This window comes from Algorimicrobium algoritergicola (assembly GCF_008086165.1).
GTDB classification, from domain to species: domain Bacteria; phylum Bacteroidota; class Bacteroidia; order Flavobacteriales; family Flavobacteriaceae; genus Algorimicrobium; species Algorimicrobium algoritergicola.
The window spans coordinates 114778-576150 of sequence record NZ_VSKL01000001.1; the positions used below are offsets into that span (position 1 = coordinate 114778).

Annotated in this window: 420 protein-coding genes, 3 tRNA genes and 3 pseudogenes (1 of these 426 only partly in view); 170 read left to right on the top strand and 256 right to left on the bottom strand. The window is 34.1% G+C overall.

Annotated features, from left to right (window positions below; all coding sequences use genetic code 11):
- Positions 1-40 precede the first annotated feature (40 nt).
- The 15 genes from ES675_RS00635 to ES675_RS00705 all read right to left on the bottom strand — a co-directional run bounded on the left by ES675_RS00635 (position 41) and on the right by ES675_RS00705 (position 12812).
- A complete protein-coding gene (locus tag ES675_RS00635) occupies positions 41-271 on the bottom strand; it encodes a hypothetical protein (protein WP_066250421.1) in 231 nt (76 codons plus the stop codon).
- Positions 272-282: 11 nt separating this feature from the next.
- Positions 283-615 (bottom strand): hypothetical protein, encoded by a 333-nt coding sequence (locus ES675_RS00640; RefSeq protein ID WP_066250424.1) that lies wholly within the window; start codon positions 613-615, stop codon positions 283-285.
- Positions 616-656: 41 nt separating this feature from the next.
- Entirely contained in the window at positions 657-2192 is a 1536-nt protein-coding gene (locus ES675_RS00645) for a bifunctional GNAT family N-acetyltransferase/carbon-nitrogen hydrolase family protein (protein ID WP_066250429.1), read from the bottom strand.
- Positions 2193-2194: 2 nt separating this feature from the next.
- A complete protein-coding gene (locus ES675_RS00650) occupies positions 2195-3169 on the bottom strand; it encodes a deoxyhypusine synthase family protein (RefSeq protein ID WP_066250432.1) in 975 nt (324 codons plus the stop codon).
- Positions 3159-4100: an agmatinase gene (gene speB, locus ES675_RS00655; RefSeq protein ID WP_066250438.1), complete on the bottom strand. Its 942-nt coding sequence runs from the start codon at positions 4098-4100 to the stop codon at positions 3159-3161. The genes ES675_RS00650 and speB overlap by 11 nt, the downstream gene beginning before the upstream one ends.
- A complete protein-coding gene (locus tag ES675_RS00660) occupies positions 4090-5490 on the bottom strand; it encodes an arginine decarboxylase (RefSeq protein WP_066250440.1) in 1401 nt (466 codons plus the stop codon). The genes speB and ES675_RS00660 overlap by 11 nt, the downstream gene beginning before the upstream one ends.
- Before the next feature lie 336 nt (positions 5491-5826).
- Positions 5827-6702, bottom strand: coding sequence for a pseudouridine synthase (locus tag ES675_RS00665; protein WP_066250443.1), 876 nt, complete (start codon positions 6700-6702; stop codon positions 5827-5829).
- 94 nt (positions 6703-6796) lie between these two features.
- Positions 6797-7702, bottom strand: coding sequence for a geranylgeranylglycerol-phosphate geranylgeranyltransferase (locus ES675_RS00670; protein ID WP_066250446.1), 906 nt, complete (start codon positions 7700-7702; stop codon positions 6797-6799).
- Positions 7703-7714: 12 nt separating this feature from the next.
- Positions 7715-8644, bottom strand: coding sequence for a mevalonate kinase family protein (locus ES675_RS00675; RefSeq protein ID WP_066250449.1), 930 nt, complete (start codon positions 8642-8644; stop codon positions 7715-7717).
- 64 nt (positions 8645-8708) lie between these two features.
- Positions 8709-9818, bottom strand: a complete 1110-nt coding sequence (locus ES675_RS00680; protein WP_066250452.1) for a diphosphomevalonate/mevalonate 3,5-bisphosphate decarboxylase family protein — start codon at positions 9816-9818, stop codon at positions 8709-8711.
- A 9-nt stretch (positions 9819-9827) separates the two neighbouring features.
- Positions 9828-10358 (bottom strand): DUF1697 domain-containing protein, encoded by a 531-nt coding sequence (locus ES675_RS00685; RefSeq protein ID WP_066250458.1) that lies wholly within the window; start codon positions 10356-10358, stop codon positions 9828-9830.
- Entirely contained in the window at positions 10359-10631 is a 273-nt protein-coding gene (locus ES675_RS00690; protein WP_066250461.1) for a hypothetical protein, read from the bottom strand. It lies immediately after the preceding gene.
- Entirely contained in the window at positions 10621-10866 is a 246-nt protein-coding gene (locus tag ES675_RS00695; protein ID WP_066250464.1) for a hypothetical protein, read from the bottom strand. Before ES675_RS00695 ends, ES675_RS00690 begins: the two co-directional genes overlap by 11 nt.
- A gap of 45 nt (positions 10867-10911) precedes the next feature.
- Positions 10912-12123, bottom strand: coding sequence for a BaiN/RdsA family NAD(P)/FAD-dependent oxidoreductase (locus ES675_RS00700; protein WP_066250466.1), 1212 nt, complete (start codon positions 12121-12123; stop codon positions 10912-10914).
- On the bottom strand, positions 12120-12812 hold the full coding sequence (locus ES675_RS00705) for a glycerophosphodiester phosphodiesterase (protein ID WP_066250469.1): 693 nt from the start codon (positions 12810-12812) through the stop codon (positions 12120-12122). The genes ES675_RS00700 and ES675_RS00705 overlap by 4 nt, the downstream gene beginning before the upstream one ends.
- A 57-nt stretch (positions 12813-12869) precedes the next feature.
- On the opposite strand from ES675_RS00705, the gene ES675_RS00710 reads away from it, so the two are divergent.
- Entirely contained in the window at positions 12870-13673 is an 804-nt protein-coding gene (locus tag ES675_RS00710; RefSeq protein ID WP_066250472.1) for a hypothetical protein, read from the top strand.
- Here ES675_RS00710 and ES675_RS00715 read toward each other — a convergent pair.
- From ES675_RS00715 to msrB, 12 genes are all read right to left on the bottom strand, one after another.
- On the bottom strand, positions 13670-14539 hold the full coding sequence (locus ES675_RS00715) for an acyl-CoA thioesterase (protein ID WP_066250476.1): 870 nt from the start codon (positions 14537-14539) through the stop codon (positions 13670-13672). The two genes, ES675_RS00710 and ES675_RS00715, sit on opposite strands and share 4 nt — an antisense overlap.
- A 74-nt stretch (positions 14540-14613) precedes the next feature.
- On the bottom strand, positions 14614-18288 hold the full coding sequence (locus tag ES675_RS00720) for a metallophosphoesterase (protein ID WP_066250479.1): 3675 nt from the start codon (positions 18286-18288) through the stop codon (positions 14614-14616).
- A 49-nt stretch (positions 18289-18337) separates the two neighbouring features.
- On the bottom strand, positions 18338-19276 hold the full coding sequence (locus ES675_RS00725) for an L-histidine N(alpha)-methyltransferase (RefSeq protein ID WP_066250482.1): 939 nt from the start codon (positions 19274-19276) through the stop codon (positions 18338-18340).
- Between the two features lies 1 nt (position 19277).
- Positions 19278-20423: an ergothioneine biosynthesis protein EgtB gene (egtB, locus tag ES675_RS00730; protein ID WP_066250487.1), complete on the bottom strand. Its 1146-nt coding sequence runs from the start codon at positions 20421-20423 to the stop codon at positions 19278-19280.
- A gap of 1 nt (position 20424) precedes the next feature.
- Entirely contained in the window at positions 20425-21642 is a 1218-nt protein-coding gene (locus ES675_RS00735) for a bifunctional alpha/beta hydrolase/OsmC family protein (RefSeq protein ID WP_066250489.1), read from the bottom strand.
- Positions 21643-21646: 4 nt separating this feature from the next.
- On the bottom strand, positions 21647-22156 hold the full coding sequence (locus ES675_RS00740; protein WP_066250492.1) for a peptide-methionine (S)-S-oxide reductase: 510 nt from the start codon (positions 22154-22156) through the stop codon (positions 21647-21649).
- A gap of 3 nt (positions 22157-22159) precedes the next feature.
- Positions 22160-22444, bottom strand: a complete 285-nt coding sequence (locus tag ES675_RS00745) for a DUF427 domain-containing protein (protein ID WP_197503476.1) — start codon at positions 22442-22444, stop codon at positions 22160-22162.
- 30 nt (positions 22445-22474) lie between these two features.
- Positions 22475-22969 carry a peptide-methionine (S)-S-oxide reductase MsrA gene (gene msrA, locus ES675_RS00750; RefSeq protein ID WP_066250500.1) on the bottom strand — a complete coding sequence of 165 codons (495 nt, stop codon included), beginning with the start codon at positions 22967-22969 and terminating at the stop codon, positions 22475-22477.
- Entirely contained in the window at positions 22956-23225 is a 270-nt protein-coding gene (locus tag ES675_RS00755) for a peptide methionine sulfoxide reductase (protein ID WP_066250506.1), read from the bottom strand. Before ES675_RS00755 ends, msrA begins: the two co-directional genes overlap by 14 nt.
- 19 nt (positions 23226-23244) lie before the next feature.
- The gene (locus ES675_RS00760) at positions 23245-24819 is read right to left on the bottom strand and encodes a protein adenylyltransferase SelO (RefSeq protein ID WP_231931278.1); all 1575 of its coding nucleotides are present in this window, start codon (positions 24817-24819) and stop codon (positions 23245-23247) included.
- Entirely contained in the window at positions 24804-25043 is a 240-nt protein-coding gene (locus ES675_RS00765; protein ID WP_066250509.1) for a glutaredoxin family protein, read from the bottom strand. Before ES675_RS00765 ends, ES675_RS00760 begins: the two co-directional genes overlap by 16 nt.
- Positions 25044-25062: 19 nt before the next feature.
- Entirely contained in the window at positions 25063-25512 is a 450-nt protein-coding gene (msrB, locus tag ES675_RS00770; RefSeq protein ID WP_066250513.1) for a peptide-methionine (R)-S-oxide reductase MsrB, read from the bottom strand.
- 206 nt (positions 25513-25718) lie between these two features.
- On the opposite strand from msrB, the gene ES675_RS00775 reads away from it, so the two are divergent.
- Positions 25719-26918 (top strand): Pycsar system effector family protein, encoded by a 1200-nt coding sequence (locus ES675_RS00775; protein WP_066250516.1) that lies wholly within the window; start codon positions 25719-25721, stop codon positions 26916-26918.
- Here the strand turns inward: ES675_RS00775 and ES675_RS00780 are convergent.
- Entirely contained in the window at positions 26905-29286 is a 2382-nt protein-coding gene (locus ES675_RS00780; RefSeq protein WP_066250518.1) for a GAF domain-containing protein, read from the bottom strand. The genes ES675_RS00775 and ES675_RS00780 overlap by 14 nt on opposite strands.
- 198 nt (positions 29287-29484) lie before the next feature.
- Between ES675_RS00780 and ES675_RS00785 the strand changes: the two genes are divergently transcribed.
- From ES675_RS00785 to ES675_RS00850, 13 genes and pseudogenes are all read left to right on the top strand, one after another.
- Positions 29485-31077 (top strand): T9SS C-terminal target domain-containing protein, encoded by a 1593-nt coding sequence (locus ES675_RS00785; protein WP_148367190.1) that lies wholly within the window; start codon positions 29485-29487, stop codon positions 31075-31077.
- 566 nt (positions 31078-31643) lie between these two features.
- Positions 31644-32546, top strand: coding sequence for a branched-chain amino acid transaminase (locus ES675_RS00790; RefSeq protein ID WP_066250825.1), 903 nt, complete (start codon positions 31644-31646; stop codon positions 32544-32546).
- Positions 32543-34219, top strand: coding sequence for a dihydroxy-acid dehydratase (gene ilvD, locus ES675_RS00795; RefSeq protein ID WP_066250525.1), 1677 nt, complete (start codon positions 32543-32545; stop codon positions 34217-34219). The genes ES675_RS00790 and ilvD overlap by 4 nt, the downstream gene beginning before the upstream one ends.
- Positions 34220-34235: 16 nt before the next feature.
- Complete coding sequence (ilvB, locus tag ES675_RS00800) at positions 34236-35930, top strand: biosynthetic-type acetolactate synthase large subunit (RefSeq protein ID WP_066250531.1); 1695 nt, start codon at positions 34236-34238, stop codon at positions 35928-35930.
- Positions 35931-35935: 5 nt separating this feature from the next.
- Positions 35936-36469 carry an acetolactate synthase small subunit gene (gene ilvN, locus ES675_RS00805; protein WP_066250535.1) on the top strand — a complete coding sequence of 178 codons (534 nt, stop codon included), beginning with the start codon at positions 35936-35938 and terminating at the stop codon, positions 36467-36469.
- 19 nt (positions 36470-36488) lie between these two features.
- On the top strand, positions 36489-37532 hold the full coding sequence (gene ilvC, locus ES675_RS00810) for a ketol-acid reductoisomerase (protein WP_066250538.1): 1044 nt from the start codon (positions 36489-36491) through the stop codon (positions 37530-37532).
- Positions 37532-38776 (top strand): threonine ammonia-lyase IlvA, encoded by a 1245-nt coding sequence (gene ilvA, locus ES675_RS00815; protein ID WP_066250541.1) that lies wholly within the window; start codon positions 37532-37534, stop codon positions 38774-38776. Before ilvC ends, ilvA begins: the two co-directional genes overlap by 1 nt.
- A 157-nt stretch (positions 38777-38933) precedes the next feature.
- Positions 38934-40469: a catalase gene (locus ES675_RS00820; RefSeq protein WP_066250544.1), complete on the top strand. Its 1536-nt coding sequence runs from the start codon at positions 38934-38936 to the stop codon at positions 40467-40469.
- Positions 40470-40497: 28 nt separating this feature from the next.
- On the top strand, positions 40498-40965 hold the full coding sequence (locus ES675_RS00825) for a DIP1984 family protein (protein WP_082985891.1): 468 nt from the start codon (positions 40498-40500) through the stop codon (positions 40963-40965).
- 326 nt (positions 40966-41291) lie between these two features.
- Entirely contained in the window at positions 41292-42692 is a 1401-nt protein-coding gene (locus ES675_RS00830) for a TolC family protein (RefSeq protein WP_066250547.1), read from the top strand.
- Positions 42682-43647, top strand: coding sequence for an HlyD family secretion protein (locus ES675_RS00835; RefSeq protein WP_066250552.1), 966 nt, complete (start codon positions 42682-42684; stop codon positions 43645-43647). Before ES675_RS00830 ends, ES675_RS00835 begins: the two co-directional genes overlap by 11 nt.
- Positions 43648-43653: 6 nt before the next feature.
- Positions 43654-44826 carry an ABC transporter permease gene (locus ES675_RS00840; protein WP_066250555.1) on the top strand — a complete coding sequence of 391 codons (1173 nt, stop codon included), beginning with the start codon at positions 43654-43656 and terminating at the stop codon, positions 44824-44826.
- A gap of 428 nt (positions 44827-45254) precedes the next feature.
- Positions 45255-45794, top strand: a pseudogene (locus ES675_RS00850) (DsbA family protein); the annotation flags it as partial.
- Positions 45795-45883: 89 nt separating this feature from the next.
- Here ES675_RS00850 and ES675_RS00855 read toward each other — a convergent pair.
- Both ES675_RS00855 and ES675_RS00860 read right to left on the bottom strand, forming a co-directional pair.
- Positions 45884-46177 (bottom strand): MFS transporter, encoded by a 294-nt coding sequence (locus tag ES675_RS00855; protein WP_066250557.1) that lies wholly within the window; start codon positions 46175-46177, stop codon positions 45884-45886.
- 412 nt (positions 46178-46589) lie between these two features.
- Positions 46590-46671: transfer RNA gene (locus tag ES675_RS00860), tRNA-Leu, on the bottom strand.
- 160 nt (positions 46672-46831) lie between these two features.
- Between ES675_RS00860 and ES675_RS00865 the strand changes: the two genes are divergently transcribed.
- From ES675_RS00865 to ES675_RS00885, 5 genes are all read left to right on the top strand, one after another.
- Positions 46832-48220, top strand: a complete 1389-nt coding sequence (locus ES675_RS00865) for a dipeptidase (protein WP_066250832.1) — start codon at positions 46832-46834, stop codon at positions 48218-48220.
- Between the two features lie 228 nt (positions 48221-48448).
- Positions 48449-48817 carry a BlaI/MecI/CopY family transcriptional regulator gene (locus ES675_RS00870; RefSeq protein ID WP_066250560.1) on the top strand — a complete coding sequence of 123 codons (369 nt, stop codon included), beginning with the start codon at positions 48449-48451 and terminating at the stop codon, positions 48815-48817.
- An 88-nt stretch (positions 48818-48905) separates the two neighbouring features.
- Positions 48906-50792: a M56 family metallopeptidase gene (locus tag ES675_RS00875; protein ID WP_066250563.1), complete on the top strand. Its 1887-nt coding sequence runs from the start codon at positions 48906-48908 to the stop codon at positions 50790-50792.
- 127 nt (positions 50793-50919) lie between these two features.
- Complete coding sequence (locus ES675_RS00880) at positions 50920-52020, top strand: DUF4407 domain-containing protein (RefSeq protein ID WP_066250566.1); 1101 nt, start codon at positions 50920-50922, stop codon at positions 52018-52020.
- Positions 52021-52059: 39 nt separating this feature from the next.
- Positions 52060-52503, top strand: a complete 444-nt coding sequence (locus ES675_RS00885) for a YybH family protein (RefSeq protein WP_066250571.1) — start codon at positions 52060-52062, stop codon at positions 52501-52503.
- Here ES675_RS00885 and ES675_RS00890 read toward each other — a convergent pair whose 3' ends face one another.
- From ES675_RS00890 to ES675_RS00915, 6 genes are all read right to left on the bottom strand, one after another.
- A complete protein-coding gene (locus ES675_RS00890; RefSeq protein ID WP_066250574.1) occupies positions 52504-52782 on the bottom strand; it encodes an STAS domain-containing protein in 279 nt (92 codons plus the stop codon).
- Positions 52783-52964: 182 nt separating this feature from the next.
- Positions 52965-54212: an NAD(P)/FAD-dependent oxidoreductase gene (locus tag ES675_RS00895; RefSeq protein WP_066250577.1), complete on the bottom strand. Its 1248-nt coding sequence runs from the start codon at positions 54210-54212 to the stop codon at positions 52965-52967.
- 93 nt (positions 54213-54305) lie between these two features.
- On the bottom strand, positions 54306-55313 hold the full coding sequence (locus tag ES675_RS00900) for a 4-hydroxyproline epimerase (RefSeq protein ID WP_066250580.1): 1008 nt from the start codon (positions 55311-55313) through the stop codon (positions 54306-54308).
- Positions 55314-56900 carry an aldehyde dehydrogenase (NADP(+)) gene (locus tag ES675_RS00905; RefSeq protein ID WP_066250583.1) on the bottom strand — a complete coding sequence of 529 codons (1587 nt, stop codon included), beginning with the start codon at positions 56898-56900 and terminating at the stop codon, positions 55314-55316.
- A 10-nt stretch (positions 56901-56910) separates the two neighbouring features.
- Positions 56911-57249, bottom strand: a complete 339-nt coding sequence (locus ES675_RS00910; protein WP_066250585.1) for a tRNA-binding protein — start codon at positions 57247-57249, stop codon at positions 56911-56913.
- Positions 57249-58163, bottom strand: coding sequence for a dihydrodipicolinate synthase family protein (locus ES675_RS00915; RefSeq protein WP_066250587.1), 915 nt, complete (start codon positions 58161-58163; stop codon positions 57249-57251). The genes ES675_RS00910 and ES675_RS00915 overlap by 1 nt, the downstream gene beginning before the upstream one ends.
- Before the next feature lie 159 nt (positions 58164-58322).
- On the opposite strand from ES675_RS00915, the gene ES675_RS00920 reads away from it, so the two are divergent.
- Positions 58323-59171, top strand: coding sequence for an AraC family transcriptional regulator (locus tag ES675_RS00920; protein ID WP_066250590.1), 849 nt, complete (start codon positions 58323-58325; stop codon positions 59169-59171).
- A 35-nt stretch (positions 59172-59206) separates the two neighbouring features.
- Here ES675_RS00920 and ES675_RS00925 read toward each other — a convergent pair whose 3' ends face one another.
- From ES675_RS00925 to ES675_RS00960, 8 genes are all read right to left on the bottom strand, one after another.
- Positions 59207-59785, bottom strand: coding sequence for a PhnA domain-containing protein (locus tag ES675_RS00925; protein ID WP_066250594.1), 579 nt, complete (start codon positions 59783-59785; stop codon positions 59207-59209).
- Between the two features lie 57 nt (positions 59786-59842).
- Positions 59843-60205: an MmcQ/YjbR family DNA-binding protein gene (locus ES675_RS00930; RefSeq protein ID WP_066250596.1), complete on the bottom strand. Its 363-nt coding sequence runs from the start codon at positions 60203-60205 to the stop codon at positions 59843-59845.
- A 3-nt stretch (positions 60206-60208) separates the two neighbouring features.
- Positions 60209-60832, bottom strand: a complete 624-nt coding sequence (locus ES675_RS00935; RefSeq protein WP_066250599.1) for a DUF4230 domain-containing protein — start codon at positions 60830-60832, stop codon at positions 60209-60211.
- A 32-nt stretch (positions 60833-60864) separates the two neighbouring features.
- The gene (locus ES675_RS00940; RefSeq protein WP_066250603.1) at positions 60865-61611 is read right to left on the bottom strand and encodes a cyclase family protein; all 747 of its coding nucleotides are present in this window, start codon (positions 61609-61611) and stop codon (positions 60865-60867) included.
- A 72-nt stretch (positions 61612-61683) separates the two neighbouring features.
- Positions 61684-62829 carry a radical SAM family heme chaperone HemW gene (hemW, locus tag ES675_RS00945; RefSeq protein ID WP_066250607.1) on the bottom strand — a complete coding sequence of 382 codons (1146 nt, stop codon included), beginning with the start codon at positions 62827-62829 and terminating at the stop codon, positions 61684-61686.
- 81 nt (positions 62830-62910) lie between these two features.
- Entirely contained in the window at positions 62911-63717 is an 807-nt protein-coding gene (locus tag ES675_RS00950) for a hypothetical protein (protein WP_148367192.1), read from the bottom strand.
- Positions 63718-63758: 41 nt separating this feature from the next.
- The gene (gene ruvC, locus ES675_RS00955) at positions 63759-64316 is read right to left on the bottom strand and encodes a crossover junction endodeoxyribonuclease RuvC (RefSeq protein ID WP_148367193.1); all 558 of its coding nucleotides are present in this window, start codon (positions 64314-64316) and stop codon (positions 63759-63761) included.
- The gene (locus tag ES675_RS00960; RefSeq protein ID WP_066250619.1) at positions 64316-64954 is read right to left on the bottom strand and encodes an outer membrane beta-barrel protein; all 639 of its coding nucleotides are present in this window, start codon (positions 64952-64954) and stop codon (positions 64316-64318) included. The genes ruvC and ES675_RS00960 overlap by 1 nt, the downstream gene beginning before the upstream one ends.
- A gap of 55 nt (positions 64955-65009) precedes the next feature.
- Between ES675_RS00960 and ES675_RS00965 the strand changes: the two genes are divergently transcribed.
- The 4 genes from ES675_RS00965 (at position 65010) to ES675_RS00980 (ending at position 68776) form a co-directional block, all read left to right on the top strand.
- Complete coding sequence (locus tag ES675_RS00965) at positions 65010-65972, top strand: lysylphosphatidylglycerol synthase domain-containing protein (RefSeq protein ID WP_066250621.1); 963 nt, start codon at positions 65010-65012, stop codon at positions 65970-65972.
- A gap of 2 nt (positions 65973-65974) precedes the next feature.
- Positions 65975-67102: a glycosyltransferase gene (locus ES675_RS00970; protein WP_066250625.1), complete on the top strand. Its 1128-nt coding sequence runs from the start codon at positions 65975-65977 to the stop codon at positions 67100-67102.
- A gap of 67 nt (positions 67103-67169) precedes the next feature.
- Positions 67170-68045 carry a hypothetical protein gene (locus ES675_RS00975; protein ID WP_066250629.1) on the top strand — a complete coding sequence of 292 codons (876 nt, stop codon included), beginning with the start codon at positions 67170-67172 and terminating at the stop codon, positions 68043-68045.
- The gene (locus ES675_RS00980) at positions 68045-68776 is read left to right on the top strand and encodes a Bax inhibitor-1/YccA family protein (protein ID WP_066250632.1); all 732 of its coding nucleotides are present in this window, start codon (positions 68045-68047) and stop codon (positions 68774-68776) included. The genes ES675_RS00975 and ES675_RS00980 overlap by 1 nt, the downstream gene beginning before the upstream one ends.
- A gap of 170 nt (positions 68777-68946) precedes the next feature.
- On the opposite strand, the gene ES675_RS00985 is transcribed toward ES675_RS00980, so the two are convergent.
- The 4 genes from ES675_RS00985 to ES675_RS01005 form a co-directional block, all read right to left on the bottom strand.
- Positions 68947-69423, bottom strand: a complete 477-nt coding sequence (locus ES675_RS00985; RefSeq protein ID WP_066250634.1) for a hypothetical protein — start codon at positions 69421-69423, stop codon at positions 68947-68949.
- Between the two features lie 202 nt (positions 69424-69625).
- On the bottom strand, positions 69626-70759 hold the full coding sequence (locus ES675_RS00990) for a tetratricopeptide repeat protein (protein ID WP_066250637.1): 1134 nt from the start codon (positions 70757-70759) through the stop codon (positions 69626-69628).
- Positions 70752-72602, bottom strand: a complete 1851-nt coding sequence (locus ES675_RS16570; protein ID WP_066250641.1) for a M56 family metallopeptidase — start codon at positions 72600-72602, stop codon at positions 70752-70754. The genes ES675_RS00990 and ES675_RS16570 overlap by 8 nt, the downstream gene beginning before the upstream one ends.
- On the bottom strand, positions 72599-72973 hold the full coding sequence (locus ES675_RS01005; RefSeq protein ID WP_066250644.1) for a BlaI/MecI/CopY family transcriptional regulator: 375 nt from the start codon (positions 72971-72973) through the stop codon (positions 72599-72601). The genes ES675_RS16570 and ES675_RS01005 overlap by 4 nt, the downstream gene beginning before the upstream one ends.
- A gap of 260 nt (positions 72974-73233) precedes the next feature.
- Here ES675_RS01005 and ES675_RS01010 point away from each other — a divergent pair, with 260 nt between their 5' ends.
- Positions 73234-73743, top strand: coding sequence for a DUF456 domain-containing protein (locus tag ES675_RS01010; protein WP_066250647.1), 510 nt, complete (start codon positions 73234-73236; stop codon positions 73741-73743).
- 258 nt (positions 73744-74001) lie between these two features.
- Here the strand turns inward: ES675_RS01010 and ES675_RS01015 are convergent, their stop codons facing one another.
- From ES675_RS01015 to ES675_RS01025, 3 genes are all read right to left on the bottom strand, one after another.
- Positions 74002-74676: a response regulator gene (locus tag ES675_RS01015; protein WP_066250650.1), complete on the bottom strand. Its 675-nt coding sequence runs from the start codon at positions 74674-74676 to the stop codon at positions 74002-74004.
- Positions 74677-74694: 18 nt separating this feature from the next.
- A complete protein-coding gene (locus tag ES675_RS01020; RefSeq protein ID WP_066250656.1) occupies positions 74695-76719 on the bottom strand; it encodes an ATP-binding protein in 2025 nt (674 codons plus the stop codon).
- Positions 76720-76860: 141 nt separating this feature from the next.
- Complete coding sequence (locus tag ES675_RS01025) at positions 76861-77046, bottom strand: hypothetical protein (RefSeq protein WP_066250659.1); 186 nt, start codon at positions 77044-77046, stop codon at positions 76861-76863.
- Between the two features lie 425 nt (positions 77047-77471).
- Here ES675_RS01025 and ES675_RS01030 point away from each other — a divergent pair, with 425 nt between their 5' ends.
- On the top strand, positions 77472-78764 hold the full coding sequence (locus tag ES675_RS01030; RefSeq protein ID WP_066250663.1) for a DUF2254 domain-containing protein: 1293 nt from the start codon (positions 77472-77474) through the stop codon (positions 78762-78764).
- Positions 78765-78972: 208 nt separating this feature from the next.
- On the opposite strand, the gene ES675_RS01035 is transcribed toward ES675_RS01030, so the two are convergent.
- The 12 genes from ES675_RS01035 to ES675_RS01090 form a co-directional block, all read right to left on the bottom strand.
- Positions 78973-80439, bottom strand: coding sequence for a hypothetical protein (locus tag ES675_RS01035; protein ID WP_066250670.1), 1467 nt, complete (start codon positions 80437-80439; stop codon positions 78973-78975).
- A 2-nt stretch (positions 80440-80441) separates the two neighbouring features.
- Positions 80442-82364 carry a T9SS sorting signal type C domain-containing protein gene (locus ES675_RS01040; protein ID WP_066250673.1) on the bottom strand — a complete coding sequence of 641 codons (1923 nt, stop codon included), beginning with the start codon at positions 82362-82364 and terminating at the stop codon, positions 80442-80444.
- Positions 82365-82397: 33 nt separating this feature from the next.
- Complete coding sequence (locus tag ES675_RS01045) at positions 82398-82841, bottom strand: response regulator (RefSeq protein WP_231931279.1); 444 nt, start codon at positions 82839-82841, stop codon at positions 82398-82400.
- Positions 82834-84678: an ATP-binding protein gene (locus ES675_RS01050; RefSeq protein ID WP_066250678.1), complete on the bottom strand. Its 1845-nt coding sequence runs from the start codon at positions 84676-84678 to the stop codon at positions 82834-82836. The genes ES675_RS01045 and ES675_RS01050 overlap by 8 nt, the downstream gene beginning before the upstream one ends.
- Positions 84671-85078, bottom strand: a complete 408-nt coding sequence (locus ES675_RS01055; RefSeq protein ID WP_066250681.1) for a DUF7793 family protein — start codon at positions 85076-85078, stop codon at positions 84671-84673. Before ES675_RS01055 ends, ES675_RS01050 begins: the two co-directional genes overlap by 8 nt.
- Before the next feature lie 198 nt (positions 85079-85276).
- On the bottom strand, positions 85277-87646 hold the full coding sequence (locus ES675_RS01060; protein WP_066250684.1) for a sigma 54-interacting transcriptional regulator: 2370 nt from the start codon (positions 87644-87646) through the stop codon (positions 85277-85279).
- A 533-nt stretch (positions 87647-88179) separates the two neighbouring features.
- Positions 88180-88253, bottom strand: a tRNA-Asp gene (locus ES675_RS01065).
- A 121-nt stretch (positions 88254-88374) separates the two neighbouring features.
- Complete coding sequence (locus ES675_RS01070) at positions 88375-89304, bottom strand: DUF58 domain-containing protein (RefSeq protein WP_066250688.1); 930 nt, start codon at positions 89302-89304, stop codon at positions 88375-88377.
- A 204-nt stretch (positions 89305-89508) separates the two neighbouring features.
- Complete coding sequence (gene trxA / locus ES675_RS01075; protein ID WP_066250841.1) at positions 89509-89826, bottom strand: thioredoxin; 318 nt, start codon at positions 89824-89826, stop codon at positions 89509-89511.
- A 475-nt stretch (positions 89827-90301) separates the two neighbouring features.
- Positions 90302-94690: a DNA polymerase III subunit alpha gene (gene dnaE / locus ES675_RS01080; protein ID WP_066250693.1), complete on the bottom strand. Its 4389-nt coding sequence runs from the start codon at positions 94688-94690 to the stop codon at positions 90302-90304.
- Positions 94691-95063: 373 nt separating this feature from the next.
- Positions 95064-95513, bottom strand: a complete 450-nt coding sequence (locus ES675_RS01085; RefSeq protein ID WP_066250696.1) for a ferritin-like domain-containing protein — start codon at positions 95511-95513, stop codon at positions 95064-95066.
- Positions 95514-95701: 188 nt separating this feature from the next.
- On the bottom strand, positions 95702-96814 hold the full coding sequence (locus ES675_RS01090) for a DUF6252 family protein (protein WP_066250698.1): 1113 nt from the start codon (positions 96812-96814) through the stop codon (positions 95702-95704).
- Positions 96815-96967: 153 nt separating this feature from the next.
- Here ES675_RS01090 and ES675_RS01095 point away from each other — a divergent pair, with 153 nt between their 5' ends.
- Both ES675_RS01095 and rimM read left to right on the top strand, forming a co-directional pair.
- Positions 96968-97492 carry a 30S ribosomal protein S16 gene (locus ES675_RS01095; protein WP_066250702.1) on the top strand — a complete coding sequence of 175 codons (525 nt, stop codon included), beginning with the start codon at positions 96968-96970 and terminating at the stop codon, positions 97490-97492.
- A gap of 128 nt (positions 97493-97620) precedes the next feature.
- On the top strand, positions 97621-98148 hold the full coding sequence (gene rimM / locus ES675_RS01100; protein ID WP_066250707.1) for a ribosome maturation factor RimM: 528 nt from the start codon (positions 97621-97623) through the stop codon (positions 98146-98148).
- Here rimM and ES675_RS01105 read toward each other — a convergent pair.
- The gene (locus ES675_RS01105; protein WP_066250711.1) at positions 98145-99353 is read right to left on the bottom strand and encodes a sensor histidine kinase; all 1209 of its coding nucleotides are present in this window, start codon (positions 99351-99353) and stop codon (positions 98145-98147) included. The two genes, rimM and ES675_RS01105, sit on opposite strands and share 4 nt — an antisense overlap.
- 94 nt (positions 99354-99447) lie before the next feature.
- On the opposite strand from ES675_RS01105, the gene ES675_RS01110 reads away from it, so the two are divergent.
- The 3 genes from ES675_RS01110 (at position 99448) to ES675_RS01120 (ending at position 102578) form a co-directional block, all read left to right on the top strand.
- A complete protein-coding gene (locus ES675_RS01110; protein WP_066250714.1) occupies positions 99448-100158 on the top strand; it encodes a tRNA1(Val) (adenine(37)-N6)-methyltransferase in 711 nt (236 codons plus the stop codon).
- Between the two features lie 75 nt (positions 100159-100233).
- On the top strand, positions 100234-101265 hold the full coding sequence (locus tag ES675_RS01115) for an AI-2E family transporter (RefSeq protein ID WP_148367196.1): 1032 nt from the start codon (positions 100234-100236) through the stop codon (positions 101263-101265).
- Positions 101266-101399: 134 nt separating this feature from the next.
- A complete protein-coding gene (locus ES675_RS01120; protein WP_066250718.1) occupies positions 101400-102578 on the top strand; it encodes an acyl-CoA dehydrogenase family protein in 1179 nt (392 codons plus the stop codon).
- A 98-nt stretch (positions 102579-102676) separates the two neighbouring features.
- Here ES675_RS01120 and ES675_RS01125 read toward each other — a convergent pair whose 3' ends face one another.
- A complete protein-coding gene (locus ES675_RS01125) occupies positions 102677-103675 on the bottom strand; it encodes an SDR family oxidoreductase (RefSeq protein ID WP_066250721.1) in 999 nt (332 codons plus the stop codon).
- A gap of 263 nt (positions 103676-103938) precedes the next feature.
- Between ES675_RS01125 and ES675_RS01130 the strand changes: the two genes are divergently transcribed.
- Complete coding sequence (locus ES675_RS01130; protein ID WP_066250724.1) at positions 103939-104838, top strand: metallophosphoesterase; 900 nt, start codon at positions 103939-103941, stop codon at positions 104836-104838.
- Here ES675_RS01130 and ES675_RS01135 read toward each other — a convergent pair.
- The 8 genes from ES675_RS01135 to trmB form a co-directional block, all read right to left on the bottom strand.
- Entirely contained in the window at positions 104831-105172 is a 342-nt protein-coding gene (locus ES675_RS01135; RefSeq protein WP_066250725.1) for a YegP family protein, read from the bottom strand. The genes ES675_RS01130 and ES675_RS01135 overlap by 8 nt on opposite strands.
- Before the next feature lie 74 nt (positions 105173-105246).
- Entirely contained in the window at positions 105247-105579 is a 333-nt protein-coding gene (locus ES675_RS01140) for a 2Fe-2S iron-sulfur cluster-binding protein (RefSeq protein ID WP_066250728.1), read from the bottom strand.
- A 37-nt stretch (positions 105580-105616) separates the two neighbouring features.
- A complete protein-coding gene (locus ES675_RS01145) occupies positions 105617-106678 on the bottom strand; it encodes an NAD(P)/FAD-dependent oxidoreductase (protein ID WP_066250731.1) in 1062 nt (353 codons plus the stop codon).
- Positions 106679-106873: 195 nt separating this feature from the next.
- A complete protein-coding gene (locus ES675_RS01150; protein WP_066250737.1) occupies positions 106874-107116 on the bottom strand; it encodes a NifU family protein in 243 nt (80 codons plus the stop codon).
- Positions 107117-107119: 3 nt separating this feature from the next.
- A complete protein-coding gene (locus ES675_RS01155) occupies positions 107120-108256 on the bottom strand; it encodes an Mrp/NBP35 family ATP-binding protein (protein WP_066250844.1) in 1137 nt (378 codons plus the stop codon).
- Between the two features lie 213 nt (positions 108257-108469).
- Positions 108470-108799 carry an MGMT family protein gene (locus ES675_RS01160; RefSeq protein WP_066250741.1) on the bottom strand — a complete coding sequence of 110 codons (330 nt, stop codon included), beginning with the start codon at positions 108797-108799 and terminating at the stop codon, positions 108470-108472.
- Complete coding sequence (locus ES675_RS01165) at positions 108799-109428, bottom strand: LysE family transporter (protein WP_066250743.1); 630 nt, start codon at positions 109426-109428, stop codon at positions 108799-108801. The genes ES675_RS01160 and ES675_RS01165 overlap by 1 nt, the downstream gene beginning before the upstream one ends.
- The gene (trmB, locus tag ES675_RS01170) at positions 109428-110105 is read right to left on the bottom strand and encodes a tRNA (guanosine(46)-N7)-methyltransferase TrmB (RefSeq protein WP_066250849.1); all 678 of its coding nucleotides are present in this window, start codon (positions 110103-110105) and stop codon (positions 109428-109430) included. Before trmB ends, ES675_RS01165 begins: the two co-directional genes overlap by 1 nt.
- Positions 110106-110184: 79 nt before the next feature.
- On the opposite strand from trmB, the gene ES675_RS01175 reads away from it, so the two are divergent.
- Positions 110185-111246 carry a glycosyltransferase gene (locus ES675_RS01175; protein WP_066250747.1) on the top strand — a complete coding sequence of 354 codons (1062 nt, stop codon included), beginning with the start codon at positions 110185-110187 and terminating at the stop codon, positions 111244-111246.
- Here ES675_RS01175 and ES675_RS01180 read toward each other — a convergent pair.
- Positions 111220-112257, bottom strand: coding sequence for a sensor histidine kinase (locus ES675_RS01180; RefSeq protein WP_066250750.1), 1038 nt, complete (start codon positions 112255-112257; stop codon positions 111220-111222). The genes ES675_RS01175 and ES675_RS01180 overlap by 27 nt on opposite strands.
- The gene (locus tag ES675_RS01185) at positions 112257-112940 is read right to left on the bottom strand and encodes a response regulator transcription factor (protein ID WP_066250753.1); all 684 of its coding nucleotides are present in this window, start codon (positions 112938-112940) and stop codon (positions 112257-112259) included. Before ES675_RS01185 ends, ES675_RS01180 begins: the two co-directional genes overlap by 1 nt.
- 190 nt (positions 112941-113130) lie before the next feature.
- On the opposite strand from ES675_RS01185, the gene ES675_RS01190 reads away from it, so the two are divergent.
- From ES675_RS01190 to ES675_RS01200, 3 genes are all read left to right on the top strand, one after another.
- The gene (locus ES675_RS01190; protein WP_066250755.1) at positions 113131-113463 is read left to right on the top strand and encodes a T9SS type A sorting domain-containing protein; all 333 of its coding nucleotides are present in this window, start codon (positions 113131-113133) and stop codon (positions 113461-113463) included.
- A 118-nt stretch (positions 113464-113581) separates the two neighbouring features.
- Entirely contained in the window at positions 113582-115363 is a 1782-nt protein-coding gene (locus tag ES675_RS01195) for a T9SS type A sorting domain-containing protein (RefSeq protein WP_148367198.1), read from the top strand.
- A gap of 71 nt (positions 115364-115434) precedes the next feature.
- Positions 115435-116415: a LuxE/PaaK family acyltransferase gene (locus ES675_RS01200; RefSeq protein ID WP_066250761.1), complete on the top strand. Its 981-nt coding sequence runs from the start codon at positions 115435-115437 to the stop codon at positions 116413-116415.
- Between the two features lie 140 nt (positions 116416-116555).
- On the opposite strand, the gene tyrS is transcribed toward ES675_RS01200, so the two are convergent.
- Positions 116556-117863: a tyrosine--tRNA ligase gene (gene tyrS, locus ES675_RS01205; protein WP_066250765.1), complete on the bottom strand. Its 1308-nt coding sequence runs from the start codon at positions 117861-117863 to the stop codon at positions 116556-116558.
- A gap of 92 nt (positions 117864-117955) precedes the next feature.
- Between tyrS and ES675_RS01210 the strand changes: the two genes are divergently transcribed.
- A complete protein-coding gene (locus ES675_RS01210; RefSeq protein ID WP_066250768.1) occupies positions 117956-118963 on the top strand; it encodes an NAD-dependent epimerase/dehydratase family protein in 1008 nt (335 codons plus the stop codon).
- Between the two features lies 1 nt (position 118964).
- On the opposite strand, the gene ES675_RS01215 is transcribed toward ES675_RS01210, so the two are convergent.
- From ES675_RS01215 to ES675_RS01225, 3 genes are read right to left on the bottom strand one after another with little or no spacing between them, the layout of a single operon-like run.
- Positions 118965-119402: a DUF4296 domain-containing protein gene (locus ES675_RS01215; RefSeq protein WP_066250771.1), complete on the bottom strand. Its 438-nt coding sequence runs from the start codon at positions 119400-119402 to the stop codon at positions 118965-118967.
- Positions 119399-120748, bottom strand: a complete 1350-nt coding sequence (locus ES675_RS01220) for a dihydroorotase (protein WP_066250777.1) — start codon at positions 120746-120748, stop codon at positions 119399-119401. Before ES675_RS01220 ends, ES675_RS01215 begins: the two co-directional genes overlap by 4 nt.
- 2 nt (positions 120749-120750) lie before the next feature.
- The gene (locus ES675_RS01225; RefSeq protein ID WP_066250780.1) at positions 120751-121476 is read right to left on the bottom strand and encodes a polyprenol monophosphomannose synthase; all 726 of its coding nucleotides are present in this window, start codon (positions 121474-121476) and stop codon (positions 120751-120753) included.
- A 107-nt stretch (positions 121477-121583) separates the two neighbouring features.
- On the opposite strand from ES675_RS01225, the gene ES675_RS01230 reads away from it, so the two are divergent.
- Both ES675_RS01230 and ES675_RS01235 read left to right on the top strand, forming a co-directional pair.
- On the top strand, positions 121584-122231 hold the full coding sequence (locus ES675_RS01230; protein ID WP_066250783.1) for a DUF4271 domain-containing protein: 648 nt from the start codon (positions 121584-121586) through the stop codon (positions 122229-122231).
- Positions 122232-122255: 24 nt separating this feature from the next.
- A complete protein-coding gene (locus ES675_RS01235) occupies positions 122256-123005 on the top strand; it encodes a uroporphyrinogen-III synthase (RefSeq protein WP_066250789.1) in 750 nt (249 codons plus the stop codon).
- 73 nt (positions 123006-123078) lie between these two features.
- Here the strand turns inward: ES675_RS01235 and ES675_RS01240 are convergent, their stop codons facing one another.
- The 3 genes from ES675_RS01240 to ES675_RS01250 form a co-directional block, all read right to left on the bottom strand.
- Positions 123079-123873: a T9SS type A sorting domain-containing protein gene (locus ES675_RS01240; RefSeq protein WP_066250792.1), complete on the bottom strand. Its 795-nt coding sequence runs from the start codon at positions 123871-123873 to the stop codon at positions 123079-123081.
- A gap of 102 nt (positions 123874-123975) precedes the next feature.
- The gene (gene pckA / locus ES675_RS01245; protein ID WP_066250797.1) at positions 123976-125589 is read right to left on the bottom strand and encodes a phosphoenolpyruvate carboxykinase (ATP); all 1614 of its coding nucleotides are present in this window, start codon (positions 125587-125589) and stop codon (positions 123976-123978) included.
- A gap of 53 nt (positions 125590-125642) precedes the next feature.
- Positions 125643-126044, bottom strand: a complete 402-nt coding sequence (locus ES675_RS01250) for a DUF423 domain-containing protein (protein ID WP_066250802.1) — start codon at positions 126042-126044, stop codon at positions 125643-125645.
- Between the two features lie 79 nt (positions 126045-126123).
- Between ES675_RS01250 and ES675_RS01255 the strand changes: the two genes are divergently transcribed.
- Together ES675_RS01255 and ES675_RS01260 are read left to right on the top strand one after the other, a co-directional pair.
- On the top strand, positions 126124-127488 hold the full coding sequence (locus ES675_RS01255; protein ID WP_066250807.1) for a saccharopine dehydrogenase family protein: 1365 nt from the start codon (positions 126124-126126) through the stop codon (positions 127486-127488).
- 30 nt (positions 127489-127518) lie between these two features.
- Positions 127519-127989: an Lrp/AsnC family transcriptional regulator gene (locus ES675_RS01260; RefSeq protein ID WP_066250811.1), complete on the top strand. Its 471-nt coding sequence runs from the start codon at positions 127519-127521 to the stop codon at positions 127987-127989.
- A gap of 49 nt (positions 127990-128038) precedes the next feature.
- On the opposite strand, the gene ES675_RS01265 is transcribed toward ES675_RS01260, so the two are convergent.
- Together ES675_RS01265 and ES675_RS01270 are read right to left on the bottom strand one after the other, a co-directional pair.
- Entirely contained in the window at positions 128039-128866 is an 828-nt protein-coding gene (locus ES675_RS01265) for a T9SS type A sorting domain-containing protein (protein WP_066250814.1), read from the bottom strand.
- A gap of 94 nt (positions 128867-128960) precedes the next feature.
- Entirely contained in the window at positions 128961-129431 is a 471-nt protein-coding gene (locus tag ES675_RS01270) for a phage tail protein (protein ID WP_197503480.1), read from the bottom strand.
- Between the two features lie 204 nt (positions 129432-129635).
- On the opposite strand from ES675_RS01270, the gene ES675_RS01275 reads away from it, so the two are divergent.
- The 3 genes from ES675_RS01275 (at position 129636) to ES675_RS01285 (ending at position 132183) form a co-directional block, all read left to right on the top strand.
- Entirely contained in the window at positions 129636-130079 is a 444-nt protein-coding gene (locus ES675_RS01275; RefSeq protein ID WP_148367200.1) for a hypothetical protein, read from the top strand.
- A gap of 645 nt (positions 130080-130724) precedes the next feature.
- Complete coding sequence (locus ES675_RS01280) at positions 130725-131513, top strand: sensor histidine kinase (RefSeq protein ID WP_066257268.1); 789 nt, start codon at positions 130725-130727, stop codon at positions 131511-131513.
- Complete coding sequence (locus ES675_RS01285) at positions 131506-132183, top strand: response regulator transcription factor (protein WP_066257259.1); 678 nt, start codon at positions 131506-131508, stop codon at positions 132181-132183. Before ES675_RS01280 ends, ES675_RS01285 begins: the two co-directional genes overlap by 8 nt.
- A 52-nt stretch (positions 132184-132235) precedes the next feature.
- On the opposite strand, the gene ES675_RS01290 is transcribed toward ES675_RS01285, so the two are convergent.
- The 3 genes from ES675_RS01290 to ES675_RS01300 all read right to left on the bottom strand — a co-directional run bounded on the left by ES675_RS01290 (position 132236) and on the right by ES675_RS01300 (position 137381).
- Positions 132236-132940, bottom strand: a complete 705-nt coding sequence (locus ES675_RS01290) for a Bax inhibitor-1/YccA family protein (RefSeq protein WP_066257256.1) — start codon at positions 132938-132940, stop codon at positions 132236-132238.
- Positions 132941-133032: 92 nt separating this feature from the next.
- A complete protein-coding gene (locus ES675_RS01295) occupies positions 133033-133728 on the bottom strand; it encodes a zinc metallopeptidase (RefSeq protein WP_066257251.1) in 696 nt (231 codons plus the stop codon).
- A gap of 206 nt (positions 133729-133934) precedes the next feature.
- The gene (locus tag ES675_RS01300; RefSeq protein WP_066255022.1) at positions 133935-137381 is read right to left on the bottom strand and encodes a leucine--tRNA ligase; all 3447 of its coding nucleotides are present in this window, start codon (positions 137379-137381) and stop codon (positions 133935-133937) included.
- A gap of 126 nt (positions 137382-137507) precedes the next feature.
- On the opposite strand from ES675_RS01300, the gene ES675_RS01305 reads away from it, so the two are divergent.
- The 5 genes from ES675_RS01305 (at position 137508) to ES675_RS01325 (ending at position 141159) form a co-directional block, all read left to right on the top strand.
- The gene (locus tag ES675_RS01305; RefSeq protein ID WP_066255025.1) at positions 137508-138386 is read left to right on the top strand and encodes a cell division protein FtsX; all 879 of its coding nucleotides are present in this window, start codon (positions 137508-137510) and stop codon (positions 138384-138386) included.
- A 188-nt stretch (positions 138387-138574) separates the two neighbouring features.
- On the top strand, positions 138575-138829 hold the full coding sequence (locus ES675_RS01310; protein ID WP_066255029.1) for a DUF3098 domain-containing protein: 255 nt from the start codon (positions 138575-138577) through the stop codon (positions 138827-138829).
- 56 nt (positions 138830-138885) lie between these two features.
- Complete coding sequence (locus ES675_RS01315) at positions 138886-139680, top strand: undecaprenyl-diphosphate phosphatase (RefSeq protein WP_066255032.1); 795 nt, start codon at positions 138886-138888, stop codon at positions 139678-139680.
- A 1-nt stretch (position 139681) separates the two neighbouring features.
- Positions 139682-140377: a tRNA pseudouridine(55) synthase TruB gene (gene truB, locus ES675_RS01320; RefSeq protein WP_066255034.1), complete on the top strand. Its 696-nt coding sequence runs from the start codon at positions 139682-139684 to the stop codon at positions 140375-140377.
- Between the two features lie 56 nt (positions 140378-140433).
- The gene (locus ES675_RS01325; RefSeq protein ID WP_066255036.1) at positions 140434-141159 is read left to right on the top strand and encodes a hypothetical protein; all 726 of its coding nucleotides are present in this window, start codon (positions 140434-140436) and stop codon (positions 141157-141159) included.
- Here the strand turns inward: ES675_RS01325 and ES675_RS01330 are convergent.
- On the bottom strand, positions 141156-141776 hold the full coding sequence (locus tag ES675_RS01330) for a thioredoxin family protein (RefSeq protein WP_066255127.1): 621 nt from the start codon (positions 141774-141776) through the stop codon (positions 141156-141158). The two genes, ES675_RS01325 and ES675_RS01330, sit on opposite strands and share 4 nt — an antisense overlap.
- Before the next feature lie 166 nt (positions 141777-141942).
- Here ES675_RS01330 and ES675_RS01335 point away from each other — a divergent pair, with 166 nt between their 5' ends.
- Complete coding sequence (locus ES675_RS01335) at positions 141943-142506, top strand: DNA-3-methyladenine glycosylase I (RefSeq protein WP_066255039.1); 564 nt, start codon at positions 141943-141945, stop codon at positions 142504-142506.
- 16 nt (positions 142507-142522) lie between these two features.
- Here the strand turns inward: ES675_RS01335 and aat are convergent, their stop codons facing one another.
- The 3 genes from aat to ES675_RS01350 all read right to left on the bottom strand — a co-directional run bounded on the left by aat (position 142523) and on the right by ES675_RS01350 (position 144619).
- A complete protein-coding gene (gene aat / locus ES675_RS01340) occupies positions 142523-143149 on the bottom strand; it encodes a leucyl/phenylalanyl-tRNA--protein transferase (protein ID WP_066255041.1) in 627 nt (208 codons plus the stop codon).
- Between the two features lie 203 nt (positions 143150-143352).
- Positions 143353-143730, bottom strand: a complete 378-nt coding sequence (locus ES675_RS01345; protein WP_066255044.1) for a DUF3127 domain-containing protein — start codon at positions 143728-143730, stop codon at positions 143353-143355.
- A gap of 19 nt (positions 143731-143749) precedes the next feature.
- Complete coding sequence (locus ES675_RS01350) at positions 143750-144619, bottom strand: flavin reductase family protein (RefSeq protein WP_066255047.1); 870 nt, start codon at positions 144617-144619, stop codon at positions 143750-143752.
- A gap of 121 nt (positions 144620-144740) precedes the next feature.
- Here ES675_RS01350 and ES675_RS01355 point away from each other — a divergent pair, with 121 nt between their 5' ends.
- Together ES675_RS01355 and ES675_RS01360 are read left to right on the top strand one after the other, a co-directional pair.
- The gene (locus ES675_RS01355) at positions 144741-145910 is read left to right on the top strand and encodes a sensor histidine kinase (RefSeq protein ID WP_066255052.1); all 1170 of its coding nucleotides are present in this window, start codon (positions 144741-144743) and stop codon (positions 145908-145910) included.
- Positions 145911-145912: 2 nt separating this feature from the next.
- Positions 145913-146260 carry a hypothetical protein gene (locus ES675_RS01360; RefSeq protein WP_066255055.1) on the top strand — a complete coding sequence of 116 codons (348 nt, stop codon included), beginning with the start codon at positions 145913-145915 and terminating at the stop codon, positions 146258-146260.
- Position 146261: 1 nt separating this feature from the next.
- On the opposite strand, the gene ES675_RS01365 is transcribed toward ES675_RS01360, so the two are convergent.
- Positions 146262-146651 (bottom strand): HIT family protein, encoded by a 390-nt coding sequence (locus tag ES675_RS01365; RefSeq protein ID WP_066255059.1) that lies wholly within the window; start codon positions 146649-146651, stop codon positions 146262-146264.
- A 114-nt stretch (positions 146652-146765) separates the two neighbouring features.
- Positions 146766-147239 (bottom strand): transcription elongation factor GreA, encoded by a 474-nt coding sequence (gene greA, locus ES675_RS01370; RefSeq protein ID WP_066255062.1) that lies wholly within the window; start codon positions 147237-147239, stop codon positions 146766-146768.
- A gap of 270 nt (positions 147240-147509) precedes the next feature.
- On the opposite strand from greA, the gene ES675_RS01375 reads away from it, so the two are divergent.
- On the top strand, positions 147510-147959 hold the full coding sequence (locus tag ES675_RS01375) for a hypothetical protein (RefSeq protein ID WP_066255064.1): 450 nt from the start codon (positions 147510-147512) through the stop codon (positions 147957-147959).
- Between the two features lie 248 nt (positions 147960-148207).
- On the opposite strand, the gene ES675_RS01380 is transcribed toward ES675_RS01375, so the two are convergent.
- The 10 genes from ES675_RS01380 to ES675_RS01425 all read right to left on the bottom strand — a co-directional run bounded on the left by ES675_RS01380 (position 148208) and on the right by ES675_RS01425 (position 157407).
- Positions 148208-149098, bottom strand: coding sequence for a CPBP family intramembrane glutamic endopeptidase (locus ES675_RS01380; RefSeq protein WP_066255070.1), 891 nt, complete (start codon positions 149096-149098; stop codon positions 148208-148210).
- A gap of 7 nt (positions 149099-149105) precedes the next feature.
- On the bottom strand, positions 149106-149714 hold the full coding sequence (locus tag ES675_RS01385; RefSeq protein WP_066255073.1) for a hypothetical protein: 609 nt from the start codon (positions 149712-149714) through the stop codon (positions 149106-149108).
- Positions 149715-150113: 399 nt separating this feature from the next.
- On the bottom strand, positions 150114-152360 hold the full coding sequence (locus ES675_RS01390; protein WP_066255079.1) for a TonB-dependent receptor: 2247 nt from the start codon (positions 152358-152360) through the stop codon (positions 150114-150116).
- 238 nt (positions 152361-152598) lie between these two features.
- Positions 152599-153003, bottom strand: coding sequence for an alternative ribosome rescue aminoacyl-tRNA hydrolase ArfB (arfB, locus tag ES675_RS01395; protein WP_066255084.1), 405 nt, complete (start codon positions 153001-153003; stop codon positions 152599-152601).
- Between the two features lies 1 nt (position 153004).
- Entirely contained in the window at positions 153005-154561 is a 1557-nt protein-coding gene (locus ES675_RS01400) for a DUF4301 family protein (protein WP_066255087.1), read from the bottom strand.
- Positions 154562-154564: 3 nt separating this feature from the next.
- Entirely contained in the window at positions 154565-155125 is a 561-nt protein-coding gene (locus ES675_RS01405; RefSeq protein WP_066255093.1) for an AAA family ATPase, read from the bottom strand.
- The gene (gene pnuC / locus ES675_RS01410; RefSeq protein ID WP_066255095.1) at positions 155086-155718 is read right to left on the bottom strand and encodes a nicotinamide riboside transporter PnuC; all 633 of its coding nucleotides are present in this window, start codon (positions 155716-155718) and stop codon (positions 155086-155088) included. Before pnuC ends, ES675_RS01405 begins: the two co-directional genes overlap by 40 nt.
- Positions 155702-155962 carry a thiamine-binding protein gene (locus ES675_RS01415; RefSeq protein WP_066255098.1) on the bottom strand — a complete coding sequence of 87 codons (261 nt, stop codon included), beginning with the start codon at positions 155960-155962 and terminating at the stop codon, positions 155702-155704. Before ES675_RS01415 ends, pnuC begins: the two co-directional genes overlap by 17 nt.
- Before the next feature lie 87 nt (positions 155963-156049).
- Positions 156050-156775 (bottom strand): geranylgeranylglyceryl/heptaprenylglyceryl phosphate synthase, encoded by a 726-nt coding sequence (locus tag ES675_RS01420; RefSeq protein ID WP_066255100.1) that lies wholly within the window; start codon positions 156773-156775, stop codon positions 156050-156052.
- Positions 156775-157407 (bottom strand): 4'-phosphopantetheinyl transferase family protein, encoded by a 633-nt coding sequence (locus ES675_RS01425; RefSeq protein WP_066255103.1) that lies wholly within the window; start codon positions 157405-157407, stop codon positions 156775-156777. Before ES675_RS01425 ends, ES675_RS01420 begins: the two co-directional genes overlap by 1 nt.
- Positions 157408-157540: 133 nt before the next feature.
- Here ES675_RS01425 and ahcY point away from each other — a divergent pair, with 133 nt between their 5' ends.
- Positions 157541-158857: an adenosylhomocysteinase gene (ahcY, locus tag ES675_RS01430; protein ID WP_066255106.1), complete on the top strand. Its 1317-nt coding sequence runs from the start codon at positions 157541-157543 to the stop codon at positions 158855-158857.
- 154 nt (positions 158858-159011) lie between these two features.
- Complete coding sequence (locus ES675_RS01435; protein ID WP_066255111.1) at positions 159012-159476, top strand: DUF1569 domain-containing protein; 465 nt, start codon at positions 159012-159014, stop codon at positions 159474-159476.
- A gap of 107 nt (positions 159477-159583) precedes the next feature.
- Here ES675_RS01435 and rpmA read toward each other — a convergent pair whose 3' ends face one another.
- The 3 genes from rpmA to ES675_RS01450 form a co-directional block, all read right to left on the bottom strand.
- Positions 159584-159844, bottom strand: coding sequence for a 50S ribosomal protein L27 (gene rpmA, locus ES675_RS01440; protein WP_066255114.1), 261 nt, complete (start codon positions 159842-159844; stop codon positions 159584-159586).
- Positions 159845-159879: 35 nt separating this feature from the next.
- Positions 159880-160578: a 50S ribosomal protein L21 gene (rplU, locus tag ES675_RS01445; RefSeq protein WP_066255117.1), complete on the bottom strand. Its 699-nt coding sequence runs from the start codon at positions 160576-160578 to the stop codon at positions 159880-159882.
- 102 nt (positions 160579-160680) lie between these two features.
- Positions 160681-161124: a DUF4199 domain-containing protein gene (locus tag ES675_RS01450; RefSeq protein ID WP_066255120.1), complete on the bottom strand. Its 444-nt coding sequence runs from the start codon at positions 161122-161124 to the stop codon at positions 160681-160683.
- 175 nt (positions 161125-161299) lie between these two features.
- Here ES675_RS01450 and ES675_RS01455 point away from each other — a divergent pair, with 175 nt between their 5' ends.
- Entirely contained in the window at positions 161300-162622 is a 1323-nt protein-coding gene (locus ES675_RS01455; protein ID WP_066255132.1) for a M16 family metallopeptidase, read from the top strand.
- A 22-nt stretch (positions 162623-162644) separates the two neighbouring features.
- On the top strand, positions 162645-164687 hold the full coding sequence (locus tag ES675_RS01460; protein WP_066255134.1) for a M16 family metallopeptidase: 2043 nt from the start codon (positions 162645-162647) through the stop codon (positions 164685-164687).
- A 49-nt stretch (positions 164688-164736) separates the two neighbouring features.
- Here the strand turns inward: ES675_RS01460 and ES675_RS01465 are convergent, their stop codons facing one another.
- Positions 164737-165615 carry a DMT family transporter gene (locus ES675_RS01465; RefSeq protein WP_066255123.1) on the bottom strand — a complete coding sequence of 293 codons (879 nt, stop codon included), beginning with the start codon at positions 165613-165615 and terminating at the stop codon, positions 164737-164739.
- A 92-nt stretch (positions 165616-165707) separates the two neighbouring features.
- On the opposite strand from ES675_RS01465, the gene ES675_RS01470 reads away from it, so the two are divergent.
- Positions 165708-166241: a heavy-metal-associated domain-containing protein gene (locus tag ES675_RS01470; protein ID WP_066255124.1), complete on the top strand. Its 534-nt coding sequence runs from the start codon at positions 165708-165710 to the stop codon at positions 166239-166241.
- Positions 166242-166338: 97 nt separating this feature from the next.
- Here the strand turns inward: ES675_RS01470 and ES675_RS01475 are convergent, their stop codons facing one another.
- From ES675_RS01475 to mutY, 8 genes are all read right to left on the bottom strand, one after another.
- Positions 166339-168120, bottom strand: coding sequence for a T9SS type A sorting domain-containing protein (locus tag ES675_RS01475; RefSeq protein WP_066253846.1), 1782 nt, complete (start codon positions 168118-168120; stop codon positions 166339-166341).
- A 15-nt stretch (positions 168121-168135) separates the two neighbouring features.
- Positions 168136-168687 carry a hypothetical protein gene (locus ES675_RS01480; RefSeq protein ID WP_148367202.1) on the bottom strand — a complete coding sequence of 184 codons (552 nt, stop codon included), beginning with the start codon at positions 168685-168687 and terminating at the stop codon, positions 168136-168138.
- Positions 168688-168698: 11 nt separating this feature from the next.
- Entirely contained in the window at positions 168699-169046 is a 348-nt protein-coding gene (locus ES675_RS01485) for a hypothetical protein (RefSeq protein WP_066253841.1), read from the bottom strand.
- A 277-nt stretch (positions 169047-169323) separates the two neighbouring features.
- Positions 169324-169908, bottom strand: coding sequence for a gliding motility lipoprotein GldD (gene gldD / locus ES675_RS01490; protein ID WP_148367204.1), 585 nt, complete (start codon positions 169906-169908; stop codon positions 169324-169326).
- 38 nt (positions 169909-169946) lie between these two features.
- Complete coding sequence (locus tag ES675_RS01495; protein WP_148367206.1) at positions 169947-170468, bottom strand: hypothetical protein; 522 nt, start codon at positions 170466-170468, stop codon at positions 169947-169949.
- A gap of 14 nt (positions 170469-170482) precedes the next feature.
- Positions 170483-171787 (bottom strand): gliding motility-associated protein GldE, encoded by a 1305-nt coding sequence (locus ES675_RS01500; RefSeq protein ID WP_066253830.1) that lies wholly within the window; start codon positions 171785-171787, stop codon positions 170483-170485.
- Between the two features lie 22 nt (positions 171788-171809).
- Positions 171810-172280, bottom strand: a complete 471-nt coding sequence (locus tag ES675_RS01505) for a single-stranded DNA-binding protein (protein WP_066253827.1) — start codon at positions 172278-172280, stop codon at positions 171810-171812.
- A gap of 74 nt (positions 172281-172354) precedes the next feature.
- Positions 172355-173395: an A/G-specific adenine glycosylase gene (mutY, locus tag ES675_RS01510; protein ID WP_066253824.1), complete on the bottom strand. Its 1041-nt coding sequence runs from the start codon at positions 173393-173395 to the stop codon at positions 172355-172357.
- 134 nt (positions 173396-173529) lie between these two features.
- Between mutY and ES675_RS01515 the strand changes: the two genes are divergently transcribed.
- Positions 173530-173820 (top strand): HU family DNA-binding protein, encoded by a 291-nt coding sequence (locus tag ES675_RS01515; protein WP_019386001.1) that lies wholly within the window; start codon positions 173530-173532, stop codon positions 173818-173820.
- Positions 173821-174206: 386 nt separating this feature from the next.
- A complete protein-coding gene (locus tag ES675_RS01520; RefSeq protein ID WP_066253821.1) occupies positions 174207-175751 on the top strand; it encodes an Rne/Rng family ribonuclease in 1545 nt (514 codons plus the stop codon).
- A 286-nt stretch (positions 175752-176037) separates the two neighbouring features.
- Here the strand turns inward: ES675_RS01520 and ES675_RS01525 are convergent, their stop codons facing one another.
- From ES675_RS01525 to ES675_RS01550, 6 genes are all read right to left on the bottom strand, one after another.
- A complete protein-coding gene (locus tag ES675_RS01525; RefSeq protein WP_066253817.1) occupies positions 176038-177936 on the bottom strand; it encodes an OmpA family protein in 1899 nt (632 codons plus the stop codon).
- 18 nt (positions 177937-177954) lie between these two features.
- The gene (locus tag ES675_RS01530) at positions 177955-178869 is read right to left on the bottom strand and encodes a PorP/SprF family type IX secretion system membrane protein (RefSeq protein ID WP_066253852.1); all 915 of its coding nucleotides are present in this window, start codon (positions 178867-178869) and stop codon (positions 177955-177957) included.
- Between the two features lie 23 nt (positions 178870-178892).
- Complete coding sequence (locus ES675_RS01535) at positions 178893-185090, bottom strand: T9SS type B sorting domain-containing protein (protein ID WP_066253815.1); 6198 nt, start codon at positions 185088-185090, stop codon at positions 178893-178895.
- A 272-nt stretch (positions 185091-185362) separates the two neighbouring features.
- Positions 185363-186400 (bottom strand): aldo/keto reductase, encoded by a 1038-nt coding sequence (locus ES675_RS01540; protein ID WP_066253813.1) that lies wholly within the window; start codon positions 186398-186400, stop codon positions 185363-185365.
- A gap of 53 nt (positions 186401-186453) precedes the next feature.
- Entirely contained in the window at positions 186454-187413 is a 960-nt protein-coding gene (locus ES675_RS01545) for an OmpA family protein (RefSeq protein WP_066253810.1), read from the bottom strand.
- Positions 187414-187435: 22 nt separating this feature from the next.
- Complete coding sequence (locus ES675_RS01550; protein ID WP_066253806.1) at positions 187436-188197, bottom strand: exodeoxyribonuclease III; 762 nt, start codon at positions 188195-188197, stop codon at positions 187436-187438.
- 171 nt (positions 188198-188368) lie between these two features.
- On the opposite strand from ES675_RS01550, the gene ES675_RS01555 reads away from it, so the two are divergent.
- The 5 genes from ES675_RS01555 (at position 188369) to ES675_RS01575 (ending at position 199767) form a co-directional block, all read left to right on the top strand.
- Positions 188369-191821 carry a hypothetical protein gene (locus tag ES675_RS01555; protein WP_066253801.1) on the top strand — a complete coding sequence of 1151 codons (3453 nt, stop codon included), beginning with the start codon at positions 188369-188371 and terminating at the stop codon, positions 191819-191821.
- A 54-nt stretch (positions 191822-191875) separates the two neighbouring features.
- Positions 191876-192265: a hypothetical protein gene (locus ES675_RS01560; RefSeq protein ID WP_066253798.1), complete on the top strand. Its 390-nt coding sequence runs from the start codon at positions 191876-191878 to the stop codon at positions 192263-192265.
- 71 nt (positions 192266-192336) lie between these two features.
- Positions 192337-196641, top strand: coding sequence for a CusA/CzcA family heavy metal efflux RND transporter (locus ES675_RS01565; RefSeq protein WP_066253792.1), 4305 nt, complete (start codon positions 192337-192339; stop codon positions 196639-196641).
- An 11-nt stretch (positions 196642-196652) separates the two neighbouring features.
- Positions 196653-197798 carry an efflux RND transporter periplasmic adaptor subunit gene (locus ES675_RS01570; protein WP_066253851.1) on the top strand — a complete coding sequence of 382 codons (1146 nt, stop codon included), beginning with the start codon at positions 196653-196655 and terminating at the stop codon, positions 197796-197798.
- 10 nt (positions 197799-197808) lie between these two features.
- On the top strand, positions 197809-199767 hold the full coding sequence (locus ES675_RS01575; protein ID WP_066253789.1) for a heavy metal translocating P-type ATPase: 1959 nt from the start codon (positions 197809-197811) through the stop codon (positions 199765-199767).
- Between the two features lie 7 nt (positions 199768-199774).
- Here ES675_RS01575 and ES675_RS01580 read toward each other — a convergent pair whose 3' ends face one another.
- The 3 genes from ES675_RS01580 to ES675_RS01590 all read right to left on the bottom strand — a co-directional run bounded on the left by ES675_RS01580 (position 199775) and on the right by ES675_RS01590 (position 203528).
- On the bottom strand, positions 199775-200836 hold the full coding sequence (locus ES675_RS01580; protein WP_066253787.1) for a hypothetical protein: 1062 nt from the start codon (positions 200834-200836) through the stop codon (positions 199775-199777).
- A 202-nt stretch (positions 200837-201038) separates the two neighbouring features.
- Positions 201039-202580 (bottom strand): glycine--tRNA ligase, encoded by a 1542-nt coding sequence (locus tag ES675_RS01585; RefSeq protein ID WP_066253782.1) that lies wholly within the window; start codon positions 202578-202580, stop codon positions 201039-201041.
- Between the two features lie 63 nt (positions 202581-202643).
- Positions 202644-203528 carry a hypothetical protein gene (locus ES675_RS01590; protein WP_066253778.1) on the bottom strand — a complete coding sequence of 295 codons (885 nt, stop codon included), beginning with the start codon at positions 203526-203528 and terminating at the stop codon, positions 202644-202646.
- A gap of 155 nt (positions 203529-203683) precedes the next feature.
- On the opposite strand from ES675_RS01590, the gene ES675_RS01595 reads away from it, so the two are divergent.
- Positions 203684-204361, top strand: a complete 678-nt coding sequence (locus ES675_RS01595; protein WP_066253772.1) for a ComF family protein — start codon at positions 203684-203686, stop codon at positions 204359-204361.
- Positions 204362-204417: 56 nt separating this feature from the next.
- The gene (locus ES675_RS01600) at positions 204418-206028 is read left to right on the top strand and encodes an Ig-like domain-containing protein (protein WP_066253768.1); all 1611 of its coding nucleotides are present in this window, start codon (positions 204418-204420) and stop codon (positions 206026-206028) included.
- On the opposite strand, the gene ES675_RS01605 is transcribed toward ES675_RS01600, so the two are convergent.
- Positions 206015-206794, bottom strand: coding sequence for an amidohydrolase (locus ES675_RS01605; protein ID WP_066253765.1), 780 nt, complete (start codon positions 206792-206794; stop codon positions 206015-206017). The two genes, ES675_RS01600 and ES675_RS01605, sit on opposite strands and share 14 nt — an antisense overlap.
- A 597-nt stretch (positions 206795-207391) precedes the next feature.
- Positions 207392-208534 (bottom strand): methionine aminotransferase, encoded by a 1143-nt coding sequence (locus tag ES675_RS01610; RefSeq protein ID WP_066253761.1) that lies wholly within the window; start codon positions 208532-208534, stop codon positions 207392-207394.
- Positions 208535-208613: 79 nt separating this feature from the next.
- Between ES675_RS01610 and ES675_RS01615 the strand changes: the two genes are divergently transcribed.
- A complete protein-coding gene (locus ES675_RS01615; protein ID WP_066253755.1) occupies positions 208614-210740 on the top strand; it encodes a S46 family peptidase in 2127 nt (708 codons plus the stop codon).
- An 85-nt stretch (positions 210741-210825) separates the two neighbouring features.
- Here the strand turns inward: ES675_RS01615 and ES675_RS01620 are convergent, their stop codons facing one another.
- The gene (locus ES675_RS01620) at positions 210826-211401 is read right to left on the bottom strand and encodes a hypothetical protein (RefSeq protein ID WP_148367210.1); all 576 of its coding nucleotides are present in this window, start codon (positions 211399-211401) and stop codon (positions 210826-210828) included.
- A gap of 122 nt (positions 211402-211523) precedes the next feature.
- On the opposite strand from ES675_RS01620, the gene ES675_RS01625 reads away from it, so the two are divergent.
- Positions 211524-211955, top strand: coding sequence for a GNAT family N-acetyltransferase (locus ES675_RS01625; protein ID WP_066253748.1), 432 nt, complete (start codon positions 211524-211526; stop codon positions 211953-211955).
- 168 nt (positions 211956-212123) lie between these two features.
- Here the strand turns inward: ES675_RS01625 and ES675_RS16715 are convergent, their stop codons facing one another.
- The 8 genes from ES675_RS16715 to ES675_RS01665 form a co-directional block, all read right to left on the bottom strand.
- Positions 212124-212342, bottom strand: coding sequence for a PLDc N-terminal domain-containing protein (locus tag ES675_RS16715; RefSeq protein WP_066253746.1), 219 nt, complete (start codon positions 212340-212342; stop codon positions 212124-212126).
- A gap of 131 nt (positions 212343-212473) precedes the next feature.
- Positions 212474-214246, bottom strand: a complete 1773-nt coding sequence (locus tag ES675_RS01635; RefSeq protein ID WP_066253741.1) for a MutS-related protein — start codon at positions 214244-214246, stop codon at positions 212474-212476.
- A gap of 16 nt (positions 214247-214262) precedes the next feature.
- Positions 214263-215177: a M20/M25/M40 family metallo-hydrolase gene (locus ES675_RS01640; protein ID WP_066253738.1), complete on the bottom strand. Its 915-nt coding sequence runs from the start codon at positions 215175-215177 to the stop codon at positions 214263-214265.
- Positions 215178-215255: 78 nt separating this feature from the next.
- Positions 215256-216002, bottom strand: a complete 747-nt coding sequence (locus ES675_RS01645) for a succinate dehydrogenase/fumarate reductase iron-sulfur subunit (protein WP_066249609.1) — start codon at positions 216000-216002, stop codon at positions 215256-215258.
- Positions 216003-216013: 11 nt separating this feature from the next.
- Positions 216014-218011, bottom strand: a complete 1998-nt coding sequence (locus tag ES675_RS01650) for a fumarate reductase/succinate dehydrogenase flavoprotein subunit (RefSeq protein ID WP_066249606.1) — start codon at positions 218009-218011, stop codon at positions 216014-216016.
- A gap of 14 nt (positions 218012-218025) precedes the next feature.
- A complete protein-coding gene (locus ES675_RS01655) occupies positions 218026-218703 on the bottom strand; it encodes a succinate dehydrogenase cytochrome b subunit (protein WP_066249600.1) in 678 nt (225 codons plus the stop codon).
- A gap of 159 nt (positions 218704-218862) precedes the next feature.
- Complete coding sequence (locus ES675_RS01660; RefSeq protein ID WP_066249597.1) at positions 218863-219744, bottom strand: hypothetical protein; 882 nt, start codon at positions 219742-219744, stop codon at positions 218863-218865.
- 49 nt (positions 219745-219793) lie between these two features.
- A complete protein-coding gene (locus ES675_RS01665; RefSeq protein ID WP_066249592.1) occupies positions 219794-222637 on the bottom strand; it encodes a WD40/YVTN/BNR-like repeat-containing protein in 2844 nt (947 codons plus the stop codon).
- A 327-nt stretch (positions 222638-222964) separates the two neighbouring features.
- On the opposite strand from ES675_RS01665, the gene ES675_RS01670 reads away from it, so the two are divergent.
- Positions 222965-224257: an aminopeptidase P family protein gene (locus ES675_RS01670; RefSeq protein WP_066249587.1), complete on the top strand. Its 1293-nt coding sequence runs from the start codon at positions 222965-222967 to the stop codon at positions 224255-224257.
- A 118-nt stretch (positions 224258-224375) separates the two neighbouring features.
- On the opposite strand, the gene ES675_RS01675 is transcribed toward ES675_RS01670, so the two are convergent.
- The 5 genes from ES675_RS01675 to brnQ form a co-directional block, all read right to left on the bottom strand.
- A complete protein-coding gene (locus ES675_RS01675) occupies positions 224376-224933 on the bottom strand; it encodes a carboxymuconolactone decarboxylase family protein (protein ID WP_066249583.1) in 558 nt (185 codons plus the stop codon).
- 25 nt (positions 224934-224958) lie between these two features.
- Positions 224959-225279: a thioredoxin gene (gene trxA / locus ES675_RS01680; protein ID WP_066249580.1), complete on the bottom strand. Its 321-nt coding sequence runs from the start codon at positions 225277-225279 to the stop codon at positions 224959-224961.
- Positions 225280-225304: 25 nt separating this feature from the next.
- Positions 225305-225688 carry a DoxX family protein gene (locus ES675_RS01685; protein ID WP_066249577.1) on the bottom strand — a complete coding sequence of 128 codons (384 nt, stop codon included), beginning with the start codon at positions 225686-225688 and terminating at the stop codon, positions 225305-225307.
- Between the two features lie 133 nt (positions 225689-225821).
- Positions 225822-226670, bottom strand: coding sequence for a helix-turn-helix domain-containing protein (locus ES675_RS01690; protein ID WP_066249574.1), 849 nt, complete (start codon positions 226668-226670; stop codon positions 225822-225824).
- A gap of 5 nt (positions 226671-226675) precedes the next feature.
- Complete coding sequence (gene brnQ / locus ES675_RS01695) at positions 226676-227968, bottom strand: branched-chain amino acid transport system II carrier protein (protein ID WP_066249568.1); 1293 nt, start codon at positions 227966-227968, stop codon at positions 226676-226678.
- A gap of 76 nt (positions 227969-228044) precedes the next feature.
- On the opposite strand from brnQ, the gene ES675_RS01700 reads away from it, so the two are divergent.
- Together ES675_RS01700 and ES675_RS01705 are read left to right on the top strand one after the other, a co-directional pair.
- On the top strand, positions 228045-228818 hold the full coding sequence (locus ES675_RS01700) for an alpha/beta fold hydrolase (RefSeq protein WP_066249562.1): 774 nt from the start codon (positions 228045-228047) through the stop codon (positions 228816-228818).
- A gap of 63 nt (positions 228819-228881) precedes the next feature.
- Positions 228882-229160: a hypothetical protein gene (locus tag ES675_RS01705; RefSeq protein WP_066249559.1), complete on the top strand. Its 279-nt coding sequence runs from the start codon at positions 228882-228884 to the stop codon at positions 229158-229160.
- A 13-nt stretch (positions 229161-229173) separates the two neighbouring features.
- Here the strand turns inward: ES675_RS01705 and thiL are convergent, their stop codons facing one another.
- The gene (thiL, locus tag ES675_RS01710; RefSeq protein ID WP_066249555.1) at positions 229174-230223 is read right to left on the bottom strand and encodes a thiamine-phosphate kinase; all 1050 of its coding nucleotides are present in this window, start codon (positions 230221-230223) and stop codon (positions 229174-229176) included.
- A gap of 318 nt (positions 230224-230541) precedes the next feature.
- On the opposite strand from thiL, the gene ES675_RS01715 reads away from it, so the two are divergent.
- From ES675_RS01715 to ES675_RS01790, 16 genes are all read left to right on the top strand, one after another.
- Positions 230542-232029, top strand: a complete 1488-nt coding sequence (locus ES675_RS01715; protein WP_082985871.1) for a choice-of-anchor B family protein — start codon at positions 230542-230544, stop codon at positions 232027-232029.
- A 7-nt stretch (positions 232030-232036) separates the two neighbouring features.
- On the top strand, positions 232037-233362 hold the full coding sequence (locus ES675_RS01720) for a hypothetical protein (RefSeq protein ID WP_066249552.1): 1326 nt from the start codon (positions 232037-232039) through the stop codon (positions 233360-233362).
- Positions 233359-234129 carry an MbnP family protein gene (locus ES675_RS01725; RefSeq protein ID WP_066249547.1) on the top strand — a complete coding sequence of 257 codons (771 nt, stop codon included), beginning with the start codon at positions 233359-233361 and terminating at the stop codon, positions 234127-234129. Before ES675_RS01720 ends, ES675_RS01725 begins: the two co-directional genes overlap by 4 nt.
- Before the next feature lie 10 nt (positions 234130-234139).
- On the top strand, positions 234140-235210 hold the full coding sequence (locus ES675_RS01730) for a cytochrome-c peroxidase (RefSeq protein ID WP_066249541.1): 1071 nt from the start codon (positions 234140-234142) through the stop codon (positions 235208-235210).
- A gap of 182 nt (positions 235211-235392) precedes the next feature.
- On the top strand, positions 235393-235722 hold the full coding sequence (locus ES675_RS01735) for a HesB/IscA family protein (RefSeq protein ID WP_066249539.1): 330 nt from the start codon (positions 235393-235395) through the stop codon (positions 235720-235722).
- 51 nt (positions 235723-235773) lie between these two features.
- A complete protein-coding gene (gene sufB / locus ES675_RS01740) occupies positions 235774-237222 on the top strand; it encodes a Fe-S cluster assembly protein SufB (protein WP_066249534.1) in 1449 nt (482 codons plus the stop codon).
- Positions 237223-237254: 32 nt separating this feature from the next.
- Positions 237255-237686, top strand: a complete 432-nt coding sequence (locus ES675_RS01745) for a hypothetical protein (RefSeq protein WP_066249530.1) — start codon at positions 237255-237257, stop codon at positions 237684-237686.
- 1 nt (position 237687) lies between these two features.
- On the top strand, positions 237688-238440 hold the full coding sequence (gene sufC, locus ES675_RS01750; RefSeq protein WP_066249527.1) for a Fe-S cluster assembly ATPase SufC: 753 nt from the start codon (positions 237688-237690) through the stop codon (positions 238438-238440).
- Positions 238441-238592: 152 nt separating this feature from the next.
- Entirely contained in the window at positions 238593-239906 is a 1314-nt protein-coding gene (gene sufD / locus ES675_RS01755; RefSeq protein WP_066249521.1) for a Fe-S cluster assembly protein SufD, read from the top strand.
- A 134-nt stretch (positions 239907-240040) separates the two neighbouring features.
- Positions 240041-241255, top strand: coding sequence for an aminotransferase class V-fold PLP-dependent enzyme (locus tag ES675_RS01760; RefSeq protein ID WP_066249518.1), 1215 nt, complete (start codon positions 240041-240043; stop codon positions 241253-241255).
- A gap of 66 nt (positions 241256-241321) precedes the next feature.
- Complete coding sequence (locus tag ES675_RS01765; protein ID WP_082985870.1) at positions 241322-242119, top strand: META domain-containing protein; 798 nt, start codon at positions 241322-241324, stop codon at positions 242117-242119.
- A 50-nt stretch (positions 242120-242169) separates the two neighbouring features.
- A complete protein-coding gene (locus ES675_RS01770) occupies positions 242170-242592 on the top strand; it encodes a SufE family protein (protein ID WP_066249515.1) in 423 nt (140 codons plus the stop codon).
- 69 nt (positions 242593-242661) lie between these two features.
- The gene (locus ES675_RS01775; RefSeq protein ID WP_066249511.1) at positions 242662-242985 is read left to right on the top strand and encodes a DUF59 domain-containing protein; all 324 of its coding nucleotides are present in this window, start codon (positions 242662-242664) and stop codon (positions 242983-242985) included.
- A 114-nt stretch (positions 242986-243099) separates the two neighbouring features.
- The gene (locus ES675_RS01780; protein ID WP_066249508.1) at positions 243100-244935 is read left to right on the top strand and encodes an ABC transporter ATP-binding protein; all 1836 of its coding nucleotides are present in this window, start codon (positions 243100-243102) and stop codon (positions 244933-244935) included.
- Positions 244936-244953: 18 nt separating this feature from the next.
- Positions 244954-245460, top strand: coding sequence for a DUF2480 family protein (locus ES675_RS01785; RefSeq protein ID WP_066249505.1), 507 nt, complete (start codon positions 244954-244956; stop codon positions 245458-245460).
- Positions 245461-245504: 44 nt separating this feature from the next.
- On the top strand, positions 245505-246467 hold the full coding sequence (locus tag ES675_RS01790; protein ID WP_066249498.1) for a DUF3078 domain-containing protein: 963 nt from the start codon (positions 245505-245507) through the stop codon (positions 246465-246467).
- A gap of 74 nt (positions 246468-246541) precedes the next feature.
- On the opposite strand, the gene ES675_RS01795 is transcribed toward ES675_RS01790, so the two are convergent.
- From ES675_RS01795 to ES675_RS16355, 8 genes are all read right to left on the bottom strand, one after another.
- Positions 246542-248800 carry a penicillin-binding protein 1A gene (locus ES675_RS01795; protein WP_066249495.1) on the bottom strand — a complete coding sequence of 753 codons (2259 nt, stop codon included), beginning with the start codon at positions 248798-248800 and terminating at the stop codon, positions 246542-246544.
- 63 nt (positions 248801-248863) lie between these two features.
- A complete protein-coding gene (hflX, locus tag ES675_RS01800; RefSeq protein WP_066249492.1) occupies positions 248864-250075 on the bottom strand; it encodes a GTPase HflX in 1212 nt (403 codons plus the stop codon).
- Between the two features lie 165 nt (positions 250076-250240).
- The gene (locus ES675_RS01805) at positions 250241-250564 is read right to left on the bottom strand and encodes a hypothetical protein (RefSeq protein WP_066249488.1); all 324 of its coding nucleotides are present in this window, start codon (positions 250562-250564) and stop codon (positions 250241-250243) included.
- A 40-nt stretch (positions 250565-250604) separates the two neighbouring features.
- Complete coding sequence (locus ES675_RS01810; protein ID WP_066249484.1) at positions 250605-250784, bottom strand: hypothetical protein; 180 nt, start codon at positions 250782-250784, stop codon at positions 250605-250607.
- Between the two features lie 103 nt (positions 250785-250887).
- Complete coding sequence (locus ES675_RS01815) at positions 250888-251517, bottom strand: DUF6705 family protein (protein WP_066249482.1); 630 nt, start codon at positions 251515-251517, stop codon at positions 250888-250890.
- A gap of 290 nt (positions 251518-251807) precedes the next feature.
- Positions 251808-252371: a DUF6705 family protein gene (locus ES675_RS01820; RefSeq protein WP_066249477.1), complete on the bottom strand. Its 564-nt coding sequence runs from the start codon at positions 252369-252371 to the stop codon at positions 251808-251810.
- A gap of 13 nt (positions 252372-252384) precedes the next feature.
- Positions 252385-253887, bottom strand: coding sequence for a hypothetical protein (locus ES675_RS01825; protein ID WP_066249474.1), 1503 nt, complete (start codon positions 253885-253887; stop codon positions 252385-252387).
- 129 nt (positions 253888-254016) lie between these two features.
- Positions 254017-254163, bottom strand: a complete 147-nt coding sequence (locus ES675_RS16355) for a hypothetical protein (protein WP_157448674.1) — start codon at positions 254161-254163, stop codon at positions 254017-254019.
- 24 nt (positions 254164-254187) lie between these two features.
- Between ES675_RS16355 and ES675_RS01830 the strand changes: the two genes are divergently transcribed.
- A complete protein-coding gene (locus ES675_RS01830; protein WP_066249472.1) occupies positions 254188-255153 on the top strand; it encodes an endonuclease/exonuclease/phosphatase family protein in 966 nt (321 codons plus the stop codon).
- Between the two features lie 360 nt (positions 255154-255513).
- On the opposite strand, the gene ES675_RS01835 is transcribed toward ES675_RS01830, so the two are convergent.
- From ES675_RS01835 to ES675_RS01845, 3 genes are all read right to left on the bottom strand, one after another.
- Positions 255514-255891: a hypothetical protein gene (locus ES675_RS01835; RefSeq protein ID WP_066249470.1), complete on the bottom strand. Its 378-nt coding sequence runs from the start codon at positions 255889-255891 to the stop codon at positions 255514-255516.
- Positions 255892-255990: 99 nt separating this feature from the next.
- On the bottom strand, positions 255991-257427 hold the full coding sequence (locus tag ES675_RS01840; protein WP_066249466.1) for a DUF5689 domain-containing protein: 1437 nt from the start codon (positions 257425-257427) through the stop codon (positions 255991-255993).
- A 32-nt stretch (positions 257428-257459) separates the two neighbouring features.
- The gene (locus ES675_RS01845; RefSeq protein WP_066249463.1) at positions 257460-260207 is read right to left on the bottom strand and encodes a carboxypeptidase regulatory-like domain-containing protein; all 2748 of its coding nucleotides are present in this window, start codon (positions 260205-260207) and stop codon (positions 257460-257462) included.
- Between the two features lie 142 nt (positions 260208-260349).
- Here ES675_RS01845 and ES675_RS01850 point away from each other — a divergent pair, with 142 nt between their 5' ends.
- Positions 260350-261399, top strand: a complete 1050-nt coding sequence (locus ES675_RS01850; RefSeq protein ID WP_066249460.1) for an endonuclease/exonuclease/phosphatase family protein — start codon at positions 260350-260352, stop codon at positions 261397-261399.
- Positions 261400-261476: 77 nt separating this feature from the next.
- Here ES675_RS01850 and ES675_RS01855 read toward each other — a convergent pair whose 3' ends face one another.
- The 10 genes from ES675_RS01855 to uvrC all read right to left on the bottom strand — a co-directional run bounded on the left by ES675_RS01855 (position 261477) and on the right by uvrC (position 276182).
- Positions 261477-261917, bottom strand: a complete 441-nt coding sequence (locus ES675_RS01855; protein WP_066249455.1) for a hypothetical protein — start codon at positions 261915-261917, stop codon at positions 261477-261479.
- Positions 261918-262017: 100 nt separating this feature from the next.
- Positions 262018-264576 carry a TonB-dependent receptor gene (locus ES675_RS01860; protein WP_066249452.1) on the bottom strand — a complete coding sequence of 853 codons (2559 nt, stop codon included), beginning with the start codon at positions 264574-264576 and terminating at the stop codon, positions 262018-262020.
- A 165-nt stretch (positions 264577-264741) separates the two neighbouring features.
- Entirely contained in the window at positions 264742-266382 is a 1641-nt protein-coding gene (pgi, locus tag ES675_RS01865; RefSeq protein WP_066249448.1) for a glucose-6-phosphate isomerase, read from the bottom strand.
- A gap of 4 nt (positions 266383-266386) precedes the next feature.
- Positions 266387-267697 (bottom strand): M23 family metallopeptidase, encoded by a 1311-nt coding sequence (locus tag ES675_RS01870; protein WP_246126199.1) that lies wholly within the window; start codon positions 267695-267697, stop codon positions 266387-266389.
- Positions 267655-268572 carry a tryptophan 2,3-dioxygenase family protein gene (locus ES675_RS01875; RefSeq protein ID WP_066249443.1) on the bottom strand — a complete coding sequence of 306 codons (918 nt, stop codon included), beginning with the start codon at positions 268570-268572 and terminating at the stop codon, positions 267655-267657. The genes ES675_RS01870 and ES675_RS01875 overlap by 43 nt, the downstream gene beginning before the upstream one ends.
- A 4-nt stretch (positions 268573-268576) precedes the next feature.
- Positions 268577-269359: a DUF3108 domain-containing protein gene (locus ES675_RS01880; protein WP_066249440.1), complete on the bottom strand. Its 783-nt coding sequence runs from the start codon at positions 269357-269359 to the stop codon at positions 268577-268579.
- A 140-nt stretch (positions 269360-269499) separates the two neighbouring features.
- Entirely contained in the window at positions 269500-270663 is a 1164-nt protein-coding gene (gene hppD, locus ES675_RS01885; RefSeq protein ID WP_066249438.1) for a 4-hydroxyphenylpyruvate dioxygenase, read from the bottom strand.
- Between the two features lie 86 nt (positions 270664-270749).
- A complete protein-coding gene (locus tag ES675_RS01890; RefSeq protein WP_066249436.1) occupies positions 270750-271910 on the bottom strand; it encodes a homogentisate 1,2-dioxygenase in 1161 nt (386 codons plus the stop codon).
- 250 nt (positions 271911-272160) lie between these two features.
- Entirely contained in the window at positions 272161-274392 is a 2232-nt protein-coding gene (locus ES675_RS01895; RefSeq protein WP_066249433.1) for a patatin-like phospholipase family protein, read from the bottom strand.
- Entirely contained in the window at positions 274389-276182 is a 1794-nt protein-coding gene (gene uvrC / locus ES675_RS01900) for an excinuclease ABC subunit UvrC (RefSeq protein WP_066249627.1), read from the bottom strand. The genes ES675_RS01895 and uvrC overlap by 4 nt, the downstream gene beginning before the upstream one ends.
- Before the next feature lie 134 nt (positions 276183-276316).
- Here uvrC and ES675_RS01905 point away from each other — a divergent pair, with 134 nt between their 5' ends.
- The 4 genes from ES675_RS01905 to ES675_RS01920 are packed head-to-tail and all read left to right on the top strand — an operon-like array spanning position 276317 to position 279165.
- The gene (locus ES675_RS01905) at positions 276317-276742 is read left to right on the top strand and encodes an ATP-dependent zinc protease family protein (RefSeq protein WP_066249430.1); all 426 of its coding nucleotides are present in this window, start codon (positions 276317-276319) and stop codon (positions 276740-276742) included.
- A complete protein-coding gene (rimK, locus tag ES675_RS01910) occupies positions 276739-277614 on the top strand; it encodes a 30S ribosomal protein S6--L-glutamate ligase (RefSeq protein ID WP_066249427.1) in 876 nt (291 codons plus the stop codon). Before ES675_RS01905 ends, rimK begins: the two co-directional genes overlap by 4 nt.
- A 2-nt stretch (positions 277615-277616) precedes the next feature.
- Positions 277617-278615 carry a succinylglutamate desuccinylase/aspartoacylase family protein gene (locus ES675_RS01915; RefSeq protein ID WP_066249426.1) on the top strand — a complete coding sequence of 333 codons (999 nt, stop codon included), beginning with the start codon at positions 277617-277619 and terminating at the stop codon, positions 278613-278615.
- A complete protein-coding gene (locus tag ES675_RS01920) occupies positions 278602-279165 on the top strand; it encodes a 5-formyltetrahydrofolate cyclo-ligase (RefSeq protein WP_066249422.1) in 564 nt (187 codons plus the stop codon). The genes ES675_RS01915 and ES675_RS01920 overlap by 14 nt, the downstream gene beginning before the upstream one ends.
- Here the strand turns inward: ES675_RS01920 and ES675_RS01925 are convergent.
- The 10 genes from ES675_RS01925 to panC form a co-directional block, all read right to left on the bottom strand.
- On the bottom strand, positions 279162-279983 hold the full coding sequence (locus ES675_RS01925; RefSeq protein ID WP_066249417.1) for a M23 family metallopeptidase: 822 nt from the start codon (positions 279981-279983) through the stop codon (positions 279162-279164). The two genes, ES675_RS01920 and ES675_RS01925, sit on opposite strands and share 4 nt — an antisense overlap.
- A gap of 49 nt (positions 279984-280032) precedes the next feature.
- Positions 280033-280647: a lipoprotein signal peptidase gene (locus tag ES675_RS01930; RefSeq protein WP_066249413.1), complete on the bottom strand. Its 615-nt coding sequence runs from the start codon at positions 280645-280647 to the stop codon at positions 280033-280035.
- Positions 280648-280702: 55 nt separating this feature from the next.
- Positions 280703-281326 carry a DUF4097 family beta strand repeat-containing protein gene (locus tag ES675_RS01935; RefSeq protein ID WP_066249408.1) on the bottom strand — a complete coding sequence of 208 codons (624 nt, stop codon included), beginning with the start codon at positions 281324-281326 and terminating at the stop codon, positions 280703-280705.
- 59 nt (positions 281327-281385) lie between these two features.
- Entirely contained in the window at positions 281386-281769 is a 384-nt protein-coding gene (locus ES675_RS01940) for a TraR/DksA family transcriptional regulator (protein WP_066249621.1), read from the bottom strand.
- A 4-nt stretch (positions 281770-281773) separates the two neighbouring features.
- Entirely contained in the window at positions 281774-285178 is a 3405-nt protein-coding gene (ileS, locus tag ES675_RS01945) for an isoleucine--tRNA ligase (RefSeq protein ID WP_066249624.1), read from the bottom strand.
- Positions 285179-285303: 125 nt separating this feature from the next.
- Positions 285304-286665 carry a DNA repair protein RadA gene (gene radA / locus ES675_RS01950; protein WP_066249404.1) on the bottom strand — a complete coding sequence of 454 codons (1362 nt, stop codon included), beginning with the start codon at positions 286663-286665 and terminating at the stop codon, positions 285304-285306.
- A 39-nt stretch (positions 286666-286704) separates the two neighbouring features.
- The gene (locus ES675_RS01955) at positions 286705-287853 is read right to left on the bottom strand and encodes an alpha/beta hydrolase (RefSeq protein ID WP_066249399.1); all 1149 of its coding nucleotides are present in this window, start codon (positions 287851-287853) and stop codon (positions 286705-286707) included.
- Between the two features lie 173 nt (positions 287854-288026).
- Entirely contained in the window at positions 288027-289004 is a 978-nt protein-coding gene (locus ES675_RS01960; RefSeq protein WP_066249396.1) for a lysylphosphatidylglycerol synthase transmembrane domain-containing protein, read from the bottom strand.
- A 3-nt stretch (positions 289005-289007) separates the two neighbouring features.
- On the bottom strand, positions 289008-289358 hold the full coding sequence (panD, locus tag ES675_RS01965; protein WP_066249393.1) for an aspartate 1-decarboxylase: 351 nt from the start codon (positions 289356-289358) through the stop codon (positions 289008-289010).
- A 13-nt stretch (positions 289359-289371) separates the two neighbouring features.
- A complete protein-coding gene (panC, locus tag ES675_RS01970) occupies positions 289372-290220 on the bottom strand; it encodes a pantoate--beta-alanine ligase (protein ID WP_066249389.1) in 849 nt (282 codons plus the stop codon).
- 107 nt (positions 290221-290327) lie between these two features.
- Between panC and ES675_RS01975 the strand changes: the two genes are divergently transcribed.
- The 7 genes from ES675_RS01975 (at position 290328) to ES675_RS02005 (ending at position 301311) form a co-directional block, all read left to right on the top strand.
- Positions 290328-291137 (top strand): glycogen/starch synthase, encoded by an 810-nt coding sequence (locus ES675_RS01975; protein WP_066249617.1) that lies wholly within the window; start codon positions 290328-290330, stop codon positions 291135-291137.
- A 23-nt stretch (positions 291138-291160) separates the two neighbouring features.
- Positions 291161-292798 (top strand): DUF4270 domain-containing protein, encoded by a 1638-nt coding sequence (locus tag ES675_RS01980; protein ID WP_066249386.1) that lies wholly within the window; start codon positions 291161-291163, stop codon positions 292796-292798.
- A gap of 3 nt (positions 292799-292801) precedes the next feature.
- A complete protein-coding gene (glmS, locus tag ES675_RS01985; RefSeq protein WP_066249380.1) occupies positions 292802-294649 on the top strand; it encodes a glutamine--fructose-6-phosphate transaminase (isomerizing) in 1848 nt (615 codons plus the stop codon).
- 156 nt (positions 294650-294805) lie between these two features.
- On the top strand, positions 294806-297532 hold the full coding sequence (locus ES675_RS01990) for a TonB-dependent receptor (RefSeq protein WP_066249614.1): 2727 nt from the start codon (positions 294806-294808) through the stop codon (positions 297530-297532).
- 94 nt (positions 297533-297626) lie between these two features.
- Positions 297627-299261 (top strand): SGNH/GDSL hydrolase family protein, encoded by a 1635-nt coding sequence (locus ES675_RS01995; protein ID WP_066249375.1) that lies wholly within the window; start codon positions 297627-297629, stop codon positions 299259-299261.
- Positions 299262-299431: 170 nt separating this feature from the next.
- Positions 299432-300940: a F0F1 ATP synthase subunit beta gene (gene atpD / locus ES675_RS02000; protein ID WP_066249369.1), complete on the top strand. Its 1509-nt coding sequence runs from the start codon at positions 299432-299434 to the stop codon at positions 300938-300940.
- Positions 300941-301017: 77 nt separating this feature from the next.
- The gene (locus ES675_RS02005) at positions 301018-301311 is read left to right on the top strand and encodes a F0F1 ATP synthase subunit epsilon (RefSeq protein WP_066249364.1); all 294 of its coding nucleotides are present in this window, start codon (positions 301018-301020) and stop codon (positions 301309-301311) included.
- 305 nt (positions 301312-301616) lie between these two features.
- Here the strand turns inward: ES675_RS02005 and ES675_RS02010 are convergent, their stop codons facing one another.
- The 5 genes from ES675_RS02010 to ES675_RS02030 all read right to left on the bottom strand — a co-directional run bounded on the left by ES675_RS02010 (position 301617) and on the right by ES675_RS02030 (position 305337).
- A complete protein-coding gene (locus ES675_RS02010; RefSeq protein ID WP_066249362.1) occupies positions 301617-303428 on the bottom strand; it encodes a sodium:solute symporter family protein in 1812 nt (603 codons plus the stop codon).
- A 38-nt stretch (positions 303429-303466) separates the two neighbouring features.
- On the bottom strand, positions 303467-303907 hold the full coding sequence (locus ES675_RS02015) for a LexA family protein (RefSeq protein WP_066249359.1): 441 nt from the start codon (positions 303905-303907) through the stop codon (positions 303467-303469).
- A 206-nt stretch (positions 303908-304113) separates the two neighbouring features.
- Positions 304114-304320, bottom strand: coding sequence for a helix-turn-helix domain-containing protein (locus tag ES675_RS02020; protein ID WP_066249357.1), 207 nt, complete (start codon positions 304318-304320; stop codon positions 304114-304116).
- Between the two features lie 2 nt (positions 304321-304322).
- Entirely contained in the window at positions 304323-304829 is a 507-nt protein-coding gene (locus ES675_RS02025; RefSeq protein WP_066249355.1) for a DUF2975 domain-containing protein, read from the bottom strand.
- Positions 304830-304860: 31 nt separating this feature from the next.
- On the bottom strand, positions 304861-305337 hold the full coding sequence (locus tag ES675_RS02030) for a DUF2975 domain-containing protein (RefSeq protein ID WP_066249352.1): 477 nt from the start codon (positions 305335-305337) through the stop codon (positions 304861-304863).
- 120 nt (positions 305338-305457) lie between these two features.
- Here ES675_RS02030 and ES675_RS02035 point away from each other — a divergent pair, with 120 nt between their 5' ends.
- Entirely contained in the window at positions 305458-305871 is a 414-nt protein-coding gene (locus ES675_RS02035) for a putative signal transducing protein (protein ID WP_066249346.1), read from the top strand.
- A gap of 10 nt (positions 305872-305881) precedes the next feature.
- Here ES675_RS02035 and ES675_RS02040 read toward each other — a convergent pair whose 3' ends face one another.
- The gene (locus tag ES675_RS02040; protein WP_066249341.1) at positions 305882-307387 is read right to left on the bottom strand and encodes an aminotransferase-like domain-containing protein; all 1506 of its coding nucleotides are present in this window, start codon (positions 307385-307387) and stop codon (positions 305882-305884) included.
- A gap of 80 nt (positions 307388-307467) precedes the next feature.
- Here ES675_RS02040 and ES675_RS02045 point away from each other — a divergent pair, with 80 nt between their 5' ends.
- The 5 genes from ES675_RS02045 to ES675_RS02065 all read left to right on the top strand — a co-directional run bounded on the left by ES675_RS02045 (position 307468) and on the right by ES675_RS02065 (position 313101).
- Positions 307468-309282 carry a TonB-dependent receptor plug domain-containing protein gene (locus ES675_RS02045; RefSeq protein WP_066249338.1) on the top strand — a complete coding sequence of 605 codons (1815 nt, stop codon included), beginning with the start codon at positions 307468-307470 and terminating at the stop codon, positions 309280-309282.
- 176 nt (positions 309283-309458) lie between these two features.
- Complete coding sequence (locus ES675_RS02050; protein WP_066249334.1) at positions 309459-310034, top strand: hypothetical protein; 576 nt, start codon at positions 309459-309461, stop codon at positions 310032-310034.
- Between the two features lie 12 nt (positions 310035-310046).
- Positions 310047-311459, top strand: a complete 1413-nt coding sequence (locus ES675_RS02055; RefSeq protein ID WP_066249328.1) for a flotillin family protein — start codon at positions 310047-310049, stop codon at positions 311457-311459.
- Between the two features lie 108 nt (positions 311460-311567).
- Entirely contained in the window at positions 311568-312422 is an 855-nt protein-coding gene (locus tag ES675_RS02060; protein ID WP_066249326.1) for a cupin-like domain-containing protein, read from the top strand.
- A gap of 145 nt (positions 312423-312567) precedes the next feature.
- On the top strand, positions 312568-313101 hold the full coding sequence (locus ES675_RS02065) for a DUF6646 family protein (protein WP_066249323.1): 534 nt from the start codon (positions 312568-312570) through the stop codon (positions 313099-313101).
- Between the two features lie 53 nt (positions 313102-313154).
- Here ES675_RS02065 and ES675_RS02070 read toward each other — a convergent pair whose 3' ends face one another.
- Positions 313155-313631: a regulatory protein RecX gene (locus ES675_RS02070; RefSeq protein ID WP_066249320.1), complete on the bottom strand. Its 477-nt coding sequence runs from the start codon at positions 313629-313631 to the stop codon at positions 313155-313157.
- Between the two features lie 118 nt (positions 313632-313749).
- Between ES675_RS02070 and ES675_RS02075 the strand changes: the two genes are divergently transcribed.
- On the top strand, positions 313750-319251 hold the full coding sequence (locus ES675_RS02075) for a GEVED domain-containing protein (protein ID WP_082985869.1): 5502 nt from the start codon (positions 313750-313752) through the stop codon (positions 319249-319251).
- A gap of 53 nt (positions 319252-319304) precedes the next feature.
- On the opposite strand, the gene ES675_RS02080 is transcribed toward ES675_RS02075, so the two are convergent.
- From ES675_RS02080 to porZ, 3 genes are read right to left on the bottom strand one after another with little or no spacing between them, the layout of a single operon-like run.
- The gene (locus tag ES675_RS02080) at positions 319305-321704 is read right to left on the bottom strand and encodes a TonB-dependent receptor plug domain-containing protein (protein ID WP_066249312.1); all 2400 of its coding nucleotides are present in this window, start codon (positions 321702-321704) and stop codon (positions 319305-319307) included.
- A 21-nt stretch (positions 321705-321725) separates the two neighbouring features.
- Positions 321726-322442, bottom strand: coding sequence for a DNA repair protein RecO (recO, locus tag ES675_RS02085; protein WP_066249308.1), 717 nt, complete (start codon positions 322440-322442; stop codon positions 321726-321728).
- Complete coding sequence (gene porZ, locus ES675_RS02090; RefSeq protein WP_066249304.1) at positions 322442-324814, bottom strand: type IX secretion system anionic LPS delivery protein PorZ; 2373 nt, start codon at positions 324812-324814, stop codon at positions 322442-322444. Before porZ ends, recO begins: the two co-directional genes overlap by 1 nt.
- Before the next feature lie 406 nt (positions 324815-325220).
- Between porZ and ES675_RS02095 the strand changes: the two genes are divergently transcribed.
- Entirely contained in the window at positions 325221-326327 is a 1107-nt protein-coding gene (locus ES675_RS02095; protein ID WP_231931263.1) for an MBOAT family O-acyltransferase, read from the top strand.
- The gene (locus ES675_RS02100; protein WP_066249296.1) at positions 326327-327391 is read left to right on the top strand and encodes an alginate O-acetyltransferase AlgX-related protein; all 1065 of its coding nucleotides are present in this window, start codon (positions 326327-326329) and stop codon (positions 327389-327391) included. Before ES675_RS02095 ends, ES675_RS02100 begins: the two co-directional genes overlap by 1 nt.
- A 31-nt stretch (positions 327392-327422) precedes the next feature.
- On the opposite strand, the gene gdhA is transcribed toward ES675_RS02100, so the two are convergent.
- Positions 327423-328766, bottom strand: coding sequence for an NADP-specific glutamate dehydrogenase (gene gdhA / locus ES675_RS02105; RefSeq protein ID WP_066249293.1), 1344 nt, complete (start codon positions 328764-328766; stop codon positions 327423-327425).
- 237 nt (positions 328767-329003) lie between these two features.
- Here gdhA and ES675_RS02110 point away from each other — a divergent pair, with 237 nt between their 5' ends.
- Positions 329004-329804, top strand: coding sequence for a THC0290_0291 family protein (locus ES675_RS02110; RefSeq protein ID WP_066249290.1), 801 nt, complete (start codon positions 329004-329006; stop codon positions 329802-329804).
- Between the two features lie 173 nt (positions 329805-329977).
- On the opposite strand, the gene ES675_RS02115 is transcribed toward ES675_RS02110, so the two are convergent.
- Complete coding sequence (locus ES675_RS02115; RefSeq protein ID WP_066249286.1) at positions 329978-331117, bottom strand: trans-sulfuration enzyme family protein; 1140 nt, start codon at positions 331115-331117, stop codon at positions 329978-329980.
- 140 nt (positions 331118-331257) lie between these two features.
- Here ES675_RS02115 and ES675_RS02120 point away from each other — a divergent pair, with 140 nt between their 5' ends.
- From ES675_RS02120 to ES675_RS02130, 3 genes are all read left to right on the top strand, one after another.
- Positions 331258-331971, top strand: a complete 714-nt coding sequence (locus ES675_RS02120; protein ID WP_066249282.1) for a DUF3298 and DUF4163 domain-containing protein — start codon at positions 331258-331260, stop codon at positions 331969-331971.
- A gap of 116 nt (positions 331972-332087) precedes the next feature.
- A complete protein-coding gene (locus tag ES675_RS02125; RefSeq protein WP_066249278.1) occupies positions 332088-332441 on the top strand; it encodes an arsenate reductase family protein in 354 nt (117 codons plus the stop codon).
- Positions 332434-333330 carry a DMT family transporter gene (locus tag ES675_RS02130; protein ID WP_066249274.1) on the top strand — a complete coding sequence of 299 codons (897 nt, stop codon included), beginning with the start codon at positions 332434-332436 and terminating at the stop codon, positions 333328-333330. The genes ES675_RS02125 and ES675_RS02130 overlap by 8 nt, the downstream gene beginning before the upstream one ends.
- Here ES675_RS02130 and ES675_RS02135 read toward each other — a convergent pair.
- The gene (locus tag ES675_RS02135) at positions 333319-333798 is read right to left on the bottom strand and encodes an acyl-CoA thioesterase (RefSeq protein ID WP_066249270.1); all 480 of its coding nucleotides are present in this window, start codon (positions 333796-333798) and stop codon (positions 333319-333321) included. The genes ES675_RS02130 and ES675_RS02135 overlap by 12 nt on opposite strands.
- 116 nt (positions 333799-333914) lie before the next feature.
- Here ES675_RS02135 and ES675_RS02140 point away from each other — a divergent pair, with 116 nt between their 5' ends.
- Genes ES675_RS02140 through nadD (ES675_RS02150) form a run of 3 tightly spaced genes read left to right on the top strand, consistent with a single transcriptional unit; the run spans position 333915 to position 335992 of the window.
- Complete coding sequence (locus ES675_RS02140; protein ID WP_066249266.1) at positions 333915-334772, top strand: YicC/YloC family endoribonuclease; 858 nt, start codon at positions 333915-333917, stop codon at positions 334770-334772.
- A 41-nt stretch (positions 334773-334813) separates the two neighbouring features.
- Positions 334814-335404 (top strand): guanylate kinase, encoded by a 591-nt coding sequence (gene gmk, locus ES675_RS02145; RefSeq protein WP_148367212.1) that lies wholly within the window; start codon positions 334814-334816, stop codon positions 335402-335404.
- 9 nt (positions 335405-335413) lie between these two features.
- A complete protein-coding gene (nadD, locus tag ES675_RS02150; RefSeq protein WP_066249263.1) occupies positions 335414-335992 on the top strand; it encodes a nicotinate (nicotinamide) nucleotide adenylyltransferase in 579 nt (192 codons plus the stop codon).
- Positions 335993-336413: 421 nt separating this feature from the next.
- Here nadD (ES675_RS02150) and ES675_RS02155 read toward each other — a convergent pair whose 3' ends face one another.
- Positions 336414-340637 carry an HYR domain-containing protein gene (locus ES675_RS02155; protein ID WP_066249260.1) on the bottom strand — a complete coding sequence of 1408 codons (4224 nt, stop codon included), beginning with the start codon at positions 340635-340637 and terminating at the stop codon, positions 336414-336416.
- Between the two features lie 541 nt (positions 340638-341178).
- Here ES675_RS02155 and nadD (ES675_RS02160) point away from each other — a divergent pair.
- A pseudogene (gene nadD, locus ES675_RS02160) lies at positions 341179-341685 on the top strand (nicotinate (nicotinamide) nucleotide adenylyltransferase).
- Positions 341686-341699: 14 nt separating this feature from the next.
- Here the strand turns inward: nadD (ES675_RS02160) and ES675_RS02165 are convergent.
- Positions 341700-343499 carry a hypothetical protein gene (locus ES675_RS02165; RefSeq protein ID WP_066249255.1) on the bottom strand — a complete coding sequence of 600 codons (1800 nt, stop codon included), beginning with the start codon at positions 343497-343499 and terminating at the stop codon, positions 341700-341702.
- 267 nt (positions 343500-343766) lie between these two features.
- Between ES675_RS02165 and ES675_RS02170 the strand changes: the two genes are divergently transcribed.
- The 7 genes from ES675_RS02170 to ES675_RS02195 all read left to right on the top strand — a co-directional run bounded on the left by ES675_RS02170 (position 343767) and on the right by ES675_RS02195 (position 348242).
- Positions 343767-344414 carry a phosphotransferase gene (locus tag ES675_RS02170; protein ID WP_231931262.1) on the top strand — a complete coding sequence of 216 codons (648 nt, stop codon included), beginning with the start codon at positions 343767-343769 and terminating at the stop codon, positions 344412-344414.
- Between the two features lie 45 nt (positions 344415-344459).
- Positions 344460-344756, top strand: coding sequence for a protein kinase family protein (locus tag ES675_RS16575; protein ID WP_231931261.1), 297 nt, complete (start codon positions 344460-344462; stop codon positions 344754-344756).
- 78 nt (positions 344757-344834) lie between these two features.
- A complete protein-coding gene (locus ES675_RS02175) occupies positions 344835-345779 on the top strand; it encodes a retropepsin-like aspartic protease (RefSeq protein WP_066249248.1) in 945 nt (314 codons plus the stop codon).
- Between the two features lie 63 nt (positions 345780-345842).
- Positions 345843-346385, top strand: a complete 543-nt coding sequence (locus ES675_RS02180; protein ID WP_148367214.1) for a hypothetical protein — start codon at positions 345843-345845, stop codon at positions 346383-346385.
- Between the two features lie 127 nt (positions 346386-346512).
- On the top strand, positions 346513-346974 hold the full coding sequence (locus ES675_RS02185; protein WP_066249240.1) for a mobile mystery protein A: 462 nt from the start codon (positions 346513-346515) through the stop codon (positions 346972-346974).
- Positions 346965-347561: a mobile mystery protein B gene (locus ES675_RS02190; RefSeq protein WP_066249237.1), complete on the top strand. Its 597-nt coding sequence runs from the start codon at positions 346965-346967 to the stop codon at positions 347559-347561. Before ES675_RS02185 ends, ES675_RS02190 begins: the two co-directional genes overlap by 10 nt.
- Positions 347562-347582: 21 nt before the next feature.
- Positions 347583-348242: an imm11 family protein gene (locus tag ES675_RS02195; RefSeq protein ID WP_066249234.1), complete on the top strand. Its 660-nt coding sequence runs from the start codon at positions 347583-347585 to the stop codon at positions 348240-348242.
- A gap of 30 nt (positions 348243-348272) precedes the next feature.
- On the opposite strand, the gene ES675_RS02200 is transcribed toward ES675_RS02195, so the two are convergent.
- From ES675_RS02200 to ES675_RS02215, 4 genes are all read right to left on the bottom strand, one after another.
- Positions 348273-348671 carry a CBS domain-containing protein gene (locus ES675_RS02200; protein ID WP_066249230.1) on the bottom strand — a complete coding sequence of 133 codons (399 nt, stop codon included), beginning with the start codon at positions 348669-348671 and terminating at the stop codon, positions 348273-348275.
- Between the two features lie 319 nt (positions 348672-348990).
- Positions 348991-349064 (bottom strand) — tRNA-Asn (locus tag ES675_RS02205).
- A 94-nt stretch (positions 349065-349158) separates the two neighbouring features.
- Positions 349159-350487: an RIP metalloprotease RseP gene (gene rseP / locus ES675_RS02210; protein ID WP_066249228.1), complete on the bottom strand. Its 1329-nt coding sequence runs from the start codon at positions 350485-350487 to the stop codon at positions 349159-349161.
- 73 nt (positions 350488-350560) lie between these two features.
- A complete protein-coding gene (locus ES675_RS02215; protein WP_066249225.1) occupies positions 350561-352498 on the bottom strand; it encodes a M1 family aminopeptidase in 1938 nt (645 codons plus the stop codon).
- A 113-nt stretch (positions 352499-352611) separates the two neighbouring features.
- Here ES675_RS02215 and ES675_RS02220 point away from each other — a divergent pair, with 113 nt between their 5' ends.
- The 4 genes from ES675_RS02220 to ES675_RS02235 all read left to right on the top strand — a co-directional run bounded on the left by ES675_RS02220 (position 352612) and on the right by ES675_RS02235 (position 356001).
- The gene (locus ES675_RS02220) at positions 352612-353283 is read left to right on the top strand and encodes an SCO family protein (RefSeq protein WP_066249222.1); all 672 of its coding nucleotides are present in this window, start codon (positions 352612-352614) and stop codon (positions 353281-353283) included.
- Between the two features lie 72 nt (positions 353284-353355).
- Positions 353356-353586 carry a FeoA family protein gene (locus ES675_RS02225; RefSeq protein ID WP_066249219.1) on the top strand — a complete coding sequence of 77 codons (231 nt, stop codon included), beginning with the start codon at positions 353356-353358 and terminating at the stop codon, positions 353584-353586.
- Entirely contained in the window at positions 353583-355682 is a 2100-nt protein-coding gene (gene feoB / locus ES675_RS02230; RefSeq protein WP_066249214.1) for a ferrous iron transport protein B, read from the top strand. The genes ES675_RS02225 and feoB overlap by 4 nt, the downstream gene beginning before the upstream one ends.
- Positions 355683-355860: 178 nt before the next feature.
- Positions 355861-356001 (top strand): FeoB-associated Cys-rich membrane protein, encoded by a 141-nt coding sequence (locus ES675_RS02235; RefSeq protein ID WP_148367216.1) that lies wholly within the window; start codon positions 355861-355863, stop codon positions 355999-356001.
- Here the strand turns inward: ES675_RS02235 and ES675_RS02240 are convergent.
- Positions 355998-356417, bottom strand: a complete 420-nt coding sequence (locus ES675_RS02240) for a hypothetical protein (RefSeq protein WP_066249210.1) — start codon at positions 356415-356417, stop codon at positions 355998-356000. The two genes, ES675_RS02235 and ES675_RS02240, sit on opposite strands and share 4 nt — an antisense overlap.
- A 48-nt stretch (positions 356418-356465) precedes the next feature.
- Positions 356466-357122: a metal-dependent transcriptional regulator gene (locus ES675_RS02245; RefSeq protein ID WP_066249207.1), complete on the bottom strand. Its 657-nt coding sequence runs from the start codon at positions 357120-357122 to the stop codon at positions 356466-356468.
- A 142-nt stretch (positions 357123-357264) separates the two neighbouring features.
- On the opposite strand from ES675_RS02245, the gene ES675_RS02250 reads away from it, so the two are divergent.
- From ES675_RS02250 to ES675_RS02265, 4 genes are all read left to right on the top strand, one after another.
- Positions 357265-358176 carry a metal ABC transporter solute-binding protein, Zn/Mn family gene (locus ES675_RS02250; protein WP_066249202.1) on the top strand — a complete coding sequence of 304 codons (912 nt, stop codon included), beginning with the start codon at positions 357265-357267 and terminating at the stop codon, positions 358174-358176.
- A 9-nt stretch (positions 358177-358185) separates the two neighbouring features.
- Complete coding sequence (locus ES675_RS02255; protein ID WP_066249197.1) at positions 358186-358959, top strand: metal ABC transporter ATP-binding protein; 774 nt, start codon at positions 358186-358188, stop codon at positions 358957-358959.
- A gap of 122 nt (positions 358960-359081) precedes the next feature.
- Positions 359082-360164 (top strand): metal ABC transporter permease, encoded by a 1083-nt coding sequence (locus tag ES675_RS02260; protein ID WP_394349076.1) that lies wholly within the window; start codon positions 359082-359084, stop codon positions 360162-360164.
- The gene (locus ES675_RS02265) at positions 360157-361317 is read left to right on the top strand and encodes a metal ABC transporter permease (protein ID WP_066249188.1); all 1161 of its coding nucleotides are present in this window, start codon (positions 360157-360159) and stop codon (positions 361315-361317) included. The genes ES675_RS02260 and ES675_RS02265 overlap by 8 nt, the downstream gene beginning before the upstream one ends.
- Before the next feature lie 16 nt (positions 361318-361333).
- Here ES675_RS02265 and ES675_RS02270 read toward each other — a convergent pair whose 3' ends face one another.
- Together ES675_RS02270 and ES675_RS02275 are read right to left on the bottom strand one after the other, a co-directional pair.
- Positions 361334-361756: a hypothetical protein gene (locus tag ES675_RS02270; protein WP_066249184.1), complete on the bottom strand. Its 423-nt coding sequence runs from the start codon at positions 361754-361756 to the stop codon at positions 361334-361336.
- 68 nt (positions 361757-361824) lie between these two features.
- Positions 361825-362589, bottom strand: a complete 765-nt coding sequence (locus ES675_RS02275; protein WP_066249181.1) for a TerB family tellurite resistance protein — start codon at positions 362587-362589, stop codon at positions 361825-361827.
- A 211-nt stretch (positions 362590-362800) separates the two neighbouring features.
- Here ES675_RS02275 and ES675_RS02280 point away from each other — a divergent pair, with 211 nt between their 5' ends.
- From ES675_RS02280 to ES675_RS02295, 4 genes are all read left to right on the top strand, one after another.
- Entirely contained in the window at positions 362801-363211 is a 411-nt protein-coding gene (locus ES675_RS02280; protein WP_066249174.1) for a BrxA/BrxB family bacilliredoxin, read from the top strand.
- A gap of 103 nt (positions 363212-363314) precedes the next feature.
- Complete coding sequence (locus tag ES675_RS02285) at positions 363315-364052, top strand: lysophospholipid acyltransferase family protein (protein ID WP_066249169.1); 738 nt, start codon at positions 363315-363317, stop codon at positions 364050-364052.
- Positions 364053-364064: 12 nt separating this feature from the next.
- Positions 364065-365054 carry an acyl-ACP desaturase gene (locus tag ES675_RS02290; protein ID WP_066249165.1) on the top strand — a complete coding sequence of 330 codons (990 nt, stop codon included), beginning with the start codon at positions 364065-364067 and terminating at the stop codon, positions 365052-365054.
- A 67-nt stretch (positions 365055-365121) separates the two neighbouring features.
- Complete coding sequence (locus ES675_RS02295; protein ID WP_066249162.1) at positions 365122-365778, top strand: HD domain-containing protein; 657 nt, start codon at positions 365122-365124, stop codon at positions 365776-365778.
- A gap of 90 nt (positions 365779-365868) precedes the next feature.
- On the opposite strand, the gene ES675_RS02300 is transcribed toward ES675_RS02295, so the two are convergent.
- From ES675_RS02300 to ES675_RS02325, 6 genes are all read right to left on the bottom strand, one after another.
- A complete protein-coding gene (locus tag ES675_RS02300) occupies positions 365869-366651 on the bottom strand; it encodes an enoyl-CoA hydratase/isomerase family protein (protein ID WP_066249159.1) in 783 nt (260 codons plus the stop codon).
- Positions 366652-366712: 61 nt separating this feature from the next.
- Positions 366713-368170 carry a sensor histidine kinase gene (locus ES675_RS02305; RefSeq protein ID WP_066249156.1) on the bottom strand — a complete coding sequence of 486 codons (1458 nt, stop codon included), beginning with the start codon at positions 368168-368170 and terminating at the stop codon, positions 366713-366715.
- A gap of 46 nt (positions 368171-368216) precedes the next feature.
- The gene (locus ES675_RS02310; RefSeq protein WP_066249153.1) at positions 368217-368765 is read right to left on the bottom strand and encodes a CopD family protein; all 549 of its coding nucleotides are present in this window, start codon (positions 368763-368765) and stop codon (positions 368217-368219) included.
- A 10-nt stretch (positions 368766-368775) separates the two neighbouring features.
- A complete protein-coding gene (locus ES675_RS02315; RefSeq protein ID WP_066249149.1) occupies positions 368776-370140 on the bottom strand; it encodes an MATE family efflux transporter in 1365 nt (454 codons plus the stop codon).
- Between the two features lie 35 nt (positions 370141-370175).
- A complete protein-coding gene (hemH, locus tag ES675_RS02320; protein ID WP_066249147.1) occupies positions 370176-371210 on the bottom strand; it encodes a ferrochelatase in 1035 nt (344 codons plus the stop codon).
- A gap of 50 nt (positions 371211-371260) precedes the next feature.
- The gene (locus tag ES675_RS02325) at positions 371261-372154 is read right to left on the bottom strand and encodes a helix-turn-helix transcriptional regulator (protein ID WP_066249141.1); all 894 of its coding nucleotides are present in this window, start codon (positions 372152-372154) and stop codon (positions 371261-371263) included.
- A 196-nt stretch (positions 372155-372350) separates the two neighbouring features.
- On the opposite strand from ES675_RS02325, the gene hemA reads away from it, so the two are divergent.
- The 7 genes from hemA (at position 372351) to hemB (ending at position 379130) form a co-directional block, all read left to right on the top strand.
- Positions 372351-373613 (top strand): glutamyl-tRNA reductase, encoded by a 1263-nt coding sequence (gene hemA, locus ES675_RS02330; protein WP_066249139.1) that lies wholly within the window; start codon positions 372351-372353, stop codon positions 373611-373613.
- Entirely contained in the window at positions 373606-375183 is a 1578-nt protein-coding gene (gene hemC / locus ES675_RS02335) for a hydroxymethylbilane synthase (protein WP_066249136.1), read from the top strand. Before hemA ends, hemC begins: the two co-directional genes overlap by 8 nt.
- Before the next feature lie 91 nt (positions 375184-375274).
- Entirely contained in the window at positions 375275-376300 is a 1026-nt protein-coding gene (gene hemE / locus ES675_RS02340) for a uroporphyrinogen decarboxylase (RefSeq protein ID WP_066249132.1), read from the top strand.
- A gap of 8 nt (positions 376301-376308) precedes the next feature.
- Entirely contained in the window at positions 376309-376848 is a 540-nt protein-coding gene (locus ES675_RS02345) for a GNAT family N-acetyltransferase (protein WP_066249128.1), read from the top strand.
- Entirely contained in the window at positions 376838-377740 is a 903-nt protein-coding gene (gene hemF, locus ES675_RS02350) for an oxygen-dependent coproporphyrinogen oxidase (protein ID WP_066249124.1), read from the top strand. The genes ES675_RS02345 and hemF overlap by 11 nt, the downstream gene beginning before the upstream one ends.
- Position 377741: 1 nt before the next feature.
- Positions 377742-378131, top strand: a complete 390-nt coding sequence (locus tag ES675_RS02355) for a YchJ family protein (RefSeq protein ID WP_066249121.1) — start codon at positions 377742-377744, stop codon at positions 378129-378131.
- Positions 378132-378137: 6 nt separating this feature from the next.
- Complete coding sequence (gene hemB, locus ES675_RS02360; RefSeq protein WP_066249116.1) at positions 378138-379130, top strand: porphobilinogen synthase; 993 nt, start codon at positions 378138-378140, stop codon at positions 379128-379130.
- Between the two features lie 52 nt (positions 379131-379182).
- Here the strand turns inward: hemB and ES675_RS02365 are convergent, their stop codons facing one another.
- A complete protein-coding gene (locus tag ES675_RS02365) occupies positions 379183-380220 on the bottom strand; it encodes a sensor histidine kinase (RefSeq protein WP_082985868.1) in 1038 nt (345 codons plus the stop codon).
- 203 nt (positions 380221-380423) lie between these two features.
- Between ES675_RS02365 and ES675_RS02370 the strand changes: the two genes are divergently transcribed.
- From ES675_RS02370 to ES675_RS02390, 5 genes are all read left to right on the top strand, one after another.
- Positions 380424-381509 (top strand): CNNM domain-containing protein, encoded by a 1086-nt coding sequence (locus ES675_RS02370; protein WP_066249109.1) that lies wholly within the window; start codon positions 380424-380426, stop codon positions 381507-381509.
- On the top strand, positions 381509-381988 hold the full coding sequence (locus tag ES675_RS02375) for a methylated-DNA--[protein]-cysteine S-methyltransferase (RefSeq protein WP_066249103.1): 480 nt from the start codon (positions 381509-381511) through the stop codon (positions 381986-381988). The genes ES675_RS02370 and ES675_RS02375 overlap by 1 nt, the downstream gene beginning before the upstream one ends.
- An 85-nt stretch (positions 381989-382073) precedes the next feature.
- The gene (locus tag ES675_RS02380; protein ID WP_066249098.1) at positions 382074-383222 is read left to right on the top strand and encodes a serine hydrolase domain-containing protein; all 1149 of its coding nucleotides are present in this window, start codon (positions 382074-382076) and stop codon (positions 383220-383222) included.
- A gap of 87 nt (positions 383223-383309) precedes the next feature.
- Positions 383310-384323, top strand: coding sequence for a TlpA family protein disulfide reductase (locus ES675_RS02385; RefSeq protein WP_148367217.1), 1014 nt, complete (start codon positions 383310-383312; stop codon positions 384321-384323).
- 206 nt (positions 384324-384529) lie between these two features.
- Complete coding sequence (locus ES675_RS02390) at positions 384530-385243, top strand: 3'-5' exonuclease (RefSeq protein ID WP_066256190.1); 714 nt, start codon at positions 384530-384532, stop codon at positions 385241-385243.
- Between the two features lie 195 nt (positions 385244-385438).
- On the opposite strand, the gene ES675_RS16580 is transcribed toward ES675_RS02390, so the two are convergent.
- On the bottom strand, positions 385439-387505 hold the full coding sequence (locus ES675_RS16580) for a GEVED domain-containing protein (protein WP_082986003.1): 2067 nt from the start codon (positions 387503-387505) through the stop codon (positions 385439-385441).
- Positions 387506-387805: 300 nt separating this feature from the next.
- Positions 387806-392128, bottom strand: coding sequence for a reprolysin-like metallopeptidase (locus tag ES675_RS16540; RefSeq protein WP_082986004.1), 4323 nt, complete (start codon positions 392126-392128; stop codon positions 387806-387808).
- Between the two features lie 166 nt (positions 392129-392294).
- On the opposite strand from ES675_RS16540, the gene ES675_RS02405 reads away from it, so the two are divergent.
- From ES675_RS02405 to ES675_RS02415, 3 genes are all read left to right on the top strand, one after another.
- A complete protein-coding gene (locus ES675_RS02405; RefSeq protein ID WP_066256198.1) occupies positions 392295-393986 on the top strand; it encodes an ABC transporter ATP-binding protein in 1692 nt (563 codons plus the stop codon).
- Positions 393987-394390: 404 nt separating this feature from the next.
- Positions 394391-395059, top strand: a complete 669-nt coding sequence (locus tag ES675_RS02410) for a hypothetical protein (protein WP_066256201.1) — start codon at positions 394391-394393, stop codon at positions 395057-395059.
- Positions 395060-395062: 3 nt separating this feature from the next.
- Positions 395063-395680, top strand: a complete 618-nt coding sequence (locus ES675_RS02415; protein ID WP_066256203.1) for an outer membrane beta-barrel protein — start codon at positions 395063-395065, stop codon at positions 395678-395680.
- Positions 395681-395891: 211 nt separating this feature from the next.
- On the opposite strand, the gene ES675_RS02420 is transcribed toward ES675_RS02415, so the two are convergent.
- From ES675_RS02420 to ES675_RS02445, 6 genes and pseudogenes are all read right to left on the bottom strand, one after another.
- Positions 395892-396545 (bottom strand): CoA transferase subunit B, encoded by a 654-nt coding sequence (locus ES675_RS02420; protein WP_066256206.1) that lies wholly within the window; start codon positions 396543-396545, stop codon positions 395892-395894.
- 42 nt (positions 396546-396587) lie between these two features.
- A pseudogene (locus ES675_RS02425) lies at positions 396588-396940 on the bottom strand (four helix bundle protein).
- A 27-nt stretch (positions 396941-396967) separates the two neighbouring features.
- Positions 396968-397669, bottom strand: coding sequence for a CoA transferase subunit A (locus ES675_RS02430; RefSeq protein ID WP_066256243.1), 702 nt, complete (start codon positions 397667-397669; stop codon positions 396968-396970).
- Positions 397670-397756: 87 nt separating this feature from the next.
- The gene (locus tag ES675_RS02435) at positions 397757-400090 is read right to left on the bottom strand and encodes a penicillin-binding protein 1A (RefSeq protein WP_066256209.1); all 2334 of its coding nucleotides are present in this window, start codon (positions 400088-400090) and stop codon (positions 397757-397759) included.
- A gap of 27 nt (positions 400091-400117) precedes the next feature.
- Positions 400118-400621: a gliding motility lipoprotein GldH gene (locus tag ES675_RS02440; RefSeq protein WP_082986005.1), complete on the bottom strand. Its 504-nt coding sequence runs from the start codon at positions 400619-400621 to the stop codon at positions 400118-400120.
- Positions 400608-401960: a PSP1 domain-containing protein gene (locus ES675_RS02445; protein WP_066256213.1), complete on the bottom strand. Its 1353-nt coding sequence runs from the start codon at positions 401958-401960 to the stop codon at positions 400608-400610. Before ES675_RS02445 ends, ES675_RS02440 begins: the two co-directional genes overlap by 14 nt.
- A 270-nt stretch (positions 401961-402230) precedes the next feature.
- Here ES675_RS02445 and ES675_RS02450 point away from each other — a divergent pair, with 270 nt between their 5' ends.
- The gene (locus ES675_RS02450) at positions 402231-402458 is read left to right on the top strand and encodes a hypothetical protein (protein ID WP_148367219.1); all 228 of its coding nucleotides are present in this window, start codon (positions 402231-402233) and stop codon (positions 402456-402458) included.
- Positions 402459-402875: 417 nt separating this feature from the next.
- Complete coding sequence (locus ES675_RS02455; protein ID WP_066256224.1) at positions 402876-403109, top strand: hypothetical protein; 234 nt, start codon at positions 402876-402878, stop codon at positions 403107-403109.
- A 92-nt stretch (positions 403110-403201) separates the two neighbouring features.
- Here ES675_RS02455 and ES675_RS02460 read toward each other — a convergent pair whose 3' ends face one another.
- Positions 403202-404107 (bottom strand): radical SAM protein, encoded by a 906-nt coding sequence (locus tag ES675_RS02460; RefSeq protein WP_231931325.1) that lies wholly within the window; start codon positions 404105-404107, stop codon positions 403202-403204.
- Between the two features lie 99 nt (positions 404108-404206).
- Complete coding sequence (gene trhO / locus ES675_RS02465; RefSeq protein ID WP_066256231.1) at positions 404207-405277, bottom strand: oxygen-dependent tRNA uridine(34) hydroxylase TrhO; 1071 nt, start codon at positions 405275-405277, stop codon at positions 404207-404209.
- A gap of 386 nt (positions 405278-405663) precedes the next feature.
- On the opposite strand from trhO, the gene recA reads away from it, so the two are divergent.
- From recA to ES675_RS02485, 4 genes are all read left to right on the top strand, one after another.
- The gene (recA, locus tag ES675_RS02470; RefSeq protein WP_066256236.1) at positions 405664-406665 is read left to right on the top strand and encodes a recombinase RecA; all 1002 of its coding nucleotides are present in this window, start codon (positions 405664-405666) and stop codon (positions 406663-406665) included.
- A gap of 107 nt (positions 406666-406772) precedes the next feature.
- On the top strand, positions 406773-407186 hold the full coding sequence (locus ES675_RS02475; protein WP_066253711.1) for a hypothetical protein: 414 nt from the start codon (positions 406773-406775) through the stop codon (positions 407184-407186).
- 26 nt (positions 407187-407212) lie between these two features.
- Positions 407213-407755 carry an RNA polymerase sigma factor gene (locus tag ES675_RS02480; protein WP_066253708.1) on the top strand — a complete coding sequence of 181 codons (543 nt, stop codon included), beginning with the start codon at positions 407213-407215 and terminating at the stop codon, positions 407753-407755.
- Complete coding sequence (locus ES675_RS02485; protein ID WP_066253705.1) at positions 407755-409665, top strand: hypothetical protein; 1911 nt, start codon at positions 407755-407757, stop codon at positions 409663-409665. Before ES675_RS02480 ends, ES675_RS02485 begins: the two co-directional genes overlap by 1 nt.
- 93 nt (positions 409666-409758) lie before the next feature.
- Here ES675_RS02485 and ES675_RS02490 read toward each other — a convergent pair whose 3' ends face one another.
- Positions 409759-410490, bottom strand: coding sequence for a lysophospholipid acyltransferase family protein (locus tag ES675_RS02490; protein ID WP_066253703.1), 732 nt, complete (start codon positions 410488-410490; stop codon positions 409759-409761).
- A 112-nt stretch (positions 410491-410602) separates the two neighbouring features.
- On the opposite strand from ES675_RS02490, the gene trpS reads away from it, so the two are divergent.
- Entirely contained in the window at positions 410603-411571 is a 969-nt protein-coding gene (trpS, locus tag ES675_RS02495) for a tryptophan--tRNA ligase (protein WP_066253701.1), read from the top strand.
- Positions 411572-411573: 2 nt separating this feature from the next.
- On the opposite strand, the gene ES675_RS02500 is transcribed toward trpS, so the two are convergent.
- Together ES675_RS02500 and dprA are read right to left on the bottom strand one after the other, a co-directional pair.
- A complete protein-coding gene (locus tag ES675_RS02500) occupies positions 411574-412047 on the bottom strand; it encodes a hypothetical protein (protein WP_066253698.1) in 474 nt (157 codons plus the stop codon).
- A gap of 13 nt (positions 412048-412060) precedes the next feature.
- Positions 412061-413164, bottom strand: a complete 1104-nt coding sequence (gene dprA, locus ES675_RS02505; protein ID WP_066253694.1) for a DNA-processing protein DprA — start codon at positions 413162-413164, stop codon at positions 412061-412063.
- A gap of 104 nt (positions 413165-413268) precedes the next feature.
- Here dprA and ES675_RS02510 point away from each other — a divergent pair, with 104 nt between their 5' ends.
- The 3 genes from ES675_RS02510 to ES675_RS02520 all read left to right on the top strand — a co-directional run bounded on the left by ES675_RS02510 (position 413269) and on the right by ES675_RS02520 (position 415481).
- Positions 413269-414210, top strand: coding sequence for an HU domain-containing protein (locus ES675_RS02510; RefSeq protein ID WP_066253690.1), 942 nt, complete (start codon positions 413269-413271; stop codon positions 414208-414210).
- 231 nt (positions 414211-414441) lie between these two features.
- A complete protein-coding gene (locus tag ES675_RS02515; protein WP_066253726.1) occupies positions 414442-414732 on the top strand; it encodes a GIY-YIG nuclease family protein in 291 nt (96 codons plus the stop codon).
- Positions 414733-414971: 239 nt separating this feature from the next.
- Positions 414972-415481 (top strand): acyl-CoA thioesterase, encoded by a 510-nt coding sequence (locus ES675_RS02520; protein ID WP_066253687.1) that lies wholly within the window; start codon positions 414972-414974, stop codon positions 415479-415481.
- Positions 415482-415563: 82 nt separating this feature from the next.
- On the opposite strand, the gene ES675_RS02525 is transcribed toward ES675_RS02520, so the two are convergent.
- From ES675_RS02525 to ES675_RS02655, 27 genes are all read right to left on the bottom strand, one after another.
- On the bottom strand, positions 415564-416349 hold the full coding sequence (locus ES675_RS02525; RefSeq protein WP_066253684.1) for a hypothetical protein: 786 nt from the start codon (positions 416347-416349) through the stop codon (positions 415564-415566).
- 42 nt (positions 416350-416391) lie between these two features.
- On the bottom strand, positions 416392-417120 hold the full coding sequence (locus ES675_RS02530) for a hypothetical protein (protein WP_148367221.1): 729 nt from the start codon (positions 417118-417120) through the stop codon (positions 416392-416394).
- Positions 417121-417205: 85 nt separating this feature from the next.
- Complete coding sequence (locus ES675_RS02535; protein WP_066253676.1) at positions 417206-418432, bottom strand: murein hydrolase activator EnvC family protein; 1227 nt, start codon at positions 418430-418432, stop codon at positions 417206-417208.
- Positions 418433-418434: 2 nt separating this feature from the next.
- The gene (locus ES675_RS02540) at positions 418435-419211 is read right to left on the bottom strand and encodes a DUF4292 domain-containing protein (protein ID WP_066253673.1); all 777 of its coding nucleotides are present in this window, start codon (positions 419209-419211) and stop codon (positions 418435-418437) included.
- Positions 419211-420572 carry a tetratricopeptide repeat protein gene (locus tag ES675_RS02545; RefSeq protein WP_066253667.1) on the bottom strand — a complete coding sequence of 454 codons (1362 nt, stop codon included), beginning with the start codon at positions 420570-420572 and terminating at the stop codon, positions 419211-419213. Before ES675_RS02545 ends, ES675_RS02540 begins: the two co-directional genes overlap by 1 nt.
- Before the next feature lie 41 nt (positions 420573-420613).
- On the bottom strand, positions 420614-421630 hold the full coding sequence (locus ES675_RS02550) for a sugar phosphate nucleotidyltransferase (protein WP_066253664.1): 1017 nt from the start codon (positions 421628-421630) through the stop codon (positions 420614-420616).
- 134 nt (positions 421631-421764) lie between these two features.
- Positions 421765-422199: a dUTP diphosphatase gene (dut, locus tag ES675_RS02555; RefSeq protein WP_066253660.1), complete on the bottom strand. Its 435-nt coding sequence runs from the start codon at positions 422197-422199 to the stop codon at positions 421765-421767.
- A gap of 1 nt (position 422200) precedes the next feature.
- Positions 422201-423628, bottom strand: coding sequence for an oligosaccharide flippase family protein (locus tag ES675_RS02560; protein WP_066253656.1), 1428 nt, complete (start codon positions 423626-423628; stop codon positions 422201-422203).
- Between the two features lie 91 nt (positions 423629-423719).
- The gene (locus ES675_RS02565; protein WP_148367223.1) at positions 423720-424205 is read right to left on the bottom strand and encodes a hypothetical protein; all 486 of its coding nucleotides are present in this window, start codon (positions 424203-424205) and stop codon (positions 423720-423722) included.
- Positions 424206-424418: 213 nt separating this feature from the next.
- On the bottom strand, positions 424419-425567 hold the full coding sequence (locus tag ES675_RS02570; RefSeq protein ID WP_066253650.1) for a DUF1566 domain-containing protein: 1149 nt from the start codon (positions 425565-425567) through the stop codon (positions 424419-424421).
- A gap of 142 nt (positions 425568-425709) precedes the next feature.
- The gene (gene atpG / locus ES675_RS02575; protein WP_066253643.1) at positions 425710-426570 is read right to left on the bottom strand and encodes an ATP synthase F1 subunit gamma; all 861 of its coding nucleotides are present in this window, start codon (positions 426568-426570) and stop codon (positions 425710-425712) included.
- 102 nt (positions 426571-426672) lie between these two features.
- The gene (gene atpA / locus ES675_RS02580) at positions 426673-428253 is read right to left on the bottom strand and encodes a F0F1 ATP synthase subunit alpha (RefSeq protein WP_066253639.1); all 1581 of its coding nucleotides are present in this window, start codon (positions 428251-428253) and stop codon (positions 426673-426675) included.
- 63 nt (positions 428254-428316) lie between these two features.
- Complete coding sequence (locus ES675_RS02585) at positions 428317-428829, bottom strand: hypothetical protein (protein WP_066253635.1); 513 nt, start codon at positions 428827-428829, stop codon at positions 428317-428319.
- A gap of 6 nt (positions 428830-428835) precedes the next feature.
- Entirely contained in the window at positions 428836-429372 is a 537-nt protein-coding gene (gene atpH / locus ES675_RS02590; protein WP_066253632.1) for an ATP synthase F1 subunit delta, read from the bottom strand.
- A 76-nt stretch (positions 429373-429448) separates the two neighbouring features.
- A complete protein-coding gene (locus ES675_RS02595) occupies positions 429449-429949 on the bottom strand; it encodes a F0F1 ATP synthase subunit B (RefSeq protein WP_066253630.1) in 501 nt (166 codons plus the stop codon).
- 92 nt (positions 429950-430041) lie between these two features.
- Positions 430042-430236, bottom strand: coding sequence for an ATP synthase F0 subunit C (gene atpE, locus ES675_RS02600; RefSeq protein ID WP_066253627.1), 195 nt, complete (start codon positions 430234-430236; stop codon positions 430042-430044).
- A 42-nt stretch (positions 430237-430278) separates the two neighbouring features.
- Positions 430279-431388, bottom strand: a complete 1110-nt coding sequence (atpB, locus tag ES675_RS02605; protein ID WP_066253623.1) for a F0F1 ATP synthase subunit A — start codon at positions 431386-431388, stop codon at positions 430279-430281.
- Positions 431389-431525: 137 nt separating this feature from the next.
- Positions 431526-431897 carry a DUF6168 family protein gene (locus ES675_RS02610; protein ID WP_082985955.1) on the bottom strand — a complete coding sequence of 124 codons (372 nt, stop codon included), beginning with the start codon at positions 431895-431897 and terminating at the stop codon, positions 431526-431528.
- Complete coding sequence (locus tag ES675_RS02615) at positions 431890-432141, bottom strand: AtpZ/AtpI family protein (RefSeq protein ID WP_255365506.1); 252 nt, start codon at positions 432139-432141, stop codon at positions 431890-431892. Before ES675_RS02615 ends, ES675_RS02610 begins: the two co-directional genes overlap by 8 nt.
- Positions 432107-432520, bottom strand: a complete 414-nt coding sequence (locus ES675_RS02620) for a bactofilin family protein (RefSeq protein ID WP_066253620.1) — start codon at positions 432518-432520, stop codon at positions 432107-432109. The genes ES675_RS02615 and ES675_RS02620 overlap by 35 nt, the downstream gene beginning before the upstream one ends.
- A 21-nt stretch (positions 432521-432541) precedes the next feature.
- Positions 432542-435055, bottom strand: coding sequence for a type IX secretion system periplasmic lipoprotein PorW/SprE (gene porW / locus ES675_RS02625; RefSeq protein ID WP_449374885.1), 2514 nt, complete (start codon positions 435053-435055; stop codon positions 432542-432544).
- A gap of 152 nt (positions 435056-435207) precedes the next feature.
- The gene (locus tag ES675_RS02630; protein WP_066253611.1) at positions 435208-435915 is read right to left on the bottom strand and encodes an ABC transporter ATP-binding protein; all 708 of its coding nucleotides are present in this window, start codon (positions 435913-435915) and stop codon (positions 435208-435210) included.
- Positions 435916-435939: 24 nt separating this feature from the next.
- Positions 435940-437415, bottom strand: a complete 1476-nt coding sequence (locus ES675_RS02635) for a DUF5687 family protein (RefSeq protein ID WP_148367225.1) — start codon at positions 437413-437415, stop codon at positions 435940-435942.
- A 27-nt stretch (positions 437416-437442) separates the two neighbouring features.
- The gene (locus ES675_RS02640; RefSeq protein WP_066253607.1) at positions 437443-437847 is read right to left on the bottom strand and encodes a DUF2059 domain-containing protein; all 405 of its coding nucleotides are present in this window, start codon (positions 437845-437847) and stop codon (positions 437443-437445) included.
- 46 nt (positions 437848-437893) lie between these two features.
- Positions 437894-438577 (bottom strand): hypothetical protein, encoded by a 684-nt coding sequence (locus ES675_RS02645; RefSeq protein ID WP_066253605.1) that lies wholly within the window; start codon positions 438575-438577, stop codon positions 437894-437896.
- 3 nt (positions 438578-438580) lie between these two features.
- On the bottom strand, positions 438581-439231 hold the full coding sequence (locus ES675_RS02650) for a hypothetical protein (protein ID WP_066253601.1): 651 nt from the start codon (positions 439229-439231) through the stop codon (positions 438581-438583).
- A gap of 3 nt (positions 439232-439234) precedes the next feature.
- Positions 439235-439570, bottom strand: a complete 336-nt coding sequence (locus tag ES675_RS02655) for a PadR family transcriptional regulator (RefSeq protein WP_066253598.1) — start codon at positions 439568-439570, stop codon at positions 439235-439237.
- 109 nt (positions 439571-439679) lie between these two features.
- On the opposite strand from ES675_RS02655, the gene ES675_RS02660 reads away from it, so the two are divergent.
- The 3 genes from ES675_RS02660 (at position 439680) to ES675_RS02670 (ending at position 442221) form a co-directional block, all read left to right on the top strand.
- A complete protein-coding gene (locus ES675_RS02660; RefSeq protein ID WP_066253717.1) occupies positions 439680-440738 on the top strand; it encodes a ferredoxin--NADP reductase in 1059 nt (352 codons plus the stop codon).
- A 202-nt stretch (positions 440739-440940) separates the two neighbouring features.
- Positions 440941-441666 (top strand): phytanoyl-CoA dioxygenase family protein, encoded by a 726-nt coding sequence (locus ES675_RS02665; protein ID WP_066253594.1) that lies wholly within the window; start codon positions 440941-440943, stop codon positions 441664-441666.
- A gap of 129 nt (positions 441667-441795) precedes the next feature.
- On the top strand, positions 441796-442221 hold the full coding sequence (locus ES675_RS02670; protein ID WP_066253591.1) for a hypothetical protein: 426 nt from the start codon (positions 441796-441798) through the stop codon (positions 442219-442221).
- Here the strand turns inward: ES675_RS02670 and ES675_RS02675 are convergent, their stop codons facing one another.
- Both ES675_RS02675 and ES675_RS02680 read right to left on the bottom strand, forming a co-directional pair.
- On the bottom strand, positions 442222-443241 hold the full coding sequence (locus tag ES675_RS02675) for a glycosyltransferase family 9 protein (RefSeq protein WP_231931305.1): 1020 nt from the start codon (positions 443239-443241) through the stop codon (positions 442222-442224). It lies immediately after the preceding gene.
- A 35-nt stretch (positions 443242-443276) separates the two neighbouring features.
- Positions 443277-443885, bottom strand: a complete 609-nt coding sequence (locus tag ES675_RS02680) for a DUF4254 domain-containing protein (RefSeq protein WP_066253586.1) — start codon at positions 443883-443885, stop codon at positions 443277-443279.
- A 72-nt stretch (positions 443886-443957) separates the two neighbouring features.
- On the opposite strand from ES675_RS02680, the gene upp reads away from it, so the two are divergent.
- A complete protein-coding gene (gene upp, locus ES675_RS02685; RefSeq protein WP_066253583.1) occupies positions 443958-444617 on the top strand; it encodes a uracil phosphoribosyltransferase in 660 nt (219 codons plus the stop codon).
- On the opposite strand, the gene ES675_RS02690 is transcribed toward upp, so the two are convergent.
- Positions 444606-445529 (bottom strand): DUF6427 family protein, encoded by a 924-nt coding sequence (locus tag ES675_RS02690; protein WP_066253580.1) that lies wholly within the window; start codon positions 445527-445529, stop codon positions 444606-444608. The genes upp and ES675_RS02690 overlap by 12 nt on opposite strands.
- 159 nt (positions 445530-445688) lie before the next feature.
- Between ES675_RS02690 and ES675_RS02695 the strand changes: the two genes are divergently transcribed.
- Positions 445689-445916 carry a DUF6341 family protein gene (locus ES675_RS02695; RefSeq protein ID WP_066253577.1) on the top strand — a complete coding sequence of 76 codons (228 nt, stop codon included), beginning with the start codon at positions 445689-445691 and terminating at the stop codon, positions 445914-445916.
- Here the strand turns inward: ES675_RS02695 and purD are convergent.
- Positions 445911-447182, bottom strand: coding sequence for a phosphoribosylamine--glycine ligase (gene purD / locus ES675_RS02700; RefSeq protein WP_066253575.1), 1272 nt, complete (start codon positions 447180-447182; stop codon positions 445911-445913). The two genes, ES675_RS02695 and purD, sit on opposite strands and share 6 nt — an antisense overlap.
- Before the next feature lie 82 nt (positions 447183-447264).
- Here purD and ES675_RS02705 point away from each other — a divergent pair, with 82 nt between their 5' ends.
- Both ES675_RS02705 and ES675_RS02710 read left to right on the top strand, forming a co-directional pair.
- On the top strand, positions 447265-448584 hold the full coding sequence (locus ES675_RS02705; RefSeq protein WP_066253714.1) for a phenylacetate--CoA ligase family protein: 1320 nt from the start codon (positions 447265-447267) through the stop codon (positions 448582-448584).
- A complete protein-coding gene (locus ES675_RS02710) occupies positions 448584-449747 on the top strand; it encodes a glycosyltransferase family 4 protein (RefSeq protein ID WP_066253572.1) in 1164 nt (387 codons plus the stop codon). The genes ES675_RS02705 and ES675_RS02710 overlap by 1 nt, the downstream gene beginning before the upstream one ends.
- Here ES675_RS02710 and ES675_RS02715 read toward each other — a convergent pair.
- From ES675_RS02715 to ES675_RS02760, 10 genes are all read right to left on the bottom strand, one after another.
- The gene (locus tag ES675_RS02715) at positions 449744-451102 is read right to left on the bottom strand and encodes an undecaprenyl-phosphate glucose phosphotransferase (RefSeq protein WP_066253570.1); all 1359 of its coding nucleotides are present in this window, start codon (positions 451100-451102) and stop codon (positions 449744-449746) included. The two genes, ES675_RS02710 and ES675_RS02715, sit on opposite strands and share 4 nt — an antisense overlap.
- Positions 451102-452088 carry a UDP-glucuronic acid decarboxylase family protein gene (locus ES675_RS02720; protein ID WP_066253563.1) on the bottom strand — a complete coding sequence of 329 codons (987 nt, stop codon included), beginning with the start codon at positions 452086-452088 and terminating at the stop codon, positions 451102-451104. The genes ES675_RS02715 and ES675_RS02720 overlap by 1 nt, the downstream gene beginning before the upstream one ends.
- Entirely contained in the window at positions 452088-453398 is a 1311-nt protein-coding gene (locus tag ES675_RS02725; protein ID WP_066253560.1) for a UDP-glucose dehydrogenase family protein, read from the bottom strand. The genes ES675_RS02720 and ES675_RS02725 overlap by 1 nt, the downstream gene beginning before the upstream one ends.
- Before the next feature lie 123 nt (positions 453399-453521).
- Positions 453522-453959 carry a hypothetical protein gene (locus ES675_RS02730; protein WP_148367226.1) on the bottom strand — a complete coding sequence of 146 codons (438 nt, stop codon included), beginning with the start codon at positions 453957-453959 and terminating at the stop codon, positions 453522-453524.
- A 700-nt stretch (positions 453960-454659) separates the two neighbouring features.
- On the bottom strand, positions 454660-456567 hold the full coding sequence (locus tag ES675_RS02735; RefSeq protein WP_066253550.1) for an alginate lyase family protein: 1908 nt from the start codon (positions 456565-456567) through the stop codon (positions 454660-454662).
- 19 nt (positions 456568-456586) lie between these two features.
- Positions 456587-457342, bottom strand: a complete 756-nt coding sequence (locus ES675_RS02740; RefSeq protein ID WP_170244062.1) for a glycosyltransferase family 4 protein — start codon at positions 457340-457342, stop codon at positions 456587-456589.
- 241 nt (positions 457343-457583) lie between these two features.
- Complete coding sequence (locus ES675_RS02745; protein ID WP_148367230.1) at positions 457584-458780, bottom strand: O-antigen ligase family protein; 1197 nt, start codon at positions 458778-458780, stop codon at positions 457584-457586.
- Positions 458777-459469, bottom strand: coding sequence for a LamG domain-containing protein (locus ES675_RS02750; RefSeq protein ID WP_148367232.1), 693 nt, complete (start codon positions 459467-459469; stop codon positions 458777-458779). Before ES675_RS02750 ends, ES675_RS02745 begins: the two co-directional genes overlap by 4 nt.
- Complete coding sequence (locus ES675_RS02755) at positions 459466-460758, bottom strand: hypothetical protein (protein WP_170244063.1); 1293 nt, start codon at positions 460756-460758, stop codon at positions 459466-459468. Before ES675_RS02755 ends, ES675_RS02750 begins: the two co-directional genes overlap by 4 nt.
- On the bottom strand, positions 460751-461373 hold the 3' end of the coding sequence (locus ES675_RS02760) for a flippase (RefSeq protein ID WP_148367236.1). 676 nt of this gene lie beyond the right edge of the window; the window shows 623 of its 1299 coding nt (coding positions 677-1299); the start codon falls outside the window, past its right edge — the gene reads right to left on this strand; its stop codon occupies positions 460751-460753. The genes ES675_RS02755 and ES675_RS02760 overlap by 8 nt, the downstream gene beginning before the upstream one ends.

Sequence of the window (461373 nt, forward strand, 5' to 3'; positions counted from 1 at the left end):
CAATCTATATTTCTGAATTTTAAAGTTTTAATAAACGAAATTATAGTGGTTTTAAATTTTCTACTCTATAAATCACTAAATCGTCATCATAAGGGTCAGGTGCTTCAACAAAAACTATTTTAAATTCTTGATCAATATAATTCTCGTCATTCTTTAAATCGAATTGTTTTAATACACGTGGATGAACCTCCTCAAAAGCAAGCTCTTCTCCGTTATCAAACCAGAAGATAAAATAACCATTCTCATAAGATTTAAAAACCGCAGTTCTCATGTTATAAAAAATTAATCAATGTCGTCTTCAGCGTCTTCATCTGCTATTTCAATTTCTGGATCTTGAACTGCATCAGGATCTGCTCCATCAAACTCTTCATAATCATCTTCATCATAGTTCTCCATAGTTACAGCTAGCTTGGTACTTACTTTGACTAAGTACTTGGTGTCACTAGTTGTTACTTCAACAGCTTCAATGATTTCGTTTTTTGCATTTCTGAAGGAAACAATTTGATCTTCATCATAACCATCAGGATATTTTTCAACGAGCAAAGCTAAAATTTCTGGTGTAAGCTTTTTAAAGTCTACAATTACGCGTTTTAAATTATCATTTCTATTTTTCATTACTTGGGCAAATATTTATACTTTTAAAAAAAATAAAGTTACTATTTATTGTGATTAATTCTGACAACATCATAAAAATCTTTTCGTCTGTCTTTCAAATTTTTAACAGCTCCATGAGAATGTAATTCGCGTAACAGGCTCAAATCAACGTCAGCTACAAGAATCATTTCGGTATTTGGTGTTGCTTCAGCCTTGATTCCATTACTTGGAAAAGAAAAATCGCAAGGTGTAAATACAGCCGACTGCGCATACTGGATATCCATATTATTAACGTTTGGTAAATTACCAACACTCCCTGCAATTGCAACATAGCATTCGTTTTCAATGGCTCTGGCTTGCGAACATAAACGCACGCGTGAGTAACCATTTTGTGTGTCAGTTAAAAACGGAACGAATAAAATATCCATACCTTCGTCTGCCAATAAACGTGATAATTCTGGAAATTCCGAATCATAACATATTAAAATACCTATTTTTCCTGAATCCGTTTCAAAAGTCTGCAATTTATTTCCACGCTGCATTCCCCATACTTTAGCTTCATCTGGTGTTACATGAATTTTCTCATACCGTTCTGCACTTCCATCACGACGACACAAATAACCTACATTATATAATTTATCATCTACCAATTCAGGCATACTACCAGAAATAATATTGATATTGTATGAAATGGATAATTGTTTCAACTTATTTACAATAACCTCTGTGTATTTCGCTAACTCCCTAATGGCATCTGGTTCATGCATATGGTTAAACTCGGCCATTAATGGTGCATTGAAAAACTCTGGAAAAACAGCAAAATCTGAACGATAAGCGGACACACTATCAATAAAGTATTCCACTTGTTGCATCAGTTCGTCTAAACCCGTATATGTTCGCATTTGCCATTGAATAAGACCTAAACGCACAATTGTTTTTACTGTACTCGCTTTTTTATTCGGTTTGGTATAGTAAATATTATCCCATTCCATTAAAACAGCATACTCGTTGGATGCCGTATCACCTTCCAAATACCCTTTTAAAATACGAACTGGATGAAAATCATTAGAAATTTGAAAATTTAAAACCGGGTCATGAATTTCCTTACGCTTTACTTTTTCAAAATATTCTTTAGGTGTTAAATCTTTATGGTGATGGTAATTTGGCATACGACCACCAAAAACAATACCTTTTAAATTTAAGTTTTCACACACTTCTTTACGATAATCATAAAGTCGTCTACCTAAACGCAATCCACGATATTTTGGTTTTATAAATACGTCAATTCCGTATAATACATCACCCTTTTCATCATGATTTTTAAAAGATTCTCCTGCTATAATATCTTCGTAGGTATGCTCATCATCAATGGTGTCATAATCCACAATTATGGATAAGGCGCAACCAGCAATGTCTCCATCAATTTTTATTACGACTTGACCTTCTGGAAATTTTCTAGTTAAATCTTCTATGTGATGTTTTTTCCAATACGAATTTAAAACGCCTCCATAAGCCTCCAAGGTTGCCGATTTTAATTCCTCATAATCGTCAACTGTAAGGTACTTTAATTCAATGTTTTCAATTTTTTGCGTTTTCATATTTACATTCCTAGCAGGTAAGCAAAAACTAATGGTGCAACAATAGTTGCATCACTTTCAATTATAAATTTTGGTGTGTTAATATCTAATTTTCCCCAAGTAATTTTCTCATTGGGAACAGCTCCTGAATACGATCCGTAACTAGTTGTTGAATCACTAATCTGACAGAAATAGCTCCAGAATGGTGTTTCTGGACGTTCCATATCTTGATACAACATTGGCACCACACAGATTGGGAAATCACCCGCAATACCACCTCCAATTTGGAAGAAACCGATTCCGTTTTTAGAATTATCTGTATACCAATCCGCTAAAAAGGTCATGTATTCAATACCAGACTTCATGGTGCTTGCTTTCAATTCACCTTTCAAAACGTAGCTTGCAAAAATATTACCCATGGTACTATCTTCCCATCCTGGACAGATAATAGGTAGGTTTTTTTCGGCTGCTGCATACATCCAAGAATCTTTAATATCAATTTCATAATGCTCTTCTAAAACACCTGAAAGTAATAATTTGTACATGTATTCATGTGGTAAATAACGCTCACCGCTGGCTTCTGCATCTTTCCAGATTTTCACAATATGCTTTTGAATTCTTCTAAATGCTTCCTCTTCAGGAATACACGTATCCGTAACGCGGTTTAAACCTTTTTCTAACAAATCCCATTCATCTTGAGGTGTTAAATCTCGGTAATTAGGCACACGTTTGTAATGTGAGTGCGCTACTAAATTCATAATATCTTCCTCCAAGTTTGCACCTGTACAGGAAATAATTTGAACTTTATCTTGACGAATCATTTCGGCAAATATTTTACCTAATTCAGCCGTACTCATTGCACCCGCTAAAGACACTAACATTTTAGCGCCATTATTTAATTGATCTTCATACCCTTTTGCAGCATCCACCAAAGCAGCTGCGTTAAAATGTAAGTAGTACTTTTCTATAAATTTTGATATTTCTCCTTTAGTTGTCATCGTCTTCATTAAATTTAGAAAATTTAGTCGTATTTTCTTTTGATTCATTAAAATTGTTATCGAAACTGTCGCCAGCAGCATCATCTAGAAACTTGTATGTCAACATTTTGTAGTATAGCTTAGCCGCTAAAAAATCGGAAGAACGTTCGGTTTCATTTGGGCATAATTCCACAATATCAAAACCTACCACATTCTTTTCAGCAAAAACTTGACGTAAAAATTCAAGTGTTTCGTACCACAGTAATCCACCTGGTTCTGGTGTTCCTGTGCTTGGCATGATAGACGGATCAAAAGCATCTAAATCTATTGTAATAAAAACGTTTTCCGTCATCTGATCGATTGCTGAATCCATCCATGTATCATCAACAGCCATATCATGAGCAAAATATGTTTTATCAAAATCCATTACGGTTGTTTCAATAACATCCATACTTCGGATACCAACTTGAATTAAATTAGCTGTTTGACTTGCTTCATAAAGTGCACACGCATGATTGCATTTGCTACCATGGTACTCTTTACGTAAATCGGCATGCGCATCTAATTGTAATACTGTAAGGTTATCAAAACACTCATTAAACGCTCTAATCGTCCCAATAGAAATTGAATGCTCACCACCAAAAGCGGTAACAAATTTGTTGCGTTTAATATACTTTTTTGTCGCTTCGTGAACCGCATCTACCATTTTTTCTGGTGATGAATTTTCAGTAACAGGCTTTGCTAAATATACACCTTGTTTGTATACTTCTGTTCCTGTTTCAATATCATAAAGCTCCATGTTTTCAGAAGCATTTAAAAAAGCTTCTGGACCTTTATCCGCACCTTTTTGCCACGTACTTGTGCCATCATAAGGAACAGATATTAATACGATTTTTGAGCTGTCTAATTTGGAATATTGCTCCTCTATTCCTGCATACGTTTTATTGTCCATGGTAACCTAAAATTTTAAGTAAGTCTTCACTTTTTTGTTGTTCAGCAAATAGTTTTGTGGTGATGTTTCCATCAGCATCTTTATTAATTAATATATGTTTTGGTGATGGAATTAAGCAATGCTGCAATCCACCAAATCCACCAATAGTTTCTTGATAAGCTCCGGTATTAAAAAAGCCAATATACAACGGTTTATCCTTATTATATTTTGGTAAATAAATAGCATTCATATGCTGTTCACTGTTATAATAATCATCACTATCGCACGTTAACCCTCCTAATAGTACACGTTCATAACTCTCATACCAACGGTTAATTGGCAACATAATAAACCGCTTATTAATTGCCCAAGTATCTGGTAAGGTCGTGATAAATGATGAATTAATCATATTCCATTTTTCACGATCGTTTTGTTGTTTTTGATAAAGCACCTCATAAATAGCACCGCCACTTTCGCCAACTGTAAAACTTCCAAACTCTGTAAAAATATTTGGAACGGCTACATCTTCATTCTCACACGCTAGGTTTATTTGATTGATAATTTCATCAATCATATACTCGTAGTCAAATTCGAAAGCTAATGAGTTTTTTATTGGAAATCCACCACCAATATTCAAACTATCCAACGATGGACAAATCTTTTTTAAGCTGGTGTAAACCTTTAAACATTTTGCCAATTCGTTCCAGTAATAGGCGTTATCACGAATTCCTGTATTAATAAAAAAGTGTAACATTTTAAGTTTAACTTTCTTATTATCTTGAATTTGGTTTTTATAAAATGGCACAATGTTTTTATATCCAATCCCTAAACGAGACGTATAAAACTCGAATTTTGGTTCTTCTTCAGAGGCAATACGAATACCAATATTGAATTTTCCTTTTATTTCTTCGGAAAGCAAATCTATTTCTTCATAGTTATCAATAATTGGAATACAGTTTTTCTGTCCACTATTGATTAGTCTAGCAATATTAGTTACATATTGCGCACGTTTAAAACCATTACAAATAACATAGGTTTTATCTGTAATTTTACCCTCAACTTTTAGGTTTTCAACAATATCAATATCAAAAGCAGATGATGTTTCAATATGAATATCATTAGTCAAAGCTTCATCCAAGACGTGTTTAAAGTGCGAACTTTTTGTGCAGTAGCAATAATTATACTTGCCTTTGTATTTATTATTTTTTATAGCTTTTGCAAACCAACCTTTTGCGCGCTGAATATTATTTGATATCTGCGGTAAATAGGTGAATTTTAAAGGGGTTCCATAATCTTCAACCAGTTGCATAAGGTCTACATCGTGGAATTCTAGTGTTTTATCTTCCAGTTTAAATTCTTCTTGTGGAAAATCAAAGGTTTGACTGATTAGGTCAATATATTTTGTATTCATTAATTTTGATGTTTAAAATTTAAAGGTATGAACTGATTTTTTTTTCAGCGATAATATAACATTAAATTATAAAATAATCAAACTTGAATTTGGGAATGGGTCGTAGGAATAAAGCCAAATAAATGTTGGCTTGATAGAATGTAAGAAACGGAAGTTAGCTCTAAAATTCGGTTACTTAATCTGTAAGCGGCTTTTGAAAATGACTTCCTGAAAGTCAAAAGCCCGAAAATAAAAACAGTTTTCAATTTGTTCAGCTAAATGCGGTACAAATGAAATATATTTTTTTGAATTTCGAGCTTTTTTTTTATCTTTTTTTAATCGAATTAAAATACTGTTTTACAGCATTCTAAGGGTGTTGATTTCTTGTATTGTAAGATGTTTCCAATGGCCTCTTGGAATATCTTTCTTGGTAAGATGCGCAATAGCCACACAATCAATCTTAATGATATCGTAATTTAGGTGTTCAAAAATAGTTCGGATAATCGTGTTTCCTGTATTTTTAATTTTTAAACCAATCAGATTCTTACTCTGACCTTCAATATAGCTAATCTCTTCTACAGGTGTTAACTTGCCTTCAATTTTTATACCTTCTTGAATACTTTTTAAATCTTCGAATTTCAGATTCTTATCTAATTCTACTTGGAATAAACGCGGTACACCATGTTTAGAGTTCGTGAATTTTTTCACAATGTCCTCATCATTAGTAAACAATAATAAACCCGTTGAATTTCTTCCTAAACGTCCAATAGGTTTTATACGAGAATCCGTAGCGTTTGCTACTAAATCCATGACTGTTCTACCTTTACCTTCACTAGTTGTGGTAGCAAAACCTTTTGGCTTATTTAATAAAACGTAGGCTTTTTTTTCTGGATTTATACGTCTGCCATCATAACGAACATCGTCTTCCAATTTAACTTTATAACCCATTTCAATAACAGGCTTCCCGTTAACGGTTACCAATCCAATAGCAATATGCTCATCGGCTTCACGACGTGAACAAATTCCTGAATTAGCAATGTATTTATTTAATCGGATTTCTCCTGAATCGTTATTTTTATTAGGTGTTGCCTTCGGTTTTATTGGCGCATTTCCTCTTGCAAAACTTTTGCTTTTTTCGTTATTAGAACCACGTCCCGAAACTTTATCTTTTCCGTCTTGCTGTCCTCTTCCTGCGGATTTTCCTTTTCCGCTACTTCCTTGCTGTCTGCTCATGATTACTAAATTTTAGGCAAAGGTAATACAATAGTTGACATTTTAATGAATTAACCTTCAGATTCAATTGGCTAAACGTTGAATATATAATCTATTATAATATTCTAGAAAGCACCAAATCCACATTAATTAGAAGAATACTAAAAACACCAGCAACAATAATGAACTTCAAAATATTGTGAAGTATGAGATAGTGCGTTTTGGTTTTAGAAAGCCATAGCAATAGAAGAAACACAATGAGCAACAAAACACATGTATAGAAAAACAGATACATATGGCCAATTTCAAATTTATACAGCACCAAATAGCTGGGAATAAGTGTTAGCAATGTTAATACTGTCAGCATAATTTTTGATGCTTTTTCGCCGTAAACAACTGGAATTGTATGATAGTTTTGAACCAAATCACCTTTTATATTTTCTAAATCTTTTGTCAATTCGCGCATAGAAATTATTAAAAACAAAAACGTAGCATGCACAAAAATGACCGTTTCAAAATTTCGATAATAAATGAAAATGGCAAAAAATGGTGTAATGGTTAAAATGGCGGATGTTAGATTTCCAATAAATGGCAATTTCTTAAGTTTATGCGAATAAAACCAGATTCCAAAAATATAAAGCGAAAAGAAAATGACAGCTCTAAAAGACACATAGCTTGCCATAATAACAGCAATAAAATTCAACAGAAAGTAAAAGGAAAGCTTAGTATTCTGGCTTACTAATCGGTCAAGTTGCGACTTAATAGGTCTGTTTATTAAATCTTTTTCAGAATCGTAAAAACTATTGATGATATATCCACCTGCAATAGTTGCTGACGATGCAAGCACGAGCATAAATAAATTTAAGTCGAAAACGACTTCCCGAAGCGGTAAGTCATGAGCTAAAATATAAATAGCCGTTAAATATTGCGCAATGATTATAATGAGAATATTATACCCGCGAATAACCGAAAACAGACTAAAAAATTTTAGTAAAATGTGCTTTTGCCTGCGAGAAAACATGTTTTGAAAAATTTAGAAGTTGTAAACGACTTCTAATTTATAATCCGAAAGTGATTTTTTAGCTTGATCAATATCTTCAGTAAAACCTAATATATAACCGCCTCCACCAGAACCACAGAGTTTTAAGTAATACTCATTGGTTTCAATGCCTTTTTGCCACAGCTCATGAAATTGCAATGGAATCATTGGTTTAAAATGATTCAACACAACTTTTGATAATTGCTTGGTGTTTTTGAAAAGTGATTTCACATCGCCTTTAAGAAAATCATCCACACAAGCATCTGTATGTTTTATGAATTGATTTTTAAGCATATTTCTAAAACCTTCCTGTTTCATATTCTCCATAAAAATACGAACCATTGGCGCAGTTTCACCAACCACACCACTATCTAACAAGAAAACAGCACCTTTACCATCAGCCGTTTGCGACGGAATTCCAGTAGCTTCAATATTATCTTGAGAGTTGATAAGGATTGGAATACTTAAATAACTATTTAACGGATCTAGACCCGAAGATTTTCCGTGGAAAAACGATTCCATTTCAGAAAAAATAGTTTTTAATTGAATGAGTTTTTCACGTGTTAAATTTTCTAAAACCGTGATTTTATTTTGTGCATACTGATCGTAAAGTGCAGCAACTAAAGCACCACTACTACCAACGCCATAGCCTTGGGGAATGGACGAATCAAAATACATTCCTGCTTCCACATCTGTTTTTAAAGTTGCTATATCAAAAGTGACTAATTCTGGATTAATCTGCTCTAAATAATCAGCAAAGCGTTTTAAGCTTAAATTAGATTTAATAGAAGATTCTGTAGGGTTTTCGGCCACCTTTAAAGCACCATTATAAAAATTATATGGTATAGATAAACCTTTGGAATCTTTAATGATTCCATACTCTCCGAAGAGCAATATTTTTGAGTAAAAAAGGGGTCCTTTCATAAACTAGTATTCAGTTATCAGCATTCAGTATACAGAAACCGTATAACAAAGATACGTAATAAAATTATATTTGATTAGCTCCAAATCCAATTTGGTCTGAAATAATATGTTGGTTCTGGCAATATGTAACAAGCTCGTTCTTAATAAATTCTAGGATTGGAACGGCATCACGTTTAGGATATAACACATGTACATTAGCACCTGCATCCAATGTAAAACTAACTGGCAATCCCGTGGTTTCTCTAAAATCCCAGATCGCATGAATTACTTTCAGGGTGTTTGGCTTCATTAAAATAAAATACGGCATACTTGTCATCATCATAGCATGAAGTGTTAATGCTTCACTCTCAACCAAACCAATGAATGCGTCCAAATCGCCAGATTCGAGAATCAATTTCATTTTTTCTAGATTGTCATGTGCTTGCTGAAAGCGATTTTGCGCATACGGATGATCATGCATTAAATTGTGGCCAACTGTACTACTCACCTGCTTTTCGCCTTTGTCAACGAGTAAAATAGTGTCTTGATACTCTTTAAATATATCGTGAACTGGATAAGGGTATTTTGTTCCAAATAAATTGCTACTTCCTTCCACGACGTTCGTTTCTCCCCAAACAATCAAATCGCCTTCAATACTTCGGCAAGCGGAACCAGATCCTAAACGTGCTAAAAATGATGCTTTTTGGTTGAAGTATTTTTCATCATGAGACCTTTTGACTGCGCTCAAGGTGACATCTTTTTCTATAATTTGTTTTTCAACACTCATTAAACATAAGGCCAAAGCACTCATTCCTGATGCAGACGATGCAATTCCTGAACTATGTGGAAAGGTGTTTTTGGTTTCAATAATAAAATGATAATCTTTTAAAAATGGTAAATACAGCTCAACGCGTTCAAAAAATGTTTGAATTTTTGGTTTAAAATCTTCCTTTTTGTCACCATCTAAAAAGACATCAAATGAAAAAGTCTCATTAGTGTCTTTCGCTTTAAACGAAAGCGTGGTAATGGTTTTACAATTACTTAATGTAAAACTGATAGAAGGGTTTTCAGGAATTTGATTTTTACGTTTTCCCCAATATTTAATTAAAGCAATATTGCTAGGTGATTCCCAAGCAACTTGACCATATGGACGTGTTTCTGAAAGATTTCTCGGAATAAAGTGTTGTTCTGTCATCGACTCATTTTATGCTGACAAAGATAATAACTTTAGCATTGTGTTATAGTTTCTAGCGGTTGCAAATGTATTTAATTTTCGTTCGAAGAAATTTGCACTGAATTTCGCCTGCCCAAAGCCTTTTTCGCAAAAAAAATAAATGCAGTCGTTTATAATTTCGTATTCTTCACCTTTATAGACTTTTTCTGAAGCTTCACGTACTAAATCAGCATCTGGTGTTTTATGAAGCATGATAAAATAACTGGCTTTCTTTTTTTCTTCGGAAAAGGGACTCGAATTAAAAATACGTTCTAAATCATGACGTGTTTTCACTAAAACTGATACCTCAAAACCAAATTGTTTTAAAATAGCCGCAGTAATATCCGATTCTATTTTTGCTATATCCTTATTTGTTGATTGTAAAATAACATTCCCACTTTGAATATAGGTTTTCACGTTTTTAAACCCAGATTTGGTTAATAAATCCCGTAAATCAGCCATCGGAATTTTTTTATGTCCACCAACGTTAATCCCTTTTAAAAGCAAGACAAAAGTTGTCATTTAATAGTCTTGTTTTAGATTTAAAAATCTATAAACTAAAATACCATCTGGTTTTTGCACATAATGAATGGAATAATTGAATTTCTGTAAAGACACCACACGAACGTGCTTATAACGAATTTGAAAAGCATAGGGAAATTCCAATATTAAATCCATTTGTCTATTTACATCTGACCAAAACTCATTTTCGTAACCATTGAATTCCATAAAACATTTTGCTTTATGAAATTCTAGCCTTGCTTCTTCAGTAAACTCAACAGTTTTAACGTCCATATTCTTTCTTTATCTCTTCCCAAGAATAGGTTTTAAGTGTTCCTTTTTCGTGACGTTCAATCATATCATCCATCATTTTTTTATATTCTTCTGATGGTTCGCTATAACGCAAAGCCGTATCTTCTATCATATATTCCAGATAATTTTTCAAGGAACGCTTTTCAAGTTTTGCCTGCTTTTCAAGAATAGCAATGGCTTTATCGTCTAGTTCAATTAATTTTTTTGTCTTTCCCATGATATATAGATTCTATATACTAAATATATAAAAAATATATCGAATCTATATAGATTTCGCTACAATAAAAGCGCCAGTCCAGGCATTCTGGAAATTAAAACCACCAGTGACCGCATCAATATTAAGAACTTCCCCTGCAAAATAGAGGTTTTTATGAATGCGACTTTCAAAAGTTTTGAAGTTAATTTCTTTTAAATTAATCCCTCCAGCTGTTACAAATTCATCTTTAAACGTACTTTTTCCTGTAACCTGAAAAATAGCGCTGGTCAATTGATTACTCAAATCTTCCAATTGTTGCTTGTTTAAATCTGCCCAACGATCAGCTTCCGAAATTCCTGCAGCCAAAACCAGTTTTCGCCATAAGCGTTTTGGCAAATCCAATTGTGCGGCTTTATAAACGGTTTTTTTAGCAAGCTGTTGTTTGAGTTCTTTTAAATGACTCAAACAATCATCAAAAGATTGCTTGATAAAATTAATCTCAATTTTAAAATTATAATTGCGTTTCGCTAATTCCAAAGCACCAAAAGCGGATAATTTTAAGATAGCTGGTGCACTCATTCCAACATGGGTAATTAGCAAAGGCCCTTCGGAATATAAATCGGTATCCAAAACAGAAACACCAACGTTTAGCGCTACAACGCCTGGAATATCCTGGATTCGTTCATCTTGAATATCAAACGTAAATAAAGATGGAACGGGTTGCACAACGGTATGTCCCAAACCTTCCAATAACTTCCAAAACTTGATAGAGCTTCCAGTTGCTATGAGCAATTTATCAGCTTTATACCTTTCATTTTTTGTTGAAATTATAAAACCTTCAGAATTATCTTGAACGGCAATTGCCATGACATTCTGACTATACTGCACGTTAATTTTTCGTGCTTGTGCTTCATTTAAGAAACAATCAATAATAGTTTGAGATGAATTTGAAACAGGAAACATGCGGCCATCTTCTTCAATCTTCAATTCCACACCACGTTTATCAAACCACGCAATCGTATCACCTGTCATGAATTGATGGAATGGCCCTAATAATTCTTTTTCACCTCGTGGGTAGTTCTGTGTTAATTCAGCAGGTGTAAATTCAGCATGGGTTACATTGCAACGTCCTCCTCCAGAAATTTTCACCTTTTGTAAACCTTCTTTTGCTTTTTCTAAAATAGTGATAGACAAATCCGGGTTTAGTTCCGCCATATTGATGGCTGCAAAAAATCCCGCAGCACCACCTCCTATTATAAGTACATCTTGTTGTTTCATATTTTATCTGGTACATCTGAAATAATGCCATTTACACCATAACTTTTCATGCGTAAAATAGTATCTGCATCATTGACGGTCCATGTATTAACCATATAGCCCATATTTTGAGCCAACTTGACGTTATCTCTTGTTAATAATGCATAATTAGGATGAATAATTTTAGCCTCAATTGTTTCAGCTAATTCAATTGCTTCGGTAACACTTGCTTTTGTTAAAACTGCTATCGGTATATTTTTATTGGTTTGAAATACGGCTTCTAATTCGGTATGTTGAAAACTAGACACAATAAAATCAGCATATTTCCATCCATGATTCCGGACATAATCATCAACTATTTCGCAAGTTTTAATGGCTGTATTTTTTCCTTTTAATTCAATATTTAAAATGCATTTTTTATCAATCAAGTTTAAAACGTCTTCTAAAGTCGGAACTTGAAACCCACCGTTGACTGTTAGGTTTTTTAAGGCTTCTAGAGTTTGTTTGCCAACTTCACCAGTTCCATTTGTCATTCTATCTAATGTGAAATCATGAAAAACGACTAATTCACCAGAAGCGCACAGATGCACATCTATTTCAATTCCATCTACATTAAAACTCAATGCTTTTTCAATGGATTCTATAGTGTTTTCAGCTAGATAACCTTTGGCGCCTCGATGACCAAAAACACGTGTTGAAGCATTCTGCATATTCAAAATTTTTAGTGTCAGTTTATGTTTGTAAATTTATGGTAAAATAAACAGGATTTGAAAATTAAAACCACGCTTACGCTATTTGCATCCATATTTATAGCTTGCCAAAACGGAAACCCGAAAGTCATTGCTAATTTACCCAGCAGTTTACCAGAGATTTCTGCGATTGAAAAAACAACAAAATCCGATTTGTTTTGGGTAATCCAAGATGCTGGAAATAACAACCATGTATATGGATTAGATGAAAAAGGCACCATTAAAGCGGATATTACTGTTGAAAATGCGAATAATCGGGATTGGGAAGATTTGACTTCCGACAAACAAGGCAATCTTTATATTGGCGATTTCGGAAACAACAATAAAGACAAAACTACTTTTTCCATATTAAAAATAATAAATCCGCAAGCTAGTATGAAAAGCACTAAAGCAGAATTTATTCAATTTAGCTTACCGAAGGATGTCAAACCCAAAGATTTTGAAGCCTTTTTACTGTACAACGATTATTTTTATGTGTTTAGTAAAGAATCTAAAAAATTTAGGACCTTAAAAATCCCCAATCGTATTGGAAATCACGAAGCTGAACTGATTTCTGAATTTAATTTAAAGGGCAAAAACAATAAGATTACCTCTGCAGCTGCGAGCCTAGATGGCAAACGTGTGTATTTACTAAATCATGATAAAGTATGGCAGTTTTCAGAGTTTGAAAATGACAATTTTTTTGAAGGTGAAATAATAAGCATCCCATTTGATCATAACACTCAAAAAGAAGGCGTTTTTGAAATAGACAACACGCTTTATATTACCGACGAATACAAGAAAAATGAAGGTGGAAACCTATATAAACTTTCTTTAAATTAAGACTTCGGGATTGGACGCATTAAACCTTCTTGCGCAACGGACGCTACTAAAACGCCATCACGCGTAAAGATATTTCCTTTGGCAAAACCTCTAGCATTTCCTGTGCTTGGTGTTTCTAACGAAAACAATAACCAATCATTTAAATCAAATTCACGGAAAAACCACATGGAATGATCCAAACTGGCTGTTTGCAAATTGCCCCAATGTGCTTTACTGGCATGTGGTTGAAGTGCCACAGACAAAATATTATAATCTGAAATATAAGTCAGAATTTGCTGTTTAATTGCTAATTCCATATCGCCTACATCGCCTTTTAACTTAAACCAGACATCGGCAAATGGCGGTAAATCTTTTCTATCTAAAGGGTTCGGAAGATAGGTTGGTTTGAATTCAACAGGACGCGGAATTTCTAAAAATGCTTTGGTTTTAGAAGGTAACATACTCCCATATTCATTTAAAATATCGGTCCAACTCATCAGTTCTTCCGGTTGCTTCATATCCGGTTTCATTTCTATTTGATGCGAATACCCTTCTTCTGCTTTATGAAAAGAGGCTGACAATATGAAAATAGTTTGATTATTCTGACTAGCCGTTACACGACGTACTGAAAAACTTCCACCATCACGCATAATACTCACATCATAATGAATAGGATAATCTAAATGTCCGGCCTCTAAAAAATAGGCATGTAAGGAGTGTAAAACACGATTATTATGAATAGTTCTATAAGCTGCATTTAGAGCTTGCGCTAAAACTTGGCCTCCAAAAACATTGGGACTTCCTACTGATTTGCTTACGCCTTCAAACTGATTTTCTTCAAGATGTTTTAATTGAAGGATTTCTAATAAGCTATCTACAGAATTCATAATTATATTTTTTTTACAAGGTATTATTTATAGGCGCTTTTATAAAAATAAAGCAAGACAAATTTAAGAAACTATTAAAAATTTAACCCCAATGCGAAAGCAAACCGCAAGCCATCATCACTATTAAACAAGGACACATTCCCTGTAAATACTTCAGCTGCCATTAATAACAAACCTCCACCATAGGAGTTGTGCCATTTTTTTGAAGGATCGTCTTTAAGCCAAACACGTCCATAATCTACCCCGGAATAAACACCTATGTTAAGAGGCAAAATTCCTGTTTTTATTTTGCTAAACATGTACCGCAAATCGGTTAATTGGTAGTAGGAGTTTTTTCCTGTAAAGCGTTGATTTCTAAAACCACGAAGCCCATCACTAGCACCAATTGAAGCCGCTTGATAAAACTCATAGTTATCACCCAAAGTAATATGTCCTTTTAATTTAGTTGCTAAAACTAATTTACCTGTTGGCTCTAATTTATAATTAAAACTTATATCTGGAATAATGTAACCCATACTTGTGGACTCATCTAAATTAGTCCGAAAACCTAATTTTAAATTCGTTTCAAACCCAATAGATGGATACGCCTTATTATTCCTGTTTTCAAAATGGTAGGACGTAAAAGCACCAATAAAGGAATTACCATTTTCTATTAAACTTGATAAATAATAATCGTTGATAAATCGGCCATTAGTTTCCTCAACTTCTATGGTTTCATAAGCCAATCCTAGTTTAAATACACCATCCAAATAACCTTTATAAATTAATGAAGGCGCAAAACGTAAGGTTCGTAATTTTACACGATTATAATCTTTATTAAAAACATCAGCGTTTTCAGCGTTTGGATTTACGGTTTCATTACCATAACCGAAGAAATTAACACTGTAATTAGGACTCGTGAAATTGATATCAATTCCTAAATTGAAATCGCCAATTATGTTTGCAAATTCGCCGTTATATGATAAGTCAAAACCATTAGTTGCAAAATAATAAGCTGCTGATAATTTATGTTGTGACGTAAACGGATTTCGATTAAAACCGTAAACAGTATACGTATCTTTTGCGCCTAGTTTAACACCATCATCTGGGTTATAACCAACAATTGGAATTACCTGATTTGCATTATTTTTTATTTTTAAATAGTTGTAGGTATTAATATCATAATTATTTGTCAAATGCTTTTTGCCTTTGGTTGTTTTGAAGGTGTTTTCTTTCGACTTATAATCATAAAAATGTGTTTTCTTACCATTTTCAATATTATAAATATCATTGTTTTGCCCACCAACTAATCGGAGTTTAATGAGCTTATTTCCTTCACCATGAACGTGGAGTACGTCATCATCATCTAATGCGTAAACCCATATCTCTTTTGTTTCGTTTTTACTATAGGTGCGTTGATGAAATACATCAGCCTTTTCACCTTTTTTTATGCGATATGCCGTTACAGACGTTTTGCCATCTGGCAGACGCTCAATATCAAAATAATCATCTTTATCGGTACCTTTTATAATGGCAAATTTATTCACATGTGCATAATACGTATCTGAAATTTCTTGAAGGTTTCCACGTCTAGCACGCAACTTGCTTTTAAGATCTTCAATGGTATCACCTTGCAATTCTTGAGGGATATTTTTGAAAGCTTCTTCAATTACGGCATTTGTTAATTGCGATGTTATTATTTTCACCTGTTCATCCCAAACTGATTTATCGGATTGACTGATTAATGAAACATCCAATGGGTATGGTTCCAAATTAAACCATTTTGGACTGCGTAAATCGTCTTCATAGCCTTGTAATAATCTTGCCGTAGGAATAATTCTAGACCCAATTCCTAGTAAAAAGCCATCATTCATATTAGAAAAAGCTTGATCGCGATCTCTTGGTACTGGAACATAAACTGTTTTACCGTTCTTTTCGGTTGTTGCCCAACGCCATTGATCATGATGTCTATCCCAATCGCCAATGAGCATATCAAATAATCGCGCACGAACATAAGCAGATTCATCGATAACAATATCTTCATCTGAACGAATTTCTGCTAGCATATCATCCGTACCTATGAGTTCATTAGAAAATGCAAAACTTTTTTGATAACCATGATCATCACCTGCATGTTCCTCAATCATATATAACTCATCACCAAATGCATCATTGTAAGGTTCAATTGCTTTTTGATGTGGCACATAATACAAAACAGGATTGGTATGCATGACGCCAATAGCATCAGACAAGGTAGCGGTTACAAATGGTGCATACGGATGGGATCCTGTAAAAACATGAAAAATTAATTCTTCAGCTACCGTGTCATCAAATTGACCTTCAATAAATTGATCCTTAAATGCGAATGCTTGAATATAATTTAATGCGTTTTTACGTAAACCACGCATCACAAATTCACGCCCTGTAGAATCTGCTAGTCTTAATGAATTTGACTGCGTTCCTCCACCTTTTCTAACAGGTTTTAAACCGCCAAAAAGCGTGTCTAACAGGACCGTTTTTGCTTGAATAGCTGTACTAAAATCTTGCGAGTAGCGTTCTCCCCAAAGAAATTTATAAAATTTACTTTTCTCAGTTTCCTTATCCGTGTAAATAGATGCTTGAATGGTTTGAGGTATTTTTGCTGCGTAATTGCGTGATTCTTGTTTTTGTACTGGATACACGTCTTTGGAAAACAAAACGGTTTCTGTTTTAGCTTCTATAAACCGAACTTGACTTGAGCCGTCTTTAAACACATCCAAACGCGCATATCCTGGTTCACTTGACGAAAACAAACCACTACCAACATTTCTGGTAGCCGTAGATTTGGAACCTGAACCACTAATTATTTGTGTTAAATTATCCTGAACTAAATATTGTAAATTATGATCATGACCAGCAACAAAAATAACATGATCATTTTCTTGTGCTAATGTTATAATGCGCTTTCTGAATTCGTTATAACGTTTATTCTGGATATCTTCAGGACTTACACCTGTAGTTTTTCTTAAAATATTTTTTAGCGTTCCTAAAATAGGAAATGGTTTCATGTGGTCCATGAAACTATATTGTCCACCATGTGGCCCATTTGTAAAAAGGGGATGATGCATAGCAACAATAGTCGTTTTCCCACGCGCTTTTTTAATGCGGCTTTCAAACTCATCTAAAAAGGCTTCACGAGTTTTTATATCGCATTTATCATTTATGGTAGGATGTTTATCCCAATTAGCCATATACCATTTGGCATCCACATAAATTAACTCAATATTATCTGTTATTGTTTCGTTTTCAATGGGACAACCATTTTCAGGCAGGAATGAGTTTTTTCCTAAAGCATCATCAATATAATCCTCTTGACGTTCCAAACCTTTTAAACCATCTGAATACCAATCGTGATTTCCTGGTAAAAAAACCGTTTTGCCTTTAAAGTTTTTTACGGCATCTATTTGCACATCCAGTTGGTGTTTAGCAAAAGCATAACTATCAGCTGATTTTTCTGGCAAACCGCTTGGATAGATATTATCACCTAAAAAAAAGGCTGAACTATTGGCATTTGCTTGGCTCAATGCAGACTCAAAGGCTTTTAACGCTACTGTTTTTGTGCCAATTGGTGAATTCCCCGCATCACCTATTAAATAAAACGTATGTTCAATAGTGTTTTCAGTTTCAGCAATAGGAACATAAGGTTCCTGATATTGTGTTTTAAACGTAGCACAACCGTAAAAAGACAATAAAAAAAGACAGCAAAAACCTAGTTTGTAAAATGTATTCATTGAATCTCTATTATCTATAATTTAAAAATTATCTTAGATTGTTTTAGCCTTATTTTTCCCAAAGACTATCAGTAAAATAGTGTTTACAATCTAAAAAATGTTGTTTGGTTTGAAAACCAGAAATTTCTGCTAATTTTTCAATTTCTGAAAGGCTGTATTTTTTGGATAATTCCGTCCAAATCAATTCATTTTGATTGAATTCAATCGTTTTATTAAGTTTTTTAAGCAAAACTGTCTGTTTTTTCAAACTAACAATATAGCTTTTTACACGACCAGTTTCTGGATTATAATAGCAATAAAAATCGAAATCATCCATTTTGAAGTCAGCCTCTAATTCCCGATTCATTCTAATTAATAAGTTTATATTAAAACGTTTCGTAATGCCTTCTTTATCATCATAAGCATTCTTAATGGTGATTGGATTTTTCTTTAAATCCATACCTATCAAAAGCTTATCACCTGAATTCATAACGTTGTTAAACAGCTTTAATAAATTTATAGCATCATCTTTTAAGTAATTTCCAATATTACTTCCTAAAAACAGTAATAAATTGGGCGTATTCCCTTGAAATTTTTCATTTAAAATTTCAAAATAATCACCTACTTGAGGCTTTATTGATAATTCAGGCAAACGTTCATGCAGTTTTTCTGAAAGTATATCAATTGCTTCTTGTGAAATATCAATTGGAACATAGTTAAAAACGATGTGCTCATTAACCAAATATTCTAATAGCTTGAAGGTTTTAAAACCATCACCAGCGCCTAGTTCAATAATATTAAACGGTTTATCAAACGCAACAGCATCTACAATTTGTTTCGCTTGAAGTGATAAGATTTCAAATTCAGAATCGGTTAAATAGTAATCAGGCATATTCATTATTTCCTGAAAAATGCGACTACCATTCGTGTCATAAAAATATTTAGAAGACAGGTGTTTTTCTTTGGCTGTTAAACCTGCTACCACATCTTTTGCAAACGTTTCATTCATATTATTTTACAAGTCTAATTCCCGAAAATTGCCATCTCATGTCTGGATGGAAAAAATTCCGATATGTGTTTCTACTATGGTTTTTTACGGTTGCTACTGAAGCACCACGAAGTACCATTTGATTGATCATAAATTTGCCATTGTACTCGCCTAAAGCACCTGGTGCTTTACTAAAATTTGGATACGGTAAATACGCACTATTTGTCCATTCCCATAATTGTCCAAAATCAATTTTTTGGGATGCTACTTCCCATTCAAATTCTGTTGGTAAGCGCATTTGTTTCCATTCTGCAAAGGCAAATGCTTCATAAAAACTAATATGGGTTACGGGTTTATTTTTCTCTACAGGTACAAATCCGTTTAAGGTGTAATGAAACCAAGCGTCATCCACTTCATGCCAATATAAAGGGGCTTCAATGTTATTTTCTTGAATAAAATCCCAACCTTCGGCATGCCATAAATTAAAATCCTGATATCCGCCAGCTTGTATAAATTCTAAAAACTCACCATTACTGACCAATTGATTACTTATTTCAAAATCTTGGAGAAATACTTGGTGATTCCCTAGCTCATTATCATAACAAAACCCTTTGCCTTTATGACCAATTTCATATAGTCCTTCGGGTATTTTGATGAATTCTGAATTTGAAGAAAGTGTTTTTAATTCAATTTTATTTTCAATAGTTGGGAACGTGGGTTGATTTCCTAAAATATAGGTGATATCATAATAAAATAACTCTTGATGTTGCTGTTCGTGGTTGATGCCTAATTCAACAATATCTAATGCTTCTTGTGATGGATTGTCATTTAGGAACGCCAACATTTTTAAGTCAACAAATTCACGATACTTATATACATCTTTTACTGATGGACGCGTCATTAACCCACGATTTGGACGTAAAACACGTTTTCCCGCATTGTTATAATAACTGTTGAACAGGTAAGCAAAATCTTCATCAAAAACTTGATAGTTTTTTACAAACGTGCTCAAAACAAACTGCTCAAAAAACCATGTAGAATGTGCTAAATGCCATTTTGGTGGTGATACAAAAACATCAGGTTGCACCGAATAGTCTTCAGTTTTAAGCGGTTTGCAAATTTCTAAAAATCGGCTTCGCGTATATTGGAATTGCTCTTTTATAGTCATTTTAAATAAGTTCAGTTTCTATAATTACTTCGCTTTGCAAGGTTTTATGTACAGGACATTTTGAGGCAATTTCTTTTAATCGTTTCTTTTGATCTTCATCCAAATTACCTACAAATTTCAAACGTTTTTGCAAGTGATCCAGGCGTTTAGGTTTATCAACATCTAGCATTAAATCATCGCTATGTTTTTTTGAATAGGTAATATAAGCATAAACCTCTTGTAAATCCCATTTCTTTCGTTCGGCATATAATTTTAACGTCATCACCGTACAAGCCGCTAATCCCGCACTTAAATAATCATAAGGTGAAGGTCCGAAATCGTCACCTCCTACAGATTCTGGTTCGTCTGCAATGAAATTGTGCCTTTTGGTTTGAATAGCCGTTGTGAAATGATCTTCCTCTAAATTTAAATGGGCAACTAATTGTTCACCATCCGTATCTAACATGGTATTTTCTTGCGGTTCAAAATAACGTTGCACCCAATGACCAATCATATTTCCAACATAAACGCTATCCCTAGAATTTGACAGCAAATGATCTGCACCATCCAAACTGACAAAACTTTTAGGATGGTGTGCATTATGATATAATTTCTCGGCATTCTCAATTCCTACTGTTTTATCAAAAGGCGCATGCATGATAAGTATGGCTTTGCGTAAATTTTTCGTGATTTCCGGAAGATTGGTTTTACTAAAATCGTCCACAAACTCCTGGTTAATTTTAAATGGTCGTCCGCCAATATTCACTTCAACATCTCCTTTATCTTTAACCTCATCCAACCCATGCGAAAATAATTTGGTAACATGACCCACGGTTGCAGGTGCGCCAATTGTTGCAACGGCTTTTATGTTGTCCAATTTAGAAGCAGCTGTAATGACCGCTGCACCACCAAGGGAATGCCCAACTAATAAACTAGGTGCTTTATAATTTTCTTCTAAAAAGACGTTTACAGCCAGCAAATCCGAAACATTGGCTGAAAAATGACTGTCAGCAAATTCGCCTTCACTTCTTCCTAATCCTGTAAAATCAAAACGCACCACGCCAAAACCATGATTGGTTAAAGCTCGACTGATATTTTTTACAGCACTTAAGGTACTTGAGCAGGTAAAACAATGTGCAAAAATAGCGTAGTTATTAGGTTTCTGATTAGCAGGTAACTCTAAATATGCTTGTAGTTTATGGCCTTTTTCATTCTGAATATTGAGTTTCGTGCTTTTCATCTGCTTATAAATGTTTTAATTTTTCTTGATCTGTATAGGTAGAAAATTGTTGCAAAAGCAACCTTAGTTTAGGGTTAATAAACGTTTCACAAAATGGTTTTTCAGGATTTTTTTGATAATAATTTTGAATGGCTTCTCGCGACGCTTTAAAATCTGAAAAAGGCAAAACCGATGTCACCAATTCTTGGTCGAAATCCTGCTGAAAACTTTCAATGAGCTTGTCTACTTCTAAATGTTGAGCCTCTGAAAACGTATATACAGCCGACCGATATTTGTTACGCATGCTGTGATTTACCGTACTCTTATGCGTTAACAAATGTATATTAATTAGTATATTTAAATTAACGCTATTAGAATTAAAATGAACTATAACGGCTTCTGAAAATGACTCATATTCGCCTACCGAAGCCACATATCCTTGTTCCACTTTTTCAACACCTTTTAAAGATTGAAAAACAGCTTCCGTGCACCAATGACAACCACCTCCTAAAGCAATTTTAGAAATAGAATTCATGCATTAGTCTTTTACAACTTCCACGCCTTTCCAAAAAGCAATATGATTTTTAATGCCTTTTGCTAATGATGAAACTTCAGGATAAAACCAGGCTGCATCCACGTTTTGTTTTCCATCAACTTCCAAAGTATAATAGGACGCTTCACCTTTCCAAGGACAGTTAGTATGTGTTTTACTGGGCTTAAAAAAATCTTTCTTAATGCTGTCATGCGGGAAATAATGGTTGTTTTCAATTACAACTGTATTATCACTTTCTGCTAGTATTTGATTGTTCCAAATGGCTTTCATAATTGATTTATTAACTGTTTATATTGCTTTTTAAATAAAACTATCGCTAAATCGCTCAAAATGACAGGTATAACCATCTGGTTTCCGAACCAAATAGTCTTGATGTTCCGGTTCTGCAGTCCAAAATTTTGAATACGGCTCCAAAGTGGTTGCTACTTTACCTTCCCACTTATTAGAATCGTTTACAATTTTAATAATTTCTTCAGCTTGGGCTTTTTCATCTTCATTTTGAAAAAATATAGCCGAACGGTAACTAGACCCAATATCATTCCCTTGTCTATCAACCGTTGTTGGGTTGTGAATTCGGAAGAAATAATCTAAAATATGTTTAAATGATGTTTCATTTTCATCGTAGGTAATTTCAATACCTTCCGCATGACCTGGATGATTTTTATAAGTTGGATTATCATTTTGACCTCCAATGTAGCCGACTTCGGTATCTTGAATTCCCTTCTGGGTGCGGAATAAATCTTCCATTCCCCAGAAACAACCACCTGCTATATATGCTTTTTTATAATTGCTCATTGTATTGTATTATTAAACTATAATTATTTAAAAAATTGATCACCTTAATTTCTGCCATTTCACAAGGCTTTAAGTGCTCTTTTGTATTCGTAATATAATAATTTAAGCTGATAAAATCGTTCCCACTTAAGGCTTCAGCATAAATTTTATAACTTTTTCCCTTGTTATAATCGGAACGGATTACACCGTATTTAACCTTGTTGAAAAACACCTCGGAATAGCCGATTGGTAATTTCTGTATACGCTTTAAGAGCATAATTATCCTTTCTTTTATGTTAAGAGCTACAAGACAACATAGAACATCCCGCTTTATGTCTCGCCCAATCTGGTCGTTTTGCAAACCACTTTTTGTTTTGTGGCTGTTCAGCATAAGGTTGCTTGAGTAACTGAAATAATTCATCAATTAAACTATAATCACCTTTATCTGCTGCATCAATGGCCAATTGCGACATGTAATTTCGCAACACATATTTTGGATTTACCGCATTCATCTGTTCCTTTCTTACGGCTTCAGATGACTGTTCTTTTTTCAGTCTTGAAGCATAATGGGCAAACCATAGATTCCATTTTTGTCTGATCACATCTGAAATTTCTGTTGGATCATAAAATGAATTTGCTACTATATCTAACCCTTCCGATGCGTTTTCTTTTTTGAAATCACTTAAACTTCTAAAGAAAATAGTCATATCGGTTTCGGATAGTTGTAAATTATCTTCCAACTGCTGAATGAGTTGTGCATCCAAATCATCGTCTATTACTAAACCTAATTTGTTCCGCATCATCTGTAGCGATTGCGTTTCAAAATCAATTTTGTATTGATTAAGTATCTCCTCTAAAGCTTCAGCATCTTCAATTAACGGAAAAAGAGCATTGGCTAATTGGTATAAATTCCACAGCCCAATATTTGGCTGATTGCCATACCTATAGCGTTTATGCTGACTGTCCGTTGTGTTTGGCGTCCATCCAAAATTGAAATCCTCCAACCAACCGTAAGGTCCATAATCTATGGTTAAACCTAAAATGGACATATTATCCGTATTCATAACACCATGCACAAAACCTACACGTTGCCAATGAATAATCATTTGTAAGGTTCGCTGTGAAACTTCAGAAAAAAACTGGATATAGGAGTCTTTTGATGGTTTCCCCAAATGCGAAAAATGATGTTTGATGGTATAATCTACCAAGGTTTTCAATGTTTCTACATCTTGTCTTGCGGCTAAAATTTCATAACTGCCAAACCGTAAAAAGCTTGGAGAAATTCTTGAAACAATGGCGCCTTTTTCATAAGCTGCATTACCATCATACATCATATCACGCAACACGGCATCACCCGATAATGCTAACGAAAGCGCTCTGGTAGTTGGTACACCTAAATGATGCATGGCTTCACTACACAAATATTCCCGAATGGAGGAACGCAATACAGCCAAGCCATCAGCAGTTCTGGAATACGGTGTTTCACCAGCACCTTTTAATTGTACTACCCAACTTGTATTATTATTTTTTACTTCAAATAAATTAATAGCGCGACCATCACCTAATTGCCCAGCCCAACTTCCAAACTGGTGACCACCGTAACACATGGCATACGGATTGGTGTTTTCTAATACGGCATTACCCGTAAAAACATTTAAAAATGATTCTGATTGACTATCGGCTTCCGTTAAACCTAAATTATCTAACATTTCTGGAGATACATGAAGCATTTTCGGATTTGCGGTTAGTTTCGGTTTTACATACGAAAAACACGCTTTAGTAACCTGCCTTCTCGTGTTTTCTATAATAGGATCTGCAGGCAGTTCTTTATTGAAGCTATCGTTAATATTGAGTTTTATTTGTTTAGCCATTTTAATAGGTCCTTGTCATTAGGGTTTCGCAACCGTTTATCATCAATTAAAATTGTAGGGAAATGCAAATTTCCATTTGGGTATAAGTTACGTAATTCTTGAGCAAAGTTATCATTCTTTAACACATCTTGAAACGTAAATTCAAGATTTCGGGACTCAAAAAAATTCTGATAATAAATAGATTTATGGCAGTTTTCACTACCAAATAAGGTGATGGTTTTCACAGTATTTCCTTTCTATATTTTATGTGTTTGTTTCTAAAATCATAGATTCTGAATTCACACAATAACGCAATCCGCTTGGTTCTGGGCCATCTGGAAATACATGACCTAAATGAGCATCGCAGGAGTTGCACATTACCTCAACACGCACCATTCCGAAGGTAGAATCTTTTTCATACTTAATAGCATTTTCCTCTATAGGCTGCGTAAAACTTGGCCATCCAGAACTAGAATCAAATTTAATAGTGGAATCAAACAACGGCGTATTGCAGCAAACACAATTATATTTTCCCGCTTCATGAACACTACAAAGCGCTCCAGTTCCTGCCATTTCTGTTCCTTTTTTACGCGTAATTCTGAATTGCTCGTCAGTTAAAATTTCACGCCATTCAGCTTCTGTTTTTTCAACACGACGGCCTGGTGTTGGATTTCCATTCACACTAAAACTGATAACCTCTTTCCACGTTAACATAAGCTTGTCTTTTCTTTAATTAATAAAATAGTTCGTTTTTGTTTAATACGTGTAAAATAAAAACTCCGATAAAGTATCGAAGTTAAACCTATAAACAAGTGATTTATTTGTCGCAGTATTATCTTATTCCTTACAAAAAACGTTTAACCCCAAATTATAGTAATTTTTTAGTAATTTGTACGTCTAAAGTATCTTGAATTAAACTTATGACAAATATTGTAGAAAAAGCTGAAGCCTATGTTTTTGATTTATTTAAAGATGAATTAGATTCTTCTTTCTTATATCATAATCTAAAACACACAAAACGGGTTCTGAAAAGTCTTCGTGAAATTATAGCACATACTGACATTTCTGAAAAAGATTCAGAAATACTTCAATTGTCTGCCATATTTCATGATACAGGTTACACAAAAACGATTGATGATCATGAGCAAGAAAGTGTTAAAATTGCCGAGGCTTTTCTAACTGAAAATCATGTAGATCCAGAAACGATTCAGGCAATAAGGGACTGTATTTTGGCAACACAATTTGAGTGTGTACCAAAAACTCTTCACGAAAAAATTATGCGCGATGCAGATTCATCACATTTTGGCAAGGATTACTTTAATGAGACGAGTGAGTTTCTCCGTAAGGAATTGGAAATTCAAGGTGTTGTCAATTTTTCGGCTAGCGAGTGGTTGGATGAAAACATCAAAATGCTTTCTGAAAAACATGAATTCCTCACGGATTATGCCATTAAAAATTGGCAAGAACAGAAGGACAAAAACCTTTCAGATCTGATTAGTTCAAAAAATAAGTTTAATAAGAAATTAAAAAAAGAAAAGCTTAAAGCGAAATACAAAGCGCAATATAAAAACGAAAGTCCCGAGCGTGGTATCCAAACGTTTTATCGTGTTGCTTTACGGAACCACATAAAATTAAGTGATATTGCGGACACGAAAGCCAATATTTTATTATCGGTAAATGCCATTATTTTATCGTTGATTATTTCTAACTTATTTTCAAAATTGGACAATCCGTCCAATGCCTATTTAATAATTCCAACTATTATCTTTGTGGTATTTAGTGTTACTTCTATTGTCCTATCGGTTATTGCCACTAGGCCAAATGTTACACGAGGGGAATTCACAAAAGAAGATGTTGCGGAAAAACGGGTTAATTTAACCTTCTTTGGAAACTTTCATAAAATGAAACTGGAAGAATTTGAATGGGCTATAGATGAATTATTAAAGGACAAGAATTACGTATACAGTTCATTAACTAAAGATCTTTATTATCTTGGAAAGGTTTTGGATAGAAAGTATCGTATTTTAAGAATTACCTATTCTATCTTTATGATTGGGATTATAATTTCTGTTTTAGCATTTGCCATTTCATTTAAAATGCAAAACTTTAATTTTCTATAACATCCATTAAGTCATTGTAGGTATAGTAGTTTGTGCTATCCGTTTTATTATTACGATACAGAATACTAACACGAATAGCCTTCAAGCCTGTTACACCTTGTAAGTCTTGTAATTCTACAACTTCCAAGTCTGTGTCAAGCATTTTTTTAGATTGAAAAAAGCGAACATACTGTAAGTATTCTTCCTCATCTTCCTGCTGCGAATAAACAATACTTAACTTCCCTTTTTCGGTAACCCGTTGTTCAGTACCTTTTATAAATGCTTTGTCTACACGTTTTTTAACAACCTCATAACGTGCATTGTACGTGCCATCTACATCAAATTGCTTTTCGTCCATGCGGAAACGGATAGATAAAGGTTGATTAAAAACCAAAATCATAGAAGCCATATCCAATTTTAAGGGATATATATCTTGATTGCTATAAAACGCATTCTCCATATCACACATAACTTGAATTTGCCATAGTCGCAGATTATAGAGATAAATAAGACTAAAACTATCCTCTCGCGTAATAGATTCACCTATATACATGTTGTGTTCTACACCATCCGTTTTATAGCGTTCAAAAAAGTGTGGATATATTTTTTGTGCTTCCACTTGTCTATCATCTATAATTGTAGACATATTTTTGTTTATTAAACTAATGGTATCATCATAGTTTTTTCTGTGTTTATACAACACTTTTAGATCCTTATCAATTTGCTCAAAATAACCATCAATTTCTGATACTAAATTGGTATTTGTTTTCTTTATGAGATTCAGCAATGATGACACTTCATTTTTCAGAAACAATGAAATGACATGTTCACTATCCACTTTAAAAGCTTTTTCAACTTGAGTAAGAAATGTATTGATTTGGAAAGCTACCTGATCATAAACTGGCATGTTTAAATCTATATTCGCTTTATCAATAATGGATTTCGCTAATTCTAACTGATCAGACAAATCTTTTTGTGTCGCTAAATTTCTTGCTTCTGATGAACCTTTGACATCAATTTGCCCGAATAAAGGATAAACATTTTTAAAAGCAATTTTTCTGAATGGGATATTTTTATTCTGAAGTATATTTTCTTTTATAAAGGCTTGCGCAGCTTGCTTAAATCGCCAATGAACGCTTTTATGAATAGACGTACATTCTTGTTGAATAACCGCTTCAATTAAGTTTTCTTGATCGGTTTTACTACGCTCTACCGTTGCAACAATGTATGGCATAACATCTTCCAGCTTATTAGCATTGATACTATTTAAAGCTTTTGGCTGATTAGAAACTAATTCTAAAATCCCCATCAAGCCGTCTTTATTTGCAATAGGCGCAAAAATAGCACTTTTAAATCCTTGCTCATGGAGCATTTTTATATGTGGCACTTTCCCTTGGGTTGCATGAAAGGTTTTTTCTACATTGGAAACAGCAATATGCTTCTTCTCTTCCAGTAATTTTTTATAGGACGATTTGCACAACATATCCGCACAATTACCCATAGGGTTGTCATTTAACAGAAAACTATGCATGCCTTCACCGTAAACACGCTCAAAGAGGCCTTCTTCTTTATTGTATACTGAAAACCCGACCTTAATATCAGTAATTTTTAAAAACGATTGGAATATAGATTGAAGATCTTTAATAAAATTTTTATCCTGTCGCTTGTTTTCAGCTATTAAATTGGATTTGATCTCGGAAATGGCAAAATCATCAGTTACATCAAATATGTTAGAGATTACAAACCCTTTTAGTGTATATCCATTTTCAGGAAACAGTTTTTTCCAAAGTGCTATATCATCAAAATTATCCATGAGCGAATCAATATCCTCTTGCGTAATGTTTGGCGCACCACTCGATTTTATGACCTCTGTAAAGTCGGCATTATAAAGGATTTTATAAAAGCGAATGATGCCATTTTTATCAGGAATTTCATAATGAAATGGCCTTCTAAAACTAAAATCAGAACCATAATACGCATTCAAAATAATAGTACAAACCATGATGTATTTATCATCGTCCGGCATGTTCTTAATTTCAAGCTTAAAATCCTCTCCTGCATCAGCTATAATACTTTTAAATCGTTCAGAAAGATTAAAAATAGCATCTTTAAAGGGAGCAGTAGCGGCTTTAATTTCGTTTTTTGTGAGTAACGGATTAAAAGTATCTTGAAGAATTTCAGCAATTTGTGCTTCTCGTGTTTTAATTATGGACATATCAGAAAATCCATCTTTTAACTCTGGGTACGTTTCTGCAATTTTAAGAATGGATTTTGCTTTTTCTGCCATCCATACATTTTCACTCTGTGCCAATAGTTCATATTGCTCAAAGAGCTTATGAAAGCTGATAAGCAATTTTATAGGTGAACTAGTTTTGTTATTGAGTATCATGCCAAAATATTTCTTCAAAAATACAAATATTAACCTTGGTCGAAAAATAGGTATAACACTAACATGAATTTTTATAAAAACTTAAATAAACGATGAAATTTGCTTGTTTAACGATTTATCCATCAATTAATCATGGTTTACACTCAAAATCAATACCTTGAAACTCTTTTTCGTAATAATTAAATCGAATTTTAAACAATGCTATCCACGACATCATACCGCACTTTTTTTTTCTCCATGTTTTGCCTAACCTTTTTACAGTTTAATAATGGGTTTTCACAAACTTGGATAGAAAAAAACGAAAGTGAAAATTATGTAGCGAGGCACGAATTTGGCTTTGTTCAAGCTGGCGATAAATTTGTCATGTTTGGTGGTCGTGAATCATCACAAAGGCTGGATGTTTATGATTATGCAACGAATACATGGGAACAAGGTGGTATGGCTCCAGAATCATTTAACCATTTTCAAGCCATTAGCTTCGAAGGGCTTATTTGGGTTATTGGTGCATTTAAAACAAATGTCCCAAATCCTGAAGAAAGTGCAGATTATATTTATATGTATAATCCAGCTACAAAACAATGGATTCAGGGTATGGAAATCCCCGAATCACGGAAGCGTGGAGCGGCAGGATTGGCCGTTTATAATAATAAATTTTATGTTGTAGGTGGTAATAACAATGGTCATAGCGGTGGTTATGTTTCTTATTTTGATGAATTTAATCCTACTACAGGTGCTTGGACCTCATTAACTAATGCGCCGCATGAGCGCGATCATTTTCAAGCTGCAATTTTTGGCGATAAACTCTATGCTATTGGAGGCAGATTAACAGGTGGTCCAGGTGGATTATTTGAGCCACAAGTTCCCGAAGTAGATGTGTATAATTTTATCACAGAGCAATGGACAACATTAAATAACAGTCAAAATATACCCAATCCGCGAGCAGGTTTAGGTGTTATAGTTTACAATAACGAAATATATACCCTTGGTGGCGAAACTACATTTAACAGACCAAATAATGGTCAGGTTTCTATTGTTGAATCATTTAACCCAACCACAAACACATGGACAACACAAAGTAGCTTAAACTATCCTAGACATGGGTTTCAGCCTATTGTTTCCGGTAGCACACTATATGTTGCAGGAGGTTCATCAGGAGGTGTAATTATCCGAAATATGGAATATTTAGGCACTGATGATGCTTCAGGGACAGCAAATGTTAATAGCACATTTGCAGCAGCTGAAACAACCAAAGCATTTGAATACGGCCCAGATTTTGGTTCGGTAACTATTGATATTGAATTAAGTAATACATCTGGAACAACAGGCACTTATATTGATAATATTTCCATAACAGGAACAGATTATACGTTGGCCAATACGTATGCTAATCAATTAGTTGGTGCTAATTCTAGTGTTAGTATTCAGGCAGTTCTTACCAATACCACGCAAAATACTAGAAATGGTACAGTATCGGTTACCTACAATAACAATAGCACATTAACTATTGAACTTGAAGGAACTTTAAACCCAACATTATCCATTGACACATTAAACGAAACAAATGGAAATTTATTAGTCTATCCATCGCCTACAAAAAACACATTTTCAATTAATCATTCGGTTACAGAATTGAAATTATACGATGTTTCTGGAAAACTAATTAAAGAATTTTCTGGAGCATTTAAAGCCAAACAAGACTTCAGTGTTTCGGAATTATCAGCTGGACTTTATATTGTGAAAGCACGTAATAGTTCGCAGGCGCAATTCACGGGTAGATTGATTAAGAAATAAACCTTTTTTATGAACCACAATTTCCGCTGTTAAATGATGACAGTTTCTACTCAAAAAAAAATCAATCAGCATTTTTTATAATTATTATAGTCTTGTTTTGATTTATTTAAATACATTTGTCTCGAAATTAGAATCAACAATGAGAAATTTTTCTATTATTCCTTCAATTAGTATTGCAAATGTGATTATCACATCTGCAGAGGGAACGCTATAGAATATATACAACATATTTAAAAAGCCTCCCGAGAAATCAGGAGGCTTTTTTTATGGTATTAAATCAATATGACAACACATACAAACATTATTATTATCAGCATTATTATTCGCTTCACAGAGTGAGTCAGGCTGGTATTATCCAATTTTAAGCCTTTCTCATTCACTTGAGAAAGGCTTTTTTATTTTTTATAAAATCGACATATGAAAACAGTTACTAACATTATTATTATCAGCATTATTATTTACTCTATCGAGTGAGTCAGGTTGGTATTGCACCATTTCAAGCCTTTCTCATTTATTTGGGAAAGGCTTTTTTTATTCAATTAAAGTCAAACTTAAAACAAACCAATATGTATTACAACAACGACACGCTAATCTACCTAAACGGGAAATTTGTTAAAGCAAATGAAACTACTACAGATTTATACAGTCAAACCCTACACTACGGATATGGTGTTTTTGAAGGGATTCGGGCTTATGCAACTGGAAACGGGACAAGCGTTTTCAAAGTCAAAGAACATTACGAACGTTTAAAAAAGTCAGCAGAGCTCATCACTATTCCATTTCATTATGATGTTCAAGAATTAGTAGACGCAACTTACATGCTGTTAAAGAAAAATAATTTATCTGATGCCTATGTTCGTCCATTGGTTTTCTGCGATCCAAACATGGCACTTACCAAACCAAATAATGTTTCCATCATGATCTGCGCTTGGGAATGGGGCGCTTATTTGGGAGACAAACAATTACGATTGAACGTTTCGTCTTTCTGTCGTCCCCATCCACGTTCCATAAAAATTGAAGCAAAAGTATGTGGTCATTATGTGAATTCAATACTGGCCACAAACGAAGCAAAAGATAAAGGTTTTGATGAAGCGTTGCTTTTGGATAGCGATGGGTTTTTAGCAGAAGGTCCAGGCGCTAATTTATTCTTCGAAAAAGACGGTGTTTTATTCACTCCGAAATTGGGCAATATCCTTCCCGGAATCACACGAGCAACTGTTTTAGAATTAGCCGAAGAACTTGGAATCGAAGTTAAACAAGGACTTTTTGAACCTAAAGACTTATTCGCAGCAGACAGTGCTTTTTATTGTGGAACAGCTGCTGAAGTTATAGGCATTAAATCCGTTGATGACACCAAATTCCCGACAGCATGGAATGATTCATTAGGAAAGAAATTACAAGACGCTTATTCGAAGCGGGTGAAAGAAACTCCAACAACAGCAACAACATTTAGCACAACGTTATCATGAACACTATAAATACATACAGTAAAACAATCACGCAGGACGCATCTCAACCTGCCGCGCAAGCCATGCTTTATGGAATCGGGTTGACGGAAGAAGACATGCAAAAAGCACAGGTCGGGATTGTGAGTACAGGTTACGAAGGAAATACCTGCAATATGCATTTGAACGACTTGGCGAAAGAAGTCAAAACAGGCGTGCAAAACGAAAACCTTGTTGGATTAATTTTCAACACGATTGGCGTAAGTGATGGGATTTCCAACGGAACAGATGGCATGCGATTTTCATTGGTTTCCCGTGATGTCATTGCTGATTCAATCGAAACGGTGGTCAGCGCACAATGGTACGACGCCGTTTTAGCCGTGGTGGGTTGCGATAAAAATATGCCCGGTTCTATCATCGCGATGGGCAGATTAAATCGTCCTGCAATCATGGTTTACGGTGGAAGCATTCATTCTGGAAAATGGAAAGGTGAATCTTTGAACATCGTTTCTGCATTTGAAGCTTTGGGCAAGAAATTCAACAACACCATAACCCCAGAAGATTTCAAAGGTGTTATCAAAAATGCGTGCCCAGGCGCTGGTGCTTGTGGCGGCATGTATACGGCAAACACAATGGCTTCCGCAATTGAAGCTTTAGGAATGAGCTTACCCTACAGTTCTTCGAATCCTGCTTTAAGTGTTGAGAAGAATCAAGAATGTTTAGCTACCGGAAAAGCAATTCGGGTTTTACTTGAAAATGACATCAAACCCAAAGACATCATGACCAAAAAGGCATTTGAGAATGCGATAACCATGGTCACGGTTCTCGGTGGTTCAACTAATGCGGTGTTGCACTTAATCGCGATGGCGCATTCTGTAGATCTCGAATTAACACTAGAGGATTTCCAAAGAATCAGCGATAAGGTCCCTGTTTTGGCAGATTTAAAACCAAGCGGAAAATACCTGATGGAGGATTTACATGCTGTTGGCGGTGTTCCTGCGGTGATGAAATACTTGTTAGAAAACAACCTGCTTCACGGTGATTGTTTAACCGTGACAGGAAAAACTGTCGCAGAAAACATGGCTGAAATTTCAGATTTAACCGCAGGACAAAATGTGTTTCTTCAATTGGAATCTCCTTTAAAATCTACTGGACATTTACAAATCCTTTTTGGGAATTTGGCACCCAAAGGGAGTGTGGCGAAAATCAGCGGAAACGAAGGAGAATATTTTGAAGGTTCAGCAAAAGTTTACAACGATGAATACGCAGCAATTGACGGCATAAAAAGCGGTGAAGTTAAGTCGGGAGATGTTGTGGTGATTCGCTACTGTGGTCCAAAAGGAGGTCCAGGAATGCCAGAAATGCTCAAGCCAACGTCGGCTATTATGGGCGCCGGACTGGGGAAAAACGTGGCGTTAATTACCGACGGCAGATTCTCTGGTGGAACACACGGATTTGTGGTTGGACATATCACACCCGAAGCTTATCACGGTGGGACACTTGCATTAGTTGAAAATGGCGACAAAATCATCATTGACACAAAAAATAATTCTATTCAGTTAAAAGTAAACCATCAGGAACTAGCCCAACGAAAATCGGAATGGAACCAACCAAAACTAAAAGCAACAAAAGGCGTCTTATATAAATATGCAAAATGTGTGTCGTGTGCGTCAACAGGCTGCGTAACTGATAATTAATTATAAAAAAACAGAAATGAACTCAATAAAAATGACAGGTGCTAAAGCTGTAGTCGAGTCTTTAGTAGCCGAACAAGTTAATACAATATTCGGGTATCCCGGAGGAGCCATCATGCCCATATATGATGCTTTATATGATTACGAAGAATCCGTAAATCACATTTTAGTCCGTCACGAACAAGGCGCCATTCATGCCGCTCAAGGTTATGCTAGAACATCAGGAAAAACAGGTGTGGTATTCGCAACTTCTGGACCAGGCGCAACCAATTTAATTACTGGCTTAGCAGATGCTATGATTGATTCCACGCCCTTGGTATGTATCACAGGCCAAGTATCATCCCATCTTTTGGGCACCGATGCTTTTCAGGAAACGGATGTGGTGGGAATCTCCATGCCCATAACCAAGTGGAACTGTCAAGTTACCAGAGCAGACGATATTTCTGCCGCTGTTGCAAAAGCATTTTACATTGCACAATCTGGCCGTCCAGGCCCTGTGCTGATTGATATTACCAAGGATGCGCAATTTGGCCAAACCAATTTCAAATATGAGACATGTACGAATATCCGAAGTTATTATCCTAGGCCAAAGTTGCGCAAATCGGTTGCAGAAGCCGCAGCGAAATTAATTAATGCCGCAAAAAAACCTTACTTACTAATTGGACAGGGAATTATGCTATCTCATGCAGAGAAGGCATTAGTGGAGTTTGTTGAAAAGTCAGGAATTCCGGTAGCATCAACCCTTTTAGGGTTAGGCGCATTTCCCAATAATCACCCACTTTATGCCGGATATTTAGGCATGCACGGTGATTATGCCGCAAACATAAAAACAAATGAGTGCGATGTCCTTATCGCCATCGGTATGCGCTTCGACGATAGAGTTACTGGCGATGTTTCTAGGTATGCCAGACAGGCAAAAATTGTTCATATAGACATTGATGCTTCGGAATTAAATAAAATTATAAAAGCAGATGTTCCAATTCATGCGGATGCCAAAGAAGCTTTAAAAGTATTAACAGCATTGGTTCATAAAAAAGTCCACAGCTCTTGGCTTCAGGAATTTAAAGATGCTAAAGAAGTTGAAATTGACACTTTACAAAAAAGTGCCAACGAATTACATTCCGAAGAATTGAAAATGGATGAGGTCATCAAAATGCTTTCAGAAATCACCAACGGAGAAGCAGTTGTAGTTACCGATGTGGGTCAACACCAAATGATGACAGCGCGCTATTATCAATACAATAAAACAAAAAGCAACATTACATCAGGAGGTTTGGGAACCATGGGATTTGCACTACCAGCTGCTATTGGAGCAAAATTTGGTGCGCCAGACAAACCTGTAATAGCCATTATTGGAGATGGAGGCTTTCAAATGACGCTACAAGAATTGGGGACCATTTTGCAAAGTGATGTAGATATAAAAATCATCATTTTAAATAACCGATTTCTTGGGATGGTACGTCAATGGCAACAGTTATTTTTTGAGAAACGCTATTCATTTACAAATATGATCAGCCCTGATTTTATAGCCCTTTCTAAAGCGTATAGTATTGAAGCCTCCAAAATTGAAGCTAGAAAAGACTTAAAAGAAAATCTATTAAAAATGCTAAATCACAACGGATCTTACTTGTTAGAAGTCATGGTCGCTAAAGAGGAAAATGTATTTCCAATGATGACAACCGGAGCCTCTGTATCAGAAGTTCGTTTAAACTAAAAAAAATGAAAAAAACATATACAGTATCCGTCTTTACAGAAAACAGCATCGGGATGATGAATCGGGTAACAATTATTTTCACGCGTCGCCACCTCAATATCGATAGTATTACAGCTTCCGAATCGGAAATAAAGGGAGTGTTTCGATATACCATTGTTTTAAGAACAACAAAAGAGCAAGTAGAAAAAGTTATCGGACAGCTTGAAAAACTAATAGATGTTTTTAAAGCATTCGCACATGAAGATTCTGAAGTCGTACATCAAGAAATCGCATTGTATAAAATAAAAACAGGCGCTTTAACTAATGGTGATGTGGAAAAAGTAATTCGGGAACATCATGCAAGAATACTTACGGTAGACCCAAAATTTATGGTCATAGAAAAAACAGGACATGTAAAAGAAACGCAATTGCTGTTCGAAAACTTACAACCTTATGGTGTACTTGAATTTGCACGTTCTGGACGTGTAGCAGTAACAAAACCCATGAAAGAATTTAGCACCTATTTAAAAGAGTTAGAAGAATTAAATCACAAATTATAAACAATAAATAAAAAGAATTATGGCAACAATAAATTTTGGAGGCGTACAAGAAAACGTTATAAAACGTAACGAATTTCCACTTAAAAAAGCTCAAGACGTATTAAAAGGTGAAACCGTAGCCGTTATCGGTTATGGTGTTCAAGGTCCAGGGCAAGCACTCAACTTAAAAGATAATGGTATCAACGTGATTGTTGGTCAACGAAAAGGAACAACGAGCTGGAGAAAGGCACGAGCTGATGGTTGGGAAGAAGGCAAAACACTTTTCGATTTAGATGAGGCCTGCAAAAAAGCAACTATCGTCATGAATTTACTTTCAGATGCAGGGCAAATACAAGCTTGGGAAGGCATGAAAAAACATTTAACCAAAGGAAAAGCACTCTATTTTTCCCACGGGTTTGGCGTGACATTTCATAAAAAAACAGGCATTGTTCCGCCTTCGGATATCGATGTTGTTTTGGTGGCTCCAAAAGGTTCAGGCACATCACTTAGAAGTTTATTTTTAAATGGACAAGGATTGAATTCCAGCTATGCTGTATTTCAAAACGCTACTGGAAAAGCACAAGAACGTGCCTTGGCATTAGGAATTGCCATTGGTTCGGGATATTTGTTTGAAACCACTTTTCAAAAAGAAGTTTATAGCGACCTTACAGGAGAACGCGGTGTTTTAATGGGCGCTATTGCAGGAGTTTTTGAAGCACAATTCAATGTCCTTCGTCAACGTGGGCATTCGCCAAGTGAGGCTTTTAACGAAACTGTAGAAGAATTTACGCAAAGTTTAATGCCGCTTATTGCCGAAAATGGCATGGATTGGATGTTTGCCAATTGTTCAACAACTGCACAACGCGGCGCATTAGACTGGAAGGGTAAATTTCGCGAAGCTACTGAACCTGTGTTGAATGAATTGTATGACAGCGTCGTTTCTGGAAAAGAAGCTGAAATAGTGATTGAAGCCAATAGTAAACCGGATTATCGTATAAAATTAGAAGAAGAATTAACTGTGATGAAAAACAGCGAATTGTGGCAAACAGGACTAGAAGTGCGTAAATTAAGACCCACCAAATAATGGAATTATTAGATAAAGTATATCAAGCCAAAGAGCGTATAAGAGGTATTGCCATGCATACGCCACTAATGAAAAACGAAAACTTGAGTGAAGAATTTTCTGCTCAAGTTTGGTTAAAACGTGAAGATTTACAACCTGTCCGTTCTTACAAATTAAGAGGTGCTTACAATAAAATAGTATCGCTTTCAAACAAAGATAAATCTAAAGTAATTGTTTGCGCTAGTGCCGGAAATCATGCGCAAGGTGTTGCTTATGCTTGTTATAAATTAAACATTCAAGCTACCATATTTATGCCCGTAACGACACCTCTTCAAAAAACAAAACAGGTTAAACTCTTTGGTAAAGATAAAGTTGAGGTCGTTTTAAAAGGTGATACGTTTGAGGAAGCATTTGAAGAAGCCAACCGTTTTTGCCATGAAATTGATGCTGTTTTTATTCATCCTTTTGATGATAAAAAAGTAATGGCAGGCCAAGGAACAATTGCTTTAGAGCTTTTGGAAGACCACCATAGGCCTATTGACTATTTATTTGTCCCTATCGGTGGCGGCGGTTTAGCTGCAGGTGTCAGTTCGGTTTTTAAAAAATTGAGTCCACACACAAAAATTATTGGGGTGGAGCCAGCTGGAGCGCCATCCATGTCAAACTCCATAAAAAAAGGTGTAAATACAACATTGAAAAACATTGACAAGTTTGTAGATGGTGCTGCTGTTAAACGTGTGGGAGATAAAACATTTGAGATTTGTAAAGATAGTTTGGAAGATATTATCCTTGTTCCAGAAGGGAAGATATGTACAACCATTTTGCGTTTGTATAACGAAGAAGCTATTGTGGCTGAACCAGCAGGTGCATTAACTATTGCGGCTCTCGACTTTTACAAGGAAAAAATAAAAGGAAAAAATGTGGTTTGCGTTATTAGTGGAGGCAATAATGACATTTCTCGCACCGAAGAGATAAAAGAGCGATCCTTATTATATGAAGGATTGAAACATTATTTTCTCGTCCAATTTCCGCAGCGACCAGGCGCATTAAAAGAATTTGTAAATGATATTTTAGGCCCAAATGATGACATTACTTATTTTCAATTTTCAAAAAAGAATAATCGAGAAAGTGGTCCTGCAGTGGTAGGAATTGAATTGAAAAATCAAGGCGATTTTCATAAAATAGAAGAGCAATTAAAACACAGAAAATTTAATTATCAATACTTAAATGATAATGCAGATTTGTTTACAGCCTTAATTTCATAACTAAACACACAAGCTATTCTATGAAAGTAGAATGAAAAAGTCGAGTCCAATGATTATTGCGAATTTCACTACTGTTAATAATGGTTAAAGCCATTTGTAAAGTAGCTTAAAAGTCGTAACTTCATTCGCTTGATAAATCACTTAAAAATCAAAAATTATGGACGATAAAAAACCAAAACTTACAAGGCAGACTGGAGCACCAGTTGGAGATAATCAAAACGTGCAAACCGCAGGACCAAGAGGCCCTATGTTGATGCAAGATGCCTGGTTTCTTGAAAAAATGGCAAACTTTGATCGCGAAGTAATTCCAGAAAGAAGAATGCATGCTAAAGGTTCAGGTGCGTTTGGAACATTTACAGTAACTCACGATATATCAAAATATACCAAAGCAAAGATATTTAGTGAAGTTGGTAAAAAGACGGATATGTTTAGCAGGTTTTCTACTGTAGCAGGAGAAAGAGGTGCGGCAGATGCCGAAAGAGATATTAGAGGTTTTGCATTAAAGTTTTATACCGAAGAAGGTATCTGGGATTTAGTCGGAAATAATACTCCTGTATTTTTCTTTCGCGATCCAATGAAGTTTCCAGATTTAAATCGTGCTGTAAAACGCGATCCTAAAACCAATTTAAGAAGCGCCAATAATAATTGGGATTTCTGGACCTTACTGCCTGAATCCTTACACCAAGTAACGATAACCATGAGTGATCGTGGCATTCCAAAAGGGTACAGACATATGCATGGGTTTGGAAGTCATACTTATAGTTTTATTAACAAAGACAATGTAAGGCATTGGGTAAAGTTCCATTTTGTAAGTCAGCAAGGCATTAAAAACTTATCTGATGAAGAAGCTATGAAAATAGTTGGCATGGATAGAGAATCATCTCAAAGAGACCTTTTTGATGCTATTGATGGAAAAGATTTTCCTAAATGGAAAGCATTTATTCAAGTCATGACTGAAGAAGAGGCAAAAACGTACCGCTTCCACCCTTTCGATTTAACCAAAGTATGGTCTAAAAAAGATTTCCCGTTGATTCCTGTTGGAGAATTTGAATTGAATAGAAACCCAGAAAACTATTTTCAGGATGTAGAGCAAGCGGCTTTCAACCCATTAAATGTGGTTCCTGGAATTGGATTCTCACCAGATAAAATGCTTCAAGGACGCTTATTTTCATATGGCGATGCACAACGTTATCGATTAGGAGTTAACCATTATCAAATTCCAGTAAACAAACCTACGTGTCCTTATCATTCTAATCATAGAGATGGAACCATGCGTGTTGATGGAAATCATGGTGGCACCTTACATTATGAGCCAAACAGTTATGGCGAATGGCAGGAACAGCCAGATTTTAAAGATCCACCTTTAGAATTAAATGGTGACGCTTATGCGCACAATTTCAGGGATGATGATGAAGATTATTTCACACAACCAGGCGATTTGTTCCGTATTATAAAAGCCGATGGGAAAGCTGATTTGTTATTTAACAATACAGCTGCCCAAGTTGGTGGAGCCGAAAAGTTTATTCAGATTCGCCATATTAGAAACTGTTTTAAAGCCGATCCAGAATACGGACAAGGTGTTGCAAAAGCATTAGGTTTATCTATGGATGAGGTAAATGATTTCGATATGTCACCTTATAATAAATGGGCACCGAAACCAGATAATAATCCAATTTCTAAATGTCCAAGATAAATAGTTTGTATAAATTTTAAACGAATACATGTTAGAAGAACATAAAAAAATGAAGCTTGCGGAAGCGCTTTTGTTAAGAGCTGATTTAATGAAGAAAATAGAACAGCTTCAAAATAGAATCAGACCTGTATTAATCGTTTCCGATGATAAGCTTCCTCAGGAAGATCCTATCAAATTATTGGCGCAATTACGAAAAGCCAGAAACGATTTGGAAGCGCTAATAATACGAATTAATAAAACCAATAATGATACAGTTGTTGAAGGCGAAGGCAATTTAATGGAAGCGCTGGCTAAACGTGATTCTTTAAAAATGCTTTCTGAAAAATTAAGAAATATAAGAAATGCTGCACAAATAAATAATAGCGGTGATTCTAATCTTAAAACAACCATTGATATTAAAAAACTACAAGTTGAAATGGATCAAACAGGACGGGCTTTTAGAGAGATTGATAGTAAAATTCAAGAAATTAATTGGCTTACTGAGTTAAAAGCATAAAAATTAAGCCGAAAGGCGGAATGATCGGGGCGAGTGCCAGCCCTTTTTTGTGGTAGGTTTTCGGGGCAAATTGAAAACTTTACCAACCAGAGCTGCTTGGGTTGCGGCAAATATGTAAAATTTAGGACCCATTATCGCTTACAAGTTACAAGCGTATTGTGTAAAATTTACTACCAGGTACTGACCGATCATTTTTTTTATTTGAAGATATAGATTAACAAATTAAGACGGAATTATATGAAATAAATTCAATATTCATAAAAGTCAAAGCGTTAATTTTATATGGTTAACACATTAAATTAGTAAACTCTTATAATAAGATTTTCATGACTAAAAATATATTCTATTTGGTATTTGGAACACTTTTTTTAATAAGTACACCATTACATGCCCAAAGTTTTATAGAAGACATTTTAAAAGACCCCATCCAAAAAGCGATTACTGAAAGTGCAGACATACGCATTCAAGAAATGACCAGTAATAATACAGAATTAGAAATGGAAATCGCCAAAGGAAAAAGACTACCGTCGCTTTCATTTATGGGTGGCTATGGTTTTTTATACTCACAATTAAACCTACAATTTCCAACTCAATATTTACCCATTAGCGGAACACCGTTTCTGGAAGACCCTTTAGCCTCCAGTTTTCAAACTCATGTTTTAATGGGAGGTTTATCTACCCGACAAATAATTTTTGCAGGAAATCAAATTAACAGCGGCATTAAAGCATTAGAAGAAAAACAAAAAGCAGAACGTTTTTTAGCCGAAGCTGGAAAGGAAGAAATTGCCAAAGAGGTCATCCAGACTTTTGATCAATTAATGCTATTAAATGCTGTGGATAAACTCATTGAAGATTCCGAAAAACGACTGGATACAGAGCATAAAAAAGTATTAAAAGCCATTGAAAACGGTTTAGCAATTCCTTATGATCGTGATAAAATAAAACTAGCCGTTTTAGAGCTAGAAGAAAAGAAGCTAGAAGCTTTAGGCAATAGAAATGTTTTGCTTGCTAAACTGGCATATCTCACGCGCATACCCGCAAATGAACTAGAGGCTATTACCTACAATTTACAGGCATTTTTACTGAATGAAGATGCATTGAATATCGAGAATCGCGTAGAATTAAAAGCTTTGGAAGCGGGAAAAAAGGCTAAAGAATTTGCTTATAAAAAAGAGAAAGGCACTTATTTCCCCACGATATTTGCATTTGGAAACGTAACATACTTGAATGCTTTTGACACGCGCATAAAGCTTAAAGATGTTCCCATTGCAGGCGATGTAACATTAAACACTGAAAACATAAGGCTGGAACCAGCAGCAGCCGTTGGTCTTGGAATGAAATGGGATTTATTTAAAGGCGGAGAAAATAGTAAAAGCGTAAAGAAGGCTGAAATAGAAGTTCAAATCATTGAAACCAAATTGAAAGATACGCGAGAGAAATTTGAGTTGCTATTGTTTAAAAATAAATCTGATTTTAAAATAGCCCATCAAAAAGTTGTAGTGGCAAAACAGCGTGTACAAATTGCTGAAAACAATTTACAATTGGCAACCAAGCAATACAATTCTGGTTTAGTGGATTTAACAGAACGCTTAGCTTCAGAAAATGATTTTTATAAAGTAAACTTGAATTATTACAACCAAATTCTAAATCAGCGACACGCGACATTAGAACTCTTAATAGCAACAGGTGAGTTATTAGGCAAAATTTATAACGGCTATGGAAATTAAAAATATTTTACTCGTACTTGTTTTAGTAGTTTCAATTTCTTGTTCAGATAAAAAAATGGATCCTGCTTTTATGGGAAAAATTGAAAGGGAACAAATTTCAGTAGTTACTAAAATACCAGGAACGGTAGAAGCATTATTGGTATCAAAGGGTGATTTCGTTAAAAAAGGTGACACCTTGGCTATATTAGACATTCCAGAAGTAGATGCCAAAAAGCAGCAAGCAGAAGGTGTTTTAAAGTCTGCAGAAGCGCAATACCAAATGGCCATTAAGGGCGCAACTGATGGGCAACTAAAACAATTACAGAACAAAGTTAACGGATTAAAAGAGCAATTTGAATTTGCCAAAAAATCCAAAGATAGACTTAATAAAATGTTGCAAGATAGTCTAATACCGCAACAACAGTTTGATGAAGTTTATGCCAAATATCAAGGTGCTAAAAATCAATATGACGCTGCAAAAACAGAATTAGAAGACGCAAAAAATGGTGCTCGAATCGAACAGCAAAGTATGGCTTTGGGTCAGCAGTTACAAGCCTCGGGAGCTATTTTAGAAGTTGGTGCTGCTGAACGCGAAAAATATGTTATAGCACCTCAAGATATGTCTATTGAAACAATCAATTTAAAAAATGGCGAACTTGCCTTGCCAGGATACCCTATTATAAGTGGCTATATTAATCAATCCGTATATTTTCGTTTTACCATTGCAGAAAGCAAATTAGGCGAAATTAAACGGGGAGAAAACGTTAAAATAGAAGTCCTCTATAAGGATTCAGAAATTATTAATGGCGAGGTAACTCTAGTTAAAGCTTTAAGTTCTTATGCCAATATAGCAACAGCTTATCCCGACTTTGACATGCAACAAACTTTGTTTGAGGTAGAAGTAAAACCTACAGATCCAGAAAAGGTTAAAGATTTAATTACAAAAGCTTCGGTTTCTTTAAAGTTTAATAAATAATATGTTTTGAAGAAATTTACACACTTAATTAAACGAGAATTCAGGCTTTTTTTTAGCAACAACGTATTACGACTGCTATTTATTGGGGCTCCTATTTTGTATGGAATACTAATTGGTGCGGTTTATCAAAAAGGTAAAATAACAGATTTACCAATAATTGTAGTCGATCAGGATCAAAGTCTCATGAGTGTGAAATTCATTGATATGCTTGAAGAAACCGAAAGCATTCATGTTGTTGGCATTTTTCCCGACCTTACTGATGTGAAAAACAAGGCAATAGATGAAGAGGCCTCCGTAATAGTGAATATTCCCAGAGGATTTACCTCTGGAATTCAACAAAATAAGTTACCCGAAATTACCATTTTTGTAGATGCTTCCAACACCTTGACTTCTAACACAGCATTGATGGCCGTAAACGGCGTAGCAATGACCATAAAAGCTGGTATCCAAATCGAGTCTCAAATGAAAAAGGGTGTTCCAGAATATGTGGCGACGCAAAATTACGAACCCTTTAAAACAACCATTATCAAGCAAAGCATACGCAGCGGGAATTATTTATACTTTATGTTACCCGGTGTGCTTTTAACGGTTTTCCAACAAATTTTGCTGCTGGGTTTAGCACTTACTTTTGCATCAGAATATGAAAATAGAACATTTGAAGAATTAGTCAGAAAAATGCCAAATCCTCTAGGCATGTTAGCTGTAAAGATCATTCCTTATATGATTATGTCTGTTGGTATACTTCTACTTTACTGGGGCTTTTCTAAATATTATAATATGGTGATAGGTGGTGCTTTCTGGGCTTTTTCTTTGAGCACCTTCGTCTTTATTCTCGCCGTATGTGGCATAGGTGTATTGGTGAGTATTATTTTACCCAATCAATTAAAAGCCACTGAAGTATTGATGGTAGTAGCCACGCCAAGTTTTATTCTTAGTGGGTTTACTTGGCCTTTAAGTCAAATGCCAAATTGGGTACAATTTATAGCCGAGTTAATTCCTTTGACGCATTATTTAAAAACGTTTCGTATACTTTATCTTAACCACGCTAGTGTTTCACATATTTATGCGCCAGTTATAGCCATGAGTATTATTGCGGTAATTTGTTTGTCGATGTCAGCAATCATTCTGCATTACAAAATTAAAAAGGTAAAAAACAAATCCATTGAGTACGTTAATTAGCACAAAAATTGTTCTGATATAAGGTTTAAATAGACAATACTATTAATTGGTATCAAAGAGTCCTTGCCATATAATTCATTCTATTTTATTAAAAACACACTCCTTTTCTAATCAAGAAAAAAATGATTAGAATTAACATACCTATGATAGCTCAACCCGAAGCTTATGTTGGATGTGTAGACACCTTTGATGATTGGCAAACTACCAAATTATTTCGCTAAAGGTTTCCTAAAATGCTAAAGGAAATATTTGAAAAATTCAGCAAAAAACAGTAGTAGAAAATATGTTTAAGGCCTTTAGTAGTGGCGATGCCGTTTATTTCGCGCAGCAAATCCACAAACCCCATTTTGCTGCCTTCTATAAGTGTACCTAAAATATGGAATTTAGAATGTAATGTTGACTGAAATTAATCATTAAAAACAAAAATCATGACTCACGAAGTATCAAAAAATAATCCGCTTTTATGCGATATCGAAACTGGAATGTGTGATACCACAGAAGAGAATTCAAACACGCCATCTAAAAGCAACAAACAATCTAAAGAGAAATCCGTAAAATTAATTTATTATACAGATCCAATTTGCTCATCCTGTTGGGGAGTTGAACCACAACTGCGAAAACTGAAACTAGAATACGGCAATGCTGTTGAGATTGATTATAGAATGGGAGGTTTACTACCAGACTGGAATTACAGTAGTGGTGGTATTAGTGGTCCTGCAGACGTTGCAAGTCATTGGGAAGAAGTTAGTATACATTATGAGATGCCCATAGATGGAGACCTTTGGCTTGAAAACCCAATGGATTCATCTTACCCATCCTCTATTGCATTAAAGGCAGCCCAACTTCAAGACAGCGAGAAGACTGTTTTATATATGCGTGAAATAAGAGAAATGATGTTTTTGAAAAAGAAAAATATGGCTAAATGGGAAAATTTGACTATTGCAGCTAAAGATGTAGGTTTAGACGTAGCCTAATTAAAAACAGAAGACTGAACTGATGCAGCAACATCTTTGGCTGTTTCAACTTGCCTGCTTACGGCTGCTTGTAACAAAGTTACTCATGGGCCAAATGAAAGTCCCCACAAAAAGAAAGCTAAACGACCCATACCCTTAGTGCCACCATACATTAGAAAAACACCCATAGAAAAGATTAGTAAGGCAAACATGACTATGGTTAGCAGCCTTAAGTATTTATCGGTGTATTTTATGGCCAACAACACAGAAATCAGAGATCCTATTCCAAAAAACAATAAGGCACTTTCAATACCTCCTGCCAACTGAATTTCATCAACAAGGCTTGTCATGTATACATAAACACCATAGTGTGCAATTACGCCAAATAGTGTAAGCAATAAAACAATTAAACTGCTAGTATTTTCAACAGTGCAAATGAAACTTCATTGTCTTTATATAGCTAAAAGGACCTTTTCTTGCAATTAAACTGTTGTTAATTTAGCTATAATTTAATAGACTTACTAAATATCCATGGTATTTATCACAAATATATTGGCAAAAGAACTACAAGTTTAAGTGCCATTTGGAAAGTTAAATTTTGTGGGCATTCAAAGCCCTAGAGGACGTTAATAATTTAGAATTATCTAATAGGACTAAATATTAAATCAACACATAGTGATTAATGAGCATCAGTCATTGGTAAATTAATTAAGAATAATCGCTTTTAACATGAGGCATTCAACTTCTGAAAAATCTCAAAATTAAGCATAAAAAAAGCTCCAGTTTTCACTGAAGCTTCTCGAGTCGCTGTGCGGGCGGGGAGACTCGAACTCCCACACCTTGCGGCACTAGATCCTAAGTCTAGCGTGTCTACCAATTCCACCACGCCCGCATTAATAAGATTGCAAAAATCCGCAATCGGGATGCAAATATAAACAATAGTTTGAATAATCAAACGCATCTTATCATAAAAAAGTTCAGACTGTTTTGTACTTTTGAAGAAACACAATCAATCTATTTCTACGCAGTCAGAAATAACAAAACATACGATTATGAAAAACATACAAGGTTACGTTGCCGAACATAGACAACGCTTTTTAAATGAACTCATTGAACTATTAAAAATACCGTCGGTTAGTGCCGATTCTGCTTTTAAAAATGATGTGCTACGAACAGCCGAAGCGGTAAAATTTAGTTTAGAAAAAGCCGGTTGCGACCATGTTGAAATTTGTGAAACTGCTGGTTATCCAATTGTTTATGGTGAAAAAATGATTGATAAAAATTTACCTACTATTTTGGTTTATGGGCATTATGATGTACAACCTGCCGATCCAATTGAATTATGGACATCTCCTCCTTTTGAACCCGTTATTAAAAAAACAGACATTCACCCGGAAGGCGCCATTTTCGCTCGAGGTGCTTGTGATGATAAAGGCCAAATGTATATGCATGTAAAAGCTATGGAATTCATGACTTCTACAAACCAATTACCTTGTAATGTGAAATTCATGATTGAAGGTGAAGAAGAAGTTGGTTCTGTTAACCTATCAACCTTTGTAAAAAACAATCACGAAAAATTAAAGAATGACGTGATTCTTATTTCAGACACAGGCATGATTGCGAAAGATGTGCCAAGTATTACAACAGGCTTGCGCGGATTAAGCTATGTTGAAGTGGAAGTAACGGGTCCGAATCGCGATTTACATTCTGGATTATATGGCGGTGCAGTTGCAAACCCTATCAATATTTTAACAAAAATGATAGCTTCTTTACACGATGAAAACAATCATATTACCATTCCAGGTTTTTATGATAAAGTAGAAGAATTATCAAAAGAAGAACGCGCGGAAATGGCCAAAGCGCCTTTTTCTCTCGATGCTTATAAAAAATCTTTGGACATTGATGCTGTTTATGGCGAGGCTGGATTTACAACAAACGAACGCAATTCCATTCGCCCAACATTAGACGTGAATGGTATTTGGGGTGGCTATATTGGTGAAGGCGCTAAAACGGTTATTGCCAGTAAAGCATTTGCAAAAATCTCAATGCGTTTGGTACCACATCAAGAATGGGAAGAAATTACAGAACTTTTCAAAAAACACTTTGAAAGTATTGCGCCTGAAGGTGTCAAAGTTTTAGTAAAACCGCATCATGGTGGACAAGGTTACGTAACACCTATTGATAGTTTAGGCTATCAAGCAGCAAGCAAAGCTTATGAAGAATCGTTTGGGAAAAAACCAATTCCTCAACGTTCTGGTGGAAGTATTCCTATTGTGTCCTTGTTTGAGCAAGAGCTTCAAAGCAAAACTATTTTAATGGGCTTTGGCTTAGATAGTGATGCTATCCACTCGCCAAACGAGCATTTTGGTGTATGGAATTATATAAAAGGTATCGAAACCATTCCGTTGTTTTATAAATATTTTACGGAGCTTTCTAAATAAATACCAAATAGAAATCTAATCGTCAAATCGCTTGATTTTTCGTGTTAGTAAGAAGAAAAAAGTATCGAGATTTAACGCTTTGTTGAATTTTTCGATACTTTTTTTGTTTCAAATTTAAAAATCAAATTCTACTAATAGCACTTTCAAAAATTAAAAAAAACACCTCTACACTTGTAGAATACAAATTATTATTCTATGTTTGTAGAACACAATCTAAACTTGTAGAACATGCAGTTATCAAAATCGGAAGAAGAGTTAATGAATCACCTTTGGAAAATGGAAAAAGGCTTTATGAAAGATTTGCTAGATGCCTATCCAGATCCTAAACCTGCTCCAACCACTGTTGCCACGCTTTTAAAACGCATGACGGATAAAGGGTTTATTGCGTATAATACCTTCGGGAAATCTCGAGAATATTTTCCACTAGTTAAAAAGAAGGCCTATTTCTCCAAACACGTTAACGGACTGATAAAAGACTTTTTTAATGACAGCGCATCACAATTCGCATCGTTTTTCACCAAAGAAACCAACTTATCGAAAACGGAGTTGGAAGAATTAAAAAAATTGATAGATCAACAAATTAAAAATAAACCGTAGTCGTCAAGATTACAAAAGATTAACACCTGAAACATAGTAAGGTTCAAGAGGCCTTTTTTTTAAATAAATATAAACGAATTAAATAATTATGGACATCTACATTCTAAAATTTAGTGCTTGTTTGGCTGTTTTTATGTTGTTCTATAAATTAGTATTGGAGCGTGAAAGTATTCATCACTTTAAACGCTTCTATTTATTGGTAGCTCTTTTGGGTTCTGTTGCCATACCATTTATTACGTTTACCACGTTTGTTGATGCTTCCCCAATTGGAAATCCTATTGTTTTTAGCAATTTAGAAACGATTAGTACGCATACAGAAATAACACCATCCTTTTCCGACTATTTATCTACTTTTTTATGGTCTATCTATTATTTAGGCGCCCTAATTTTTGCGGGGCGTTTCACCATTAATTTCATAAAACTTATTAATCGTATTAGGCAAAATCCAAAGTTTAAAAAGGGAAATTTAGTACATGTTTTAATGACCGATTTAATCTATCCTCACACCTTTTTACAATACATATTTTTAAATAAATCAAAATATGAAGCGCATAAAATCCCACACGAAGTTCTGCTTCACGAGGAAACACATGCCAAGCAAAAACACGCTTTAGATATTTTATTTATAGAGCTTATGCAAATTATATTTTGGTTTAATCCGCTTCTATATTTTATCAAAAAAGACATTAAACTAAACCACGAATTTTTAGCAGATCAAGCTGTTCTTAAAACGGGAACGGACACCAAAACCTATCAGCACATCTTATTGGCATTTTCAGCTTCCAAGACTATGGAAGACGCACAGACTCATCATCTAGCGAATGCTATCAATTATTCATTAATCAAAAAACGATTTACAGTTATGAAATCACACACATCAAACACCGTTAAATGGATCAAGGGACTCATTATCCTGCCTCTTTTGGCTGTATTAATTTACAGTTTTAGTAGTACAAAAGAGGTTTTTAAACCTGCAGAGCCAGATATTGTTTTGAGCGAAACGCTAAATGAACAATTATCAAGTGCTGATGCAAATTCAACAGAACATCAAGAGGGTTCTGAAAATAATCTAATTATAGACAAGCAAAAAGGAGCATCAAAAGCGCAAATTGCTGAATATAATAAATTGGCTAAATACTACAACTCGCAAAGTAGAGATAATTTGGTCATAAAATTAAATGATATAAAGCGGTTAAACTATTTATATAATTTAATGACCGAAGAACAGAAGAAAGCCGCTGAACCTTTACCTAATTTTCCGCCTCCACCTCCACCTCCACCTCCAACTCAAAACATGTCAAAAAGTGAAGAACAGGAATATGAAAACCAAATTAATAAGTCTAAAAAAGGTGAAAGTTACACATACCAATATCAGAACAACGATGGTAAAATTGTGAAGGTCATTGTTGATGAAAATGATTTATCTGTTCCACCACCACCACCACCCGTTCCAGCAAATGCCACACCCGAACAGAAAGCGAAATATGAAACACTTATCAACGAATATTACAGCAAATACAAGGTGACAAATGGTAAAGTGGAACACAAATTACCGCCTCCGCCACCACCTCCTATTCCAGCTAATGCAACACCTAAACAAAAAGAAGAATATAAAAAAGCACAGGAGGATTACAACCGGAATTATAAGGTGAAGAAAGGACAAGAAAGTAATATTCCACCGCCTCCTGCACCACCAAAACCAAATTTTGAAACACAACTTTATATATCAGTAAATTCTGATGAGACTATATCACTTAAAGATTCAAATAAAAAAATCACAAAAACAGTATCTCTCAACGACCTTAATATGACTTTATCAAATCTATACCAAGATGAAATAAAATCAGACATGAAAATCAATACGCTTATAAAAGCTGACAATAATAATTCTAGAGAAATAATTGCCCAAATTGCCGAAGAATTAAAAAAACTTGACATATTTCTACCACCTCCACCACCACGTATTAAAAAATAACTTTTTCAATAAATTAAGAAGCCACGATAAAATTCGTGGCTTTTTTTTGTAACAAAAACCACCATCTAACGTTCTAATAGTCAATCAACCTGTCTAACTTAAGGACAAGTTAAAACATCAATCAATCATGTTAAAACAATTCTTCATCCTCTGTTCTGGGTCGGACCAAGACATTTTATACACCTGCTCCAATGGTGAGCAAAACAAATATGCCGGTATTGGCGCAACCGTTTTCTTTACGGCTGTTATGGCATTTATAGCAGCTAGTTATGCGCTTTACACCATATTTGATAACTATTTTATAGCCATGGGTTTTGGTGTTCTTTGGGGTTTACTCATTTTTAATTTAGACCGATTTATTGTCTCAACTATTAAAAAGCGGAACAATAAAATGAACGAATTACTTCAAGCTACACCACGACTCCTTTTGGCCGTCATTATTGCTATTGTTATTTCGAAACCATTAGAACTTAAAATTTTTGAAAAAGAAATTAATCAGGTGCTTTTAACTGAAAAGAACCAAATGACCCTTGAAAATCAGGAAGAGATTTCAAAACAATTCTCACCAAACATCAACAATTTAGAAACAGATATTTCGGCTCTTGAAAACCAAATTACGGTAAAGGAAACAGACGTTAATGCGTTGTACGACACGTACATTCAAGAAGCGGAAGGAAGGGCTGGCACCAAACTATTAGGCAAAGGACCCGTTTACCAAGAAAAACGCGATAAACATGATATGGGTTTAGCCGAACTTCAGAATTTGAAAGCAAGCAACCTGGCTAAAATAGCCGTACTAGAAAATCAGATTATAGATTTACGAAACAACCAACAAACACAAATTCAAAGTACACAGCCAATCATTGATGGTTTTGATGGATTGATGGCACGTGTAAATGCGCTTCAAAAACTACCTTGGCTACCGTCATTCTTTATTTTTCTATTGTTTTTGGCTATTGAAACATCACCAATTTTCACCAAATTATTATCGCCTAAAGGGCCTTATGATTACAAATTAGAAGATGCGGAAAGCACTGTAAAAACTTGGGCAACGCAAAAAATGAATGCGCGCAACGAGATTTTGAAAACAGATATGGTTTTAAATAATAAAATTTATAAAGATATTTCAGAAGAAGATGAACTTTACAATTACAAGCGTAAAAAAGCGCGTGAACTCATGCAGTTGCAAGCAGATGCATTTTTTCAGCATCAGAAAAAGGCCCTTTAAATTTTTGTTTGTACTTTTAATGAACTAATACGAAACCTTATGAAATCTATTTATCTCATTTTAAGCCTACTATTTTCAGTAGGCACATTTGCACAATCTGAAACATCTAAAACCTATCTTGAAGATACGCAAGCCATTCGTGAGGTTTTAAGAATACAGCAAAATGCTTGGAATAAATTTGATTTAGAAGGATTTATGCAAGGTTACTGGAAAAGCGACTCGTTAAAATTTTATGGAAGCAATGGTGTTACCAAAGGGTGGCAAAAAACGCTAAACAATTATAAAAAAGGCTATCCCAGTAAAGAGTATACTGGCGAATTACAATTCACATTTAAATCCATTTCCCCAATTGAAGACCATTCCTATTATGTTATGGGTCAATACCATTTAAAACGCTCGGTTGGTAATGCGCAAGGTGAATTTCTTATTATTTTAAAGAAAATAAATGGTGAATGGAAAATAATAGCAGATATGTCTAGCTAATTATGCGGCATCATTGGTTTTAAAATGGTCGTACAAATCTTTACAGCCAAAGCCAACAATAGATAATTGCTTCTTTTTCAATAAGGATTCATTATGCAGTTTTGCAAGTGCCATAACACCAAATTTATCAATACTATCTAATTCTTCGATACTGATGGTTACGGATTGCAACTTTTCGAATACGTTTTCAAATTGATCTTGAAACATACTAACAGACTTTTTATCAAGGATACCTTTTACGTTAAAAAAGTTGTTGTAGTGTGAAATTACTAAACTCATGACATATGATTTTTAAATATTAAACAATAAATAATGTGCTACTAATCATATGAGGGATACCGTAAATATAACATCTTAAACCAATTACACGTATAGTTTTCGATATACGGCAGAACTTTCAGTTTACTGCATTCCAATTGCATAAATAATCGACAAACAACTGCTTTTTAAGGCGTTACAGTTTAGAATCTTCTGTCTGGATGACAATTTTGAAGATCTAAAGTTGGTGGTTTTTCCATAATAATTTCAGAAACCAACTTACCTGTGGCAGTCGCCATACTCCAACCCATCATAGCATGACCGGTTGCCATAGTCAGGTTTGAACATTTTTGAGATTTTCCAATATATGGCAAACCATCTGGAGAAACAGGTCGCAAACCTGAAGCAGCATCATTTTTTTCAAGTTCGTTTAATGTGATATCTGGATAAAATTGCGAAGCAGCTTTAGCAATAGTTTCAACTCTAATAGCACTTATGGCATTATTAATTCCTGCAATTTCCATAGTACCAGCAAAACGTGTAAAGCCATTCATAGGCGTAACCGCTACTTTGGCTTCAGCTAAAATAGCTGGAATAGAAATTCCTGTTGGTTGTTGGGTGTTAATTCGATAGCCTTTTCCTGCTTGAAGTAATAGATTGAGTCCAATTTTTTTACTTAAAAAGGTACTCCATGATCCCGCTGCTAAAACAAACTCATCAGCCTGGAAAGTTTGCCTATTAGTTTTTAATGATACTATCTTATTATTAACCAAGGTTAAATCTTCTACTTTTTCATTGGTAAAAAATTCAACGCCTTCACGTATTAAATACGCTTTCATTTCCATCATAAACTCTTGAGGTGTGGAATGTGAATCGCATCTATAATAGATTGCGCCTTTTGCTGACATGGCTACATTAGGCTCTAAAGTTTTTAACTCGGTTAGTGTTATTTCAGAAACATCCAAGCCTTCACTTTTAGCTATTTCTGCTGTATGAATTTCTTCTTCTAACATTTTATCTGTTTGACAAAGCATCAACAAACCTTTCTTTTCTAATTGAAATGAAAAATTCTCGTCTTGCTTAATAGCATCATAGAATTCTTGGGATAATAAGGTTAATCCTTTAATAGTAGGAATGGCTTTTTTAACATTTTTAGCGGTACACGAATTATTGAATGCCAACGTCCATTTTAAAAAATCTGGATCTAATCGTGGTTTTATATATAAAGGACTGGCTGGATTTAACATCCATTTGAATCCTTTTTTCATAACTCCAGGAGCCGATAACGGAATAAAATGACTAGGAGATAAATAACCTGCATTGACATAGGATGCGCCTGAATCCATATTAGATTGGTCAATAATACTAACCTGACAACCTTCCTTATGAAGGTAATAGGCAGAACATAAACCAATGATTCCGCCGCCAATGATAATTATAGTTTTACTCATTTCAATTTAATTTTGTCACATAAAGCGCAGTCGAGATGTCTCATCTAATTTAATCATTCTGTAATTACAACATTTCCACATTAAATCATTCCTCTAAATCACTTGAAAACCAAACGCATACGGATCATCATCATTTATAGTTATTGTATTGTGTCCATAAATTTTTGCCCAACCAGTTATGCTTGGAACAATAGCTAATTTGCCATCCAAAGTGGTTTCTTGTTCAACACGACCTATAAATTTACTACCAATGAAACTTTCATGAATAAAGTCGGTTCCCACTTCTAATTTTCCTTTAGCGTACAATTGTGCCAAACGTGCTGAAGTTCCAGTGCCACAAGGACTTCTATCTATTGCTTTATCACCATAAAAAACGGCGTTTCGTCCAGATGATGACGGATCAATTGGTGTTCCTGTCCATAATAAATGGGTTACATCCCGAATGGTTTCATTTTCTGGATGTATAAAATAATTAGGATATTTTTCATTAATATGTTGTCTAACAACTTGAGAATATTGAATAAGTTTGGATGCCGAAAAATCTTGAACACCTGAAAAATTGGTCTGTGGATCAATGATGGCGTAGTAATTTCCTCCATAGGCTACATCAAACGAAATAATACCCAATTCTGGACAATCAACTGATAAGTTTTCGGCTGCTAAAAAACTCTTCACATTAGTCAACTTTACCCAATCTACTTTACCGTTTGTTTGTTGATACTCTATTTCTACTAAACCAGCAGGTGCTTCCATTCGGATTTGTCCAGGTACTTTTGGAATCACCAAACCTTCTTCAATAGCAATGGTTATAGTACCAATAGTTCCGTGCCCGCACATTGGCAAACAACCCGATGTTTCGATAAATAAAATGGCAAAATCGTTTTCAGGGTTGTGTGGTGGAAACAGCATAGAACCACTCATCATGTCATGACCACGAGGCTCAAACATAAGTCCTTTACGGATCCAATCAAATTCCTTCAGAAAATGCAGGCGTTTTTCACTTATGGAATTTCCCAGCAATTCTGGAATACCTTCCTTGATAACACGAACGGGATTTCCGCAGGTGTGCGCATCTATACAAACAAATGTTCCCTTAATCATTTACGAAATCACATCATGCGTTTGTTTATTATTAACGAGTCTAGAAATCCCTAACGGATTGTTATTTTTCAAAGCGTCTGGCAATAAATTACTCGGCCAATCTTGATAACTAAATGGACGCACCCAACGCTTAATGGAATGAATCCCAACGGCTGTAAAGCGGCTGTCTGTAGATGCTGGATATGGTCCACCATGATTCATGGATGGGCAAACCTCAACACCTGTTGGCACGCCATTAAAAATGAGTCTTCCTACCCGATTTTGCAGAGCAGAAACCACCTCTGGAAAGTTTTCAATTTCCGCATTGTCAGCAATTATAGTTCCCGTAAGTTGCCCTTCTAATTTTGTAATAATTGTACGCAATTGCTTGGCATCATCGCAGGCTACAACCATGGAATATGGCCCGAACACTTCATGATGTAATGTTGGATTATTTAAGAATGTATCACCAGAAACAGTTGTAACCGTTTGTTTGGCATAATTATCTTTAACCGCTAAATCGTATTCAGCAACCACTTTTAAATCAGCTTGCGACGTCGCTTTTTTTCGATTTGCTTCATAAGCACCTAAAATATTAGGATGCAGCATACAAGATGGTTCAGTTTTTAGTATTTCCTCTGAAAGTGTATCAATAAATGCTGAAAATTTGTCGCCTTTAATTCCTAATAACAAACCTGGATTGGTGCAAAACTGTCCAGTTCCTAATGTAATAGAATTCGCATAGGTTTTTGCCCAATCTGATCCTTTTTTATGTAACGCTTTTGGCAAAATTACAACGGGATTAATACTTCCCATTTCGGCAAAAACAGGAATTGGCTCCTCGCGTTGTGCTGCTAAATCATATAAAGCACGACCACCTTTTATACTACCAGTAAAACCAACGGCTTTTACGCCTGGATGTTTTACGAGTTCTGAACCAACTTCAATACCACTACTATTTAAGTTTGAAAAAACACCTTCTGGCATTCCCGTTTTTTTAGCTGCTTTTACAATAGCCGAAGCTACCAATTCGCCTGTCCCAGCGTGCATAGGATGCGATTTTACAATTACAGGACAACCAGCAGCCAATGCTGCAGCCGTATCTCCTCCAGCTGTGGAATAGGCTAACGGAAAATTACTAGCACCAAAAACAACAACAGGACCTAACGGAATTAGCATTTTTCGGATATCTGATTTTGGCATCGGTTCCCGATTGGGTTGAGCCGTATCTATGCTCGCTTCTACCCAAGAACCTGTATTTAATAAATCGGCAAACACCCGCAACTGACCAACGGTTCGTCCGCGTTCACCTTTGGCACGACCTTCGGGCAATCCCGTTTCCGAACAGTAGGTATTTATAAGTTGCATATCAAGTGCTAGAATTTCATCTGCAATAGCGTTTAAAAATGTTGATTTTTTTACTCCTGACATATTTTTATAGGTCAGAAATGCGCTGCTCGCTAATTCTACTGCTTGATTTATTTCATCTGAAGTTGCTTCCGTAAAAACAGCATCAGTTGCCATATTAGTTTGTGGATTGAACGTTTTATACGTTTTATTTCCGCTGGCTAATACGTGATATCCAATATAATTTTTTCCTGTAATCATCTGTTTTGTATTAAGCTATTTTTGTTCCGTTTGGCATCATGCGTTCTAATTGCAGTAACACCACATCTTTGTTTTCTCCTAAACCTCCTAGAATTAAACATTCACTCATCATATTGGCAATTTGTTTCGGTGGAAAATTAACAACCGCTATAACTTGCTTTCCAATAAGACTTTTTGCATCATAAAGGTTGGTGATTTGAGCGGATGTTTTTAGTTTGCCTAAAGGGCCAAAATCAACAAGCAATTTATAAGCAGGATTTTTAACTTCTTTAAAAATTTCGGCTGAAACAATTGTTCCAACCCGCATATCTACTTTGGAAAATTCATCCCATGTTAACGTGTTTTTCATTATAAGTTTTTATAATCTGGTAATACTGGTCTATTTTTTAAACTGGTTTCAATAACATGCTTAACATAGTCACGTTCCGCACCTTCCAATTTTAATCTAGGTTGACGCACATTTTCAGTACCAATTCCTGTATAAACTTCCGCCAGTTTTATGTTTTGTACTAATTTAGGATTTATATCCAATTCTAACAAGGGCATGAACCAACGATACAAATCAATGGCCTCTTGAATCCGACCTGCTTTTTGAAGCTCATAAATAGCAACGGTTTCAGCTGGAAAAGCACACACGAGTCCCGCAATCCAACCATCGGCTCCCATGAGCAGGCTTTCCAAGGCAATCGTATCAACACCTGTCATAATTTTCAATCGGTTACCAAAGGCATTTTTAATTCGGGTAACGTTTGTTATATCACGCGTGGATTCTTTTACCGCTTCTATGTTATCAAATTTTAATAATTCATCAAACATTTCAAGGGTAATTTCAATTTTATAATCTACCGGATTGTTATAGACCATTATGGGTAAAGACGAATTTCTTGCAACTGCCTTAAAATATTCAACAGTTTCTTTATCGCCAGATTTATAGCGCATTGGCGGCAACATCATCAATCCTTTTGCGCCATCAATTTCAGCTTTTTGAGCAGCTTCAATAGCTGCTTTGGTAGTTTGCTCCGCAATATTAATGAGCACTGGAACTTTTCCTTTTACCAGGTCCACAGTGGTGGTTGTGAGCATTCTTTTTTCGTTATCTAGTAATGTACTAGCTTCACCCAAAGTGCCACCTAATACTATGCCGTGAACGCCTGCTTCTAATTGTGCTTTAATGTTAATTTCGAAGGCTTTTAAATCCAATTCATCATCATCTGTGAACTTCGTTGTAACTGCTGGCATAATACCTTTCCATTGAATTCTCATAATTTATAACTTTTAGTAAGCTAAAATTAGTTCAATGAAGGTTACCTTTTTTATCTAAATTTATCCAAAATATATACAATATTATCCTAATTTATATTTTTGAGCTAACTTACGAATAGTATTTGCTTATTTTTGTATTTCAGAACATTTGAATAAATCATGAAAGTACTCCCATTTAAAATTCCAAAACCAGAACAAGACACTCTTATTTATCAAGAGGATTTTGAAACAAGCTTTTATGATAAACTGCATCAACACGAAGAAATACAATTCAGTATTATTTTGGAAGGCGAAGGCACGTTGATTGTTGGTGACACGGTTAATTTCTATTCTAAAAACGACATTTTAATTCTAGATAGTAATATGCCGCATGTGTTTAAAAGTGATGTAAAAGCTTCCGAACACTCACGAATGCTATCATTATTTTTCACCAAGGATTCGTTTGGTACTGATTTTTTTGACTTGGAAGAATTACTTGAATTACAGAAATTTTTCAAGCGTTCCAAACATGGATTTAAAGTAACATCTCATAAAAAAATCCTAAAAGAATTATTCTTGAAGCTTGAAGCATCTAGTAAATTAGAACGTTTTATGATTTTACTACAATTGATGAAAATTGCTTCACAAGCTAACTACGAGAGTTTATCTTCCTTTATATATGATAAAAAATATTCGGATAATGAAGGGAAGCGCATGCGTGATGTTTTAGCATTTACCATGAATCAATATACAACCGACATTACACTTGATGCTGTTGCAGAAGTGTCTAACATGACGAAAAACGCTTTTTGTAAATATTTTAAAAAGCGTACCAATAAAACCTATTTTCAGTTTTTAAATGAATTGCGTATTGAAAACGCGTGTAAACTTATACAGACTCAAACGGATAGTTCCATTTCTGAAATTGCCTACCAATCTGGTTTTAATAATATATCGAACTTTAACCGACAGTTTAAAATAATTAAAGGGAAGTCACCCAATAATTATCGGAAAAATCCGAATTCATAGGTTTCGAAAAAGAGAGAAAATGCCTTAATTACATATTATGTTTTCTTGACATATTTGGTAATAATCACTATTTGCTGACCATCAACTTTACCTTCAATAAATTCGGCATTTTCATGATCTAAACGAATATTTCTAACAGCCGAACCTTGTTTGGCAACCATACTAGAACCCTTCACTTTTAAATCTTTTATCAACACAACAGAATCACCATTGTCTAGAATAACGCCATTTACATCACGATGAATAATTTTATTGGCTTCATCTTCATGTTCACCTGTAGCACGAGCTAATGCTAAAGCGTCATCATCCAAATACATCATTTCCAATAAATCTTTTGGCCAACCCTCACTTCGTAAGCGTTGTAGCATACGCCAAGCCATAATTTGAACCGCAACATGCTCACTCCACATACTATCATTTAAACAACGCCAATGATTGGGATCCATGTCTGTATTTTCTTCAATTTGATCCAAACAGGTTTTACAAACCAAAACATCATTGGCCACGTTTTCATTTAAAGATGGTGGAATGGTATATTGTTTTAAGTCGTCAGTGGATGTACATAATTCGCAAGTATTATTACTGCGTTCTTGAATCATTTGTAATACGCTCATGGTGCTTTTTATTGAAGATTAATATAGGTGCTTTACAGGTTGCAAACATACTGCTTTTTACTGAAGTGTTTCGCGGATTTTTTTGGGTAAGGATTTTACAATTAAATCATAGGAATCGTCTATCAATTGCTTTACAAACGGGATTGTTAATTCGCCTTTATACAAACTCATGGTATTCCAATGTTTTTTACTCATGTGATAACCAGGTTCTACACTTTCATAATTTGCGCGTAATTCCAAGGCATATTCAGGATCACATTTAAGGTTGATAGTGGCTTCATTTTTCTCCCAGTTTTTTAAGGAGGTTAGTAGAAACATTTTATTGCCAACTTTAAAGACTAGAACATCTTCATCAAACGGGAAATGTTCCGTAACCCCATTTTTGGTTAAGCAATAATCACGAAGTTGTTCTATATTCACAAGTTACTTTTTAAGTTCTTTGGTTTCTTTTGAGTCTTCAATATCAGGTAATTCTATGGCCGAATAGTCTATTTTCCAACCAATAGTCATGACTAAATTTTCAATAAGCGAAATAGCTTCAACCGCTTCTCGTTGCGCCAATTTAAACAAACCACTTTCAGGAATTTTATCTAAAATATGCTTTTTAGCTTCGGCTTGAAGGCCTGTTAAATCCGATGCTTGGAACCTATTAAACATACCTTCTTTTTTATCGTAGTAGTCCAAATTGGTTTCAATACTCAATATTTCTGGTTTTGGAAAGTGTTTTAAAATAATGGTTTTTGTGGCTGTATTGGCTTCTAGTTTGACTTTGGAAAAATCGAAACCTACATGTGCTTTAGCATTAATAACTACTAACGCTTTTTTTCTACCACTTACGAGACTTAAAAAACGTTCTTTAACATTTTCATAATGGTATATTTCGGCAAAATCCCCTTCAACAGAAATGAATTTACAAACCATTTTTATTTTATCTAGAAGAATAACAGATTGGGTATTTGTCTGCTGCTTGACCTGCTGACTTCTAAAATAAAAGACGGCAATAAGTGCTATGATGATACCAACTATTAAACCAAAAAGTATATCCATAATTATGTACGCATTAGTTGTCCGGTTCTAATTTACTCAATTTCGAACAAAATTGGTTTGCTTGGTGTGGCATCATTTTCAAAAGGTGCAATTTGAAGATTTAAAAAATACGTGCCATCTGCAACGGTATTTGGCACAAAAATCAATTCGGTAATCGTTGCATCCATACGTTTTCTTCCCGCTGTATTCCAAAAAGCATGATGTGCCAACAGTTCGCCATCATCTTTTTCTTTATCCACACTTGGCAAATCAATCAGCAAATGTTTCACGCCTTTTTCACGTAAATAAATGGCCGCTTCTTCTAATAAAAATGGCGGATTGGTATTAGAATATTGATGATTTAATTTTTCGATTGTATTTGGAATAGTCCTCAAAATAACCGCATCACGCTTTTTATTTCCCAAAGCAAATTGGATCTGTTTTTTGGAAATAAAAAAATCTGTTTTACGTTTTTCTGGAGCAACCGTTATCACTTCCGCTAAAAAGAAAAACTGCTTTAAATTCTGATTTACGGAGTGTAGTTTTTTTGTTAAGTGACCAACACATTCCGTGTGTGTGCCGTGCGCATGCGGATTAAAACTAATATTATTGAAATTAATATCGGCACCTTCTGCAACACTTGCTATCCAATCGCCGTCTTGAACCGGTTCAATTTTAGGTGGATCTTGATACCAGGCGTTCACATTATTTGCCGAAGCACGCATAGGAATAGAGATGTCTAACGGTTTGGATAAGTCTATTTTATACTTTTTAGAATTGGTTTCTATAGTTGCAATCATGTGTGTAATTTTTCTAAATTCAATGTGGTGATAATAAACGTAAAAGTCAGCATAAATGCAACTCTAGAGGGTTTAATTTAGCAGAAATAAATCGGACGCAATCCCATCACTTAAAAACAATCCTTTTTTAGTAACACGTAAGGTATTATCTTTAATATACAGCAACTGATTGCTGATATGTTTTTCAGATTCTTTAAGTAGTAATTCTTTAAAATGCAATCCAAAATCCTGTTCTATTTTTTCTAATGAAACGCCCCAAATAGTTCGTAAACCTGTCATGATATATTCGTTATATTGATCGGTTTTTGATAGTTTCTCAATTTCTATTGGTAAATTGTTTTCTGCTAAAGCATTGATGTATTTTGAATTATTTCTAACATTCCAACCACGTTCCTTTCCATTAAACGAATGTGCTGAAGGTCCAATTCCTAGATACGGTTTCCCTTGCCAATAGGCTGAATTGTTTCGGCTAAAATAATTAGGTTTTCCAAAATTAGAAAGTTCATAATGAACAAATCCGTGTTTGGTTAAGGTATCCACCAAGATATGGAATTGTTGTTCTGCCAAGGCATCATCTACATTATCAATAATTCCTTTTTTAATAAAACTAGCCAAAGCCGTTTTTGGTTCAACCGTTAAGGCGTAACTGGAAATATGTGGCATATTGAAGGCTAATGCGGTTTCAATATTTTCTTGCCATTGTTCGGTTGTAGAACCTGGAATGCCGTAAATTAAATCGACAGAAATATTATCAAAATATTGAGTTGCCTCTTCCATAGCAATTTTAGCTTCTTCCGAATTGTGGGCGCGATTCATCAATTTTAAATCGCTTTCAAAAAAGGATTGAATGCCTATGGATAATCGGTTTATGCCAATGCTTTTGTAATCTTGAAAAACGGTTGTTGATACATCTTTTGCAGAAATTAAATCGTCTGGATTGGCTTCCAAAGTGATTTCAGGATTATCAGAAACTTCATAATTTTCATAAACGGCATCAATGAGCCCTTTCAATTCATCTTTACTTAAAAGACTTGGCGTACCACCTCCAAAATAAATGGTTTCAACTTGGATATTTTTGAATTCGTCCTTTCGCAATTGAAGTTCGGTTACTAAAGCCTGAAGCAATTCACCTTTCTTTTTAAGCGACGTAGAAAAATGAAAGTCACAATAATGACAAGCTTGTTTGCAAAACGGGATGTGGATGTAGATTCCGGCCATTTTTTTTAGTTTTCAGTCTCAGTTTTCAGTGGACAGATTTCAGTAAAATTTTAGTTTATTACAAGTGTTGACAATAGAATTTTATTTGATTAAAATTTTGGTATGTTTGATATTGTGCTTGAGTATTTGTCCTATTCTCATTTCCGTTTCATCAAATAAAATTACTTTATGGTTGCACTGATTAGTTTGAATAATTTCAAATATCAAATTATATCCTCGGTTTCTTTTATTTTTGTCAATTATGATACCTTCAATTATGCAGTCAAACTGTGTTTCGTCAGTATAACTTGACCAAGCGAATAAAGTTGTTCTTTCTGACCCGTCATAACCGAATCTAGTTGCATAAGGAATTCTAATTGTGTCTCCAATTGCTAAATCCTTAAACTGATTTTCAATTTCTTTTTTAATTATTTTATCTTGTCGACTAATTTCATCCAATTCTTGTTTTATTAGCACAAATTCTTGTTCAAAACAAGGCTTTTCGGATTTGAAAATGCCATTGTTATAAGCTTGCCGATAAAGATTAGGTAATTTGTCAAATCTTTTTTTTCTTAATCTATCAATTTTTTTGCTTGACTTATAATGATAAACAGCTTCTCCTAATAATATGAACTCAATATAATCGCAATTTTCGTAAAGAGAAATAGTTATTCTCTCACATCCAATACAGGTAAAAGTTAATTCATTTATGTTATTAGAAACTAAAACTTCAAAATTTCCATTCAGATCCGTTTCTCCAATTAGCGTGGTGTCATTTTCAAATACTCTTACACCAGGAAATACACCAATATCCTCATCAATAATTTTCCCTTTTAAAGTTCTTTGAGCATAAATACTCAAGAAATTAAAAAGTATAAATAGGACTAAATAAATATTCTGATGTCTCAAATGATTCATTTTTAAATTTGTTGACTGCTACTACAAACTTTTTACTTCTTCTTAACCCGATCTTCATTCTGTTTGACAAAACTATCCCAACCAGAATAACTTTTTCCAATTTCTATGCGACCTTCATTATAAAAATGACAAACGGCTGCTGCCAAACCATCCATAGAATCTAAATTTTTAGGTAGCGTTTTTAGCCCTAATAAACTCTGAAGCATTTTGGCTACTTGTTCTTTGCTAGCATTACCATTCCCCGTAATGGCCATTTTTATTTTTTTTGGGGCATACTCCGTAATTGGAATCTCTCTACTTAAGCCAGCTGCCATAGCTACACCTTGCGCACGACCTAACTTGAGCATACTCTGCACATTCTTCCCGAAGAAAGGTGCTTCAATAGCAATTTCGTCTGGATGATGCGTTTCTATCAACTCAATGGTGCGCTCAAAAATAAGTTTAAGTTTCAGGTAATGATCGCTGTATTTTTTTAAATCCAATTCATTTAACTGCACAAAAGACATGGTTTTACCCACCACTTTTATCAGCCCAAAACCCATAATGGTTGTGCCTGGATCAATTCCTAATATAATTTTTTCTTTACTCATTAATCACAATAATAGCAACCACTTAATGACACTGAAACACCTACTGTTGCTGTAAATAGGTTGCCGTTGAAGGAACCAAATCCATCAGAAACTGGTGAAAATCCGGAGCTAAATCCGTAAATATATGACGTATCTAGAAACACGGAAAGCGTTCGAGAAATAGTATAATGAAATTCCAAACCAGCCATAGCATTTAAAAACGAGGTGTTATTTTCAGAATAACCACTCAAGGGTTTTACCATAGAAAATCCCGGACCTGCATGTGCTACAACGCCTAATTGTGCTGGTAAAAAATTAGCTATTGGCGTTAAATCGTAAACAAACTGAACATTGATTCTTGAATAATTAATTTTAAAATACGGCGAACCTGAATCATAATCCAAACGATTAAATCCGTAATCCAACTTTACACCATATTGCGGTTTAAACATGCGCTGAACGCCTAATTGAATGGTAGGGAAATTAATAGACTTTCCTTCAAAACCCGTAACAAAACCTCCGGAGTTTGGACTGTTTAATCCAACAGAAAACTGGGCTTTCCATCGGCTCGCTTCACTTTGAGCAAAACTACTTGCAACCATAAAAAATAAAACCGTTGCCAATCCTACTGACTTAATTTGTTTAAAAACTATGTGCATAAAAATATAAAGTTTTAATTTGTATTATTACCTAGATAACGAACCACAGCAAAATATGTTTGGAAGTATTCCACACAAAACTAAACAATTCTTTTTTGTACTTATTAAATTGAGCATAGTTGTTGGCGCTTTTTATTTTATTTACAACAAACTCACTGCTAATCCCGATTTAGATTTTCAAGTTTTTATTAGCTTTTTATCAGAAAACAATCAGTTTTCCGTCAAAACAATTAGTTTTTTAATCATTTTAAGCTTTTTTAACTGGTTTTTTGAAATTTTAAAATGGCAGATTCTCGTGTCGTCGTTTAAAAAAATATCACTTTATAAGGCCATGGAACAAAGTTTAAGTTCCTTAACAGCATCGTTATTAACACCCAACCGGATTGGTGAATATGGCGTTAAAGCCATGTATTACAAACCAGCTGAACGCAAACGTATTGTAGCATTAAATTTATTAGGCAATAGTTTACAAATGCTGGTAACCGTTTTGTTAGGAAGTATAGGTTTATATGTATTTTTAAACCAATACGAAACCACTATTGATTATTATAAAATTGCACGTTTTGGAGCAATCATTCTAGTTATTGCGGCAGTTGGCTTTATAGCTGTTTCAAAAAGTAACGTCCTGTTTAAAGGGTTTTCACTTCAAAAAATTGCGAACTACTTCAAACAATTACGGTTTAAAATGTATAGTTTCGGATTTTTATTAGCGGTCATTCGCTATGCCATTTTTTCCTTTCAATTTTACTACATATTAACATTATTTGGTGTGTCCGCATCCTATTTAAATGCGTTAACCGTCATTACCAGTATGTATTTTTTAGCTTCTGTAATCCCATCAATTTTTATTTTTGACGTGATTATTAAAGGAAGCGTAGCTGTTTATTTATTTACAATTGTTGGTGTAAACGCTTTTACTATTTTAAGCACGGTAACGATTATGTGGATATTAAATGTGGTGATTCCTAGTCTTTTTGGTAGTATATTTGTTTTAAAATTTAAACTTCCTAAATCCTAATTATGGTATTTATTATCGCCATATCAATCACATTGGCATACCTACTTTTAATAAGTGTGTTGATTTATGGGTTTGTAAAGGTTCCTAAATTTAAATTGGATGATGCACCTCCAAAAACAGCATTTTCTATTATTGTTCCTTTTAGAAATGAAGAAAATAATTTACCGCAACTTTTAAAATCGATTAAAGATTTAGACTATCCCACTGATTTATTTGAGATTATTTTAATTGATGATAGCTCTGAAGATCATTCTGTAAAAATCATTAAAACCTTTATTGAAAACGGATTAAAGCATGTGACGATTTTAAAGAATAAAGTTAAAAGCACATCGCCCAAAAAAGATGCTATATCCAAAGCAATAAAAAACGCAAAATATGATTGGGTTATTACAACGGATGCGGATTGCCGCGTTCCAAAACTCTGGCTAAAAAGCTTTGATAGTATTATTCAGAAATCCAATTTACGCTTAATTGCAGCTCCTGTAAATTACTATGATATTGCATCGTTTTTAGACCGTTTTCAAACATTGGATCTGTTAAGTTTAATGGGCACGACCATTGGCGGTTTTGGCATTAAAGAACCTTTTTTAGCCAATGGCGCCAATTTAGCCTACCAAAAAGCGCTATTTTCCGAGTTATCAGGTTTTGAAGGCTCTACAGAAATAGCTAGTGGTGACGACGTTTTTTTACTACAAAAAGCGGTTAAATATAATTCTGATGATGTTTATTATTTAAAATCTATTGATGCCACAGTAGAAACAAAACCTCAAAGAAACTGGAACCAATTAGTGTCCCAACGATTAAGATGGGCTGCCAAATCCACAAGCTATAAAAGCTTTTTTGCTATTCTAACTGGTATTATTGTTTTGCTCATGAATTTGCTCATTATTATTTTAATTCCAATAGTTTCTTTTGGCATTTTTAGTTTAAACAACTTTATATACATCATACTTGTTAAATTCTGTGTCGATTTTCTACTCATTTTTAAAACCAGTCGCTTTTTAAATCAAGAATCTGTTTTGCCATCCTTTATTGTATCTAGTCTCTTTTATCCATTTTTCACCATGTATATTATTTCCATATCATTTTATAAAGGTTATACTTGGAAAGGCAGAACCTTCAAGAAATAAAAAAGATAATATCCCAGTTATCATTTAATTTTTTTAGCTTTACAAGTAACCAAATTTGTAATAAAACATGAAAAAGCATTTCCTTTTATTTGGGTTTTTAGCGCTTGGCTTTTTAGGTTTCTCACAACAATCCTACACCATTAATAATGAAACATTAGAATTGGAGACAGCTGTAGAAGGTAATCTAGATTTACTTTGGACTATTGATGATGGTACTTACCGCTATTTTGCACGAACAGATTCGGGCGATATTCAAGAATTGGTAAACACCAAAAATGCCGATACACGAAAATATCAAGAGGAATACAAATCGGTTTTAAATGCACTTACAGAAGGCTATGGCGTTCCAACAGACAAGGTGAATTTAACCCTTCATAGCTTGGAAGATTTTTTCAACACCTACAATGCCACAACAGATTTAAGTTATAATTTTGAGCCTCGTACTAAACTTCAAACACGTTTAGGCCTTTTTGGAGGGATTACCAATCAGCCATTAGTAGAAAATCCAAACAATGCTAGTGTGCCGTTTTTTGGATTAGAATTCGAATTTTTTGAAGCCACCAAATTACCAAGACATGCACTATTTTTTCATTTCAGACATGCTTTGGAAGCTGATGATTTTGAATACACCTCTACACAAATTGCCATTGGATATCGCTATCGCGTTGTTAATAAGGATCGATTTAATGTGTATGGAAATTTAAAACTGGTGACTTATGATTTTGGCAACGCGACATACACGTCCAGTCTACCAGGAGTTGGGGTTTATGATGAATCGTTTTCGAATATTGATGTGCCTTTTATTCTTGGTCTTGGCGCCGATTTTCGTGTCACCGAAAATGGCTATATCACCTTTGCATATCACGATATTTATGCGCTTTTTAGTGATAATAGCGATAACTTCCCTATTGATTTTGCGTTAGGCTTTAAGATGAATTTATAGTGCGTTTAGACCAAACATCCAATCCAGCTTTCTCCAATTATTTTTGGAATGATGATAATACATCTTCTAAAAAAATGACGGTTTCTGGCATCCTTATTAAATCGTTTTTCTGTATTGCTATTGTTGCTGGAATCACCGTGGCTATATGGTATTATTACAGCAACGGAAACAACATAAAATGGTTTACAACAGGTGGTATGATTGCCGCTATTATTGTCAGTTTAATAATTTCTTATAGGCAACATTGGGCTAAATTTTTAGTGCCACTTTATGCTATTGCCAAAGGCTTTTTCTTAGGAGGTATTACCAGTTATGCACAAGCGCAATTCCCTAATTTACCGTTCCAAGCAATTGGTGTAACTATTATCACTTTTTTCGTGGTGTTAATACTCTATCAAACACGCATTATTGTGGTCACTAAAAAACTACGAAGTGTTATTATTACCGCTTGTACAGCCATTTTTATGACCTATCTTATTTCATGGATATTGAGTTTCTTTGGAATAAAAAGTTTTCTTTGGGGAACATCATGGCTTGCTATTGGGTTTAACGTAGTAGCTGCCGTTTTTGCATCATTAGCGTTGCTATTGGATTTCGATTATATAGAACGTCATAAAAATAAAGCGCCAAAAGAAAAAGAATGGCTAGCAACTTGGGGATTATTGGTGACGTTAATTTGGTTGTATGCAGAAATATTGAGACTCATGCGAAAATTCGCAATTCGATTTTAGTTTGTTGAATTCCGAATTTAAATAGTGGCACAATCAATCACTTTTATTTTTTTGAATTTGAGAGATAAAATACCGTTTCGGCTGCCTGACTACGTAGACATGGCACTCAACCTAGCATCGTTTAAAAAATTAAAATTTGGAAATTTAAAGATTCTTACCAATTTACAAAACTAGTTAACCTGAATAATCACAGGCAAGGTAAAAGCCGTTTTCACTTGCTGACTGCGTCTGATTGCCGGATAGATTTTTGGTAATGAATCTACACTTTTATGAAGTAATTCTTTAATATTTGGTATTTCCTGAAGCGTAATTGAATCGGCTTTAATGGTAATAAGTGACAGCAATCCGTCTTTCGAAATTTCAAAATTCATGTAAACCGTATCATTGATATCTTGCTTAACAATAAGTGTGTCTTGTTGCAGTTTTTTTGTGATAATCTCGGTTAAGGTATTTTGGAAGCAATTTTTCTTGTCTTCTTGAGTTCCGTTTTCATCACAACTCTCAAACATGGGATATTCATCCACTTCATTCCAATTAAATGTTAGCAGTTCATTTTCCAAAATAACGTCTGACGATGTTTTTCTAGCATCGAAATAATTACAGGAAGTAACCACCAAACACATTAAAATAAAATATAGCTGTTTCATAGGCTGTTATGAGCCCGAAAAATACGATATTTTTATATTTTAAACCATATCTTATTGGGAATGACTGTAAAATAATATGATGATTTTTTTCTTTGTAGAAAATATAAAAACAAAGTATGGCTTTCGTTACGGTTTATTTTTCAAATACAGTAGTAAGGGAAAAAGGAGGTTTTCTTACAATTAGTTTAAATAAGAATTGGTGTTAATCTGTATTCATAAATTTTTCTTGTTTCAATTCGCTTAATCTACTTTTAGCTTTAAATAAAAACGGATTTTCAGGATATTTTGCCATGAAATCTTCATATAACTTAATTTTGGTATCGACATCTTTATAATAATCGTCTTTGGTGTAAACCAGATAAAAAGCGGCATATATATTATTCGGGTTTTCTTTTAATGCACGCTCAAAAGATTGAATAGCTGCCTGATGATTCTTCCGGTGATTTTGAATGGTTCCTAAGGTCATATATTCGGAATCCAATGGCAAGTCTACTAATTCAATAGCTTTACTGATATACAATTCAGCTTGCTCATAATTACTCATCCGTGTAAATAATTGGCCTAAAATGTACACGTTTTCAGAATTTCTGGGCTCTTTAGCAACCGCTAATTTTTGCTGTTCGATGGCTTTTTCAACTTCTGAAAATTGAGAATAACAATAACTTAATTTTTCATGAACAAATTGGGAGTCTTCACCTAAATTTAATAGTTTTTCAAACCACAACGAGGCCGCTTTATAGTCTTTTTTCCAATAGTAATTTTGCGCTTTTAGACTCATGAGTTTTGCGTTATACGCGTATGTTTTTAAACCTATATCTGTATAATAATCTACGGAATCGAACTCACGTTTTTGTAAGTGCCGTTTTGCTAATTTAAAGATGGCTTTTTGGTGGCCATTATCTAAAAGAAAACTTGTTTTAAATTCGTTACGTGCTGATGAATCTCGTAATTGTTCGTAAACCAAACCCAATTCATAATGATAATTTGGATGCAGGGAATCTGTTGCAATTAACTGTTTAAAAATAGAAACTGCTGTTTGATAATTTTTAGTTTTAGAAAGTAATTTGGCATAATCATATTTCACCAAAGCATCATGAGGAAAAGCCTTGATACTGCTGTTTAAATACTTTAACGCTTCATCGTAATTCCCGATTGCTTGATTGGATTTGGCCAATTTATAAGCTACATCATCTAAATTGTCATAAGATTCATAAGCTTTAATAGCTTCAGAATAATTACCATTAACGTACAAACTATCTGCAACGTTTAAAACCGAAGTTTGGGCTTCGGTTTTAAAACATATTAAAATAAAAATTAACGCTAAAAATCTATTCATTTATTTTAAACTTTATGGGCAGGTAATATGGAACCGTTACTTTTTTCCCTTGATGCTCTCCTGGAATTAAATCCGGTATTAGGTTTAAAACACGTTTGACTTCCACTTCTAATTCTGGACGTGGCGCTCTAGCTTTAATGTCTACAATTTTACCTAATTCATTTATTTTAAAGAAGGTTCTAATTTGAACAACACCAGATAAATTTAAGCTGTTCGCTAATTCCGTATTGAAATTTGTTGCAACAAACGCATTCAGTTTTTTACTCATACATAGCTTGTTTTCTTCATTAGAAATTCCGGTTTCACAGCCAGGAAAAACAGGAACTTGATCTACCGAAGCAAAAGGAACATCCATATTGTTAGCAATTGAAACATCTAAATCTTCTTGTGAAAGAAAAACAAAAAAGTCTTTCATGGCTATTTCTTCTTCCTCACTTAAATTACCTTGTTCCTGAATTATCTGAAATAAATCAGAAATATGTTGGTGCATCACATTCTTGTTTGATGCGTTGCTATAATCTTGAACATCGGAAATTAAATCTTGATTAACAGAATTTGAACTCAAGCCGTTCATCTGCAATAATAACTCAATTCCTACTTTGCCTTCAGCGTTTAATCCATCTTGTAGAACTATTTGTTCAATAATAACATTTAATTTTTCTGTTAATAAACTTACAGTAGCTTCAGAACTTGGTAAACTTATATACATTACATACGATTTACCGTCAGGCGATTCAACACCCACTTTAGTAAGACCCAACGGGACCTGTTCATCTTTGGAATGTACACTATAAGTAATTTCAGTGTTCTCCTTGTTTATTTGTGCCCATGACACATAAGCTGGATTATTTTTTAAAAATGTCTCATAGGCTTCGTGTTTGTCTGTAGGAACTTCTACCAGACCATTTTTACCCAATTCTAGGGTATACCCATAGTTGGACACATCTGTGTTTTGCTCGGTAGCATTAGACGTTTCATTGGAACATGATGAATATACCAACATTCCTAAAACCATAGGAATTAATAAAGCGTACTTGATTAATTGTACTTGTTTAGATTTCGTTTTTTGTAACATAATAATTCGTTTTTTGATTAATGATTGTTTGAAAAATGGATTGATGAATGATACCTGATTCGTATCGAAAATTTGGGATAATAAATTTTCATAATATTGTTTTTTGTTGTATTTCACGGCTTGTGAATCCGCAATAAATTCATGTAAATCTGCCATCCGATTTTGATACATGTACACGAACGGATTAAACCAAAATACAATGCGTAACATCTCAAAAAACAGTAAATCCCAAGTATGTTTTTGCTTTACGTGAACCAGCTCGTGTTTTACTATTTGCTGACGATCGGTTTCTTTTATGTTTTCACCTAAAAACACATAATTAAAAAACGAAAATGCTAACGTACTCTTTAACATTCGCACAAAACAAATAGCGCCTTCCCTTTGCTTCGGGTTTTGATAAATAAGTGTTACAATTTTAAACAAGCGCATACTAAAAAATGCAACGGCTAGCACACTTCCAATTACTAAAACCAATGAGAAATACCATAAAAAAGGGTGCGACGTATTACTACCACTAATAACTACTTCTTCTAAAAAAATAGTATTGGTTGTTTGTGATAATATGTGGGGTAAACTAACCACAAAATCGTTTGGAATAGCTTCTTTAAACCCAGCCACTTTTACAAATGGCAACAAAATGGAGAGCACAGCTGTAATCAATAAATAGGCGCGATTCCAATTAAAAAATGTTTCTTTCTTTAAAAACACATCATAAATGAGCAAGAAAAATAACTGAAACGCAATGACTTGAATGATGTAATGTATCATGATTTTTCGTCTTTATGAATCTCCTTTAAAACGGATTCTAATTCCTGTAAACTGATATCATTTTTTTTCATAAAAAAGGACACCATACTTTTAAAAGAGCCTTGAAAATAATTATCTACTAATGAGTTTATACTCTGGTTACTATAATCCTGCTTTTTCACCAGTGGATAATACACATGCCCTTTTCCGTGCTTTTCATAATCCACAAAACCTTTACTTTCCAATATACGCACAATGGTTGAAACCGTATTATATGCTGGCTTTGGCATAGGCAATTCGGCAATAATTTGTTTTACTGCGGCTTTTTCTAGTTGCCACAATACATGCATTATTTCTTCTTCGGCTTTGGTTAATTGCTTTTTTTGGATCATGATTTTTATTGCGAATTATTATTTAACAAACCTCGTGTAAATTTTGAATCAAAATATGGACTTAAATTTTTGTTCTGGATACAAATTTCACTCATTTTTAATCGTAAAATCTACTCGAACTGACAACCTTATTCAAATTGCACAATAGGTTTAACTAATCTTTTAGTTTAACAAATATAACTAAATTTTTAGTTTAAACTAATTTCGTAGTTAAAAAATTGTAACTTTCTTTAAGTATCTTCGTCAAACAAGAAAAATATATGGACATATTATTAGTTGTATTAGGCTTTATTTTTATGCTCGTGGGTATAGCAGGAAGTTTTTTACCCATTTTACCTGGGCCACCGTTAAGTTGGATTGGCTTACTCCTCCTCTACTTAACAAAGGCCGTCCCAAATGACTGGTGGTTTTTAGGAATAACCCTAACGGTTGCATTAATCGTTTTTGCTCTAGATTATATTATTCCAGCCATGGGAACCAAACGTTTTGGTGGCAGTAAAAAAGGTGTAATTGGCACCACTCTAGGGCTTATTGTTGCTATTATTTTTCCAATATTTGGACCATTTGGTATCATTATTTGGCCTTTTCTTGGCGCATTTATAGGCGAAATGATTAATAAAGCAGATTCTAAAATTGCCGTAAAAGCCGCATTCGGCTCCTTTTTAGGATTTTTAGCAGGAACCTTTATTAAGTTTATTGTAGCTATTGTTTATTTGGGCTTCTTTCTGTGGACGGTTTGGGATTATAAAGCTATAATCTTTTCTTTTTAAAATGAAGAAACCTCATGGCTTCCAATTTAAAAAATGAAAAACCACGAGGTTAGTGTAAATGCTATTAATTCAACAAATTTATTTTATGAGGGATTAATTTGTCGTTGACATTCAAATGTAGCCATAACAATTAACTTCTTGCTGTGGTAAAACCGTAACACCATTACGGGAAAACCGTAATTGTCAGTTATAGCAAGCGTTGTCAGACCAAAAATAAATGAAAAAATGTACTATTTTAACACAATACGCAACTAAACGCTAAATAAAACCTGCATTTTTGGCCACAGATAATAGGTTTTCATCACTACCATCACTGACATCAAACATAATTTTGAGGTGTTTTTTGCGCTTTTCTATAGCACTTAAGGATATATCAAAATGATCTTTTAAGCTTTTAGTTCGGATACCTTGCGAAAGGAGATAGAGTATTTTTCTATCAATATCATCCAATTTAATATCGTTTGTAATTGTTTTTCGGATAGTTGTACTAACCGTGGAGCTGTAAAATGGTGGCCTATAAAGTACTTTTTGAAAAGCGCTGGCCAACTCTCGCGATGTTAAATCGCTTTTTATTAAAAAGCCTTCAGGATCAATATCTTTTATAATATTATGTATTCGGTAAGGCTCATTAAACATGGTAAGCATAATGATTTTGCTTTTCGGCATCATACGCCTGGCATATTTTGCTAAATCTTCGCCAGATGTAAATTCGCCATCGCTAGATGGTGGCAAACTAATATCCATGAATAAAATATGATAGGGTAATTCCTTATCTATTGCTTGCTGCATAAAATTGACAGATTCATCGCAGTTGTTAGCAATATCAATTTTTAGTATTTGATTTTCCTTTTTAGTCGCAAGTAATGTGTTTTGATACCCTTCAATAATAATTGGGTGATCGTCTGTCATTAAAATACGAATAGTCTCTTCCATTATAGTTGAAAATTTAGATTAGATTGGGATTTTAATTGTAATTGTTGTGCCATTGTCTTTTTTAGAAGCTATATCTAATTCACCATCGAATTCAGATACGCGTGAATGCATATTTTTTAAACCGATACCTTTCTTCGCTTTTTGTGAATCAAAACCAGATCCATCATCAGCAATTTGCAACCAAATTACATTTTTTTTCATATTAAAACTAATATCTACACGATTGGCTTCGGCATGTTTAAAGATATTCTGAAGAGACTCTTGCAACATGCGATAAATATGTATTTTGGTTTTATTGGAAATATCTTCCCAAGAAATATCAGAATCACTATATAATGAATATGTTAATCCGTGTGCTTTGGTCTGTGCTTCTATTAAGGATTCAATAATATCAGGATAACCGGATTTGGATATAAAATCGGTATTTAATTCATGTGAAACGTCACGGATATCTTGTTCAATAGTTTTTAATTCTTGGATATAATTTTCTCGAGTTTGAATGGCCTCATCGGTAGAAATCATATTCAAACTATCCAGACTTAATCGCGTTCCAAAAAGGCGTCCTAGAATACCATCATGTAAATCTTGAGAGATGCGTTTTTTCTCGTTGGATCGTGCTTCATCAACTTTATCTTGTTGAGATAACATGAGGTTGTAAATTTCCTCATTGGCTTCCTGTTGCTGCTGCACAAGTTTTAACTCCTTGTTTTTAGCACGTTGGGTAACAATTATGTACACTAAAATAAAGGTAATAATTAAACCAGCAGACAATATCATGAGCCATAACCGTTCTCGAGAAATTTGTTGATTTTCAAGTTCTACTTGCTCGGTTTCAAATTCTATGCGTGCAAATTTATTACGAATAGCGCGTTCTTTATTTACTAAACTATCATTTAGATGAATATATTCATTTAAATAATTTACGGACTTTTCAGGGCTTTCAATTTTAGACTTGAGTAATAAGGCGTTTAAAGTAACATCATTTATTAATGATTCTTTTCCTCGTGTATAGGCAATGTTTGCATAATTTAGAGCGGTATCCATGACACCTTCATCCAAATAAAATTCGGACGCATTTAAAGCAACTGACATGCGACTTAACTCATCATCTAGACTATCACTAATGCGGTATGCTTCATGTAGCATTCTTTTAATATCTGCAGAATTAGAACCAGCATTTTTATGTTTCAAGAGTGCATAATCTCCTAAAATAAGTGCATAATTTGCCGGTTCCTGCTGTAAGACTTTTTCATTCTGAAACAACTCTTCGTAAATTGCCAAACTTTTATCAAACTGATTGAGTTCCTTATAAATAAGGGCTATATTACTTTTAGAATATAATGTATACAGAAAATTATCCTTTATTTTATTACTAAAGGATAAGGCTTTGTTGTGGTATTCAATGGCTTTATCGTATTGTTTCAATTCATCTGCTGCAATGGCCACCAGATTAAATAAGCCCCATAAATTTCCTAACGTATAATCATCTTTAGGCATCGTTTGATATAAACGAATCGCTTTAAAGGCGTTACTTTCACATCCTACATAATCACGTTCTTCAAACTGAATATTTGCCATTTCCATAAGTGCATCTGCTTGATTTTGAACCATATTTCGCGCATCAAAATATTTAGAGGCATTATAATAATAGGTATAGGAACTATCCGTTTGATATTTTACTTTATGATACCATCCCAAAACATTATTAATATAGGCCAATGCTAATGTATCCTTGAGTTTTTTAGCAAGTTTCAGGTTTTGATGATTTAAATCGAAAAGCGAATCGACCGCAAACTGGCGCAAATAAAGTGTTGCCAATTTACGTTTCGATTTTAAAATTGTCGAATCTTGGTTTGTCTTTTCAGAAAACACGATTGCTTTCTTTATAAAGTTCACGCGCTGATCTAACTCATAAGAATCATTAGTGGATAGTACTCTATAATGGTTTACACTATCTAAAAGTTGATTTTTAGAAACTTGTTGTGCGCATAAAAATGAGCAAAAAAAGATGGCAAAAAAGAAAGGTGCTTTTTTTAATAACATAATGGCGCTTCAAGTCTACTCAAATTTAAAATTTTTTCTGACACCAATAGCCTTGTAACCAATATAAGTCTATAATGGTTACATAAAACACATAAAACCCTTTAAAAATAAAGGGTTTTATTTAATATAATAAAATTGTTTTTATCCGTTACTTGGGACTTTTGTTCCTTTTTTCACATGTCTTTTTGTCTGAAAAGCATAGGTGAAATCTTCTTTTTGAGAAACTTGTTCCTCATTATTTGGGTTGGTTGTTTCTTTTTGAATTGTAAGACCTGTAAGTGTCAAACAAAAAATAGCTGCTACTAAAGTAATTTTAAGGGTTTTCATGTTAGGGTATTTAGGGTTAAAAAATTTACTATTAAATTTTAGTTAGTTTAAAAATCACTGTCGAGGGATGATGGATTAATAACCGTAAATTATGTTGCAACATAAAAATGCCACAAACTATAAAATATTAACATGAGGGAAAAGACACAACGTGTCTCAAATGGAATAATTAACCTTAATAAGCTGAATAATTTGATTTAGGGACTTATTGAAGGACTGTAAACGTAATGCAATATATTAAAAATAAATTAAAAACACGATTAAACGTATAATTTCATCGATTAAAGGCCAAATACGAGTCATTTTCCTACAATAAATTGTTAATAAATTTAGTAAAACTTCTTGTGTTTGTAAGAAAAATCGTTTGCATATCTTTATTTTATTTTAAAAGAAATTGTACCTAACTTGTAACATCAAATTAATTTATGAAATCACTTTACAATAGGTTTGTTAGTTTTATAAACACCATTCAAGGCAAAATTGCTTTTTATCCTACATTATTTAGCATATTTGGTTTTAGCTTTGCTATGCTGATGCTTTATTTAGAAAAGGAAGGTATTTCAGCATATATTATTGAACACATACCGCAATTAGTTATAAACAACGCAGATACCGCTAAAACACTTTTGAGTTTTTTAACAGGAGGCATCATATCTATCATGGTTTTTAGTTTTTCTATGGTAATGGTTTTATTAAACCAGGCATCTAGTAATTTCTCACCCCGTGTTTTACCCGGCTTAATATCCAATAGAAATCATCAATATGTATTAGGTATTTATTTAGCCACTATTTTATACAATACCTTTACCTTGGTTGGTATTAATCCGCTAGAAAACGACAAATATCAATTGCCAGGATTTTCTGTACTTATTGGCATTTTACTCACCGTAGTATGTTTAGGTAGTTTTCTATATTTCATACATTCTATATCTCAATCCATTCAGGTTAATAATATTTTAGATGGAATTTACAAAAAAGCTAAATCGCGATTGGAATACTTATTAGAAAAAGAATCTGAAACAGCACCTTCATTTCCAGACACATCAGAATGGACGTCTTATTTCAGTTCTGAAACGGGGTATTTCCAGAATATTGCCATTCCAAATTTGGTTGATATTTGCAAAGATGAATCTATTCAATTAAAAATCCTGCCTATCCAAGGCATCTTTGTTTTGAATGGCGTTCCGATTATACAAGTAAGCAAGGGTATAGATGAAGCGACAGTAAAAAAAATATTATCAAATTTCAATTTTGCGAAAGGTGAATTTGTAGAAGATAATTATGCACTCGCGTTTAAGCAAATTACAGAAATTGGTATGAAAGCTATGTCTCCCGGTATTAACGATCCAGGAACGGCAATTAGCACCATTGATTATCTAACAGAATTATTTGCTTTACGCCTTAAAAAAAATGACAAAACAGTTATAACATCGGATAATGAATCACTTATAGACGTAACAACCACTAATTTTAAAGAGTTAATATATCAAGTTATGGTGTCTTACCGCACCTATTGCAAGCATGATATGACCTGTATTCAGAAGCTATTTATCATGTTTAAATATTTATTACTACAAGAAGCACATTTGCCAAAATATCACGATGCGCTTTTAGCAGAGGCAAAATTATTATATGAAGATACGCAGGAAAGTATCACTAATACTGAAGATTTGAAACGGATTGAGAAATTGTATACAGGGTTGCCCAAGGTCAAGTAATCCAAATATTATAAATCCACAAACCACCCAAAAACAAAAAGCATCCCAATTTTCTGTAAAGAAAAAAGGAACGCTTTTTCATCAAAATAACTAACCAAAAACCAAATTGGGTAGTTCACTAATTTATTTCAAGCTATTAATCGAAATAAAATGAATTATATATAAAAAATTTATACCATAGTTTTTTTTAGAATTATCTCAAAAAAGTTTAGTTCACAATTAAATTATAGGATGTAATTAGTAGCTGTTCACTCCCAGAAGATATTTTCTGAACAAATATTTCAATATAATCGTCTTTAACAACATCTACAGTACCAATTACAGTTACCGATTGTCGTGAATTTGTCTGTATCACATCTACAATAGCTTCCGTTCCCGTTACTCTAGAACCATTTTTATATATTGAAAATGCTAATCTAGTTCCTGAAGTTGCTGTCAGAGATGCAGTTCCAAAAATGTTCAAAGGCCTTCTTGTCTCTCCCTTATACGTAATTCGATTGCCACCCGCACCTTCAGCGGTTCTGAAAAGTCTTATAGATTTCGTGTTTACAGGTAATTTAAAAGGGGTTGTGTTAGTAACATTAACTACATTGGAAGGATTTGCTTCATCATAATATAAATTTCCCGTCGCCACATCATCATTTTCACGAGGAATACCAGGTGCACTCACCGTCCAAGCATTAGAGAAATTATATCCAAGATAGGTTTGTGCAGGAGCATACCCTTTAACATATCCTGAAGGTGCGCTTGTTGTACCTGTAAAAACAGTAGCTTGCAAAACACCTGTTCCTACTGCAAGCCCTGTAGTACTGACATCCAAAGCCACAGCTGAACCACTTACCGTGCTGAAACCACTTACTTTTTCTATTAAACCAAAGGTTCCTGTAAATTTTTCAAACGTTCCGGAATTACTTCCAAACCAAGCTTGATTATTTAGCAATAAATTACCGATGTTAGAATAGGTAATTCCATTTGCGTTATTTAAAAATTGAACAATATTACCAAAGAATAGACCTAACCCATCAATACTTCCAACATTTGTCATGCCATCTATTATGCTATTTTGAACTAAAAGTGAAGAAGCAGTTGCTATTCCTGGACCTGTTATTTCAAAAGCTTTAGAACCTTTAATTGTAACATTTCTAATACTACCTCCTGTACTCCCTTTAAATACAGTCCCTCCAGCATATGACAAGACATCCTCACTAGCATCTATACCAGCAACGTAGGCATTTTGTAAATCAATAGAAGCCGCTAATAATATTGTTCCATTTATTTCATAGAAGGTATTACTGGCTAATTTGTAAGAAGAACCACCTCCTGCGGCAAGTTCAGCACTTAAATCTGCTACAGTTTTAATTAACTTGTAATTATTCCGTTTTACGGAAGCATCATTAGCTAATTTTACCCAGGTAGTAGTAGCTGTATTATAGAAATAAAATGCTTTTTCGTCTGTATCAAACACCAATAAGCTTTCAGCTGGTGTTGCAATTGCATCGCGCTCTAATGTCGTCATGCGTGGCGCTAACAATCCTTTAGAAGTAGATTGAACATCTAGCATAGCCGAATCATCGGGCATGAGCGTTCCGATTCCTACCTGGGAAAAACCAGTGGTTGTTAATAAAAAGAGAGCCATTAGGCCAAATGCGTTTAAAAGTAGTTTTTTAGTTTTCATAATTAGTATTTTAAGATTTTAGTAGATTTTTGGGCATTATTTGTTTTGAGTACAACCATGTAAACACCAGTACTTTCATTAAAAGGAATTAGTACTTTATTCTGGTTGGTAAGATTTTTGGTAACAGATAAAATATGCTGTCCAAGTATGTTATAAATTTCGACACCTGTAATTTCTAAATTATTAGGGTTTGACACCACTATTTGATTTTGACCATTGTAAAAAACAAGCGTTTTATCTAATTCAACCTCTGGCGTACTCAAGGTTTCTGCTGGCTGAAATACAATGGAAAATCTATCTGAATAAAAACCAGCAGGCAAATTAATTTCAAAATCAGATTCTGACAAATTATAGGTTGTATCTAACACATTATCTTTTAAATAAATAGTTTCCTCAAAATTCTCAACATCATCTAACATCAAGTAATGAGATCCCGTTTCAGAAATAACCAATCCAATTGGAAATTCCAGGAATTCTGAAAAACCATCAACACCCTGAATAGCATATCGTTTGGTTTCATCCTCTTCAATAATAAAAAACATATCATCATCTCTAGACATCATTTGAATAGCATCATAACCAGGATTATAATTTAAATCAGCTGACGAATCTGGCATAAACCCTAACAAAAGTTGGCGATGAAAACCTTCAGGATCTTCATAACCAATGCGAATATATTTATCATTAACATTTAGTCTTGCCTCTTCCAACTTAAAAAATCGTTGAGAATTATTAAAAATAATATCACCACTTCCAATAGATTTTATAAAAAATCCTTTACCAACAGGCACGTATTGTGATGGTATACCTACTGTTCCAGATGTACCAATTCCTGAAATTAACGGTGATGGTATAGAAGGTATAGATCCACCTGTTTTATTTCGTATTGAATAACCTCCCAAATAATCAGATAATATATGAGATGTTGAGCCACCATCTACCCAAAAGTAAAGCGCCTCTAAAACACCATCATTATCCGTAATAAATTTTGTGGCATCTAAAGCGGAAGGATATGGGTTTCCTAATAGAATTTCTTGACCTACTGTAATAGGAAAGGTATAATCTCCATTATTGGGTGCACCGTAAAACACATAGTTTTGTTCTGGACCTGAAGCATTTGCTCCTTTCATGGTATAGCCTTCACCTGGATTGAGTATACTTCCACTATTTAATCGAATCCATTCTGAATAAGCACCGCTTTCACGTGCATACTTATACAACCAACGGCTACTTATGCTTAATGCGGTTGTTACGTTTCCAGATCCATCAACACTGGACGGCAAACCTTCTCTGTCAGTAGTAAAACCAATTTGCGTTGGATTAAACGGATTTAAACTTGAATCCGTACCATCAAACTTGCCACCCATAAAAGAAAAAGTACCACCATTATTTACTGGTGAAGACCAATAATCATATTGAAAAGGCGACACAGTTCCTTGTTGATCTAAGATAAGTTTCCCAGAATTAATTGTATTAGCGTCAACTCCTGAGTGCTCTTGAATGAGTTGCGCCTCACCTGTTAGTCTTAAGTCGCCACTTTTTAAATTCAGTGCGTTTTCTACCTGGACTAAAAATTCATCTGCTACAGATACACCTTTTAAGCCTTCTGGTGTGATATCAATTTCCAGATTATAAAAATTGGCATTCTCTGCGCTTCCGGATAAATTTAAAAAATTGTTGGATGCACTTTTAAAATAAGTTGTCCCAGCTGTTGCACTGGTTGCTCCATGATTAATGAAGCTATTATTTAAATACAAATTACCATTGGAAACATGATTTCCGGCAACCGTATTGGTGTATTCCTCTTCAAAATACACATTGCTATTAGTGCTTATTTTAAGCACACCTGTATTTATTATTTGTGCATTTGCAAAAAAGCAAGCACAAAGTAAAACACAGAACATAATTGTAGGTTTTAAGTTCATTGTTTATAGTTTAGATTTGGGATTTATAAAATACTAAATTATTTTTTTAAAAGGTTCATTTTGCTCAATATTTTCTGATTTATTTAAAACGTTTTTTAGTTTACTGACAGTTAGAGGCTTGGTAATATAACCCGTACAATAAGGCTCATTACTAGCTTTATTAATGTCCACCGAACACATGGAAGATGACACCATATACACCTCAATTGCTCGTGTATTAATAAAGTTTAACAGCTTAAATTCTTTAAAAAAATTAAAACCACTCATTTCGGGCATATTTATATCTAATAAAATGACATCAGGAATAGCTACAGACTTGATATTCGTATTCAATTCCAATAGTTTAAAAAAACTAATTGCAGAAATAGCATTATTAAAAACCCGTGTTTTTATATTTGGATTGTATTTTTCAATTATTCTTTGATTAACAAAAAGATCTATCTTGTTATCATCTATCAACATTACATTTTTAATCATTGTTTTTGCTTCCTTCTTTTAAATTTGGTAATTGCACCTCAAATGTGGTGCCTTCATTTATTTTACTTTTAACCTCTATGTCGCCATTAAAGTCTTCTACAATTCGTTTAACAATATAAAGTCCGAGTCCAGTTCCTTCAGAGTTATCACTATTTGCTTTAAAATAAAGGTCGAACACTTTATCTATGTCATCTTCTCGTATCCCTACACCATTATCAGATACTGTGATACAGACTTTTTTATCAATACTTTTAATATTTATATGTGTGGTAGGCACCACTTTATTCGTTTTAGATTTGGCAAAACAAATGGTATTATGGATTAAGTTTTGAAGAATAGAGTCCATCAATTCCTGATTGAAATAAAAATCAGTTCCCTGCTGAATATCCACATGAAAAGTGATGTTGTCAAAATTCTTTATACCTTTTAATACCAGAAGCGCGTTATTAATTTTCTTTTGAAAATCTATAACTGTATTGTCTCGTCGCTTTTCTGAAATAATAGACGCAAAAGCCAAGTCGTCTAACAACAAGCGTCCTTTTTCTAAAGTTTCATCTAACATATTCACTAACAAGGCTGTTCTATTATTAAGCTTTTCCTCTTTTAGCAGATGAAGTAAGCCTTCCGCCGATGTTAATGGTGCTTTTAAATCGTGAGCAGAACGGTATAAAAACAGCTCTAAATCTTTGGTTGTTTGCTTTAACTTTTCTTCTAAATTCTTTCGTTTAGAAATATCAAGCATAAAAGCACAGTAAAATTTTTCTTTCCCATTTTGCCAATTACTCATAGCAAATTCCACAGGGAACTCATCGCCATTTTTTCGTAAACCTAGCATTTCTATATTATCGCCATACGAATCATTATCCAGTTTATCTTTTGCTTTAAGTAACTCTTTGACACCTGTATCTACTTGTTTTTTAGAAATTAAAACCGTTAATGGTTTGCCAATAATCTCGGAACTCAAATAACCAAATGCTAATTCAGCGCCTTTATTCCATTCAATAATATTCCCCATACCATTGGCAACGACTAATATCCCGACATTTATAGATTGAAATATATTGCTGTGTTTTGTTTCAATAGCTTTAAGCTCGTCATTGACCTTAATCGTATTTTTATATTTTTTAGATTTTAAAGTGGCGTAAATTATTTCGTTTTCAACATTAAAAACTGGCTTCAATTTTGAAACAAAAAAAGTTTGATTGCCTTTTGTAGACAAACCCATGGATTGATATTTACAATCCTTACCGTGGCTAAATACCGTATCTACTTGCTTCTTTATATAATCATGATTTACAGGGTTTACAAAATCATAAATATAGGAACCTATAATACTATCATGTGCGTTGTTTAAAGTGTTTATAGATGTATTAATGATTTTCCCAAACTTATTAATGTATAGTACGTCTTCAGTAAAATTATTAATCAGCCTTTCTTCTGTGCAGTGAACAGGGTTTTTATTAATTCCTTTGCAGTAATAATTACTAATATCACTACTTATGGTTAGGTATTTTATTACATCGCCCTTTTCATTTTTTATAGGCTCAATAGTGGTGTCTAACCAATAATTCTTACTGTTTTGCCCTTTATGAAAGAGCACACCTCGCCACGTTTCTCCTGCTAAAATAGCTTCAGATTGCATTGGAGATTTTAATAAGTGGTTTATTTGACCAACACCTGTTTCTTCTGAAACATTCATCACTTTAGAAAAATTGGAATTACAATAAACCAACTTCCCAAAAGCATCTGAAATAGAAATAATTAAATGACTATCTAAGGACCCTAACAATGCCTCTGACTGAATAACGGAATATATATTTGTTATTGCTCTAGACATTATATGTGTTTTTAGATTCCATACAAAATGCTAAAGCTGTTTCCGTATCACCAAAAATTTGAACATGGGCACCTTGTGCAAATAGCCTTTTATAAGACCCAATAAGCAGTTTACCATTTAATGTATTTACTACAAAAGCTTGTGCTATAACAAAGTGTTTTAAAATAGAACTTTCGGTAAAAAATTTGGCAGCTAAAGGAGAAAAATTACCGGTAAAATTGCGAATATCTATAAGTAATGGTCTCGGTTTACCTTCTGTTAATTTCAGTATTTTTAAGAGGTATGCTTCTGCGCTTTCAATGGTCAGGTAACAATCCGCTTGATTAAACTTACAAAACAGAATTTCGTTTTCAATCCAGAATTCAACTTTTTTAGAGTAATTTAGTATAGGTACACTCATAGGTTTGCATTATTTGGGGCTTTATGCAAAATATGAAAACCAATATGCATGCCAAACAGACAACCGAGCAACAACAAAACCGCTAAACACCTGACACTTAAAGGGAAGAAATATTTTAAAAAAAAACAACAAACTCTGTAGCCCACGGCATACCGAGAGAAAAGTTCGACAAACGGAAATCCCACGGTATAGCGTGAATTATTTAGGTTTTTTAATCCCTAGTTTTATCATTCTATCTCGTAAAGTGCTAGGCTTGATTTCTAGTAGTTCAGCTGCACCTTCAGAACCTTCAATTTTCCAATTGGTTGTTTTTAATATCTTTTTTATATGAATTCTTTGAACATCGTCTAGCGATAAACTTGTTGAAGAAATTAACGACTCCTTTTCAGAGGATTTAAAATCTGGAATTATAAGTTTTTCATTATGAGACAATATAATAGCTCTTTCTATCAAATTTTCCAATTCCCTAATATTTCCTGGCCATGAATAGGACTGCAAATTACGTTTGGTTTCTTCTGAAATGTACTTGACGTTTTTATGATATAGCTTACTATATTTATTTACAAAATGCTCCAATAGAATTGGAATATCCTCTATACGTTCTCGTAAAGGCGGAATGGTAATTGGAAACACGTTTATTCTGAAGTATAAATCTTCACGGAAATTTTTATTTTTTATCTCCTGTTTTAAATCCCTATTGGTTGCTGTAATAATGCGAATATCTACCTTTTGAGTTTTGACACTTCCTATTTGTTCTACTTCAGATTCTTGAATAGCTCGTAAAAGTTTTGGTTGCATATCCATAGGTAATTCGCCAATTTCATCTAAAAACAAGGTACCACCATCTGCCAATTGAAATTTCCCAAGTTTATCATTGATAGCCCCTGTAAAAGACCCTTTTTTATGCCCAAACAATTCACTTTCAATAAGCTCTCTAGGTATGGCAGCACAATTCACTTTAATTAAAGGTTTATTTTTTCTGTTACTAATATTATGGATAGCTCTGGCCAACAATTCCTTACCAGTTCCTGATTCACCTAAAAGTAACACCGTTGCATTGGTACTTGCTACCTGTTCTACTTCAGTAAGCACTTGGCTAAAAGCCGCACTTCCATAAACCATTTCTTCGTAATTAAAAACCAAATCAATTTCTTCACGTAGATAGGTATTTTCTTGTTCTAGATCTTTTTTAAGTTTTATCAGTTCGGCGTTGAGGGACTTGAGTTTTTCATTGGATTTGAACAATTGGATTTCGGCTAAATAGCGTTCATTTCTTTCAATTGCAAGCGAAATAACATTTGAAATGGACGTTACAAACTCCTCTTCTTCAAGAGTCCATTGCCTGCTAGCACCTCTATGCTCAAAACACAGAACACCATAATAACCATTATACCCCTGAATAAGCACATCTAAAGCAGATGTAATTCCAAGTGGTTTAAAATAATTTTTGACAAAATCATTGGTACTTTCATTATCCAAAGTATTATCTGCACGTATTATATTATTCTTAAATAAATCCTTGAAATAATTTGAATAATCTTCTATCTTAAACTGCATCACCTTTTCGCAGGTCTGATCCTTTGAATTATAAGAACTTTCCAGTCGCAAATCTGTTTTCTCATCATTAAAACTCCAAATACTCACACGCTCCACTTGCATCGTCTTTGCAGCAAGAGCTGTTATTTCCTGAAGAATATAATCTAAATCATCACCAACCAATCCAGCAAGCTTAAGAATAGCATCTTTATTTTGAGCAGATCTTTTGGATGTGTTATTTAATTCTTTTTGAGTTTTAAGAAGGTCCGTAATATCAAGACCTGTAAAAACATATCCAATAATCTCGCCTTTATAATCGGTTATTTTTGCTGTTGTAATAGCAATTTGAAACCAATCGCCATTGGGTTTTTTCAAAGTTAATTGATCTCTAATAACCACACCATTTAAACATTGTTCTATGTAAGAACTAATGGTATCATTATTTTCTGATGACCATTGCGGAAATGGCACTTTAGCTCCAAGAATTTCATTTTCTTTAAACCCTGTTAACTCACAAAATGCCTTATTAACTTTTATACAGGTTAAATCCACGTCTAGTATCAATAAAGCTTCAAACATGCTATCCAACAAACATTCAGTGAAATTATTAGCAGCAAATATCTTTTTTTGGAATATTTTTATATCACTAACATCTATTATTGTTCCAATAACAAAAGCCGCTTCTTCAAATTCTACAAATTGAAAAGTTGCTAATCCATAGGTTACAACACCGTCTTTTCTTTTAATATCTACTTCATGATATTTAAGTTTTTCATTTTGTGTTAATACCTCATGCATGGCATTGGAATCCTCAAACGAAATAAAATTTAATTCCTCTATAGATTGACCAAGAACATCCTCTTTCTTATAAGCCGTCAAAACCTCCCAAGCTGCATTAACATCAATGAGCTTGCCGTCTAGTTTATTTGAAAGTGATTGAGGTGTCGGATTACTATGAAATATTTCTGGATAGACACTTTCAAAGAACGGAAAACCATTTTCCGTATTGATCTTATTTGAAGAAGGACTCATATTTAAAGTAGCTGCAAAAAGTTAAATAAATTATATTATTAGTAATAAAAACACGAAACAAATACAAAATTAAAGATTTAGATACGTATTCTATAAATTAACTCCTTTTATTTAACATTAATGGCCTAATATTAAGATTATTTTAATTTAAATACCAAAGTTGCAAACATACTTATTATAAAGCTTAGAATAAAAACAAACAAGATCCTTATAGATTTCATGCCCAACTGAACCCTATCACTACTAATTGGTTTAAAAAACTACACTTTTACCAAAGGGAAACAACATGCTTTAATAGTGTGAAATTGAAGAAATAAACACCTTACAAACCACCCCAAAACAAAAAAGCATCCCAATCTTCTGTAAAGAAAAAAGGAAAGCTTTCCATCGGTATTCCCAACAACACTGGGAACATCCTACATTTACCTCAACATTACTGCCGAGATAAAACAACACAACTAAATTTTTAACTACCTGAGGCAGTTTTATTGCAAAAAAAAGCTTCAATTTCTTGAAGCTTTCCGCAATATTAGCGGTCTGGACGGGACTCGAACCCGCGACCTTCGCCGTGACAGGGCGACATTCTAACCAACTGAACTACCAGACCGTTGCTTTATTGCATGCTTAACCGTTTTTTACTTGCGTAATAACCTCTCAAGCGGGTGCAAATATAAACAGCTTTTTCAATATGTCAAATGTTTTTTCAATAAATTTTAAAGTTTTTTTATTTATAAAAACTTTTGTCGTGCTATCATATAGGTTGTCAATATGTTATTGAAATCTTTATTGATATCCGCTTCCACATATGTAATGCGATATTGCTGACATTTCAAGCGAATATCCTTAAAATAGTCTTTAATAGCCGTTTCATAGTTCTCTTTAATCCGATCCGCATATAAATTAACATGATCGCCCGTTTCTACATCTATAAAACGCTTGGGCGCATTGTCAAAATCAAATTGCAGTTCCTTTTCCTTATCAAACACATGAAACAGGACTACTTCATGCTTATTGTGTTTTAAATGCCGTAAAGCGTCAAATAATTGCGCGTCATCAGTTTCTGTTTGGAACATATCTGTAAAAAAGAAAATCAACGAACGTCTATGAATCTTTTCTGCTATTTGGTGCAAATAGGTAAAGGTTTCCGTTTTTCTACTTTCAGGCTTCTTTACCAACATGGTATTGAGTTGGTGCAACAACATTTGATGATGGCGCTCACTTCCTTTTTCAGGTGCGTAAAAATCGTAATTATCACTATAAATGCTCAAGCCAACGGCATCACGTTGCTTTTTTAAAATATGCATTAAACTAGCCGAAGCCAATGCCGAAAAAGCTATTTTATTCAAGGAGTCTATACCGTATTCCTTCAACTCTGGATAATGCATAGAGCTACTATTATCCACAATTAAATGGCAGCGTAAATTAGTTTCATCGTCATAGCGCTTGGTAAAAAGCTTGTCCGTTTTAGCAAACAACTTCCAATCAATATGGCGTGTACTTTCACCTTGGTTGTATATTTTATGCTCGGCAAATTCTGCCGAGAATCCATGAAACGGACTTTTATGCATACCCGCAACAAATCCTTCTACCACCTGTTTGGCCAGTAATTCTAGGTTTTTAAAACCGCCTGCTTTATTTAATTCGTTTTGTAAATCCATAAACCCATTTGTCGCTTTAGCGACAGCTTCCCAAAAGGAAGATTTAAAAAATCATTTAGAATTTGGGTTATACACCCAAAAATTATCTGGAGACGCCCAAACTACGATAGCCCTAAACTAAAAAAGGTTTGCCATAACAGCAAACCTTTTCTATTTTATCTTTTAGTCTCGAATCTAGCCTTTATTTCTAGCTTCTAAATACGTCTATAAAAGCGCGTCAATAGCTTCCGTGTAAGCACTTTTTTGTGCAACACCAACTTGACGACCTACTACTTCACCGTTTTGAAAAACTAATACCGTAGGAATGTTACGCACTCCGTATTTGGCAGCAAATTCCTGATTTGCATCAACATCTACCTTACCAACAACGGCTTTACCTTCGTATTCCTTGCCAATTTCGTCAATGATTGGTCCAACCATACGACATGGTCCACACCAAGCAGCCCAAAAATCAACCATTACAGGTTTGTCACTCTTTAATACTGTTTCCTCAAACGTTGCATCTGTAATTTCTAATGCCATAATATTTAAATTTAATATGTTATACTTCAGTTTTAACTGCCTGAAAACAGACATCTATGCAATATTAGTCAAAAATTCTGCCAAAGCTTACAACCTGACAATTTGTTTTGTTTATGGCTACATCACTTGCAGTTATACTAACTATTTGGGTGTATCCCTTTTCCGTTGTCACTACAAAGCGTCAGGCTTTCGTACGTCGCTTCCCGATGAAAAAATCGGGAGAGCTCCAGCAAGTACTCTATCCTTTACACGGAAACCGAACGTTGAAAGTTCATGGTTCAAAAAATCTAACATTTAGCTATAAAAACAATTCCTCGACGAAATAATTCACAAGATTGAGACATCTTCCATATTTTGAACTCAATCTGTTTTCTTTCTTCTTTATTCTTTACTCTTTTCTCTTTAGTCTTTCCGAAATCCTCAATAATTTAAAGCAAGTCTATTAAAGCACTTCAACTGCGCGCCGTATGACACATCAATTCAACTTATAAAATACATCATTGCGCTCCAATTCTAATAACAACTCTTGCGAAATTTGCACCTTTTGCTTTCTACTCGGCATATTTAATTTTATCTGTTCCTCATTGTCATACACAATAAAATTCAACGCATGATCACCAACATGACTACGAAATAAATTCTGTAATTGACGTATTTTCGACTCTTCTAAATCGGTTATATTTAGTTGGATGGATAGTTTCTTGGCATAGGTATCCATCACATCATGCAACAACTGAAAACTATTAAATTGAATTCGCGGCTCACCACGTACACCTGTATCTTTTTTAATCCAACCTTCTCGAACAAATACCTTAACATGAACAAAAGAGTTCTTCAGTAAAAAGTGTCTAAACTTTAAATATTCTTCACCAAAAATTCGGAATTCAAAACTATTGGTATAATCATCAACCGTAAACATAGCCCAACCTTTCCCTTGCTTACTCACCCGATGTTGCACATCGGTCACCACGCAACCAAAAGTCAATTCCCGATTTACGTAGGGTTCTATATTTTCTAATAAGGCTAATTCCGCATTACAGAATGTTTTCATTTCAATTTTAAAATCGTCCAACGGATGGCCCGAAATATAAATACCAACCACCTCTTTTTCTTGAGCCAATTTTTCCATGGTTCCCCATTCCTCACAAGGTGGCACTTCTGGTTCTGCTATTTGCACATCACTGGCTTCGCCAAACAGACTTACTTGCGCCGAGTTTTCATTTTCTTGATGTTTGGCGCCATATTTAATAGCTTTTTCTAAAAAGGTAATACCATCACCATCATCATGAAAATATTGCGCGCGATGCGTGTCTGAAAAACCATCAAAACCGCCAGCAAGTGCTAAATTCTCAAAAGCCCGTTTATTAGCTGCTCGTAAATCAATACGTTTGGCAAAATCGAAAATCGATTTAAACGGTCCCCCTTCATTACGATTTTCAACAATGGTCATTACAGCGCCATGGCCAACACCTTTTATGGCGCCCATTCCAAAACGAACGGCATAATCTTGGTTCACGGAAAATTTATAATAACTTTCATTAATATCCGGACCCAAAACAAGCAATTTCATGCGCTTGCATTCTTCCATAAAGAAAGATACCTGCTTAATATCATTCATGTTATTAGATAATACAGCTGCCATATATTCGGCTGGATAATGGGCTTTTAAATATGCGGTTTGATAAGCAATCCATGCGTAACATGTGGAATGCGACTTGTTAAAGGCATAACTTGCAAAAGCTTCCCAATCCTTCCAAATTTTTTCTAACTTTTTAGCATCGTGACCATTTCCTTCGGCTTGAGCAATAAATTTTGGTTTCATTTTATCCAAAACCGTAATTTGCTTTTTACCCATGGCTTTCCGCAAAACATCGGCTTCACCTTTGGTAAAGTTGGCTAGTTTTTGCGAGAGTAACATAACCTGCTCTTGGTAAACTGTAATTCCGTAGGTTTCTTTTAAGTACTCTTCCATGGCTGGTAAATCGTACTCAATATCTTCTTTACCATGTTTACGCTTTGTAAAACTCGGTATGTATTCCATAGGACCTGGTCTGTACAGGGCATTCATGGCAATTAAATCTTCAAAAACTGTCGGTTTTAATTCCTTTAAGTGTTTTTGCATGCCTGGTGATTCATACTGAAAAACACCTACCGTTTCACCACGTTGAAATAACTCATATGTTTTTTCATCATCCAATGGAAAACTATCTGGGTCCAATAAAATATCGTGTTTGGCTTTGACAATTTTAACGGTGTCCTTAATTAAGGTTAGCGTTTTTAAACCCAAGAAATCCATTTTTAATAATCCAGCGTCTTCAACAACCGAGTTATCAAATTGGGTGACATATAAATCGGAATCTTTAGCCGTTGCAACGGGAACGAATTTGGTAATATCATCTGGTGTTATGATCACACCACAGGCATGAATTCCTGTATTTCTCACCGAACCTTCTAGTATTCGCGCTAGATTAACGGTTTCAGCTTGCAAGTCAGATCCTTCAGAAATATTTAAAAGTTCGTTCACTTTTTCTAAATCTTCCGAGCGGAATTTACTACTTAATTCCTTTTCACTCATGCCAAAAATCTTACTCAACTTGGACATGGTAGGAATTAATTTTGAAATCCTATCGGCATCAAAAAGTGGCAAATCCAATACACGAGCGGTATCTCGAATGGAGGATTTGGCTGCCATGGTTCCGTAGGTAATAATTTGCGCTACTTGACTGCTTCCATATTTATTAATGACATAATCCATAACGCGACTTCGACCTTCATCATCAAAATCGATATCGATATCTGGCATACTCACACGATCTGGATTTAAGAAACGCTCAAAAAGCAAGTCGTACTTCAACGGATCAATATTGGTAATCCACAAACAATAGGCAACCACAGAACCAGCAGCAGACCCACGACCTGGTCCAACAGACACGTCCATCTTTCTCGCTTCGCGAATAAAATCTTCCACAATTAAAAAATAACCTGGATACCCCGTGTTTTGAATAACGCTTAATTCGAAATCCAAACGTTCAGTTACTTCTTCAGTAAGTTCTTCACCATAGCGTTTTTTGGCACCTACATACGTTAAATGTCTTAGAAATGCATTCTCACCACGCTTGCCTTTATCTGTTAAATCGGCAGCATCTTTAAATTCTTCGGGGATATCAAAAGCAGGTAATAACACATCACGTGCTAACTCATAAGCCTCCACTTTATCAACAACTTCTTGAATATTGCTAATGGCTTCTGGAACATCTTTAAAGAGTTCCTTCATAGCTTCTGATGACTTGAAATAATACTCTTGGTTAGGCATCCCGAAACGGTAACCACGTCCACGACCAATTGGTGTTGCTTGCTTTTCACCATCTTTTACACAGAGTAAAATATCGTGTGCATTGGCATCTTCTTTTTTGGCGTAATAGGTATTATTACTGGCGACTAATTTAATATTATGCTTTCTGGAAAACTCAATTAAAACCGGATTTACCCGATTTTCATCTTCCTGATTATGACGCATAATTTCAATGTATAAATCGTCTCCAAACTCTTGTTTCCACCAAAGTAGAGCTTCTTCAGCTTGGTTTTCACCGATATTTAAAACTTTACTTGGCACTTCACCATATAAGTTTCCGGTAAGGACAATTAAATCTTCTTTGTATTGTTGAATGAGTTTTTTATCAATTCGCGGTAAATAGTAGAAACCATCCACAAAGGCATGGGATGATAACTTGGCTAAATTATGATAGCCTTTTTTACTTTTTGCCAATAAAACAATTTGATAGCCATTGTCTTTTCTAGATTTATCGGTATGATTCTCGCACACAAAAAATTCGCAACCTAAAATGGGTTTTATTTCTTGAAAATTTGCGGGTTCGCCAAGCGCTTCAGCTTCTTTATTTTTTGCTTGAATGTTTTTATTATGATTGCTAACCGCTTTTACAAAATGAAAAGCACCCATCATATTCGCATGATCCGTTAGCGCTACGGCTGGCATATTATGCTCGGCTGCAACTGCTACTAATTTTGGAATGCTGATGGTTGATTGTAAAATTGAAAACTGCGAATGGTTATGCAAATGCACAAAATCAACAGCTTTTAACTCCGAAATATTTTCTTTTATTTCTTGAGCCGATAAACCATCATCTTGGGTTTTTAAAATCTGCTCACGAATCTTGGCGCTGGCTTGTTTTAAATTGATGTGTTTTAAACCAATCAGTTTAATTACCTGCGGATTCGCTTTGGAGAATTTTTCAAAATAATCCGGTTGAACATCTAACTGCTCCTTGGTGTATTCTTCACGTCTAATTAATTCTAAAAAACAACGGGTAGTTGCTTCCACATCGGCGGTGGCATTGTGCGCTTCCGAAAATGGTTTATTAAATAAAAATTGGTGTAACTCTGTTAATGTTGGTAATTTAAATTTCCCATAACGACCACCAGGCAATTGACATAAACTAGCCGTATGTTCCGTACAGGTATCTAAAACTGGTAATTCTTGTAATTTATTTTCAAGATTACCACGAACAAATTCAGCTCCCATAATATTGAGATCGAATTTTACATTCTGTCCAACTACAAATTTGGTTTTGTTTAACGCGTCATTAAATTTTTCTAAAACGGCCTGCAAAGGCAATCCTTGTTCTTGAGCTAATTCAGTAGAAATACCGTGAATTTTTTCGGCATCATAAGGAATATTGAAACCGTCTGGTTTTACCAAATAATCTTGGTGTTCAATACAGTTTCCCATGTCGTCATGCAACTGCCAAGCAATTTGAATACACCTTGGCCAATTATCGGTATCGGTAATTGGTGCATCCCAACGTTTTGGTAAGCCAGTTGTTTCTGTATCGAAAATTAAGTACATCTGTTGTTTGTTATTAAGTTGCCTGCCTGCCGTTAGGAAGGTTTATGGTTTGTTGTTAATATGAACTAAAACCAGTTCAAAATACCGAAAATAATTATGAATTTGTAGAAAAAAATGAGACTATAAAATTACGTAGAATTAATGCTTTTTTAAAATGAAGTTATAAACAATTTTAAACAATGAGTCTGTAGATTTTAGAACGTCCCGAGAGACTCGAGACTTTTAGAGATTAGAGAGGATTGATATTCTATAAAAATATAAGTTACGACCTATACCAAACAAAAAGCGCAACCGTTTCCAGTTGCGCTTTCTGAATCAATTACAGTTTAAATACATTCAAGTTGTAATTGATTACTTATAATTATGATTTAGATTAGGATACCAATTCTTCATGAACTTTTTCCGTGTTAATAGCACTTTGAATCGCATTTTTATGCTTGATTAGCAAGGAGTCTATACTTGGCGGCAAAGTTCGGTCTTTCAGAATGTCTTTATATTCTTCTAAACTTGCTTTTTCACCTCGGATGGCCTCTTCTAAAATGGCTTCGGTATCATTGGTTGTAAACGTTGATTTCAACGACATCCAATTTCTGTGCATGCTACCTTTAAAACTTCCTGAATCTTCTGGAATTTCTCCATATTGAAGGATTTCCGTTCGAAGTTCTTTAGCAAATTGGCTACGCTCGGTAGCTCTTCGCTTGAAAAACATTTTTATTTCAGGATTATCCACGTTATTCATGGCATTGATGTATCCTTTTTCGGCATCATAATTTTTTACTAATAATTCGTTTAATTTGTTTGAAATTTCTTCTGTGAACTTCATCATAATATCTCTGTCATTTAAATTTCAATAGGTTCTTTATAGATGCGTATTGTTTCACATCTACTTTAATATAAGAGATATAAGGGCTGAAGTCAAGTATACAGGCAGAAACCTTTGAAACTTTAGCTCTTTTTAACAAAAAACGCGACTAAAGAGCCGCGTTTGTTAATTTTTTTATGAGAATTACCTTACATATCGTCTAAATAATCTGGAATAGTATCGCCATCCGTGTCATCATTGGTTACATCACCATCGCCATTGGCGTCTTCATCAATGGTAAGAATCCCGTCACCATCATCATCATTATCTAAATAGTTTGGAATTGTATCACCATCTGTATCATCATCTCTAACATCGCCATTTCCATTAACATCCTCGAGAATTGTGTTTAAGGAATCCCCATCATCATCATTATCCAGGAAATTTGGAATCATATCACCATCTGTATCATCATCTCTCAAATCGCCATTATCATTAACATCTTCGTTCATGGTTAATACCGAGTCGCCATCGTCATCGTCATCCAGATAATTAGGAAACTCATCACCATCTGTGTTATCGTTCGTTATGTCGCCATCACCATTTTCATCCTCATTTACGGACAGAAGGCCATCACCATCGTCATCATTACAAATTAAGGTGTCTATAATGGCTTGAATTTCACCAGTACTATCTATACAAGCAATTTGTTGATTGATTAGGGCTTGTTTATACGCATTACAATTTGCAGAATAATCATCTGAAGTTGTTGGAGTATTTAAATATAATTCTTTGGCAATTTCAGATTGAGCAATCGCATCATCACATGACATTATATTAGGACCAGATCCTATTGGAAGCGGTAAATCGAAAAACACGCCTTCACTAAAATTTACCGTTTTTAAGCCAGAACTGGAATAGGCATTAAAATAAAACTCACCTGAAACGGTATTATTTGCTGCATCATAACGTGAAATAGTTATTAAACCATCGGGAGGATACACACTAAAATCTAGATCCGGTTCATTATTTGTAGAATAGGCAACATCTTCTAAATCTATGAATTCGGCATGGCTTGAATTACCAACGCCAAGTGGATAATTACCAATAGCCAAATCTGACACATTTAAGGTAATGGCTTCAAAATTGTCACCACCTGTAATAACAAGTTTTCCGGCATCATTAAAACTCGCGTTATAAAATAAGGCCTTCCAACGCTCACCATCTTTTTTACCTTGAAGCGCAGGTGTATTAAATTCAATTTCATCACCACAACTAAAAACAGTTATAAATGCTAGGGCTAAAACAAATAATTTTTTCATGATTTTATGTTTATTGTACTAAAATGAGAACTCAAAAATAGAATAAAAATTATAAGAAATAGAATTTTCCATAACTAATTAAATTTCAAAAAAATATAGTATATTTGCACCCTTATTAATAATCGAGGTCGCGAACCTCACTAATTAATTTTTATGTCAGTTAAAATTAGATTACAAAGACACGGTAAAAAAGGAAAACCTTATTACTGGATCGTAGCAGCCGATGCACGAGCAAAAAGAGATGGTAAATACCTAGAGAAATTAGGTTTTTATAATCCAAACACCAACCCAGCAACTATTGAGTTAGATATTGATGGTGCCGTTACATGGTTACAGAATGGTGCACAACCAACTGAAACTGCTAAAGGTATTTTATCTTACAAAGGTGCTATGTTGAAAAATCACCTTGCCGGTGGTGTTAGAAAAGGTGCTTTAACAGAAGAACAAGCTGAAGCTAAATTCACGGCTTGGTTAGAAGAAAAAGCTGGTAAGGTAGACGCTAAATCGCAAGGTTTAACAACTGCTCAAGCTGAAGCAAAAGCAAAAGCATTAGAAGCTGAAAAAGCAACTAATGAAGCGCGTATTGCTGCCAACACACCAGTAGTAGAAGAAGTTGCTGAAGAAGTAACTGAAGATGCTCCTGTTGCTGAAGCAGATGCTTCAAAAGAAGAAGAATAAAAAACAAAATTTTTTATACTTTTGAACCCAGACTTTATAAGTCTGGGTTTTTTATTACATAAAATTTATAAGAGTTTTGTGAGACTACCTCCCGATAACGATCGGAATCCAAGGGCAATACCATAAATATGAAAAAAGAAGATTGTTTTTATTTAGGAAAAATAGTATCGAAATATAGTTTTAAAGGTGAACTACTTATAAAGCTAGATACTGATGAACCTGATTTATATGAAAATCTAGACGCGATGTTTGTGGATTTACGCAATAATTTAGTGCCTTTTTTTATTGAATCATCTCAACTCCATAAATCCGATTTACTGCGTGTGCGTTTTGAGGATGTTGATACGGAAGCTGATGCCGACTCCCTTATAAAGTGTGATATCTATTTGCCATTAGATCTTTTACCAAAATTAGAAGGTGATAAATTCTACTACCATGAAATAATTGGGTTTAAAGTAACCGATGTGAATTTTGGAAATGTTGGTATTATAACATCTATAAATGACACAACTGCACAAGCACTTTTTGAAATTGATAAAGATGGTACTGAAATTTTAATCCCTATGAATGATGCTTTTATTGTAAAAGTGGATAAAGCTAATAAGGAGATTATATTAGATACTCCAGAGGGTTTGATTGATTTGTATTTAGATTAATTACCCAACCGCTTTAAGTTAAAGACAAACACACAACCACCATCTTTTGAAGCTGATACGGTTATTCGCCCGCCCAAACTCTCGACGAGTTTTTTTACGGTAGCCAAACCAATTCCTGTACCTTTATTTTCGTATTTATCTACACCATAAACTGAAAATAAATCAAAAACTGCTATTTCCTCACCTAATGGAATACCAGGTCCATTATCTTTTACTTCAAACATATAATCCGTTTCATTTTTTGAAAAAGAAACATCAATCCTGGTCTGTTGCTTATCATTATATTTAACAGCATTGGAAATTAAATTTACCAATATTTGTGATAAAGCAGATTTATTTACAATAATCTCACCCACATCTTTCGTGTAATTAAATACAACTTCTTCAGAATCTATTTGACATAGATTTTTTATATGGTTCATAAACTCATCAAAATCTAATGTTTCTGAACCACTCTTTTCTAATTCAGAATAACTATAAAACATTAACAAACCATCAATGTAATGCCTTAACGAACTTGAAGAGTCCTTTAATAGCTGCAAATACTCAAGAGACTCCGGAGAGGCGTATTTTTCAAAATCTGACTCCACTAAATCGATTAAAGACGTCATATTTGCCAACGGCGACTTTAAATCATGGCTAACAACATTAGCAAATTTCTTTAAGTTTTCATTCCTTATCAGCAACTCTTCTTTCAGGTTCTCTAATTTCAAATTTACTAACTGCTGTTCAAACAAACGCATGACCTGACTGGCCAAAACCTTTAAGGTCATTATTTGTTTATCATTTAGTGTTTTCGGCTCTGTATCAAAAACACAAAGCGTTCCTAATCTATAACCTTCCAGATTTACTAAAGGAACACCTGCATAAAAAACAGCATTTTGATTTACAACTAAAGGATTGTCTTTAAACCGTGCGTCCTTTCGTGCATCTTCAATGATTGTAATGGGATGGTCAGAAATAATAGCATGACCACAAAATGACATATCTCTAGGAGATTCAGTATCTGGAAAGCCATGAGCAGATTTAAAAAAATTCCGATCGTTATCTAATAAGGTAATTAAAGAAATAGGTGCATCTGTTATAAAAGATGCTAAAGACGTAATTTCATCGTAACTAGCTTCGGGCAGCGTGTCTAATAAATTATACTGTTCTACAGCATGTTGTCTTTGCTTTTCATTACTAGGGAAAGTTGGGACTATCATAAATAATTATATTCGATGGTAAATTTACATTATTAAAGCCTGCTTGTTTTCTCAATTAAGAATATTTTAGCAAATGAAACCATAATTCCTTCATATGTCAATTTTTAAATTCAAGCAGTTCAAAATAAACCAAGACCGTTGCGCCATGAAAATTGGCACAGATGCGGTATTACTTGGCGCTTGGGCTTCTATTAAACACCATCCGTTCTCTATTTTAGATATTGGCGCAGGCACAGGGGTTTTGGCATTAATGTTAGCACAAAGAAGTTCTGCCGAAGTTATAGATGCTCTTGAAATTGATGATAACGCTTATGAACAATGTGTCGATAATTTTGAACACTCCGTTTGGGCAGACAGACTTTTTTGTTACCATGCATCCTTGGAGGAGTTTGTTGATGAAATTGACGACCAATATGACCTCATCATTTCCAATCCACCTTTCTATTCAGAAGACTTCAAAACGGATAACCAGCAACGCGACACCGCTAGATTTCAAGATGCTATGCCATTTGCGCATCTTTTAGCAGGTGTTTCCAAGTTGCTTTCTGAAGCAGGTGAGTTTTCAGTGATTATTCCTTATCAAGAAGAAGCTAACTTTATAGGTTTAGCGGCAACTTTTAAATTGTTTCCCAATCGGTTAACACATGTTCAAGGAAATCCCAATTCCGAAATTAAACGCAGTTTAATCCGTTTTACACGGACAGAAACGATGTCAGAAAAAACGCATCTTATCATTGAAACCGGAAGACATCAGTACACAGATGATTATGTGACGCTTACAAAAGATTTTTATCTGAACATGTAAATTTTCAATGTTATGCAATATTCGCTAATTTTTACCGTAGTTTTATAGAGTTAAACTATCTAATTCTTTCCAATTTTGAGCACACCTAAAATAGAAATATCTGCATTAAACCAAATAAAAACACTTTTACTTGTTGGTGGTATTCTGACCTTATTATATTTTGGGCAAAGCTTAATTATGCCATTATTAGTAGCTGCTATTATTGCCATTTTATTGGATATTCCAGTAAAAAAAATTAAAAGTTGGGGATTACCAAATTGGTTAGCTATTACAATAGCCATTTTATTAATGCTCACTGTATTTTCCTTGCTCTTTTGGCTTGTAAGTTCTCAAATAAACAATATGGCAGAGGATTGGCCAACCATGAAAGAAAAAGCAACAGAAAAACTGAATATTTTCTCACAATGGACTAATGAGCAACTGAATTGGAATTATAAAGATTATATAGACAACAATAAAAAATTAGTTCAAAAAGCTGAAGATTTAGCTAGTGCATTCTTATCTTCTTTAATGAGTTTACTCTCGCAATCTCTTATTATTTTCGTTTATATCATTCTGTTTCTAATGCAAAAGAAGCAATTTATTAATTTTTTCAAAAAGCTATCTTCTAATGATAAAGCTATGAGCTCACTTTTAGTGAATTCAGCAAAAATCACAAAAAACTATTTTGTTGGGAAGGGTAAAATTATGTTATTCCTTTTCGGCATCTACTATATTGGATTTCTAATTGGATCTGTTCCTTATGCTTTATTTTTAGCACTGTTTGCTGCACTATTCTCCATAGTACCTTATGTAGGAAATGTAATTGGAGGTGGTGTTGCGGTTATTCTTTCCTATTTATATGCAGGATCAACACCAGCGTTAATAGTTATTGGTGTGGTTTCAGCAGCACAATTAATTGAAAATTACGTGCTGACACCTTGGGTTATAGGAGACGAAATTAATTTAAATCCCTTTATAACCATATTTGGAATTATTTTATTCTCCATACTTTGGGGTGTTGTTGGTGCCGTAATTTCTTTGCCTTTAATAGCTGTATTGAAAGTTATTTTTGACCATACCGAAGGCATGGAGCCTTATGCCTATTTATTGAAAAAAGAAAGGTGATCTGTTTCTCGTTTAATTTTGCGCAATTATAGAGCATAAAACGCCCATTTTAAACGCTGAAAAAAAGAGCATTAAATTGTTGACTGAAAACGTTTTCATTATCTTTGCTAGACATTTATAACAAAACAATTAATATGAAGCCAGATTTATTTGAAGCTCCTGATTATTATAACTTGGATGAGCTTTTAACAGAAGAACATAAATTAGTACGTGATGCTGCTAGAGAATGGGTGAAGCGCGATGTGTCTCCTATAATTGAAGAAGCTGCACAAAATGCAGAATTCCCAAAATCTATTATTGGAGGATTAGCAGAAATTGGTGCTTTTGGCCCTTATATTCCAGAAGAATATGGTGGTGCAGGATTGGATCAAATTTCTTATGGCTTAATCATGCAAGAAATTGAACGTGGTGATTCTGGGGTTAGAAGTACAGCTTCTGTACAATCATCTTTAGTCATGTACCCAATCTGGAAATATGGTAACGAAGCGCAACGTAAAAAATATTTACCAAAATTAGCGTCTGGTGAATGGATTGGTTCTTTTGGATTAACGGAACCTGATCATGGATCTAATCCTGGCGGCATGACAACAAACTTTAAAGATATGGGTGACCACTATCTTTTAAATGGCGCAAAAATGTGGATTTCCAACGCCCCATTTTGTCAAATAGCTGTGGTTTGGGCTAAAAATGAAGAAGGACGAATTCACGGATTAATTGTAGAACGCGGTATGGAAGGTTTTACAACTCCCGAAACGCACAATAAATGGTCGCTGCGTGCATCTGCAACTGGCGAACTTATTTTTGATAATGTAAAAATTCCTAAAGAAAACGTATTACCAAACAAATCTGGATTAGGAGCACCACTAGGCTGTCTAGACTCAGCACGTTTTGGTATTGCCTGGGGAGCGATTGGTGCAGCCATGGATTGTTATGATACTGCTTTACGTTACAGTAAAGAACGTATACAATTTGGTAAACCCATTGGACAATTTCAATTGCAACAAAAAAAATTAGCCGAAATGATTACCGAAATCACCAAAGCACAATTATTGGCTTGGAGACTTGGCGTCATGCGTGAAAACGGAACGGCTACGTCTGCACAAATATCTATGGCAAAACGTAATAATGTGGATATGGCAATCAATATTGCCCGTGAAGCACGTCAAATGTTAGGTGGTATGGGAATTACAGGTGAGTATTCTATTATGCGTCATTCCATGAACCTTGAAAGTGTTATTACTTATGAAGGTACACATGACATTCATTTATTGATTACAGGAATGGATGTGACTGGTTTGAATGCTTTTAAATAAAAAAGAAAAAGTCTGAAATTATTTCACTTTTAGCTCGAAATAGTTTTAGTATTAATTTAAATAGAAAAAAATGCGTTCACTTAATAATGAGCGCATTTTTATTTTAAATTCTCCCAATACCAAGCAACAGCTTCTTTAAGACCATTATCTAATTTATGACTCGATTTGTAATTTAATAGGCTTTTTGCCTTATCTACGGATGCCAGTGAATGCGGAATATCACCTAAACGTTTTGGACCATGAACTATATTAACATTCTCTATTTCGGCGTCATAGTTAGATAAGTGCTTTTTGAGTAATTCGGTTAATTGCAGTAAGGTTGTTCGGTCTCCCACCGCGGTATTATAAACCTGATTTAAAGCAGATTCATTTGTAGTAGTAAGTGCCAATAAATTCATTTGCACCACATTATCTATAAACGTGAAATCGCGAGAATAAGTACCATCACCATTTATTATAGGACTTTCATGTTTCATAAACTGCTTAACAAACAATGGAATTACGGCGGCATAAGCACCGTTAGGATCTTGGCGCTTTCCAAAAACATTAAAATAACGTAATCCTATTGTGTTTAAACCGTATGTTGTAAAAAAAATATCGGCGTAGAGTTCATTTACGTATTTTGTAATAGCATACGGGGATAAAGGTTTCCCAATCGTTTCTTCAACTTTTGGCAAAGCTTCATGATCACCATAAGTTGATGAACTGGCAGCGTATACAAAACGACTAACTTCAGCATCTCGGGCAGCGACTAGCATATTTAAAAATCCACTTACATTAACCGCATTCGTTATTATAGGATCTGTAATTGATCTTGGCACCGAACCTAAAGCTGCTTGATGCAACACAAAATCTTGATTATTACAAGCTTTTTGACAAGTTTCCAAATTGCGTATATCACCTTCGATAAAATTGAAATTTGGGTGCTTTAAAAACGGCTCAATATTGTAGTGATGACCTGTTGCAAAATTATCTAAACACGTTACTTGTGCCTCTAATTTTAATAAAGTTTCACAGAGGTTGCTTCCAATAAATCCGGCACCTCCAGTAATTAAAACTTTTTTACCCTTTAAACTCCTAAATTGTTCTAATTTCACGTGTTTTTTGTATTGATTAAAAATATCATTATGGACCCTAGTTGTACTTAATAATTAATGTTCAGTTGGGTAAAAATAATAACAAAACCATAAAGAGACTAATAATCAAGGTGTTATTTTTAGTAATTGAAGTTGAAAGCTCTTTCACTTTTGTATATAAATTATGGAAATCGTATTACTATATATTGAGAAGAAACTATTAGGTCATCATTAATTAGCGATTAACAAAAATACAATTAAAGCTTTTTGTTTACTTTTACGTTATGATATCCAGCAAAAAACGTTTAGACAGAGCTTTAAAAGAAGCAAAAATCATCAATTTTGATGATCGTTCTAAATTTGTGCTATTTAGTGATTGCCATAGAGGCGACAATAGTTTTGCTGATGATTTTGCCAACAACCAAAACGCCTATTTTCACGCGTTAAAACATTATTATGCTGAAGGGTTCACCTATATTGAATTAGGTGATGGTGATGAACTTTGGGAACACCGAACATTCAAAACCATTTTTGAAGCACACAAACATGTGTATCTCTTACTCAAAGAATTCTACAAGAATAACCGCTTGCATCTACTCTTTGGAAATCATGACATGGTTTACAAAGACCCTAATTATGTTAAAAAGCACTTATCCACTTATTTTGACCCCATAACCGGAAAGGAGGAGCCTTTATTTCCTGATATTAAAATTAATGAGGCGATAATTTTAAAACATTCAGAAACACAACAAGCCCTTTTTTTAACCCATGGTCATCAAGCTGATTGGTGGAATTACACCTTTTGGAAATGGAGCAGGTTTTTGGTTCGCGTACTTTGGAAACCATTGAATGTCATGGGTATTTCAAACCCTACAAGCCCTGCAAAAAACCGTTTGGAATTGATGCGAATTGAAAGGCTTATAAAAAACTGGATTACCCAAAACAACAATCTGATTACTATTGTAGGTCATACGCACAGACCACGATTTCCAGAACCAAAGGACATTTCTTTTTTCAATGATGGTTCTTGTGTTTTCCCTAGAAGTATTACTGGTATTGAAATTGAAAATGGCGAAATAGCATTAATTAAATGGCAAATTGCAACAACAGATGATGGCACATTACGAGTTGTACGTGTGTTATTAGAAGGGCCACGAAAACTAATAGATTACCAAACTAAATAGTATAGGTTAATTTGTCAATATGAGCATGAATTGCCGATTGTTTAATGGCTTCAATTTTACGTTCCATAAGTGTTTTATTTAAAAACAACTCACTCACTCCAATGGTTTCGTCTGATTTAATTTTCCTAAATTTAAAATAGGGATTGCCGTATTTCGATTTTAAACGGGAAAAAGCCCGATCATTTTTCGAATTGCGTTTAACGGTTTGAATTTGTTTAATACAATTTGTTTTGGAAGAAAACCCAACACTTATAAAAACAATATGTTTGGAATCTGATTTTAATAAAAAGTGATAAAGTCCTTTCTTATCTACAAATATTTTAAATAATGCCATAAATGACTCTTAAAGAATTTATAATTTCAGACATAAAAGCACAAAAAAATGTCACTTATATTTTACTAATGGATTTATTCGGCGGGAGCCAATTGTACTTTTAAACCTTCCATTTCAGGTTTTATTTGAATTTGACAGCCTAAACGCGAATTATCTTTTACATTGAATGCTTCGGAAAGCATAGCTTCCTCATCATCTTGCTTTTCCGGCAAAGGTGTATCACTCAAAACATAACACTGGCAACTGGCACACATAGCCATGCCGCCACAAATACCTATGGTTCCTTCTGGAGCTAATTCATAACTACGAACAACTTCCATGAGATTCATAGCCATATCTGTTGGTGCTTCAATAGTATGAGAAACACCTTCACGATCTATGATTGTTATATTTACATCTTGTTCCATCTTAAATTTTCAGGTTGCGTTTCTATCAGACATATTATTAATCGAATGCTTTTACTACAGCTTTTGGCGCTTCTTTTCTAGTACCATCAAAACCATCTACTCCAGCTACGGTTGTGTACTTTAATACATACCGTTTTCCAGGGTTTATAATTTTATAAGCTGATTGACACATCAGTGTTGCCTCATGGAACCCACATAAAATTAGTTTTAATTTACCTGGATACGTGTTGACATCTCCAATGGCAAAAATACCTGGAATGTTAGTTTGGTAATCTAAAGCATTATCAACTTTAATGGCATTTTTTTCAATTTCTAAACCCCAATTTGCAATGGGACCTAATTTAGGTGACAGCCCGAAAAGCGGGATAAAATGGTCGCATTCGACCTCATATTCTGTTTCAATTTGGGTTGGTTGAGAAACCACCACAGCTTGCATCTTATTATGCCCAACAAGACCGATGACTTCAGCTGGCGTAATCAGATTTATTTTTCCTTGATTTTTTAATTCTTGAACTTTTTCAACAGAATCCAAATGGCCACGAAATTCATTTCTACGGTGAATAAGTGTTACCTCACTGGCTATATTACTTAAAAATATACTCCAGTCCAATGCCGAATCACCACCTCCAGCAATTACCAATTTTTTGTCACGATAAATCTCAGGATCCTTAATCATGTATTCCACACCTTTATCTTCAAAATGCGCCAGATTATCAATCAATGGTTTTCGCGGCTCAAAACTACCCAGTCCTCCAGCAATAGCAACAACAGGTGCTTGATGTTGTGTCCCTTTATTGGTCGTCACAATAAAACTACCATCTTCTTGTTTTTCTATGGTTTCGGCTCGTTCTCCCAGCGTAAACCCTGGCTCAAACTGTTTGCATTGCTCCAAGAGTTTAAGGGTCAAATCGCCTGCCAAAATTTCTGGGTAAGCGGGAATATCGTAAATGGGTTTTTTAGGATATAGTTCGGTACATTGCCCACCTGCTTGTGGTAATGCATCAATAAGATGACATTTTAACTTTAATAATCCAGCTTCAAAAACGGTAAATAATCCGGTTGGCCCAGCGCCAATAATAAGTATATCTGTTTTGATCATAGTCCTACCCAATTCCTTGGGAAATTCTTTTTATTCAACTTTAATTTCGGTTACAAATTTCTAATAAATATATGCTAAATAGTATGATATTTATCAGGTTGTGTCCCGAAGCTTCAGGATTAGAGCTCTCCAAGATTTTAGTATTGGATAAGGAGCAGCAACAGCCTGACCAGCTACCTAACAGTAGGCAGACGCTTAAGCTTCTACGTTTATAACCTCTTCTATTTGTGGTGCATATTTTTTTATAGTCATTTCTACACCTGACTTTAAGGTCATTTGGTTTACGCTACAACCTACACAAGCGCCTTCTAATTGCACCCTAACAAGTTTATCATCTTCAATAGACAACAAAGAAATATCGCCTCCATCGCTTTGTAAAAACGGACGGATTTCATCCAATGCCTTTTCAATGTTTAATCGTAGTTGTTCTGTGGTCATAACCTATTTTTTAACGGCTGAACATCCAGCCATGGTAGTAATTTTTATTGCCTCGGTTGGTGGTAAATCATCATTTCGCTTTACAACTTCCTCCACGACATCTTTCGTGATGTTTTCAAACGCTTTCTCTAAAAGTGTTGCTGTTTGCAAGGCTGCAGGACGCCCTAAATCACCTGCTTCACGGATACTTTGTACTAGAGGAATTTCACCTAAAAAACGCACATTTAAATCGGTTGCCAAGTTTTTAGCACCTTCCTTACCAAATATATAATATTTATTATTTGGTAATTCTTCTGGTGTGAAATAAGCCATATTTTCAATAATGCCTAAAACCGGCACATTAATACTTTCTTGTTGAAACATGGCTACACCTTTTTTAGCATCGGCAAGTGCCACATTTTGTGGTGTACTCACAACTACCGCTCCTGTAATTGGAAGCGATTGCATGATGCTTAAGTGAATGTCACCGGTTCCTGGAGGTAAATCGATTAACATAAAATCGAGTTCGCCCCAATGTGCATCAAAAATCATTTGATTTAATGCTTTTGCTGCCATAGGCCCACGCCAAACAACAGCTTGATCTGGTTGTGTAAAAAAGCCAATCGATAATATTTTAACACCATAATTTTCTACGGGTTTCATTTTAGATTTCCCATCAATCGTGGTTGCTAAAGGCCGTTCGTTTTCAACATCGAACATAATTGGCATGGATGGCCCGTAAATATCGGCATCCAAAATCCCAACTTTAAAACCCATTTTAGATAAGGTTACGGCTAAATTTGCGGTAACAGTTGATTTTCCGACACCACCTTTTCCAGAAGCTACAGCTATTATATTTTTAATACCAGGAATGGCTTTTCCTTTAATTTCATTTTTAGGTTTTTCAGCGGGCGCATCTACCTTCACATTAATAGTGATTTTAGCTTTTTCATAAACATGTTCATGAATAGCTTTTAGTATTTCAACTTCTGTTTTCTTTTTAGCTTGTAGGGTTGGGTTAGTAATGGTAATATCTACAATAACCTCATCACCAAAGGTCATCACATTTTTTACAGCACCACTTGCTACCATATTTTGTCCTTCACCAGGAACAGTTATCGTTTCGAGTGCTTTTAATATATCTTGTTTTTCTATTTTCATTGCCATACTATTTAGTAAAGATAAAACAGCTATTATATGTGTTTTTAACAATAGTTGCTTACCTGTTTATTGAGAATAATTCTAAACTACAAATATACAGTGAATTGTTTAGAATTTGAAATGCTTTAATTGAAATGATTGATGCTTGGATTTGGTTTGGTTATCGACGTCTTTTCGCTAATATTTCCTGATTTCTAATAAAATAGGAACTATTTACAACTCGTTCATGGGTTCCCAAAAAAGATTATCAAAATCCTGAATTTGATTTTCAACAACTTTAATACCTTCACTTTCTAAAAGTTGTTGCATGAGGTTGGTGCCATCAAAATGATGTTTACCAGTTAACAACCCTTTTCTATTTACTACGCGATGTGCAGGAACATCTTTAGTATGTGAGCCATTCATAGCGTAACCAACCATTCGTGCGCTTCGTGCTGCTCCCAAATATTTGGCAATAGCACCATAACTGGTTATCCGACCATAAGGTATTTGCCTTGCAACCTCATAAACCTTCTCATAAAAATTAAGCGTTTCTGGTTTCATTATAGGTCTTTTAAAATATTGAAGAGTGTAACAATTGCCACTAATCCAGTTATAAGACCAATCAGGTAATTCATGCTTTTTTGAGATGCTATTTTCCGATCTTTAATTTTATCAAAAAAGATCATGTAAATATACAAAGCCGAAAAAGCTCCTGAAGACGCACCTACTACATAAGAAGCAACACCAATACCATGAAACTCTAATAGCCCAAATGAAGCCAAACTAATAGCAACATAAGCTTGAAATGGAATGGGAAACACATTGATAGACGACAAGAACATACCATGAAAAAAGCGACTTGTTTTACTCCGAACATCAACATCTTTTTTTTCTTTTTCAGTACTCTTGGCTATAAACAGAAAATAAATACTTAATAAGGCGAAAATAACTAGAGCTACGATGCGTAAAATTTCAATAATATCTGGATGATTAGTTAAATAACGTGCAAAAACCGTTGCTATTAGTGCCTGGAATATTATAATAAAACAAGCGCCTAAAGAGAACATAATTCCTCTAGTAAGATTTTCTTTTAAGCTGATTTTAGCAGCTGTCATGTTCAACAATCCTGGCGGTAAGGTTGCCAAGAAAGTTGTCAGAAAACTAACAAAGAAAACAAGCGTTATATTCACTAATCTTTAATTTTAAACCGAATATACGTAATTGGTTTGTTTTGTTCTAAATATTGGTTTTCGTAAAAAGTCTGAATGCTAGTTACTTCCTCTGGGCTTCCTTCTTGTTTGTACACATTATGATTGGCGTATAAAACCTCATGACCTGCTCCATGAAGTAAACCTAGTGTGTAGCCATGCATAAATTCGCTATCGGTTTTTAAATTCATAACACCGTCCGGTTTTAAAATGGTTTTATAACGTGCTAGAAATTCAGCATTCGTCATCCGGTGCTTGGTGCGTTTATATTTTATTTGTGGATCTGGAAAGGTGATCCAAATTTCATCAACTTCATGAGCAGCAAACGCATGATCTATTAATTCAATCTGCGTGCGCAAAAAACCAACATTAGGCATATTATCTTCGAGAGCTGTTTTAGCACCTCGCCAAAAACGCGCACCTTTTATATCAACACCAATGAAATTCTTATTTGGATATTTTTCTGCCATAGCAGTCGTATATTCTCCTTTACCACAACCTAATTCTAAAATTATAGGATTCTCATTTTTGAAAAAATCACGATTCCAATGTCCTTTTAAGGCAAATTCTTTATTTACAAGTTCCTCACGTGTTGGCTGAACAACATTTTTAAAGGTCTCGTTTTCGTTAAAACGTCTTAATTTATTTTTACTACCCAATTTTATTGTATTGATTAAAAAAATTTTGACAAAATTACGTAAATATGTGGAAGTGCATATATGCTTATCTTTGTTTTTCATGAAAGAAAAGAAACATATTTTGGTAGCGCCTATAAATTGGGGTCTTGGTCATGCTACCAGATGCATTCCAATTATTACGGCACTACTTCAGCAAAATTTTACGCCAATACTGGCTAGTGATGGTGCTGCATTGACTTTACTACAATATGAATTCCCAGAACTTACCTGTTTAGAATTACCTGCTTACAATATTAGGTATGCTAAAAACGCGAAATATTTTAAATACAAACTACTTAAAGATTCACCTAAAATTTTAAAAAACATCAAGGTTGAAAAGTTAGCAACCGATAAAATTATTGCAGAATATCAAATTGACGGCATTATTTCAGATAATCGTTTTGGTGTGTTTTCATCAGATATCCCTTCTGTTTTTATGACACATCAATTGCGCGTTTTAAGTGGGAGTACCACATGGTTCAGTACTAACATTCACACGTATATTATAAATAAATTCACCCAATGCTGGGTTCCAGACGTTTCTGAAAGCACTAATTTAAGTGGGAAACTAGGTCATGCTAAAAAACCAAATTCTAAAACAAAATATATAGGTCCATTAAGCCGATTTGTAAAAAAAGAGCTTCCAATAAAACACGACGTCCTCGTCATTCTCTCTGGCCCTGAACCGCAACGTCAGTTTTTAGAAACAAAGCTATTACAAGAATTCGCTACTTATGATGGTCAGGTGGTTTTTGTAAAAGGCATTATAGAAAAGGAAATAAAAAAAGACCTAGTTGGCAATATCACGATCTATAATTATTTAACCAGTAATTTATTGGAAGATGCTATAAACCAAAGTAAATTAATTGTTTCAAGATCAGGTTATACAACCATCATGGATTTAGCAAAATTAGAAAAAAAAGCCTTTTTTATTCCCACACCAGGACAATTTGAACAAAACTATTTAGCAGAACGGTTGCAAGAAAACAAATTAGTTCCCTATTGCAAACAGAATGAATTTACTATTGACAAACTGAAGTTAGTATCCGATTACAACGGTTTGAGTGCTTATAATTTTGAGATAGATTATACCGACTTATTTAGCCTTTTCCATACTGAATGAAAACTCGCTACCCACTTCCAATTCGCTTTCAATATAGATGCGCTCGTCATGCGCTTCAATAATATGTTTAACGATTGACAAGCCTAAACCCGAACCACCTTCTTTTCGTGAACCACTTTTATCGACTCGGAAAAAGCGTTCAAAAATCCGTGATAAATTTTCTTCAGTAATACCTTCGCCATTATCAGTAACACGAACTATAACTTTGTTTTTGATTAAGTTTTCAATCCCAATTTCTGTCGTCCCTTTTTCTCTTCCATATTTAATGGAGTTTACAACAAGGTTGGTAATAACTTGTTCAATCCGTTCCTTATCTGCATAAACCAGAATTGCTTCCGGATAATCTCTATCAAAAGTCAAGGTGATTTTCTTTTTGGTAGCTTTCATTTCTAGTAATTCGAAAACATTTTCAATGAGTTCAACCACATCAAAAACTTCTTTATTCAAACTTAAATCGCCCACTTCAAGTTTGGTAATCATATCTAAATCTTTCACAATATAAATAAGGCGTTCTACACCTTTACTAGCACGTTGCAAATAGCGTTTTCGAATACGTTTATCATCAATAGCGCCATCTAATAAGGTTAAAATATAGCCTTGAACAGTAAATAATGGTGTTTTTAATTCATGAGACACGTTTCCTAAAAATTCTTTTCGGTATTCCTCACGAACTTTAAGGGTTTCAATTTCTAATTTCTTGTCTCTAGCATACTTATCAATTTCTTTGGTAAGCGTTGCCATATCAGTAGTTATGGGCTGTTTGGTTAGTGAGGCTGATTCTAGAAGCGTTAAATCGTCGTATATTTTTTTTACGCGTCTATATATAAAACGTTCCACACGAAATTGAATAATGGCAAACGAAACCGCTCCAAACAACAAAACAAATGGTATTATCAGCCATGTAAATGCTTGAACAACATACAAAAAAACACTCAAAAGGAGTGTTAATAATATGGTGATGAATAGCGATGTTTTAATCGCAAACTTATACGTCTTTTTTAGTTTTTGCATTAATCTACAAACTTATAACCAACACCTTTAACAGTTTTAAATGAATCATCGCCAATTTTTTCACGTAATTTTCTAATGTGGACATCTATCGTACGACCACCAACAACGACTTCATTTCCCCAGACTTTATCTAGAATGTCTTCCCTTTTGAAAACTTTACCAGGTTTTGATGCCAATAAAGATAATAATTCAAATTCTTTTCTCGGTAAAATTAGTTCTTCATCATTTAAAACAATTTTATACTCTTCCCTATTAATCACCAAATTACCAATTTTTACAATGGCTTCAGCTGGAGCATCTTCTTTAAAACGACGTAATAACGATTTTACTTTACTGATTAAAACTTTCGGTTTAATAGGCTTGGTAATATAATCATCAGCTCCAGCATCAAATCCCGCAACTTGCGAATAATCTTCACCACGAGCTGTTAAAAACGTAATAATAGTTTCTTTTAAATCTGGTTCTTTGCGCAAAAGTTCACAAGCTTCAATACCATCCATTTCAGGCATCATCACATCCATAATAATCAAATGTGGTTTTACTTTTTTAGCCAGTTTCACGGCTTTTAGACCATTTGTAGCTGTAAAAATCTCATACCCTTCAGAAGATAAATTATACCCAACTATTTCTAAAATATCTGGTTCGTCATCTACTAATAAAATTTTTATATCGCGTTTTTTCATAAAGCTTTAAACATTGACTCATGCAAAGATAAAATTTATAAGCTGGTACAAACCTCTAAAAACTATAAATAACATTAAGGTAACCTTGAGGTTACAAGTTGATAATAGTAACATGAACCAAGCTTCATTTTTTGGCAAACTATTTGATATATTTATTTTGTATATTTACTAATGTCATTTATTGAAACTTATGAAAACTAATACCTATTTGATATTTCTATTTTTTATGCTTTTCAGCAGTATTGGTTTTGCGCAATCAATAGAGAAAAATGATATGAATCAAGAGGAAAACATGGAGAACTTATCCGTTTATCCCAATCCTGTTAGTCATGGCAAATTATATGTAGTTACTAAAAACAACTTTACAAAACACGTTGAAATTTATAATGTTCTTGGTAAAAAAATTCTATCAGAAACCCTTTCTGGCAAAGAATTAAACATCTCCAAAATAAAGCCCGGAATTTATATTATTAAGATTACTGAAAACAATATCAGCGCTACTAGAAAGCTGATTGTTAAATAACTGTTACCCTTATTATCATATTGTAAAAAAGCAACTTATCTATTAATATTTTTAGATAAAAGACGAATTCTACGTATATTTGTTTTTTAATTCTTTTAAAACAATTAAACATTCAATTATGAAAAAAAATTACTTTTTATTATTAACCTTATTAATTACCGCCATTTCATTTGGTCAAGTTGTAATTAATGAAATCGACGCAGATACTCCAGGTACGGATACGGCTGAATTTATCGAATTAAAAGGAACACCAAATGCTGCATTAGATGGCTTGGTTGTTGTTTTATTTAACGGTAGTAATGACACTAGTTACGCTGCTTTCGATTTAGACGGAAAAACTTTAGATGCGAATGGCTTTTTCATTTTAGCAAACACCCCATTAATTTCTGGTCAAGATATTGATCTAGGAGCGAACAATGCATTACAAAATGGTCCTGATGCCGTTGCTGTTTACACAGCAAACGACTCCGATTTTCCAAATGGTACAGCACCAACAACTACAAATTTAGTGGATGCTTTAGTTTATGGAACTAGCGATCCAGATGCTACTGGATTGTTAACAGGTCTAGGTGAAACTGTTCAATATGATGAGAGTTTAAATGGAGCAAATGATGCAGAATCTTTACAATTAAATGCTGCAGGAACAGCTTACGAAACTAAAGTTCCAACTTTTAGATTAGAAAACAACGCTGCTGTATGTGAATTAAGCTTAACAACAACTACTGCATTATGTGATGCGCTTACTTCTGGTACAGATACATATACTGCAACTATAGATTTCTCTGGTGGAGGAACTAGTACATATACGGTAACTTCAGATTCTGGAACTGTTGATTTAACTGCTGGCGACCCTTCTGTAGATGCTACTGGAACTATTACCGTAACAGGAATTGCTGAAGGAACTGATGTTATCATTTCAGCTACTAATGGAGGTTTATGTGATTTAAATAGCACAATTACTTCGCCATCTTGTGAACCTGCAAACACGTTACCTTTATATGAAGGTTTTGATTATGCAGTAGGTGCAGACCTTGGTAACCAACCAAATTGGGAGAACTTTAGTGGTTCAGATAATCCTATTGATGTTGTTGCTGGAAGTTTATCTTATCCTAACTTAGCAGGATCGACAGGAAACGCTATTCATCTTGAAGGTGGTTTTATTGATTCTAAATTAGTGTTTTCTCCTGTAAATACTGGAGATGTGTTTACTTCATTTATTATTAATGTGAGAGATTTATCAAATATTACAGATCTTACAGATGGCGGATATGTTGTAGTATTAGGAGATTTTGACGTAAGATTATGGGTTCACCCAGCAACAGACCCAGTTGGAACAACTTATGATATCGCTATGACAAATAGCAGTACAGGATCAAATTTTACAACTACTAAATATAATGTAAATGAAGATGTTTTTATTGTTATGAGTTACAATATTGAAACTGGAGCTATTAATGGATGGGTAAATCCTTTAGACACTGATTTAGGTGGTTCAGCTCCTACTGCTTTAATTACAGATACTGATTCATCTCCAAGTGCATCTATATTTGAATTTATTTTAAGACAAGATTCTACAGGTGAAACACCTTCTATGGATTTTGATGAATTAAGAATAGGAACTTCTTGGGCAGATGTAACTCCAAATACCTTATCAACAGATTCATTTACGTCAACTACTTTTAATGTATATCCAAACCCTTCAACAAATGGTTTTGTAAACATTTCAAGCCCGTCTGCTGAAGCTATTTCAGTAAACGTTTATGATGTATTAGGAAAGAACGTATTGAACAATACAATTTCAAATAACAGTCTTAATGTATCTTCATTAAATTCTGGATTGTATATTTTAAGAATAACTCAAAATGGAAATTCAGTTACTAAAAAATTAGTAATTAAATAATCATCCATATTTATAATTTTAAAAGCGCTACCAATTGGTAGCGCTTTTTTATTTTACATACTTTTGCAGTCATGATACAACCGTCTGACATTTTTAAAATTGATTCCGAACAAACATTCAAAAAGCAGGCGCTTGAAGTTTTTAAATATCAGTTTGAAAACAATACCGTGTATCGTTCTTTTTGCGATTTATTATATAAAAACCCGAGTGATATTCATCAGGTTGAAGACATTCCGTTTTTACCTATTCAGTTTTTTAAGTCACATGATGTTGTAAGCTCAACCAATGCAATTCAAAAAATATTTACAAGTTCTGGAACTACTGGACAAACAACCAGCAGGCATCTTGTAACCGATTTATCTGTATACGAACAGAGCTTTGAAGCCGGTTTTGACACCTTTTACGGTAACATAGAAGATTATGTAGTGTTAGCTTTACTACCAAGCTATTTGGAGCGTGATGGCTCGTCATTAATATATATGGCAGATGCACTAATAAAACAATCCAAACACGTTGAAAGCGGTTTCTATTTAAACAATTTTGAAGCGTTAAAAAACACGGTATTAAAATTAGAATCTGAAAACCGAAAAGTATTACTCATTGGCGTGTCCTTTGCGCTATTGGATTTGGTAGAATTCCATCAATTTCACTTGAAAAACACCATCGTGATGGAAACTGGTGGCATGAAAGGCAGACGCAAAGAATTGATTAGAAATGAACTTCACGACATTTTAATAGAAGGGTTTGGTGTTCTTGAAATCCATAGTGAGTACGGTATGACTGAACTTTTAAGTCAGGCATACTCCAAAGGCCATGGCATTTTTAATTGCCCGCCATGGATGCGTATTTTAACGCGTGACACAGAAGATGCTTTAACTATTCAAAAACCTGGTAAAACAGGCGGATTAAATATAATAGATTTAGCGAATATAAATTCCTGCGCATTTATTGCAACACAAGATTTAGGAAAAATACATAAAGATGGCTCCTTTGAAATTATTGGGCGATTTGATAATTCTGATATTCGTGGTTGTAATTTAATGGCTTTGTAAGGAACTGCTATTTTTTACGACTAAACCCATACTATGAAAAAGAATGATTTTTTTTAGTTGGTTGATTAGAAATGAAACGTCCCGAAATACTTCGGGACGTTTCTATTTATAATCTTTCTTATATTATATCTGAAATAACATTACATAACTTTTATTATGTAGGTGTTTTTCTTCCCTTTGTTAATAATGATGTAATGGTTATTTATTAAATCATCATCTGAAAGCATATAGCTATCGCTAACTTTTTCCTTATTCACAGAAATTGAATTTTCTTTTAGCGCACGTCTAGCTTCGCCATTAGACGCTAAAAAATTAGTTTGTGCCGCTAAAGCACCAATCATATCTAAACCTTTATCAAAATCTGCTCTAGAAATTTCGGCTAGAGGCACACCTTCAAAAACATCTAAAAATGTTTTTTCATCCAAGGTTCCTATATCAGCTTTAAACGATTTGCTAAATAAAATATTAGAGGCCTTTTCTGCATTTTCAAAATCAGCTTTAGAATGTACAAATGTCGTTACTTCTTCCGCTAAACGCTTTTGAAGCAATCGTAAATGTGGCGATTCTTGATGATCTTTTATTAACTGTTCTATAGTTGCTCTATCTAAAAACGTAAAAATTTTAATATACTTTTCAGCATCTTCATCAGAGGTATTCAACCAAAATTGATAGAATTTATAAACCGATGTTTTATCGGTATCTAACCAAATATTGCCGCCTTCACTTTTACCAAATTTTGAACCGTCTGCTTTAGTAATTAAAGGGCAGGTCATGGCATAAGCTTTGGCCTCTTCCCCAACATGCATACGTCTTACTAGTTCTGTTCCTGTAGTAATATTTCCCCACTGGTCACTTCCTCCCATTTGAAGTAATACGTTATGATTTTTATACAAATAATAAAAATCATAACCCTGAATTAACTGATACGTAAATTCTGTAAATGACATACCAATATTTCCTTCCTCACCTGAAAAACGTTTTTTCACAGAGTCTTTAGACATCATGTAGTTTACGGTAATACGCTTACCAACATCTCTAGCAAAATCAATGAATGAGAAATTCTTCATCCAATCGTAATTATTCACTAAAACTGGTGCGTTTTCCGCTTTGGAATCGAAATCTAAAAAACGTGATAATACGCTTTTAATTCCCGCAACATTTTTACTTAAAGCTTCTTCATCTAAAAGGTTACGTTCATCGCTTTTTCCTGAAGGATCACCAATCATTCCTGTAGCACCACCTACTAAAGCCATAGGCTTATGCCCTGCTTTTTCAAGGTGTACCAATAAAATAATAGGCACCAAACTACCAATATGAAGCGAATCCGAAGTTGGATCGAAACCTATATAAGCGGTTGTCATTTCTTTAGAAAGTTGCTCTTCCGTTCCAGGCATGATATCATGTACCATTCCACGCCACCTTAAATCTTCAACAAATGCATTTGCCATTTTATATATCAATAAAAAATTAAATAAGCGCAAAGATAAAAATCAATACATAAACCATTGCGCTTTCTGAGTAATTCTTTACATTGTTGGTTATGATTTTAGTTACAGGAGGAACTGGTTTAGTCGGTTCGCATTTATTATATCAATTAGTGGCAGACAATAAAGCTGTTAGAGCCATTTATAGAACCGAAGCAAAACAAGATATTGTTAAACGCGTTTTTTCCTATTATACACAGGATTATGATGCACTTTTTAATAAAATTGAATGGATAGAAGCTGATTTATTGGATATACCGCAACTTACAGAAGCCTTCAAAAACATAGAATACGTATATCATTGCGCTGCTATGGTGTCTTTTGCGCCTAATGATTACCACAAACTCCGAAAAACAAATATTGAAGGCACGACTAATATGGTCAACTTATGTATTAGCAATCATGTAAAAAAGCTTTGTTATGTGAGTAGTGTGGCCACTATTGGCGACTCTGAAAATAACAGGCAAGTGGATGAAGAAACCAATTGGAATCCAGAAAAAGACAATAACGTATATGCCATAACAAAGTATGGTGCCGAAATTGAAGTTTGGCGTGGCACTCAAGAAGGTTTAGATGCCGTTATTGTAAACCCTGGTGTTATTATTGGTGCTGGTATTTGGAATCATGGAAGTGGTGAGATTTTTAAACAAGTCCATGAAGGCCTTTCATTTTACACCAAAGGACATATTGCATGTGTAAACGTTAGTGATGTGGTTAAAAGTATGATTCTACTTCTAGAAAACACTATTAAAAACGAACGGTATATTTTAGTTGCGGAACATATTCCTTACCAAACATTTTTGGCTACCATTGCAACAAGCCTACATGTAAAACCGCCCCATATTGAAGCTAAACCTTGGATGTTAAGTATAGCCTGGCGATTGGATTGGTTAAAAAATAAATTAACGGGGAAGCCTAGAAAACTTGTGAAACCGATGTTAAAATCTACATTAAACAAAACCGTTTATGATAACACGAAAATAAAAACACAATTAGATTTTCAATTCACACCTATGGATAGCACCATAGATAATGTGGCTAAAGCATTTTTGAAAAACCTTTAGATTAATCTATTTCTCTGGACTTTTTTCTGATAGAATCTTTACTTGTATTATTTTGTTTTACTTGTTTAGCTTTAAGTTCTTTTGTATCACTTTCCTCTACAAGCTTCCTGTATTTTTGTTTCAATTTGTTTAAACTATCTTCTACATTTTTTAGAATAGTTTCATACTCTTCCGTATTATAAGAATAATACTTATTACTGTTTAAAAATTGCAAACTATCAATTTGATGTGTTTTGTAAACATAATCTTCAGGTGAAATGCCATTATTTTCTAATGTCCTCTTGTTAACCCCTTTAGCTGAAGACAATAAGGATAAGTCTACTAAAATAGAAACCATCTCTTTTTTAGAAATAAGATTATCTGGTTTTTTAGGCTTTCCAAATTGACTGCAATTAACTACAAAAATAGCCAAAAGTACATATGTTACAACTTTTCTCATCTATTAAAAGTTAGGCGTTTTGCGGCTTTTTCAACACTAAATTTATTGTGTTCAAAAACTAAACTACCGTTTAAAATGGTATGTGTTACGCGTGATTTAAATGTGGCACCTTCAAAAGGAGACCATTTGCATTTGTATAAAATATTTTCTTTTTTAACGGTCCATGGGTTGTTGATATCCACAATAACCATATCGGCAAAATAGCCTTCTTTAATATAGCCCCTTTTTTCAACTTGAAAAAGAATAGCAGGATTATGACACATTTTTTCAACAATTTTAGGAACCGTTATTTTTCCTTGATGATGCATTTCTAACATAGCAACCAAAGCGTGCTGAACTAAAGGCCCACCTGAAGGTGCTTGGGTATAAACATTGTTTTTCTCATCTAATGTATGAGGTGCATGATCTGTGGCAATAACATCAATTCGTCCATCTAATAAAGCTTTCCAAAGTCCTTCACGATCTTTTTCGGATTTCACAGCAGGATTCCATTTAATATGCGTCCCTTTTTTATCGTAATCCGCATCACTAAACCATAAATGATGGATACATACTTCCGATGTAATTTTTTTATCCTTTAACGGAATTTTATTAGTAAATAAAGCCGTCTCTTTAGCAGTTGATAAGTGAAAGACATGCAAACGTGCTCCTGTTTTTTTAGCTAACTCAATAGCTTTGGATGATGAAATATAACACGCTTCTTCACTCCTAATTACAGGATGAAATTTTAATGGAATATCATCACCATACTTATCTGTATGAATTTTTAAGTTGGCTTTTATTGTTTCTTCATCTTCACAATGCACCGAAATAACCATATCTGTGCTTGAAAATATTTTTTCTAAAACCGCAGGATTATCCACCAACATATTTCCTGTTGAAGAACCTAAAAACAATTTTAAACCAGCAACTTCCTTCGGGTTTACCTTTAAAATTTCGTCTAAATTATCATTAGTTCCTCCAAACATAAACGAATAATTAGCATGTGACGTTTGCGCCGCAATAGCAAATTTTTCATTCAGTTTTTCAATAGTTGTCGTCTGTGGATTGGTATTCGGCATTTCAATAAACGACGTAATACCTCCAGCAATAGCAGCTTTGGATTCGCTACCAATATCTCCTTTATGCGTAAGTCCTGGCTCTCTAAAATGCACTTGGTCATCAATAACACCAGGTAAAATGTAGTTTCCTTCGGCATCAATAACTTTAACATTGGAAGATTTTACGCTTATTAAAGGGGCAACCTCCTTAATAATATCATTCTCAATGTAGATATCACCTTCAAAAATAGTACCTTCATTAACTATTTTACCGTTCTTAATTAACAAAGCTGTTGGTAAACTCATATTTATTTTTTTCTAAAAAAACTGTTTATTTTCATACTTATAACGCCTAAAATAGCTTCGGAAATTATACCACCACTCATTTTAGATTTCCCTTTAGAACGATCTGTAAAAATAACGGGGATTTCAACAATTTGAAAGTCTTTCAAATAGGCTTTAAATTTCATTTCAATTTGAAAAGCATAGCCCACAAATTTAATACTGTTTAAATCTATGGTTTCTAAAACCTGACGTTTATAGCAAACGAAACCTGCTGTGGTATCGTGTATTTTCATTCGGGTAATTAATCGTACATATTTGGATGCAAAATAAGATAGTAAAATTCTACTCATTGGCCAATTAACCACGTTAACGCCTTTTACATAACGAGAACCCACTGCTAAATCAGCATGCTCTATATGGCAAGCATTATACAGTCGAATTAAGTCGTTTGGATTATGAGAAAAATCGGCATCCATTTCAAAAACATACGCATAATCACGTTCCAAGCACCACTTAAATCCAGCAATATATGCGGTTCCAAGTCCTGTTTTTTCTTGGCGCTGCAATAGATGTAAACGCTCTGGAAATTCTACTTGTAATTCTTTAACTTTTTCAGCTGTTAAATCGGGTGAACTATCATCAACCACCAAAACATGGAATACCTTTTCTTGCGAAAACACTGCCCTAATGATGGCTTCAATATTCTCAATTTCGTTAAAAGTAGGAATGATGACAATAGTGTCTGGCATTACACGCAGTTATTTTTAGCAAATGTAAACTATTTAAAAGATACTTTTTTTTAAATATTCCTTAAAATATTAGACACAAGTAGAATAATTTATAATAATTTTACAACATGCTTCGTAATGTTATTTCAAATGACTTATTTACCATTTTAATTGTTGTTGGACTTATTCTAATAGCAGTTTGCAAAGTGCTTTTCGCTAAGCGCTTTCAAGATTTTGTCCTAGTTTTAGGAAATTCCAAATACCTTAAAATTTACTCCAAAGATCAAAAGTTTTTTGATGTCTTTGATGGTCTTCTATTTTTTAATTTTGTGTTGGCTATATCAATTTTTGGGTTTATAACTTATAATCACCTAACAACCGAATTAGAAATATCTAAATTATTCTTGTTAAAATTAACAGCCATAATTGCCATTCTAATTGTTATGAAAACATTGCTAGAACGGCTTATTGGGAGTGTTTTTGAAATTGACTTTTTAATAGATAATTATTTGTTTCAAAAAATAAGTTACAAGAATTTTTTAGGTATTATTCTTATGCCATTAAATGCCATTATTATCTATGGCATTTCAGTTTCTAACCCTATTATTTATAGTATTTGGGCTGTTATTGTATTCGTATTCATAATTGGCATCATTACAACTGTTAAGACCTATCAAAATCTTATAAAACAGAACATGTTTTATTTTATTTTGTATCTTTGCGCTCTTGAAATCGCTCCTTACATTATTTTATATCAATTAGCTATAAAAAATTAAGGTTTCAAATTAAAGAAAAAGCCTATGAAAGTGAAAACAATTTTAGTATCTCAACCAGAACCTAAAATAGAAAATTCGCCATATTTTGATCTTCAGGAAAAGCAAAAAGTAAAGATCGACTTTAGACCATTTATACATGTTGAAGGAGTTGATGCCAAGGAGATTAGACAACAAAAGGTTGATTTATCTAAATACACAGCAATTATATTAACGAGCAGAAATTCTGTAGATCACTTTTTTAGAGTGGCTGATGAAATGCGCTTTAAAGTTCCAGATAGCATGAAATATTTCTGTCAGTCTGAAGCTGTTGCTTATTACCTTCAAAAATATGTAGTTTACAGAAAACGAAAAATTTATGTTGGGAAACGCAATTTTGCTGATTTATCTCCTTTGATAAAAAAATATAAAGGCGAATCCTTTTTACTACCAACAACCGATAAATTAAAACCTGAAGTTCCTGAAACATTAAATGCTTTAAATGTCGAATGGAAAGAAGCTGTTTTTTACAAAACGGTTATTAGTGATTTATCTGATTTAGCAAATGTATATTACGATATATTAGTGTTTTTTAGTCCTTCAGGAATTGAATCTTTATTTCATAATTTCCCAGACTTTAAACAAAACGAGACGCGTATAGCTGTTTTTGGAAGCACAACTATCAAAGCTGTTGAAGAACATGGGTTGCGTGTTGATATTGCAGCACCAACGCCAGAAACACCTTCTATGACTATGGCTTTGGATAAATATATTAAGGACGTTAATAAAAAGAAATAGATTTTATAGTAACCATAAAAAAAGCCCAATTGAAATAAATCAACTGGGCTTTTTTATGTTTTAGAATTCTAGTTTAATTAACAACTAGCTTTTTAGTAACTGTTTTTGTACTTGTAGAAACACGCATTAAATATACACCAGATGAAAGAGATGAAATATTTAATCTATTATTTCCAAAAGAAATTGTGTTAGATAAAACTAACTTTCCAGTAATATCATAAATACCTAACTGCGTAGCTTGTTCTAAATTTGAAGAAACATTTACAGAACCTTGTGCAGGATTAGGATAGATAGAAAATACTGTTGCGTTTGCTCTTTCAACACTTAATGTTGGACCTGTACTTGAAAAGGCTATTTCTGCAAAGCCAGTCTGCACTTCACCATGGTTTGTTAAAACTTCCATACGAATGTAAGCTGCACTAACAGTTGCAAAAGTAGCTGTTTCTGGACCAGCAATATTCGTTAAAACCTGTGCAAAAGCTGTTGGAGCTCCTGGGATTAAAGTGTAAGTTATATTATCAAGTGAATAATAGAAATTAACTGCGTTAACGCCAACTTGGGGATCAGGACCACCACCATTTTGATTCCAAAAAGACAAACCCACTACATCGTAGGTATTACCTAAATCAAAATCAATAGTTCCTGTAACTGTAGTAGCAACAAAACTATTTGCTCCATCCGTGGCAACATGGTTTGACGTTAAACTAGCAGGTGTTTCTAAACCCGAACCATTGTAGGTGTTTACAACATCAGTACCATAATCAGCAACAAAGGTTGTCGTGGCAGAAACAGGATTTACTACAATTTGAGCTTGTAGTTGTAGAAAGGAAGCAATAAAAATTGCTAATAAATAAGTAATTTTTTTCATAAAAAAATAGGTTTAAATTTGAGTGTAAAACTACAATTTTAAACCTATTCAAACAAGTAAAATAATAATATTAACGAACCAAAATTATTGGCTCGCAGATTGTTACGATCTTACTTTTGGAGCACCAGCCATAATTTCAGCATTGGCAAACTCCTCAAATTTCTTGAAATTCTCTTTAAATGAATCCGCTAATTTATTAGCTGTTTTATAATATCCTTCGTCATTATTCCATGATTTTCTAGGACTTAATACTTCTGTTGGTACATTCGGGCAAACTTTTGGTTGCTGAACACCAAATACAGAATGCTCATGGTAGTTGTCTTTATTGGCAGCCTCTAAACTTCCATCCATGGCAGCCGTTATCATGGCGCGTGTATATTTTAATTTCATGCGCGATCCAACGCCATAAGGTCCGCCTGTCCAGCCTGTATTTACCAACCAAACGTTTACACCAGCTTCTTGCATTTTTTTACTTAACATTTCAGCATATTTTGTTGGGTGCAACGGCATAAATGGCGCGCCAAAACAAGCTGAAAAACTTGGTACCGGTTCGTCAATACCTGCTTCTGTTCCAGCAACTTTAGCAGTATAACCAGAAATAAAATGGTAAGCTGCTTGACCTGGTGTTAATTTAGAAATTGGAGGCAAAACACCAAAGGCATCTGCCGTTAAAAAGAAAATATTTTTAGGATCCTCACCAATTGATGGCACTTGAATATTATCAATATGCTCTATTGGGTAACTAACTCGTGTATTTTGCGTAATAGATATGTCTTCAAAATCTACATGACCATCCTTGTCCATGATGACGTTTTCAAGTATGGCTCCTGGCTTAATAGCATTAAAAATATCAGGTTCATTTTCAGCTGAAAGATTAATTACTTTCGCATAACAACCACCTTCAAAATTAAAAACGGTATTTTCTTTCGTCCACCCATGCTCATCATCGCCAATTAATCTACGATTAGGATCAGCAGAAAGTGTTGTTTTTCCAGTCCCGGATAATCCGAAGAAAATAGCTGTATCACCATCTTTACCAACATTAGCACTACAGTGCATTGGCAAGGTGTTTTTAAATACGGGTAAAATAAAGTTTAAAGCAGAGAAAATTCCTTTTTTAATTTCACCTGTATAGCCTGTTCCACCAATTAAAGCAATTTTTCGCGTAAAATCTAAAATTGCAAAATTGTGTTGACGTGTTCCATCTTCATCTGGAACTGACATAAATCCTGGTGCATTAACAATAGTCCATTCTGGCTTAAAATTTTCAAGTTCAGAAACTTCTGGTCTTAAAAACATATTTTGGGCAAACATATTGCTCCAAGGGAATTCTGTAATAACACGAATATTTAATCGGTATTTATCATCTGCACAAGCATAGCTATCTCTAACAAAGACTTCTTTTTCGGATAAATAATCGGTTACTTTATTATATAATTTTTCGAAAGCATCAGATTCGAAAGGGATATTAATGTTTCCCCACCAAACGCGATCTTCGGTAATTGAATCTTTAACAATAAATCGGTCTTTAGGGGAACGTCCTGTAAATTCACCTGTATTAACAGCTAAAGCACCTGATGATGCTTCAACGCCTTGACCCTTTTCAATTGTAAGCTTGTGTAGTTGTTCTGAAGATAATTGATATTGAACTTTAGCATTTTTAATTCCATATTTTTCTAATGAAATTGTATTTGATGCTTGAGTATGATCTATCATAATAATTTGTGTTGTTTATTATACAAAATTAAACATTATTTTATTCTATGCACTTAATTTTTAGAAATATCAGTCCTATTTTTCAAAAACTTTATTAACAATAGGAGCCATGAAATAATTAGCAATAATCCGCCAATTGGTGTAATAAAGGCAATAGCCTTAAAATTAAAAGCGGTTAAACTATTAGTTGCCAAGCCATATATTGAACCTGAAAACAATAGCACACCAAATAAGATTAAATAAAAAATAATTTGTTTTGTTTTAGCATTGACAGTAGATGACGTTCCTAAAAAAAGCAAGAATAAAGCATGATACATTTGATAACGTACACCTGTTTCAAATGTTGCAATTTGTTCTGGTGCAATTAACGACTGGAGTCCATGCGCTCCAAATGCACCCAAAATTACAGCTGTCAGCCCTAAAAATGCACCTAAACTTAATATCTTGCTGTTCATATTATTTTGTGAATTGAGTTTTTATAACAATTACTATTTCTTACTTTCGTGACAACAAAAATACTCAACATATTTCATTATGCGAAAGATATTACTCATTGGTGCTGGAAAATCCGCATCTTACCTTATAAAGTACTTACTTGAAAAATCTGATAAAGAAAATTTATTAATTATTGTAGGCGATGTAAATTTTACAAACGCCAAAAAATTAATCAATAATCACGAAAATGCTCAAGCAATTATGCTGGACGTTTTTGATAAAGAATCGCGCCAAAATGCCATTCAGAATTGTGACATTGTTATCTCTATGCTACCTGCTCGCTTCCATATTGAAGTAGCTCGCGACTGTATTACCTTCAATAAAAATATGGTAACAGCCTCGTACATCAGTGATGAGATGCAAAACCTGGATAAAGCAGCACGCGATAAAGGTTTAATTTTTATGAATGAAATTGGTGTAGATCCTGGTATTGACCACATGAGCGCCATGCATGTTATTGATAGAATTCGTGATGCTGGTGGAACCTTGATTCTTTTTGAATCGTTTACTGGTGGTTTGGTAGCTCCCGAAAGCGACAATAATTTATGGAATTACAAATTTACTTGGAACCCAAGGAACGTAGTAGTAGCCGGGCAAGGTGGCGCTGCTAAATTTTTGCAAGAAGGCACATACAAATACATTCCGTATAACCGATTATTTAGAAGAACAGAATTTTTAGATGTTGAAGGATATGGCCGTTTTGAAGGTTATGCCAATCGTGATTCCCTAAAGTATCAATCTGTTTACGGGTTAAATAGTGTGAAAACATTATATAGAGGAACCATGCGTCGTGTAGGCTTCAGTCGTGCTTGGAACATGTTTGTTCAATTAGGAATGACCGATGATAGCTATACCATTGATGATAGTGAAAACATGAGCTATCGCGATTTTGTAAATGCCTTTTTACCGTATAGCCCAACGGATTCTGTTGAATTAAAATTCCGCCATGCTTTAAAAATTGATCAGGATGATATTGTTTGGGATAAAATTCTAGAATTAGATATTTTAAATAGCAAGAAACGTGTTGAATTGAAAAAAGCAACACCTGCGCAAATTCTTCAAAAAATCCTGATGGATAGTTGGACATTAGAAGAAGATGATAAGGACATGATTGTTATGTACCATAAGTTTGGTTATGAATTAGATGGCAAACAACATCAAATAGATTCAACCATGGTAACTATTGGTGAAGATCAAACGTACACAGCAATGGCTAAAACCGTTGGCCTTCCTGTTGCTATTGCAACGTTAGCTATTTTAAACGAAACAATAACGACGCCTGGTGTGCAAATGCCTATTACCAAAGAAGTTTATGGACCAATTTTACAAGAATTGGAAACCTATGGTATTGCGTTTACAGAAACTGAAGTGCCATATTTAGGATATAACCCGCTAAATTTATAAGCGCTTTTTGCACTTGTAATTTTCTGATTCATGAAAATAAACAATAAGGAAATAACTATTGATGGTATAGATAAAACCATTTTACGAGCTTTAATGAGCGATGCCAGAACACCTGTTTTGGAAATTGCACGAGAAGTAGGTATTTCTGGAGCAGCAATTCATCAACGGCTTCGGAAGCTTGAAAAATCAGGAATTATTTCAGGCTCTAAATTTGTAATAAACCCGAAAGTATTGGGTTATACAACCATGGCTTTTATTGGTATTTACTTGGATAAAGCCATGAGCAATCCGGAAGCTGTGAAGCAGTTACAAAAAATTCCTGAAGTATTGGAATGCCATTATACTACAGGAAACTGGAGTATTTTCATTAAAATACTCTGTAAGGATAATGAGCATTTAATGCATTTACTGAATAAGGATATCCAATCCATTTCAGGTGTTTCCAGAACAGAAACCTTTATTTCTTTGAATCAGCAAATTGACAGACAAATTAAAATATAAAAAAAGCTCCTGAACAATCAGGAGCTTTTTCAATTTAGCCATGTCAGCTTTATTTAATAAGTATTTTTTTTGTTAAAACGCCTTTTTCAGAAGTAATAGACATAAAGTACATGCCAGAAGCTAATTCAGATCTCAAATCTAGCTTTTTATCTGTTGTTATTCCATATAAATTATAACTACTAACAACACGGCCATGTAAATCTGTAATATTTACTTTTTCTAAAGCAACACCAGAATTTCTAATCGTAATATTCCCATTAGATGGATTTGGATAAACATGAATTTTTTCACTTAGCTCAAAGCTATTAGTACCCAATGTAGTACCAACTGTGATATTAAAATTATGAAATCCAAAATCGTTCAATTCACCACTACCATCATCATCATGCGGTGTAATTTTAAAATTAGCAATATTAGTGGCATTTGTCATATTTGATGGTGTTATGGTTCCAAAACCAACAGGATATTCTGTGTTTGGACTAATTTCAAAATCATCTTGATTTTCCAGAGAAATATCTCCCACTCCAAGAGTATCATAATCCAAGCTATTTAGCGTAAAGCTAAACGGGTCATTGTTTTTGGTTAGACTTATTACATAAGGTTGGTCTAGTACCGGCCCACCACTTCCAATATATACTATTAAATCACCACCTCCAACATCATCTAGTGTTTCAAGTCCTGGGTGATTAATTAATAAAACATAACTATCTGCTCCTTGGGTAATAGTTTCGGTCATAACATCTGCAGCATCATCTATTACGGTATCAATAGTGAATATTAAATTTTGAGCGGTTGCCGAATAACTTACTAGCAACATTATACAACAAAGCAGCATACCTTTGGAGATTGCATTCTTAAAAATGTCGTTTTTTTTCATAATAAAAGTTTTAAAGATTAGAATTGGGTACTATTAAAAATTAATAGTACCCTGTTTTTTTTATAATATTAACTTCTAGATGGATAAATCCCTTCTAAAGCAATGATGCAATTAACTGCTTGATAAGGCTGCACATTATTGTGGGGCAAACTACCACAGCTTTACCAACAACAACGCTATACGCGGCCATTTTTGCGTTTGGTTCTGTGGCATACACACCACATTGTGCATTGTACGCGTTTATTGGGTCTGGTTCAACACCAGCGCGTGGCGGAGGATTAACGGCCTGAACTACACCAGTGTGATTGTGTTCTCGAATTTGAGTCGCATTACGTGTTACTTTTGCTTCTCCTGCTTTTTGACCTAAATTTACAACAGGTAATCCTGGCCCACTACCTTGGTGAACGGCCACTCTACCCCTTAAATCTGGCAAACCAAAAGTTGTTCTGCCATCACCACCATAGGTGGTACCTAAAAGTGAAAATAGCGCATTGTATTGGGAAATTGCTAATAATTGTCCGTCGCCGAATGACCAACCTCTTGGCGAAAAATCACCTCCAAACATTGAATTTGTATCATAAATTGATCCATAATAAAAATATTTAATTGATTAACAATAAATCAAAGATACTGATTATCAGTTAGTTAAAAGAGGGCGCTTATACGCGAAGTGGGAACCGAGTAGAAACCCCTGTTTTCTTTTTTTTACATAAGTTTGTTGAAAATAACCTGTAGATTTAGTGGCTATTAATCAATATTATTTTAAATTATGAAAGCAAAACCAATTGACATTAATGATGCTATTGCCTATGCAAAAAAATGGCAAGGCGAAAACAAAAATCATGCGAAAGCATTTCTAATTCCCGCAAACGACTTGATTGCTTGCTTAACAGAAATGGAAGTTTTAGTAGATAATGGCGCAGGAACATACACGGTTAAAAACGTAGACGATTCTGGCGTACGCGCATACATGGCCATAAAAAGACCAGATGGAGACCTTCCAACACCACAAACAGAAAAACTGCTAATTGTTGGCACGAAAGCTGATTGCAAAGGAATTCACAGAGACATTGTTGAAGGCGAAAAACCGTCTAGCTGCCCTGGGAAGGACGTAGATAAAATGGTGGCAACATTAACAGGAAGTGGTGTTTTTGATTTTACAGATCCTTGTCCAAATTATTGCGACACGGACAGCCCTCTAAATAACCTTTAAAAGTGGAATGAAAATATTTGATAATATTTTAAAGAATTTAAGTTTAGTATTACTATTCATGAACGTGATATTGTATGCTTACAGCTATTTGAAAGACAACAAAAGTAAAGCCCTTAAATATTTCGCGATATATTTAACGCTTACTTTTTGTGTTTTAATTGCAAGTCTGCTAATAGTTGATTATCATGAAGTACTTCACATTAAACAAAACAATTTATTTTTATCTCATTTCTATTTTATTTTTCAATTCATATTCTTGACTCTTTTTTTTAGTCAATTGTTTAATAAAAGACAACGACGTGCTCAAAAAATTATTAGTGGCATCGTGTTTTCTGTTCTCATAATTCAATATTCATTGAATCCAGAATTGTATTATAAATTTAATTTATTGGAAATATTTATCACATCATTTCCATTAGTTATATATTCCATTATTCACTTATATAACGCACTAAGTAGAACAGGGAAGTATATGTATATAAATGCAGGTGTATTGATCTATTTATCTACTAGCACCTTGATATTTATTTTAGGTGATTATTTAAGCAAACTGGACAGAGACATCGCGTCAGATGCATGGTTTTTAAATAGATTATTTTACGTAGGCTATTTAACAGTAATTTTAATTGAATGGAAAAAGAGCTTATGGAGAACGAAAAATTAATCATTCAAGCCTTATTTTACGGAATAATATTTCTGGTTTTAATAACAACCGGATTAATTCTATTCTTTCATTATTCAAGACGAAAAATTGTACAAAAAGAATTAGAAAAAGCTGATTTAAAATTGGAAAATCAACAAAAAATATTACAAACATCCATTGCCATTCAAGAAATTGAACGGAAACGCATAGCTCAAGACTTGCATGATGCCATTAGCTCTAAACTTAATGTTGTAAGTTTAACTACCAATGTACTTTTAATAGATAAATCTATTACTGAAAAACAAAGAGCTGCATTAAACCAAATACTTCAAATAACCTCAACCACTTTAGAGAGCTCTAGAAAAATTGCACACGATTTAATGCCACCTATTTTAGATGAATTTGGGCTTAAAGTTGCTTTAGAAGAATTATTTGACGACTTTTCAGTCAACACGGCAATAGAAATAGAGCATAATGTTGAAAACCTAATTAAACTATCTAGAAACAATCAATTACATGTATTCAGAATTATTCAAGAATTAATGAATAACTCTATAAGACATGGAAAAGCAAATGAATTGGCCATATATATGGAAGAAAGCATAACTGGTTTTAATATTCGATATCAAGACAATGGTGTTGGATTCAATGTCTCGGAAATAGAAAAAAATTCGGGTATTGGTTTACAAAACATTAAGAGTCGCGCAAAGATATTAAATGGTTATTTTAAAATGGAAAGCACAAAAAATAATGGAAGCCTTTTTATAATACAATGTAAGTACCATGACTAAAATAAATATAGCATTAGCAGACGATGAACTTTTGTTTCTCCAAGGACTAAAAGCTATTTTAGGTAACGAAGATCGTATTAATGTTCTATTTGACGCTAAAGATGGTGATGATTTAATACACCAATTACGTGAAGCAAAAATAGTACCAGACATAGTTGTGACAGACCTTAAAATGCCTGGTTTAAATGGTGTTGAAGTCACTAAAATAATTCACAAAGAATTTCCAGGTATAAAAGTAATTGCATTGACCAGTTATTTTAGTAAACCATTTATTTTAAACATGATTTCTATTGGTGCTGTTGCGTATTTAGCAAAAAACAGTACGCCTACATTAATGATTAAAACGATTGAAGAAGTTTATGACAACGGATTTTATTACGATGGCAAAGTGATGCAATATGTTCATGAAAGTATTACCAATCCTAAAGATAAAAAAACAAAATCAACTTTTGATAGCAATTATTTTACAAAACGTGAAATTGAAGTTTTAAACCTTATCTGCAAACAATACACTACAAATGATATTGGCGAAAAACTTTTTATAAGTCCTAGGACCGTAGAAGGTCATCGAAACAACTTGCTCCTTAAAACAGAATCTAAAAACGTAGCAGGATTAGTTATATATGCCTTAAAAAATAAACTTGTTTCTTTAGACAACACGAGCTTCTAAATAAAAAGCCCCTGAATATTCAGGAGCTTTTTATTTATAGAAGAGTTTTATGTTAATCTCGTGACATAAAAATACTTAACACGTACCAAAACAACAACATTAAGGAAGCAAATAATCCTAAAGCAGCCGGAATATAATCATCTGTTGTGTATTTGTTTACCATATTCGAGGTTTGGTACAAAATAGAACCTCCTGCTAATAAACACATGGCCACCGAGAACCATAACCCCAAAGTAAATCCAAATAATGTTCCGGCTAGAATTAATCCAATAGCAATAAAAAAGCCAATAGTTAAACCCGTTTTAATAAATGAGAAATCTTTTTTAGTGACCAAAACCACAGCTGATAAACCCGTGAACAATCCTAATGTTACAAGCGCCGCTTGATTTAGCATTTCTGGCCCTGAATCCATATAATACATAGCAATATAAATCAACGGTACAAAAATGAAAGCTTCTGCTAGAATATAAATAGCAAAGGCCAAATACTGTGTGTTTTTATCGGTTGTTTTCATATTCATGCGCTCGGCATAATTCGTGATAAACATAAAACCACCTAACATGATGAGCCATTTATAGCCATCCACCATAGACAACATGAATTCTACAATCGTTTCACTTTGCAATAATAAATATTCAAAAAGGATGAAGACTAAAACACCTCCTGCCACATGAGCGTAGGTCTTTTTATAAAAAGCCACCCGATCTATATCTGATACCTGTGCTAATAAATGTTGTTCTTGAACTTGGTTTTCCATAATTAAATTTGGTTCTAATTTGAGTTTGAAAAATAACAAAAAAAAGTCAGATGCAAGACATCTGACTTTTAAATTCGTTAAAGCGTTTATTTTTAATCGCGACCACCAAATACTTGAATTGCCCAATACGCTAATGAGGCTAAAGCTCCAATAGCAGCAACTAAATAGGTTCTAGCCGCCCATTTTAAAGCATCTTCAGCGGCTGCATGTTCATCACGTGTAACCATGTGTTTATTTTCTAACCAAGCCAATGCACGATTACTTGCATCGTATTCCACAGGCAACGTAATAAAACTGAATATGGTTGCTAATCCCATCATAATAACACCTGCAACAGCTACATACCATCCAAGACCAACACCTGCGGCTCCACCTAAAACTAAACCACCAATAATTAACCATTGGGACATACCAGATGACACACTAACTACAGGCACCAATTTGGATCGCATAGTTAACCATTCATAGGCTTGTGCATGCTGAACTGCGTGACCACATTCGTGCGCAGCAACCGCCGCTGCAGCAGCATTTCGTTGATTGTAAACCGACTCACTTAAATTAACTGTTTTATTTTTCGGGTTGTAATGATCGGTTAACTGACCTGGTGTTGATATAACAGCAACATCCGTAATACCATTATCCAATAGCATTTTTTCTGCTATTTCTTTTCCGCTCATCCCATTTTGTAAATGAACTTGCGAATACTTTTTAAATTTCTTTTTTAACTGACTACTAACGGCCCAGCTTACTAAAGCTATGGCTCCAATTAATATATAATATCCAATCATTTGTTTTCTTTTTTTGAACTGTAAATTTAGAAGATATATAGCAAATAGTGCGCCAAATGTTTGTTAAGTAATTTTGTCAGTTTCGTTATTATTTTACTCTAAAAAAAAGAGTTTCACAAAATGTAAAACTCTTTTTTTTATTAATTAAAATTTCTATTCTTTGAATAAAGAGATTCCTTCCCGATAGCTATCGGGATTCGCAGGAATTAACCAACTATATTCACAATCTTCCCAGGAACAACAATTACCTTTTTAGGCGTTCTACCTTGTAATTGTTCTTGAGTTTTTTCGTGAGCCATAACGATCTTTTCAATATCGTCTTTGCTCATATCCATGGGTAACTCTAATGTAAATCGCATTTTACCATTAAAAGAAATTGGATAATTTTTAGAACTTTCTACCAAATGCTTTTCATCAAATTTTGGAAAAGCGACTGTAGAAATAGATTCTTCATGACCCAATTGGCTCCATAATTCTTCTGAAATATGTGGTGCATAAGGCGACATCAATACAATAAATGGCTCCAAGATATCACGACTCGTACATTTTTGAGCTGTCAGTTCGTTAACAGCAATCATAAACGTTGAAACAGACGTATTGAATGAAAAATTCTCTATATCTTCTTCTACTTTTTTAATGGTTTTGTGCAAGATTTTCAGGTTGTCTTTAGTAGGTTCTGAATCCGTAACTTTAATTCCGCTATCGTCTACGTACAACTTCCATAATTTTTTAAGAAAGCCATGAACCCCTGTAATTCCAGCCGTATTCCAAGGCTTGTATTGTTCTAAAGGACCCAAAAACATTTCGTAGAGACGTAAACTGTCGGCGCCATAATCTTCACAAATACGATCTGGATTAACAACATTGTATTTGGATTTAGACATCTTTTCAACTTCACGACCTACTTTATAAACGTCATTGTCATCATTAATTATTTCACCATTTTCACCAATAAAAATAGCCTCTTTATAATCGTCTCCAAATTCACCATCCTGCTGTAACCCTTCAATATCTAATTCATCGGAAGCATTTATATATTGCACTTTTACGTGAATTGGCAATGGCACAACTATGAGATTTTCTAATGTATCGGCATCTGGTAAACCTGCAATTTTAGCAAGGGTATTTTTTAATGATTTTAAAGCTTCTTTGTCTGCGTTTAAATCTCCTTTACTGATAAATTCTGAATGAGAAACATAAATATTTTGTAATTTCTTCAATAATTTAGCGCCAGTTTTTTCGTCTTCTTTAGGATTGGCAAACATATAGCTCAAGCGATACACAAAAGCACTCGTTCCCAAAATCATCCCTTGGTTAATCAGCTTTTTGAATGGCTCTTCTACATTTACAAAACCACGATCTTTCATAAACTTCACCCAAAAACGTGCGTATAATAAATGACCTGTAGCATGTTCGCTACCTCCAATATATAAATCCACATTCTCCCAATATTTGAGTGCTTCTTCACTAGCAAAATCCATGTCGTTTTGCGCATCCATATATCTAAAGAAATACCACGAACTTCCTGCCCAACCTGGCATGGTGTTAAGTTCTAACGGGAACACCGTTTTATTATCAATCAACTCATTGTTAACAACAGTAAAATTTTCAGAATCCCAAGCCCAAACATCAGCTCGACCTAGAGGTGGCTCACCTGTTTCGGTTGGTAAATACTTTTCTACTTCAGGTAAACGGATTGGTAAATGAGCTTTATCAATCATTTGTGGCATGCCATTTACGTAATACACTGGAAATGGCTCGCCCCAATAGCGTTGTCTTGAAAACACGGCATCACGCAATCTGTAATTGGTTTTACCTTCACCTTGTTCTATTTTTTCTAATTCGAAAATAGCGCGTTTCATGGCTTTTTTATACGGTAAGCCATTTAAGAAATCGGAATTGGTAATCACCGTTTTTTCTTTATCTGCAAACGCTTCTTCAGAAATATCGACACCTTCAAAAATATTTGGAATTGGAATATTAAAATGCTTTGCAAACGCATAATCACGCTGATCACCACATGGCACAGACATAACGGCTCCTGTTCCGTAACCAGCTAGCACATAATCGCCAATCCAAATTGGAATGGGTTCTTTACTAAATGGATGTTCCGCATAAGCACCTGTAAAGACACCAGAAATAGTTTTTACATCTGCCATTCGGTCGCGTTCGCTACGTTTGGCTGTTTTTTCTATATAGGCTTCAACCTCTAATTTTTGTGCGTCGGTTGTTATTTGTGAAACCAATTGGTGTTCTGGCGCTAATGTCATAAAACTGACTCCAAAAATAGTATCAGGTCTCGTTGTGAAAACGGATATATCCCATCCTAAATCCTTCCCTAAGGGAAGGACTTGCTTACTCTTGAGGGATTCTCTTTGCTCTAATTCTGCACTGATTTTATTTAATACGTCGTTGGTATTTCCTAAAACTTCTTCGTTAGTGAAACGAATTACCTTGTACTCTTCGTTTTCTAATCTGACTGTTCTTTCATGATCAGCTTCCAATTGAAAATCGTGAATTTTACCGTCGACCTCAACAATCAATTTTTTATCAAGACAGACAAAATCAACAATAAAATCTTCAATAAGGTGTTGCTGTCTGAACTTTGATTCTAATTTTTTACCTCTCAAACATTCCCACAAAGCGGCTTCAGCTTGCGTTGGATTTGCTCGCATTTCTTTTGCTCGTTCAATCAACAAATGGGAATTATTTCCACCTGTCAAATATCCAGCGCGCTTTTCAGAACTCGCTGTCGCTTCCCCTTTGGGGAAGGATAGGATGGGGAATTTAACTGTTGCACCAATAGATTTCCCAATCCAATTGCGCTGACTTTCTTTTAATGCATCTGTCCAATCAATCGTATCTAGTCCTTGTAATAAACGTTCCGCATAAGCCGAAATACGCATAGACCACTGTGTCATTTTTTTACGAATAACCGTATGGCCTCCACGTTCTGAAACGCCATTGACAATTTCATCATTCGCTAAAACGGTTCCTAAAGCGGGACACCAATTCACTTCGGTTTCCGCCAAATAGGTTAATCGGTATTGTAATAATATTTCTTGTTGTTTTTCTTTCGAAAAGCCGTTCCACTCTTCAGCAGAAAAAAATAGAACATGATCGTCGCAAACGGCTTCTACTGATTTGTTTCCTTCCAAAGCGAAAACTTCAACTAAATCTGCAATCGGGTACGCTTTACTAGCATGCTTGCAATACCACGAATCGAATAATTGAATAAAAATCCATTGCGTCCATTTATAATAATTGGGATCAGACGTTCTAACCTCGCGACTCCAATCAAATGAAAACCCAATTTGGTCTAACTGACGTCTGTATGTTTTAATGTTTTCTTCGGTTGTAACCGCAGGATGCTGACCTGTTTGAATGGCATATTGTTCTGCAGGCAAACCGAAACTATCATAGCCCTGTGGATGCAATACATTAAAACCTTTATGCCTTTTGTATCGCGCATAAATATCCGAAGCAATATAACCTAATGGATGACCAACATGCAAACCTGCTCCACTTGGGTACGGAAACATATCCAGTACATAGTATTTTGGTTTCTCAGATTGATTTTCGGCTTTAAACGTTTGGTTTTCCGCCCAATATTTTTGCCATTTGGCTTCTATGTCGTTGAAATTGTATTGCATCTGTCTTTTTTATGCTTGTAAAGGCGCAAATTTAAACTTATTATAACAATGTTGAAAGTTTAAACGTTGTAATCCTTAAGGAATTGGATTTCTTTTATATTTTTACATCATTAACGCATCGTATTTATGAGTTCATCTTTTGAGAAGTATCAAAAACGCCGATTAATATCCTCGTATTTTTCTGTAGTATTGAGTATAGGCTTGGTTTTATTCCTGCTAGGCTTGTTGGGTATGCTGGTTTTAAATGCCAAAAAAGTATCTGATCATTTTAAGGAACAAGTGGTTGTTACCATTTATTTAAAAGATTCTGCTAAGGAAGTTGAAACAAAACAGCTAGAAAAAAGCTTGGCGATGTCGGATTATGTAAAATCGACTGAATTTGTTTCAAAAGAACAAGCTGCCGAATCTATGAAAGCCGAAAACGGTGAAGACTTCATGGCGTTCCTTGGTTATAATCCACTACAGAACTCCATTGATGTTTATGTAAAAGCCGATTTTGTTACAGCTGAACAATTAGATGGTATTGCACAAGAAGCACTTACCAAAAGCTTTGTGGACGAAGTTCGTTATGATAATGACTTGGTGAATTTGATGAATGATAATGTGAAAAAAATCAGTTTCTGGATTTTAGTTATCAGTGGTTTATTTACCCTTATTGCAGTTTTACTGATTAATAGTTCTATTCGTTTATCGGTTTACTCCAAACGATTTACTATTAAAACCATGCAAATGGTTGGTGCTACCAAGCAGTTTATTAGACGTCCTTTTGTATGGAAAAGTGTGCGGCTAGGAGTAATTGGAGCCGTTTTGGCCATGATTGGGATGGCTGTAGTTTTATATTATATTAATCAAACCTTCCCCGAATTAGAGCTCTTAAACAACCATGTTTTATTAGGCCTTTTATTCGCTGGCATTTTTGTACTAGGCATTATTATTACTTGGATTAGCACGTTTATAGCTACGCAACGTTTCTTGAATTTAAAAACAGATCAACTGTATTATTAAGGATAAGCTACACTATATTAATTTTAGAATCTCTTAACGCAAAAGTTTTAAATAAAACAGTTACTTTGCATTTGCCGAAAAATAGGTTCGGCACATCAGAACATATTGCATAATTAGCAGTTCATGATGTTATTATTTTTACAGAATTTACTTCGGAATCTGAACATTCTGAAGATTAATTGAAAATTATGGGCGCACAAAAACGTAAGGAAGACACACAAACCGAATTTGTATTCGGAAGGAAAAATTATAAATTCATGGTAATTGGTCTAGCCGTAATTGGCTTAGGTTTTATCCTGATGTCAGGTGGTGGTAGTGATGACCCTAATGTTTTTAATCCAGAAATCTTTAATTTTCGTCGCATTCGATTGGCGCCAACGTTAGTTTTACTTGGTTTTGCTATTGAAGTTTACGCTATTTTACTAAATCCAAATAAAAAATAAGTCCGTTCACCGTTCACGTTCTACGGCTACTACGTCAATTTTAATATTTTTGCCCAATGGATATAACCGATTCAATTATTCTAGGTGTTATACAAGGTCTCACCGAGTTTCTACCTGTATCTTCTAGTGGTCATTTAGAACTGGGAAAAGCTATTTTGGGAGATAACTCCATTCCTAAAGAAAGTCTTCTATTTACAGTCGTTTTACATTTTGCAACCGCTTTGAGTACCATGGTTGTATTTCGAAAAGATATTTGGCTCCTGCTAAAAGGTGTTCTGAAATTTGAGTGGAATGAAGACTTACAATTTGTGTCTAAAATTGCACTGTCCATGATTCCTGCCGTTATTGTAGGTCTTTTTTTTGAAGAACAATTAGAAAGCCTTTTTGGAGGTAATATTATGCTTGTAGGTTGTATGCTTTTAGTAACGGCTGCCCTACTCTTTTTAGCTGATAAAGCTAAAGACACGCACAAAAAAGTGAGTTTTAAAAACGCCTTAATTATTGGTATCTCCCAAGCTGTAGCCATGCTTCCTGGTATTTCACGTTCAGGAGCAACTATTTCTACTTCTGTATTATTGGGGAATGATAAAACACGAGCAGCTCGTTTTTCCTTCTTAATGGTTGTACCGCTTATTTTTGGGAAAATTGCCAAAGATCTTTTAAGTGGTGATTTAACTTACGAAGCGTCTAATTTCACCTATTTAAGCGCTGGATTTATAGCCGCTTTTATTGCAGGACTTTTTGCTTGTACCTGGATGATTTCATTAGTAAAGAAAAGTAAACTCTCCTATTTCGCTATTTATTGCGCCATTGTTGGTGTGACTGCTATTATTTATACACTCGTAAATTAATATGAAAACTGCTGAAGATTTCCAATCTGGACAAGTACTATTAATAGACAAACCCTTACACTGGACTTCTTTTCAAGTGGTTAATAAATTACGTTGGGAAATTCGCCATGCATTCAATATAAAAAAGATAAAAGTGGGTCATGCTGGCACATTAGATCCATTGGCAACAGGATTACTCATTATTTGTACTGGAAAAATGACCAAGCAAATAAATACGTACCAAGGTCAAGATAAAGAATACACAGGAACTATTGTATTGGGTGGTACAACACCTTCTTACGATTTGGAAACCGAAATTGATGCCACATTCCCAACCGAACATATTACGGAAACAGCTATTCATGAAGCCACCAAACAGTTTCTTGGTGATATTGATCAATTTCCTCCCGTTTTTTCTGCTATTAAAAAAGAAGGTAAACGCTTGTATGAATTTGCACGTGCCGGTGAAGCCGTTGAAATTAGTTCACGACGCATTCAAATTTCAATTTTTGAAATCACTAAAATAGATGGTGTACATATTGCGTTTCGTGTAGTTTGTAGCAAAGGAACTTACATCCGTTCTTTAGCGCACGATTTTGGCAAAGCCTTAAAATCTGGAGCGCATTTATCCGTGTTACGACGTACTAAAATTGGCTATTTTCATGTGGATAACGCACTTTCACCTGAAGCCTTTATAGAAAGCTTAACAACTAAATAGGTTCTTTTTACGTATATTAACTTGATTATTCATTCTAAATAAGACATTTACAGGTATTGTATATTTCAGATAAACATAAAGCAGGTTTACTCTCTGGCTTAATTTCGGCAACGGTTTTAATGATGCTATTCGGTTTTCATATTACCCAACATGCCGAAAAATTAGCCGAAAGCTATTACCTCATGGAACCGCAAACAGAAGAAGAAATAGAAGCTGAAGCTCTGGAAAAACTAGCAGCAGAACAGACTGAAAAGGCGGAAACCAATAAAGCCTATAACGAAACTGAAAACTACAAGAAATTCGCACAGGCATACCAACCTATTGCACCTCCAAAAGATTATGAGTTTACCAGACCAGACGCACCCACTGAAGAAACGACCAGTGAGAATACTCCGGGAACGGGTTCAGGTTCTGAAATAAATGAAGATGTTATATCGTCGTATAACGATGTGAATTCAGTACTCAAACAACAGCAAAGTAGCCCATCAGTCCAATCGGTTAACAAAAAAAGTTCCATGCATTATTCATTAGTGAATAGAACGCATAAATATTTACCAACACCTATTTATTTGTGTGATGATGGTGGGAAAGTTGTCGTAAATATTACGGTTAATAGTAAAGGCGATGTTATAAAATCGACCATTAATACAGCCGCTTCAACAGACAATGATTGTTTACACGAACATGCTCTAGAATATGCGAACACGTCGCGTTTTAATGTGGATAATTCCAAAAAAACGCAACTCGGTTCTATTACTTTTTATTTTGAAGGTAAGAATTAAACGCCCAACATACTTAGTAACTCTTCAATGGTACTTTGACCCTTATCTTTATTATACCAAACTTGTAAATCTTCTTTAATTTGTGGCGTAATCATGCCATGTTTTGCTTTATAATCAGCTACTAATTTTGTTGCAACTGCTGGTCTTGGACCAAACGTATGTAACACATCCAATGTTTCCGTTTCCACCATAATTAATTTAGGAACGGATTTCCCGCCATTGGTTAAAAACTGATTCATCAGCTCATCATTGGTATCTCGTAAAACTAATTTCAATGAAATATTGTCTGATTGTTCTGCTAATTTAGCCATAGGTGGAACCACATGAGCTGCATCACCACACCAGCTTTCGGTGATTACAATCCATGTAACGTTGCCTTTAAAATTAGCCAAACGTGTTACCGTATCTTCCGTTAATTTAATGGTTTTATCCCAACGTTTCATACGCTTATCATTAAGCTTGGTGTATTCTACCATATCTTCAGATTTGTCGTTTCCTGTAGTAGATTCATTCCCTACCAGATCCGTTACTAAATGGCGATAATCCGTATAAGTATAACTCGTTTTTAAACTCGCTTTAATACTATTTGAAATATTTGTATCGTTTAGTGTTTCCATAATTTTTATCTCATTATATGTTGGTGCAAAAATACGATGCACCCAATTAATCATCAGTAACCATTATTACATAGTGCGCAAAAATAGTCCGATTTTTTTTCCTGATATATGATTAATGTCATATCTATGTCTATCTTTAATCTGAAAACTTACAACTTGAGGTATGATGACAAAACATAAATGTGCTTGGTGTGTTGGCGACGATTTATACGAAGCGTATCACGATAACGAATGGGGAGTTCCCGTTCATGACGATGACACGTTTTTCGAATTTTTAGTCCTTGAAACCTTTCAAGCAGGTTTGAGTTGGATTACCATTTTACGTAAACGCGAAAATTTTAAAAAGGCGTTTGATAATTTCGATTATAAAAAAATAGCCAACTATAAGCAGTCAAAAATTGATAGTTTATTGCAAGATGCTGGAATAGTTCGGAATAAATTGAAAGTAAATGGAACCGTTACCAACGCGAAATTATTCATGGACATTCAAAAAGAGTTCGGAAGTTTTAGCAACTACATCTGGAATTTTGTTGATGGAAAACCACTAATCAACAACGTTGATAATTATAAAGAAGCGCCAGCCACAACAGCTATTTCAGATGCTGTTAGTAAGGACTTAAAAAGGCGTGGTTTTAAGTTTGTAGGATCAACCGTTATGTATGCGTTTATGCAAGCAACTGGGTTGGTAAATGATCATGAGGTAACCTGTTTTAGGTATGAGGAAGTTTGAAACTAGCAACCAAAAATCACGTCAAATATTCCAAGAACACATCTCTAGAAATATCTTCTGCACCCAATCGTTCCAGATGATTGGTATACACCTGGCAATCTATTAATTGATAATCGGTATTTTGAATAAACGTAATAAAAGCCACTTTGCTCGCATTGCTCACTTTAGCAAACATACTCTCGCCACAGAAAACACCATTTCCTAAATCTACACCATAAAAGCCGCCAACCAATTTATCATCCTGCCAAACCTCAACGGATTTAGCATATCCAGCTTGATGCAAATCATTATAAGCAGAAATCATACTATCTGTAATCCAAGTTCCAGATTGACCATTGCGCTTTGCGTGACAACATTCGGTAATAACCTGATTAAATTCTTGGTTTATAGACACGGTAAAATCAGCATTTCGCAATACCTGTTTCATGCTTTTTGAAACTTTTAGTTTTTCAGGAAACAAAACAAAACGTGGATCTGGTGACCACCATAAAATTGGCTGATCGTCCTCAAACCAAGGAAAAATTCCAGATTGATAGGCCAACAATAATCGTGGAACGGATAAATCGCCTCCAATGGCTAATATGCCATCTTCATTTGCTTGTGAAACGGGTGGAAACCATAAGTCTTGATTTAGAAATTGCATAAAAATAATAATAAAATATCTAGTTGTCAGTTCGAGGGCAGTCGCCAACTATTTTGAACTTTTCATTAGGTTTCGACTGCGCTCAACCTGACATACATAAGCGTAATCAAAATTTATATTCAAAACGAACTCATGAATTATAAAAAACAAAAACCTCAACATTAAAAAACATTGAGGTTTATTATACGTCATTTTACCAAAAATTAGAATGGTAAATCGTCGTTATCTTCTTCGTTTAAATCGTCAGCAGGCGCAAAAGCTTGTGCTGGTGGTACTGGTGGCATTTCTGGGTTTGAAGCATCTGCTTGAGCTGCTTCAATACGCCATCCTTGAATAGAGTTGAAATACTTGGTTTCACCTTGTGGGTTTACCCATTCGCGACCGCGTAAATTAATACTGATTTTTACTTGTTGTCCAGCTTGAAAACTATTTAATAAATCCGTTTTATCTTGAACAAATTCTACCATAATATGTTGTGGGTACTGCTCTTCTGTTGTAACGACTACTTCTCTTTTTCTAAAGCCATTACTCCCAAACGATTGTGTTTCTCCAATAACTTTAATTCTTCCTTGTACTTCCATTGTAATTTAATTTTCTGTGTTATGATAATAATATTTTCCAGGCACTATCTAAATCGCCGAAGCTTAAATAGTTTTTTGCCAATTTATGTTTTTTTCTATGATTTGCTTCTTTAATATTAGGGTGATGCTCACTTACAGCTTCCAAAAACTCCTGAACGGCTTCTGGTGTTGGTAAGCTTTCTACATTGCCTAACATGCCTAATTCATTTCCTGTTAAAATCATGCTATTTTTTACATGATCTGGCATTTGATCCACACCAATTCCTAAAGTTGATAATGGTTTTGGGATTTCAAAAAAGCCTTTTTTAGCGCGACTGTAGTAACTACCTCCAGCTCTAGCAACCAAATCTAATTTTTCTTGATTAATTTGATCGTTTTCGTCTAAAATATCTTCTTCTATATGAAGTTTTACAACCTCACAAATAATTAAATTTCCAGCGCCTCCTTCGGTCCCTAAATGTATCACGTCATTCACCTTACATTCTAATTGAACAGGAGATTCAGCGACACGAAATGGTTTTACTAAATCCGATTTCAGCATATTAAAACCTGCCTTTTCAAACTCATTCACTCCTAAAGGATATTCCGTACTGCTTAATGACGCTTGATGCACCATATCAAAATTCACCACATTAATAACCACTTCTTTAGTAGCTAAAATATTTTCCAAGGTATGCTTCGTTGTATTATCACGAACACGACGTGCTGGTGAAAAAATTAGAATTGGTGGATTAGCACTAAAAACATTAAAGAAACTAAAAGGTGCTAAATTTGGGTTTCCATCCGCATCAACTGTACTAGCAAACGCAATAGGCCTAGGAGCCACTGCACTTAACAGATAGCCGTGTAACTTGCCTGTTGATAATTCTTTAGGTTCGTATGAAATCATGAAAACTTTATTATTTTGCACAAATGTAATTAATCTAATAACGAACTAAAAACGATTTGGTTATCATCTCACACAATATTATCAACAGATTTCCATTATATTAACATTCCAAAATAAACCTATGCTTTTTTCTAAATACCGAAATCTAACACGCTACATAATTGTTGCAGCAAGTTTTGTTATTATATCCTTGATTCTGTGGAATACCTTTGTGTTTTTTCAACATTTTAAAGCGGAACAACGTCAGAAAATGGACATCTGGGCATTAGCCCAAACAGAATTTCAAAAAAACATGTTGGAAGATGATGTAAATCCGATGGTTTCTCGCGTTTTAATAAGTAAAAATGACAACCAGATAGTTGTTATTAATGCTGAAGGAGCTATTGGACTGACCAATAATGTTGAAGAAAGGTATTTGAAAAATGATGCCAGCACTAAAAGGCTTATCGCAAATTTAGAAGCTGAAAACAAACCTATTGAGCTTTCCTACATTGATCCTAAAACGAACCAAAAAATAAATGATGGCTATTTATATTACGGCAACTCACCACTAATAACCAAACTAAAATATTACCCGCTTGCCTTATTACTGATTATTATATTATTTGGCGCTGTTGCTTACTTTTTTTACCGCAGTACAAAAATTGCCACTCAAAACAAATTATGGTCTGGTATGGCCAAGGAAACAGCGCATCAAATTGGCACGCCGTTGTCCTCTTTAATTGGTTGGACCGAAATTTTAAAAATCGAACAGGTTAATCCGGAATACATTGCGGAAATTGAAAAAGACATCAGTCGCCTGCAAACTATTACTGAACGTTTTAGTAAAATAGGCTCCTTACCAAAGCTAGAAAAAGCGGATATTGTCGCAGAAACATTGGAATCCTATGACTATCTAAAAACGCGTTCTTCTAAACTTATTGAATTTGAAATTTCAGTTCCTGAAAATCCTATTTACGTCAAGTTAAACAAACAGCTTTTTAGTTGGACAATTGAAAATTTAGTAAAAAATGCCATTGACGCCATGCGTGGAAAAGGAAAATTAGTTATTGCTATTTCGCAATTGGAAGATAATGTAAAAATAACCATTACAGATACCGGAAAAGGACTAACTAGAAGTCAATTTAACCGTATCTTTGACCCCGGATTTACAACCAAAAAACGCGGTTGGGGATTAGGCTTATCATTAGCCAAGCGCATTATTGAAGAATTCCATAATGGTAAAATCTATGTGCTTGCATCTGAAATTGACAAAGGAACTAGTATGCAAATTCTTTTAAAAACAACGTAACTATGGACGATCGATTTATAACTATTAAAGAAGTTGCAATTAATAATAATTGTCCCGAATGCTATAATACCAATGGTTTGCATTTTACGTTTAAGCAGAAATTTGTGGAAACATCCTTTTATAAATCTTTAACCACTGAAACAGCACACGAGCTTTTCTGTAAAACCTGTGAAACAACTATCTATCCTGTAAATTGGACCGATGATATTGATCGTGTTTTTGATTATCACAAACGTGCTTTTGTACCTAAAAAAGCGTCCTTTAAATTAAAGAAATCAGCTTGGATTGGTATTGGTGTCTTAATCGGAATTATAGTCGTTGGTATTGGTGCAACGGTATTCTTAAGTTAGATTATAGATAAGAGCGAATCGCTTTTGCTACGTTTTCAAAATCCTGTTCTGTTAATTTCTCTTTTGAAATAAAGCGTGCATCTTCCATAGTATTTAGCGGAATTAAATGCACATGAGCATGCGGAACTTCCAAACCAATAACCGTTAAACCAACACGTTTACAAGGCACAGCTTTTTCAATTGCTAATGCAATTTGTCTGGAAAACTCCAATAAACCATGATAGGTAACTTCATCTAAATCAAACAACTTATTCACTTCCTGCTTTGGGATACAGAGTGTGTGTCCTTTTGCATTTGGGTTAATGTCCAAAAAGGCGAAATAATCGTCAGTTTCCGCAATTTTATAACACGGAACGTCGCCATTAATTATTTTTGTGAATAGGGTTGCCATAGTTTGCTATTAGTATACCTGTAAATATAAAAAGATTCCCGCTTTAAGGGAATCTTTTCAAGAATAATTTCGTGTTTACTTTTTTCTATCTACCAATATAGGCCTTTGAATTTGTTATCTAGAAATTTCTAAAATATCAAACTTCATAACACCATTTGGCACTTGTACTTCGGCAACTTCGCCAACGGATTTTCCTAAAAGGCCTTTTCCAATTGGTGAGTTAACAGATAACTTTCCTGAAGCTAAATCGGCTTCACCATCAGCAACCAAGGTATAGGTCATTTCCATTCCGTTAGTCTGATTTTTTATTTTGACCTTTGAAAGCACTAATGCTTTTGTCATATCTAACTGCGATTCATCAATAAGTCGCGCGCCTGCTAAAGCACCTTCTAATTTTGAAATTCTCATTTCCAACATGCCTTGTGCTTCTTTGGCTGCATCATACTCGGCATTTTCACTTAAATCACCTTTATCTCGCGCTTCAGCAATGGCTTGGGACGCTTTTGAACGCTCTACATCTTTTAATTGGCGTAACTCTTCACGTAATCGCTTTAATCCTTCGGGTGTATAATACGATACTTTACTCATAATTTCATGTTTTATAATAATAAAAAGATGCTGAAAACAAATGGACAACTAGCGCCAAATCTGTTCAGCATAAAAAAATCCCGCTTGCACGAGATATATATACAAAGCTACACAATTTTTTTGATACCTGTAAGTTTACCTATTGTTAATACTTTGATAAGTAGCTTACTTTTAATCGTTTTGAACAGCAAAATGCAAGTCAGCTAAATATACGAAATTTATAATACGTTTGGGTTTTTGTTGTAAATTGCCCTAAAAATATAATTGGTTATGAAATATCTGTTTTTGCTTGTTTTTGCGTCTGTCTTTTTTACATCTTGTAATAAAAATGATGATGATAATATACGCCAAAATGAATTTTTACCAAACTACACATTTGACACTGGTAATTTAATAAACACCAATTTACCGCAGTATAGCGATATGGAATTCCCAAACAATTATGTGATATTAAACAATAATTACGGCATTAATGGTGTGGTGGTTTTTTATGCAGGTGGAAATAATTATAATGCTTTTGAATTATCTGACCCAAATCACGCTATTCGCGATTGTTCGAAATTAACAGTTCTTGGAGTTATTGCAACATGCAGTTGCGATGATGCAAACGCTTATGATATTTTAACGGGTCAACAACAAGAAGGCACAACAGGACAATACGGTTTAAAACGCTATTTTGTTGAAAAGTCTGGAAATATAATACGGGTTTATAATAATTAGAGCTTTCTAATTAAGACTTTTTTTATACTTGAAAAAGATATAGATAAAAATTAAACTTAGTATCAAATAAGCAATTAAAACATATGTGTTTCCCATAAGTTCATGTGGAAAAATAAAAAAAACACATGTTGTAGCAATAAAATACACGAAAAAATAGGGTGAAAACTTTTTAGTCAAGTGTTTGTTTTTTTGATCTTCATTCATGGTTTTAGGTTTTAGGAACTATTTTATTTACTAAATATTTAACTTTAGAACTCAATCATTTGATACTTATACTCTAATAGTTTTTGATTTTTAAAATATTCCGTAATTGGTTTTGAAAGTGTTTTTGTGGAATCTTTCAAATAAATTTTGAAATTATATTTCATAAAAACTTCAGTTTGATAATATTCATTATTTAAGTCCTTATTTAGTTCTACCTGATTTACGAAACTTAATAGGTTATTTAAAGTAATACCATTTGCAATTAATTTTTCTTTCGAATAAGAAATGCCTTTTGAATTGGTATTGACTAAAGGGCTTCTCTCCCATTGGATAACTATAGTTTCATTTTCAAATTTATGAGCCTTAATATCTGGGTTCTGTAACGCAAAAAAGACAGCTGACATTATAGCCAAATTCCACAAAAAATGAAAAATTATGGCTTTCACCAAACCAAAATTTATTGTTATCCAAATTACAAGAAGTCCTAATGCAAAAAGAAACATAATAGGATAAAGTGAAAAGAGTTGATTAAAATCTTCGGTTTGAAAATGTAGTATAGAAAATAATGATGCGCTAAATACTATTATTAAATTCTCTAAAAATAACTTCTTAAATTTAAAATTGAAGAGTAATAGTAAATAAAGCGATACCAATATCACCAATACCGCAAAATTTGTTGAAATTAAAATAACAAAAATGGGTAGCAATATGATGCTTACCCATTTTAAGTACTTCTGACTGCCAAAATAGCCTCTAAACATGAGTTCCTCTATAATTGGAGCCAATATAACAGCAAGAAAAGCGATTTGAAAAAAGGGTTTATCTACCTGCTGACCAGAAAGAACTGCGCTATCTGAAAAACATAAAAAAACTATGGCCAATGCTAAACTAAATCCAGCCATGTAAAGTACCCAAACCTTTTTATACTTTTGCATGCTAAAATTATTTACAGATTACAGTACAAGATGCTGAAGAAAACCAACCTTGGTCAATAATCTGAATCGACTGTACACCAAATTCGCAAGCTTCAATGGCAAGAGCACAATTACTATCATAGTTATCACCAACTGATTCAATAATAGTTTCAATAACTTCTCCAGCCAATGGTATAATTATACAAGGCCAACATATTTTATTAGAATTATGCTCGAGAACAACATCCTCAATAATAAAACCTGAACTTGTCTCTAAAGTAAAACTTGTCTTGTCATTATTTAAAATTTTTAGTTCTGACAATTTTACAAATTCATTATTTTTTGGATTTGAAATTTTAAATTCACTTTGGGTTTCAGTATATGTAAAACTCACAGGGCTTGAATATTTAAAATCATATTTAAATATACCGTTTGTGTATTTCGTATGATAACCTGAAGAGTTTAATAGATACGTATTAGAACCTATTATCAATTTTTGGGTTGGTAATCCCTTAAGTAAAGTATTTGTTAATTGTGATTCATTTATTTTGTTTTCAATATGCTCATTATCAGTTGAACACGAAAAAACAAATAATGACACTGTTACCACTAAAAAAAATAATTTGTAAATTTTCATAAAATTTAAATTTTAGACTAGTTTATATGGCTAGTCGGTTAAACAAAAGATTGTTTAAGAAGTCTAAATTTCAGAAGCCTTTTAATAAGAAGTCTTTTCCAACCTAAAGTTAGATTAAAAAATAAAAACTAGCGCTAGTTATGTAGCAACAAATTATCTAAAAAACGCATTGAAAGACTTCTTAAATAACTCAATTTGTGTTCGGATAAATCAAACATAATAATAATAAAAACAGTTTGAGCAGCAATTTTTAACGAATTTGTGCAGTTCATCGAAAAGTTGCAAAACCCGTTACGGTTTTCCCGTAAAAACACCCTCTAAACGCAAACTGCCTAAAAACGATAATTTGTTTTTAGGCAGTTTTTTAATTTATGAGATTATTTTACACACATAATCTTCTTAAAACTTCAAAGTCATTCCCAATAAAAAATTAGTAGTTGCTTGTGGATAAAAACCAGCACCTTCTATAGTTGACACTTGTGGTGGATTTGAGTAATCATCATCAAATGTGTAATAGTAGCCATTAGATGCATACTTGACATTAAATAGGTTATTTACCAATCCTGAAAACAAAATAGATTTTAAAAATGCTTTAGAATTTTCATCTCTTCGGAATGACAATTCGTAATTAACACTAAAATCATTTATAAAATAGCTATCCAATTTAGAAGCTTCAGATTCCGTGTTACTCATAAATTGTTCGCCAACATACTTACTTAAAAGTGTAAACTGTAAATTAGTAATCGGTTGAAATGTTAATGCATTGGAAGCTATCCATTCCGGTGAAAAAGAAATATCTGTTTTACCAAAATTCACCAAACTACCATCAAACTCTGTAATAGTTTCTTTGTTTTTATTGGAACTCCATGTTATACTTGGTTGTAATCGCCACTTCTCGCCTATTTGAACTGCTGCTTCCACTTCTAAACCTAATCGGTAACTATCACCACTATTGGTACGAATTGGGTTTCCAGACTGATCAATATTTCCTGTTAAAACTAATTGCTCATTATATAACATGTAATAGGCATTTACATTAACACGGAACTTTTCATTATTATGTCGCCAACCTAATTCAAAGTCATTTAATTGTTCTGGTTTTACATCTGCATTGTTTTCAAAATCATCACGACTTGGTTCACGATTTGCTCGTGCATATGAGAAATACATACTATTTTCAGTATTCAATTTATAGTTAATTCCTGCTTTGGGATTAAAAAACGCATAATTTTCATCTACATCAAATGGAATTCTGTCCGAGTTTAATCCATCAATTGTATAATCAACTAATCGTAATTGTAAATCGGCAAACAGACTGATTTTTTCATTCAATCTAAACGTTCCTTTTCCGAAAAAATTGACATCTGATTTAATACCTGCACTTTCATAATAATGATCATTATTATCACTATTACTAGCAAATTGCGCCCAAATAATTTCGCCAAAATGACCACCATCATAATAACTGTATGAACCTCCAAAAAGCACATCTAATTGATTGTTTTTATAGTTCGCATTGGCATTCACCACAAAGAAATCATTATCTAACCAACGACGTCTTACCAAATCGGTTTCGGTTATTGTTTCTGTTCCTATGGTTACATCATTTAAACCGTAGTCGGCAAACTCGGCATCTTCTTTATACTGCTCAAAATAACCACGTCCAGCTGTATAATTGAAAGCCATGTTGGTAGACCACTTATTATCAAAACGTTGGTTCCAATGCAATTGGTAATGGTCTTGCTGATAATTATCTACTTCATTTTCGTAGAACTGGGTATTGCCATTTTCATCTGTATATTCTCCAGCTGTATTATAGGTTCTATCATTGTCCAATTTATCTGCATCTTCCAAACCATTCCAGGACTGATAGGTTATTTCCTTACCCGAAAAGGTAATGGCTTTTATTAAGGTATTTGCTGATTTATAAGATCCTTGAAGGAAATAAGATTTCAAATCTGACGTAGCACGATCAATATAACCATCCGATTTAATGTTTGATAAACGTCCTGCAAATTCAATCTTATCATTCAGCAAACCAGTACTAAATTTTAAGGTATGTTTTCGGGTATTAAAACTACCGAAGGAATTAGCAAATTCGCCATAGGCTTCATCTGAAACCGCATCGGTTAGCACATTAATACTGGCTCCAAAAGCACCAGCTCCATTAGTGGATGTTCCTACACCACGTTGTAATTGCAAACTCTCAACTGATGAGGCAAAATCGTTTAAATTCACCCAAAATGTCCCTAATGATTCGGCATCATTATACGGGATTCCATTAATAGTTACGTTTGTAGATTGCGCATTAATACCACGCACACGAATACCTGTGTAACCTACTCCTGCTCCAGCATCTGATGTGGTAACAACAGACGGTAGGAAGTTTAATAAAATGGGAATATCTTGCCCCAAATTCCGTTGTTCTATCTCCTCTTTTGAAAGGTTAGAATGTGTAATTGGCGAATCTGCTTTAACCCGAACCGAGCGCACTAAAACTTCGTCTAGTGTTTCTCGTTTTGTAGAATCCTGTGGTTTTTCTTGTGAAAAAACACCAAAAGAAGTCGTTAAAAAAATGGAAAGCAAACCTGCTTTTTGAAAATGTTGCCAGCGAAAAACTGACGCGTTGTTGAATAAAAATTTCATTCGATAAAATAAATTTAGCGAATAAAAAGAGGTGATTATTCTGATTAAAAATTAGTTTTTTTGTTGCCATACGTAAACACGCACAACAGTACAAAATTGTTGTTATTTTCCTAAACAGCATTACCTGTTCTAGGTTCAATGGGTATGATCTCAGCCGTTATTGGGCACCCCTTTATGAGAACGCTGCAAAGGTAATTAACAATGTAGAATTACCAAGTAATAATGAAAAATTATTAATCTAAACTTCAGGTGGTTTCCTATTTGCCTTTTTATCAGCATTCTTTTTCTTGTTGGAAAGACGTTTAAGTTTCACGGCTCTTGGAACCTTGGTTGGTCTTCGTTTTTTAGGTACAATCAACCCTTGTTTAATCAACTCTAAAAAGCGTTTGATAACCAAGTCCTTATTTTTATGTTGACTGCGGCTATCTTCACTGGAGAGTATTAAAACACCTTCAGTAGTTAACCGATTATCTAACCTTTTAAGAAGACGCGCTTTTTGGTTTTCTGAAAATACTTGCGAATTTGGTAAATCCCAATTTAACACCACTTTAGAGGATGTTTTGTTCACATGCTGACCACCAGCTCCTGAACTTCTAACCGCTTTAAATGATAATTCTGTTATAAGAAATGCTGCATCAAACATATTATTTTATTTGATGTGGTGACTTCAGCAAATCGTTTACTGTTTTAACTGGGTTGAAGGTAATGAGTGGCACTTCAACAAAAACAGTATTCCAATTGGCCATGCTTCCATTCCATAAACCTGGCAACTCCAAGGCTTTCAATTCTTTTCCTAATCGTGTTTTTTTGGTAATAAAAGCGGCTTTATGATCTACAAATTGGGTGAGATCAAACTTATTTCCTCTGTAATCTTTTACACCACAAACCAAGTCTACAGGATTAAAATGTGTGGCATTTTTTAAGATACTTTTTTGATATTTATTCTTTTGATTTATTTGAGCCGACTCTACAATTTGAAGTGAAATAGTTCCACTTTCATCTTTAACCCAAAATGGTCCACCTCCAGGCTCGCCCTCGTTCTTTACCATACCACAAACGCGAATTGGCCTATTTAATTTATTCTGAAGATATTCTATTTGATACTTTTCGGCATATTTTTCAAATTCAGCAGAAATTTGCACCTGCATACTATTTGTTAAAAATCGGGCGATTTCAATGATTATTTCGTGCGATAATTCGCCATTTTCAATTTGTTCTAAATACTGAAATGCCTGTTGTTGAATTTCCATAAGAATCCCAGCCAGAATCTTTTTATTCTTGGCAACCTCATTTTTAAACTTATAAACAACCACATTATCAATGTTTTTAATAAAGATAATATCCGCGTTCAAATCATTTAAATTCTCAATTAACGCACCGTGTCCCGATGGACGAAATAATAAATCGCCGTTCTCTAATCTGAAGGGCTCATCTTTAGCTGTTACAGCAATTGTATCGGTTGATTCTTTTTGATAAGAAAACGAAATATCAAATTGAGAATTGGTTTTACGTTCTACTTTATCTTCAATTCTTGAAAATTCATTACTGAATTTATCCTTATGACTCTCCGAAATAGTAAAATGCAGTTTTGCTTGTTTATTGCAACACGCATACAAAGCAGATTCAAATAGATGTTCCTCAAAAGCCGTGGAAACAATTTGATTATTATATTCGTGAAAAGGCAATAATCCTTTAGGCGAATTACCATAATTCAAACCATTTTCGTCTAACATGGCTTTTACAAATAATTGCGAGCGGTAGCTATCGTCCAAATCCGAGAAGTTTGGATAGGTTTTACGTAACAAATCAATGACTTCAAAATAGAATGGGAATTTCTCTAAACCAACAAAAAAAACATGCAAACTTTTATCATCGCGTGTATTCATATACGAATTAATCGTTTGCTCGGCTGGATCATATTCTTCCAAAAACTGAAACAAAAATTTAAACATACGTGTTGCTGCACCAGATGCTGGAACAAATTTTATAATATCAAATTGGTCTTTATTTTCATCAAAAAATGCCACAAGGTTTTCAACTTCCGAAACATTGAGGCGTAAAATGCCATCACCAACCGTTGCAGCTCCTACCAAATTTGAATAGGGTAAACCGGAAACAAAGGTTTCAAGCTGTTTGTTAACACCTTCCACGGTTAAACCCTTTGATTCTATTTGCTTTATGTCCTTTTCAGAAAAAGTCATACCTTACTTTTTTAATAATTCATTAATATGTTTTACGGCAACTTCAAAACGTTTTGTTAGATTCCCACTTAATAGAATATAGGGTTTTTGGTGAATTTCTAACGCATTTTGAAACGCTTGAAACATCGTTTCTCTTTCATGCGGTTTATCGCGAATGCCATCAGGCTCCCATGGCAGATCAATATTAGTTAAAAAATAAAGATTATAGTAATTTTCTGTCGCAAATTTATTTAAGCGTTCTGAAGTAAAGCCTTGATAGTAAGCTTCACTATATACTTTTGTTTCTAGTAAATCGGTATCGCAAATTAGTAATTTATCAGCTTGCTGCGTTAGCTTGTTTTCTAATGCCATTTGCCCTTCCGCAATTGGCAATACATCATCTTGAGTTAGCACCTCATGTGATTTTGCTTTATTTTCGGCATAAATCCTTGAAAATTCTGGAACCCAAAGCGTATTAAAATGAGTAGCCAATTTTTTAGCAAGAATGGTTTTACCTGTAGATTCAGGACCAAACAGCACAATTTTTAGGCACTGACTGTCGTCTTGTTTAAGTGTTTCTTCCATGCTAAATAACCATAAATTGCTAATACTGTAAAACCTAAATACTGTAAACTTGTAAAGGTAAATCCTTTGTAGAAATATAAGGGAACTGAAATAATATCACCTACAATCCAGAAAATCCAATTTTCCACTTTTCGTTTTGCCATAAGCCACATACCAGCGAAAAATATAGCAGTTGTTAGAATATCAACATAAGACACCCAACTACTCCATTTATCAAAAATTTGATAAATAACAGCAACAAAAACCACTGCAACAACTGCAATTCCAATCGAAATCTGTTTATCCTTTTTAGTCCATGATGTGATTGGTGTTTCATGCGTATCATCTACTTTGCGTGTCCAAATGTACCAACCATAAATACTCATTATAAAATAGTAGGCATTAATAATCATATCGCCTAATAATCCCCATTTAAACAATAAATAGACGAAGATACTCGTGCTAATGATACCCGTTGGAAACACAAAAATATGGTTCTGTTTAGAATACCAAACCGATAGAAACCCGAAAACCACGGCAATGATTTCAAGTACAATATCTAGTGTATCATAATCGCTGTACTGACCAAATAGATAATCAAAAATGAGGCTCATAATCCTGTCTATCTGATTTGACAATTTTCATGTGTAGCAAACCGCGTTCAATGAGTTCAAAGGCTTCTTTTATTTCAACAGTTAACAATTGCATAACCGCATCATAATCACCATAAACTTGGGTGCTTAAAGGGTTTTCAAGAACTTTTAAATTAGATGCTCGTAACTTTTTAATAAAGTGAATGATGGCTGGCTCGTAGTCATCATGCAAAGGTGTTAAGGTTAATTCTACTGATATTTTCATATGTATTTGCCGCGAAAGCGGTAATCTATTTAATGTTTGTACTTACTTTAAATTTAAAACCTCTCGACTGTGCTCAAGGTGACATTATCAATCTTGAAGTTCTTCAAAAAAAGACTCATCATCTTCAAAAGCGGTTCCAATAACCACTAAATCGGCTCCAGCTTGGTAGGCTTGTTCTAATTGTTTTAAAGTTCGAATTCCGCCTCCCACAATTAAGGGTATGCGTATGTCCGATTTTACTTTTTTAATTATATTTATGGATACAGGTTGCAAAGCACCACTTCCTGCTTCCAAATATATCAGTTTCATACCAAGTAACTCGCCTGCTTTGGCTGTATCTGCTATTAATTGGATATTATTATTTTGCAGTGGTGCCGTTTCGGTTACACGTTGTACAGCTGTTTGTTTGCCATTTTCAATTAAAATGTAACCGGTTGACAAAATTTCTAAATTTGAATCTTTCAATTTAGAAACTGCCTCAACATGTTTACCGATTAAATAGTCTGGATTTCTACCTGAAATCAATGCTAAAAACAAAAGCGCATCCGCTTGATTTGTTATTTGTTTTACATCACCAGGGAATAATAGAATGGGTAATTTGGTGTGTTTTTTAATTTCTATTACTAAAGATTCTGTTAATTGTTCCGCAACTTCACTTCCGCCGACAAAAATATGTGTAGCTCTAGACGCATTTACTTTTACTATAAAATTGGCAACCGAATCTATAGCCATTTTATCAGGATCGATTAAAACGGCTAGTAATTTTTCGCCTTTAGAAATAGCTTGCAATATGTGATTATAAATAGTCTTCATTACGAAATTGGTAATGCAAAAGCACAGGTAAAACCTTCAAACTCTATAAAAGTAGTGTTGTAACTATGTTTTTTGTTATCATAATCTATCCAAGCACGTGTTTCGGTATCTATTATTTCAAATGGAATAACCAATGTGTGTTGTAAAAAACTCAACCCAGGAGTCGCAAACAACTTATAAAGCGATTCTTTAATACACCAAATAACGGTCAGTTTCCGAATATAATCTTGGGCTTCTTTTTGTAAATACTGACTTTCATAATCCATAAATTTATGGGCAATAACACCAATTTTGTCACGTTGCTTTTCAATGTCAATGCCTACTAAATGATCACTAACCACCACTCCTGAAAATGTAAAGGAATGTGTTATAGAAATATACTTACCATCTTTTAAATGCGGCTTTCCATTTTCATCATAATACAAATCAGAATCCGTATAACCAAACTCGGCAAGCAAATGTCTAACACTTAAAAAACCACGTTGGTGCAACTCACTTTTCATACTTAAAACGCGCCTGAAACTTTCAGGTCTTAAGGTAATTGGCTGAATTAAATCGTCATAGGATTCTTCTATCTTCCAGATTTTAACAGTAGTTTGTGAGTTGGGAATAAGGGTTTTATAAAGCGGCATTTAATATTCTAAAAGTTATTAGTTATCTTTGCACTGCCTAAAGCAGATTTAACAATTGCGACAAGCGAATTTAACCATTTTATGTCCTTTTGCCAAAGTTGTTAGGCTATAAAAACATTAAGAAAAAAATACTATGAGTACAAAAACAGTTGCTTACATACCGAACAAGGTAAAAGATATGTCGCTTGCGGCTTGGGGAAGAAAAGAGATGGATTTAGCTGAAGCAGAAATGCCAGGATTAATGAGTCTTCGTGAAGAATACAAAAATGAACAGCCACTTAAAGGTGCACGTATTGCAGGTTGTCTGCACATGACGATCCAAACAGCGGTTTTAATAGAAACATTACAAGCTTTAGGCGCTGAAGTAACGTGGAGTTCATGTAATATTTTCTCTACACAAGATCAGGCAGCAGCAGCTATTGCAGCAGCAGGAACAGCTGTGTATGCTTGGAAAGATATGACCGAAGAAGAATTTGATTGGTGTATTGAACAAACCTTATTTTTTGGTGAAGACAGAAAGCCACTAAATATGATTTTAGATGATGGTGGCGATTTAACTAATATGGTTTTAGACAGATACCCAGAATTAGCTAAAGGAATTAATGGTCTTTCAGAAGAAACGACTACAGGTGTTCACCGTTTATACGAGCGTGTAAAAGCTGGTACATTACCAATGCCTGCAATAAATGTAAATGATTCGGTTACAAAATCGAAATTCGATAATAAATACGGCTGTAAAGAAAGTGCTGTAGATGCTGTTCGTCGTGCAACAGATATTATGTTAGCTGGAAAGCGCGTAGTTGTTTGTGGTTATGGTGATGTTGGTAAAGGTACTGCTGCGTCTTTTAAAGGTGCTGGAAGTATTGTAACCGTTACAGAAATCGACCCTATCTGTGCGCTTCAAGCTGCCATGGATGGTTTTGAAGTTAAGAAATTAGAAACCGTTGTAGGAAATGCAGATATTGTTATTACTACTACAGGAAATAAAGATATTGTTCGTGGTGAGCATTTTGAAGCCATGAAAGACAAAACGATTGTTTGTAACATTGGTCATTTTGATAACGAAATTGATATGGCTTGGTTAAACAAAAACCATGGTCACACAAAAGATGTTATTAAGCCACAAGTGGATAAATATACCGTAAACGGAAAAGACGTTATTATTTTAGCACAAGGTCGTTTAGTGAATTTAGGTTGTGCAACAGGTCACCCAAGTTTTGTAATGAGTAACTCCTTTACAAACCAAACATTAGCTCAAATTGAATTATGGACAAATTTAGATGCATACGAAAACGACGTGTACATGCTGCCAAAACATTTAGATGAAAAAGTAGCTAAATTACACCTTGAAAAAATTGGTGTAGAGCTTACAGAACTTAAAGACGATCAAGCCAAATATATTGGTGTAGCCGTTGAAGGTCCTTATAAGCCAGAATACTACAGATACTAATAAATTCCTGCGAAGGCAGAAATCTTGAAATAGAAAATCCCAAGCAGCCATGTTTGGGATTTTTTTTGAGCAATTGCCACTTTGCAAAAAGCAACTAAACCAATAAAACCATAGCTTTTAAATACGTAACTTCGTTTTTTAAAACACTATATCTATGAGTTCAAAAAAAATGCATGTATTAATAGACACTTTAGAAAACCATATAGATCAGCATGATATTGTTAATCCAAAAATTTCAAAAGCAAATATTGGTTGGCACATAGATCATAGCTGTAAAGTCATTAATCAAGTCGTTATAACATTACAATCTTCAGATCCTGCTTTATATAAAGATGATTTTAGCTTTTTAGGCAAGCTGTTTTTTACGCTAGGATTTTTCCCAAGAGGAAAGGCAAAAGCACCTAAAAACGTTAAACCACCTGAAACTATTTCAAAAGAAGATCTTGTAAACCAATTGCAACAAGCAAGAACAAACATTGACACCATTTCGGATTTAGATAAAAACGCATTTTTTAAGCATCCGCTTTTTGGGAACGTAAACAACAAAAGAATTTATCGCTTTTTGGAATTACATACCAATCATCATGTAAAGATTATACATGAGATTTTGAAGAAATAGTAAATTAGATTAAAATTTCAGCAAATCCCAATTAGATACATTTTCAAAAAACAAAAACCCTTTCTGTTTCCAGAAAGGGTTTTATATATGTTAAAGAAATTGTTTAATTAAGCCTCGAAAGGTTCAATTGAAACATAAGATTTGTTGTCTTTTTTCTTTGTAAATTTAACAAGTCCGTCCACTTTAGCGTGTAACGTGTGGTCTTTTCCACCATACACATTTTCACCTGGGTGATGTGTATTACCTCTTTGTCTTACGATGATATTTCCAGCAATAGCAGCTTGTCCACCAAAAATCTTAACGCCTAAACGTTTTGATTCTGATTCTCTACCATTCTTCGAACTACCAACTCCTTTTTTGTGAGCCATTGTCTTAAGGTTTTATTTTATTAATAATAACGAAATTATTTCTCGATTCCGCCGTCTAATCTATCTTGTAATTCTTTAAGTTCATCCCACTTACCATCAGCAGCTAAAGCCGCTTGTTTTGGCCAAGTGTCAGTCACAATGTGAGCTAATCTTGAACTTGCATCTGTTAACACAGTGCTTAATGCTTCAGGCGTTGCTTTTGCTATTTTAGCAAAGCTTTCAAAACCTGCACTCACCAAAGCTTCAGCAGCTTTTGGTCCAGCACCTTCAATTTTCTTTAAATCGTCTGCTTTAGCAGTTGATTTTTTTGGAGCTGCTTTTGTAGCCTCTTCCTTTTTAGCTGGTGCAGCTTTTTCAGCTTTCACTGTCTTCTCTGCTTTAGCTGGTTTTGCTTTTTCGGTTTTTTCAGCTTTTTTGCCTCCCGAAGCTGCAATGCTCTCAATTACGATTTCCGTTAAAGATTGTCTGTGTCCGTTTTTTACACGGTAACCTTTACGTCTTTTCTTTTTGAAAACAATAACTTTATCACCTTTAAGGTGCTTTAATACTTTTGCTCCTACCAGAGCTCCAGTTATAGCTGGGGCGCCTACAGTTATATTGTCACCATCTGCAATTAAAAGAACGTTATCGAAAGAAACTTCCTTACCTTCTTCTGTTGCTAAACGATTAACAAAAACTCTTTGGTCTTTTTCAACTTTAAATTGATGCCCTGCTATCTCTACAATTGCGTACATAGCGTAACGTTTTTATTAAATTAGTTTATTAATCTGCTAACCTCACGGAAAGCGGATGCAAATATACTGCTAAATAATTAAACTACAAACGTTTTATTTAAATTACGAAATATTCCAGCTTTTTTTAAAATACTGCATAACCGTAAATGCCGAAATTACGGTTGTAGCTACACCCATTATACCAACAACAAAGGTCATGACACCAACACTAACCGGCGTTCCGTAATCTACTAAAGACAAAACTTCCGAAACAAAATCGCCATTAATTTCCGTAATATAAAGTAAGAAGAAAATTGTAAAAACAACTGTAGCAATAAAACCTGATAATAAACCTGCTATAAAACCATTTGAATATGTAAACGAATCCCCTTGTTCTAGTTTATAATAACGTATGGTTTCAAAAATTCCGAAAGCCGTTATAGCGGCATTTAAAAAACTAAAAACTGGGTTCGTGTGCTTATCTACTAATGCTAAAATTAAAAAATAAGCAATTAAAACAGCACTTGTAATAAGGCCAAACCGAACGGGTAAAATGAAGTTTTTCATAAGTTATTTTTTTGTTACTCTTAAATTTCGTGAAAATTTATGGCAAATAATAATTTGTTTATGTTTTTTTAACAATTATGATAAAAGCGGTAAGTATTTCTTATTTTTGAAAAATTGTAACATATTGCATACATAACAGACATATGACATGTCATTTAACAAAAAACAAACACACATGAAAAAAGGATTATTAACTTTTTCTGCATGTATACTAGCCATCATTACTAGTATTGCACAAGAAGTGAAATTTGAAGAATTTGATTTGGATAATGGATTACACGTTATACTGCATCAAGACAATACAGCACCTGTAGTATCTACTTCAGTGATGTATGATGTCGGTGGTAAAGATGGAGATAGAAGCCGTACTGGTTTTGCACACTTTTTTGAACACCTATTATTTGAAGGAACAGAAAATATTGGTCGTGGTGAATTCATGAAAATTATTCCAGCTAATGGTGGAACTTTCAACGCTTACACCTCTCAAGACAAAACTTATTACTATGAGATTTTCCCTTCTAACAAATTAGAATTAGGATTATGGCTAGAATCTGAACGTATGCTACATCCTGTTATTGATCAAGTTGGTGTAGATACACAGAACGAAGTAGTAAAAGAAGAAAGACGTCAAAGTTTTGACAACAGACCTTACGGTCAAATTTTAAATACTATTGGTGAAAACTTATTTGTATTACACCCATACAAAGATTCCAATATTGGGGAAATGGCGCATTTAGATGCGGCCACTTTAGAAGAGTTTATGACTTTTTTTAGAACATATTATGTTCCTAACAATGCTGTTTTAGTAGTTGCTGGAGATATTGATATTGCGAAAACTAAAGCATTAGTAAAAGATTATTTCGGAGCCGTAAAAAAAGGACCAGAAGTAGTTCGTAACTTCCCTTCCGAAGCACCAATTACAGAAACGGTTAAAGCAACTACGTACGATAAGAATATTCAAACACCAGCAATTATTGCAGCATATAGGGGTCCAGGAATGGCTACTAAAGATGCTCGCGTTTTAGATATGATTTCATCATATTTAAGTGGTGGCAAAAGTTCGGTATTGTATAAGAAATTAGTAGATGAACAAAAACAAGCGCTTACCGTTCAAGCTATAAACATCCCTCAAGTTGATTATAATATTTTTGCTTTATTCGCTTTACCATTAGGTGACCAAGTGACTATTCAAACCTTATTATCTGAAATGGATGAGGAAATTGTAAAAATGCAATCTGAATTAATTTCAGAACGTGATTATCAAAAACTTCAAAATCAATTTGAAAATCAATTTGTAAATTCTAATGCAAGTATCTCTGGGATTGCAGATTCTTTAGCTACCTACTATTTATTATATGGTGATGTAAACCTAATTAATAATGAAATAGATATTTACCGCTCTATTAGTAGAGAAGATATACAAAACGTTGCTAAAAAGTATTTAAATGCAAACCAACGAGTAGAAATAGATTACTTACCAAAAAAAGACGATCAATAAGATGAATACATATATTATAAAAATGAAACTATCTGCTTTTGTTGTCCTGTTCTTTATCGCTATTAGCGTTTCAGCTCAAATAGACCGATCTAAACAACCAAAAGCTGGACCAGCTCCAAAAATTACTTTGGAAGAACCTGGTGAATTTATACTAAAAAACGGCTTAAAAGTTCTAGTTGTTGAAAACCATAAATTACCGCGTGTTTCCTATTCACTACGTATAGATAACAGCCCTATTTTTGAAGGCGATATTGCTGGTGTAACTAGTGTATTAGGCTCTATGTTAGGAAATGGAACAACATCAATTTCTAAAGATGCATTTAATGAAGAAATTGACTTCTTAGGTGCCAGTCTTAATTTAGGTTTTGGAAGCGGTTTTGCTAGCTCATTAACGCAATATTCTGAACGTATTATGGAATTAATGGCAGATGCCGTTATCAATCCCTTATTAACAGAAGAAGAGTTTGAAGCTGAAAAAACAAAGCTAATTGAAAATTTAAAAAATAGCGATAAAAATCCGGATGCTATTGCAGGTCGTGTTGGCAGCGCATTATCTTACGGAAAAACACATCCTTATGGTGAGTTTACAACCGAAGAAACTATCAAAAATATTACATTTAATAACATTAAAGCGTATTACCAACAATACATGAATCCTGACAATGCTTATTTAGTTGTTATTGGTGATGTAGATTTTAGAACGGTTGAAAAACAAGTAAAAAAATATTTTAAGGAATGGGAAACAGATGCTAGTGTATCCACTACAATTCCAAAAACTGCGGAAAGCTTACCTGTTCCTCAAATCAATTTTATTGATGTTCCTGGTGCAACGCAGTCTAATATTTCTGTTACCAACAACGTATCATTAAAAATGAATGATCCTGATTATTTCTCGGCATTAATTGCAAATGAAATACTTGGTGGTGGTGGTGAAGGTTATTTATTTTTAAACCTTCGTGAAAAGCATGGTTACACGTATGGTGCTTATTCAAGATTAGGTGCGAATCGCTATGGCATGTCTCGCTTTAGCACAACAGCTAAAGTTAGAAATGCAGTTACTGATAGTTCGGTTGTTGAAACACTGAAAGAAATTAAGCGTATTAATAATGAACCTGTAGATGCTGAAGTGTTACGTAATGTAAAAGCAAAATACACTGGAAACTTTGTAATGGCACTTGAACGTCCAGAAACTATAGCAAGCTATGCCTTGAATATTAAATTAAATAACTTACCAAAAGATTTTTACGAAACGTATCTTCAAAAGATAAACGATGTAACAATTGAAGACGTTCAAACGGCAGCAAAAAAATATATGCGTCCTGAAAATGCACGTGTTATTGTAGTTGGTAACGGAAGTGAAGTTCTTGATAATTTAGAAAAAGTAGGTTTACCAATTCGTTATTATGACAAGTATGCTGATTTAACTGAAAAGCCAGAATACGAAATCGAAATGCCTGCGGACATGAATGCGAATAAAGTGCTTAACGCATATATTAACGCTATTGGTGGCAAGACTAAATTAGACAAAGTAAACTCGGTTTATATCACAGCTGAAGCAGAATTACAACCAGGCGTGGTTATTAATTTAGAAATGAAGAAAACCGTTAAAAACCAATCTTTACAACAAATTAGCGTGATGGGTCAAACTCAAAAACAAGTTTTAGATGGTGCAGCTGGTTATTCTTTAGCTCAAGGTCAGCGTAAAGATATGACGGAAGACGAGGTTAAAGATGCACAAGTAGAATCGTCTCCTTTTCCTGAAGTAAACTACTTAAATGGTGGTGTTACTTTAGAAAAAATTGAAAAGATAGATGGTGAAAACGCTTATAAAATTAAAGTTGATGAAAAGACTTCAGTTTATTACAGTGTTGAAACTGGCTTAAAAATTAAAGAAGTAGAAGCTTCAGAAATGGGACAGTCAGCTACTTTCTTTGGTGACTATAAAGATGTTTCAGGCGTTAAGTTTCCTTTTAAAATTTCACAAACAATGGGTCCAAGAACAATTGACTTTATTGTAAAAGAAATTAAAGTAAATGAAGGTGTTTCGGATGCCGATTTCGAGTAATTAGAAATCAAACCATATATTTCAAAAGCCTGAAGGAAACTTCGGGCTTTTATTTTTTACGTTTATGAGATAAATACACACCTAATAAAACAATAAGCGATCCTAATCCTTGCCACAGACTAAACCCTTCACCATCTAAAACACCCCAAACCAGTGCAATAATTGGCATTAAATAGGTGACTGACGATGCGAAAACAGGCGTAGAAATTTGAACTAATTTATTAAATAACACTTTTGCCAAAGCCGTCCCGAAGAAGGATAAAATGACTACATAAACCAAAGCCATTTTTAAGTTTGGATTTGATAAGGTTTCTGTTGTGAAAAAATCTGCAAAAATTAATATTATCAAAGCGGGAATGGTAATAACAGCATAATTTCCAGCTGCAATAGCCAAGGGTTTCACATCTTGTAAATAGCGTTTAATAATATTCACATTAGCCGCATACATAACCGTTGAAATTATAACAAAACCAGCATACAAATAGTTTTGTTCCGGATTTAACTCGGCTCCTTTTAAAATAAGGATAGCCGTTCCAATAAATCCAATTATCACACCTAAAACTTGACGCTTGGTTGATGCTATTTTAAAAACAGCAAATCCTAATAAAATGGTATTCAATGGCACTAATGAATTTAAAATAGATGCTACAGCACTATCAATTTCAGTTTCCGCAATAGCGAATAGAAAAGCAGGGAAAAAAGAACCCAAAAAACCCGAAGCACCAATCCATTTCCATTGACGTTTATCAATGGTTTTAAGCTTATTAAAACCTACAGCAAGTAAGAAAATTCCAGTAACGATAGTTCTAATAGCTCCTAATTGATAAGGTGTTAGTCCTAAAAGTGATTTTTTAATCAGAATAAACGACGTACCCCAAATCACGGAAAGCACAACTAAATATAACCACTTACTATCAATTTGTTTCATATCAAAACCAGTTCAAGGCACAAAACTCCAATTTTAAATGCAATAAATGGCAATATTTAGTAATTTTGTAATGAACTTAATAACAATTAAAAATGAAAACATTTAAAAATATAATGACACTTGTTGTTCTAGCACTAGCTTTTGCAAGTTGTAAAAATGAAACAGCGCCAGAAGTAGTAACTGTTGAAACTCAATCTACTGAAGTGGCTGTAGCAGAATTAGATCCAAATGCTACATATGCTAAAGCAGAATTCACTATCGAAGGGATGACGTGTGCTATGGGTTGTGCAAAAACTATTGAAAAGAAAATGGCTAGAATGGATGGTGTAAAATCGGCTAAAGTTGATTTTGACACGCGTTTAGCAATGGTAGAATATGATGAAGCTAAAGTGAATGCAACCTCATTAGAAGAAGTTGTTAAACAAGCTGGTGATGTTTATTCTGTAAAAGATATGAAAACTGTTGATAGTTTTGAAGGTGAAACGACACCTGATACTTCTATGGACAAAAAAGCCTGCGATAAAGATTGCAAAAAAGCCTGTTGTGCAGACAAAACAGATGCTGAAAAAACAGCTTGTGCTGACGACTGTAAAATGGCTTGTTGTGCTGATAAAGCCAAAGCATAAATGAATCCATTAAAATATGGACTAAAAATAAAAAAACCAGAAAATTAATTTTTCTGGTTTTTTTATACAAAAGCTTTACGTTTAAAAATTAAGTGCTTCAATTTGTAATTAACATCTTTTGTGTATACGTAGCATTACTATCTGTTGTAATGCTTAAAAGATAGGAGCCACTGCTTAAATTAAGTGTGTCAATGCGCTCTACAGAATTTTGTTTCTTTCCTGTTTCTAAAACCAATTGGCCTAGCATATTGTAAATTTGAACTGTGTATGGCTCATTATTAGGGTTTTTAATATTAAAGCTGCCTTGGTTAGGGTTTGGATACACCTCAAAATTGGAAGCTGCAAACGCTTCCACACTTAATGGTAAAGGCTCAAAACGTACTATAAACACATTTCTTATAAAGCCGTCTGTATTATTACCACCATCAATAAAGTCAGGTTGAATACTATTAGGTGTTGTTATTCCTGTTTCACTAACAGTTTCACCCACCAAATAAAAAACGTCATTATAAACCAAAGATTTAGAAGCGTAATCATTTTCATTACTACCGTAATAGGTGCCCCAATTTACGTCACCATCGGCGTTAAACTGCGCCACAAACGAATCATATCTACCCAATTTGGTTTCTTGATATGCACCAATGGTTGCTATATTTTCTTGAAGCCTACTTGTCCCAGACACGAATACATTACCAGCACTATCCTTTGCTAAAAATGATGTAACTGTAGTATCATCCACATCGTCAAAGTTATCTGGTTCTAAACCAATATAAGAAGCCCATATACGATTTCCTAGAATATCAAATTTCGCTAAAAACGGTGTCCAAATTGTGTTTTCTGATTGTTCTTGATAACTATTCGGCGTCGTTATATTATTGCTACCTATACTATTTCCTGTAAAATACAACACATTATTTACAACAAGTAAAGAGTTTTTATTTAGATATTCTGGGTAATTATTGCCATAATAGGTACTCCAAAGACGCTCTCCAGCTAACGAAAATTTAGTTACAAAAATATCTTGGCAACTACCAGATTCAACCTGATGGCTGTTTGGTGTAGAAAAATATGAATTGGTTGTTGGAGGAAAACAATCCCGTGATACTCCTGCCACATACAAGCCATCTAATCCTAAAGTTATACTATAAATATTAGAACTATTAATGCCATAGTATGTTGCCCAAATACGCTGCCCATCCACAGAAAATTTGGTTATCAGACTATTATTGGTTTGGTTTATTGTTGTTTGAAATGCATTTGGTGTAGCTGCATTAGTTTTATTTGTTTTAGTATAAAAATAAATACCATCATTACTTTTATTGGCCACTATACCATAACTATGGGTTATACTGGTTACTAGTGCATCTGGATCACTATTTGACCCTGTATAGTAAGTACTCCAAATCCTAGTTCCATACGTATTAAACTTTGCCAGAAACTCATCTGAACTGCCTTCTATATTAGTTTGCCAGGCATTACTAGTTGCAATACCATTAGCACTACCTGTACGCCCTAAAAGATAGATACTGTTGTCAACTCCAATAGTTATACCCAGAATAGCATCGCCAGACTCGCCCCCAATAAAGGTAGACCACAAAATTTCTCCCGCAGGGTTTAATTTGGTTAAAAAACCATCCGAACTTCCACCACCAAAAGAGACTTGATGTGCGTTGGTAGTAGCACTAAAAACACTTCCCGCTTTGACACTACCAACTAGATATATATTACCTTCTGAGTCTATGGTATTATCAGATAGATTTACACCTTCATCACCAAAATAAGTAGCCCAACCTCTTTGATAATCGAAGGTTTGGGCGTAACCTATTTCATATAAACCTATAAAACAAATGATATAGAATAGTTGTATTAATTTCATCATAGTTTGTTTACAATGTTAATCAGTAATTACAATGTACGTTTCTCCATCAGGTACTGCTGCACCACTAACTGGATCAATAACATTTAAAGATACGGTTCCTCCCAAAGACCCATAAGTATAACTATCAAAATAGTCTGGTGACACAGGGAAGAGCGTTCCTCCCCCAAGGGCTCCACTAGGTCCTACTTGTGTTTTAACATGTTCAATTATCTGGGTAGCTCCATAAATATTTGCAACCAAACTACTTGGTAAAGGATTAGACCAAGCTCCTCCAGAAACCAATTGTCTAGACCAGTTATCAATATTTGGCGAACTCGTTGGGGAATAAAAAGGGAATCTGTTTGTACTAGCAGGACTAGCTTCTAATATATAAGTTGCACCAGGAGGTATAGAAATAAGACCACCAGAAGGCTTACTTAAAAAAATTGGATGACTAGCTGTTTGCTTTTTTGTTCCAATATCTCCAATATCAAAATTAGTGCTTGAGAAATTATATATATAAACGGTTTTTTGAGCCATAGTTTGTAGGCCTAAAAACAATACGGATAGTAAAAGTATTTTTTTCATGGTTAATAGATTTAGTAGGTTAATTTTGTTTTTTCAGCATATACTTTAAGCGCCTTAATTAAAATTAAGTTGTTATTATTTAGCTTATCTAATTCTGCATTAGAAAACCCAAAAGTATTTAAAAGAATTCTCGATTGATTAATAATTTGCTCTTGGTTCGTACTGTTGAATATAGAAACTGGTTTACCATTCTTCTGCTCTAACGTATTTGAACGAGAAAATTCGGCCAATGCTTCTCTAAAAGCAATTATTTCATCGCTTTGCTTTAGGAACGAATTCTGTTCAGATAAAGATGTTGTATTTTCAACAGATATTGTATTTTCTTCTGTTGAGCAGGAAAAAAATACTGTTGACAACATCAATGCTAAAATAAATTTGGGGTGTTTCAGAATGATAGAGTTTAAATTAATAATTTGATATTCATCTACCCCAATATAAGATTTTTTAATACCACAAAGTTAAAATACGCTATGTTTTCGATGCAATACATCGAAATATTAATTCTTTTAAACGAAGAAAACAATAACTTCGCCCTTATGTAGCCAATTTTAGTGCATCATTTATAATTCAAAATAATACTATTAGTCTATTGAATTATTCAACCTGAATTTTAAATTTTTTAGAATGGCTTTTTTTTTATTTCCAGGTTACGGTTTCCATAATTTGCTGAATATCTTTTTGAAGATATTTAGCAGCTGGCAAAATAGAATCGAAATTAGGCTTCGCATAAAAATACAACGAGCCTGTTAAAAAATGATTGATGCTGTCCGTTACGTAAAACTGGGATTGTGATGCGGCATTACCACCAACTTCATAAAACATTCCATAAACCTTTCGCTCCTTATTCTCATATACTTGCTCCGCTATTTCATCTGCCTTTACGGTATGCTCTTGTGTAAATCCTTGAGCATCTTTAAGCAATGTTAGTAACCGTTCTTTATTATTGTTGATTGGTTTATAGGTTAAATAAATGGTGCCTTTTAAAGCAGGATACATTAAATCAATTCCATAACTACCAGAATCATTACTAATAGTTCGCGCTTTAATTTGTGCAGCCAATTCATTTTTTTCAAAAGTAAACGGAAAACCAGCTTCTAATTTTTTATAGTCAGCCGTAGGGTATTCCAAGCGTAAATGTGCTGCTGGTTTTGGTAAAGGATCATTACCACATGCCGTTAGGGATATGGCCAGAATTATAAAAAGTAATTGGTTGAATTTCATTATAATCTCAAATTATGTGGCCATTTTAAAATTTGTTACTAATCAAAAAATAGCGCGTTAAAACAAGTTATTCCTTTTAAATCTTTTAGCGGTTCAATTTTTTCGGAAATCGTATTTGCTTGCCATGCTTTTTGGATATGTTGAATCATCAAATTATCTGCTTTGTCTACCAATGCAATAATGTTTTCGTCCTCATTACCATCTATTTCACAATAGCCTATCGTTATAAATGTTTCCTGGGTTACGCTTGGGATGACTAAAGTATCCACTATTTTATGATGTCTTCCATTACCAAATGAATCGCGAGAAATCTTATTAAAAAGTATCAAACTATTAGCATCATCACGTAAGTGAAGTATTCCAAATTGCGAATCAAATGAATCACCATAAATGGTGGTATCACTAACTTTAATGTAATGTGATAGTTGGTTGACTTCTTTAAATTGTTGAAATTCTATCCCAATTAGGGAATCATTTGTTGTGGAAGTCTCTTTACCACAACTAACCAAAATTACCGCAAACATTACCAGAAGAATCGGTTTCATAATTATAGTTTTCATAGTTAGTTTTTACTTTAAGGAATAGTCACCTTCACACGTGTAATCCGTTTTTTATCTAATGCTTCTATAATAAAAACGTAATTTCCGAAATATATTTTACTGCCTTGCTTTGGAAAACTTTTTGAGAATTCTAAAATAAAGCCAGCCAAGGTTTCTGCTTCGCCTTTTTCGGCTTCAAATAAACTCTCGTCTTCAACTTTTACAATTTTATAAAAATCTTTTAAAGCTGTTTTACCTTCAAAAACATAATTATTATTATCTAGTTTCGAGTAAATTAAATCTTCATCATCAAACTCATCGCTGATATCACCTACAATTTCCTCAATAATATCTTCTAAAGAAATTAATCCAGATGTGCCACCATACTCATCAACCACAACGGCTAAATGGACTTTCTTTTCTTGAAATTCCACCATTAAATCATCCAGTTTTTTGTTTTCTGGCACAAAAAACGGCTCTCGCAGCAAGCTGGTCCAATCAAATTGCTTTCGGTCTAGAAATGGCAATAAATCCTTCACATAAAGAATACCCTTTATTTTGTCAATATTTTCTTCAAAAACAGGAATTCGGGAATAGCCATTACTCACAATTTCTGGAATAATTTCTAGATATTTCTGATTGACATTTAAGGCAAAAATATCAATACGTGGCCGCATGACCTGCTTGGTATCAGTATTTCCAAAGGACACAATACCTTTTAATATTTTATGTTCCTCTTTAGTTGTATCTGCTTCGCTCGTTAAATCCAAAGCTTGCGATAATTGATCCACACTTAAATTGGATTTTTGCTTACCCAATTTACTATGAATTCCTAGCGTGATGCTGCGCATTGGCAAACTTAATGGTGAAAAAATTACATCTAAAACACGCAATGGATAGGCCATAAACACGGCGAATTTCATACGGTTTCTGCTAGCATAAATTTTTGGTAGAATTTCACCAAATAGTAAAATTAAAAACGTGATAACTACCACTTCAACCAAGAATTTTACAATAGGTATTTGAATGCTTTTAAAAATAAATTGTCCTAAATAGGCGAAGAGAATAACAATACCAATATTGATGAAGTTGTTGGCTACTAAAATGGTTGCCAATAACTTTTTTGGACGTTCTAATAACTTAACAATAATATTGACAGCGGTTATGTTCGTTTGCGATTCGTCTTCAATATCCGTTCTGGTTAATGAAAACAATGCCACTTCTGCTCCAGAAATTAAGGCTGAACAAAGCAGTAATACAAATAGGAGTGCGATTCCTAAAAATATGGAATAATCAACGGAGATAATTAACGATAAAAAACTGGGAGGTTCTAGGTCCAATGATAGTTGGTTTTAATGACGTTTAAAATGGCAAATCGTCTTCTGGCATATCTACTTCCGGCTTGGGAGTAATAGGCTCTTGACGTGGCTGTGCACTTTGTGTTGGTTGTTGTTGTTGTTGTTGCGGCTGACTGGATGGCGAACTTCCACTTTCCCCTTTAGTCGTTAGAAACGTAAAATCTGTACACTGAATTTCAGTAGAATACCGATCATTTCCTGTTTCATCTTGCCATTTTCTCGTTTTTATACGACCTTCAATATATACTTTATCGCCTTTGCCTAAATATTTTTCACAAACTTCGGCAGCTTTATTTCTAACTACAATATTGTGCCATTCTGTATTGGTAACACGTTCATTGGTTTGTTTACTCGTATACGTCTCGTTTGTAGCCAGCGGAAAACGGCCAATGCAGCCACCACCTTCAAAGTAGTGCATCTTTACCTCATCTCCCAAATGCCCAATTAGCATGACTTTATTTAATGTTCCTGACATGATTCTTTATTTATTTGGCAAAATTACGCTTTTGCTATTCATAAACTTAAATTTAGTAAAAAAATATGAGCTCACTAAATTTCAGATTGAAAATTGAAAGCATCAATAAAATTTTTAATCAGAATGGGAACAGCATAATTTTCAATTTCTGAAACAGGAATACCTGTTTTTGGCAGATTAGCGGTTTGTATAATCCAAAACTTGGTATGTAAATGCTGATGTGATAATTTATGAATAATATCAACCGCGTTAAATAAGGTTACATTTTCAACCGAATCATCCGGATTTAATTGCTGTAGAAAACTTGCTTCATCCAAACTATGTTTCGATTCTAATAACGGAAATTGATACAGATTTTGCCAAATGCCTTTTCCTTTTCGTTTTTCTAGAATAGTTTGCCCATCATTAGTTACATAAACAAGAAAATTAAAAAACTTGTTTTTAGGTTTGTTGTTTTTAATTTTAATAGGTAATACGCTTATTTCGTTTTTCCGAAACGCTATACAACCTTCCTTTAAAGGACAAACCGAACAATCCGGACTGCTAGGTTTGCATTGTATGGCACCAAACTCCATGATGGCTTGGTTAAAATCGGCTGGATTTTTAGCATCAATAATATCTGTTGCCAAGGCTTTAAACACCTTTTTACCTTCCGTACTATTAATAGGTATATGAATTCCATAAAATCTGGCAAGCACACGATATACATTCCCATCCACAACAGCAGCCACTTCGTTAAAACAAAAGGATGCAATGGCACTTGCTGTATAATCGCCAATTCCTTTTAGTTTTAGTAAATCAGTATAGTTATCTGGGAAATTTCCGTTTAAATTTACAGCCACATATTTTGCTGTCGCGTGTAAATTTCTGGCTCGTGAATAGTAACCCAATCCTTGCCAAAGTTTTAAAACGGCTTCTTCGTTAGCATTTGCCAAGTCAAAAACGGTAGGATATTGCGCTACAAAAGCCTCATAATAAGGTAATCCTTGCTTAATTTGTGTTTGTTGTAAAATAATTTCGGATAACCATATATAGTATGGGTTCTTGGTGTTTCGCCATGGCAAATCACGCTTATTTACTGAATACCAATTTGTTAAAGTTTTTGTAAAATGCATCGAAGTAGGTTGCTAATAGCAAAAGTAAAGGTTTATATTCTTAAATTTTAATGAATTAGGTTTGAAATATTGAATTTTAAATTCCTATATTTGCATCCCTTATTAGATTAATAGCAAACAATAAAATAATTAACATGACAAAAGCTGATTTAGTAGCAAAAATTTCTGAAAAATTAGGAATTGAAAAAGGCGATGTACAGGCAACTGTTGAAACATTTATGGAGGAAGTGAAAACTTCATTAGAGAGTGGAGATAACGTTTATTTAAGAGGTTTTGGTAGCTTTATAATTAAAACTAGAGCTGAAAAAACTGGGAGAAATATTTCTAAAAATACAACTATCAAAATACCTGCTCATAATATTCCTGCATTTAAACCTGCAAAAGTATTTGTAGAAGGTGTTAAAACGAATGTTGACGTCAAGTAAAAACATTAAATTATTAACTTAAAACAAGTAACTTATGCCAAGTGGTAAAAAGAGAAAGAGACACAAGGTAGCAACGCATAAGCGTAAAAAGAGAAGACGCGCTAACCGACACAAAAAGAAGAAGTAAGCTTAAAAAGTAGTTATTTAACTACTTTTTTGGTTTTTACAACAAAGAGTTCTTTGAAATTGAGTTTCTCATTATATAAAAATTTTATGTATCGAGTTGCTCTTCGGATTTAAAAAAATCCTGTGAGATACCTTAACTATATTCCGTGTAAAAACTGAGTATAGTTTGGGTGTTCTTTCTATTGTTTGTAATGGACAGTAGAAAAAATAGTATTAATCCATCTGTCATACCTTTGGTATGGTAGATAAAAATTAACAAAATGGATAAAGAATTAATTATTCGGTCTGGTTCAGACGCTGTTGATTTTGCCTTATTAAAAGATGGAAGACTAGTTGAATTACAGAAAGATGAAGGCGGTAATAACTTTTCCGTTGGCGATGTGTTTATTGCCAAAATACGAAAAGCTGTTCCGGGTTTAAATGCTGCATTTGTAAATGTAGGCTACGAAAAAGATGCCTTTTTACATTATCATGATTTAGGACCCAAACTCCCTTCCCTTTTAAAATTCACAAAACGTGTAAGCACAGGTAAACTAAAAGACTATTCTTTAAAGAATTTCCCATTTGAAAAAGATATTGATAAAGACGGCAAAATTTCTGACGTTTTAAAATCAAATCAATCTACATTAGTACAAATAGTAAAAGAGCCAATTTCCACTAAAGGACCACGGATTAGTTCCGAGTTATCCATTGCTGGTAGATACATTGTTTTAGTGCCTTTTTCTGACCGTATTTCTATTTCACAAAAGATAGAGGACAAAGAGGAAAAAGATCGCTTAAAACGCCTTGTAAAGAGTATTACTCCTCAAGGTTTTGGCGTTATTGTACGTACAGTAGCAGAAGGCAAAAAAGTAGCAGAGCTAGATAAAGATTTACAAAATTTGCTTGGTCGTTGGACCGCAATGTGTAAAAAACTAGACAAAGCACACCACCCAAGTAAGGTACTTGGCGAATTGAATAAAGCTTCATCAATATTGCGCGATATTTTTAACGATTCGTTTACGAATATCCATGTAGATGATGAAGAACTTTACATTCAAATTAAAGATTATGTGCAAGAAATTGCACCAAAAAAAGAATCAATTGTGAAATTATATCAATCCAATGTTCCCATTTTTGAGAAATTTGGTGTAGAAAGACAGATTAAAACATCCTTCGGGAAAACTGTTTCTATGTCCAAAGGCGCTTATTTGGTAATAGAACACACTGAAGCTTTACACGTTATTGATGTAAACAGTGGTAATCGTTCCAATAAAGCTAAAAATCAAGAGGATACAGCCTTGGAAGTTAATATGATATCTGCAACTGAAATTGCTAGACAACTTCGTCTACGTGATATGGGTGGCATTATCGTTATTGACTTTATTGATATGACGAAAGCAGAAAACAGAAAAACGCTTTACAATCATCTTCGTGATGAAATGAAAGATGATAGAGCGAAACACAAAATACTACCACCAAGTAAATTTGGGTTAGTACAAATTACAAGACAACGCGTACGTCCAGAAATGAACATTAAAACGCGAGAGGAAAATCCGGATTCCGCTAATGGAGCCGATGTTGAAGCACCAATAGGTATTGTGTCGAAAATTACTCACGATCTTGAACAATTATTAAAAAAAGACTATACAAAGGTGACATTAAACACACATCCTTTTATAGCAGCCTTTTTAACCAAAGGTATTCCATCAATACGTTCAAAATGGTTTTTTGAACATAAAAAATGGGTCAAAATATTACCAAGAGATGCTTACACATACTTAGAGTACCACTTTTTTGATAAAGATGGTAAACAAATTAAATAATAAAAAAGCTCCGAATTTCTTCGGGGCTTTTTTTATGCGCTAAAATCAAGTGAAACTAATCTAAATTAGAAAGCTATTAAATCTGATTATAATGCAGATTGAAGTTGCCATATTTATTAGTTATATTTCAATTAAGGTAAAGCTAAATTTCAATCTTACGCTTCCACTATTAACACTGCTATAAACTATTGTTGAACGCATATAATTGAACTCCAACAAGAAGAAAAACAAAAAGCCTTGCTACATTAATAGCAAGGCTTTTTTTATAACTAATAATTAGTATGTTTTATTCTTCAGAAGGATTTCCACTTACAATAATAAACTCTGAACGTCTATTTGTTTGGTGCTCCACTTCTGTACAATTAGATTTACAATCTACTTTAGGCTCATTCTCACCTTTTCCTATTCCAGAAATTCTAGAAGCATCTATACCTTTAGAGATCACATATTGGACGGTAGCTTTTGCACGTCTATCTGATAATCTTTCATTGTATGAAGCCGGACCTCTATTATCTGTGTGCGATTCTGCCAAAATAACCATATTTGGATATTTCTTCATAACCGATACTAATTTATCCAACTCAAATGCACCTTGTTGTGTAATATTTGATTTATCAAAATCGAACAATATTGGATTCAATACAACGCGGTCTAACACAATAATTTTATCGATAGGATCTAAATTAAGTAGCAATAACGCTTCCTTATCTTTACTCCCAGCAAAACTAATCGTGTTGCTTTCATAGCCTTCTAATACACCAGAAATTTCCAAGGTTCTATCGCAGGAAACGGTATATTCTACTTTACCACTAGCATCTGATGTTTGAGTTGATACCACACGTCCTGCAGCATCTCTAATTTTAACAGAAACGCCAGCCAATGGATTACTAGTATCATTATCTACTACAGTTGTAATAACATTTACATTACATGGCACTAGGCGTTTTATTGCATAAATATCATCACCACCTTTTCCTCCTGAACGATTAGAAGACACAAAGCCTTCTCCTGTTTCCTCGTTTACAGTGAATGCAAAATCATCTACATTACTGTTTACTGGAACACCTACGTTAACAGCCTCACCAGCTTCTGACATGTAGAACACATCTAAACCACCAAGTCCTAAATGACCATCTGAAGAGAAGTATAACGTTCCATTAGAACTTGTAAACGGGAATTTTTCGTTTCCTTCTGTATTTACTTTATCTCCTAAATTAACTGGTTCTCCAACAGTACCATCGTCATTTACTGGTGCTTTGTATAAATCAAACAATCCAAGACCACCTGGCATATCTGATTGGAAATATAACGTTTTCCCATCTGCACTTAATGCAGGACTGTTAACATTATAGCTAGAATTGTTTAAAGAAAGCGACTCAACATTTCGCCATTTATCACCTTCTATATTGGCCTTATATAAATGAAGAACACTGAATTTTGTATTAGAGATTGAATCTTTTTCAAATTCGCCTTCAAAGAAACTCTCACGAGCAAAATACATGGTATTTCCATCAGGACTGAATGTTACAGTACCTTCATGGTATTTCGTATTAATATCACCTCTAACTGGATCAGCTTCTTGATAGGTACCATCTGTAAGAATATTTGAAACATATACATCTAAAAACGGTTGATCATTCCAACCATAGTTACGTCTAGCATTATTTCTAGCAGTTGTAAAATACAATTGACTATTATAAACGGCTCCACCAAAATCCGAATTTTCAGTATTAATTTCTAAATTTTGAATGGTGTACTCTTCTGCTTTTTCTAATAATAATGGTAAATAATCAGGATTTGCTTTAAACGCTTTTGCACGATCATCCCTTGGTTTCAATTTAGCAAAACGCTCCATTTGTGCATTAGCTTCTTGATATTTTTCATTTGCTTTAAGCATTTGAGAATATTTGTAAACCATTTCAGGATTATCTGATGATTCTAAAGCTTTGGCATACCAACGTTCAGATTCAACCGTATTGAAAATATTATAATTAGCTTCTCCTAATTGTGAATACACATAGGTATCTCCCTCTCCCTTTTCAACCAGTTTATTGTAACCTGCAATAGCTTGAACAAACTCGAATTTAGCAAAATGCTTATCAGCAGATTCCGTAGCTTTATTTTGAGCAGTCGCACTTAAACTACTCATGACTATAAGTGCTATAAATATTTTAATGTTTTTCATTATGTTTAGCTTAAGTGATTAGAAATAACGTGGTGAACGCGATACTTTTTTGGTGAAACTGAAATCGAAGTTAATAAATATCTCATGTGATGATGATGTTGCATAACTTAAATCTGATTGCACACTATCATAAGCATAACCAATTCTTAAATTAGGAGATACCATAAAGTTAATCATTCCAGTAAAGGAATCATCTAAACGATATCCTGCTCCAATTTCCACAATATTAAACATGAAAAGGTTGGCATTTACGTCAAAACTTATAGGCGCATCAAACGCCATTTTCATCATACCATGAGGTTTTAAGGCGAAATTATCAGATAAGTTAAATACATAACCTGCTCCAGCAAATAAGTGTTGTGTTTCAGATCCAACTTTAACACCATTTGTAGCATCTAAATGCACGGAGTTAAGCATGTTTGGCATAGAAACCGACACATAGTATTTACTTGGTTTGTAGAAATAAATACCTGCCCCAACGTTTGGCGTAGCACCATCTACATTTTCTTGAAGGAATGGATCGTTCATATCTATCACGTCCAAATCTACCAATCCAATTTTGTGAAAGGTTGCACCAGCTTTTACACCAAATGCTAACTTGTTATCACCACCTAATGGTAAGGTATACGAGAAATCGGCATAGACGTTATTTTCCCTTACAGGTCCAATTTCGTCATTAATGAATGATAAACCGAGACCTACACGCTTTCCAACTGGCGCACTAATAGAGAGCGTTCCAGTATTAGGCGAACCTTCTAACCCAACCCATTGGCTTCTGTAAAGAGCACCAATGGCAATTCCTTCAAAGGAACCAGCATAAGCTGGGTTTATCACGTTCATATTATACATATACTGCGTGTACTGCGGGTCTTGTTGTGCGTGCATAAAGGATGCCGACAATAAGAATACGATAATTATATATAGTTTTTTCATTATTAAATTTTGGTTGCGTTCGTTTACTTGTTGATATATACCCATGATGATTTCACTTTACCATTTTGATATTTCATGACATAATAATAAGTTCCTACAGGTAATTCATCACCGTTATCGGCAATTCCTCTAAACTGGTCGGTATAAACTCCATTTTTATGGCTAAATACTTTAACACCATGACGGTTGAATATTTCTAAACTGCTCACATCATAACCACTTAGATCAAATGTATCATTAATGCCATCATTATTTGGTGTGATAACCTGTGGAATAACCTGCACCAAACATTCATCTGTAATAAATGTTTCTTCAGATGACACTGGACATGGTCCAGTAGTTGTATACGCAATTGTATACGACGTGTTTGTTTCAGCATTTAAAACTTCTCCAGTTGATGCATTTATTGATGCACCATCGTTTGGTATCGGGTTAAAAGTAAAAGTACCTCCTGTATCTCCTAGAATAGTTATAGTTGCTCCTTCGCATGATATTGCCACCACACTAAATGAAGCATCTTCTTCTGCTGGAATGGTTACTGTTTCAGATGCTGTTGTTGGACACGTACCTACTGTTGTATATTCAACAGTATAACTACTTCCTGATTCTACATTCATAATCTCACCTGAACCTGGATCTATTGTTGCTCCATCTGTTGGCAAAGGATTAAGTGTAAATGTACCTCCTGTATCACCTGTTAGAACAGCGGTAGCTCCATCACAATCTACTGTCATGCTAAATGAGGCATCACCTCCTGCTAACACAGTTACTGTTTGTGTTTCTGTTTCTGCACAAATTCCAGACGTTGAATATACTACTGTATAGGTAGCATCACCTGTTCCGTTTGAAATTTCTCCTGTTGTTGCATCTATAATTGCACCATCAGTTGGTACTGGGTCGAAGGTAAATGTTCCACCTGCATCACCATCTACAGTTGCTACGGCTCCATCACAATTAGCTGTTAAGGTAAATGATGCATCACCAACAGTTGGCAACGTTATTGTTTCTGAAGTTGTTGCTTCACAACTAATATCGCCTACTGTATATTCTACGGTATATGTAGCTCCAGGTACACCATTTGTAATTTCCCCCGTATTCATGTCTATTACAGCACCATCTGTTGGTACTGGATTAAATGTGAATACACCACCAGTATCACCGGTTACAGTAGCTGTTGCACCTGTACACAATGTTGTCATTTCAAATGCTGCATCCGCTATTAACGGAATACTTATTGTTTGTGTTGCTGTCTCCGGGCAATCGCCTACAGTGGTATATTCCACCGTATAGCTTGTACCTGCTACAACATTAATAATTTCACCAGTAGCTGGATCAATTGTTGCTCCATCTGTTGGCACTGGATTAAATGTAAATACACCACCAGTATCTCCGGTTATAGTAGCCGTTGCCCCTTCACAATCTGCTGAAAGCGTAAATGACGGATCACTTGCTGATAATACTGTTACAGTTTCTGTTCTTGTAATAGGACAGGTTCCAGTAATTGTATATTCAACAGTATAGGTGTTACCGCTAACACCGTTAGAAATTTCACCTGTTGTGCTGTCAATTGTTGCACCATCTGTAGGTTCTGGATTAAAAGTAAACGTCCCTCCAGTATCACCATCAAATGTTGTAATAGCGCCATCACATGTTGCCGTCAATGTAAAAGAAGGATCTCCTGCCGCAGGTATCGTAATATCTTGAGTTACAATAGCCGGACAATTACCAGCACCAACCGTATATTGAACGGTATAGACTGTTCCAGCCACAGCATTTGTGATATCTCCAGTTGCAGGATCAATAATTGCACCATCATTGGGCTCTGGGCTAAAACCAAATGTTCCGCCCGTATCACCATCGATTACGGTTGATATATTCTCACAATCAACAACTGACATAGTAAACGAACCATCAAAAGTTGAAAGATCATTGTAAACAACTTCTACCTCATCGGAAACTGTTGCGGAACCACCTGTACATAAATCGTAAGTAACGGCAAATGTATATGTAGAGTTTTGTGTTGGTGATACTACTACAGTATCTTCTGTTCCAATTACATTTCCTTGTTCATCCAACCATTCTAAAGAATAGTTTGGTGTACCAGAAGGCGAAAATCTCCATGATTCTGGTTCTGTTACGTTCCAAACACCTGTATTACGTCCTGGAGGTGTAGTTGCACTATTATTGTCTACACTTTGTAAACCAATTACGGCAAGTCCACCATTCCAAGTAGAACAGGTAGGTTTACTAATTACATGAATATCAATATTATTAGATGACTCATGTAATATAATTTGACTCGTACTTCTTAAGGAATTACAGCTAAAGTGAGCTACATCATTGAAGTTAACAACAAATTGTCTGTAAGGTGCCGATCCAAGTACTACATAATCAATAGTTCCTCCAAATCTAACGTCAATATCATGACCAACTCCAAATATATTACCTTCCGTAATAGTTGCGTTTGTGCCATTAGGTAATTGATCACCAGCGTTCATTGCCCAACCGTTGCCTGTATTGGCATTTTCAATTTCAAAACTAATGACTCCGTTTGCTCCTACAATAACTTTATCATAAACGCCATTATAAAAACAAAAGTCAAACCCTAGATCAATTACTTCAGACCAAATATCATCTTCATCGATAGTTGTTGGAAAGCCACCTGTCACAGGCGGATTAGGACAGGTATCAATCGCATTTATTTCATAATTAGTCGTGTCTTGACCATATAAATGAAAGTTACTTGAAAGTGTTGCATCTGGATTATCACAATCTACAGTCGTATCATCACCAGCATAAACAATAGAGCATGGGTTTGGTGGTGGTGGACATAAAAATGCTAATGGATTACTTATTGTAGTACAGTTCGGATCATTAGTATTTGCAACAGTTACAACAATATTTGTACTTGCAGGATAAGGACCTAAAATTACCGTACCAACAGTAGAAACTACTTGTGGTGTTCCACCTTGATTATCCGTAATAGTAAGCGTTTCCGCATCTCCAAAATCCGTAATATCTACCGCAACGTCAAAAACAGGGTTGTTCGGATCTGAAATACAGTCACCATTTACAATATCAAAACTAACCGTTTGTGGTAAACAAGTTTGACAATACACATCAAAGTCCCAAGGGGTATAACCACTAGTAGAACAACTTCCAGAACCATCTGAATTGATAATTACAGTTAAAGTTGGACCCGAAGTTGTAAATGTTAAGCCTGCTAAATTTCCAGCATTACCGTATCCATTATAAAGTTGTGTTCCATCAGAATCCAATATTATTAGTTCATCCCAAGTATCCTCAACCTGACCTGCATTAAACTCTAATACTAATGGAAAACCTGTTGAACTTGCATAATTGAATTCGGTTGTATCGTTTGGTGTGTAGCAATAAGTCGTATTTAACGGTACGCCTGCCTCACAATCAACAATTTGATTTGGATCTGGTCTAGTTGTAAAGTTATACTCCGTACATCCTGAAGGTAAAGCTAAACCATTATCATTATAAGGTACTATTGTTACATAAAACGTTGTATCATAAGCTAATGTTCCTATGTCATAAGTCAATACGTTTCCAACATCCTCAGCATCTAAAACATCAGTTCCTCCTGGTGTTGTACCTATGTACAGATAGTATCCTGTAACGAGTACAGAAGCTGCAGACCAAGTTAAATCTGCATTTTCATCAACATCTATCGAACCATTTGCTGGAGTTGTTAATACAGAATTACAATTTGGTAATGCTGTTGTGTCTACACATGATACCTCAATATTCCAAGGTGTATATCCACTGGTAGAACAACTTCCAGAACCATCTGAATTAATTTCAACTTGAATGGTACCGCCTGAAGAAACAAACGATAATCCTGCCAAATTTCCTGCATTACCGTATCCATTATAAATTTCAGTCCCATCTGAATCTGTTACAATTAACTCGTCCCATGTGTTTTCTACTTGTCCAGCAAGAAAAAAGACGGAAAGTGGCGAACCATCACTACTCGCATAATTAAACACGGAATTGTCATTTGGCCCATAGCAATAGGTTGTAGTTACAACCTCTCCGCTTGCGCAATCCACTATTTGATTCGGATCGTCCTTGGTTGTAAAAATTTCTTCTATACAACCTTGGGCATCACCATTATCATTAAAAGGTGTAATAGTTACATAATACGTTGTTTCATAGGTTAATGTTCCTAGTGCGTAAGTTAAAACGTTTCCAACTTCTTGATCATCTAAAACATCTGTACCACCTGGTGTGGTTCCCATATCAATCCTGTAACCCGTAACGAACACGGTTGCTGGACTCCAAAATAAATCTTGATTTATATCAACACCCACTGCGCCATTTAAAGGGTTAGTAAGTGAAGCGTTACAATTTGGAACAACTGTCGTATCAACACAAGACACATCAAAATCCCATTCTGTTCTACTGCCGCTTTCACAACTAACAGATCCATCAGCTTCATAAAATAACACTAATCTGTCTGTCAGAGAAACAATAGACAAACCAGCTAAATCACCTCCGTTACTACCTTGAAAAAGAACGGTTCCATTACCGTCATCTATCCTAATATTGTCTAAATTGTTTTCAATAGTTCCAGAATTAAAGAATATATTTAATGGGCTTCCATCTGAACTTTGATAGCTAAAAATTTCTTGAAATTGGTTGTTTCCATTTTCATAACAGAAAACGGTATTTAAAACTTGACCAGCTGCACAATCTATTATTTGATTTGGATCTGAACGTACTGTAAAGCTCTCTTCATTACAATTTTCGGCTGGTCCATTATCGTTGTATGGAATAATAGTAACATAATATGTTTGATCATATTCCAAAGTTCCTGGATCCAAGGTTAATAATCCGATAGAATCTACTCCATCTAAAACGTCTATTCCTCCAGGTGTGGTTCCCATATTAACGGTATAACCCGTAACAAAAATGGTTGCTGCACTCCAAACTAAATCAACGTTCTCGTTGACTCCAACTTCACCATTTATTGGCGTTGTTAATGTGCTATTACAATTAGGAATAGACGAGGTGTCTAAACAAGCTACATCAAAATTCCAAGGATTAGTGGTACAACTAATTCCTGAACCATCTGAAGTAACTCCAATAGTAATTGTATCTCCAGTTGAAGTAAAAATTAAGCCTGCTAAATTACCCGCATTTCCATAAGGTGTAGCTGCATTTAAGTTTGTAACACCATCCGAATCTAAAACAATTAATTCATCCCAGTTATTTTCAGTACTTCCTGAGTTAAAAACAACAACTAAAGGCGAACCATCACTACTTACAAAACTAAATGTCGTTGTATCGTTATTTGTGTAGCAAAAAACCGTATTAATAGGGATTCCTGAACCACAATCTACTGGTGCATTTGGATCTGCTCCTGTTGTAAAAGATTGTACTGCACAACCTATTGCGTCACCATTAGCATTAAAAGGTGTAATCGTTACATAATAAGTTGTTGAGTATTCTAAATCTGGTAAAGCAAAAGAAGTTGAAAGACCAACGCCTTGAGAAGTCACTATATCATCTCCGCCAGACATAGTTCCTACCGCAAGAGTATATCCTGAAGGAATACCTGTAGCTGGTTGCCAACTTAAATCGGCTGTTATTGACACTCCTGTTGCACCATTAGTTGGCGCTATTAAATTAGAGCACGATGGTGGATCTACAACCACTTGTGATGCTGTAACATTATCTATATAGAAATAATAATTTCCAGAAAAATAGGTGTTAACAAATCTTAATTTAATGTTAGAGCCTGTCGGCACATTTGCTGCCGGTAGAACAAAACTAATATTTGCACACGTATTTGCTGCTTGATGGTTGGCATCATTAATGGTTCCCATATTCGTCCACGTGGCACCATTATTAGTAGAGTATTCCACATTGAGCTCTCCCCATCCCGGGTTAGTAGGATCGACAGCGGCTGACCAATCAACAATTTTATAATCAAAAGCTACTGTTAAATCTGTACCATTTGATTGACCAACTATATTAGGTGATATTAAATCATCTGTTAAGTTATCAGGACTCAAATTGGCTCTTAAGGAAACAACACTACATGGTTGGAATACAGCTCCAGAGTAACCACTACCAGTCCATCCTGGAGGTAATGTAAGACCTGCATCGAAATTTTCAACTAATCCAATTTGGGAAAAACCACAAAAGGATATGATTCCAAAAAGAATTGAAAGGGTAATTTTTTTCATTGTTTAAATCTAAGTTAGTTAATCAATTGATTATCAACTTACAAATTAACAACACACTCTTAATAGTTCCAGTTTTGAGGGAAAAAACAGACTATGCTAACTAATTTATATTGTTGATTATTTCATATTATAATCCCTAAAACTATAAAAAAACTATGGCAAGAAATATTTAACATAAGGTTAATAGATTAAATACGTATTTTATCGGTGAATTGAAAAATCCTTTAACTAAAAGCTACAGTTCATCGATGATTTAACGGCATTCTAAAAATTTAAGGTGCAGGGTTTGGGAAAATTTCATGAACAGCTTTAATAGAAGCTAACAAGGTGTCGTTTAGTTCCAGGTTAATGCTTTCTATATTCTCTTTCAGCTGATCCATATTTGTAGCGCCAATAATATTACTCGTTATAAAAGGTTGTTGCGTTACAAAAGCTAAAGACATTTGTGCCAAACTTATTTGGTTGTCTTCAGCTATCTTTAAGTAGCACTTGGTTGCTTCTGTTGCTTGGGCGCTACTGTAACGCGCAAATCTTGGAAAAAGTTTTAAACGTGCATTATCAGCAGCTTGATTTTTAATGTATTTTCCTGATAGTACTCCAAATGCCATAGGTGAATAGGCTAATAAACCTATATTCTCACGAATAGCTATTTCTGCCATATCACCTTCAAAAACACGATTTAATAAAGAATAGGCATTTTGAATGGTAATCATTCTTGGTAAATTATGTTTTTTGGATTCTTCTAAAAAACGCATGGTTCCCCAAGCTTTTTCATTTGAAATTCCAGCATGTCTAATTTTTCCAGATTTAATAAGACCTTGAAGTGTGTGTAAAATTTCATTAAAATTATCTTGCCACTGGTCTTCTAAATGATGTTTGTAATCCCGAATTCCAAATGTATTGGTTTGGCGTTCTGGCCAATGCAATTGGTATAAATCTATATAATCTGTTTGCAAGCGCTTTAAACTCTGATTAACGCCATCTACTAAAGCTTCTGGGCTAAATCCATTGGTTCTAATATGCGCTGTATAATCTCCTGGACCCGCAATTTTAGAGGCTAATACAATCTTATCCCGATTACCCGTTTTCTGAAACCAATTCCCAATGATACGCTCAGTTTCGGCATAGGTGCTTTGTTCCGCAGGAACAGGATATAATTCGGCTGTATCAAAAAAATTAATTCCTTGATCCAATGCATAATCCATTTGTTCATGCCCTTCGGCTTGGGTATTTTGATTTCCCCAAGTCATGGTACCTAAACAGAGTTTACTAACTTTTATATCAGTTTGCGGTAAGGTTGTGTATTTCATTATAGGAATTAATAATGCTGTTTAATTAAATCTGTTTTGAATATTAAAGCCATTTATATCTCATTTAATAATTTTGAAATTTCATCCAATTTAGGCGTCAAAATTACTTCAATACGTCTGTTTTTAGCTTTACCTTCTGCTGTTTCGTTACTTCCAATTGGCGCATATTCACCACGACCAGCAGCCGTTAAATTCTCTGGATTTATGGTTGCGTTTTCTCGTAATATATTTACTATAGCAGTTGCTCGTTTGGTTGATAAATCCCAGTTGCCACTTAACTGACCATTTCCACTATACGGCACATTATCTGTATGACCTTCAATTAAAATGGCAATTTCAGGATTATCTGCCAATACAGCACCTAATTGATTTACAGCTTGCTTCCCTTGTGTTCCAACGGCCCAACTTCCAGATTGGAATAATAATTTGTTTTCCATGGACACATATACTTTACCACCTCGTTGCTCAACGGTTAAACCTTTTCCTTCAAAATCCGTTAACGCATTTGAAATAGCATCTTTTAAACGTTTCATATCGGCATCTTTAGCAGCTATCATACCTTCTAATTCTGCAACACGACTAGACCGTTCCCCTAATTCTTTTTTCAACTTTTCTAAACGTGCATTTTCAGCAGCTAAGGCTTGTTCTTTAGCTTCCAGTCTTGCTAATAATTCACGATTCTTTTTAGAATTTTCAGCAATAGAAGCGGAACTATTTGTTTCCAAGGCATCATAAGACGCTTTTAAAACATCAAATTTAGATTTCAATCCGTCATAATCTTGCTGCAATTTATCGCGCTGCGCAACGGTTTCATTATAGTTTTTTTGAAGTGTTTCCAATTCATTCAACGCTTTGTTTTTTGCCGACGTCAAATCGTTATTATCCGCAGACAATTTACTATTCTGCTTTTTAAGCGTATTATATTTTCCTTCTAAATCTTTATATACTTTTGGAGATACACATGCTGTTGTTAAGGCAACCAACAAAACCGATACTATTATATAATGTTTCATATTTTAATATTTTAATTTGGGATTATTTTTCTAATTCTAATAAAATTGGACAGTGATCACTATGAACGGCATCCGTGAGTATAACGGCTCTTTCTATCTTTTCTTGTAAGGGCTCTGAAACCATAGCATAATCTAAACGCCATCCTTTATTATTGGCTCTAGAATTGGCACGATAACTCCACCAACTAAATACTTGTTTTACAGGATGTAAATATCTGAATGAATCTATAAACCCGCTATCTATAAAATTTCCTAACCATTGGCGTTCTTCTGGTAAAAACCCAGATACACCTTTCATTTTTGGGTTATGAATATCAATTTCTTCGTGACAAATATTATAATCACCACAAATAACAAGGTTTGGAATAGCTTTCCTTAAATTATCAATGTAGTAATGAAACATATCCATATAATCAAACTTATGTTGCAGTCGCGCATCATTAGTTCCAGATGGCAAATACAAACTCATCACGGAGACACCGTCAAAATCGGCACGAATATTCCGACCTTCAAAATCCATGGATTCTATTCCTGTTCCATATTCCACATGGTTTGGTTCGGTTTTACTTAATATAGCTACACCACTATACCCTTTTTTTTGAGCCGAAAACCAATAGTGATAGGTATAACCAGCTTCTTCAAAAAGCTCCAGATTTAATTGTTCTTTATTTGCTTTAATTTCTTGCAAACAGATGACATCTGGGTCTGCAGCAACTAACCAATCAATAAATCCTTTATTTAATGCTGCGCGAATACCGTTTACATTGTATGAAATAATCTTCATGAATTCATCTTTTTAAGCGCTAAAACTGCGCATTTGTCGATGCTTTTTAAGGCATACCGAATTAATTTCAGCTAAAATAAATAATGCGTTACTTTTACACTATTAATTTAATGCCGATTTAACAAAATCTATCAACAAAATAAATTCCTGATTCCACAGTTTTAGAACTACATGAAATACTGTTTTACCTGTTTCGTTTTTTTTATCTGCTTTTGTGCTTTTGCGCAGGAGCCCGATTCTAATTACAAAACAAAAACGGTTGCAGTTTCAGATTCTATCGTTATTGATAGTGTGAGCATTAATTCCAGCTTCTTTTCATTGAAAAATTTGGATGCATCGTTTATTGATGAATCTTACTATGAAGTGGATTTTACCAAAGCCATTCTAAAACTCAAAAAACCGATTGAAGCGGATTCCATAGTCATCAATTACCTGTCATATCCTGAATTCTTAACAAAAACCTATCGCCAATTAGACGAGACCGTTATTTTGGCAAATACCAACAAGCAGCAACAATTATATAAGTTAAGTCAGCCAAGTGAAAAATCTACCTTCAAACCATTTGACGGTCTAACAACAACAGGAAGTATTTCTCGAGGTGTGGTAATTGGAAACAACCAAAACTCGGTTTTAAACAGTGAATTAGATTTACAAATTACAGGTAAGTTAAATGATAAAGTATCACTTCGTGCATCCATTCAAGATGCCAATGTGCCACTTCAAGAATCGGGATATTCGCAACGCTTGGATGAGTTTGATCAGGTGTTTATTGAGTTGTTTAGTGATAATTGGAAAATTCGTGCTGGTGATGTTGATTTAGAAAACACCACGTCCTACTTTGGAAATTTCAGCAAGCGTGTTCAAGGTTTATCGGTAAACGCGCGATTCAATCATCCGGAATCAACCACCAACCTGTTTGCGGCTGGTGCTTTGGTACGTGGCCAATTTACAACCAGTCAATTTAATGCACAAGAAGGCAATCAAGGTCCTTATAAGTTAAAAGGCCCCAATGAAGAATTATACGTTTTAATCGTTTCTGGTAGTGAAACCGTTTATGTCAACGGGATTCCGCTGGAACGTGGTGAAAACAAAGATTATATCATTAATTATAATGCAGGCGAAATTATATTTAATCCAACCTTCCCAATTACATCGGAAATGCGGATTACGGTCGATTACCAATTTAGCGAACGTAATTATTCACGATTAGTTGTTTATGGTGGTGGTAATTATGATAGCGAAAAGCTAAAACTTGGTGTGTCTATTTACAGCGAAAATGATTCTAAAAATAGTCCGCTGCAACAGAACCTTTCAGAAGAACAAGTAGAAATTTTAGCTAATGCTGGTGATGATAAAAGTTTAATGGTAGCGCCATCCAGCTCACCAGAAGCTTATAATGAAAACCGAATTTTATATAAAAAAGAAATTATAAATGGTGTGGAGGCTTTTGTGTTTTCCAATAATCCAGACGACCAATTATTTAGCGTTCGGTTTACATTAGTTGGCGAAAACCAAGGAAATTATATTATTGATAACGAATTTAATGGCGAACAAATAAACGCCATTTCCACCATCTACAAATACGTGGAACCCATTGCAGGTGAACCACAAGGAAATTTTGAACCTATCATTCAATTGGTTGCGCCTACCAAATTACAATTAGCCATTGTTAATGGTAGTTTTATTCCAACTGAAAAAACCAATGTCGCTTTTGAATTGGCAGGAAGTAAAAACGACCTCAACTTGTTTTCAGATCTTGATAATGATAATAATGATGGTTTTGCAGGTAAAATAAAAGTAGACCAAGCCATCATAAAAAAAGATAGTTTATGGAATTTAAATGCCATGGTGGACACAGATTATATTCAAGAAAATTTCCGTTCCATACAACGTATTTACAATGCTGAATTTAATCGAGATTGGAATTTAGATCAAGCAACAGGGAATCAAGCGATTCAAGAACCAGGGAATCAGTTATTTTTCAAAACTGGATTGCGCACATTTCACGCTAAAAAAGGTTTGGCAAGCTACCAATTTGAACATCTTAATTATGCCGATAATTTCAATGGAAACAGACATATTACCTTTGCCGATTTACGTTTAAACAAATGGCAAATACTTTCAAATTCTAGTTATTTAACGGCCAATTCCACAAATTCAACATCCAACTTTTTACGCTCTTTTAACCGCATTACCTATAGCCTAAATAAAGCATGGGTTGGCACAAGATTAGCCATGGAGGACAACGAGCAAAAAACTAAAATCACCAATGAGCATACAGCATTAAGTCAACGTTTTAAATCGTATGAAATCTTTTCAGGAATTGGTGATAGCACCAAAATATTTGCCGAAATTGGCTATAAATATCGTGTAAATGATAGTGTTAGGAACGGAAACTTACAAAAAGTAAATACGTCAAACACTTTTTATATTGATTCACGAATTATTCAAAATTCAAAAACCAATTTATCTATTTATGCCAATTACAGAACGTTAAAAGATGCTGAAAAAGAATCCAATGATGAAAACTCATTAAACTCCAGAATTATTTTCAGTCAGCGATTTTTTGAGCAACTTATTTATTGGAATACGGTTTTTGAAACGAATTCTGGAACGCTTCCACAGCAGGAATTTACATACATTGAAGTGGAATCTGGACAAGGCGTTTACACGTGGATAGATTATAATAACAATGGCATCCAGGAATTAGAGGAGTTTGAAATTTCTCAATTCCCTGATGAAGCGGATTATATTCGTGTACTTTTACCCAATCAAGTTTTTATAAAAACGCATCAAAATCGCTTGAGTCAACTACTTACGCTTAATCCACAACAATGGATTAACAGTGAAGGCGGTTTTAAAAAATTCCTCTCCCGATTTCACAATCAAACCTCGTATTTAGTAGATAGAAAAGAAAGACGTTCTGGTAGCGATTTCAATTTAAACCCGTTTGAAGGTAAAGAAGCAGATCAATTAGCGCTGCAATTAAATTTTAGAAATATCTTGTTCTTCAATCGTGGCAAGCAACGCTACACCACGTCGTATACATACTTAAGTAACAAATCGCAAAATACCTTGTCTTTTGGATTTATTGAAAACGATTTACAAAGCCACAAGCTGCAATTCACGCATAAATTCGCAACAAGTTGGTTGGCTAATTTAGAATCGAGCTTTAATAACAATGTGAGTATTAGCGAGAATTATTCGAGTAAAAATTTCGATATAAACGAATCCAACATTAACCCGAAAATCTCCTATTTATTAAATGACAACACGCGTTTTGATGTGTTTTATCAATATACAAGCAAGGAAAACACCATAAATAATTTTGAAACATTGAAGCAGCAAAAATATGGTGCAGCTTTCACTTTTGCCAATTATCAGAAAGCAGCTATTAGTGGTGAGTTTAATTATTTTGATAATAATTTTTCTGGCAGTGTAAACACAGCCGTAGCTTACCAAATGATGGAAGGCTTACAACCTGGAAAAAATTATACGTGGAGTATTTTAGCACAAAAAAAACTGACTAGCTTTTTAGATTTAAACCTCACCTATTACGGCAGAAAAAGTGAAACAAGCAAAGTGATTCACACTGGAAATGTGCAATTGAAGGCTTATTTTTAAGTCTTGTAACAGTTGTTACACAATAGCTCATAAAAATTCGTACTTTTGTTTAGAATGCAAAAACTTGTTGCCATATCATTTTCATTTTTAGTTCTTTTTCAGAGCTTTAATATTTCTTTTGAAGATTTCTCGCGTTTTAGCGTCTTGCTAAATCATGCGGAATACCATCAAGAGCAGTATGGTGATTCATTTTTTGAATTTCTAGCAGAACATTATGGTGATGCCACATTTCATCCAGCAAGTTCACATAAAGAACATGAGGATTTACCATTCAAGGAACATCATCAAGCTTGTGTACATAGCGGTATAGTTTTTACTTTAAATGCTCAAGAGTATCTTATTTCTCACGAGCCATTTGTGGAAATCCCAATTAATTCACATTACCAAGAATCAATTTCCTTATTTGAAAAACAAGCCGTTTTTCAACCACCCAAATTAGCATAATTCCGTTTTATCTTTTTTTAATCACTAGCGTTCCAGTTTTTGGATAGCTAGCAACTTTATTTAAATGAATTATGTTAGAAAATATCATAAAATTCAGCTTAAAAAATAAGCTGATAATCCTATTGGGAGCTGCCGCAATCATTGGTTTTGGTGTGGTTTCGTTAACCCAAATATCAATTGGAGCGGTTCCAGACATTACCAATAACCAAGTGCAGGTTATTACCACATCCAGAAATTTATCAACCCAAGATGTGGAACAATTTATTACCTATCCTGTAGAGCTTGAAATGGCCAATTTACCAGGCGTTCAAGAAATTCGTTCCGTTTCAAAATTCGGACTTTCAGTGGTTACCATTGTATTCGATGACGATTTAGGCACCTATTTACCGCGTCAACTGATTGCTGAAAAAATCAAATCAGCTTCAGAAAAAATCCCAGAAGGTTTTGGCTCACCGGAAATGGGTCCTATAACCACAGGTTTAGGTGAGATTTATCAATATATTTTAGATGTTAGACCTGAATTTAAAGACCAATACACCATTACCGATTTACGAAGTATTCAGGATTGGGTGGTTAAGCGTCAATTATCAGGAATTCCGGGCGTTGTAGAAGTCAATACTTGGGGTGGATTTTTAAAGCAATATGAAGTTGCTATTAATCCACAGAAATTAACCGCCATGAATATTTCTATTTCATCTATTTATGAAGCTCTAGAAAAGAATAATAGTGTTGCTGGAGGTGGTTATATTGAAAAAACTAATAAAGCCTATTTCATTCGTGGCGAAGGCTTAGTGACTTCCTTAAAAGACATTGAAAACATTGTCGTAAAAAATGATGGCACACCAGTTTACATTAAAGATGTAGCCAATGTTGGTTTTGGTCATGCTACCCGATTTGGTGCTATCACAGGAAATGGGGAAGGTGAAAAAGTACTTGGCCAAATAATGATGCTGAAAGGCGGAAATTCTAAAAAAATTATTGATGCCGTAAAAGAACGTGTAGCCAGTATTCAAAAAACACTTCCTGAAGGTGTTTATATTAATGGTTTTCTGGAACGTAGTGAACTCATAGATAAAACGACATTTACAGTAGCCGAAAACTTAATTTTGGGTTCACTAATTGTCATTTTTGTGGTGGTTTTGCTTCTGGGAAATTGGCGCTCAGGATTAGTAGTGGCTTCGGTTATTCCGCTGAGTTTACTCTTTGCCATTTCACTCATGAATATTTTTGGCGTGGATGCCAATTTAATGAGTTTAGGCGCTATTGATTTCGGTATCATCATTGATGGAGCCGTCATTATCGTGGAGTTTATTGCCTTTCAAATAACAGCTCAAAGTGCCAAGTTGAAAACTGTAACCAGAGAAGCGATTGATAGTATTACTTTAAAAAGTGCGTCAAAAATGATGAATTCGGCTATTTTTGGACAGCTCATTATTCTTATCGTTTTTATTCCAATTCTATCATTAAGTGGTATTGAAGGCAAAATGTTTAAGCCGATGGCCATGACGTTCAGTTTCGCTTTAATAGGCGCTATGATTTTATGTTTAACCTATGTACCCGTCGTTTCCTCGCTCTTTTTAAAACCAACCAATCCATCACCAAAAAACATTTCAGTTAGACTTATGAACAGCCTGACGCGTTGGTATGAGCCAGTTATAAACTGGGCTTTACACAACAAGCGTTTAGTTCTTGGTTTTGCTGTTGCACTTTTAATAGTAAGTGTTGGTGTTTTCAATAAAATGGGAGGCGAATTTGTTCCCACTTTAGACGAAGGTGATTTTGTTATTCAACCGGTTTTAAAAACGGGAACATCTTTGGGTAAAACCATAGAGATAACCACTAAAATTGAAAGCGTCCTACTCGAAAATTTTCCTGAAGTAGATCAAGTTGTAAGTCGCATTGGTGCTGCCGAAGTTCCAACGGATCCTATGTCCATGGAGCAAAGTGATGTTATTATTAAACTAAATCCGAAAAAGACTTGGGTTTCTGCTTCTAGTAAGGATGGACTAGCGCAAAAATTTAAAGAAGCATTAGCCATTATTCCCAATATGGAAATTGAATTTACACAACCTATAGAAATGCGTTTTAATGAGTTAATCACTGGTGTGCGTGCTGATGTGGCTATTAAAATTTTTGGAGACGATTTATCCATATTGGCATCCAAAGCCGAAGCCATAAAAACAGCCATTAGCGATGTGGAAGGTGCTTCGGATATTATTGTAGAAAAAGTTGAAGGTTTGCCACAAATGAGCGTGAATTATAACCGTTTTAAAATAGCGCGTTATGGCCTCAATATTGCCGATTTAAATCAAATTGTTTCCATGGGATTTGCTGGTGATGTAGTAGGACAAGTTTTTGAAGGTGAAAAACGTTTTGATTTGGCCATTCGTCTCGATGAAAAAAGCCGACAGAACTTAAGCGATTTACAGAATTTGTATGTGGATATACCTTCTGGCGGAAAAATTCCTTTAAGCGAATTAGCCGATATTTCCTATACAACTGGACCTGCACAAATTTCCAGAGATGATACCAAACGACGCATTGTAATTGGTGTAAATGTAAGAAATAGAGATTTACAATCCGTTGTAAATGATATTCAAGCGCGTATTGCTTCAGACATTCAGTTACCAGTAGGATATAGTATAACGTATGGTGGCCAGTTTGAAAACCTACAAAGTGCTAAAGACCGATTATTGGTTGCCGTTCCTGTAGCGCTTGTCCTTATATTTATACTGCTCTATTTCGCTTTTAATTCTGTAAAAGATGCCTTGATGGTCTATTCCGCAATTCCGTTGGCAGCCGTTGGTGGTGTTCTGCTATTATGGTTGCGCGATTTACCGTTTAGTATTTCCGCTGGTGTTGGTTTTATAGCATTATTTGGTATTGCTGTATTAAATGGTATTGTACTTATTGAACATTTTAAAGAATTAAAATCTCAAGGTGTTACAGATATTGAAACACGTATAAAACGTGGAACAACGGAACGTTTACGTCCCGTTTTGCTTACCGCGTCAGCAGCAGCCCTGGGTTTTTTACCGATGGCTATTTCTACCAATGCAGGAGCCGAAGTACAACGTCCCTTGGCCACAGTTGTTATTGGCGGTTTAGTAACAGCAACCATTCTAACACTAGTAGTTCTCCCGGTGTTATACGCTTGGATTGAAGAAAATAAAACATTAAAAATGAAGAAAAATCATATAACAACGCTAATCATTCTGTTGATTTCTTGGTCCGGTTTCTCACAACAAAAACCGTTGAACATTCAAGAAACTTATGAATTAGCTCTGAAAACCAATGCACAAATTAAAGCATCAGGCCTGCAAGCAGAAGAAGTAGATGCGCGTATTTCAAGTGCCTTCGACTTTGATAAAACGGCTATTTATTATAGCTATGACCAAAGTAATTTAGGCGCAAATAATGAGCCGTTGAATGTGTTTGGAGTATCGCAAGACTTTTTGTTTCCTACTCGGTATTTTGCCGAAAAACGCTTTAATCAAGCTGCTTATAGCTTAAAAATTTCTGAAAATAACATCCAACGTTTGCAACTTAAACGTGATGTGTATGCTAGTTTCTACGCATTAAGTTACGCTAAAAATAAAGCGAAAACCTATGAATATTTAGATAGCTTGTACACCAAATTTGCTCAAAATGCGAAAAGGCGTTTTGAATTAGGTGAAACTAATTATTTGGAAATGCTAACTGCTGAATCCAAAGAAAAACAAATGGAAACACGACATCTTCAAGCTCAGCAAGAAGTTTTAGTACAAATGGAACAACTAAAAAAAGTGGTTCAGATGGATACTTTACATATCGTTAGTGAACCATTAGAAAAATTGACATTAACCACATTGTCAGTTTCTGAAGATAATCCTGGATTGCTCTACTTTGAAGAATCTAAAAATTACTTTCAGGCTTTAAAAAGTAAAGAAAAACAGGCTTTGCTGCCCGATATTTCGGCTGAATATTTCGTCGGCTCCAATAGTGGTTTAAATTCCAACATTCAAGGGTATCAAATAGGATTAAAAATTCCATTATTTTTCTCTGGAAATGCCGCTCGCATCAAGGCATCTAAAATTGCTGAAGATGTGGTAAATATGAAGGAAGTCGATTATAAAATTAAACTTCAAGGTGAGTACCAACGACTTTTAGCGCAATTGGAACAGCATCAAGCTGCTATTACATATTATGAAACCCAAGGCAACAATCTGCAGGAAGAAATTATAAAAACGGCCAACAGAACATTTAAAGAAGGTGAAATCGATTTCTTTCAGTACATCCAAAGTATTGAAACCGCTAAAGATATGGAGCTGGAATACTTAAACAATTTAAACAGTTACAATCAAACTATAATCACGTTAAATCATTTAACTTTATAATATTAATGAACATGAAATACATATATATACTACTTTTTTCCGCACTATTTATAGCTTGCGGCAATAGCGAGAATGAGCCCACAGACATTATAGAATCCGTTTCTCATGAGGACGAAATTAAGCTTTCAGAAGAACAATTCAAGAGCGAAGCCATGGTATTGGGTGCGTTATCTCAACGCACATTTGATGAAACCGTTACTATAAATGGAGCTATTGATGTACCACCTCATAATAAATCACGAGTCACCACCTATATGGCTGGCTATATTACTAAAACACCTTTATTGGTTGGTGATCAGGTTAAAAAAGGACAACTTTTAGTGACACTTGAAAACACGGAATACATTGAATTACAACAGCAGTTTTTAGAAATCGCTGAACAGTTAAACTATTTAAAAAATGAATATACGCGTCAGAAAACACTATTTGATGAAAATATTACTTCGGAAAAAAACTATTTAAAAGCTGAAAGTATGTATAAAAGCAATTTAGCTTTTTACAATGGACTAGAAAAAAAGTTGCAGATGTTGAACATCAATCCGAAATCCGTTTTAGCTGGCAATATGTCGTCCACTATCAATATTTACGCACCAATTAATGGCCATGTTACCAAAGTAAACGTCAGCAATGGTGCCTTTGTTTCGGCAAGCGATGAAATTATGGAAATTGTAGATATAGACCACATTCATTTAGAACTTTCGGTTTTTGAAAAGGATATTATGAAAATAAAGAAAGGTCAGAAAATTACTTTTACCATCCCAGAAGCTTCTGAAAAAACCTACAATGCGGATGTCCACTTGGTTGGCACTACTATAGATAATGCAACCAGACGTGTTCAAGTTCACGGACATATTGATGATGTGGAAGAAAACTTTATAATTGGTATGTTTGTGGAAGCGCAAATTCATATTAATGAAGTAAACGCTTTGGCCTTGCCTCAAGAAGCGGTTATTCAATTGGATAACAATTATTATGTGCTGGTTTTAGAAGAAAAAACAGCTAGCGGTTATGTTTTTGAAAAAACAAAAGTAAAAATAGGCAAGCAAACCGAAGATTATATGGAGATTTTAAATCCTGAAACCCTGTTAGAAAAACAAATAATAACGCACGGAACCTCCATGCTTCTCAATGAAAGCGAAGGTGGACACGGTCATTAATTAAAACACTATGGCAGATAATCACAATCAGGCGCAAGCTATTTTTGGTAAAAACACCGAATTATACTTTTCATTTTTGTCAGGATTATTTCTGGCAATTGGATTTAGCTTGGATACGTGGACCAATTTAGAACCGTATATACATCTTATTTGTTATATAATTTCTTATGGTTTTGGTGGCTACTTCATTACTCAAGAAGCTATCCGAAAAATTGGTAAAGGTCTTTTTGAAATTGATTCCCTAATGATTGTGGCAGCAATTGGTGCTGCTTATATTGGGAGTTGGGCAGAAGGTTCGCTTTTATTATTCCTATTTAGTTTAGGACATGCTCTCGAGCATTACGCCATGAACAAAGCCGAAAAATCTATAAAGGCTTTAGGTAACTTATCAGCGAAAACCGCTTTGTTGAAGAATGGGAATTCATTAAAAGAAATTCCCATTGAAGATTTAGAAATAGGTAATATTATTGTGGTGCAACCGCATACTAAAATTGCAGCAGATGGTGTTATCATTAAAGGCATCAGCAGCATAAATCAAGCACCAATTACTGGCGAAAGCATGCCAGTTGATAAAAGCCAGTTTCCTAAAGACCAAGAAATACCCAAATTTTCTGATATTGATAAAAGTCACATCGTTTTTTCTGGAACCATAAATGGCGATAGCGCATTAGAAGTTCGGGTGCTAAAACTAACAAAGGATTCTACTGTTTCTCGACTCATTAGTTTGGTAAATGATGTAGAAACGCAGAAATCACCAACCCAAAGACGCACAAAAAAATTCGAAAAAATATATGTGCCAATCGTCATTCTTTTAGTGACTGTTTTATGTTTTGCATTTCTAGTAATTGATGAACCTTTTGAAACCAGTTTATACCGTGCCATTACGGTATTGGTAGCTGCCAGTCCTTGTGCTTTGGCCATTTCAACACCAAGTGCTGTTTTAAGTGGTATTGCACGAGCTGCTCAACGAGGTGTTCTAATTAAAGGCGGTAGAGCATTGGAGGACTTAGGAAGTGTTACAACCATTGCTTTTGATAAAACGGGGACATTAACCGAAGGTAAGCCGAGTTTAAAACACGTGGTTGCTTTTAATGATTTTGACAAAAAAGAATTGCTGCAATTACTTTATGAAGTGGAACGCTTGAGTAATCACCCATTAGCAAAAGCCATTGCAAAAGCTATAAAAGAACAAGAGCAATTGGAAGCTGCTAATTTAGCTTCTAACATTAGTGCTATTCAAGGGAAAGGTATTGAAGCCCTTTATAAAAACGAACCTGTTTACATTGGTAATACACGATTAATGACCGATCAGAAATTCACCATTCCTGAAGCGGTTGAAACGCAATTTAATCAACAGTTGGAAGCTGGGGAAACCGTGATGCTTGTTGGTTATCAAAATCAGATCATTGGTTTAGTAAGTGTTATGGATGTTCCAAGAAAAACCGCTGCAAACACGTTACTACGACTTAAAAAAATTGGCATTAAAAATATGATTATGCTTACAGGCGATCATGAAAGTGTTGGAAAAGCCATTGCCAAACAAATTGGCTTGACTGAAAGTCGCGGTAATTTATTGCCTGAAGATAAGGTAGATGCCATGCGTTTATTAATAGAACGCGATGGGAAAGTTGCCATGGTTGGCGATGGTGTAAACGACGCTCCAGCTATGGCATTAAGTACAGTAAGTATTGCTATGGGAGCAGCCGGAAGTGATGTGGCATTAGAAACTGCTGATGTGGCTTTAATGTCCGACAAATTAGAAATGTTACCCTTTGCTATTGGATTAAGTCGCGCGTCCAAACGTATTATAAATCAAAATATTTTTATCAGTTTGGGTGTGGTTGCCATCCTGGTGCCAGTAACCATATTAGGGTTAACCAATATTGGACTTGCGGTATTATTTCATGAAGGCTCTACGGTTGTGGTTGTTATAAATGCCTTGCGATTGTTGGCTTATAAGGAGGATTAAATGTGTACTAATCTTTATAATATTTTATTTTACGTGTCCAAACATATAGGGGTTCATCGTTTACTATTTTGGTAATGGCAGTCCAGTTTCCTTTTTTGTCGAATTTGTATTTGTAGTTAATATTATAAACTTCATCTACAATTGATTTTACGATAAAGTTATCTGAATTATAAAAAATTTGAATCGATTTGTTGCGCAAAGAATCCATTGAGCGAAGCTGTCTTTGATAAACTATAAAACCACTTTTATTGTATTCAAATAACGTACGATTGTGTTTTGATGAGTCATTAGGATATGGATAAACGATTTCTTCAACTAACCTGTTTTCATTATCATATTTGAAAGCATATTTTGAATAGACACGATCTTCCGAGGTATTATAATTTAACTGATGTGTTTTATTCCCGTTTTTATCATAATCAAACTCTTTCAGTATAGAAATTGATTTAGTAGTATGAATTTCAGTATTATCCTCACTTATCCAATTAGGAGTATAATTTTTAATTATTCTAACAACGTTTCCATTTTGACCCAGCACATTTTCAATAGAATTTGGCTCACCATCTTCATCTATACTTATGGTCTTAATAACTATACCATTAACATTTCTAATATAATACCGATGCACAAATTCATTTGGTTCCCAACTATTGTAATAACTGGATGCAATTAATTTTCCTTTCTTATTATAATGCAACTTTCTAACACTGTATTCATCATCAAAATAGACTTCTTTCTCCTCAATTAGGTTTTTATTATTATCGTATTTAAAATAAAAGCGTCTTTCAGTGACACCAGATATATCAAACCACTCCTCATATATTTTTAAACCATCTGTGTTGAATTCTCTAGAGCAATTAATATGACTCTCATGCATATTTCTTAAAAAATTTGACAAGCTTTTACTTCTATAAATAGATGTGTTTCTGAAAATATTTCCATAATTCTCAATGGATTTTTTTAACATTTTTCTATTTAAAAACTCAACCTTTTCCCTAACAGATTTAGGATTCCCATAAATGGTATCCATATTTTGTTGCGAATAGCCAGAAACAAAAAATAAAGTCAAAATAATTATGTAAAAAAACTTCATAAAAGCAAATATCGGTTTGTTGTTCAAATATCTAAAATTTATAAAACTATTAAAAACAATAATGCGTGAACACCGCTTTTGGGCTAGCGAAAACAAAAACTCCCAAGCAAAATGCTTGGGATTTTTTAATATTCGTTATTTAAAATACTTTAGAGACACCTGTTTTTACAGGTGTTGGTTACATTTTCATTAACCACTCTTTCACATCCACTTCTTTTTTAATAATATCGCGTAAATCGGAAATCTTAACACGGCTTTGTTCCATAGTATCCCGATGACGAATGGTTACCGTTTGGTCTTCCAACGTGTCATGGTCTACCGTAATACAAAATGGTGTTCCGTTGGCATCTTGGCGTCTGTAACGTCTTCCTACGGCATCTTTTTCATCGTAATCCATATTGAAATCCCATTTCAAATCTTCAAAAATCTGACGTGCTATTTCTGGTAAACCATCTTTTTTAACCAACGGTAAAATAGCCGCTTTTACTGGTGCTAAAACGGCTGGTAATTTTAATACGGTTCTGGTGGTATTGTTTTCTAACTCTTCTTCTTCCAAAGCATTGGAGAAAACAGCTAGAAACATACGATCTAAACCAATTGATGTTTCTAAAACATACGGTGTATAACTCGCATTATCTTCATGGTCGAAATACTGTAATTTTTTACCTGAAAATTCTTCGTGTTGTTTTAAATCGAAATCCGTACGTGAGTGAATACCTTCCAGTTCTTTAAATCCGAATGGGAATTTAAATTCAATATCCGTAGCAGCATCTGCATAATGAGCTAATTTTTCATGATCGTGGAAACGATAATTCTCGGTTCCCATACCTAATGACAAATGCCATTTCATACGTGTTTCTTTCCAGTATTCAAACCATTCCATTTGCGTTCCTGGTTTGATAAAAAATTGCATTTCCATTTGTTCAAACTCACGCATTCTAAAAATAAATTGTCTCGCTACAATTTCATTTCTAAAAGCCTTTCCGGTTTGTGCAATTCCAAACGGAATTTTCATACGACCCGATTTTTGAACATTTAAAAAGTTGACAAAAATTCCTTGTGCTGTTTCTGGACGTAAGTATAAATCCATAGCATGTTCTGCGGAAGCACCTATTTTAGTTCCAAACATCAGATTAAATTGCTTGACTTCTGTCCAGTTTCTAGAACCCGTAAGCGGATCAGCAATTTCTAATTCTTCGATTAGAGCTTTTACATCCAATAAATCTTCAGCTTGTAACGATTTTCCCATTCTGGTTAAAATGGTTTGAATCTTTTCAAAATAACCAACTACTCTTGGATTGGTAGATATAAATTCTTCTTTATTAAAAGCATCACCAAAGCGTTTTTCAGCTTTTGCAACTTCCTTATCTATTTTAGCTTCTATTTTTGCGCAATAATCTTCAATTAAAACATCAGCACGATAGCGTTTTTTAGAATCTTTGTTATCTATTAACGGATCATTAAACGCATCTACGTGTCCAGAAGCTTTCCAAGTGGTTGGATGCATAAAAATGGAGGCGTCTATACCTACAATATTGTCATGCATTTGCACCATGGCTTTCCACCAGTATTCGCGAATGTTCTTTTTAAGTTCTGCGCCATTTTGTGCGTAATCGTATACTGCACTTAATCCGTCGTAGATTTCACTACTTTGGAATACGTAACCATACTCTTTTGCGTGAGAGATTACTTTCTTGAATTGATCGTCATTGTTTGCCATAGTGCAAAAATAGAAAACCGCTTCAACTAAATGAGCGGTTTTATGAAAAAAATAATGGGTTAATTAATTTAGTTTAATTTTTGAAGAACCAAGCACTTTATTATCATGAAAAACGGATATAAAATACTCACCTTTTTTTAATAACTTTTCTTGATTGATATTAATTTTGGCACAAACAGCAATGTCATCATTCATATAATTAATGGCTGTTCTTCCACTGTAAGCTAATAATTCTTGTCCAAATTCTACCATACCTCTACTAGAGACAATGGTATTATCTGGGCCTATAATTTGAACATACAACTCTTTATTTCCTTTGGATGAAAATTCGTTTTTTAATACCGTAAAGCAAACTTCCATGTTGTCTGTTTGACGTGCTTTGGTAGTTTCCACGTTATATTCTGATGGATTTGTAATTAGCGCTTTAACTTTAAGATTATCGAGCGTTAATGCTGAAATTCTATCAACGAAAGCAGTTAGTTCTAAATTTTGTTCTGTTAGTTCTGCTAAAGCTATCTGATTAGATTCCAATTTTAAGTTATTGGTTTCAGATGCTTCATTTAAAGCGTCATTTTTTTCTAAAATGCGTGCAATTTTATTGAATAGTATTCTACGCTCTTGAATAAGCGCAGCAATATCTTCTTTATACTTTGTAATTAAAGGATAATCTGTTTTTACCAAATCCAAAGAATCTAAAACTGTTTCCAATTTAGACTTTGAAAGCTGCAATTGTGCTGTTAACTCGTTATTATCAACACGTTCATAGTCATGAAGTTTCATCATACTAGATAATTCACTCTGAACAAGTTTAACTTCTTGTTCCATGAATTTCTCCTGACTTTTTAATGTGTTGTAACTCGTTAAACTATACGACCCTAATACAACAATGGCTATTACCAATGATCCAATAATTAATTTGTAGTTAAATAATTGAGGGTTAACTATCATCTTAATTAAATTATGGGAGCAAATCTAAAGTTAAAGATTGTAAATCAACTTTTTAATCGATAAACAGAAAATAAACTTGTTAAAGTTCTTGTTTAAATAACAAATTGTTATGCCTTGATAAAACATTGTAATATATTTAGAATTAAATAATTAGTTTGTTTCAATCGCTACTTGCTTTGTTCTTTCCTAAAGTTTGTTATAGTTGCAATGGTTTATTGCGCGATAATGAACAATATGCTTGTACAGCTTGCAGACACGATTTTCCGGTTACAAACTTTCATTTTAATCAGGATGAAACCGTTTTAAAAGTTTTCTATGGTCGTCTCCCTATTGAAGCGGCTACAGCCCTATTGCGTTTTGAAAAGAAAGGAATTACCCAAAACTTACTTCACAACTTAAAATATAAAGGTTTTGAAGAAATAGGCATATTTTTAGGTGGCTGGCTTGGTGGCGAACTTCAAGGCATTCCTGAATACCAAAATATTGATATGGTCATTCCCGTTCCATTGCATAAAAACAAACTTCGGAAACGTGGTTATAACCAAGTTGCTAAATTTGGACAAGAATTAGCTAAAAGCTTACAGGCGGAATACGTGGATGATGTTCTAGTAAAAGTAACCAACACCAGCTCTCAAGTCACTAAAAACAGATTAACGCGTTGGTTATATAATGTAGAGGTTTTTAAAGTTATAAATGCACATAAAATCCAAAATAAGCACATTCTATTAGTGGATGATATTATAACCACTGGCGCCACTATGGAAGCTTGTGGAAGCGTTTTATTAAAAAATGCGCAAGTTCGAATCAGCATTGCTACCATGGCAATAGCGTAAAGGATGTTTCGTTAATGATAAATATGTTGTTTATTTGCAAAAAAAGAAAAGTCGGTATGCGTCAAGCGTTTTCTCAAATAATAGTAGTTGTTTTAGTAGCTTTAGTAATTGCTAGTTGTGCCAATCGTGGTACTCCAAGTGGTGGAATAAAGGACATCATACCACCAAAAATTACCAAATCAGAACCTGAAAATTACACAACGAATTTCACTGGAAATGAAATAAAAATTTATTTCGACGAGTATATTAAAATCAATAATGTGTCTAAACAGCTAATTATTTCACCTCCAATGGATCCTGCTCCAGACATTATTCCACTTTCTAGTGCCAGTAAGTATATAAAAATTACCATTAAAGATACATTAGCTCCAAATACAACTTACGCGTTTAACTTTGGGAATAGTATAGTAGATAACAACGAAGAAAATCCATATCCATTTTACAAATATGTGTTTTCAACAGGAAGTTATATCGATTCGCTTTCTATAAAAGGAATTACTGTTGATGCGACGTTAAGAAAACCAGACGATTTTATTTCGGTAATGTTATACGAAGTAGATTCAACTTTTACAGATTCTATCATTTTTAAGAAAAACCCAAGATACGTTACCAATACACTTGATAGTACGACAACTTTTTCTTTGGAAAACTTAAAAGCTGGCAAATACAAACTGGTAGCCTTAAAAGATAAAAATCAAGACTACAAATTCCAGCCACAAACCGATAAAATAGCCTTTCACGAAGGGTTTATAGACGTTCCTGTAGATTCGACTACATCTTTTACCTTAAAATTATTTTCAGAGGATTTAGAGCCAAAAATTACAAGACCCCGTTTAGTTTCTGGCGAAAAAATTGTTTTCCCTTTTGAAGGCGATTATGAAAACATGCGAATCCAGACGACCGAAACAGTTCCTGATAATTTTGAATATCGCATAACCAAAGATGCTAAAGCAGACACCTTATACTATTGGTACAAACCACGATTGGAAGTGGATTCACTTCAATTTAATGTCGCCAATAAAAATTATGATCAAGATTTCATCGTGAAATTAAGCGAACAAAAACGGGACACCATGAGTATTCAGGTGGAGCCAAATGGTCTTTTAAATTTTAATGATGAGTTTAAAATATCGAATACCGTTCCGTTTACGCGATTTCAGAAAAATAGAGTAACCGTCTTAGATAAAGATTCTGTGGCAGTAGATTATAAAGTAAAATTAGATTCGCTAACAAATACCTACACCTTAAATTTCGATAAAAAGGAAAGTGAAACCTATAAAATTCAACTATTGCCAGAAGCATTAACCGACTTTTTTGATAATAAAAACGATACCTTAAACTATCAATTAACAACGAAAACGTATTCAGATTATGGGAATGTTCGCGTGATACTACAAAATGCTACCTATCCTATTATTGCGCAAATAACAGATGAAAAAGGTAACGTTATAGCTGAACAATACAGTGAAAAACCAGAGCCTATTGATTTTAGACATCTTAAAACGGGTATTTTTTATATGCGAGTCATTTATGACACCAATAAAAACAAAAAATACGATACAGGAAATTATCTGAAAAAGATACAACCAGAACGTGTTAGCTATTATAAAGACAAGCTAGATGTCCGATCTAATTTCGATAATATTTACGAGTTTACATTATTTTAAACTGATCCCGATCGTTTAAGAATTTCAATTTAGTTCTATACCTATTAATATGCGTTTTATCCAAAGTAATTAATTCAATATGATCCTTGTTTGGTCTGATGGGTGTGATATTATTCCCTAACACATCATACACTGCCGAATGGCCCGAATATTCATTTTGAGCATCATCTTCACCAACCCGATTCACACCAATACAGTAACACATGTTTTCAATAGCACGTGCTTTTAATAAAGCATCCCAAGCTGCAACGCGAGGTTTTGGCCAGTTAGCCACGTAAATTAACGCATCGTAATCCGTTGTATTTCTAGCCCAAACGGGAAAGCGTAAATCATAACAAATTTGCAAGCAAATTTTCCAATCTTTATAGTTGACAATAACTTTTTCTTGCCCAGCAGTAAACACCTTTTCCTCTCCAACCAAGGTAAAGGAATGGCGTTTATCATAGGTTTTAAGAGTCCCATCAGGAAATGCAAAAACCATACGATTATAAAAATTGTCGTTTTCTTCAATAATAAGACTTCCCGTTATGGCAGCTCCAGATTCCGCTGCATGCTTCTGCATCCATGTTACCGTTTTGCCATCCATAGTTTCTGCAACAGCTTGCGCGTTCATGGTGAATCCTGTTGTAAACATTTCAGGAAGCACAATTAAATCCACGGGTTGTTTAATGCCTTGGATTTTGGTTTTAAAGTGTTCTCTATTTGCTTTCGGGTCTTCCCAAACTAAATGTGTTTGGATAATGGCTAGGTTCAGTTCGTTACGCATGCATTATAATTTATTTAGTGCTTTATTAGCTTTTTTCATTTTATCAGACAACTTGTTTAATCTTTTTGTCCATTTTGCTTCATCGTTAGGCGATAAATCTTCCTTTTTACGAAGTCTGTTGTGTTTTTTTTGATCGGAATTTAAGTTATTTTTTAGACTTTATATAATTCCTACGCGATTTCGCTTCTGCCTCTAACTTTTTATCTAAAGCTTTAGTTTGTTTTTTAGGTTTTCTAGCCTCTTTCTGGACTTGTTTTATCTACTCTTAGCCTCCTTTAAAGCTCTTTGTTGTGAAGCCACTTCAGCTTCAAGCTCTAATTTTTTATTTAATTTAGTTACAATATGGCCTTTTTCTTCAGCCCTTATTTTATCCGTCACCTCTTTTCCTTGATGATAATACGTGATCCCTTTTACCTCATCTATTTTTCAAGAATCAGTAATTACCTGATGTTTTGTTCCACAAAAACTTACGCCAAGCAACACTGCGAAACACACTGTTTTTAAATAGTTCATAACTTCTGTTTTTCACATTAAAGGTTATACTATTAAGCTTCAGTTGTACATATCAAGTCACTTATTTACAAATAATTTAACATATCACAATTTGTTTAAAATATCAGCTGCTTTTTTAAGTGTTTCGTTGGTTTTTGCAAAACAAAATCGCAACACCTTATCGTCTCTATTTTCTAAATTAAATACAGATAAAGGAATGGATGCTAAACCGTTTTTAATAGTTAATTGTTTAGCGAAATGGACATCATATTCATGCGTAATTTCAGAATAATTCAACACCTGAAAATACGTTCCTTGAGATGGTTTAAACGTAAATCTAGAATCTTTTATGAGCTTTAAAAAATAGTCGCGTTTTTCCTGATAGAAATCGGCTAATTGTAAATAGTGATTTGGTTCTTTTAAATAATCTGCCACTCCTTTTTGCATGGCACTATTCACAGAAAAAACATTAAACTGATGAACTTTTTGAAATTCTTCCATCAATTTTTTTGGCGCACAACAATAACCCATTTTCCAACCTGTATTGTGGAATGTTTTCCCAAACGAAGCCACAACAAAACTGCGCTGTTTTAAACTAGAAAACAAACAAACACTTTGATGTTTTAAACCATCAAAAATCATGTGTTCATAAACCTCATCACTCAACACCAAAATATTAGTGCCTTCAGTTAAAGCTTGCAGTTTCAACATATCATCCTTGGACAAAACCGTTCCACTCGGATTGTGAGGCGTGTTGATGATGATCATCTTTGTTTTATCGGAAATTTGTTGTTTTACATCATCCCACTTTATGGAATAACCAGGTGCTTCCAATTGAATAGCAATAGGTTTTCCACCGTTAATTTTAATTGCAGGTTCGTAACAATCATAAGCAGGTTTAAAAATAAGCACCTCATCATCTGCATGAATAAAAGCAGAAATAATAGTATAAATAGCTTGGGTTGCTCCTGCTGTAACCGTTATTTCAGTTTCAGGATTATAACTGGTATTATAAAGTAATTCGAATTTTTTAGCGATAGCCTCTCGCAATTCTAAATTCCCAGCCATTGGCGCATATTGATTAAAATCGGAATTCATAGCTTGACTGACCAAATCAATCAATTTCTGATCGCTTTTAAAATTCGGAAACCCTTGTGATAAATTTATAGCTTTATATTTATGCGCTAAAGCACTCATTACGGAGAAAATACTGGTTTCTACTTGTGGCAATTTAGAAATATGTCTCATACTTGTAAAGGTAATAACTTCCAAATACAATTTTGTGAGTAGAACTTTTTATATTTACAGAATTCAAAATTTTTATACTATGAAATTAATTAGATTATTGGTTCTCTTTATTGTTTTTCAAGCATCAGCACAGCAAGGTGGTATGTGGATTCCTTCGCTTTTAGAAGGTATGAATGAAGACGAAATGACTGCTTTAGGTAGCAAATTAACCGCTAAAGACATTTATGATGTTAACAATTCCAGCCTTAAGGATGCCATTGGCCATTTTAATGGAGGTTGTACGAGCGAAGTGATTTCCGACCAAGGATTAATTCTTACTAATCACCATTGTGGATTTGGTGAAATCCAATCACATTCGTCTTTAGAAAACGATTATTTAAAAGATGGTTTCTGGGCTATGAATCTGGAGGACGAATTACCAAATGAAGGTCTTTATATTGAATTCATAGTACGTATCGAAGACGTAACAACGCAAGCGCTCGATGGTGTAACGGATGCCATGACTGAAAGAGAAAAACAATCTACTATTGATAAAAACACCAATACATTACAAACCAAAGTTACTAAAGAAGCTTGGCAAGACACCAAAGTAAAGTCGTTTTACAAAGGAAATCAATATTTTCTATTTGTAACGGAACGCTTTAATGATGTGCGTTTAGTTGGTGCACCTCCAACAAGTATTGGTAAATTTGGTAGTGATACTGATAACTGGGTGTTCCCAAGACATACTGGTGATTTTGCCTTATTCAGAATTTATGCTGATAAAGATAATCGTCCAGCCGAATACAGTAAAGACAACGTACCTTACAAACCAAAACACCACTTACCAATTTCTTTAGATGGTGTTGAAGAAGGCGATTTTACTATGGTTTTCGGTTTCCCTGGAACGACTGATGAATATTTACCAGCTGTAGCTATTGAACATATTACCCAAGATTTTAATCCGAGTAATATTGCTATTCGTGAAGCATCCCTAAAAGTGATTGATGCTGAAATGAAAGTGAACGATGATGTTCGTATTAAATATGCCTCTAAACAAGCACGTATTGCAAACGCTTGGAAAAAGTGGATTGGTGAAAATTTAGGTATTAAAAAGAGTCATGCCATTGCCGAACGTCGTGCTTTTGAAGCAACCTTTACCAAAGCATTAAAGGAAAAAGGACTAGAAGAAAAATACGGTCATATTCTACCAGATTTTGACAGGTTATATAAAGATTTTGCAGATGTGAATATTAAACGTAGAAATTTTATTGAAGTGTTTTTGGTGACTAATGAGTTAATGACCATGACGTTTAGAGCATACCAAGTTGAGAAAGGTTTAGAACGCGATCCAGAAAGTATGGATAAAAATCGTGCTTATATAACAGGTGTTTTAGAAGGAATTCATAAAAATTACGATGTAAAAGTAGACAAAGGTGTGTTTGAGAATGTGATGCCTTTATATTCAGATAATGTGAACGCTTCTATTTATGACACGACGGCATTTACTAATTTAGATTCAGCATTAGCACTTTTTGAAGGTTCTGCAGATGATGTGATTAAAAAATTAAATAACGATGCCGCTTACAGCTATGCAAAACCGTTTATTGAAGATTTTTTCAATAACCTGAATCCAGAATTTCAACAAAAAAACGATCCAATTACAGCGCTTCAAACGGAATACATGACAGCGCTTATGAAAGCGTTGCCTAACGAACGCTACTTTCCAGATGCTAACGGAACGTTGCGTGTTACGTATGGTCAGGTTAATGGCTATTCGCCAAGAGATGCCGTTTATTATAGTCCTGTGAGTTATTTAGATGGTGTTATTGAAAAGTATATTCCTGGCGATTATGAGTTTGATGTACCACAAAAACTAATCGATTTATATGAAGCTAAAGATTACGGTCAATATGCTGATAGTAATGGAAAAGTACCCGTTTGCTTTTTAGGAACTAACCACACAACAGGTGGAAACTCGGGAAGTCCTGCTATTGATGCACATGGAAATCTGGTTGGGTTAAATTTTGATCGTGTTTGGGAAGGAACTATGAGTGATATGAATTACGATCCTGAAATTTGCCGAAATATTATGGTCGATGTACGCTACGTATTATTCATTGTTGATAAATATGCCGGCGCCAAACACTTAATAGACGAGATGACTTTGGTTCACCCGAAAAGTGGAAAAAGTAAATCTAAAATCAAGAAAAAACGTAAGAACTAGGTTGTTCAAATAAATAAAAAGTAAAGCCTTACAATCCTGAAACAATGGAATTGTGAGGCTTTTTTTAGTGGTTTATTGGAAACGATTATTCAGGATTAATAATGCTTTCTTTTATTTTAAAAGTCACAATCATTTGGATGACTTTTGGTAAGTACCTATTAAAATTTTGTTCAGTAGCTGTATAATTTATAACATAGTCTTGATTCTGGTAATTGAAAAGTGCCTTTAAATTATAATAGGTTACATCATTATACATTTTACCATATTTAATAAGATAATACTTACCATATATAGGATGATTCTCAAACTCATAATCTGGATTATAATTCCCTTTTTCTTTTAAAGCAGAAATATAGGTGTCTAGAGTTTCCTCAATATTTTTACTTTTATAGTTTTCAATATCATAGGCATCCACATAAACATAGCATGTATTATAATTTTCCTCTAATTGCTTTACATTAATTGGAGAATGTACTAGTGTATTATGTAACCCATAAAATGAGCACCATGTCTCTGGAATGGTCAATTCATAATTTTCCAGTAATGCTTTTACTTTACTCGTATCCAAACAAACAAATTGTTTAGGTTTTTTTTTAGTAGAACCACATCCTATTACTACAATCAACATCACGATTACTAATACCGGGTTTTTTATTTTCATAGGTGAAATTTCGCTTTTATGCTTGAGTTTTATTTTGATTATAAATTTAGAAAAATTAATTTGAACTGCTGATTAGTATTTGTTTCTTTACGGGATTTCAGCTACAAGTAAAAACCATTCAAATGAAAACAACAACGCCATTCACTATTGAACCTTGCAATAAAGAAAACATTAAGAAAATAGTTGATGGTATAAACGACTATAATTTAAGTCAGGTTTCTGCAATTTCAGATATTTGGACACGTTTGGAGTTTGTTGCTAAAGACGAAAACGGCATTGAAATTGGCGGAATATTGGCAGGACTCGGCTATTGGAATGGACTTGAAATTAAAATTTTGTGGGTAAAAGAGTCTCACCGAAAAAAAGGTATTGGCACACAAATTTTAAAACATGCTGAAAAAATAGCAATAGAAAAAGGCGCGAAAATTTCCATGCTTGATACATTTGATTTTCAAGCTGAAGCCTTCTATTTAAAAAATGGCTATAAACCAATTGGCGAAATTAAAAACTTCCCGGAAGGTCATAGACGTATATATTTCTCTAAAAAATTATAGAACTTAAGTTAGACGTTAAGCATTCAGTGACAAACCTAGCAGGCTTTCGAAACCTGCTCGAAGTGACGCGAAATTCAATTTTACTACATACTAAAATAAATAGACCTCACAGTTCCAAAAATCAGAATTGTGAAGTCTTTACTATTTTACAAAAACGTGTTTTATACGTTATGTTGCATACGTATGGTTCATACCTTTTTTTTCTACAAAGTATTTAATGATATATATAATTGAGCCAAAAATAGGCACAAAAATCACGAACAACGTCCATAAAAGTTTGAACAACGGTTTTTGTTCGTTTTTAAATATGAATACTAAACTTGTTAAAAATAAGACTAATGCAAGAATTGCACTAATAATTAAAACAAATGGATTAACTACAGTCATAATTTAAAGCGGTTAAGATTTGGATGAGATTTCAAATTTTTAAAATCATTTGAATTTTGAATGAAGATAGAAGAAAATTTGTGGATAGAAAAATTCTATTGATTTACTTTAACCTGTCAGGTCTTTCTTTTTTAAATAATTTCCATTTTCTTCAATAGGAAACTCGCATTCATATTTTGGCAAATGCCTTTTTTGAATTTGTAATCGAAAAAGAGTTCGTCATTAATAATTTGCGCATCGAAATAGTAGTTTTTTACGGGCTCTAATTCGGTTTCAATCGTACATAAACTTAAATCATGCGTAGCAATAATGCCCGTGGCATTGGAAGCCACTAATTTCTCAACAAACTTTTTTGATCCAATGGCTTTATCTGTGGAATTGGTCCCTTTTAAAATTTCATCTAGAATAATAAAATACGGTTCCTTCTGAATAGCGTCTACAATAAATTTTAAGCGCGTTAATTCGGAAAAGAAATAACTACTATCATCCGTTAGCGAATCGCTGGTACGCATACTTGTAATTAACTTAATGGGTTGGTAATTGCTTGACGTAGCACAAACTGGTAAACCCACATTTGCCATAACAATATGTAAGGAAACCGTTCTTAAAAACGTGCTTTTTCCAGCCATATTAGCACCAGTTACAATTAAAAACTCCTGGTTGTTTATGGTTAAATCACTAGCAACTCGTTTTTTTGCATCTAATAAGGGATGTCCTAAATGTTTTGCTTCAATGGTGGCTTCTTTCGTAACAATATTTGGAAACACATAATCTGGATGATTAAACCCATAATTCCCTAAACTATTATAGGCGTCGAAAAAAGAAACCACTTCAAACCAATGACCAACGGTTTCGTGGTATTGGGCAATCCACTGCTCTACTTTATAACTATTTTTTAAATCGATTAGCAAAAAACCATTTCCTAAAAGTGCTGAAATAAAATTATTCCGATTATCTAAGGCATCCAAATGCTGAGAGAACTTGGCGAAAATTTCCGATGCTTTTTGATGTTCTAATTGAATCTGTTCTTGCTTGTTTTTTAATAAACCAGACGTAAATGTTTCCTGTTCTATCTGATTTAAAAGCGTTGCATACTGTCTAAAAGTATCTTTTACTTTATCCGTATTACTAGCCAGATTGTTTATTTTCTTTAAGTAAACTCCTGTAATAATAAGCCCTAAAAGCAACCATAATAACACAAAAATAGGCGCAATAACTTGAAATACGGAAAGTCCTACAATTGCCAAAGAAGCTACAGTAAATGCCAACGGAAACCATGCCATCATTTTAGGTAGAAATATTTGGTGACTTTTTAACCACTCAATGATTTTTACAGCTGGTGTTTCCACATGAATCAACGATGCAACACCAGAAAAATGCTGACGCCAATCTGGTTTATCGGCTAATTCTTTGATGGCTACTTGTCGCGGTTCTACGTTGTCAATATCATTCGCATTTAAAGCGTTTGCAAGTGTTTTAGTCCCTTCGTTTATAGATGTTCTATTTATAAATTGAAAGAAGGATCCTTTCCCAAACAAATCGATATCTAAACTATAAAAGTGTGTCGGATTTTGAAATTCCAAACCTGTTGGACGCTCATGAAAATTACCAATAGCTATAGCCAATTCATCTTCATTTATAGCCACTAAGGCTTTATGAAGATTGCGTTGGTATTTAATATCGGTATATTTAGTGAGCGTAAAAATAAATAAAGCAGTTCCTAGAACTCCAACTCCTAAAGCTACTTGCCAATTTTGAAAGGTAAGATAAACGCCTAATAACGTTCCTAAAAAAATACCCAAACGCAACATGCTAAACGTAAAAAGCTTTTTATTAAACGTTTTTACAGCGGTTTGATGGCTTTCTAATTGCTTTTGGTAATACGCGTTTGGTTCGTGTTTCATAGAAAAAATTAAACTTTTAGAATGTCATAGCATCTATTTGATGAAACATACTAATAATGCTTTCTACAGCATTTTTATAAAATTCGGGATGGATGTTTTCATAAACGTCTGTAGGCTTATGGTAATCATCATGATCTTCAACACCAAAATATAAAAACGGAATCTCTTTTAAATGAAAAGGTGCGTGGTCTGACGCAAACATCCAATTCTGTTTATCGTCTGTTCCGTCATGTCCTGCAATAACACTTACACCTTCCGTTGTTTTACGATCATTATAAGCCGTTTCTAAAAGCGGATGACTTTTAATTCCTGTAACATATAATTCTTGGTTTTCATTGCGTGACACCATATCCATGTTGATATTAAGAATAATAGATTTTAATGGTACAACTGAATTATCTACAAAATATTTAGACCCTTGAAGTCCTAACTCTTCGGCATCAAAAAAGGCTAAAATAACGGAGTGTTTTGGTGGATTTTTATCAAAATATTCCGCAAAAGCAAATAAGGCACTGACACCTGATGCATCATCATCTGCTCCATTATAAATTTGGCCATTTTTAATCCCTTCATGATCATAATGCGCACTTAACACGATATATTTATTAGGATATTCCGTTCCTTTTATAGACCCTATAATATTGACACCATTATATGATTTATTTCGACTCTCGAATGTAAAAGGCTGTTCAAAGTTTGGAACTAAAGATCCAACTTCAAGTAATTCTAATTGCTTAATGATATACTCTTTTGCTTTGGCTGCACCAGCAGTTCCTGTTCGCCTACCTTCATAAGCATCTGATGCTAATTCCTTAACGTGATGGAGTAGGTTATCAGAATTAAAATTATAAGATTGTTTTATTTGCCCTGAAGACTGACAGGAATACAGCAAAACAAAGGCTGTTAATAGAATAAAATTAATGCGTTTCATTAGTATAAATTATAAGTATAAAGAAACAAAAAAATCCCAAGATTAAACTTGGGATTTTTTTGTTTTAATAAAATATTTTTATCCTTTTAAACTCGCTTTTAAATACTCACGATTCATACGTGCAATATTTTCCAATGAAATTCCTTTAGGACATTCCACTTCACAAGCTCCCGTATTGGTACAGTTACCAAAACCTTCTTCATCCATTTGCTTAACCATGTTTAAAACACGGTCTGTTGCTTCAATTTTACCTTGAGGCAATAAGGCAAATTGTGATACTTTAGCGCCAACAAATAACATGGCTGACGAGTTTTTACAACTCGCTACACACGCTCCACAACCAATACAAGTTGCTGAATCGAATGCTGTATCTGCATCGTGTTTGTTGATAGGAATGGCATTAGCATCAATAGTATTTCCAGAGGTATTTACCGAAATAAACCCACCTGCATGTTGAATACGATCAAAAGCAGATCTGTCAACCACTAAATCCTTAATAACTGGAAATGCTGTTGCTCTAAATGGCTCAATAACAATGGTGTCGCCATCTTTAAACATACGCATATGTAATTGACACGTAGTAACACCACGATCTGGACCATGGGCTTCCCCATTAATATATAATGAACACATACCGCAAATTCCTTCACGACAATCGTGATCAAATTCCACAGGCTCATCACCTTTGTTAATTAGACCTTCATTTAATACGTCTAACATTTCTAGGAAAGACATATCTGGAGAAATATCACTAATTGGATATTCAACCAATTTTCCTTTATCGTTAGCGTTTTTCTGACGCCATATTTTTAACGTTAAATTCATAGCTTTCCTTCTTATTTATAACTTCTTTCTTTCACTTCAATATTTTCGAAAACCAAATCTTCCTTGTGTAACAAAGCGTCTTTTGGTTCACCTTTATACTCCCAAGCTGAAACGTATTGGAATTCCTTTCTACGTTGTGCTTCACCTTCATCTGTTTGGTGTTCTTCTCTAAAGTGTCCACCAGCAGATTCCTCACGTAATAAAGCATCTTTAGCAAACAATTCACCTAACTCTAAATAATCGGCTACACGTAATCCTTTTGCTAATTCTTCATTAAACTCTTCATTGGTCCCTGGTACGCGAACATCTTTCCAGAATTCTTTACGCAGTTCTGCAATCTCTACGATAGCAGATTTTAAATCTTCTGCATTACGAGCCATACCACATTTGTTCCACATAATTTTCCCTAAACGTTTGTGGAAATGGTCAACAGAATGTGTTCCGTTATTATTAATTAAATGGGCAATGTTATCACGAACACTCTTCTCTGCTTCATCAAATGCTGATGAATTTGTAGGAATTGGTCCTGTTCTAATATCATCTGCTAAATAATCGCCAATTGTATATGGTAGTACAAAATAACCATCGGCTAAACCTTGCATTAATGCCGAAGCACCAAGTCTGTTAGCGCCATGATCTGAAAAGTTAGCTTCACCAATTGCATATAATCCTGGAACGGTAGTTTGTAAATTATAATCTACCCAAATACCTCCCATGGTATAGTGAACGGCTGGATAAATCATCATTGGTGATTCGTATGGGTTCTGATCAACAATTTTCTCATACATCTGGAACAAGTTACCATACTTGTTTTTCACCACTTCTTGTCCTAATTTTCTAACAAGCACATCATCATCTTCATTTAATCCTTTAATATGAGCTTGCTCTTTTCCGTAACGCATAAATGCGGATGCGAAATCTAAATAAACCGCTTCGCCAGTTGCATTTACACCATAACCAGCATCGCAACGCTCCTTAGCAGCACGTGATGCAACATCACGAGGCACTAAATTACCGAAAGCTGGATAACGACGTTCTAAATAATAATCACGATCTGCTTCTTCTAATTGTGTTGGTTTTAATTTACCAGCACGAATAGCTTCAACGTCTTTTTTATGTTTAGGCACCCAAATACGTCCATCGTTTCGTAACGATTCTGACATAAGGGTTAATTTTGATTGATGATCTCCAGAAACTGGAATACAAGTTGGGTGAATTTGCGTGTAACACGGATTAGCAAAGTAAGCACCACGTTTGTGAGCTTTCCATGCTGCGGTTACATTAGAACCCATGGCGTTTGTTGATAAAAAGAATACGTTTCCATATCCACCAGTTCCTAAAACAACTGCGTGTGCTGAATGACGTTCTATTTCACCTGTAACCAAATTACGAGCAATAATACCACGTGCTTTTCCGTCTACAATAACAACGTCTAGCATTTCATGGCGACTGTACATTTTTACTTTACCACGACCAATTTGACGATTTAATGCCGAATAAGCGCCTAATAGTAATTGCTGACCTGTTTGACCAGCTGCATAAAATGTTCTAGAAACTAATACACCACCAAATGAACGGTTATCTAATAAACCACCATACTCACGTGCAAAAGGAACACCTTGTGCTACACATTGGTCAATAATATTAGCAGATACTTCAGCCAAACGATACACGTTAGCTTCACGCGAGCGGTAATCACCTCCTTTAACGGTATCATAAAATAAACGGTAGGTTGAATCACCATCACCTTGATAATTTTTAGCGGCATTAATTCCGCCTTGTGCTGCAATAGAATGCGCACGTCTGGCAGAATCTTGGAAGCAAAAAGCTTTTACGTTATAACCCAATTCCGCTAACGTTGCCGCTGCTGAACCTCCCGCTAAACCAGTACCAACAACAATAACGTCTATTAAACGCTTGTTAGCTGGGTTAACCAGATTGATTGAGTTTTTATGATTAGTCCATTTATCTTTAAGTGGACCCTGTGGTATTTTAGCATCTAAAGCCATATTAGATATATTTTTTAGTGATTAAAATGATGAAATAGGGCAATAAAAATAAATCCTAATGGAATACCTATTGCGTATACTTTTGCAAAACCTTTTAATCCTCGTGTGTATTTGTTATTTGCTCCAACCGATTGGAATGCGGACATAAAACCATGCAATAAATGCAATGCTAAAAACACAAATGCTAAACAGTAAGCTGCCACACGCAATGGGTTTTCAAATTTATGAACCAATTCTTCGTAATATCTAAATCCTTCGCCATCGGCTAATAATCCAGACATATCTCCTTGGATATATTTGGTGTTAATTTCTGGAAACCAAAAATCGATAAAGTGAAGTACAATAAAAGCCAAAATAGCTGCTCCACTCCAAATCATGTTTCTACTCATCCACGATGAATTGGCGTTGCCATTATTTTTAGCATAACTAATTTTTCTAGCACTATTGTTTTTTATTTCTAGTACAAATCCCATTATAAAATGGAACATAACACCAAAAATTAAAATAGGTTGAAAAAGATACTGCACTAACCAGAAGGTTCCCATAAAGTGAGACACATCATTAAACGTATCAGGACTGAATACTGATAACAGGTTAATTGCAAAATGCTGTAGTAAAAAAATCATTAGGAAGAGTGCCGAAAGTGCCATGGCAAATTTTCTTCCAATCGAAGAATTCAAAATTCCGCTCATTGTTGAAGTTTAATATTTATCAAACAAAGATACGTTTCAAATCAGTTTTAGACAAAATACAGACATTTATATTATTTATTTAGAATGATTTTAAACAGAATAATAAACCCGTTCGACTAATCAAAGTCAAACGGGTTTATTATTTATTGGAGTTTTATACTAATCTACCATTGGAATCAAGCCACGTAAACCCATATCCACTAACTGCTCTCCAGCTTGCGGTTCATATTTGCCATCGGCTGTAATTTCGGTCCACTCAAAACTATTATTTACAGAAAATGATAAGGTAACAACTACATCTTCGGTTTCATTTCCCGTAATGTTTAGTCCATTTTCAAATTCGCCTGTCACCACACAAGACCCTTGCGGAATTGGTGACGAATCAAATAACGGATTTGGGACAGTTGTTGCTCCAGGAGGTGCCTGACCTTGAGATGTAAAACCTAAAGCTTCAAAAGCCCAAAAGCCTTGAAGCTTATTCGCATTGACTGGAAAAGTCACACCATTAAAAGTTAAGTCTGGTACATAAGTATTATACCCAACAAAACTTGCTAATGTTCCTGAATACTCATTTCCATCAGCCGCTAAAAAATTAATAGCGCCTTCTTGATATGCTAAAGATACACGTACCCAACTATAATTGCCTGCTGCAACTTGCCTTAACGGAATGGTTACAAACGTTTCGTTACTTCCCGCAAATTTAGATTCGCGGAAATCAATAGCCTTTTCACCTCCAATAGTTGTTGATGGCCCTTCGTAAACGATGGCTCCTTCTCCTAATAATGTATTTGCTGTAGGTGCTAATTCAATATAATTTGAACTCATCCTCGCAAAATTTGGCGATTGCGCTGCATTTCCATCTGAAATAGTTGCTGGTTGTCCCAAATTATTCAAGCGTACTTGATTGGGATCAAATTTGAATTTAATAACTAAATTGGCTTCTGAAGAACCGGGATTTCCAATAGGTTCGTTTACAGAATCTTCACTACAAGATAGAAACCCAAATAAACCAATACAAACGATAATGCTTAAAGCTCTCATAATTGAAATTGTTTGGAATTAAAACGCAGAAACACTTAAAATAGTATGCTTACTTAATTTCAAAATCAACAACTTCTCCTAATAACTGAACGCTATAAATACCTTTTGGTAAATAATATGTATCGTTTTGCGTTTTCGGAATATTTAAATCCGATTGTTGTTTCATTAGTGCTTTTCTGCCTTTTTCGGAAATCGACAAATCATAAGAAACATAATTGAAGCCTGCATCCAAATCAACAGGAATACGTTTCAAAACATCGTTATTTGCTGAACGGATTTCAATAGCGTGTTTTCCGGCATCCTTCACATAAACTTTAATACTAGTTTCTGGCACATAAGGCTCTAAATACTGACTCCAAGAACTTCCCCATCGTGAGGAATAACGCATAGATTCCATAGGAAATAGTGTTGCGTTTTTAGCTAATAACGTCGCATTCACATTTTGAAGCGGTTCAATATTCGCGGTATATAAACTCCGTCCATGAGTTCCTAAAATTAAATCGTTAGCTTCTGGGTGAATCACTAAATCGTGTACAGCAACCGCTGACAAACCATTTGAAAAGGCTTCCCAAGAATCACCTTGATTAAAGGATACATAAGCGCCATTATCAGTCCCAACATATAAAATGTTTTCGGCTTTTGGATCTTCTTTAATCACATTTACAGGAGACATGGGCATATTTGACGCGATGGATTTCCATGTTTTTCCATAGTCATTTGACATATATAAATAGGTGCTAAAATCATCCCAACGATAGCCATTGAGTGCTACATATACGCGTTCCTTTTTATGTTGAGATGCAATTACGCGTGTTACCCATAAATCTTTTGGAAAACTATTAGAAATCAATTCCCAAGTACCACCAGCATTTTTAGTTACTTGTACCAATCCATCATCACTTCCTGTATACAGTAATCCAAAATTAAATGGCGATTCACTAATACTTGATAAGGTTCCATACGCTACATTTCCTTTTTTACCGCCATTCGTTAAATCGGGACTGATGGCTTGCCAAGTTTCACCTTGATTCATAGAACGCATGAGTTTATTACCTCCTAAATACAAAATATCTTGATTATGTGGTGATAATAAAATAGGCGTTTGCCAGTTAAAACGATACGGGTTTTCGCCTAATTCATGCTTTGGCTGAATATAGGTTTGATCTTTGGTTTTTCGGTTTATTCTGTAATAATTACCAAATTGATACCCTGTAAAAACGATATTAGAATTTCTACTATCTATTTGAATTTGCATACCGTCTCCACCCATAAGTTCTTCCCATGGATATTGTCCATTTTGATGCCAACGTTTGCTTTCTCTAGCATTATGAGGACCAACCCAAACCCCATTATCCTGCAAACCACCATAAATATTGTATGGTTTTTCGTTATCGACATTAATGGCATAAAATTGTCCAACAGCATTCACATTTAGTTTTTCCCAGTTTTCGCCATCGTCATAACTAATATTTAATCCTCCATCATTCCCATCAATTAAATGGCCTGATTTTTTAGGATTAATCCATAACGCTTGATGATCGGCATGGACATTTTCGCGACTGATAGATGTGAATGTTTTCCCACCATCTTTCGATTTTAAAATGGGAACCCCTAATACATAAATCCCATTTGCATCCTGGGGATCCACACGAATTTCACCAAAATAATAACCATAACTAAAGTATAAACCTTCTAAATAATCGTCATGAGTTTTTTTCCATGTTTTCCCAGCATCTGTACTTTTGTAAACTTCAGCGCCAATTACTGGTGTATCAAATAACATGGCATTGGCATCCTCTAAATAATGCGCTAAATCTATGGGTTTTACTGTTCCAGTCCGCACGAGTTGCTTCACATTATCTGCACGATATTTTTCTTGAAAACCATTCGTTTTTAAATAATTATTCAGTTTTTTATCATCTATATCCAACAGCTGATCTACTGTCATGGTTTTAAAGTCATCCTTTGTTAAACCACGTATTTCGCTTTTTTCTTTTGAATCCGATCTATGAAATTGACTATCATGCAAGGCGTAAATTGTGTTTTCATCATAAACAGCTAACCCTATTCTACCAACGCCAATTCCCGTGGGGAAACCACTGGCTTCCGTTGATATTTTTTGCCATGTATTTCCAGCATCTTCACTTTTATAAATTGCTGAATTAGCACCATTTCCTGAAAAATTCCAAGCTTTTCGGTCTCGTGTCCAGGAGGAAGCAAACATCGTATTGAAATTATCTGGCACCTGTTGCACATCAATTATACCACTAGAATCATCAACAAATAAGGTCTGTTTCCATGTTTTACCACCATCCACAGTTTTATAGATTCCGCGTTCGTTATTAGACGAATACAAGTGACCAGTAGCGCCAACAATAACAGTATCTGGATTATCAGGATTTATTAAAATTCGACCAATATGATGCGAATCTGACAATCCAACATGCTCCCATGTTTTGCCATTATCAATAGATTTTAAAACACCAATTCCTGCATAACTAGAACGCGACGAATTATTTTCACCTGTACCAACCCAAATGGTTCTGGTTGACCAATGTACGGCAATATCACCCACATTTTGTGTATGGGCCGAATCTAAAATCGGCACAAAAGAGGCTCCGTTATTTACAGTATGCCAAACACCGCCAGAAGCATACGCCACATAAAACTCGATGGGATTTTCTGGATTCACATCCAAATCCGTTACACGACCACTCATAACTGTTGGTCCAATGTTAGTAAATGGGATATTTTTAACGAGCGATTGTTGTATTAAAACGTGTTTCTGATCTAATGATTTTTCTACTAAAGTAGACGACGTTGCAGGCTGCTGGCTAAAAGCAGTTGCACCCATTAGAACAAAACCAAGATTGATTAGCTGAAGGCATTTCATAAAAAGGAGTGGTTAGTTAATTAAAATTGAAAAATAAACATAAAGCGACTAGCATCAAAATTTGGTGTTAAAATTAACCAAAAGTGTTGTGATATTTCTCTTAACTATCTTGAAACATGTAACTTTGAATTAATCAAAATTAAACACATGAACCGAGCGCTCTAAAAACATTATCACCAAGGATAATTATTTTATTGCGAACACATGTGACAATTAAAAAACAATAAAAACGAACACATGAACCGAGCGCTCTAAAAACATTATCACCAAGGATAATTATTTTATTGCGAACACATGTGACAATTAAAAAACAATAAAAACGAACACATGAAATACCATCTTATAGACAATCAACTCTTTATTAAAAACAGAAAAAACTTTATGGCTCAAATGAAGCCCAATAGTTTAGCCGTTTTTAATTCGAATGACGTATATCCAATTGGTGCAGACAGTACCATTCCATTTCAACAAGATCGAAATATATTTTATTTAAGTGGTGTAGACCAAGAAGATAGCATCTTAGTCCTATTTCCAGACAGCCCAAATCCAAAGTATCGTGAAATGTTATTTGTTACGGAAACAAACGATCATATTGCTGTTTGGGAAGGTGAGAAACTAACCAAAGAAAAAGCATTAGGTACTTCGGGTATAAAAACTGTGTTTTGGCTTCAAGATTTTGAGAAAATTTTTAAAGAAGTTATGGCACAATGCGAAACGGTTTACATAAATACCAATGAGCATTATCGTGCTAATACAGAAACAGAAACGCGTGAAGACCGTTTTAATAAAAAATTAAAAGAGCAGTATCCCGCACATAGCGTAGCGAAAAGTAATCCTATATTACAACGTTTACGTTCTGTAAAAGATAAGATTGAATTGGACATCATGCAGCAAGCCTGTAATATTACAGAAAAAGGTTTCCGTCGTCTTTTAAATTTTGTGAAGCCAGGTGTTATGGAATATGAAATTGAAGCGGAGTTAATGCATGAATTTTTAAGAAATCGTTCTAAAGGATTTGCGTATACACCTATTGTGGCGTCTGGAAATAATGCCAATGTGTTACATTATATTGAGAATAATCAAGAATGTAAGGCTGGCGATTTAATTCTACTAGATGTAGGTGCAGAATACGCTAATTACTCGAGTGATATGACGAGAACTATTCCTGTTTCAGGAAAGTTTAACGACAGACAAAAAGAAGTTTATAACGCAGTAAATCATGTGAAAAAAGAAGCTGAAAAAATGTTAGTTCCTGGAACTATTTGGGCGGATTACCATGTGGAAGTTGGTAAATTAATGACGTCTGAACTTTTAAAATTAGGTTTATTAGACAAAGCCGATGTTCAAAATGAAAACCCTGACTGGCCAGCTTATAAAAAGTATTTCATGCATGGAACGTCTCACCATATTGGTTTAGACACGCATGATTATGGGTTACTTCATGAACCTATGACAGCAAACATGGTCTTTACAGTAGAACCTGGGATTTATATTCCAAAAGAAGGTTTTGGTATCCGTTTGGAAGATGATTTAGTGATTCAAGAATCTGGAGCACCGAAAAACTTAATGGGCAATATCCCTATTGAATTGGAAGAAATTGAAGATATTATGAATTCATAATTAGTTTCAAACGTTTATATACTAAAAGAAGGCGCTTTCATGAAAGCGCCTTCTTTGTATTTATAACCCACTCTATTTCCATCTGGCCAAAATAACATATCTTTTCGCTCGACTTATTTTAAACCGTAGTTGAAAACTTACCAGCTTCCACTTTTGGGAAATCGACAATTGTTTCAGCTATATGATTGACATAATTTGTTAATGTATTGGACACAACATTTAGTATAATTTCCATAACATCTTCATCGTTAAATCCAGCTGCTTTAAAGGTTTCTAAATCTTGCGTACTAATCTTTCCTTTATTATCAGTTACTTTTTTAGCAAACTGCAAAGCTACTTGTGTTTTAGAATCTGCCGACAATCCTTGACGGTTATTATCTATTTCTTCTCCACTTAAACCTTGCTTGGATCCTATAAAAGTATGTGCTGACAGACAATAATCACAACTGTTAGTTTCTGCAATAGCAAGTGCTAATTGCTCTCTAAATTGAGGCTGGAAATTTCCTTTTTCAGTTAATTGTCCAAATGCTAAATAGGTTTCTAAAGTGGCTGGTGAATTTCCCATAACTTTTAGAAGATTTGGTACCATTCCCATTTTATTTTTTACTTTATCAAAAAGCTCTTTTGATTTTCCAGTTGCTGTTTCTGGATTTAATGTTTCAATTCTTGTATTCATAATATTATATTTTAAAGTTTCTAATTTATACTGTTTGTATTTGGTTGATTTTCTCCCTTAAGTCTGTTTCTGTAAGCAATCCCGAATGTCTATCTATAACTTTTCCTTCATTGAAAAACACTAATGTTGGTATACTTCTAACATTAAATTGGGCAGCTAATTCACTATCCTGATCAACATTTACTTTCTTAATAACCACAATATCTTGCAACTCGGCGGCTAATTTGTTGACGATTGGCAATAATGTCTGACAAGGCCCACACCAATCCGCATAAAAATCTAATACAACATTTTTATTTGTTTCTATGGTGTTATTAAAGTCTGCTGTTTTTAATTGAATATCCATTTTGTATGTATTTAAGATTTTTAAATTATTTCAACTCTTTACTTTGAACTGCTAAACCTGCTAATGAGAAAAGTAAAGCAATATGAATCATGATATTCATCCAGTTACCAGAAGGAATATGTACTAATGCTAGTGCCATAAACATGATAAATGCTAAAAAGGCATACGCTTCAAATAATCTTCTGTTAGCAAATAATAAGATTCCTGCTACTAATTCTAAAGCCGCTAAAATAGCGCCAAGAGCATAGGTTCCTGTATCGCCTAAAAAGGCCAAACCACTACTTTTTAAAAAGTCTGCCATATTTTGAAGACCAACACCTCCTAAAAATCCTTCAATAAATTTTTCTACGCCTCCCCAAACAAATAATAATCCGAATCCGATGCGTATTAATAAGTTACCATTTTTCATAATCCTAATATTTAATGTGTTAATGATTGTTTTTTGTTACACTGCAAAGATGCGCACAATCATTCCCTAGAAAAATGGACAAAAGTTCCTAATGCTTGTAGAATAGCATTCAATAAGGCACTTAATAAGAATATTACTGGTTTTTGAAGTCTTTTTTATACTGAAGCGGAGACTGGGAAGTGGCTTTTGTAAAAAAGCGACTAAAATAAGCTGGATCATTAAACCCTAAACTGAAGGCTATTTGCTTAACAGATTCATCGGAATATATTAATTGACGTTTAGCTTCCAAAATAATACGTTTTTTAATTACATCACTCGGTGTGTCGGCACCTAATAATTGCAAATGTTTGGTCAATGATTTTGGTGATAATCCCAAACGTTTTGCATATTCTGTAACACTATGAAGCGTTTTAAAATTCTGTTCAACCAATAAGCTAAAATCTTTAAAGAGCTTGGTGTCTTCATCTGTTTTAATAATACCGGTCTCTTTTTTTATTCTGACTGCATTTACAATAAACTGTTTTAAATATGCCTGAAGCATATCATATTGCGCTGTTTCGTTATTTTGAAATTCTTCAATTAAGCCTTCTAAAATAATTTCTAATTTTAAAGATTCTTTTACTGAAGGTTTTACAAAAGGTGTTTCGTATATATTATTAAAAAGCACACCGTTGCAGGACACTTCTTTATCATGCGTTTGAATGCAGTAGAAATCTCGAACAAAAGTCAATTTGTAAGCTGACTTAATCTTTTCATGTTCAACTGAAAAAACTTGTCCAGGTGTCAAAAAGAAAAGCACTTCACCATCAAATTCATAGGTGTTAAAATCTATGTTATAAGACCCCTTTCCATCCTTAATCCAATACATATTATAGGCATGAACTTGCTCTGGTTTATTGACAACACACGCTTTTTCAAAAGCAACTATACTTAAGGAGAAAATATCTTGATAATTATAGGATATGATGTCTTGTAAAGCCATGATTTTTAATTCGCTAATCTTTTAGTCGTGAAATTTTTAAAATTTAACAAGAGAAATACAATTAAAGCTGGCAACACCCAACCCAAACTATGATTTGCTAACGGAATACTATTCAAGACACCTTGTAAATTATCTACAGGGATTAAAAACTTTAAAAAATCGGGAATACTGAAAATAAATGTGACCAATACAACGGCTTTAAAAACAGTTTCAGAAGCAAATTTTTGTGGCAACACATTCAACAGAATCAACACAATAGTAATAGGGTAAATAAACATAAGTGCTGGCAACGCGATATCAATAATAAAGGCCACATTATAACTCCCAACAATAACACCTATTACGGATGATAAAATAGCAGTTATAGTATATGCTTTTCGCGAATCCTGGAATAAGCCACTGACATAATCAGATGCGCCCGTTATAATACCAACGGCAGTTGTAAAACATGCCAAAGCGACTAAAACACTCAAAAAAGTGGTTCCTATATTACCTAAAGTTATCTGACTTAAATTGGTTAAAACTTCCGTTCGGGTTGCATTTTCCGGAAAACTAGCTTGCAACAAATACCCACAGATTATAAGGCCGGCATAAATGATGAATAGTCCGAAGCCTGCAATGAATCCAGCTTGAGAGATTAGTTTTTTCTTTTCTTCAAAAGTACCTTCTCCATACGTTTTTAAAGACAACACAATAACAGCACCAACCACAACACCAGCAATAGCATCGAATGTTTGATAGCCTTCAAAAATTCCTGATGTTATTAGCGCAAATGGTGAACTAACAGCCGTAGTAACTGTTTCTGATGAGCCGCCATAAATTCCTAAACCAATTATGATTAATAATATGATAACAATTAGAGGCGTTAAATATTTACCAATTAAACTTAAGAGGCGCGAGCGATTCATAACAAACAGAAAAACGAATGCGAAATAAATACAGCTTGTTAGTAAAGCAGGCGAATCAAAAAATGGTGCGATTGCCATTTCATGTGTTACAGAAGCTGTTCGTGGCGCAGGCAACGCAACGGCAATAGCATACATAAACACACAATAAACCGCACTAAAAATAGGTGATACTTTTTTGCCAAAATCGAACATAGTGCCTTGCAATCTAGCGTGCGCATATATTCCTAAAATAGGGATTATAACAGCTGTTAAAGCAAAACCAAAAGCCACCAAGTACCAATTACCTCCAGCTTGCACGCCTAAATATGGCGGTAAAATTAAGTTACCTGCTCCAAAAAATAGTGAGAAAAGTGCAAAAGCAACAATCAGTGTTTGTTTGGTTTTATTCATATAATTTCTGAAAAACAAAAATGGTTTATTCTATAAATATTTAAACTCTGCTATCTTTGTCCAAGATACTTTAAAAATGATATTAGACTATAAAGGTACTCCTGTTTTTTATTCCGACCAAGGCAAAGGAACACCAATCGTTTTGCTTCATGGGTTTTTAGAAAACAGCACGATGTGGGAACGCTTAACACTTGAACTTATCCAGACCAATCGGGTAATTGCCATTGATTTATTAGGACATGGTAAAACGGGTTGTTTGGGATATATTCATAGCATGGAACTGATGGCAGAAATGATTCATGCGGTTTTAGTTCATTTAAAAATTGATAAAAGTATTTTTATTGGTCATTCCATGGGTGGCTATGTGGCATTAGCTTTCGCTGAAAAATTCCCCACTATGATATTGCGATTATGTTTAGCGAATAGTACGGCAAAGGCAGATAGCACTGAACGAAAAATAAATAGAACACGTGCTGTAAAAGCGGTTAAGCAAAACCAAAGAGCTTTTGTTAGTATGGCTGTTACTAATTTATTCGCTTTAAAAAATCAGTCTTTACTTACTGAGGAAATTTCTCATGTCAAAAAAGAAGCATTAAAAACACAGCAACAAGGTATAATAGCTGCTCTGGAAGGCATGAAAATTAGAGCAGACCGAACTGATATTCTCAAAAAGGCTATATTTCCTAAATTACTAATTATTGGTCGTAATGATACGGTTATTCCATGTGATGATCTTGTAAAGGAAGCCGAAGAGACAAATACTAATTTTGTCATTTTTCCTGATGGACACATGAGTTATATTGAAAATGAAAGTTTATTCCTACATGAAATTGTGCATTTCATCGAATAATTAGTGATTTTAACGGTTAAAGTGTTTTTTTTGATAGCTTTATGGAACCCAAAACCAAAAAGAATGAAACCTACTAATCAAAAAATCGCTTTCATACCAAAATTATATTGCAATATTTTTGGTCATGATTTTCACGTTTCCCGAAAAGTAACTTTACACGTTAAAGAGTATCAATGTAAACATTGTAAAAAGCAAGCCACAACTAATGGGAATGGCAAGCTAACTGCACTGACTCCAAAATTTATGGAAATCAACACTATTCTTGAACACATGTATTCACGTCGTGCTCTGCGATTAGCCTCGAGCAACTATGCAGACAATACCTTACGAGTAACGGGCTAAAATATAAAATAACTTATTCTTCATTAAAGCTCTTCCAACCTTGAGCTTTTAGTGGGATTTTAGTTTCCGCACGCGTAACTAAATGCATGCCAGCACCGGCTTCTTGCATAAAACCTATGACACTAAAATTAGGATTTGCTTGTATTTTAGGGAAATCTTCTTGCGAAATGGTAAACAATAATTCATAATCTTCACCGCCATTTAAAGCAACAGTTGTGCTATCTATATTGAATTCTTCGCAGGAAGAAATGACTTGAGGATCTAGAGGAATTTTGTCTTCATATAAATCACAACCTACTTCACTGTGTTTACATAAATGTAGTATTTCAGATGATAACCCATCGCTGATATCAATCATAGACGTTGGTTTGACATCTAACTCCTTTAATAAAGTAATAATATCTTTACGCGCTTCTGGCTTTAATTGTCTTTCAACAATATAAGTATATTGGTCTAAATCAGGCTGACTGTTTGGATTTACTTTAAACACTGCTTTCTCGCGTTCTAAAATTTGTAATCCCATATAAGCACCACCTAAATCTCCTGAAACCACTAATAAATCATTCGGTTTTGCGCCACTTCTGTAAACGGCTTCACCTTTAGCAACTTCACCAATTGCGGTAACGGAAATTAATAAACCAGACGTCGAGGATGTCGTATCACCTCCAACTACATCCACACCATATATGCTGGCTGCGGTATGAATTCCATCATATAGTTCTTCTAAAGCTTCTAGAGGAAATCTATTAGAAACCGCAATGGAAACCGTGACTTGTGTTGCCATAGCATTCATAGCATAAATATCCGATAAATTCACCATAATGGCTTTGTAACCTAAATGCTTTAGAGGCATATAACTTAAATCGAAATGCACACCTTCCACCAATAAATCGGTAGAAACAACGGCTTGTTTTTTACCAAAATCTAAAACAGCTGCATCATCACCTATACTTTTAATAGTTGATTTTTGAGTAATTTTAAAATTCGATGTCAAATGATCTATTAGAGCAAATTCGCCTAAATTCTCTAATTGGGTGCGTTGTTGATTTTTATCTTCTATCATGATGCAAAAATAAGAAGCTTGGAGTTATTTGTAGGCATGATAATCTAAAAAATTAAGATGACCGTTAATTACAAGATTCATTTTAACATAAATAAAAGACCAATGACAAGTATTTTTCTAAATAATCCATTAATTTTGTTCCGATTAGCTAAATAAATTATGTTAAATACCAAGTTAATTCAATTTAAACTACGACTTATATATTATATTTTTATTTAAAGACTCGGTCTTAATCGAGGCAATAAAATAGCATATAAATCGTTTATTACTAAAAAACTATGCGTTGTTTAAAACCCTTAAACCGCAACAAAAAAGCCTATGAAACACCCTTTTAAATCCCCCTTAACTATCAAGCTTTTATTTATTTGTGTTGTTGTTTTCTCAACACTACAAGCTTGCGATGATGAACTTGTAGATCCAATTGTTATTGTGGATACCGATAATGATGGTATTCCCGACAGTGAAGATAACTGTCCTGAACTATCAAATCCAAATCAAGAAGATGCCAATAATAATGGAATTGGTGATGCCTGTGAATCAATTACAATCATAGACACAGATAATGATGGTATTCCGGACAGTGAAGATAACTGTCCAACAATAGCCAATCCAAATCAGGAGGATGATGATAATGATGGTATTGGAAATGCTTGTCAAGACACGCCTGCCACTACGCCATTATTCCCTTGTGAAAATGGTATGGCTGGACCTTACCCATGTAATGGATATGATTTAATGAGCCATATTCCCATTAATATTATAGGTGAACCAAATGCCGAAGGTAACGACTCTTGGGGCTGGACAGATAGCACAACAGGCAATGAATATGCCCTTGTTGGCACCACACAAGGAACAGCATTTATAGATGTTACTGACCCATTAAACCCAATATTTTTAGGTCGCTTAGCATCCGTTAATCCGGGTGACAGAGGCAATATTTGGCGCGATGTAAAAGTGTATAATGACTATGCTTTTATTGTTAGTGAAGCTAGTGGTTATGGTATGCAAGTATTTGATTTAGGTCGATTACGTAATGTGGCAAATCCGCCAGAGACGTTTACAGCTGACACACATTACACAGGTTTTGGAAGTGCTCATAATATTGTTATTAATGAAGATTCTGGTTATGCCTACATTGTAGGAACTAGCCGAAGTGGAACGTATGCTGGAGGCCCTTTATTTATTAATATTCAGAACCCGTTAAGCCCTGTGGAAGAAGGTGGCTTTTTTGGATATTCTCATGATGCACAAGTTCTAAACTACAATGGTCCTGATTCTGATTATAACGGTCAAGAAATTTTAATTGGAAGTAATGAAACCGAAGTTGTAATAGTTAATGTAACTGATAAAGCAAATCCGCAAATTATTTCTACCATTGACTATACCAATATTGGATATACACATCAAGGTTGGTTTACGGATGATTTGCAATATTTCATTCTGGGAGATGAAACTGACGAACAAAGTTTTGGTGGTAATACACGAACCATTGTCTTCGATTTTACCGATTTAGACAATCCCCTTTTTCACATGGATTACTATGGACCAACAGCTGCAATTGACCATAATGGCTATGTAAAGGGCGATACATTTTATATTGCTAATTATACAGCAGGCGTTCGATTTGTAGATATTTCCGGCATTGGTAGTAGCAATATGACTGAAGTTGGGTTCTTTGATTCTTATCCAGCGAATAATAGCACCAGTTTCCATGGTGCGTGGAACGTATACCCTTATTTTGCTAGTGGAAATATTATTATTAGCGATATTGAAGGCGGCTTATTTATAGTAAGAAAGCAAAATTAAATTCACCTTGAAACTAAAAATATTAAGTTTTTTAACAACACTATTCATACTGGGTTGTTCATCAGATAATGATGCAACTCCAGAAGGTGCTGTTGACTCCACAACAACCGTAACAACATTAGGTGGATCTAAAAATGAAAGTGGTCAATCCATTATCAAAACAATGGATGGCGGTTATGCTATTTTAGGTTTTACTCAAAGTTCGGATGGCGATGTTGCCGATAAAACGAATGAAAGTTATGATTATTGGGTGCTAAAATTTAATGCGAATCATGACATGCAATGGTCCAAAACTTATGGCGGATCGGGTGATGATCGCGGTGAAGAAATAGTTCAGACATCAGATGGCGGTTTTGCTATTCTAGGCTACAGTGATAGTAATGATGGCGATGTAACCAGCAATGCAGGGGCACAAGATTACTGGTTGGCAAAACTAGATTCTAACGGAAATTTATTGTGGCAAAAATCCTATGGTTATTTAGGAGCTGATCGTGGTAAATCTATATTAGTAACTCATGATGGTGGCTTTTTTATTACCGGTATTTTGGATGTTACAGCATCAGGTGGCGCTGGAAATACTAAAAACGCAAGTTTTAAACACGCAGGTGGTGATTATTGGGCTTTAAAATTGAACAGTGAAGGCACCATTGAATGGAGCAAATACTACGGCGGAAGCTTTACCGATTCTCCTTTTGATGCCATTCAAACGGATGAAGGTGATTACATAATTGTTGGATCCTCTGATAGTGATGATGTCGACATTGCCAATAATATTGGTGATTATGATTTTTGGGTCATAAAAATATCCAATTCAGGAACCATTATCTGGGAAGAAAATTTTGGAGGCACACAAATAGATGAAGCGCGCAGTATAGTTGATTCTGGCGATGGTAATTATCTCATTATTGGTGATACACGTAGTAATGATGTTCAAATTTCAAATAATTTGGGCGCAGCGGATTTATGGCTCATAAAAATATCACCCTCAGGAAATCTTATTTGGGAAAAAACGCTTGGCGGAAGTGATTTTGATGCTGGACTATCCATTAAAAAAGGAACTAGTTCTGGTTTTATAATATCAGGAAGTTCTAGAAGTGCCGACGGCAATTTGTTCAGCAATAAAGGTCAAAATGATGCTTGGTTATTAAAAATTGATGCTAATGGTACAATTATCAAGCAAGAATCCGTTGGTGGTTCAGCTATTGATTTTTGTTTAAGTGCAATTGAATTAGAAGATAACACGATAATTGGCGTTGGGAAATCCGGTAGTTCAGATGGTGATATATTAGAAAATAAAGGGTTTACAGACTTACTAATAATTAGAACAAAATGAAAAAAATAGTATCAATAATAATGTTAGCTTTCGTTATTTTTTCCTGTGGTGAAGATAATGATGACCTCCTAGCTCCTGTGCAAACCAAAGCAGCTATTACATTTAATTTCACCCATAATTGGGATACCACTACTATAAATAGCAGTAATCTTCAAACAGAAACCGTTACCAACGCTCATGGTGAAATTATGAACATGACCAGGTTACGTTATTTGGTATCACGATTCGAATTAACAAATCAAAACGGAGAAATATATAGCTTTAATGGGTATAAGTTTACTGATTTATCAAATGAAACAACTTATAATTTCTCACCTGATAATAACATAATCCCAATTGGAACTTACACCCTAAAATTTATTTGGGGCTTTAATGAAACAGATAATATAGATGGTGCCTATCCCGATTTAAACAGTGCATCTTGGAATTGGCCAGAAATGCTAGGTGGAGGTTACCACTTTATGCAGTTTGACGGTATGTACAATGTAAATACAGCGCCAATGCCATATAATTTTCACAATGGTACAGCACGTGTAAGCGCAGATGTTTTTGAGCAAAATTTTGCCGAAATAATACTGCCAACAGAAATTACCATAACTAACAACGCTACCATTGAGGTAAAAATGAATATTGCTGAATTTTTCGAAAACCCTAACACCTGGGATTTAAATGCTCTTGACACCTCATTAATGCCAAATTATGACGCTCAAAAAATGATGCAAGCCAATGTTTCGACCGTGTTTTCTATTGGAAACATCACGCATTAAAATATTTTAAATGAAGACAGCATTAACATATACACTTTTAATTTTATGTATTTTTATTACGGCTTGTAGTAAAGATGATTCAGAAGAATATGTTAATAAGCCAACGGCTCAACCTTTGGATATTCCGCCATTATTTGCGCAATTTATTATTAACCCTGTAATTCCCATTGATAATCCGCAAACCTTAGAAGGTATTGCCCTTGGTAAAAAATTATTTTTTGATCCCTTACTGTCTGCTAATAATACTCAAGCATGTGCAACGTGCCACAGTCCACAAAATGCCTTTTCAGATAATTCTCAATTTAGTATAGGTATTGACGGCATTCTTGGTAACAGAAATTCCATGCCACTATTTAATTTGGCTTGGAATTATGATGAAAAATTCTTTTGGGATGGTCGCGTATTCAGTTTGGAGCATCAAGCGTTAGTCCCTGTGGAGGATCCTGTAGAAATGCATAATACATGGGAAACTGTAATTTCACGATTACAACAACATCCAGAATATCCAAATCTATTTAATAGTGCATTTGGTGATGGTATGATTACCAAAGAAAAAGCCACCAAGGCACTAGCGCAATTTGAACGTACGCTTATTTCGGCCAATTCAAAATTTGACAATTATTTGTTAGGCGAAGCTACGTTAACACCGCAAGAAACCAATGGTTTAAATGTGTTTATGGATGAAACCCGAGGCGATTGCTTTCACTGCCATGGCAACCCCAACAATCCGCTATGGACCGATAATATGTTTCATAATAACGGTTTGGATGCAACCATAACCGATTTGGGACTTGGAGCCGTAACAGGAGACCCCGCTGATAACGGCAAATTCAAATCGCCATCCCTTCGTAATTTAGCATACACAGCCCCATTTATGCACGATGGTCGTTTTGCAACTTTAGACGATGTTATCAATCATTATAGTGAAGGCTTGCAAAATTCACCAACCATTGATCCGCTGATGAAAAAAGTAGCACAAGGTGGTGTGCAGCTTTCTACTCAAGACAAAGCGGATTTAAAAATATTTTTACTGACTCTATCAGATGCATCCTTTATTAATAATCCAGAGTTTCAAAATTAACTTCCTATAGAAATTACCATTTAAATCACGTATTCTTTTCAAGATTATCCAATAGAAAATCAGGATAATTTTGCATAATTTTTATCTATGCATCTATCTGTTAATATCATGTTAGGTTATATGGTAATCCATGACATATATTGTATATTTGCATACTATTTAGAGTTAATCTAATTAAGACTATGATAAAAGTATCTGAAACAGCAAAAAAGAAGGTCGTTCAATTAATGACGGAAGATGGCTATAATGCGGTAACCGACTACGTGCGCGTTGGTGTGAAAAGTGGTGGCTGCTCTGGTTTGTCTTACGATTTAAAATTTGACAAAGACCAAATAGATGGTGATAAAGTTTTTGAAGATAATGGTGTAAAAATCATTATTGATAAAAAAAGCTTTTTGTACCTCATTGGAACTACCCTAGAGTATTCTGGCGGATTGAATGGTACTGGTTTTGTTTTTAATAATCCCAATGCAAATAGAACGTGTGGTTGTGGTGAAAGTTTTTCACTGTAATAATCCCATCCTAACCTTCTCAAGTGGAAGGAATAAAAAAAGAAAATACACATGAGTAAATATACAGAGGACGATTTAAGAGAAGAATTAAAAACCAAGGAATACGAATACGGTTTCTACACAGATATCCAATCCGATACCTTTCCTATTGGTTTAAATGAAGATGTTGTTCGTGCTATTTCAAAACGAAAAGAAGAACCTGAATGGATGACGGAATGGCGGTTAGAAGCCTTTCGCGTTTGGCAAGACATGATAGAACCTGAATGGGCTAACGTTCATTATCAGAAACCCGATTTTCAAGCCATATCCTACTATTCTGCTCCCAATAGCAAACCTAAATATGAAAGTTTAGATGAAGTGGATCCGGAATTACTGGAAACCTTTAAAAAATTAGGTATCTCTATTGATGAGCAAAAAAAAATAGCTAATGTAGCTATGGATGTTGTTATAGATTCCGTTTCGGTAGCAACAACCTTCAAGAAAACATTAGGTGAAAAAGGGATTATTTTTATGAGTATTTCTGAAGCTATTCAAAAGCATCCAGAATTAGTCAGAAAACATTTAGGAACCGTTGTTCCACAAAAAGATAATTTTTATGCCGCTTTAAATTCAGCCGTATTTAGTGATGGTTCTTTCTGTTATATTCCAAAAGGCGTTCGTTGTCCAATGGAATTATCAACATATTTCAGAATAAATCAAGCTGGAACTGGTCAGTTTGAAAGAACATTGGTTATTGCAGACGAAGGTAGTTATGTAAGTTACCTAGAAGGTTGTACAGCACCAAGTCGTGATGAAAACCAACTTCATGCAGCCGTTGTAGAATTAATTGCATTGGATGATGCTGAAATAAAATATTCAACCGTTCAAAACTGGTATCCAGGAAATGCGGAAGGTAAAGGTGGTGTTTTTAACTTTGTAACCAAACGTGGTATTTGCGAGAAAAACGCTAAAATATCATGGACACAAGTTGAAACAGGATCGGCTGTAACATGGAAATATCCAAGTTGTATTTTAAAAGGTGATAATTCTGTAGGTGAGTTTTACTCCATAGCAGTAACAAACAATCATCAACAAGCGGATACGGGAACCAAGATGATTCATTTAGGAAAGAATACCAAGTCAACTATTATTTCTAAAGGTATTTCTGCTGGAAAATCACAAAACTCATATAGAGGTTTAGTTCAAATTAGCTCACGTGCAGAAAATGCGCGAAACTTTTCACAATGTGATAGTTTATTAATGGGTAATGAATGTGGCGCACATACCTTCCCATATATTGAAGCTAAAAATAAAACGGCCATTATAGAACACGAAGCAACCACGAGTAAAATTGGTGAAGACCAAATATTTTATTGCAACCAACGTGGTATTGACACTGAAAAAGCCATTGCACTTATTGTAAATGGTTTTAGTAAAGAGGTGTTAAATAAACTTCCAATGGAATTTGCTGTAGAAGCTCAAAAACTGCTGGAAATTAGTTTAGAAGGTTCCGTGGGATAAAATCAAATAATCAATCTTTTTAGTGATATTTTATGAAAAAACTAGCCACACTTTTAATAGTATCTATTGTTTTTATTAGTTGTAAAAATGATAGTAAAACTGAAGAAACCATAATAGAAACAGAAGCTATTGATATGGATAGCCCAAATCGCACGAAAAAACAAAGCGATGGACTAACCTTATTAAAAGGCGAATTTGTTTACTATTCAGATGCAGCTGTATTACAAACGCATCGCGAAGTTTATGGCGTTGTTATGGACGATAAAATGATGGAACTTAATAAGATGGCAGAAGCTTATAAAAAAGAACCAACAGATTACACCACAGTTTCCATCCGTGGAAAAGTAGTGCCAAAACCAGAAAACGAAGAAGGCTGGCCTTTTCGTGTAGAAATAAAAGAAATTTTAAGTGTTTCAGCTTCAAACCCTGAAACCAATAATGTAGTAAAATTGGAATCCAAATAACATGTTAAAAATAACTAATTTACACGCAAGTGTTAACGATAAAGCCATTTTAAGAGGCATCAATTTAGAAGTAAACCCAGGTGAAGTTCACGCTATTATGGGTCCTAACGGATCTGGTAAAAGTACGCTAGCTTCTGTAATTGCGGGAAAAGAAGAATACGAAGTAACTGATGGTACCATCTCTTTAGGAGATGTTGTCATTGATGATTTAGCAGCTGAAGAGCGCGCTCATAAAGGTATTTTCTTATCCTTTCAATATCCTATTGAAATTCCAGGTGTTTCCGTTACCAATTTCATTAAAACGGCAATAAACGAAACACGTAAAGCGAAAGGTCTTGCAGATATGCCTGCCAAAGAGATGTTGAAATTAATTCGTGAGAAAGCAGAAATGCTAGAAATTGATAGAAAATTTTTATCACGTTCATTAAATGAAGGGTTTTCTGGTGGTGAGAAAAAACGTAATGAAATTTTTCAAATGGCTATGCTAGAACCTAAATTGGCTATTTTAGATGAAACCGATTCAGGACTAGATATTGACGCCTTACGTATTGTTGCTAATGGTGTAAACAAACTTAAGAGTAAGGATAATGCTGTAATAGTTATTACGCATTACCAACGTTTATTGGATCATATTGTTCCAGATTTTGTTCATGTTTTACACGAAGGTCGTATTGTAAAAACAGGCGGAAAAGAATTAGCACATGAGCTTGAAGAAAAAGGTTACGACTGGATTAAGGAAGAAGTAAACGCATAAATTAGTTTGCAGTGTTCAATTGCAGTTTGCTAATGCATACTCAAACTGATCACGCCCATTAAAACGCTTTACAATTATAAAATAGCAAACAGCCTTCTTTAGTAAGTTTAGGATTATTTGAAACTGAAAAAGAAAACTGAAAACTGAATTACATGGAATTAAAAGATAAATTAGTATCCTCATTTATGGTATTGGAAGATCGGATTGATATCGATTCACCAGTGCATGATATTAGAAGTGAAGCAATAAAAACATTTGAAACTAACGGATTTCCTGGCAAAAAGGATGAAGATTGGAAATATACCTCGTTAAAAAGTGTCTTAAAGCATGATTATAGCGTATTCCCAAAACAGGAAAATGCATTAGATTATCAGGATGTTAAAAAGTATTTTATCCATGATATTGACACCTATAAAATTGTTTTTGTCGACGGAAAATATTCGTCGTATTTATCAGAAACAACACACGAAGGTATTGATGTTTGCCTCATGTCATCAGCTTTAAATAAGCCAAAATATCGCTTAATTATTGAAAATTATTTCAATAAAATAGCAACTAAAGATAGTGTTACCTCTTTGAATACAGCCTTTTCGCAAGAAGGTGCTTATATTCATATTCCAAAAAATAAATTGGTTGCAAAACCTATTCAGATTATTCATTTTGCTACAGGCAACGAATCGGCTTTAATGTTACAGCCTCGAAATTTAATTGTGGTGGATGAAAATTCACATGTACAAATTATTGAGCGCCATCAAAGTTTAACAAAAAACCCTGTTTTAACCAATAGCGTTACCGAAATTCATGCCAACAAACGTGCTATTGTTGATTATTATAAAATTCAAAATGACAATGATTATGCATCATTAATTGATAGTACTTTTATCAATCAGAAGCGCGAAAGTCATGCCTCAGTACACACCTTTTCGTTTGGCGGGAAATTAACACGTAACAACCTGAATTTTTATCAAAATGGTGAGCGTATTGATTCTACACTAAAAGGCATTACAATTATTGGCAACAAACAGCATGTAGATCATAACACATTGGTACATCATATTGAGCCAAATTGCGAAAGTCACCAAGATTATAAAGGTATTTTTGCAGATAGTTCTACAGGTGTTTTTAACGGAAAAGTGCTTGTCGATAAAGAAGCTCAAAAAACCAATGCGTTTCAAGCAAACAACAATATTTTGCTGAGTGATAAAGCCAGTATCAACACCAAACCACAATTAGAAATTTTTGCTGACGATGTCAAATGTTCACACGGTTGTACTATTGGGCAATTGGATGAAAGCGCTATGTTTTACATGCGTTCTCGTGGAATTCCCGAAAAGGAAGCCAAAGCATTACTTATGTTTGCGTTTAGTAACAACGTAATGAGTTCGGTGAAAATTCCTGAAATAAAAGAACGTATCACCAAAATTATTGCCAATAAATTAGGCGTAAATATTGGTTTCGATTTGTAGTTAAAATAAAATCTAAAATTACGAATAATGGGAAATAAGTTTTTTTTGAAGCTATTTCCCGCTATTCGCTAAATCTTTTTGCTAAAAAAGGCAAAAAGGATACCACTACTATCGGGGCTATTTAAAACAAAACTATGTTTAACGCAGAAAAAATTAGACAAGATTTCCCCATTCTTCAAAGGCAAGTAAATGGTAAACCGTTAGTATATCTGGATAATGCTGCCACTTCACAAACACCACAACAGGTTATTGATGTCATTGTAGATTATTATAGTAATTACAATGCTAATATTCATAGAGGCGTTCACACCTTAAGTCAAGAAGCTACGGATAAATACGAAGCTGGCAGACACACCATTCAAAAACATTTTAATGCCAAACATGCACATGAAATTATCATGACTGCAGGTACAACTCATGGTATTAACTTGGTTGCCAATGGTTTCTCATCACTATTAAAAAAAGAGGATGAAATTATTGTTTCAGCATTAGAACATCATAGTAATATTGTGCCTTGGCAAATGTTATGCGAAAAAACAGGAGCCACTTTAAAGGTGATTCCTATGAATATGGCTGGCGAATTAATCATGGATGATTATGATACATTGCTTTCTAAAAACACCAAACTCGTTTTCGTAAATCATATTTCAAATGCTCTAGGAACCATCAATCCTATAGAAGAAATCATTACAAAAGCACATCAAGTTGGTGCAGCCGTTTTGGTAGATGGTGCACAAGCTTGCCCACATATAAAAGCTGATATGCAAGCCTTGGACGTTGATTTCTATGTAGCTTCAGCTCATAAAATGTGCGGACCAACAGGCGTTGGTTTCTTATATGGTAAAGAAGATTGGCTTAATAAATTACCACCTTATCAAGGTGGTGGTGAAATGATTGCCGAAGTAACATTTGAAAAAACAACCTATGCAGATTTGCCGCATAAATTTGAAGCCGGAACACCCAATATTTGTGGTGGCATTGCTTTTGGAGCAGCCATTGATTATATGAACAACATTGGTTTTGATGCTATTGCAAAATATGAACATGAATTGTTAGAATATGCTACAGCCGAATTATTAAAAATAGAAGGCCTAAAAATTTATGGAACTGCCAAAAATAAAACGTCAGTTATTTCCTTTAATTTGGAAGGAATCCATCCTTATGATATTGGTACACTTTTAGATAAAATGGGTATTGCAGTTCGTACAGGTCACCATTGTGCGCAACCTATTATGAACTTTTATAATATTCCAGGAACAGTTAGAGCATCCTTTGCATTTTACAATACAAAAGCTGAAGTGGACGCTTTAGTTACAGGTGTTAAAAAAGCACAGATGATGTTAGCTTAAATGCAGTTCAAGATATTAATGATCAGTTTGGCTTTCTTTTTGCAAGCGTATTAAAAAACACACATTATGAAATATATTAGCTTTCTTTTTATCAGTCTATTTATGGTTTCTTGTGGGACTTGTAAAAACGCTTCTGCTATGAGTAAACAAACACCACTATCCGGTAATTATATTATTTCCGCAGTGGGAGAAAACGCCTTAATTGATGAAAATCTAAACATTATGTTTAACCTAGAAACTAATATGGTTGCAGGTTTTTCAGGTTGCAATCAGTTTTCTGGTAGTTATTCATCTACGGATTCTGGATTAGAATTCGGACTATTAGCCAGCACACGAAAAATGTGTCGTCCAGAAGCAAATACAATAGAACAAAGCGTTCTAAAAGCATTGAATGAAACCAGTCGTTTTTCAGAAGAAAACGGCGTAATTTCTTTTTATAATGAAGAAGGAACCGTTTTAATTACCATGGATAAATCAGAAACTTCAGACACCGAAAAAATGAGTGATCAAAAAGAATTTCAGGTAGAATATATGGCTATTTCTCGTGGTTATTATTTAACGATTAACTATGAAAATAAAAGTATATCATTTCAAAAAGACCGAACTTCTGAAACGCAAATTAAATCGCTTTCAGAAACCGAAATAACATCAATAGAAAACAAAATAGCCGCTTTAAATTTAGAAACGCTTGAAACTTTGGAGCCGCCTTCTAAAGCACATCAATATGATGGTGCTGCTGGAGCCACATTAAAAATCACGAAAAATGGCACAGACTATCGTACGCCAACTTTTGATGCTGGCAAACCTCCAAAAGCCATTGAAGCGCTGGTTTCAGAATTAATTGCCCATACTGAAAAGCAGTAAATAATTGAATAGCTGCATTACTTATTGTATTTTTGTATAAAATTATGACGATGGAAATTGAAGACATACAAAACGAAATTATAGACGAATTCTCCATGTTTGAGGATTGGGAAGAACGCTATCAATACATGATTGATTTAGGCAAAGATTTACCCTTAATTAATGCGCAATATAAAACCGATGACAACCTCATATCCGGTTGCCAAAGTAAAGTTTGGGTTCATGCGGATTTGGTTGACAATAAAATTGTTTTCACAGCAGATAGTGATGCTATTATCACCAAAGGTATTATTGCTATTCTTATTCGTGCGTTTTCAAATCAGGCACCAAAAGATATAATAGAAGCAAATACAGCTTTTATTGATGATATTGGATTAAAAGATCATTTATCACCAACGCGAGCTAACGGTTTAGTTAGCATGATAAAACAATTAAAAATGTACGCCATTGCGTATCAAACACAGCTTAATTAATTTAAACTGTAATAGTTGATTTGTTTAAACGACAAATCATAGTAAGCAATCAACTTAACAACAAAAAAGATGAGTGAAACAATAGATACAACAGCATTAGGCGAACAAATAGTTCGCGTTATTAAAACCATATTCGATCCAGAAATCCCTGTAGATATTTACGAATTAGGATTAATTTACGACGTATTCGTTAATGAAGATTGCGATGTTAAAATCCTAATGACCTTAACAACACCCAATTGTCCCGTAGCGGAAACGTTGCCCTTAGAAGTTGAAGAGAAAGTAAAATCCATTGACAGCGTAAAATCTGCCGAAGTTGAAATTACCTTTGATCCACCTTGGACACAGGAATTAATGAGCGAAGAAGCCAAGTTAGAATTAGGTATGCTTTAAACAGCAATTTCGCGTCATACTTTTTTGATTATTTAGATCATTTTTTAGAAACCTAGAATTATATTTTTAAAGCTGGAATCTTGAACTTTCAATCTTGAACCCTTAACCTAACGCATGGCAAGATCTAGACTTAAATCATTAAAAGATAAAGAAAAAACTAGTTTAAGAAAGTCCTTTAGTGCATTAATTTACATTCCGCGGTTTTTTAAAGAAATTTGGAAAACGAATAAAAAACGATTCCTTTTATCTGCCATTTGTCGATTAATTGGGGCCTTTTTGCCTGTAATAATTCTTTGGGTAGGTAAGATTATTATTGATGAAATTATCCTTCAATCTGGTAACGAAGCAACCGATTTCAACCGACTTTGGACTTTTGTTGGTCTCGAGTTTGGTTTAATAGTTCTTTCAGATTTAATGAGTCGCGCCATTTCACTTACGGATAGTTTACTGGGAGATGCCTACTCTATTAATTCATCTGTAACCATTATAAAAAAGACGAATCAAATAGATATTAGTCTTTTAGAAGATTCCGAATTTTATGATAAGCTGGAACGCGCCAGAACGCAAACTGCAGGACGTGTAGGCCTTATGTCCAATGCCTTGGGCGAAATACAAAGCCTTATATCTATAGCCACACTGGTTGCTGGATTAATATATTTTGAACCTTATTTAATAATTTTACTAGTACTCAGTATTATTCCTTCTTTTATTAATGAAATTTGGTTTAGTCAGCAGCAATACTCATTAGCTAGAGGTTGGACAGCCGAAAGACGCGAATTAGATTATCTCCGTTTTATAGGTGCCAACAATCAAACCGCTAAAGAAATTAAACTTTTTGGCCTGACGGATTTTATTGTAGATCGTTTTAAAAACCTCTCCGAAGAATATTTTCAATTAAATAAAAAACTAGCTGTAAAACGTTCCGCTTTGGGTTTTGTGTTTAATGTTTTAGGAACCTTAAGTTATTATGGTGCTTATATTTTTATAATTTACCGCGTTGTTTCTGGCGTTATCACGTTAGGTGAATTGACATTTTTATCTGGATCATTCAACAGATTAACGCGAAATCTTCAAGACTTCTTTTCAAAGTTTACCAGGATTACAGAAAGCGCACTTTATTTAAAAGATTACTTTGAGTTTATTGATTTGTCTATTGTTCCAAAACATGAAGAAGATCAACCAATTCCTGAAAAAATTATGTCAGGTTTCGAATTTAAGGATGTGCATTTTTCCTATCCAGATTCTGATAATGAAATTTTGAAAGGTGTGAATTTTAAAATTTTCGCTGGCGAAAAAATGGCTTTTGTTGGTCAAAATGGTGCCGGAAAAACAACACTTACAAAATTGCTATTGCGTTTTTATGAACCTACTTCTGGAGAAATTTTATTAGATGGTATTAATATTAATCGCTTTAAAAAAGACGCTTATCAAAAATATTTTGGTGTCATTTTTCAGGATTTCTTCCGGTATGAATTCACTGTAAAGGAAAATATTGCCGTTGGTGATATTGCTGAATTAAATAATCAAGAAAAAATTAAACATGCTGCCGAATTAAGTTTAGCAAGCGAAGTCATTTCAGAATTAAAAAAAGGCTACGACCAACAACTTGGAAAGCGCTTTGCTAAAGGGCAAGAGCTCTCTGGAGGGCAATGGCAAAAAGTAGCTTTAGCTAGAGCGTACATGAAAAATGCCGAAGTGATGATTTTAGATGAACCAACTTCCGCATTAGATGCTAAAGCAGAGAGTGATGTTTTTAAACGTTTTATTGGCTTAACCCAGGGAAAAACAAGCATCATTATATCCCATAGATTCAGCACGGTCAGGCAAGCGGATCGTATTTTAGTTTTGGAGGAAGGCAAAATTTTAGAAATTGGCACGCACGAACAATTGATGGCTAATCACGCGTTATATGCGCAACTCTTCCAGCTGCAAGCTGAAGGATATCAATAAATAAATTAACTTTGTATTATGGAAGAAGAAATAATTAATCGCGTTGCAAATAGCAAACTCGTCACCTTTGATTTGGAAGATTACTACCCAAAAGGGTATCGTATGACGTTAGATATTAAGGATTGGTTGCTAGAAGGAATTGTGCTCCGTGAAAAGGATTTTAGAGAACAGGTTAAAAACCACGATTGGCAACAATATCAAGATGCCTATGTGGCTATTCATTGCTCCACAGATGCTATTGTGCCTGCTTGGGCTTATATGCTCATCACTATTTCTTTGGAATCTATTTCCAAAAAAACAGTGTTAGGCGATTTAGATTTACTAGAAAGCACACTATATCAAGAAATTATTTCAAATTTAGATGTTTCCGAATTTCAAGATAAAGCTGTTATTATTAAAGGTTGCTCTAAAAAACCGGTTCCTGTAAATGCTTACCTCATGATTACCAACAAACTAAAACCTATTGCAAAATCAATAATGTTTGGCGAAGCTTGCTCAAGTGTGCCATTATTTAAAAGAAAATAGTATTTTTGTAAGATTATAAATCACCAATTAATCCATAAAACCCTATGAAAAGAATATTTACTATCGGTTTAGTGCTGCTTGCGACAGCCTCGTTTTCGCAAACAAAGGAGGAATTAAAAGAGCAAAAATCTGAAAAACAAGCTGCTGCCGATGCTTTGCAAGCAGAAGCTGACGATTTACAAAAGCAAATTGACGCCTTTCCTGGTTGGAAATTTGGTGCGTTTGGTACAATAGGTGCTAGTTTTTCTGAATTTAACAATTGGTATGGCCAAGGAACGCCTAATAACGCTTCTGGAAACATAACGATTACGGTTAATCCTTATGCAAAATTAGATCGCGAAAAATATTTCTGGTATAACACAGGAAATATTAACTTAAGCTGGGTGAAATTTGACGACAAAGACGATCCAACAGACGATGGTAGCTTTAGAGAAGCTAATGATGTTTTTAATGTAACATCACTTTTTGGTTATAAAATAGCTAAAAATTTGGCTGCTTCTACGCTTGCTGAATACCGTACAACATTGATTAACAACTTTAATGACCCTGGGTATTTGGACGTTGGTGTTGGTGTAACATGGACACCTATTGAAAACTTAGTAGTGGTAGTTCACCCATTAAACTACAACTTTGTTTTTGCTGAAAATGATGCTATTTTTCAATCGTCTTTAGGTGCGAAAGTCGTTGCTAATTATGGTCGTTCTTTTGGAAAGCTGGATTTCAATTCGAATCTTTCTGCTTTTATGAGTTATGAAGATTCTAATCTATCTAACTGGACTTGGATTAATGCTATTAGCTATAAATTATGGAAAGGTATTGGATTAGGTTTTGAACTTGGTTTAAGAGACAACAAGCAAGAAGCTGTTAATTTTGCTTTCAAACAATATGAAGGGCGTTTGGCTAGCAATGGTGGTATTGTTGATCCTACTGATCCACAGCCAACCTTTGATAATGTAGATAATGATTTACAAGTATATTATACATTTGGTTTGAGCTATGCTTTTTAAATCAAACTTATTATTATAAATACAAAAAGCTCCAAAGTTATACTTCGGAGCTTTTTATATTTAGAGTCTTTTTGCTATTCGTCTCCTTTAAATTCTTTGGTGTTTTTCTTACTCTTAAATAGTTTTTTCAACCAACCATCTTCCTTTTCCAATTTACAATCTAAATCGTTTAACACATCATTACTTGGTGTTTCAAATGTGCTTTTGGTAATTGCGTTAAATTTAGAATCGTTGTTCAATTTCTGATAAAAATGAGCAAACATGGGTAAAGCTGAATTTGCACCTTGACCTAAAGCTGTTGTTTTAAAACCGATGTTGTAGTTATCATTCCCAACCCACGTAATGGTTACTAAATTGGGTGTTATGGCTACAAACCAACCATCTTTATTATCTTGTGTCGTTCCTGTTTTTCCAGCAATGGTATTGTTCAGTTTATAGGTGTTTCGCAATCGTGAAGCTGTTCCACTATTAACCGTTGCTTTCATCATTTCCAATAAAACTTGTCTGGTATAATCGCTAAACGCTTGTTTTTCTAAAATTTCAGGTTTAAAATCAACAATTACGTTTCCGTTTTTATCTTCAATTTTAGTTATCATATAAGGTTTTACACCGTAGCTGTTATTCACAAAGCTAGCATAGGCGCCTATTAATTCCTTCAACGTAATTTCAGCAACACCTAATGCTAATGACGGTTGCGAAGGCAACTCTTTAGTAATACCCATTTTTTGCGCTTGCTCTTGAACTTTGGAAATACCAACATCATTTAAAACTTTTACTGCAATGGTATTTACCGAATTGCTCAACGCCATTTCCAAATTGTAATTGATATCCGTTTTTTCGTTGGGATCTTGACCTGCATTGGTTGGTGTCCAGTTTTTGTAGTTGGTATAGGTTACGGCATCAATGGAATAATATGAACAAGGTTTCATGCCATTTTCAATAGCTGCTGTGTACACAAATGGTTTAAAGGTTGAGCCGACTTGACGTTCACTTTGAGATACATGGTCATACTTAAAATAGCGGTAATCAATACCGCCAATATAGGTTTGAATAGCACCCGTTTTTGGGTCGATAGACAACATACCTGTATTTAAAAGTTTAAGGTAATGTTGTAAGCTATCCTTTGTTGAAAGCATTTGTGTACTATCACCTTTCCATGAAAATATATCCATGTTGCGTTTTACTGATAACGAATCGTCTATCGCTTTTTCTGAAATACCTGCCTTTTTTAAGCGCTGATATTCTGGTAAACTTTGCATGGCTTTTTTAAATACGCTTTTATTGGATGTCCAGGGTGCGTTTTTGCCATGCGATGCTTCGTAAGCCACTTGCAGCCTGGAAAGATGTTCTGCCATAGCTTCTTCCGCCATGGTTTGCATTGTGGCATTTAACGTGGTGTGAACAATTAATCCATCTTTATAAATATTGTACGAATCACCATTTGGCTTTTTATATTCTTTAATAACAGCTTGCAATTGCTGTTTAACTTGCGCTCTAAAATAGGGTGCCAATCCCAAATCGTGATTAAAGGAATGATACTTTAAAATAAGCGAATCGGTTTTTAATGTGGCGGCTTTAGATGCTTCTAAATAATCATATTTTACCATTTGATCCAAAACCACATTACGTCGAGACTGACTTCTTTCAACCGATTTTCTGGGATTGAAATAGGTTGTCGCTTTTAGCGTTCCTACTAAAGTTGCCGCTTCAGGAATAGTTAATTGCACAGCCGATTTATTAAAAAACTTTTGCGAAGCACTTTCTATACCATAGGTATTATCTGAAAACGGAACGGTATTTAAATAGAGCGTTAAAATTTCTTGTTTGGAATACACATCTTCAATGCGTTGGGCTACAATAGATTCTTTAAACTTATTGATGAGCATACTGAAAAGCGCATAATTTTTTCGACCATATAAGTTTTTAGCCAGCTGTAAGGTGATGGTGCTTCCACCTCCTGCCGATTTATCTTGAAGTAGTATATTTTTAATAAACACACGCAGTAAACTCACATTATCAACGCCATCATGTTCGTAAAAACGAGCATCTTCAGTTGCCACCAACGCATCAATCAAATGTTTAGGAAACTCCTCATATTCGAGCGGTTGCCTATCATAAATATAAAATTTGCCAATTAATTTTTCATCCTGATCTAAAACCTGCGTGGCTTCTGCTTGTTTTAAAGCACCTAATTCGGCATGTGTTGGCACTTTTCCAAACAATCCAAAATAAATACTAGCATATAGCAATACAAAGAATAAAATGATAGCAGCCAATACAATTAGCGACCATTTCACCCATGTTTTTTTAAGGAATACATTTAGTTTTTCCATGAATTATAGAAACGTTAGAATCGAAATTTTATGCAAAATTCGTGTAGAAATTCTGATGTGTTTTTATTCTTCTTCCTCGTAATCTGGATATAAAAAGTGATTATAAGGAAAACGTGTTACGTGAATTTCCCGAACCTCGTCATAAACGCGCTTTTTAAATTCTTTCATATTCTGCTTGTTTAAGGCTGAAATAAATAAGGCATTATTACCAACCCGATTCATCCAGGTTTTTTGCCATTCTTGCAAGGAATAATGTGCTTCGGTACGTTCTACTTCTAAATCTGTTTCGTCATACGGTTCTGCTTGATAGGCATCTATTTTATTAAAAACCATAATGGTTTCTTTATCAGCACTATCAATTTCACCTAATACTTTATTAACCGAGTCTATATGTTCTTCAAAATTAGGGTGCGAAATATCCACGACGTGCAATAACAAATCGGCTTCGCGAACCTCATCCAAGGTACTTTTAAAACTATCTACCAATTGGGTTGGCAGCTTTCTAATAAATCCTACGGTATCGGTTAATAGGAATGGTAAATTTTGAATAACCACTTTCCGAACCGTTGTATCTAATGTGGCAAATAGTTTGTTTTCGGCAAATACATCACTTTTACTAATGGTATTCATCAGTGTAGATTTTCCAACGTTTGTGTAACCAACAAGTGCTACACGAACCATTTTACCACGATTACCACGTTGCACAGCCATTTGTTTGTCAATGGTCTTAATTTTATCTTTTAGGAGGGCTATTTTATCCCGAACAATACGTCTATCTGTTTCAATTTCTGTTTCACCAGGTCCACGCATTCCAATACCACCTTTTTGGCGTTCCAAGTGTGTCCACATCCCTTTTAGTCGCGGTAACAAGTATTCACATTGCGCCAATTCCACTTGGGTTCTAGCATAGCTTGTTTGGGCACGTTGGGCAAAAATATCTAGGATTAAATTGGTTCTATCCAGAACTTTACACTCCAATACTTTACTAATATTTCGTTCTTGAGCAGCGGATAATTCATCATCAAAGATGGCTGTTCCAATATCGTTTTCTTCAATAAATTTTCGGACTTCCTCCATTTTACCTTTTCCAATAAAGGTTTTTGGATTTGGTATATCCATTTTTTGAGTAAAGCGTTTTAAAACCTCTCCACCTGCGGTGTAAGTAAGAAACTCCAACTCATCCAAATATTCTTTAGATTTGTCTGCGTCCTGACTTTTTGTAATGACACCAATTAATACGGCACGTTCGTGCGTGATATCTATTTTTTCTATCATAAGCTTTAAAAGTACAAAGTTAAACAATTGTAGGCGGTTTAATTATTATATTTTTAATGCGATTGCTTAAATTTTTGAGTGAGATGAAAAAAAACAGCAGAAAAGAATGAACCGTTTGGGCATCACTTTTTAACTGCTGTTTTTTTTTAAATAATGTTTTTGATTTTATTGTTTAATCAAAATTAAATTATCAGATGGTAAATACATGGGGATTTCTGATTGATTTTGATAATTATTACAATCATAAAAGCTACCATAATCCCCTAGCTCAAAATCTTCATACATTAATTGACTAGTATTATTTATATTTCTAATTAATTTGAAACCCGCTTGATTAAAACAATTATCTTCAGTATCCATAAAAAGGAATTCAAATTCTATTTGATCCCTGATGAAAATTTCTGAAATAGTATAATCTTCTATATCTGTTGCTTCTAAATTATCATTTAAAACTTGGTTGCTTACTATATTAATAGATATCGTTTTCATATGTTTTTTCTACTTGCGTGAACAAGGTGAATTCAAATGTTTATTGTATATTATTTACTTCACCAACCCAAGTCCCAACAAAATAAGGCAATTCATTATCTAAATCTTTTAAATAGGTACCATTTGGATAATCAAAACTATGCAATAGTAGAATCTGAGTAACTTGAGAGGTAGCACTACATGCAATAAACATGCGGAAAATTTTCAATATTGTTTTCATAGTTTGAAAATGTAGACTTGGGTTTCAACGTAAGATAACAGTAATTGTTGAAAATAAAAAAGCCTCTCAATACATGAGAGGCTTTTTTATTTTTAAAAATTACTTATTGTTTTATCATGACATATTTGCCATAAGGTATTCTGCTATCTGTTGGTGAGCCTTCCGGTATTATAGAATAACTACCAGTTATAACTGCTTTTAAATCGTTAACGTTACTATTTTGAGTATTAGGTATAGTTCTTAAAACAAGTTCACATTTTATATAATCTCTTAACGGATCCCGAAAACTCAAAAATACACTTCGTTCATTAGGACCACAGTTTTCACAACCTGGTAGAAACTGGGATGGATTTATTCTGTTACCAAATATCTGGTGTTGAGATACGCCTATAGTTGTATTATCAATATTTGAAAGCGTGTTAACGAGTTCTACTCCATTTGAATCTATATATTGGAATTCACCATAAATGATATCTTCATAATATGAAATATTCTTATAGTTAGTATGATAATCCGATAATTTCTTGTTTATAATTATAGTAAGCTCTTCTTGTCCATTGGTATATTTCCAAGTACCGATAAACCTGTCGAAATCGTTATCAGTATCTTTATAATAGGCATTTTCTTGTCGAGGAACCTTCAAATCATCATAAATTGAAATAATTGGACTTTGCGCTTTGCAAGAAACTATTGAGAAAATAAATAAGAGTATAATATAAATTGGTGTTTTCATGTTTTGAAAATATAGACTTGGGTTTCATTGTAAGATAACAGTAATTTTTGAAAATAAAAAAGCTTCCCAAATTAATGAGAGGCTTTACTATATCTTGATAATTTAAAAATTATCCTACAGAAACACGTTTGAAATCTGTAATGGCAACATTAGCAAAAGATTCTAAATATTATGCAACAGTTTGCTTGTCATCTTTAATAAAACGCTGATCTAATAAACATTGTTCTTGATCTAAGGTTATGTTATCAAAAATAAAATTGTAACTCTCATGATAAGTTTTATTTTTTATACTATTGTTTATCTAATGTAATCAATTCTGTTGGTAAAATCTGGTCTACTTGTCCATTTGGACATGAAGACGGTTCTATTTCACCGTCAGGATATAATATAAAATTCAGTTGAGAATTATTATTTATAACAGCTATAAATACATCACCACTTTGTCCACAAAGCACTTCATAGCCACCATAGATTAATTGATAGGTTTCACCGTTTTCTAAAAAATGAATCCCCTTTATGACATATTCTGAATCATTAGACAAATTGATTGTTTCAACAAGTACATTATCCATCAGATCAGTTATTCTGTACTTTAATAACAATTTATCTGTAGAAATACCTATATATTCTGTAGTAATTTTTGTAATTACAAATTCATAATTTTTATTGTTAATGGTACCAGTCCATGTGCCAATAAATTTATCAAATAAATTATCAACATCTTTTAGGTAGGTTCCGTCAGGAATATTTGTATCATTAATTAAATAGTTAATACTATTTTGAACGGGAATAACTTGTGCTTTGCAACTTAATAAGATCCCTATTAAAGCTATTACTAATGTTATTTTTTTCATAATTTATAATTTTTTAAGGGCAATTTTCAGTTTCTAAATTACCATTATCATTTAACCTTTTTTTCTGGATGTCACCATTATTTTTTATTCTAAATAAAGAAATGCCTTCAATGCCAATTTCCAGTTCAACAAATTTTAGAAATCCCTTTTCCTTGCCAAACTTTTTTACCATTTGACTAAACTTTTCATTTAAGGTTGTTTTGTTAGCTAATAATAATTCTACGTCCATTAAACTGAAACTATTAATGTCTCCCGTAAAGCGTAAAGTGTAATCTCTAGAACTTGAAAACATACTCCCATAAACATCCAAAAGCGGTCTATTTTCTTGTTGAGCTAGTAATAAAAGTTTTAAAAATGTTGTAATATCTCTAGGTCCTAATTGTTTTATTGGGATGATTTCATCTGGAATATTATCATTATTTGTGTCGGCAATTGTATATTGGTTTGTGTGAATATGGGTAAAACCAACCCTATTGGATGCGATTGGAATCGTTAAACTATGATTTCCTAAATCAGGATTTAAATTGGTAAAAGTGCCATCTGATTCCTCGGCAAAACCAGTCTCTTCATTTGAGTTGTAGTTAGCGCTATTAGTAATTGAATTAAGCTTATTTGAATAATTGGAATTAGTCAATTGTTCTGCGATTTTTTCGCAAGGATCACCATCATTTCCTTCTCCATCCATTGCACCAGATGGTACTCCACCAGGACAACGACAACTAGTAGTTGGTGTTGTGGTATTTCCATTCCCAACTCCTCCATGTGGTCCTTGGTCGGAAGCAATTGGGCCACCACTTGTACTGCTACATGGTTTAAGTGTTGTAGTGTAGGTTCCTCCTGGCAATGCCTCTTGAGTGTAAATATTATCATCTCCAATATAATTACAAGAGGTATCGCCATATTCATGATTACCCGATGAACATGTGTTAGGCTGAAAATCAACTCTTTTACAATCATCTTCATAAAATAAACGCGAGAATAATTGATCACTAAAGCCGCCATCAATTTCCGTTATAGTTAACCGATCAACAAAATCAACTTCCTGACCATTGTCTAAAAGTTCTATTTCTTGATCAGTAATATTGTAATGCACCAAGAATTCTTTATAACTCCCATCCTCCTGTAAACTTAAAAGAACATTTTGCAGGCCTTCACCTTCAGGTGTATTGTTTACTAAAAAAGTGTAGGAATGATAGCCATTTTCAAACTGAATCAAAGTAGCAAAATCAGTTTCTAATGAAAGACCGGTTCCGTCGGAATATACGGTCCTGTTTTGATAAGAAGCATTAAACACTGTTAGTTCTGTTTTTATTCTTTCTATTTTGTTCCAAACTTCTTTGTTTTGAGCAACTTGATTTCTTTGGATTGAAGAAATTGTAATGGGTTTTATAATTATCTCTTCGGTATTTGTTTTTTTAATAAAATCATCATCCTTTTGACAATTAACCAGCACTAGTGAAATTCCAAAGAGCAGAATTCCCAATTTTAAATAGTTTGTGATTTGGGTTTGTTTCATAGGTTAAACTGGTTTAAAGTTAGTAAAAAATGATAAAATTCTGCTTGTAATAACCGATTAAGATTTAGGGTATCTAACCCAATTATTCCGCAATAATCCAAACCTACTAAAAAAAACAAATGATTAGAACTAGCTTTTTTGGTGAATTTTATATCGTTCATCGAAAACCCAAAAAACCGTTACGGTTTTCCCGTAAAATGGTCCGGTTTCAGCACTTTGCCTTTTTGGCACTATGAGTTTTTGAGTATAAAGTCCATTTTTTAATTCCCAATTCATACTTTTAAGCAAATACTAAAATTAATGACCAGCACGCAAAAGTCAGCAGATTCTCCTGACACCTTTACTATTGCTTTTTACAATACCGAAAACCTTTTTGATATTTACAATGACCGCAGTAAACACGATCGGGATTATTTACCAAATTCCGAAAGACGTTGGACTAAAAAACGCTATCATAATAAACTTCAAAAATTAGGGTTGGCTATTTCTAAAATTGGCGATACGGAAACCGAAAATGCACCAAGTATTATTGGGTTAGCCGAAGTAGAAAACGGTAAAGTTATTCGTGACTTATTAGACACCTCGCATTTAAAAAATACACCTTATGATTATGTTCATTTTAATTCCAAAGATGAGCGTGGAATGGATGTCGCGCTTATTTATAATACAACGGAATTTACAGTGACCCACTCTGAAATTTATGCCATTCAATTTGAAAGACCTGAAGGTGGTGACGATTTTACACGAGACATTCTATTAGTAACTGGAATGCTGCAAGGCGAAACGATTTCGCTATTGGTAAACCACTGGTCGTCGAGACGTGAAGGCACGCAGCTTTCCGAGGTAAAACGCTTACAAGCTTCAGAGAAAGTAAGTGAGATTATCAAAGATATCCAAGCGAAACAAGCGGATGCTAAAATTATTATTATGGGCGATTTCAATGATGATCCACATTGTAAAAGCATCACGCAACTCATAGAAAATAACAATTTATTCAACCCTATGAATACGCTGCGGTCCTATAATCGTGGGAGTTTAGTTCACCACAGAAAGTGGCATTTATTTGATCAGATTATGTTTACGATGCCTTTTTTTGAATCGCGAGAAAACCATTTGGAATTTGATTCGGCACATATTTTTGATGCCGATTTCTTAAAAGAATACAAAGGCCGCTATAAAGGCACGCCTTTTAGAACCTATGCTGGTGAAAAACATAAAGGTGGTTATAGTGATCATTTTCCGGTTTATATGACGTTGAAGAAGTAACTTTCTTTTCTTTTTTACATTGCCTAAAAAAGAAACAAACCTGCCTGCCGGCAGGCAGGAAAGTCTAGGCTTACGAATCTTTATCTAAATTTTTCATTTGACACCTAAATTTTAGGAACTCGCATTTAATAAACCTTGCTTGCTTCGAAATATGGCATGCTCAAACCTACCTGTCCGTCAGGCAGGCAGCCTAAAATTTTACGGTATCTATATTTTCAAATTTTACGATAAACTTTCGATAGGCCGAATGGGAATTTTCAAATGGATTATCAAAATATTTAAATAAGATTAAAACCAAGAAATATAATAGTTTTAATGAAACGAAAAACTGTTTAACACAAGTTTGAAAATAAAGATTATTTAAACAGCTTGCCAGAGTATGACTGACAATAAAATGCAAGCAACGGGAAGCAGCCAAAGCAAAAATATGGAGTGATTTTGAGATTTCTTATTAAGCATTTTAGCATTTAGTACTTGACGCTTTCTTCCTGCATATTGTATCCAGTTTTTAAAAAACACAAAAACAGAAGCCATAATAAATAATGCCCAAGCTTTATCTTGAGACATGGTGTTCATATTCATCTGACTAGAAAATCCAGCAAAAAACATACCTAATAGCAACAATATAGAACATTGTAATAAAGAAATATAAATCGATGCAATTTGATTTGCTTTTTTGTTCTTAAGCTTTTTATAATGCTTGAACACGGTAATAAAAAGTGAATCGAAAATAGACATAATTATGTAATGGTATGAAAATTAAGAACCTGCTAATTTATTAGAATTAGCAGGTTCTTTTATAATTATTTAAAAGACTAAATATTTCTATTAATTCTTTTATTGTGCAGCTAATATTTTAACATTACCTAAATCTCTAGTTGAAGATATTGCGGCATTTTCACTATCGTAAACAAATGCAATAAAGCCAGTACCATTAGCAGCAGAAAGATCAATAAAGCCAGTTTCATCATATATATTATCAAAGAATCCACCATTTATTGGTAGTCCTTCAATTTGACTTGCTCCTACTTCAGTCCAGTTAGCAGTAGTTGGGTCAGCTCCGGCAACATAATCGTTAGAATAATAAGCTTTTAAAGGCTCTTCTCCGGCGTCACTGAACGCATCAGCTATTTCTAATATCATTTGTTCGTCATCTTGCGCATCAAAATCAAAAGCTGGTGAAATTAACCAACTAACCATTGTTACAGCATTACTACCATCATATCCAGATCCTCTAACATAAGAAACACCACCAAAAGATGCAGCATACCATTCTCTAGTTCCAGCTGTGTTAATTACATCCCAACCGTTTAAACCACCAACAAAATCTTCTTCAAAAACGACTGTAAAATTACTTTGATCTAACAATTCACATCTAGAACCATCAAAATTAACACCTTCCAAACCGTTTAATGCTAATATTATAGTACCACCATCAAAAGTCTTATTTACCAAAGCAGTTATAGAACCGTTACCTAAAGGTAGTAGTTCGTTTTTAAAGTTAGCAAAGCCACTTGTTTCTAACTGAAACGTTGAGTACGTAAAACCAGTACAAGCTTGTAATCTTCTTTTCGTATCAAAATCATTCATTGGATCAAAATAGCGTTCTCCTGCTAAATTATCAGCAAACTCTACGCCATCCACTTGTACCAATATACCAACATGACCACCATTAATATCTGCGAAATTTACATTTACAGGCGTGATGTCTTCTGTAACAGGTGATCTGAATATGTGTGTTCTTGCGCGATTTTCACCTATACTTTTAATGTTTGTTCCAAAACGCGTAGTTTCTGTTTCACCACCAACAGCTATAATACCAGTTCCAATACGTTCTTCACCAATATACAAGCCTTTTAAGCTCACGTAAACCTCACGACCAAAATTAAACTGATTGTATAAATCTACTTGATTTATAATAATTTTGATTGCTGTTGTTGGGTTTGTTGGACTATCTTGAAGAAAAAATTCTTTAAAGAAATTACCCGATTTATCTGAAGAAGATACATATCCTTTAATATAGATATTTTCCAGTTCTTCTATATACGGCATAGCATCCGTAGTATCACCATCATTATTAGGATCCGATGTATATCTAGATTTTGCATCTGCAATAGAAATTTCTATTCCAGTGGATAATAAAGTGTTTAATCGTGCATTTTCTTCATCACCTAAACTTGTAGGAATGGTGTAATCGTCATCTTGAACACAAGATACAATAGCTAAACTAGCAACTACTGTTAATACTAGGGTTAAAAATTTATTTGTTTTCATAATCAATAATACGTTTAATTAATTTTTCTTTTTTAGAATCTAAAGTTAACATTTACAAAATAAGTAGCACCACGTCCATACCAGTATTTTGGTCCAAATTGACGTTTACCTGTTTGATTGTCAGCTAACAATTCGTTGTAATTTGCATTTCTACCTTGTTCAAAACCACCTGTTTTGTAAATCTCATCCAATAGGTTATTTACACTAGCAAATACACCAATATAATAATCACCAATTTTCCAAGATTTTCCACCTGTTAAGTTTACGGTAAAATACGCGTCAATTTCTTCTTGTTTTAATAAGTCGGTTGCTACATTTTCATCGTAATTATTAATTGGCAAACCATCATTAGCTAAATAAAAGTTTTGAGTTCTTAATAATGGACTCACATCAATATATGCATTTGCTAAATAGTTAACCGTTGCTCCAAAGAACCAGTAGTCTGGATCGCGATATTCAAAACCTAATGAATACGCTTGTTGTGGTCCTCCTGCAATTTTATAATCTTTTAAATTAGATGTAAATGTTTGCGTTTTACCAAAACTTGTAGAGGTTAAATATAAATCAGGGTTGTTATCATAGGTATATTGACCTACTGCAGCTACACCTTTTAATTTAATAGTTGGTGTTACTTGTGCTTCAATACCTAATTCAGCACCAATGTGCTTTTTATCTACACCTTGTAAAACTTCCTGAACAAAAGCAGATGTATCGTTAAACTCTTCACCTACGTTGGTAATACCATCCGCATAATAGAATCCAATTTCATTGGCATCTTCAATTTTCGTGTAGTAACCTGTTAATTTAGCCTTCACAATTGGTGATCTGAAAATATAACTTGCATCAAACGATGTAATTTTTTCCTCCGTTATATTATCAACGACACTATTGTTATCTCTTGAGTTAGAATAAGTGTTTCTAATAGTTGGTGCTTTTGTAAGATAACCACCATTCACATCAATTAAGTGCTTTCCAGTTATTTTATAAGTAAGTCCAGCTTTTGCACCTACACCTGTAAAGTTTAATTTCTCACCTTTTCCTAATGATAAATTTCCTAAAAACGCACTGTTTTCCCAAAGACCTTCACGTTGGTATGATGTACTTGTTACGCTTCCTGAAAGATAGAAATCTACTTTACTATATTTAAATTGTGCTTGTGCATATCCTGAAATAACATCGGCAAAAATATTATAGTTGTAACGGAACTTATCACCTTCACCAATAACACGATTCGGATTTTGGTTATCATACTGGTAGTTATCAAACGAATCAACGTTTAAAACACCATTACCACCTAATAAATCAATTATTTCACCAAAGTTTTTCGACTTTAGGTTCTTGTAATTTATAGCAGCATTTAAAATGATATGATCATTAATTTCCGTGTTGAAAATAGAGTTCACCGTAATTTGTTTATCGTCACTACGGTCTTCATATAATACATACGCGTTTGTATCACCTACAGACGCATTGGTAACATTGGCATCTAAAATACGTTCCCAATCTATCTGGCCACCATTCATAAAGTTTTGTTCCGCAATATAAGCGCCTGCAAAATCAGGACCATCATTATCTGCTAAAAAGTAACTTGGTAAATCTTGGTAATAAGCAGGACTTGGATTTCCGCCACCACCATAATCTAAACGGCTGTTTCCTATTTTACCATATTGGTAACCCACATTGGTATTTAAAGTTGTTTTGCTATTAATATCCCAATAATGGTTTAACATAAAGATTGGCTCTTCAATTTCTTTGATACGTGAATTTTTCTTTTCACCATCTAACCAACCCCAATATTCGTTGTATTTAATATCTTTTAAATCGTAAACCTCTTGTGTATTAGGAGACGATTTCCCACGACGGTTTGGCGTGTACATAGATGTAAAGTTCAAACTGTGTTTGTCATTAATTTGTTTTTCAACAGCCACAAAAAATGAATTAGCATCATACAACGTCGCGTCTTGATAACCTTCATTTCCCCAGCGTCTTCCGCCCATTACAGCGTAAGACCAACCACCTTCTAATAAACCAGAGGCATAACTAGCCATAACACGGTTTGTATAACTTCTATTTGAAGATGAATACGTTACACGACCGCCTTCACGATATTGTGATGCACGAACATTCATATTAGTTGTTCCTAAAATACCACCAAAATTATAGGCTGAAGGTGCTAAACCAGTTGTTAATTCCTGGTTACGAAGCATGTCATTTAATCCACCCCAATCACTCCATTGTGGTCTACCATCATAAATTTTGTTCATTTCGATACCGTTAATCAAAACCGAACCGTTTTCAGAATCTAAACCTCTTACTCTATAGAATGAAGAACTCCATTCAAAAGCAGCTGTTCTTTGAAACACATCTTGAGAAGATTGTAGTAAACCTGAAATATTATCAAGTCCACCAGATTCGTCATCTAATTCATCATCTGTAAGATTAATAGTAAACAAATCAGCCGATGTATCTCTTTCCAGAGACATATCAGTGATATTTACTGTTTGCCCTTCATTAATGACAATTGGATATCTTTTAAAGACATATTCGTCTTTAGATATTCTTAAAATCTGATCTCCCATTGGTAAATTTGAAGAAAATTCAAACATACCGTTTTCATCAGTTGTGGTTGTGATGTCTGTACCTTCAATGGTAACAGTTACATTTCGAATTGGATCGAAAGAAAGGGCTTCAGTGACACTTCCTTTTACTACTGTTTGTTGAGCAAACGCAGTAATTGTCGCGAAAAATCCGAATAAAAAAACAATTAAACTTTTTTTCATACTAGAATTTATAATTAAAAAAATTGATACTTTGCGTTAAATGTTAATTAAATTAAGCGTGCAAATTTACATTATTTATAATAAATATCTACTTTTGGCGTAAGATTTGTATTAACATAACTTAAACATAACACACAATTTAATGAAAAAATTCAAAATTTGGATCACTATAGTTCTTGTATGCGTTGCTATAACTGCAAAGGCTCAAGATGGTAAGAAATTTAAAATTCATACGGTAGCCTTTTATAATCTAGAAAATTTATTTGACACCATTAATGATCCTAATAAAAATGATGAGGCTAGCCCAATCATGGAAATGAAGATTAACACCAGTGATATTTACAAAAAGAAAGTAGTAAATATGGCACGTGTAATAGCTGATATTGGTACAGATACGGCTAAAAATTCACCTGTAATTATTGGTGTTTCGGAGGTTGAAAATCAAGATGTTTTAGAAGATTTGGTTAATGATCCACAACTTATTTCTAAAGATTATGGTATTGTGCATTATGATTCACCAGACCGTCGCGGTATTGATGTTGGTTTATTATATCAGAAAAAATATTTTACACCTATTAACACCAGTAATCATGAATTAATAATTTATGATGATTCTCGCGAGCGCGTTTACACCAGAGATCAACTTTTGGTAAGTGGTAAATTGGAAGGCGAAATGATTCATATAATTGTTAATCACTGGCCATCTAGAAGTGGTGGTGAAGCCAGAAGTAGACCAAAACGTGTTGCTGCTGCTGGATTGAGTAAAAAAATAATTGATTCGCTACAAACTATTGATCCATACGCTAAAATTATATTAATGGGCGATTTAAATGACGATCCTACCAATGAGAGCGTAAAGAAGGTTTTAGGAGCTAAAAGCGACAAGGAAGATATTGAGCTTAAAGGCATTTATAACCCTTTTGAAAAGTTGTTTAAAATGGGTGTCGGCTCAAATGCGTATAGAGACAGTTGGAGTTTATTTGATCAAGTATTAATAACACAACCTTTTTTAGAAAGAGATTATAGCTCTTTACGTTTTTATCAGGCGCATGTGTTCAATAAAAATTATTTAGTAAACAAAAGAGGCAAATATAAAGGTTATCCATTACGAAGTTTTGCCGATGGTGGTTTTACGGATGGTTTTAGTGATCACTTTCCAGCCTATATATACTTAATTAAGGAAGTGAAGTAAACATATACATTTCTCAAAAATAAAAAGTGCCTTTAATAAATTTTAAAGGCACTTTTTTTATATTGGATTGTAGCATTCTAGCCGATCCACAAATGCCATGGAATTTTTGCCAAAATAAGAATTAATGCTATGGTATAAAAAACAGCTATCATTCTAAATTTAGCTTTAGATGTTAGTTTCTTTTTATGTTTAGAATAACCTATTGTAATTAATGCTATGGCAATAATCATGGTTAATGGATGTTCTACAATATTAGATCTTAAAGCACTATTTTTCATCACGGCACCCATTCCCATTTCGCTAATAATAGACATGTAATCTGCCGCAAAGTAGAATACAATACCAAGTAGTAACTGAATGTGCGATACGATTAAGGTAAACAAAGATATTCTGAAATCTTTAGCTGAATATTCCTTTCCAGCCATGGCTTTTACAATGGCATTTAAAGTAGCTACAACTAGGATTAAAAGCACAAAATAGGCCCAACCAGAATGTAACATTTTTATGGTATTATACATGTTTTAAAGTTTAATAGTTAGTATTACAAATGTAATAAATAAAGCGTATAAAAAAACCGCTTCGGTATGTGAAGCGGTTTTAGTATTATTTAATAGGAATTTAGAAGTTAAAACGGATACTTGTATTCCAAGTTCTTCCGTAACCAAAACGACCATTATTACTTGTATTAACACCCTTATAGTTTTCTTCTGGGTTAGCAGAAGCTTGAGTGTTACCATTAACAGCCTCTAAATACACTTCATCAAAAACGTTATTTACGTTTAAACGAAACTGAACAGATCTCTTATTGTCTTTACCAACCAACATTTTATATGAAAATCCTGCATCCACCGTATCATAAGAAGGCAATGAAAGTGGTGCTAATTCTAATGAACCTGAAGAGAATATATCATTATTCCAATTCCAAGCAGCATCAAAACTTGTTCTAGGCAAGAACTCATAACTACCATTAATACCAGCAGTAACTTGAGCAGCCTCACCAACACTGAAACCATCAATCACGATTTCTTCGTCATCACCAATTTGAGTACCATCTTGATTAAATGTTCTTTGAGTAGCATTGTCTTTAAACTGCCATTCACCTAAAGATAAGAATCCATTTAATCTTAAATTATCAAGTGGACGTGTCATTACTTCAAGTTCAACACCGTAGTGTACTTGTTTTACACCTAGTGTTTGGAAACTTAAGAAATCAACACCATCCCTACCATTACTTCTATACTTAACAACATTATCCCAAGTGGTATGGTACGCATTTAAATTAGCAGAAATACGACGACCACCATTAAATTGGTATCCAACTTCGAAACCAGTAATTTCTTCATTTTCCGCTTCTGGTGATAATAACTCATTACTACTTCTATCGTTTTGGTATAGCGTGTCATGGAATGGTTGACGTGAGTAATAACCAACATTAGCAAATACTTTATGCATTGAGCTAATTTCATAAGCCGCACCAGCTTTTAGGTTAAAACCTAAATTATTCACTTTTTCAGAATCTTCAGAAACACCTTCAAGTTCCGCATTTAAAAACTCTGTTCTTACGTGAGACTGGTTAGATACTGCACCTTGAAAAAAGGCTGAAAAATTATCTTTAACATATTCTAATTGTCCAAAAACACCTGCATAATTAATTTTTTCTTCGTAATCATAACCAAAACGTTGTGTGTGATCTGTGTTTGGATTAAAGAACACTTCCCATGGGTTAATTCCACCGGCTTCCGTTAATTGATAATCTCCACCATTATAGGCACTATTTGCACTTACTGAATTTATGTTAGGATTTACAAATTCTCTAATATCTCTAAAGTGAAAACCATTATACAAACGGACATCAGCACCAATGTTTAAATTTAAGTTTTCTGTTAACTGATTGTTATAGCTTGTCACTAAACCAGCCCAGTTGTGGTTATTATTTGAACCTCTTACATACAAAAACTCATCTGTATTTCTGTCCGTAATTGCTTGTGCAAAACTACCACGTCCCATAGAACCGTAAAGCACCGTTGATAAAGATGATTTATCATTTATAGTCCAATCCCAGTTTAAGTTAGCAACTGGTTTGTGGTAAATATTACGACCACCTGGATACGCACCACCATGTAATGTATTTGGGCTATCCACACCGTCAAAATTCCATGAATTATAACGTCTACCTCTATCGCTTTCTAAAAATTCGCTAATACGCGCTCCTCCAGCTGCCGCATGCCACTGTGGTGCACCAGTTAACAAGAAGTTTAAAGAGTGATTTTCCCCAGCTTGGTAACCAACAGATAAAAAGTATGTTTGACCTTGACCTTGGGTATTATCCACATAACCATCACCTTGCCAGTGACCTAATAATCCAGAAAAAGACCAGCCTTTATCACTAACACCTGTTGAGAAATAGGCAGTAGATTTGATATAGTTATCATTACCTACCATTTGCTCTACAAAACCACCTTCTTTTTTATCAATAGTTTTGGTAACAATGTTTACCGTACCACCAACAGAAGAAATAGCTAATTTTGATGCTCCTAAACCACGTTGTACTTGAATAGCATTTGCAACTTCCGTTACACCTTGCCAGTTAGACCAGTACATCTTACCATCTTCCATACCGTTAATTGGTTGGCCATTTAATAAGAATGCCGTGTTTGTTTGATCGAAACCACGCAAAAACATTTGACTTTCACCAAATCCACCATTTTGAACAACCTGAATAGAAGGTGTTGTTTTTAATAATGCTGGCAAATCAAAGTTACCTGCCTTTTGTTGAATTTCTGAAGCTTTAATAGTAGAAACAGCAATTGGTGTTGCTCTATCTTCGGCTAAATCAATAACACCAGATCCTACAATAACAACTTCCTCTAACGTATTATCACTAGTTAAAACAATATTACCTAAATCTTGATTTCCTGTTACTGTAACAGTTTTAGTTCCGTAACCTACAAACGAAATTACTAATGTAGCATTCGTGCTTTCAGTAGTAATTGTAAATTCTCCATCAAAATTAGAAGATACACCGTTGGTGGTACCTTTTTCAATGATGTTGGCACCAGGTAGCGGCGCGTTCATTTCGGCATCCATGATTGTACCTGATACAGTACTTTGAGCCATTGTCATACCAGTAAACAAAATCGCTACTGCTAAAAATAATAATCTTGTAATTTTTTTCATTGTATTAAAAAGATTGGTTTTTAAATTTTCGGCAAAATTAATCCTTTAAAGCATATTAACATGAATTTAAGGTTAAGTTTTTACGCTTGGATGAAGATAACACTTAATATGTATTAATAATATGATATAAAATAAAGCTATCAACATGGTTTTCAACAATAAAAATCACTTTTTTAAATAATACTTCAATATTTTGGCAGTGGAAGCATCATGATTGGCAAAAGTGTTATTTTTTATATCCTGTAAAATATTTGTGGCTAATTGCTTGCCTAGTTCTACACCAAACTGATCATAGCTGTATATATTCCAAATAATGCCTTGGACAAATATTTTATGTTCATAAAGCGCAATGAGCTTCCCTAAACTTTCTGGTGTTAACTTTTTTATGAAGATGGTATTTGATGGATTATTACCTTCAAATACTTTAAAAGGAACTAATGATTGAATATTTTCTAAAGGTTTGCCTTGCTTTTCAAATTCCGCAAGAACATCCGATTCCGTTTTTCCATTCATTAAGGCTTCGGTTTGAGCAATGAAATTGGAAATTAATTTATCCTGATGATCTTTATTTCCATGCAGTGATTCCGCAAAGCCAATGAAATCGGCTGGAATTAATTTGGTGCCTTGATGGATTAATTGAAGAAATGCATGCTGTGAATTGGTTCCTGGTTCTCCCCAAATTACCGTTCCTGTTTGGTAATTTACAGATGCTCCATTTCTATCAACAGATTTCCCGTTACTTTCCATAGCACCTTGCTGCAAATAGGTTGTAAACTGATTAAGATACTGTGTGTATGGAATAACGGCTTCACTTTCCGTATCGAAAAAATTATTATACCATATACTTATTAATGCTAAAACTACCGGGATATTTTTCTTAAAAGGTGCGGTTTTAAAATGATCATCCATTTTATGTGCGCCTTGTAATAGCTCATCAAAATTATCAAAACCTACCGATAAACTTATGGATAATCCCACGGCGCTCCACAACGAAAACCGGCCACCAACCCAATCCCACATCGGAAATATATTATCAGGATGAATACCAAAATCTTGAACACGATTACTATTTGTTGAAACAGCTACAAAATGTTTTGCTATAGCCTCTTCTGGAGCGTGCCTTAAAAACCAATCGCGAATCGTGTTAGCATTAGAAAGCGTTTCTTGAGTGGTAAAACTTTTAGAAACAATAACGAATAATGTAGTTTCTGGGTTGAGTTTTTTAATGACTTCATTAACATGATCACCATCTACATTACTAACAAAATGCGTCGTTAACTGGTTTTTATAGAACTGTAACGCTTCAACAACCATAGCAGGCCCCAAATCTGAACCCCCAATACCAATGTTTACCACATCCGTAAAGGGCTTACCCATAAATCCGGTAACTTCGCCATTTATTACTTGATTAGTAAACGATTGTATTTGCTTCTTTGCTTGATATATTTCAGGAATAATATTGACGCCATCTACTAAAACAGTTGCAGTTTCTGGCGCTCTTAAAGCGGTGTGCAAAACAGCACGACCTTCCGTTTCATTAATAATTTTGCCAGAAAACTGACTTTCAATAGCTGCTTGTAATTTAGTTTCTTCGGCTAGTTTTAGCAGTAAATCTAACGTTTCTTCAGTGATTCTATTTTTTGAAAAATCGACAAAAAAATCGTCCCATTCAATTGAAAACGTATCCGCACGACTCCTATCATGAGCAAATAAATCCGTCATTTTCAGATTTTTCATTTCTGAAAAATGCTCACGAAGATTTTGCCAAGCCTTGGTAGTTGTTGGACTAATTTTCGATAATGCCATAAGCTTAATCTAGTTGTGTAATTAAATCTTCAGGTGTGGATTCTAGACTATTAGAATTTTGAACATTTATAGCGTCCAATTGTGATTTTATGGGTTCAATAAAGTCTAAATATCTGGTTTTTAAACTATCAGAAATAGGTTCTGCTTCTGGTAATTTTTGTTTAAATGGATCTACTTGTTTTCCATTTTTCCAAAAACGGTAGCAAACGTGAGGGCCAGACGTATTTCCAGTCATTCCTACCCAACCAATAACATCACCTTGTTTTACATATTGACCAACCTTTACATTTTGGCTTTTCATATGTAAATACTGCGTTTCGTATGCTGAATTATGTCTGATTTTTACATAATTCCCATTACCTCGTGTATAAGCAGATTTGGTAACCGTTCCGTTAGCAGTGGAACGAATAGGGGTTCCTATATTGGCGGAAAAATCGGTTCCTTTATGTGGTCTGATTTTATTACCGTAAAGCGCAATACGTCTTTTTAAATTATATCGCGATGAAATACGTTTGTATTCCACAGGCGCTTTTAAAAAGGCACGACGTAAATTTTTAGCTTCGTCATTAAAATAATCACGAATCCCTTTTACGGTATCTGTTTCAAATTCAAATGCATAAAATGGTTCACTTTTATGATCAAAATACGCAGCTTTAATATTATCAATTCCGGCATAAATAGTATCATCAATATACTTATCGGTATAAATTATTTTAAAATGATCGCCTTTCTGAAGTCTCGTAAAATCTATTGTCCAAGCATAAATATCAGACATTTTATATGCTAATATTAGACTTTTGCCACCATCGGAAAGTGTTTGAGACAAATCGCTATTAATTACTCCTGCAAATTCCTTTTCAACATACGTTATCGGTTTTCGGCTGGTAAAGGCATGAATGGAGTCTTGAAAATTAAGAACCACATATTCTTCACGATTAGGCTGATAAATAAAAGAAAGGGCTTGCTGCAACGAATCTTTAGAGCATAAAACCGTGTATGGTTTTCCTAATTGCAGTTTTCTAATATCAAAATCTTTTTTAGTTTGTTCTGCAATTTCAAAAATTTTCGGGTAGCCCACTTTATAGCGCTCCATGATAACACCAAAACTATCTCCTTTACGAATAGTATCACGTTTAACAACGTAGTCGTTCAGGTTAAAACCAAATTCCTTCAGTTCCTCTGGTGGAATAATAGCTGCAAATTCATCTTCAAAAACAGGTTCTGGCTTGTCGTCCTTACAGCTTACCAATGTAACCAATAAGGCAAAAAGAATTATACATTCTCTCCCCATTCTGCTAATTCTTTTTCGCTCCATAATTCTGGAAAAAATATTCGTCTTTGATATTTTGGATGCATATATTTTACCCATTCGCTTCCTCCTGTTGCTTCTGTGGTTTTACCACCAATATTTAAATAATGGTTGGCGGTATTGTAATGTGCCATAACCCATTTAATATTTACGGTATGGTCATAATGACGCATGGCATTTACTAAATCTTTATTTGTTCTAACAGCTTCTGGCAATTCTTTAAACTTAGTCCAAAGATTACTAGTGTTGTAGAATTTCGCAAATCTAATAAATTCCTCTTTGTATCGTTCTTCAAAAACTGTTAATAAATAGCTTTTTTTACCAGTTTTGTAGTCTTTTCCTGCAGCTTGCCAATATAAATGCTCAAAAGCATGCTCAAAAGGTGTATTTCTATCAATGGTTTCACGAAAACGATTATCTATTAAATTGATTAATTCTGTAGATGAAATTTCAATTTTTCGGTATTGGGCACTTTGAAAACCACTTGCAGGCGTTAAGGTTGTTCTAAACTTATTGTATTGTTCCACGTCCATTCCTTCACGCATGATTTCAAATGACGAAGTAAGCATATCAAAATAACGACTCACACGCATTAATTTTGTTGAAAAGAAATCGGCTGTCAGTTTTTCGGCAGTTGCAACCTGATCAATTTCCCAAAGAATCATTTTAAACAGTAATTCGTTTATTTGATGATACATGATAAATACCATTTCATCTGGTAAAACGGTACGCTGCGTTTGTAAATCTAAAAGTGCATCTGTTTGAATGTAATCCCAATAATTTATAGGCTTACTATATAACAAGCCTTGTAAGTGTACATCTAAATCTTGACCTATATTATCAAACTTTTCTTTTAGTTGGTTGGTTATGTCGGTATTCATGCTACTAATTTTTTACTATAATATTAAAAGGGTGTTTTAAGCCTTTAAAAGCATCCAAATCCGCTCTTAAAGAACCTACAGCCAAATCGGCTTTAATACGTAAAGGTATTCTATTTTTATCATTTGAAACCCATAATGTAAGGCTTTCTTCTTCTTTAAAAACACGACCTGCCATTACATACGGTCTAAATTTCAAGGTGTTTACTTTTCCAAAATTGGTATTAATTATTTCGGTTCCTAGATAGCGCAATTTAAAACCATAATTTTCTTCATCAAAAAACATATTAACCTCCACTTCATCGTTTATTTTCAAGTTTTCAATATCCAGATTATTACGCAAATAATAAAATGTAGATACCATATCTTGAATATTTGGTTTTGTATCAAAGGTCTTTTTTTTATTATGTTTTATGTTATTTACATGAGCCTTATGGTTGTTTTGGTCGAATTCTATTTCAATATTCTTGGTATGACCACCTTCATCAATATCTCTGATAAACTTATAAGGCACATTCAATTTTTTATCAAAATAACTCTCGTACCTATCCTTCACTGCAAAAAACCAACTAACGGCTCCAGTGGTCCAGCCCTTGCCTACTACATGGTAAACGGGTTTGTTTTTATACATAGATTCGTTAACGGTAAGGGTGGCTTCTCCGGCTTTCATCCATCCGCTATAACTCATTTCAAATCGAAACCATTCACCTGTATCAAAGGCACTTTCTATTTGGGAAAATGCGGTGTTTAAGGAAACAATGGCGATTATAGTTAAAAGTATTTTTTTCATAAGCTTAATTCTAATTGTAAATACAACAATAACGTTGTTTTTCCTTATAGATTACAAATAGTATTCCAAAAATATAATACAAAAAAACTCCATCGATAATTGTGATAGAGTTTTTATAATGTTCATATACGTATTAGGTATTAAAGCGTTCCTCTTAAAACCTGCTCACGCTCTATAGACTCAAAAAGTGCTTTAAAGTTTCCAGCTCCAAAACCTTTGGCTCCCATACGTTGAATAATTTCAAAGAATAAAGTTGGTCTATCTTCAACTGGTTTGGTGAAAATTTGTAATAAGTAACCTTCTTCATCTGCATCAATCATAATGCCTAATGATTTTAGCTTTTCAATGTCTTCACGTAATTCGTGGCTAAATTCTTCTAAACGTCCTGGTACAGATTTATAATAGGATTCTGGAGGTGTGGATAAAAACTCAACACCGCGAGAACGTAAATCGGATACGGTTGAAATAATATCATCCGTTGCTACGGCTATGTGCTGAACACCTGGTCCTTCATAAAAATCTAAATACTCTTCAATTTGGGATTTCTTTTTACCTTTTGCAGGTTCATTAATTGGGAATTTTATACGACCATTTCCATTACTCATAACCTTACTCATTAAAGCCGAATACTCCGTGTGGATTTGCTTATCATCAAAGGACAAGAAATTAACAAATCCCATAACGTCTTCATACCATTTTACCCAAGTATTCATTTCACCCCAACCTACGTTGCCAACCATGTGGTCTATAAATTTTAAACCGGTTGCTTTTGGGTTATAGTCGGATTTCCATTCTACAAAACCTGGCAGAAACTTCCCGTTGTAGTTTTTACGTTCTACAAACATATGTACGGTTTCTCCGTAGGTATAAATTCCAGCACGAACTACTTCACCATGTTCGTCTTTTTCGACGGTTGGTTCCATATAAGATTTAGCACCACGTTTGATCGTTTCTTCATAAGCACTTCTAGCATCATCTACCCATAAAGCAACAACTTTTACACCATCACCATGTTTTACAATATGATCGTTAATGGGTGATGAACTTGTTAAAGGCGTGGTTAAAACCAAACGAATTTTATCTTGCTTTAATACATAACTCACCTTATCTCTAGATCCTGTTTCCAATCCACGATATGCATAAGATTGAAATCCGAAAGCTGTTTTATAAAAATGGGCTGCTTGCTTGGCGTTACCAACGTAAAACTCCACGTAATCGGTCCCTAATAATGGCAGAAAGTCTTGCGCGTCATCAAATATTTTTTCCAATCCGTATTCTACTGATTTTATCTCTTTTTTACTCATAATTCGGTATTTTTTACTGCGTTAAGCCAGTTAATTGGTAACGCTTGTATTTTATGTTGTTATAACTTTGTTTTACTTCTAAACTATTAATGTTCTAGCCACGATTTGTAATAATCTTCATCAGCAATTTTCATAGCTTCTTCAGTGACTTGCAATGGCTTGAAGGTATCTACCATAACGGCTAATTCTTCGGTTTCAGTTTTTCCTATACTACGCTCTGCTGCTCCTGGGTGCGGACCATGTGGAATACCTGCTGGATGCAAGGAAATATGACCTGCATCAATATCATTTCGACTCATGAAATCGCCATCTACATAATACAACACCTCATCACTATCTATATTACTGTGATTGTATGGTGCTGGCACAGAATCTGGATGATAATCATACAAACGTGGAACAAAACTACAGACTACAAAAGCTGCCGTTTCAAATGTTTGATGCACTGGAGGCGGCTGATGAATGCGACCTGTTATGGGCTCGAAATCGTGAATTGAAAAGGCATATGGATAATTAAAACCATCATAACCTACAACATCAAAAGGATGTGAGGCATAAACCATTTCAAAAATATCGTCTTGTTTTTTGACTTTTATTAAAAAATCACCTGATTCATTATGAGTTTCTAATTCGTGAGGTTGTCTTAAATCACGTTCACAAAAAGGGGAATGTTCTAATAATTGACCAAACCAATTTCTGTACCGTTTTGGTGTATAGATTGGATGTTTCGATTCTACTATAAAGAGTCGGTTATCTTCCGTATCGAAATCTATTTTATATATAACACCTCTTGGAATAACTAGATAATCACCATATTTGAAATCTAGATTACCAAGCATAGTACGCAGTTTTCCAGTCCCTTTATGGACAAAAATAAGCTCGTCTGAATCTGAATTTTTATAAAAATAATCCGTTGTAGATTGTTTTGGAGCGGCTAAAATTATACGACAATCGCTATTGATTAAAACTGTTTTTCTACTGTCCAAAAAATCATTTTCCGGTTTTACTTGAAAACCTCTAAAACGATAAGACTGAATGCTATTTTTTTTGGCTATTTTTGGCGCAACACTATATTGCTTTTTTATTTCTTTTACTTGTGTTGGGCGCTGTTCATGGTAAGAGTTTGTGGACATTCCATCAAAACCAACAGTACCAAAAAGTTGTTCGTAATACAGGCTACCATCCGACTTCCTAAATTGGGTATGGCGTTTGGGCGGAATTTTCCCTAATTTATGATAAAAAGGCATGTTTTAATTATTTTTAAATTGGGCGTTAGTTCTTTTGAAATAACACCACATTATAAACTACATAAAGATACTAAAATAAATGTGATTATACCGATAAAACTCGGATTTGAAAACTTTACAAACGTGCAGATTATTCTGGATTTCTTTTAATAAGAAACTGAAGATGGGCTAATAAGTCAATCCAAAAATGTGTCATTGTTTTACAAATATCGAAAAAAAATATGACATAATATTAAAATCCAAAAGGTCTTTAAAACCAGAAACCTAAATTAAAAAACCAGATACTTTTTTTCACTTCTGGGGACCATGTGTATTTAGCTTCTATAGGTCCAATAAATGTTTGCATAGAATAACCAATGGCATAACCTGTATAGTTTGGCGTTGTAAACCATTCACCTGAATCGAAAATATTATCAGCAACATTTGCAAAATTTGCTGCTCCAATAATATGATGGTTTTTAAACAACTCATAGTCTATAGTCAGCGCTGCTTTTACAAAGCTATTTCCGGGGATGGACAAATAATCATACCCATAAAACGAGGTGAAATTATTTATGAAATTATTCCCATAACCTCCAAGAACAAAATCTAAATATGGCGAGGTATCCTCTCCTATTTTAAAGCCACCTTGTGTGGTTATGTTTCCGGAAAATTTACCGAAACTTTTAGCATACCCCATAGTAGCCTTACCTATAGAAAATTCTGAAAAGCTATTGTTGAAATCTGACGAATATAAATACAAATGAAAGTCTCCATCAAAGAGAAAGCCTTCATTTGGAAAGTATTTATTGTCATAAGTATCTAGCTTCAATTTCCCGTAAACACTTAAATAATCACTATTATCAAACGTTGTTTCCTCTTTGTTACTTAAGGTTAAAATAGTTTCTGTAGTAAGTTTAAACCGTTTGTGTTCTGCTCCTAAAGTTAGTGCAAAATCATTACCCAATAAAGTCTGCGCATAAAACTGATTGGTAAAGTCATCTATTTCAACATCTAATTTATTAACATTTATACCCATCAAATCTTCATCTGACAGTAAGGATGTAGCTGGAACATTCTTTTTAAATTGGTTGTAGCGTGATGTAATTCCAATACTCCAATAAAAACCTTTGTCTATATAATATTCAAAATTATACCGAATATTATCGCCCAATACAAAGTCTAAAGAAGCAACATCATCATTAAGTAATAAGCGTTTTCTGGTTAAATTTAGTAAAACACCTGTTTTATAAAGATCGTCATAATGCAAGCCTACCTTGAAAAATGTTCGTGTTTGGGTTTCTAATACGGATACATCTAAATCATATTCTCCCTCGTTTTCCGTAGGATGCAATTGGTAAACAACAGAAGCAAAATTATTGGTTGCAGCCAAATTATTAACACCCTCTACAAAAGTGGTATACTCAATTTTCTTTTCTGGTTTAATTTTCAATTTACCAATAACGTACGCGCGCGAGTATTTTTCATTCCCAGAAATATTAATGGTATTCACCCGAATACTATCAATAACCTTAATAACAGTAGCTTTCTTGGGTTTGACTACCTGCTGATTAACTATTTTATTTAGATCGGCAATTTTCTTTTTTGTGGCTAGCTCACCCTTTTCAATAATTTTACTGCCATCACTAAATGATATAACGGTATAGTCCGTAATATCAGGTTTAATATAAATATCCGTTTTTTTAGATTTCAACTTCATATCGTTAATGGTCCGATAATTATTAATTTGAAGTATAATATCTGGAGCAGAACGTAATTCTTCGCGCGTTGCTAAATCATCCTGAACATCCACACCAATAATAATATCCATGCCTTTAGCTTTTAACTCATCAATGGGATAATTATTTACCACACCACCATCTATTAATATTTGGTCGTCTATAATTACCGGTTGAAATAAAGATGGAAAAGCTCCACTGGCCACAATGGATTGCGCTAAACTTCCTTTATCTAAAACCACGGCTTGTCCTGTTTCTACATTGGTTGCAATACAGAAAAATGGTATTGGCAATTTACTGAAGTCTTCTACATCACTTACATGCAAGGTTAGTTTTGATAGTAAACTTAATGTATTTTGACCTCTAAATAAGGCAGATGGTAATTTTAATTTAAATTTATCAAAAGGTAAAGTAAGGGCGTATTTTTCAGAATTATCACGCTCATAAAATGTTTTAGCGGCTCGCGGCAAATTATCATTAATAATCTTATCAAAATCCACATCCCGGAAAATTGTATCTATTTGCTTTCCTGAATACCCAGCGGCATATAAGGATCCAATAATAGCTCCCATACTAGTTCCTGCCACATAATCTATACGAATCCCTAAACTATCTATCACTTTTAAAACACCAATATGTGCCAAGCCTTTGGCTCCACCACCACTTAAAACCAAACCGACTTTAGGGTCTACTGTGGAATCCTGATTTTGCGAAAAACCGGTTATGAAGATGAAAAAACAAAAGACTATTAATGTATACTTCATAAGTTGTGATAATAATTATAAATTTTGCTGGCACGTGCCACACCAACCAAAGCTTCCAATTCTTGTTTTGTTGCTTCTGAAACCCGTTTAACTGATTTAAAATGTTTTAATAAATCTACAATTGTTTTTTCGCCAATACCCGGAATCGTTTCTAACTCGGTATTTAACGCTGTTTTACTCCGTTTATTTCTGTGATGTTCAATTCCAAAACGGTGTGCTTCATTTCGTAATTGCTGAATAATTTTCAGGGTTTCACTTTTTTTATCTAAATATAAGGGAATTGGGTCATCCGGATAGAATAATTCTTCCAAACGCTTTGCAATTCCGATTATCGCAATTTTTCCTCGTAAATTTAAAGCATCCAAACTTTTTAATGCAGATGATAATTGCCCCTTACCTCCATCAATTATAATAAGCTGTGGCAAGGATTGATCTTCATCTAGCAGACGTTTGTAGCGCCTAAAAACCACTTCTTCCATAGATGCGAAATCATCTGGACCTTCAACGGTTTTAATATTAAAATGTCTGTAATCCTTTTTGCTAGGTTTTCCATTTTTAAAAACCACACAAGCGGCAACAGGATGCGTTCCTTGAATATTGGAGTTGTCAAAACATTCAATATGCCTAGGTTCTTCAGTTAAGCGTAAATCAGATTTCATTTGCGCCATAATACGATTTACATGTCTATCAGGATCGGTTATTTTTACTTGCTTAAAGCGTTCCATGCGGTAATATTTCGCATTCCGAAGCGATAAATCTAATATATGCTTTTTATCGCCTAATTTGGGAATAGTTATTTTTAATTCTTCACCTAAATCAACGTTAAATGGCACGTAAAGTTCTTTGGAATTGGAATTAAAACGTTGACGAATTTCGGTAATTGCCAATTCTAACAACTCCTTATCAGTTTCATCCAATTTCTTCTTAATTTCTAATGTATGCGAGCGAATAATGGAACCATAAGAAATCTGCAAAAAATTAATATAACCATAACCTTCATCACTCATAATTGAAAAGACATCCACATTGCTAATTTTTGGGTTTACAATGGTGGATTTGGCTTGGTAATTTTCAAGCACATCTATTTTCTCTTTAATTATTTGGGCTTCTTCAAATTGCATGTTGGCCGCCAATTCCTTCATTTGACTTTTAAATTGCACCAGAGAGGTTTTAAAATTTCCTTTCAGAATTTCCTTTATGGACGCAATATTATCTTGATATGAGGCTTCGGTTTGAAGGCCTTCACAGGGCCCTTTACAATTTCCTAAATGGTATTCTAAACAGACTTTATATTTTCCGGCGCTTATTTTTTCAGGTGATAAATCGTAAGTACAGGTTCGTAATAAAAACAATCCACGAATTAAATCCAATAAGGTTGAAACCGTTTTCATACTGGTATATGGCCCAAAATATTCCGAACCATCTTTAATAACCCGTCTGGTAGAAAATACACGTGGAAAACGTTCGTTTTTGATACAAATCCAAGGATACGATTTATCATCTTTCAGCAATACATTATAACGTGGCCGGTACTTTTTTATCAGATTGTTTTCCAACAATAAGGCATCCGTTTCGGTATTAACAACTATATGCTTAATACTCGCAATTTTTTTTACCAAAACGCGTGTTTTACCACTATCATGCGTTTTGGTAAAATATGAACTCACGCGTTTTTTTAAATTCTTTGCTTTACCTACATATAAAATCTTACCTTCGCTATCATAATATTGATAAACACCAGGCTCATTTGGTAAGGTTTTTAATTGTATTTCTAAAGCAGTTTTAGGCATATCTTCAAAGGTACTTATTTCTATATTTTTTAAGTTATATTCGATTAATAAAAACCTAATAATTTTTAAGTATAAAATGTATTGAAAAAATGACCATTTCACTAACTTGTGCCACTTTTTTAAAAAATTGAAACATGACAAAACAACTCATAGGAAGGGTTGATAAAATAGACTTTCCATTACTTAATTTGTTTGAAATTGATGCTAAAATAGATACAGGTGCATACACATCTGCTATTCATTGTTCTAAAATAGTTGAGGAAAATAACACCTTGCGTTGTAAATTTTACAGCAAGGGCCATCCAAACTTTAGTGGTAAGGAAGTGGTATTTACAGAGTACACCCAAACGGATGTAAAAAGTAGTAATGGGTATAAGGAAAATAGATTCAAAATTAAATCTGAAGTCCTATTCTTTGGAAAAACATATAAGATTAACTTAACTTTAAGCACGCGAGATGATATGCGATTTCCCGTATTAATTGGCAGACAATTTTTAGCTAAAAAATTTCTGGTGGACGTGGACTTGCAAAATCTATCATTTAATAAAAACCAATCATGAACATAGTTATCCTATCTAGGAACCCACATTTATATTCAACACAACGTTTGGTTGAAGAAGCAAAAAAACGCGATCATCGCGTTGAAGTTATCGACCCATTAAAGTGCGATATCATTATAGAAAAAGAAAAACCAACCATATATTATAAAGACCGTTATCTGGATTATGTGGATGCTATTATTCCAAGAATTGGTGCGTCTATTACCTTTTACGGTTGTGCCGTTGTAAGACAATTTGAAATGATGGGTGCCTTTTCTATCGTTTCGTCTGGTTCTATTTTACGTTCTCGCGACAAGCTAAAAAGTCTACAACTTTTAAGTAAAGCTGGAATTGGCATGCCAAAAACTGTTTTTACAAACTACTCACGTGATGCCAAAGAAGTGCTTGCTCATGTTGGTGGTGCGCCAGTAATTATAAAGTTATTAGAAGGAACACAAGGTTTGGGTGTGGTTTTAGCTGAAACTAAAAATGCAGCCGAATCTGTGTTAGAAGCATTTAATGGCTTGGAGGCGCGCGTTATTGTTCAAGAATTTATTAAAGAAGCCAAAGGTGCTGATTTACGTGCATTGGTCGTAGATGGCCAAGTAGTTGGCGCCATGAAACGACAAGGTAAAGAAGGCGAGTTTCGTTCTAATTTACACAGAGGTGGTTCAGCCAATATTATCAAATTAAGCGAAGACGAATTGCGTTTAGCTATGGAATCTGCTCGTGCTTTAAAATTACCGGTTTGTGGTGTGGATATGCTACAATCATCTAGAGGCCCTTTATTATTGGAAGTAAACTCGACACCAGGATTGGAAGGTATTGAAGATGCAACGGGAAAGAACATTGCCAAGGCTATTATTTCGTTTATTGAGCGAAACAAAAAATAAATATGTCGCAAAAAATCATAACCATTTTAGGTGAAAATATTGAGCCAGGCAAAAGCTATGAGCTTAATTTTGATGTGGCTAAACTGCACACAGCATCATCTATTGATGTTCCTATAATTATAGAGCGTGCCAAAAAACCTGGCCCTACGGTTTTACTTACTGCGGGTATTCATGGTGACGAGTTAAATGGTATTGAAATTGTGCGTCAACTCATTGCAAAAGGCATCAACAAACCGAAATGTGGAACGATTATTTGCATTCCTATTATAAATATTTTTGGCTTTATAAATTTAAGTCGGGAGTTTCCTGATGGTCGCGATTTAAATCGGGTTTTTCCTGGTTTAAAAAATGGATCTTTAGCCAGTAGAGTTGCTTATAAACTAGTAAATGAAGTGTTAAATCAAGCTGATTATGTACTTGATTTTCACACGGGAGGTGCTGGTCGTTTTAATGCACCGCAAGTACGTATTGCTAAAAACAGCACCAGACTAGATGCTTTAGCTAAAACCTTTGGCGCACCCTTTATTTTATATTCCAAAAATTTAAAAAAATCATTTAGAGAAACGGCTTATAAAGCTGGAATTGCTACGTTATTATTTGAAGGCGGAAAATCGCATCATATAGATATAAATATAACCAATACAGGCGTAAATGGTGCCAAACGTGTTTTACATAGTTTGGGCATGTTGGGTTCTAAATTTAAAGTAACCGAGCCCAAACAAAAACCGGTGTTTATTATGGCCAGTAAATGGCAACGAGCCAATTATTCAGGCATGTTCAAAGCTTCAGTTGCTACGGGAACCAAAGTAAAAAAAGATGATATTCTTGGGAACATTACCGATCCTTACGGAAAGTTTAATCACTTTGTACGGGCTAATAGTTCGGGATATATTATTAATGTGAATGAATCGCCATTGGTTTATCAAGGTGATGCCTTATTTCATATTACAGCACGTTTAAAGCAGCATCATCTTAAACAGGTTGAAAATGACGAAATCTGAATTACGAAAAATATACAAACAAAAACGGCAAGCACTTTCAACAGAAACGATTGACGATTTAAGTCTTCAAATTGCAAACAACCTTTTAGAAATGCCAATTTGGGAGAATTTATACTACCATATTTTTCTGTCCATTACCGAACTAAAAGAAATTAACACGGATTATATTTTAAGTATTCTTTCGGGAAAAGACAAACATACAATCATATCAAAAAGTAATTTTCAAACCACTAAATTGACGCATTTTTTATTGACAGATGCTACAATCATTAAAAAAAACGCCTACAGTATTCCAGAACCTATTGATGGTATTCCTATAGCTTCAAATGTTATAGATGTGGTATTTATTCCGTTATTAGCATTTGACAAGCAAGGTCATCGTGTAGGTTACGGAAAAGGTTTTTATGATGGTTTTCTGAAAGATTGTAAACCAGAAACGATTAAAATAGGTCTTTCTTTTTTTGAAGCCGAAAACCAGATTGAAGGCATTTTTGAAAACGATGTGCCTTTGGATTTTTGTGTCACGCCAACTAAAACATATCAATTTTAGTCATATAACCGTTCATATTCTGTTTTTTCTGTTAGAAATTGAATAGGACGATCTTCACTAATTTTGAATTTTGTTTCCAGTGTTTTTCTGCCTTTTAAGGTTTGAATAAAGACAACGAAATGCAAATGTGGTCCTGTAGACCAACCTACATTTCCACTTTCAGCAATAAACTGGTTTTTTTCAACAACATCACCTTTCTTTACTTTAGCGCCTTTCCGTTTTATATGTGTGTATTCGGCAAAAGTACCATCGTCATGGTAAACAATAATTTTATTATTAAAATCCTTGCAATCCCGCGTTGTACAATTTTTACTAAATTTATCTACAACCTCTATAACCAAACCACCGCGAGCAGCAAGAATTGGAGTACCAATTGGCATGGAAAAATCTAAAGCATTCTCATTAGCATGAGATGATTTGCCATTATATCCTTGAGAAAGCATATAAGCTTCACCTTTATTGAAGGGCAAAGCGTATGCATATTCTATTTCGTAATCCTTTAAATTATGGTCACCATAATTATAGGTCGTACTTCCACTAACACCATATTTTCCTTTTTTAATTTGTGTTAAGGTTGTTAGCTTAATGTTTGTAGTGTTTGCAGGGAGCAGGAATATTTTATCATTCCCTTCAGAAGATTTTAAATTTTTTAATTTAAAACTAACTTGAATTGACACTGGAATGGGTTCATTGTTATCAACATAAAATTCATAACCGTTTTCTATGTTTTCATAGCGTGACGTCACATCTAACTGCGCATATAAACATGCTGAAATAAGACATGACCAGATCAAAAAACTAATTTTTACTAAATTCATGTTTCAAGTTTTTGAATAGATTTTTTTATACATTATCAAATAAACCCAATTAAGCAAACGCGCGTTTATTAAAAACAATTAGCAACCCAAATCCTGTACTAATAGCCATATCAGCTACATTAAAAACGGGTTCAAAGAAGGTGAAATATTCACCACCATAAAAAGGTAACCAATCTGGTAAATACCCTTTCCATAAAGGAAAATACAACATGTCTACTACTTTACCATGCAAAAGGCTATCATAGCCACCAGAAGCAGGCATAAAGCTGGCTACTTGGCCATAACTATCACCGAATAATACACCGTAAAATACGGAATCGATTATATTCCCCATGGCACCCGCAAAAATAAGCGCTACAGCCCAAATCAGTATTTGTGACTGCTGCTTTTTTGTAGCATCATACAACCAATAACCAATTCCAAAAATAGCCACTATCCTGAATAAAGTTAAAGAAATTTTTGCTGTTCTGTCTGATATAAAGCTGACAAAATCACTAATCTTGGTACCCCAAGCCATGCCATCATTTTCAATGAAATAAATTTTAAACCAACTAAAAACAGGTATATCTTCACCTAAAACAAAATGGGTTTTTATGTATATTTTACTCACTTGATCTATCAGTAAAATGAGAATTATAAAAAGAATGGATTTTTTTAAAGACATCATATTTTCTAGTTCTGAAAAACTATTTTGAAATTGAAGCACAAAAATAGCACTATTATTGGGTTTTTGTTACGCTAATATTTCCGTTTATGGAATTCAATGATATTTGATTTGTTCCTAAAGGCATTTTATCTTGTACAATAGTTCCTTTCTTCGTGTTTAAATCTAATTTCCCCGAACGTGTTTCCAATTCTATATTTCCATGCAAGGTATCCACTTGTAAATCACCCGAATATTTATGGGCTGAAAAATGACCATTTAATAATTCAGCAATTAGAAACTTATAATTACCAATAACGACAACAGACGCAATATCACTTGTAATAATGACCGTTAAATTTTCAGGGATTTCTAATGTTAGCTCAATAGATATTTTTTTATGAGCAGCCAATTTATCATCTGGTTTCACAAATAAAGGTTGGTATGCGCTTCCAATAAAAAGGGTTTGATTTTCATGTCGCGTTTGCAATACAATTTGTTCATTATTCTCACCTTCAACCTGCAGGCTCATTGTGATAACTTGTACTGGTTTTGCAGATATTTTTATTTTAAAAATGGTATTTCCTGCAACATCAATTGTTGAAATTTCAGAGGCATCTATAATCCGTTGCATCCCTTTTTGACTAAATACAGGTGCAGAAAGCAAAATTACCAAAAGGATTGTGGATACGATTTTCATAAAACTAAAAACGCTCCAATAGAGATTGAAGCGTTTATTATTATTTAAACAAGTGAATTTTATTGTTGCATATTTTTTGCTTCAATACTCAACGTAGCATGAGGCACCAATTTTAAACGCTCTTTGGCTATTAATTTATTGGTTACGCGACATACACCATAGGTTTTATTCTCAATACGAATTAATGCGTTTTTTAAATCGCGAATAAATTTTTCTTGACGAATAGCTAATTGTGCATTCGCTTCCTTACTCATGGTTTCGCTTCCTTCCTCAAATGCTTTAAATGTTGGCGATGTATCATCGGTTCCATTATTTAAATCGTTCATATAAGCACTTTTTATAAGCTCCAAATCATGTGTTGCTTTTTCTATTTTCTCTTGTATAATCGTTTTGAATTCAGCTAAATCTTTATCTGAATATCTAACATTCATATCTTCTCCCATATTCTTAATGTTTATTAATGGACAATCTGGTTGTAATTGCATCAAACGCAATTTCTATACCATCTTCAATTTTATCTTTTAATTCTAAAGTTTCGGTTAAGGTTTCTGCTTTAATATACGCTAAATTTTCAGCAACTGCCTCTAAAATTTCATCATGCTTTTGAATAGAAACACTAATTCTATCTGTTACTTCAAAACCTGAATCTTTCCGTAAATTTTGAATGCGGTTAACAAGCTCACGTGCTATACCTTCATAACGTAATTCTTCAGAAATTGTTACATCTAAAGCAACGGTTAAGGCACCTTCATTTGCTACTAACCAACCTTCAATATCTTGTGAGGTAATTTCCACATCTGCGCGTTCTAAAGTAATGCTTTTTCCGTTAATTTCAACATCAATTTCACCCTTTTGCTCGATTATTTTAATATGATTTGCATCAAACTGCTGTATGGTATTCGCTATCAACTTCATGTCTTTTCCAAAACGAGGCCCTAATGTTTTGAAATTGGGTTTGATTTGCTTCACCAAAATTTCAGAAGCATCTTCTAAAATCTCAATTTCTTTAATGTTTACTTCATGTTTGATAAGATCTGCAACAGCTAGAATTTCTTCCTTTTGTTGTTCATTATCCACAGGAATCATAATTTTCTGCAAGGGCTGACGCACCTTAATTTTTTCTTTAGCACGTAAGGACAACACTAAAGATGAAATGGTTTGAGCAGCTTCCATTTTTCGCTCTAAAGATTTATCAACGAAACGCGCATCAAATTTTGGAAAGTCAGCTAAATGCACACTTTCAAAGGTTTCTTTATTAGTCACCGCATTTAAATCCATATACAGCCTATCCATAAAGAATGGTGCAATTGGTGCTGCTAATTTAGCAATAGTCACCATACAGGTATAAAGCGTTTGGTAGGCAGATATTTTATCAGTTTGGTAATCGCCTTTCCAAAAGCGTCTTCTACTTAAACGTACATACCAATTACTCACGTAATCTTGTGTGAAATCGGAAATAGCACGAGCCGCTCTTGTTGGCTCATATTCTTCGTAAAATGTATCTACTTTTTGAATGAGTGTATGTAATTCCGAAAGAATCCAGCGGTCTAATTCTGGACGCTCTTCTAATGGAATTTCAGCTTCTTCGTACGTGAATTTATCTAAATTAGTATATAAACTAAAAAACGAATAGGTGTTGTAAAGTGTTCCGAAGAATTTACGTTTCACCTCTTCAATGCCTTCTAAATCGAATTTTAAATTATCCCACGGATTGGCGTTCGCAATCATATACCAACGTGTGGCATCTGCTCCGTAAGTTGATAAGGTTTCAAACGGATCAGCTGCATTACCTAAACGTTTGGACATTTTCTGACCATTTTTATCTAAAACGAGTCCGTTAGAAACGACATTTTTATAAGCAACCGAATCGAACACCATGGTGCCAATTGCGTGAAGCGTATAAAACCAACCTCTGGTTTGATCGACACCTTCAGCTATAAAATCAGCAGGAAAGGATTCGTTATTATCAATTTTTTCTTTATTCTCAAATGGGTAATGCCATTGTGCATAGGGCATGGAGCCCGAATCGAACCAAACATCAATTAAATCTGACTCACGATTCATAGGTTCTCCTGATGGTGACACCAAAACAATGTCATCAACAATATTTTTATGCAAATCGATTTTCGCATAGTTTTCATCCGAATTATTTCCGATTTCAAAATCTTCAAAAATATCTTTTGAAAGCACACCAGCTTCAACAGCTTTTGCCATTTCAGCTTTTAATTCTTCAACCGAACCAATACAAATTTCTTCTTTCCCATCTTCTGTACGCCAAATTGGTAATGGAATTCCCCAATAGCGGGAACGGGATAAATTCCAATCGTTCGCATTGGCTAACCAATTTCCAAAACGACCAGTTCCAGTAGATTTTGGTTTCCAGTTTATGGTTTCGTTCAATTCAAACATTCTGTCCTTAACATCGGTAACTTTTATAAACCAAGAATCTAATGGATAGTATAGAATTGGTTTATCAGTTCGCCAGCAATTTGGATAACTGTGCTTGTATTTCTCAACCTTAAAGGCTTTATTTTCTTCTTTTAATTTAATGGCTAGTTCCACATCTATAGAACGTTCTGGTGCTTCACCATCAGCATAGTATTCGTTTTTTACATATTTACCAGCATATTCGCCCATTTCTGGACGGAATTTACCTTGCAAATTAACCAATGGCACTAAATTTCCATTTTCATCTTTTACTAACAATGGTGGAATTTCTGGTGTGGCTTGTTTAGCTACCAAGGCATCATCTGCTCCAAAGGTTGGTGCAGTATGCACAATTCCGGTTCCATCTTCAGTAGTTACAAAATCACCCGAAATAATACGGAATGCATTTTCAGGATTATCATTTGGTAAGGCATATGGTAATAATTGTTCATAGGTAATACCTACCAAATCGGTACCTTTAAATTCTTTAACTACGAAATATGGTATTTTCTTATCACCAGATTTATAGTCTAATAATTCCGGTTTAGTTTCAACATGTTTAAATCTCCCATCAAATTGATTGTTAACCAGTGGTTTTGCCAACACAACATTTATAGGTTCAAACGTATATTGGTTATAGGTTTCAACTAACACATAATCAATTTTTGGTCCAACCGTTAAAGCTGTATTACTTGGTAAGGTCCAAGGTGTCGTTGTCCAAGCTAGAAAGTAAATATCGCCTTCATTCTTTAAGAAATCTGGCAATGAATTTTCATTTGCTTTAAACTGTGCTACAACCGTTGTATCTGTAACATCTTGATAAGTCCCTGGTTGGTTTAACTCATGCGAGCTCAATCCTGTTCCTGCTTTTGGAGAGTATGGCTGAATGGTATAGCCTTTATAAATTAAGCTTTTATTATAAATTTCTTTTAATAACCACCAAACCGATTCCATGTATTTTGGGTCGTAGGTAACATACGGATTGTCCATATCTACCCAGTAGCCCATTTTTTCAGTCAGGTCGTTCCAAACGTCTGTATAACGCATAACCGCTTTACGGCAAGCTGCATTGTAGTCTTCCACTGAAATGGTTTTACCAATATCTTCTTTGGTAATGCCTAATTCCTTTTCAACACCCAACTCAATAGGTAAACCATGTGTATCCCATCCAGCTTTACGTTTAACTTGATAGCCTTTCATGGTTTTATAACGTGGGAAAATATCTTTAATAGCACGTGCTAAAACGTGGTGTACACCAGGCAATCCGTTTGCTGAAGGTGGTCCTTCAAAAAACACAAACGGTTCAGCACCTTCACGGGTTGTGACACTTTTTTCAAATACGTTATGTTGTTTCCAATAATCAAGGATATCATCTGCTACTTTTGGCAAGTCAAGTCCTTTGTATTCAGGGAATTTATTACTCATAATTTCGTTCATTCGTTTCGACCTGCGAAATTAATGATTTTTAGGAAAATAGACATTGAAAAAGTGGTGAAATCCCTATTTTAAAATGAGACTTAACGTTCAGTATAGATATATTAGGTATTTAATTAAACAATAAACCCAACCAAATCTTCAATTTTAGAAATCAATTGAATTTTTATTGCCGTATTTTTTAAGGAAATTTTATTGTATTTAGACACAAATATGGTTGAAAATCCTAATTTTTCAGCTTCTAGAATTCGCTGTTCCACACGTTGAACTGGTCGGATTTCTCCAGACAATCCAACTTCGGCAGCAAAACAATAATCTCTTGGCAAAGACACATCCTCATTGGAAGATAATATAGCGGCAACAACCGCTAAATCGATAGCTGGATCATCTACAGTTATACCGCCTGTAATGTTTAAAAACACATCTTTAGCACCTAAACGAAAACCAGCTCGTTTTTCTAAAACTGCTAATAACATATTTAATCGTTTGGCATTAAAGCCTGTTGCACTTCGTTGTGGCGTTCCATAAACCGCTGTACTAACCAAAGCCTGAACTTCAATCATAAGTGGACGCATACCTTCCAAGGTTGCGGAAATAGCATTACCTGATAAATCTTCGTCCTTTTTAGAAATAAGAATTTCCGAAGGGTTTGAAACTTCACGTAAACCAGACCCTTGCATTTCATAAATACCTAGTTCGTTGGTAGAACCAAATCTATTTTTATTAGCCCGTAGAATGCGAAAAACATGATTCCGATCACCTTCAAATTGTAAAACCGTATCCACCATGTGTTCCAAAATTTTTGGACCGGCAATATTTCCGTCTTTGGTAATATGACCAATTAAAACCACAGGCGTGGCGGTTTCTTTAGCAAATTTTATCAGTTCTGTTGTACATTCCTTAATTTGCGAGATACTTCCGGACGAGGATTCAATATAATCACTATGCAACGTTTGAATAGAATCTACCACCACAATATCGGGTTCTAGCTCTTCAATTTGCTTAAAGATATTTTGCGTTTTTGTTTCGGTTAGAATGTAACAATTATTACTGCTTGGATTAATACGTTCGGCACGCATTTTTATTTGTTTCTGGCTTTCTTCACCTGAAATATACAGTGTTTTATAAGGTAATTTTAAAGCTATTTGTAGTAATAAAGTGCTTTTTCCAATTCCGGGTTCACCACCTAAAAGCGTTAATGATCCTGGCACAATGCCACCACCTAGAACGCGGTTAAATTCGGCATCGCCTGTTTGCATACGTGCTTCTTGCGATGCATCAATCTCATTAATTAATAACGGTTTTGAAACGCGCTTTTTATTTGTAGATGTTGGTGTTTTCCAATTACTTTTTTCAGGTTTCTGAAGAACTTCTTCCGCAATGGTATTCCACTCCTTACAAGCCGTACATTGCCCTTGCCATTTGCTGTATTGTGAACCACAATTCTGACAAAAAAATGTTGTTTTTACTTTAGCCATATTTATTTCCTATAAAAATCGGAATATTTTCTATTGCGTTTAATACCCGAAATCCGCTTTAATAGCATCTGCACGACGTAACATTTCATCTTTCGTTATGCCGCCAATTTCTTGCAAAACGAATGCTGTTTGATAGGCTTTCATAGCGCGCTTCGGCTCGCCTGTTTCTTCATAAAAACGGGCTATATAATAATTTCCTAAAAGCGTGTCTGGATATTCTTTACGGGCTATCTTTCCTAATTCTTCGAAATATTCAAATTTTTCAGATTTGTTGATAGCTGCTTCAATAGCATTAAAATCGTTTATTAAAATAGGCTTATCAATATCAAATAAATCCTGAATGGTTTGATATTTCTCTGTTAAATATGTGACTGGTGATCCCTCTAACTTAAGAATGGTATCCCTATATTCTGTTTTGCTGATAGGTTGGAATACAAAGAAAATATCTTCCAAAGCATTTGGAATAGCATGTGCTGGTAATGCGTAGTGTGATGCTTTATCAAACGAATCAAAAGAATATAAGAAGTTTTTATTTTCTACTCCTGAAATAGCGGTGTTTAAGGCATCTGTGCTTTCTTTTAGTTTCGCAATATCATTAGCGGAAGTTGCTAAATAATAAAATATTTTATTTTCAATTTTTGGTAGTTTCTCCGTTAAATAGGCTTGCATATCTGGTGCTAAATCTGGGCTAATAGAAATATAAGCTTGAAATAATGGTTGCCCTTTTAATAGAAAGTAATTCATGAAATTGGCCGTACGATCATGACCAATAATCACCCGAAAATTAACGGTTCGATACGTATCATTTATATACGACAGCAATTCCATACCTAGAAATTCATAGAACGCAGCACCTGTTTCAATTGGCAATGAGTTTTGTTCCGAATACAGAACATCAGCAGAACGCGTATTTACCTGATTTACACCAACCACAATACTTTCTGGCATATCTTCCCAATAGGAATAATAGTCTACATTTCCAGCTACGGCTTCAAACATATAATCGCCATCCAATACCACAATAACCGGATAGTACTTATCGGTATTTGCATCATAACCACGTGGCAATTGCACTTTAATTTCGCGGGTTTCTCCTAATTTGGAAGATTGAAGCGGATGATAAATGACTTGAGACTGTATAGTTGAAATACTAAAAAAAAGAACAAATAGGAAGGCTAGTTTTTTCATGTGTTTATTTTTATTATTTTTTAATTGTCACATGCTGTTCGCTATTAATTTTCACCATAGGTGATAAAACTTTTAGCATGCTCGTTACATAATAAAGCAATAAAATATTTAGGGCAAGTTATGAAAATAAGCCTAAATAATTAATCCGATTAAAAAGAAAATATAATGACCTATTACTTGGAATCTATTTGGTGTGGCACCTTGTTTCTATTGAAGATGGGCAAGTATAATAATGATAAGCCACCAAATAAAATGATGAGTAAAGTTTGCGAGGTCCAAATAATCCAACCAAAAGCAATACTTGGCGCTTCGGGAATAGCAAAAATGGAAAATGCCGCATAAATAGCAATAGGATACGAACCAATACCACCATTAGTAGCCGCAATACTGAATGTGGCAGAAATAAACCCAATTAAAATAGCGCCTAGCGTTATTCCACTTAAAGCTTGAACAGAAAATGTGGTCGTATAAAACATAAGGACATACATAGTCCAAATGAAAACGGTATGGAATAAAAACGCCCATTTTTTTTCCATTTTAAAAATACTCAACGCGCCTTCTGCTAGCCCTTTTATAAAGTTTTTTATTTTCAATCCGAAACCAGCTTTACTTTTTCGGATATAAAAAATAAAAATCCCTAAAAGGAAAATAGCCATTAGAAGATAAATAAGTAAGTTTTTAGGGTTGAAACGCTCCATAAAAAAGGATGCGATATAATCGAATTGCAACAATAACGTAATCCCAATGATAATTAATAGCATGATTAAATCTGCAAAACGCTCCGCTACAATAGAACCAAAACCTTTTTCAAATGGAACACCTTCGTAGGTGGTTAGGATGGAGGCTCTGGCAACTTCACCTGCACGAGGAATGGTGTAATTGATAAGATAAGCCGAAAAAACAGCCATAAAACTATTAGCAAACCGCACTTTGTAACCCATAGGTTCTAATTGAAATAACCAACGATAGGATCGTGATAAGTGACTTAGAAGCCCGAAAAACATACCCAGTGCTATATAAAAGTAGTTGGCATTTTTAAAATATGTTAACAATTCGGACAACGGTACTTTAGATAAAGAATACCCTATTAAAAAAACTCCCAACAGAATTGGGAGTATAATTTTAAGATATTTCTTTAGTGTAGGGTTCACTATTTATTTCAATAAATTATTGTCTTCATTAGGGAAAACTAAAGATGGCTTAAACACTTTAGCTTCTTCAATATCCATAAAAGCGTAGGTAATTAGAATTAAAATATCACCTGGAGATACTTTACGTGCTGCTGCACCATTAAGCGTGATTTCACCACTATTTCGTGGCCCAGGAATACAATAGGTTTCTAAACGTTCGCCATTATTGTTATTCACAATTTGTACTTTTTCACCTTGAATAATATTGGCAGCCTCCATTAAATCTTCATCAATGGTAATGCTACCAATATAATGAAGTTCGGCACCTGTACATTTTACGCGGTGAATTTTAGATTTTACGACTTGAATTTGCATGTGGCAAAGATAATTAATTTAATGCGATATTATCAATTAGTCTAATATCGTCTGCATAGACCGCTATAAACGCTCTATACGATTTGGTTTCTGATTTTTTTGAAACAGGTTTCAGCGTTTCTTCGTCAGCAATTATAAAATATTCTAATTGTAATAAGTCATGATTACTAAACGCGTTTTCAACCCATTCTGTTACATATTTAGCACTTTTTGTGCCAAACTGTTTTTTGGCATCTTTTAGCGTTTTGTATATAAAAGGTGCCGCTATTTTATAATCTGGTTTTAAGCGTTCGTTCCTGGAGCTTAATGCCAAACCATCCGTTCCTCTTTGAATTGGACAACCATGAATGGTAACTGGAATTTGATGCTTTTCAACCAATTTTTTGATAATAGCCAACTGCTGAAAATCTTTTTGTCCGAAATAGGCATGATCCGGTTTAACTATTTCAAATAAACGTTTAACAATGGTACCAACACCGTCAAAATGGCCATCACGAAAACGCCCTTCCATTTCAAACTCCAAACCATCAAAACTAAAATGTTCCGCTTTGGTTTCTGCTTCATAAATATCAGAAACGTCTGGTGCGTATATTATAATTTGGCTTGAAACTGTTTCTAAAAGTTCGGTGTCGCGTGTTAATGTTCGTGGATAATTATTTAAATCGGTTGCATTATCAAACTGCGTAGGATTCACAAAAATGCTAACCACAACACAGTTATTTTGCTGAAGTGCCTCTGACACCAACGACAAATGCCCTTGGTGTAATGCACCCATGGTTGGTACAAAACCAATACTAAACTGCTGGTCTTTTAGACCTTGCAAATGTTTTTCAATTTGCTTCTTTTCTGTAAAAACAATCACTTAATAAAAATTTAACGCGTGCAAACTTAATATTTTACGGGCAATTAGCATAAAATTTTGTAATTTTGCGTGTTTTTTATTTTGAACTTCAAAAGCTATTTAATATTATGAAAGATAAGAGGATATTATATGTATCATCTGAAGTAGTTCCGTATTTACCAGAAACTGAAATTTCATCCATGTCATTTGAAACACCGCGAATGGTGAATCAATTGGGTGGACAAATTAGAATTTTCATGCCACGATACGGTAATATTAATGAACGCAGACATCAGTTACACGAAGTTATAAGACTTTCTGGAATCAATTTAGTTATTAATGATTTGGATATGCCACTCATTATCAAAGTTGCTTCTATCCCTAAAGAGCGTATTCAAGTCTATTTTATAGATAATGACGAATACTTTAAGCGTAAAGCCACACTAACTGATGAGGAAGGAAATTTATTTCCAGATAATGATGAGCGTGCTATTTTCTTTGCCAAAGGGGTAATTGAAACCGTAAAAAAATTAAACTGGGCACCAGATATTATTCATGTTCATGGCTGGCTGGCTTCTTTATTGCCACTATATTTAAAAGAATATTACAAAGACGAACCCTTATTTAACGAAAGTAAAATAGTGACGTCTGTATACAATCAAAGCTTTGATGGTTCGTTAAACAAGGACATGTTTAACAAAATAAAATTTGATAACATCAATGAAGATGCTATTAAAACACTTAAAGATCCAACGTATAATAACGTTATGAAGGTTGCAATTGATTATTCAGATGCATTAATTATTGGATCGGAAGACCTTCCTGAAGATTTAACAAAACATTTAAAAGATTCTAAAAAACCTGTTTTAGATTACAAGCCCAAAGATGAGTTTAGTGAAGCCTATGCTGAATTTTATAATACAGAGGTATTAAGCTAAATTATTTGCGCTAAATATTTACTATGAAAAAAACAATAAACCTGTATCAAACAATAGCAGCCGTTGGTTGTCTATTACTAACAGTTGTCGCTTGCGAGAAAGATTTCTCTACGATTGAAAGTGAAATTGAAGGCATTAAAGACTTTACCACAGCCGGAAAAGTTTTCCCTTCTATTATGTATGACAAAAAACTAGAACCTGTTCAAACTAACAGTTTGTCATCTAATTTATTAGGTATTTATTTCGATAAAATTTATGGCAGAACAACAGCCAATATCGTAACTCAAGTTGTACCATCTAATTTCGAATTTAATTTTGGTGAAGATCCAAAAGTGGAATCTGTTCTTTTAACCATTCCTTATTATTCAAAAGTTGATGGGGCCGATTCAGGTGGCAATAACACGTATGTTTTAGATTCTATGTTTGGCTCAAATGACACGTATAAATTATCAATTTACCAAAACACTTATTTTTTAAGAGATTTTGATCCAGGAACAGATTTAACAGAACCTCAAAAATTCTATTCTAATGCCAATGAAACTATAAATTTTGATAATTATCAAGGTGAATTATTTTTTGAAGATGACACGTTTATACCGAGTAACGCGCCTACTTTAGTTACTGAATACAATGAAGAGACTAATGAAGAAGAAGAGGTTAGTAGAAGTTCTCCTTCTCTAAATGTTGGTTTGGCAAATACGAACGAATTTTGGGATAATTTATTTTTCTTTAACTCTGCAAATCCAGGTTCTCAAACAGAATTAAGTAATGCCAATAATTTTAAAAACTATTTTAGAGGTTTATACTTTAAAGTGGAAGACCTTTCTGGAGGTGAAGGAAATATGGCAATGCTTGATTTTTCTCAAGGATCAATTGTCGTAAATTATAGCTCAACCATCACTACAGGTTTTGATGAGGCAGGAGACCCTATAGAAAGTCGTGATGAGCGTAAAATAACAATGAATTTTTCTGGAAATCGTTTAAATACGATTGAAAATTCCGATACGGTAAAAAACATTATAAATTCAGCAACATCCAGCACTGATTTAGATAATGGTGATACAAATGTATTTTTAAAAGGTGGTGAAGGAAGTTATGCTGTCATTGATTTATTTTCTGGTAACGTGGAAGATGATGAAGGCGTTAGTGTTCCTGCTTTAGACTATTTTAAAGGAAAAAAAGGGAAATGGTTAATTAATGAAGCCAATCTTGTTGTTTATGTCAACCAAAATGAAGTTAACAATTCAGGTCAAGAACCAGATCGCGTTATAATTTACGACCTAAAGAATAATACACCGATTATTGATTATTTTTTAGATCCAACGGTTAGCACAACAAACCCGCTATTTTCAAGGGTTAATTATTCCGAAAAATTAAAACGAGACGGTAATAATAAAGGCTTAAAATATAAATTTAGATTAACAGAACATATCAATAATATACTATTGCGTGATTCAACGAATTTAAAATTGGGTATTTTTGTAACAACAAATATAAATTTAACCCAAAATGCTAGTGTGCTTAATGTGCCAGATGAAAAAGTAACAAATGGCTCTGTTTTATCGCCAAGAGGAACTGTTTTACATGGTAGTAATCCAAGCGTTCCAGACACTAAAAAAGTCAAATTCGAAATTTTTTACACCGAACCAAATAACAACTAAATTATGTGTGGTATTGTAGGATATATAGGCCATCGTGAAGCCTATCCAATTGTAATTCAAGGACTGAAACGTTTAGAATATAGAGGTTATGACAGTGCCGGTGTTGCCCTTTTTGATGGTACCGACTTAAAGGTATGCAAAACAAAAGGCAAGGTAGCTGATTTAGAAAAGCTAGCCGCCACAGAAATTACTACAAACGGTAATATAGCCATTGGCCATACACGTTGGGCAACACATGGTGTTCCTAATGATGTTAATGCACATCCACACTACTCCAACTCTGGTGAGTTAGTTATTATTCATAACGGTATTATTGAAAACTACGATTCACTTCGCAAAGAATTAACATCTAGAGGTTATACCTTTCAATCGGATACCGATACGGAAGTATTAATCAATCTTATTGAAGACGTAAAAAAGAAAGAAAATGTAAAACTAGGGAAAGCAGTTCAAATTGCATTAAACCAGGTTATTGGTGCATATGCCATTGCTGTTTTTGATAAAAATAAACCAGACGAAATTGTTATTGCAAGACTTGGAAGTCCATTAGCAGTTGGTATTGGCGAAGATGAATTTTTTATAGCTAGTGATGCTTCACCATTTTTAGAATATACAAAGAATGCTGTGTATTTAGAAGATGAAGAAATGGCCATCATTCGTTTAGGTAAAGGTATAAAAGTTAGAAAAATTAAAGATGATTCATTAGTAGTTCCTTATGTTCAAGAATTACAAATGAATTTAGAGCAAATTGAAAAAGGTGGTTATCCACATTTCATGCTTAAAGAAATATTTGAACAACCAAATGCTATTAGAGATACTTATAGAGGACGCTTATTAGTTAATGAAGGCATTATCAGAATGGCTGGAATTGATGATAATCTTGAGCGTTTTTTAAATGCAAATCGTATTATTATTGTAGCCTGTGGTACATCATGGCACGCAGGATTAGTAGCTGAATATATTTTTGAAGATTTAGCACGAATTCCTGTTGAAGTAGAATATGCTTCGGAGTTCAGATATCGAAATCCAGTTATTACCGATCAAGATGTGGTTATTGCCATTTCACAATCTGGTGAAACTGCTGACACACTTGCAGCTATTAAATTAGCCAAATCACATGGTGCATTTGTTTTTGGCGTTTGTAACGTTGTGGGCTCTTCTATTGCTAGAGAAACACATGCTGGCGCTTATACGCATGCTGGACCCGAAATTGGTGTGGCATCTACAAAAGCATTTACAACACAAATTACGTTACTAACGTTAATTGCCTTAAAGTTGGCAAAAAATAAAGGAACAATTTCTAAATCAGATTTCCATTACCACCTTCAAGAATTAGAACTAATCCCGGAGAAAGTAGCCAAAGCATTGCAATCTGACGAACATATTAAAACCGTTGCAGACATTTATAAAAATGCTAAAAACTGTCTATATTTAGGAAGAGGTTATAATTTCCCTGTAGCTTTAGAAGGCGCTTTAAAACTTAAAGAAATATCATACATCCATGCAGAGGGCTACCCTGCCGCCGAAATGAAACATGGGCCAATTGCTTTAATTGATGAACAAATGCCAATTGTCGTTATTGCGACTAAAAAAGGGCATTATGAGAAAGTAGTTAGTAACATTGAAGAAATTAGAGCTAGAAAAGGAAAAATTATAGGCATCGTAACGGAAGGTGATACCAATGTGAAACAATTGGCCGATCATGTTATTGAAGTGCCTGAAACATTAGAATGTCTATCCCCATTATTAACAACAATACCATTGCAGTTATTATCTTACCATATAGCCGTAATGCTTGGGAGAAACGTGGATCAACCTAGAAATTTAGCGAAGTCTGTAACTGTTGAATAAACCCATATTTTAAGAGTATCTCATTCAGGTATATTTAGTTAGCATGACATCATAACAACTATTTTTTACTATGCTTGCATAAAATTTTGGAATTTTTTGTTAAGTTTTATTATAATTATCTATATTGCTACTATAATAACTAACTTAAACGAAAAAATGAGATCAATTCTTTCAATTTTATTGTTGTTTTCCTGTGCCATAACCTTTGCACAAACAACAATTTCAGGAACAGTTGTGGATGGAAGTGAACAACCAATTCCGGGCGCAAATGTTATAGTAGTAGGAACCGCAACCGGTACAATTACCGATTTTGATGGTGCTTTTACCCTTACAGTATCCCAAATTCCACCATTTACAATTCAAGCAAGTAGTGTTGGATTCGAATCTGCTTCAATAGAAGTAGCTTCCAGTAGCGATTCCATTAAACTAGTTCTTTCAGAAGGAACCGCTTTAGACGAAGTCGTTATTTCAGCTTCTAGAACACCAGAGCGTATTTTCGAGTCGCCAGTAACGGTTGAACGTTTCGGATTGAAAGAAATTAAAAACACGGCCTCTGCCGATTTTTATGGTGGTTTAGAAAACTTAAAAGGTGTTGATGTTAACACAAACAGTTTAACCTTCAAGTCTATTAACACAAGAGGTTTTGCTGCCTTCTCAAATACCCGATTTATGCAGTTAGTAGATGGAATGGATAATTCCACACCGGCTTTAAACTTCCCAATTGGAAATTTAGTGGGTATGACTGAAACCGATGTATTAAGTGTGGAATTATTACCTGGAGCAGCTTCGGCACTTTATGGTGCTAACGCGTTTAATGGTATTTTATTTATGCGTAGTAAAAATCCATTTGACCATACTGGTATTAGTGGTTATGTAAAACAAGGAATCACTTCTCAAGATGCAGGTGGTGACAATAGCTATACAGATGTTGGTATTCGTATGGCTCATAAATTTTCAGATAAATTTGCTGCCAAAGTTAACTTTGGTTGGTTAAGCGGAACCGACTGGGTAGCCAATAATTATGCAGGAAAACCTGGGTCAGGTGCTACAAGAGCAGATGTTGATTATGACGGTTACAATATATATGGTGATGAAGTTTCTACAAACATTAGAGCTGCTTCTGGTGGTTTAGGTATCATTCCAAATGTTGTAGTAAGTAGAACGGGATATGAAGAGCGCGAATTAACAGATTACAATGCCGAAAGTATTAAAGCTGACTGGGGTTTATACTACAGACCATGGGCCAGCGATTTTGAAATTGCTTATGTTGGTAAAATTGGTACAGGTTCTACCCTCTATCAAGGAACAAACCGTTATAACATTGATAACTTTACACAACAACAACATAAAATAGAAGTTAGAAATGATAATTTCTTTGTAAGAGGTTATGTGGTAGCTGATAAAGCAGGTGATTCTTACGATATGGTATTTACAGGTATCAACATTAACCGTCAATGGAAAAGTGACGAAGATTGGTTTGGAGACTATATTAACACCTTTGCAGGAGCCACTTTAGGTGGTGCTTCTGAAGCACAAGCGCATCAAGCCGCTAGAGCTACAGCTGATAATGGACGCTTATTACCAGGAACACAAGCCTTTAAAAATGCTTTTGCTAGAGTAATTTCTAACCCGGATTTAACCGTAGGTTCGCGTTTTCAAGATGCATCTAAGTATTACCATTCAGATGCTAACTATAACTTTAGTCATTTGGTTGATTTTGCTGAAATTCAAGTTGGTGGTTCATTCAGACAATACGACTTAAATTCTTCTGGAACCATATACACGGATTTTGATGGCCCAATTCAGTACTCTGAATTTGGTGTTTACACGCAAATCCAAAAACAATTAGACTTAAACGAAAGTTTAAAGTTGAAATTAACAGGATCATTACGTTATGATAAATCAGAATTATTTGAAGGCTTCTTATCTCCAAGAATCTCTGCTGGTTTTACAGTAAACGAAGACCATAATATTAGAGGATCTTTCCAAACAGGATTTAGAAATCCGTCAACACAAGATTTATTTATTGGTTTAGATGCTGGTCGTGCTGTTTTAGTTGGTTCAGCTGAATCTAATTTAGATCGTGACGTTAGAACATACCCAATAACTGCAAGTGGACAATTATTAGGTCAAGGTTCATCAGCTGTTGTTACGGGACGAGATGCTTATGAAAACTCATTTACATTAAACTCCGTACAAAATGGTGCACCTGTTGCTTCAGATGTAGATATTGTGAAGCCAGAACAAGTTACATCTATTGAAGTTGGATACCGTGGTAAAGTGAAACGTTTAGTTATTGATGCTAGTGTTTATTTTAACTCGTATTCAGATTTTATTTCAAATGAAACAGTAGTTGTTCCTTTATATGGAACAGTTGGAGACAACGCGCTATCATTATTAGCATTGCAAAACGGAGATTTCGAAGCGTATCAGACGTATACAAACTCGGATGCTAACATCGAATCTTATGGAGCTGCCATTGGTGTATCAACCAAAGTTTTCGGAAATTATGATTTAAGCGCAAACTATACGTTTACAAAACAAGAGTTTGACCAAACTAAATATCCAGATTTCAGAACAAGTTTTAACACACCAGAACACAAGGTGAAAATGTCTTTTGGAAACACGAATGTTATTAAGAATTTAGGATTTAATTTAGCATGGAGATGGAGTGATTCTTACTTCTGGCAAGCAACATTTGGCGATGGTGATATTCCATCATTCCATACAGTAGATGCGCAGTTAAGCTATACCATTCCTAAATTTAAATCTGTAATTAAAGTAGGTGCTACCAATTTATTAGGTGACGAATATTACACCGCCATTGGTACGGGTAACATAGGGTCTATGTATTATGCCTCCATAGTAATTAACAACTTATAAAATTATGAAACGAGCACGCTATATAGATTATCACCCAAGGGAATAATTAAAAGCGAACAGCATGTGACATTTAAAAAACAATAAAAACAAACTCATGAAAAAGATAACACGAGATTTCAAATATATTTGTCTACTAGCAGCAACCATAACGCTATCTGCTTGTAGTAGTGATGATGATGCATCATCCGATATGGAGGCACCAAAACCAGCTTTAGTAACTGGTAATGCCGACTTTTCTAAATACATAGCTGTAGGTGCTTCATTTTCTGCAGGTTTTACAGACAATGCCTTATTTGCTGCGGCCCAGAACAATTCATTTCCAAATTTGCTATCGCAAAAATTTGCTTTAGCAGGAGGCGGTTCATTTACACAACCATTAATGGCTGATAACATCGGTGGCTTATTATTTAATGGTGTTCTTGATCCAAATGGCCAATATAGACCACGATTGTTTTTTGATGGAGCAGGTCCAAGCGTTTTAAATGCAACACCAACAACAGAAGCAACAAATGTACTTTCAGGATCATTTAATAACTATGGTATTCCTGGTTTAAAAAGTTTTCATTTGGGTGTAGCTGGATATGGTTTTGCTAACCCTTATTTTGGGAGAATGGCTTCTAATCCAATGGCAACAGTGCTTGGTGATGCTGCAGGACAAGCTCCAACGTTTTTTAGCTTATCAGAAATAGGTGGTAATGATGTTTTAAGTTATGCTATCTCTGGAGGAACAGGTGTAGACCAAACGGGAAATTTCGATCCATCTACTTACGGTCTTAATGATATCACAGACCCGAATGTATTTTCAGGTTCTTTTACTGCAGCTGTAAATGCTTTAATTGGGACTAACAATGCTAAAGGTGTTGTAACAAATGTACCTTATATAGCAACTTTAGCTCATTTTACAACGGTTCCTTATAACCCATTAGACCCTTCAGAAAATGCTGATTTTGCTGCTCAAGTTCCAACATTAAATAATGTGTTTGGTGCTTTAAATCCAATTTTTAACGCAGTAGACCCAAGTCGCGCTATTGTTTTTTCTGCTACAGAGCCAAGCCCTGTAGTACTTAAAGATGAAACGCTTACAGATATTTCGTCTATAATAACTACGCAATTACTGGCAAGCCCGACATTCCCTGCATTTATTGCACAATTTGGTTTACCACCAGCAGCTGCGCCGCTAGTAGCTGGTTTATTAGGTCAAACATATGGTCAATCAAGACAAGCAACTCCAGCTGATTTATTTGTGCTACCAAGCAGTAGTATTATAGGTAAAGTCAATCAAGCTTATGCTGGTTTTTTAATAGGCCAAGGCTTATCAGCTGCTGTAGCAGGTCAATTTTCTGTAGAAGGTGTTACATTGCCATTAGCTGACAAATGGGTACTAATTCCTAGTGAGCAAGCAGCTATTACGGCGGCTACAGATGCATACAATGCTTCCATTCAAACTATAGCATCTGATAATGGTTTGGCACTTGTGGACTTCAAAGGCATTTTAGAACAGGCTTCTACAACTGGATATCCTTCCGGGAACTATATTTACAATACAGCTTTAGTTAGAGGCGGTTTAGTAAGTTTAGATGGTGTGCATTTAACAGCTAGAGGTTACGCTATTATAGCAAACGAAATGATGAAAGCTATTGATGCTACCTATGGTAGTAATTTTGAAGCGTCTGGAAACTTTATTGATCCAGGAACTTTACCAACCAATTACCCACCAAGTTTACGTTAAAAACAGTTGTTTTTATAGAATTAAAAAAGCCCTCAAATAGAGGGCTTTTTTAATGTCAAAAAAAGCCGAAATTTTTAATATGGTTTTTAAATTAAAACCCATATATTTGCAGCGCGAAAACAGTAGGTGTTTTCAGTGAATTAAATTGCATAATATTAAACACATAAGTAATGTCAAAAGTTACAGGTAAAGTTGCACAAATTGTAGGTCCAGTTATTGATGTTGAATTCGGAGCTGGTTCTGAACTTCCAAAAATTTACGATTCTTTAGAAATTAAAAAAGCTGATGGATCGCTATTAGTATTAGAAGTACAATCTCACATTGGTGAAGATACCGTTCGTACTATCGCGATGGACTCTTCAGATGGTTTAAGTAGAGGAACCGAAGTTGTTGCAACAGGTGCACCAATTCAAATGCCTATTGGTGAAGATGTTTACGGACGTCTTTTTAACGTAATTGGTGATGCTATTGATGGTATTGGTAATTTACCAAAAGCGGGAGCTGCTGGTTTACCAATTCACAGACAAGCACCAAAATTTGAAGATTTATCAACCTCGACTGAAGTTTTATTTACAGGTATTAAAGTAATCGATTTAATTGAGCCTTATGCAAAAGGTGGTAAAATTGGTTTATTTGGTGGTGCTGGTGTAGGTAAAACGGTATTAATTCAAGAGTTGATTAACAATATTGCAAAAGGACACGGTGGACTTTCTGTATTTGCAGGTGTTGGTGAAAGAACACGTGAAGGAAATGATTTACTTCGTGAAATGTTAGAGTCAGGAATTATCCGTTATGGTGATGATTTTATGCATTCTATGGAAAATGGCGGATGGGATTTATCTAAAGTTGATAAAACTGCCATGAAAGAATCGAAAGCAACTTTCGTTTTCGGACAAATGAATGAGCCTCCTGGAGCACGAGCACGTGTTGCATTATCTGGTTTAACTATTGCAGAATATTTCCGTGATGGTGCTGGAGAAAGCCAAGGTAAAGATGTACTTTTCTTCGTAGATAATATTTTCCGTTTTACGCAAGCGGGTTCTGAAGTATCTGCATTACTAGGACGTATGCCTTCTGCTGTAGGTTACCAACCAACTTTAGCAACTGAAATGGGTGCTATGCAAGAACGTATTACATCAACAAAAAGAGGTTCTATTACATCTGTACAAGCGGTTTATGTACCTGCGGATGATTTAACGGATCCTGCGCCTGCTACAACCTTTGCGCATTTAGATGCAACAACTGTATTGTCTCGTAAAATTGCCGAATTAGGTATTTATCCTGCTGTGGATCCATTGGATTCTACATCACGTATTCTTACAGCTGATATTTTAGGTGATGAGCATTATGATTGTGCACAACGCGTAAAAGAGCTATTACAACGTTATAAAGAATTACAAGATATTATTGCCATTCTTGGTATGGAAGAATTATCTGAAGAAGATAAAATGGCTGTTGGTAGAGCAAGACGTGTACAACGTTTCTTATCACAACCTTTCCACGTAGCTGAACAATTTACTGGACTTAAAGGTGTTTTAGTTGATATTAAGGAAACAATTAAAGGATTTAATATGATTATGGATGGGGAATTAGATCACCTTCCAGAAGCAGCCTTTAACCTTAAAGGAACAATTGAAGAAGCTATTGAGTCTGGTGAGAAAATGTTAGCGGAAGCTTAAATCTAGTATGCAGTTTGCAGTAGCAGTTTGCAGTAGCAACTGATTGCTGAATCCTGAATACTGAATACTTATAAAATATGTATTTAGAAATTGTATCGCCAGAGGCAACGTTATTTAGTTCGGAAGTGGATTCTGTTATAGCACCTGGTGTTGATGGTGAATTCCAATTGTTAAACAATCACGCGCCTATTGTATCTGTTTTAACTGAAGGCACGATTAGAATTAATACGCACTCCCAAAGCCATTTGGTTTTTGATGAGTTGCACGGTTCTATTATTCCACATAACGATGACAAGAAGGTATTGACAGTTGTAATCAATTCTGGAACACTTGAAATGAAAGATAATAAAGTGATTATTTTAGCAGATTAACAGCTAAATAATTAAAGATATATTCAAAAAGACCTTACGTTATGTAAGGTCTTTTTTTTGGTTTAAAATTATTTTTACACTTAAATGAGTTCCACTTGTTTATTAAGTATCAAGCAGACCTGTTGTTTATTTAAAAAAGGACAACTTACAACCCACGAACAAATAGTATTTTCACCCATATACTAACTATGGAGTATCCATGGAGTATCCATGGAGTATCCATGGCTTACCTAACCAGCAATGCATAAGCATAATTTAGCAAGTTTCGTGTATTATGATCTAACGCTAGCAAAAGAGATTATTAGTTATAAAACATTCACTTTAATCTTCTTCCAAAGTTTCATAAGAATAAATCCGAAAATGATTGCTGCTCCTGTTAGCAAAAGGGCATGGAGATAATCACCATAAATAAAATACCCTGTTGCAAACATGACACTGTAAATCATGGCACAGCCCACTAACATAGCTAAAATGCCTGATGGTACACTCCACCCTTCTTTCGTATCCACTAGTTCCACATTATCAGCACGTGCTTCATGAACCACTTTATTCCAACCTGGACCTCCTGGTTGAATTTTCTTATAAAATTTCTGTAATACTGTTTTGCTTTCTGCTTGCGTTAAGAATGTTACCGCAACCCATACGATAGTCGTTACTAAAACAATCATGGGGAATTTTGCCCATCCTGGCATGAGTGCATCATCACCAAAACAATAGGTTCCGAAATCTGTAAAATTCAAGATAATAGAAACAAATCCGGATACAAACATAGCCGAAATTTCGCTCCATGCATTTATGCGCCACCAAAACCACCGTAAAATAAAAATCAAACCAGTTCCAGCTCCAAACATTAAAATAATATCAAATAGTTGTAAAGCATTTGTTAGGACCAATGCTAATAACGCACTGCAAACCATTAAAACAATGGTCGCAATTCGACCTACAGACACCAATTGTTTTTCAGAAGCATCTGGATTAATTTGCTGTTTGTAATAATCGTTTACTATATAGGATGCACCCCAATTCAAGTGTGTCGAAATCGTACTCATATAAGCAGCAACCAACGATGCTAATACCAAACCTAATAAACCACTTGGCAACTTGGTAAGCATAGCCGAATAGGCTAAATCGTGACCTAATTTATCCTCTGCTACCAAAGGGAATGCTTCCTGAATACTCGCTATATCCGGAAAGACAACCAATGATGCCAAGGCCACAATAATCCAAGGCCAAGGACGTAAAGCATAATGCATAATATTAAAAAAGAAGGTTGCTCCAATGGCATGATTTTCATTTTTTGCCGCCAACATACGTTGGGCAATGTAACCACCACCTCCAGGTTCCGCTCCTGGATACCAAGAGCTCCACCATTGTACGGCTAACGGAATAATCAATAAAGTAATGAGCGCTTCAGTATTCGTAAAGTCTGGTAGGATATTTAATTTATCTGCTACATTTTCATGCTGCAACATGGCTTCCAATCCACCTACTTCAGGTAAACCAACTAAATAATAGGCAGCACCTAAAGCACCAGCCATAGCCGTAAAGAATAAAATAAAATCTGTGTAAACAACACCTTTAAAACCACCCAAGGCACTAAAAATAACGGTTATGGTTCCAGCATATATAACGGTTTCCCAAGGTTGTAAGCCCAACATAATAGCACCAATTTTAATGGCTGCTAAGGTTACGGCCGACATGGCTAAAATATTAAAGATAATTCCTAAATAAATAGCGCGAAAAGCTCGTAAAAAACGCGCTGGTTTTCCACCATAGCGCAATTCATAAAACTCGATATCTGTATTGACTTCAGACTTTCGCCACAACTTCGCATATACAAATACGGTTAGTAACCCTGTTAGCAGAAAAGCCCACCAAACCCAGTTTCCAGAAACCCCATTGGTTCTCACAATATCGGTTACTAAATTGGGCGTATCAGTAGAAAACGTAGTTGCTACCATAGAAACCCCTAAAAGCCACCAAGGCATATTTCGTCCTGATAAAAAATACTCGGAAGCAGATTTTCCAGATTGTTTGGAAACGTAAATTCCTATAAAAAGCGTAATTGCAAAAAATATAATAATTAAAGAGACATCAAGTACAGATAATTCTACCATAAATCGTGACCGTTTTTCTTTGGAATAGTTAGGCTAACTTAAACTTTTTTAATCACATTGGTAACAATACCCCAAATAACAAAATCGTTTTCTTCCGTAATTTTTATAGGTTGATACATGGCATTTTCTGGTTGTAACCAAACACCATCTTTTTCAACGCGTAGGCGTTTCACCGTAAATTCACCATCTAAAAAACAAACAGCAATACGGTTATTGATAGGCTCTAAACTTCTATCTATAACTAATAAATCATTATCATCTAAACCAGCATCAATCATACTCTGCCCTGAAACGCGCGCATAGAATGTGGTCATTTTATTTTTAACCAACATGTTGTCTAATGACAAACGTTCTTCATTAAAATCTTCAACTGGCGCAGGAAATCCTGCCGAAATTCCTGTATCAACAAAAACAGCTCCTGTATTCACAGATAAATCAGGTGTAAAGAAAGTCAAGGGATTGGCGGTTTGAAGTCTCATGGTTTTGGTTTTGAATTATTTATGTCATGCAATAATTTGAATTTGATATGTGAGGGAATCATATACTAGATTTCATCAAAATAACGCCATTCAAGTGTCTGCGGTATAAATCTAACATTTAAATATGAAATGACATCCAATTATTTAATTACATGCAAATAAATTTAGTGGAATATCTCTTTTACGAGAAATTTAATCCCATAAAATCAATCCGGAACATATTCCAAAATATCAGCTGGTTGGCAATCCAAGGTTTTACAAATAGCTTCTAAAGTAGAAAACCGGATGGCTCGTGCTTTTCCTGTTTTTAAAATAGACAGGTTAGCTGTGGTAATACCAATATGTTCGGCTAGTTCGTAGCTTTTCATTCGGCGCTTTTCTAATTGCACATCTAAATTTATGAGTATGGCCATAATTATATACTTAATTCGCTGTCTTGTTGTGCCTGTTTGGCAATTTTGAATGCTTCGCTTAAAACCATAAAAAACAAGCCCAAACTCATAATTAATAAATAAGGACTCAAGCCCAAAGTAAATTCTATTTTACTAGTAAAAACAATTCTTATAATAAAAATACCTATCATACTAGCGATACTTAATCCAATTAAAATTTTTCCCATTTTATTGTAAGTTTCTATAACATAACTATCAAATGGTTTTCGCTGTTGAAAAAGTCGCAAGGATTTACGAAATAAAAATACAACGTAAATAAAACCGCAAATAATGCCATAACCAACTATAATAAAAAGTTGTTTTTGCCACACAGGTGCTTCTGTTTCCATTCCTGCAAATCGGGTTAATTCTAATATTTCCGTATTAAAAAACATATAAATACTGAATGCAAATCCTAAAATTAAAATAGGAAGACAACTCAAAATCCAAATAAAATCAATTACTGTTTTTAAAATTATTAGTTTTCTCATAACTCAAATATTATTGATTTTTTATTATTCACTAAATAGTTAGATTTTTATCTTCCTGAAGAAGGCTGCCGTTACTTATTATATCTGCAACAATATAGAGACTAAAACCAATAACCATAAGAAGAAAATCTTGTCCTAAATTTCCTAATAAATTTAAACTTTTAGAATCATACATAATTAAAAAATCAAAAAGAAAACTTAAAACGCCAGATATTAAAAATAACTTTCCTCCTGTTTTAAACTTTGAAACGCTTTTCAAATTAAATAGTCCTTCTTTTATGATAGTAGTTAATCCTTTTTTAATAAATAGCAATCCTAAAAATGTAAAAATTGAGATCCCGATTATGATATATTGGGTGAGATTTCCAAATAGAAAATCAAAATTAATGTCCTTAAATTGTTCAGTGTAATCTGTAAGAAAAATAATAATCAAGTTTCCCACAAAATGAATCACATAAATTATAATCAAGGTAATTACAAAAACATTTAGATATTTAATTTTTTTCATAACATATATTTATTATCGTTTAACAATAACAAATATATAAAAATTATCGTAAAACAATAATTTATTTAGTTTCTCACCGAAAATCATTTATAATAAATTGTTTCCATATTTTTGTAATCTATGCAAAACACATTTAAAACCATTGCTGTATTTCCATACACCGCGGAAGCCGACATTATAAAGGGCCGTTTGGAAGCAGAAGGGATTGAGGTTTTCCTATTGGATAATCATACCATCAACACCAACCCAATTGTTAGTAACGCTATTGGAGGCGTAAAACTGAAAGTATATGCCGAACAGGAAGCTGAAGCTATTGCCATTTTAAAATCTATTTCTAGTTACTCCTTGGATGATGATGGTCATGCCATTCATTGCCCAAATTGCCAAGAAACTAAAATAGAACTATTTTCGACTATTAAAGATTTAAAATCCTTTATGGCATTTTTCGTAGGCTTTGTTTTTGGCACATTGCCATTTCACACACGGTATAACTACCGTTGTGAGAATTGTAAAACAGAATTCACTATAGAATAAATTGCGCGTTTTAATCAGCCTTTTGGCTAACCACAGCATCATAGCTTGTTTTTAGTTTTTGGACAACTACGCCAATATCGATTTCATTTAAATGGCCAAATCCAAGTCTAATAGCGCAAATATCTTTATTTTGATAGAGAATGGTTTTGGGTAAAAACAAATCGTTTTCTTTCGCTTTTTTAGCCAATTCAACTAATGAAATCCGCGGTTCAAATCGCAACCAAATTGCCAAACCGCCTGCAGGTAGTTCCCAAGTGGCAAGAGATTTAAAATGCGTTTGTAGTTTTTCAGACAAATAATCACGTCTTTGCTTATAAACAGTAATATTCTTTTTAATTAAGCGATGAATTTCGCCTTCCGAAATAAGTTCAGAAAGCATTTGTTTCTGAATTAAATCGCCTTGTTTATCTAGTATTTGTAGATAGTTTTTCGCTTCGTTTATAATCGTCTCTGGCGCAACGACAAATCCGATTTGAAAACTCGGAAAAAACGACTGCCCTAATTTCCCTAAATAGATCACGACACCATGCGCATCCGAACTTGCCATAGGCAACATGGCAGAGCCTTCAAATTGAAAATCATAATCAAAATCGTCTTCAATAATCGCAAATTGATACGCTTTTGCTAATTGCAATAATTTTAAACGTCTTTCAGCACTCAACGTTACGGTTGTTGGATAATGTCTGTGCGCACAAACATACACACACCTTATGCTGCGCTTGGTAAAATGCGTTTTAATATAATCCACATCAATCCCATGCTCGTCCACCGGAATGGTGATAATATTGGCACCTGCTTGTTGAAAAATCATATTCGATTTATAGTGACTTAAATCCGCTACCAAAACCACATCGGCTTGTTTTATTAAAAGTTGCGACACGATATACAAACTCATTTCCGTACTTCGTGTGCTCATGATATTTTGCGGTTTGATATGAAAACCACGTGTTGCGTTTAAATAATTACCTAAGTGTAAATTAAAGGTAGTTGCTGATTGTTCGTTGGTCTGATTCCATTTAGAAATTAGTGACGCGCGTTTCATAGATGCACTATACCACCGAGAAAATTGATGCGTTGGATGCAGTCTTAAATCTGGCTGACCATCATTAATTACATAATTAGTAACGGATATTTCTTGTGTTGACGCTAAATTAAACGACGATTGAAACGGAAACCCAGTGGTATTTGGGTAATCTCTTAACTTATCTATACCTTGAGATGTGGCTTTTATAGTTGCCGTTTTCTGTTCAGGCTTTAATACAAACGTACCTTTGTTAGGAATCATATCTACCCAACCTTGTGATGCCAACTCCTCATAAACCGCAACAGCCGTATTTCTGTTTATGGATAGTAACTCACCAAATTTTCGCGTGCCTGGTAAAGCCGTTCCTTCGGTTAAATAGCTTCTCTGAATGGCATTTATAATTTGCTGTGCAATTTGAATGTAAACAGCTGTCGTTTGCTGCTTTTCAAAATGAATTAATTTCTTTAATAAATCATTAACCGGACTACTCATAAGTTTAAAACTGGACTAGTTTAGTGATCCGGAAAGTTACGACTTTTGCAATCTTATAAAAAACACGAATTACAATTCTTATGAAATTATTTCCATTTATTATTTTGCTGCTTATTTTTTCGTTTAAAGGAAACGCCCAAGAATCACCGCAACAGGCGTTAGATTCCGTCGTTATCACGTCCAGCCGAATTGATTTACCCTTTAAAGAAAACTCCAGAACCATTACAATCATTACAAGTGCCGATATAAAAAATAGCGCGACCACCAATGTTGCCGATTTGTTACAACAAGTTGCTGGTATTGATGTCAGGCGTCGTGGAGCCGATGGTACACAAGCCGATTTATACATACGTGGTGGTAGTTTTGATCAAACCTTATTACTGATAGACGGCATGAAACTTGAGGATGCACAAACAGGACATCATACCTTAAATATGGCATTACCTTTGGAGGTTATTGAGCGTATTGAAGTCATAAAGGGTCCCGCAGCTCGCGTGTTTGGTCAGAATGCTTTTACAGGAGCCATAAATATTGTGACGAAAAAACAAACCGATGATATGGTAGCAGTTGGTGTTCAAGCAGGTTCTTATGGACAAAAAAATGCGGATATTACCGTTGGAAGCAATTTGGAAAACTCATCACATATCATTCATGTATCTCGAAATTTATCAGATGGTTATCGTTATAATACAGATTATGACAATCAGAGTTATTTTGTAAAAAGTGTTTTCAACAAAAACAAATTACCTATTACGTTTACAGGTAATTACCAAGAACGCAAATTTGGTGCCAATGGTTTTTACGCCACACCAGCTGACATAGATCAATATGAAGAAACGCAAACCAGTTTAGTTGGTTTTTCAACTGAAATACAAACGGAAAAATTCACCTGGAAGCCCCGTTTATATTGGAGACGAAACCAAGATATGTATGTGTTTATTCGGGATAATCCATCGGTTTATAGAAATTTACATCAAACCAATAAAATTGCAGCTGAAGTCAATGCATCCTATAAATCAGCATTAGGAATTACGGGTTTTGGTGTCGATTTATCACAAACCTATATTGCGAGTAATAATTTAGGAAACCATAACCGGTTTGCCACCAACCTATTTTTAGAGCATCGGTTTACGTTTTTAAATGATGCACTTTCAATAACACCGGGAATTGCGGTTAGTTATTTTTCAGATTTTAAATTTCATGCTTTTCCAGGTGTGGATATCGGTTATCAAGTATCGGATAATTTTCAATTGTATGGAAACATCGGTTACACCTATCGTGTGCCAACCTACACGGATTTATATTATACCAGTCCATCGGAATTGGGAGATGAAAATTTAGATCCTGAAGAAGCTATTTCGGAAGAATTCGGTGTAAAATTCAACCATAATGGACTCCGCATATCTGCTGCTTTTTTTAACAGAGATTCTAAAAATTTAATTGATTTTGTAAAAGAAAATGATTCAGACCCTTGGCAAGCCACTAACTTATTCGAATTGAACACCAAAGGTTTTGAAGTGAATACCAATTACGCCTTTTTTATGGCGAATTTTACGCAGAACATTGGCGTAAACTACACCTTTATAGAGGACGATTTAAAAGATGTATCATCAAACTTTTCACGCTATTCAATAAACTCGTTAAAGCATCAATTTGTGGCAACTTTTAGGAGTCAATTTTTCAAAAACCTATCACAATCCATTGTATATCGTTATGCTGAACGGACTATTGGTGACAGTTATAATGTATATGATGCCAGTATTAATTACGAATTCAATGCCTTTCAGTTCTCAGTAACCGCTAATAATATTTTTCAAGCAGACTATACCGAAACCAATTTAGTACCTGCTGTAAAGGGCTTGGTTCTATTCGGATTAACATACACCTTTAATTAGTAAGCTATTGCATTGTTCTAGACCTAACAGGTTTTAAAAATCTGTTAGGTCTAAATTGGTTTGGATTCGTTTTGTAACAAAAATTCATTTAAAGCTACTTATATAATAAATTCTTTAATTGCATTGTAGGAATGCCTTAAAGGGTTTATATTTAAAACTTATAATCTGTACGTTTTATGATGGAGTGGTTTTCAGCTTTAGAATTATTTTCGAAATTTTACTGGGCAATAGCATTAATTGGTTCGCTTTTCTTTTTATTCATCATCATTATGACCTTTATGGGTGCTGATGGCGGCGAAGATATAGATGATCTAGATGCAGATGCTGGTATTGAATTTCAATTTATCACCTTTAAAAACCTCGTCGGTTTCTTCACCATTTTTGGCTGGAGTGGCATAGCGTGTTTAGATGCTGGCTTTTCAAAACCTATAACCGTTATTATTTCATTCATTAGTGGTTTACTGATGATGACTATTATGGCGGCCATGTTTCACTACATGAAAAAACTAACATCTAGCGGTACTTTAGATTATAAAAATGCTATTAATGCTGTTGGCGAAGTATATTTAACTATAGGCGCTAATCGTTCAAAAATAGGAAAGGTAAGTGTTAACATCCAAGGATCGCTTCGTGAATTAGATGCTTTAACCGATTCTGAAACAGCCCTTAAATATGGAACTGTTATTACTGTTTTAGACGTAACTTCTAATGGTATTTTAATAGTTGATTCTCATAAAACCACAAAAATCTAACACCTTAACCATATGACATTTCTTTTTACCCAAGCTTTTAATTTAGGATTTCCTATTGCCATTGTTGCAGCCATTCTATTTGTTTTTGTTTTTATTGTTGTACTTATTAGACGCTATAAAAGGTGTCCTTCTGATAGAATTTTAGTTGTTTATGGAAAAGTAGGTGGTGGCCAATCGGCAAAATGTATTCATGGTGGTGCCGCATTTATTATCCCAGTAATTCAAGATTATGAATTCTTGGAATTAACACCTATTTCTATTGAAGTGAATTTGGTTAACGCCTTATCAAAACAAAATATTCGTGTTAACGTGCCATCCCGTTTTACCATTGGTGTATCTACAGAGCCTGGTGTTATGCAAAATGCTGCGGAACGTTTATTAGGTTTAGGGCAGAATGAAATTCAGGATTTGGCACAAGAAATCATCTTTGGTCAGTTACGTTTAGTGGTTGCCTCTATGGATATTGAAGAAATTAATAATGATCGTGATAAATTTTTAACCAACATTTCAGAAAGTGTAGAAACCGAATTAAAGAAAGTAGGATTAAAATTAATCAACGTAAACATTACAGATATTGTTGACGAGTCTGGTTATATTGAAGCACTTGGTAAAGAAGCTGCTGCACATGCTATTAATGCCGCGCGTAAATCGGTTGCCGAGAAAACCAGAGATGGATCTATTGGTGAAGCCAATGCGGTTCAAGATGAAAGAACACAAGTTGCTGCTGCCAATGCACAAGCTGTAGAAGGTGAAAATACCGCAAAAATTGCCGTTGCAAATTCAGATTCTTTACGTCGTCAACGTGAAGCTGAAGCGGAACGTATTGCCAATGCATCAGAAAAAGTTCAAGCAGCAAAAGCATTAGAAGAGTCGTATGCAGCCGAACAATTAGCAGAAACGGCAAGAGCCGAACGTGAGCGTTCCTCCCAACAAGCAGATATTATTGTGCCTGCAGAAATTGATAAACGTAAAGTTGAAATTGATGCCGAAGCCGAAGCCGAGCGTATTCGAAGACTTGCAAAAGGTGAAGCAGATGCTATATTGTTTAAAGCGCAAGCTGAAGCACAAGGTTTATATGAAGTATTAACCAAGCAAGCTGCTGGTTTAGATCAGATTGTAAAAGCTGCTGGTAACAACTCTAAAGATGCTGTGTTATTATTAATTGCTGATAAATTACCAGAATTGGTGAAAATGCAAGCGGAAGCCATTAAAAACATTAAGATTGATAAAGTAACCGTTTGGGAAAATGGTGGCGGTAAAGATGGTAAAACCTCAACTGCTAATTTCTTGTCAGGCATGTACAAATCGGTTCCGCCACTACAAGAAATGTTTAATATGGCCGGAATGGAATTACCTGAATATTTAAAAGGTAAAGATATTACGGAAGCAGAAGTGACAGACAAAAAAGAATCGGATAAAAAATAATGCAACTCGTTTTTAAGGCCGTTCAAATTTAGAAATAAATTGAACGGTAGTTTCACCATTTTGTTTGCTTTCATTTCCTTAACTTTGATGTTCTAAAAGTTTTGAGCATTGACATGGAACCTACAGACAATTCCGCGTGTAAAAACAATTACTAAAGCGGATTTCATAAAGCACTATTTCAAGCCGCAAAAGCCTGTGGTTATTGAGCAGTTTATTGAAGATTGGCCAGCCTATACTAAATGGAATCTAGATTATATAAATCAGATTGCAGGTGATAAAATAGTTCCCCTTTACGATGATAGACCTGTAGATTATAAAGATGGTTTTAACGAACCACATGCCAAAATGAAAATGAGCGAATACATTGATTTGCTCAAAAAAGAACCGACTAAATACCGCATTTTTCTTTGGAATATTTTAAAAGAAGTTCCGGAACTTCAAAATGATTTTTCCTATCCCGATTTTGGCTTAAAACTCATGAAAGCCATGCCTATGCTGTTTTTTGGCGGTAAGGATTCACATACTTTTATGCATTATGATATTGATTTAGCCAACATATTTCACTTTCACTTTCAAGGTGAAAAAGAAATTATTTTATTCGATCAAAATCAGAATGATTACCTCTATAAAATTCCACACGCTTTAATAGCACATGAAGAAATTGATTTTTCGAACCCAGATTTTGAAAAATGGCCAGCATTAAAGAACGCTAAAGGTTTTAAAACAAATTTGAAACATGGCGAAATTTTATATATGCCTGAAGGTTATTGGCATTATATGAAATACCTAACACCTGGTTTTTCTATGAGTTTACGTGCCATTCCACGAAACCCTAAAAATTTCGGAAAGGCTATTTACAATCTATTTATCATGCGTAATTATGATAATTTGATGCGCCGAATACAAGGCCAAAAATGGATTAATTGGAAAAACGAACAAGCCGTAATTCGGACGAACAAATAAGGCCATTCCACACTTGATAAATAGCAATTCAAGACCTATATATTTAATAATAATTCGCGTACTACACGTTTTATTTTAAATGGATTACAGCAACACATCATTAAAATTATTAATATCTTTGCAGACTAATTTTAAAAATAATATCATGAAAAAATTACTGGTTGTTGCAGCTATTTTAACCGTTTCATTTGCAAATGCACAGGCATTTTCAGGTAAAGGTGACCAAAAATTTCAAGTAGGTGCTAATTTTCAATCACATGCTACAGGACTTAACGTAAGTTATGACTATGGATTAGGCGAAAATATTTCTGTTGGTATCAGCTCTAGCTATGCATTAGGTGTTTCTGGAGACTTACAAGATGGTGTAAAAGAACCAATAACAGGGATAACTTTAGTTGACAAAGCTGGTTTTGATGATCGTTTTGACTTAAAAGCCCGTTTTAATGCAAACATTGGAAACGTTTTAAAAATTGATGAAAATTTTGATTTATACCCAGGTTTAAGCTTTAGTATGAAGAATTTTGGTGGCCATCTTGGTGCTCGCTATTTCTTCACCACTGGTTTTGGAATCTATACAGAAGCACAATTTCCTATTGCGAAATATAAAGACAATTTAACACCTTCTCAAGAATTAAATAATCAGTTTTCTATGAATTTAGGAGCTGTTTTTAATCTTTAATACACAATAACATTATATTACAAAGCCTTTCAATTTAGATTGAAAGGCTTTTTTTATGGAATTAATTCAGCTGCTTTATCATACACCAAATGACTTTCCCAACCACGATACAGCAAGTAATCGGCTAGTTTTTTGCGTTTTTTCCATTTGTCTGTTTCCCTCTCAATGGACTTCAGTCTTTTTTCAGCAAGCGCGTTAAACGTTTCCAAGTAATCGGACTCTGAAATTTCTTTCATGGCCAAATCGATATTGTATTTACCAATATCCCGTTTTTTTAGCTCCTGTTTTAGGCGCTGCCGTCCCCATTTTTTAATATTAAATTTCCCACGCACATAACTTTGGGCAAAACGGGTTTCGTTTAAAAAATCATGTTTAAGAAGGTGCACCATAATCACATCTATGGCCTCTGGAATCATGCGCATGTTATACAATTTACTAGTTACTTCCTGATGGCAGCGTTCCTGATAGGCGCAATAGCGCTCTATAGAACGCTTGGCTTCTTCAACGGTATAGGTTTTTACTGTATTCATTAGGAAGCAAGATAATAACAATTTGTTAATAATTAGGAAACTGTAAATCCTTGTTTTATAGTGGTTTTAATGTATATTTGATTCCTTAATTTATTTAAATAATAGCAAGATTACGTTTATGAAACATAAATACTCCCTCATATTTATTACTTTTTTGTGTGCTGTTTTGTCTGGGTTTGGGCAAACCACTGTTTCCTATAGTTTTTCTGCAGGAGGCGCCGTTACAGGATTGAACGTACCTGCTCCAGGAATTGCTCTAGATGCAAATATAGGTTTCGGGTCTTTTAAAAATTCTGGAACTAGCAATCCTGCATTAAATAGTGGTCAATTAAGATTGTATCAAAACGCTACAAAAGGTGGTTCAATTAAAATATATGCTTCTAATGGCGTTACTATTACAAAAGTAGTGATGTATACTCCGTCTAGTGGTGATGGAGATGGCCCTTCTGGATATAGTGTTGATAATACTACGGAGGCAGGTACTTTTGCTGCTGGTGGAGGAACTTTAACCATGGATGGTTTGTCAGCTACTAATTATGTTGAATTTTATAATAAAGGAACTAGTATTGGTACTAGAACTTATGTGGATTATTTTGAAGTAACATATACTATTCCAAGTACATGTACACCACCTGCAGATCCAAATGGAACAATTACAGGAACAACACCTGCTTGTACCAATACAACATTAACCTATTCTGGAACAACAATACTAGGTACAATTGATTATTGGCAAACTACGGCCACGGGAACCTCAACGGCTAACAATGCCACAGGAACTTTTAATGCAACCGCCACTGGAACATATTATGTAAGAACATTTTTAACAGCAACTTCTTGTTGGTCTGCAGGAACTGCAAGTTATGCTGTTGTAATAAATTCTGCACCAAGTATATCAACACAACCAGCTAATGCTACAAGAGTCATTCCTAACAACGCCACGTTTTCTGTAACGGCAACAGGAACGCCAACGCCCACATACCAATGGCAAGTCTCAACAAATGGCGGCACCACATGGAATAACGTAACGGGAGGCTCCGGCGCAACTACAAATACGTATACAACGGGAGCAACTTCGGCGCCAATGAATGGTAATCAATACCGATGTGTTGTTACTAATAGTTGTGGCGCTGTAAATTCTAATGCAGCGACGTTGAATGTTACAAATGCTTCACCAAATAACGCTTTGCAATTAAAGTCATGTATTGCCAATGATCAACTTTCTTTAAGTTGGAATGCATCTTCAACAGCAGGCGTAACAGGTTATATTATTTTTGCTCAACCTAACACAACAATTCCAAGAATGACTGCGGCTTTAGCAGGAAATGCTTCTGGATTTGTAGCAAATTCTAATTATACAGCAGCAACAGCTTATTCGACCCTTGGAAAAGCAGTTTACAAAGGTGCTGGAACATCAGCTACTATAACTGGTTTAACAAATGCTTCGCAATACACTTTTAAAGTGGTTGCTTACACTGGTGAAACAGCTACAGGTTGGGCGTCTGCTCTTAATGATAACTCAGCTGCTTCATCTTATACACAAACATATACCATTGATGTTCCAGAAGTTACCAGTTTAGCCGCTTCAATTAATCCTACAACATCTACAGTGTCGTGGAATGTGGTACCAGATTCTGCTGGATGTTACGAATATATGGTGGTTGCAAATGCAGGTGTTGTTACACTTACACCAACAGGAAACGGTTCGGCTTACACCGCAAATCCTGTTTATGCAGGAGCAAATCAAGTAGTTTATAAAGGAACAGGTAACAGTATCATTGTTACTGGCTTAACAGATGCTGTTGAATATTGTTATACCGTTTTTGTAAGAGAGGTTAATAGTGGCAATCAATGGAGTGATGGTATTTCGGTTTGCCAAACTACTGGTGTTGATTATTGTACTGCTTCAGGAGGTACAAATAACTCAATGATTAAAAATGTTACTTTTAGCACCATTAATCAATCTTCTACTTCTACTGCTGGATATACAGATTACACAACAGTTTCAACAAATGTTAACATTGGAGATATTCATAATTTAAGTGTAACAGTAAACACTAATGGTAATTATACTTCTTATGTAATAGCATGGATAGATTGGAATAGAGATGGAGATTTTAATGATAGTGGTGAAGCATATGAATTAGGTACGGTTACAAATAATGCTAATGGAACCTCATCAGCATCACCGTTTTCAATTACGGTTCCAACTGGTGCTACAATAGGAAATGTAAGAATGCGAGTTTCTGCTAACTCTGAAAATAGTATTAGTGGTTATGCTACACCTTGTCAATCATTTACTTATGGTGAAGTGGAAGATTACACGATTATTATAACACAACCTGCTAATGCAGAAATTAATGTAAAAGGAGGAGCTATTTCTATTGCTAATGGTTTTGATGCACCTTACGGATTAAATAATACCTTGTTTGCAACCACACCTTTAAACACAGATTCTGTTGAGAAAGAATTTACTATAGAAAATATTGGTTTAGCAAATTTACTATTAACAGGTTCGCCTACTATTACATTAGAAGGTACAAACCCAACAGACTTTATTGTAACGCAGCATGCAACATCACCAGTTGTGAATGGCACAAACACAACTTTTAGAATTAAATTTCACCCAACCGTTGCCGGTACGAGAACAGCAAAAGTGAGAATTGAAAATAATGATTCTGATGAAAATCCTTATCTTTTCACCATAGAAGGTGAAGGTAATTGTACAACTGCTCCAACTGTTGCTACTTTTCCAACATCTGGTCCAGCAAATACATTGGTCACTTTTACTTCTGCCTCAAGTAATCTTACAGGAGCAACAATTTCATTTAATAATATAGCAGTTCCTACTGTTTCAAATACATCAGACACTATAGAAGTATTGATTCCTTCAGATGCTAATGATGGTAATTTTGTGATTCAATTAGCAACAGGCTGTAGTGCAACGCAATTTTTTGATGTAATTGATACTGACCTTACATCATGTGCATCAGCAGTTGGTGGTGGAGATGCAACCGATTTAATTATCTACGAAGCGTATGATGAAAATGGCGGATCTGGTGGTGTAATAACCATATATAACAACACAGGAGCTTCTGTAAATTTAAGTGGGTATTCCATTCAAAGAGCTGGAGATTACGGAAGTACTTATTCAACTTATGCAAATTTAAGTGGTACACTTGCAGCAAATGCAGTCGCAATTATTTCTGTATCTAGCTCATCTTGTGGTTACACACCTACAGGAAATGGAAGTTTAGGTTCGGCCGGTTTTAATGCAAATGATGGTTTGAGATTAATGAATGGTACTACGGTTATTGATGATGTACATGCACCAAATTATGTAGGATATTATTTAAAAAGAAAGAATACAAATTTTTATCCAAATACCACTTATACTGCTACCGAATGGACAACTCAAAGTTTATCCGACGATGAATGTTTAGCAGGCGTTGGTACTGTACCGCTTGTTAAAGTGCCACCTGTGGTAATAACTCACCCACAATATGTGGCAGATTGTTCAATAACGGGTACATCTTTAACAGTTGCAGGATCCGAAGGCGTTTCGGGTGGATTGGGACTTGCTTATCAATGGTATGTTTTAGGAACTTCTGGTAACTGGACAGCTGTGTCAAATGGCGGAATATATTCCGGTTCTACAACGTCAACATTAGATATTTCGGATCTTGCTGGTTTAGACGATTATCAATATTATTGTCAAATTAGAGAAAACACTGCTACATGTTACGCAGCGAGTAATGCTGTAAAAATAGAATACATAGCTGCTGTTTGGGATGGCACAGCTTGGTCATCACCTCCTACCTCTAGTAAAATTGCGATTATAAATGGAGATTACGATACAAGTACAAATGTTAACGGAGAAACAAGTTTTGAGGCTTGTCAATTATTTGTAGCTGCTGGAAGTCTGCTTACGGTTTCTGAAGGTGATTATGTTGAAGTTATAAACAGCGCTGTCGTTAATGGCGATGGAACAAAACTAGACGGTATATTAGTTGAAGACAAAGGCAGTTTTGTACAAAGAGGCGAAGGTGTAAATGCTGGAACATATACGTTGAATACAAATGCTAGAACCCAAGTCAACAAGAAAACAGCTCCTTTGAATAATTATTATGAATACACCTATTGGAGTTCACCAGTTGCCAATGAAACTATTGAAAACGGATTGAATGAGGCACACCCAACCAGACGCTATTGGTATAATGGTCAAAACTATTTAGATGCTATGGCTGAAACCAATAACAACAATGGAACTGTTGCTGGACAAGATGATGTAGATGATAACGGTGATGATTGGCAACCTACAAGCAATACTGCTAGTATGATTCCTGGAGTTGGTTATGCTGCTATGCATAATCCATCGGGAATTATTGGTATAGGTATTAATTATGAATACACGTTCAATGGCGCTTTAAATACAGGTGATTTTACGGTTCCTATTTATAGAAATGATTCTGAAATGGCTGATAACAACTGGAATTTTATTGGTAATCCGTATCCTTCAGCTATTGATGCCGATTTATTTCTTTCAGCAAATGCATTGATTGATCAGAATGTTACAGAGTATCCGCAACCAACTGGAGTAACGAATGGTGCCATATTTTTATGGTCGCAAAATTCAGCACCATCAAATACCAATAACGGAAATGAGGCTTTAAATTTTGCACAATCGGATTATGCTGTAATAAACGGCACCGGACAAACAGCTGGTGGTGATGGGGTTATGCCTAGCCGATTTATTCCTTCTGGACAAGGCTTTTTTATTACATTATCTAATGCTGCAACGGTTTCAACTGTTTCTGGAGACATAAAAACTGCAGATGTTATTTTTCAAAATAGTATGCGTGTTACAGGAAATAATAATCAATTTTTCAGGAACACAACTGAAAATCAAAATGAAAAATTATGGCTTAATTTCACCTCAGACATGGGTGTTTTCAACCAAATTTTAATTGGCTATGTTGAAGGTGCAACCAATGGTAATGATGATATGTATTTTGATGCTCCTAAAAACTTGTCTTCAGACTCCTATGTATATTTCTATTCGCTTATAGAAGAAGAATTGGAAGCAGATAAAGTAGCTATACAAGGAAAGGCGCCTGAAAGCTTAAACATGGATGAAATAATTCCGTTAGGTTTTAGTACAACCGTTAATCAAGCCACGATTTACACAATTAGTATTGCACAATTTGAAGGTGATTTTTTAAGTACGAATACCATTTATTTAAAAGATCAATTATTAAATGTAATCCACAATTTATCGAATACGAATTATAATTTTACATCTACTGTTGGCGAATTCAACGATCGTTTTGAAATTGTATTTAGAGATAGTACTTTATCGGTTGATGATTATGTAATTAGTAATACCAATTTATCTATTATTGAATTAACGGATAATAACGTTAAATTTAGTATTGGGTCTAACCATGCAACCATTAAATCAGTTGAAATAATTGATATGTTGGGCAGAACCTTATACAAGTTTAAAGGGTCAACTAATACGGAGACGTATAATTTATCTAACTTAAGTAGTGCTACATATATTGCTAAAGTAACCTTGTCTAATAATCAGGTATTAGTTAAGAAAGCGGTGAAGAAATAGAACCTTTTTTTAAAAGTATAAAAGCGGTTGCGTTTAAAATTCAACCGCTTTTTTTATAGTGTATAGTGTAAAGACACCACAAAATTTCTTCCAGGAGATGCAATTCCGGAGGAATAGGTTTTATACCGTTGATCCGTAATATTTTCCAATCCTGCTGTAACGGCAATACCGTCCTTAAATTGATAATGCGTTCGGACATTCAAGGTGTACCACGAAGGTGAAAAAGGATTTCCATTGGAATCTTTGGCATATAAATAATCTTTAGCCTGTTCTGAAGGTGCTAATTGTTGGTATGATAATTCGCCATTAAAATTCACAAACCCATCAATTTTAAAACGTTGCTTTTGCCATACTACATGCGCATTACCAAAGCGTGGCGCAACATGACGAATAGGAACTTCAATACCATCGTCTTCTTCCGTACCTCCAATAATATTGTACTGTGATAAGAATTTAACCGATTTTGAAAAATTGATATTTAGTCCCACTTCAAAACCATAAATCCATGCTTTTGATGCATTTTGAATAGCTTGAACCGTACTCATTTCACCATCATATAAAATTTCAGATGCACCGTTTATGGTATAATCTCTTCGAACTAAAGCATTATCTAGAAATGTGTAATACGTTGCTAAATCTAAAATTACCACATCACTAAAGTTTAAGAGTAAGCCCAATTCACCACCATAAGCATATTCCGATTTCAAATTATTATTTGGCACCACAACACTGCCTGGTTCAGAATCGAAAACCTTACCAATATCATCAACATTTGGCGCTCTAAAAGCGGTTGACGCATTAAGTTTCCATTGTATCATATTGCTAGGCATCCAGCTAACACCAGCTGTTCCCGTAAAAGCACCTGAATTAATTTCAGCCGTATTAAAAGGCAAGTTTAAATATGCATTGTTCTCCGTAAAATCAGCCTTTGTTAAAACCTGATTATAGCGAATACCTGTCTGAAAAATAAGCTCGGAAGACGGCTTGTATTTCAAACTAGTATAAGCAGCCATTGATTGCCAGGTAGCACCATCTGGATATCTAGAAACCGTTGGCATGCTAATTCCTGTACTAATATCCTCTTCATTACCACTAGAGTTTACCAAATTATACACATATTCGGCGCCATAAAAAAGAGCTGTTTTAGGGCTTAATTGTTTCTCCAAATCCAAGTTTGCCGAAAAAGCATTTACTTGCTCTTCCCTATTGTTTTTTATAACGGATTGAAAATCCCGATCATGACGACTTTCCTTAAAGTGTTGATATGCAAATGTAGTTTGAGCTTTATCATATAACACAGATTTACTATTAGACTGCGTAACTTGTAAATTACTCATAAACCATTCTTGCGGACCATAGTACCATTCAGCCGCTCTTAAGTTTTCATTTTTATATTGAATGAGTCTGTCATAACGCGGATAATCCGACGTGGTAGAATAATACGCTCCAAAATCTACATGCAGGTCGTCATCGGCTTCAAAGCGTACTTTTTGCATCGCATGAAATTGATTGAAACCTGTTGGTTTTTGAACCTTAGGATTTTCATTGATGACTACTTCATCTAAACCATTGGAGGTTTGTACGTATTCTGGGCGTAAATAGTCTGTTGGACCATGACTTCCCATTCGTAAATCGTCAAAATCACTATAGCTGATACTGGTTAAAAATGCCCATTTTTTTAGTCCAAAATTAATATCTACGTGACCCGTTTTTTCATTGTTGGCCGTTGCATATCGCGCTAAGGCATGACCTTTAATATAAACCTCATCTTTATAGGATAACTGTGGTTTTTTGGTGTAAAAACCCATTACGCCTCCTATGGCATCACTACCATAAACTACAGAACCTGCTCCTAGCGTAATTTCCGTATTTTGAATACTTAAGGGATCTATAGAAATAACATTTTGAAGATTTCCACCTCTAAAAATGGCATTATTCATCCGAACACCATCAATGGTTATTAAAAGTCTGTTGGTTGAAAACCCACGAATCATAGGGCTTCCGCCTCCTAACTGACTTTTTTGAATGTAAACATTTCCTGTTTCTTGCAGTAAATCAGCACTTGTTTGTGGATTATTAAATTGGATTTCTTTAGCTGAAATATTAACAATCTTTTGAGGAATATCGCGTTTACTTTGCTCGAATTTTGAGGCAGAAATTACAACCTCATCCAGTCCAACACGACCCTTTAATGTGATGGAATTATTCTGAATTTGATTTTTGGCTAACGCTAAGAGATGATAATTATCAGCTTGAAATTCCAGGATATCATGACTCGAAAACACATCCAAATTGGCCTCGCCATTTAGATTCGTGATTATAGATTGTGAAGCATTTGAAATGATAACACCAGGAATTGGTAAGTTAGTATCTGTTTCTAAAACCGTTATTTGCTGGGCTTGACTCAAAAACACGCAAAGCAAACACAAACTGAAAACAAATTGAACTTTCATAAAATGAGGGTTAATTGGTATTTATCTAAACACTTGGTTAAATATTTGCAGTGATTTTGGTTTTCTAAAATACCCCAAATGTAACTCATAATATTGCATAAGCATATTTAAGAAGGCTTGGCGTTGTTCTGCTTGTAATTTAACTGTATTTAAGGCATCAAAATTCATGCCTAACAGTTGCTTTAATAGGGCATTATTTTCAGATGAAACTGCGTAGATATGCGTTTTACTCGGTTGAAAATATCCAGATTGCAAATTAAAAACACCTGTTTCTACATGATCTGTATCGGGATAAAAACCTAAATATTTAGTGAGCTTTAAAAAAAATAACAAATGAAAATTAGCATAATTAGGTTCAGAGTCCAACCATTGTAAAGCCGTTTCTAAATAATCGAAAAGTAAGTGGTTCTGTTCTTCCTCTTTTAACACATTGGCTAATACTTCTGATAAAAATAACACGATACTACTCTTTATAACATTGGTATGAAGTGTGTTATAAATAAAACTCGATTTTACCTCTTTTATATAGTGAAGCGACTGATTGGGTTTGTAGGTTTCTACAATTTCAATTTGCGATAACAACTGGTAGTAGGCAATGGTTCCGGAGCGTTTGCTTTTAAACGCCCCACGGATTAAATAACTGGACAAGCCTCTGTGTTGTGTATAGCAGCTGACAATTAAATCGTTATCGCGATATTTGATTTTTGATAGTACAATGGCTTTTTCAGATGCAGACATTAGCGCACAACCATTACTTTAATGACCTTTGTTTCAAAGGTGTCTAAATCGGAAAGCATAACCAGATAAACACCTGTTTTTACAACATTATTTGCTAGATTATTACCATTCCAATACGCAATTCCACCATCAATTTCTAAATTGTATCCTTTGTATCTTGAGTTGGTTCTAGATTGTGCTTCCGCTACCAAATTCCCTTCAATATCGGTAATTTTAATATTGACGTTTTCAGAAATATCTTTAATTTTTACTTTTTCTTCTGTGATATTAAATGTTGGTCGCACGGGGTTTGGATATACATAAGCATTTGCCAAGGTTTGTTGCGTTTCTGAACTACCAGAACCAAAGGATACCAGACCATTACGCGTAGCAAAATACACATCACCATTTATTTCATCTATTGTAATATCAACAACATCATTACTTGGTAAAGGCGAATTGTCTTTAGTAAAATGACGAATGGTATTTTGACCATCAGCTGAAAAATAAAAAACACCCGAACCAATGGCGGCAATCCATTTGTTATTAGCGCCATCTACTTCAATATCGGATACAAATTGCTGGTATAATAATTCTTTTGGTACACCATCTTCTAAAATGATAATATCTTGAACCTGTGGATTACTTTCCGAGAAGAAACTAGTCGTGTTATATAAAACGCGTAAACCATTACTGGTTCCAATCCAGACTTGATTATTTTTATCCATAGCAACAGACGTTACATACGGCGTTGGCATATTCTGGCTGTCGTCCACTATATTTTTAAATTCTCCATTTCCACTTAAGTTTAACCCAATTATTCCAGCGCTATAAGAGCCAAAAAACACATTCCCTGATCGATCAAAAACAATATCTGAAAACCCTAAATTACTAGTTGGCGAACTAATAATCCCCGTTAAGTCGTATGATGACCAGGAACCATCTTTAAATCTATTTAAAGGACTTTCTACACGTCCGTTGGTAACCCAAAGCGCACCTTGACTATCATAATTTGCAGTAAGCGTTAAGCATAATTCTGCTGCAAAGGGAATAATGGTACTGTTATTTTCATCGTATATATCAATAACCTCATCATTCAGTATTTCAATTAAGCCTGAATAATAAGAACTTACATATACTTGGTTTATGTTAAAGGGGTTGATGGCTATATGAGATATATATCGTGGCTCATCTACAACGGCCAAAATAGAATCATACGGTTTATTAATCCATTGCTCATTAACATAGTGACTTATTCCAGTATATGTATTTCCTTGAAATGCGTAAGAAGCTGAATAGCCTCCAAACGTGCACCAAAGATTACTATTTTTAATTTCTACAGAAAAAACAGTGTTCAACAATGGACCATCTGGATGAATCTCATTAAAACTAGTTAAATCGTTTAAATTCGTTTCTAAAATACCAAAACCTGGTTTTCCTTGATTTATAATGTTTTTAGTACCTAAATAAAGTTTGTCGTTTTCAAATATGGTGGCACATGAAAATTCTGTTGGATAATTATCAATCTGATTCACCGTGGCTAAAGTATTGAGCACCCTATCATAAACAAAGACGTTATCTTTTGTAGACACCAACAACTTATCACTGATACTAACCATATCATTAGGCAAGACTGAATACCTGAATAAATTTAAAAACCTATCATCCGTATCAATTTTATACATAACTCTATTTGCTCTAATGGCATAAAGGTTATTATCTACTTCTTGAATAAATGTATAATTACCTGTAACAAGGCTTTCCCATTGTTGGTAATCAATTAAGTCTGGACTTGAGATTAACGCTTTTTTTATGCCATTCTCGTTGTAACAGGCAGCATAAATATGGTCATTGAAAAAGGTTGTCTGCTTTACCGATATTTGAGCACCTCCATTACCAATAAAAAAGGTGTCACCAAATTCCAAATTCTGTATATCGTAAACTGAAATACCATAATCCGTTGCCACGTAAACCAAATTGTCTATCAAATTAAAATGATTAATTCTCTTTCTATCTGGTGCAATATTTGGTTTATCCTTAATATCAACAATACTCAAAATATCATCATCATCTTCAAAAATTATTTCCATTAATCCATTCTCAAAACCAACAAGAACTAAACGATAAGCCTCACTGTAATATATTGTAGTAATCAACTCTCCAGACAAACCGTTAATAGTAGTAATTTGTTCCATTTCTCTAGTAACAATATCAAAACTAAAAATGGCATTATCTGATGCGACATAAATTTTGGTTTCACCTCTCGAAACACTCTGAATATTTAAAAATGAGAAATGCCCTTTCCAATCTGCAGAATAATCTTGACTAAAAACCATATTAGACACTAGAAAAAGTGCTAAAATAAAAAATAGCTTGTTTTGAATTATCTTCATTAAAGTTCGTTGTTTTTTAAAGCGTATAGTTTAAACCAAAAATACTATATTTTATTGTATTTTTGGTTTTATTAACTAGGCTTATTTAATGTTATTTAGCAGTCCTATATTTCTATTTTTATTTCTTCCGCTTGTTTTGTTTGTCTATTTTTTAACTCCTAAAAAATTTAAAAACTTTACACTATTAGCTTTTAGCCTAGTTTTTTATACGTGGGGAGAAAAAGAATTAGTCCTATTAATTCTACTATCAGCAGCTGTAGATTACATTAGCGGTCTAATTATTAGCAAAGGGAAAAGGAAACTTGGCTTATACATTTCTATTACATTTAATATATCCATTCTACTCTATTTTAAGTATGCCAATTTTATTTCAGGCAACTTAATAAGCCTTTTAGAAGGTTTTAATATGAGTCCAGAGGGCGCTCTAAATTTCTCTAATATTGCACTTCCAATAGGTATTAGTTTTTACACCTTCCAAACCATGTCTTACACCATTGATGTATATCGTGGCCAGGTAAAAGCATGTAAAAACTTTATTGATTTCGCAACCTATGTTACCTTATTTCCGCAACTTATTGCTGGTCCAATTGTAAGGTATGCTGTAATTGAAAAAGAGCTAAAAAGTAGAGTCGTAACCGTATCACTTTTTTATGAAGGCGTAGAACGTTTTATAATTGGGCTTTCTAAAAAAATGATTATCGCTAATAATTGTGCGATTTTGGCAGACGCCATTTTTAATTTACCGCCATCTGAGTCTTCAGTACTCATTGCCTGGTTGGGAACAATAGTCTATAGTTTTCAAATTTACTATGATTTTTCAGGGTATTCGGATATGGCCATAGGTTTGGGTAAAATGTTTGGTTTTAATTTTCCTGAAAACTTTGACTATCCCTATATTTCTAAATCTATTAGAGAGTTTTGGAGACGATGGCACATAACCCTTTCTAATTGGTTTAAAGATTATTTATACATTTCCCTTGGTGGAAGTCGAGAAGGGAAATGGCGCACATACGCCAACTTAATTATTGTGTTTTTTGTTACTGGCTTATGGCATGGTGCTAATTGGACTTTTATTTTTTGGGGACTTTTCCATGGTTTATTTATCATAATTGAATGGAATTTTAAAGACACGGATTCAAAGCGTCCAGCAATTTTATCTCATTTATATTTTCTTTTCGTTTTAAATATTTCTTGGGTGTTTTTTAGAAACGATACCATGACTGATGCGTTTAACTATTTGGTGACCATGTTCAATTTCTCACTTGAAACCAATACAGCTTTTTTAAACTTTTATTTGACCAAAGAAATGCTATTTGTGCTTGCAGCCGCACTTTTATTGTCCACACCTATTTATAAAAAGATCGTATATGCTATTTTAAATTCCAATCTAACATCTGGAACTAAAAAATTATTTTTACCATTAAAATTAATAGGACTTTTTATTCTCTTACTCATATGTTTCACTTACATAGCAACCGATTCTTATAACCCGTTTATTTATTTCCGCTTTTAATGAAAAACAAACAAAACATATTACATTGGCTTTTTATTATCATTTTTATAATGATGATAGTAGCACCTAATGTGGTTATGTTTTTTAATTTGGAAACAACGGAAAACAATGAAAATAGAGCCTTTCAAGAAGTACCAAATTTTGATTTAAACCAACCAATCCATTCCATTACTGAATTTAAAAATTACTACACAGAAAACTTCGGATTAAAAACCACATTGGTAAACAACTATATTGATTTTAAATCTCATACGCTTCAAGAAACACCTATGCCAAATAAAGTAGTTAAAGGTTTGAATGGTTGGTATTTTTTAGGAAATAGCTATAACAATTCACTTAATAATGCCTTTGGAAACAATACTTTTAATACAGACGAACTTCAAGAAATTAGTAGAAGGATTCTAGAAATTAAAACCTATTTAAATGAACAAAATATTATGTTTTATATAGTTGTCCCGCCTAATAAAAACACTATTTACAGGGAACATTTACCGTTTCAGTTTAAGGTTTATGAATCCAATTTAAGTGTCTTAAAAAATTATTTAAAAGCACAAATAAATTTCGAAATCATTGATTTAACCGAGCCGTTGTTAGCAGCGAAAAATTTCAATCAACTATACTTAAAGACAGATTCTCATTGGAATGAATATGGTGCTTTTATAGGTTATCAAGAAACGATGAAGATTTTAAATGAAGATTTTAAAATCTCAACGGTGACCTTAGATGATTATGTTTTTCAAGTTAAGCCAGTAAAGCAAGGTGATATTATAAAAATGATTAATCTGAATATTGAAGAATCTGCGCCAACACTTGCAAAAAAAACAACACCAATTAATTCAACTAAAAATAGTGTAAACAACCCGAAGCTTTTTATGCATTATGACTCATTCTCATATAATTGGATGCCTTATTTTAATGAGAGTTTTGGCGCTATTAATTACGTTAAAAATTACACCGTTAATAAAAAGCATATTGAAGAAGAAAAACCTGATATCGTAATTTTCGAAATTGTTGAACGAAATATTAATGTTCTTCTCAAGAAAAAAAGCCTCCTAGAAAACTAGAAGACGCTTTATATTTATTTATTTCGTTGTTTTAAACAACACCTTGCGCTAACATGGCATCGGCTATTTTTACAAAACCAGCAATATTTGCTCCTTTTACGTAATCTATATAACCATCCTTTTGTTTGCCATATGTAACACATGATTCATGAATAGCATCCATAATATCATGCAATTTATTATCCACCTCTTCACGAGTCCAATTATAACGCAATGAGTTTTGACTCATTTCTAAACCAGATGTGGCGACACCGCCAGCATTAGATGCTTTTCCTGGCGCGAACATAACGTGAGCTTTTTGAAATGCTTCAATAGCTTCTGGTGTTGCAGGCATGTTTGCACCTTCGGCTACTACTACAACATTATTTTTAATCAACGTATTTGCTTCGTCTCCATTCAACTCGTTTTGAGTGGCACATGGCATGGCAACATCACAAGCCACTAACCATGGTCTTTCGCCACTATGGAATGTAGCAGATGGATATTTATTTAAGTAATCACTTATTCGACCTCTTTGAACATTTTTAATATCCATAACGTATGCTAATTTTTCAGCATCAATTCCAGCTTTATCATGGATATAACCTGAAGAATCAGACATTGTAACAACTTTACCACCTAATTCGGTAATTTTCTCACACGCATATTGTGCTACATTTCCAGAACCTGAAACAACCACCGTTTTACCTTTTAATGAATCGCCTTTGGTAGCTAACATATTTTGTGCAAAATACACACAACCATAACCTGTTGCTTCTGGACGAATTAATGATCCACCAAAAGAAATTCCTTTACCCGTTATAACACCAGTAAATTCATTACGTAATCGCTTGTATTGACCAAACATATAACCAACCTCACGACCACCCACACCTATATCACCAGCTGGTACATCTGTATTTGGACCAATATGCCGAAATAATTCAGACATAAAAGATTGGCAAAAACGCATAACTTCAATATCACTTTTCCCTTTCGGGTCAAAATCTGACCCACCTTTCCCGCCACCCATTGGCAACGTGGTTAAAGAGTTTTTAAACACTTGTTCGAAACCTAAAAACTTTAAAATACTTAAGTTTACAGACGGATGAAAACGCAATCCACCTTTATAGGGTCCAATAGCAGAGTTAAACTCTACTCTAAATCCTCTATTTACTTGAGTCTGTCCTTGATCATCAATCCAAGGCACTCGAAACATAATGGTACGCTCTGGTTCCACCATACGCTCTAATAACATTTTGCCCTTATACTTAGGATTTTCTTCAATAAAAGGAATTACAGCTTCCGCAACTTCGTGTACAGCTTGTAGAAATTCAGGCTCATGCCCATCTTTCTTTTTTACCAAGTTTAAAAAAGTGTCAATTTTGTCTTTCATTTACTTTTCTCTTTAAAAAATTTTATAATAATTAGTTATGTGGCCACAAATATACATTATCTTTAAAAAACAATGCTTATTTTTTTGTTATTCATAATTGTAAGATCATGAAAATAATTTGTTTATTTATGAGTTAATTACATACATTTATACTCGTAATTGCGAAATAAATTTGGGTAGTTACGTCTATTTTATATATTTGTTAGTAATTTGCTCTAAACACATGAGAATCAGACTATGCTCAAATTGAAACTATTACCTGTTTTTATACTCCTGTTTGCTGGTTTGCATTCTGGATATTCGCAATTAGGATTTTCACACGAAATAGGTGCCATTGTTGGTCCTGTTCAGTTTAGATCGGATTTTGGGGTTCGTAATGATGAAGGTACCAACTACGGAAACTCCGGTTTTGGAATTGGTATTGTTCACTATATAAACTTTGCCTACAGAGCAGATTGTAACTGTTATTCTACAGACACCTATTTTAACGATCACTTTAAATTACGAAGTGAAATATCTTTCAACAAAACAAAATTAGACCATCATGGTCAATGGGCGGAAGGCAGCGGTGAAAATGCCGAAAAACTCCGAAAACATACTGGTGAAGCAAATAATTTTGATATTGGAATGCAGTTGGAATACTTTCCATTAAGTATTCGCGACTTTCAATCATTTAGTTATCGTTTAGCACCTTTTGTAAGCCTTGGTGCACATTATACGTCTTATAATCCTAAAGCGTTTACAAGTTATACAAACCCTACTACTGGAATAGCCGATAATAACATTTTAAATGCGAGCAATTTTTGGGGTCCTTGGGAACCTGGCTCTATTAATCCAGCTTCTGGAAGTGCGTGGTCTATGGTAACGAGTCTTGGTGTTCGTTATAAATTAACGGCATTATCAGATTTAATGCTAGACTTGCGTTTACAAACCTATTTTAGTGATTGGATAGATGGTTTAAATCACCAATTAGAATCCAATAAAAACAACGATTATCTACTTTGGCTAAACGTTGGATACATTTATTATTTAGATTAAAAATAATCATATTACAGCATAGAAAGAGACTGTCTAAAAGTAACTGACCCAGGTCAAGCTGAGCACAGTCGAAGTTTTCAAATTTTGAAACCAAAACATTTCGACTGCGCTCAATGTGACATTAAGAGTAAAATTTGACTTTTTAGATAGCCTCTTTCATTTCTTCTAATTCGTTATCCGATAGCCTGTTTTAAATCGGCAATTAAATCGTCAATATCTTCAATCCCAACACTCAACCTAATTAAGGAGTCTACAACACCTGTTTTTTCACGTTCTTCTTTCGGAATACTCGCATGTGTCATACTAGCCGGATGTCCAGCTAAGGATTCCACACCTCCTAAAGATTCCGCTAAAGTGAAAATTCTCAACTTTTCCACAATTTTTATAGCTTCTTCATAATTATTCCCTTTAGTTGTAAATGAAATCATACCGCCAAAATCTTTCATTTGTGTTTTGGCAATCACATGGTTTGGATGATTTTCAAATCCTGGCCAATACACATTTTCTATTTTAGCATGTGTGCTTAAATATTCAGCAACCGCACGACCATTTTCACAATGCCGTTGCATTCTAATATGTAATGTTTTGATACCTCTTAAAACTAAAAAACTATCCTGCGGACCACAAACAGCGCCACTAGCATTTTGAATAAAGTATAATTTATCAGCAAGTTCTTTATCTTTTACGGCCAAAACGCCCAATACCACATCACTATGACCACCCAAATATTTGGTTGCAGAATGCATAACAATGTCAGCACCTAAATCCAACGGCTGCTGTAAATAAGACGTAGCAAAGGTATTATCAACTGCTAATAACAAGTTATGTTTTTTGGAAATTGCAGCACATGCTTTAACATCAATAATATTCATCATGGGGTTGGTTGGTGTTTCCACCCAAAGCAGTTTTGTGTTTTCATTCACATAGTTTTCAATATTATTGGCATTTTTCATGTCAACAAAATGAAATGTAATACCGAATTTTTTAAATATAGCCATAAATAATCGATACGATCCTCCATATAAATCGCTGGTAGATATAACCTCATCGCCAGATTCTAAAAGTTTAATAACCGCATCAATTGCTGCCAAACCAGAACCAAAAGCCATTCCATAATTACCATTCTCAATACTAGCAACGGCGTTTTCTAATGCACTTCGGGTTGGGTTCTTGCTTCGTGAATATTCAAATCCTTTATGTCCTCCAGGCGTGCTTTGTGCATACGTTGTTGTTTGATAGATTGGTGGCATCACGGCACCATAAGCTGGGTCCAGTTTTTGCCCACCGTGAATTGTTTTCGTATTGAATTTCATCTTTTATAGTGTTCATTACAAAGTTTTATTAAATCAAAAACTATATGTATGATTAAATAATATTTTCATAAAGTTAGGGTTTAATTCGGTGTATTCAAATGCAATAATTATCTTTAATAATTAATTAACGCACTATCTTTATGCAACGCTCAATTGTACTCTTATCTCTTATTTTTCTTGTTTTTTCCTGTGAAGATGAAGAAACAAAAATCACATTTTCAGAAAAAAACTTTACCACCAATCAAAACAAGATTGTTGAAATAAATATACCACAAGCAGAAGGCGCTGAAGCTGTAAAAAACAACATCAATGCATCTATAGAAGCTATGGTTAGTGCGAGTTTAAATTTGGATGAAGATTCGGTTGCCAAAAATATGTCCATTTCAGAAAGCATCGACAAATTTAATTCAGAATACGCGAGTTTTAAATCTGAATTTCCTGAAAGTGCTTTAGAATGGGAAGCACAAATTGATGGTGAAATCATGTATCAATCTGAAGCCGTTATTTCCGTTGTTATTACCAATTATCTCAATACAGGAGGTGCTCATGGCAGCTTGGTTGTTTCGTTTTTAAATTTTGATGCCTTAACAGGTCAATCACTTAAAAACGAACAATTATTCAACGATATGAATGCTTTTAAAACAGTGGCAGAAGATTATTTTAATGATCAAATAGCAGACAAAAAAGAGCTCTATTTTGAACCTGATAATTTTGTCCTCCCTCAAAATATAGGCTTTAATGAAACAGGCGTTATTCTACTTTACAACAGTTATGAAGTAGCGCCATATTCTACTGGTTTAACCGAATTCACCATTCCTTTTGATGATTTAGTGCCTTATTTAAATTTTATGTAATATAAGGCTAGATTCATTTTCAGCTTTATCATTAGACAAAGCGACTGGCTATAATCTTGTTTTTTTCTATAAATGGGTTTACTTTGTGCCGTATTCTTAAAACAGCCTTTATATTTATGAAAAAAGTTTACTTTTTAAAAACCTGTAGTACCTGTACCCGTATTATTAAAAGCATCAATTGGCCTTCTGGCTTTGAGTTTCAAGATATAAAACAGGATGCTATAACTGTTAAACAGCTTGAAGCCATGAAGAAACTTTCTGGTAGTTATGAAGCACTTTTTAGCAAGCGTGCAAAACTGTATAGCGAAATGGATTTAAAAAATACCGACTTAACTGAAGCTGATTATAAACAGTACATTTTGGAACATTACACCTTTTTAAGCCGACCAGTTGTTATTTTTAATGATCAGATTTTTATAGGGAATACAAAAAAGACAATTGAAAATTTAAAGGCAGCTTTAATTGAATAACACGCGGGTTTATGCCCTTATCGCCGTTTTCTTGGTTCAGGTTATTTATGGTTTTACCTTCACCTTTGCAAACGATGTGATTGATGATGGCCATATAAAACCTTTCGGGTTTATTGTTCTTCGCGTTTTTGGAGCTTGCATTCTTTTTTGGCTTTTAAGCCTATTTACACCTAAACAAAAAATTGACAAACAAGATTATATCAAGTTTTTTGTAGCTTCTATTTTCGGGATTGCCTTAAACATGCTTACGTTTTTCAAAGGCTTTGAGTATACCACTCCAATCCATGCATCAGTAATCATGACAGTTGTTCCCATTGTCGTATTAACCCTATCAGCTATATTTTTAAAAGAACGCATTACCAGTCTTAAAATATCTGGAATCGTTTTAGGTTTTTCAGGTGCTATAATTTTAAGTATTTATGGAAAATCTACTCAAATTGGTGATAATATCCCATTGGGAAACTTATTGGTATTTATTAATGCGGTTTCTTATAGTATTTATTTAATTCTCATTAAAAAAATAACCGATAAATACCATCCGTTTACGTTTATAAAATGGTTGTTTTTATTCGGGTTTATACTCGTTTTACCATTTGGATACCATGAAGTTACCACGATTAATTGGCATGGATTCTCGCCTTACATCATATTTTCCGTGCTGTTCGTAATAATTGGCGCCACCTTTACCACTTACTTATTAAATCCTATTGCTTTACGCCATTTAAAAGCATCTACAGTTAGTACATTTTTGTACATACAACCTGTTATTGCTGGTATTTTCGCCATATTAATGGGTAGCGACACCATGAATGTGGTAAAACTTGTAGCTGCAGCACTTATATTTACTGGTGTTTATTTAGTAACTAAAAAACCAAAATTAAAGACTTAAATCCACTGGCTTTTTGCTTCCAGCACGTGTGTCCTCTTTTGTTAAATACTTGAAATTTTTTGTCTTCGGAAACGTCTCGGCTTGCTCTAATAATTCCGCAGGTAAATTGACTAATTTTCGTGTTTTTAAATCCATCCAAGCACCAAGCATTTCACAATGTGCTATATTTTCGCCTTTATGGTTGTAGAAATTATGGTCGAATTTAAAAAACATACCATCTTCACTCAATCCAGAAACTTCCAAACTTACCGTTAATGGTTTTCCCATAAACACTTCTTTAAAATAATACATGTGTTCATAAAAAACCACTGGACCAATATTAAAATGTGCAAGTTCCTTCATGGAAAACCCTTTTTCAATTAAAAAAGCCATTCGCGTATGACTCATAAAATTGGTATATGCACTATTTGCTAAATGTCTGTTGGCATCCACATCGCTCCAACGAATTTCGAATTGTTTGGTATACATTTTTATAAAAAATTAAGTTGCAAAATTACATAAATCTACTTGCTGCGCATAATATTCGCTCACAGTTTTCTAAACCTTCAGTTTTAATTACCTTTGTGCAACTTTATTTAAGAATTATGATACATTCAATGACTGGTTATGGGAAATCTGTTTTACAGTTACCAACCAAAAAAGTAACGATTGAAGTGAAATCGTTAAACAGTAAAAACCTAGATTTGAATGCCAGAATGCCTTCAATTTACAGAGAAAAAGAATTGAGTTTACGCAAGCTAATTGGTAATCAATTAGAACGTGGCAAGATTGATTTTTCTATTTATGTTGAAATGACTGGCGAAGAAACCAGCACACAAATTAACAAACCAGCTGTAAAACAATACATGAAGCAGCTAAAAGAATTGGTAGATGGTGATGACACTGAACTGCTAAAAATGGCTGTACGTTTTCCAGACGCGTTAAATACCGAACGTGAAGAAATTGATGAAAACGAATGGAATATTATTTTAGGCGAAGTAAAAATAGCACTAAAAAATATTGACACCTATCGTTTGGATGAAGGGAAAGCACTAGAATTGGATTTTAGAAATCGTGTTCAGAACATCACGAATATTTTAGAAGAAATTATTACCATGGATCCGGAACGTATTGAAGGTGTTCGTGAGCGTTTACGCAAAGGTGTTGAAGAATTAAAAGAGAAAGTTGACGAAAATAGATTTGAGCAAGAATTGGTTTTCTACATCGAAAAATTTGATATCACGGAAGAAAAAGTTCGTTTAAAAAACCATTTAGATTATTTTGTTCAGGCTTTAGATTCTGACGATTCTAACGGTAAAAAATTAGGGTTTATTGGTCAGGAAATGGGTCGTGAAATCAACACAATTGGTTCAAAAAGTAATTATGCACCTATGCAAAAATTAGTCGTGCAAATGAAAGATGAATTGGAGAAAATAAAAGAACAACTCTTAAACGTACTATAACAGAATAATCCATTTCTATTCGTTTTTAAAATAAAATTACTTTGACACAACAAACCAACAACCATACAGGTAAACTAATTGTATTCTCTGCACCATCAGGATCTGGAAAAACCACTATTGTACGTCACCTTTTAGGTTTAGACGCTTTAAATTTAGAGTTTTCTATTTCTGCTACGTCTCGTGAAAAACGTGGTGACGAAATAGATGCTAAAGACTATTATTTTCTGTCGGCTCAAGCGTTTAAAAACAAAATTAAAGCTGATGAATTTCTTGAATGGGAAGAAGTATATCGCGATAATTTTTATGGCACTTTAAAAACTGAAGTGGAACGTATTTGGGCACAGGGCAAACATGTTATTTTTGATATTGATGTATCTGGCGGTTTACGTATTAAGCGAAAATTCCCAAAAGAAACACTCGCTGTTTTTGTAAAACCACCCAGTATTGACGAATTAAAAATTCGACTAAAAAAGCGTAAAACAGAAACGGACGATAAAATAAACATGCGTATTGCTAAAGCATCAGCGGAATTAGCAACAGCACCACTTTTTGATGTTATTATTGAAAATGATAACTTGGAAAAAGCGTTGGTAGAAGCCGAAAGCTTGGTTTCTAATTTTTTAAAACCCTAAATAACACTTATGAAAATAGGCTTATACTTCGGAACCTTTAATCCTATTCATATTGGACATCTTATTATTGCCAATCAGCTTGCTGAACAAAGTGATTTGGATCAAATTTGGTTAGTAGTAACACCACAAAGTCCGTTTAAAAAGAAACAATCCTTATTAGATAATTACCAGCGTTTGGAAATGGTTTTTCGCGCCACCGAAGATTATGACAAACTCCAACCAAGCGATATTGAATTTTCGTTACCACAACCCAATTACACGGTAAATACCTTGGCACATTTACAGGAAAAATATCCACATCATGAATTTTCCTTAATTATGGGTGAAGACAATTTAAAGAGCTTTCACAAGTGGAAAAATTACCAATTTATTCTGGACAATCATGATATTTATGTATATCCTAGAATTTCAGAAGGCACCATTGAAACCCAATTTGATGGCCATAAACGCATTCATCATGTAAATGCACCTATTATAGAATTATCATCCACATTTATCAGACAATCCATTAAAGACAGTTTCAATGTAAAACCCATGTTACCACAAGCGGTTTGGCAGTATATTGATGAGATGAATTTTTATAAGTAAGCTATTCCCACAATCTTTTAAGGTTTGCTGTGTTTTGAGGTTTTTAAAACAGCTTGTACTTTTTTCCGATCAATAATACATTTTTGACCTTTTATTCGCCTCCTAACAGTATCCAATTGACGCATAATTAAGGGGTGATAAATAATGTTGGTATCATCGTTTTTTAAATTCTTTAAAACTTATTTGTATGAATACAAAGCCACTCCTTGTAGTATCTTAAAAGATTGAATAAGCGTTGTTTTATATTAAAATAGTTATTAATTTATAATCATCAATGCAAAAATGAGTTTACAAAGACTATTAAGAGCAATAACAATATAGGAAAATCCTTTATTTTTTAATTATGGATAATAGTCATTATAAAAAATAAAAGCGCTACAATTTCTTGTACCGCTTTTCTACTTTTAAAATGTAAACTATTTTAATTATTTTTTACAACTCTTTTTATTTGGGAAGTTTCATTTGTAACAATTTTCACAAAATAAACTGCATTTTCTAGATTTTTTATAGAAATATCTCCTGATGCATAGTTATAAATTGTTTTAATTACTTGACCATGAGTGGAAATTATTTGAATAGTAGAACTACTGTTTTCTAATCCCTTTATTGTAAATCTATCTGTCGTTGGATTTGGATAAACTAGCAGCTTTGAAAGATTAAAATCAGTTACGCCTAAAGGCTCACAATTACCGTTATCTTCTACCGTTACTGTAGCTGTACTACTGTCTGAGTTTCCATTGGTATCTGTTGCCGTTAACGTAACTAGAGTTGGCGTTCCTACATTATTACAATTAAAAGTTGTGATGTCTAAAGTTAAGTTTGCAATTCCACAATTATCTGTACTTCCTCCATCCACATCGGCCGGGCTAATAGTTACGTTTCCATTCTCTTCAAGCTGAACGGTTATGTTTTGACTAACCGCAATTGGTGCTTCCGTATCGTTAACAGTTACTGTAAAGCTACAGCTTGAAATAGTTCCTATTTCGTTAATAACTTCAAAGGTATTGGTTGTTGTGCCAATAGGGAATTCACTTCCACTTGGTAAACCTGAAATTTGATCCAATTCTAGATTAGACTGAATTTCAACTATAGAATTATCAATTGATGGTCCATTATTTCCTATATTACTTTCTATAGGTCTCCCTCCGTGTTCAATAAAAATATACCTTACTCCTGCTGGATAGTTTGAAAAAGTATGCGACACTGTTTGTGTGATAGCCAAACAGGTTAATTCACCAGTGCTATAGGAATCTAAAACAGCTCCATTCTCATCTCTTAATTCTGCGGTGTAAAAATAAATATCGTTAAAATGCCATGGTGCTGCAGTATCAGCATGCCCCAAGTAATCTTCAGAAACTACAATATTTGGAGATTTATCCAACCAAGATGTGGCGTAACCTTGCGCCATCAGGTCAATTACCTGACTTTTAGCATGCTGGCCAATAGTGGTTTGGAATCTCCCATCCATCACGATCCACCACCCGCCTACAGAAGGAAAATCAGTAATGTCCCAACCTATTAAATCTTGATCTGCATATCCATTTACTAGTAATTGCCCCGTATTTATTACACTGCAACTTTCTATTATAGGGTTTGTAAATGTTACTATAGCACCACAGGTACTAGAATCTGTATCTACTATCATATTGTTTAAACAGCTAATTACAGGGCTTATATTAGCTCTAACAGTAACAACCGCATTTCTAGTCTCACTATTTCCATTAGCATCTGTTAGGGTTAAGCTAACCGTATTATCGCCAATATTAGTACAATCAAAAATTGTTTTGTTTAAATCAAAAGTTGTAATTCCACAATTATCAAAGGAACCAGTATCTATATCGCTTGCTGTAATAGTTATACTGCCAGTAACATCTAATGCTACTACGATATTTTGAACAACTACAGTTGGCGGTGTATTATCTTGAACAGTAACAATTGCATTCGCGTTAGCGCTATTTCCATTGCTATCTGACACGGTTAAAACAACTGTATTTTCGCCAATATTAGTACAATCAAAGCTCGTTATATCTAAAGCTAAGCTTGCAGCTACACAACTAAAACTTCCACTATCTACATCGGCAGGGTTAATAGATACAATTCCATTTTCGTCAAGCTGAATGCTTATGTTTTGGCTAATAACGGTTGGAGCTTTAGCACTATTCACAGTTACAGTAAAGCTACAGCTTACATTATTTCCAGCACCATCAACAACTTCAAATGTATTGGTAGTTACACCCGGAGGGAATTCACTTCCACTTGGTAAACCTAAAATTTGCTCCATTACAACACTACAGTTATCTGTAAATATAGGATCGGCAAATGTTACTATAGCTCCACAGCTGCCAATATCATTAGCTATTACAATATCGTTGATACAAGTAATTTCAGGAATATTATCATCTTCAACAGTAACAGTAAAACTACAAGTTGCTATATTTCCAGCACTATCTACAATTTGAAATGTATTAGTTGTTATGCCCTGAGAGAATTCGCTTCCACTTGGTAAACCCGCAATTTGCTCCACAACTACATTACAGTTATCTGTAAATGTAGGGGCTGTAAATGTTACAATAGCTCCACAACTACCAGTATCAATATTTACTACAATGTCGTTAGGACAGGTAATTACAGGAATCATATTATCTTGAATAGTAACAATAGCATTGGCGCTAGCAGTATCTCCATTAGTATTTGTTACGGTTAATAAAACTGTATTTTCTCCAAGATTTGTACAGTCAAAACTTGTTATGTCTAAAGCTAAAGTTGGAGTTCCACAATTATCTGTAGACCCATTATCTATATCGTTGGCTGTAATTGTTACTGCTCCATTAGCATCTAACACTGCTGTAAGATCTTGAGTAATTACTATTGGCCCACTAATAACAGTAACTGTTGCATTCGCATTTGCACTATTTCCATTAACATCTGTTGCGGTTAGTGCGACTGTATTTTCACCTTGATTTGAACAATCAAAAGTTGTTATGTCTAATACTAAGCTCGCAATTCCACAATTATCTGTTGAACCGTTATCTATATCATTAGCTGTAATATTTGCAGTTCCATTAGCATCTATTACTACCGTAATATCTTGAGTTGCTACAACTGGTGCACTATTATCTTCAATAGTAACAATTGCATTCGCGCTAGCACTGTTTCCAGTAATATTTGTTAAGGTTAACACAACTGTATTTTCTCCAATATTTGTACAGTCAAAACTTGTTGTATCTAAAGTGAAAGTTGGAATGCCACAAGCATCTGTTGAACCGTTATCAATTTGACTAGCTGTTATAGTTGCAGTTCCAGTAACATCTAATACTACTGAGATATCTTGAGTTACGACACTTGGAACAGTATTATTTGATCCACCTTGAGACTCAAAAGCCCCAAGGTCTAATTGCTCTCCATTATATATTCTTGGGTTTCCTGCAAGATCAGTGATTCTGTTTAATCTTCCATTAACTTCTGAACTTACATTCTCTGAACCTGTGTTAATAGCGGGCGAACAATCTGATAAGCTATAATCTAGATTTAGCAAAGGATCAAATGTGTAAACCTGTTGCGTATGAGGGTGATTGTTTATGGAGTTATTCATAATAAGGTTATTCCAAACCCTCGAGCTTCCATAGCCGTTATTAATAAAATTTTCATCATAAATATAAACTTGTGTCCCGGCTCCCATGTTATCCCATATAATATTATTTAATATATATATTTGAGAATAAAGGGGCATATAAGCATGAAAAGCACTTCCTGAACTTGTGTTTACAGAACTCCCTGAATTATTCACAAAGGTATTCACAGTTAGATAATGTGAAGTACCAATTACTCCAGTCATGTTTATCGCACCACCTACTTCTGCAGAATTCCCATCAAAAAGAGAGTTTGCTATTTTTGTACGTATAGGGTTTTGTAATTTAATAGCTCCGCCAGTAACAGCTGAGTTATTAATAAATTTACTTTCATAAATTTCCACATTATTATCACTTCCTGTAATTGCACCTCCTTCATCCGGACTAATATTATCTTTAAAAAGACACCTCATAATTTTAATCGCTTGTTTATGAGCAAAAATGGCTCCGTTGTTAGCAAACCTAACACCATCCACATTTTTAAAGGTAGAGTCTGTAATTTCTAAACTACCCGGTCCCGGTGAGTCTCTTACTTGAAGTGGACTATTATCAAAAACACAATTCGTAATAATACCTTCAGGACAAAATAATACGGCGCTATTTTGAAATGTAATACCATCTAAAACAACCCGATACGCTTCAACAAGCACTAAATAATTGTTCTCAATTATTGTTATGTTTTGTGTAAGGTTTCGCTCTGATTTTAAAGACTCTGTTCCATTAAAACCTCCATAGATAAATATCAAGCCTCGTCCTTGGTTAAAAGCTAAATCATAGGAACCCTCTAATAACCAAATCTCGTCACTAACATAGCCATTATTCATATGATTGGCGTATAAACCCGCTATAGTTGTAGCGTTTGCCCAACTATTTCCGCTTTCTGTTCCAGAACCTGTTGGCGAAACATATACTTGAGCTGTTGTACTTAAGCCTATTAAAAATGCTATTAGTAATAAAGTGTAATACCTTTTTATGTTTAAATTTTTCGAATTAAATAGCTTGTAGTGTTTTTTCATAGGTTTAAATTATTAGGCATTTGGGTTAATCGATAAATTGCTGAATACAAATGACTTGTATAAAGAAATCTCTATTTAATAATAAATGGTTTTTAGAAAAGTTATTATTAAATCAGCATTATTTAATTGTGAAGATTTAAAGAAGACTTTTTTGATTGGCGTGCAATATAACTGTTTTTTTATTTGTAAGAATTTTACTAGTCATTAACACTATTTATCTTACAACAAATTTATACTAAAAGTGGTAAAATTCTATCTTCTTAAAAATTACTAATTGCCTGTTTGAAATACAAAACTAAGCTACTAATTGTACATTAATATGGGCTTACACTTTTTATCAAAGTATATTACTTTCTACTATATTCTATGTTTAGTAGCAATAAAGGCGTCGTTCGTTACGTTTTTGTGTACTAGCATTTTCGAAGAAAAAGCAACTAATATTGGTTAAAATTAATATCGTTTTATTGAGCTGTACAAAGTTTTATCTTATACTCAAATTTTTGCAGATAGTTTTAGTCTGTAAATCAAAAGAAGGTCCAATGTGATAGCCACTCATTACACCATCTATAGTAGCACTATTAATAAATTTAGCCCGTTTAAAAAGAAACAATCCTTATTGGATAATTACCAACGTTTGGAAATGGTTTTTCGTGCCACAGAAGACTATGACAAACTCCAACCAAGCGATATTGAATTTTCGTTACCACAACCCAATTACACGGTAAATACTTTGGCACATTTACAGGAAAAATATCCACATCATGAATTTTCATTAATTATGGGTGAAGACAATTTAAAGAGCTTTCACAAGTGGAAAACTATCAAGTTATTCTGGACAATCATGATATTTATGTGTTTCCTAGAATTTCTGAAGGCCCGATTGAAACCCAATTTGATAACGATAAACGCATTCATCATGTGCATGCACCCATTATAGAACTATCTTCTACATTTATCAGACAGTCTATAAAAAATGGTATCAATGTAAAACCCATGTTACCTCAAAACCGTTTGGCAGTATATTGATGAGATGAATTTTTACAAATAAATCCTTTCACCCGACTATAAAACGGGAATTTCAATACCATTTATAGCTTGTTCATAAACTATAATATCTGCCTGAATTAATGCAGTATTTGCGTGAATCGTTTCCTTAAATAGTTTTTGATAATAGCCCACGCCTTCTAATAAATTAGCTTTAAAGGCTGTCCATTTTTTAATTTGCTTCGCTGATAAATCATCTGTAAACGTGGCTATGTCATTCTTTAAGTAATCCACATACATTTTCAGCTCTTTTACAAACATATTTGGTCTGTAAGTATCCGATAAAACGGATGTTTTTCCATAAATATGCTTAACCATTTGTGCCAATGAAACTTCTTTATCAAAATAAGCCAAATTGGGTCCAGGACAAATTACCACACCTTGCTGCTGCCCTTTTACAGGCATCTCATTTTCTAAATAGGACGCATTGGCAAGACCAACACAAAGGCAGGCTTTTTCAGTGATTTTATTTTTTGTCATTTCATAAATAGTAGCTGTCAACGTTTCTTTTCTCGCATCAAGTTCCTCCAATTTTACATCCTGATATTTTTTGGATGCCGTACAAATACCTTCTGGCCCAAACTCTTTACTCAATGCTAAAAACTTTTTAGGACATGAACTTCCCGCTTTGTTATTATCAATACGGGTTTGCTTATAAAACTCGTTAGACGTTCCCTTAATGGTATTAAAAGGCACGCCTAATGGCGAAATACCACTTAAATACAAATCGGATTCTTTAGCTTCTGCCAATAATTTTCGTGTTTCCTTATCTACAGATGTCGCTTCTGGAACTAATAAAAATGGACTTCCCCAACCTACAGAATCCACCTGATAGTTGTTAATTAAAAAATCGTGTTCCGCAGCCGTACCAACACCGCCTTGAACGGTTATTTTTATATCTAATGGTTGTTCTGGGGTAAACAACGCTTTATCCGTTAATGCTTTAACAAAAACGGTATGTGTGTCTTGTATTAACTCTGATTTTTTGCATTTAAATTCTTCTAAAATGGGTCCCAATAAATGCCCGTCTGTAGCAAAGGCATGACCACCACAATTTAAACCTGATTCAATTCGGTATTCGGAAACCCAAAGACCCTTTTTGGCTAAAAATTTCCCTTGAATTATAGCAGAACGGAAATCACTTACCTTTAAAATAATTTTCTTTGTGATCTGATTTTTTGCATTGGGATAAAAATCGTTGAAATTCTCAAAATAGCTATATAATCTTGGGTTCATACCTGCAGAAAGCACCACAGACGAACTTAAATTACTATTAGCAAAACCGCGAAGTGATGCATGTGCATCATTAAATTCCACTGGTAATTGTTCCGATTTAATAAAGTTTTCTTTATCAATTTTGGTCATGATATTCACATCAATTTCACCAGCCGATAAATGGGAGTCTACATAGTTTTTAATGCTATCTTTAAGCATCAAACCTTCACCTAACAAATTTGAAAGTCCTTGTTTGATGTTGGATTTATTGGGAAGCATATCTATAAAATTCTCTAGAGCCGATTTGCTTTCTGAAATTTCTTCTTTAAATTTTACAAACTTATTTTTAACAATGGTATCTACCAAGTTTAAATATGCCGTAATACGTTTAGCACGATAATCGTCTACTTTTTTAGAAATTTCCTGATAAGGCAAACTAAATTTTTCACTATAAAAAGCGTTCATACGCTCTAAAAGCTCATCGTCAATAATGGAAATTACAGACGAAATCCCGTATTGCGCCACACGAATAGGGCTATCTATGGTATAGGCTAAACCCATAACAGGAATATGAAAATTATGTGTGTGTTTTGGAGCTATCATGAAATGTATTTTTTAAAAAATAATTAAGACGCAAAGGTGCCAAATGTAAACTTCCTAAAAAATGATAATTATCATACCTTTTAGTCTTTTATTGTTTTAGATTAAAAGATTTTAATATATATTGTTGATATACATCTAGCTATTACACCTAACGCACGCATCTTTTCAGAAGAAAAATGTACTCTAATAGCTTTTAATTATTATTTTTAAAAACTGTAACATGTACCTATAAATTTCATGTTCTGTAATCTGCAATAAAACCACCACATGACCACGCTTCCTGTTTCTGCCTCAACCCTATCTGAAACCGCTTTAGGCAACTTTATAAAAGACACGTATCAACTAGCGGCAAATTTTAGCTGTAAGTTATACCGAACAGGTTTAAACCACACCTACTTTATTACAGATGGGCAAACCACTTTTGTTATTCGGGTTTACTGTTATAACTGGCGAACAAAAACGGAAATTCAGGAAGAGTTACGTTTATTAAACCAACTTAAAAACAACAACCTTTCGGTTTCATTTCCTATTGCTGACAAAAATGGGAACGTAATTCAAGACATTCAAGCACCAGAAGGACTGCGCCATGTGGTACTTTTTTCCTTTGCCAAAGGTGACAAAATTCGCGTTATGAAACCAGACACCTGTTTTGCTATTGGCGAAATTATGGCAAAAATTCATAATGAAACCGAAGGCCAGAAAATAGACCGCATTCATTACGATTCCAGTACACTATTGCACACATCATACAAGCATTTAAATTCATTTTTTCCTGACACAAATGATGCTATGAAGATTCTTAAAAACTTGGGACAAAATTTATCAAAAACATTCAACGAAATTGATACGTCCGCGTTACCACAAGGTATTGTTCATTTGGATATTTGGTATGATAACTTGAATGTAGCTGCGTAAACGGATATTACTATTTTCGACTTTGATAATTGTGGAAATGGCTTATTGATTTTGGATGTTGGGTATTTCTGTAAACAGCTCTTTTTTATTGAGCCGGATAAGGACCAATATCAATTAAAATTACATAGTTTTTTAAGCGGTTACCAAAGTGTAAGACCTTTATCTGAAACAGCATTGCAATTAATTCCAGAAGCAGGAACCGCCATTTTCATATATTATTTGGGTGTACAAGCCCAACGCTTTGATTGGTCCAATATATTTTTAACCAAAAATTATTTAAACATGTTTGTTGGCCGAATAGAAACGTGGATAGATTATAATAAAATGCAAAAAATCGTTTAGATTTGTTGGTATATGTACTTGGGATAAGATTTTTATTTGAATGTTATTCGAAGTTGAAAAAAGTGTGTTTACAAAAATATGAAAATAGCAAAAGTGTTTCTTTATTGTATACTAGTTGTTTTAATAAATAGCTGTACCGTTAGTAAAGCCGTAAAATATCTTAACGAAGGAAAAACATCGGAAGAAAATTTTAAAGTTACTTTACCTTTAGAGTTAAGAAATGGATTCATAATTGTACAAGCAAAAATAAAAAATAAGGATTATAATTTCATTTTAGATACAGGAACACCCAATCTTGTATCAAAAGAACTGGCTAAAAGTTTAAATTTAAAGGTTATTGATTCCGTAAAAGCTTCTGATGTTTTTAATAAAAAACAGACTAACCAATATGCAAGAATAGATTCCATTAAAATTGGAACACTTGATTTTGTTGGAACAGCAGCCTTAATAAATGATTTTAACTCTGTAGCAGTTTGGTCTGATATGAATGTTGACGGATTTATTGGGTCAAATTTAATGCAACACGCTATTTGGGATATTGATTTTAATAAAAAACAAATTACTATAACTGACAACGAAGCTAAATTAAGCTTACCTGAAGAAATAGTTGAGAATAAATTATTTATTGGTTATGCAGGAATACCTGCTGTTGCGTGTAAAATAAACGGAAAAAAAGTTTGGAATTTTACTGTAGATTTTGGGTATAATGGCGGTATTGTGATGCCATTTTCTGAATTTGAAAAGCAAAAAGAAAATGGTCAAATTTCAGATTTCACAAAGTCCAATACACATGGTATTGTTGGAATTTATGGAAAACAAGATATAACAAGAGCATCTTATAGAGGACTAATTAATGAAATAGAATTCGGAAATTCGACTCTAAAAAAGGAAAAGGTATATTCAGAGCAATATTTTAATCAATTGTTTGGTTTAGAGTTTTTTAGAAATTATCGGGTTATTCTAAATTGGAAAAGCAAAAAAATAAAGTTGATAGAAAATACAGAAAACACCAATTTGGAATAAAAAACATCGTATTATAAAGTACGGTTGTAAAATACAGCAACATGTCCTGCAACAGAATCATACATGAATAAGAAAATCATAGTCGAATATAATTTAAATCTTATCCAAAAAATACATGTGTCTGTAATTTTGGCAATCGGGATTTCGATATATTTTATAACTAGAAACATAAATTATACATTTAAAGATACGATTGAACTCTTTACGCCATTACTTCTAACTTTTTATATTCTGGGAATGGTAGCAATTATAGTTTCTAAATTAGGACTAATAATTAATGCCAATAAACTGTATAAAGGATATTTTGTTTTTGGCCGTTTAATCTACAAACAACCTATAGATTTAAAAAATAAACCTATCGTTTCAATCCTAAAATCACAAGGTGCTCATGGCATGCCTACAGTAGGATTAGTAGCGCCTCAAGGCGTAAACAATTATTATAAATTCTACACCTATTTATTAGACAAGTCTCACACGGAAAAAACAGAATTAATTGGATCAAAAAAATTAAAAAACGCGGAATTAATAGTGGCATTTTTAACCAAAAACTTAAACTTGGATTATGAACTGTACAGCCCAAACTTTGATTTAAAAAATAGTGGGTAAGATTTTCGTTTCAAAAATCTGCACTTTTCATTCACAAAATCGTTGGATTAAATTTAACAGAACCACTAAAAAGTAAACCTAATTGTTTACTTTTTTTATTTATTGTAAACTTAAAGCTTTACAAAAAATGAGAAATAAGCACAAACTTTTAATTGAGCAGTTAGACCAAAAGCTTCATCCATTCGCTGAAACCCGAAAGATCTTGGTTCCACAACGTGGATGGATAAATACAATTAGAACATCACTCAATATGACAATGGCACAACTTGGTGCCAAATTAAATATAACACGACAAGGTGTAAAAAGGATTGAAGAACGTGAAGCTAATGGTTCCATAACTCTCAACTCTTTAAAAGATGTAGCCCATGCACTGAATTTAAAATTAGTATATGCACTAGTGCCAATAAACGGAACCATCAACGATTTAGTTGAAATAAAAGCAGAAAAACTGGCCAGAAAGATTGTCTTAAGGACCAATCAAAATATGAAATTAGAAGGCCAAGGAATTGGCGATGAAAAACTAGCTAAAACCATAAAGGAACTGGCTAGTGAAATAAAAAGCGAGATGAAAAAATCATTATGGGATTAGAATTTGATTATAAAGTAGGGCAAACACCTTTAGACGAAGTTGAAAAGGAGGGTCTTAAAATAAAGTCAATTACTATTCAAGGAGAACTAGATGAATTTGAGCAATTGAATATTGAAAAAGCTGTCGAATGGACTATTCATACAAAATTAAAACCTGAAAAAATTTTAACCGAAAAATTTGTAAAAGACTTACATAAAAGAATGTATGGCGATGTATGGAAATGGGCAGGTGAATTCAGAATGACTGAAAAAAACATTGGAATCCCGTGGACACAAATTGGAATTGAATTAAAAAATTTACTGGACAACACGAAATACAGGATAGAATACAAAACTTTTCCGCCTGAAGAACTAGCTATAAGATTTAAACATCGTATAGTATCCATTCATTGCTTTCCAAATGGAAATGGAAGACATTCTCGAATGATGGCTGACATTATTATGGAACCCATATTCGGGAATGTCATATTTTCTTGGAATCAATCAAATACGGTAAAAGCTAGCGAAACACGAAATAAGTATTTAAAATCCTTGAGAGAAGCTGATAATGGCAATTTTACATCGTTAATTGAATTTGCAAAGAACTAAAACTAGCTTAAACTGAAAAAGATGCTGAACTACAACAAAATATTTCAGATTAGAGAATCTTATTCTAATCGACCATTTAGAGGTGTTATTGAAAATTTTGATTTGGCTGAACCTGAAATTTCAAGAGGAGAAAAACACATAACAGAAACGGTTACGGTAAAACATTCAATGGGTGGACAAACCCTTTATGATATAATTTGGACAACTAATGCTTTTCCGTTAATAGTTAGCGAAAGAGTAATTAGGTTATTTAAATCAAATGGAATTACAGGTTGGAAAACATACAATGTTGAAATTCGCTCAAAAAAGAATGAATTGATTGACCAAAATTTTTTCGGACTTATTATAACTGGACGCTGTGGCCATCGAGATTATTCTAAAAGCTCAATAGTATTAAGCAAAATTGGAGTGTACACCAGACCTCACATTAAAGGTTTTTATTTTAACGATGATTCCTGTGACGATTCTGATTTATTTATGAGTAACCCAGATGAAGAAGGAAATTCAACTATGCATCGTTTTTGCTCACAAAAAGTTGTAAACCTATTTCAAAAAGAAAAAATAAAGAATATTAATTTTGAAAACCTAAATGAGCCAACATTGGCAATTGAACTACACCAAATACCCCTGACTGACAAACAGAAATCTGAAATGGAAAAATTAAAAACCAGCATTAGGTAACAAAGAACTCCGTTAAAAACAAGCAAACGTTTATTCCAAAGAATATTCTGCAACCAGTTTCACAAAATCCAAAGAACTAATCATTCCTACTATATTTCCTTCGTCCATTACTACCATGTGGTGCACGTCATGCCTTAACATCATTTTAGCGGCCGCATTAGCGCTTGAATTTACATGGACAACATGAACTCTAGACGATGTCATGACATCTTCCACAGTCGTGCTTTCTTGAACATCTCTATTCATATCCGTCGTGGTTACAATACCGCGAATAATCATTTCCGTATCTAATGTGTCTTTTGAATAGGATATAATTGGAATAGAATTAATTCCTTGATCCTTCATTAGCGCTCTTACTTCAATAACACTGTTTTCTCCTTTAGCTGTAATAACAGGCGTTGACATAAAGTCTTTTACTTGTTTTCTCATAAACTCATGTTTTCAAATTTATAATGCTATAAGCAGAAGTAACCATCCACTTACTTTAATTGTAAAAATAAGATTATATGTACCTAATTCAAATGATATTAATCATATTCAGACGAATAGACTATGTAGAAAATAAAGAAGTAGCAACTAAAAACACTTTTTAGTCTTTTTAGTTTTCTGCATCCACAATTTGTAGTTTTAGGGTGTTTATCCAAGTAGAGACGTTTTGGGTCGTTTATCATTCAAATGTTCGACCTATGTTTGACCTACCTAAAAAACAAAAGCCCTTACATTTCTGTAAAGGCTTTGTCTAACTGTGCTCCTCCTCTTAGGCTCGAACTAAGGACCCTCTGATTAACAGTCAGATGCTCTAACCAACTGAGCTAAGGAGGAGTGTTATCGCTTTTGCGAGCGCAAATATATATATATTTTTAATTACAACAAAACAAGATTTGATTTTTTCTGAAAAAATTTCTCATCTTTATTGTCATTCAAAAATCGCTTTGTAAATATCATTTCCATTTGCAAACAATACCAAGGATATAAGTAGTATGAAACCAACTAGTTGCGCATACTCCATAAACTTATCGCCTGGTTTTCTGCCTGAGATCATTTCATAAATTAAAAACATGACATGACCGCCATCTAAGGCAGGAATCGGTAATAAATTTAAAACACCTAACATAATAGATAGGAAAGCTGTAATAGCCCAAAAAGCTTTCCAGTTCCATGATGGTGGGAACATATTTCCAATGGCTGCAAATCCGCCCACTTGAGCTGCACCTTTTTTGGTGAATATGTATTTAAACTGTGCTAAATAATCCTTAATAGTCCAATATCCTAATGAGGCTCCTTTGGTAACACTTTCGCCAAAGGAATAATCCTTGTGGTTAATTTTTACGTAGTCTGGATCTGTTCCTTTGGTTATTATACCAATAGTAGCATCCTCACTTGGAGTTACTTTTAAAATTTCGTTTTCGCCATTACGTTCTACAACAAGACTCACCTCTGGGGCTTGCGTGTTTTTAAGCACAAAGGATAAATCCGTTAAGTAATTAATTTCTATTCCATTAATATTAATTAATTTATCAGTAACCAATAGTCCTGCTTTTTCAGCTGGAGAATCTGGCACGATAGAATCTAATACAAACGGTGTCCGTGGTGCCATGGCAGGTAAATCGCCAGCCTCAAACAACTGCGTTCCTATATCTTCTGGCAATGTTAGCGTTTCTGTAGCTCCTGATGCACGCTCTACTTGTATTTCTTTAACATCTCTAAATAGTAAGTGGGAGGTAATATCTGTAACTTCAGAAAAAGGTTTACCATCTACAGATACTATTTTATCACCTTGCTGGAAACCGTATTGTTCCATAGTTTTAGTAACGCCAAAACCATATTTAATATCGTCTTTAGTGGTATAGTCTGTTCCCCAAACAAACAAAATCATCATGTAAATAACAAAACCTAATACGAAGTTTACAAATACACCACCAAGCATAATTATTAAACGTTGCCATGCTGGCTTGGTTCTAAACTCCCACGGTTGTGGTGGTTGTGCCATTTGCTCTTTATCCATGCTTTCATCAATCATTCCAGCAATTTTTACGTAACCACCTAATGGTAACCAACCGATTCCGTAAACGGTATCGCCAATTTTTTTCTTGAATAATGAAAACTTAATATCGAAAAACAAGTAGAACTTTTCTACACGTGTTCCGAATAATTTTGCAGGAATAAAATGACCTAATTCGTGTAAAACAATAAGAATAGACAGACTTAAAAATAATTGTGCTGCCTTTATTAATATAATTGTCATAAGAGATTCTTCTTTTTATAGCGCACAAAAGTAGTGTTTTAACACCATTTAGAAAACTATAAGCGATTTATTGCTATTTTTTTAACACGGTTTTGTTTATAATACCCCTACTCGTTTCAAACTTAACAAATAGTATTCCAGAAGCATAGCCGGAAAAATCTATACTAGAGCTCCAAGAATTAGTTTCCAATAGCTGCCCTAATGCATTGTAAATTTTCACGTTTTTAATCTGCAAGCTTTCTGGCTTTTGAATATGAACCATATTGGAAGTTGGATTCGGATACACCATTAAATCAGCCTCTAACGCAAAGTTTTCCGTTGATAGTGTTACCGAATTGTTTTTTGATATAATATCGCTTTCAGGATCAAAAAGCACGTCAGCAACCGTGAAATTGACTGTTTTTAGAAAACCTTGACTATTACTCGTATTATCTAATATAACATCTAGCGTTTCGCCATTGGTGCCGACAAATCGGACAGGAACTGGTACCTCAAAAAAGTTGACAGACGCATGACTTTGTACTTGCGATACATTTAAATACACCGAAGTTGAAGAAGGTTGATTCCACGTTACTGTATAAGTTGGATAACCTTGATTGTAAATCCAATCGCTAAAAAACTCGGTTAAATCCTCACCGGACGATGTTTCAACAATATTAATAAATTCATCTGTTTTGGCATATGCATAGGCATGATCTGGATGACTTAAATAATCATTCATAGCTTGAAAAAATGGCACGTCTCCGAGTTTTTTCCGAAGCATGTGCACAACCATAGACCCTTTATTATAACTTAACCGACTACTAAAAATACGGTTAACACTCGTGGTGTCTGAATCTGATAAATATACCGCACCTCCAGGTTGTGATGTAATAGAAGCCACCAGACCTGTTTTAAAAGCGCGAAATTCTGCGTTTCCATCAATATTCTCAATAGCCAGACCACTTAGGTAAGTTGCAAAGCCTTCATTCAACCAAATATCTTTCCAGCTGCCACAGGTAACTTTATTTCCAAACCACTGATGCGCCAATTCATGTGCTATCAGGTTTTGACCAAAACTTCCCATAAATGAAACCGTTGTATGCTCCATACCGCCTCCCCAACCAAATTGGGCATGACCATATTTTTCATCGGCATATGGATAGCTTTCAAAAAGGTTTGAAAACACATTCATAATATCTACTGTTATCGGTGTGCTCGCTTGTGCATAGGCTAAATTTTCAGGGTACACATAATTTACTATATCAAACGGCGCACCATTATTAGCTACTTCGTGAGAATACACCGTATAATTGGTAGCTGCAATAGCAATTAAGTAAGCAGGAATAGGATAATTATGCTTAAACCTTGTGGTTTTTAAATTTCCAGAAACAGTTTGGCTAATTTCCAATCCATTGGAAACAGATACATATTCCTCATTATTTGGTGTAAATTGAGGCGTGGTTATATAAACATCAATAGAATCTATTTTATCAATTAAATCCTGTTTGCATGGCCACCAACCTTTTGCGCCATAAGGCTCTGAAAGCGTCCAAATTACTGGTGTCCCACTATGTGTAGTTTGTTCAAATGAACCAAAACCTGAACTTTCCGGATTTCCAGAATAGGTAATCGTCAATGAATCTAAAACACCTGTATTTTGAATTTGCGGTAAGGTAATAACCACTTCATCAGCAGAATTGTGAATAAAAGCCAAACTAGTTCCACGCTGCGTAACTTGAGATACCGTCATATTATCTGTTAACTCAAATGTAATTTGTGATAAGGCTTCCTTCGCTTCAAAATATGTGGTAACATCTCCTGAAATAAATGCAACAGCTGGATCAAGCGTTAAATCTAATCGATGATATTTTACATCATAATTGCCCGTATTCAGGCTAAAGCGTTGATTCATTTTTTTTAAGGCCATTTTGGCTTCAGCCTCTTGAATTTTATTGAAGGATTTTATATAATCCTGCGCCATAAATGGTGTTGAGACCAAAAATAATAGGGCAAATAAATACGGTTTCATGTGTGGGTTTTTAACTAAAATAATATTGAATGTTAAAAATACCACTTAAATCTCTATTCTGTTGTAATTTTGCATCAGAATTGTTCTATTAACAGACCTCAAAAACATTCAGTATGCTGTCATTTTTTAAAGACTACAAGTATTTTGCTATCGTTTTCCTGACTATTTCAATTATAATCATGGCCGTTATTTACAATATTTTAAATGTCCAGAAACCATTGCCAATTTATCAACCTGCTATGGTTAATTTTGAATTAGTAGATAGTACCATTCAATACAAAAAAAAATATCATAAAATTGCTGATTTCAGTTTAACTAATCAGAATGGCGAAACTGTAACACAAGCTAATTATGAGAATAAAATTTATGTAGCTGATTTCTTTTTTACAACCTGCCAAACCATTTGCCCGATTATGACGGATCATATGGTTTACATTCAAAAAGAACTGAAAGATGAACCAGATGTTATGTTGCTATCACATACGGTTACACCCGAAATTGATTCGGTAGCTCAATTAAAAAAATATGCACTAAAAAAAGGTGTTGATGATTCCCGATGGAATTTAGTAACAGGTGATAAAAAACAAATTTATGACCTAGCAAGAAAAAGCTATTTGGCTGTAAAAGATGTGGAAGGTTTTGATCCTTATGACATGATTCATACTGAAAACTTCATGCTTATTGATAAAAAACGGCAAATTCGCGGCTTTTATGACGGCACCAAACCAGAAGAAATTAAACGCTTAATTGCTGATATTCATATATTAAAGAAAGATTCTGAATAGTTTTATTAGCACAATTTTTTTACCCTAACTTTTTACATTATTTTTGCTTCTTTAAAATCAATCTAAATAAGCTTGCAGGTGACTTTAGCAGAAATAAAACGTGGTGAAATAGGCATTATTGTCGATGTGTCCTCTGTACATATTCCCCTAAAACTATTAGAAATGGGTTGCCTTCCAGGTAATACCGTTGAGCTAGTTCAGATGGCACCTTTTGCTGATCCGATGTATTTAAACATTAACGGAAGTCATTTGGCAATCCGAAAAGAAACAGCCATTCACATTCAAATAGAAATTTCTAGATGAGCAAGCAAATTAATGTTGCATTAATAGGGAATCCTAACACAGGAAAAACGTCTGTTTTTAATGCATTAACCGGTTTAAACCAAAAAGTTGGTAATTACCCTGGTATTACGGTTGAAAAAAAAGAAGGGATTTGTAAACTACCGCGTGGTGTTAAAGCCCATATTATAGATTTACCTGGAACCTACAGTTTAAATGCCTCGTCCTTAGATGAAAATGTGGTTATTGAATTGCTTCTCAATAAAAACGATAAAGATTTTCCTGATGTTGCTGTCGTTGTGTGCGATGTAGAAAACATCAAACGAAACCTGTTGCTATTTACACAAATTAAAGACCTTCAAATTCCAACTATTCTTGCTATTAACATGGCTGATAGAATGGATTACAAAGGAATAAGTCTAGACATACCCTATTTAGAAGAGCAACTAAATACCAAAATTGCTCTTATTAGTACCCGAAAAAAGAAAGGTATCTCGGAACTTAAAGAATTAATTGCAAATTATAGAGACTTATCAAGTGAGCCATGTATGAAGGCCTCGGAAATAGATAAGGTCTATTTTGATAATCTACAAAAAGCATTTCCAAATCAGCTGTTATACAAATTGTGGTTAGTAATAACACAGGATGTAAACTTTGGAAAAATGGACCGGAACACGATTGATGCCGTTGCCGATTTTAAAACAAAAACCAATACCGATTTAAAGCGCCTTCAACAAAAAGAGACAATAAAGCGCTATCAGTTTATTAATAATACACTGAAAAAAGGACAAACCATAGACTTAAATACGGCTAAAGATTTACGCATCCGTTTGGATCGTATCTTGACACATAAAGTTTGGGGTTATGTTATTTTTGGGTTTATCCTTCTAACTATTTTTCAAGCAATCTATGATTGGTCCAGCATTCCAATGGATTTTATTGATAGCTCCTTTGCTTCTTTAAGCGAATGGACAAAAAATGTGATGCCAGAAGGCACGCTAACCAATTTAATTTCTGAAGGTATTATTCCGGGAATTGGCGGTATTGTAATATTTATTCCACAAATTGCCTTTTTATTCCTCTTTATTTCCATTCTGGAAGAAAGTGGTTATATGAGTCGTGTGGTCTTTTTAATGGATCGTGTTATGCGAAGATTTGGATTAAGTGGAAAAAGTGTTGTTCCATTAATTTCTGGTACAGCATGTGCCATTCCAGCAATTATGGCAACCCGGAATATTGAAAGTTGGAAAGAGCGGTTAATTACCATTTTAGTCACACCTTTTACTACCTGTTCGGCAAGATTACCCGTTTACTTAATCATTATTGCGCTCGTAATTCCGGAGGGTCGTTTTCTAGGGTTAAGTTTTCAAGCCTTAACGTTAATGCTACTATACTTAATAGGTTTTGGCGCAGCTGTTGGTTCCGCTTGGATTTTAAATAAGATTCTTAACATAAAAAGCAAAACATTTTTTGTGGTAGAAATGCCTAATTATAAACTACCACTATTTAAAAATGTTGCCATAACGGTTCTGGAGAAAACAAAATCTTTTGTGTTTGGTGCTGGTAAAATAATATTGGCGATTTCTATTGTATTGTGGTTTTTAGCGTCTTATGGTCCTGGTGAAAATTTCAATAATGCCGAAGCTATTGTTACAGAACAATATGCCAATGAGGTTTTAACGGACACCGAACTAGAACAGCATGTAGATTCCTATAAATTAGAACATTCGTATATTGGTATAACAGGTCGTGCTATTGAACCTGCCATTCGTCCATTGGGTTACGACTGGAAAATAGGTATTGCACTAATCAGTTCGTTTGCAGCACGTGAAGTTTTTGTAGGAACATTAGCCACCATCTACAACGTAGGAAGCGATGAAGAAGAAACTATTAAAAACCGTATGGCTGGTGAGGTCAACCCTATTCTAGGTGGTCCTTTGTTTAATTTTGCGTCGGGAATTTCACTGTTACTATTTTATGCCTTTGCCATGCAATGTATGAGTACGCTAGCTATTGTAAAACGCGAAACTAACAGTTGGAAATGGCCAGCTTGGCAATTGGTAGTCATGACAGTTTTTGCTTATGTAGTAGCTTTAATTGCCTATCAATTATTAAAATAATCTATTGAAAGTTTATAGTTTTTTGATGAGCAAATAAGTTGAAAATAGTTATTTAGCTTGAAAACAATTGAATAACAAAATAACTTAATAACCCTTTTATGGTTATAATATTTAAAGCAACTAAAAAGAAATTAATTAAACTGTAAAGCTTAATTACACACTAAAATTCTCTAATGAAATGGGTTCAACTATTCAAAATATTATCGCTTTTACCATTCTGGGTCTGGCCATCTTATTTTTGATTCGGAAATTTATTTGGAGTCCAAAAAAGAAAAATTCAAAAAATTGTGGTGGTGACGATGGTTGTGGCTGCCACTAATTAACACCTGAAAATTGCACGTAATATGCCGTTTTTTCAGTTCGTTTTTCGGCTTCAGGAAACGGCAGAACATTGTACAAATAGAGTTTTAATTCTCTTTCAATAAATAAAGATTTACGTTCTTGATTTGTATAGCTTGTTGGCGGAATTTTAAAGACTTCCGTGCTTATTAATTTTCCATCTTTAAAAATTTCTAATTCAAACACTACTTCGCCAGCCCAAACACAAGTAACGCCTTTTGGACAGCGAGAATCTGTAATTACCTCACTAAATTTAACCGAATAATCATCAACTATTAAACGCTTTTGATAAAATAATTTCTGAAGAATTAAAGGTGTTTCTGCGTTTGCTTTTTCCTGTGAAAAACCAATAAGTCCTATTAGTAAACATAATCCGAAGAGGCATTTTTTCAACATAGTTTTTTGATTTTTTTTAAAATTTCAATTTAGAAATCACCCAAATTTTCAGAGCTTTTTTAAGTATAGATTTTTCGCCACACTTTGAGAAACTGTTAATAATTTGCCATTAGCCTTAATGCTGATAGATTTATCAAAAGGTTCAATATGCATCACTTCAATAATCGATCCTAAACCAATATCATTTTTGTTTAAATATTGTAAAAATTCCGATGAACTATCATTCACGCCCAAACAACTATATTTCTGATGTTCTAGTGCTTGCGATAATATTATTTTTTCAACAAAAGTAATCGCGCCATGTTTATCTGGAATAGGATCACCGTGTGGATCATGAGTTGGATGACCTAAAAAAGCATCCAATTCATCAATTAATTTTTGCGACTTAATATGTTCCAACTGTTCAGCTAAATCGTGAACCTCATCCCAAGTGAAATTTAATTTCTCCACTAAAAACACTTCCCAAAGTCGGTGTTTTCTAATAATATTAATCGCAATTTTTTTGCCAGATTCCGTTAACGTTACACCTTTATACTTTTTGTAATTAGCATAATCCTTTTCCGCTAATTTCCGAATCATATCAGTTGCTGATGATGCTTTGGTATTCATAGCTTCAGCTAATGCATTGGTATTCACAATCTCGCGACCTTGTTTACCTAAATGATAAATAGCTTTAATGTAATTTTCTTCCGTTAACGTAATCATAAACATGTGTTATCTAACAAATATACAGTATTATACTTTTTAAAAATATTTTTAGACTAATCTAAATCAATGGATAATTTAAAAACAAATGAAACCGAATTACACTCAATTTTTAGTACCTTCGCAACTATAATTTAGACTTATGAAAAAATTAGTTTTTGCCGTTGTAATTCTGGGGGCTTTTTATTCATGTAAAAACGCGAATGAAACCAGTTCCAAATTGCAAGTTGTAACAACCACAACCATGATAACCGATTTAGTTCAAAATATTGGTGGCGATTATATAGACGTAGAAGGTTTAATGGGAAGCGGTGTAGATCCGCATTTATATAAAGCAAGTGAAGGCGATGTAAACAAAATTGCACGTGCTGATGTTATTTTTTATGGTGGATTACACTTGGAAGGCAAACTCGTTGAAGTTTTCGAAAAAATGGGAAGTCAAAATATTAATACCATAGCAGTTTCAGATGCAGTAGACAAAAAAACACTGATTGGATCTGAATATTTTGCCTCTAATTATGATCCCCATATTTGGTTTGATGTGACTAATTGGGAATTAATCACACAATTTGTCGTTAAGAAATTATCAGAAGCGAATCCAGAGCATCAAGCAATTTTCGAAAAGAATGGCGAAGATTACCTCAAAAAATTACAGGCTTTAAATATGCATATAAAATCAACTATCAGCACACTACCAGAAGACAAAAGAATTCTAGTTACAGCTCATGATGCGTTTAATTATTTTGGCCAAGCTTACGGTTTTGAAGTTGTTGGGCTTCAAGGATTATCAACTGCTACCGAAGCTGGTGTTCAAGACGTTCAAAATTTAGCTACCTTTATTATTGACAAACAAGTCAAGGCTATTTTTGTAGAAAGTTCCGTGCCAAAACGTACTATTGAAGCACTCCAAGCTGCCGTACAATCAAAAGGTTTTGATGTTCAAATTGGCGGCACATTATATTCGGATGCCTTAGGAAATGCAGGCACAGAGGAAGGTACGTATATTGGTATGTTTACCTATAATGTGAATACGATTGTGAATGCATTAAAGTAACGATTAACTATGAAGGAACAATCTGAAAATAAAAACACAACAAAGCCATCTGGTGTTATGGCCGTCCAGGTTGACGATCTAACCGTTGCCTACAACTACAAACCCGTACTTTGGGATATTGACTTGGAAATCCCAGAAGGCGTGCTTATGGCCATTGTTGGCCCAAATGGCGCCGGAAAATCCACGCTTATCAAAGCCATTTTAGGAATTTTAAAACCTATTGCTGGTAGTGTAAGTATTTACGGCAAACCCTATAATAAACAACGAGATTTAGTAGCGTATGTTCCACAAAAAGGAAGTGTAGATTGGGATTTTCCAACTACAGCTTTAGATGTTGTTATGATGGGAACTTATGGCAGTTTGGGCTGGATTAAACGACCAGGGCAAAAGGAGAAAAAAGCATCTTTAGAAGCCTTGGAACAAGTTGGGATGTTAGCCTTTAAAAATCGACAAATTAGTCAGCTGTCTGGTGGTCAGCAACAACGTATTTTTTTAGCGCGAGCACTCGTTCAAGATGCTTCCATTTATTTTATGGATGAACCCTTTCAAGGTGTGGATGCTACAACTGAAATTGCCATTATCAACATCCTAAAAGCTTTACGAAAAGCGAATAAAACGGTCATTGTTGTACATCACGATTTACAAACCGTTCCTGAATATTTTGATTGGGTGACTTTCTTGAATGTGAAAAAAATTGCCACAGGTCCTGTTAAAGATATTTTTAATGATGATAACCTAACAAAGACCTATGGTATTAATTATAAAGTGAGTATTCAGAAATAAAATTCCTACGAACGCAGGAATCTCTTAGATATATACCAAAATTAAGTATAGAAACATATCCTAAAAACTAAAGACTAATAGACTTAACACAATACATAGAACTCCTCATCAACGATTACACCTTGCGTACTATTACGCTGGGCACTGCTATTTTGGGTGCCGTAACTGGTATGCTAGGAAGTTTTGCTGTATTGCGAAAACAAAGCTTACTAGGTGATGCCATTTCGCATGCTGCCTTACCAGGAATTGCCATTGCATTTTTAATTACAGGAGCCAAAGACAGTAACACCTTATTACTTGGCGCTTTAGTCAGTGGATTAATCGGAACGTTTTGGATTCGTGGAATTGTTACTAAAACACACTTAAAATCAGATACGGCTTTAGGATTAATTTTATCCTTGTTTTTTGGATTTGGCATGCTCTTATTAACCTTTATTCAAAAACAACCCAATGCCAATCAAGCTGGATTGGATAAATATTTATTTGGTCAGGCAGCAACACTTGTGGAAAGTGATGTTTGGCTGATGGCGATTGTTACTGGGCTTTGCTTATTAGTTTTGCTCCTATTTTGGAAGGAATTTAAAATTCTTTTATTCGATAAAGATTATGCACAAACCATCGGTTTTAATACAAAAATAATTGATATTCTTATTACCTCTTTCATCGTGGTAGCCATTGTTTTAGGCCTACAAACAGTTGGCGTGGTTTTAATGAGTGCCATGCTTTTAGCACCTGCAGCTGCAGCTCGACAGTGGACAAATAGTTTAAGTACCATGGTTTTTTTAGCGGCTATTTTTGGCGCTTTTTCGGGTGTTTTTGGAACGGCCATTAGCGCTAGTCAAAACAACTTATCTACAGGACCCGTAATTGTTTTGGTAGCTTCCGTGTTTGTATTGTTTTCCTTTATTTTTTCACCAAGTCGTGGATTACTTTTCAGACAAATCCGCTTTATTAAAAATCGTCGTGATTTAGAACAGCATAAAACATTAGCATTCATGTTTCAAATTGCGAAAACACATGATAATATTTCGCATCCGCACACCATTAAAATTCTGAATAATTTTCAAGGATTTACACGTGGAACACTTCAGAAATTAGTCGATAAAAACTTGGTAACCCTAGATGGAAACATGTGGAGCTTAACCCATGAAGGTTTTGAAACCGCTTCCAATTTGTACAACCAACAAACTACAAAACATGAGTAGCGCACAATTTGAAATACAGCTCATTGCCAGTTTGGTTGCATTAGCATGTGCCATTCCAGGAACTTTTTTGGTGCTACGAAAAATGGCTATGATAAGTGATGCTATCAGTCATTCTATTTTACCAGGTTTAGTGGTTGGATTTTTTATTACGCAAGATTTAAATTCGCCATTACTCATACTTTTAGCAGCATTAACTGGTGTAATTACGGTTATTTTGGTTGAGCAAATTCAGAAAACAGGTTTGGTAAAAGAAGACACAGCTATCGGACTCGTTTTTCCTGCGCTGTTTAGTATTGGTGTCATTATGATTGCAAAAAATGCCAATGACATCCACCTAGATGTAGATGCTGTATTATTAGGTGAATTAGCGTTTGCACCTTTTGATAGACTCATTATTTCTGGAACAGATGTTGGCCCGAAATCCCTCTGGGTAATTGGTACAATTCTATTAATTACAATTGGACTTTTAATCGCCTTTTTTAAAGAACTCAAATTAAGCACGTTTGATGCTGGACTGGCGGCATCTTTAGGGTTTTCACCTGTAGCTATACATTATGGACTCATGACGGTTTCATCAATAACAACCGTTGGCGCCTTTGATGCTGTTGGTGCTATTTTAGTGGTGGCGCTTATGATTGCTCCTGCAGCAAGCGCCTATTTGTTGACAACTGATTTAAAGAAATTACTCGCATTATCCATGTTTTTTGGCGTTTTTAGTGCTATTTCTGGTTATTGGCTAGCGCATTGGTTGGATGCTTCCATTGCCGGATCCATCACAACCATGTTAGGTGTTTTATTTTTAGTTGTGTATTTATTTGCTCCAAGTAAAGGATTAATTGCTGTAATGTATCGTGAGAAACAGCAAAAAATTGAAGTGTCGCTCCTCACCTTTTTACTGCATTTAAAAAACCATACTGAAGCTAGTGAACGCCATGTGAATCATCTTTCCGAACATATTAATTGGCAAAAAATTCGAGCAAAAACGGTTTTAGATTTAGCTCAAAAAAACAATATGATTACTATTGATAATAAGCTTGTTTCCTTAACCGAAAAAGGTGATATTTTCACCACACAAGCCATTGATTATATCATCACCAATGAAGATGCTCAAATTGAAGATATGAAGGATGATTTCTTTTTGTTTAGGGGTTAGTCAATCTAAAATAGGATTATTGCTTTTCTAATTTCCGACCAACAAGTCCAGCTTCATCAGATTTAAAAATAGTAAGCATGGTTGGTACTTCCTGATTGGATGCATCTCTAGGCGATTTTGTACTAAATCGAGCTTCCGTATTATTCAAATTCAAGGTGAATTTTGAATCCAAATCGGTTTCATTCGCCGTAAAATAAACGATGTTTTTTTTCAATTCCCATGTCCCTTTTCCATAGGCATGCGTTTCAGGTGGAGTCATGCCTTCAAGCTTTTTATAGCTATGAAAGTTAAAACTACCATCTGACTGTAATATCAGAGTTTCCGAATACGTTCCGTTTGAAGCTTCAAAATCTAATTGATACGCTCCTGAAATAGCTTCATTTTGAGAAAAGATAGTCGTTTGGGCAAGTATTAAAGCGAAAAATAGTATTTGTTTCATGATGGGTTGATTTTGAACAGATTGTTAACAATAATTGCACCACAAAAAATCTAAACAATTAATAAAAACTAAAACCCACGCTCCTTCTGCAATTGCTCATATGCGTCTTGAACTTGTCGGAACTTTTCTTCAGCGCCTAATTGGTGTTCTTTTCCTAAATGAATTACGCGATCTGGATGATACTTTTTAGCCATTTTTCGGTAACCCCCTTTTATTTCGGTTACGGTTGCCGATTTTTCAATCTCTAAAATTTTATACGCATTATCACTGCTATTATAAAACATAGCTTTTATGCTTTCGTAATCTATGGAGCGAATACCTAAATAGCCTGAAATAGTATAAATCTTATTCACTTCTGCTTCCGTTACATGACCATCGGCTTTGGCTATTCCGAAAAGAAAATGTAATAATTGCAAACGTGACGGATGATCCATCATTTGTCTGATTTGCAAACACACTTGCTGCACAGGAATTTCCTGTTTATTAATGTTTTTAAACAACTGAAAGGCATGATTGGCACGTTCTTTCCCATACATGTGTGCAAACTGCTGACGTACAAAATCCAATTCGCGTTGGTCCTGCTTCCCATCGGCTTTTATCACCACCGATGCTAGCACCAACAAACTAACCTCAAAATCGCCCGAACGGGTTTGAGCTCTTGTTGGTCGTGAACCATAAGTTCCGCCCTTTTGTCCTTGTCCGAAAATAGTATCTAAATCGGTTCTATCTGAAAACACATCCATTAATCCACCTAAAGCCAAGCCTATTATAGCACCTATTGGGCCACCAAACGACCAGCCTATAGCCGCTCCTATCCATTTTGAAAAATTCATTTAAACGCTAATTTTTTATTTATGTAAAAACCTAAAACTATTAAAATACTACTAAAAACTAAAGAATGGATTTTTAGGTTTACGAAATCCATTCTTAAAAATAAAAATTTTGGGTAAATATACTATTTGTTAGTAGATTGCTTACGGCATTTGTTACACAATTGGTATCTTTGCAATTCAATATTTATTAATCATATAAAACAGAATATATATGTATCCAGCAGAATTAGTAAAACCAATGCGTGAAGATTTAACCAAAATTGGTTTTGAAGAATTACATACTGCCGAAGCTGTCGATGCAGCTTTAGCTAAAGAAGGAACAACACTTGTGGTTGTAAATTCCGTATGCGGTTGTGCAGCAGCCAATGCACGTCCAGGAGCTCGCATGAGTTTAGATAACACTAAAAAACCAGACCATATTGTAACGGTTTTTGCAGGTGTAGATAAGGATGCCGTTAACCAAGCGCGTCAGCACATGGTACCATTTCCTCCAAGTTCGCCTTGCATGGCTTTGTTTAAGGATGGCGAATTAGTACACATGCTTGAACGTCATCATATTGAAGGGCGTCCAGCAGAAATTATAGCGGACAACTTAAAAGATGCTTACAACGCAAATTGCTAAAAAAAGCATTTAATTGAAATTTAAACCACGATTTTGTCGTGGTTTTTTTTTGTGCATGAAACAGTTTAAAGTAATTTAGCAGTACTAATTAGATGTCATTAAAATGGAAAAAATTTTCGCCTATATTTTAACGAGTATTTATGCCGTTTTCTTTTTATTAACCTTGGTTGTTTTTCACCCAATTCAATGGTTTTGTTTTAATGTGCTAGGCCGTAAAGCCCATAAAATTAGTGTGGATTGGTTGCAATTTTTCATTATGCGTTGTACCAATATTTTAGGGACGCGTTATACCTTTACAAACAATCATGATATTCCTAAAGATCAACCTATAATTATAGTCGCTAATCACCAAAGCATGTATGATATTTCGCCTATTATGTGGCATTTACGCGAGATCAATCCAAAATTTATTAGTAAAAAGGAACTTGGAAGAGGTATTCCAAGTGTGTCCTATAATTTACGTCATGGTGGATCGGTTTTAATCGACAGAAAAAACCCAAGACAAGCACTTCCGGCACTGATGAAATTTGGAGAATATATTGAAGAAACCAAAGGTACAGCTGTTATTTTCCCAGAAGGCACCCGAAGTAAAAATGGACATCCTAAACCATTTCAAACAAAAGGACTCGAAATTTTATTGAAAAAAATCCCGTCAGCTGTTATAGTTCCTATTACGATTAACAATTCCTGGAAGCTATTAAAATATGGGAAATTCCCTATGGGAATTGGAAATCATGTAAAATTAACGGTTCATAACCCTATAAAATTAGCTACCTTTGAGAATAAGACGAAGCTAATTGAGCAAATTGAAAGCACAATTGCCTCTGCAATAGAACTTTAAAAATTCAACATTATGTCTTTAAAAAACGTACGATTGGAAGTCATGCAACACCTTGAAAAAGATGTGGATGCACTTATAGAAAAATATTTAATTCCTGTTGATAGTATTTGGCAGCCATCGGATTTTTTACCAAATTCTGAAAGTGATAATTTTCTAGAAAGTGTGAAAGAAATCCGTGAGCTTTCTAAAGAGTTACCTTACGATTTTTGGGTGGTTTTAGTTGGTGATATGATTACTGAAGAAGCCTTACCAACCTACGAATCTTGGTTAATGGATGTGGAAGGTGTGGATCAAGTTGGACGAAATTCCTGGGGTAAATGGGTTCGTCATTGGACAGCTGAAGAAAATCGTCATGGTGATGTACTAAACAAATACTTGTATTTATCAGGACGTGTCAATATGAAAGAAATTGAAAAAACCACACAGCATCTTATTGCTGATGGTTTTGATATTGGAACCGATCGTGATCCTTATAAAAACTTTTTATATACCAGTTTTCAAGAATTGGCAACTTATATTTCACACAATCGTGTAGCGAAAATGGCCAAAGATAGAGGCAACAAGCAGCTATCTAAAATGTGTAAAATTATTTCGGGTGATGAAATGCGTCACCATCATGCATACTGTGAGTTTGTAGAGCGTATTTTTGCTGTAGACCCCAATCAGATGATGCTAGCTTTTCAACACATGATGAAATTAAAAATCACGATGCCAGCGCATTTTTTAAGAGAATCTGGAAATAAAATAGGAACGGCTTTTGAAGAATTTTCAAACACAGCACAGCGTATTGGTGTTTATACATCAGCGGATTATGTAGATATTCTAGACAAACTATTAGTGCGTTGGGAAATTGATAAAATTACCAATCTGTCTGATGAAGCTGAAAAAGCAAGAGATTACCTCATGAAACTACCTTCGCGTTTAACCAGACTTTCGGAACGCATGAAAGTTCCTGAAAACTCATTTCAGTTTAAGTGGGTGGAGCCTGCTTCTTTGAAGTAATAATTCAAATATTAATTTTTAAAATTCCTTTCAGGTTACTGGAAGGAATTCTTATTTTTATCAACTAATGAAAAATCAACAAACATTAACAAATACCATCGCTTTTGTAAAAACGCAATTACAGGATGCCGAAGGTGGTCACGACTGGTTTCACATAGAGCGTGTTTATAAAAATGCCCTACTCATTTCTAAAAACGAAGCTGTAGATAATTTTGTTGTCGCTTTAGGTGCTTTACTACATGATATTGCGGATAGTAAATTCCATAATGGTGATGAAACTATTGGCCCAAAAATAGCACGGGAATTTCTGTTTAAAGAAAATGTAGATTCTAAAACCATTGAACATGTCGTTCAAATTATTAAGCATATTTCATATAGTTCAAGTTTAGATCCCAGTAAATCTTTTACATCACCCGAATTGGATGTTGTTCAAGATGCAGACCGGTTGGATGCGTTGGGAGCCATAGGCATTGCTAGAACTTTTAATTATGGAGGCTTTAAAAATCGGGCACTTTATAATCCTGACATCAAGCCTGATTTGACTATGGATAAAGACACTTACAAGAAATCAAAAGCACCTACCATAAATCATTTTTATGAAAAATTACTACTCCTTAAAGACACCATGAATACTAAAACAGGTGAAAAAATAGCTGGAAAACGGCATCAATTTATGGTCGGGTTTTTAGAACAATTTTATGCAGAATGGGATGGAAAGCGATAAGTTTTATTTAAAAAAATTTTACTAAATGGCATAAAAAAACCTGAAAACAAATTGCTCACAGGTTTTAAAATATTCTATAATTCTCTCATTTTATTTCCCAGGAAAATCGGCTTTACGTTTTTCTAAAAAGGCTGTAGTTCCTTCTTTAAAATCGTCTGTTCCAAAACAATTTCCAAATTCTTCAATTTCTACATCATAACCATTTACACCATCTTTAAAATTGGCATTAACGGCTTTGATAGCGCCTTTTATAGCAACGGATGAATTTCGCATAATTTTACCAGCAATTTTTTCTGCAAGCGGAATAAGTTCTTCTTCTGTTGTTACGTGGTTAACCAATCCGTATTCCAAAGCTTGATTGGCATCAATCATTCCCGCTGTCATAACCATTTCCATGGCACGACCTTTACCCACTAATTGCGGTAAACGTTGTGTACCACCATAACCTGGAATAACACCTAATGACACTTCTGGAAGCCCCATTTTAGCATTGATACTTGCAATTCTAAAATGACATGCCATAGCCAATTCTAATCCGCCACCCAATGCAAAGCCATTAACGGCAGCAATAACTGGTGTGCTTAAATTTTCAACAAAATTAAAAAGAAGATCCTGACCTTTAGCTGCCAATTTCCCGCCATTATATTCATCAAAGTTGGCAAATTCGCTAATATCTGCGCCTGCAACAAAAGCTTTTTCGCCACTTCCAGTAACAATAATAACTTTGGTATCTGAATCCGAATTGGCGGCTTTAAAGGCATCATGCAATTCCTGAATGGTTTCCTTATTTAAAGCGTTTAATTTGCTAGGTCTATTTATTGTTATGGTTGTTAATCCGTTTTGAGTTTCGGAAAGAATATTATTATATGACATATATATTGATTTTTAAAAAGTGGCTCCATTAGATTCAGAGCACCTCTAATTAATAATAAGTTTATTTTTTCGGAATCGCTACTGTAAACGTAGTTCCTTCATTTAATTGTGATGTAAAGGTAATATTTCCGTTATAAGTTTCCACAATATTCTTAACCATTCCTAAACCTAATCCCATTCCGCTAGACTTGGTTGTAAATTTAGGCTCAAATATTTTCTCTTTATTCTCTTCTGAAATACCTTTCCCATTATCGGTTACAATAATGTTTACATACCCATTCTCATCCTGAACCTCAACAACAATTTTTGGTGTTTTTAAACCATCTTCAGGAATGGCTTGAATACCATTTTTAACCAAATTAGTTACCACACGAATGAGTTGCGTTCTATCAAAATTGGCAATAATTTCTTTCTTTTCGGCTATAAAAACAATGTAGTCTTCATTAAAAATATCCAAAGCCAACTTAACAATATTTACCACATTTAAGGTTTCATTTTGCTGTGCAGGCATTTTTGCAAAATTTGAAAATGCCGAAGCAATAGAACTCATGGTATCAATTTGTTGGATTAATGTTTTGCTATATTCATCTACTTTTTCGTAAATATTAGGGTCTTCTGGATCAAATTTACGTTGAAAACTTTGGACACTCAATCGCATGGGTGTCAGTGGATTTTTAATTTCATGAGCCACTTGTTTTGCCATTTCACGCCAAGCTTGTTCACGCTCACTGGTTGCTAATTTTACGGCACTAGCTTCTAGTTCGTCAATCATACTGTTATACGAATCTACTAGAATGGCAATTTCTTGACTCGTAGAACCAATATCAATCTTTTTATTACGTGTTTCAAAGCGCGTTTCATTCATTTTATCACTTATGGTTTTAAGTGATTTGGTAATGTATTTTGAAAGCAAATAGGCTAAACCAATAGCAATAATTAGCATAACAAAGTAGGCGTAACTTAACCGTTCTAAAAATTCGCGTAATTCTTTATTTAGAAAATCATCGTTCTCTAAATAATGTAAATTTAATATGCCTAGCGGTTTAAAACGCTTATCTGTGATAATGGAGTAAGACGATAAATAATTATCAGAATTTTCTAAAGTATTCGTTACATGTCGATGGTCCAACGAATGAGAAATGGTATTTAAAATTTTGGCATCTAGACACCTGGTTAGTGAATCCGATTCAAAACTTGCTTTTGATGATTTTAATAAACCGCCTTCTAAATTATAGAGATTAATTTCCATATTATGGATGGCAGCTATCTGATAGATGGCATCTTTAAAAATAAGTGTCATCATTTCAGGAATCACCTCATAAGTGGTTTCTTTAATGGTATACTCTATACTAGCGCGAATGTTTTCCTCCTTACGCTCCAGTCTATCTTGGTGATATTCTCTAGCTTCCTCATTATATTGATAAATGGTAACACCTGCAATAAGAATAGAAGCCAATAACACCAACAAAATCATGGCAATAAAAATGCGTAATCTTAAAGAGAGTCTGGCTAATTTCATGTATCGCGTTTGAGTTTTAAAGTTAACAAGAATTAAGCCAACTTACTTAAGCATTGGGGTTTTTGCTTCTAATATTTTTATAAATCTTAAATCCTAACATCAATAAAACACCTAAAACGAATATACCCATGACACCAAACACCCAATTTATAGCACTTTTCAGAATTACCAAAAACACAATGGCAAAAAGAATAAAGGTGGCTCCTTCGTTCCAAAGTCGCATAAAATTTGATGATTTACGAACATCATCTTTCTGAAGTTGTTTATAAAATTGATGCGTTTTTAATTGGTAAATAATTAGCAATAAAACAAATAGTAGTTTAACATGCATCCATGGCTGCTCCAACCAAACCGGCTGTAAAACCAGCAACCAAACAGCAAAAATAGTTGCTAAAATAGCTGATGGCCAAGTTATGATATTCCAAAGACGCTTTGCCATTAATTTTAATTGCGTGCCCAAAATTTCCTTATCTGGTGATGGTTTATGGAATGCTTCAATTTGATACACAAACAATCTAGGAATGTAAAACAAACCAGCAAACCAGGTAACGACAAATATAAGATGAAGAGATTTTATGTAGTTGTAATATTCCACGTGATTAAAATTACGAGTTATTTTCAGTTATGGGCAACGAAAGACTCTTTTTTATTTCCTTTTGAAGAAAAAATCCGGTAACAATAGTTGATAAAACATCAGCTATTGGAAAGGACATCCAAACACCCATTTCACCATAAAAATGTGGCAAAATAAGAATGAGTGGAATAAAGAAAAAACCTTGTCTCGTTAGTGTTAATAATAATGCCGGAATAGCCTTTCCTACGGCCTGAAAATAGGCAGCACCAATCAGTTGTAGCGCAATAATAGGTGTCGCAGCAAATACCCATCGCATAGCACTTGGCGTTTCAGCAATTACGTCAGTATCTGATGTAAATAAACGCGTGATTGCTTCTGGAAAAATCATTAATAGCAGAAAGACTAAAGTAGCTAAACCTGCTGCGTATTTTATAGCTGTATAAATGGTTTCTTTAACACGGTCATATTTTTCTGCACCATAATTATAACCAGCTATTGGCAAGAATCCTTGGGTAACACCAAAAACGGGAAATAGCGCAAACATGAGCATTCGTCCTACAATAGCATACGCCGTAACGGACGTTTCACCACCTAAATCGTACAGAATATTATTCATAAATAAATAGGTAATACTAACAACAGCTTGTCTAGCAAGTGTTACGAAACCTAATGAACTGATTTCTGAAACGATGCTTTTAATGAGTCCTAAATGAGAAAAATTCAGCTTTAATTCAGAGTGTTTAGATAGAAAAAACCAAACGATAAATGCAAGACATAGAAAATAAGAACCCGTTGTTGCCCATGCGGCTCCTGCCATACCATAATCCAACAGGTTTATAAATACGTAGTCCAAAATTAAATTTCCAACAGACGGAATTAACATGGCATACATGGCAAATTTGGGTTTGCCTTCTGCACGAATTACTGTATTTCCCATCATGCTTAAAGCTAAAACAGGAACACCATACAATACAATTTTATAGTAAATTTTGGCTGGCTCAAAAATAGCACCTTGACCACCAAACGCAGGAATAATATCATTTACATAAATTAAACCAAAGGCAACCATAGCTATGGTTAGCACTAATGTAAGCGTAATTTGGTTTCCGAAAACTTTTAAAGCTTTCACCGCATTATTAGCACCTAAAGCTCGGGAAATAATAGATGAACCTCCTATTCCAATACTCATCCCTAAAGCGGCAATAAAGAAAGAAACCGGTAACACAACATTAATAGCTGCAATAGCGGTTGAGCCTATCCATTGACCCACAAAAATGGTGTCGACCAAAATATTTAGCGACATAACCAAAATACCTATAGATGCAGGTACAGCTTGCTTGATAAGCAATTTACCAATAGGACTCGTGCCTAATTCTACAGATGCAATTTTAGCCATATTTAGCTCCTTGATAATCGGAATTTTTCTACAATTTATACGGTTTCAGTTTCAGAAGTTGCCCAGTTATTAATCCATTTAGCTAATAAATCAACCCAAGGTTTATCGGAATTTAAACAAGGAATCGTGGTAAACTCATTACCGCCCATTTCATGAAAAATTTCTTCACCTTCCATGGCAATTTCTTCTAAAGTTTCTAGACAATCACTCACAAAAGCTGGCGTAACAATTGCCATATTTTTGATGCCTTCTTTCCCTAATCGTTCAATAGTTCTGTCTGTATATGGTAATAACCAGGGATCGAAACCTAAACGGGATTGAAAACTAGACGAATACGTACCAGGTGCAAAACCTAATTTTTCAGCCACTAAACGCGTGACGTCCAAACATTGATGTCTGTAACAAAACTCATGTGCTGGAGATGGTGTTGCACAACAACTTCCATCAATTTTACAATGCGACTTCGTAATATCACTTTTTCGAATATGACGTTCTGGAACACCGTGATACGAAAACAACAAATGTTCGTAATTTTTACCTTTTAAATGTCGGGCAATACTATCGGATAACACGTCAATATAATCTGAATTATTATAAAAAGCAGGTAAACTATTCATGGTAATATTTGGAAAATGTTCTTGACGAATTTCCTCTGCCAACACTAAAATAGTTTCCGTTGTTGCCATAGCAAATTGCGGATATAATGGTATTAAAAACACGGCATCAACACCTTTATCTACTAATTCTTGAATTCCTTTTTTAATAGTCATACTGCCATAACGCATGGCCAAAGCTACTGGATAGTCAACTTCTTGCTGAATACTTTCTTGTAACTGTTCAGAAAGCACAATTAACGGCGAACCGTTTTCCCACCATATTTTTTTGTAAGCTGCTGCTGATGCTTTTGGACGCGTATTTAATATAATACCTTTTACAAGCAATGTACGTGCCCAAAGTGGCACATCAATTACACGTTCATCCATTAAAAATTCTCCTAAATATTTTTTTACATCTTTCGGTTCTGGACTATCTGGCGAACCTAAATTAACGAGTAAAATGCCTTTTTTCATTCAATATTTTTTTTGATAACTATAGCTCTTTTTTTATTCAGAATTTGAATTTACGAAGATACTGACATTATGTATTTTTTTGGTGTTGTGCCATATTTCTTTTTAAAGGCGGCAATAAAATGGCTGGATGTACTGTAGCCAACTTTTAATCCTACTTCATTCACATTATTATCACCAGATTCTAATAATTTTCTGGCAACTTCCATTTTATAATCAAATAGAAAACTAAACACAGAATCGCCATAAATTTCTTTAAAGCCTTCCTTCAATTTCTTTAAGCTTAATTGAATTTCATCTGCTAATTCCTGAAGCGTTGGTGGTTCAGACATACGTGAAATAATAATATCTTTCGCTTTCTTAATTTTCAATACATTGGTTTCATCCGCTAAAAATGGACATTGTTCAATATTAGCATCTTCACTTCTATTAAAATATAAACTCAATAATTCGTATGCCTTCGCTTTAAAATACAAGCTTTTAACGGATGAGTTTAAATTATAATTAATCAACTGATTAAGTACAATAGCCATTGATGGCGAAATAGCGCTATCCTTATAATATTTTTTATCCTTATTATCACCACTTAAAAACGTGATATAATTGGCTTCTTGTGAAAATAATCCGTGAAATTTTTGAATCGAAAAAATCATGGATACCAACCAAGATTTTGGTTGAACACTCATGTGAATCGGTAAATCACGTTGCGGATTGTACAATAATAAAGCCGTTTCCTCTTTAATATTTAATGAATAACTCCCATTATTAAACATAAAAACACTAGAACCTTTTACACAAAAATGAAATTGAATAAAACTACTATCAATCTCGCGTTCAACTATTTCGACTTGATCATTATCATTTTGATAGGTTAAAATGATAAACCCATCATCTACATTCGTTTCTTTATAAGTTCTTTGAGCGACATTTTTTATAGTATCTGCCATAGATATTTTTTCTTTCTATTTAGATTCATTCTAAACTAATAGGTCTAAAATCGTTGGTACGACTGCAAAAGTATGACATTTATCATATTAATTTAAAAAATAACGTTAAAAAACCCGTAACGATACTAATAGTTCTTTGAGCGTTACTTTATTCCACATTACCAATCTACATTTGTTAGGAATTTTGAAAACGACTATGGAGCAATACCAAATTTCTAAAGGAACCTACTTCTACGCAATTGGAATAAGTTATAAAAAGGCTGATGCCGAAATACGTGGCCACTTTAGTTTAGACGATACTGGAAAAGAAGCCCTATTGGAGCAAGCCAAAACCAATGGTATTGAAAGCTTGATAGTAACATCTACGTGTAACCGTACAGAAATTTATGGTTTTGCAGAACACCCATACCAACTCATCAAACTCTTATGCGATAATACAAAAGGCACCGTTGATGAGTTTCAAAAAGTAGCCTATATTTATAAAAATCGAGATGCTATCTCACATATGTTTCGTGTAGGTTCTGGATTAGACAGTCAAATTCTAGGTGATTTTGAAATAATTGGTCAATTGAAAAACGCTACTATTGCTTCAAAAAAATTAGGCCTAGTAAACTCATTCCTTGAGCGCTTAATAAATTCCGTTATTCAAGCTAGTAAACGCATTAAAACAGAAACGAATATTTCATCTGGAGCTACATCGGTTTCATTTGCCTCTGTTCAATATATTTTAAATGAAGTTACTGATGTTGCTTCAAAAAACATCCTATTATTTGGAACAGGCAAAATAGGAAGAAACACCTGTGAAAATTTGGTGAAACACTCTAAAAATTCGCACATAACCCTTATTAATAGAACAAAAAATAAAGCAGAACGCATTGCTGGTAAATTCAATTTAATTGTAAAAGATTATGCCAATTTACAAGAGGAAATTAGTGCGACTGATGTTTTAATTGTTGCAACAGGTGCACAATTACCAACCGTTGATAAAGATATTATTCAGAACAAAAAACCGTTATTAATTTTAGATTTATCCATTCCTAAAAACGTCAATAATAACGTTACAGATTTACCAAACGTATCCCTTATTCACATGGATCAATTGGCTGAAATGACAGATGCCACGCTTGAAAACAGACGCTTGGACATTCCACGTGCAGAAGCCATTATTGAAGACATCAAAGCCGAGTTTAGCAGTTGGTTGGTAACCCGACGTTTTGCACCAACTATTAAAGCATTAAAATTAAAGTTAACGGATTTTAAAAATGCGGAATTAGATACACAACGAAAAAAAATAGCCGATTTTAACGAATCGCAAGCTGAACTGATCAGCAATAATATTATTCAAAAAATCACCAATCATTTCGCGCATCACTTAAAGGATGATGCCGTTACTACTGATGAAAGCCTAGAACTTATAAAAAAGGTATTTCAACTTGAAGAAACCATAAAACATGTCTAAAATAATACGCATTGGCACACGTGATAGTGAACTAGCACTATGGCAAGCCAAAACAGTCCAAAGCATCATAGAGCAACTTGGACATAAAACTGTAATTGTGCCTGTAAAATCTACAGGCGATTTAGTTTTAAATAAACCCATTTACGAACTTGGAATTACAGGTGTTTTTACTAAAACACTGGATATAGCCATGTTAAATGATGACATTGATATTGCCGTACATTCTTTTAAAGATGTACCAACATTATTGCCAGCTGGTATTGTTCAAGCAGCCGTAATTAAAAGGGGAAATGTTAGAGATACGCTGGTATTTAAAGATAACGAAGAATTCTTATCACAGAAAGATGCCGTTATTGCCACGGGTAGTTTACGCAGACGTGCACAATGGCTAAACCGATATCCAACACATACTGTTGAAGATATTCGTGGTAATGTAAACTTGCGACTACAAAAATTAGAAGATAATGATAATTGGAATGCAGCTATTTTTGCCGCTGCAGGACTTGGACGTATTGATAAAAGACCCGAAGATGCCATTAACCTGAACTGGATGATTCCAGCGCCTGCACAAGGTGCTATTATGGTAACAGCTTTAGAGGAAGATGAAGAAATTCGCGCCATTTGTGCCGAAATAAATCATGAAGAAACCGAAATTTGTACAACAATAGAACGCAAGTTTTTAAACCTTTTAGAAGGTGGTTGTTCTGCTCCTATTGGTGCTTTAGCATTTATTAAAGATGAAGAAATAAACTTCACAGGTGTTTTATTAAGTCCTGATGGAAGTAAAAAGATTGAAGTTACCCGAAACGAGAAACTAGGTGAGCATCACAATTTAGCGCAATTTTGTGCCGAATATGTTATTGAACGTGGTGGAAAACGCCTCATGGACGAAATCAAATTGTCCGATAAAAAAATAAATATCTATTCAACCAAAAGATTAACGGAAGACCAGCGATTATTATTTCATAATGATGTGGTTGCAGATAGTAGTGATTTTGCTAAAATCAACTTAAATCGAATTCATCCAAGTATTTTAAAGAAAGAGATTGAAAACGTGATTATTACTAGTAAAAATGGCGTTGAATCTTTAACAACAAATTATTCTGCTGCCGAATTACAGTTTAAAAATATTTACTGTGTTGGTCGTCGTACTAAACGTATGATTGAAAAACGTATCGGACCCGTTAAGTTTGCGGCTAATTACGCACAAGATTTAGCAGAACATTTAGTAGAATTTATGGAGGGTACGGAAGTAACATATTTCTGCAGTAACTTACATTTAGATACCATACCAACAATTTTAGGCGAAAATAATATAACCGTAAAAGAAGTAGAAGCTTACGAAACAAAATACGATGGAAAAGCTATAGCAGATTCTGTTGAAGGCGTTATGTTTTACAGCCCATCAACGGTAGAAAGTTATATACAAAAAAACAAAGCCAAAGGTGTTGCATTTTGTATTGGTACGACCACAGCAGACGAAGCCAAGAAGTATTTTGAAGACGTGCGTATAGCAAAAGTACCAACGGTTGAAAGTGTGGTAGAATTGGTTAATGAATTCTACATATAAAATTTAAGGACTTCAAATCTATAAAACGGTTTAAGGTTAAGTATTAAAATAAAAACAGCTATTAGCAAATTGCGAGTAGCATTGAGCAAATATGATTAAGAACGATTTATTTTTAAGAGCATTAAAAGGTGAAACCGTAGAACGTCCTCCAGTTTGGATGATGCGTCAAGCAGGTCGTTATTTACCAGAATTCATGGAAATAAAAGCCAAATATGATTTCTTTACTCGTTGCCAAACACCAGAATTAGCAAGTGAAATTACGGTTCAACCTATTCGCAGATACGGCATGGATGCTGCCATTTTATTTAGTGATATTTTAGTGATTCCGCAGGCTATGAATATTGAGGTTCAAATGAAACCTAATTTCGGACCTTACTTACCGAATCCTATTCGCACGCAAAAAGATGTGGACAACGTTATTGTTCCAGATGTAACGGTGGCTTTGGATTATGTATATCAAGCTATTAAAGCTACCAAAGAAAAATTGAACGATGAAGTGCCATTAATAGGTTTTGCAGGTTCACCATGGACTATTTTATGCTATTGTGTACAAGGGCAAGGCAGTAAAAACTTTGATAAAGCGAAGGAATTTTGTTTTACAAATCCCGTTGCTGCGCACCAATTATTACAAAAAATTACAGATACAACTATTGCCTATTTAAAAGAAAAAGTAAAGGCTGGTGTTAATGCGGTTCAAGTATTCGATTCTTGGGGCGGCATGTTATCACCTGTTGATTATCAAGAATTTTCTTGGCAATATATCCAACAAATTATTGATGCTTTAAAAGATGAAACACCTGTAATTGCTTTTGGAAAAGGCTGCTGGTTTGCTTTAGATACTATGGCAAAATCTGGTGCATCTGCTTTGGGTATCGACTGGACCTGTTCGCCTAAAAATGCCCGTTATTTAACTGGTGGAAACATTACTTTACAAGGTAATTTTGATCCAACACGTTTGTTTTCGCCACCAGCAGAAATTAAAAAAATGGTTCATCAAATGATTAATGAATTTGGAAAAGATAAATATATCGTAAATTTAGGTCACGGAATTTTACCAAATATTCCTTTGGATAATGCCAAGGCGTTTATTGATGCTGTAAAAGAGTATCGTGCCTAAACATTGTTATGAAGTTAAAAACAGAATCCTTTTCATTGGAAGTCTTAAAACCACAAGATGCGCAAAGCTTAAGTCGGTTAATGATTTCCAATGGAAAACGATTTCAACAATATCTTCCTAAAACGCTATCAGAAAATTTATCTGAAACGGATTCTAAAAATTATATACGGAGAAAAACAGCGCAAATAAAAAATCAGACGGAGGAGTTTACGTTTGCCATCAAGGATATTGATTCTGGTGATGTTGCTGGGTTAATCATTTTAAAAAATTTAGATCACCATTTAAAACAAGCCGAATTTTCCTATTGTTTAGGTCAGAAATATTCTGGACGAGGCTGGATGACACGAAGTATAAAAGCTGCAAAAGACTATGCTTTTAATGAATTAAAACTAAAGTCCTTACAGATTATTATCCATAAATCTAATGTAGCCAGCATTCAGATAGCTGAAAGAAATGGTTTTAATTGGATAAAAACCTTGGACAAGGAATATGTTTCGGGCAAGTCGGTTTTAGACATGGAACTATACGAATTACAGTATGAAAAATAAATTCTACCAATACATACAAACATTACAAGATACCATTTCGGCTAAATTAGAGGCTGTGGATGGCAAGGCTACATTTCAAGAAGATATTTGGAAACGACCAGAAGGTGGTGGTGGACGAACACGCGTTATTGAAAATGGTGCTGTTTTTGAAAAAGGCGGTGTGAATATCTCTGGTGTTCATGGCAAGTTACCGGACTCCATGCAAACATATTTCGGCGTTGAAGATGCTGATTTTTTTGCCTGCGGATTAAGCTTGGTTTTGCATCCAAAAAATCCAATGGTTCCAACCGTTCACGCTAATTGGCGTTATTTTGAAATGTATGATAAAGATGGAAATATTGTAGATCAATGGTTTGGTGGCGGACAAGATTTAACACCCTATTATTTATTTGAAAAAGATGCTATTCACTTTCACCAAACCTGTAAAACGGCATGCGATAAACATGATCCAGAGTTTTACCCAAAATATAAAGCCCGATGTGATGAATATTTCTATAATACACATAGAAATGAAGGGCGCGGTTTAGGTGGTTTATTTTTTGATTATTGCAAAGCTACCGAAACCATGAGTATGGAAAACTGGTATAATTTTGTAACCGAAGTTGGCGATAGCTTTTTAGAAGCGTATGTTCCAATTGTAGAAAAACGCAAAGAATTACCATATACTGACGCACAACGTACATGGCAGGAAATCCGTCGTGGTCGTTATGTAGAATTTAATTTGGTTCATGATAAAGGCACTCTTTTCGGACTGAAAACAAATGGTCGAATAGAAAGTATTTTAATGAGTTTGCCACCACATGTGCAATGGGTTTATGATCATCATCCAGAAGCTGGAAGTGCTGAAGAGAAATTACTTGATGTACTACAAAATCCAATAAATTGGGTGTAAAATGAATTGTTACTGCGGAAATGATAAACCTTATAAAGATTGTTGTGAAATTTTTCATTTAAACAATGGAAAAACAGAAACAGCGGAACAACTTATGCGATCCAGATATAGTGCATTTGTATTAACTAATGGTGATTATTTAATGCAAACCCATCATCGTTCTACAAGACCCATATCAGAAAAAAAAGCAATCGTTACCTGGGCAAAATCTGTAAGTTGGATAAAACTAGATGTACTAAAAACTTCGAAAGGTTTAGCGAATGACAAGGAAGGAACGGTAACATTTAATGCTTATTTTCAAAAAAAAGGATGCATTGACGTTATTCACGAAAAGTCGGCTTTTATAAAAGAAAATGAAACATGGTATTACTTAGGTTATGCCAAAAATTAATAATGTATGTATCCATTAAAAAGAAACAGACGTTTACGTAGTAATGAAGCTATTCGCTCGTTAGTTCGTGAAACCATAATAACGCCAAACGATTTTTTAGTACCACTTTTTATTGTTGAAGGTAAAGGCGTAAAAGAAGAAATTGCTTCCATGCCTAATTATTTTCGCTATAGTTTAGACCTTTTGGAAAACGAAGTAAAAGAGCTTTGGAATCTAGGTTTAAAATCGGTTTTGCTGTTTGTAAAAGTACCTGATAATTTAAAAGATAATAAAGGGACGGAAGCTTTAAATCCGAACGGTTTAATGCAACGTGCCATTAAAACGGTCAAGAATATTTGTCCAGACATGTTAGTTATGACTGATGTGGCTATGGATCCGTATTCGTCCTATGGACATGACGGTGTTGTAAAAAACGGTCTGATTTTAAACGATGAAACGGTAGATATTTTAACAGACATGAGTTTGTCTCATGCTGAAGCTGGCGCCAATTTTGTAGCACCAAGTGATATGATGGATGGTCGTATTTTAAGCATACGCGAAGCTTTTGAAGCTAACGGTTTTTACAATACAGGTATTATGAGTTATTCGGCTAAATACGCTTCGGCATTTTATGGTCCGTTTCGTGATGCTTTGGATTCTGCACCTGTAGATATGGAAAATGTCCCAAAAGACAAACAAAGCTACCAAATGGATCCTGCTAATCGTTTTGAAGCCATCCGAGAAACCGAAATGGATATTGACGAAGGCGCTGATATGGTTATGGTAAAACCAGGTTTATGCTATTTGGATATTGTTCGTGAAATTAAAAATACGGTCGATGTTCCTGTTGCTGTTTATCAAGTTTCTGGCGAATATGCCATGCTTAAAGCAGCTGCCGAAAAAGGCTGGTTGAATCATGATGCCGTTATGATGGAGCAAATAACAGCCATTAAACGTGCTGGAGCAGATGTAATTGCATCCTACTTTGCCAAAGATGTGGTGAAATTATTAAACAAATAACAAAGTAAAACCCTTATGGTTCAGAAAATTCTGGCCGATAAGGGTTTTTATATTACCTAGGAATAGATACCACAAATTGAGCACCCGTACCTTTTCCTGCACTATAAGGCTCCAGTGCTCCACCGTGTTTCTCTACAATCTTTTTAGTTAAATAAAGTCCTAATCCTGTAGTTGGTTCGCCACTAGTTCCTAAATGACCGGGTACAAATTTTTTGAACAATGCGCTTTTCGTCCGTTCATCAAAACCGATTCCATGATCTATAATTTTAATTTTAATCTCATTATTGGTTTCTTCACCCGAAATATGGATTTCGCCATTATTTTCAGAAAATTTAATAGCATTATTTACTAAATTTTCAAAAACCTGTGTTATACCAATGGCATGTCCACGTATCGATAATTGAACTGGTACGTTGTTAACAATAACCAACTGTTTGGCTTCAATAGATTTTTTATGTGACCGAATAATGGCATTAATAATTTCAGAAGCAGATAACATTTCAAAGTTTTTAGGTGATATTTCAATATGTTTCGCCTTCAAAATTTTAAGCATATCTTCTAAAAATTTCACCTGCTTGGTAGCAATCTCGTTTAATAAAGTAATATATTCCTGACGCTTTTGAGGATCGTCTCCATCCTCCTTTAAAAAGTCAATAATACCTAATGTTTGTAAAACAGGTGTCCGTAAATCGTGCGAAATCAATTCAATAATATCTTGTTTTTCTTGATCCACTTCATCTAAACGTTCAATAGTATATTGAATGTTTTTTAACATTTCCCCAACTTCATCTGTATAAGTAATTGGTAAATTTGGTACTGTATTGTCCTGTACAAAAGCATTAAGCGCATTTTTACCTTTTATAATTGGGTCTAATAACGCATTTAAAACTTTTAAAGTTAATGCCGTTGCTCCCAACGTTAATCCTAACGTAATTAATATAAATGTAGTAGTAGAAATAGTTGTAGCAAAAAGCGCATACATGATAATACCTAACAGAGGTATGTGGATTCCTAAAAACGCAACAAAGAGGAATTTATACGAATATTTTTTAAGAAAGGATACTTGAGAAAGTTTGTGATAAGTTTTCATGTTTTTATGGAATTATAGGGTGTTCAATTCTACAGACAAGATGAACCTTATTTTCTACAATAATGACCCCAATGCCTCTTATTAATAACACAATACCATTTTATATTCGTAAAAATTAAAAATCCACAGGCTTCTGAAACTCCATTTAAAATCTGAAATTCCCTTATGATTTTGTAAATTAGCAAGAAACAAAAAATACGTTAATGACCACACTCATTCTTTGGGCAACCGTTTCTATTTTCTTTTCATTCTTATGCTCCATTTTGGAAGCTGTATTATTAAGTATCACACCTACGTTTATCACTGTTAAAAAACAAGAAGGCAAGGATTATGCGCTCAAGTTGGAAGCGTTAAAAAAAGATGTTGATCAGCCACTTATTGCCATTCTAACGTTAAACACCATTGCACATACTTTAGGCGCTATGATGGTTGGTATTGAAGCTGAAAAACTACCGTTTAAAATTGAAATTTTTGGAATAAATACCGTTGGTATCATCTCGGCAATCATGACCTTGCTTATTTTAGTTATTTCCGAAATCATCCCTAAAACTATTGGCGCTTCCTATTGGAAATCACTAGCCGGTTTTACAGCTACAATGCTTAATATTTTAATTTTCCCTTTAAAATATTCAGGAATTTTATGGCTTTTACGCCTCACCACAAAGCTGATTGGCGGCAGTCCACATGGCAGCGTATTAAGTAGAGAAGATTTTCATGCCATGACAAATTTAGCTGAAGAAGAAGGCGTTTTTCATGAATCTGAAAGTAAGGTCATAAAAAATATGCTCACGTTTAAAGAGGTTTTAGCTAAAGACGTTATGACTCCTAGAACGGTTATGTCGTTAGAAAATGAAAATCAAACCATCGAAGATTTTTTTAAGAAAAATGCCAATACCAAATTTTCGCGAATCCCTGTTTATACGAAGAAGTCAGATAACATAACTGGACTCGTTTTAAAAGATGAAGTTTTTAAAGAAATGGCTTTTGGAAATGGAGATAAGCTACTTTCAGAGATTAAAAGACCGATCATTATTATTAATCGAAATCTACCTATTCCTCGCTTATTCGAACAATTAGTAGAAAGTAAAAACCACTTGGCTTTAGTAGTAGATGAATATGGTTCTGTAAGTGGTTTAGTAACGATGGAAGATGTTATTGAAACCCTTCTAGGGTTAGAAATTATGGACGAAAGTGATGACGTTCCAGATTTACAAGTTTTAGCCAGACGCGGTTGGGAAGCGCGGGCTAAAAGACTTGGCTTAATTGATAACGAAAAGCCAACTGACTAATGGAGCAAGACCGTTGCATTATAAACTCACCACTCGGGTTCACCCAAATTTTGGGTGATGCTGATGGCATTTCGTCTATAACCGTTTTAAATTCCGAAGAGAAACTAACTGATATTATTCCTGAATCCCTTCAAGATTGCGTCTATCAGCTCAATGAATATTTTGAAGGAAACCGAAAACAATTCGATTTAACATTAAATCCAGAAGGCACCATTTTTCAAAAAAGCGTTTGGGATGCTTTGAGTAAAATCCCGCATGGCAAAACGGTTTCGTATTTAGAACTTTCCAAAAAACTAGGTAACGTCAAAGCCATTCGAGCTGTGGCAAATGCCAATGGTAAAAATCCACTTTGGATTGTAGTTCCATGCCATCGCGTTATTGGTTCCGATGGCAGTTTAACAGGATATGCTGGTGGTTTACATCGAAAAAAATGGCTGTTAGAACACGAAAGCCCTTATAAGCAACAAGCGTTGTTTTAACTTACCATTTGGCGCTATTATAATTGTTATTACTCACAACAAGCCTCAATAAAAATTCCTATATTTATTCTCTAAATCTTACTGTATGAAATTCCTAAAATCTATCTTAAAATGGGTCGTTATTGTTTTTGCTCTACTCATTGCAACCTTGTATATAACGGATACCGATTATCTTATAAAAGCCGTTAGAACTATCTATTTAAAGGGCTATTCCACAGCATATTTAGAGGATTATAAAGAATTCGATAATCAAGTTATTGGAAATGGAACACCGCAACCTTGGCCAAATCATCAAGATTATAATAGCGCAATAGAAACCGAAGCCTTAAACAAAATTAATAAAGAAAACGGCACCATTGCTTACGTTATCATTAAAAATGACAGTATTTGGTTCGAAAATTATTACGATGGTTTTGATGAAAATTCCAAATCCAACTCATTCTCCATGGCTAAAAGTTATGTGTCAGCTATGTTAGGAAAAGCACTCATGCAAGGCCATATCAAGAGTTTGGATCAACCTGTTAGTGATTTCCTCCCAGAATTCACAGAAGGTTTAGCGGCCAAATTAACGGTTGGCGATTTATCTTCTATGGCATCAGGAACCGATTGGGAAGAAGCCTATTATTCGCCTTTATCTATTACTACACGTGCCTATTTTGACGATGATTTAGATAAGGTTATTAACGGCTTAAAAGTCGTTAAAGAACCTGGACAATCTTACACATATTCTAGTGGTGACACGCAAATGTTAGCTATGGTTATTGAACGTGCAACTGGCAAAAAACTATATGATTATTTAACCGAATCGTTTTGGAAACCATTAGGTTCAGAAAATGCAACGCTTTGGCAAGTAGACAGCGAAGATCACGACATGGTAAAAGCATACTGTTGTATTGCTAGTAATGCGAAAGATTTTGCACGTTTAGGTAAACTCTATAAAGACCATGGAAAATGGCAAGGCAAGCAACTTTTAGATTCGGCCTTTGTTGCTAAATCTATTAAACCACGTTTTCCTGCTAGTCCAGAATATGGCTATGGTTGGTGGTTGAAAAATATTGGCGATAAGGAATTTTTTATGATGCGTGGCCACTTGGGTCAGTACGTTATTGTGGAGCCTAATGACAACGTTATTATTGTAAGATTAGGACATTCTAAAGGACCAGGAGATGCACTGGCAACGTTTACGCCCGATATTTTTACGTATATTGAAGAGGCTTATAAGATGTTAGAATAACGTTCTTAATCTTTTGTTATTTAACAAACTGTTGGGTATTCCGACCAATTTTTTAGGCTTTTTTTGGTTAACTAAAAACTACCAACCATGAAATTCACATTAAATTTAATAGCTTTCATTTTTATAAAACTATTGTTCAGTCAGGAAAATGAACTAAAATTATCAATCGATATAACGTCCGATGAAAAAGTAGAGTCTGTTGTTTTTGAAAATTTAAGAGGCAATATTTTCTATAGTCTCAAAGATAAAACTAGTATTAATTTTCAAAATAAATTAATAGAAGAGTATTTTTTTACAATTAAAACGAAGGACAGCTTATATGAAGAAATGATTTGGCTTGATCAAGGAGAGTTTGATATAAGTATCTCTCTAAAATCAAAATCATTAAAAATCGATGTTGTAGGTTCTGAAATTTTTGACAAAACAGTTGAATATGAAAATGGATATAAGAATCTTACTTTGTCAAATGCGACTGATGAAGAAGTAAATAAATTTTTATTTAAAGAACTAAATAAAAACATTGAAAATCCATTTTCTTTTAAAATTGGAATAAATATTCTCTTTAAAAATCAGAGTAATCGAGAAGTGCTTTCTCAACTTATGAGTATAATTGATTCTCAACCTGAAAGCGTAAAGAGTCACTATACTTCTGGATTAATGATTAAAACACTAAAATCAAGATTAAATAGTGGGAATATCAATTTAGCAGATTTTACATTTTTGGACCAAAACAATCAAAATAATAAAATATTAATTGAGAACAATGAATATATTTTGCTTGACTTTTGGCATACAGCTTGTCCACCCTGTCTCAAAGATCATATAGAAATCAAAAATCTGACAGATGCTTTTAAAGCAAAGAAAACTAAAATTGTGAGTTTATCAAGTGACCAAGCAGGTAGAATTGAAATTTGGAAAAAATATTTAAAATCGAAAAATCTACCTTGGGAAAACTATCTTGAAATAGAAATAAATAGTTTGACAGATAGTTTAGAAATCCGAATATTTCCGACTTACATATTACTTGACAGGCAAAATAATGTAGTTGCATACACAAATTCATTGTCAGATATAAAAACTAAATTGGAAATAAAATATTAACTTAAGGTGCACTTAAAAAATAGCACAACACGTTGAAAATTAGATAGATTAACATAATTGAAAGCTGCCAAATTTTTTAAATTTGACATATTCACAAAAATGAAATAATTAGTGAAATTTAAAAATTCGACTAGTAATTATGCGAAATATTATCGCTTATTTTTGCGGTGTTACTTTTCATCAAGATAACCATTAAAAACTAAACCATGATTTCTAAACTAAATCTCGAAAATATTCTATTCTTGGACATTGAAACCGTTCCAGAAGCCAGGCATTTTTCAGATTTAGATGACACCAAACAAATGCTTTGGGATGCCAAATCCAAATACCAACGGAAAGACGAATTTACTGCGGAAGAATTTTATGATCGTGCTGGAATTTGGGCTGAATTTGGAAAAATAGTCTGTATTTCAGTTGGATATTTTAAAATGGAAGGTGATATTAGGAAATTTCGCGTCACCTCATTTTATGGCGACGAAATAAAAATCCTAAAAGATTTTAAGAACTTAATCATTTCGCACTTTAGCGAGAACAAACACCTGCTTTGTGCGCATAATGGTAAGGAATTCGATTTTCCATACATAGCACGACGCATGATTATTCTTAATATAGAATTGCCATATAAACTTAATTTATTTGGGAAAAAACCTTGGGAAGTTCCACATTTAGATACGCTAGAATTATGGAAATTTGGTGATTATAAAACCTACACGTCTTTAAAATTATTGACTAATGTGTTGGGAATTCCTTCGCCTAAAGATGATATTGATGGTAGCGAAGTGTATCGCGTTTTTTATGAAGAAAACGACATAGATCGGATTATGATTTACTGCGAAAAAGATACCATAGCTGTGGCGCAAATTTTCTTACGCTTGCGAGGTGATGAACTCCTTCATGATAATGAGATTATCCATATTTAAGTCTGCAAAAAGGATGGAGCGCGTGTTTGAAATCCTTTTTTATTTTAGAAAAAAGATTGAGTAGCGAGAGCCTGGTTTTTTCTTTCAAAAAATTTGCCCAAAAACTTAAAGGCATCCATTATCTTTTTATAAAAATAGCAATAAAAAAGTCCAGAGCTTTCACTCTGGACGTTTTCACTTAAAATTAATTTATAACTATTGCTTAATAAAGCGTTTCACTTTCGTTTTCTCACCAATATGTAATTGAATTATGTACATCCCATTATTCAATTCTGAAACATTAATGGTTTCGGTAAATGCGCCTTTCATTACTATTTGGCCAAGCATATTAGTTACTTGATAGCTTTGAGCTTCTAATCCATTTAAAGCAATATTCAATGCTTGTTTTGTTGGGTTTGGATATAATGTAAACAAATCATCAGTAGACACTGTTACGGTTCCAAGAGCCCTAGATGCACCGCCAACACAGAAATTTGTTGTTTGCGAACTGGTAAAAGAACCACCACTTGCTAGTGTTGTTGTTCCAGCTTTTAAAGTATATGAGCCATTTCCGTAAGAGCAGCAAATACCATCACCATAAACATCTCTAACAACTAATGCATAACAACCTGCAGGTAAATTAACATCAATGTTTAATGTAGAACGATCTGGTTGCGAACCATAAGTACCGCCAGAAGCTACAGTAGCACCACCATCAAGGATTGCCCATGAGGTTTCTTCCGGATAATTATCAAATGTAAAGGATAATCTAACGGTTGTATCACCACCAGAATTTCCACCATCTACAATAATTACTGTGTAATCTTCAACTTCACCATAACTAAATGTTTCACAAGATGTTGGAATAGCATTGTATTTCATAGCCACACGCATTCTTGTTTCACCTATTGTAGCAGATGTTGGAATTGTAAAACTTCCGCTTACAGGACTTGTTTTAGAAGCTGCTCGAGACCAAACTTGTTCGCCTGAATCTGTAAAATCACCATCTTGGTTATAATCTATCCATACCGCATAACCTTCGTTATAACTAGTTCCTGTCCAGGTAGGCGTTACGGTAATTGTATAACTTTCTGCTTTTGTTAAATTAGTGGAAGTTGCAGTAAAGTCTGAATAGGATTGTGCGCCAGAAGCCTTATTAATGGTCCCTAATTGCACACGAGAAATGTACTCATCATTTACACTGTTTCCTTGAGCGCTACAATATTGAGAACCTGTTTGACAAGGCTGACAAGAAGAACCTCCACAATCTACACCAGTTTCCGTTCCATTTTGCACACCATCATTACAGGTTGGTGTTGTAGTACTACCACCACATTTTTCTGATAATGCTAAAGATCTTCTAGCACCACCAGCATTCAGTACAGCGCGCATTCTATTTTTTTGTCCCGTAGTAAATAAGTTCATACAAGAATCATTGGTGTAATCCATATAGTTTTGAACCATATCAATAGAACCACAAGAAACCTGTCCTGTTGGACAACCACCATTTGACGTTTGATGTGTTGGTGTATCACTAACAAAATCATTTCCACAATTAGCGTCTCCCCAAATATGGCGAAGATTTAAATAGTGTCCCACTTCGTGCGTGGTTGTACGTCCGCCATCAAAGGGAGCGGATACATTACCAACGCGACCAAAATAATTATAAGCCATTACAACGCCATCCGTAGCAGCACTTCCACCAGGAAATTGCGCATAGCCTAAAATTGTGCGTCCACCACTGGTCATTTTTGGGACAATCCACATATTAATATATTCAGATGTATTCCATGGGTTAACACCTCCTTGCGATGATTTTTTCATATCATCTGTTGTTCCCCAATCTTGTCGAGTTGTTGACTTTCTGGTTATTCCAGTTGTTGCATTTCCATTAGGATCAATAGTGGCCATACAGAATTCAATTTCTGAATCAGCTGCCTGAGACCACGTATTATCCGCATCAGGATTATTACGTCTAAAATCTTCATTTAAAACATCTATTTGCGACTGTATCTGTGCAACACTTATGTTTTCTGTACTATTTCTGTAAAGTACGTGTACTACAACAGGAAGCGATATAATAGAACCATCAATTCTATTATTTGACATCTGTTGAATTTGGGTTTCCGTAAAGGCTTCAATTTGAGCCATTCGCAACTCAAGACCTGGATCTTGTTGTTTTCGGTATTCTAGGTTTTCCATAGTTGAGCAATTCCGTTCTTGGGCAAAAACAGCCATGCTAAATAGAAAACACATTAATAATAATGTAGTAGGTTTTTTCATGATAAATGTTTAAAAATTTAAGTTAATAATTGAATTATTCTATGCGAATGTATTTTAAAAATGATAATTTCAAAATATTATAGCTTAATTTTCGTTGAATAACCATTAGAAAAAATTCTTTACGGTTTTACCACAACAGGTTTGAAGAAAAAACTTACTTTTCATATATCTGGATACCGATAAAATTTTGCGATTACCAACTTAAAAAGTTTGTTTACACGAATTAAATTGAAAAGATTCTCATAAAAAAAACGTCCAGATTTTTCAATCTGGACGTTTTTACTTGAATTTAATTTATACCTATTGCTTAATAAAACGTTTCGTTACAATACCACTTTCCGTTTTAAAACGAATTTGATACAATGCCGTTTCTAAATTACTAACATCAATAGTTCCATTGTTCAACGCGCCTTTTCTGACCATTTGACCAATACTATTGTATACTTCATACGTCACATCTTGAAAGGTTGTTTTAATATTTAAAACGTTTCCTTTTACAGGATTTGGATACAAGGTAATGTCTTGTTCTAATTGAGGCGTATTCATGTCAACCACCTCACGCGAAGCCGATTCTATACAGAATGTCGTGGCTTCAGAAGCTGCAAAACTACCACCAGAAGCTAACGTTCCCGTAGATCCCGTTAAGGTATACGAACCATTTCCGTAAGAACAGCAAATACCATCGCCATACACATCGGTAATTGTAAATGTATATGCGCCCGAAGCTAAACCACTAAAGGTTCTGTTAACTGTTGATCCATCTGCATTTGATGACGAATATGTTGCAGATGCAACTGTAGTTCCAGATGCGTTTTTAAGCGTCCAACCTGTTTCTTCAGGATAATTATCAAAGGTTAAACTTAGGGTAACATTACCCACGTTACAGTTTCCTCCTGTTCCACCACCTCCAGTGGTTAAACTTACAGTATCAATTGCTAAATCAGCCTGCCATGTTGTTCCAACGTTTCTATTAAAACGTAATTGAACGGTTCCACCAACATAAGCTGATAAATCCACACTTGCCGATTGCCAAGAATTACCTTTATTTCCAGATTCATTCCAAATAGATGTCCAAGATGAACCATTATTAGTACTTGCTTCTAGATCAATGGTTCCAAAATTTGTTGAACCAAACATATGATATTGAAAATTGAATGTTGCAGCACTTTCTGCTGATAAATCAAAACAAGGTGAATTTAAAATAGCTCGTTTGTTTGGATAATTAGGACTAGATGCTTCAACAAAAATATAATAACTGCCTTGTGCAGCACTTGATGGTCCTGTGCTACTAGAAGGTGTTCCGTTTGCATCAACTGTCCAGTTTGCATCATCAGCAGTGGATTGAGTCCAAGCTCCTAATGTGTTTTCAAAACCTTCGGAATATGGAAATGCAGAAACACTTCCTGAACAACCTGTATTTGCAATTGGTAAGGTTGTAACGTTTACCGTATTGCTATAGCCTGAAATATTTCCAGCTGCATCTTTTGCCCGAACTCTAAACGCATAAGCTGTGTTCGCTGTTAAACCCGTTACTTGTCTGGTTGTTGCAGAAACACTAGCAATAATTGCTGAACCTTGATATACATCATACCCTGTTACACCTACATTATCGGTAGACGTTGACCAGCTCAAACTTGTACTTGTCTGCGTTATATTAGTTGCTGATAAATTAGCTGGTACACTTGGCGCTTGCGTATCAGGCGGATTTAATGTTGTAACATTTACCGTATTACTAGCAACGGACACATTTCCTGCGGCATCTTTAGCTCTGACACTAAATGGATATGATGTGCTGGCACTTAAACCAACAACAGCATACGATGTTCCAGAAACGGTTGCAATAATACTAGCACCTTGATAAACATCATAAGCCGTTACTGCTACATTATCAGTAGCTGCATTCCAACTTAAATCAGTTGTTGTTTGCGTTGTATTGGATGCTGATAAATTGGTTGGTGCACTTGGTGCAACCGTATCAGGACCTTGAGATTGAATTACGATGGTATAATCTTCAACTTCACCATAATTAAATGATTCACAAGCTGTAGGAATTCCATTATATTTCATGGAAACACGCATACGCGTAGAATTTTCAACAGCACCTGCAGGAATGGTAAAATTACCACTTACTGGTGTTGTTTTTGAAGCTGCACGCGTCCAAACTTGTTCACCTACATCACTAAAATCGCCATCACGATTGTAATCAATCCAAACAGAATACCCTTCATTATAAGTAGTGCCTGTCCATGTTGGTGTTACTGTTATCGTGTATTGCGTACCTTTAGTTAAGGTTGTAGAAATACCTGTGAAATCTGAATAAAATTGCGCTCCAGAGGCATTATTTATTGTGTTTAATTGTACACGACTAATATATTCATCATTTACATTCGTACTTGCTGATGCACAATAATTTAATTGCACATCCGTGGTTGTGAAGTTGATTGAACTGCTATAAGCCGAATTACTTCCACCACTACATTTACTACGAACTTGCGCTTCATACTGTGTTAAACTACTTAATCCTGAAATAGATGTTGAAATTCCAGATACATTATTTGTTGTCCAAGTTGTTGTTCCACTTTGACGGTAACGCAGATCATAAGTCGCTCCTGAAACAGCACTCCATGATACATTTGCCGAATTAGAGTTAACACCTGATGCATTTAAACCGCTTGGCACTGTAGCATTACAAACTACTTGACCAGCAATGGTGAAATTACTATTAGAAATATCGAAGAAAATATGATTACTTCCTTTAACCATAATACGGTTTTGATTCCCTTGATTATTAGGAACAACCACATTTTGAGAGCCATCATTTGGTACGTTGGATGCTAAAGCAATAGGATAGGTATCTCCGCCATCTGTAGATAAAAAGATATCCACATTAGTAGCATTCACGCCATTACCTGTAGTTCCGGCAACATTCCACGTTACGTTTTGCGTACTTCCTGCAGACCACGTTACATTAGAGTTTGGTGAGTTTACTACAAATGGACCAGCTGTTCCATTTACAGTAACAACCATATCATCACTATTATTAGCTGCTCCTCCAGCTTTATTGTCTCTAACCGTCATACGAAAATTTAATGTTCGCGCCACATTTGGAACCGCTTCCCACTGCCAAGATGTACTCCCTGACTTAATGGTTGATAACCTGGGAAAATACCTTTTGGTATCTGTTGTAGGACTATAAGAACGAAACGCTACACCAGACGTTGCTGTCGTACTTGGATACGTTGTTGATGCATTGTTTTCGTTGAACTGTTCCCAGCAATAGGTTAACACATCACCAAAATTAGCGTCAGAACCCGAACCGCTTAAAACAAAAGGTGTTCCTTTTGGAATGGTATAATTAGATCCTGCATCTGCCGTTGGAATGGCATTTCCTGTATTAGTATTTGTTTGACAACTTCTTGACTTAATATAGTCCGTAACTTGCTGAATGGAAGCCGCATGAAAATATGGGTCACTATTAGACTGTACATCAGTTGCACCAGTAATACCAGCATAACCCATTATAGTTGATCCACTTCCTGGTTCCATTTGAACATTAGAACCTTCATTTCCATTAAATGTCCACGTATGGTTAGCACCAAATTGATGACCAATTTCATGTGCTACATAATCAATATCAAACGGATCGCCTTCCGGATCAGTTCGTGATGTAAAACCACTTCCTTTTTGTCCATTCACACAAATACAACCTATACAACCTGCATTTCCATTATTAGAAGCACGTGCAAATAAGTGGCCAACATCATAATTAGATTCGCCAATCACACTTGTTAAAGTGGATTGTAATTGACTGTTATAATTTGAAGATGCTGTATAAGGATCACTACCAGAATTGGTATAAATAACATTCGTATTGTTTGCTATTACAACCATGGTAACGTTAAAATCATTTTCAAAAACACCATTTACGCGCGTCATTGTCGCGTTGATTGCAGCTAGTGCTAATGCTTTCGTTCCTCCATGATAAGCCGTATATTCGCCTGTTGTAGAAACCGCTAATCTATATGTCCGCAATAAACCATCATCAGCATTCCGTAAAGAACTACCACTACCTGAAATATTAGTATTCATGGCATCTGTTACGGTACATTCAAAATCATCCTGTTCTATTCTGCGGTCTTGACGATTAAACACCACATATTGACTTAAATCATTGGTATAAGCTTCAATAAAACTTGCTGGTTTATCTGGCGACAAACGCATACTCTGAAACCCTTTTGGCGACATACTAAACCGAATAACATCAGCTGGATTATCAATTCCTTGTCCAGCGTACGAACGTATATCTGGAAAACGAGCTTGTAAATCAGGATGTAAAACCGAAGCTTCTACTATACGAAAACGTTCCATTTTGCCTTGATCATTTGGAAAAGATAAAATAATTTGAGAGCTACGTCCAATATCTTCACGTTTGGTAACGTTTTGTAGTGACTGCTTTAATGCATTAAAATCCAAAGAGAAAACCTCTGAATCTGGTAAGGCAAGTTTGTTACTTTTTACTGTCTTTTTACTGACGGCTACTTGTTTTTCCCAAAGCTTTTTACTTTGTGCAAAGCTGACGCTCATGCTGAAAAGAACTAATAATAGGAATAGTTTTTTAATCATAATGAATTGCTATTTATGTGATTATTTAATGAAATTTTAACGAATTTAATATAAAAATTACCTAATTGATTGTGTTATTGTTATTTATTTCACAAAATAAATACACAATTATCAACATTACGGTTTTACCACAGTCGTTTTGAAGAAAAGACTTACTTTTACATGTATGCAAACAGATAAAATTTTAGAGGTTACTAACTTAAAAATTTCATTTTCAAACAATAAAATTGAAAATGAAATTATTCATGGCATCACGTATAATCTATTCCCTAATGAAATATTAGGCATTGTAGGTGAATCTGGGTCAGGGAAATCAGTTTCATCATTAGCCATTATGGGATTACTCCCTAAACATATTTCTAAAATTACTGAAGGTGCTATCCGCTTTGAAAATCGCGACTTAACACAAATTTCATCTAAAGCTTTTCAGAAAATTCGTGGAAACGATATTGCTATGATTTTTCAAGAGCCAATGAGCTCCTTAAATCCATCCATGCGTTGCGGCGAACAGGTTCGGGAGATCCTTTTACAGCATACCAATTTATCTAAATCTGCAGCAAAAGCAGAAACTATTAAGCTTCTTGAAAAAGTAAAACTCCCCAATCCTGAACGTGTTTTTAAAGCCTATCCTCATGAAATTTCAGGTGGCCAAAAACAACGGGTTATGATTGCCATGGCTATTGCTTGTAAACCCAAAATTTTAATTGCCGATGAACCTACAACGGCTTTAGATGTAACCGTTCAAAAAGAAATTATTTTATTACTGAAAGAACTTCAGCAAACTGAAAGCATGAGCATTTTATTCATTTCACATGATTTGTCGCTTATTTCAGAAATTTCCAATCGGGTTTTGGTTATGTATCAAGGTCATATTGTGGAACAAGGATTGGTAACTGATATTTTTAATAACCCTCAACACACGTATACCAAAGCATTAATTAATGCCAGACCAGCTTTAGATGTGCGCTACAAACGATTAGCAACCATTAAAGATTACATGAATGACACCATTGATAAAACGGTTGTTAGTGTAGAAGACCGCGTTAAAAATCACAAAAAAATATATGCCAAACAACCACTCTTAACGGTTAACAATTTAGATAAAATCTACTTTTCAAAGTCGGGTTGGTTTAAAAAAGACGTGGCTTTTAAAGCAGTCAATCAGGTTAGTTTTAACTTATATGAAGGCGAAACATTGGGATTGGTTGGCGAATCCGGTTGTGGAAAATCCACATTAGCGAATGTTATTTTACAATTGGATAAAGCATCTGCAGGCCAGATTATTTATAAAGGCAACGATATAACCACCTTACCAAAAAAGGCCATTAGAGAATTACGAAAAGACATTCAAATTATTTTTCAAGATCCGTATGCATCTTTAAATCCGAGGATCCCCGTTGGAAAAGCCATTATGGAACCTATGAAGGTTCATGGTATTGGAACTTCAGATACGGATAGAAAAATACGTGTTTTAGAACTACTGGAGAAGGTTGGTTTAGATGCCTCGTTCTTTTCGCGATATCCACATGAGTTTTCAGGTGGTCAAAGGCAACGCATTGGAATTGCGAGAACCATTGCTTTGGAACCTAAATTGATTATTTGTGATGAATCCGTTTCAGCATTGGATATTTCTGTACAAGCGCAAGTATTGAATTTGCTGAATGATCTAAAAGAAAATTTTGGGTTTACATACATATTTATTTCACACGATTTAGCTGTGGTAAAATATATGTCGGATAATTTAATTGTAATGAATCAAGGAGAAATTGAAGAAATGAATGATGCAGATATTATTTACGCAAATCCACAAAAAGCGTATACTAAAAAACTTATTCATGCTATTCCAAAAGGACTATAGCATGAATAATTTCTTTGTTAAATACATAAAGCTTTTAAGGAATCGCTTGGTATTTTGAATACTCAAATTCAAGCTGTTTTCATAACGTGTAGGTTGTTCAGGTAGATTTGAGGCAAAATTCATAAGTAGGTTATGTTTTTGGTAGATTTGAGTTTCTTTTGTTCATTTAAATTATAATAGATTTGGGGCAAATTATAATTCCATTTTTCAAAAGTTTCAGTTCAATTCATTGGTTAGGTTTGGGATTGCTAATATGAAATATATTTTCAAAGTACCAGTTAAAATACATTATTTTTCGATGAAATACATATTATTTTAACATTTAAGATAATTTTTGAATATTTTTCCTACAAAAAATTATATTTATCTTTATTTATTTACTTTTAAATTTTAAAATTCTACATATGAAAAAGTATCTACTTTATGCTTTAGGATTATTTTGTTTTAACTGCACAATTCAATATGATGGAGACACTCGTCTTGTAGCCAATGGGCAATTGCTAGACCGAAATGCGAATCCTATTGCCAATCATGATATTGAAATTTGGGCTTATACACATTATAACGGCTCCTATGGAAATTCTAGCGATTTAATTTCGTTAACAAAAACCAATAATTTAGGAGAATTTGAAATGGTTTTTCCGCAAGCCAAAGGGAATATTTCCTATGAAATAAAAGCCTTAGACAACACGTATACTTATCAGAATAAAACGGTTTCAAATATTAAAACTTTCAATTTTGTTGACTATACGTTTTCGTCAACCAACTTGTTTAATTTAATTGAAACAGATGATATCATGCAGCTAACCATTCTTCTGAATCATGTAAATACTGACAATCAAATTATAGATATTTCTATTGATGGTATTCTGGCCAATAATTATGTTTATGTGAATCCTCAAGTGGAGCCTGAACCTTATTATTACGATAGTTATTATGAAACCGTTGCAAAAAACCAATCGCTTATTATCAATTACGATGTAAGAAATAATAGCACTCAAACCGTTTCATCGCTTCAAGAAACGCTTGATGTTAGTGATGAAGATATTTATGAATACACCTTAAATTATTAATTAATGAAACATTTTTTAATAGTGGTTCTCTTGTGTCCAATTTTTGTTTTTGCACAAGAAGATCGCAGTACCGAATTTGAATCTGATTTTGAACCTAGACCTGAATTCTATATATACATGCTAAATCATAATAATTTTGGTGACAACTATCTATCAGAAGCCAATAAACCAAATTTTTTAGGAGTTGGCCTTCAAATAAACGCGTTTAAAGCTTATAACTTTAAAATTGGTGTTGGTGGTGAGTATATAGAATATACGGTAACCAATAGAGCATTAGGTGGCAATATAAACAAGTCCTTTTATTATGCCGCATATCTTAAACTGCAATATGAAATAGATTTTAGAGACAATTGGGCTGTTGAACCTTTAATAGGTATTGGTAGAACTAGAATCCATCAAAAAAGTGGCTCTAAAGATTTTGACGATTTTTACGGAACCGCATTTTACCTAGGAAGTAACTTACTCTATAAATTTACAGATCATATTGCTGTGTATCTAGGTGCAAATTATAACTACACCAGTTTTGATATTAAAACAGCTGCTGATTATAAAGATTTCTTCCAAAATGCCAATCAAATTCAAGTACAATTGGGTTTAATTTTTTCGATTGGCGATAATTAGGTTTTGACTACCTGCTTGCGAAGACATGGCGCTCAACCTGACAGGTGTTATAATTTAGAAAATGTAGATTTTAAATATTGGACAAATGAAATTTGCTTAATTGCTCATTTAGTATGCCGTTTCTATTTTATGTTAAAGTCATGCTGAATTCCGCTAAAGCTCCATTTTACTTGGACATACTTATTTTGGGTTTTGGACAAATGGAATTCCGCTAAAGCTCCATTTCAGGGATTGTGCCTTCTATAATTAAAGTGCCTTCAGTTGCTTTTTGAATCTCTTCAACAGAAACACCTGGCGCACGTTCTAAAAGCTTGAAGCCTTTATCTGTAACTTCTATAACCGCAAGATTCGTCACAATTTTTTTAACGCAACCAACACCAGTTAATGGCAATGAGCAACGTTTTAGTAGTTTAGATTCGCCTGCTTTGTTCGTATGCATCATAGCCACGATTATGTTTTCAGCACTTGCCACTAAATCCATAGCACCACCCATTCCTTTTACCATTTTATTTGGAATTTTCCAGTTGGCAATGTCGCCGTTTTCCGCTACTTCCATGGAACCTAGTATGGTTAAATCTACATGTTGCCCACGAATCATAGAAAAGCTCATAGCCGAATCAAAGAAACTGGCTCCTGGTAAGGTGGTAATAGTTTGCTTTCCGGCGTTTATAATATCGGCATCCTCATCGCCATCAAAAGGAAATGGTCCCATACCAAGCACGCCATTTTCACTTTGAAATTCAACCTCTATATCGTCTCGCACATAATTAGCAACCAAGGTTGGAATCCCAATTCCTAAATTCACGTAGTAACCGTCTTGAACTTCTTGTGCTATGCGTTTTGCTATTCCGTTTTTATCTAACATGTTTTAATAATTTGAAAATTCGTTGATTTGAAGATTTGAAAATTAGCCTTGTTTACTACTCGATATTATTTTCGAAATAATATTAATTATTGATTTCAAATCATCATTGATTAGTTTGTTTGGTGTTGGATAATGCTGTGATTGTTCACATAACCTTAACCAATATTGTAATTCATCTGCCTCTTAGCAGCAATTTTAAATTTGTGAATAAAATCTTTTTTACTCTCTGCATTCTGCGCTTCTGCTACATTTGCTCCTATGGATGTGCCACTTCTAAATATTTGAGAAGCCATTTCATATTTATGATTATTTCTAATTTCTTCAGAAAAATCAATGATATTCAATGATAATTTGAAAGTTAATGTCACTATAATATTTTCCTTATCGTTCCTCATCTTCAAATCTTCAAATCATCACATCGTTTAATCCCTTTGTCTTACTGTTCGTTGTTCAATGCGTTTTTCGTAATTTTTACCTTCAAAAATACGTTGAACAAAAATTCCTGGAATATGAATTTGGTTGGGATCTAATTCGCCGACAGGCACTAATTCTTCTACCTCAACAACCGTTATTTTGGCTGCACCACACATATTTGGATTGAAGTTTCTAGCTGTTCCTTTAAAAATCAAATTTCCTGCAGCATCACCTTTCCAAGCTTTTATAAAAGCAAAATCAGCTTTAAAGGCATGTTCTAACACATACATTTTGCCATCAAATTCTCTGGTTTCTTTACCTTCGGCCACTTCCGTTCCGTAACCAGCAGGTGTGTAAATAGCTGGAAAACCAGCTTGTGCTGCACGACAACGTTCAGCAAGCGTGCCTTGCGGAATTAATTCCACATCCAACTCACCACTTAACATTTGACGCTCAAATTCATCATTCTCACCAACGTAAGACGAAATCATTTTTTTTATCTGGCGTTTATGTAGTAATAATCCCAATCCGAAATCGTCCACACCAGCATTATTAGAAATACAGGTTAAACCTTTAACTTCCAATTCCACCAATTTAGCGATACAGTTTTCTGGAATACCACTTAACCCAAAACCGCCCAACATAAAGGTCATATTATCGGTTACGCCTTGTAAAGCTTCGTTAATATCTGCAACTTGTTTATTAATCATAGTGCTGTTTTTTTGCTTCGGAAAAATACGAAATAAAAAAGCCATTCGGAAGGGAATGGCTTTTGAAATTTAATGGATTATTTATTATTAAAAATCCAATTCATCCGGAATTTCTTCAATTGGTGTGGCTTCGTCACCTTCAGAAACGTAATCATCACAATCTACTTGAATGGTTAAGTTTTTTGGTGCTTCAAATGCGCTTGTGGAAATTTCTAATTCTTCATCATCAATACAGCTGCGCATATACATTCCCCAAATTGGTAATGCCATAGATGCACCTTGTCCATAGGTAATGGTTTTAAAATGCGTAGCACGATCTTCTGCTCCTACCCAAACACCGGTTACCAAATTAGGAACCATAGCCATAAACCAACCATCACTTTGGTTTTGTGTGGTTCCTGTTTTCCCAGCAATGGGGTTTTTAAACTCATAAGGATATCCTGTTATAATTTCTGGGTAAACACCAGTTTTTGGCATCCAAGTTCGTCTTAATCGTGCTCCAGAACCTACTCTGGTTACACCTTCCATTAATTTAACGGTTACATAAGCGGTTTCCGCACTAATAACATCGCGCGATTCTGGTGTAAATTGGTACAGAACAGTTCCATTTTTATCTTCTATATGGGTTACCATAACCGGTTTGGTATAAACACCTTGATTCGCAAATGTGGCATAAGCGGCTACCATTTCATACACACTTAAATCCGCTGTTCCTAACCCAATAGAAGGTACAGCAGGAATATTAGATTCCACACCTAATTTTTTAACCAAATCAATAACGGGTTGCGGACCCACTTTATCCATTAAACGTGCTGTTATGGTATTTACAGATTTCGCCAATGCCTCTTGCAGTGTTATTTCTCCCCCATAATCACCACCAGAGTTTTTGGGTGTCCAAGGCTCTGGATTACCAAACTTCATAGCCTCAATAGTTATTTGAGATTGTGGTAATTTATAGCATGGTGATAAATGTAACTGGTCTATAGCTGTTGCATAAACAAACGGCTTAAAGGTTGATCCTACTTGACGTTTTCCTTGATACACATGATCATATTGAAAATGTCTATAATTCATACCACCAACCCATGCTTTTACATGACCCGTTAATGGGTCCATAGACATCATTCCTGGATGTAAGAATTTCTTGTAATACCGCATAGAATCCATAGGTTTCATAATGGTATCTATTTCACCTTTCCATGAAAAAATAGACATGGATGTTGGTTTATCAAAAGAAGCTATAATTTCTTTGTCGCTTTTACCGTTCTTTTTCATAACACGCCAGCGTTCTGATTGGCGCATTCCACGATTCATTAAGGATTCAATTTCGTTTTTATCCAACGCCAAAAATGGTGCTGTTGGGTTTCGTTCTGGTGTGTTTTGATTATCAAATTCGGCCTGTAGTCTTGGCATGTGTTTTTGCACAGCTTCTTCAGCATAATTTTGCATGCGTGAATCAATTGTGGTATACACTTTTAAACCATCGCCATATAAATTATATTTCTCGCCATCTGGTTTTGGATTGTTTTTAATCCAATCTTTCATAAAACCATCTAAATACGCACGGAAATACGTGGCAATCCCATCTCTATGTGATTGTGGTGTATAACGTAAATCTAATGCTGTTTTCTGAAGCGAATCCTTAACCGTTTCAGAAATATAATCATACTTTTCTAATTGATCTAAAACTACATTTCGGCGGTTTCTTGTACCTATTGGATTTTTATGGTCTCGTGGGTTGTATAAGGACGAGTTTTTAAACATGCCCACAAGCATAGCCGATTCTTTTAAATTTAATTCATTTGGTTCTTTATCAAAATAAATACTAGCAGCAGAACGAATACCATCTGCATTATTACCAAAATCATAAATATTAAAATACATGGCAATAATTTCTTCTTTGGTATATTGCCTTTCTAGTTTTGTGGCAATAATCCATTCCTTCACTTTTTGCGTGTATTTATCCAAGCCTTTAGACCGAACTCCAACAAACAATTGACGTGCTAATTGTTGCGAAATAGTACTTGCTCCTCCTCTAGATCCTAAATACACAATGGCTCTTAATGTACCGCGTGCATCAATACCAGAATGTTCAAAATAGCGTGCGTCTTCCGTTGCAATTAACGCATCGACTAAATTTTGTGGTAATTCATCAAAACTAACAGGTGTTCGGTTATCATTGAAATAGAATTTTCCGAGTGTTTTGGCATCAGAAGAAATAATTTCAGTAGCTAAATTTGTTTTCGGATTTTCTAAAACGGTATAATCCGGAAGTTCTCCAAAAACACCCCAAGATGCTAATAGAAATAGCAAAACAACAGCTGAAATGCCACCTAAAAATACCGTCCAAAACCAACGTACATATTTTTGAAACCCGTTGGATGTATTTGCTTGTTTTTTTGCTTGTTTCTTTTTTGCCATTGTATAAATACTAATTGATCCTGGAATTTATTGTTTTGGTACTGTTGGGTGTTCAATTCGAAAGCCAACTTCCGTTATCCCTTCTAAATTTATAACACCATTTACCTTGCCATTCTCACGCATGGCTTGTTGAATTTTTATTTGATAGTCGCCTGATTCACTAAAAACAACGCCTTCTTTATACCACAATTTGCTTTCTTTTACATCTGTAAAACCAGTACCTAAAAGCTCGCCATTGGGCTTCGCCATTTTATATTGCAACGTATCCTTGATTACTTTTCCATTTGGAAAATCCATTTCAACAATTAAATAAAGATTATTAAATGGGTAATCGTTGTTATTACGAAGGTTTACATACAAATTATACGGGTTAATAGAGTCTGGTGCTTGAAAATTAAATTGCACTACAGAATCTTTATGCCAGGTGTTTGGAACCGATTTATAGGTGTCGTAAACCCGATTAGAATCGCATGATGTTACAACCAAAAATGCCATAACAGCTACTAAAGTCAAAAACTTATTTGGCATCATTGGAATCGTTCTTTTTACCTTGTGGTTTACGTCTTTTATTCGGCTTGTTTGGTTTATCAGCACCTGCTTTAATATTCGTATTAGCGTCCTTATTTACCGATTCTTTTCTAGGGTTAGGTTTATTTCTAGGCTTATTAGCATCTGGCTTATTTCCATCTTTAGCATGTGCATCCTTATTGGTTGCCTTGGCTTTATTTGGAGGTTTGTTGCCCTTTCGGTTATTACTTTTACGTTTTTTATTGTGTTTTGGACTATCAAAACGCGTTAAACTATCTTGTCCAACAACGTTTTCATATTCACTTTTAGTATCTTTTATTAATTCAACCGCATACTCTTCTAGGCTTGCTGGCTTTTTCTTTTCCTTATTAAGGGCAATAATTTCGTTTGCTTGAGCAGTCGTAATTAAGTGCCAATTCATCCATTCGCCTTCATAGGCGTACCACATATGACCTTTAAAAATATCGGTTTTTTGGCAAACGGCTGTACCTTTTTCTGTGTAGAGTTTTATTTCGGTTTTCGGGAAATCTTTAAGCGCATCCAAATAGGTATCCAACTCGTAATTTAAACAACATTTTAATTTACCACACTGCCCAGCAAGTTTTAGCGGATTTAGTGATAATTGCTGATATCGCGCAGCTGATGTACTTACCGAACGGAAATCTGTTAACCACGTAGAACAACACAATTCCCGACCACAAGAACCAATACCTCCTAAACGAGATGCTTCTTGACGGAAACCAACCTGTTTCATTTCTATACGCGTTTTGAACTCTTTAGCGAATAGTTTAATAAGCTCCCTGAAATCCACACGCTCTTCAGCTGTGTAGTAGAACGTTGCTTTACTAGCATCACCTTGATATTCGATATCTGAAATTTTCATGTGTAATTTCAAATCGATAGCAAACTGACGTGCTTTCACCTTCATAGGCTCTTCTAAGTCACGAGCGTCAGACCAAATATCTATATCTTTTTGTGATGCTTTGCGGTATATTTTAAAAAATTCCGGATCTGTTTCCGAAACCTTTTTGCGTTTCATTTGTACACGTACTAATTCACCTGTTAGCGTAACCATGCCAATATCATGACCATATTCCCCTTGGGTTGCCACAATATCACCAATACTTAAAGTTAAATTTTCTGTATTTTTATAGTAGTGTTTTCGGCCATTTTTAAAACGTACCTCAACCCAATTAAATGGCTCTTGACCATTTGGTAATGTCATGTTTGCTAGCCAATCAAATACCGTTAATTTATTACAACTATCTGTGCCACAGGTACCATTGTTTTTACAACCTTTTGGCTGTCCATCTTTGCCTGTTGAGCAAGTGTTACAACTCATATTATTTATGTATAGATTCTGAAAACCAAAACGCTTTCAGAAGACGATTAATAATCCTTTTAAAGATGTAAAGATAAGATTATTTATTAAGTTAAATAAAATATGATATCCGCACATTTTAAAAATAATAAACTATATTTATTAGTTGATTATCAACGAATTAAAAATTATTTTCTTGCAACAAAGTACATATTTAAGGTTTTATTTTTTGTTAATGCTCACATTTTTATTTTTTTCCGATGGTACTATAAACCTCTTAAAACTCTAATTATGAAATCTAATTTTACGTACGCCATTTTTATCAGCTTTGTAGTATTCGCCTCTAGCATGATTTATTCTCAAGATTTCAATTCCGGAATGGGAGATACTGAATTCACCTTTAATGAAGCCCAAATACCTTGTCTAACATTCGCACAAAGAGAACAAATTAAAAGTCAGTTACAGTATAATGTGCAGGTATTAAAACAACAAAATAACCTAGCCTATAGATGCCAATAGAGTTGGTGGTCATGCGCTAACAAGCATCTGCCTTCAACTATAATGATACGTGGGCAATTTCTGGATACATAGATCATAATTCGACTTTCCCGAATCAATTATTAGATTATAATTGTGGCACCATAACCTATGCTGCAGCTTCGGGTTATAATCATCAAGGTTTAGATATTTATTTGTGTCCATTTTCTTGGAAACAAATGGATGATTCTCAAACAGAAATAATTACAACTGCTGCTGGTCAAATTATTGATTAAGGCGACACTATATACTTAACTGCATTTTTAAGAGATCAAGTAGCAGGAACCAATTTTAATGTTCAAATTTTAAGACCTGATAATTCTGTTTTTTATAATTCTTCTTTTAATACAGCCACAACTAGTTCCTCTTGGTATTACTACAAGTATTTAAACTCTTTTGATGCTATTGGTGAATGGAAATGGCAAGTTACTTACGAAGGACAAACAGGTAACACATTTATTTACTATTCAAACTCTTGGTGTTGATTTAAATGAATTTCAAACCTTTTCTATTTATCCAAGCCCAACTAAAAGTTATATTAACATTTCTTCAGATTATCAAATTAAAATACAAATAGTAGATATTCAGGGTAAAATAATCAAACCAATAATTCAAACGGTATTAAAAATGTGAGTTTAGAAGGTATTTCTGATGGACTTTGTTTTTTAACCCTTGAAAGTAATACGAATCAGAGGAAAACGGTAAAGGTTATAAAAGAGTGATTTTTAATTAAATTCAATTTCATAATTCAACCGATTAGAAGCCGATTTTAATTCCGTTTTCGATTTGAAAATATTGCGAAACAAGAGCTTATTCCAACCAATTTTTTGGGAATAGCTATTAAAGCTTTCTTCACGCCAATTAAAGCCATCACGCCAAAATTTTTGTGGAGAAACATAGCAAAATGTATAATCGAAAATAAAGCTAGAATCGTTTACTTGATTATGATTTGGAATCGTATCAGACGCTAAAAGTGTAATATTATTAGCTTTACAACTTGCTTTAATTTGGCTAATGATTTTTGGATAATCAACTCTTAAGGTTTCCAAATCAAAATCGTTGTATTCGGTATTTCCAATTTTCTGAATCGGGCGAATTTGAAGTATATCAAAACTTTCGCCATTAAAATGTTCAAAGAAATCGGCTAATTCATAAAAATTATCCTTGTTGAAGGTGTAATTGATACGCACTTTAAAATCGTATTGTTTTTTCAATTTTTCGAAAGCCTTGAAAGCGGCATGAAATTTTTCATAGCTGGCCTTTTTCATAAAGTTTTCATAGCTTTCTTTATGAACACCATGAAGGGAAATGGTAAATTCATTTAAACCAGCTTTTATAAGTGCTTCAATTTTTTCTTCATCTAATAAATTAGCATTCGTAGTTATAGAAATATAGGGAACGTTATAGGTTTTTCCCAATGCTACAACCTTTACCAAATCTTTATATAAAGTTGGTTCCGTTCCACAGCCAATTTGAAGTTTTAAGGCACGTTTAAAAATGGTTTGGGCAACCTGCTCTAACTCATCTTCTTTAAATTGGCCTTTTAAGGTTTTTACATAATCGGCATCTGTAAAATAACACATTTTACAACGCAGATTACAGGCCATAACCGGGTCTAAATTTACGGCCAAGTAGCGTTGATTAAACGTATGCAACAAATAGAGCCCCAGAAATTTAATTCTGTGGCTTTTTATTTTTCTGTTTAATTTTAACAGCTTGTAAACGTCCATTTAATTGTTTTGGCTTAAGGTATCAAATATATTACGTAAGTCCTTTTTGAAAGGCAAATGATCGGCTCGACCCTTTTTAAAGATATCGTTACTATTTCCTTGACCTTTGCGTAAGGCTTTTTGCTCCTCAAAGGATAATTGAATAATATCCTGACAGGTAGTAGAACAGCAATTTTCCATTTTTTCTTTGCAGGATTCACACTGAATAAATAGTAAATGACACGCTTCGTTGGCACAATTGGTGTGCAAATCAGCAGACTCACCACATTGATGACATTGTGCAATAACATCGTCAGATATACGCTCTGAACGACGTTCATCAAACACAAAGTTCTTACCAATAAATTTATTTTCTAAACCTTTTGCTTCTACTTGGCGTACATAATTAATGATACCACCTTCTAATTGATACACATTTTTAAAACCTTTGTGTTTGTAATACGCACTCGCTTTTTCACAACGAATACCACCTGTACAATACATAACCAGTTTTTTATCCTCTTTATGGTCTCGTAAATCAGCTTCAATAATATCTAAAGACTCCCGAAACGTATCAACATCTGGTTTTACAGCATTTATAAAATGACCTATTTCACTTTCATAATGATTTCGCATATCTACCAAAACCACGTTTGGATCGTCAATAAGCTGATTGAATTGTTCGGCTTCAACGTGAATCCCTTTGTTGGTTACATCAAACGTGTCATCGTTTAAACCATCGGCTACAATTTTATCACGCACCTTCACTTTTAATTTTAAAAATGAAAAATTATCGTGCTCAATAGCGATATTTAATCGCACATTTTCTAAAAACGAAATGGTATCTAAATGATTTTTAAACAGATTGAAATTATCTGCTGGTACGGAAAGTTGGGCGTTTATGCCTTCATTGGCCACATAAATACGTCCTAAAACGTCTAGGTTGTTCCAGTTTAGAAATAGGTGATCTCTAAAAATGTTTGGATTGTCAATTTTCGCGTATTTGTAGAAAGAAATAGTCAAGCGTTCTTTTCCCGCTTGCTCAATAAGTTCAGTTCTTTCTTTTGCGCTTAAGGTATTGTACAGTTGCATGCTATACTAATTGTTTAAGGTTAAAGAATATTTTAGCTGCAAATGTACTATTTTTTGAGTGAATCGGAATTTTCACCAAACAAAAAGCACTTTATAATGGTTTATAAAGTGCTTTAAGTAGACTAACTCGTTATTACTATTTTTTTTAATTCAAAAAAATAACAATCCGAGCTAACCGCCATCGGCTTTGCAGCTTCCGTTTATAAATACGGATACTGAAACGCCTGTTTCTCCTATTAATAATATTTTTCTAATAAATCTCATATCAAAAGTTTCCCAGCTTTATTAAGTAGATGCAAAAACATCAAAAAGGTTGCGTCATAAAATGGTAAAGTGAAAAAAGAGTGGTATTTTAGCAACACTTTTACAAGATAAAAAATACAGAAATGAGCAACGAAAAAGAAGCTAAATTAAAAGCGCTACAACTTACTTTAGACAAACTAGATAAAGCGTACGGCAAAGGAACGGTAATGAAAATGAGTGATCAAGCTGTTGTTGATGTCGAGGCTATTTCCTCGGGTTCTTTAGGATTAGATATTGCACTAGGTGTTAATGGATATCCAAGAGGTCGTGTTATAGAAATATACGGTCCAGAATCTTCTGGTAAAACAACGTTAACATTACATGCTATTGCTGAAGCTCAAAAAGCTGGTGGTATTGCGGCTTTTATTGATGCAGAACATGCTTTTGATAGAACTTACGCAGAAAAATTAGGCGTAGATATTGATAATTTAATTATTTCGCAACCAGATAATGGTGAACAAGCTTTAGAAATTGCCGATAATTTAATTCGTTCTGGTGCCATTGATATTGTTGTTATTGACTCGGTAGCTGCTTTAACACCAAAAAGTGAAATTGAAGGTGAAATGGGTGATTCTAAAATGGGATTACATGCGCGTTTAATGTCTCAAGCCTTACGTAAATTAACAGCATCTATTAGTAAAACCAATTGTACGGTAATTTTCATTAACCAATTACGTGAAAAAATTGGGGTTATGTTTGGAAACCCAGAAACAACAACTGGTGGTAATGCATTAAAATTTTATGCTTCGGTACGTTTAGATATTAGACGTTCAACACAAATAAAAGACACAGACGGAAATGTGCAAGGAAATAAAACCAGAGTTAAAGTGGTTAAAAATAAAGTAGCACCACCTTTTAGATTGGCAGAATTTGATATTATGTATGGCGAAGGTATTTCCAAAGTAGGTGAAATATTGGATATTGCTGTAGAATTTGAAGTTATTAAAAAAGCCGGATCGTGGTTTAGTTATGGCGACACCAAATTAGGACAAGGTCGTGATGCGGTTAAAGCGCTTATTAAAGATAATCCCGAACTCATGGATGAGTTAGAAGTAAAAATAAAAGAGCTTATAAAATCAGCTTAAAATAAAAAAATCCCAATAAATTGGGATTTTTTTATATCCCAACGCAACCTTTTGGCCTTTAGTGCATCTATATAGTGAAACACACTATTTAAGGTTTGCCTCGAATTATGAAAAAATTGTTTGTTTGCCTGTTTGCCCTTGCATCATTAGCCTGTAGTGTTAATGATGAAGATATCCAGTCAAGCACTGTAATGATGTTACCAGTAGAAAGTGCTATTGTTCCTAATGAATTTGTTAGTGGTCAAGAATATGAAATTTTCATAACCTACAAGCGACCAACAGAATGCCATGTTTTTAAAGACATTTATTCTCAAACACAATCAGATGGATTGATGATAGCCATAATGTCTACCGTTTTTAATGAAAATAATGATTGTCCTCCAAGTAGCGAAACGGTAGAAAAATCATTTAAATTCAAACCGAGTAGAGATGAAAATACGTATGTATTTAAATTTTGGCATGGTAGCAATGGATCAGGAGAAGATGAATTTATCATTTTTGAAGTTCCAGTAGTCGATTAATTAATGTTTAACTAAATGTGTTTCATGTGAGTTTAAACCAACTCATACAAAAATGTAGTAATCATGATACTCAAGCACAAAGCGAATTATACCAGCTCTTTTCGAGCAAATTGTTTTCGGTTTGTTTAAAGTATTCAAGGAATTACGCCGAAGCGGAAGACAATCTGCAGGACGCGTTTTTGACTATTTTTAAAAAAATTAGTCAGTTTAATAATAAAGGTTCTTTTGAAGGTTGGTTGAAACGCATTGCTATTAATACGGCGTTACAACGCTATAGAGGTCAAGGCGTTTTTGAAATAATAAATGAAGATTTCATAGCAGATGAAGACATAGAAATTGATGATGAAGACATTTCACTCGATTTTCTGCTGAAAATTATTCAAGAGCTACCAGATCGGTATAGATTGGTGTTTAACATGTATGTTTTAGATGGTTATTCGCATAAAGAAATAGCTGATTTATTGAGCATTTCAGATGGCACATCAAAATCGAATTTGGCAAGAGCACGAAAAATATTAAAAGATAAAATTGAAGCATATAAAGCGGGTTTTAACGCGCAATCTTTATAATGAGTAATAAAAAACACATCGACAGAATTTTCCAAGAATCCTTCAAGGATTTTGAGGCGAAGCCCAATCCTGAATTGTGGTCTAAAATTCAAAACGAGATGGCATTAGAAACGGAAAAGCCTAAAGCTTTCCCAATCTGGATGAGTATAGCAAGTATTGCAGCCGTTTTAGCCGTATTAGTCACTATTGGTTCAGTAGTATTTACTGGCACCAACAATCCTGCTGCTACAGATAAAAAAATTGTAGATACCCAAACAAGATCTAGTGATGATGTATTAAATTCTAACAAAACAACTGGTGCTTCTGAAAAAAATTCAACAAACAAAAACAATATAGTTGTTGATGATCCGAAAGCGACTTCAAATAATCCTTCAGAATTTAACAATGAAAGCATTGCGAATACGGATATAGATAGTAATGGTAATCCAATAGCTAGTGAAAATTCTGAAAGGGATTCTATTACAAATTCTGATAAATTAAATAATGCTACCGCATCTTCAAGCAGAAATACAGCAGTTGCCAACTCTGAAAATAGAAATACTAAAAATGCTAACAGTAATTACGCCAATAAGCCTAACACAATAAAAAACAGCAACAGCCTTAATAATCAAAATAACAAGACTATTAATAACGGAATTGCTAGTCAAGATAACACATCAAATCCTAACAAAAATGGATTGGTAAACGAATCGAATACCACGAGTAATTCGGTAAATAATACTATTGAAGCTACAAATAATGTTGTGGTTCAAGAATCTGAAGCTTCAGAAAACGCAATTAATAATTCAGTAAACAGAACAGGTATTGCAGCAAATTCAGTTTCAAATAATAGTTCTGAAACTGATAAATTAAACGCTATTACTACCAATGAAACAGTTAATAACACAAATAAAACGATACAGAATAATAACAATAATACGGTAGCTTCAACTATCAACAGCGCGAACCAAAGTAATAAAACGGCATCTGATGTACAGCGTGCCGTTTCTACTTCGGAAACCGATAATCTGTTGAAAGAAACAAGCGCGCAAAATGCTATTGCTTGGAATGCTAAGACAAGCAACACACCTCAAAATGAAAAAGAAAAAGAGGAAAACTTAATGGTTGGTGATTCGCTAGTTAGTGAATCACCTTCAATTGAGGAAGCTATTGCTCAAGCCGAAGAAACCAGTGAAAAGGAAGAAGATGAAAAACTAGTAAATAGGTGGCAAGTTCAAGCAAACATTGCGCCTGTTTACTACAATTCGTTAGGGAAAGGCTCGCATATTGATGACGAGTTTGTATCCAATTCTAAAAGTGGTGAAACCAATACCAGCTATGGTGTAAATGTAAGTTATGCTATTAGTAAAAAATTAGCTATTCGCTCCGGTATTAGCTCCTTAAATTTAAGTTACGATACGGATAATGTTATTTTATACAATTCGCCAATTACTAATACGCCTGACAATACAAACCCACTGCGCAACATTAATTTAGAACCTGGAAGTACCACGCTGAATGCTTTTAGTGGTGATAATTTAGGTTTTCAGCAAATTAATAATGAGTTATATAATGCAGCCATTAGTCAACGATTAAGTTATTATGAAGTTCCTGTAGAACTGGAATACAAATTAGTAAATAATCGCTTTGGCGTAAATATTATCGGTGGAATGAGTACCTTCTTTTTAAATGATAACGAAGTGTATTCGGAATTTGAAGAATATAAAACCTATATAGGTGAAGCAAACAATGTAAATAGTGTCAGTTTTAGTACCAATTTAGGAATTGGATTGAATTATAAATTCACAGATAAACTCCTATTTAATTTTGAACCAACCTTTAAATACCAATTAAATGGTTTTGATAATACCTCTGGTGATTTCAGACCTTATATTATAGGTGTTTATACAGGTTTTAGTTATAAGTTTTAATTTTTAGTTGGTTAGATTGATGCTGTTTTAAAAAATTGAAACAGCATGATAAGTAAGAAAGCTATTCTGTGCCAAGAGTAGCTTTTTTTTGTTTTAATTGGATTGCAAAGCGTTTAGAATAAGTGAACGTGTTTCTTTATTTAAGTCCTTCGTATCGGCAACATGTAAACCTTTAGTTGGAATAAATGGAAATCCAATAGCGCGCATTTTTCCGGGACTTCCGCTAAAAAAAGTAAAAGGAAACCGTTTCTTATTATCTAAAAATACGATAGGCACAATAGGAATTTGATGATTAATAGCTAACCTGAAAGCCCCATCTTTAAATTCGTCTAAAATTACATCCTCAGCTGGCACACCACCTTCTGGAAAGATACAAATACTCAACCCTTGTTTTAATCGTCGTTGGGCCCTTAAGAATACAGCTTTTCGACTTTTTTCAGAACTTCTATCTACCAAAATACAGGTGCGTTTATAGAAGAAACCGAATAAAGGAATTTTAGCTAGCTCTTTTTTACCAACAAATACAAATGGGTTTTTTGATACCACTAACATCAACATAATATCAGCCATAGAGGTATGATTGCCAATAAACATATAACTGGCTTTGCGTTTTGGTTTTTCGGCTAAAGTAATGTGTGTATTAAAACCCATACCTATTAAAATAAAACGTGCCCAAATTCGCGCCAATCTGTAAAAATAAGGATACCAGGACTCTTTAAGTATGGAAACTAGTAGCAATGGTAACATAATAAGAATAGGTACTGCAACGAGTACGTAAAACCAAATGCGATAAAATACCCAGAAAATATATTTAAAAACCGTCATGGAGACCAAAACTACTTAAATAAATTGAGCTTTTGTGCTAAAAAAATTACCTTTGACATATTAAAACAAATTTGAACTTAAAACAAGACTCCCATTTGCATGGGAAGTGAGCATGGCAAGAATACTAACAGGCATACAAAGCACAGGAACACCACATTTAGGAAATATTTTAGGCGCTATTTTACCAGCTGTAAACATGGCAAATAAACCAGAAAACGATTCGTTTTTGTTTATAGCCAATTTACATACCCTAACCCAAATTAAAGATGCTGAATTATTAAGACACAACACCTATTCTACGGCTGCAACCTGGTTGGCTTTTGGTTTAGATATTGAAAAAACCGTGTTTTATAGACAGAGTGATGTACCTCAAGTGACGGAGTTGTCATGGTATTTAAGCTGTTTCTTTCCGTTTCAGCGTTTAACGTTAGCGCATAGTTTTAAGGACAAAGCCGACAGACTAGAAGATGTAAATGCTGGGTTATTTAACTACCCTATGCTAATGGCTGCGGATATTTTGGCTTATGATGCTGAAATTATTCCTGTTGGAAAAGACCAAATGCAACACATAGAAATCACACGTGATGTGGCATCTCGTTTTCATGCACAAATGGGTGAAACGTTTGTGTTACCAACTGGAAAAGTTGCAGACAATACCATGTTAATTCCTGGAACAGATGGCGAAAAGATGAGTAAAAGTCGCGGAAATTTTATCAATATTTTTCTAGATGATAAAAAACTCCGGAAGCAAATCATGTCTATCCAAACAGATAGTACCGCTCTCGAAGATCCTAAAGATTGGGCAACCTGTAACTGTTTTGCTTTATATAATTTATTAGCTTCAGATACTGAAATAGCGACCATGAAATCTAATTACGACCGTGGGAATTATGGGTACGGCCACGCCAAGCAAGCCTTGTTTGAATTGATTGTAGAAAAATTTGCTGAACCTCGTGAACGCTATCATCATTATATGAATAACCTACACGAAATTGATGACGCTTTAAAAGTTGGTGCTGAAAAAGCGAGTCATGTTGCAAATGCGGTTATTGCACGTGTTAGAGGGAAGGTTGGGTATTAAATTTAATCATTTTTATTAAACATTAATTGCATACCATTCTGTTTATAGTAGAGCATGAACTTTAGGCTGAATGTCTCTTGATTCCATAGTATGAAGGTTGGTTTATCATCTAAACTGCCTTCTTTTAAAGAATATGTGCGTTTTGTTGTTTGCTGTTTGAAGTTTGCTTCACTGCTATTACTAATATCTTCAGTCAGCAAAATATCTTTTACCTTCATATGATTTGGAACGCCATATTGAGAAATGATGTTATTTAAATCTGGTTGATTTAATAGTCTCTGAAAATTAATGTACACCGATTTAATCCTATTATCATCTGTTACATCAATAGATATCTGGTTGTAGATCATTCCAAAGAAATGATATTCGAAACGTAATTTAAAAGTTTTTGAAACTTTGTCATTTTCAAAATCAAGGACCAACTCTTTGATATATTCTAAAGGTTTCCCTAAAATGGTTTCTAGTTTTAAATTCATAAATAATAATTCTTTAAATAATCTCAAATAACTTTCCAGGCAAGGGTCTAATAACCCCTTTTAATTCCATGTTTAGTAATAAACTGGCCACTTTATAAGTTGGTAGATCACAGTCAATGGCAATACTATCTAATTCTTCTTTAGATTTAGTTTGTAGATAATTATAAATTTTCTGCTCGTCTGGTTCCAACTCCACAAACAATTGCTTCTGAATAGTTGGTTTTTGCTTGGTTTCCAGTTCCCAATTTAACATATATGGAATGTCCAACGGATTGGATAATAAGTGCGCTTTCTGAAATTTTATGAGATTATTACAACCGACACTTTGGCTATCCGTTGTGCGCCCTGGAACAGCAAAAACATCGCGATTGTAGGAATTGGCAATATCTGCGGTTACCAAACTCCCTCCTTTTTCAGCCGATTCTATAACAATAGTCGCCTGACTCACACCAGCAATCACGCGATTTCGTTTTAAAAAATTATTTCTATCAAAGGGATCCGAACTCCAAAAATCGGTGAAAAATCCGCCATTTTTCTCTACATCAACCATATACTTTTTATGTGTTTTTGGATAAATCTGATTTAAGCCATGGGCCAAACACCCTATGGTTTGCAAACCGTGTTTTATAGCTGCTTTTTGTGCCGTAATATCCGTTCCGTAGGCGAAACCGGAAACTATAACGGGATTAAAAGGTACGAGTTCTTCAATTAACTTATTGCAAAAGGCAATCCCAGAAGTCGTAATTTTTCTAGCACCTACAATACTAATAATACGTTGATTTTCTAAATTCACATTTCCCACTTGGAATAACAAAATAGGACTATCTATACATTGGTTTAATCGTTGTGGATAGCCGTCATCCATAAAATACAAACACTGAATTTTGTTTTCAGAAATAAATTGCATTTCCGCTTCGGCTGCTTTAAAATGACTTTTATTATATAAATCGCGAATCACATGGGTGCCAATCCCATCAATTTGAAGGAGATGGTGTTTTTTCTCTTTAAAAATAGCTTCAACAGAACCACAATGATTAATCAGCTTTTTAGCCGTAATATCACCTATAAACGGGACATGTTGCAGTGCCAAAATATGTAATAAGCGATTATCGGTCATGGTAGTCATTTGATTTTCAACTTACAAGTAAAGAAATTTTAAGATGTTAATAAATTGTTAGCAAGATTTTTTGTTCATGTTCAAAAATTCCTAACTTTGTTTATATGCAATTAGAACCTTACATAAGCGATTTACTCTACCGTTACGAATGTGTGACTGTCCCTGAATTCGGCTCGTTTTTAACGCGAAGAACTTCAGCTACAATTCATGAAACCACTCATGCTTTTTATCCACCAAAAAAGGTGTTATCTTTTAATGAGCAAATTCAAGAAAATGATGGCTTATTAGCCCGTTACATTGCTGATGTTGAGAAAATCCCTTACGAAGAAGCCTCTAAAAAAATTAAAAAACGCGTAAAATACTTAAAATCCTATTTAGTTGAAGGTGAAACTATTGCTTTTGAAAACATTGGTAGTTTATCCTTAAACAACGAAGGAAATATGTTATTTGAACCGTCTTATAGTTTCAACTATTTGACTGATGCTTTTGGTTTATCACAATTTACTTCGCCTGAAGTTACGCGTGAAACTTATAAAGAAACCGCAGAAGCTATTGAAAAAGTAGTACCTATTGCTGTAACACCACAAAGGCGCCAATCTCGTGGCTATTTAAAATACGCTGCTGTTGGTTTAATTGCTTTAACTATTGGCGGTTTTGCAGCTTCTAATTATTATGTGAATCAGATTGAAACACATAACCAATTAGCGCAAGAAGAAGCCAATTCGCAATTGGAAAGCAAAATTCAAGAAGCTACATTTGTCATTAGTAACCCGTTACCTGCTGTTACGTTAAACGTGAAAAAGCAGTATGGTAATTATCATATTATTGCTGGTGCTTTCCGTGTGGAAGAAAACAGCGATAAAAAAGTGGATCAACTGAAAGACTTGGGTTATGCAGCTCGTAAAATCGGTACGAATAAATACGGTTTACACGAAGTGGTTTATGCAAGTTATGAAGACCGACTAGAAGCGCTTCAAGCCTTGCGTGACGTTAAAAAAACGCACAATAAAGACGCTTGGTTATTGGTGAAAGTGATTGAGGAGTAGGTTATTGTTCTCGTTCTCGATACATTCATTTTGAGCTATGCTCAAATGAACACTCGAACTGACGTGGATAACATTAAAACTAGATACCCTTAATTTAAAAGAAACGTCACTTCGAGTGATTTCGAGGAACGAGAAATTGTATCGAGAAGAATGTCACTTCGCCTGCCTGTCGGCAGACAGGAGTGTCTCGACTTTTTTGTCGGGATGTATCGAGAAGCCAAATATTTAAATGTGAAATTATCATACGTCTACATATTACATTGTGCCGACGATTCCTATTACACAGGCGTTACTTCCAATATAGAAAAACGCTTTTTAGAACACCAATCAGGGAAACATACAGACAGTTATACGTTTAAAAGACGACCATTGACGCTCGCTTTTTATGCAGAATTCACAGATATTCGATTAGCAATTCAAAGTGAAAAGCAAATCAAAAAATGGTCGCGATTAAAGAAAGAAGCTTTAATAAATGATGAATTTGAAAAACTACCAAATTTAGCTAAAAAGAAATTTAATTGAGTTCTTGTTCTCGATACATTCATTTTGAGCTATGCTCAAATGAACACTCGAACTGACGGAAACATCATTAAAATACCAACGTCACTTCGAGTGATCTCGAGGCACGAAAGATTGTATCGAGAAGAACGTCACTTCGAGTGTCACGACTTTTTTGTCGGGATGTATCGAGAAGTATCATTTCCAAACCTATAATTTCACTTTTTCAACTTACCTTTGCAGCGCAATTTAAATGCGGTATTATGACACCAAAAACACCAGAACAATCCAAAACCATTATGACCGACTTGGTACTGCCAAGCGAAACCAATCCACTTAATAATTTATTTGGAGGCGAACTATTAGCGCGTATGGATCGTGCTGCTAGTATTGCTGCTAGGCGTCATAGTCGCCGCATTGTAGTTACCGCTTCTGTAAATCATGTAGCATTTAACCGTTCCGTACCTTTAGGAAGTGTGGTAACAGTTGAAGCTAAAGTATCCCGTGCGTTTAAAACCTCTATGGAAGTATTCTTGGACGTTTGGGTTGAAGACCGTGAATCTGGCTTACGAGACCGCGCTAATGAAGCTATTTACACTTTTGTAGCTGTTGATGAAACCGGAAGACCGATACAAGTACCCGAAATTACACCTGAAACCGATTTAGAAAAAGAGCGTTATGATGCCGCTTTAAGACGTAAACAATTGAGTTTGGTTTTAGCTGGAAAAATGAAACCGAATGAAGCTACTGAATTGAAGGCTTTGTTTCAGTAGATTTATAAAGACCTCACAGGTTTTAAAAACCTGTGAGGTCTGAAAAGTATAATTCTAAATTGAAATGCAATAATAATAAATATTACTCTTGGTATGTGTAGGTTACTTGTGCTGTTAAAGTACCACTTTGTGAATACTCATTTGATGTCAACGGATAACCTCTTTCATTATATGTATATTCAATAGTAGTATCAATGGTCGCACCACTACTATCATTAGAATAATAACTTTTAGTTACATTATTTAAATTAATGCCATCTACTTTTCCTATTTCTTGATTTTCAAAAATTTCGTACTGCGGATTATTTTTATTATCAAATTCATATGTATAGCCTTTAATACCACCATCATCTCTTTCAAAATAAGTGCTTTCAATATTCCCATCGGTAAAGAAAGTTATATCTGTTGTAGCAGCTAATATGTTATCTGCATTGAAATGTTCTTTGCTAATTAATTGGTTACTTGTATTATAATCATATAAAGCTCTTAAAATATCTCCATTATTTCGGTATCTATAGGACGAAGTAATTAATCCATTATTAAATGTAAATTCTGTATAATCAATACTTCCATTATACTCTGTTGTAGATTTCCATATTTGATTATTAGAATTATATGCAAATGAAGTGATATATTCTGCTTCTCCATTAGAATTAACTGCCTTAGAATGTAGTTTTGAAACTCTTCCGTTTGAATTAAAAAAATATGAAGCCGTTGTATTGGTTTCTGAAAAGACTTGATAAACTTCCACTTTTATTAAAGCTCCACTTGGTGCATTGTCTTGAGATGAATTATCTGTATTGGAATCATCATCACTACTACAAGATGCGAACAAAATACATACAGCAATTACTAGATATTTTTTCATGTTATAAATTTGGAGTTAATGATTTTGTTTCAGTAAGAAAATTTAATAGGAATAAGCTGTTTGTCCAACTAAATTACCATTTTCATACTCTTTAGAAGTTAATGGCAAATTAGAGGAATTATAAGTATACTCATGCGTATATACTGTTTGAGAACTACCGATACTTTTTGTTCTATTCATGAAATTATTTGGGTTAATTTCTAGAACTTTGGCAATCTCTTGATTTGCATAAACATTGAAGTAAGGATTTGGATTATTATCATATTCATAAACATGAATATAATTGCTGTTTCCACTCACTTCTCTACTTAAAATATTATTTTGTTCATCATATAAATAATCATATTCGTAATTTATATCTCCATCATCACCATATATTTCTTGTTTAATTAACCTATCCGAACTATCATAAATATATAAGGTTGACGTCATATTAGGCATATTCATTGAAGAAACTATTAACCCATTAGAAAATGTGAATTCTGTATTAAAACCATTAGGCTTAATCACTTTCCAAATTTGCCCTTCGGAATTATATTCATAAGTTTCTGAATTGTTAGATGTACCTGATGAGTTAATTGTTTGCGTATTTAAAGATTCTATTCTGCCTATATTGTCGTATTTATAATCTATAGAATAATTAACGTCCATAGAAGGAAAATAAGCTTCTGTTTTTTTTAAATTCCCGTTTGAGTTATTATTTGAGTCCGAGTCGTCATTACTACATGTAAATAATAGCATACTGAAAGCTATGAGTATTATGTTTTTCATATAAAAAAATGAGTTAATTGTTATGCAATAATAGTTTGATATTGAGATTCCTTCCCGATAGCTATCGGGATCTGCAGGAATTTAGTTACATCCTATAAATCCATTCCGCAGGATTCACCGTTTTTGTTTCTTTAAAAACACTAAAACTCAAAATGGTTTCACCATTGGCTGGATTGGTAAATACTTCACCAACGGGTTGCTTGGTACTTACCTTATCACCCTTTTTTACATATATTTTGGCCATGTTAGAATAGGCTGTAATATAATTACCATGCTGGATTAATAAGGTTGGATTGCCGTTTTTGGAGGAAATAACACGCAATACTTCACCATTAAAAACAGCACGTACTTGGGCGTTTTTTTCGGTGGCAATACGGACGCCTGTGCTTTGAATCATAACACTTGGCACCAATGGAGACGGTTGTTTTCCATAACGGACTTTAACAACACCTTTTTCAACTGGCCATAATAATTTTCCTTTATTAGAAACAAAATCTTTGGCCAATGCCGCTGCTTCTGGTGTTAAAGCAAAACTGCTGGATGACGTTGTTGTTTTTCCCGCTTTTTTGTTGGATGCTGCAATAGCTTCGCGAATAATTTTTTCTATCTCACGATCTATTTTATCTGCTTCACTTTGCTTTTTACGTATTTGAGCTGTGTAATTTGTTAGGTTTTTAGTAATGGAAGCCATTAATTCCCTATGTTGAATAAGCTCCTTTTCTAGTTCGCGTTGTGCCACACGGTTTTCATCTATCAGCTTCTGTTTATCGGCCTTTTGCCTTAATAAATCGGTATTGGTAACTTGAAGTTCGGCTGTTTTGGTTTTAATAGATTCGCCTTGCTCCTTCTGGTAATTCGCATACTGATTTAAATACTGAACACGTTTATAGGCTTGCTTGAAGTTGGTAGATGATAATAAAAACATCACGCGACTTTGCTCACTTTTGCTTTTATAGGATGTTTCAATCATCTTGGCGTAACTAGCTTTTAATGTTTTTAGTTCATCACGTAATTCGGTAATTTTATTTTGATTGTCGTTTATTTCTCGCGTTAATAAATTGGCTTGCTGATTGGTAACCTGAATGAGATTTTTACGCACATTTACGCGGTAATTCACATCTTCAATCAACGATATTTGCGATTTCTGCTTGGTTTTATCCTTAAACAATAACTCGTTAATTTGTTTAATTTCGGTACGTAAAGCTTGCCTACGCTCTTCTAATTCCTGTTGCTTTTTACTTTGCGAAAAGCCTAAAACAGACATCAAAAGAAATCCTAATACTAGAGAATATGTATGCGTTGGTTTTATCATGATTACTTTAAATCAATTTTATCAAATCCTGAAGGAATTTTAAACGGAAATCGTACTTCTTCATTCAAACTAACCGATTTTATTTCCAATTCAATGATGGTTTCATCATCACCTTCCAAAGCTATTATTTTTAATTGTTCTGGTAAACTTTGTTTATCAATAATTTGATAATTTAAATAATCGACTTGCAAAAAACGTGATTCACTTGGTTGCTGCAGCTGTTGCGAATTCATTTTAAAATGAGATGCATTAACAATATAAAACAACTCGAAAAGTGCAACTTGTTCTTTCGGTTGAAACAAATAGGCATCCTCATAAACCGACATATTATAGGTGTTTTTATCCAATTCGAAAATAGCATTTCCTAATAATAAATTTTGGACTTTGGTATAATCCAATTCTGTACCTAACAAATCACTTAAATAACTAAAATCGCCATCAAAATACGTGTTGTCTAGTTTGTTGTAAAACTGCACTTTTTCTGGCGTTATCATCACACGAATTAAATTTAAAGCAGAATTTATCCAAATGGCTTTATCCGTTTCCATACGCAAGGTTACTGTATGCGTTTGCGACTTGGTGCCTTCCGTGTAAACCACACGAACTTTGGCTTGCATGGTTTTAAAATCTGGCGAACTTTTATGGTGTGCTTTTAAAACCTCTTTTTTGGAAAGTGTTAAATTGGTTTCACCAGACGATAGTGTGGCTGTTGACTTACAACTCATAACTACCAAAAACAAGAGCGTTACGAGCCATGAAATATGACGTGTTTTATTCATTAATTGGAGGACTCTAATTGTTGGGCTTTATCTATAAACGTTTTTGCCTTGTTTGTATTGTTTAATTGGGTGTGTGCTATGCTCAATTGTTTGTAGAAATCGGCTTGCATTTTGGTGTCATCAATAATATAATCCAGTCCAATTTCTAGCGTATCAACAGCTTCTTTAGGTTTTTTAAGTGCGTTTAAAGCCACACCATTTACCAAATAGAAGATGGGTTGCGACGGATATTTGTTTAATGCCGAGGCACTCATAGCTTGCGCTTTTTCATAATCTTTTAAATCAATGAGAAGCAATAATATATTTCTAGTAATACCGAAGTTATCAGAATCCTTTTCCAATGCTTTTTGGTAATACGATAAAGCTTTGTCTTTCTCCCCTTTTTTGAGATAATATTGGGCAACTTCCACAGAGGATGTTCCTTTTTTATCTTCCGTAACAAGTGATGTGGCTTCAATTAAATCGGCTTCGTATTCTGGATTTTCCGAAACAAAATTCACGAAATCTGATAAAACCATCATTTTTGCTTCTGGTTTTATTTGTGGACTCTGAATTACAATTTTCATGGAAGCAATAGCAGCTTCAGCATTCTTTTCTTCCACATAAAACTTATAAAGTGCCAAATGTGCTAATTGCGAATTTGGTTTAACCTCTAATAACTTTTTAGCGGTTTCAAAGGCTTTATCTTTCTCGTTATTCTCACTGTAACGATAAATTAACGCTAGGTAATTGGTTTCTTCATCTGGATTATCTTCTACACGATCTTCCAAATTCTCTATTTGTTCTTCCTTTTTACCGGTAATTTCATAGATCTGATTTCTTATTAGATCTCTGGTCATGGAAATACCGAGTTCGGCATCCATTTCATCCAAGACTTTTAAAGCATTTTTATAGTTTTTGGTTTTAACGTATAAGGTTGCCAGATCTTCCTTATAATCTGGATGATATTGCACCAGTTGCTTCACGACTTTTATGGCTTTATCATAATCGTCTTGTTGCGCGTAAACTTCATAAAGTTCGTCCAAATACCACTCGTTATCAGGAGCCATTTTAACGGCATCTTTAAGGGCATCTTCTGCAGCACCAAAATTTTTAAGTTTGTTATAATTTTTACCTAATTCGTAATAATAAACCGATTTAGAATCGTCTAATTCAATACACTTAAGTAGCGCTTTTGCCGCACGATCATAGTTTTCAATCCCTTTTTGTTTTAAGGCTTCAAAGAAATACTCCTGCTGTAAATCTTCTACATCACCTAAATCGTCTTGGTTGATTTTATTGTAATCTATTTGCGCATAATTTGTCTGCGGTATGCACAACATTCCGCAGAAAAAGAAAACTATTTTTAACTTTTGTTTCATTTGTGAGATTCTTCACTATGTTCAGAATGACAATTCAAAATTTACTCCAAAACCGAATAATCACCGATACTTATTTTGCTGAATTCGCCATTAAAAGTCACATGATTTCCAATCATAGCTTCGTCTAAATTAGCGTTTTTTATAGAGGTATGATTCTGAATTAAGCTATTTTTAACGGTTGATGCTTCAATAGTACAATTATTTCCAATAGATACATTTGGACCAATTGTAGAATCCTTAAGCACGACATTTTCACCAATAAAACAGGGTTGAATGATTTTAGAGTTTTGAATTTTTAAATCGGATGCTATTAATTCTTCGCCATCTTTTTCTAAAAATCCAAGCATTCGTGCGTTTGTTTCAACGGTAACCGCTTTATTTCCGCAGTCCATCCACTCATCCACTTGACCTGTTTTAAAGACCTTTCCATCTGCCATCATACGCTTAATACCATCGTTAATTTGGTATTCGCCACCATTAACAATATTATTATCCAACACGTATTGCAAGGCTTCTTTTAAAACGCTGACTTCTTTAAAGTAGTATATGCCAATTACGGCTAAATCGCTCACAAAGAATTTCGGTTTTTCAACCAGCTCAACGATTTCTTTATTATCATTCAATTTTACAACGCCAAACGCTTCAGGTTTATCCACTTTTTTAACCCAAATAACGGAATCTGCTTCTTGATCTAGTTTAAAATCGGCACGAATTAAGGTATCGGCATACGCAATAACGGTTGGCCCAGATAGGGAGTCTTTGGCACACATAATAGCGTGTCCTGTTCCTAATGGTTCATCTTGACGGTAAATAGATGCTTTGGCGCCTAACGATGTGGCTAAAGCTTTTAAACTACTTACAACATCATCACCAAACCATGCAGCATCACCTAATACAAAGGCAATTTCTTCAACGGGTTGATTTAAAACTTTTACAATATCCTTTACCAATCTGTGAACAATAGGTTCACCAGCAACGGGTATTAATGGTTTTGGTACTGTTAAACTATGTGGACGCAAACGAGAACCTCGTCCTGCCATGGGTACTATTATTTTCATAATTAAGCCTAAACCACTCTAATGAAGTGGGGATTTTTATTAAAAATTTGTTATTATAACTGCCTTTCGCCCTAAAAGCGATAAGTTATTATGTCTTTCTGTTTTAACTCCCTCTTGGGAGCATCATGGTGGGCTTATTTAGTCCCTGTACTCCCAAAACCACCTGCTCCTCTATCGGTTTCAGATAATTCTTCAACTGCCATCCATTCTGCACGTTCGTGTTTGGCTATAACTAATTGCGCTATACGTTCGCCATTTTCTATGGTGAAATCTTCGTTTGAAAGATTGACAAGAATCACGCCAATTTCGCCACGATAATCGGCATCAATAGTTCCTGGTGCATTTAAAACGGTAATTCCTTTTTTAGCTGCTAACCCGCTACGTGGTCGCACTTGGGCTTCAATACCCACTGGCAATTCTATAAAAAGACCAGTGCCAACAATGCTTCGCTCTAAAGGTTTCAAAACTCTAGACTCTGATAAATTAGCTCGTAAGTCCATTCCTGCGGATGCTATGGTTTCATAGTGTGGTAACGCGTGACTAGATTTATTGATTATGTTAATAGTCATATTATAATTTTAATAATTGTTTAATGTCTTTTCGCTCTGATATATAAACGATTCCCAAAAATACTAAAACTAAAATAGTACTCACATAGTAATTCTCATTAAATCTATAATACGAAACAGCAGAAATTGCGGTTGATAGCACTAAATAACTACCAATCCTCATAATATCATACGGAACAGGATAGTGTTTTTTTCCTATTTGATAGGAGATTAGCATCATACTTCCATAGGCTGCTAATGTTGCCCAAGCCGATGCCATAAAGCCAATACGCGGAATCATTATATAGTTAAAAGCAATAGTTATAACAGCACCTATTAGTGAAAAATACATACCATATCGTGTTTTATCAGTAAGCTTATACCAAATGGCTAAATTGAAATAAATACCTAAACATAAGTTTGCCAAAAGTACGATGGGAACAATATCTATAGCAATCCAATAGGACGGATCACTAACAATGAGCTCCTTAAAAATATTAAGAAAGGCAACCGTAAACACAAACATTGAGCTCCCACAAATAACAAAGTACTTCATGATTCTAGCATAAGTTTCCTTGGCATTTAATTCTTTGGCATGATTAAAGAAAAAAGGTTCAGCTCCTAATCGGAATGCTTGAATAAAAATAGTCATGAATACGGCAATTTTATAACAACCGCTATAGGCTCCATTTATAGATTTACCAAGAAGTTCTGGCAACAGCCATTTATCAAAATTCTCATTTATGACATAGGCTAACCCAGCTACCATAATAGGCCAACTATAATTGAGCATTTGCTTGAAAATAGTTTTACTGAATTGAAGCTTTGTTTTAAAGAAGTATGGTGCTAATAATAGTAGTGTTGTTATACTTGCACATAAATTAGCAATGAAAATGTATTGAACTAAATCATCCTTATTATAACCAGGAAAGTCTAAATTAAATTTAGGAATTGCCCAAAGGAAAAAATAATTTAAAACCACGTAAACGGCAATATTGGATAGCTTAATGGCCGTAAACTTAATAGGCCTTCCAGTAGCTCTTAAATATGCAAATGGCGCAACAACAAGCGCATCTAAAGCTAACACGCCAATTAATAAATTAAAATACGTTTGGTTTAAATTGACCAAGTCTGCCAATGGCTCATTAAAAACAACCACAGCAATTAAAAACAAAACAGTGGTTACCGTTAAACTAATTAGGGTTGTTGAAAATACTTTATCTTTTTCTTTACTTAAATTAAAAAACCTAAAAAAAGCAGTTTCCATCCCGTATGTCAATAATACGTTGAAAAAAGCGGCATAAACATAAAAGGTTGTATTGTCAGAATAACTAGATGTAACTAACTTACCCGTGTGAAGTGGCACTAAAATAAAATTCATGAGTCTGGGCAGGACTGTTGCCAAACCATAAATAATTGTATCCTTAAAGAAGGTTTTTATAGTACCCAAGTTTCCATATTTGAAGTGCTAAATATAGCATTTTAATACCCGACATGCAATGCGTTCATTACTCCATATTCCTAGATGCGTTTGGATAAACTTACAGTTCCTTTTTTTGCATCTGATTGTATTTATAATACTGGACTTGCTCTTTTTCTACATACTTGATAAGACAGGTGTTTTCACCAAAATCAAATTTGGTATTTAATAGTGTTTTAGGTGAATTTCCATATTCCTCACCATCGTTATTACTCATAATCAAATCTTCCTTCTGACTTGAAGATGTTTGGATTGTAGCAAAATATTCCATCTTACCGACAACAATTTTTCCTGCAAAACCTTTATAATAGATACTATCGAAATGTACATGATTCCTGTTTTCAGCAATTGAAATATATACATGATAGCCAGAGCCTTCGCTGGGAATATCTGAAATCCAAGGTTGAAACTGAATGGCTTCAACTACAAATGAAGCTTTTTCTTGAAGCACTAAATCAGTATCTAAAACTTTAGATTTTGAACCGGAGCAACTTGCCATTAAAATAGCACATAAAATCACAAATGCAATAAGGTAGCGTGTCATCATGAATTTGATGTTAAGTTTTAATAATCAAATATATAAAATAAAATATGGTGCCATAAAAAAAGACCTTTCAGGTTTAAAACTTGAAAGGTCTTGTATGTTTCTAATTTAGAAGACTGCTTCCGTATTCAATTGACTTTCCAAATTTTATTCTCAAGCATAAAAAAACCTCATCTATAATTACATACATGAGGTTTAATAAATGACGCTATAAAATTAATACTTTCTTATAGGAAGATATGTAAAGGTGTTATTTTTAGAACTCGAATGAGATGTAATATTTCCACTTCCACTTGAATACAAAATATAATAAGCATTTGTAGCATTCACTTCAGTAGATGTCCAATGGTACACGTTTGTCAACGCATTTAAATCTGATAAACTTCTCATTGTAATTATGGCTTCTAAACGGGATGGCAAAAACCAATCTGAATAACCATTATAACTGTAATTAAAAGCTGTTTTAGCCGCAAAGCTACTTGCATTACAATTACTAGTTATTTGTCCTGTATTGCTCCATCCAGTTCCAACATCTTCATAGGTATTTGAAATAAATGTATCTCTACATCCCCAAACATTATTAAAGTTCGATTGTTGTGGAGATGCTTCTAAATAACGCCAACCTTCCGTTGTTTCACCTTTATCAAAAACCACGTAACCACTAGCTGGTCCGAAATAACCTGTCGTTCTAAAACTTTGTTCAACACCATACACATATTCACCATTAACGCGAGCGTAAGGTCTTGCATAATACGTTGTGTTAGGATTCAGGTTTGAAATTTGACCACCATATTCGCCAGTACCATAACCTCCATCTATTGAAACATCATCAATAGTAGGATTTACTGCAGTATCTATAACAAAACCTCTAGAACTAACGGAAACGCCTGGTGCATCTGAAATTGTAGCATTTAAATCTACACGAGTTGTAATTATATTTCTAGGAATATCTGTGATAAAATTGACAATATCTCCTGTTGTAAAGGTTATATTATTTCCATATGCTAAATCGCTATAATTGTTGCTAGCATAAGCTCTTACGTGATAGGTTGTATTAGCTTCTAATCCATTAACACTTACTGAAAATGTTCCTAAACCACTTCCGTCGGAAGATTGAGACCTATCAGAAAGGGTTGGGTTTGCATTTAAACTCCAACAAACGCCTCTAGAAACTACAGTTGAACTCCCTTCACTTGTAACAGTACCACCTAAAACAACGGCTGTTCCAAATATATCGGTTGGTGCATTAGTGGTTAAAGTTGGTATAGCACCATTATTATCATTAAAACCGACAGTATCATCCTTTTCACATGATATAGTAATACATAAAATGAAAACGGCTGCAATAAGTTTTGTTAACTTCATTTGAATTATTTTTTTGAGTGGCAAATATAAATTTTTTATAAGCAAAAAACCTTACATAAATGTAAGGCTTTCTGTTATATGATTGTTTTCTAATTACTTAAATAAAAAATTATAATTAAATGAAACTTTACTAACATTTTATCTAATTATTTAAAGCTTCTGCTCCACCTACAATCTCCAAGATCTCGTTAGTAATAGAGGCTTGACGTGCTTTGTTATACGTTAATTTTAATTGATCACGTAATTCGGTTGCGTTATCCGTTGCTTTATGCATAGCCGTCATACGAGCGCCATGTTCAGAAGCAAAAGAATCTCTAATACCCTTATACAATTGTGTTTTTAGAGACTTCGGAATCAATTCCTCAACGATTTCAATTTTTGAAGGTTCAAAAATATACTCTAATGTTGCATTGGCATCTTTTTCAATAGGTACAATTGGTAAAAATTGTTCCACAATGATTTCTTGAGTCGCTGCGTTTTTAAACTTGTTATAAACGATTTCAATTTTATCAAACTCGCCTTCAGTAAACATTTCCATCAAACGTTTTGCAACATCTGCAACGTTATCAAAAGTTAAATCGTCATACAATTCACTGTAATTACCAATAACAATCTGTTTTTTAGAAAATGCATCATTTCCCTTTTTCCCAATTGCTAAAACAGATACTTTTTTACCTGCATACACATTGGAAATTAAGTTTTGTGTTTGCTTAATAATATTAGAATTAAAAGCACCACACAAACCTCTGTTTGAAGTAATAGCTACAATAAGTACCTTTTTCACCTCACGTTGTTCTGAAAACTTACTTCCAGAATCTACATCTAAAGTCGCACTTAAATCTTGTAAAAGTTCCGTTAACTTATCTGCATAAGGACGCATTGCCGTAATAGCATCTTGTGCCTTCTTTAATTTTGCAGCCGATACCATTTTCATAGCACTGGTAATCTGCATCGTTGAAGATACTGATGATATTCTGTTACGTATTTCTTTTAAGTTTGCCATTTTTTCCGCTCCTAACCTCTCAAATGGAGAGGGATTGATTAGTTAAACTATATGATAATTCGCTAATCCTTCTCTTTAATAAAGAGAAGGATTGGAATTTTTTTATTTTCTGTACTTCGCTGATAAATCTTTAGCTACCGCTGTTAGGGTATCTGTAACTTCATCCGTTAATTTTCCAGCTTTTAAACTTGCTAACACATCACTATGTTTTGCGCCTAAAAATTCTAAATAATCACGTTCAAATTCTTTTACTTTTTCAACAGGAACGTCTCTTAATAAGTTTTTAGATCCAGCATAAATAATAGCTACTTGATCTTCCACTTTAAAAGGATCGTTTTGTGCTTGCTTTAAAATTTCAACGTTACGTTTACCTTTATTAATTACATTTAAAGTAACGGCATCTAAATCAGATCCAAATTTAGCAAACGCCTCTAATTCACGGTATTGCGCTTGATCTAATTTTAACGTACCAGATACTTTTTTCATGGATTTAATCTGTGCATTACCACCAACACGAGATACTGAAATACCTACGTTAATTGCTGGACGAACACCAGAGTTAAATAAATCTCCATCTAAGAAGATTTGACCATCTGTAATAGAAATTACGTTTGTTGGAATATATGCCGAAACGTCACCGGCTTGTGTTTCAATAATTGGCAATGCTGTTAAAGAACCACCACCTTTTACGATTGGCTTTAATGAATCTGGTAAATCATTCATTTCTTTTGCAATAGCATCATTATTAATGATTTTTGCAGAACGCTCTAATAATCTTGAGTGTAAGTAGAAAACGTCACCTGGATACGCCTCACGTCCTGGAGGACGACGTAATAATAAAGATACTTCACGGTATGCAACTGCTTGTTTTGACAAATCATCAAATACAATTAAAGCTGGTCTACCAGTATCTCTAAAGTATTCTCCAATAGATGCTCCTGTAAAAGGTGCATATACTTGCATGGCTGCAGGATCTGATGCATTTGCAGCAACTATAGTCGTATAAGCTAAAGCGCCTTTTTCTTCTAAAGTTTTAGCAATAAGTGCTACTGTTGAAGCCTTTTGACCTACAGCAACATATATACAATATACAGGTTCACCTGCCTCGTAAAATTCTTTTTGATTTAAGATAGCATCAATACAAACGGCGGTCTTACCTGTTTGTCTGTCACCAATAACCAACTCACGTTGACCTCTTCCAACTGGAATCATAGCATCAATTGCTTTAATTCCTGTTTGTAATGGTTCTGTTACTGGCTCTCTGTAGATAACACCTGGTGCTTTACGCTCCAAAGGCATTTCATAAGTTTCACCTGTAATAGGTCCTTTTCCATCAATAGGATTTCCTAAAGTATCTACAACACGACCAACAATACCTTCACCTACTTTAACAGATGCGATACGTTCTGTACGTTTTACTGTAGAACCTTCTCTAACGCCTACTGAAGTTCCTAATAATACGATACCTACGTTATCTTCTTCAAGATTTAGTACAATACCTTCTAATCCACCTTCGAATTCTACTAATTCTCCGTATTGCGCATTTGAAAGTCCGTAAGCACGTACAATACCATCACCTACTGTTAATACAGTTCCTACTTCGTCTAATGATGCACCTGCATCAAAATTTGAAAGTTGTTGTTTTAAGATTGCTGATATTTCAGCTGGTTTTACTTCTGCCATCTTTATTTAGATATTAGACGTTGGATTGTTAAGATGTTGCCATCTATTCCAACGCTGCTTAATTTAATTTCCTATTTTAATATTTATTCCAGAGCCACTATTACTAGACTCTTCCTTAATTATCACTGTATTTGTTGATGCATTTAATCTGTCTGAATATGGTGTTCCATATTTTTCAACTAAACGTTCTACTTTTTCCGAATTTAAAGAACCATCTTCATTTACCACATTTCCTTTATAAATATCTGAAATGATATTTTTCTGTGTTCTTTTTCCAATTTCGTATTTCTTGTCTTCTCCTAAAAATATAACTTCAACATAGATTAACTTCCCTTCTGGATTAGAAGCTGTAATTGGTTCAGCTCCCTTTATATAGACCGTTTTTAAAAAGATAATCTCTTCTTCATTATCATTATACAAAGAACAAACAGAATCAAAAGTTCCGCAATCAACATACGTTAACCAAACAACTTTATCAATTAATACATCTCCGTTTTTTAGCTTGACCTTTTGCGCATTAGCATGGAAGCCAATAAAGATACATGATAAAAATAGAATTGTTTTAAGTCCTTTCATCAGTTGTTAGTTAATTGTAAATTCTCTTTTTAATTTATTCAATTTACTGGCAACACTAGCATTGTATTGAATATCGCCAACACGTAAAATGAAACCACCTAAAATGCTTTCATCTACTATATTTTTAACAGTTACAGCTTTGTTAGATAATTCTTTAATTTTAGCTAACACTTTTAATTCAATATCTTCAGTAATTGGTACTGCAGTTGTTACGGTTGCAGACTCTTTATTATTTTGAATATCGAATAAATCAGTATACTTATCGGCTACAGCCTCCATTAAATCTAAACGTTTATTAGCGTCTAATACTTTAAAAAGCTCTTGCGTAATTGTATTTGCATCTGGAAATACCTGTGATAAAATTGCTTTCTTATCTTCAGATTTAACAACGGCATTTCTAATAACCTCATCCAGATTTTGATTATCCTTAATGGTTTTAGAAATTAAAACCATATCTGCATTAATAGCATCAGCCACCTGTTTTTCAGTTGCTAAACTTAATACTGCTTTTGCGTAACGTATTGCTGCTCTTGTTCCTGCCATTTTTATGCCCACGAAAGTGGGTAACTTTTAATTATACTTATCTAACTAGACACATAAATTATGCGCTGTGTACGAATTAGTTTAACGTTGCTTCAACTAACATAGACTCAACCAATTTCATTTGTTTGTCTTTGTTAGATAATTCTTCACGAACCACTTTTTCAGCGATTTCAATTGATAACGTAGCAACTTGCATTTTTAATTCTGCAATGGCTGCTTTCTTTTCATTTTCAATAGCTACTTGTGCACTTACAACTAACTTACTTGCTTCCGTTTGAGCTTCAGTTTTCGCGTCTTCAATCATTTTCGATTTAATTTCACGCGCTTCTTTAAGCATCAATTCACGCTCTAAACGTGCTTCTTGCAATAATTTTTCGTTATTAGCTTGAAGATTTTGCATTTCAAGTTTTGCATTTTCAGCGGATTCTAAAGCTGTTTTAATACCATCTTCTCTAGTTTGAAGAGCGTCTAGAATTGGCTTCCAAGCAAATTTTCTCATTAATACAATTAATATTAATAAGATAAAGGCTTGCATAAAAAATAAGCCTACTGAAAAATCATTTAATAAAGATTCCATACTATATAGATTACTTAAATTCTCTTTTGTTTAATTTAAAACAGTTTCTGCAACCAACCGTTGCAGAAACTTGTTTTTTACTTTTTAGGAAATTATGATGGATTTCCTAAGATTAACGCACCAAAGGCTAAACCTTCTAATAAGGCTCCGATAATGATCATCGCAGTTTGAATTTTTCCTGCTGCTTCTGGTTGACGAGCAATACCTTCCATTGCTTTTCCACCGATCATACCTAAACCGATACCTCCACCGATTACGATTAATCCTGCTCCAATTAAATTGTACATACTAATTTGGTTTTTATAATTATTAATTAAACAAATTCTTTTTTAATGAGCGTCGTGCTCTTCAACAGCCATACCAATAAATAAAGCTGATAACATGGTGAAAATAAACGCTTGTAAAAACGCTACTAAAACTTCAATCACCATAATAAATAACGTTAATGCTAAAGACATTCCCGTAGAAACTACTGGTCCGAAAGAAGCTTTTAAAGTTATCATTAATGCAATTAAGCTCATTACAATAAAATGGCCTGCAGTAATATTTGCAAACAAACGCACTAATAATGAAAACGGCTTAATTATAACAAAACCAACAAGCTCTATTACGGCTAAAATTGGTCTTAAAACATAAGGTACCCCTGGCATCCATAAGGTATGTGCCCAGAAATCTTTACTACCACTAAACAAATAAATAATCATGGTAAAAATAGCTAAACACGCTGTAACAGCTATTTGTCCAGTTACGTTAAATCCTAAAGGCGTTAAGCCTAACATATTTAATATCCAGATAAAGAAAAATACCGTTAATAAAAAGCCCATAAACTTGCGGTACTTTTTCTCACCAATGTTTGGACGTGCTATTTCATCACGAACATAAATAACTAAAGGCTCTAAAACTCTAGATACTCCTTTTGGAATACCATTGCCTTTTTTATAACCTCTGGCTAAACCACCAAAAAGTAATAACATGATTATTCCTGTTATGATCATTCCGAAAACACTTTTAGTAATAGAGAAATCGATTACTTTGCTAGCATTTGTTGGGTGGTGCTTATCATCAAAATTTAGTGCTGTTGCACCATTTTCTAATTCGTAAATTTTGGAGTGGTATTTTACAAGTTGTGCATCACCTTTATCAACAATAACGGTTCCGTTATCATCATGATGAAATGCTGAAGACATAAATGTTTTAAGTCCATTACTAGTCCAAACAATTACCGGTAACGGCATACTATAATGCGTTCCAGAACTATTATCTGTAAATAAATGAAAATCGTGAGAATCCTTTAAGTGATGAGCAATATAGTCACTGATTTCTTTAGGTGAATCAATTAAATTATTTGCGACTTCGTCATTTTGGGCGGATACCGAAAACGACGTTAATGCTAAAATGAATACTACTAATAACTTGATAGAATTTTTTGCTACCATCATATTTTTTCTAACTAATGAAATTTATCCTTCGTAAATTTTGTGCAAATGTACGGAATAATTTAAAAAACCAAACCCTTTTTTAGTTTAGTTTTTTTAGGATACTTTAAAACAGAAAAAAGCAGGTTTTTACTTAATAACTATTTGCTATTTAACAACTTTGCAACAACGGCTGCCTCTGCTATTAAAAAAAGAAATAATGGGATTACCAAAGCAAAGCGTTCTGTTTGTGTTAAAGCATCGTTTTCAAAAACAGAAGATTGAAATATAAGTACAAATGCACCTATCTTAAAAAACACGAGCATGAGGTAGGAATAGCCTGCTTGGCTTGGTAGTTTTTCTGCAACTATTTCTACAATTGTGTAAATAATAACGACCGAAATTACATGAAATATATACACATTGAATAACGAGAAGCTTAATTCCGAATTTAATAAATTGCTATGAATACCAAAACTTAATCCAAATACAGCAAGGACCAAAATAATTACTAATACAATACGCTTAATCATCAGAATTCTTGTTGGTTATTTTTATGACTTGATAAATAACCGAAAACATGGCTACAGCAACGGATATCAAGGTAATAATTTTATAATATAATTGATCGGGATTTTCAAATTTAACGTCTAACCATGTACCTAGTAAACTACCTAAATAAATAATTAAACCCATTTGTATAGCAATGGTAGTAAACCGAATATACTTATTAAGCGGTTTGTTAGGCTTTTTGTTTTGTGGTTTTTTCGCGCTCACTATTTTGCATGTCTTTTGTTGCTCCTTTCATGGCGCAATTAACGTTAAATGTAGCTCCTGGCTCAACGGCTAACTTACCTAAAGTTACATCGCCTTCAATGTGCGCTGTACTTTTTAAAGTTAGTGTACCTGAAAGTGATAATGTCCCTGAAAATTTTCCTTCAAAATAAGCATCAGTTCCCGTAATATTACCATTTACAAAACCTGATTTCCCAACAACAATTTTTCCGGGCGTTTTGATACTGCCTTCTACGGTTCCATCAATCCTGAAATCGCCTTCACTTTCTAAATCACCAACCATAGTAGTACCTTGGGCTATTAAGTTTTGACTGGATGTGATTTCGAGATTTGATTTACTTTTTTTATTCTCTGAAAACATGATTATTTATTTTTTTGGGGTTTAATTCACTGCTAAATATGCATCCATATTTTTATGGATTTGTAGGGTTGCATAATTGGTTGACGAAATAGCAAAATGTTGGTGTCGTATTTTGTCTTTTTTCTTTTCTTCTAATGATGCTGCATAACCTAAAGCGCCTTCCTTGCTTGTTAAACCGTGAATAATAACATACGTTGTTTCAGGATTATAGACATCAACCGAAACGGATAAATCAAAAACATTGACTTGATCTGTTTCTTTTTTAAGTTTGGTAACAAATTCTGAAATTGCTTTTTCCTCTGTAGCATTAAAATAATACACGACTTTATAATTGGTTTCGTCAGGATTTTCAACAAAATCAGTACTGCTTATTTTTGGCAACAAATTATCGACAATGTCTTGTGCTTGAGCACCTTCTTCCGTATTTGCATAATTATAAGCTACAAAATTCATAGCTTTACTGTAGGCTTCATATCCATATAAACGCCCTGTTGCTCGCGCCTTTAAGAGCTCGAATTTAGGCACTAAAGCTTCACCTTCAAATATTGAAATATAGCGATCTGTTTCACTAATAACCTCTTGATATTGGTGGTTTTCTAAAGCTGCATACAGATTTTCATAAACACTTTCTGGACTACTATCATCTTTTGCTAAAGCGGACTCTGGGTTTTTTAAAATGGTAGCATATCGCGACTCTGGATAATTAGCAATAATATCATTTTTAGCTATTTCAGCTTCACCATTCTGGCCTTCCAACATATAAATCTTATACAGGTTATATTTACTAGGAACCACTAATTTTTCGTCTGGATTAAAGGTTAAAAGCGTTTGGAATTTATCTTTAGACAAACCATATTCCTTAAATTTCTCTTTATAAATAAGTCCTAATTGGTAGTATGCACGGTTGCGCTCTTTGGTAATACTATCAATTGCTTTTTCATCTGTTGGTATTTGCGTTAAATAGAATTCTGGATTGAATAATTCATTTTCGACTTCATTTTCAACTAAATCATTAAAAACCTCATTGGTTTTAGATTTGTTGATACTAGACCAACGCCAATTATCTTTTAATTCGCGATCTCCCCAATTTTTTCTAAATTCATTTTTACCATAAGAAACGGTTGTAGGGTTATAGAAATAAAATTCAACTGGTCCGCCTGCTGCTGGTCCACCAGCTTGTTTTACCATTGAACTTCCTGCGGCAAAGCTATTATTAGTATTCACTTGAATTAAGCCTTGATTACGTTCCCGCTCTTCCTCGAGAGCTTTTTCGGCTTCAGCCTTCAACTTCAACTCTTGTGTATAGGTTTCAAAATAAGCCGTTCTTTCGTCTGCTGACATGGCAACTAAACCAAGAATACTATCGTTAGCAACGGCAACATCTTCATAATAAATAACGTCTTCTAAATTATCGCGTTTGCGTTTGATGATTCGGTATGGCTTACTATTCATTTTCATGTTTAGCATGGTGCTATCAAAATAGGCGCCTGCAATCTTATATTCGGTGTAATCGAAAAAGATATCACCTAAATTTTCATAGTCTTTAGAAACTAGTATTTTATCAGATGGATTAGTACGTAAGGACTTGTTATAAAACTCAACTGCCAATGAATCAGCACCATTTTTTAAATGATATTCGCCAATTTGATAATAAATTTTACTTAAAAATGGTCGGTTTTCACGATCATCCTCTAGCTCATAAAGCAGTTCAATTAAAGCTTGTTTATCACCTTCTGTGAAATCGAAATTACGTGCTTTCCCAACATAAGCCGCAATGCGGTACGGTCTTGGCGTTTTTCTATTAAGTTCAATAACCCGATCAAAAGCAATATTTGCACTATCGGTTTTATTAAGTCTATTGTATAATTGGGCTTGAATAAACCGGTAACGACCGCGTTCATCGTTGTTTTTTGTGTTCTGTGCAGCTATATCTATTTGCCAAACCGCACTATCTAAAGATTTCGTGTTAATATAGGCTTGGGCTAACATGGACGTGGCATCCGCTAAATCCTGACCTTCCAAATCCACTTGGTACATTAAGCGTTTTAAATTGGTAATAGCCAGTTCTTCATTTTCTAAACGAATGTTGGTTTTTTCACGCCATATTCTGGCTTGATTAATTTTATCACTCGCCGGATATTTATAGAGAATGTAGTTGAAAGCTTCCAATGCTGGTATAAAGCGTTGATCAAAATAACGCGCTTTTCCCAATAGTAAATACGCTTCATCAATCTGTGGATTTTTTTCTTTTCCGCCAATATTCATTCCATGTTTCTGAACGGCTTTAATTGCTTTTTCTTCAGCACGTTCAAAATCTTGATTTTTACTTTGACCAGGGAGCAGAATTTCTTCCGAAACCTGCATGCGTTCTATAGGTAGAATTTCCCAAAAATTATCTTCATAGGAATCGTTTACACCTTTCTGTCCACTTTCTAATGCTAAATACCCGTTGTAAAGGATGTTGTATTTTGTGGACATGGCATGCATGTTCCTACTCACAAAAGAATCTTTCTTGCGTGAACAACTAGTAAGCACTAACGTAATACTAAAGAGAAATAGGATGATTCTGAAAGAGGTCTTCAACGTTGGTCGTGTTTAATTATACATAACTAAAAGTAGCTATATATATTATGTATTGCCGTAAAAATAAGCATCTTTTTGAATAATTATAAAAAAAGAGCAGACTTTTAAACAGTTTCTGTTCCAGCAAAGTGCACTTCTAGTTCTTTTAAGGTAGCTGCACTGGTTTTTAAATCCTTTACAACTTCACCTTTTTCTAGTACCACAATTCGTTCACAAACATCGGTTACGTGCATTAAATCGTGACTAGAAATTAATACGGTAACGCCTTTAGTTTCGGCTAAATCTTTAATAATTCCTTTTAAACGAATTTGAGTTGTTGGATCTAAATTAGCAAACGGTTCATCTAAAATAATGACTTCAGGATTTCCAATTAAAGCCGCAACAATACCTGCTTTTTTCTGATTTCCTTTACTCAAATCGCGTAAATATTTTTTCTGATTTAATATTTCACCGTGAAAAAAATCTTCAAATTGAGATACTAATGCATCCACATCCGATTTATTCTGACCGCGTAATTCGCCAATAAAATAGAAATATTCTTCCGCTGTTAAATAGCCTATTAAAAAGGTTTCATCAATGAAGGCTGATGTGAATGGTTTCCAATCTTCGCTTTCATTAACTAACACATCATTGTTTTTAATATATCCTGTTGTTGGTTGAATTAAATCTAGTAGCAAACTGAAATAGGTGGTTTTTCCAGCACCATTATTTCCGACTAAACCAAAACTTTGACCTTTTGGAATTTCCAACGATTCTATATGAAGAACCTGAATATCATTATATTTTTTTGAAAGATTTGATGTAACTATCATGGGTAAATGTAATTAAAAGATTGATTATTTTTTTTCACTAAAAGCTGCTATCGTTTTATATTTTCCTTTTTGATAAACGTGCTCAATTTTATTTAAGAAAAAGTTTTTAAATAACATTCCTATAACACCAGACAATGCTAATGCTAAAAGTCCTGCATTAAAGCTTATAAAGTGATATGGTATAAAAAATATTATTATTGGTAACACCATTTTTGGCAACGCTATAAGCAATTGTGTTGGGTTAAAACCATTGGTATTACTAAAGGCTTTTGCTTTTGTGTCTAATTCTATTGGGACTCTGTTTAAGGCACCTCCAAATAAAGTGATAAATGTGTTTAATCCGATATTAAATAATGCTCCAGCTGCTATTATTAAATAAATATCCACGCCAAAATACAAGTATGGTGTACTTAATATAAATGCCACAATTACTGCAAAAACCATTAAATACCATTTGGATTCTAAATATTGTCTGTACGGAATATTTTGACTCATTAAAAGTTTATAATACTCACTATCCCAAGAAGGTACTAATTGACCAAAACTTAAAAGAAATCCACCAGTAATAAATATTGAAGCAAAACCTAATAAATAAGGCATTTCTTCAATGTACACTTTTTGAGTAAAAAAGAATAGACCATAAAATAAGAAGAAAAATGACATCATTACGACTTGTTTTGGTCTGGCATTACGTGTAATCATTTTTATATCATTCTTTAAAAAAGGAGCAACGCTTCCAAAACGATCCATCCAAGATAAATCCGTAGCATTTACTTCCTTTACTTTCTTGGAAATTGCACCATCCAAATAGAATCCTTTTCTAATAAAACTAAAATTTGCTTTATATAACGCCAACATTGTCAACAATGGGATAATTGCTAAATATGGCTGATTATATAATCCATTAAATATTTTTCCAACAGGTTCGGTTATATCAAATATGTTAAAATACCGCAATACTACAATAGCAATCACTGCAGTTGCCATGCTGTAAAAAACTGTATTGCTTTTATTGATTAGAAAATTCAGAAAGTTAATAGACATGGTAATACACATTAAAGCAAAAAACCATAAAACTACATTAACTATTGGGTAGCTTTGAAATAATAACACAATTGAAAATGGAAGGAATAATAAAAATGAAATAAAATTGAAAAACGAAATTGTTGTTTTTCCTAATAAATAATGAATTACAGAATTTCGTTTTATTGGAATAACCATTAATGGCTTAATGTTCATTACAGGTAGTTGCTGCATAAAATACCTAATCATTAACTCAAATAATATCCAATATATTAAATAATTGTTTACCATAACAATTGGATCTATATCTGGAAATGTTTTTTTTAGCCCAAAGAACATAACACCCCCAATAAAAATTGCAATTCCTCCAAAATATAAAACTGCGAGAAATAATAAAATTTTAATAGCTAATCCCTTTTGAAAATAGGATGCCCTTTTAAACTGTTTCCACTCGAGACTTAAAAATTGTTTAATCATTTTTATTAGTTTGTTGAAACGTGATTTTTAATTGGTGTGCTTTTGTGCAATCTGTCCGACTTCCATTCCCCAACTCTGACCTAACATCATACCTTTTTGAGTAAGTAGACTTTGTTTGGATGCTAGTTTTTTGCCTAAATCGGTTTTATAGAAAGCGACTAATTCTTTAATTTCATCTTGGGTAAATTCCTCCATGTACACCTCTGCTAATTGGCCATACAACTTATCAAGCGTGCCATTTGCTTCTTTTGTAAAAGCGGCTTTGTTTGCTTCTGGAACCATAGCTCCTATTTGAGCAATGGCATCACCAAAAGCACCTGTGGCTCCTGTTAGTCCAATAAACTCCATAGTTTGTTTTTTAAATTCCGTTGGCTCTTGAGCCGAAATAGAAAGGGTTAAAAATAAGACTAGAACTGAAAATAGTGTTTTCATAAAAATTGGTGTTGGTTAATTATAAGTAGCAAAAAAATACAATTTGTTACATAGAATATTCAGGATAGGTTTCTTGAAGATGAAAAGTAGCATTTTTTGGTAAAATAATAGCGGTTATGTATGTATAAATTATAATAACTGTGAAAGCACTTGCACATATTAAAGGCATATAACCTCTAAAACTGTCAGTAAGATTAATTAATTGAAACATTTGAGGGCCTAAAATCAACGTTCCTATGGATGCATTGTTGTAAATCATATCTTCTAAAAGCCATAATTTCTCCTTGGCTTTCCGCTTCCTTTTTATTTCCCTATTAATGGCAATGGTTTTAATAAATAAAAACAAACAAAGGACTAGATAGGAAGCGATAAAAATATAACTACCAATTTCAGTAGAGAAAACCGTGTAAAGCAACACAAAAATTGCGGTTGTTATTATAATTTGTGGCAATCTGAACCAGTCTTTGGCGTAATTCCAAAGTAGTTTCATATAAATTTTAGACATGGATTTTTGGCGTTGCTCCACGACATCCATAAATCCAAAAACACCAAATTTTTTAAACGATGCATCGCGTGCTTCATCAAATGACATCTTTGGATTTTCAGTCAAAATAACTTCAATATCGTTTGCCATGTGGTCTACTAATTCCGTTTGTAAATCGTAATATTCAACAAAATGCTTTCTGGTAAATACGTATAGGTTTTCAATATGGGATTCGGTTAATGGCATAAATTATATAACGTGTTTGTATTTTAAAAGGTAAAATGATCGTAATTTAAATGCACTAACAACCAACAATAAAAATAGCCATAAAATAACAGTCGTAAAAAATACTATAAGTAAAGTTGGACTATTTTCAATAGTTTGACTCGAGTTGTAACTCGTATAAATTGTATTTAATACATGAAAGAGAATCACGAAATAAAAGCCAAGACGTTCTAACAACGAAAAGCGCTCTTTTTCAATTCTAGAAAAAACAAAATAAATTACACCCAAAACAAAGAATAATGTCATTGGTGCATATTTGAGAATGGTATGCGCAAAATCTGGTTCCAAATAATTTCTAACAGATATAAAAAGCAAACCCAAGCCTATAAATGATACAATCCCGAAAAAAGAAGTCGCCATTTTAATCAAGGCTTTAATGTTACTTTTATCTGCAATTTTATAATAGCCATCACTTCGTTGTAATAAATGGCGTTTGTTTTCAACCATATAATCTTTAAAAATAAGATAGAAATCTCGCGCATCATTCTCTTGCAAGCGTGCCTCAATTTCCGAAGCAACATAATCTACCATTTCCAAACGAATATCCACAAAAACAACACCCGAATTTTTCAGATAGGTTTCAATAAAACAAATTTCATCCTCGGTTAATGCCATAAGTTAATAACTCAATTTAGGGTTTATCAATGCTTGAAGTGTTGCAATATATTGTTCCAATTCCGTTAATTTATGGGCTGTTTCGGCGGTTCCTTTTTCAGTAAGTTTATAATATTTACGCAACCTGTTATCTACTTTTGCTACCTCAACATCCAGCAACCCTTCGGCTTCAAGTTTATGAAGCGATGGATACAAAGCACCTTCGGTAATTTGCAATTCGCCTTTAGTGAGTGCTTTTACTTTCTGCGTAATTTCATAACCATACATTTTATCATGCTCACTTAAAAGCTTTAAAATGATGGTGGTTAAACTGCCTTTATACAAATTAGAATTCGCCATACAAATCAAATATATACATAATTTTCTTATGCATATAAATTTTTAAATAATTATCAGCAATTATATGCTAAAAAACAAAGGCTTCACTATTTTTGTAAAAAATCATTATATGTCACACTTTCATACACTTTCGGTAAAAGAGCTTCACAGAGAAACGGATAAATCAGTTACCATTAGTTTTCAGGTTCCTGCCGACTTAAAATCGGTTTACGAATTTCAAGCTGGTCAATATATTACATTGAAAACAAACTTGAATGGTCAGGAAGTCCGTCGTGATTATTCCTTGTGTTCCTCACCAAAAAGTAGCGAATTAAAAGTAGCTGTCAAAGAAGTTCAGGACGGAACCTTTTCAGCTTATGCCAATAATGATTTAAAAGCTGGAGACACGCTAGAAGTGGCTCCACCAAAAGGTCGTTTTGTTTTTACACCTAATGATAAGCAAACAAAGAACATAGCCTTGTTTGCAGCAGGTAGTGGAATTACACCTGTTTTAAGTATTGTGAAATGTGCTTTAGAAGAAGAAATTCACAGCAAAGTGATTTTGGTTTACGGAAACAAAACCACTCAAGACACGATGTTTTTACAAGAGCTTTTAGATTTACAACATACCTATAAAGAACGTTTCACCATACAATTTGTATTCAGCCAAGCCGATGAAACCGACGCTATTTTTGGTCGCATTGAAAAAAGTACTGTCAATTATGTCATGAAAAACAAGCACAAAAATATTGAGGTAGATGCCTTTTATTTATGTGGACCTGAAGCTATGATTCATGCTGTAAAAGATGTTTTAACGGAACATGACATTCCAAAAGAACGTGTTCACTTTGAATTATTTAAGGCGGCAAAACCTGCTGAAAACACTACGTCAGGTGTTATACCAGACGGAAAAACGCAAATTACGGTTGTAGTTGATGATGAAGAAACAACGTTTGAAATGAGCCAGAAACAAACCGTTTTAGAAGCCGCTTTAGATGAAGATTTAGATGCACCATATTCCTGCCAAGGTGGTATTTGCAGTAGTTGTTTAGCCCGAATTACCGAAGGTGAAGCAACCATGCGCCAGAATAATATTTTAACCGATAGTGAAGTTGCCGAAGGCTTAATTTTAACCTGTCAAGCACATCCTACCACGCCGACTTTAAAGGTGGATTATGATGATATATAAAAAAGCCCACTCTGTCCTTTGGACATCTCTCCCAAAGGGAGAGAACACATAGATATATAAATTAAATATCAAATTTCTCTGTGTAACGCTGTGAATCTTTATGTAACTCTGTGAAATAAATTAGTTTTCATTTGAAAAACAATCACAAACTACCCTAAAACAGCCCTAATTTTATACATAACCATTGTATTCAAGTTAAAAAATGAACTACATAAAAAACAAAATAGAACTTGAAGAAAATGGATATTCTATTTTATCTGATTTGTATTCGGATAACGAAATAATTCAAATTTTATCTTGTATAGAAAATGCTGTTGATAATGGAAGTTCGTTTATGAAAACAAAGGATTTGTTTGCTATTCGACAACTAATTAAGAATGTTCCTGAATTATCTAATTTATTGTTTAACGAAAAACTGACAGAATTAATTTCTAACCTTTCTCCATCTGAATATTTCCTAACAAAAGCCATTTATTTTGATAAACCAAGCGAATCGAATTGGTTTGTAGCTTACCATCAAGACTTGAGTATTTCGATTGACAAAAAAGCTGATTTAGAAAATTATGTGAATTGGACTTTTAAAAAAGGTCAACACGGAGTTCAACCACCAATTAAGATCCTGCAAGACACAATAACAGTCCGAATTCATTTAGATAAAACGGATAAAAATAATGGTGCTTTAAAAATAATCCCGAAATCTCACTCAAAAGGCATAATTCGTACGGAATCAAAAGATTGGGAAATTGAAAATGAATTTATCTGTGAAGTAGAAAAAGGTGGTGTCATGTTAATGAAACCTTTGACTTTACACGCCTCTAACCGAACCACAAACGGAATGAAAAGGCGAGTCATACATTTGGAATTTAACCACCATAATCTGGCTAAACCGCTAACTTGGTTGGAATATTATAAAATAAAAAAGCAGTAAACAAAAACGCAAATAATTAATTACTTCGGTAATTTCACTTGCTAAAATCCTTGCAAATTTTATATTCAATTTTTATTATTTAAATTACCAACACGTTTTGTACTTACCGTTTCACAGCATATTATAATTATGGATTTTGAAATAAAAAGAATTATAACAGTCGAATTTCCAAATAACTTTTTAAAAGTTAATTTGAATGATTTAGAAAGTTTTATCTCTGAAAATTTGTCTGAAAAAGATTATGGAAAGTCCGTAGTAAAATATTTCTGGGGTTTTGAATTATTCAAATTTGATGGCGGGTTTGCACAATTTTTTAAAAATGACATTGAAAGTTGGAAACATTCTGTAAAGTGGTTTGTCACCAATTCAAATTTTGATTGGAATATTATAAAAGATTTAACGGAATTTCAAACACTAGATTTAATAAAAAAAGAAATTCTTTTATCAGTTGATCGGATAAATAGTATGAAAAGAAAACCCAAAGATTTTGATTGTGAAAAGTTCAGTCAAGACCTTGAATCAATTTTAAATAATTTTATAGAAAACAAACATTAATCAACCTAAAACAGCCCTAACTTTTTCAACAACCCTTTCAACCGGAACACTCCCAGCAGCATCTTTATAATCTTCTGGATATTTGTTGCCATAAATAGATGTTGGGATTTTTGGGTATTGGTTTCTATCCGCTACCAAGGCATAATCAGCTGGTTGATTAAAAGGTGCAAAGCCAGCAAATGGATGCGTAACTCCCCAAATAGTCACGACTTTTACGCCAAGCATAGCTGCTAAATGCGCATTTCCAGAATCCATGGAAATCATGACATCTAAATTGGAAATAACATCCAACTCTTCACTAAATGATAATTTTCCAGCCATATTTATAATACCATCTGCTTCAGATTCGAAGTAATTTAAAATCTGAACTTCCTTTTTTCCGCCTCCAAATAATAAAACCTGATAGTTTTTAGACAATTCTTTAATGACCTGCTCCATGAGTTCCAATGGATATTTTTTTCCATTATGAGCCGCAAAAGGTGCAATACCAATGCGTTTCTTATTTGAACCTCCTATTAATTTGGAAATATTAGGGTTTAAAGCTGCTGGAATTGGGTAATTGGGTTTGGTTAAATCTAACGGAAAACCGAGTGTTTCAAACACATCTGCATAGCGTTGATGTGTGGTTTTTAATTGTTCGAAGATTTTGCCTTTGGTGAGTTGCTTTTTGTCTTTTCGGCCTTTATCAATGGTAGCTACTTTTCGCGCACCAATTAATGGTTTTAATACTTTGGTTCGTAACACCTTGTGTAAATCTGCAATAGCATCACAGTTTTCTATTTTTAATTCTCGGGACAATTTATACAAACCCATCAAGCCTTTATGTTTGCCTTTTACATCTGCCGGAAATACCGTTACGTTTTTTAAATCGCGGAACAATGGCGCAAAAAAAGCACGTGTTAAAACGGTGATTTTTACACTGGGATATTGTTGTGTAAACGCACGAATCACAGGAACTGTCATAGCCACATCTCCCATTGCAGAGAGTCGGATAACGAGTATGTGTTTGGGTTTGGACATCAAAGATGAAAGAGATTCCTGCCTTCGCAGGAAGTTTACTTTTGAGAACGCAATACCGGATTTAGTTCATCATCATTGTACATCTTCATTTGCTTATACACTTTCATGTATTTATCGCCTTTTTCAATATCTGCTAATAAGGTATCTATAGCAGTAGAAAGATCTACGCGTTGTTCCAGTAACACATTTAGCTTGGTTTGGCAAGCAGCCAAATGCGCATCAGTAGCATCGGTACGTGTTGCTTCTTCATGCATATGATACACTTTAAGCGCTAAAATGGACAATCTATCAACACCCCAAGCAGGACTTTCCGTATTGATTGTTGCTCCAGTTTTTGGTGTTACATTTTTATATTTTTTAAGAAAATAGCTATCAATATATTCTACCATATCAGTTCTATCTTGATTGGAAGCATCAATTTGACGTTTCAATTTTAAAGCAGCAACTGGGTCAATTTGTGGATCGCGAATAATATCTTCATAATGCCATTGCACAGTGTCTATCCAGCTTTTTCTGTATAATAAATGTTCTAAAGTCTGAGAATCTTTATCATACGGGTTACTAAAAGGTTGATCGACCGAATTAATAACGTGATACTTTGCTATAACGCCTTGAAATATTTTATTAGCTTTTTCTGAAAACATAATATAAAAATTTTGAAACACAAATATAAACCTATTTATTAACTTTACAGTTCAAAACAAATCCAAAACACGATGCATATCCATAATATTTCGCTTGAAAATTCTATTTTAAATACCTTTATTTCAGAAATGCGTGATATTGACATTCAAAAAGATCCCATGCGTTTTAGACGTAACATTGAACGTACAGGCGAAATTTTAGGCTATGAATTAAGTAAATCTTTAAATTATAAATCGGTCAATGTTCAAACGCCATTAGGTACTGCAGCCGAATTTATATCCACTGATGATATTGTATTATGTTCCATTTTACGAGCAGGTGTTCCGCTTCATAACGGTTTATTAAATTACTTTGATAAAGCTGAAAATGCTTTTATTTCGGCTTACAGACATCATAAAAATAAACCTGAAAGTTTTGAAATTATTGTAGAGTATTTGGCCTGCCCTAGTTTAGAAGGCAAAACACTTATATTGGCTGACCCAATGTTAGCAACTGGTCAATCCATGGTGGCAACCTTTGAAGCTTTAAAGCCATTTGGAAAACCTAAAGCTGTGCATTTGGTAAGCGTTATTGGTGCTCAAGAAGGTTTAGATTATGTGTCCAATCATTTTGATGCAGACGCACATTTATGGATTGCAACCGTAGATGAAAAACTAACAGACAAAGGCTATATTATGCCTGGATTAGGTGATGCTGGCGATTTAGCCTTTGGCGAAAAGCTACAGAACTAAACTGGCAAGGAGCCCAACAATTAAAAGCCATATTAAGACTTCACGAAACCATCTTTCAGGAACTAATTCAATATAATTAGTAACAATAAGTGCCAAAGGTGCTATTAAGAAAATAAACTCGGCTCCAGATTTTTCTGGTGAAATAATAATAATCACAAGTGCTATAAAAGCCGTAAAAAGAATGAGCAAATACGACGGTCTATAGCTTTTAGATTGGTTTTTAATTGTTCTTAAATAATAAAACAAAGACCAAATAAAATAAGAGAAGTATATGGTTGCCGCAATGATAATTTGACGATTATTCAACATGCTGAAATCGAAATTTTTCCCACTTTCAAACCGATCTACATAATCCCAAAAATCGATATTAAACACTATTAACACAGCATAGGTTAGTATAGCTACTAAAAGCACACCAATAAAAGGAATTATCCAATTCTTAACATCTGTTATACCATATAAAAAAAGCGCCGCAAAAAGCACGATAAAAAATAACGAACTCCAAAAAAAGAGAAGGGTTGCTAAAGAAATCCAAATAGTAGCATCCAGAATTTTTTTCTTATTTTCTTTCTTAGAACGCAGACTCACAATGCGCCGTAATGCTAACAATATAAACAGATTGGCAATTACTAACTTGGTATTTAAAAATGTTTGAAACATTAACACCATAAACAACCCATAAAACAAGAGGTTGTAACTGTTTTTTTTAGATAGTCTATTCTTACTGGTAAAAAAATCGAAGATAAAAAGTGACAGCACACAAACACCAAATAGAGCAAGTTGCTTCAACACAAATACTGCATTAAATTCAGGGTGCACCCGCAATTTGGCAAGTAAAAAACCGATAAACAATACCATACTCATAATAACAAAATGAATAGGTTTCGCTTTTCTAAAGAATTTTGAAATCATACAGTTAGGAGAAAATCACTTCTATGGATTTATTGATTGTGGTAAATTACTAATATTCTCTTCAAATTATTGAAATTTAATTTGAAAAAGATGTAATTTTGTATCATTACATAATGATTACTATATTACACGTGCTTTAAAAGCCTTAAAATTTATATTATGACCGATTTCTTTTCCGCCATTGAAGACTTATTTGTAAACGTTTTATTTGCACCCTTTGATGCCTTAAGAGCATTAGAACTTGAAAGCTGGTTTGCTGCAAATACAATTAACTGGATATTAATGATTGTTGGCGTTGTTGCATTTACATACTGGATGCTACAACTTAAAAAATTCAATGATAACGGTGAAGAAAACAAAAGTATTACTTCACACAGTTATTTATAAATCGAATCCAATATCTTTTCTATAATACATCTTATCAAAATGTAGCTTGTCTATATTTTGATACGTTTTTTTTAGTGCCTCACTGTAGGTATTTCCATAGCTTGTTATTGCCATAACACGACCTCCAGAGGTTACTACTTTTCCAGCCTTTAAGCTTGCGCCTGCATGAAAGGGTAACACATCTACCATTTTATCTAAACCCGTAATTTCTTTGCCTTTTTCATAAGCTTCTGGATAACCTCCAGAGACTAACATGATTGTTGTAGCAGCACGTTCATCAATTTCAAGGTTAATAGTATCTAATGTTTGATTCGCAATGGCTTGAAAAATTTCAGCCAAATCATTCTTTAAACGTGGTAAAACGACTTCCGTTTCAGGATCTCCCATACGGACGTTATATTCAATAACCTTAGGCTCATTACCTACCTTTATTAATCCAATAAAAACAAACCCTTTATACGGCAAATTATCTTTTTGAAGTCCACTGATTGTTGGTTTAACAACTTGCTCTTCTATTTTATTTAAAAATTCGGGTGTTGCAAATGGTACTGGCGAAACGGCTCCCATTCCACCTGTATTTAAACCTGTATCGCCTTCACCAATACGTTTGTAATCTTTAGCCGTTGGAAGAATTTTATAGTTTTTCCCGTCGGTTAAAACAAAGCAACTTAACTCAATCCCATCTAAAAATTCTTCAATAACTACTTTAGTACTGGCTTCACCAAATTTGGCATCTACCAACATACTTTTCAGTTCAGCTTTAGCTTCTACTAAATCATTTAAAATCAACACGCCTTTTCCAGCTGCCAAACCATCTGCTTTTAAAACGTAAGGTGGATTTAAAGTTTCTAAAAACTGATAACCCGCTTCCACAGTTCGCGCATTAAAACTCTGATAAGCTGCCGTTGGAATGTTATGACGGATCATAAACTCTTTAGCAAACTCCTTACTACCTTCTAATTCAGCCGCTGCTTTTTCGGGGCCAATTACAGAAACACGCTTTAAATCAGCATCATTTAAAAAGAAATCATGAATACCTTGAACTAACGGATCTTCAGGACCAACAACTACCATGTCAATCTTTTTCTCCAGAACTAATGTTTTTATAGCTTGAAAATCGGTAACACCAATGGCTACGTTTTCAGCTATAGCAGCCGTTCCAGAATTTCCAGGTGCTACATATAGTGCTTTACATAATGGACTTTGCTTTAATTTCCAAGCAAATGTATGTTCTCTACCACCTGATCCTAATATTAAAATATTCATGTTGTTGTTGTTTGCTGCAAAAATAATTGCTTTTACGCTTAAAAAACAATTATTTTACAAAAACATCTTAAGCCAATTTCTTTTGAATTTATTCGACCTTTCATTACAATTTAACGGTTTTCCCATAAAGAAAGCTGAACAAATTTTGAAAGGTATCCAAACCCAATCAGACCAGGCGTTTGAAGCTTATGTTGAAAAGAAAAAAAATGAAATAGTCACATACCATATTCAAAACAATTCATTTTATAGCAACTTGGTAAAAGATGCCAATGTAGCAGATTGGAATTCCATTCCGATTATGACGAAACGCGATTTGCAAAAACCACTACAAGACCGACTTTCCGCTGGTTATAATCTGAAAAATGTATATATCAATAAAACATCTGGTTCTTCTGGTGATCCCTTTATTTTTGCTAAAGATTATGTTTGCCATGCACTAACTTGGTCTGTTATTAAAAACAGATTTGGTTGGTATGGATTAGATTTTAACAACTCCAAGCAAGCGCGGTTTTATGGTATTCCTTTAGATAAAAAAGGCTATTATAAGGAACGTTTTAAAGATTTTTTGAGCAGTCGGTTTCGCTTTTCCGTTTTTGATTTAAGCGATGCAGCTTTTGAAGGTTATATTAAAAAGTTTAAATCCACACCTTTTGATTATCTAAATGGTTATACCAGTTCCATAGGTCAATTTGCCAAGTATTTAGAACGAAAAGATCTTGTTTTAAAAACAATGTGTCCCACATTAAAAGCTTGTGTGGTAACATCAGAAATGCTTTTTGATGCGGATAAATTACGCATGGAACAACAATTTGGCATTCCAGTAATTAATGAATATGGTGCATCTGAACTGGATTTAATTGCATTTCAAAACCTAGAAAACGAATGGCAAATTAATAGCGAAACACTATATGTTGAAGTTTTAGATGATAATAACCAAGTTTTACCTTTAGGTGAAGAAGGCCGAATTGTGATAACGTCCTTATACAACCAAGCGCATCCGTTTATACGTTATGATATTGGCGATATTGGTATACTTTCAGAAAAAAGCACGGTAAAAAAACCAATTCTTAAAAAGCTGATTGGAAGAACTAATGATATGGCTGTTTTACCAAGTGGCAAAAAAGCAGCTGGTTTAACTTTCTATTACATCACTAAAAGTATTATTGAAGATGACGGTTTGGTAAAGGAATTCATAATTCAGCAAACACACCTTGAAACATTTAAAATTATTTATGTTGGTGTCGAGGACTTATCTGATGAAAAAATGCAACAAATTCGTGATGAAATGACACGCTATTTAGAACCTAATTTAAACATATTATTTGCGCGTCAAGACGTGCTTGAACGTTCAAAAAGTGGTAAATTGAAACAGTTTTCATCTCTGATAAAGCAACCTTCATAATGAAAGATACTCTCATTATAACTAGTTATTTTCCACCTGAAACTGGGGCAGCTTCTAACCGGATTTTTCATTTAGCAACAGGGTTAGAAAAACAAAACTTTAAGGTATCTGTAATTACACCTTTGCCTAATTATCCGAAAGGAAGGATTTTTGAGGGTTATCGTGGGAAATTCAGACAAACATCTACAGAAAATAATGTAACGATACACAGATTGTGGTTGTATGCGAGTAATTCTAAAAACAAATTGCTACGCTTATTCGCCATGATATCTTATAGTATGAGTCTAATTTGGTTTTTTATTTGGAACAAAATTCCGAACAAAGTTATTGTACAATCGCCTCCATTATTAGTTGCTTTTACGTGTATGTTGTGTTTATGGCGTAAAAAAAGAAAGCTCATCTTAAATGTCAGTGATTTGTGGCCAATAGCAGGTTTAGAATTAGGTGCTTTTAAAAAGAATTTCAGTTATAAAATGCTAGAAAAAATTGAGCGATTTAATTACAAAAAAGCGGATTTAGTTTTAGGCCAGAGCAACGAGATTTTAACTCATGTAAAATCTTTATTTCCAGAAAAAGAAACATTTTTATACAGAAATTACCCTGATTTTGAGCTTCCTGGTTTAATAGAACCATCTATTTCAGATGACAAAATCACAATGGTTTATGCTGGATTATTGGGCGTGGCTCAAGGAATCTATAAACTATGTGAATCGTTGGATTATACCAATATTGAATTTCATATTTATGGCGCAGGTGCTGAAAAAGAAAAAATAGTACAGTTTATTTCTAAAAATCCAGATTTACCCATAGTTTATCATGGCGAAGTTACGCGAACCGAATTACATAATGCCTTATTACGTTATGATATTACCATTATTCCGCTACTTAATAGGATTTATGGTTCTGTTCCTTCCAAAATATTTGAATACGCCAGATTAGGGCTTCCTATGCTTTATTTTGGAGGTGGTGAAGGTGAAAGAATCATTCAACAACACCAATTGGGATGGATAGCTGAAGCTGGAAATTATGGTCATCTAAACAAAACCATTCAAGGGTTAAGAAAACATGAATTAAGTTTTAAAAAACGGGGATTGATTCAACAAGCAGCTCAAGAAAATTTTGATTTTAATAACCAATTATTAAAATTAAAAGCTGTGCTTTAATAGGCTTTTTCTTCGCCTCGAACAGCATTTATAAACGTTTTAATAATAATTTTTAAGTCCAAAAGTAAAGACCAGTTTTCGATATAAAAAATATCATATTTTACGCGACCAATAATATCTTTATCAGTTTCAACTTCACCACGGAATCCACTAATTTGTGCTAACCCGGTTATACCTGGTTTTACAAAATGACGCACCATAAACTTATCAATGCGTTTAGCGTACATATTGGTATGGCTTACCATGTGAGGTCTAGGGCCAACAACAGACATATCGCCAAAGAGTACATTGAAAAATTGTGGCAATTCGTCTATACTTGTTTTTCTAATAAACTTTCCGATTTTGGTTATACGCTGATCACCTCGTGTTGCTTGATAAAGGTTTGCATCCTTATTTGGTGTCATGGATCGGAATTTATAACAATCAAATTCCTTATAATTAAAGCCATTTCTAGATTGCTTAAAGAAGACTGGTCCTTTAGATTCTACTTTAATTAAAATGGCAATAATGGGTGTTAACCACGATAAAACAAACACAATAACACAGGCAGAAAACACAATATCAAAAAGACGTTTAATAAATTGATTAGCAGATTCCTCCAAAGGAATATTCCTTAAGGATAGAATAGGAATATAATCATAATATTCATATTTCAATTTCTTGGAATAGATGTCTTTGTTGTCAGGTAAGAACTTAAGAATAATAAGATTATTATCTGCAAAATCAATTACTTTCATCATTTGTGAATTAGAAAGTTCAGATATTGAGCAATACACCTCTTCAATAGCTTCCTTTTTTAAAAAATGAAGACAAGCATCTAAATCAAAAGTATCTTTATTTTTTAAATTGAATGTTCTTTTATGTTTATACCCATATTCGGGATTAGAATTAAAAAAATTCTCTAAAGCCGTGGTTTGTTTATTCTTTCCTAATATGGCAGTTCTTCTGTAATTTCCTCCAAAGGAAGATCGGTATTTTTGAAGTAAATAGTAAAAAGCAAACTTAAATACGGTTATTAAAACAAAGGCAGATCCTATGTATTTAAATATATTTTTAGGACGAATATTCAGGTCGTGGTAAAATCCAGAGTAGGCCAACACAAATAATCCAAAAAGCACCATTTGTCTGAAAATTAAGGACAATATGGTTATTTCTCTAGTATAACGATACACTTCATAAAACTTTGAATTAATGGAAATGAACAACCATGCTATGGTTGTAACACTTGCAAAAATTAAAGGGTTTTGAAAATTGAAAAAATATAAAATAGCCAACCCGTTTATAATACCTAAATCTACCAAATAAGAAATAGGCCTAATATAAATAGAGTATCTACCGTGTTGTATTTGGCTCATTAATTTTTAATATGCTTAGAGAAATCCTTGTGCTCGCTTTTGTTTAACTCCTCGGCAGATAGCTGCTTAAAATAGCTATACGTTTTTTCCATGCCTTCTGCTCTGTCTACTTTAGGCGTCCAGTTTAATAGTTTTTTAGCTAATGTAATATCTGGTTGTCTTTGCAACGGATCATCCGTAGGAAGTTCCTTGTAAATAATTTTCTGATCGGTTCCCGTTAATTTTATAATTTCTTCGGCAAAGTCTTTTATGGTAATTTCATGAGGATTACCAATGTTTACGGGATATGAATAATCGCTAAAAAGCAAATTATAAATACCTTCAACTTGATCATCAACATAACAAAAAGAGCGCGTTTGAGAGCCATCACCAAAAACGGTTAAATCCTCTCCACGTAACGCTTGACCCATAAAAGCTGGTATAACCCGACCGTCATTTAGGCGCATTCGTGGTCCATAGGTATTAAAAATGCGTACAATACGCGTTTCAATACCGTGAAATCTGTGATATGCCATGGTTATGGATTCCTGAAAACGTTTGGCTTCATCATAAACGCCACGTGGCCCTATGGTATTTACATTTCCATAATAGTCTTCCGTTTGAGGGTGCACCAATGGATCTCCATACACTTCGGACGTAGAAGCAATTAGTATTCTGGCATTTTTAGCTTTAGCTAGACCTAGTAAATTATGTGTTCCTAAAGAGCCTACTTTTAAGGTTTGAATGGGTATTTTTAAATAATCAATAGGACTTGCTGGTGATGCAAAGTGTAGGATGTAATCTAGTTCACCTTCAATTTTAATAAATTCCGTCACATCATGCTCGATAAATTCAAAATTAGGATTATCCAACAAGTGTTTGATGTTTTTCGAATCGCCTGTGATATAGTTATCCATACCAATGACGTGAAATCCTTCTTTTATAAACCGATCACTTAAATGAGAACCTAGAAAACCAGCTGCTCCTGTTATTAATACCTTTTTCATTAATCTATTGTCTTTCTTCCTATTGAGCTATAATAAAAGCCTTCGTTTTTAATATCCTGAACATCGTATAAATTTCTACCATCAAAAATAACTGGTGCATTCATTTCAGCTTTCAGCTTATTAAAATCTGGTGTTCTAAAGATACTCCATTCTGTACAGATAATCAAAGCATCGGCATTTTGAATTGCTGCATACATATCTGGTGCAAACTTAACTTTATTGCCAAATTTCCGCTCCACATTCTCCATAGCTTCTGGGTCGAATGCCGTTATTGAAGCACCACTTTCAAGAAGATCTTCAATTATATACAAAGCTGGTGCTTCGCGAATATCATCGGTTTCCGGTTTAAAAGCCAAGCCCCAAATAGCAATTTTTTTATCTTTTAAATCGCCTTTAAAGAAGGCATCTATGCGTGGTAATAGTATGCGTTTTTGTAAATCGTTTACTTTTATAACGGCATTTAAAATATCGAAGTTATAATTGTGATCTTTCCCTGATTTATGGAGTGCTTTCACGTCCTTTGGAAAGCAAGAACCACCATAGCCTATTCCTGGGAATAAGAAGCGTTTACCTATTCTAGAATCGGTTCCCATACCAATTCGAACTTTATCAACATCAGCACCAACTTTTTCGCAGAAGTTAGCAATTTCATTCATAAAGGTGATTTTGGTTGCCAAAAATGAATTTGCGGCATATTTAGTAAGTTCTGCCGATTTTTCGTCCATAATAATTATCGGGTTTCCAGAGCGTACAAAAGGCTTATAGAGTTTTTCCATTAGTTTGGTAGCTTTATCTGAACTGGAACCTATAACAATACGTTCTGGCTTTAAAAAGTCTTCTACAGCAAAACCTTCTCGTAAGAATTCTGGATTGGAAACCACATCAAAATCTACAGAGGTTTCATTTGCAATGGCTTCTGTAACACGATCGGCTGTTCCAACGGGAACGGTACTTTTATCAACAATTACTTTATAACTTTTTAATAATTTCCCAATGTTTTTGGCAGCACCAAGAACATAGGATAAATCAGCCGAACCGTCTTCATCTTCGGGAGTTGGTAATGCTAGGAAAATAATATCGCCATGGTTTAGACCTTCCTCCAAAGAGGTTGAGAATTTTAAACGGTCTGCTTTTATATTTCTATCGAAAAGTGTATCAAGTAGTGGTTCATATATTGGTACAATACCAGCTTGCATTTTTTTAACTTTATTTTCATCAATGTCAATACATAAGACATTGTTACCTGTTTCGGCCAGACATGTTCCGGTAACTAAACCTACGTAGCCTGTTCCTATTACTGATATATTCATTTTAAGTTATTTAATTGTGACAAAAATAGGGAAGTAAGATGAAAAAAATACACTTACTTTTAAATTAAACAATAGTACTTTATTTAAACAATGATAGTGAAATTAATAAACACAGTTTCACATTTACGTTTTAAGCATTAATTTTTCCCTTAAAACTACCAAAAAAAGAGGGATAGTAGTGTAGATAAAATAATTTCCTGATATAAAGATAATGATTCCAAGAAATCCAGAAAAAATCCAAACTAATCTAATTGGCGAAAAAGTAAAAAACGATCTCCAATAAGTATATAAAAAAACGGCACCACCCATAGTCCCAAAAAAATAAAAAACATCAATAAATCCCATTTCAGATTTAGTCCTAAAATCGGCAACGCCTCCAAAACAATAATTGATCCAACTCCAATTTTCCTTTATATATGGCAGCGTATCATTAAGAAACAATTGGTTTCTGAATGATAATATGGATGAAAAAACGCCTTCAGATTGTCTTAATTCATTAAAAAAGCCCCATTTAAAAAATAAAAAATATCCTGCTAAAATACCTACTATTGGTATTAACATTGCTAGAGCGTACTTATACTTAAATTGTGAGTAATTTACGAGATACAAGATTGAAATAAACAATAGGGCTAAATAGATAGTTTTTGTGCCCACTAAAAGCGCACTTATTATAACTAAGAGTGTTTTCCAATTTGAAAAGAAGTGAATTTTGTACTTCATTAAAAAATAAAACAACACAATTATATACACATAGGATGTTAAAGAAGATGAATATAATAGACCATTATATCCAAATCTTGGGCCTAGATAGGTTTTAAAATATGGAACACCAAAAACAAATCCGACAACTATTAAAAGGCAGTTGAAAATAATAATAGCTTCAAAAACACGGAATAATTTATTTTTGTTTTGAATTGGAAACTTTGAAAAATAGATAAATAATACTATTGGAAAAACGTACTTGAAAAACGCCAAAATATTCACATACATTAGACCCTCTGTAATGGATAATTGTCCGATTAAAAAAAAGCAACATAAAATTACGCCGTACTTTACGAATTTGGATTTAAAATTATGTTTTACAATCATAAACACCATATAGACCGATATAATTCCCTTTATAATTTTTGGTATTTCAGAACTATTTCCTGTTGTGATGAATTGTATTTTTGAGTAGCTTTCCGTTATTAAAATTAGCACTAAAAAGACAACCAAAAGGTTCCCTTCTATTTGCTTATTTATTTTAGATAGCTCTATCATTCTAGTAATTTATAAGAATATTTGTTTGATGTTTTTTTGAAAAATTAAAACTGCATGTTAATGTTGTGGTTTCTTGCTTTACATTAAACGCATTCGAGAACCATCCTAATGGCTCTTCCGTATTTCCAAATGTTATTTTAACCAGTCTGAAAAGTTCACTCTCCATAAAAACTGTCACATCATTATTAGAAAGCTTGAGTTTATTATCATCTATCTTTTCAATTTTTACATTTGGATGAAAGTGTAAAAATAAATCTCCAGTATGTATTTTGTTGTTATTTCCTATAAATTGATCTATAACTTCAATGTTGTTTTCTGTTTTATTGAAATCAATTGATCTTGAGTGCGTAACTCCAAAACGTTTAAAGGCATCAGTTGTGGCTTGACATACGGTTTTAGTATTTGTTTTAATAAAGGAGTCGATTATAGTTTCAGGAAGATTAATCCAGCTCATTCTTCCATTATTAGTAGCATGATTTTTATTGTTGATACTAACAGTATTATGAGCAGTAATACCTCTGAAATAATTTCGCCAAAAACTATATTTTGAATGATACTGATACGTTCCACTATCAATTAAAAATGGAACACCTTTAGTACTGAAATTGAAATGAAATATATCTGAATGCCCATGAGCGGCCGAAATATGATCGCCAATAGTACCCACATCAAACGATAGTTTGGTTTGGTTATCATGATCATACATAAAACAATACCCTGATGTTTCAAATAACGTGTCTGATTCGTTTTGTGTTTGATTTTTTATATGAAAATCAGAGCCAAATATCAAATAATTTCTAAAATCTATTTCTTGATAAACTTTAAAATTAGTTTGGAACAGATAGTTGGATGATGCTAATTGAGATTGATATAATGAGAAATTGTTATGAAAATATGGGTTAATAACAAAGCCTTCATCATTATCACCAAAAATGGTTTCGTCACTCAAATAGTCTAAATGTTCTGTAAACAGGAATAGGGTTTTAAATATATCCATTACATTCTCCGATAACGTTATCCCTGCTTGCTGTAAAAACGTTACTGTAATTAGAATTTGGTCGCTAACTTCAGCATGATATCTAGAGCACAGTTCCATATGAACACCATCTGCATTTATTTGATTTTCAACTTCCAGATAAAACATGTTACGCCATTTTAAGGCTTCCTTTTGTGGAACCTTAAAATAAGATGATATGATATTTAACCCCATTAATTCTGCCATTAAATGGTTATTGGCAGAGGAGTAAAGCGACAAATGGTTTTTTAAATATTGGTAATTACAAGCAAGGTTGTTTTTTATAATGACATCTAACGTGTTTGAAAGCAAATTAAATTGGTTAAGAATACTATGTGTATAAATTAAATTAACACTTCGTATACCTATTTCAATACCTGATGTCCAATTTATTGATTTTAAATATGGGTTTTGTGCTGTCCACTCAACAACAATATTTTCTAATTTATCAAGATATATGGGGTCTTGATTTTCTACATACTTAAAGGCTAAAAAAGGTAGGAATTCTAATCTTGAAAGTTCTAATGTGAATTTCACATCGCCATTTATTTCAAAATCTTGACGATTAATATTTCCGTAATAATTTAAAGGTGAAGTAATAGTGTTGCAATAGTCTTTACGCCAATTTGATAGGCTAAAAACATCTAAAGTGGTATTAAAAACGTGGTATTGGGCGTGAAAGGGTTTTTGTTTAAATAAAGTAACAAGATCTTTTTTTATGTAGGGTTTAGCAATATAATTGGGGTTTAATACAAACGAACTTGGAATTTTATTCTGCTGGAACTTTCCTTTAATTTTTGTTTGTAAAAATTGAGGAATCCTGTAAAAAAGCACCTCTTTTACACTCATTAATTTAGCTCTATTATAATACCATTTAAGTTTATTTTGAATCATGGATTGTAATTACTATGAATTAGCTATTAAATAGTGTTTTAAATTGTTCAGATACTATCTTTTTAGAATATAAAGATTCAACAAAATCCCTCGTTTTATAATTTGACTTATTTACAAGAAACTTATCCATTGCATTGATAAAATCTCTTTTAATTCTTGGGTTATATTTTTCACCTGAAACACCATTTTTTATAATATTTTTCAATGCAAAATCATCAGGGCCAATGACAGGAACACCACAGCTCATCGATTCTATGGCAACTAATCCGAGACTTTCACTTTTTGATGGAAAAAACAACACATCGATTTTAGTGTAAAATTCAGGCATTTTGTCCTTTTCAAACATATCATATAAAAATACATTTCCTAAATCTTTTAATTGGTTGATATAAGTATCTCTAGCCTTACCGTAATCTATAATATGAAAATTAAATTTTGAAGCGTTCAAACATTCAATTAATATAATTAAATCTTCAATTCCCTTATTAATATCAAAACCTGAAGCAAAGCCTATATTAATAGTGCTAAAAATTTCTTTTTCTATTGACAAAGGTTTAAAAATATTCAAATCTACACCACCACTTGGAGAAACATGAAATGTTCGATTTTGCAATGCTGGGATTTCTGTTAGTACAATACCTTTAAAATACTTAGATGGTACAATAAATATTCCTTTTGAGGGTATAAAAAAATATGAAATTTTATTTAATATTTTTTTATACCTATTTGTATGAACAATATCACCTCCATGAAAATTGATAATTATATTTTTCATACTACTGAATCTGAAAATTAATGGAATGAAAAGGTGTGGAAAATGATTAATATATACATATTCATACTTCTTATAATTGTAAAAAAGTAATCTCATGTAAAATTCAATATAGTTAAATATAGATTTTTTTTCACTAATTAAAACAACCCTATCAACTTCCAAGTTCGCATCAATTAAACAGCTCTCAATTGATTTAATATACCCACCTCTTTTTGGATGTTTTATTGTGGGATAAGCGTTGTTAATTAGTAATAGGCTTTTTTTTACACTTTTGGAACACATCTATGTTATAAATTAAAAATATAGTTATAATAAAACTAAACAGAACAATCCCTTTATTCCTTACTAAATAAGATTCTGTTAAACAGGAAATTGAAAATAATAAAATCGTTGAAATTAAGAATATTTGATTTCTTTTAATTGCAACAAAAAGCATGTAAAATAACATACTTAAAAAAACTAAAAGGCCAAATAAACCATTAACGCTTAAATAATTTAAATATTGATTATGAGAATTGTATAAATTTTTATATGCTATTACATAACCTGTTTCATAATATCTTATTGTTCGCTCATAACGAATTCTTCCTGGTCCAACGCCAAAAAAAGGAGCTTCCTTAAAAATGTCGTATGAAACTTTATTTAGGTCCATCCTTTTGTAAATGTCATTTGTACTAGAGTTAATAGATATTCTTTCCAGTGTATATGTGTTTTTATCCAGAGCGAGGAAAACACCACAAAGAATTACTGCAACGACTACCGCACGCTTATTCCATTTCATAAAAATGAGTATAAGCAAAATTGTAAAAACCACAAGTGATGTGCGTGCAAAAAGAAATATATTATACAATATTGAAAATAGAATCAATAAATTTAATAAAAACCTATTCATCCTTATTTCTTTATAAGAAGTCAATATGCCAATTAAACTAATAGACAAAAAAAGTGAGAAGTATGAGTGATGTATATTAACATAGTCCGACAAATAATGATTATTGAAGTCAATTGATATGTAATTAAAGAAGATACTAAAATCATTTTTAACTAAAAGAATAATAATCGAAATTATTTCTAATAAAACGATTCCTAAAAAAAAAGATAGTAAAATTTTTGGTAATAGTTTCTTTATCAATTTTAAATCAATAATTGAAAAAATTGGAAGTATGAAAAAAGTTAGATTTTTTTCAAGTTCTTTCAAATTGTAGTGTTTTGATTCCAAAATAAAAAAACCAATTAAAACAATTAGTCCAGGTAAAATACTGAAAATATATGCACACCAATTAAATTCCAATTTCACTTTCATAAAGCGTTCCATAATGAAAGTTAGTATATACAACAGAAAAATGCCTGTAGTAATATCCATATGAAATAATAAGAAAAATATATATGTGATAAAAAACACATTTCTTAACCCAAATTGCGCAATAAAGTCTTTCATTTCAATGGAAAATTATTGGTAATTGTAAGATGCATTAAAAGTATTAATTCATCTTCAGTTAATAATGTTGGAAAAATATAGAAATTATCTAAAGTCCCTTTATAATCATACTTTCTTTTCGAATTATCATTAGTGAATCCAATTCTTAAATACGCTTTATCTATAGTAATTTTTGGATCTAATTTTTCTTTAATATATAATTTTCCGTCAACATAAATTGAAAAGTCCCTATTATCGCTATCAAATAGACATGAAACAAATAGTTGTTCATTCAAATTTAATGCCTTCCTATTTATAAAGGCTACTGAAAAATCTTCTCTAAAACTAAAGTTATGTTTTCTATAATCTTTATTATTTGAAATAATAGATAATTTCTGTTTCGAAAGAAATAATGTCAAGATACTCTGCTTGAGGTCATCCTGATAATTCTCCAATAAGCTAAATATCACTCCATTTTTGGAATAATTATATGAATTCATCCAAAAAGCAATTGTAAAACTATCATTAGTTAAGCTTACAACCAAAGTATCATTCAAATTAGTTTCAGGCCCAAAGTGTTTTTTTTTAAATAATATTTTTTCTGATTTTAAAAAAACACTTAAGTTATCTTCCTTTTGAGTCGAACAACTAATACATAAAAATAATATTAGAATTATAGTACAATAAATTCTTGTAGGAAAATAATTCATGATTTCACTCTATTAAAAACAGGGATCATAAAAATAAAGAAAAGAAAAGCCAAAATAAATGTAGGGGAAAAAGGAGCTCCGCCATGTATCCATGTAATTTCAAATGAAATGACAAACATTAATATAACATTATAGTATTTAGAAGATTTTTCCTTAAGGTTAAAATAAAAATTAAGTATCCCTAAAATTATTCCTAAAAGACAAATTCCTAAAACTCCAAAATCGATATAAAAAGGGCTCAATATAGTCCCGGTTTTAGTATTATCTGTAATTGCTTTAGTAATATTATTATAAACTTGACCATAATTTCTTTGCTTACCTGGCAATATTGTTGAAATATGTTCTAAAAAGTATGTCCCTCCACCGTAATTGTCACCTATTTGATCTCTAATTTGTTGAAAAATTTGCGGCCCTTCTTTAATTGTGTGAAGAATAGGTGATACTAGAAAGTATTTCTGTGGTAATTGTTCCTTGTACATAATATACCTATAATGATCCATTCCATACTTGTTGACATCTCTATATAACTTTAATAAATTCAAGAAAAAAAACATTAATAGAAAAAGGAAAATGGCTTTCTTAAAATGTACTTTAAAAAATCTAGATTTAGAAACTTTAAAGAATACTATTAAGAGTATAAAAAAGATCGTAGTTCTATAGCCCGATAAAATTGCACTTATAATAAAAAGACTTAAAATAATAATGTTTTTTCGATTAGCCTTTAATAATATGTTGTAATATGAAAAGAATATAGATATAAGAAAAACGAGCCTTAATATTGGTTTACTTTCCATTCTAGCGTCTGAAGAAATAAAAATAGGAATTCCTCCTATTTGAATCCAATCGATTAAGATACTTAAAAATCCGGAAACTATTATTATTTTTGATATAATGATGGCAGAACTATCAGTAAACAAACGACTTAACACAAATGTTTTTTCCTTCTTAACTGTCGAGAAACTTAATAGCGTGTATGAAAGCATAATACAAAATACGAATAACATGAAATATAACTCATTTACATAATCAACGTAAGCACCTCGTTTTATGAAATTTATACCACCCAAATACCCATATAACAAAGTAATAAAAGGAACAAAAAGGTAAGGTTCAAATATTTTTTTTTTGAATGTTCTGAAAAAAAGTAATAAGTTAATTACAATTAAAATTTGTCCAAATATTTTGTAATTTAAGTTTATATTACATAAAATGACCCCTTGAAATAATATCAATGAAAAAAAGAGACAGGTTGTTACTATAAACAAGGATAAATTTATTTTTTTAATCACTTCTATAAATATTATAATACGTTTTTATTTTATAATGTTTCTTAATATAAACGGCTCCAAGTAAATTCCATAATATCATTCCAAAAGCACTACCTATGGCGACACCTTCTAAACTATAAAAGTTCACTAAAATCAAGCTTAACATTATATTAAAAATTAACGAAATTAAAATAAAGCTTTGTAGTTTTTTTTGTTTCCCTGTCATTTGCATCATAGGCCCTACAGCCCCAGTTAATACATTTGTTAATTGAGCAATCAATAGTATTCTTAAAACATTTTTACCGGTGATATATTCTTTCCCAAACATTCCTAAAATATTTTCAGAAAAAATAAAGATAAACACAAATATTGGTATACCACAGAGAAACATTGCTTTTGCAGAAAAGGCAACCGTATCTTTAAGCTCATTAAGTTGATTATTATGGTAGAAAGCGGCGATTTTAGGTGTTAAAATTGTTGCAATTGCATTATAAACAAATGCTACTAATGTTGCTATTTTTATAGAAGTACTATAAACTCCTATTTTTTCTTCTGACACGTAAAACCCCAATATAAAAATATCACTCCAACCCATTATCATAACAATAGCAGATGATATCATCATCGGGTAAGACT

Excerpts from the sequence above, each read along its gene's own strand:
- ES675_RS00635 (WP_066250421.1), bottom strand. The coding sequence starts at position 271 with ATGAGAACTGCGGTTTTTAAATCTTATGAGAATGGTTATTTTATCTTC.
- ES675_RS00640 (WP_066250424.1), bottom strand. The coding sequence starts at position 615 with ATGAAAAATAGAAATGATAATTTAAAACGCGTAATTGTAGACTTTAAA.
- ES675_RS00645 (WP_066250429.1), bottom strand. The coding sequence starts at position 2,192 with ATGAAAACGCAAAAAATTGAAAACATTGAATTAAAGTACCTTACAGTT.
- ES675_RS00650 (WP_066250432.1), bottom strand. The coding sequence starts at position 3,169 with ATGACAACTAAAGGAGAAATATCAAAATTTATAGAAAAGTACTACTTA.
- speB (WP_066250438.1), bottom strand. The coding sequence starts at position 4,100 with ATGGACAATAAAACGTATGCAGGAATAGAGGAGCAATATTCCAAATTA.
- ES675_RS00660 (WP_066250440.1), bottom strand. The coding sequence starts at position 5,490 with ATGAATACAAAATATATTGACCTAATCAGTCAAACCTTTGATTTTCCA.
- ES675_RS00665 (WP_066250443.1), bottom strand. The coding sequence starts at position 6,702 with ATGAGCAGACAGCAAGGAAGTAGCGGAAAAGGAAAATCCGCAGGAAGA.
- ES675_RS00670 (WP_066250446.1), bottom strand. The coding sequence starts at position 7,702 with ATGTTTTCTCGCAGGCAAAAGCACATTTTACTAAAATTTTTTAGTCTG.
- ES675_RS00675 (WP_066250449.1), bottom strand. The coding sequence starts at position 8,644 with ATGAAAGGACCCCTTTTTTACTCAAAAATATTGCTCTTCGGAGAGTAT.
- ES675_RS00680 (WP_066250452.1), bottom strand. The coding sequence starts at position 9,818 with ATGACAGAACAACACTTTATTCCGAGAAATCTTTCAGAAACACGTCCA.
- ES675_RS00685 (WP_066250458.1), bottom strand. The coding sequence starts at position 10,358 with ATGACAACTTTTGTCTTGCTTTTAAAAGGGATTAACGTTGGTGGACAT.
- ES675_RS00690 (WP_066250461.1), bottom strand. The coding sequence starts at position 10,631 with ATGGACGTTAAAACTGTTGAGTTTACTGAAGAAGCAAGGCTAGAATTT.
- ES675_RS00695 (WP_066250464.1), bottom strand. The coding sequence starts at position 10,866 with ATGGGAAAGACAAAAAAATTAATTGAACTAGACGATAAAGCCATTGCT.
- ES675_RS00700 (WP_066250466.1), bottom strand. The coding sequence starts at position 12,123 with ATGAAACAACAAGATGTACTTATAATAGGAGGTGGTGCTGCGGGATTT.
- ES675_RS00705 (WP_066250469.1), bottom strand. The coding sequence starts at position 12,812 with ATGCAGAATGCTTCAACACGTGTTTTTGGTCATCGAGGCGCCAAAGGT.
- ES675_RS00715 (WP_066250476.1), bottom strand. The coding sequence starts at position 14,539 with ATGAATTCTGTAGATAGCTTATTAGAAATCCTTCAATTAAAACATCTT.
- ES675_RS00720 (WP_066250479.1), bottom strand. The coding sequence starts at position 18,288 with ATGAATACATTTTACAAACTAGGTTTTTGCTGTCTTTTTTTATTGTCT.
- ES675_RS00725 (WP_066250482.1), bottom strand. The coding sequence starts at position 19,276 with ATGAATGAAACGTTTGCAAAAGATGTGGTAGCAGGTTTAACAGCCAAA.
- egtB (WP_066250487.1), bottom strand. The coding sequence starts at position 20,423 with ATGACTATAAAAGAGCAATTCCAATATACGCGAAGCCGATTTTTAGAA.
- ES675_RS00735 (WP_066250489.1), bottom strand. The coding sequence starts at position 21,642 with ATGAAAAGCACGAAACTCAATATTCAGAATGAAAAAGGCCATAAACTA.
- ES675_RS00740 (WP_066250492.1), bottom strand. The coding sequence starts at position 22,156 with ATGAATTCTATTTCTAAAATTGCTTTAGGAGGTGGTTGTCATTGGTGC.
- ES675_RS00745 (WP_197503476.1), bottom strand. The coding sequence starts at position 22,444 with ATGAAAGCCATTTGGAACAATCAAATACTAGCAGAAAGTGATAATACA.
- msrA (WP_066250500.1), bottom strand. The coding sequence starts at position 22,969 with ATGAGCAATTATAAAAAAGCATATATAGCAGGTGGTTGTTTCTGGGGA.
- ES675_RS00755 (WP_066250506.1), bottom strand. The coding sequence starts at position 23,225 with ATGCTCTTAAAGCGTATACAGAAATTACCAATCGGCTATTCCGAGGTG.
- ES675_RS00760 (WP_231931278.1), bottom strand. The coding sequence starts at position 24,819 with ATGGCTAAACAAATAAAACTCAATATTAACGATAGCTTCAATAAAGAA.
- msrB (WP_066250513.1), bottom strand. The coding sequence starts at position 25,512 with ATGTTAACGTGGAAAGAGGTTATCAGTTTTAGTGTGAATGGAAATCCA.
- ES675_RS00775 (WP_066250516.1), top strand. The coding sequence starts at position 25,719 with ATGACAAATATTGTAGAAAAAGCTGAAGCCTATGTTTTTGATTTATTT.
- ES675_RS00780 (WP_066250518.1), bottom strand. The coding sequence starts at position 29,286 with ATGATACTCAATAACAAAACTAGTTCACCTATAAAATTGCTTATCAGC.
- ES675_RS00785 (WP_148367190.1), top strand. The coding sequence starts at position 29,485 with ATGCTATCCACGACATCATACCGCACTTTTTTTTTCTCCATGTTTTGC.
- ES675_RS00790 (WP_066250825.1), top strand. The coding sequence starts at position 31,644 with ATGTATTACAACAACGACACGCTAATCTACCTAAACGGGAAATTTGTT.
- ilvD (WP_066250525.1), top strand. The coding sequence starts at position 32,543 with ATGAACACTATAAATACATACAGTAAAACAATCACGCAGGACGCATCT.
- ilvB (WP_066250531.1), top strand. The coding sequence starts at position 34,236 with ATGAACTCAATAAAAATGACAGGTGCTAAAGCTGTAGTCGAGTCTTTA.
- ilvN (WP_066250535.1), top strand. The coding sequence starts at position 35,936 with ATGAAAAAAACATATACAGTATCCGTCTTTACAGAAAACAGCATCGGG.
- ilvC (WP_066250538.1), top strand. The coding sequence starts at position 36,489 with ATGGCAACAATAAATTTTGGAGGCGTACAAGAAAACGTTATAAAACGT.
- ilvA (WP_066250541.1), top strand. The coding sequence starts at position 37,532 with ATGGAATTATTAGATAAAGTATATCAAGCCAAAGAGCGTATAAGAGGT.
- ES675_RS00820 (WP_066250544.1), top strand. The coding sequence starts at position 38,934 with ATGGACGATAAAAAACCAAAACTTACAAGGCAGACTGGAGCACCAGTT.
- ES675_RS00825 (WP_082985891.1), top strand. The coding sequence starts at position 40,498 with ATGTTAGAAGAACATAAAAAAATGAAGCTTGCGGAAGCGCTTTTGTTA.
- ES675_RS00830 (WP_066250547.1), top strand. The coding sequence starts at position 41,292 with ATGACTAAAAATATATTCTATTTGGTATTTGGAACACTTTTTTTAATA.
- ES675_RS00835 (WP_066250552.1), top strand. The coding sequence starts at position 42,682 with ATGGAAATTAAAAATATTTTACTCGTACTTGTTTTAGTAGTTTCAATT.
- ES675_RS00865 (WP_066250832.1), top strand. The coding sequence starts at position 46,832 with ATGAAAAACATACAAGGTTACGTTGCCGAACATAGACAACGCTTTTTA.
- ES675_RS00870 (WP_066250560.1), top strand. The coding sequence starts at position 48,449 with ATGCAGTTATCAAAATCGGAAGAAGAGTTAATGAATCACCTTTGGAAA.
- ES675_RS00875 (WP_066250563.1), top strand. The coding sequence starts at position 48,906 with ATGGACATCTACATTCTAAAATTTAGTGCTTGTTTGGCTGTTTTTATG.
- ES675_RS00880 (WP_066250566.1), top strand. The coding sequence starts at position 50,920 with ATGTTAAAACAATTCTTCATCCTCTGTTCTGGGTCGGACCAAGACATT.
- ES675_RS00885 (WP_066250571.1), top strand. The coding sequence starts at position 52,060 with ATGAAATCTATTTATCTCATTTTAAGCCTACTATTTTCAGTAGGCACA.
- ES675_RS00890 (WP_066250574.1), bottom strand. The coding sequence starts at position 52,782 with ATGAGTTTAGTAATTTCACACTACAACAACTTTTTTAACGTAAAAGGT.
- ES675_RS00895 (WP_066250577.1), bottom strand. The coding sequence starts at position 54,212 with ATGAGTAAAACTATAATTATCATTGGCGGCGGAATCATTGGTTTATGT.
- ES675_RS00900 (WP_066250580.1), bottom strand. The coding sequence starts at position 55,313 with ATGATTAAGGGAACATTTGTTTGTATAGATGCGCACACCTGCGGAAAT.
- ES675_RS00905 (WP_066250583.1), bottom strand. The coding sequence starts at position 56,900 with ATGATTACAGGAAAAAATTATATTGGATATCACGTATTAGCCAGCGGA.
- ES675_RS00910 (WP_066250585.1), bottom strand. The coding sequence starts at position 57,249 with ATGAAAAACACGTTAACATGGGATGAATTTTCCAAAGTAGATATGCGG.
- ES675_RS00915 (WP_066250587.1), bottom strand. The coding sequence starts at position 58,163 with ATGAGAATTCAATGGAAAGGTATTATGCCAGCAGTTACAACGAAGTTC.
- ES675_RS00920 (WP_066250590.1), top strand. The coding sequence starts at position 58,323 with ATGAAAGTACTCCCATTTAAAATTCCAAAACCAGAACAAGACACTCTT.
- ES675_RS00925 (WP_066250594.1), bottom strand. The coding sequence starts at position 59,785 with ATGAGCGTATTACAAATGATTCAAGAACGCAGTAATAATACTTGCGAA.
- ES675_RS00935 (WP_066250599.1), bottom strand. The coding sequence starts at position 60,832 with ATGGATATACTTTTTGGTTTAATAGTTGGTATCATCATAGCACTTATT.
- ES675_RS00940 (WP_066250603.1), bottom strand. The coding sequence starts at position 61,611 with ATGATTGCAACTATAGAAACCAATTCTAAAAAGTATAAAATAGACTTA.
- hemW (WP_066250607.1), bottom strand. The coding sequence starts at position 62,829 with ATGGCCGGAATCTACATCCACATCCCGTTTTGCAAACAAGCTTGTCAT.
- ruvC (WP_148367193.1), bottom strand. The coding sequence starts at position 64,316 with ATGAGTAAAGAAAAAATTATATTAGGAATTGATCCAGGCACAACCATT.
- ES675_RS00960 (WP_066250619.1), bottom strand. The coding sequence starts at position 64,954 with ATGCACATAGTTTTTAAACAAATTAAGTCAGTAGGATTGGCAACGGTT.
- ES675_RS00965 (WP_066250621.1), top strand. The coding sequence starts at position 65,010 with ATGTTTGGAAGTATTCCACACAAAACTAAACAATTCTTTTTTGTACTT.
- ES675_RS00970 (WP_066250625.1), top strand. The coding sequence starts at position 65,975 with ATGGTATTTATTATCGCCATATCAATCACATTGGCATACCTACTTTTA.
- ES675_RS00975 (WP_066250629.1), top strand. The coding sequence starts at position 67,170 with ATGAAAAAGCATTTCCTTTTATTTGGGTTTTTAGCGCTTGGCTTTTTA.
- ES675_RS00985 (WP_066250634.1), bottom strand. The coding sequence starts at position 69,423 with ATGAAACAGCTATATTTTATTTTAATGTGTTTGGTGGTTACTTCCTGT.
- ES675_RS00990 (WP_066250637.1), bottom strand. The coding sequence starts at position 70,759 with ATGAATAGATTTTTAGCGTTAATTTTTATTTTAATATGTTTTAAAACC.
- ES675_RS16570 (WP_066250641.1), bottom strand. The coding sequence starts at position 72,602 with ATGATACATTACATCATTCAAGTCATTGCGTTTCAGTTATTTTTCTTG.
- ES675_RS01005 (WP_066250644.1), bottom strand. The coding sequence starts at position 72,973 with ATGATCCAAAAAAAGCAATTAACCAAAGCCGAAGAAGAAATAATGCAT.
- ES675_RS01010 (WP_066250647.1), top strand. The coding sequence starts at position 73,234 with ATGGACATATTATTAGTTGTATTAGGCTTTATTTTTATGCTCGTGGGT.
- ES675_RS01015 (WP_066250650.1), bottom strand. The coding sequence starts at position 74,676 with ATGGAAGAGACTATTCGTATTTTAATGACAGACGATCACCCAATTATT.
- ES675_RS01020 (WP_066250656.1), bottom strand. The coding sequence starts at position 76,719 with ATGTTATTAAAAAAAGCACCTTTCTTTTTTGCCATCTTTTTTTGCTCA.
- ES675_RS01025 (WP_066250659.1), bottom strand. The coding sequence starts at position 77,046 with ATGAAAACCCTTAAAATTACTTTAGTAGCAGCTATTTTTTGTTTGACA.
- ES675_RS01030 (WP_066250663.1), top strand. The coding sequence starts at position 77,472 with ATGAAATCACTTTACAATAGGTTTGTTAGTTTTATAAACACCATTCAA.
- ES675_RS01035 (WP_066250670.1), bottom strand. The coding sequence starts at position 80,439 with ATGAAAACTAAAAAACTACTTTTAAACGCATTTGGCCTAATGGCTCTC.
- ES675_RS01040 (WP_066250673.1), bottom strand. The coding sequence starts at position 82,364 with ATGAACTTAAAACCTACAATTATGTTCTGTGTTTTACTTTGTGCTTGC.
- ES675_RS01045 (WP_231931279.1), bottom strand. The coding sequence starts at position 82,841 with ATGATTAAAAATGTAATGTTGATAGATGATAACAAGATAGATCTTTTT.
- ES675_RS01050 (WP_066250678.1), bottom strand. The coding sequence starts at position 84,678 with ATGTCTAGAGCAATAACAAATATATATTCCGTTATTCAGTCAGAGGCA.
- ES675_RS01055 (WP_066250681.1), bottom strand. The coding sequence starts at position 85,078 with ATGAGTGTACCTATACTAAATTACTCTAAAAAAGTTGAATTCTGGATT.
- ES675_RS01060 (WP_066250684.1), bottom strand. The coding sequence starts at position 87,646 with ATGAGTCCTTCTTCAAATAAGATCAATACGGAAAATGGTTTTCCGTTC.
- ES675_RS01070 (WP_066250688.1), bottom strand. The coding sequence starts at position 89,304 with ATGGATTTACAAAACGAATTAAATAAAGCAGGCGGTTTTAAAAACCTA.
- trxA (WP_066250841.1), bottom strand. The coding sequence starts at position 89,826 with ATGGCATTAGAAATTACAGATGCAACGTTTGAGGAAACAGTATTAAAG.
- dnaE (WP_066250693.1), bottom strand. The coding sequence starts at position 94,690 with ATGTACTTAATTTTCGATACAGAAACAACTGGCTTACCAAAACGTTGG.
- ES675_RS01085 (WP_066250696.1), bottom strand. The coding sequence starts at position 95,513 with ATGAAGTTCACAGAAGAAATTTCAAACAAATTAAACGAATTATTAGTA.
- ES675_RS01090 (WP_066250698.1), bottom strand. The coding sequence starts at position 96,814 with ATGAAAAAATTATTTGTTTTAGCCCTAGCATTTATAACTGTTTTTAGT.
- ES675_RS01095 (WP_066250702.1), top strand. The coding sequence starts at position 96,968 with ATGTCAGTTAAAATTAGATTACAAAGACACGGTAAAAAAGGAAAACCT.
- rimM (WP_066250707.1), top strand. The coding sequence starts at position 97,621 with ATGAAAAAAGAAGATTGTTTTTATTTAGGAAAAATAGTATCGAAATAT.
- ES675_RS01105 (WP_066250711.1), bottom strand. The coding sequence starts at position 99,353 with ATGATAGTCCCAACTTTCCCTAGTAATGAAAAGCAAAGACAACATGCT.
- ES675_RS01110 (WP_066250714.1), top strand. The coding sequence starts at position 99,448 with ATGTCAATTTTTAAATTCAAGCAGTTCAAAATAAACCAAGACCGTTGC.
- ES675_RS01120 (WP_066250718.1), top strand. The coding sequence starts at position 101,400 with ATGAAGCCAGATTTATTTGAAGCTCCTGATTATTATAACTTGGATGAG.
- ES675_RS01130 (WP_066250724.1), top strand. The coding sequence starts at position 103,939 with ATGATATCCAGCAAAAAACGTTTAGACAGAGCTTTAAAAGAAGCAAAA.
- ES675_RS01135 (WP_066250725.1), bottom strand. The coding sequence starts at position 105,172 with ATGGCATTATTTAAAATATTTGTAGATAAGAAAGGACTTTATCACTTT.
- ES675_RS01140 (WP_066250728.1), bottom strand. The coding sequence starts at position 105,579 with ATGGAACAAGATGTAAATATAACAATCATAGATCGTGAAGGTGTTTCT.
- ES675_RS01145 (WP_066250731.1), bottom strand. The coding sequence starts at position 106,678 with ATGATCAAAACAGATATACTTATTATTGGCGCTGGGCCAACCGGATTA.
- ES675_RS01150 (WP_066250737.1), bottom strand. The coding sequence starts at position 107,116 with ATGACCACAGAACAACTACGATTAAACATTGAAAAGGCATTGGATGAA.
- ES675_RS01155 (WP_066250844.1), bottom strand. The coding sequence starts at position 108,256 with ATGAAAATAGAAAAACAAGATATATTAAAAGCACTCGAAACGATAACT.
- ES675_RS01160 (WP_066250741.1), bottom strand. The coding sequence starts at position 108,799 with ATGAAACCAGAAACGCTTAATTTTTATGAGAAGGTTTATGAGGTTGCA.
- ES675_RS01175 (WP_066250747.1), top strand. The coding sequence starts at position 110,185 with ATGAAAGAAAAGAAACATATTTTGGTAGCGCCTATAAATTGGGGTCTT.
- ES675_RS01180 (WP_066250750.1), bottom strand. The coding sequence starts at position 112,257 with ATGCAAAAACTAAAAAAGACGTATAAGTTTGCGATTAAAACATCGCTA.
- ES675_RS01185 (WP_066250753.1), bottom strand. The coding sequence starts at position 112,940 with ATGAAAAAACGCGATATAAAAATTTTATTAGTAGATGACGAACCAGAT.
- ES675_RS01190 (WP_066250755.1), top strand. The coding sequence starts at position 113,131 with ATGAAAACTAATACCTATTTGATATTTCTATTTTTTATGCTTTTCAGC.
- ES675_RS01195 (WP_148367198.1), top strand. The coding sequence starts at position 113,582 with ATGAAAAAAAATTACTTTTTATTATTAACCTTATTAATTACCGCCATT.
- ES675_RS01200 (WP_066250761.1), top strand. The coding sequence starts at position 115,435 with ATGATACAACCGTCTGACATTTTTAAAATTGATTCCGAACAAACATTC.
- tyrS (WP_066250765.1), bottom strand. The coding sequence starts at position 117,863 with ATGGCAAATGCATTTGTTGAAGATTTAAGGTGGCGTGGAATGGTACAT.
- ES675_RS01210 (WP_066250768.1), top strand. The coding sequence starts at position 117,956 with ATGATTTTAGTTACAGGAGGAACTGGTTTAGTCGGTTCGCATTTATTA.
- ES675_RS01215 (WP_066250771.1), bottom strand. The coding sequence starts at position 119,402 with ATGAGAAAAGTTGTAACATATGTACTTTTGGCTATTTTTGTAGTTAAT.
- ES675_RS01220 (WP_066250777.1), bottom strand. The coding sequence starts at position 120,748 with ATGAGTTTACCAACAGCTTTGTTAATTAAGAACGGTAAAATAGTTAAT.
- ES675_RS01225 (WP_066250780.1), bottom strand. The coding sequence starts at position 121,476 with ATGCCAGACACTATTGTCATCATTCCTACTTTTAACGAAATTGAGAAT.
- ES675_RS01230 (WP_066250783.1), top strand. The coding sequence starts at position 121,584 with ATGCTTCGTAATGTTATTTCAAATGACTTATTTACCATTTTAATTGTT.
- ES675_RS01235 (WP_066250789.1), top strand. The coding sequence starts at position 122,256 with ATGAAAGTGAAAACAATTTTAGTATCTCAACCAGAACCTAAAATAGAA.
- ES675_RS01240 (WP_066250792.1), bottom strand. The coding sequence starts at position 123,873 with ATGAAAAAAATTACTTATTTATTAGCAATTTTTATTGCTTCCTTTCTA.
- pckA (WP_066250797.1), bottom strand. The coding sequence starts at position 125,589 with ATGATAGATCATACTCAAGCATCAAATACAATTTCATTAGAAAAATAT.
- ES675_RS01250 (WP_066250802.1), bottom strand. The coding sequence starts at position 126,044 with ATGAACAGCAAGATATTAAGTTTAGGTGCATTTTTAGGGCTGACAGCT.
- ES675_RS01255 (WP_066250807.1), top strand. The coding sequence starts at position 126,124 with ATGCGAAAGATATTACTCATTGGTGCTGGAAAATCCGCATCTTACCTT.
- ES675_RS01260 (WP_066250811.1), top strand. The coding sequence starts at position 127,519 with ATGAAAATAAACAATAAGGAAATAACTATTGATGGTATAGATAAAACC.
- ES675_RS01265 (WP_066250814.1), bottom strand. The coding sequence starts at position 128,866 with ATGAAAAAAAACGACATTTTTAAGAATGCAATCTCCAAAGGTATGCTG.
- ES675_RS01270 (WP_197503480.1), bottom strand. The coding sequence starts at position 129,431 with ATGTTTGGAGGTGATTTTTCGCCAAGAGGTTGGTCATTCGGCGACGGA.
- ES675_RS01275 (WP_148367200.1), top strand. The coding sequence starts at position 129,636 with ATGAAAGCAAAACCAATTGACATTAATGATGCTATTGCCTATGCAAAA.
- ES675_RS01280 (WP_066257268.1), top strand. The coding sequence starts at position 130,725 with ATGGAGAACGAAAAATTAATCATTCAAGCCTTATTTTACGGAATAATA.
- ES675_RS01285 (WP_066257259.1), top strand. The coding sequence starts at position 131,506 with ATGACTAAAATAAATATAGCATTAGCAGACGATGAACTTTTGTTTCTC.
- ES675_RS01290 (WP_066257256.1), bottom strand. The coding sequence starts at position 132,940 with ATGGAAAACCAAGTTCAAGAACAACATTTATTAGCACAGGTATCAGAT.
- ES675_RS01295 (WP_066257251.1), bottom strand. The coding sequence starts at position 133,728 with ATGATTGGATATTATATATTAATTGGAGCCATAGCTTTAGTAAGCTGG.
- ES675_RS01300 (WP_066255022.1), bottom strand. The coding sequence starts at position 137,381 with ATGCAATACAATTTCAACGACATAGAAGCCAAATGGCAAAAATATTGG.
- ES675_RS01305 (WP_066255025.1), top strand. The coding sequence starts at position 137,508 with ATGAGTTCATCTTTTGAGAAGTATCAAAAACGCCGATTAATATCCTCG.
- ES675_RS01310 (WP_066255029.1), top strand. The coding sequence starts at position 138,575 with ATGGGCGCACAAAAACGTAAGGAAGACACACAAACCGAATTTGTATTC.
- ES675_RS01315 (WP_066255032.1), top strand. The coding sequence starts at position 138,886 with ATGGATATAACCGATTCAATTATTCTAGGTGTTATACAAGGTCTCACC.
- truB (WP_066255034.1), top strand. The coding sequence starts at position 139,682 with ATGAAAACTGCTGAAGATTTCCAATCTGGACAAGTACTATTAATAGAC.
- ES675_RS01330 (WP_066255127.1), bottom strand. The coding sequence starts at position 141,776 with ATGGAAACACTAAACGATACAAATATTTCAAATAGTATTAAAGCGAGT.
- ES675_RS01335 (WP_066255039.1), top strand. The coding sequence starts at position 141,943 with ATGACAAAACATAAATGTGCTTGGTGTGTTGGCGACGATTTATACGAA.
- aat (WP_066255041.1), bottom strand. The coding sequence starts at position 143,149 with ATGCAATTTCTAAATCAAGACTTATGGTTTCCACCCGTTTCACAAGCA.
- ES675_RS01345 (WP_066255044.1), bottom strand. The coding sequence starts at position 143,730 with ATGGAAGTACAAGGAAGAATTAAAGTTATTGGAGAAACACAATCGTTT.
- ES675_RS01350 (WP_066255047.1), bottom strand. The coding sequence starts at position 144,619 with ATGATTTCATACGAACCTAAAGAATTATCAACAGGCAAGTTACACGGC.
- ES675_RS01355 (WP_066255052.1), top strand. The coding sequence starts at position 144,741 with ATGCTTTTTTCTAAATACCGAAATCTAACACGCTACATAATTGTTGCA.
- ES675_RS01360 (WP_066255055.1), top strand. The coding sequence starts at position 145,913 with ATGGACGATCGATTTATAACTATTAAAGAAGTTGCAATTAATAATAAT.
- ES675_RS01365 (WP_066255059.1), bottom strand. The coding sequence starts at position 146,651 with ATGGCAACCCTATTCACAAAAATAATTAATGGCGACGTTCCGTGTTAT.
- greA (WP_066255062.1), bottom strand. The coding sequence starts at position 147,239 with ATGAGTAAAGTATCGTATTATACACCCGAAGGATTAAAGCGATTACGT.
- ES675_RS01375 (WP_066255064.1), top strand. The coding sequence starts at position 147,510 with ATGAAATATCTGTTTTTGCTTGTTTTTGCGTCTGTCTTTTTTACATCT.
- ES675_RS01380 (WP_066255070.1), bottom strand. The coding sequence starts at position 149,098 with ATGCAAAAGTATAAAAAGGTTTGGGTACTTTACATGGCTGGATTTAGT.
- ES675_RS01385 (WP_066255073.1), bottom strand. The coding sequence starts at position 149,714 with ATGAAAATTTACAAATTATTTTTTTTAGTGGTAACAGTGTCATTATTT.
- ES675_RS01390 (WP_066255079.1), bottom strand. The coding sequence starts at position 152,360 with ATGAAATTTTTATTCAACAACGCGTCAGTTTTTCGCTGGCAACATTTT.
- arfB (WP_066255084.1), bottom strand. The coding sequence starts at position 153,003 with ATGTTTGATGCAGCATTTCTTATAACAGAATTATCATTTAAAGCGGTT.
- ES675_RS01400 (WP_066255087.1), bottom strand. The coding sequence starts at position 154,561 with ATGACTTTTTCTGAAAAGGACATAAAGCAAATAGAATCAAAGGGTTTA.
- ES675_RS01405 (WP_066255093.1), bottom strand. The coding sequence starts at position 155,125 with ATGGAAGAAACACTTAAACAAGACGACAGTCAGTGCCTAAAAATTGTG.
- pnuC (WP_066255095.1), bottom strand. The coding sequence starts at position 155,718 with ATGAGCCTCATTTTTGATTATCTATTTGGTCAGTACAGCGATTATGAT.
- ES675_RS01415 (WP_066255098.1), bottom strand. The coding sequence starts at position 155,962 with ATGAAAATATCAGTAGAATTAACCTTAACACCTTTGCATGATGACTAC.
- ES675_RS01420 (WP_066255100.1), bottom strand. The coding sequence starts at position 156,775 with ATGAAGACTATTTATAATCACATATTGCAAGCTATTTCTAAAGGCGAA.
- ES675_RS01425 (WP_066255103.1), bottom strand. The coding sequence starts at position 157,407 with ATGCCGCTTTATAAAACCCTTATTCCCAACTCACAAACTACTGTTAAA.
- ahcY (WP_066255106.1), top strand. The coding sequence starts at position 157,541 with ATGAGTACAAAAACAGTTGCTTACATACCGAACAAGGTAAAAGATATG.
- ES675_RS01435 (WP_066255111.1), top strand. The coding sequence starts at position 159,012 with ATGAGTTCAAAAAAAATGCATGTATTAATAGACACTTTAGAAAACCAT.
- rpmA (WP_066255114.1), bottom strand. The coding sequence starts at position 159,844 with ATGGCTCACAAAAAAGGAGTTGGTAGTTCGAAGAATGGTAGAGAATCA.
- rplU (WP_066255117.1), bottom strand. The coding sequence starts at position 160,578 with ATGTACGCAATTGTAGAGATAGCAGGGCATCAATTTAAAGTTGAAAAA.
- ES675_RS01450 (WP_066255120.1), bottom strand. The coding sequence starts at position 161,124 with ATGAAAAACTTCATTTTACCCGTTCGGTTTGGCCTTATTACAAGTGCT.
- ES675_RS01455 (WP_066255132.1), top strand. The coding sequence starts at position 161,300 with ATGAAAAAAGGATTATTAACTTTTTCTGCATGTATACTAGCCATCATT.
- ES675_RS01460 (WP_066255134.1), top strand. The coding sequence starts at position 162,645 with ATGAAACTATCTGCTTTTGTTGTCCTGTTCTTTATCGCTATTAGCGTT.
- ES675_RS01465 (WP_066255123.1), bottom strand. The coding sequence starts at position 165,615 with ATGAAACAAATTGATAGTAAGTGGTTATATTTAGTTGTGCTTTCCGTG.
- ES675_RS01470 (WP_066255124.1), top strand. The coding sequence starts at position 165,708 with ATGAAAACATTTAAAAATATAATGACACTTGTTGTTCTAGCACTAGCT.
- ES675_RS01475 (WP_066253846.1), bottom strand. The coding sequence starts at position 168,120 with ATGATGAAATTAATACAACTATTCTATATCATTTGTTTTATAGGTTTA.
- ES675_RS01480 (WP_148367202.1), bottom strand. The coding sequence starts at position 168,687 with ATGAAAAAAATACTTTTACTATCCGTATTGTTTTTAGGCCTACAAACT.
- ES675_RS01485 (WP_066253841.1), bottom strand. The coding sequence starts at position 169,046 with ATGTTGTCAACAGTATTTTTTTCCTGCTCAACAGAAGAAAATACAATA.
- gldD (WP_148367204.1), bottom strand. The coding sequence starts at position 169,908 with ATGAAATTCAACCAATTACTTTTTATAATTCTGGCCATATCCCTAACG.
- ES675_RS01495 (WP_148367206.1), bottom strand. The coding sequence starts at position 170,468 with ATGAAAACTATAATTATGAAACCGATTCTTCTGGTAATGTTTGCGGTA.
- ES675_RS01505 (WP_066253827.1), bottom strand. The coding sequence starts at position 172,280 with ATGTCAGGAACATTAAATAAAGTCATGCTAATTGGGCATTTGGGAGAT.
- mutY (WP_066253824.1), bottom strand. The coding sequence starts at position 173,395 with ATGCATTTTACAAAAACTTTAACAAATTGGTATTCAGTAAATAAGCGT.
- ES675_RS01515 (WP_019386001.1), top strand. The coding sequence starts at position 173,530 with ATGACAAAAGCTGATTTAGTAGCAAAAATTTCTGAAAAATTAGGAATT.
- ES675_RS01520 (WP_066253821.1), top strand. The coding sequence starts at position 174,207 with ATGGATAAAGAATTAATTATTCGGTCTGGTTCAGACGCTGTTGATTTT.
- ES675_RS01525 (WP_066253817.1), bottom strand. The coding sequence starts at position 177,936 with ATGAAAAACATTAAAATATTTATAGCACTTATAGTCATGAGTAGTTTA.
- ES675_RS01530 (WP_066253852.1), bottom strand. The coding sequence starts at position 178,869 with ATGAAAAAACTATATATAATTATCGTATTCTTATTGTCGGCATCCTTT.
- ES675_RS01535 (WP_066253815.1), bottom strand. The coding sequence starts at position 185,090 with ATGAAAAAAATTACCCTTTCAATTCTTTTTGGAATCATATCCTTTTGT.
- ES675_RS01540 (WP_066253813.1), bottom strand. The coding sequence starts at position 186,400 with ATGAAATACACAACCTTACCGCAAACTGATATAAAAGTTAGTAAACTC.
- ES675_RS01545 (WP_066253810.1), bottom strand. The coding sequence starts at position 187,413 with ATGAAACATTATATAATAGTATCGGTTTTGTTGGTTGCCTTAACAACA.
- ES675_RS01550 (WP_066253806.1), bottom strand. The coding sequence starts at position 188,197 with ATGAAGATTATTTCATACAATGTAAACGGTATTCGCGCAGCATTAAAT.
- ES675_RS01555 (WP_066253801.1), top strand. The coding sequence starts at position 188,369 with ATGAAATACTGTTTTACCTGTTTCGTTTTTTTTATCTGCTTTTGTGCT.
- ES675_RS01560 (WP_066253798.1), top strand. The coding sequence starts at position 191,876 with ATGCAAAAACTTGTTGCCATATCATTTTCATTTTTAGTTCTTTTTCAG.
- ES675_RS01565 (WP_066253792.1), top strand. The coding sequence starts at position 192,337 with ATGTTAGAAAATATCATAAAATTCAGCTTAAAAAATAAGCTGATAATC.
- ES675_RS01570 (WP_066253851.1), top strand. The coding sequence starts at position 196,653 with ATGAAATACATATATATACTACTTTTTTCCGCACTATTTATAGCTTGC.
- ES675_RS01575 (WP_066253789.1), top strand. The coding sequence starts at position 197,809 with ATGGCAGATAATCACAATCAGGCGCAAGCTATTTTTGGTAAAAACACC.
- ES675_RS01585 (WP_066253782.1), bottom strand. The coding sequence starts at position 202,580 with ATGGCAAACAATGACGATCAATTCAAGAAAGTAATCTCTCACGCAAAA.
- ES675_RS01590 (WP_066253778.1), bottom strand. The coding sequence starts at position 203,528 with ATGATAGTTAACCCTCAATTATTTAACTACAAATTAATTATTGGATCA.
- ES675_RS01600 (WP_066253768.1), top strand. The coding sequence starts at position 204,418 with ATGCGTCAAGCGTTTTCTCAAATAATAGTAGTTGTTTTAGTAGCTTTA.
- ES675_RS01605 (WP_066253765.1), bottom strand. The coding sequence starts at position 206,794 with ATGCGTAACGAACTGAACCTAGCCATTATCCAAACACATTTAGTTTGG.
- ES675_RS01610 (WP_066253761.1), bottom strand. The coding sequence starts at position 208,534 with ATGAGACATATTTCTAAATTGCCACAAGTAGAAACCAGTATTTTCTCC.
- ES675_RS01615 (WP_066253755.1), top strand. The coding sequence starts at position 208,614 with ATGAAATTAATTAGATTATTGGTTCTCTTTATTGTTTTTCAAGCATCA.
- ES675_RS01620 (WP_148367210.1), bottom strand. The coding sequence starts at position 211,401 with ATGAAAATAAAAAACCCGGTATTAGTAATCGTGATGTTGATTGTAGTA.
- ES675_RS01625 (WP_066253748.1), top strand. The coding sequence starts at position 211,524 with ATGAAAACAACAACGCCATTCACTATTGAACCTTGCAATAAAGAAAAC.
- ES675_RS16715 (WP_066253746.1), bottom strand. The coding sequence starts at position 212,342 with ATGACTGTAGTTAATCCATTTGTTTTAATTATTAGTGCAATTCTTGCA.
- ES675_RS01635 (WP_066253741.1), bottom strand. The coding sequence starts at position 214,246 with ATGAAACACGAACCAAACGCGTATTACCAAAAGCAATTAGAAAGCCAT.
- ES675_RS01640 (WP_066253738.1), bottom strand. The coding sequence starts at position 215,177 with ATGAAACGCATTAATTTTATTCTATTAACAGCCTTTGTTTTGCTGTAT.
- ES675_RS01645 (WP_066249609.1), bottom strand. The coding sequence starts at position 216,002 with ATGAATTTAACGTTAAAAATATGGCGTCAGAAAAACGCTAACGATAAA.
- ES675_RS01650 (WP_066249606.1), bottom strand. The coding sequence starts at position 218,011 with ATGGCTTTAGATGCTAAAATACCACAGGGTCCACTTAAAGATAAATGG.
- ES675_RS01655 (WP_066249600.1), bottom strand. The coding sequence starts at position 218,703 with ATGAGCGGAATTTTGAATTCTTCGATTGGAAGAAAATTTGCCATGGCA.
- ES675_RS01660 (WP_066249597.1), bottom strand. The coding sequence starts at position 219,744 with ATGAGAGCTTTAAGCATTATCGTTTGTATTGGTTTATTTGGGTTTCTA.
- ES675_RS01665 (WP_066249592.1), bottom strand. The coding sequence starts at position 222,637 with ATGAAATGCCTTCAGCTAATCAATCTTGGTTTTGTTCTAATGGGTGCA.
- ES675_RS01670 (WP_066249587.1), top strand. The coding sequence starts at position 222,965 with ATGAAATACCATCTTATAGACAATCAACTCTTTATTAAAAACAGAAAA.
- ES675_RS01675 (WP_066249583.1), bottom strand. The coding sequence starts at position 224,933 with ATGAATACAAGAATTGAAACATTAAATCCAGAAACAGCAACTGGAAAA.
- trxA (WP_066249580.1), bottom strand. The coding sequence starts at position 225,279 with ATGGATATTCAATTAAAAACAGCAGACTTTAATAACACCATAGAAACA.
- ES675_RS01685 (WP_066249577.1), bottom strand. The coding sequence starts at position 225,688 with ATGAAAAATGGTAACTTATTAATACGCATCGGATTCGGATTATTATTT.
- ES675_RS01690 (WP_066249574.1), bottom strand. The coding sequence starts at position 226,670 with ATGGCTTTACAAGACATCATATCCTATAATTATCAAGATATTTTCTCC.
- brnQ (WP_066249568.1), bottom strand. The coding sequence starts at position 227,968 with ATGAATAAAACCAAACAAACACTGATTGTTGCTTTTGCACTTTTCTCA.
- ES675_RS01700 (WP_066249562.1), top strand. The coding sequence starts at position 228,045 with ATGATATTAGACTATAAAGGTACTCCTGTTTTTTATTCCGACCAAGGC.
- ES675_RS01705 (WP_066249559.1), top strand. The coding sequence starts at position 228,882 with ATGAAACCTACTAATCAAAAAATCGCTTTCATACCAAAATTATATTGC.
- thiL (WP_066249555.1), bottom strand. The coding sequence starts at position 230,223 with ATGATAGAAGATAAAAATCAACAACGCACCCAATTAGAGAATTTAGGC.
- ES675_RS01715 (WP_082985871.1), top strand. The coding sequence starts at position 230,542 with ATGAAACACCCTTTTAAATCCCCCTTAACTATCAAGCTTTTATTTATT.
- ES675_RS01725 (WP_066249547.1), top strand. The coding sequence starts at position 233,359 with ATGAAAAAAATAGTATCAATAATAATGTTAGCTTTCGTTATTTTTTCC.
- ES675_RS01730 (WP_066249541.1), top strand. The coding sequence starts at position 234,140 with ATGAAGACAGCATTAACATATACACTTTTAATTTTATGTATTTTTATT.
- ES675_RS01735 (WP_066249539.1), top strand. The coding sequence starts at position 235,393 with ATGATAAAAGTATCTGAAACAGCAAAAAAGAAGGTCGTTCAATTAATG.
- sufB (WP_066249534.1), top strand. The coding sequence starts at position 235,774 with ATGAGTAAATATACAGAGGACGATTTAAGAGAAGAATTAAAAACCAAG.
- ES675_RS01745 (WP_066249530.1), top strand. The coding sequence starts at position 237,255 with ATGAAAAAACTAGCCACACTTTTAATAGTATCTATTGTTTTTATTAGT.
- sufC (WP_066249527.1), top strand. The coding sequence starts at position 237,688 with ATGTTAAAAATAACTAATTTACACGCAAGTGTTAACGATAAAGCCATT.
- sufD (WP_066249521.1), top strand. The coding sequence starts at position 238,593 with ATGGAATTAAAAGATAAATTAGTATCCTCATTTATGGTATTGGAAGAT.
- ES675_RS01760 (WP_066249518.1), top strand. The coding sequence starts at position 240,041 with ATGTTTAACGCAGAAAAAATTAGACAAGATTTCCCCATTCTTCAAAGG.
- ES675_RS01765 (WP_082985870.1), top strand. The coding sequence starts at position 241,322 with ATGAAATATATTAGCTTTCTTTTTATCAGTCTATTTATGGTTTCTTGT.
- ES675_RS01770 (WP_066249515.1), top strand. The coding sequence starts at position 242,170 with ATGGAAATTGAAGACATACAAAACGAAATTATAGACGAATTCTCCATG.
- ES675_RS01775 (WP_066249511.1), top strand. The coding sequence starts at position 242,662 with ATGAGTGAAACAATAGATACAACAGCATTAGGCGAACAAATAGTTCGC.
- ES675_RS01780 (WP_066249508.1), top strand. The coding sequence starts at position 243,100 with ATGGCAAGATCTAGACTTAAATCATTAAAAGATAAAGAAAAAACTAGT.
- ES675_RS01785 (WP_066249505.1), top strand. The coding sequence starts at position 244,954 with ATGGAAGAAGAAATAATTAATCGCGTTGCAAATAGCAAACTCGTCACC.
- ES675_RS01790 (WP_066249498.1), top strand. The coding sequence starts at position 245,505 with ATGAAAAGAATATTTACTATCGGTTTAGTGCTGCTTGCGACAGCCTCG.
- ES675_RS01795 (WP_066249495.1), bottom strand. The coding sequence starts at position 248,800 with ATGGAAAAACTAAATGTATTCCTTAAAAAAACATGGGTGAAATGGTCG.
- hflX (WP_066249492.1), bottom strand. The coding sequence starts at position 250,075 with ATGATAGAAAAAATAGATATCACGCACGAACGTGCCGTATTAATTGGT.
- ES675_RS01805 (WP_066249488.1), bottom strand. The coding sequence starts at position 250,564 with ATGAAAACGATATCTATTAATATAGTAAGCAACCAAGTTTTAAATGAT.
- ES675_RS01810 (WP_066249484.1), bottom strand. The coding sequence starts at position 250,784 with ATGAAAACAATATTGAAAATTTTCCGCATGTTTATTGCATGTAGTGCT.
- ES675_RS01815 (WP_066249482.1), bottom strand. The coding sequence starts at position 251,517 with ATGAAAACACCAATTTATATTATACTCTTATTTATTTTCTCAATAGTT.
- ES675_RS01820 (WP_066249477.1), bottom strand. The coding sequence starts at position 252,371 with ATGAAAAAAATAACATTAGTAATAGCTTTAATAGGGATCTTATTAAGT.
- ES675_RS01825 (WP_066249474.1), bottom strand. The coding sequence starts at position 253,887 with ATGAAACAAACCCAAATCACAAACTATTTAAAATTGGGAATTCTGCTC.
- ES675_RS16355 (WP_157448674.1), bottom strand. The coding sequence starts at position 254,163 with ATGAATTGGGAATTAAAAAATGGACTTTATACTCAAAAACTCATAGTG.
- ES675_RS01830 (WP_066249472.1), top strand. The coding sequence starts at position 254,188 with ATGACCAGCACGCAAAAGTCAGCAGATTCTCCTGACACCTTTACTATT.
- ES675_RS01835 (WP_066249470.1), bottom strand. The coding sequence starts at position 255,891 with ATGTCTATTTTCGATTCACTTTTTATTACCGTGTTCAAGCATTATAAA.
- ES675_RS01840 (WP_066249466.1), bottom strand. The coding sequence starts at position 257,427 with ATGAAAACAAATAAATTTTTAACCCTAGTATTAACAGTAGTTGCTAGT.
- ES675_RS01845 (WP_066249463.1), bottom strand. The coding sequence starts at position 260,207 with ATGAAAAAAAGTTTAATTGTTTTTTTATTCGGATTTTTCGCGACAATT.
- ES675_RS01850 (WP_066249460.1), top strand. The coding sequence starts at position 260,350 with ATGAAAAAATTCAAAATTTGGATCACTATAGTTCTTGTATGCGTTGCT.
- ES675_RS01855 (WP_066249455.1), bottom strand. The coding sequence starts at position 261,917 with ATGTATAATACCATAAAAATGTTACATTCTGGTTGGGCCTATTTTGTG.
- ES675_RS01860 (WP_066249452.1), bottom strand. The coding sequence starts at position 264,576 with ATGAAAAAAATTACAAGATTATTATTTTTAGCAGTAGCGATTTTGTTT.
- pgi (WP_066249448.1), bottom strand. The coding sequence starts at position 266,382 with ATGGCATTATCGAAAATTAGTCCAACAACTACCAAGGCTTGGCAAAAT.
- ES675_RS01870 (WP_246126199.1), bottom strand. The coding sequence starts at position 267,697 with ATGGAGCGAAAAAGAATTAGCAGAATGGGGAGAGAATGTATAATTCTT.
- ES675_RS01875 (WP_066249443.1), bottom strand. The coding sequence starts at position 268,572 with ATGAATACCGACATAACCAACCAACTAAAAGAAAAGTTTGATAATATA.
- ES675_RS01880 (WP_066249440.1), bottom strand. The coding sequence starts at position 269,359 with ATGAAAAAAATACTTTTAACTATAATCGCCATTGTTTCCTTAAACACC.
- hppD (WP_066249438.1), bottom strand. The coding sequence starts at position 270,663 with ATGAGTAAAAAAGAGATAAAATCAGTAGAATACGGATTGGAAAAAATA.
- ES675_RS01890 (WP_066249436.1), bottom strand. The coding sequence starts at position 271,910 with ATGCCTTTTTATCATAAATTAGGGAAAATTCCGCCCAAACGCCATACC.
- ES675_RS01895 (WP_066249433.1), bottom strand. The coding sequence starts at position 274,392 with ATGAAGTATACATTAATAGTCTTTTGTTTTTTCATCTTCATAACCGGT.
- uvrC (WP_066249627.1), bottom strand. The coding sequence starts at position 276,182 with ATGCCTAAAACTGCTTTAGAAATACAATTAAAAACCTTACCAAATGAG.
- ES675_RS01905 (WP_066249430.1), top strand. The coding sequence starts at position 276,317 with ATGACAAAACAACTCATAGGAAGGGTTGATAAAATAGACTTTCCATTA.
- rimK (WP_066249427.1), top strand. The coding sequence starts at position 276,739 with ATGAACATAGTTATCCTATCTAGGAACCCACATTTATATTCAACACAA.
- ES675_RS01915 (WP_066249426.1), top strand. The coding sequence starts at position 277,617 with ATGTCGCAAAAAATCATAACCATTTTAGGTGAAAATATTGAGCCAGGC.
- ES675_RS01920 (WP_066249422.1), top strand. The coding sequence starts at position 278,602 with ATGACGAAATCTGAATTACGAAAAATATACAAACAAAAACGGCAAGCA.
- ES675_RS01925 (WP_066249417.1), bottom strand. The coding sequence starts at position 279,983 with ATGAATTTAGTAAAAATTAGTTTTTTGATCTGGTCATGTCTTATTTCA.
- ES675_RS01930 (WP_066249413.1), bottom strand. The coding sequence starts at position 280,647 with ATGTCTTTAAAAAAATCCATTCTTTTTATAATTCTCATTTTACTGATA.
- ES675_RS01935 (WP_066249408.1), bottom strand. The coding sequence starts at position 281,326 with ATGAAAATCGTATCCACAATCCTTTTGGTAATTTTGCTTTCTGCACCT.
- ES675_RS01940 (WP_066249621.1), bottom strand. The coding sequence starts at position 281,769 with ATGGGAGAAGATATGAATGTTAGATATTCAGATAAAGATTTAGCTGAA.
- ileS (WP_066249624.1), bottom strand. The coding sequence starts at position 285,178 with ATGAGTAATAAATTCCCTGAATACAAAGGACTTGACTTGCCAAAAGTA.
- radA (WP_066249404.1), bottom strand. The coding sequence starts at position 286,665 with ATGGCTAAAGTAAAAACAACATTTTTTTGTCAGAATTGTGGTTCACAA.
- ES675_RS01955 (WP_066249399.1), bottom strand. The coding sequence starts at position 287,853 with ATGAAAAAACTAGCCTTCCTATTTGTTCTTTTTTTTAGTATTTCAACT.
- panD (WP_066249393.1), bottom strand. The coding sequence starts at position 289,358 with ATGCAAATTCAAGTCGTAAAATCTAAAATTCACCGCGTAAAATGTACA.
- ES675_RS01975 (WP_066249617.1), top strand. The coding sequence starts at position 290,328 with ATGAAAGATAAGAGGATATTATATGTATCATCTGAAGTAGTTCCGTAT.
- ES675_RS01980 (WP_066249386.1), top strand. The coding sequence starts at position 291,161 with ATGAAAAAAACAATAAACCTGTATCAAACAATAGCAGCCGTTGGTTGT.
- glmS (WP_066249380.1), top strand. The coding sequence starts at position 292,802 with ATGTGTGGTATTGTAGGATATATAGGCCATCGTGAAGCCTATCCAATT.
- ES675_RS01990 (WP_066249614.1), top strand. The coding sequence starts at position 294,806 with ATGAGATCAATTCTTTCAATTTTATTGTTGTTTTCCTGTGCCATAACC.
- ES675_RS01995 (WP_066249375.1), top strand. The coding sequence starts at position 297,627 with ATGAAAAAGATAACACGAGATTTCAAATATATTTGTCTACTAGCAGCA.
- atpD (WP_066249369.1), top strand. The coding sequence starts at position 299,432 with ATGTCAAAAGTTACAGGTAAAGTTGCACAAATTGTAGGTCCAGTTATT.
- ES675_RS02005 (WP_066249364.1), top strand. The coding sequence starts at position 301,018 with ATGTATTTAGAAATTGTATCGCCAGAGGCAACGTTATTTAGTTCGGAA.
- ES675_RS02010 (WP_066249362.1), bottom strand. The coding sequence starts at position 303,428 with ATGGTAGAATTATCTGTACTTGATGTCTCTTTAATTATTATATTTTTT.
- ES675_RS02015 (WP_066249359.1), bottom strand. The coding sequence starts at position 303,907 with ATGAGACTTCAAACCGCCAATCCCTTGACTTTCTTTACACCTGATTTA.
- ES675_RS02020 (WP_066249357.1), bottom strand. The coding sequence starts at position 304,320 with ATGGCCATACTCATAAATTTAGATGTGCAATTAGAAAAGCGCCGAATG.
- ES675_RS02025 (WP_066249355.1), bottom strand. The coding sequence starts at position 304,829 with ATGAGAAAACTAATAATTTTAAAAACAGTAATTGATTTTATTTGGATT.
- ES675_RS02030 (WP_066249352.1), bottom strand. The coding sequence starts at position 305,337 with ATGAAAAAAATTAAATATCTAAATGTTTTTGTAATTACCTTGATTATA.
- ES675_RS02035 (WP_066249346.1), top strand. The coding sequence starts at position 305,458 with ATGCAAAACACATTTAAAACCATTGCTGTATTTCCATACACCGCGGAA.
- ES675_RS02040 (WP_066249341.1), bottom strand. The coding sequence starts at position 307,387 with ATGAGTAGTCCGGTTAATGATTTATTAAAGAAATTAATTCATTTTGAA.
- ES675_RS02045 (WP_066249338.1), top strand. The coding sequence starts at position 307,468 with ATGAAATTATTTCCATTTATTATTTTGCTGCTTATTTTTTCGTTTAAA.
- ES675_RS02050 (WP_066249334.1), top strand. The coding sequence starts at position 309,459 with ATGATGGAGTGGTTTTCAGCTTTAGAATTATTTTCGAAATTTTACTGG.
- ES675_RS02055 (WP_066249328.1), top strand. The coding sequence starts at position 310,047 with ATGACATTTCTTTTTACCCAAGCTTTTAATTTAGGATTTCCTATTGCC.
- ES675_RS02065 (WP_066249323.1), top strand. The coding sequence starts at position 312,568 with ATGAAAAAATTACTGGTTGTTGCAGCTATTTTAACCGTTTCATTTGCA.
- ES675_RS02070 (WP_066249320.1), bottom strand. The coding sequence starts at position 313,631 with ATGAATACAGTAAAAACCTATACCGTTGAAGAAGCCAAGCGTTCTATA.
- ES675_RS02075 (WP_082985869.1), top strand. The coding sequence starts at position 313,750 with ATGAAACATAAATACTCCCTCATATTTATTACTTTTTTGTGTGCTGTT.
- ES675_RS02080 (WP_066249312.1), bottom strand. The coding sequence starts at position 321,704 with ATGAAAGTTCAATTTGTTTTCAGTTTGTGTTTGCTTTGCGTGTTTTTG.
- recO (WP_066249308.1), bottom strand. The coding sequence starts at position 322,442 with ATGTCTGCATCTGAAAAAGCCATTGTACTATCAAAAATCAAATATCGC.
- porZ (WP_066249304.1), bottom strand. The coding sequence starts at position 324,814 with ATGAAGATAATTCAAAACAAGCTATTTTTTATTTTAGCACTTTTTCTA.
- ES675_RS02095 (WP_231931263.1), top strand. The coding sequence starts at position 325,221 with ATGAGTCCAGAGGGCGCTCTAAATTTCTCTAATATTGCACTTCCAATA.
- ES675_RS02100 (WP_066249296.1), top strand. The coding sequence starts at position 326,327 with ATGAAAAACAAACAAAACATATTACATTGGCTTTTTATTATCATTTTT.
- gdhA (WP_066249293.1), bottom strand. The coding sequence starts at position 328,766 with ATGAAAGACAAAATTGACACTTTTTTAAACTTGGTAAAAAAGAAAGAT.
- ES675_RS02110 (WP_066249290.1), top strand. The coding sequence starts at position 329,004 with ATGCTCAAATTGAAACTATTACCTGTTTTTATACTCCTGTTTGCTGGT.
- ES675_RS02115 (WP_066249286.1), bottom strand. The coding sequence starts at position 331,117 with ATGAAATTCAATACGAAAACAATTCACGGTGGGCAAAAACTGGACCCA.
- ES675_RS02120 (WP_066249282.1), top strand. The coding sequence starts at position 331,258 with ATGCAACGCTCAATTGTACTCTTATCTCTTATTTTTCTTGTTTTTTCC.
- ES675_RS02125 (WP_066249278.1), top strand. The coding sequence starts at position 332,088 with ATGAAAAAAGTTTACTTTTTAAAAACCTGTAGTACCTGTACCCGTATT.
- ES675_RS02135 (WP_066249270.1), bottom strand. The coding sequence starts at position 333,798 with ATGTATACCAAACAATTCGAAATTCGTTGGAGCGATGTGGATGCCAAC.
- ES675_RS02140 (WP_066249266.1), top strand. The coding sequence starts at position 333,915 with ATGATACATTCAATGACTGGTTATGGGAAATCTGTTTTACAGTTACCA.
- nadD (WP_066249263.1), top strand. The coding sequence starts at position 335,414 with ATGAAAATAGGCTTATACTTCGGAACCTTTAATCCTATTCATATTGGA.
- ES675_RS02155 (WP_066249260.1), bottom strand. The coding sequence starts at position 340,637 with ATGAAAAAACACTACAAGCTATTTAATTCGAAAAATTTAAACATAAAA.
- ES675_RS02165 (WP_066249255.1), bottom strand. The coding sequence starts at position 343,499 with ATGATAGCTCCAAAACACACACATAATTTTCATATTCCTGTTATGGGT.
- ES675_RS02170 (WP_231931262.1), top strand. The coding sequence starts at position 343,767 with ATGACCACGCTTCCTGTTTCTGCCTCAACCCTATCTGAAACCGCTTTA.
- ES675_RS02175 (WP_066249248.1), top strand. The coding sequence starts at position 344,835 with ATGAAAATAGCAAAAGTGTTTCTTTATTGTATACTAGTTGTTTTAATA.
- ES675_RS02180 (WP_148367214.1), top strand. The coding sequence starts at position 345,843 with ATGAATAAGAAAATCATAGTCGAATATAATTTAAATCTTATCCAAAAA.
- ES675_RS02185 (WP_066249240.1), top strand. The coding sequence starts at position 346,513 with ATGAGAAATAAGCACAAACTTTTAATTGAGCAGTTAGACCAAAAGCTT.
- ES675_RS02190 (WP_066249237.1), top strand. The coding sequence starts at position 346,965 with ATGGGATTAGAATTTGATTATAAAGTAGGGCAAACACCTTTAGACGAA.
- ES675_RS02195 (WP_066249234.1), top strand. The coding sequence starts at position 347,583 with ATGCTGAACTACAACAAAATATTTCAGATTAGAGAATCTTATTCTAAT.
- ES675_RS02200 (WP_066249230.1), bottom strand. The coding sequence starts at position 348,671 with ATGAGAAAACAAGTAAAAGACTTTATGTCAACGCCTGTTATTACAGCT.
- rseP (WP_066249228.1), bottom strand. The coding sequence starts at position 350,487 with ATGACAATTATATTAATAAAGGCAGCACAATTATTTTTAAGTCTGTCT.
- ES675_RS02215 (WP_066249225.1), bottom strand. The coding sequence starts at position 352,498 with ATGAAACCGTATTTATTTGCCCTATTATTTTTGGTCTCAACACCATTT.
- ES675_RS02220 (WP_066249222.1), top strand. The coding sequence starts at position 352,612 with ATGCTGTCATTTTTTAAAGACTACAAGTATTTTGCTATCGTTTTCCTG.
- feoB (WP_066249214.1), top strand. The coding sequence starts at position 353,583 with ATGAGCAAGCAAATTAATGTTGCATTAATAGGGAATCCTAACACAGGA.
- ES675_RS02235 (WP_148367216.1), top strand. The coding sequence starts at position 355,861 with ATGGGTTCAACTATTCAAAATATTATCGCTTTTACCATTCTGGGTCTG.
- ES675_RS02240 (WP_066249210.1), bottom strand. The coding sequence starts at position 356,417 with ATGTTGAAAAAATGCCTCTTCGGATTATGTTTACTAATAGGACTTATT.
- ES675_RS02245 (WP_066249207.1), bottom strand. The coding sequence starts at position 357,122 with ATGATTACGTTAACGGAAGAAAATTACATTAAAGCTATTTATCATTTA.
- ES675_RS02250 (WP_066249202.1), top strand. The coding sequence starts at position 357,265 with ATGAAAAAATTAGTTTTTGCCGTTGTAATTCTGGGGGCTTTTTATTCA.
- ES675_RS02255 (WP_066249197.1), top strand. The coding sequence starts at position 358,186 with ATGAAGGAACAATCTGAAAATAAAAACACAACAAAGCCATCTGGTGTT.
- ES675_RS02265 (WP_066249188.1), top strand. The coding sequence starts at position 360,157 with ATGAGTAGCGCACAATTTGAAATACAGCTCATTGCCAGTTTGGTTGCA.
- ES675_RS02270 (WP_066249184.1), bottom strand. The coding sequence starts at position 361,756 with ATGAAACAAATACTATTTTTCGCTTTAATACTTGCCCAAACGACTATC.
- ES675_RS02275 (WP_066249181.1), bottom strand. The coding sequence starts at position 362,589 with ATGAATTTTTCAAAATGGATAGGAGCGGCTATAGGCTGGTCGTTTGGT.
- ES675_RS02280 (WP_066249174.1), top strand. The coding sequence starts at position 362,801 with ATGTATCCAGCAGAATTAGTAAAACCAATGCGTGAAGATTTAACCAAA.
- ES675_RS02285 (WP_066249169.1), top strand. The coding sequence starts at position 363,315 with ATGGAAAAAATTTTCGCCTATATTTTAACGAGTATTTATGCCGTTTTC.
- ES675_RS02290 (WP_066249165.1), top strand. The coding sequence starts at position 364,065 with ATGTCTTTAAAAAACGTACGATTGGAAGTCATGCAACACCTTGAAAAA.
- ES675_RS02295 (WP_066249162.1), top strand. The coding sequence starts at position 365,122 with ATGAAAAATCAACAAACATTAACAAATACCATCGCTTTTGTAAAAACG.
- ES675_RS02300 (WP_066249159.1), bottom strand. The coding sequence starts at position 366,651 with ATGTCATATAATAATATTCTTTCCGAAACTCAAAACGGATTAACAACC.
- ES675_RS02305 (WP_066249156.1), bottom strand. The coding sequence starts at position 368,170 with ATGAAATTAGCCAGACTCTCTTTAAGATTACGCATTTTTATTGCCATG.
- ES675_RS02315 (WP_066249149.1), bottom strand. The coding sequence starts at position 370,140 with ATGGCTAAAATTGCATCTGTAGAATTAGGCACGAGTCCTATTGGTAAA.
- hemH (WP_066249147.1), bottom strand. The coding sequence starts at position 371,210 with ATGAAAAAAGGCATTTTACTCGTTAATTTAGGTTCGCCAGATAGTCCA.
- ES675_RS02325 (WP_066249141.1), bottom strand. The coding sequence starts at position 372,154 with ATGGCAGATACTATAAAAAATGTCGCTCAAAGAACTTATAAAGAAACG.
- hemA (WP_066249139.1), top strand. The coding sequence starts at position 372,351 with ATGGAGCAATACCAAATTTCTAAAGGAACCTACTTCTACGCAATTGGA.
- hemC (WP_066249136.1), top strand. The coding sequence starts at position 373,606 with ATGTCTAAAATAATACGCATTGGCACACGTGATAGTGAACTAGCACTA.
- hemE (WP_066249132.1), top strand. The coding sequence starts at position 375,275 with ATGATTAAGAACGATTTATTTTTAAGAGCATTAAAAGGTGAAACCGTA.
- ES675_RS02345 (WP_066249128.1), top strand. The coding sequence starts at position 376,309 with ATGAAGTTAAAAACAGAATCCTTTTCATTGGAAGTCTTAAAACCACAA.
- hemF (WP_066249124.1), top strand. The coding sequence starts at position 376,838 with ATGAAAAATAAATTCTACCAATACATACAAACATTACAAGATACCATT.
- ES675_RS02355 (WP_066249121.1), top strand. The coding sequence starts at position 377,742 with ATGAATTGTTACTGCGGAAATGATAAACCTTATAAAGATTGTTGTGAA.
- hemB (WP_066249116.1), top strand. The coding sequence starts at position 378,138 with ATGTATCCATTAAAAAGAAACAGACGTTTACGTAGTAATGAAGCTATT.
- ES675_RS02365 (WP_082985868.1), bottom strand. The coding sequence starts at position 380,220 with ATGAAAACTTATCACAAACTTTCTCAAGTATCCTTTCTTAAAAAATAT.
- ES675_RS02370 (WP_066249109.1), top strand. The coding sequence starts at position 380,424 with ATGACCACACTCATTCTTTGGGCAACCGTTTCTATTTTCTTTTCATTC.
- ES675_RS02375 (WP_066249103.1), top strand. The coding sequence starts at position 381,509 with ATGGAGCAAGACCGTTGCATTATAAACTCACCACTCGGGTTCACCCAA.
- ES675_RS02380 (WP_066249098.1), top strand. The coding sequence starts at position 382,074 with ATGAAATTCCTAAAATCTATCTTAAAATGGGTCGTTATTGTTTTTGCT.
- ES675_RS02385 (WP_148367217.1), top strand. The coding sequence starts at position 383,310 with ATGAAATTCACATTAAATTTAATAGCTTTCATTTTTATAAAACTATTG.
- ES675_RS02390 (WP_066256190.1), top strand. The coding sequence starts at position 384,530 with ATGATTTCTAAACTAAATCTCGAAAATATTCTATTCTTGGACATTGAA.
- ES675_RS16580 (WP_082986003.1), bottom strand. The coding sequence starts at position 387,505 with ATGAAAAAACCTACTACATTATTATTAATGTGTTTTCTATTTAGCATG.
- ES675_RS16540 (WP_082986004.1), bottom strand. The coding sequence starts at position 392,128 with ATGATTAAAAAACTATTCCTATTATTAGTTCTTTTCAGCATGAGCGTC.
- ES675_RS02405 (WP_066256198.1), top strand. The coding sequence starts at position 392,295 with ATGCAAACAGATAAAATTTTAGAGGTTACTAACTTAAAAATTTCATTT.
- ES675_RS02410 (WP_066256201.1), top strand. The coding sequence starts at position 394,391 with ATGAAAAAGTATCTACTTTATGCTTTAGGATTATTTTGTTTTAACTGC.
- ES675_RS02415 (WP_066256203.1), top strand. The coding sequence starts at position 395,063 with ATGAAACATTTTTTAATAGTGGTTCTCTTGTGTCCAATTTTTGTTTTT.
- ES675_RS02420 (WP_066256206.1), bottom strand. The coding sequence starts at position 396,545 with ATGTTAGATAAAAACGGAATAGCAAAACGCATAGCACAAGAAGTTCAA.
- ES675_RS02430 (WP_066256243.1), bottom strand. The coding sequence starts at position 397,669 with ATGATTAATAAACAAGTTGCAGATATTAACGAAGCTTTACAAGGCGTA.
- ES675_RS02435 (WP_066256209.1), bottom strand. The coding sequence starts at position 400,090 with ATGGCAAAAAAGAAACAAGCAAAAAAACAAGCAAATACATCCAACGGG.
- ES675_RS02440 (WP_082986005.1), bottom strand. The coding sequence starts at position 400,621 with ATGATGCCAAATAAGTTTTTGACTTTAGTAGCTGTTATGGCATTTTTG.
- ES675_RS02445 (WP_066256213.1), bottom strand. The coding sequence starts at position 401,960 with ATGAGTTGTAACACTTGCTCAACAGGCAAAGATGGACAGCCAAAAGGT.
- ES675_RS02450 (WP_148367219.1), top strand. The coding sequence starts at position 402,231 with ATGAAATCTAATTTTACGTACGCCATTTTTATCAGCTTTGTAGTATTC.
- ES675_RS02455 (WP_066256224.1), top strand. The coding sequence starts at position 402,876 with ATGCTATTGGTGAATGGAAATGGCAAGTTACTTACGAAGGACAAACAG.
- trhO (WP_066256231.1), bottom strand. The coding sequence starts at position 405,277 with ATGCAACTGTACAATACCTTAAGCGCAAAAGAAAGAACTGAACTTATT.
- recA (WP_066256236.1), top strand. The coding sequence starts at position 405,664 with ATGAGCAACGAAAAAGAAGCTAAATTAAAAGCGCTACAACTTACTTTA.
- ES675_RS02475 (WP_066253711.1), top strand. The coding sequence starts at position 406,773 with ATGAAAAAATTGTTTGTTTGCCTGTTTGCCCTTGCATCATTAGCCTGT.
- ES675_RS02485 (WP_066253705.1), top strand. The coding sequence starts at position 407,755 with ATGAGTAATAAAAAACACATCGACAGAATTTTCCAAGAATCCTTCAAG.
- ES675_RS02490 (WP_066253703.1), bottom strand. The coding sequence starts at position 410,490 with ATGACGGTTTTTAAATATATTTTCTGGGTATTTTATCGCATTTGGTTT.
- trpS (WP_066253701.1), top strand. The coding sequence starts at position 410,603 with ATGGCAAGAATACTAACAGGCATACAAAGCACAGGAACACCACATTTA.
- ES675_RS02500 (WP_066253698.1), bottom strand. The coding sequence starts at position 412,047 with ATGAATTTAAAACTAGAAACCATTTTAGGGAAACCTTTAGAATATATC.
- dprA (WP_066253694.1), bottom strand. The coding sequence starts at position 413,164 with ATGACCGATAATCGCTTATTACATATTTTGGCACTGCAACATGTCCCG.
- ES675_RS02510 (WP_066253690.1), top strand. The coding sequence starts at position 413,269 with ATGCAATTAGAACCTTACATAAGCGATTTACTCTACCGTTACGAATGT.
- ES675_RS02520 (WP_066253687.1), top strand. The coding sequence starts at position 414,972 with ATGACACCAAAAACACCAGAACAATCCAAAACCATTATGACCGACTTG.
- ES675_RS02525 (WP_066253684.1), bottom strand. The coding sequence starts at position 416,349 with ATGAAAAAATATCTAGTAATTGCTGTATGTATTTTGTTCGCATCTTGT.
- ES675_RS02530 (WP_148367221.1), bottom strand. The coding sequence starts at position 417,120 with ATGAAAAACATAATACTCATAGCTTTCAGTATGCTATTATTTACATGT.
- ES675_RS02535 (WP_066253676.1), bottom strand. The coding sequence starts at position 418,432 with ATGATAAAACCAACGCATACATATTCTCTAGTATTAGGATTTCTTTTG.
- ES675_RS02540 (WP_066253673.1), bottom strand. The coding sequence starts at position 419,211 with ATGAATAAAACACGTCATATTTCATGGCTCGTAACGCTCTTGTTTTTG.
- ES675_RS02545 (WP_066253667.1), bottom strand. The coding sequence starts at position 420,572 with ATGAAACAAAAGTTAAAAATAGTTTTCTTTTTCTGCGGAATGTTGTGC.
- ES675_RS02550 (WP_066253664.1), bottom strand. The coding sequence starts at position 421,630 with ATGAAAATAATAGTACCCATGGCAGGACGAGGTTCTCGTTTGCGTCCA.
- dut (WP_066253660.1), bottom strand. The coding sequence starts at position 422,199 with ATGACTATTAACATAATCAATAAATCTAGTCACGCGTTACCACACTAT.
- ES675_RS02565 (WP_148367223.1), bottom strand. The coding sequence starts at position 424,205 with ATGATGACACGCTACCTTATTGCATTTGTGATTTTATGTGCTATTTTA.
- ES675_RS02570 (WP_066253650.1), bottom strand. The coding sequence starts at position 425,567 with ATGAAGTTAACAAAACTTATTGCAGCCGTTTTCATTTTATGTATTACT.
- atpG (WP_066253643.1), bottom strand. The coding sequence starts at position 426,570 with ATGGCAAACTTAAAAGAAATACGTAACAGAATATCATCAGTATCTTCA.
- atpA (WP_066253639.1), bottom strand. The coding sequence starts at position 428,253 with ATGGCAGAAGTAAAACCAGCTGAAATATCAGCAATCTTAAAACAACAA.
- ES675_RS02585 (WP_066253635.1), bottom strand. The coding sequence starts at position 428,829 with ATGAAAGGACTTAAAACAATTCTATTTTTATCATGTATCTTTATTGGC.
- atpH (WP_066253632.1), bottom strand. The coding sequence starts at position 429,372 with ATGGCAGGAACAAGAGCAGCAATACGTTACGCAAAAGCAGTATTAAGT.
- ES675_RS02595 (WP_066253630.1), bottom strand. The coding sequence starts at position 429,949 with ATGGAATCTTTATTAAATGATTTTTCAGTAGGCTTATTTTTTATGCAA.
- atpE (WP_066253627.1), bottom strand. The coding sequence starts at position 430,236 with ATGTACAATTTAATTGGAGCAGGATTAATCGTAATCGGTGGAGGTATC.
- atpB (WP_066253623.1), bottom strand. The coding sequence starts at position 431,388 with ATGATGGTAGCAAAAAATTCTATCAAGTTATTAGTAGTATTCATTTTA.
- ES675_RS02610 (WP_082985955.1), bottom strand. The coding sequence starts at position 431,897 with ATGATTAAGCGTATTGTATTAGTAATTATTTTGGTCCTTGCTGTATTT.
- ES675_RS02620 (WP_066253620.1), bottom strand. The coding sequence starts at position 432,520 with ATGTTTTCAGAGAATAAAAAAAGTAAATCAAATCTCGAAATCACATCC.
- ES675_RS02630 (WP_066253611.1), bottom strand. The coding sequence starts at position 435,915 with ATGATAGTTACATCAAATCTTTCAAAAAAATATAATGATATTCAGGTT.
- ES675_RS02635 (WP_148367225.1), bottom strand. The coding sequence starts at position 437,415 with ATGATTAAACAATTTTTAAGTCTCGAGTGGAAACAGTTTAAAAGGGCA.
- ES675_RS02640 (WP_066253607.1), bottom strand. The coding sequence starts at position 437,847 with ATGAAAACACTATTTTCAGTTCTAGTCTTATTTTTAACCCTTTCTATT.
- ES675_RS02645 (WP_066253605.1), bottom strand. The coding sequence starts at position 438,577 with ATGCCATTAACCGAATCCCATATTGAAAACCTATACGTATTTACCAGA.
- ES675_RS02650 (WP_066253601.1), bottom strand. The coding sequence starts at position 439,231 with ATGGCATTAACCGAGGATGAAATTTGTTTTATTGAAACCTATCTGAAA.
- ES675_RS02655 (WP_066253598.1), bottom strand. The coding sequence starts at position 439,570 with ATGGCGAATTCTAATTTGTATAAAGGCAGTTTAACCACCATCATTTTA.
- ES675_RS02660 (WP_066253717.1), top strand. The coding sequence starts at position 439,680 with ATGTCACACTTTCATACACTTTCGGTAAAAGAGCTTCACAGAGAAACG.
- ES675_RS02665 (WP_066253594.1), top strand. The coding sequence starts at position 440,941 with ATGAACTACATAAAAAACAAAATAGAACTTGAAGAAAATGGATATTCT.
- ES675_RS02670 (WP_066253591.1), top strand. The coding sequence starts at position 441,796 with ATGGATTTTGAAATAAAAAGAATTATAACAGTCGAATTTCCAAATAAC.
- ES675_RS02675 (WP_231931305.1), bottom strand. The coding sequence starts at position 443,241 with ATGTCCAAACCCAAACACATACTCGTTATCCGACTCTCTGCAATGGGA.
- ES675_RS02680 (WP_066253586.1), bottom strand. The coding sequence starts at position 443,885 with ATGTTTTCAGAAAAAGCTAATAAAATATTTCAAGGCGTTATAGCAAAG.
- upp (WP_066253583.1), top strand. The coding sequence starts at position 443,958 with ATGCATATCCATAATATTTCGCTTGAAAATTCTATTTTAAATACCTTT.
- ES675_RS02690 (WP_066253580.1), bottom strand. The coding sequence starts at position 445,529 with ATGATTTCAAAATTCTTTAGAAAAGCGAAACCTATTCATTTTGTTATT.
- ES675_RS02695 (WP_066253577.1), top strand. The coding sequence starts at position 445,689 with ATGACCGATTTCTTTTCCGCCATTGAAGACTTATTTGTAAACGTTTTA.
- purD (WP_066253575.1), bottom strand. The coding sequence starts at position 447,182 with ATGAATATTTTAATATTAGGATCAGGTGGTAGAGAACATACATTTGCT.
- ES675_RS02710 (WP_066253572.1), top strand. The coding sequence starts at position 448,584 with ATGAAAGATACTCTCATTATAACTAGTTATTTTCCACCTGAAACTGGG.
- ES675_RS02715 (WP_066253570.1), bottom strand. The coding sequence starts at position 451,102 with ATGAGCCAAATACAACACGGTAGATACTCTATTTATATTAGGCCTATT.
- ES675_RS02720 (WP_066253563.1), bottom strand. The coding sequence starts at position 452,088 with ATGAAAAAGGTATTAATAACAGGAGCAGCTGGTTTTCTAGGTTCTCAT.
- ES675_RS02725 (WP_066253560.1), bottom strand. The coding sequence starts at position 453,398 with ATGAATATATCAGTAATAGGAACAGGCTACGTAGGTTTAGTTACCGGA.
- ES675_RS02730 (WP_148367226.1), bottom strand. The coding sequence starts at position 453,959 with ATGTTAATACCAATAGTAGGTATTTTAGCAGGATATTTTTTATTTTTT.
- ES675_RS02735 (WP_066253550.1), bottom strand. The coding sequence starts at position 456,567 with ATGATTCAAAATAAACTTAAATGGTATTATAATAGAGCTAAATTAATG.
- ES675_RS02740 (WP_170244062.1), bottom strand. The coding sequence starts at position 457,342 with ATGAAAAATATAATTATCAATTTTCATGGAGGTGATATTGTTCATACA.
- ES675_RS02745 (WP_148367230.1), bottom strand. The coding sequence starts at position 458,780 with ATGAAAGACTTTATTGCGCAATTTGGGTTAAGAAATGTGTTTTTTATC.
- ES675_RS02750 (WP_148367232.1), bottom strand. The coding sequence starts at position 459,469 with ATGAATTATTTTCCTACAAGAATTTATTGTACTATAATTCTAATATTA.